Here is a 461,373-nt window from a genome sequence, read left to right on the forward strand (position 1 = left end):
GACCTCCGGGCTGTATGGCTTTAATCTGGATGGGAACTCCCCCAATAAGCACGGGCTGGAAGGCTCGCTACAGTCGCTAGGGCCGGTAACGAAGAAAGCCTGGCTGGTGGCGCGCTCTATTGATGAAGCGTATCGCCTGGAGCAGAGCGCGTCGTCCTATTCCAATAAATATCCCCGCTACTTTATCTCCGCCTTGGGCGATTACATCTATTTCCCCGGCCAGCAGAGCCTGGAAAAGTATCGTTTTCGCCAGGAGGTGGCGGAACGCTACGGCATGCTACACGCCGAACATTCCGGTGGTTTTCTGTTTCGCAAGTTACAAGACGCTTCACGGGCTATTACCGGCCATATCGATCGGGTGCATCAATATCTTAACGGCGAGCGCTCCATTATGAGCGTTCAACATGTGGTTTACGATCAATCTTCCCGGAAAACGGAAGACGATGTGATCGGCATTATGTGCTTTGACTACAGCCTGTCCGACGTCAGGGAGATGATTAACCGGGCGATGGGGGAGGGTCATGTAGAGCACTATCTGAATGTCAGTATTATCGACCACCATGGCGTCCTGATCCCGGTCAGCGGCGGCCTGGTACACGCGGATTACAGCGATGCCTCGATTAACGGCGAATACCGGGTGCGGGTTTCGGTTAATCATTGGCGCTACTTTTTTTCGCACGACGGCTCCGTAGATACCTCCATCGGGGTGATGCTGATCCTGGGCTTTATCGTGATGACGCTGCTGCATCACCGGCGGGTGAAGATAGAGGCTTCGGCCAGGTACAAAGATTCATTGACTGGCCTGTATAACCGGGCATACCTGAATGTGCAGAAACGGAAGCTAACGGGAAGTCATGTCCTGGTGGTGATGGACTGCAATGACTTTAAGCTGATTAACGATACCTGGGGACACCTGTGTGGCGACAGGGCGCTACAGCACGTAGGCCGCTGTATCAGTTGCAATATTCGCGCCCGGACCGACCATGCGGTACGGCTGGGAGGCGATGAGTTCGTGATTCTTTTTGCGACCGATAACCTTCACAGCGTTCGCGAGAAGATGGACAAAATCGCCCGGGATATCACGATGTTTGAACCCGACGTTGCGCTTTCCGCCAGTTATGGTCTGGCGGCGCTGCATTCGGAAACCACTTTCGAAGCGGCGCTGAATGAGGCCGATATGCAGATGTATTTATCCAAACGCCAGTTTCGGGGGAGTGAATGATGAGGCTTAAAGGCTATTCCGGCACTGTGCCGCGGCTACTGGCGTTGACGTTGATTAACATGCTGGCGATTTACCTTCTGCGCGCCATATCACCTACCGTCTCCGTGGACGGCTGGCAGATCTATATGCTGTATCTGCCTTACTCATGGGTGATTACTCAGATCATTCTGTTGGGGGAAACGGCGCTGTTGCCGCTGATGGTCGCTTACAGCGCCAGTAGCTGGATTCAGTATCAGGATGTGAAGCCCTTTGCCGCAATGCTGCTGTCGTTCTGTATTCTGCTGCCATCGGCAGTCGCCGTACTGCTACTGCACTGGCGGCTTGGCCGACGCTGGAATGCCGGTTTTCTACGCTTTAACACCATTAAGCGCGTGGTGCTGTTTTGTTTTATCTGCCCGCTACTGAGTCGGGGATTGATGTGTCTGAGCGGTATGATCTTCCCGATTCCGCCAGCGCTGGCGCCCTACTTCTACGTTAAGGGAGTCGCCTTTAACCTGGTTAGCTATCAGTATCTGGTGCTGGCCCTGGTGGTGATGAACCCCTTCTTCTATAACCTGCAGCGCTTTTTATTCAGCGACGGTCGTCGTTTCAGTGTGAAACGGTTATGGAATAGTGAAAATCACAATCAACGCGATATCCGTTGGGCCGCGCTCTGCCTGGCAAGCATCCTGCTGTTCTGGCAGGCGGAAGTGTCCGGGGCTTTTGTGGGCTATCTGATGCCCTTTGTGTTCCTGCTCTTTATTTATGGCGTTCTGCACCAGAATCCACGTCTGACCGAGATCCTATGGAGCATCGCGATTTATGTGATGATGGCGTCTAATCAGGTCTTCTTTTCGATGTATAGCGACGACAGCGTGCTGGCATGTCTGATGTCGATGATCATCGTGTTTGCTATCGCGCTTCACTATCTTGCCGTCAATCGCCGTAAGTATGAGCAGCAGATGAATCAAACACAGCTCTATTCCCGCATTGATCCCCTGACCCGGCTGCCGAATATGCGCGCTCTGGAAAACAGCGTGGCGGAAACCGGGGGCACCTGTATCTGCCGTATCGCCTTCTCCAATATTGCCGTCTTTGAGAAGTATTACGGTACTGCCGTAGTGACCTGGGTGAAGGGAATTCTATCGCAGAGCATTTATGAGGAGTTCGGCTGTGATATTCAGGTTTATGACATTACCGGCAACCAACTGATCTGCCTGGTGAACGGCGAGCATGAGCCGCGTATTCATGAGCTGTACAGTCTGCTCTCCAGTCTGAGCATTTTGTGGAAGGGCGATAAACTGGATATCGATTACCGGCTTTCCTGGGGGGATATTGACGGTCAGACGCCGCTGATTCCTTTTGTGGAGCGGCTTGCCTGGTTCTCTGAAGTGAACAAAGTGGTGAAGGCGCCCCACTGCATTAACAGCAGCATGCGCAATCTGGACGATGAAATGGCTCAGTCGATTCAGATGATTAAGAGCGTGAAGGCTGCCATTGAAAACCGGGATATTGAAATCTACGCTCAGCCGATTACCAGCCGGGAAAGAGTGGTGTATCACGAACTGCTATCGCGCCTGCGCATTGGCGGCCAGATTATCATGCCGGATGTGTTTTTGCCGGTGATTCGTGAATTCGACTACGCCTGCGAGTTTGACTCTGCGGTATTCGAAAAGAGCATGTCGATGCTGGACGACCACGTTGGCGATACGGTGTCGATTAATATCATGCCGGCCACGCTGTTCCATGAAGGTGTTGCCGGGCATTTTATCGATTTGATGGCGCGCTATGGTATTAGCGCCGAGCGGGTGATTCTGGAAATTACCGAAGAGCAGGGCATACTCTCTTCGGAAAACGCCATGAATAATATCAGCAGGCTGGTGGAGCACGGCGTGAAGATCGCCATTGATGATTTTGGCACCGGTCAGTCCAATTACGAACGAATGCGCAATATTACCGCTCAGATCCTCAAGATAGACGGCGTTTTCGTGAAGGATATCCTGATCAACAAGGTCGATCAGATGATTGTTGAATCTATCTGTAAAATCGCCCGGGCCAGGGAGATGACCGTGGTGGCGGAGTATGTGGAAAACGAAGAGCAGCAGCGGATGCTGTTCGAGATGGGAGTCGATCACTGCCAGGGGTTTTACATCGGCAAGCCCTATAACTACAGCAATTAAACCTTTCCCCTCACCCCAAAGGGGAGAGGGGGCTGAATGGCAGACCGGGATTATTCTCCCTCTCCCCTAGGGAGAGGGCCGGGGTGAGGGGGGAAGACAGCTCCGACGCGGCCAGATACCGGCCCCAGATATTCCTCTAACACAATAAATTCCTTGCCGTTTTTACGGTTATTTTCCCGGAGACTGGGTTTGCGGCGCTCTGGCAAAGTCGGTATATTTTTTTGCCATATGGCTGCGACCTGAGGGTGAGCGGCGTTGATCGAAGTGAAAGGAGAGAGTGTGTCATTACGCGTTATGCTGGCGTGGTGCTTACCCGCGATACTGCTACTGACAGCCGCAGCCGGGCAGGCAAAGCCGCAACTGAAGCCGCTGGGGCCCAATATTGCCGACACCGGCTCTGAGTGGTACCGCTTCCGTAGTGCTATCTTCGACTCCGTTGACGGTCAGCGCCATTACAAAGTGTGGGTGGGTATTCCCAAAGCGGCGGCGCCTGCTGGCGGTTATCCGGCGCTCTATATGCTTGACGGCAACGCCGCAATGGCGCGGCTTGATGATAAATTATTGCAGCGCATGAGTGCCGCGCATCCGCCGGTGCTGGTAGCAGTGGGATACCAGACGCCGCTGCCCTTTGACGTCTCCTCCAGAGCGTGGGATTACACGCCCGATCCCGGCAGCGAATCGGCGCCGCGTATACACGGTCATAAAGGCGGGCACAGCAAGGCGTTTCGTCAGTTGCTGATGTCGCAGATTATTCCCTGGGCGGAAAAGCAGGCCGCCGTTAGTCATCAACAGCGCAGTCTGTGGGGCCACTCCTTCGGCGGGTTGTTTGTGCTGGAAACGCTGTATCAGGCGCCGGAAAGCTTCCGCCATTACTATGCGGCCAGCCCGTCGCTGGGGTGGGGCGGCGACATGATGTTGCGTCAGGCGCAGCGACTTTCGGGAACAGCATTTGATGCCCGCACGCTAAAGCTGATGGAAGGAGATGGCAATAGCAATAGCGATCGCCCGGAGCTACGCGGTGAAGACGGGCAGGACAGAAATGCACGGCTGGCGCAGATTCTTTCCGGAAAAGGGGTAAAGGCAAGCTATAAATCGTATCCGGGGCTGACCCATGGCGCCATGTTTGGCACGTCGCTTATCGATACGCTGCTGAGCGTTTCCGGCGCGGAATAGAGGATAAGGCTGCCGCATGGCGCGGCAGCCTGAGTGTTACTGCGGCTGTGCGTCCTGCACTTTTTCTTCCGCTTTCCAGATGCGGAATTTCACCTGAGCGTCTTTCGGCGCGTAGATCACCAGCGGCAGCTTGCTGTTATAGCGCTGCAGGGCATTGTCGCCCAGATGTGCGGTGACAAAAGCCTGCTTTTTGGTGCCGTCCGGGCAGGCCATCATGGTGGAGACCGGGCCGGTCAGCTTGTCGATGACCAGATAGTTATAGCCCCAACCAGAGAGCGTTTTCGTCTCCAGCTTGCCGCCCAGACCCCGGGTGTTGCAGTCCACTTCCATGGTTTTACCAATCATCAGCTCGACTTTGTAGTCGTGCTCGTTTTCCTGCTTCGGCAGCCAAATCACTTGGCGGGTCATTCCTTTTTCCGCTTTCGGATACGGGGCCACTTTTTCCAGCGGTTGCTTGCTGGGGTCCTGCTGCTGCGCGTTATCCGCCGCCAGCGCGTTACCTGAAGCCAGCGCCATCAGGCCAGCGAGCAGTAAAGTCGCTTTTTTCATAATTCCCTCATTCAGTGTGGCAATAATTGCTAACAGACTATTTTATTATCCTGAATTTTTCCACAACAAAACATAAATGTTCTGTTGATTAAACTAATGTTGGAGCAATGTGTTAATGAAGCGAGTGTGGGGGAAGGGAATAACCGGCCACCGCAAGCGATGAAGGTGGCCGGTAAACATTCAAGGTCATCAATGAGAGTGGCTGATGCGCTCTTCAGTATCACGACCGGCAAGGAAGCCGTAAAAGATATAACCGATCATGGTGATGATGGTACCGCCGAATACTGCTTCGACGCCGCAGGCATAGACGCCATAGATACTGTAGACCACCGCCGCGGTGCCCATAGCGGAAGCGGCATAGTACTGCTTCTGGGTCACGTGGTTTTTACGCAGCATCACCTGCAGGCCGGTCATGGACAGGACATAAGGCACCATATTGATAAAGACCGCCAGGTTCAGCAGGATGTTGAACTGTTTAAGCAGGTTCGGGGAGATGGTCATGGTGGCCAGCAGTAGCTCCAGTACCAGCATAATCAGCATCCCGGCGACAGGCGCATCGTCTTTGCTGATTTTACTGAAGATAGCCGGGAACAGGTGGTCATCCGCCGCTGCTTTAGAAACCTGGGCATTGGTAAACTGCCAACCCAGCAGCGAACCGATACAGGCGGTAACAGCAAGAGCGGTGACAACCTGGCCCACAATCGGGTTAAACATCATGGAGAAGACCAGGCCGAAAGGTGCATCCGAAGTGGCCAGCACCTCGTTCGGGATAATACCCTGAATCACAGAGGTTGAGGCGATATAAACCACAGCGGCGAATCCGGTACCGAACAGGCAGGCCAGCGGTACATTTTTCTCCGGGTTTTCCACCGTGTCGGAGTTAGCACCGGCAGATTCCACACCCAGGAAGGCCCACAGGGTCAGAGAGATACCGGAAGAGATTGCGCTGCCGGTGGACATATGATGCGGGTTCCATGCGGCTTTAAAGATAGACGGATCGAACCAGAACCAGCCAAGTACCGACAGACCCGCTACCGGAATAATTATTCCCCAGACGGTGATCCCGGAAATGCGCCCGGTAATCTTCGGCCCTTTGAAGTTGGCTACCATGGTCACGACCAGAATCGCGACCACGGTGACAAAAGTGTGCATGGGCGAGGTTTTAATCCACGGGAAGAAGGGGGCCAGATAACCTGCCGCAGAAACGGCGATGGCCACGCAGCTAATCACCAGACAGACGTAGTAGGTATAAGAAGCGATAAAGAAAGATGATTTGCCGTGGGCTTCGGCGGCATAGGCCGACATACCGCCCGAACGCTTACAGTAGGCGCCGCACTTGGCGAAGGTGTAGGCGATACACATTGCTCCCAGCACGGTGATAACCCATGACAGTACGGAAATCGCGCCAGTTTCGGCCAGGCTGGCGGGCAACATAATTATTCCCGAACCCATCATATTGACGGCAACTAAAATGGTCAGGTCAACGACCCCCATTTTCTTCGAGTTTGTGGCCATATCTGTTCTCCTGCTTATTGTTTTCAGAAGGCGAGAGAAGTACCTCTGAATAAATTTAAATTCACTCGCGGGTAATAAATATTATTATCCGGGGTAAAGGGCTCCAGTTTGAAATACAGGTGGTCATTACTCATGGATTGAGTAATTATCTTTATTTCCTGGCTTAATATTCTGCGGCGCAAAACTTGTGTAGCTGCATAGTATTTAATTCGAGGGGAAAGTCAACTTTGATATTGTGTGGCGAGTGAGTTGATTGCCTGGCCGTAAACTCTTTTTAAAAACAAATGAATAGTACGTTTTCTTGATACCGATTGGGGAAGGTGTTGTGGAAATATATTCTTATAAATCAATATAATATGCTATTTGTGCTGTTTTTTTACCGTGATTTAAAGGCCGATTTTTTTTAGAATATTAATTTGCCTGTAGCCGTTTTATTACAGATAAAAATTCATGGTGCGATAATGGTTATCTTATCTGGTCATTTTCTGATTTTTTTGGTCTGGTAAACTCTTTTATTTTGCTTTATCTTCATTTTCCGAACAGAACGTTTTCTCATGATGGCTTGAATACAGCCTGGCGTTTATCCGACACAGGTCAGATAGATTGTATTAAGGCGTTCGCGCCAGGTGCCATAACAATGCGAAAAATAATAAACATAAGTTAGCCAAATATAGATATATAAAATCGTCACGAGGTCTTTATGTGTGATAAGAACTATTTAGTTGTTGCGGGGGGCGCCATTAGCCGCCATGCCAAACCGCTTACACCGCTCGAAGAAACCATCGATCAGATTGTTACGTCGCTGACCAATAAAGGCGAGCATGTAAAATTTACCCCAACCTATGAAGAAGCAGAGACCTATGTTACCTCTACCGCTTCTATCGACTGCATTATGGTGGAGTGGCTCCCTCAGCAGGAACAGAATGTCCTGTCTCTGCTGCGCCATCTGCGTATACGCCATGAAAAGGCACCGGTCTTTTTGCTGATCAACTCTCATCAGGATAACCGCTCCGTTACTGCGGAAGTGATGAGCGAAGTGACTGAAACCTTCCTGGTACTGGATGATACCACCGACTTTATTGTGGGTCGTTTGCAGGCAGCCGTCGCTCGCTATGAAAAAACTATTATGCCGCCGCTGATGGCCGCAATGATGGAGTATGCCAAAGAGAAAGAGTACTCCTGGTCAGCGCCGGGTCATCAGGGTGGTATCGGTTTCTGTAAAACGCCGGTAGGCCGTAAATTCTTCGACTTCTACGGAGAGAACATCTTCCGTACCGATATGGGCATTGAACGCGCCAGCCTGGGCTCAATGCTGGATCACACCGGCGCTTTCGGCGAAAGTGAAAAATATATCGCCCGGGTCTTCGGCGCCGATCGCTCCTATTCGCTGGTAGTCGGAACCTCCGGGGCCAACCGTACCATCATGCAGGCCTGCTGCTCCGATGAAGACATTGCGATCTGCGACCGTAACAGCCATAAGTCCATTGAACAGGGGCTGATGCTGACCGGGGTTCGTCCGGTATACATGACCCCGACCCGTAACGCCTACGGCATTATCGGGCCGATCCCGAAAAAACAGATGGCCCGCGAGGCTATCTCTCGCCAGATCGAAGAGAGCCGTTTCGCTCGCGAAGCGAAAAATCCGCGCCCGTCTTACAGCGTGGTGACCAACTGTACTTACGACGGTCTGATCTATAACGGTGATACCGTGCAGACGCTGCTGGGAGAGAGCTGCGACCGTATCCACTTCGATGAAGCCTGGTTCGGTTACTCACGCTTTAACCCAATCTATAAAGGGTTCCACGCCATGCGCGGCGATAAAGCCGAGCATACTGCAGATCAGCCTACGCTGTTTGCGACCCATTCGACCCATAAACTGCTGAATGCGCTGTCGCAGGCCTCTTATATCCATATCCGTGAAGGTCGCGGCAACATTAAACCGGCGCAGTTCAGCCAGGCATATATGATGCATGCCACCACCTCGCCGCTGTACTCCATTGCCGCTTCCAACGACGTGGCTGCCGCGATGATGGACGGTAGGCAGGGCGTTAACCTGACCACGGAAGTGATCGAAGAGGCCGTGGAGTTCCGTCAGGCGGTAGCGCGCGCTTATCACGAGGCAGAGAAGAATCATGACTGGTTCTTTAAACCCTGGAATGCGGAAGTGGTGACCGACCCCGCCACCGGCGAGCGCTATGACTTTGCCGATGCGCCGCTTTCCCTGCTGACTACTGAACAGGCCTGCTGGAAGCTGCGTCCGGAAGACCGCTGGCACGGCTTCAGCGATCTGGATGAAGACTGGGTGATGCTGGATCCGGTTAAGGTCAGCCTGCTGACCCCAGGCCTGAATGACGACGGTTCGCTCCAGGAGAATGGCGTGCCGGCTGCGCTGGTCACCGCGTATCTTTCAAGCCTGGGCATTGTGCCGACTCGTACCACTGACTTCCAGGTGATGTTCCTGTTCTCTATGGGGGTCACTAAAGGTAAGTGGGTCACGCTGATGAACAGCCTGATGGCCTTTAAACGTCATTATGATGCCGATGCGCTGCTGGAAGAGGTTCTGCCATCGCTGGTTGAGAGCGCGCCGGAGGTGTATCGCGGAATGACCATGCAGCAGCTGGGCGATCGCATGATGGACTTCCTGAAGCAGCACAACCCGAGTGAACAGCTGAATAAGGCCTACTCAATGCTGCCGCAGATCGATATGCTGCCGCGTGAAGCCTACACCCAATTGGTTAAGGATAACGTGGAGCTGGTATCCATCTTTGACCTGGCGGGTCGCACGGCAGCGAACTCCGTTATCCCTTATCCGCCGGGAATCCCGATGCTGATGTCCGGCGAGAACTTCGGTGACGAAGAGAGTCCACAGATCGCCTATCTGAAAGCGCTACAGGCGTGGGATGACACTTTTCCCGGCTTCGAGCATGAGACCGAAGGGGCGGAAAAAGAAGACGGCATCTACCACGTGATGTGCGTTAAATAACCCAAAATGGGGTTACGGCTACAGGCGGTAACCCCATTTTTTTGCTGTTGATACGGGTAACTATTGGGGAGTAATAGAGTAAAACCCCATAAGTATGACAAATGACAGCATATCTATTCGCTTGCATGGGGAAATTATTACCTTGTTATTGAAATATTTTTATTTCATACATAATTTTTTTTCATGAGTAAATAGCATCCAGAAACAAAATAACGGCCAGTTTCAGGGCTGTGAAGCGAATCGGATCAAGGATCTTCGCATTTCGTGCCGAAAAATGTATATGGGAGGTTAAATAAAATAGCGTTATTTGTTCCGTGATAAAAATTCGTCATTGGCAGTTTTAATTCCACGCTTGTCTGGTAATTATTACAGGGCATAATACCAGGATTAGTCTTAAACAACTTTCTAAGTATCTTAGCGAGGTTAGCGGAGTATGAGAGATAGAACAGATAAGCAGGAGCTGGAAAAAATATTTCGCCAGATGCTCAAGGAAGAAAGTTTTGGTTCTCAGTCCGAAATAGTTGAGTATCTTAAAAATAAAGGATTTATCCATATTAATCAGTCAAGGGTGTCACGCATGCTGGCGAATTTCGGCGCCGTGCGTACCCGCAATGCTAAAATGGAGATGGTGTATTGCCTGCCGGTGGAGCTGGGCGTGCCAACGACGGATGCCACCTTAAAGAGTTCTATTCTGGATATCGCCGCCAATGATACCGTGGTTGTCACTCATACCATGCCTGGCGCAGCACCACTTATTGCCCGGCTGCTGGACTCCTGCGGAAAGGCAAAGGGGATCCTGGGAACGGTAGCGGGCGACGATACTATCTTTATTGCACCCGTTGCCGGAACCACCCCCCAACAGCTTTATCATTCGGTTATCGATATCCTTAGCACTAAATGACATTGAGAGTATTTTTTTAAATACTGACGGTATTTAGAATCACTGGATTATATTTTCAGGGTCCTCTCACTCAACAAGAGGAATCGTATTCATGGATGTTAGGAATATCCTTAATAATAAGCTTGAGCAGGCATTTCAGGCATTGTTTTTGAATAGCTTTCAGAAAGTCTCTGTACGTCCTTCGGCTCGCCATAATTTTGGTGACTATCAGGTCAATAGTATTATGGGCGTGGCGAAGCAGAATGGTAAAACGCCTGTGGAAATGGCGGCTGAGCTGGCTAATTATATTGAAAGTCGGGCCAATGACGATGGCGTTATTGCGAAGCTGGAGGTTGTGGCCCCGGGGTTTATTAATATTTTTCTGAATCCCGACTGGCTGGCGAACCGCCTGAGTGCGGCACTGGCGGATCCGCGGCTGGGCGTGGAGCGCGTGGCGCCGCAGACCATTGTGGTGGACTACTCGTCGCCGAACGTGGCGAAAGAGATGCACGTCGGGCATTTGCGATCGACCATTATCGGCGACGCTTCGGTACGTACCCTGACCTTCCTGGGCCATAAGGTGATTCGCGCTAACCATCTCGGCGACTGGGGCACTCAGTTCGGGATGCTGATTGCCTTTCTGGAACAGGCTGAAAGCCGCGATGATATTTCGCTTTCCGACCTTGAAGGTTTCTACCGGGCGGCGAAAAAACGCTATGACGACGATGAAGCGTTCGCCCGCCGCGCTCGCCAGTATGTGGTTCGCCTGCAGCAGGGGGACGAATGGTGTCGCAAGATGTGGCGCAAGCTGGTCGAGATCTCGATGGCGCAGAACCAGCGCAACTACGATCGCCTGAATGTCACCCTGAAGCCGCAGCATATTATGGGGGAAAGCCTGTACAACGATATGCTGCCCGGAATTGTGGACGATCTGCTTAAGCGCGGTATCGCCAGCGAAAGCGACGGCGCCGTGGTGGTCTATCTGGACGACTTCCGTAATAAGGAAGGTGAACCTATGGGGGTGATCGTCCGTAAAAGCGATGGCGGCTACCTCTATACCACCACCGATATCGCCTGCGCGAAGTATCGTTACGAACATTTCCACGCCGATCGCATGATCTACTATATCGATGCCCGTCAGCACCAGCATCTGATGATGGCCTGGGAGATTGTCCGTAAGGCGGGCTATGTGCCGGAATCGGTCAGCCTGGAGCACCATATGTTCGGTATGATGCTGGATAAACAGGGCCGCCCGTTTAAGACCCGTGAAGGCGGTACCGTTAAGCTTTCCGAGCTGTTGGACGAGGCGGTGGTCCGTGCCCGCAAACTGGTGGCGGAAAAGTCGCCACAGTTGCCGGAAGCGGAGCTGGATTCGCTGGCAGAAATTATCGGCATTGGCGCCGTGAAGTATGCGGACCTTTCGAAGAATCGCACCACCGATTACATCTTCGACTGGGACAGCATGCTGTCGTTTGAGGGCAATACCGCGCCCTATATTCAGTACGCCTGCGCGCGCATCGCCTCTATCTTTAGGCGAGCGAATCTGACGGTGGAACAACTTGAAGGTGAGATTTCACTGAATACTGACAGAGAGAGGATGCTTGCGGTACGTCTGTTGCAGTTTGAAGAGACGCTACAGCTTGTGGCCCGGGAAGGGACGCCCCATGTGATGTGCGCGTACCTTTACGATCTGGCCGGGCTGTTTTCACGCTTCTATACCGACTGCCCGATACTGAACAGCGACTCGTCGGCGCTGCGCGTCAGCCGCCTGAAGCTGGTGGCGCTCACGGAGCGTACCCTTAAGCAGGGCCTGGAAACCCTGGGGATTCAGACCGTTGAACGGATGTAACTAAAATTCTCTGTGGCCAGAAGGCTCCCTGCTTGCGGTGGCGCCTTTTTAGTTATGGTCACCGGCCCCCAGACGTTGCAGGCAGGCGATAAGCTCCTGTTGACTGATATCGATATACTCCAGCACCCGTCCGTAGAGCATCGCGGTGGGCACCGAACGTCCACCCAGTTCGCGCTGGGTATTATGTAGCACCCACAGGATGGTGCGCTCGGTTTGCGTCAGGCCGTCGCGGACATCCGGGAGTGTGCGTGATGTTGTATTCATTACTCACAGCGTTGACGATCATGCCGGCAGCAAAGCACGCTGGTCATGGATTGAGAGTCCTGACGGACGGTAAATACAGGGGCCAGTCATACGAAATCGCCTCCGGTTTCATCTGAACCTGTACACCGGTTGATAATTCGAACTTGTTCCCTCAAGTCGGGGCGTCTGTTTTGGCAGACTCCCTGCTCTCGATTATGCAGAATAATTCCAGTCAATCAGATTGATGTCAATGCCCACACTCCCGGACGGTATATCTGTCGGTGTGTAATGACAACTCCTGCTCAAGCGTTTTACCCATGATACTCCCCCGCCCCAGCATGAACGGGAGAAGATGCAACAGTATCCCTGGTGTGGGATAAAAACGTTTTGAATTTTACGAACATGACTTCTCCTCATAAAAAACCAGTAAACGCCTGAATAAATCCTCAAAGAACGAATAACTCTTTTTGCGATTTTAAAAATAAAAACTGGACACAATAAAAAAGCCCCTTCATCTGAAGGGGCATGCTGCCAAATGATGATATAATGACGGCATGACTGGACCAGCCTCCCGGGTTATTCCCCGGCGCCAGCAGGGCCTGGCGCCGTTCGCTACACCACGGATTACCGATCATGACCTCCCCGGCCACGCCACATAATGGCAACTAACATGCAGTTGGCAAAACAATCAAAACTCGCATCTGACTTTATTAGGATCCTCGCCATAAGGAGGTGAGTAAATAACGAGTATTTTAACTGGTTCATCACTAATAGCGGTAAACACATGCATCACATCCGGTGGAAAATAACAACAGTCACCCGGTCCCAGTTCGGCCTCCTGCCCGTCAATCTCAGCCAGAGCTCTGCCCTCCAGGATATAACAGACCTGCTCCATACCTGGATGCGCATGAGGCTGCGCCCCTTTCCCTTTCTGAAGGGTTCCGTGGAGAACTTCCAGGTGCTGCGCACCAACCGTATCAGGGCCGATAAGACGGCGGTTAGTGGTGCCAGTATGGTTAACCGGATGATAACCAGGAACATCTTTAAGGCGGACAAAATAATTATGAGTGGCCATATTTCTTTCTCTTTTAAATGAAGTCCCCTTGTGTAACCCAATGAATTATCGGGTATATATTTTTCCAGATCCTTACTGAAGCAATTTTCGAGCAACTCACCTCCAGTGAAGGGTGGCAAATTATAGTGGAATATCCAAGAGACATAATCCAATATTAATAGCGTGGTTTTTAATATTAATAATGTCTCACTATGATTTCAGAACGTCAGTTATCTCAGTTCATTGCGGTCGCGGAAGAACTTCATTTTGGCCGTGCCGCACTCAGACTTAATATGGCCCAGCCTCCGCTCAGCCAGGCTATCAAACGGCTGGAGGCAGCCATTGGTGTGCCCCTGTTTATCAGGGATAAACACTCTGTAACCCTGACTCCTGCAGGTAAGGTCTTTCTTGATGAGGCCAGAGAATTACAATCCCGCAGCCGCATGGCTGTTGAGGCCGCCCGGCGTGCGGGTGACGGCTATACCGGGAAAATAGTCGTCGGATTCGTGGGATCAGTCAGTTATGAACTGGTACCCGGTATACTCAGCCGTTTCAGGAATAAATATCCTTCCATACATATTGATTTACGTGAACAGACCTCCGCAGAACAGCTTGAAAGTCTGCGTTCAGGATGTATTGACGTGGGCGTTCTGCGCTTACCATTGAGCAATACTTCTGATATCGATATCCAGACTGTTGCCACCGAAAAACTCATGATTGCCCTCCCTGAACATCATTCTCTTGCCGGTAAGCCCTCGGTGGCACTAAAAGATCTGTCCCAGGAAAAATTCATGAATTTTCCGGCGGATAAGGTACCCCACCTTCATTCAAAACTTATTATGGCCTGCGATGAGGCAGGTTTCAGTCCGAATGTAGTTACAGAGGCATGGCAGATTACCAGCATACTCAGTCTGGTCAGTTCGGGGATGGGTGTTGCATTATTGCCGGCCCAGGCGAGGAGTAGCCATTATCCGGGCGTAATCTTCCGTCAGATCGCGGTCCCGTCAATCCATCTTGAGCTAAAAATTGCCGTTGCCTGCCGCAAAGACGATGCTTCTGTCGGTGTGAGTGCTATGGTTTCCGTTATCAATGAGGCAGGTGAAGCTTTATCGCGTGCCACCTGAAGTATGAGCTCAACAGGAGTGCTCGTAATATTATATTAATATTACAGATCGTTTTTTTAATATTATATTTATTTCATAATAAAGATTAAATTTGAAGCTGTAATATTTAACCAGGTAAATTTTATGGCCACGAATAATCATTTAAAAAAACGAACCTTAGCCAGTGGAGAACTATTCCCTCTGAGCTGCTTGCTGGAAACACTTCACCTCGGATCTGATATCTGGGGTTCGGTCACTCTGGAAGGAGAAGATCCTGTTATTCAGTCTCCTCATTATCTGGGGGAGGCTTCTGCCAGTGCTCATCTTTCTATCGGTGTAGCAGGGGCAGCAATATGGAAGGAAAGAACAGGTAAAACCACGGACATTACAATAAATATTCTGGATGCACTAAATCATTTGCATCCCACCCACTTCGTTCAGCAGCAGGGAAAAATGATTAATGTCGGTGCTGAATTTGTACCCGTGAATGGTCTTTTCCGCTGCCGCGATGAAAGGCATATTATGCTGGAAGCCGGTCCTCCTTATACAAAGCTTCAAAAGGGCTATCAGAACTTCTTTGACTGTGGAGATAACAAAGTCTCTTATACGCGAGAAGTAGCACAGTGGGAGTCTTTTGCCCTGGAAGAAGCGCTGTCATGCGCCGGGCTACCCGCCTGTCGTACATTTACTCCCGAGGAATGGCGCAGTCATCCACAGGGAAAATTACTGGCAGAAACACCGGTTGTAGAAATAGTAAAAATTTCTGATGGTGATCCGGTACCTTTCATGCATACAGGCGAACTAACTGCGCCTCTGGCTGGAGTGAAAGTGTTGGATTTTACCCATGTACTGGCTGGACCGCGCAGCGCCAGAACGCTTGCGGAATATGGCGCAGATGTTCTGCACATTTCAACGCATCAACACCCGGATACATTTTCACAGCATCTGGGTGTGGATGTCGGCAAACGATGCGCTTACCTCGACATGAACTCTCCAGTCGACCGTGAAAAAATGGGCTGGCTCCTTGAGGATGCCGATGTTTTCACCACCACATATCGTACATCCGTTAATGATCGGTTTGGTCTTACACCAGAGCAGGCAGCCAATAAAAGCAGACGCGGCATAATTTATATGTCTGCCAATGCATATGGACACCGTGGCCCCTGGGCTTTCAGGCCGGGATTCGACCAGAACGCGCAGGTCGCCTCCGGATTTGCTTATACTGAGGGGGGTGGAAACAATCCATGTTTCTCACCGGTTTTTTATCTGGCCGATTTAATAACGGGCTATCTGGCGGCTGCCGGAATGATGGCAGCCCTACTCCGGCGCGCGCGTGAGGGCGGATCTTATCATGTCAGACTTTCCCTGGCCCGCAGCGTAATGTGGGTTCAGGAACTGGGATTACTTGATACCTGCATGCAAAGTCATCTACCGGCGAAAGATACATACCGGCCACGGCTTGTTAGTTATGACAGTGTGTATGGCACGATAACCAATCTGGCACCTCCGCTAACATTCAGCACCCTGAAACTACCACAGACAACCTGGATAGAGCCATACGGAGCCAGTGAAGCTTCCTGGTCCTCATTCCTGCGTTAAACTTATGCGGGCAGTTTATCCAGTACCCGAGCGGCAGTCGCCTGATAACGCCGGGGCCAGGTCGCGCTGTTTCAGGACCACATCGATCTTTCTGTATGCTTATGCTCTGGCGTAGGTGGAAGAAGAGCCTGATCAGGAGGCGTTGGCAGATATCACTGTTCGCATAGGTAGTTTACGTGACGTCTTTGTTCAATGTCGGATATTCTGGCCATGTTCGCAAGCGCTGGAAAGTCGCTAAAGCGATAGAAACTGTTCGGTGCCGGGAGCTGCTTCATGGATTTGCCGGGCCACAGGCGTAGCTCGCCGAGGTGCGCCAGTGATATGCCATCCAGCGCTTCGGGCAGAGTTAGTGGCTGTGGACGCGCACTTTCCCCCAGTGGTAGCGTCGGCCAGCGCAGATCCCCCGTGTTATAATCCCGTCTTAGTACCAGGAATTTTTGCGGCACCCGGCAGCGGCTGTTCCACCACAGGCCATCAATACGATCGAAACGCTCCCGCGTTTTTGTGGCTGGTTGCGCATCAAGCTGAAGGAGTGCATCCGTCAGCGCCGTATCCATCGCAACGTCATATTCCTCGACCGAAGCGGCATGGCCGGTCAGAATCAGGTTGGTCGCAATACGCGCGCCGAGCAGGTTAGAGTAGAGATCTTCTGGTGAAAAGGCGGAAACGGTTTCTGAAAAACCGCAAACTGATTCATAACCATACCACTGCGCCACTTCATGCCAGGCCGCAACCTGGTACGCCAGACGTGCGGCCAGCCAGGCGGCGATCGTGTAACGTCTGGAGGGCTGAGAGGGGGGGAGAAGGTGAAAAGTTGGATCTCGCGTCGGGCCAGCTCTTCACCCAATGTCAGTGTAACATTCTGCCCCAGTCGTGGCTGGATTTGGCTAAACAGCCAGATCGTCATATCCGCAGTGTCGCGAACGTGCGCGATATCGATAAAACCGCCGCGCCGGGTATAAAGGATGCCATTATTTTCGCTGCCCAGCCCCGACAGATTCAGCAGTGCGGCGAAGGCGCTGTCGTTATAGCGATGCCGACCGGTGTCATCGGCTTCGACCACATTGTTAATTTTATAGAATGGTACCGGAATGCCGAACGCGATGGCTTTCAGGTTGTATCCAAAGGCACAGCAGGGGCGTAGTCCGTCGGGTTGTGCAAGCGGCTCTGTAGTTGGCCATGCCCGGGTCGCCTGCTGATGTGGCGGATTACTGAAATCTGTTGGAATGGGAATGCTCGCGATGGCGGCTGTGCTGAACAGCGACGCGCACAGCGTAATAATTCGGACGATCAAAATGCTTCTCCCGCCTGGAAATAGAAGCCGCTACTGCCTTTACCTACCCCAAAGTCGAGCCTGACGTTCATACGTGGTTTGAACTCGAAGCGATAACCCACCCCGGCAGAGGGCAGCCAGCGCGATTTGCCTAACTGACTGAACCGGGGGGACATAGTGCCGCCGCCGATCCAGCCGACAATACCGTGACGCCAGCTGAGCTTATGACGTAGCTCTAGTTGGCTGCTGACGGCGTTGCGATCGCGATAACGACCTTCGTAATAGCCGCGCATGCGGTGGCTGCTGCCCAGTAGCGGCAGCATATTCCATGGAACGTCTCCCTGAGTGAAGTGTCCGTTCACCTCCCAGGCCAGGATGTCGCGCTGGTCCAGGGCGTGGTACAGACTGTAGCGACTCTCATATTCGTTAAAGCGGGTGTTGCTGCCCAGATCTGGCGCGTAGCGGGTATAACGCATAAACAGGGTTTGGCCTTTACGCGGATTAGGTACGAAGTCGCGAGAATCATAGTTCAGGCTGATGCTAAATCCGGAACTGGTGACCGAAGCACCATCTGGTTCTTTCAGCAGTGGCCCGGTGTGGGCATCGTCAATCTGTCCGGCATGAAGTGTGGAAAACGACCAACCAATCCCCATCCAGGTATTCGGTGCGATGCGCCGATAAAGGTCCGGGCGGATGCTGAATGCTTGTGCCGTGTATTTTTGTTTGTGGCTGTCGCGTGCCCCGGCGCGGAAACCACGACCCCAGTAATAGGTCGGAGTGTTGTCCAGCGCACCGTCAAGGAAGATCCGCCAGCGATCGTCAGCGAAAAAAGCGTAGTTCTTCATGCTCAGCCCCAATGCACCAGTAGAGCTAACATAGCCACTCAGCGAGAGCGTTGAATTTTGCGTGTCGGGACCGCTGGTGTCGGGTCGGTACATGCCGACCACCGCCGCACCAACACCCAACCCCAGCTCCGGAGTATAAAAAGGACCGGGCATCACGCCCCAGTCGATGCCTTTACTGGCATCGAATTTCCCGTCCGCCCCCAGCTTGTTAAGCCAGGTGTCTATGCGCTCCCGGGAAGGCAACAAGCTGTCGGCATGCGCGGTCTGATGGAAAGTCAGGCAGCAGAATACGACCGCCAGGTAACGCCAATACATCAGAAGCGAAACTCTCCGGACATAAAGAAGCTGTTACGTTCAGCGAAACCAACTTCGGTGGTGATATTAAAGTTACGGGTGAGTTCATAGCTGGCGCCGACCAGCACGTTCCAGGGCGATTCAAGATGCTGCTTAACGTCAAAGCGTCCGCTGCCTTTCTGGTTCGCCATCTGCATCAGAGATTGCAGGTTACCGGGCATATGGAGATCGCTCAGCTTGCCTTTAAACTCCTGCTGGACGTTCTGGTACATGCTGCCGACCCAGAGGTTAAGATGGCTTTCGCCCAGATGCAGAGTCTGAACCGGCGGCAACGTAAAGCGATAGCCGATGCGCGGCGAAAGGGTGAATGCGTCGATACTCCCGTCCAGAATATCAAAGCGGGTCTGGGTATAGTTCATATCCAGCAGGCCGAACCAGTTATCGTATCCACCGGCGAATACGGTTCCCACGCCGAAAGTATCACCTTTAAAATTCAGCTTAAAATCTAAATTTCGCAGGTCGCCTGATTTATTCATGCCGTGAATGACACCAGCGATCATCTTGTTAATTAGGCCGCTCTGGGAAGCTGAATCAGAATCAACGGATACTTTTGATAATGAACTGCCACGGGTTTTACCGATAATGCCATAAATATTCATAAATGGCAGTATCCAGGCATCCAGCTTAATAGTACGAGTAGTACTGCGCTGGCGCGTTTTCGCCACATTAATGTCGAATAAGTTGGATGGCAGGTTGATGTTGCCGATCCCCAGTCCGGAAAAGTGAATGCTGTCTACGTCGATATTTTGGCGAATATTCATGTAGTTAATGTTAATACCAAACGGCTCGGGTAGATCGTATCCCCGCGCCCGGGCTTCGTCCCCTAACAGAGGAAGAAAAGAGCCAGAAGAAACGGCAGCGCTATTCTGGTCGGTATGTACTGCGGTGGGGGCCGTTTCTGCGTGAGCCAAAGAACAAAATGCTGCAGTATAAAGCAGCGAAAGAAGCGTGCGCTTTTTCATTATTGTCGTGAATATTTATAGGGAGACAAGAGTTCTAGGATATATAAAAAATCAAAATATAGATATTATCTAAAGATGCGTTTTAGGACTTTTCTTGCTATATTTGACGGGGTAAGGGCAACGTGCCGTAGGGAAAATATAAAAGAAACGTTGAATTTTTATATTTGATCAAATAAATAATAATTTATTTATGTTAGACGCTGAGGCAGCGAAAAAATCTGAATTCGGAATGCAAAAACCCAGCCGTAAGGCTGGGTTCTGATAATTCGTGGTGCCCGGACCCGGAATCGAACCAGGGACACGCGGATTTTCAATCCGCTGCTCTACCGACTGAGCTATCCGGGCAACGGGGCGCATTAAACCTTAAAGGGTGACCATCGTCAACGGCTTTTCGGGAAAAAACGGCGTTAACAGTGTTGATTGCCTGCTTTTCAGGCAATCAACGGCAAATATCAGGTCAGGGCGCCCGCGGTGCGGCATTGGGCCAGACGCAGGATATCTTCCGCCAGTCGGCGGGCGGTATCCACGTCCTGCTGGCTGCGGTGAACCAGCAGTCGGCTGAGGCAGCCTTCCAGCACCAGCTCCATCTGTTTTGCCACCATATCCGGATCGTCCACTTCCAGCATCGTCAGTAACTCGTGGGTGTAATTCCACGCCGCCTGTTTCTGTTCGATGGCCAGTTGGTGGATGGGGTGGTTGGCGTCCGGAAACACGTTACAGGCGGCAATAAACAGACAGCCGGGATAGCGCTGGTTGCCAACGAATTCGGTGAGCGCATCGTAGCGGCCCAATAGCTTCTGCTGCGGACTTTGGGTTTCATCGTGAATTAACTGGCGGCGCCAGGCTTCAATCTGCTGACTGTGGTAGCGCAGGGCATCATAGAGCAGTGCCTCCCGATCGGGCCAGAAATGGCGGAGCTCGTCGGGTGAGTAGCTGACCTCTGCGGCCACCATTTCCAGTGTGGTGCTGGCAAGTCCCTCCCGCTCCAGCAGATGCAGGGCCTGCTCTAACACTTCTTCGCGTTGCACGGTTGTCTCCTCATTGTTCCCTTGTCAGGCTGTGCGCGAATAAATCGCAACGGGGCACAGCCTGAGTGTTGTTTACTTAAGGCTATTCTGCAAATGGTTGTGGAAGCGTTCGGCATCCATAAATCCGGTTACACGCGTCTGAGGTTGTTCCTCTCCTTCCTTATTAAAGAACAGGATCGTCGGTAACCCCAACACCTTAAGTCGTTTTAGCAGGGCCACATCACGCGGGCCGTTGGCGGTGACATCCGCCTGTAATAGCACGCTGTTCTCCAGCGCCTGCTGAACCTGAGGGTCGCTGAAGGTGTACTTTTCGAACTCTTTACAGGCCACGCACCAGTCGGCGTAGAGATCCAGCATCACCGGTTTTCCTCTGGCCTGGGCCAGCGCCTGGTCGAGATCCTCTACGCTTGAGATACGGGTAAAGTTCAGGTGCGACTGCTGCGTGCTTTGAACCGTGCCGAAGGCCCAGTCCTGGAGCGGTCGGGCGCCAATGAGCGCAGCCCCCAGTAGCAGAATTTGCAACAGCGGCAGCCAGCGCATTTTTGCCTTCAGGCTGGCAATAAAGGCCCAACCGAAGAAGGCGACGCCCAGGGCGCTCCACATCCGGATGCCCCAGGGCTCGCCCACAATTCGCTCCAGCAGAAAGACCGGCAGTGCCAGAATCACGAAGCCGAAGGCCACCTTAACATTTTCCATCCACGGGCCGCTTTTGGGCAGCAGACGGTTGCCGAACACCGCCACCAGAATCAGCGGCAGCCCCATCCCCAGGGCGTAGAGCCAGAGGGTGACGCCGCCCAGTAGCATATCGCCGCTTTGGGCGATATAGAGCAGAATGGCGCTCAGCGGCGCGGTGGTACAGGGGGAGCAGATAAGCCCGGCGATGGCGCCCATCACAAAGACTCCAGCCAGCGAGCCTCCCTGCTGACGATTGCTCATCAGCGTCAGTCGGGTCTGGAGCGATGAGGGCAGTTGCAGCGAAAATACCCCGAACATCGACAGCGCCAGCAGCCCGAAGATGGCGGAAAGGCCAATCAGCACGTAAGGATGCTGAAGCGCCGCCTGGAACTGCAGACCGGCGGCGGCCACCACCAGACCCAGTGCGGTATAGGTCAGCGCCATGCCCTGTACGTAAATAAAGGCCAACAGCAGCGCCCGGCCAGTGGAAAGGCGCTGACGCTCGCCCAGCACAATGCCTGAAATCAGCGGATACATCGGCAGTACGCAGGGGGTGAAGGCCACACCAATACCAATCAGCAGCGCCCAGAGCGTGGAGAAAGGCAGGGCGGGCGCGGGGGCTGGGTCGGCAGTCGGGGCTGTCTGAATCGCCTGTTTGCTCTCGCCTCCGCTTGATGCCGCAACGGCGCTTAACGGCACGGTTTTCGTTTCTGGCGGATAGCAGAAGCCCGCCTCGGCGCAGCCCTGGTAGGTTACGCGTAAACTGGCTCCAGGACCGGCCTGTTTTATCGACAGCGCCAGACTCAGATTATCCGGGAAGATTTGGCTCTTGCCGTAAAATTCATCCTCGTGCCATTTGCCCTGCGGCAGGGTAAAGGTTGCCAGTTCGGCGCCTTCCGGCACCAGTTTGATCTGCTGGCGATAGAGGTAATAACCCGGCTTCACCTGCCACTGCAGCGCCAGAGAGCGGCCGTTCTGCTGAAAATCGAAGGCGAACGCGCGATCCACCGGCACAAACTGGCTCTGTCCCTGGTGGTTAAATAACCCGGCAAAGGCTGAACTGGTGAAGAGTAAAACGATTAACGTAAAGAGGCGTAGAGCCATGACAGGTACTCACTATCTCCTTGTATGACGGGCAAAACCAGTAGTTCCGGCGTGTCATAGGGGTGGTTGCGTTTCAGACTGATAAGGAGTTCATCCACGTGGGCTTTGTCGCTTTTAATCAGCATTTGCACCTCGTATTCCTGCTCCAGCTTTCCCTGCCAGTGATATAGCGAGGTTGCGCCGGGCAGTAGCGTCACACAGGCGGCGAGCTTTTCTCCCAGTATGTAAGAGGCCAGCTCCTGCGCGGCGGATTCATCGGGGGCGGTGCAAAGGATAACAACGGCATCGGGCGTGGTCATGGCAAACCTCCGTATCAGCAAGTCGTCAGCAGACTATATCACGGCGGTTGGGTTACAAAGTGAGTAAATCGCCCCCTTAAACAGGAAGGGGGCGTGGAGCCTCAGAGGACCAGACCACCGACAAGGAAGCCCAGAATTACGCACAGCGCGATGGCGATAACTCCGGGGAGCAGGAAAGAGTGGTTAAAGACATATTTGCCGATGCGGGTAGAACCGGTATCGTCCATTTCTACCGCCGCCAGCAGAGTGGGGTAGGTAGGCAGAACAAACAGTGCGGAAACGGCGGCAAAAGAGGCGATAGCCGTCAGCGGGGTGACGCCCAGCATCAGCGCGGCAGGCATCAGTGCCTTGGTGGTGGCGGCCTGGGAGTAGAGCAGGGTCGCAGCGAAGAACAGGACCACCGCCAGCAGCCACGGGTAGTTATGCAACAGTTCGCCGGCAACTTCCTGAATATCGCCGATATGGTGCTTTACAAAGGTGTCGCCCAGCCAGGCCACGCCCAGCACGCAGACGCAAGCGCTCATCCCGGATTTAAAGGTCGCGGCATTGAGGATTTCGCCGGTATCTACTTTACAAGTGATGCAGATCAGGGTGGCGATGGTCAGCATAAAGACCACGATGGCCTCGTTACGCGGCAGAACCGGGTTGCTGATAAGCCCCACCGTGTCGCTGATGGCGGTGGCGTAGAACATCACCGCGACAATGCCTACCAGGAACAGTAGCACCGAACGGCGGGCGTGGGGCTTCAGTTCAAACACCTTGCTGCCGCGCAGGGTGACTTCGCCTTTGGCCAGTCGTTCCTGATAGACCGGATCGTCTTTCAGCTCGCAGCCCAGGAAGTTACAGACCACGGCAGTCAGCATCACGGCCACCAGGGTGACCGGAATGCAGATACCGAGCAGGGTCAGGTAGCTGACGCCCAGCGGCTCCAGGATTCCGGCAAAGAACACCACGGCGGCGGAGATTGGCGATGCGGTAATCGCAATCTGTGAGGCGACCACGGCGATGGAAAGCGGGCGAGAGGGGCGGATGCCCTGCTCCTTCGCCACTTCGGTAATTACCGGCATGGTGGAAAACGCGGTATGGCCGGTGCCGGCCAGGATGGTCATAAACCAGGTCACCAGCGGGGCGATAAAGGTAATGTACTTCGGATGACGGCGTAGCAGACGTTCGGCAAGGCTCACCAGATAGTCCATACCGCCGGCCACCTGCATGGCGGCGATAGCGGCGATGACCGCCATAATAATCTCAATAACGTCAAAGGGAATGGCTCCCGGGTCGACCTGAAAGAGTAACGTTAACACCAGCACTCCCAGACCACCGGCAAAGCCGATCCCGATACCGCCGAGTCTGGCTCCCAGATAGATAGCCAGCAAAACGATGACAAGTTCAGCACCAAACATGATGGTTTCCTTACAAGATTGCTAAGTTGAAAATAAATTGTTGTGTATTCGTAGAAGCATAAAAGAAAAAAGGCACGTCGCGATGGACGTGCCTTTAGTTGCTAACCCGGTTTAGTTTTATTGCTCGCTTTCATCGGTATAGCGTTTAGCTTTATAAGCGGGGTGCATCAGGTTATGCACCGAGAAGATATCGTCCAGCTCCGCCTCGCTCAGCAGACCGCGCTCCAGTACCACTTCACGCACGCTCTTACCGGTTTCAGCACAGATTTTCCCGACAATATCGCCATTGTGATGGCCAATATACGGATTCAGATAGGTGACGATGCCGATAGAGTTATAGACATAGCTCTCGCACACCTCTTTATTCGCCGTAATGCCATTCACGGTTTTTTCCAGCAGATTGTAGCAGGCATTAGTCAGAATATGGATGGATTCGAACAGCGCCTGACCAATCACCGGTTCCATGACGTTCAGCTGCAGTTGACCGGCTTCCGACGCCATAGTGACAGTGGTGTCGTTGCCGATGACCTTAAAGCAGACCTGGTTGACCACTTCCGGCACCACCGGGTTGACCTTGGCCGGCATAATGGAGGAGCCCGCCTGCAGTTCCGGTAGATTGATTTCGTTCAGGCCCGCACGCGGTCCGGAAGAGAGCAGGCGCAGGTCGTTACAGATCTTGGAAAGCTTCACCGCCAGACGCTTCAGGGAGCTGTGCACCATAACGTAGGCGCCGCAGTCGGAGGTGGCCTCGATCAGGTCTTCGGCCGGTACCACCGGCAGATTGCTGACTTCGGCCAGCCTTTGCACCGCCAGTTGCTGATAGCCGTCCGGGGTGTTGAGGCGGGTACCGATAGCGGTAGCGCCCAGGTTTACCTCGAGCAGTAGCTCTGCGGTACGCAGCAGGTTTTTGGTCTCTTCATTCAGCAGAACCCGGAAGGCGTGGAACTCCTGCCCCAGGGTCATGGGAACAGCGTCCTGCAACTGGGTGCGGCCCATTTTCAGCACGCCTTCGAATTCAACGCCTTTACGCTGGAAGCCTTCGCCCAGTTGGTTGATGGCATCGACCAGTTTCACGATGGAGGTATAGACTGCGATACGGAAGCCGGTGGGATAGGCGTCGTTGGTAGACTGGCATTTGTTCACATGGTCGTTGGGGTTGAGGTACTGATACTCCCCCTTCTGATGTCCCATCAGCTCCAGGCCGATGTTGGCTAACACTTCATTGGTGTTCATGTTTACGGAAGTACCGGCGCCGCCCTGATAGACATCCACCGGGAACTGATCCATGCACTTACCGTTGTTCAGCACTTCATCGCAGGCGGCAATAATGCTATCGGCGACGCTGCGCGGAATGGTCTGCAACTCTTTGTTCGCCAGCGCGGCGGCCTTTTTGACCATGACCATACCGCGCACAAACTCAGGGATATCACTGATTTTGTTGTTACTGATATAGAAGTTTTCAATCGCTCTCAGAGTATGGATACCGTAGTAGGCCTCTGCCGGAACTTCCCTGGTACCCAACAAATCTTCTTCGATACGAATGTTGTTTAACATGTGAACCTTCTTATGCAAGCTGCAGGATGAATTGTTAAGAACTCATACAGGATCTGTGGTTATAGAGCTATTTGGCCGATGATTATTTCCATATATGACCAGGTTGCCATGATCATATGCTGCTTCGGCCAAAAAGCCGTAAGCTGGATCACTTATTATGGGTGCCGCTTCATCAGATTTCCTGATATGTGAGTCATATCACTGCCTGAAAATTTAGCGTAAAAATCGACGGACGGAGGATTGATTTTTGACTAAGGCGTCGCCATCTCTTGCTAGTGCCCTCAGGGCCCATTTTTTCTGCGGTCGCGCTATTGCGGCCGCCGCCACTTACAGGAGCTGCGGGTGCGCTGGATACCTTTAATCGCCATCTTCCTCTACGTCTACATAGAGATGTCCATCTTTATTCAGGTCGCCCATGTGATAGGGGTGCTGTTAACCCTGGTGCTGGTGATCTTCACATCGGTGATCGGCATGTCGCTGGTGCGTAATCAGGGATTTAAAAACTTTATTCTGATGCAGCAGAAAATGTCGGAAGGAGAGAATCCGGCAGCAGAAATGATTAAGAGCGTATCGCTGATTATCGCCGGTATCTTGCTGCTGCTGCCTGGCTTCTTTACCGATTTTCTGGGATTACTGTTGCTGCTGCCGCCAGTGCAGAAACTGTTGACGGTGCGGCTGCTTCCCCATCTGCGTTTTACCCGTATGCCTGGCGGCGGTTTCGGTCAGGGACCAGGGGCTGGCGGGGGCCAGACCTTCGACGGGGAGTTCCAGCGCAAAGATGAATCGCCGAAGTCGCTGGAAGAGCGCGATCGCGACGAGCGATAAAAAAACAAAAAAATTTTCATTTTCCCCCTTGAAGGGGAATTGGGAGATCCCCATCTCTCTCGTCACAAGCCAGGGACGATAACGGCTCTGGCGTAACCCTAAACTGATACGGACTTTCTCATAGGAGAGCTATCAATGAAAATTCGTCCATTGCATGATCGTGTGATCGTCAAGCGTAAAGAAGTCGAATCCAAATCTGCTGGCGGCATCGTTCTTACCGGTTCTGCGGCGGGTAAATCCACCCGCGGCGAAGTGCTGGCTGTAGGCAATGGCCGCATCCTTGAAAATGGCGAAGTGAAGCCGCTGGACGTGAAAGTCGGCGACATCGTGATTTTCAACGATGGCTACGGTGTTAAAGCTGAAAAGATCGACAACGAAGAAGTTCTGATCATGTCCGAAAGCGACATTCTGGCGATTGTTGAAGCTTAATCTCACACGTGAAGTAACTAAGAACGTACGAATTTAAGGGAAAGAACATATGGCAGCTAAAGACGTAAAATTCGGTAATGACGCCCGCACCAAAATGCTGCGCGGCGTTAACGTACTGGCAGACGCAGTAAAAGTCACTCTGGGCCCGAAAGGCCGTAACGTCGTGCTGGACAAGTCCTTCGGTGCGCCGACCATCACCAAAGATGGCGTTTCTGTTGCGCGTGAGATCGAACTGGAAGACAAGTTCGAAAACATGGGCGCGCAGATGGTGAAAGAAGTGGCCTCTAAAGCGAACGACGCTGCAGGTGACGGCACCACCACCGCGACCGTACTGGCGCAGTCTATCGTTAGCGAAGGCCTGAAAGCCGTTGCTGCGGGCATGAACCCGATGGATCTGAAGCGCGGTATCGATAAAGCCGTTATCGCCGCGGTTGAAGAGCTGAAAGCGCTGTCCGTACCTTGCTCTGACTCCAAAGCCATTGCCCAGGTAGGCACCATCTCCGCTAACTCCGACGAGACTGTCGGCAAGCTGATTGCCGAAGCGATGGAAAAAGTGGGCAAAGAAGGTGTTATCACCGTTGAAGAAGGCACCGGTCTGCAGGACGAACTGGACGTGGTTGAAGGTATGCAGTTCGACCGTGGCTACCTGTCTCCGTACTTCATCAACAAGCCGGAAACCGGTACCGTTGAACTGGAAAACCCGTTCATCCTGCTGGCTGACAAGAAAATCTCCAACATTCGCGAACTGCTGCCGCTGCTGGAAGCCGTTGCTAAAGCTGGCAAGCCGCTGCTGATCGTTGCTGAAGATGTTGAAGGCGAAGCGCTGGCGACCCTGGTGGTTAACACCATGCGCGGCATTGTGAAAGTGGCTGCCGTTAAGGCGCCGGGCTTCGGCGATCGCCGTAAAGCCATGCTGCAGGATATCGCTGTTCTGACCGGCGGTACCGTAATCTCTGAAGAGATCGGTATGGAGCTGGAAAAAGCGACCCTGGAAGATCTGGGTCAGGCAAAACGCGTTGCTATCAACAAAGACACCACCACCATCATCGACGGTACTGGTGAAGAAGCGGCGATTCAGGGTCGTGTTACCCAGATTCGTCAGCAGATCGAAGAAGCCACCTCTGACTACGATCGTGAAAAACTGCAGGAGCGGGTGGCTAAACTGGCTGGCGGTGTAGCCGTTATCAAAGTTGGCGCAGCGACTGAAGTTGAAATGAAAGAGAAGAAAGCCCGCGTTGAAGATGCCCTGCACGCAACCCGCGCAGCGGTAGAAGAAGGCGTGGTTGCTGGCGGCGGCGTGGCGCTGGTGCGCGTAGCTGCGAAGCTTGCTGGCCTGACGGGTCAGAACGAAGAGCAGAACGTGGGTATCAAAGTCGCTCTGCGCGCAATGGAAGCTCCGCTGCGTCAGATCGTTTCCAACGCTGGCGAAGAGCCGTCTGTGGTTGCTAACAACGTGAAAGCGGGCGACGGTAACTACGGTTACAACGCGGCGACCGAAGAGTACGGCAACATGATCGACTTCGGTATCCTGGATCCGACTAAAGTGACCCGTTCTGCGCTGCAGTACGCTTCCTCTGTTGCTGGTCTGATGATCACCACCGAGTGCATGGTGACCGACCTGCCGAAAGAAGACAAAGCTGACTTAGGCGCAGCTGGCGGCATGGGTGGCATGGGCGGTATGGGCGGCATGATGTAAGCCGCGCTTATTGCGCAAAATCCGTGTGTGATAAAAACCCCTGGCCCTGGCCGGGGGTTTTTTTATGGGCGCCGTCACTGTAACCACCACCGCCCGGGGCGCTGTGTATAATTTTGTAACAGAGCGTGGTATAAGGACATACCGACAGCCAGTGTCTGATTATTGAATAATGAGGAAAAACATGCGCGTAAAACTTTCAGCAGGAATGGTTGTGGCGGCACTGCTGCTGGCAGGCTGTAGCAGCAGCAAGTCGCTGTCCACGGCTGGTGAGAGCGTCCGCTTTGTTCAGGAGCAGCCGGGCAGCGAGTGTCAGCTGCTGGGTACCGCAACGGGTGAGCAGAGCAACTGGCTATCCGGCCCCGGAGGCGGCGAGGGCGGCTCTATGCGCAGCGCGGCTAACGACCTGCGCAATCAGGCCGCGGTTATGGGGGGGAACGTACTCTATGGCGTCAGCAGCCCGGATCAAAACCTGCTTTCCAGCTTTGTGCCCACCGCCAGCACGATGGCCGGCCAGGTCTATAAGTGCCCGAACTGATTTTTGGATGATGCTGACCAACAAAGAGGCCATGCAATGCATGGCCTTAGATTTTTTTGGCGTCACTCCAGAGATCAGCAGTCGTCAATAATCAGATAAGCCGCGTTAACCGGGCCGTGAACGCCCACCACCTTAATCAGCTCAATATCCGCCGTAGAGCTGGGGCCGCTAATCAGATTGATGCAGGAGGGCATCCGCTCGCCCTGTATCGCCCGCTGATGCAGCGTTTCCGCCAACTGCGCCACCCTTGGCAGAATGGTGCTCTTGCGCAGAATAAAGACAGAGGATTCCGGCAGCAGGCTGATGGAGCGCCCACGTTCCGGCGCGGAAAACAGTACCACGCCGCCGGATTCGGTGAGTCCGTATTCGGCATAGACCACGCCGACCTTCGCCTGCTCCGCCCGCTGGATATTCTGTTCGCCTACGGCGGGATCCCAGATATCGGCATGCAGCGCGTCAGTCAAACGTTGTGTGACACCCAGCGTTTTCAGGCGCTCATCCCCGCTGACCACCACCGGCGCGCCGCCGTACTCTTCGCACAGGCGCAGTGCCGCATCGGCCACTTCGTTTTCACTGGTCATTTCACAGCTGACCAGCATGGCCCCGGAGGCGAAGGCAATAAACGCATCGCAGCGTTGCCGGGCATCCAGCTCCGTCAGACGCGTGGTGGCATAGTCATTGACCGGTTCAGGGGGCGCTTCCGGCGTGGTGCGAACTTCGCGCCCGAGCTGGCGGGCGATATTCGCCAGAAAAGCATCGCGATTTTCCATTATTTATTCCCCTGTTTTTTGTGTTTCTTAAACCAACTGCGGAAGCTTTCGCCGTCTGCTTCCGGAAGGTCCCTCGCCTCGGTCCAGTCGCCGATAACGCCGGAATTAATCGGCGCTTTGCCGCCCTTAATAAACCAGCTCGCCGCTTTGGCGCCGGCCACCATCCCTACTTTCCACAGGCCGGGGTGGCTGTTGGCCATGGTGAACATCCGGGTGGCGCGCTGTTCGGCTTTTGGCGTCATACCGCCTTCTGCCATCACGCGGCGGTGGCGCAGGATCAGCTTAGAGAGCGGGATTTTCACCGGGCAGACGCTGTCGCAGGCGGTACACAGCGAGCAGGCGTAGGGGAGATCCTTAAAGTCCTCGTAGCCGCCCAGCAGCGGTGAAATAACCGCACCGACCGGGCCGGGATAGATGGAACCGTAGCCGTGGCCGCCAATATGGCGATAGGCAGGGCAGGTATTCATACAGGCGCCGCAGCGAATGCAGCGCAGAATGTCCTGGAACTGGGTACCCAACGCCTTAGAACGACCATTATCGACGATCACCAGGTGGAAGTTTTCCGGGCCGTCGACGTGGCCTGCTTCCCGGGGGCCGGTCAGCCAGGTGTTGTAGCCCGTCAGACGGGCGCCGACCGCGCTGCGCGCCAGCATGGCGATCAGCACATCCACCTCTTTGAAGGTGGGGGCGATACGCTCCATCCCCATCACCGCGATATGGGTCTTCGGCAGGGTGGTGGACATGCGCGCGTTGCCTTCATTGGTGACCAGGCAGATCGAGCCGGTTTCGGCCACGGCAAAGTTACAGCCGGTGATGCCGATATCGGCGCTCAGAAAATCTTCGCGGATCTTGTGGCGGATAAACAGCGTCATCGCTTCCGGCGTGTCCGGGCCGTCATAGCCCAGCTTTTCATGCAGTACGCGGCGGATCTGCTGGCGATCTTTATGAATGGCGGGCACCACGATGTGCGATGGCGCATCCTTGTCCAGTTGCAGGATATATTCCGCCAGATCGGTTTCCAGTACGTCGACGCCCGCCTCGTTCAGCGCATGGTTCATGCCGATCTCTTCGGTGACCATCGATTTCGCCTTCACCACCTTGCGCGCGTTCTGCGCCCGGGCGACCTTAACGATATAGTCGGTCGCTTCTTCTTTGGTGCTGGCGAAAAACACCTGGCCGCCGTTGGCGGTGACTTTTTCGGAAAGCTGATACAGGTAAGCGTCCAGGTTTTCCAGCACGTGATTGCGAATCTGCTCTGCCCGTTCGCGCCATTCCTCCCAATGCCCGAGTTCGTCCACCATCTTCTGGCGATTGGCGCCGATGGTCTCCTGAGCCCTGGCCACTGCGTGACGCATGATGGGATCGTTAATCTCTTCGCGGATGCGATCTTTAAAGTTGAGATCGCTGGTTTTCAGGTACATAGCGTCTCCTTAACGGCTCATCAGAACTTCAGCAATGTGCATCACTTTAACCGGCTGGCCTTCACGCTGCATACGACCGCCGATGTTGATCAGACAGCTGACGTCAGCGCCGATCAGGTAATCGGGTTGTACTTCCATCATGTGGGAGACCTTCTCTTTAACCATTTCGCCGGAGATCGCCGCCATCTTGACTGAGAAGGTACCGCCAAAGCCGCAGCAGGTTTCCTGGGCGTCAAACGGCAGCAGTTCCAGTCCCTCAACGTGATTCAGCAGGGTCAGGGGCTCATCTTTCACGCCCATTTTACGAAACAGGCTGCAGGAGGGGTGATAGACCGCTTTACCGGGCAGTCGGGCGCCCACACTGGTGACGCCCAGCTCCTTGACGATAAAGGTGGTCAGATCGAACATACGATCGGCGACGCGCTGCGCGCGCTTGGCCCACTCCGGCTCGCCAGCCAGCCATTCGGCGTAGCTTTTAATGGCATAGGTACAGGAGCCGGCGGGGGAGATAATGGGATCGTCGTTCTCTTCCAGTGCGGCAATCAGCGTTTTCATGCCTGGGATGGCATCTTCAATGTAACCGCCGTTGATGGCTGGCTGCCCGCAGCAGCCCTGCTTTTCCGGGAAGTTGACGTTGCAGCCCAACTGCTCCAGCAGCAGGACCGAGTCGCGCGCCATGCGCGACTTCAGGGCGTCACCGATACAGGTGACAAAAAAGTTAACATTCACGACATTTCTCCCATTGCTAACGCAATTTTCTCTTATTTTTTAGTAGATTCAGGCCATAACCAGATACCAGCCCAGACCTACTATAAGGCCCAGACCGACGATATAGGCACAGCAGTACTTAAGGGTGCCGGACATAATCTTGTCGCCCTGACCCTCCATACGGGTGGCGGAGACGGCAATAGCGATGCTCTGTGGGGAAATCATCTTTCCGCCCGTGGCGCCCGCGGTATTGGCCGCCGCCAGCCAGTTGGGATCGACATGCAGTTTGTCGGCGGCCATAACCTGAAGCTTGCCGAACAGCACGTTGGCATTGGTGTCGCTGCCGGTCACAAAGGTACCGACTGCCCCGATCACGGGGGCGATAAACAGGTAAGCGCCGCCGGTAACATCCACCATAGTATGCGCCATCGAAGCGATAAGGCCGCTGATGTCCATCACAGTTGCCATCGCCACGATGGCAGTAATGGCGATAATGGAGTTTTTAAGCTGCTTCACGGTACTGAAGAAGACGCTAAACAGGGTTGGCACAGAGGCACCCTGAATAATGCCGCCCAGCAGCGAGGCGATAATAATCAGCACGCCTGGCGTGGCAATCCATTCGATTTTCAGCGGTAGAGAACTGCCATGCGCCAGCGGGAAGTGGAAGGTGCTGGCCAGTTGCGACACGCTGGCTTTAAGCCCCGGGAACAGCGGCGAGCACAGCATAATAAAGACAAAGATCAGGATGTAGATGGTACAGGCCCGCAAAATCTGGGGGCCGGAGTAGTGCAGCCCCTGAGACTCGCCAGCAGTTTCAATACGCCAGGCGGGTTCGGTGGGGGCTTTACGGCTCTTCGCCATAATGACTACCACGATCAGGCTTACCAGGCTACCGGCGAAAGCGGGCAGTTCGGCACCCAGGTTGATCGCCACAATATACTGAGGAATCAGGGTGGTGATGCCGCATAACAGGGTAATCAGAAACACGCCGCGAATGGCCTTAATGCCGCCGCCGATAATGGCGACAATCACAAAGGGCAGCAGAATATTGAACAGCGCCAGCTGGACGATCACCACGCCGCTCAGGGTAGTGACCGGCAGATTGGCCTGTTCCGCCAGAATCGACACCGGAATGCCCACAGCGCCAAACGCGGTGGGCACGGTGTTGGCGACCAGTGAAGCGACAGCCGCTTTCAGCGGATTAAAACCGAGGGCGATCAGAATACCGATGGGGATTGCCACCGCGGTGCCGTAACCGGCGGCCGCTTCCAGGAATCCGCCAAAACACCAGGAAATCAGCAACACCTGAATGCGTTTGTCGTCGCTGATACTGGCGAGGACGTCTTTCAGAACCGCCATGCCGCCGGTTTTTATCATCAGGTTATAGCTGTAAATCGCGCCCAAAATCACGATGACAATCGGCCACAGCCCTTTACCGATACCATAGCCTACAGCGGAGCCCAGAGTTTGGAGCGGGGTATCCCAGAACAGCCAGGCAAAGGCCAGAGTGATGGCCAGGGTGATTAGCACAGCGTAGTGGATGGGGGTTTTTACTTTCAGAATCAGGACGATCATCACCAGCAACGGGAAGACGCCCAGCAGGAACAGCAGGTAGTCGTTCATTGTTATTCTTCCTTTGGGTACAGAAGTTTTCCTTAACCACGGACGGTTATATGCTCTATTTGTATAACTTTTTGTTAATGCATTTTTACAGATGCAGATCAAATTAGCGACAATTGTCTAAAATATCGCATCAAAAGTTAAAATTTTGTTGGTATCAAATTGGAGGGGGAAATATCCCGGCCGCTGGCCGGGAAAGGTGTCAGGGAAGGTGCAGATCGAGCGGGGTTTTACTGGGTTCTCCGCCGATCTCCCGGGTGAGTCGGGGAACCAGATAACCGGAAACCAGGGTCAGGAGTTCACGTACAATGCGTCGTGCAGTTTCGTCATCCACCATAAAGTGGGCTGCGCCCTGAACCCTGTCGAGTACATGAAGGTAGTAAGGCATCACACCGGCGTCGAACAGCGCATTGCTCAGCTCTGCCAGGGCTGGCGCGCTGTCGTTGACGCCGCGTAGCAGAACGCTCTGGTTCAGTAGCGTGACGCCGACTCGCTTCAGGCGTGCCATCGCGACGCGAAAATCGTCATCGATCTCTCTGGCGTGATTGATATGGTTGACCAGCAGGACCTGCAGGCGAGTGCCGCCCAGCAGTTCAGTCAGCATGTCGGTAATGCGCGCCGGAATTACAATCGGCAGGCGGCTGTGGATACGCAGTCGCTTAAGATGCGGGATCGCCGCCAGCCGTTCGATAAGCCAGGCCAGCTCCGCGTCGCGCGCCATCAGCGGATCGCCGCCGGAAAAGATAATCTCATCCAGTTCCGGGCGTTGGGCGATATAATCGACAGCCGCCTGCCAACTGCGTTTATTCCCCGGATTTTCAGCATAGGGAAAATGACGGCGGAAGCAGTAGCGGCAGTTGACGGCGCAGCCCCCCTTCACCATCAGCAGGGCGCGATTGCGATATTTATGCAGTAGCCCCGGTACCACGCTGTGCTGCTCTTCCAGCGGATCGGTGCTAAAGCCCGGGGCTTCGATAAACTCTTCGCGGGCGGTCAGGACCTGGCGCAGCAGCGGATCGTGCGGATTGCCTTTCTCCATGCGGGCGGCAAACGCGCGCGGAACGCGCAGGGCGAACAGACGCCGGGCGTCATATCCTGCCCGCAGGACCTCATCCGGGTCTACATTTAAAAGATGCAGAAGTTCCTCCGGATCGGTGATTACATCGGCAAGTTGTAATAACCAATCTTCTCGGGAGGGGGTGTTTGGGGTTACAATGTGTGCCATTTTTTTGGCTAGCTACCAGTTAACATATTTCAGAGGGCCTTTATGGCAACGTACTATAGCAACGATTTTCGCGGCGGTCTTAAAATCATGTTGGACGGAGAGCCGTACGCGGTTGAGTCCAGTGAGTTCGTTAAACCGGGTAAGGGCCAGGCCTTTGCTCGCGTGAAGCTGCGCCGCCTGCTGACCGGCACCCGCGTTGAGAAAACCTTTAAATCCACTGACTCCGCAGAAGGTGCAGATGTCATGGATATGACCCTGACTTACCTCTACAACGACGGTGAGTTCTGGCACTTCATGAACAATGACACCTTCGAGCAGCTGGCTGCCGATGCCAAAGCCGTGGGCGATAACGCGAAATGGCTGCTGGACCAGGCTGAATGTATTGTGACGCTGTGGAACGGTCAGCCGATCTCCGTCACCCCGCCGAACTTCGTTGAGCTGGAAATCGTGGATACCGATCCCGGCCTGAAGGGCGACACCGCAGGTACCGGCGGTAAACCGGCTACCCTTAGCACCGGCGCTGTGGTAAAAGTACCGCTGTTCGTACAGATTGGCGAAGTGGTCAAAGTTGACACCCGCACCGGTGAGTACGTTTCTCGCGTGAAGTAATTATTACGCAGATTCGTTGCGGCGTGGTGTGCACATCACGCCGCCGCTTGCAAAAGGCATGGATGATGAACCGTCTGACTCGATTTCTGCTCCCTCTTCTTGTCGCCAGCGCCCTGCTGAGCGGCTGCAATACGTTCCGCGGCTTTGGCGAGGACGTCCAGCATCTGGGTGGCGCCATTCAACGCGCAACAAACTGATTTTCCCCACACTTTTTTATACCGCTCCAGCAGCGGATTTTTGGCTATTCTGTTAGTAGCGGTACACCCACGATACTGGCAATAGAAGGAACCTTATTATGGTCAAAAAAGTTGTTGCGGCACTCTTTTCTCTGGTGGTGCTCTCTTCGCTGCTGGCCGGTTGTAATACTACCCGGGGCATTGGCGAGGATGTGCAGCGAGGGGGTTCTGCTATCAGTAATGCGGCAGATCGGGCGCAGAACTGATCGGCGGCGGATAAGCGTGCGATACGGTTATGCTGCCGTATCGCATCCTGTGCAATAAACGAGCTTGAAAACCTCCCCCGGTGTGACACTATAGGTTCGACTCTATCCAATAGCCCTGTGGGACGATCCGCAGGCGCGTCTGAATTGAAAGGGGACGGCCCCGGATCCTGATGGGAGTCCGTTATGTCCTGGATTATTCTTTTTATTGCCGGTTTACTCGAAATTATCCGGGCTGTTGGTCTGAAGTTGAGTTCGTGATTGCGAAAACCGGGTGAACGATAGCGTAATATGAAGATGGGCCAGCAGAGCTGCTGGCCCTTAATATTTTAGATCGAGATAACGCCAATCAGCGTCACAATGGTGAGAATTGTTGCCAGACCGTAGAATACCCACTTACCGGAAGGCACGTGAATTTTCAGATCGTGCATGCCGTGGTGAATACGGTGCAGGCCGCACCACAGCGGCAGTACAATCATCAGGAAGATAAAAATACGGCCGATCCAACTCTGGGAAAAGGCCAGAACCCGCTCAAAGCCCAGCGCATCGCCGGGGAACAGCCCCAGCGGCAGCAGAATGCCCACCAGCAGAATGATGACCGGCGCCACAATGGCGCTCCACATGCCGCCAGCGCCAAACAGGCCCCAGAAGACCGGCTCGTCGGAACGTTTAGGATTAGGATTGATCACGGTTTTCTCCTTACCAGAATAGAGCGACCAGCAGAATCACCACGCTGACGACGGCGGTTACCACCCAGAGTCCCTTAATTACCGGCTCTGGCCCCATTTTTTCATCCTTCACAATGATATTGGCAGCTTTAGGCGCCAGCCCGAACCAGGTTTTGGTATGCAAAGCCGCGGCGGCCAGAGCGATCAGGTTCAGGATCACAACGACCGGATTACGCAGAAAGCCAACAAAGCTTTCCCAGGATTCCGGACCGCCTTTTAGCGAAAACAGACCAATCAGTAGTACAATACTGAACCAGACGGCGGGTACCGAGGTGCCCTCACGCAGCATATAGAAGCGGTAAAAGCCCAGCTTTTTCCACCAGTTGGACGGCATGGGCCGTACATAAGGTTTACGTTTCGTGGTCATGCTGCACTCCTTAGCGTGGTTTCAGGGTAGCGATAAGGAAGTCTTTCGAACTTTCCACCTTGCCCTGCTGAATGGCCGCAGCCGGGTCGACGTGTTTGGGGCAGACTTCGGAGCAAAAGCCCACAAAGGTGCAGCTCCAGACGCCGTTCTGGCCGTTGAGCTGGGGCATACGCTCCTTCCGCCCGTTATCTCGGCTGTCCAGGTTATAGCGGTGGGCGAGGGTAATCGCCGCCGGGCCGATAAACTCAGGGTTCAGACCAAACTGCGGGCAGGCGGCATAGCACAGGCCGCAGTTAATACAGCCGGAAAACTGGTGATACTTCGCCATTTGCGCCGGAGTCTGGCGATTGGGGCCCTGATCCGGCGTGCGCGCGTTGCCGATAATGTAAGGCTTAATCGCCTCCAGGCTTTCGATAAAGTGAGTCATATCCACCACCAGATCGCGCTCGATGGGGAAGTTCGCCAGCGCTTCTACCTTCATGCCGCCGGTATATTCACGCATGAAGGTCTTACAGGCGAGTTTTGGCACGCCGTTGACCATCATGCCGCAGGAGCCGCAGATAGCCATACGGCAGGACCAGCGGTAGCTCAGGTCCGGCGCAAGGTTGTCTTTGATATAGCCCAGAGCGTCCAGCAGGGAGGTTTGCTCATCCCAGGGAATTTCATACCAGGCGCTGTGCGGTGTGTCATCCGTTTCCGGGTTATAGCGCACCACCTCGATTTTCATCTGCTTCATCTCAGCCATTGGTCGTCTCCTTCTTCTCGGCGGCTTCCGCTTCGGCACCGTAGACGCGCTTCGCGGGCGGGAGCGTGGTGATTTTCACATCGCTGTACGCCAGACGGGTGGTGCCATCCGCCTCGCGGAAGGCGAGGGTGTGCTTCAGGAAGTTGACGTCGTCGCGCTCGGTACAGCCTTCATCCAGGCGCTGGTGGGCGCCGCGTGACTCTTTACGTGCCATGGCGGAATGCGCCATACATTCGGCGACGTTTAGCCCGTGTCCCAGTTCGATGGTGTAGAGCAGGTCGGTATTAAAGACGCTGGAATTATCGGTAATGGTGACGCGCTTAAAACGCTCCTGCAGTTCAGCCAGCTTGTCGATGGTTTTCTGCATCAGCTCCGGGGTGCGATAGATGCCGCAGCCTTCTTCCATGCTCAGCCCCATTTCGTCACGGATCTTCGACCAGTTTTCTCCACCCTGCTGGTTCACCAGATCCTTCAGCCGACGTTCGACATCGGCGACCTGAGCCTCCAGCGCGGCGTCGTTGGCGGGCGTGGCCTGACGAGCGCGCTCAATGGCCTGTTCACCCGCCATACGGCCAAACACCACCAGTTCAGCCAGCGAGTTGGAGCCGAGACGGTTAGCGCCGTGCAGACCAACGGAGGAACATTCGCCCACGGCAAACAGCCCCTGGATTTGGGTTTCGCAGTGGCTGTTGGTTTCGATACCGCCCATGGTGTAGTGCGCGGTGGGGCGAACCGGAATCGGCTCTTTGACCGGATCCACACCGACGTAGGCTTTGGCCAGCTCGCAGATAAACGGCAGGCGTTCCAGCAGTTTCTTTTCGCCCAGGTGACGTAGATCCAGCCAGACCACATCGCCGCGCGGCGTAGCGATGGTGTTGCCTTTGCGCCACTCGTGCCAGAAGGCCTGGGAGACTTTGTCGCGCGGGCCCAGCTCCATATATTTGTTCTTTGGCTCGCCCAGCGGCGTTTCCGGGCCCATACCGTAGTCCTGGAGGTAGCGATAGCCATCCTTGTTGACCAGGATGCCCCCTTCGCCGCGACAGCCTTCGGTCATCAGGATGCCGGAGCCGGGCAGACCGGTGGGGTGATACTGCACGAACTCCATATCGCGCAGCGCCACGCCGTGGCTCAACGCCATGCCCATCCCGTCGCCGGTGACGATACCGCCGTTGGTGTTGTATCGATAGACGCGCCCGGCGCCGCCGGTCGCCATTACCACCGCGTTGGCGCGGATCTGCACCAGGCTACCTTCCATCATATTCATGGCCACCAGACCGCGTGCGTGGCCGTCATCCACCAGGATGTCGAGAACGAAATGTTCGTCAAAGCGCTGAATCTGGGGGAACTGAAGTGAGGTCTGGAACAGGGTGTGCAGCATATGGAAGCCGGTTTTATCGGCGGCAAACCAGGTGCGCTCAATCTTCATGCCGCCAAAGCGGCGGACGTTGACGGAACCATCCGGGCGACGGCTCCAGGGGCATCCCCACTGTTCGAGCTGGGTCATCTCGGTGGGGCAGTGATGAACGAAGTAATCGACAACATCCTGTTCGCACAGCCAGTCACCACCGGCGACGGTATCGTGAAAGTGATATTCAAAACTGTCGTGATCCTGAGCCACCGCGGCGGAACCGCCTTCGGCTGCCACGGTGTGGCTACGCATGGGATAGACTTTAGATATCAGCGCAATTTTGGCGTCGGGGTTCGCTTGAGCTGCCGCAATGGCAGTTCGCAATCCCGCTCCGCCAGCGCCAATAATGGCGATATCGGCTTGAAAAGTTTGCACGACATTCCTCCGTAATTTTTATCGTTCGTAAGGCTATTGCTGACCAAAGGTATAGACCACACTGTGGCGGGGAGCCATGAGTCGCAGCATATTCACCTGCCCCTTTGTGGGTAGCGTAGTATAACCGGGGTGTTAATAAGGAAATTTGATGTGTTCGATTTTTTTGCGGTTATCGCGGGTGATTTATCACTGGATTTGATGATGCAGATCCCAAAAACCCCCCCGGGGTAAAAAGCGCGAAAACAGCTGGCCAAAGTTTGTTTCGCCCATGAGATGCGAGTAGACTTCCGGGCTGGTTTATTTTTGGAGACGTTCCCATGAGCGAGACGGCCACCTGGCAGCCTGGCGCCCCGATTCCTAATCTGTTGAAACGCGCGAAACTGGTGTCAGACATCCGACGCTTTTTTACCGATCGCGGCGTTGTGGAGGTGGAGACGCCCTGCATGAGTCAGGCCACGGTGACAGATGTCCATCTGTTCCCGTTTGAAACCCGTCTTATTGGCCCCGGCCATTCTGCGGGGACGCCCCTCTGGCTGATGACCAGCCCGGAATACCATATGAAGCGCCTGCTGGCGGCAGGCTGTGGGCCGGTTTATCAGATCTGCCGTAGCTTCCGTAATGAAGAGATGGGTCGCTATCACAACCCGGAATTCACCATGCTGGAGTGGTACCGCCCCTGTTATGACATGTACCGGTTGATGAACGAAGTCGACGACCTGCTGCAACAGATTCTGGAATGCGAAGCCGCCGAAACGATCTCCTACCAGCAGGCGTTTCAGCGCTATCTGGAAGTGGATCCGCTGTCGGCGGATAAGACACAACTGCGTGAAGTGGCGGCGCGGCTCGATGTGAGCAATGTGGCCGATACAGAAGAGGATCGCGATACCCTGCTGCAGCTACTGTTTGTCACCGGGGTGGAACCGAATATCGGCAAAGAGCGACCGACCTTTATTTACCATTTCCCCGCCAGCCAGGCGGCGCTGGCCCAGATCAGCTCTGAAGATCACCGGGTGGCGGAGCGCTTTGAGGTTTATTTTAAAGGCGTGGAGCTGGCGAATGGCTTCCACGAGTTGACCGATGCGAAGGAGCAGCATCAGCGCTTTCTGCAGGATAATCGCAAGCGCGCCGCAATGGGTCTACCGCAGCAGCCGATAGATAACAACCTGCTGGCGGCCCTGGAGGCGGGGATGCCCGACTGTTCCGGCGTAGCGCTGGGGGTCGATCGTCTGATTATGCTGGCGCTGGGGGCAGAAAGTCTGAGCGAGGTGATTGCCTTTACGGTCGATCGCGCCTGATTCGCGATACTATTATTACCATTATTAATGGCGCCATGGTTTAATATATGAAACTGCGGCGCTATTTTATTTCCGGAACTAAATGCATTATTTTATATGAAAATGCGTTATACATTTTTGTCGCTAGCTTATACGTTATTCTTCGATTATCCCTGTTAAAAATAGTCCTTTGCTGACATAGGGTTATATTTTAATGGCTATTTTTAGCCTAATGAACGTTGTGCAGGTCACAATTATTGAATCATATTCTGTATCGGCTTTATTTGTTTTAGGGTTCACGGTACTTTCTTTTCTTAGTATTTTCTGAGAACCATATTTTATTCCTTTGCTGGTTAACGGAGAACTGACGCTTTTGCGCCGGATAATCTGTGGTGCCGCCATAAATAAAAGGGACGCTCGCTATGAATATTTCGACCCTGCGTCAGCACCAGATTCCTGTTCGGACGGTGCCGCGCGCCGCCGTTCCTTTTCATCTGCTGATTAAGCCCGTTGGTCCCTCCTGTAATCTGGCCTGTCGCTATTGCTACTATCCGCAGCGCGATACGCCGCCGGGAAAAATAGATGATGAGGTGCTGGAAACCTTTATTCGTCAATATATTGCGGCTCAGCCTCCGGGCGTAAAGGAGATTAACTTCGTCTGGCAGGGGGGAGAGCCGTTGATGGCCGGAATTGGTTTTTACAAGCGGGCGCTGGCGTTACAGCAGCGGCATACCCCGCCGGGCGTTACGGTCAGCAACAGCCTGCAAACCAACGCTACCCTGGTGACGGAAGCCTGGTGCCAGCTGTTTCGCCAGTATGGCTTCATTATTGGCGTCAGTCTGGATGGCGACGCAACGTTACAGAATAGCCATCGCCCCGATAAGCGTGGCAACGGCAGCTATCAGGATGCGCTGCGCGGTGTGCGCCTGCTGCAACAGCATGGTGTGGAGTTCAATGTGCTGGTGGTGGTGCATAACGGCGTGGTGGAGCGGGCAAGAGAGATCTACGACCACCTGGTGGGACTGGGCGCGCGTTTGCTTCAGTTTCAGCCGCTGATGGCGGAAGGCGATGCCGTAGACCAGGGTTACCAGCTAAGTGCCGAGGGGTGGGGACGCTTTATGGTGACCATTCTGCGGCGCTGGAAGAAGCGGCGTGATATCGGCCGGGTTTTCGTGATGAATATCGAACACGCCCTGGCGCAGTATTTCACCGGCGTCAGTCCGGTATGCGTCCATTCGGCGCGCTGCGGCACCAACCTGGTACTGGAACAGGATGGGCAGATCTACGCCTGCGACCACCTGATTGATGATAAGCACCGCCTGGGGAGCCTGAACGGCGATACCCCCCTGGCCGACATGGTGGAGGCCTCCACCCGGCTGCCTTTCGGGCGTCGTAAGAGCTCGCGGCCGGAGTGTCAGCGATGCAGCGTGCGTATCCTGTGCCAGGGAGGATGTCCCGCTCATCTTGACGCTCGCGGTCAGAACGCGCTCTGTGCCGGGTATTTCCGTTTCTTCAACGAGTTAGTCACTCCGCTGCGGCGCTGGCCGCGTGATATGGCGGGGTTCAATGCCTGGCGGGCCACGCTGTAAGCGCCGGTCAGTTCCATCCTGACAGTGACATGGGAGAAATCAGTGAGAAAGACAGCAGTCGCACTGGCGCTTGGCGGCCTGATGGTTGGCAGCGCCCAGGGAGCCGCTCCGGCACGCCCTAACGTGTTGTTGATTGTCGCCGATGATATGGGGTATTCCGATATCAGCCCCTTCGGCGGAGAGATCCCTACCCCTAATCTGCAGCACCTGGCCGAACAGGGGCTGCGGATGAGTCAGTACTACACCTCGCCGATGTCGGCCCCGGCCCGCTCGATGCTGATGACCGGAAACACCAATCAGCAGGCGGGTATGGGGGGAATGTGGTGGTACCAAAATACCATGGGGAAAGATGGCTATGAGCTACACCTGACCCCACGGGTGACCACTATGGCGGAACGTTTTCAGGATGCCGGTTACGCCACGTTGATGACGGGTAAGTGGCATCTTGGACACCTGCCGGGCACTATGCCGACCGATCGCGGCTTCGACCACGCTTTTGCACTAATGGGCGGTGGCGCCAGCCACTATAGCGACGCTATGCCGCTAGGCACTGGTGAAGAGTTCCATACCTGGTATACCCTGGATGGCAAGCGTATCGCGCTGGCGTCGGACTTCTATTCGAGTGAATCCTATGCGCGGCAGATGAGCCGCTGGATTAAAGAGACGCCGCGCGACCAGCCTTTCTTCGGTTATCTGGCCTTTACTGCGCCCCACGACCCCCTACAGGCGCCGGATGAGTGGATCGCGAAGTTTAAGGGCCAGTATGAAGAGGGCTATGCGCCGGTATACCGTCAGCGTCTCGCCCGCCTGAAACAGCTTGGCATAATTAACGACCAGACGCCGCTACCGGATCTTGAGCTCGACAAAGAATGGGACAGCCTGACCAAAGAACAGCAGCGCTATACCGCGAAGGTGATGCAGGTTTATGCGGCGATGATCGCCAATATGGATGCCCAGATTGGTAAGGTGATGGAGACGTTAAAGCAAACCGGGCGCGACAAAAACACCATTGTGGTGTTCCTGACCGATAACGGCGCTAATGCGGCGCCCGGCTTCCACTACGGCTCTAAACCGGAATACTGGAAGCAGTTCGACAACAGCTATGACAATATCGGGCGCAGAGGCTCTTTTGTCTCTTATGGCCCACACTGGGCGAACGTCAGTAATGCGCCTTATGCCCGCTTCCATAAGACCAGCAGCGGTCAGGGCGGTATCAATACCGATTTTATTATCGCCGCACCGCAGATCGCCAGGCAGGGGAGCGTCAGCCATACCCCGATGGCGGTTTATGATGTTGCGCCCACGCTTTATGACCTGACGGGTATCGATCCCCGGCGTCAGATTAAGGATAAGGCTACGCTGCCGATGGTCGGCGTCAGTTTTAAATCTTATCTGACAGGGAAAGCGGAGCAGGGGCCACGCAGGCAGATTGGCGTGGAGCTCCATAATCAGGTGGCCTGGATAGACGGCGACTGGAAGCTAAGGCGCCTGGTGAAGCGCGGACCGGAGGCTGGGGATGCCCCATGGGGGCTGTTCAACCTGCGCCAGGATCCGCTGGAAACCCATGATGTTGCCGCCAGCCATCCTGATGAAGTCCGCAAGCTGAGCGAAGCCTGGCGTAAGTTTGCTGATGACACCATGGTGATCAAAGCCCGTGGAGAAGCGATCGAGTATGCCGGCGTGGATCGGAAAACCGGCCACTGGATAACGCTCGATCCCAAAACCATGGATCCGGTGGTGAGCGATATTCCGGCGAAGTAGGGTAAATCAGGGAGCCTTACAGGCTCCCTGCGCTGCGTCGTCCGGCTGAGGAGATGGTTCGCTGACCGCCGCCCAGGGTTTCCAGACGCGTCTGGAACGGCGGGAAAGGAAGATCGATACCGTGTTCGCGGAAGCCCTGAAGGATCAACTGATGAATTTCGTGGCGCAGCGGCATACGGTGGCCCATTTCGGCGGCATAGATACGCAGTTCGAAAATCTGTAAACCCTGCTGCAAATCGACCAGATAAACCTCCGGCGGCGGGTTCTCCAGCACCAGCGAACAGCGGTTTGCGGCGGTGGTCAGCAGTTCGGTGACCTCTTCGCTATTGGCCTCCGTGGGGGCCGGGATCGTCAGCACCACACGGGTGATGGCGTCAGAGAGCGACCAGTTAACGAACTGTTCGGTAATAAACGCCTGGTTAGGGACGATGATCTCTTTGCGATCCCAGTCGCTGATGGTGGTGGCGCGGATATTGATCCTGGTGATGCTGCCGGTCAGCTCGCGGATCGTTACGGTATCGCCAATGCGGATCGGCTTCTCAAACAGGATGATCAGACCTGAGACCAGGTTGGCGAAGATCTGCTGCAAACCGAAGCCAAGACCGACACCGAGCGCGGCCACCAGCCACTGGAGCTTCGACCACTCAATGCCGATCATCGAGAAGCCCACCAGGCCGCCGATCAACACCAGAAGATATTTGGTGATCGTGGTGATGGCGTAGCCTGTGCCCGGCGTCAGGCTCAGATGCTGCAACAGTGCCAGCTCCAGCAGTGCCGGAAGATTACGCACCAGCTGGGCGGTGATAATCAGAATCAGAATGGCGATCAGCACCGCGCCAAGGGTGATGGGCTCGACGCTCTCGACCCCCTGTATCGTGGTGGTTACGTCCCATAGCGAGATATTCTCCAGGAAACCGAAGGCGGAGTGGATCTCGGACCACAGCAGGATCACCGACACCAGCGCAATCAGCATCAGCACGGAGCGTACCAGCCGCAGCGACTGGGCGCTGATGGTATCCAGATCCACCACCGGCTCTTCAATCTCCTGGTTGCCTTCGGTGCTGTGCGGGTGAGTGGCTTCCTCCTCGCCCCGGGCGCGCTGGGCCAGCATCTCGGCGCGGCGCTGTTTGGCGCGGTCAAAGGCCAGACGCCGACGCTGAATCAGCATCCAGCGCCGGATAATGTGGTAGATCACCAGCAGGAAGAACCAGATAGCCACCGAGGTTTCCAGGCGCGCCAGCAGCGCCTTAGCCGTGGCCAGATAACCGATGCTGGCCGCCATCATCGCCAGCAGCGGGGCGCAGATGAGCATGCCCCACAGCACGCGGTTGACCAGATTGTTGCCGCTGCCTTCTTTATCCAGATAGAGCGGCAGACCGGCATGTTTCAGGCTCAGGGTGACAATCGCCAGCGCGCCGCAGATCAGCAGGAAGCACAGACGCCCCAGAGAGGCGGAAAATTCGCGGTCGTTGAGCTTATCGAACATGATCAGCGCCATAATCAGCGGCACGATAAAGCCGACGCTCATCAGGTAGTAACGCATGGCGCGCCCTACCTGGAGCCGCGGCCAGCCGAAATGCACCACGAACAGCCCGTTGGGACGTGCGAAGGTGGCGCAGATCATCACCACCCAGAGCAGGGGAACGGTGGCGGTCACCCCTTCACCGATGGCGACCGCCAGCGGATAAGGCCAGGCTTCGCGCAGTCCATAGCCGAGCGTGGCCCACAGTACCGGTAGCGGCGAGGCGACCAGAATCGACCAGAACACCGTGCGCATGGTCAGCCAGAAGTGATCCTGGGTGACTTTGCCTACCCGGGCGCTGGATCGTTCCAGAAACGCGGTAAAGTGGCGGCGGGAGCCGATGCTGAAGGCGACCAGTACCAGCGCGAAGAACAACGGCGGCAGGGTAGCGCGGCTGGTTAGCATCATGGCGCTGGCTTTGCCCAGTTGACTCAGGGTATCCAGAGAGATCAGGCGCCGCAGATCCTGCACCACGCTGATAGGCCAGGAGAGCCCCATCGGGCTGACATCGGCGGTCCAGAACAGATAGCGATGGGTGGCTTCGTTCATCTCCTTCAGCGCTTCTTCCAGCTGGCTATTGGCGACCTTGAGCCTGGTGAGATCCAGAATCAGGCTGTCGCTGCCCTGGAGCAGAGAGCTCAGCAGTTCGCGCTGGGTTTTTAACTGGGCATTCAGAATACGTTGCTGTTCGGCGGTGAGCGGCTTGCCATCCGCCTGTTGAATCTGACGCAGTTGGCCCTGTTTATTGAGCCTGTCTTCGTAGCGCAACCGCTGTACCCGCTGCTGCGCCATTTCGGTATCCATCTGCTGGGGTTTGGGCATCTCCGGCAGCCGCGCCACCTGGGCGCGCAGCGCTTCACCTAGCACGTTAGAGGCGCCGAGCCACTGGGACTGCTCGCGCAGCGTATCCAGCGCCTGACGCACCTGTAGAGTCTGGTGCGCTGCCTGGCGCTGCTGGGAGGCGACCAGATCCATACGCTGTGCCTGCTGATTCAGGGCCTGGGAGAGTTCGCGGTTAATGCGGAACTGCGCCACGATATCCGGCGGCAGGTTATCGCTGTTTTCCGCCAGCAGTTCGGTGCTTTCCAGCGCTTTTTCCGCTTCGCGCTGGCGCTGGGCATTCAGGTGATTACGCAGCGCCTGGAGTCGGGAATCCAGCTGGCCCGCCTGTTTCTGAGCCAGTTCGGCGCGCAGCCGTGCCAGCTCCTGGCGATTACTGGCGGAAAGCTGGGCCAACTCCAGTTCATCCACCCGGGCTTTAAGGCGTGCGGCATCTGCCTGACTGGCCAGCTGTTGCGCCTGGCCCAGCGCCGTGGTGGCCGTGGTTTGATTATTCAGCCGTCGCTCCAGTTCACTGAGTTGACGGCGGGTCTCGGTCTGCTGGTGAGGGAGCTGACCCAGAGAATCGGCGATTTCGCGATTGCGCTCCTGTTCGAGCCTGGCCTGGCGGCTCTTTTCCAGCAACTGGCTGCTGACCTGGAGAATCTCCTGATTCAGCGCATCGGTGGAGATGTTCTCGCTGATAACGGGCGTTTCATCGGTCAGGTTGGTGAGTTGCTGGCGCAGGGTTCGGGTCAGCGTGGGGAGGTTGTCGATAACCTGCTGATACTGGCGGGTGCGCTCAAGGGACTCTTTACGCTCCTCCAGCGAATTTAACGCCGACTGGAGCGCATCGACGGTTTCCGTCTGCCCTGGCTGGTTTTTGGCCGCTTTGGCCTGCTCCAACTCCTGGGCAACCTGCTTTTCGTCAGGAACAGCGGTGGCGGCGTGCGCCCCCATGCTCAGGCCAAAGGCCAGCAGAAAGATCATCGACAGGCGCACGTCGCTTTACCTTTATCCCTGATGAACCTTAACGTTCGGTTTTATCGCTGGCGGAGGCGTTCGGCTGCTCATCTTGAGCGCTGGCCGGTGCCTGTGCCGGTGCCGAAGAGCGGCCCGCGGTGGGGTTGTTCTCTTCGGTGGCCTTTGCCTCAGCGGCAGCTTTGGCTTCTTCAGCGGCCTTAGCGTCGGCAGCGGCTTTAGCCTCTTCGGCGGCCTTAGCGTCGGCAGCGGCTTTGGCCTCTTCGGCAGCCTTAGCGTCGGCAGCGGCTTTGGCCTCTTCGGCAGCCTTAGCGTCGGCAGCGGCTTTGGCCTCTTCGGCAGCCTTAGCGTCAGCAGCGGCTTTGGCCTCTTCGGCGGCCTTCGCGTCGGCAGCGGCTTTAGCCGCTTCAGCCGACAGCGCCAGAGGCTGGCCGATACGCGTGGCGGACAGGCTGCGCAACGAGCCCAGTAGTTCGACCTTGCCCGGGGCAAACAGGTTAATGACCGTTGAGCCCAGCTTAAAGCGGCCCATTTCCTGACCCTTCAGCAACGCCACGCTGCCTTCGCTTTCGCCTTCCGGCCAGCTCCAGCGCTTAATAATCCCCTCGCGCGGCGGCGTGATGGTGCCAGCCCAGACGGTTTCAATACTGCCGACGATGGTTGCACCCACCAGAATCTGAGCCATCGGACCGAATTCGGTATCGAACAGGCAGATTACGCGTTCGTTACGGGCGAACAGATTAGGGACGTTTTGCGCGGTCAGATGGTTTACCGAGAACAGATCGCCCGGTACGTAGATCATCTCCCGCAGAATGCCGTTACAGGGCATATGCACGCGATGGTAGTCACGCGGTGACAGGTAGGTTGTTACAAAGCTGCCGTCGCGGAACAGGTCCGCCATCTGGGTGTTACCTGCCAGCAGGGCATCCAGCGTGTAGTGGTGGCCTTTAGCCTGTAGCAGCTTGTTCTGTTCAATGGCGCCCAACTGGCTGATAGCGCCATCGGCGGGCATCACCAGCACGCCCGGGTCGGTATCGAGCGGACGTACCTCTTCCCGAAGCGGGCGGACGAAGAAGTCATTAAAGGTGCGGTAGCTGGCGGTATCCGGCTTCAGCGCCTCTTTCATATCCACTTTGTAATATTTAACGAACAGATCGATGACCAGTTTGGTTAGCCAGCCAGCGCGTTTACTTGCGCCCCAGCCAGCCAGACGCGTAAGCCACTGTTTGGGCAGAATATATTGAAGCGAAAGCTTGATGTCGTTCAGCAAAGTAGCCTCCAGGCCTCTGATTTGTCAGTCCTTCCCCGCCCTCCTGGACGAAGGACGGGCAGTGCAGAAAAGGGGGCGAATTGTAGCGGCGCCCGGTTTAAAAGTCAGTCACCGGTTGAGGAAAAGCTTTTGCGGGTTTTGACTTGCGCCATGCTTTCCAGGATTCGGTGGTAATTCTCGAAGCGGGTTTCCGCAATCTCTCCCCGCTCCACGGCGGCACGAATCGCACAGCCAGGGTCGGTATCGTGTTTACAGTCGCGATATTTGCAACTGCCTAAATATGCATGAAATTCGACAAAACCGTGGGTAATTTGTTCCGACTCCAGATGCCAGAGGCCAAATTCACGTACCCCCGGGGAGTCGATCACATCGCCGCCATGGGGGAAATGATACAACCGGGCGGCGGTCGTCGTATGCTGTCCTAGCCCTGATACGTCGGAAACGTCATTGGTCAGGATCTGCTCTTTCAGGCCCAACAGTGCATTAAGCAGGCTGGATTTCCCCACGCCGGACTGCCCGGCGAAAATGCTGACGCGCCCGGTCAGCGCGGCTTCCAGTTCTTGCAGACCCTCTTCACGCAGGCCGGAGACCATCAGCACCTGATAGCCAATATCACGGTAAATCGTCATCTGCTCTTCAACGAAGGCCATTCCTTCATCGTCCAGCAGGTCGGTTTTGTTGAGCACGATCAGCGGTTCAACGTTCAGCGTTTCGCAGGCCACCAGATAGCGGTCGATAATATTCAGCGACAGCTCAGGAAGAATAGCCGAGACGATGACAATCTGATCGATATTCGCTGCAATGGGCTTTACGCCGTCGTAAAAATCCGGGCGGGTCAGCACTGAAGTGCGATCGTGTACGGCCTCGACAATACCATTAACGCTGGTGCCGAGCCCTTCTTCTTTGCCGGGACGCCAGACTACGCGATCTCCGGTAACCAGCGAGCGGATCGTTCGACGTATATTACAGCGGTGTACCGTACCGTCACTGGCTTCTACGTCGGCGTGCATACCAAAACGGCTAATGACCCGGCCTTCGCCCGATTCGCCAAACAGGCTGTCGTCATAATCGACGCTTTCCGTTTTTTTAAGGCGGCGCTGATGGTTTGCTTTTACGCGGCGCTGCTGGCCTTTGGAGAGCTTGTTTTTACTCAATCGTCGGGCTCCTGGTCGCTCCAGATGAACAAAACCTCTATGATACACGCTATTTTATACGAAATAACCCATCCCATGGGGTGGGGCTATCGTGAAACAGGTGGAAAAGAGCATGAGTGGAAATGAAAACAATCTGATCTGGATTGACCTGGAGATGACGGGGCTTGATCCGGAGCAGGATCGCATCATTGAGATTGCCACGCTGGTGACCGATGCTAATTTGAATATTCTTGCCGAAGGGCCGGTGATTGCGGTCCATCAGTCCGATGCGCAGCTGGCGCTGATGGACGAGTGGAACGTGCGTACCCATACCGGCAGTGGACTGGTGGAGCGGGTTAAGGCGAGCCGCTATGACGATCGTGCCGCCGAACAGGCCACTATTGAATTCCTGAAAGAGTGGGTGCCCCAGGGCACATCGCCGATTTGTGGCAATAGCGTGGGCCAGGACCGTCGCTTTCTGTTTAAGTACATGCCGGAACTGGAAGCGTACTTCCACTACCGCTATCTGGATGTCAGCACCCTGAAAGAGCTGGCGCGGCGCTGGAAGCCTGAGATTCTGGCAGGCTTTAAAAAGCAGAATACCCATCAGGCGCTGGATGATATCCGTGAATCCGTGGCTGAGCTGGCGTACTATCGTGAGCACTTTATTCAGCTATAAATCGCCAGAATCCTGGAAATGTGCCGCGAAAATCGCCAAATCGTCGAAGAAAGCGGCACTCAAACAAAAAACGAGAAATTTTTTGTTCCAGGGCTTGCGACGTTGCGGATTTCTCGTATAATGCGCCTCCCGTAACGACGCAGAAATGCGTAGCTACGCAGAGCGGGAATAGCTCAGTTGGTAGAGCACAACCTTGCCAAGGTTGGGGTCGCGAGTTCGAGTCTCGTTTCCCGCTCCAAATTTTAGCCCTTTGGGCAGCACATCTCTAAATGCGGGAATAGCTCAGTTGGTAGAGCACAACCTTGCCAAGGTTGGGGTCGCGAGTTCGAGTCTCGTTTCCCGCTCCAGATTTTCTTATCGTCCCTCGTTCTTCCAAACTCATCTCGTACCAGACTATGCTGTTCCAGCATCCCGTTTTTTTATCATCATGATTACCCCTGACAGGATCTGCAGACAGTCTGTCACCGCCATTTATTCTGTATGCGGTATCCGGCGGTGACTCTGTGCAAGAGGATTAGCGACCGGTTATTAAGGTCTGTATCCGCGCATAAGCCTGCATCATCGTTTTGCCATGGCTATTCAGATCCTGCAGATGTTCGTTTAGCTCTGCCTGTACTTTCGGATCCTGAACTCTCGCCATTGAGCCGCTGATTTCGATTTGGGCTTTGTGGGCGCTGATGTAATCAGCGACTTTCAGGCTGCTGTTCAGCGCGTTGGTGATTTGCGGCAGTATCTCAATCAGGGTGTTGGCGGGAATGCTGACGGTCCTGTCATAGGCTTTGTCGTAGACCGCTTTTAAATCTTCCGGTTGTTTGAGCTGTTGATGGGCGCTATCGGCTTTAGCCTGTATTTGTTTAACCTGTTCGCTCATTTCACTGATGTTTTGTTGTGCAGCCTGGATGTCGTCGCGGCGTGATATCAGATCGTTCAGTGAGCGTATCGCTCCCTTCTGAAGCAGTGTATCAATAGATTTCATGCTGGAATCTAACGCGCTGTTGAAGTCAGTGATGACCGCGTAATGGTCTGCATATTCACCAAATGATTTCGACTCTTCCGGGGTTAATTTGGGGATGTGGAGACCTGGTTTGTCAATGATACGGGTTTGCAGGAACTGGGTGAACGCGGCGCGTTGTTCAGGTTCATCATTACCGCAGGCGATGAGAAGGAATGACAGCACGCACAGGAGCAGCCAGTGTGGGCGAAACGAAAATTTCATATTTTGTCGGTCTCCAGAAATAGACGAGTAAGTCCGTAGCAAACTTAGCGTTTACGGTAGAACAAACCTCTTTTTTGTTACATGTTAACAGCTTGATATTAAATTATAATTAACAGTGTAGTGGCGTTATCCCGTTTCATTCAGAAATTTGTATAAGGAAAGGGAAAACGGTCCGTATCAGTTGGCAATATGAACGTTTTACTTGTATGCATCCTGATAACTTCGTTTTAAATTCTGCCTGCTTACTTTTCCTTCACCGGACTTGTGTCATATTAAGGCGTTTTTTAAGGTGAGCTCTATGGCTTTGGACTGTTAGTGGTCGTTATCCACTTACGGGTAGTGCTCGTCACGGGGGATATAACCTGTATGCTATCTTTCTGAATGCGTTTTCGGTTTTCATCATTCTTTTTATTCAGCAATTTTCAGATTTTCGTCTACGCTTTTTTCTGCGCGACTGGCGGGTTCTGTTTCTGCGTTTTGTGGGCGCGGGCCAGCGTGACTATCAGGCTGCGGACCCCGTCATTCGGGGAGAATCGCGCTTTCAGGCCTTATCGGAAAGCGGTGATGATTTTTTTAAACACAAGGCTTGACTCTGAACCCAAACGGCGCCAAAATTGCGTCCACGCCTTGAGGGTAAGGCCAGGAAAGATGTTAATAATCAGTAAGTTAGATTTTTAGAATCTTCCGCCATCGCAAATCGCAGTCATGAGACTGCAGCCAGTTCAGATTCAATGTGTTTTGAGTTGTACTCAAAAGCATATGCGGGAATAGCTCAGTTGGTAGAGCACAACCTTGCCAAGGTTGGGGTCGCGAGTTCGAGTCTCGTTTCCCGCTCCAGACTTTACAGCACTTTTGTTTGTTCAGGCGCTCCTGAAAAGAGCTCCTGTTTTCCGTGTTTCACACTTTTGTGAACAGAGTTATCCACAACCCCTCTTATCCGGCTTGTTTTCAGCGCTGGAGAATTTCTTTTACATAATTTCTGTAATCACTTCTTTTTTAACGCATTTTTTTCATTTCGAACTGTTAACCAGATCACTTGACCATTTTTTCTTCATTGAATGGCAACGGGTTTTATTTTTTATGCACAGTTCAGGGAAGGGGATCAGGCGTCGCGCGGCAGCCCTTTTTCAATGGCTCTGACCAGGCGCTGCTGCTGTTTGGCGGACCGTACTTCTACCGCATCGGCGCTGCGTTTCTCAAGCTGGCGGGCAATGGCCCAGTCGATATGCTCATCCAGTAGCGGATGTTCCCCCTGGCGTTGCTGCAACGCCGCCAGACAGTCCGGATCCCAGGGCGCATTTCCTAACGCCACGGCGATATTGCGCAGCCAGCGCAGATGACCAATGCGTCGAATAGCGGAACCTTCGGTTACCTTCAGGAACTTCTCTTCGCTCCAGGCGAAGAGTTCAACGAGCTGTGGGGCGTGCAGCGCCTGGCGGGGGCTAAAGTCCGCTTCGTCAGTCAGGTGCGAAAAACGGTTCCAGGGGCAGATTAACTGGCAGTCATCGCAGCCATAAATGCGGTTGCCCATGAGCGGACGAAACTCTTCAGGGATAGCGCCTTCCAGTTCGATGGTCAGGTAAGAGATACAGCGACGGGCATCCACCACGTATGGCTCCACGATGGCGCCGGTGGGGCAGGTAGTGATACAGGCCACGCAGCGCCCGCACTCTTCCTTTACCGGCCGATCGATGGGCAAGGGAAGATCGATCAGTAGTTCACCCAGAAAGAAGAAGGAGCCGGCATCGCGGCTGAGGATAAGTGAGTGCTTACCTGTCCAGCCAAGCCCGGCTTTTTCGGCCAGCGGTCGCTCCAGCAGCGGCGCTGAGTCAACAAAGGGTCTAAAATTCAGGGAGGTGCAGTGGCCGCGAATTGTCTCGCCCAGCTTTTTAAGTCGGTTGCGCAATAATTTATGATAATCGCGTCCCAGCGCGTAACGGCTGACGTAGCCCAGGCTGGGATTCTTCAGCGTGCTGGCGAAACCTGCTTTGGCAGGCAGATAGTTCATACGGACGCTGATAACCCGCAGGGTGCCGGGCAGCAGTTCGTGGGGGCGTGCGCGCATCATGCCATGGCGGGCCATCCATTCCATCTCGCCGTGGTACTGCTTATCCAGCCACGCCTGGAGCGCCGGTTCACTGGCGGAAAGATCGGTGTCGGTAATACCGACATGCTGGAAGCCGAGCGCTTTGCCCCACTGTTTGATATCTTGCGCTAACTGATTGAGATCGAGGGGCTGTGACATGATGGACCATAACCTGAAGAACAACGACGTCAGTATCATACCACATGAGGTCTGGCCTGCAGACTGGCTGCGCGGAGCGGAAAAAGAGGCGGCAGATGCGCTGGGGCTGACGCTGTACGAATTAATGCAGCGCGCCGGCGAGGCCGCATTTCGTATTGCGAGTACTCACTATTCTGACAGCAGCCACTGGCTGGTGCTTTGCGGTCATGGCAATAATGGCGGCGATGGCTATGTGGTGGCGCGTCTGGCTCAGGGCGCGGGTATTAGCGTAACGTTGCTGGCCCTGGAGAGCGACAAGCCGCTGCCGGAAGAGGCAGAGAGTGCCCGGGCCGCCTGGCTCGATGCCGGTGGAACCATTCATAGCGCCGGAGCGCCCTGGCCGCAGGGCGTCGATCTGATTATTGATGGTCTGCTGGGAACCGGGCTGAATGCCGCGCCCCGGGCACCGGTGGCCCGGCTGATTGACCATATCAACCAGCATCCGGCACCGGTGGTGGCGCTGGATGTGCCTTCGGGCCTGAGTGCGCAAACCGGCGCGGCCCCAGGGGCTGTCGTTTCTGCCGACCATACCGTCACCTTTATTGCCCTGAAGCCCGGCCTGCTTACCGGTCGCGGCCGCGATTTCACCGGCCAGATTCACCACCATGCGCTGGGACTGGAACCCTGGCTTAACGCCCGGCGCGCGCCCATCATGCGCTACGATGCCTCCCAACTGGCCCAGTGGCTGAAGCCGCGCCGCGCAACCGCCCATAAGGGGGATAACGGGCGCCTGGTGGTGATTGGCGGCGATCGGGGGACTGCCGGTGCCATTCGTATGACCGGCGAGGCCGCGCTGCGGGCTGGCGCGGGCCTTGTGCGAGTGCTTACTCACAAAGAGAATATCGCGCCGCTGCTTAGCGCCCGTCCGGAGCTCATGGTGCATGAACTGACACAGGAAAGCCTGAGTCAGAGCCTGGAGTGGGCCGATGTGGTGGCGATAGGCCCGGGGCTGGGGCAGGGTAACTGGGGGAAACAGGCGCTGCAAAAGGTGGAAAACTTCCGGGGACCGATGGTCTGGGACGCGGATGCGCTTAACCTGCTGGCAATCAATCCCGATAAACGTCAGAATCGCATTATAACACCGCACCCCGGCGAAGCCGCGCGCCTGCTCAACAGTAGCGTGACACAAGTTGAAAGCGATCGCTTACTTGCCGCGCAAGCTCTGGTAAAAAGGTATGGCGGCGGCGTAGTGCTGAAGGGGGCCGGTAGTGTGGTGGCGGATGAACAGGGGCTGGCTGGCATTATCGATGCCGGGAATCCCGGCATGGCAAGCGGCGGTATGGGAGATGTCCTGACCGGCATTATCGCCGCCCTGCTGGCTCAAAAGCTCCCGTTCTGGCAGGCGCTGTGTGCCGGTTGCGTCGCGCACGGTGCGGCGGCCGATGAACTGGCCCTCCGCTATGGCCAGCGCGGTATGCTGGCCAGCGATCTGTTTACTGTGCTTTATCGTTTTGTTAACCCGGATGTGAAGTAACTGAATCATGACGAACCTTGTAACGCCTTTACCCGACGAACCCGCCACGCTGGCGCTGGGGCAACGTATTGCCCTGGCCACTCAGGGAATGACCACCCTCTGGCTGTATGGCGATTTGGGCGCCGGGAAAACGACTTTCAGCCGTGGTTTCCTTCAGGGGCTGGGCCATCAGGGCAACGTGAAAAGCCCGACCTATACCCTGGTTGAACCTTATGAGCTGGGGGATAAGCGAATTTATCACTTTGATTTGTATCGTCTTGCGGATCCTGAAGAGCTGGAGTTCATGGGGATTCGCGACTATTTCACCCGGGACGCTATCTGCCTGGTGGAGTGGCCGCAGCAGGGAGCAGGCGTGCTGCCTGAACCGGATTTAGAAATTTATCTGAGCTACCAGGCGCAGGGGCGGGAAGCGGAAATCCGTGCCGTATCACCCGCGGGAGAGGCGCTGTTGGCTCGTCTGGCTTAACAGGGATTAACTATGTGGCGCGTTAAAGGTTGGCTGTTAGCTGCACTGGTGGTGCTGTGCGCACCGCTTCAGGCGGCGAGTCTGTCTGATATTCAGGTCTCCAACAAGGATGACCAGGCTCGTATTACCTTTAGCTTCATGGGGGACCCCGAGTATACCTGGTCCCGCCAGGGGAGCCGCACGCTGGTGCTGGATATCCGCCAGACCGGCATTATTCAGGGGTTACCGCTCAATTTTAGCGGGCAGAACCTGGTGCAGCGTATTCGATCCGGTACACCGGAAAACAGCCAGATGCTGCGTCTGCTGGTGGATCTCACCCGCGATGGCAAGCCGCGGGTTGAAAAGCATAACAGCGGTGCCAGCTATACCCTGGTCTTTACCATTGACGCGGATAAGCCGAAGCCTGCTCCGGCCCCGGTTGTGGCCCAGCGCCAGCCTGCCCCGGCACCAGCGCCCACGCCGGTAGCGCCGCAGGCACCTACTCAGCCTGCGAAAAATCCCTTCCGGGCAGATAGCAACAGCGCTACGGCCGTCGTGAGTGATAACCGACCGCTCCGCCCGGCGAAGGCGCGCAACACCGGTGCGACCAGCGGGCCGATTATTATCGCCATCGATGCCGGTCACGGCGGTCAGGATCCGGGAGCCATCGGTCAGAGCGGCACCCGGGAGAAAAACGTCACTATTGCTATCGCCCGTAAGCTGAAAAGCCTGCTGAACAGCGATCCGCAGTTTAAAGGGGTTCTGACCCGCGACGGTGACTACTTTATTTCGGTGATGGGGCGTTCCGATGTGGCGCGTCGCCATAACGCTAATCTGCTGGTTTCCATTCACGCCGATGCCGCGCCAAATCGCCAGGCCAGGGGCGCTTCGATATGGGTGCTCTCTAACCGCCGCGCTAACAGCGAAATGGCTAGCTGGCTGGAGCAGCACGAGAAACAGTCCGAGCTGCTGGGCGGTGCGGGCGATGTACTGGCAAACAGCCAGGCGGATCCTTATCTCAGCCAGGCGGTGCTCGACTTGCAGTTCGGCCATTCGCAGCGCGTTGGCTATGATGTGGCGCGCAGCGTTCTGTCACGACTGGATGGCGTGGGGCAGATCCATAAGCTTCGCCCCCAGCATGCCAGTCTGGGCGTGCTAAGGGCGCCGGATATCCCTTCGTTGCTGGTTGAAACCGGTTTTATCAGCAACAGCAGCGAAGAGCGTTTGTTAGGAAGCCACAGCTACCAGCAGCAGATCGCTAACGCCATCTATCAGGGGCTGCGCGATTACTTCCAGGCGCATCCGTTGCAAAACGCACCGGACCCGGCCCAGCCGCAGCTGGCCAATGCGGAAGGGGCGGGAGAACGTACCACCGCGACTAACTAAGGAGAGAGTATGCCGATTCAGATCTTACCCCCGCAGCTGGCGAACCAGATCGCCGCAGGGGAGGTAGTGGAACGGCCGGCGTCGGTGGTTAAGGAGCTGGTGGAAAATAGCCTCGATGCCGGCGCGACCCGTATCGATATCGATATCGAGCGCGGCGGCGCCAAACTTATTCGCATCCGCGATAACGGCTGCGGCATCAATAAAGAAGAGTTGTCGCTGGCTCTGGCGCGTCATGCCACCAGTAAGATTGCCACGCTCGACGACCTGGAGGCGATCATCAGCCTTGGCTTTCGCGGCGAGGCGCTGGCCAGTATCAGTTCGGTCTCCCGGCTGACGCTCACCTCCCGCACCGAAGCCCAGCAGGAAGCGTGGCAGGCCTATGCCGAAGGGCGCGAGATGGCGGTGACGGTAAAACCGGCGGCCCACCCCACGGGAACCACGCTGGAAGTGCTGGATCTGTTCTACAACACTCCGGCGCGCCGCAAATTTCTGCGTACCGAAAAGACCGAATTCGGTCATATCGACGAAGTGGTGCGGCGCATTGCGCTGGCACGCTTCGATGTCGCCATCAACCTGACCCATAACGGCAAGCTGGTGCGCCAGTATCGTGCGGTGCCGGAAGGCGGCCAGCGCGAGCGGCGGCTGGGGGCGATTTGCGGCACTGCCTTTATGGAACACGCGCTGGCTATTGAGTGGCAGCATGGTGATTTGGCGCTGCGCGGTTGGGTGGCGGAACCCCGCGGCTCTGACGCTTCTTTCGCTGAAATTCAGTACTGCTATGTTAACGGGCGCATGATGCGCGATCGCCTGATTAACCATGCCATTCGCCAGGCCTGTGAAGAGGGGCGCGGTGACGCCGGGCAGCCCGCTTACGTGCTCTATCTGGAGGTGGATCCCCACCAGGTGGACGTTAACGTCCATCCCGCCAAGCATGAGGTGCGGTTCCATCAGTCGCGACTGGTGCACGATTTTATCTACCAGGGCGTGCTGAGCGTCCTGCATCAGCAAACGGAAAGCGCGCTGCCGCTGGAAGAGAACGGCGAGGCGACATCGCCGCGCTGGCAGCCGGAAAACCGGGCTGCTGCCGGTGAAAACCATTTTTCACGTCCGGCCCGGGAGCCGGAGCCGCGCTATAGCGCATCGACCACTTCTTCGATATCTGAAACGCGGCGCGGCGGCGGTGCTGGCGGTGGTTCGGCGGGTGGGCGCGGCCAGGGCGCGGGCGACTGGCCCCATGCCGCGCCGGGCTATCAGAAACGGCAGGGGGCGCTGTATCGCCAACTACTGGATACGCCTCAGGAAGAAGAGGCGGCGTCCGCGCCTGCTCCGGCATCGGGTGAGGCTGCGTTATCGGCCCACAGCCAGAGTTTTGGCCGGGTGCTGGCCGTGATGCAGAACGAGCTGGCGCTACTGGAGCGCGACGGGGCGCTGACATTACTGGCGTTGCCGGTAGCGGAACGCTGGCTGCGTCAGGCACAGCTGTCACCTGGCAGCGAAAGACTACGCCCGCAGCCGCTGCTGATTCCGGTACGCCTGCAGCTTCAGGCCCCAGAGCGTGATACTCTGAGCCGGTACCAGGCGCTGCTGGCGGAAACAGGCGTAGAATTCGCCATCGATGCGCGGCATGTGACGCTCCGCGCGGTGCCTTTACCCTTACGACAACAAAATTTACAAATCTTGATTCCTGAACTGATAGGCTACCTGGCGCAGCAGACAGAGTGCGAGGCTTCCCATATAGCCCACTGGCTGGCCCGCCATTTAGCGAGCGAGCAAGTCGAGTGGAGCCAGGCGCAGGCGATAACGCTGCTGGCCTCTCTGGAACGCCTCTGTCCGCAACTGGTGAAATCACCGCCTGGTGGCCTGTTGCAACCCGTAGATCTACATCCGGCGATGAATGCCCTGAAGCATGAGTAACGAAAGTAAGGCTGGCCTGCCGAAGGCGATTTTTTTGATGGGACCCACCGCCTCTGGCAAGACGGCGCTGGCGATTAAGCTGCGCACTCTGCTACCGGTAGAGTTGATTAGCGTGGATTCCGCTCTGATTTACCGGGGTATGGATGTGGGGACTGCGAAGCCGGGGGCCGACGAACTGGCCCAGGCGCCGCACCGCCTGCTGGATATTCTGGATCCTGCCGAAAGCTGGTCGGCGGCGGATTTTCGCCGAAGCGCGCTGGAACAGATGGCAGAAATTACGGCATCTGGCCGTATTCCGCTACTGGTTGGCGGTACCATGCTCTATTTCAAGGCATTACTCGAAGGACTTTCGCCACTGCCTTCCGCGGATCCCGTGGTGCGTGCGCGAATCGAACAACAGGCGGCAGAGCAGGGATGGGGCGCACTACACCGGGAGCTTGAAGCTATTGATCCGGTGGCGGCGCAGCGAATCCATCCGAATGATCCGCAAAGACTTTCCCGGGCACTGGAAGTTTTTTTCATTTCGGGTAAAACTTTAACGGAGTTGACGCAAACTTCCGGAGACGCTCTACCGTATCAGGTGCATCAGTTCGCTATCGCCCCGGCGAGCCGTGAACTGCTCCATCAGCGAATCGAGCAGCGTTTTCATCAGATGTTGGCTTCAGGTTTTGAAGCAGAAGTTCGGGCACTTTTTGCCCGCGGAGACTTGCATACGGATATGCCTTCCGTTCGTTGTGTGGGATACCGCCAGATGTGGTCATATTTGACCGGCGAGATCGCTTACGATGAGATGGTTTATCGCGGTGTTTGCGCCACGAGGCAGCTGGCTAAACGTCAGATGACCTGGCTGAGGGGTTGGGAAGGGGTGGAATGGCTGGATAGCGACCATCCCCGGCAATCTCTGCAGCGAGTGTTGCAGGTAGTTGGTGCGTGAGCGTATTGAACGTGTACAATTATGGCGACTCGTGTGTGTGCAAATTTTTTAGACAGTTTTTTCAGAGCCCAAGGGTTCATGAGTACAAACAACAAGCTATAAGGAAAAGATAGAATGGCTAAGGGGCAATCTTTGCAAGACCCGTTTCTGAACGCGCTGCGTCGGGAACGTGTTCCGGTTTCTATTTATTTGGTGAATGGTATTAAGCTGCAAGGTCAGATTGAGTCTTTTGATCAGTTTGTGATCCTGTTGAAAAACACGGTCAGCCAGATGGTCTATAAGCACGCGATTTCTACTGTTGTTCCGTCACGTCCGGTATCTCATCACAGCAACAATGCCGGCGGCGGTTCCAGCAACTATCACCATGGCAACAGCAATAACGCGCAGGCGGGTTCCGCCGGGCAGCAGGACAGCGACGCAACTGAATAAGGTGGCGGGCTGTAATCCCATGCCGGGGAACCAGGTTATCTGCGTTCCCCGCTGGTCTTTTTGAGAGGTTATACGCTTGTTTGACCGTTATGATGCCGGTGAGCAGGCGGTACTGGTACACATCTATTTTTCGCAAGACAAAGACATGGAGGATCTCCAGGAGTTTGAAGCCCTGGTTTCTTCCGCCGGTGTCGAGGCTTTGCAGGTGGTGACCGGTACCCGAAAGGCGCCGCACCCGAAGTATTTTGTTGGTGAGGGCAAGGCAACTGAAATTGCCGACGCAGTTAAAGCCACTGGGGCATCAGTCGTGCTCTTTGACCATGCGTTAACCCCCGCTCAGGAACGTAATCTTGAGCGCCTGTGCGAATGTCGGGTTATTGACCGCACCGGACTGATTCTGGATATTTTTGCCCAGCGTGCCCGTACACATGAGGGTAAGCTGCAGGTTGAACTGGCGCAGCTGCGCCACCTGGCGACGCGACTGGTTCGGGGTTGGACCCACCTTGAGCGCCAGAAAGGGGGGATTGGTCTGCGTGGACCGGGGGAGACCCAGCTTGAGACGGACCGCCGTCTGCTGCGCAACCGCATTAGCCAGATCCTCTCGCGGCTGGAAAAAGTTGAGAAGCAGCGTGAGCAGGGCCGACGCGCCCGTACCCGTGCCGATGTGCCTACCGTTTCTTTGGTCGGCTATACCAACGCAGGTAAATCCACGCTGTTTAACCGGGTCACCGAGTCCGGCGTCTATGCAGCAGATCAGCTGTTTGCCACGCTGGACCCCACGTTGCGTCGTATCGACGTGGCGGACGTAGGTGAAACGGTGCTGGCGGACACCGTAGGTTTTATCCGCCACCTGCCCCACGACCTGGTCGCCGCGTTTAAGGCGACGCTGCAGGAGACCCGTCAGGCAACGCTGCTGCTGCACGTTATTGACGCTGCGGATCACCGGGTGCAGGAGAACATTGAAGCCGTAGAGTCGGTTCTTGAGGAAATTGATGCCAGGGAACTGCCGACGCTACTGGTGATGAACAAGATCGATATGCTGGATGGTTTTGAGCCGCGTATCGATCGCGATGAAGAGAATGTACCGGTACGGGTCTGGCTTTCAGCGCAGACTGGTGACGGTTTACCACTGCTTTTCCAGGCTCTGACGGAGCGGCTTTCCGGGGAGATCGCGCAGCATACCCTGCGGCTTCCTCCGCGCGAGGGGCGTCTGCGAAGCCGGTTTTATCAGCTTCAGGCGATAGAAAAAGAGTGGATGGAGGAGGACGGCAGCGTCGGGCTGGAGATTCGTTTGCCCGTGGTGGAATGGCGTCGCCTCTGTAAGCAGGAACCGGCACTGGTGGATTATCTGGTTTAATCGTCGAGCTGGCCTGAAGACTTTCCCCTGAGGGGGAATACCCGGAATGTTGAATGAAGGGTATATCACCGCACAACAAATATGGAGCACATACATGGCGTGGAATCAGCCCGGTAATAACGGACAGGACCGCGACCCGTGGGGAAGCAGCAAACCTGGCGGCGACTCTGGGGGAAATTCTGGGGGAAATAAAGGGGGCCGCGATCAGGGGCCTCCCGATCTGGATGATATCTTCCGCAAGCTGAGCAAAAAGCTTGGCGGCTTTGGCGGCGGCAACAAAGGCGGCGGTACCGGACAAGGTCCGCGCGGTCATATGGGCGGTAAGGTAGTCGGCATTGTCGCGGTAGCGGCGGTGATTATCTGGGCGGCCAGCGGTTTCTATACCATCAAAGAAGCGGAGCGCGGCGTCGTGACGCGTTTCGGCAAGTTCAGTCATTTGGTTGAGCCGGGTCTGAACTGGAAACCTACCTTTATTGATAACGTCAGAGCGGTAAACGTGGAATCGGTGCGGGAACTGGCCGCGTCCGGCGTGATGCTGACCTCTGATGAAAACGTGGTGCGCGTGGAAATGAACGTGCAGTACCGCGTGACCGATCCCGAACAATATCTGTACGCTGTGACCAGCGCCGACGACAGTCTGCGCCAGGCAACCGATAGCGCGCTGCGCGGCGTCATCGGTAAGTACACCATGGATCGCATCCTCACCGAAGGGCGTACCGTTATCCGTAGCGATACCCAGCGCGAGCTGGAAGAGACTATTAAGCCCTACAATATGGGGATTACGCTGCTGGACGTGAACTTCCAGGCCGCACGTCCGCCGGAAGAGGTGAAGTCCGCGTTTGACGACGCCATTGCCGCCCGTGAAAACGAGCAGCAGTACATCCGTGAAGCAGAAGCTTACGCTAACGAAGTTCAGCCCCGTGCTAACGGTCGCGCTCAGCGTATTCTGGAAGAGGCCCGGGCCTATAAGACCCAGACCGTTCTGGAAGCCCAGGGTGAGGTCTCTCGCTTTGCTAAAATTCTGCCGGAATACAAAGCCGCGCCGGAAATCACACGTGAGCGTCTCTACATTGAAACCATGGAGAAAGTGCTCAGCCATACCCGGAAAGTGCTGGTCAACGATAAGGGAGGCAACCTGATGGTGCTGCCGCTCGACCAGATGCTGAAGGGCGGCGCTAAAGCACCGGCCAAAAATTCGGATAGCAGCGATCTGCTGCGTCTGCCGCCTGCGCCGGAGTCCAGCAGTAGCGCCAGCCAGTCATCGTCATCCAGCAGTGGCGACATCATGGACCAGCGCCGTGCTAACGCGCAGCGCAACGATACTCAGCGCCGGGGGGGGGAATAACGATGCGGAAGTCATTAATTGCAATCATCGTGATTGTACTGGTCGTGCTCTACGCCTCCATCTTTGTGGTAAAAGAGGGCGAGCGCGGTATTACGCTGCGCTTTGGTAAAGTGGTGCGCGACGACGAGAATAAGCCGCTGGTTTATGCGCCGGGTCTGCACTTTAAGGTGCCGTTTATCGAGTCTGTAAAGACCCTGGACGCCCGTATCCAGACCATGGATAACCAGGCGGATCGCTTCGTGACCAAAGAGAAGAAAGATCTGATCGTCGACTCTTACATCAAGTGGCGTATCAGCGACTTCAGCCGTTACTACCTGGCGACGGGCGGCGGCGATATCTCTCAGGCCGAAGTGCTGCTGAAGCGTAAATTCAGTGACCGTCTGCGTTCTGAAATTGGTCGTCTGGATGTGAAGGATATCGTTACCGATTCCCGAGGCCGTCTGACCATTGAAGTGCGTGAAGCCCTGAACTCTGGCTCTGCCGGTACTGAAGATGAAGTTGAAACGCCAGCCGCTGACGACGCTATTGCCAAAGCGGCGGAGCGCGTAGCGAAAGAGACCGACGGTAAGGTGCCGGTTATTAACCCGAACAGTATGGCGGCGCTGGGTATCGAAGTGGTGGATGTGCGTATCAAGCAGATCAACCTGCCGACTGAAGTGTCCGAGGCGATTTACAACCGTATGCGCGCCGAGCGTGCCGCCGTTGCCCGTCGTCACCGCTCCCAGGGTCAGGAAGAGGCCGAGAAGCTGCGCGCTGCCGCGGACTACCAGGTCACCCGCACGCTGGCGGAAGCGGAGCGTCAGGCGCGTATGACGCGCGGTGAAGGCGACGCCGAAGCGGCGAAGCTGTTTGCCGACGCCTTTAGTCAGGATCCGGATTTCTATGCCTTTATCCGTAGCCTGCGCGCTTACGAGTCCAGCTTTAACTCTAACCAGGATGTGATGGTGCTGAGCCCGGAAAACGACTTCTTCCGCTATATGAAGACGCCGACCCATAGCTCACGTTAATCCAGCATCTCGCTGAGTGTGATATAAAGAGCCGGAATTTCTCCGGCTCTTTTTTTATGTGATGGAAAGCGAATGAACGCAACAATTCTGACCGCACTGGCGCTGGTACTGGTGCTGGAAGGCCTTGGCCCGATGCTGTTTCCCGGTCTGTGGCGTCGAATGATCGGCAGCATAACCCAGTTGCCAGATGGAATATTAAGACGTTATGGCGGCGCTCTTGTGGTTGCCGGCATCGTCATCTACTACATGTTGAGGAAAACGATTGTCTGATGAAAAAACTGGCATAACATGCGCGTTTTTATAGCCAAAAGGAGCTGAACATCTGCAAAACCGATGGTAGAATCCATTTTTAAGCAAACGGTGATATTGAAAAATGGGTAACAACGTCGTCGTACTGGGCACCCAATGGGGTGACGAAGGTAAAGGCAAAATTGTTGATCTTCTGACTGAACGGGCCAAATATGTTGTGCGCTATCAGGGCGGTCACAACGCAGGTCATACGCTGGTCATTAACGGTGAAAAAACCGTCCTCCATCTTATTCCATCAGGTATTCTTCGTGAGAACGTCATCAGCATCATCGGTAACGGTGTGGTGCTTTCTCCTGAAGCATTGCTGAAAGAGATGAAAGAGCTGGAAGATCGCGGTGTTCCGGTTCGCGAACGTCTGCTGTTATCCGAAGCTTGCCCGTTGATCCTGGACTACCACATTGCGCTGGACGTGGCTCGTGAAAAAGCGCGCGGCGCCAAAGCTATTGGCACCACCGGTCGTGGTATCGGTCCGGCCTATGAAGATAAAGTGGCCCGTCGCGGTCTGCGCGTTGGCGATCTGTTCGATAAAGAGACCTTCGCCAGCAAGCTGAAAGAGGTGATGGAATATCACAACTTCCAACTGGAGCACTTCTACAAAGCCTCTCCGGTGGACTACCAGAAAGTGCTGGACGATGCGATGGCGGTGGCCGATCTGCTGACCAGCATGGTGGTGGACGTTTCCGACCTGCTGGATCAGGCGCGTCTGCGTGGCGACTTCATTATGTTTGAAGGCGCGCAGGGCACGCTGCTGGATATCGACCACGGTACCTATCCCTACGTGACCTCTTCCAACACCACCGCTGGCGGCGTTTCCACCGGCTCTGGTCTGGGGCCGCGTTACGTTGACTACGTGCTGGGTATCCTGAAGGCATACTCCACCCGCGTGGGCGCCGGTCCGTTCCCGACCGAGCTGTTTGACGATGTGGGTGAGTACCTGTGTAAGCAGGGTAACGAATTTGGCGCCACCACTGGTCGTCGCCGCCGTACTGGCTGGCTGGATGCCGTGGCGGTAAAACGTGCCGTACAGATCAACTCGCTGTCCGGTTTCTGCCTGACCAAGCTGGACGTTCTGGACGGTCTGGAAGAGGTGAAGATTTGCGTGGCTTACCGTATGCCGGACGGCCGTGAAGTCTCCACCACGCCGATGGCGGCTGAAAACTGGGATGGTATTGAGCCGATCTACGAAAGCATGCCGGGCTGGTCCGAGAGCACCTTCGGTGTGAAGGATCGTAACCAGCTGCCTCAGGCTGCGCTGAACTACATTGAGCGCATCGAAGCGCTGACCGGGGTTCCTGTGGATATTATCTCTACCGGCCCGGACCGTAGCGAGACCATGATTCTGCGCGACCCGTACGACGCATAATCAAAGATCGGGCGCGGTCACGCGCCCGACATGGTCTGCCCATTCCTCATATTCCCGTCCACCATATAACCCACTTTCAGCCAGGTACGCCCAAATTAATTAGCGGCCAGGCCGTCGGCTGGTTTATCATCATTGTAAATAAAGAGCGTTTTCCCTCCCTTTACCCGAGGTTTATGTGCAGTTAACGAGTTTTACGGATTACGGCCTGCGAGCTTTAATTTATATGGCGGCTTTGCCGGAGGGGCGTATGACCAGCATTTCAGAAGTGACTGAGGTGTATGGTGTCTCCCGTAATCATATGGTGAAGATCATCAATCAGCTTAGCCGCGCCGGCTATGTTACCGCCGTGCGCGGTAAGAACGGCGGTATCCGGTTAGGCAAAGCGGCGCATGAGATCCGCGTGGGCGATGTCGTTCGCGATCTCGAGCCGTTGACTCTGGTTAACTGCAGTAGCGAGTTTTGTCATATCACACCGGCCTGTCGTCTGAAACAGGCGCTCTCACGGGCGGTGCAAAGCTTCCTTCAGGAACTGGATAACTACACGCTGGCCGATTTAGTGGAAGAAAACCAGCCGTTATACAAATTATTGCTGGTGGAATGACGAAAATTCCGCCAGCGGATGACAACGGAGGAACCGCAATGTCACAAGATCCATTTCAGGAACGAGAAGCCGAGAAATACACCAACCCAATTCCCAGCCGTGAATTCATTCTCGATCTCCTGTCTAAACGCGAAAAACCGGCCAGCCGCGATGAGCTGGCCCGTGAAATGAATATTGAAGGCGAAGAGCAGGAAGAGGCGCTGCGTCGCCGTCTGCGCGCTATGGAGCGCGACGGACAACTGGTCTTTACCCGTCGTCAGTGCTATGCGCTACCGGAGCGCCTTGACCTGGTGAAGGGCAGGGTTATCGGCCATCGTGACGGCTATGGCTTCCTGAGAGCCGAAGGAAGCAAAGACGACTTCTATCTTTCATCCGAAGAGATGAAGCGCTGTATTCACGGCGATGAAGTGCTGGCCCAGCCACTGGGCGCAGATCGTAAAGGGCGCCGCGAAGCGCGTATCGTGCGAGTGCTGGAGCCGCGTACCGGCCAGATCGTCGGACGTTACTTTACCGAAGCCGGGGTCGGCTTTGTGGTACCGGACGACAGCCGCCTGAGCTTTGACATCCTGATTCCACCTGAAGAGATTCAGGGCGCGCGCATGGGCTTTGTGGTAGTGGTCGAACTGACCCAGCGCCCGACGCGGCGTACCAAGGCCGTGGGTAAGATAGTCGAAGTCCTGGGCGACAATATGGGGACCGGCATGGCGGTGGATATCGCCCTGCGCAACCATGATATTCCTTACGTATGGCCTAAAGAGGTAGAAGCGCAGGTCGCGGGCCTGAGCGAGCAGGTACCGGAATCGGCCAAGCAGGGTCGAGTGGATCTGCGCGATCTGCCGTTGGTCACCATCGACGGTGAAGACGCCCGCGATTTTGACGACGCCGTTTACTGTGAGAAAAAACGCGGCGGCGGTTGGCGCCTGTGGGTCGCCATCGCCGATGTAAGCTACTACGTGCGTCCGCGCACGGCGCTGGATAAAGAGGCGCGTAGCCGCGGTACGTCGGTTTACTTCCCCTCTCAGGTGGTGCCGATGCTGCCGGAGGTGCTCTCTAACGGTCTCTGCTCGCTGAACCCGCAGGTGGACCGCCTGTGTATGGTATGCGAGATGACCATCTCCGCGCGCGGCAATCTCTCGTCGTATAAATTCTATGAAGCGGTGATGAGCTCCCACGCCCGTCTGACCTATACCAAGGTGTGGCACATCCTGCAGGGCGATGGCGAACTGCGTGAACAGTATCAGCCGCTGGTGAAGCCTATTGAAGAGCTGCATCACCTGTACAAGACGCTGGAACAGGCTCGCGGCGAGCGCGGCGGCATTTCGTTCGAGAGCGAAGAGGCGAAGTTTATCTTTAACGCCGAGCGTCGCATCGAGCGTATTGAGCAAACCCAGCGCAACGACGCCCATAAGCTGATCGAAGAGTGCATGATCCTCGCTAACGTTTCGGCGGCGCGTTTTGTGGAAAAACATAAAGAGCCCGCGCTGTTCAGGGTGCACGATCGTCCGACGACTGAAGCGATTACGGCGTTCCGTTCGGTACTGTCGGAACTGGGTCTGGAGCTTCCGGGTGGCAATAAGCCGCAGCCGGGCGACTATGCGGCGCTGCTGGACTCCATTGCCGATCGACCCGATCACGAAATGCTGCAGATTATGCTGCTGCGTTCTATGAAACAGGCGATCTACGATCCGGAAAACCGTGGTCACTTTGGGCTGGCGCTCTCTTCTTACGGTCACTTTACCTCGCCGATTCGCCGCTATCCCGACCTGCTGCTGCATCGCACCATTAAGTACCTGCTGGAAAAGCAGCGTAATGAACAGACCCATGCGGGGCAGACCGGTAGCTGGCACTACAGCATGGAAGAGATGCTGCAACTGGGCGATCACTGCTCGCTGACCGAGCGTCGGGCTGACGAAGCCACCCGCGAAGTGGCGGACTGGCTGAAGTGTGACTTTATGCTGGACCAGGTGGGCAATGTCTTTAACGGCGTGATCTCCAGCGTGACCGGCTTCGGTTTCTTCGTACGGCTGGATGAGCTGTTTATCGACGGTCTGGTACATGTCTCCTCGCTTGATAATGACTACTACCGCTTTGACCAGGTGGGTCAGCGTCTGATCGGTGAATCCGGCGGTCAGACCTACCGGCTGGGCGATCGGGTGGAAGTGAAGGTTGAAGCGGTCAATATGGACGAACGTAAGATCGACTTCTCGCTGATCTCCAGCCAGCGCGTCGTGCGCGGCGCGGGCAAGACCGCGCGCGATAAGGCGAAGAAGAATACCGGCAAAGGGAGAAGCGGCGGACGTCGTGATGCCAGTCGTCGGGTGAACTTCGAGCCGGACAGTGCTTTCCGTGACGGGAAAAAGGCGGAAAGCCAGCCCGGGAAGAAGTCGGATAAAGGGAAGAAAGGCAAAAAGCCGTCCGCGAAAACCCGTAAGATAGCCGCCGCCGCGAAAGAGAAACGTGCGAAGAAGAAGGCGGACTGAGCCCCCCACTGAGGCATCGTCCTCTGAGCCCCTCTCCCCTGTGGGGAGAGGGGTAGTTCATTAAACAGAATGTAAACGAGTAGTCTTCATGAGTGAAACCATCTATGGCATCCACGCCGTTCAGGCCCTGCTGGAACGCGCGCCGGAACGCTTGCTGCAGGTCTTTGTCCTGAAAGGGCGCGACGACAAGCGTCTGCACCCGCTGATCCAGGCGCTCGAAGCGCAGGGAGTGGTGATTCAGATGGCCAACCGTCAGTGGCTGGACGAGAAGTCCGATGGCGCGGTGCATCAGGGGATCATTGCGCTGGTTCGCCCCGGGCGCCAGTATCAGGAAAACGATCTGCCGGATCTGATCGCCGCCGTACCACAGCCTTTTCTGCTGATCCTGGACGGCGTTACCGATCCGCACAACCTGGGCGCCTGTCTGCGCAGCGCCGATGCGGCTGGTGTGCATGCGGTTATCGTTCCCAAAGATCGTTCCGCCCAGTTGAATGCTACGGCGAAAAAGGTCGCCTGTGGCGCGGCAGAAACTGTTCCGCTGATCCGCGTGACCAATCTGGCCCGCACCATGCGTATGCTCCAGCAGGAGAATATCTGGATTGTGGGAGCCGCAGGTGAAGCCTCCCATACGCTCTACCAGAGTAAGCTGGCGGGGCCGCTGGCGCTGGTCATGGGCGCGGAAGGCGAAGGCATGCGCCGCCTGACCCGTGAACACTGCGATGAGCTGATCAGCATCCCTATGGCGGGCAGCGTCTCGTCGCTTAACGTATCGGTCGCGACCGGTGTCTGTCTGTTCGAAGCCGTCAGACAGCGCGGCTGATAGCGACTGGCACCCTCACGACTTAAGGTGAGGGTGCTTTTCTCCCCCCTCCCTGACCTGCTGTATCGCCCGGGTCAGTTGCCCGACGTTCCGCAATTTTCCTGACTCCGCTCGCGCGAAGCCCGCTGTACCGTCCATACTTAAGCCATAGCCACATTTATGGAGGGATTCCTGTGATGCAATGGCACACTCACACCGTGTTTAATCAACCCACTCCGTTACACAACAGCAACCTCTTTCTGTCTGACTGCCCGTTGCTCGATGCGGTTAATCGTGAGGGGGGCGGTTGGGATGTCGACGTGCTCGCCAGTATCGGCCAGCAGTTGGGCACTGCTGAATCGCTGGAGCTTGGCAGGCTGGCGAATGCTAATCCCCCCGAGTTGCTGCGCTACGATCCCAGTGGGCAGCGTCTGGATGACGTGCGCTTTCATCCGGCCTGGCATCTGCTGATGCAGGGGCTGTGCGCTAACCGGGTGCACAACCTGCCGTGGCAGGAAGATGTCCGTAAAGGCGCCTTCGTGGCCCGGGCGGCACGCTTTATGCTGCATGCCCAGGTGGAGGCGGGAACGCTCTGCCCTGTGACCATGACCATGGCCGCCACACCGTTACTGATGCGCCACCTGCCAGCGGTCTTTGCCGACTGGCGCAAACCGTTAATGAGCGATCGCTACGATGCTCATCTGCTGCCCGGTGGCCAGAAACGCGGATTACTGATTGGGATGGGAATGACCGAAAAACAGGGTGGCTCTGATGTGTTGAGCAACACCACCCAGGCCACCCCTTTTGAACAGCGCGGCCCTGGAGAGGCCTACCGGTTGGTGGGCCATAAATGGTTCTTTTCAGTGCCGCAGAGCGATGCCCATCTGGTCCTGGCCCGGACAGAAGGGGGCATTTCCTGCTTCTTCGTGCCGCGCTTCCTGCCGGACGGTCAACGTAACGCCATTCGTATGGAACGACTGAAAGACAAGCTGGGTAACCGTTCTAATGCCAGCGCTGAAGTCGAATTTCAGGATGCCGCAGGCTGGCTTATCGGTGAAGAGGGGGAAGGGGTTCGACGGATTCTGGAGATGGGCGGCATGACGCGTTTCGACTGCGCGTTGGGCAGCCATGGCCTGATGCGCCGGGCGTTCTCCATTGCGCTGTATCATACCCATCAGCGTCAGGCCTTCGGAAAGAACCTGATTGACCAGCCGTTGATGCGCCAGACGCTGGGGCGCATGGCGCTGATTCTGGAAGGGCAAACCGCCTTCCTGTTCCGGCTGGCCCGGGCGTGGGAAGGGGGAAATGACGAGCGGGAGCGTGCCTGGCGGCGGCTGTTTACCCCGGCGGCCAAGTTTACCCTCTGTAAAGATGGCATCCCCTTCGTGGCCGAGGCGATGGAAGCGCTGGGGGGCATCGGCTACTGTGAAGAGAGCGAACTGCCGCGTCTCTACCGTGAAATGCCGGTCAACAGTATCTGGGAAGGCTCTGGAAATATCATGTGCCTTGACGTGCTGCGGGCGCTCGCCACCCAGAGCGGTATGATAGAGATGTTAAAAGTGGAGTTTGATGAGGTCAAAGGGCAGAGTCGCCATTTCGATCGCGCCTGGCGTCAGCTCCAGCGGCGTCTCACCAATCCGCGCGAAGAGTATGGCCGGACGATAACCCGACAGCTGGCGCTACTGGCAAGCGGTGCCCAGTTGCTGCGCCACCTTTCGCCGCCGCTGGCCGAAGCCTGGTGCAGAATACGGCTCGATCCGCGTGGCGATACGCTGCTGCCAGAGCGCCAGCTTGGCAATTTACTGCTGCGGGCATCGGGAGGTGTGTGCTAACAGAGGGGAACGAACGGCCCGGTCAGATGAGTGAACGGGGCCGTTGTCAGGGAGTCGACGGTTCAGGCATAGAGTATCGCCTGCACGCGCCAGTTGTCCGGGATCTGATTTTCCTGCACCCGAACAATACGATAGTAAGAGGCGCCCCGTTCATCCGCCTTCTGCGCCACAATATGTTCCATATCCTGCATATCTTCACTGAGTGCGTTCACCCAGATGGTGCCTATCTCATTCAGGCCGGTCACCCGGTCGGCGCGCGCTTCTTCAGCGGAGCGCGCAAAGGGGGTGATCAGCCCGACAGACGACAGTACGGCGGGTAGTGCCAGCGTTCGTGTCATAAGCAGCTCCTTTTCATATACCCCGGTCTTAGGATCTTCCTTGATTCACTTCGTCCTTTGTTGCCGCAGGTCTGGCTTCCATTGTGCACACGAAACGGATAAGTGCGTGCAAAGACGTGTAAGACTAAGCAAAGGGCACGTGTCCTGGATCACGGTACAGAGTCGCCTGTACGTGCCACTGTCCTGGCACCACCGTTTCATCATTCATGACGATAACGTAGAAATCGGCGCCAGCGGCCACGGCCTTGTTATAGATGGCAGCTTCGCCGTCCGAGGGGGCTCCCCGAACGATAACGCTCGCCGAACCGATTCTTTGCAACCCCTGAGTCTGATAGCGCTGAATTTGTTGGGGGTGATCGCTTACCGGCGGCGGTGGCTGCGGCGTTCCCTGAAGCACGGAACAGGCTGTCAGAGAGAGTGCCAGTAGCACGGATGCAGACCATCGTATAAACATCGTTCATTTCCTTTTAGGAATTATTGTAGCCAGTAGATGCGGTATCACCAGGGACAGGATCGCAATTCTGTTAACCTGAGCGGCTTCGGATTACTATTTGGCAACAATTGATCACCCACTACGTAACACATCTTGCCAGTCGTTGGGCATTGCGCGAAAGTCAGTGTCAGAGCGCTGAGACAACGGGATGCCAAAATGATTGAGATTGAAACCGACCGCCTGGCGGACATAAGCGTGCTGCGCGCGGCACCTGCCGGGCAAGCAAACCGGCCGCTGCCCACCCTGATTTTTTATCATGGGTTTACCTCATCGAAACTGGTTTATAGCTATTTCGCCGTAGCGCTGGCTCAGGCGGGATTTCGGGTCGTCATGCCCGACGCTTTCGATCACGGTGAACGGTTTTCCGGGGATGCGGAAGGGCGGCTGGGTCGTTTCTGGCAGATATTGTTGCGTAACTTTGAGGAGTTTCCGGCGCTGGCCGCCGAGCTGGAAGACCGGGGGCTGGTGGCTGAAGGGCGTCTGGGCGTTGGCGGTGCCTCTATGGGAGGCATGACCGCGTTGGGCCTGCTGGCCCGTCATCCACAACTGCGCTGCGGCGCCAGCCTGATGGGTTCGGGTTACTATATGACGCTGGCGCATACGCTGTTTCCGCCCGTCGGCAACGTTGAGCGCGCCATCGCCGCGCTGGCGGCCTATGACGTGGGGCATCAACTGGCGAGCCTGGCAACGCGCCCGTTACTGCTCTGGCATGGAGAAGAGGATGACGTGGTGCCCGCCGTAGAGACGCTAAGGCTCCAGCAGGCGCTGATACAGCAAGGGCTGGACGGTAACTTGCGCTGCGAATGGCAGCAGGGCGTGCGACACCGCATCACGCCAGAAGCGCTGGCGTGCACGGTGGATTTTTTCGGGCAGCATCTGTAGGGGCTCACAGCATTTCAGCGGGTGAGACGACTTCAGGCGGTTCCTGTTCTTCGGGCGCTTCACTGGCGCTATGACGATTAATGTAGATCACCCCAAGGCTCTGGACGTCATCCATATCGCGTGCCAGCGCCTGAGGCGACTGGGCGCTGATGGCGCCGGTAACGGGCGCGGACACAATAAGCATCAGCGTGACGATAATAAAAAATAATGTTTTCATGATGATGCGCTCCACTACTGCGTGAGCAGGCTCCTTTTCCACGGCGCCTTGCTCGCTGTGAACCGACGATCGTTTTGTCCCTGGTTACCCGATAACGCAACGGTATAATCACTATTGTTATTAATTGTAGATTTCTCCAGGAGCGGCAGTGTGGCGATGCGTGCCTTTATTTCACCTTTTTATTGCTGCGCGGCGTTGAGTTTGTAGCCGGTTACCAGTAGAATGGCGCGTCAATTTTTCAGCCGATCTAAACACGTTCCTTGCCTCCCCGGGCCCCGGCTGACCCAGACAGGAGGCTGAATAATCCGTAAGGAGCAAAATCGATGCGTCATTACGAAATCGTTTTTATGGTCCATCCTGACCAGAGCGAACAGGTTCCGGGCATGATCGAGCGTTACACCGGTGTTATCACTGGTGCTGAAGGCCAGATCCATCGTCTGGAAGACTGGGGCCGTCGTCAGCTGGCTTATCCGATCAACAAACTGCACAAAGCACACTACGTTCTGCTGAACGTGGAAGCTCCGCAGGAAGCGATCGATGAGCTGGAAACCAGCTTCCGCTTCAACGATGCCGTTATCCGCAGCATGGTCATGCGTACCAAGCAGGCTGTGACTGAAGCTTCCCCGATGGTTAAAGCGAAAGATGAGCGTCGCGAACAGCGTCGTGAAGAGAGCGCTTCTACCAGCGACAACGCTGAAGCCTCTAATGCTGGGGATTCTGAAGAGTAATTACTGATGGCCAACCGTCTGGCGCTATCCGGTACCGTGTGTCGGGAGCCCCTTCGAAAGGTCAGTCCGTCAGGAATTCCTCACTGCCAGTTCGTGCTTGAGCATCGTTCCGTGCAGGAGGAAGCCGGTTTTCACCGGCAGGCGTGGTGCAGAATGCCGGTTATTGTTAGCGGGCAGGACAACCAGGCCATTACTCACAGTATAACGGTCGGCACGCATATTATTGTTCATGGCTTTCTCAGCTGCCATCAGGCGCGAAATGGCCTCAATAAACTGGTACTGCATGCCGAGCAGATTGAATTGATAGATTCTGGAGACTAGCCAAATGGCACGTTATTTCCGTCGTCGCAAGTTCTGCCGTTTCACCGCGGAAGGCGTTCAAGAGATCGACTATAAAGATATCGCAACGCTGAAAAACTACATCACCGAAAGCGGTAAGATTGTCCCGAGCCGTATCACCGGTACCCGTGCAAAATACCAGCGTCAGCTGGCTCGTGCTATCAAGCGCGCGCGCTACCTGTCTCTGCTGCCGTACACTGATCGTCATCAGTAATCGGCCACGGTCCATTAATACGACTTTGAGAGGATAAGGTAATGCAAGTTATTCTGCTTGATAAAGTAGCAAACCTGGGTAGCCTGGGCGATCAGGTAAATGTTAAAGCGGGTTACGCACGTAACTTCCTGGTTCCTCAGGGCAAAGCTGTCCTGGCAACCAAAAAGAACATCGAGTTCTTTGAAGCGCGTCGCGCTGAACTGGAAGCCAAACTGGCTGACGTTCTGGCGGCCGCTGAAGCTCGCGCAGAGAAAATCAATGCGCTGGGCTCTGTGACCATCGCGTCCAAAGCGGGCGACGAAGGCAAACTGTTCGGTTCTATCGGTACTCGCGACATCGCTGATGCTGTTACCGCAGCTGGCGTTGAAGTGGCCAAGAGCGAAGTTCGTCTGCCGGAAGGCGTTCTGCGCGTTACCGGTGAGCACGAAGTTAGCTTCCAGGTACACAGCGAAGTATTCGCTAAGCTGAACGTGAACGTGGTTGCTGAATAAGCGACGCGTTTCGTTTAAGTAAAAAAGCCGACCTCAGGGTCGGCTTTTTCATTTCAGATTCGAGGTTAGCGTACCCGCAGGAAGCTGCCATCCGGCTGGCGGGTAAACAGCACCTGCTGTTCGCTGCCCTCGACCGTCAGACCGGTCACCACGCCACCTGCATTCTGGCGAATCTTCACCACCTGGCCCTGTTGCAGGCTGCTTAGCGGTTTGCCTTGCCCTTCAACCTTCGCCATAGCGTAAACGTCGGCTGGCGGCAGTCCGTGGTCACGGAAAACCTGGGCCAGAGTTTTGCCTGACTCCACGCGATAGCTGCGCCACTGCTGCTCGATATCGTTATTCTGATAAGGAATGGGGGCCTGGCTTTCATCCTGCTCCTGAACCCGGGCGGACTCCGTCGGCAGCGTAGCGGGCTGGCTGGGCTGTGCGGATCCGCTGCCGCGGTTATTTACCACGGAAGGCATGGGGGCAGGGGCATCATTATTCATATGCAACTGCGCTTCGCGGGAGTCGCGATCGGCTTCAGGGGCCGGTTTGGAACCCGGCAGCAGAATGCCAATAACGATCAGTAGCGCGCCAATAATAATACCGCGGCGATGCATGGGCGGTAGGGGATCCATCAGGCGTACCTGGTCCGGGGCGTGCCAAATCCGCGCCAGAATGGGGTTGTTTACGACTCGCTTTGGCATGCGACCTCCTGCTCCGTGAAAAATGTCTGCACCATGCCGTTTCCCGATGTCTGCGTGGCATAGCCTGATGGCGCCACGTCTGTCCTTTAGTATAGCCTGCTAACTGCTTGATGCAGGTAGCAATGTAAGGTTCCGTGACCGTATTCCCGCTATTGTTTCTCTTTCGCGCTGATTTGTCATCACCGATGAGCATTTTACCCGACGCGGCCTGGCTGATATGCTGCCCGCTAATTTTCATAAACCGCAATAAAAAAGGAAAAGCCATGACGACCCCTTCTTTTGAAAGCGTAGAGGCGCAAGCAAGTTACGGTATTGGTTTACAGGTGGGCCAGCAGCTGCGCGAGTCCGGTTTGCAGGGTCTGCTGCCGGAAGCTCTGCTGGCTGGCCTGCGCGATGCGCTGGAAGGGAACGCACCGGCAGTACCGGTAGACGTGGTTCATCGCGCCCTGCGCGAAGTTCACGAGCGTGCGGACGGCGTACGTCGCGAGCGCCAGCAGGCCATGGCGGAGGAAGGCCAGAAATTCCTGGAAGAGAACCAGAAGAAAGAAGGCGTCAGCACCACCGAGTCTGGCCTTCAGTTCCGGGTTATCACTCAGGGCGAAGGATCTATCCCTTCCCGTCAGGATCACGTGCGCGTTCACTACACCGGTAAGCTGATTGACGGTACCGTGTTCGACAGCTCCGTCGCCCGTGGCGAACCGGCTGAATTCCCGGTAAGCGGCGTGATCGCAGGTTGGATTGAAGCGCTGACCCTGATGCCGGTCGGCTCCAAATGGGAACTGGCGATTCCTTACGAACTGGCCTACGGCGAGCGTGGCGCGGGCGCGGCTATCCCGCCGTTCAGCACCCTGGTGTTTGAAGTCGAGCTGCTGGATATCCTGTAACAGTACAGCGCGATACAAAAGAGGCGGGCCACTGGTCCGCCTCTTTTTGTTTGTGACCGCCACCCCGATCTTTATTTTCCGTGATTGCATTAATCGCTATATATATTGATATATATCGACTCTATCTCTTCCGGAGGTCAGGATGACCCATTTCTTTTTACGCTTTCTGTTACTGGCTTTGCTGGTCTCGCCGCTTTATGGCGCCGAACTCCATCTTTATGCGGGAGCCGGATTACGAAAACCGGTGGAGGCGGTGGTAAGCCGTTTTGAACAGGAAACCGGGAACCGGGTGCTTGTCGAATATGGCGGATCTGGCCAGATCCTGGCCCGGTATCGACTCACGGGGAAGGGCGATCTTTTCCTGGCTGGCTCGGCGGCTTATATCAATGAGCTGCGTGGCAATGCGATCGCCTCTTTCCCCGTTGCGCGCCATATCCCGGTGGTGGCGGTACGTAAAGACAGAGCTGAGGGAATTCATTCGCTTCAGGATCTGGCTGCCAGCTCATTGACTCTGGGAATGGGCGACGCCAGTGCGATTGCCCTGGGGAAGAGCGGCGAACAGTTGCTTGACGCCTCCGGCACAGGAGACGCGCTGCGTAGCCGGGTGGTGGTGCGCACGGCCACCATTAAACAACTGGTGATCTACCTGCTGAACGGTGATGTGGACGCGGCCATTCTGGGGCGCTCCGATGCACTAAAACATCGTGACCGTCTGGTGATTCTGCCTTCTCCATCCGGTGGGCCGGAAGAGGTAGCTACGCTGACTCTGCTCTCTTCCAGCGCCGATCCCCGACTGGCCCGCCAGCTCGCCGAACGCTTTGTGTCGCCCCAGGGACGTCAGGCGTTTCTTGATGCGGGTTTTCTGGCGCCAGCGCAGTAAGGGGGTCTTCTGGCAAAGCTGGCGCTGTTTCCTTTAGGAGTGATGCTGCTGCTGGTGGCAGGGTCGCTCTGTTCACTGATTTTCCAACTGGAGCCGGGCATACTCCGGAGTATGTCCGGCGATCCCGAACTGCGCTTTGCGCTGCTGCTTTCACTGGCAACGTCCAGCTGCTCACTGCTGCTGGCGCTGATTATCGCCGTTCCGGCGGCCTGGGCGCTGACGCGGCTCGACTTCCCAGGTCGCGGCCTCGTTAATGTGCTGCTTGACCTGCCGCTGGTTACGCCACCGCTGGTCGTCGGGTTGGGGCTACTGTTATTGTTGGGGCAGCAGGGGCCGTTCTCTCCCGTACTGTCTGGTCTGCTCTTTTCGCCAGCAGGCGTCATCATCGCCCAGACCTACGTAGCCAGCGCGATCCTTCTGCGTGCGGCCAGCGGCGCTTTCAGCGCGATTGAGAGCGGCTATCTGCTGACGGCGCAGAACCTGGGGCTGACGCCGCTGAAGACACTGATACTGGTAGAAATTCCCCTGTGCTGGCCGTCGCTGCTTAGCGGCTGCGTACTGGCGTTTTCCCGGGCCTGCGGCGAGTTTGGCGCCACGCTGATGCTGGCTGGCGCCGTCAGACTGAAAACCGAAACGCTGCCGGTCGCGGTTTATCTGAATATCGCGACCGGGGACTTCTCGCGGGCCATTGGCTGCGCGCTGGCGCTGATACTGCTGGCGGGTGTGCTACTGCTGGTGTTGCGCGGCCTGCAATATCTGGGGGAAAGCCGCAGTGCTGCGCGTGGATAATCTGTCCGCAGGTGTGCTGAAGCCGATCAGTTTGCGGGTGCCCGCAGGTTCGGTTGCGGCGATTTGTGGTCCTTCGGGAAGCGGCAAGACGACGTTGCTGAAGGCGATTGCCGGTATGATCTCCAGCCGTGGAGCGGTGGAGATTGATGGCCGTAGCGTAGCGCGGCTACCGCCCTGGCGCCGCCCCTGTCGCTATCTGGATCAACAGCTCTGGCTCTTCCCCTGGCTGACGCTGGACGGTCATCTCAGACTGGCGCAGTATGCCGCGGGCCAGCCTTTATGTCCCCTGGCCAGGCGGCAGGTGCTGGTGCAGATGGAGATTGAGCATCTGAGAGATCGCTACCCCGGACAGATCTCCGGCGGCGAGCGGCAGCGGGCAGCGCTGGCCCGGGCGCTGATCTCCCGCCCGCCGCTACTACTGCTGGATGAACCTTTTGCCAGCCTCGACTGGGCGACCCGGACCCGGCTCTGGCGCGTGATTCGCGAACTGCGTGGCGGCGCCACCGCTTTGGTGCTGGTCACCCATGAACCCCGTGATGCCTGGGCACTGGCGGAACAGTGCTGGCATTTGCATCAGGGGCGACTGCTGCCGGACTGCCGCCAGACGCGTCATTATTGATTGCCCCGTCTTACGGCGCGCTGTCCATGGCGCGCCGGACAATATCCCTGCCAAATCCGAAGTTTCGTTTCAATTTTTCTGCGAAAAGATAATTTTATTTTGCAAATGCCCCCGTCAGGGGTATTTTTGTGAGTCATTTCGCGAAATGAGAATAACTTGATACTGAATATCAACAAAATATTAACATCTTGTTGAAGATGGAGTAAGAAAGGCTTTACGACTTGCGCACCCGGGGAGCGACCCGGTGTCAGATCTCAGGACAGATAAGGGCCATCAGAGCCTGGCAAAACACAACACAAGTACAGGAAAATAACATGGTAGATGAGGTAAAGAACGTGGATGGACAGGTGTCTGACGATCCCGCCGAACGTTCGCTACGGCGTAATCTAAGCAACCGCCATATTCAGCTGATTGCGATCGGTGGCGCCATTGGCACCGGTCTGTTTATGGGATCGGGAAAAACTATCAGTCTTGCCGGGCCGTCGATCATTTTTGTCTACATGATTATCGGCTTTATGCTGTTCTTCGTGATGCGGGCCATGGGGGAGCTGCTGCTCTCTAATCTGCAATACAAATCCTTTAGCGACTTCGCTGCCGATCTGCTCGGCCCCTGGGCTGGCTACTTCACTGGCTGGACCTACTGGTTCTGTTGGGTGGTGACAGGAATGGCCGATGTAGTGGCGATTACCTCCTATGCCCAGTTCTGGTTCCCCGGGCTGTCGGACTGGGTCTCTTCGCTGGCCGTGGTGCTGGTGCTGTTGGGGCTGAACCTGGCGACCGTAAAGATGTTTGGTGAAATGGAGTTCTGGTTCGCCATGATCAAAATTGTCGCTATCGTGGCGCTGATTGTGGTGGGGCTGGTGATGGTGCTGATGCACTTCCAGGCGCCTTCTGGCGTTCAGGCGTCGTTCTCCCATCTGTGGAATGACGGCGGCTGGTTCCCGAAAGGCATCAGCGGCTTCTTTGCCGGATTCCAGATAGCGGTATTCGCCTTTGTGGGGATCGAACTGGTGGGGACCACCGCCGCAGAAACCAAAGATCCGGAGAAGACGCTGCCGCGGGCGATCAACTCCATTCCGCTGCGTATCATCATGTTCTACGTCTGCTCACTGATCATTATTATGTCGGTCACCCCCTGGGGCTCAGTGGTGCCGAACAAGAGCCCGTTTGTGGAGCTGTTTGTACTGGTGGGACTTCCGGCCGCAGCCAGTATCATTAACTTCGTGGTACTGACCTCTGCCGCCTCTTCGGCCAACAGCGGGGTCTTTTCCACCAGCCGTATGCTCTACGGTCTGGCCCAGGATGGCGTGGCGCCTCAGCGTTTTGCCCGTCTGTCGCGTCGTGCGGTACCGGCATCCGGCCTGACCTTCTCCTGCGTCTGTCTGCTGGGCGGTGTGGTGTTGATCTACCTGATTCCGGATGTGATGAAGGTCTTCACTATGGTCACCACCGTTTCCGCTATCCTGTTTATGTTTGTCTGGACCATTATTCTCTGCTCTTACCTGGTCTACCGTAAGCGCAGTCCGGAGCTGCACCAGAAGTCGGTGTATAAGATGCCGATGGGGAAACTGATGTGCTGGGTCTGCATGGCGTTCTTCGCCTGCGTGATCGTACTGCTCACGCTGGAACAGGATACCCGCCAGGCGCTGATGGTTACGCCACTCTGGTTCGTGGTGCTGGGTCTGGGCTGGCTGATGCTGCGCCGTAAGGCCGCACGCGCTAACGGATAAAAAATGGCCCCGTAATGGGGCCGAATGGGAGACAACGCAGGCGCCTTAAGGGCGCCTTTTTGTTATTTATCTCCTGCGAGGGCGCGCGGAAAAAGAACGTTGTTTTCCAGACTGATGTGGTTCATCAGATCGTCAATGGTTTCATTAATACCGTTATACAGGGCGCGCCAGGTGGTGCAGGCTTCCGGCGGCGGCGTGACGTTATTCGTGGTGTGCTTAATCACCTCCAGCAGTTCACCCGCTTCATCGTGCTCGCTCTCCATCACATTGATGGGGCCAGCGCACTGGGTGCCCATACCCTGTTTGATCATTGGGAACAGAATCTGCTCCTCTTTCATCATGTGGCTGCTCAGCTCTTCATGCAGCATGGTCAGGTATTTTGCCAGGCCGCGCGGCACACCCGGTTTATCGGCATGAACGCGCTCGACTTTAGTCGCCTGCATAATAAGCTCAGGAAGCTGCTCGCGGTGCCGGTCATGGTAACGGACAAGGATATGGTCGATGATTTCGCTTAGTGGTGCGCTGCGCCACTCTTTTTCGGGTTGTTCGGTGGCAAGCTGAGCCAGTTCGGCTTCAATGGCCTCCAGGTTCAGCTCGCGGCGGGCTGCGGCGCGCGCCAGAGTTTGCTTACCGCCGCAGCAGAAGTCGAGATCGTATTTACGGAACAGCGCTGACGCACGCGGAATCGTTAACGCCAGTTCCCCTAAAGCCTGGTCACGGAAAGCCATAGCCAAAATCCTCATCAGTAAATTATAAATTGCATTTTAAATGCATCTTTAAGGGAAAGCTATCACTCTTTTACATTGGCGCTGACAACGGTCGGTGCCGGTCTGGCGCGTACCGCCATTACAACACCAACAATCAGGGCTGCAATGCCGAACAGCGTCGCCAGTGGCGGCCAGCTATGACGCAGCACAAACGCGTAGAGCAGCCCTGCCAGATTTTCGAAGACGATGAGCGGGCCGAGGATCACGGTGGGAAGTCGCTGACTGGCTTCATTCCAGCACAGGGCGCCAATCCAGGAGCAGAGAATGGCAATAACGAACATCAGGGCGATAAACTGACCCGGCTGCGGACCAAAGGGCAGCGGGAAGTCGGGCTCCTGCCAGGCGAGCCAGAGACAACCCCCCAGATAACCGATAAGCGACAGCGGCAGAATCGCCAGCCCCTGTGCCGTGGCCCACATCATCGGACTTTTATCGGGGTTTTCTCGCAGCCAGCGGGCATTTTGCAGGGCATAGACGGCCCAGCAGATCATCGCCAGTAGCGCCATGCCCAGACCCGCGCCGTAGCGCAGCGGGCTGAAATTGGGCAGTCCGTGGCGGAGTTCGGCGATATTCACCAGCACCAGCCCTACGGCGACGATCGTCAGCGACAGCAGCAGTCGGCGCCAGGGCAAATGGCCGTCGCGCTGGCTGTAGAGCAGATTGGCGCAGATGGGCAGCACCACCGGCAGGGCGCCGACGATCATGGTGGATACCGGCGAACCTGTCCGTTGAATGGCGGCGGCAAGGAACAGGTAATAGACCAGATTACCGATGGTGGAGATGCGCAGTGCGGTCAGCCAGTCCCGGCGGTTGAGCTGGCGCAGGCGTCGACGTCCGAGCCAGGCCAGTGGCAGCGCAATCACCCCCAGCGCCAGATAGCGCCCCGTAGACAGCAGCACCGCCGGATAGTCTGGCGCCAGCATCGGCCCCACAAAGATCAAACCCCACATCAGCCCCGCCATCAGGGCCCAGATAATACCGCTCAGCATCTTTTCATCCTTCTTAACTGTCTGGCGGCGAGTGTAGGGAGATGGGAGGTGGAAATATTGTCGCAGCTTGCGGTATTAGCCGCGTACCTGCTTCTGATAGCGTGCAGGAGTAATGCCATAGCGCCACGAGAAGGCGCGGGTCAGATGGGCCTGATCGCTCAGGCCAGTTGCGGCGGCAACGGCGGCGGGGGCCATGCCGTTGGTCAGCAACTGTTTAGCGCGCCACAGGCGAATCGCCATCAGCATCTGGTGCGGCGTGACGTGGAAGTGGGCTTTGAACTGGCGCTGGAAGTGCCAGGGGCTCAGGGCGGCGATGGCGGCCAGCTCATCCAGAGTCACAGGGCGCATGTAGTTATCATGCAGATATTCCCGCACCCGCGAGAAGCGCCGGGTAGCCTCACGCGGCGCGGGGGGCGCTGAGGCAATCGGGCGTAACAGTTCCACCAGCTGCAACAGAATTCCCTGACGGGCCAGCGGATCGTCGTGCTGCCAGATAGCCTGAATCAGCGCCAGCGTCGCACTGGCACGGGCGGGATCCTGGCGGACCGCATCGTGAAACCACCATACCGGCTCGCCGCTGATCTCACTCAGGGTGTGAGGATCCAGATAGATCATCTGGTAGCGCCAGCCGTCCTGACTTTCAGCCTGGCCGGTATGCAGCTCGTCGGGATTCATGGTGACCAGCGAACCGGCTCCGGCGACATGCCAGGCGCCGCGGTAACGAAAGCGCTCGGCCCCTTGCTCGATGGCGCCAATGCCGAACCCCTCGTGGGTATGGGGTTCAAAGGCGTAGCGTGCGATATGGGCGCGATAAAGCTCCACGCCAGGCAGACCCGGCAGGTGCCGGAAGCTGGCGCGGTCGCGAATATCGTTGAACTCGTCAGGAACGCCCTGCATACCGCTCTCCCGTTAGCATCCCCCCATTATAGGGGGATGGCGGGATTATGACAGCGCTGCGCTCAGGCTCTGGGGTAGCGGGATAGTGGGGCGCCCCAGCAACTGGCTGAGTTGATGGCTGTCGTCATAGAGCCCTCCCTGGGCGGCGGCGCTGTCGGAATTCGCCAGCATGGCGGCCAGTCCTTCCGGCAGCCCGGCTCCGAGCAGCGCTGCCTGATAGTCAGCCTCGCTCAGATTGCGGTAGACCAGCGGCTTTCCGCTGATACGCGCAGCTTCCTCTGCCAGCTGGCTCAGCGTCCAGCCTTCGTCCGCGGCCAGTTCCCAGACGTTACCGGCCGGGTTGTCCTGAGTCATGACGCTGGCGGCCGCAGCGGCATAGTCGGCACGCGGCGCGGCGGCGATTTTGCCGTTACCTGCACAGCCAATAAAGACGCCATGTTCAAGGGCTGGACCCAGGCTTGCCAGATAGTTTTCTACGTACCAGCCGTTGCGCAGCAGTGCATAAGGAATGCCGCTTTCGGCCAGCATGGCTTCCGTTTCCACGTGTTCCGCCGCCAGCCCCAGTGGTGAACGATCGGCGTGCAGCAGGCTGGTATAGGCGATAAATTTTACGCCTGCGCTAAGTGCTGCGTTGATTACATGGCGATGCTGAGCGCTACGCTGGCCCACCTCGCTGGACGAGATAAACAGGAGTCGTTCTGCGCCATTGAGTGCATTGCTGAGCGCGGTTTCATCGCTATAGTCAGCCTGTCTGACGCTGATGCCCGCTTCCGCAAGGCAGCTGACCTTCGCCGGATTGCGCACGATGGCGATAAGCTGGCTGGCGGGAATGCTTTTTAACAGCTCGCGAATGGCAAGACGGCCCAGTTGGCCGGATGCACCAGTGACAGCAATCATTTTTCTGCTCCTTATGGTGGGTTTGCTGTGGCACAATATCACCCTAACTAACTTTTAGTAAGTACGTACCAGAAGGTAACTATGAAACAGAACGAGTCGGCCAATTCCCTGAGTGAAAAACTGCGGACCGGGAATCTGTTTGCCGAAAAATGTCCGTCACGCGAAGTCCTGAAGCACCTTACCAGTCGCTGGGGCGTACTGATTATGGTGGCGCTGCGCGATGGCACTCATCGCTTCAGCGAGTTGCGCCGTAAGATGGGGGGGGTAAGTGAGAAGATGCTGGCCCAAAGCCTGCAATGGCTGGAAGCCGATGGTTTTGTACTCAGACGCGCCCGCCCGGTGGTGCCGCCTCATGTGGAGTATAGCCTGACACCGCTGGGCTGGGAGGTGAGCGAGAAGGTTGCCGCGCTGGCCGACTGGATAGAGGACAATCTGCCACGGGTGCAGGAAGTCAGCCGGGCCGAAGAGCGCGGCACCGGCGAGGCGAAACAGCCCGTTACGGCTGTTGCAGATTCAACTGCCAGATAGCGAAACCGATATCATCGCTGCCTACCCGGGTCATTGGATACCGGGCGTTGGCTCGAATGAAGGCGCTGGCTTTTTCTGTCGGCGAGGTTTCGAAGCGAATATCCAGCGGCGTTTTGCTGTTGATGGGGGCCAGCCGCCAGTTGTTGTCCGCCGCCGGGCGGATTTCGCCGTCGCTGCGCGTGCGTCCGGCAATCCAGGTGGCCAGCACCGCGCGGTTCTCATCCGGCGAAGCAAAGGCGATGTGCTCCTCGCCGGTACCTGCGAATTTACCGCCCCAGGCGCGATAGTTATTGGTCGCCACCAGGAAAGTGGCCGTAGGATCGACAGGCTTACCGTTAAAGGTCAGCGCTTTAATACGATGGGCCTGCGGATTAATCAACTGGCATTCACCGTCGTAGCGTGCGGGCTGGGTAACATCGATTTGATAATTTACCCCATCGATAATATCGAAGTTATAGGTGCGGAAGCCTTCCCAGTTCAAAAGCCGCTGAGGTTTACTGCTGTTAATGTCTATCTGGTTAAACTGGGCGGCGGAACACTCCAGCCACTCCCGAACCTCGAGGCCGCTGGCTTTCACCACCACCAGGGTATTGGGGTAGAGATAGAGATCGGCGGCATTGCGGAAGGTGAGTGCGCCTTTTTCCACCTCCACGAAGCTGGCCGGATCGTTTTTACGTCCGCCGACCTTAAACGGAGCGGCGGCGGAAAGCACCGGCAGGTTTTCCAGATTGGGATCGCCCTGAATATAGCGTTTGACGTAGTCGCGTTGGGCGTTGTTCACCACCTGCACCGTGGGATCGTCCTGCACCAGCGCCAGATAACTGTACATATTGTCCGCCGAGCGGCCAATGGGCTGGCTGACAAAGTCTCGGGTGGCGTTATGGGCGTCGTTCAGAATGTTTTGTAGCTTTTTATCTACCGGGGCCAGCGATTTTTTGGCGACGTTATCGTAAATGGGGCGTGCTTCAGCACGGCCCTGCACCACCTTCCAGCTGCCGTCGTCGTTACTGAGCGCCAGATCTACAATACCGAGGTGATCGCCCCACATCCCTGGCATCACGGCGGGAATGCCGTTAAGGGTGCCTTTTTCGATATCGGCGCCGGGAATGCTGGCGAAATCCTTACCCGGGAAAACGGCGTGAGCATGGCCGAAGAGAATGGCATCAATACCCGGCACCTGGCTCAGGTAGCCCGCTGAGTTTTCGGCCATGGCCTGCCAGGGATCGCTGGAAAGACCGGAGTGGGCCACCGCTACCACAATATCCGCGCCCTCTTTACGCATCTGCGGCACGTAGCGGCGGGCGGTTTCAGTGATGTCATCCACGGTCACCCGGCCTTTCAGATTCGCCCGATCCCAGACCATAATCTGCGGCGGCACAAAGCCGATGTAGCCGATGTTCAGCGTATGGGACTGCCCGTCGCGATCTTTTACCCGGGTTTTCTTTATCAGGTATGGGGTAAACAGCGGCTCGCCAGTTTTTACACTGCGGATATTCGCGTTAACGTAGGGAAAGCGAGCCCCCGCCAGCGCCTGGTGCAGATAGTCCAGCCCGTAATTAAATTCGTGATTTCCCAGGTTGCCGACGGCGTAATCCAGGGTATTCATCGCCTTATAGACCGGGTGCACTTCACCTTTACTCAGTCCCTTATGCGCCATGTAGTCGCCGAGCGGACTGCCCTGAATCAGATCGCCATTATCCACCAGTACGCTGTTGGTTGCCTCTGCCCGGGCGATTCCGATCAGGCTGGCGGTACGTACCAGGCCAAATTTGTCACTCGGCGTATCCTTGTAGTAATCGAAGGCCAGCATATTGCTGTGCAGATCCGTGGTTTCCATAATCCGCAGATCGAGCGTCACAGCGTGAGCGCCGACCGCGACCAGCATGGCAATAAGCGTTGCGCTAAACTTAATCATCATTAACGTCCTTTTTTCCGAACTGTTTCGCAAAACGTCGCGCAGGAAAGAGTAAATTGCGGTTAAAAGCGTGAATCCTGCCAGAAAACGAAGCGGGGAAACCGGAATTCCTTCACAGATAGCGCAGTCTGGCATAATGAGATATAAAAACTCATATGTTAAAACAACAGGTTAATCGCCAGAAGGTGGTTAACAGGCAACACAACACGAGGTGAACGATGTTAGAGAATATTTGCCAGCTCGCGCGGGAGGCCGGCGATGCCATTATGCGGGTCTACAACGGGGAGCAGCCGCTGGAAGCCAGCAGTAAATCAGACGATTCACCGGTGACGGCGGCGGATATCGCCGCGCACGAAATCATTATGGCAGGGCTGCAAAAGCTGACGCCGGAGATCCCGGTGCTGTCAGAAGAGGCGCCCCAGAGCTGGGACGAACGTCAGAGCTGGCAGCGCTACTGGCTGGTGGATCCGCTGGATGGCACCAAAGAGTTTTTGAAGCGCAACGGCGAGTTTACCGTGAATATTGCCCTTATCGAGAACGGCAAAGCGGTAATGGGGGTGGTCTATGCTCCGGTGCTGAAAGAGATGTACAGCGCGGCGGAAGGGAAGGCCTGGAAGGAAGAGGGCGGGGTGAATAACCCCATCCATATTCGCGACGGCAAGCCGCCGCTGGTGGTGATTAGCCGCTCCCATGGCAACGATCCTGAACTGAATGAGTACCTCCAGCAACTGGGCGAACATCAGACCACTTCGATTGGCTCGTCGCTGAAGTTTTGCCTGGTGGCGGAAGGTAAGGCGCAACTCTACCCGCGCTTCGGGCCGACCAATATCTGGGATACCGCTGCGGGCCATGCGGTGGCGGTGGCCGCCGGAGCACATGTTAACGACTGGCAGGGGCGGCCCCTGGACTACACACCGCGTGAATCCTTCCTGAATCCGGGTTTCCGGGTCTCTATTTTTTAACCAGCTGATGCAGCAGGGCGACCACCTGCTGCACTTCCTGAGCGCTCAGGGCGCCATCTTTGACATAGCGCACCCGCCCGTCGCTATCCAGCACCACAATAGCTGAACCGCCGGACTCCAGTTTCCAGGTCTGCTGTACCCGTCCCTGGTCATCTACCACGAACTGCGACCAGGGGTACTGCTTTTTATTACCCTCAATGCTGCTGCGCACAAACATACCGGTGCCGGGAATGGCGTCGTCGGTGTTGACGATGGTGGTGGTCTGGTAGCGCTCCTTCGGCAGTCTGGCCTGTTTGATGGCTTCAATCAGTGAGGCATTCATCTCTTTTGCCGAAGCGCGTCCGGCAATATGTTGCACCACTCGCACTTTTCCAATTAGCTGGCTACTGTTCCAGTTTTTGTAGCTAAACTTATCCTGGTTGAGCACCAGTTCCCCACGGTCCGTTATACCCACCGGAGCCACACGTTGGCCGTTTTCCAGATTATGGGCGCCAGCGATAACCGGCAGCAGCAGACAGAACAGGGGTAGAACGGTACGTAGCGACATAGCGGTTCCTCTTTTTTCAGCGCGTCACTAAAGCATATGCCCGCTTTCAACCCCTTTCACGCAAGGTTAATGCCAGTTTGGGGGGCGGCGCACACATTCTGAAATATTTGGATCGTTATTCTGAGTTCTGTGGGGAACTGAAAAGAAAGCTCTGAAAAAGTGTAATAAAACGGTAAATAACATCAGGCAGACTGGGTGCCCTGTGATTTATGGTCTATAGTCTTCGGGCACTAAAATTTACGTCTCACTATGTCGGTTAGCCAGGTCTGGCACCGCGAGGCGTAGACCCAAAAGCAGGAGAGAATTGAGAATGAAAATTTTCCAACGTTACAACCCGCTTCAGGTGGCGAAGTACGTGAAGATCCTGTTCCGTGGACGGTTGTATATCAAGGATGTTGGCGCTTTCGAGTTTGATAAAGGTAAGATCCTGATCCCGAAAGTGAAAGATAAGCTTCACTTATCTGTCATGTCCGAAGTCAACCGTCAGGTTATGCGTCTACAGACAGAGATGGCATAACCGTTCGGAGCATGAATGGAGTGAAGTAAAACGGCCCCGCTGGGGCCGTTGATGTTTCTGGCGTCAGGAGACACTCTGTTCGTCAGGCAGTCTGGGCAGTAGCGGCGTGGCTCGCTTGTCCAGGCGCGTCACCAGCAACTGGTCGATGCGGAAGTTGTCGATATCCACCACCTCGAACTTGTAACCGGCATACTTCACCGAATCGGTACGCTTGGGGATCTTACGCAGCGTATACATCATAAAGCCGCCGATGGTTTCGTAGTTGTCAGAGTGTGGAAACTCATCGATATCCAGCGCGCGCATCACGTCGTCGATGGGCGTTCCGCCTTCCACCAGCCAGGAGTTTTCGTCGCGGGCCACAATCTGCTCTTCCAGGCCCTGACCTACCAGATCTCCCATCAGGGTCGTCATTACGTCATTCAGGGTAATGATCCCCATCACCAGCGCATACTCGTTCATGATGATGGCGAAGTCCTCACCGGCACTTTTGAAACTTTCCAGCGCTTCGGAAAGCGTCAGGGTATCCGGCACGATCAGCGTATTACGAATCTGTACGCCGCTGGTCAGCGCCAGGCTCTGGTTGCCCAGCACGCGGTTCAGCAGATCTTTCGAATCGACATAGCCGATGATGTGGTCGATATCCTCGTTACACACCAGGAATTTGGAGTGCGGATGTTCGGCGATTTTGGTCTTCAGGCTCTGTTCGTCTTCGTGCAGATCGAACCAGATGATGTTCTCGCGGGAAGTCATGGACGAAGGCACGGTGCGTGATTCCAGCTCGAAGACGTTTTCGATCAGCTCATGTTCTGATTTTCGCAGCACACCGGCCAGCGCCCCGGCTTCCACCACGGCGTAAATGTCATCCGGCGTGATGTCGTCTTTGCGCGCCATAGGCAGCTTAAACAGGCGAAAGATGGAGTTAGCCAGGCCGTTGAAGAACCACACCAGCGGGCTAAAGACCACCAGGCAGAAGCGCATCGGGTTGATGATCCGTAACGCGATAGTTTCCGGCGCGATCATACCGATGCGTTTCGGGGTCAGGTCGGCGAACAGAATAAACATGCCGGTGACCAGCGAGAACGAGAGGATAAAGCTGATTTGCTCAGAGAGTTCAGGGGAGACGAAGTTGTCGAGCACCTCGCGAAAGACCGGGGAGAACGCGGCATCGCCGATGATACCGCCCAGAATGGCGACGGCGTTCAGGCCAATTTGCACCACGGTAAAGAAGGTGCCGGGGTTCTCCTGCATCGCCAGCACTTTCTGGGCGTTAACATTGCCTTCGTCTGCCAGCAGTTTCAGCTTAATCTTACGGGAAGCGGCCAGCGAGATCTCGGACATCGAGAAGAACGCACTGACAGCGATCAGGAAAAGTATCAGTAAAATACTGTTTAACATATCTTATCCGGCCGTCTGGCCAGATCCTCGGAAGGGAAGTTGATAATCCGTGTGAGTTTTACCCTAAATCATTCAGGTTGCAGGAAGGCGGCAAGCTTGTGAATCCCCGGGAGCATAGCCGTACTATGTGACTGGGGTGAGCAAGCGCAGCCAACGCATCGGCAGCCTGAAGTATGACGGGTAAACACGTAAAAACCGGCCGAAGGAGACTATAGCCGGTTAATGCTCCCCCGCGATGTCACATCAACAAAGCCATCGATATCGCGGGGTAACGCCCTGCATTATAGCAGGGGCTCCCCTCTGGCCGCCAGTGGCTCAACTGGCAGGAGGCAGACAGACGCCGATACCGCCAATGCCACAGTATCCATATGGATTTTTGTGCAGGTACTGCTGATGCTCCTCTTCGGCATAGTAGAATGGCGTGGCGTGGGCGATTTCGGTGGTGACGGTACGCTGGTCGCCGGATTGAATCATCGCCTGCTGGTAGCGTTCCAGGCTGGCCTGGGCCGCGCTTTCCTGCTCCGGCGTTAAAGGGTAGATCGCGGAACGATACTGGGTTCCGTTATCGTTGCCCTGACGCATGCCCTGAGCCGGATCGTGATTTTCCCAGAAAATTTGCAGCAGTTGGTCATAGCTGATGATTTTGGGATCGTAAACCACCCGCACCGCTTCGGCATGGCCGGTCTGGCCGCTGCACACTTCGCGGTAGGTGGGGTTAGGCGTATAGCCGCCGGTGTAGCCCGCCGCCGTGCTGTAAACGCCTTCCTGTTGCCAGAACAGGCGCTCCACGCCCCAGAAGCAGCCCATCGCGAACAGCGCGACCTCCATGCCTTCCGGTACGTTAGTCATCGAGTGGCCGGTGACGGTATTCAGCGTTGGAACCGGCATAGGTGTACTACGGCCTGGTAGCGCTTCCGACGGTGCCACAAGGTGGGTTTTATCAAAGAGAGTCACGGTGTTGCCCCCGAAGAGAGTAAGAAAATGAACAGACTGGCGTTGTAAGGTTGTAACCCGGCGCCCATTTGCGGACAATAAACGCTTCAATCGGGTTATCCTTAAACTATAAGAATTATTTGGGGCATCGATAATTTTTCAACCCCCTGGCTTTGGGGTTTTGCGACGCCGTGGAGTGGCGAGACGCTTTTTCATGGAGTGGAGACAAGGGATATCAGGAGAATACGTGCCACGAATTCGAATTATTTGTCTGGCCAGCCTGTGGCTGATCAGCGGCCTGGCGAACGCCGCCAGCGTGAGGCTAAAGGTTGAGGGACTTAGCGGAGAGCTGGAAAAAAACGTCCGGGCGCAGCTATCTACCATCCAGAGCGATGAGGTCACGCCTGACAGACGTTTCCAGGCGCGCGTGGATGACGCCATCCGTGAGGGGCTGAAGGCGCTGGGCTACTATGAGCCGACAATCGATTTCAATCTGCAGCCACCCCCTGCGAATGGGGGCCGTCAGGTGCTGCAGGTTCATGTCAACGCCGGTGAGCCGATTCGCATTGGTGGGACCAATGTGATTCTGCGCGGCGGCGCCCGCACGGATGAAGCCTACCTGGCTCATCTGAAAAAGCGCCCGAAAGAGGGCACGGTGCTGAATCACGGCGACTACGACAGTTTTAAAAAAGGTTTTACCAGCATTGCGTTGCGCCGTGGCTACTTCGACAGCGAATTTAAAAAGAGCCAGTTGGGGGTTTCTCTCGACCGGCATCAGGCTTTCTGGGATTTCGACTACGACAGTGGTCAACGTTATCGCTTTGGCAAAGTCAATTTCCAGGGCTCACAGATTCGTACCGAATATCTCGATAAGCTGGTGCCCTTCAAAGAAGGGGACTACTACAGCTCCAGCGATTTGGCGGAACTGAACCGGCGACTGGCCGCCACCGGCTGGTTTAACTCGGTGGTGGTGGCGCCGGATTTCGAAAAATCGCGTAAAACCAAAATCCTGCCCCTGAATGGCGTGATGACGCCGCGCAGCAGCAACACCATCGAAACCGGGATCGGCTACTCCACGGACGTGGGGCCGCGGGTGAAAGCCACCTGGAAAAAACCGTGGGTCAACTCCAGAGGCCACAGCTTTACCACCAGCGCCAGCGTCTCCTCGCCGGAGCAGATCCTCGATTTTAGCTATAAGATCCCGCTGCTGAAAAGCCCGCTGGAGCAGTACTACACGGTGCAGGGCGGCTTTAAGCGTACCGATCTGAACGATACCGAAGCGGACTCCACCACGCTTGCGGTGTCGCGCAACTGGGATAACGAGAGCGGCTGGAACAAGGCGCTGAACCTGCGCTGGAGTCTCGACCACTTTACCCAGGGGCAAATCACCAACACCACCATGCTGCTTTACCCTGGCGCCAGCATCAGCCGTACCCGTTCGCGCGGTGGTCTGATGCCCACCTGGGGCGATTCCCAGCGCTATTCCGTTGACTACTCCAACACCATGTGGGGCTCTGACGTCGACTTTATCGTGATGCAGGCCCAGAACGTCTGGATCCGCACGCTGTACGATCGTCACCGCTTTGTCTTCCGCGGCAACCTGGGATGGATCGAAACCAATGACTTCAATATGGTGCCGCCGGACCTGCGTTTCTTTGCCGGGGGCGATCGCAGTATTCGCGGCTATGACTACAAATCGATCTCGCCTAAAGACAGCGAAGGCAAGCTGACCGGTGCTTCCAAACTGGCCACCGGCTCGGTGGAATACCAGTACAACGTGACCGGCAAATGGTGGGGCGCCGTCTTCGTCGATGGCGGCGAGGCGGTGAATGATATCAAACGTAGTAACTTCAAGACCGGCGCCGGTGTCGGGGTGCGCTGGCAGTCGCCGGTTGGCCCCATCAAGCTGGACTTCGCGGTGCCGGTTGGGGATGACGAGGAGCATGGTTTGCAGTTCTACATCGGTCTGGGGCCTGAATTATGAGTCGATGGAAGAAGATAAGCCTCGCGGTGCTGGTGGTTCTGCTGGTGATTTTCGGCAGCGTGGCCTTTCTGGTCGGGACCACTACGGGTCTGCATCTGATCTTTAAGGCTGCCAATCGCTGGGTGCCGGGGCTGGAGATAGCTCAGGTCACCGGCGGCTGGCGCGATCTGTCAGTAAAGGGGCTGAGCTATCAACAGCCTGGCGTGGCGGTACGCGCCGGTGAGTTTCATTTTGCGCTGAAGCCCGCCTGCCTGTGGAACTCCAGCCTGTGCGTTAACGATATCTCCCTGCGCGATGTCAATGTGGTGGTGGATACCAAAAAGATGCCGCCTTCTGCCTCGCCGCCGGAGCCGGAAGAGAGCGGGCCGCTCAATCTCAGCACCCCTTACCCCATAACCCTCAGCCGCCTGGCGTTGAATAACGTCAATATTAAAATTGACGACACCACAGTATCGGTGATGGATTTCTCGTCGGGCATGGCGTGGGAGCAGCGTAACCTGACGCTGACCCCTACCTCGCTGAAAGGGCTGCTGATAGCACTCCCGAAAGCCGCCGATGTGGCGCAGGAACAGGTGGTGGAACCGGTAGAAAAACCGGATCCCAATGCGCCGCCGTTGGGCGAGACGCTACGCCAGATGTTCGCCAAACCGCTGCTGCCGGAAATGACCGATGTGCATCTGCCGGTCAACCTGAATATCCAGTCGTTCAAGGGCGAACAACTGCGCATGACTGGCGATACCGATCTGATGGTGCATAACCTGCTGCTGAAGGTAAGCAGCAGTGACGGGCATATGAAGATCGACACTCTGGATATCGATTCCGATCAGGGCAAGGTGACCGCCAGCGGCGGCGCCGAGCTGCGCGGCAACTGGCCGGTGGATATCACCCTGGATAGTGCGCTGAACGTGGAGCCGCTTAAGGGTGAGAAGATCAAGCTGAAAGTGGGCGGCGCGCTACGCGACACCCTGAATTTGGGGCTTAATTTGAGCGGGCCGGTGGCGGTCGCGCTGAAGGCCGATGCCAGGCTGGCGGAGGCGGGGCTGCCGCTCAACGTCGAAATTAACAGTCCGCAGCTCTACTGGCCTCTGAGCGGGGCGAAGCAGTACCAGGCGGACGACCTCCATCTGAAGCTTAGCGGCAAGGCGACCGACTATCTGCTGTCGTTCCGTACCGCAGTGAAGGGCGATCAGGTGCCGCCCGCCACCATCACCCTGAATGCGAAAGGCAACGAGCGCCAGATCAATCTGGATAAGCTGCGAGTGGCGGCGCTACAGGGCAATATCGATCTTAAAGCGGTGCTGGACTGGGAGCAGGCCATCAGCTGGCGCAGCGAGCTGAATCTGGACGGCATCAACACGGCGAAGCAGTATCCGGACTGGCCGGCCAGGCTGAATGGCCTGGTGAAAACCCGCGGCAGTCTGTACGGCGGAACCTGGCAGATGGAAGTGCCGACGCTGAAGCTGAGCGGCAACGTGAAGCAGAACCCGGTTAACGTTGAAGGTCAGCTCAAAGGCAACAGCTATATGCAGTGGGATATTCCGGGCCTGCATGTGGCGCTGGGCCATAACCGCGCCGACGTGAAGGGGCAGGTGAGCGATAAAGCCATGGCGCTGGACGCCAGCATCGATGCTCCTAATCTGGATAACGCGCTGCCCGGCCTGGGCGGTACGGCCAAAGGGATGATTCAGCTACGCGGTAATCTGCAGGCGCCGAAGGTGCTGGCGGATCTCACCGCTAACGGCCTGCGCTGGCAGGAGCTTTCCATCAATCGCGTACGGCTGTTGGGGGATGTCACCTCCAGCGACCAGATTGCCGGGAACCTCTCGCTTCAGGTAGATAGCGTGAAACAGCCGGGCCTGGATATCAGCCAGGTAACCATGGATGCAAAGGGGAATGAGAAACAGCACCAGCTACAGCTCAGAATCCAGGGAGAACCGGTCTCCGGCCAGCTGCGCCTGAGCGGTAGCTTTGACCGTAAAGCCGAACGCTGGCAGGGGCAACTTAGCGATACACGCTTTGATACGCCGGTCGGCCCCTGGTCGCTGTCGCGCGCTATTGCGCTCGATTACCGCAACCAGCAGCAGAAGGTCAGCGTCGGGCCTCACTGCTGGAATAACCCGAATGCTGAGCTTTGCGTACCTCAGACTATTGAGGCCGGAGCCAGCGGCCACGCGGTGGTGAATCTTAACCGCTTTGACCTGGCGATGCTCAAGCCATTTATGCCGGAGACCACCCAGGCCAGCGGGGTATTCAGCGGTAACGCTGACGTGACCTGGAATAGCGAAGGCGGTCTGCCTCAGGGCAAAGTGACCTTACAGGGGCGTGGCGTCAAGGTCGTGCAGGAGGTGAATAACAACCCGCTGCCGGTGGCGTTCGATACCCTGAATCTGGATGCCGAGCTGCGCAATAATCGCGCCCAGATGGGCTGGACTCTCCGCATCGCCAACAATGGCCTGTTCGACGGTCAGGTGCAGGTCAGCGACCCCATGGGTCAGCGAAACCTGGCCGGTAACATTAATATTCGCGACTTTTCGCTGGCAATGGCGAATGCTATTTTCTCGCGCGGCGAAAAAGCGGCAGGCAATCTGAACGCTAATCTGCGGCTGGGGGGCAATGCCCAGAGTCCGCAAATGTTTGGCGATCTGCGCTTGCGTAATCTGGATATCGACGGCAACTTTATGCCTTTCGATATGGAGCCCAGCGAGCTGTCACTGGCCTTTAACGGCATGAGTTCCACCCTGCAGGGCGTGGTGCGTACCGGTCGTGGCCAGATCAATCTGAGCGGCGACGCCGACTGGAGCCAGCTTGATAACTGGCGTGCCAGGGTGGCGGCGAAGGGCAACCGGGTGCGGGTCACCGTGCCGCCGATGGTGCGGCTGGACGTGTCGCCGGATGTGGTGTTTGAAGCCAACCCCAGCCTGTTCACGCTAAATGGTAACGTGGATGTGCCCTGGGCGCGGATCACGGTACAGGAGCTGCCGGAAAGCGCGGTAGGGGTCTCCAGCGACGAAGTGATGCTGGATAAAGATCTCAAACCCAAAGAGGCGGTCAGCGCCGGGATCCCGATCAACAGCAACCTGAATATCCACGTAGGTGATAACGTGCGGCTGGATGCTTTCGGGCTGAAAGCGAAACTTAACGGCGATCTGAAAGTGGCTCAGGATAAACAGGGGTTGGGTCTGAATGGCCAGATCAATATTCCGGAAGGCCGTTTCCACGCCTATGGCCAGGATCTGCTGGTGCGTAAAGGGGAGCTGCTGTTCTCCGGACCGCCGGATCAGCCGCTGCTGAATATCGAGGCAATCCGAAATCCGGATGCCACCGAAGACGATGTGACCGCCGGGGTGCGGGTTACCGGCTCTGCGGATGAACCCAAGGTGGAGGTCTTCTCCGACCCGGTTCTCTCCCAGCAGGAGGCGCTCTCTTACCTGCTGCGTGGCCAGGGTCTGGATTCTTCCGGTACCGACAGTCAGGCCATGACTTCAATGCTAATTGGCCTGGGGGTTGCACAGAGTGGTCAGGTTGTGGGTAAAATCGGCGAAACCTTTGGCGTGAGTAATCTGGCGCTGGATACCGAAGGGGTGGGTGACTCGTCCCAGGTGGTGGTCAGTGGCTATGTGTTACCGGGCCTGCAGGTGAAATATGGTATGGGCATTTTTGATTCGCTGGCGACGCTGACGCTACGTTACCGTCTGATGCCTAAACTGTATCTGGAAGCGGTGTCTGGACTGGATCAGGCACTGGATCTGCTCTATCAGTTTGAGTTTTAGCAATGCGAATATTTGTCTACGGCAGTTTACGGCACAAACAGGGCAACAGCCACTGGATGACCAACGCACAGCTACTGGGCAGCTTTAGTCTTGAGGGTTACCAACTGTACAGCCTGGGGCACTATCCTGGGGCGGTACCGGGTGATGGTTCAGTCTATGGCGAAGTCTACCGGGTGGATGCCTCTACGCTGGCCGAGCTTGACGATTTACGTACCCAGGGGGGCGAATATCAGCGAAAGCTGATTCAGACGCCTTACGGTAGCGCGTGGATGTATGTCTACCAGCGCCCGGTAGGGGGTCTGACGCTCATTGAAAGTGGAGACTGGATCGATCGCGATAAGTATAAATGAGCAGTCAGTCTCTGCGGATAATCCAGAGCGACCGTGCTTAGGCACGGTCGCTTTTTTCTTGTCTGCGCCGCGGCTCGTCAGGCGTTCAATGATATACTGCACCTCCTTTGGTGCCCGGTAACTCTCTGGTTATGAAAGCGTCTGATAATAAATCTCCGACCATTACAGATATCGCCCGCCTTGCAGGCGTGAGCAGCATTACCGTTTCGCGCACCTTTACCGCCCCGGAAAAGGTGAAGCCGCAGACTCGCGAGCGGATTTTGCAGATAGCGGGTCAGATGAACTACGTGCCCAACGTGTTCGCCCAAAACATCAAGAACGCCCAGAGTCCGGTTATTGGCATCGTCACCGATGACACCTTTAACCAAAGCTATAGCTGGGTGATTCAGGAGCTGTGCCGCCACGCCGAAGAGCGCGACTATTCGGTAATGATTTTTACCACGCGCGGCAGCCGGGAATCCGAAGCCAGGGCCGTGAATACTCTGGTCAGCTACAAGGCGGCCGGGGTGGTGCTTTCCGCCATCAGCGATGCGCCGGATTACGACAGTAGCCACCTGGATATTCTGAAAAACTCCGCGACCCAGCTTATTCAGTTGGATCGCCAGTTTGATACCTCGCTACCGGCGGTGTGTGTGAACGACCAGCGTGCGGGCGAGCTGATAGCTTCGGTTATTCGTGAAAAGGGTTATCGCAATATCCTGATTGTTGGCGGCGGCGAACAGTCGCGCATTACCCGGGAACGAGTAACCAGCATTTGCGATAATATCCCGGGCGACATTCGCGTAACCCGACTCTACGCCGACTATCGTTACGATGCGGCGAAGGAGATCATCGCCAACCACTTCTCTTGCGGGTCTATCGACTACGACGCTATCGTCGGCATTAACGGCGCTATTTCGCTGGCGGCCAGCAACGTGGCCGTGCGCTGGTCTCTGTCTCCAAAGGTTGATTTCCTGTCGATTGATGAAATCCCCAATGCCGAAGACTTCGGACTGTTTTATACCTGCGTGGTGCACGACTACGAGCAGTGGGCCACCGTGGTTGCTGAAAACCTGATCTCGGCAATTGAAGGGCGGCCCTGGCAGCGGCGCACGGTGATTAACGGCTTTCTTAAAAATCACCGCTGAGTGACTCTCCTGATCTGCGCGACTCGCTCAAGTTGACGGCCAATAAACAGCGTTAGCACGGCGCCGCCCAGGTAGAGCGCGCTGTAGATATAGACCACTCCCTGAACGCCCAGCCCCGGCAGTGCCAGAGTGGCAATGGCTGGCCCCACAAAGTTGCTCAGTCCGGCGGCCAGATTATAGACCGAAATTGCCGCCCCTTTGTGATGCGGCTCCAGCGCGGGGAATAGCGCGGTCATGGGGACAAAAGCCGACATAAAAAAGCCCAACGCCAGCGCGCAACCCACAGCAGCCAGCATATTCGGCCCCATGGCCAGTGGAACGTGGTAGAACGCCAGGCAGGCTACGGCGCAACCCACACAGCCGAACCAGCGGATAATACGCAACAACCCCAGCCGTTCCGCCAGCACGCCCCAGAAGATGTTGAAGACGATAGTGCTGGCAAAGAAAACGGCCCAGGTCTGCAACCACTGCGACAGCGTAAAACCCACCCGTACAAACTGGAACGGCATCACCACCGAAAACCCGAACACCGCCAGTTGATTAATGATGCGTACCACAAATGACAGGGCGATATTCCGGTTACGGCTCAGCAGGGTCAGCGCCATAGGCAACTCCCTTAACCGTTCTTTATGACTGCGCCCGGCAAGAGATTCAGGGGTGGTGACGTTGCGCAACGTCACCAGCGCCACGCCGCCTCCCAGAGCCACGAACAGCAGCGATACCCACAGCATCTTAAATTCGCCAATCCACGGAATCATCAGCCCCGGCAGTGCGCTGCCAATCACGCCAATGCCCAGCGAATAGGCGGCCCAGAACCAGCCGCTGGCCGCTGCGACCTGCTCCTTTTTCACCTGATGGATAATCATCATCAGAAAGCCGTAGCAGAACAGCGGATAGGCGATGCCGCGTATGGCGTAACAGAAGATCATCAGCGGATAGTTGGCCTGGTGTAGCCCGAGCCAGAGGAACAGCACGTGAAAGATAAGCCACAGCCCAAGGCCTATCTTCATGGTTTTCTGCGGGGTAAGGATTTCGGCCACCACGCCGGTTCCCCAGGCGGCCAGTGCCGCCACCAGGCCGTAAACGGCGATAACCAGAGAGGCACTGGCGGGTGAAAAGCCAAGAGAAACAATATACTTAGAAAGGAACGCCAGCTCAAAACCGTCCCCGGCCATAAACAAAAACAGTGCGATATAGCCGCCTGTCAGGCGCAGGGGCATGCCCAGCCATTGTGCATCGTTGCCTGTCGGTAATCTGCTCATAAATCACCCGGTTGTTATTGGTATGTGAATAAACAGTCCGGGGATTACTCTAGTGTACAAAATGTTTACGTAAACATTTTTGACTGTTTTTTATGATGTCGATCCAGGATTTTGTGATGTTTTTTTGAACTGGCTGGTGGCTTCTTGTGTTTATTTTATTGATATAAAAAGTATTTATTTTGATTTGTTATTTCGATCACATAAGGGTGAGTAATGCATGGAAATGTTTACGAAAACATTTTAGCGTAGATGACATGATAACCTCACTGTGTGGAGCAGCATTTATGACGACTTTACCCACAACCATTAAGCGGCTGGTGAATCATGGCCCTGAAGACTATCGACTGGAAACGGCTGCTCTCCCGCAGCCGGGTGAGCGCGAGCTGCTGGTGAAGATTGGCGCCTGCGGCATCTGCGCATCGGACTTCCACTGCTATCACGGCGCGCCGATGTTTTGGGGTAACGAGACCTTTCCCCGCTATGTGAAAACGCCGGTGGTGGCGGGCCATGAGTTTTACGGGGAAGTGGTGGCGGCGGGACCGGGCGCTGAAGAGCATTTTGGTGTCGCGCCAGGAGACAGGGCCATTGCTGAACAGATTGTTCCCTGCGACAAGTGTCGCTTCTGCCGCTCCGGGCAGTACTGGATGTGCGAAAAGCACGATATCTATGGCTTTCAGGCTCAGGATGCCGATGGCGGCATGGCGGATTACATGCTGTTTAAGCCCACCAGTCGGGTTCATAAGATTCCCCAAAGCCTGAGTCTGGAAGAGTGCGCGCTGATCGAGCCCTTTGCCTGTTCGGTGCATGCCGTTAACCGCGCCAGCATTGAATTTAATGATGTAGTGGTGCTGGCGGGGGCGGGAACCCTGGGGCTGGGAATGGTGCAGGCCATTCGGCTGAAAACCCCGAAAAAGCTGATCGTCATTGATACCATGCCCCATCGCCTGGCGCTGGCAAAACAGTTGGGTGCCGACGAAGTGCTCAACGCGCTGGATGAAGATGTGGTCGCCCGGGTGAAGGCGATGACCGAAGGTTACGGCTGCGATGTCTATATTGAGGCGACCGGTAATCCTGCCGCCGTGAACCAGGGGCTACAGATGGTTCGTAAGCTGGGGCGCTTTGTGGAGTTCAGCGTATTCAGCCGGGAAACGTCGGTAGACTGGTCCATCATTGGCGATCGCAAGGAGCTGGATATTCGCGGCGCCCACCTTGGCCCGGGCTGCTACGAGACGGTTATCGATCTGTTTCACCGCGGGTTGATGACCGCCGAAGGGATTGTCACCCATAAATTCAGTCTGGATAACTGGCAGGAAGCGTTTAAGACCTTTGGGACACCGGAGGCGGTGAAGGTGCTGCTGGTGCCGGAGGCGGAGTAGTGGGGTAGAACAAAGCCCCACCAGACGGTGGGGCCAGAGAGTCAGGCGCGTGTAACCGCTACTGCGCCTTTTTATCGCCCTGATCGACAAAGTATTTCATCTCGTTCATGGCTTCGTAGACGTAGCTGTAATCCGGCTGGCCGCTCACCTGGCGGTTATGGCTGTCCAGATAGTGGCTCATCCCCACGCCGTTGACGGTATAGATATTTTCCGGCGTGCGTATGGCATAAGCGCTGTAGCTGGACATCAGCAGCCACTTACGATCCGGCATCTGGCTGAACAGATCGTAGCCGGTGGCATAGTCGCGGGTATCGTTGTCGACATGCAGATAGTGCTTCATCAGCGACGGCACCACATCTTCGTGGCTGGTGAGCTTACCGGCGTTTTCCCGCAGCCAGCGGTCATTTTTCGCGCCGACGATAATAAAGGGCACTTTGGTCTGGGCATCGGTAAAGTTGCCGTTATGACCCCAGAACCCCATTTTATTGTCGTTCATCTCCTGGGCGTGATCGCCGGTCAGGATAATCAGCGTATCGTCCAGATCGCCAGAGGCGGCAAGCTGGTCGTAGACTTGTTGTAATAGCCTGTCGATGTAATACACGCTCTGCTTGTAGCGGTTGAACAGCGGCGTTGGGTCGGTATCGTTCTTCAGCGTCATATAGTTCAGGTCGCTAACCGGGCCGAACTTCAGCGGCTCATCCTTCGGGAAATCATAGGCGTGCGCCGAATCATAAAACAGGAATGAAAAGGTCGGACGGCTGGCGTCGCGTTTCTGGTACCATTCGCGCCAGTCTTCGGTCAGGCGGGCGTCGCGCTCTGGCGTGCTCTTGCCTTCGCTATTGATTCGCAGGTTTTTAATAGTGGCGAAAGCCGTGCGGTCGAATTCCGGGAAGGTCACTTTGGCGGAGGTGAATATCCCGATGTTGTAATCCTCTTTCTGCATGGTCGTGACAAATAGCGACGGAATGCTGTTATTCAGAAAGGGTTGCCACCAGGTGCCGGGGATGCCGTAAAACAGACCAAAGATACCGGTTCGGGTGGCGTTACCGGTGGAGTAATGATTATTAAAAGCGACGCCGTTATGCTGCTTAACAAAGTTCCAGGTATTCGGAGAGACTGCTTCATTAAAGGTATCGAAACGCCAGGAGTCGACCACAATAAACATAATGTTAGCCGGTTTTTTATTTTGCGGGTTAATCACCAGCTCCCGTAAAGGATAACGAATATGCTGCCGATCGTTATGATTAGCCAGCAGATTGCGGCGCTGCCCGTTTTTATCAAAGAAACCCATGATTTTCTTTGACGTCAAAGGGTAATAAAGCGGCAGATACTCTTTCACTACCATCACGGGGGACCAGGCGTAGTAGAATGCGATCATATAGCCGATATTACTGACCAGCAGTGCGCCCACCAGGAATAGCGATGTGGTTAACAGCGTGCGGGATTTTGCGGCACCCTGCCGTATCCGTTGCGTCGGTTTGCGGTCAATTTTCCACGCAGCCAGGTATTCGGCCGCGAATACCCCGATAATAATCGCGCCCATTAGCAGGTATGTGGCAAACGAGAAATCCACCACCTGGCCAAACAGCACCATCATCAGCACCGATTCATTGATATGGAAACGGTACTGTTCGAAGACGATGGTATCGACATAAAGCGCGATTTGCGCAAAGCCGAACAGGATGGCCAGCAACGAGTATCTGACATATTTATTCACCCACAGTAGCGGTGTACAGATTAAAAACAGAATCAGATACAGCGAGAAGAAGTGGGCCGGTACAGCCAAAAAGGAGAAGGCGCTGCCGTAAAGGGTAACAGACGCGCCAGGTACCATAAAATATCTGACGGCAATAAGGGCTGAAAGCAAAACATTAAGTAATGTAAAAAGAAAAAGCTTTCTCATGAAGATACCTGGTTTTTATAGATGTATTAGCCGGTGGTTACATTTCCTTTACTGCATGAATAACATGCACGACGGGAAGAACGGCAGATCATTATAATGAGCGCATCTGACTGAAACCAGAGTTATTATTTATACGAATGCATCGAAGAATGGCCTGGTACTCAGTTTTATTCGGGTAGTAAAGTTATTTTTAAATCCCGTTTACGATTTGTTTATTATTTATAAAGGGAAATGCGATCCGGATAAAAAAACGCCGCCCGGATGGGCGGCGTTTCTCATAACGAATATCATCGCACGCGAATTATTTCTTCGCGGCGCGCTCGAAAGAAGAGACGATCTCGGCTTTCGCGGCTTCGACGTTGTCCCAACCGTCTACTTTCACCCACTTGCCTTTTTCCAGATCTTTGTAGTGCTCGAAGAAGTGGGTGATCTGCGCTTTCAGCAGTTCCGGAAGGTCGTTCACATCTTTGATGTGATCGTACTCTTTGCTCAGTTTGGTGTGCGGTACGGCAACCAGTTTGGCATCTTCACCGGATTCGTCGGTCATTTTCAGAACGCCAACCGGACGGCAGCGGATCACGGAGCCCGGCTGCAGCGGATACGGCGTCGGGACCAGCACGTCTACCGGGTCGCCATCCAGAGAAAGCGTGTGGTTGATGTAGCCGTAGTTGCACGGATAGAACATTGCGGTGGACATGAAACGGTCCACAAACAGGGCGCCGCTCTCTTTATCCACTTCGTATTTAATGGGGTCGGCGTTGGCCGGAATTTCGATGATGACGTAGATGTCTTCCGGCAGATCTTTGCCCGCGGGAACGTTGTTTAAGCTCATGTCTGTTTCCTTTGAAATGTGTAGCAAACACGTGGCGGGTATTATAGCTAACTGGTGCTGAAAGTCTTTGCCTGTTTTGGTTTCCGGCCTCCTGATGACCCGTTTTCAGACCGTTTCCATAACCCAAAAGTCCATAAACTCAGTCAGTTTTTTTCCTGACAAAGTGAAAGCGCTTACAGATTTTTATTTAACTATTTATTCACATTGCTGAAATGTGAAGTGGCGCAATAAGCCACTTCCCCTATTGGCTATAGTTTGTCCGCACGGAATTTTAACTAATAATTAACAACTGACGGGGGTGCTCATATGTGGAAGCGTTTACTTCTTGTGACGGCCGTTTCAGCAGCCATGTCGTCTATGGCGTTAGCCTCTTCTTTAACCGTAGGATTCTCGCAGGTCGGGTCGGAATCCGGCTGGCGAGCGGCAGAAACCAACGTGGCGAAAACTGAAGCGCAGAAGCGCGGTATTACCCTGAAAATCGCCGATGGTCAGCAAAAGCAGGAAAACCAGATCAAGGCCGTACGTTCGTTCATTGCGCAGGGGGTGGATGCTATCTTTATCGCGCCTGTCGTCGCAACTGGCTGGGAACCGGTATTAAAAGAGGCGAAAGACGCGGAAATACCGGTCATTCTGCTCGACCGTTCCATCGATGTGAAAGACCCCTCGCTCTATATGACCACGGTGACGGCGGACAACGTTCTGGAAGGCCGAATGATTGGCGACTGGCTGGTAAAACAGGTCAACGGCAAGCCGTGTAACGTTGTTGAATTACAGGGCACCGTCGGGGCCAGCGTAGCTATCGACCGTAAGAAGGGCTTCGCAGAGGCTATCGGCCAGGCTCCCGGTATCAAAATCGTTCGCTCCCAGTCCGGCGACTTTACCCGCACCAAAGGTAAAGAGGTGATGGAAAGCTTTATCAAAGCGGAAAACAACGGCAAAGACATCTGCATGGTATATGCCCATAACGATGATATGGCGATCGGCGCCATCCAGGCCATCAAAGAGGCGGGTCTGAAGCCGGGCAAAGATATTCTGATTGGCTCGGTCGACGGCGTACCGGATATCTATAAAGCGATGATCGACGGCGAAGCAAACGCCAGCGTGGAGTTGACGCCAGACATGGCAGGCCCGGCGTTCGATGCGCTGGAGAAGTTCAAAAAAGATGGCACCCTGCCAGAAAAGATGACCATGACAAAGTCTACCCTCTACCTGCCGGATACCGCGAAAGAGGAGTTAGAGAAGAAGAAAAATATGGGTTACTAAAGCCTTTCCCCTCTCCCCGTCGGGGAGAGGGCCAGGGTGAGGGGAAAATATGACTCAACCACACCAGGCACTCCTTCGTACCGAAGGCCTTAGCAAATCCTTTCCCGGCGTAAAGGCACTGGATAACGTCGATTTTTCCCTGAATCGCGGCGAGATTATGGCGCTGCTGGGAGAAAACGGCGCCGGGAAGTCGACGCTAATCAAAGCGCTAACCGGCGTGTATCAACCCGATCGCGGTACCATCTGGCTGGATGATGTCGCGATTTCACCGAAAAACACCGCCCACGCGCAGAAATTAGGGATCGGCACGGTGTATCAGGAAGTGAATCTGCTACCGAATATGTCGGTGGCGGATAATCTGTTTATTGGCCGCGAGCCCCGCCGCTTTGGTCTGCTCAGGCGCAAAGAAATGGAGACGCGCGCCACCGAGCTTATGGCCTCTTATGGCTTTTCACTCGATGTCCGCGAGCCGCTGCACCGGTTTTCTGTCGCGATGCAGCAGATAGTCGCCATTTGTCGTGCGGTCTCCCTTTCCGCCAGCGTGCTGATCCTGGATGAACCTACGGCGAGTCTGGATGCGCAAGAAGTGGAACGGCTGTTTACGCTGATGCGCCAGCTGCGCGATCGCGGCATTAGCCTGATCTTCGTGACGCACTTCCTGGACCAGGTTTACGCAGTCAGCGATCGCATTACCGTGTTGCGCAACGGTGGCTTTGTGGGCTGTCGCGAAACCCGCTCTCTCCCGAAAATCGAGCTGGTAAAAATGATGCTGGGGCGCGATCTGATGGACAACGCCTTACGGCGTGCGGGCCGCACCCAACTGAGCGATAAACCCGTTGCGGTGTTTAAAAATTATGGCCGGAAAGGGACGGTCGCTCCCTTCGATCTGGCGGTTCGTCCCGGTGAGATTGTCGGCCTGGCGGGACTTTTGGGCTCCGGGCGAACCGAAACGGCAGAAGTGATCTTCGGCATTAAGCCTGCGGACAGCGGCAGCGTGCAGATCAAAGGCAAGCCGCAGGTACTGCGGTCGCCCTGGCAGGCCTCCTGCCAGGGGATCGGCTTTTGCCCGGAAGACAGAAAAACCGACGGCATTATCGCCGCTGCGTCGGTGCGCGAGAATATTATGCTGGCGCTCCAGGCCCAGCGTGGCTGGCTGAGGCCTATCTCCCGCAAAGAACAGAATGCGATTGCGCAGCGTTTTATACGCCAGCTTGGCATTCGCACGCCAAACGCCGAACAGCCGGTGGAGTTTCTGTCGGGGGGCAATCAGCAGAAGGTGTTGCTGTCGCGCTGGCTGCTGACCAAACCTCGCTTCCTGATACTCGACGAGCCAACCCGCGGCATTGATGTTGGCGCTCATGCGGAAATTATCCGGCTGGTGGAGTCGCTCTGTGCCGACGGCCTGGCGCTGCTGGTGATCTCTTCCGAGCTGGAAGAGCTGGTCGGTTATGCCGATCGCGTCATCATTATGCGTGACAGGCAACAGGTGGCAGAAATTCCGCTGCATGAGCTGTCGGTTCCCGCCATCATGACGGCCATTGCGGCATAAGGAGTAACGCGTGATGGGTTCGACGATACCTCAAACCGGGCAGCGGAAGCGGCGCTTCAACTGGCCCACAGGCACGCCGCAAATTCTGGCGCTATTGCTGATTCTGGCGGTGGATAGCCTTGTGGCGCCGCACTTTTTCCAGATTGTCTTACAGGATGGCCGCCTGTTTGGCAGCCCGATAGATATCCTTAACCGTGCGGCGCCGGTGGCGCTGCTGGCTATTGGAATGACGCTGGTGATCGCCACGGGCGGTATCGATCTTTCCGTTGGCGCGGTGATGGCCATTGCTGGCGCCACGGCGGCCTCAATGACGGTGGCCGGATATCCCCTTTCCGTGGTGTTACTGGCGGCGCTGGGCTCTGGCGTACTGGCGGGCTTGTGGAACGGCATTCTGGTGGCGGTCCTTAAAATCCAACCGTTCGTTGCGACGCTTATCTTAATGGTCGCCGGGCGCGGGGTGGCGCAGTTGATCACCTCCGGCCAGATCGTCACCTTCAACGATCCCAGCCTGGCGTGGCTGGGTAGCGGCTCGCTGCTGCTATTCCCTGTGCCGGTCATTATCACGCTGGTCACGCTACTGCTGTTCTGGCTGCTTACGCGTAAAACGGCGCTGGGGATGTTTATTGAAGCGGTGGGGATTAATATCCGGGCGGCCAAAAATGCCGGGGTGAAAACCCGAACTATGGTGATTCTGGCCTATGTTCTGAGCGGTCTCTGTGCGGCGATCGCGGGTGTTATCGTAGCGGCGGATATTCGCGGCGCGGATGCCAATAATGCCGGATTATGGCTGGAAATGGACGCGATTCTGGCGGTGGTTATCGGCGGTGGTTCGCTGATGGGCGGGCGCTTTAATATGGCGCTATCGGTGGTTGGGGCGCTGATTATTCAGAGTATGAATACCGGTATCCTGCTGTCCGGTTTTCCACCGGAACTTAACCTGGTCGTGAAAGCCGTGGTAGTACTTTGCGTGCTGATTGTTCAGTCGCCGCGCTTTATCAATCTGATTAAGAAGGGGCGCGCTAATGATAAAACGTAATTTGCCGTTAACGATAACCCTGGGCGTGTTTGTTCTGGGCTATCTCTACTGCCTGACGCAATTTCCAGGCTTTGCCACGACGCGGGTTATCTGCAATATACTGACGGATAACGCTTTTCTTGGAATTATCGCTGTCGGAATGACCTTTGTGATTCTGTCCGGCGGTATCGATCTCTCTGTGGGATCGGTGATCGCTTTTACCGGCGTCTTTCTGGCTAAGGTGATTGGTACCTGGGGGTTATCGCCATGGTTGGCTTTTTCACTGGTGCTGATCATGGGCTGCGCCTTCGGGGCCTTTATGGGGCTGTTGATCGATGCGCTGAAGATCCCGGCATTTATCATCACCCTGGCCGGCATGTTCTTCCTGCGCGGCGTCAGCTATCTGGTTTCTGAAGCCTCGACCCCCATTAATCATCCCGTCTACGATATGCTCTCCAGTCTGGCATGGAAGATTCCCGGCGGCGGGAGACTCAGCGCCATGGGGCTGCTGATGCTGGCCGTGGTGGTTATCGGTATTTTTCTTGCCCACCGTACCCGCTTTGGTAACCAGGTCTACGCGATCGGCGGAAATGCAACCTCGGCAAATCTGATGGGGATCTCAACGCGTGCCACCACCATCCGCATCTATATGCTTTCTACCGGACTGGCGACGCTGGCGGGGATTGTCTTTTCCATTTATACCCAGGCCGGTTATGCGCTGGCGGGCGTCGGGGTAGAGCTGGATGCCATCGCGTCGGTGGTGATTGGCGGTACGCTACTGAGCGGTGGGGTTGGCACCGTGCTGGGCACGTTATTCGGGGTGGCGATTCTGGGGCTGATTCAAACCTATATTAACTTCGACGGCACGCTCAGCTCCTGGTGGACGAAAATCGCCATCGGCATTCTACTGTTTGTGTTTATCGCTCTTCAGCGCGGGTTGACCGTACTGTGGGAAAACCGTCAGAGTTCGCCGGTGACGCGAACCACGGCGGAGTGATTTGAAGATAGCCCCTCTCACGAGAGAGGGGCTTTACACCCGGGAAAATTAATCGTCGGGGAATTCGCGAATAAAACGCTCGACGTCATCCACCATATGGGTGTTGCCGACAAAGAACGGGCGACGCTGATGCAGGCTATCCGGAATAATATCCAGGATGCGCTCTTTGCCATCGCTGGCCTTACCGCCCGCCTGCTCGGCCAGGAAGGCCATTGGGTTGCACTCATACAGCAGGCGCAGCTTGCCCTGAGGGTGGCTGGCGGTGCTGGGGTAGAGATAAATACCGCCTTTCAGCAGGTTACGGTGGAAGTCGGCTACCAGCGAACCGATATAGCGCGAGGTGTAAGGGCGCTGGGTCGCTTTATCTTCTTCCTGGCAGAACTTGATGTACTTCTTCACCCCCATCGGGAATTTAATGTAGTTCCCTTCGTTGATGGAGTATGTGTTGCCTTTTTCCGGGAAGCGCATGCGCTCCTGGCTGACGCAGAAGACGCCAAGGGAGGGATCGTAGGTGAAGGCGTGGACGCCGCAGCCGGTGGTATAGACCAGCATGGTGGATGAGCCGTAAACCACATAGCCCGCTGCGACCTGGCGGCTGCCCGGCTGCAGGAAGTCCTCTTCGGTAACCGGCGTGCCGACCGGCGTTACGCGGCTGTAGATAGAGAAGATGGTGCCGACGGAGACGTTAACATCGATATTGGAAGAGCCGTCCAGCGGATCCATCAATACCACGTATTTCGCGTGCTCGCAACCTTCGAACACCACGATTTCGTCCTCTTCTTCAGAGGCGATACCCGCCACGATGTCGCGGGCCTTCAGCGCGGCCTTCAGTTTTTCATTGGCGAACAGGTCGAGCTTCTGCTGCACTTCGCCCTGAACGTTTTCGGCGCCGCTGGCTCCCAGAATATCAACCAGTCCGGCTTTGTTGATATCGCGATGGATAATTTTAGCGCCGAGTTTTATCGCTGAGATCAGCGCGGTCAGCTCACCGGTTGCATGAGGAAACTCATGCTGCTTCTCAACAATAAATTCACCTAACGTCTTCATAACACGATCCCTGCATCAGTCGGTTAAAAAAAAGTGGAGGTTAGCTTAACAAACATTGAACACTCTGCGCTCAGGTGAATCGCATCAGCAGACACCAGAAAAACCTGAAATCAGGTGCCACTGCGCAGACATATGGGTAGAATGTGCGCCGAACCAAACAAAGGTAGTGATTATGCGCATTCATATTCTGGGGATTTGCGGCACCTTCATGGGCGGGCTGGCGATGCTGGCACGCTCGCTGGGCCATGAGGTCACCGGCTCGGACGACAATGTCTATCCGCCGATGAGCACACTGCTGGAACAGCAGGGAATTGAGTTAACCGAGGGCTATGACCCCGCGCAGCTGGAGCCGCGCCCGGACATGGTGATTATCGGTAACGCGATGACACGCGGTAACCCCTGCGTGGAAGCGGTACTGGAACAGGGCATTCCCTATATGTCCGGCCCCCAGTGGCTGCACGACTTCGTGCTGCGCGACCGCTGGGTTGTGGCAGTGGCCGGTACTCACGGCAAGACCACCACGGCGGGCATGGTCACCTGGATTCTGGAATCCTGCGGCTATCAGCCAGGCTTTGTCATCGGCGGCGTTCCCGGCAACTTCGATGTGTCGGCGCGGCTGGGCGGCAGCCCGTTCTTTGTGATTGAAGCGGATGAATATGACTGCGCATTCTTCGACAAGCGTTCCAAGTTTGTCCACTACTGTCCGCGCACGCTGATTCTTAATAACCTTGAGTTCGATCACGCCGATATCTTCGACGATCTGCGGGCCATCCAGAAGCAGTTCCATCATCTGGTGCGTATTGTACCGGGACAGGGGCGGATTATCTGGCCGGAAAGCGACGCCAACCTGAAACAGGTACTGGGTATGGGCTGCTGGAGCGAACAGGAGCAGGTGGGTGAACAGGGCCACTGGCAGGCGAAGAAGGTGAGCCAGGATGCTTCCCACTGGGAAGTGTGGCTGGACGGCGAGCGCGTCGGCGAAGTGAACTGGCAGCTGGTGGGCGAGCATAATATGCATAACGGCCTGATGGCGATTGCCGCGGCGCGTCACGTGGGCGTCGCGCCGGATGAAGCCGGCCGCGCCCTGGGCAGCTTTATTAACGCCCGTCGTCGCCTGGAAGTACGCGGTGAAGCGAATGGCGTCACGGTTTATGACGACTTCGCCCATCATCCGACGGCCATTCTGGCTACTCTGGCGGCGCTGCGTGGCAAGGTGGGCGGTACCGCACGCATCCTGGCGGTGCTGGAGCCGCGATCCAATACCATGAAGATGGGCGTGAGCAAGGACGATCTGGCCCCTTCACTGGGCCGTGCCGACGAAGTCTTTCTGTATCAGCCGCACCACATCCCGTGGCAGGTTTCCGAAGTGGCGGATGCCTGCATCCAGCCTGCGCACTGGAGCGCTGACGTTGATGCGTTGGTGGAGATGGTGGTGAAAAGCGCCCAGCCGGGCGATTACATTCTGGTGATGAGCAACGGCGGTTTTGGCGGCATCCATCAGAAGCTGCTGGATGCCCTGGACGCCAAAGCGCAGCAGGCGTAATTCTGCATTGATCCCCTCTCCCTTTGGGAGAGGGCCGGGGTGAGGGGAGCAGGCAATGACTATTCCTCTGCCAGTTCCCGCAGATACTGGAAAATCTGGCGAGACGCCTTCGGCGGCTTGTTGGCCGCTTTCTCTTTCTTCGCGTTGCGGATAAGCGTACGCAACTGTTGACGGTCCGCATGGGGCCACAGATTCAGCACCTCGGTCATGGCCTCGTCGCCTTCATCCACCAGCCTGTCGCGCAACGCTTCCAGCTTGTGGAACAGCGCCACCTGCTGGTTATGGCGGTTTTTCAGTTTATCCAGCGCCTGACGGATGGGGTCCACATCGCGGCTGCGCAGCATCTTACCTATCAGCTGTAGCTGGCGGCGGCGGCCCTCTTTCTTAATCCGCTGGGCCAGTTCAATGGCGTCGCGCAACTCATCGTCCAGTGGGATCTTATCCAGGGCGTTTTTCCCCAGGTCGACCATCTCGGCGCCCAGACGTTTCAGCTCTTCGGCGTCGCGCTTAATTTCGCTTTTGCTGACCCAGATTATCTCGTCGTCATCGTCATTCTCGTCGCCGGGCACATCGTCGAGCCACTCTTCTTCATGCTGTTTCGTCATCTCAGGCTCCTCAAAAAAAGAGGCTAATACTAGCAAAGAGTTCTCTGTTAGACTCAAAAAAGACGTCTTTAATTTTCCTGTGGTTAGGCACGCCGTCGGCGTGACTCTGACCCACACCTTACATTATGGCATTGGCGATGAAAGTAATCACTCAGGTAGCGCAACAACGTAAAGCACTGGAACAGGCCGTGACGCAGGCGCTGGAGCTGGCGGCACAGCGTACGGACGGCGCGGAAGTGGCAGTGACCAAAACCACTGGTATTAGCGTCAGCACCCGCTACGGTGAGGTGGAGAACGTTGAGTTCAACAGCGATGGCGCGCTGGGCATTACCGTCTATCACCAGAACCGTAAAGGCAGCGCTTCGTCCACGGATCTGAGCCCGGAGGCTATCGACAGGACCGTGCAGGCGGCTATCGATATCGCCCGCTATACCTCGCCGGACCCCTGTGCGGGCGTGGCGGAAAAGGATCTGCTGGCCTTTGAAGCGCCGGATCTTGACCTGTTCCACCCGGCAGAGATCGACCCCGAGCAGGCTATCGAGCTGGCGGCGCGCGCCGAGAATTCGGCCCTGAAAGTGGATAAACGTATTACCAATACTGAAGGCGGCAGCTTTAACAGCCACTACGGCATTAAGGTGTTCGGCAACAGCCACGGCATGTTGCAGAGCTACTGCTCGTCGCGCCATTCGCTGTCCAGTTGCGTGATTGGCGAAGAGAATGGCAGCATGGAACGCGATTACGCGTATTCCATCTCCCGCGAGCTGGATGCCCTGAAGAGCCCGGAGTGGGTGGGTGAAGAGTGCGCACGTCGTACCCTGGCGCGCCTGGCGCCGCGTAAACTCTCTACTATGAAAGCGCCGGTGATCTTTGCGCCGGAAGTGGCGACGGGTCTGTTCGGTCACCTGGTCGGGGCCATTAGCGGCGGCGCGGTTTACCGTAAATCAACCTTCCTGCTGGATGTGCTGGGCCAGCAAATTCTGCCGGACTGGCTCACCATTGAAGAGCATCCCCATCTGCTTAAGGGGCTGGCTTCCACACCTTTCGATAGCGAAGGAGTGGCGACCAGACAGCGCGATATCGTGAAAGACGGCGTGTTGCAGCAGTGGCTGCTGACCAGTTACTCCGCCCGTAAGCTGGGGCTGCACAGCACCGGCCACGCCGGGGGGATCCATAACTGGCACATTGCGGGCCACGGCCTGGATTTTGACGGTATGCTCAAAGAGATGGGCACCGGGCTGGTGGTGACCGAACTGATGGGCCAGGGCGTGAGCGCCATTACCGGCGACTATTCCCGCGGCGCCGCCGGTTTCTGGGTGGAAAACGGTGAAATTCAGTATCCGGTGAGTGAAATCACCATTGCCGGTAACCTGAAGGATATGTGGCGCAATATCGTCACCACCGGCGACGATATCGAAACCCGTAGCAATATTCAGTGTGGTTCGGTGCTGCTGCCGGAGATGAAAATCGCCGGGCAGTAAGCTCCCACTCCCTAAAGGCCGCCTGTGCGGCCTTTTTTATAAATAAAAAAACCGAAGAGGAAGCAAGCAATGCGAAAACCTGTCATCGCTCTGTTGACCGCCAGCGTACTGCTGGCCACCAGCGCCAGCGTACTGGCGCGGGATCTGGAAGAGGATATGGATATCCTGAACGACAGCTATAAAGCGGTGCTGAAAACCGACTCCCTTAGCGAGATGAAAACCGAGCTGACCACCATGCGTGCAGCGGCGATGGATGCCATGAAAGCCACGCCGCCGAAGCTGGAAGGCAAAGCGCCGGATAGCCCGGAAATCCAGGAATATCATAAGGGACTGACGCTGCTGGTCGGCCAGATAGACGGCGCCCTGAAGTTGGCGGACGCAGGCAAACTGCCGGAAGCTCGGGCGGCGGCTGAAGAGTTTAAGCAGACCCGTAATACTTATCACAAGAAGTTTCGCTGATCTGCCAGACTCGAATAATCCAGGAGGAGAATGTGGGTAATTTCAGGGGATTGACTCAGGGTGGTCTGAACTTTCTGCAACAGCTCAGCCACAACAATAATAAGGAATGGTTTAGCGAAAACCGTGAGGTCTATGACCGGCAGATTATTGCTCCGCTGCGCGATCTGGTGGACGACCTGGCCGCCGATATGCTGGCTATTGACGATCAATTCGAAGTGCGCCCTTCGGTGACCAAAACCATTTCGCGCATCCATCGCGATACCCGCTTCTCGCTGGATAAATCCCCTTATCGCAGCAACGTCTGGATTGTCTTCAAACGCCCGCGCAAGGTGTGGACCGATTCGCCGGTTTTCTTTTTCGAATTCGCCAGCGACAACTGGCGTTTCGGCATGGGCTATTACAGCGCCTCGCGCGAAACCATGAATCGCCTGCGCGAGCATATCGCCGACAACCCGCGCAGTTTCCTGCAAATGGCCGGCAAGATCCGCAAACATTTCGATTTGGAAGGGGAATCCTACAAGCGGCCGCTGGTAAAAAATCAGGCTCCGGAGCTGGCGGAATGGGCCAACCGTAAAACCTTTGCGCTAATAGACCAGCGTTACGATATGGCGCCGCTGTTTTCCGACCGGTTGCCAGGACTGCTTCGCGATGGCTTCCGGCGCCTGGAGCCGCTGTATCAGCTGTTGGTGCAACTGGAGTCGCGCTAACCCTACAACCCCAACTCGCTCAGCCCCGGATGATCGTCCGGCCGACGCCCCAGAGGCCAGCGGAACAGCCGTTCGGCCTCGTTAATCGCCAGATCGTTGATGCTGGCATGGCGCTGGCGCATCAGGCCGTTTTCATCGAACGCCCAGTTCTCATTGCCGTAGGAACGAAACCAGTTGCCGTGCTCGTCATGCCATTCATAGGCAAAGCGAACCGCGATACGCTCTTCCCCAAAGGCCCATAGTTCTTTAATCAGACGGTATTCCCGCTCTTTCTGCCACTTACGGGTCAGAAAATCTATCACCTGCTGGCGACCATCGATAAATTCATTACGGTTGCGCCAGACGGTATCTGTCGTATAGGCCAGCGCGACCCGGCCAGGATCCCGGGTATTCCAGGCATCTTCGGCCAGTCGAACTTTAGTGATGGCGGTTTCAGAGGTAAAAGGGGGCAGGGGAGGTCGCTGTGGATCGGTCATATTGTGGCTACCTTTGGTTGGGGGTTTTGCTATCAAAGGTAGCCGGAATGGCGCGTAAGAGAAAGCGCGGAGGGTCAGAACAAATAGCGCGCGCCCAGCACCACTTCGCTGGAAACCAGCCGCGCCTTCATCTGTTCGTCCTTCAGGCCGCGGGCGTTGGTGAATCGGTTATAGCCGCTTTCCACCTTACCCATATCGATATAGCGGTAGCCCAGATCCAGGGTCAGACGCTCAATGGGGCTGTAGCTGACGCCTGCGCCCAGCGACCAGGCGAAATTATCCTGGGTCGAATCCGCGTAGTCGCGCGAAGGGTTACCCTGCCAGCCGTCGACCTTTACCCGGGCGATCCCGATACCCGCGGTGCCGTACAGCGCAAAACCGTAACCGAGCTGATAGTCGCGATATACGTTCAGCATCAGGCGGCTGACGTCGGTCTTCATGTGGTTAAAGCTGTCCGGAAAGGCGGTGGAGCCGCTGGTGTACTCTGACTCCTTACGCAGTACATATTCCCCTTCGGTACGCCATCCGTTGCCGAACTGATACCCTACGGCGAAGGCGCCATTGTAGAACCGTTCTCTCTCATGGCCGCTGACGAACTGGCCAACGCCGGGGCGGCTGCTGGAATCCATCTCGCGGGCCGATTGATCGGCATGAAACAGCCGGGCCGCGCCGTAATAGCCTTCGCTGGCAAAAACGCTAAGCGGCAGGGCTGTCAGCAACAGAACAGAAGCAAACGCATTGATTTTCATCAGAGTTCCCTGTTCCGTGGGGATTAACCCGCATTAATCTGCTTCTGAACCGCGTCCAGCGCCTGCTGGGCGCACTGCTCGTCCAGATGACCGCCGGGTGCGCCAGCCACGCCGATGGCGCCAATCGTCTGCTGGCCCACTTTCACCGGCAGGCCGCCGCCCAGCAGCAGGAAGCCGGGAATATCTTTCAGATTGGCGGCGCCCGCGTTTTGCTGGGCGTTTTTCATTACCGCGCTGGTGGCATTACGGGTGGTCAGGGCGGTAAAGGCCTTCATCCTGCTGCCGTCGATGGTGTGGGGCCCGGCATTATCCATCCGTTTAACGGTTCTGATAACGCCCGCGTTATCCACTACGGTGACCGCCACGTTATAGTTCTGCGCGCTGCAGGACTGAATGGCCGCAGCGGCCAGTTGGTCGGCCAGTTCAAGGGAGAGATTCTTTTCGCTCAGCACGTTAGCGGCAAAAGCGGGGGCAGCGGCAAGGCTTGCGACCAGCGCGCCGGTGAACACCAGAGATTTCATCACGATCCTGACTCCTTGTTGATCTGTTGTCGTCAGGAACAGCCTAAACGGGGGCGCGAGTCAGCACTATTCGGTTGAATACCAGGGAGACTGGGTAATTTTACCTGGTGCCGCCCTCTTCGGGCGGGGTCAGCCCGCCATACAGGCGAATCAGCTTCGCCAGCGAATTGACCCCCAGCCGGGCAAAGGCGTTGGCCCGGTGGGCCTCCACGGTGCGGGGAGAAAGTTCCAGCTCCCGGGCGATCTCCTTATTCGCTTTGCCTTCCACAATCAGGGCGATGACCTCCTGTTCCCGGGCCGATAGCGTGGCGAGCCGGGTTTGCAGTTCGGCGGTTTTTTGCTGCTGTTGCAGGCTCTGGCGGCGCTGCTCCATGGCCGCCCCTACGGTGTCGAACAGCGTGTCGGCATCGATAGGCTTGGTCAGAAATTCAAAGGCGCCGTTCTTAAAGGCCCGGCGGCACAGGTCGATATTGCCGTGGCCGGTCATGATGATCACCGGAATGGTCAGCCCCTGGCCACGCCACTCCTCAAGCAGCGTCATACCGGTTTTGCCCGGCATGCGGATATCCAGCAGCAGACAGCCGGAAAGCGCGGGCAGATCCGTGACTGCGGCCTGAAACTGCTGCACGCTGGCGAAGGTTTCGGTCTGCCAGCCCACCGTTGCCAGCAGTGCGCTCAGGGAGCAGCGAATCGCCTCATCATCATCAATCAGATATATACGCTGTTGCATCAGGCCTCCGTGGTTTTAAGGGGCAGCCATACCGTAAAGCAGGCGCCCTGGCCGGTGATATTGCGCACGCTAATAGTGCCGTTCAACCGCTGTACCAGGGTTTCGGTTAACGCCATACCCAGACCGAGCCCCTGCTCGCGGGTGGTGAAAAAGGGCATAAACACCTGCTCCAGCGCCTGTTCCGACAGCCCCGGCCCGCCATCGCTCACCTCAATGGCGACGCCATCGCGTTCCTGCCGGGCGGCAATGGCTACCCAGGCCTCGCCCGTGGTCATTCCCTGCTGGGCCTGAATGGCGTTACTGAGCAGATTATGCAGGATCTGCTCGATATACAGCGGAACGGCGACGACAGCCGGCAAATCATCTGGGATCCGGGCGATCGGTTTAACCCTGCCTTGACGCAGTTCGGTTTCCAGTAGCTGAGCGGTATGGCGCCAGATGCGGGCCAGATTTACCGGCTGCGGCGGTACCTGCTCGCTGCCCAGGCGCTGGCGGAAAACCTGGATCAGTTCGGCTACCCGTTTAATTTGTACCACGGCGGCGTCCAGGAGCGGGGCGGCGTTTTGCGGCTGCTGCTGGTTAATCAGGCGCAGTGCCGCCTGGTTATAGCTCAGAGTCGCAGTCAGCGGTTGGTTCAGCTCGTGGGCCAGTCCGGCGGCGATCTCGCCCAGCGCGTTCAGGCGCGTCAGCTCCGAAAAACGGGCGCGCAGATCTGCCAGCTCGCGCTGGCGCTTCTGGCGCCGGTACTGACTGCTAAAGTAAATCGCCGCCGCCCAGAACAGCAGAGTCGCCAGCATCACCAGCCACGGCATACTGCGCCAGTCGGGATCGTTACCAGCGGACAGTACAAAAGGCTGTGAAGGGCTGGCCAGTTTTTTATCCCAGCGCCAGTGGAACTGCGCCCCGGCATCGCCACGGGTAATCAGCGCCTGCTGCTGCCAGTTGATGCTGAAGGCCTGAAAGCGGTGGCGATGAAGTAGGGTATCCAGTAGCGGGTTCAGGTCGATAAGCAGGGAGTAGTGCTGGCCGCTGAGCCAGTACTGGCCATTGCCCGCGCTTACCAGCGAACCGGCGGGGCGAACCGTCGGGCGGGGTTCCCAGCGTATGACCTGAGGGAAACGCTGCTGAACCAGCTCAAAGGCGCCATGGGCCGAAAGCAGCGACAGGATCACGTCATTCTGGGCCAGCTTAACCGACACATCGCGATACAAAATACGGAACTGCTCGCTCTGCTTTTCATACTGCTGCTGTAGCGCGTAGTTAACCAGCCCGCCGCAGGAGATCAGCGACAATAGCAGCCAGATTATCGCCCTGACCATCGTCTTCCCTTTAAACATGGCCCGCCTCCGTGGTGAAAAAAGAGGCTTATTAAAGCGGCTATTGACTACAGTGTCTATTCACACTTATCGCACCGTTCACCCAGGCTGAACGATCTCTTCCTGCGATCGGGATCGCAAAAATCAATCGCCATTATTACTATCAGGCTAATGGTTAGCCGCCATGGTTAATTGATGGATCGGGTCGCACGGCGCACACTTTAACCAACGTTAAGCAAATCATAAAGATTCGCTGAATCAGGAGGTTAACAATGTTGTCAGGGCAAACCCCAGCGCGGGTCTGGAACACGCGCCGCACAGAGAAACAGCGGCGTATGGCGTCCGTCCCGGTGCAGGGCAAGGTGCTCCCCACCGAACACCTCGCCGATATTCTGGAAAAACTGATTGCGCCCGGTGACCGGGTGGTACTGGAAGGTAACAACCAGAAGCAGGCCGATTTCCTCTCCCGCACGCTTGCACAAGTCAATCCGCAGAAAGTGCACGATCTGCATATGATCATGCCGAGCGTCGGCCGCAGCGAGCATCTGGACCTGTTTGAGAAAGGCATTGCCCGCAAGCTCGACTTCGCGTTTTCCGGCACTCAGAGCCTGCGTATTTCCCAGTTGCTGGAAGATGGCGCGATGGAAATCGGCGCCATCCACACCTATATCGAACTCTATTCCCGTCTTTATGTAGACCTGGCGCCGAATATCGCGCTGGTGGCCGGTTATAAGGCCGACCGCAAAGGTAATCTCTACACCGGGCCGAGCACCGAAGATACTCCGGCGCTGATTGAAGCCGCCTCGTTCCATGACGGCATCGTTATCGCCCAGGTTAACGAGCTGGTGGATGATGAGACCGACCTGCCGCGCGTGGATATTCCGGGCTCCTGGATTGACTACGTGGTGGTGGCGGATAAGCCGTTCTTTATTGAACCGCTGTTCACCCGCGACCCGCGCCTGATTAAGCAGGAACATATCCTGATGGCGATGATGGCCATCAAAGGGATCTACGCTGAACACCAGGTGCAGTCCCTGAACCACGGCATCGGCTTTAACACCGCTGCCATCGAACTGCTGCTGCCGACTTACGGCGAACAGTTAGGCCTGAAAGGCAAAATCTGTAAGCACTGGACCCTGAACCCGCATCCAACGCTGATCCCCGCCATTGAAAGCGGTTGGGTGGAAAGCGTGCACTGCTTCGGCGGCGAACTGGGGATGGAAGAGTATATCCGGGCGCGCCCCGATGTCTTCTTCACCGGCGCCGACGGATCTATGCGCTCTAACCGCGCCTTCTGCCAGATGGCCGGTCAGTACGCGGTAGATATGTTCATTGGCTCCACTCTGCAGGTGGATGGTCTGGCGAACTCCTCAACCGTGACCCGCGGTCGTCTTTCCGGCTTCGGCGGCGCGCCGAACATGGGCCATGACCCTCACGGTCGCCGTCACGCCACCCCGGCATGGCTCAACATGATTACCGAGCCGGACCCAATGCAGCGCGGGCGCAAGCTGGTGGTGCAGATGGTGGAAACCTTCCAGGCTGGCGTGAAACCCACCTTCGTGGAAAAACTCGATGCCGTCGATGTGGCGAAAGCCTCCGGTATGCCGCTGGCGCCGGTCATGATTTATGGCGATGACGTCACTCACGTGCTGACCGAAGAGGGTATCGCCTACCTCTACCGGGCGGAAAGTCTGGAAGAGCGCCGCGCCATGGTGGCGGCGGTGGCGGGTATCACCGATATCGGCCTTGGCGCAGACGCCAAACGCGTGGCCGAACTGCGCCGCAGCGGCAAAGTGGTCTACCCGGAAGATATGGGGATTCGTCGCACCGATGCCAGCCGCTCACTGCTGGCCGCAGGCAGCGTCGCTGACCTGGTGGAATGGTCCGACGGCCTCTATAACCCACCGGCGAAATTCCGGAGCTGGTAATGAAACTCTACCCACAGACAGGCAGTGAGGAGCGCGCCCGCCAGCTGGCCTGGTTTGCCACGCAAAGTCTTATCGACGAAGCGCGCCTGAGCCCGAAGCCCGGTCTGGTGGATAGCCGGGGCAACGGGGCCCATCACGACCTGACGCTCGCTTTGATGGAGCGTTCGGCTCACAGCCTGACACCGACCTTCCAGGCGCTGGCGCTCCAGTGCTGGCAGCGGCCTGCGGATATCGCGCTACGCCAGACCGTCGGGCGGCTGGGGCGTGAAGGCGAAAGCCAGATGATGGCGGCAACCGATGGGGTGAATACCCACCGCGGCGCCATCTGGGCGCTGGGCCTGATAGTGAGCGCCGCTGCGATGCTGGGCGGCAGTGGCTCGCCCCGGGACATTACCGAAACGGCGGCGGCCATCGCCAGGTTACCGGACCATGCCGCGCCGAAAGTGTTTAGTAAAGGGCTGCGCGCCACCCGCCGCTACCGGGTTCCCGGAGCGCGGGAAGAGGCGCAGCAGGGTTTCCCCCACGTCATGAAACTGGCTCTGCCGCAGCTTCTGCGCAGCCGCCGTCAGGGCGCATCGCAAAGCGAAGCGCAGCTTGACGCGCTGATGGCCATTATGACCTCACTCAGCGACACCTGCGTACTTTCCCGCGCCGGACTACCGGGGCTGGAAGCGATGCAGAACGGCGCCAGAGCGGTGCTACTGGCGGGGGGATGCGGGGGCGAACAGGGCAGGGCGGCCCTTGCCAGGCTGGATAGCCAGATGCTGGCGCTTAACGCCTCGCCGGGCGGTGCCGCCGACCTGCTGGCCGCCACGTTACTACTTGATCGAATTGCGCAGCCAGATTAACTCCCCAAGGGGAATACCGAATTAAGAGGGTGTTATGGAACAGATTACATTGTCATTTCCGGCAACCCGCACCGCCAGCGGCAAAGCGCTGGCTGGCGTGGTGGGCTCCGGCGATATGGAAGTGCTGTATACCGCAGGCGCGGGCAATCAGCTTCAGGTTGATATCACCACCTCCGTCGATAACAGCCAGGCGCGCTGGCAGGCGCTGTTTGACCGCCTGGCGCAGGTCAGCAGCCTGCCTGCGGGCCAGATGGTGATTCACGATTTCGGCGCGACGCCGGGCGTGGCGCGTATCCGTATCGAACAGGTTTTTGAGGGGGTGAGCCATGCGTAATGACCGCAGCTTTATCGAACTGAGAGCGCGCGAACGCGCCCGCAATCTGCTGGATGACGGCAGCTATCGCGAACTCCTCGATCCCTTCGACGGCATTATTTCGCCGTGGCTGGGGCCCCAGGGCATCGTTCCCCAGGCCGATGACGGCATGGTGGTGGCCAAAGGCACCATTAATGGCAAACCCAGCGTAGTGGTGGCGATTGAAGGGGCTTTCCAGGGCGGCAGTATGGGGGAAGTGTCCGGCGCCAAAATGGCGGCGGCGCTGGAACTGGCCGCTGAGGATAACCGTAACGGCATCCCGACTCAGGCGGTACTGAGCCTGGAAACCGGCGGCGTGCGCCTGCAGGAGGCGAACCTGGGCCTGGCGGCTATCGCTGATATCCACGCGGCCATTGTTGACCTGCGTCGCTACGTGCCGGTGATCGGTATCGTGACCGGCACCGTGGGCTGCTTCGGCGGGATGTCCATTGCCGCGGCCCTGTGCAGCCACCTGATTGTGACCCGCGAAGCGCGTCTGGGGCTGAACGGCCCTCAGGTGATTGAACAGGAAGCGGGCATTGAAGAGTACGACTCCCGGGATCGCCCCTTTATCTGGAGCATGACCGGCGGTGAAGTGCGTTACCACAGCGGGCTGGTGGATGCGCTGGTGCCGGACGGTATTAACGCCGTGAAGCAGGCGGTGCAGGCAGCCATCGATAAAGGCGTGCCGGAAAAAGTACGCACCGACAACTATCAGTGGTATCTCGACCGTCTGACCGCCTTTGATACGCGTCAGCAGGCCGACAGCGACCAAATTAAACAGCTTTTTGGGGAGGTGAAATCATGAGCCAGACACAGAGCCGCGGCGCCCTATGGCTGAATAAACTGGCGCCGGATGCAACAGCGGTCGCCGGTCTGTGCCCGTCGGTACAGGCGGTGGATGGCACCCTGGCAGGCGAAGCCGCACGGTTTATCGCCGTGGTGCCGGATGCCGGTAACCATTTTCCGCGCGCCGCACGCGGCGAGGTGGGCCTGCTGGAAGGCTGGACCCTGGCGAAAGTGATTAGCGAAACCATTGCGCAAGATGCCAGCAAAGCCATCAAACGTCCCATCATTGCGGTTATCGATGTGCCCAGCCAGGCCTATGGTCGTCGCGAAGAGGCTTTCGGTATTCACCAGGCGCTGGCCGGTGCCGCAGCGGCGTACGCCAATGCGCGACTGGCGGGGCATCCGGTGATTGGGCTTATCGTCGGTAAAGCGATGTCCGGCGCCTTCCTGGCGCACGGCTACCAGGCTAACCGTCTGATAGCTTTTAACGATGCCGGGGTGATGATTCACGCCATGGGGAAAGAGTCTGCGGCACGTATCACGCTGCGTAGCGTGGCCGACCTGGAAAAACTGGCCTCGACCATTCCGCCGATGGCCTACGACATCGAAAACTACAAAACCCTGGGCCTGCTTTCCTCCCTGTTGGATATCAGCAACCCGGACGCGCCGCAGGCCGACGATCTGACCCTGGTCAATCGCGCGCTGGAAAAGGCCGTTGAAGAGGCTCGTCAGGATCCCACCCTGAAAAGCCGCCTGGGCGCGGAGAACCGTCGTAGCTCAGCGCTGGTTCGCGAACGGATGCGCGCAAACTGGTAAGCCGACAATAAAACCTGCCGGTCAGGGTCAGTGAGGGCGATTCCGCCCACTGGCCCTGTGCTTGAAAAAATAATAACCATCGCGCTGGTGCTGCTCCGATTTTCTCTTTTTTAAGGTGACTACTATGACATACGTGATTGTCCACGCGCTCGCGCCCATCTTTGTGATCATGCTGCTCGGCTTCTGGGCCGGTAAGGCAAAGATGGTCGATAACCAGAACGTTTCCCTGCTCAATATTTTCGTCATGGATTTTGCCCTGCCCGCCGCGCTGTTTAGCGCGACGGTGCAGACCCCCTGGTCCGGTATCGTTCAGCAGTCACCACTGGTGGTGGTACTGACGCTGGCAATGTGGATAACCTGGGCGGTGATCTACTTCCTGGCGGTGAAAGTCTTCAAAAAATCGCCCCAGGATGCGGCGGTACTGACCCTGACCGTGGCGCTGCCTAACTATGCGGCTCTTGGCCTGCCGATTCTTGGCAGCGTACTGGGGGAAGGCCCGTCCACTTCGCTGTCCGTCGCGGTCTCTATTGCCTGCGGTTCGGTACTGATGACGCCGTTCTGCCTGCTGGTGCTGGAGCGTGAAAAAGCCCGCGCGGCTGGCGGTAACAGCGGCTCTACCCTGACTATGCTGCCGGTGCTGATGTGGCGCTCTATCAAAAAACCGATCGTCATGGGCCCGCTGCTGGGGGTGATTCTTTCCGCTATCGGTATCAAAATGCCGGATCTTCTGCTGGCGGCGATTAAACCGTTGGGACTTGCGGCCACCGCTGCCGCGCTGTTCCTGACCGGGGTGATTCTGTCGGCCCGCCGTCTGAAAATTAATGCTTCCGTTATCATTGGCAGCGTAATGACCATGCTGATTCAGCCGATGATCGCCTGGGGCGTGGTGCTGGTACTGGGGCTGCATGGCCAGGTCGCCATTACCGCTGTCCTGATGGTGGCGCTTTCCGCGGGCTTCTTCGGCGTGGTGTTCGGTAACCGCTTTGGCGTACAGTCGCCGGATGCGGAAGCGGTGCTGCTGATTAGCTCGGTACTCTGTATCCTGACGCTACCGCTGTTTATCTCACTGACTTCAGGAATGTAACTCATGATGCACCCCCGTCCCCATGACCTGCTCTGGCTTGATGATGTCGATGCGCTACAGGGTGTTGATGCCCCCTGGGCTACCCGCCAGTGGCGCCCGGCGCTGCCGGTGGTGGTGCGCCGCGACAGTCACCCACAGGGGCTGATTCCGGTAGGGGTTCGGGGGTTACGGCGCGAACAGCGCGCCGCCGGATGGGTGGCGCTGCCGCGCGTTGTCCGCACTCTGTCACCCGAGGATCTGGTGGATATTCATGCGCTGTTGTACTCGCCTTTTGTTTCCCAGCCGCCGGTTCAGGCGGCTGTTGCTGTGGCACAGCAGGCGTGGCCGTGGGTCTGGGGGATTGGCGGCAGCGTTGGCTATGCCCTGGCGACCGGGATCCCGACCCTGCATGCCGACAGCGATCTCGATCTGCTGATTCGCGCGCCCGATCCCCTCGATCGTCAGGCGCTAAATACCTGGCAGGATCGGGTTTCCCGCCTGCCGTGCCGGGCGGATACCCAGGTGGAGACCCCGTTTGGGGGCTTTGCGCTGGCGGAGTGGCTGCGCGATGGACGCGCGCTACTGAAGACTGAAACCGGGCCGCGGATAGTCAGCGACCCGTGGCAACAGGAGCGGTGATGAAAATACTCTTTACCTTTCCCGGCCAGGGAACCCAGCATCCCGGTATGCTGCATGAACTCCCGGCCGGAGATACCACGCTGGAGCAAGCCCGTGCGGTGCTCGGCGATGAGGTCGACACCCTGGACAGCCCCCAGGCGCTGCGCCATACCCGGGCGGTTCAGCTCTGTTTGTTGATTGCAGGCACGGCCTGGGCCCGGGAGCTGATACGGCGCGACGTGACGCCGGACATGGTCAGCGGCCTGTCCATTGGCGCCTTTCCGGCGGCGGTGATGGCCGGAGTTTTGCCGTTCGCCGACGCGCTCCGACTGGTGGCGCTGCGTGGAGATCTGATGGAACAGGCGTATCCGCAGGGCTATGGGCTGACCGCGATTATGGGGCTGACTCTGCCACAGGTCGAGGCGCTGGTGGCCGACAGCGACGTCTATATCGCTAACCTGAACGCCGAAACCCAGATTGTGATTGCCGGGCGCGACGACAGCATGGCGCAGGTGGCTCAACGGGCGCTGAAAAAAGGCGCCAGCCGCGCTAAACGGCTGGCGGTCAGTGTACCTTCCCACTGTGCACTGCTGGATGAACCGGCCCGCCAGCTCCAGGCGGCCTTTGCCGGTGTCACTCTGACGCGGCCGCGCTGCGCCTACTTAAGCGGCAGCACCGCCCGGGTGCTGTGGCAGCCGGAGCGAATCGCGGAGGATCTGGCCCTGAATATGGCGCGCACCGTGCGCTGGCAGGAGGCGATGATCGCGGCAGAAGAACGGGAGGTTGGCCTGGCGATCGAAATGCCCCCCGGCGGCATTCTGACCTGCCTGACCCGCCAGGCGGTGACCCGGGAAGAGGCTATCTCGCTGGAACGCAGCGGCTGCGAGGTCGCAGCCCATATGACGAAGCTGGCCAGGGCCAGAGAGTATTAACCGACAGGCTATACTGAGGGCGAGTTATTCTGCCGGAGGAAAGCGTGTCAGAACTCCACGTTACAGCCAGCGCCAGCGCTGAGGCGATTCTGGCGCTGTTGATTCAACAGCGCCAGATATCAGGTCAGGTCGCAACGCCGGATGATGATCTCAGTATTGGTCCACTGGACGACTTGCCCGGGCGGGCGCCATTCTGGGCGGGTTATTACGATCGGGCGGGGGAGCCCTGGTCGGTATCGGCGGCGCACGCCTGTTGGCAACGATTTCTGCAATCGCTCCACGCTCATCATTCGTCGCGCCTGCTGGTTTGGGGGGCCGATAATACGTGCGATGCCGTTTTTTTACGCCTGGTGTGCCATCAGCTTAGCCGTGCAGGGCATGATATACCGCTGTTTGCTATTGATGTTCCCGGCCATCGCGCTGTAGCGAGCTGTCCGCCGCCGCAGCTGGCGGCTTATATTGACGAGGCGCGTACGATCTCCACGGAAATGCGCGATAGCCTGGCGGATGAGTTTGACAGACTTGCCGCACATCGCGCGTTGTTAAGGCGATATCGCCCGCGCTGCCAGCCGGCGTTTGAGTTTCCCGGGCCCGATATCTTCGATGCTCTTTTGCTTAAGCGAAGCGCGCCGGAGTGGCGTCCCGCCCTGCGTATCATTGGCGATGTGCAGGGCGCATGGCCTGAACCAGTGAATAGCGAATTTCTCTATTCGCGGCTGCGCTGGCTGGTGGCTCAGGGGCAGCTACAGGGGCGGGGGATAGATAATGCCATGCGGGCCTGTTATATCGCCCTGCCCGCAGCTTCAGGATAACACCACGCGCTCGTCGGCGGCGGGCGGGTGCCCCAGCGCGTACATGCGCCCTTCGGCGGCCAGCGCCAGCAGGTTGGGGTCATGTTCGCGGTTGCGGGCAAAGACCAGCGCAATCAACTGGCGCATCTGGTAAGGCTCCGCCAGTTTTAGCAACTGCACGTCCTGTTCATACACCTTCTTCATTCTGCCCGGCATCAGGGTAAATCCCACCCCGGCCTGCACCAGGCTTAGCATCGAAAAGATATCGTTCACCCGCATGACGATCTCCGGCTCGAAACCGGCCACGTGGAAGGCCTCCTGAAAACCAGCATAGGTGGCGAACCCTTCCGCCAGCGAGACGAACTTCTCTTCCCGGTAGTCACGCAGATCCGCCGGACCTTCCTGGCTGAGTTCGGCGCTGGCCGGGGCGGCCAGGCAGATATCGTCCTCAAACAGCGGCAGCACCTCCAGCCGGGTACGGTCGATCTCGCTTTCGGAAATCGAGATCAGGATGGCGTCCAGCGAGCCGTCGTTCAGCATGCCGAGCAGGGTGGCATTCGATCCCATGGTGAGATCCAGCTCCAACTGGGGGCGGCGCAGCTTCATGCCCATAATCAGTCGCGGCACGGTTTCCAGAGTCAGCGAATAGAGAGTGCCGATACGCAGTCGCCCCTGGCCTATCCCCGCCGCTCGCCGGGCCTCTTCCAGACCGCGATCCACCGCCGTGACCGCCTGCTGACAGTACTGCTGCAGCACCAGGGCCGCGGGCTGGGGCACCAGATTACGCCCCTGATGGGCGAACAGCGGGCAGCGTACCTCCTCTTCCAGCGAATGCAGCGCCCGGTGCACGCTGACGCTGCTTAACCCCAGGGCCTCTGCGGTGCGAGCGATATTGCCTTTCTCCATAAAGGTCAGAAAGACCAGCAGCTTGCGGAAGGTGATTTCGTTATCAATTTGCATCGCGATAAGTTTTTTAAATATCAGAAGGAAATAGTGCGCCACATCTCAAAACAGATCATCAGGTTTGCGTGCCGCTTTTACCGAAACAGGGTTGTTAAGTGTGATGTCTGTCACACAAAAAGTCGGATTAGTCCTGATGTCGTGGAAATATGTGGAACCGATCACTCATGGCTGTGCCATTTCCACTTTGAAGTGGAAAACAACTCGCTACAAACCCTGCGCCCCTGCCTATAGGTTAAAGCCATCCCAATTAATAAGGTATCTAGCGTGGAAAACGGAGCGGTAATGGTTAATGAAACCAGCAGCCAGAATGAGCAGGTCGCCCGCCTTGGGGAAGAGATGCTGGCCTGGATTAAGGCGCTGCTGAAGACGCAGGAGATAGTCCCGAACGCCGTGCAGGAGCAGATGCTCGACTCGCACGTCAGGGCAATGGCATTCCGGTCCGTGACCGGTGAGCCGCTGCCGGAAGTGGATGCCAGCCTGTTTGAAGAGATTTCACAGGACTCTATGCGGCTTGCGGAACAAGCGGTTGCGAAGTTCGGCAATCTGCCGGTCGAAGAGGCCTGGCTGCTGTCGGTGCATTTCGAAGTAGCAAAAGATAACGATTAACGGATCAGGAGTAACAACATGGCACAGATTACGGTAGTGATTGGCGATCGTCTGGGTAAAGGTCAGAAAGTGGCTGAAGGCGTAGAAAAAGCCGGTGGTCGCGCGGTAGTGGTTCCGGGCGTGGCGGCGGATATGAAGCTGGGCGACGTGATGAAAGCGGAAGAGGCCACCTTTGGTATCTCTTTCTGCGGCAGCGGCGGCGCGGGCGCGATTACCGCTCAGAACAAGTACGGCTATAAAGCGAAATATGGCATGCGTTCTATCGACGAAGGCGTGACGGCCATTAACGAAGGCTGCAACGTGCTGGGCTTCGGCTTTATGGATAAAGAAGAGCTGGGCGAACGCCTGGTGCAGGCCTGGCAGAAGAAATACGGCGCCTGATTATGAAAGAGCACTTCACCACCACGGTGAGAGTCACCGGCAAAGGCGACGCGAAAGCGAAGGCCTTTGCCGACGCCCTGAGCAAGGTTCAGGGCGCAGTGATGAAATCGACTCCCCAGGTTTTACTGCGTATTGAACCCCAGGATATTGAGGTGATTCAGGCGCAGGTCGCGGTACGCAAAGAGGCGTTTTTATTTATCTTTCTGCGCCGGGAGAGACGGACTTTCAGCGTTGAACTGGATGTCACTGTGACGGTGACGGCAATCAATCTCGACAAAGTGGATTTTGTCGCGAACACCTAAGTAATCACAAGAAAAGGGCAGAGTGATGTTCTTAATTATATTAATAAAATCGCTCATCATCGGCGCGCTGGTCGGCGTGGGTGTGGGCGCCGGAGCGGCACGAATGTTTCATGCGCCCACCACCCAGGGGATGGGGGCGTTTCGTACGTTGGGGGAGCTTAACTCCTGTGAGGGAGACCCGGCTTCTCACTTCTCATTTGGCCTGGGCTTCTTCTTTAACGCCTGGGCATCGTCAGTGGCTGCGGGCGCCTTCACCCAGGACGTTGACCACCGCATTATCCCTAACTGGGCGGCGGCGGTGCTGATGATCAAAAACCGCAACGTCGCGGAAACACTGCACGATCCGAAGAAGATGGCCATTGCTGGCGGCATCATCGGCATGGTGGTTGTGACCTTCCTGAACCTGACGGCATCGTCGGTACCGGAAGCGCTTCAGGTCACGGCTGTGAAGGTGTTGGTACCGGCGGCTAACCTGCTGGTTAACATCGTGATGCCGGTGATCTTCTGGCTGGCGGCCATCGATGCCGGTAAGCGCTCGGGGTTCTGGGCCACCATTTTTGGCGGTCTGGCGCAGTTGATTATGGGTAACGCCGTACCGGGTCTGGTGCTGGGTATTCTGATCGGTAAAGGCGTGGAAGAGAGCGGCTGGAACCGCGTTACCAAAGTGATGATGAGCGCCATTATCGTGCTGTTCGTGATGAGTGCCTTCTTCCGCGGCTTCGATATGAAACTGCTGGAATCCTTCCACCTGGGCGTGCCGAACTGGCTCGAACTGATCCATAACTCGATGAGCGGCAAATAAGGAGCGCGCAAATGGAACAGAATAAAGGTTTCTGGTATGCCGACTGGTCGTTCCCGATCTTCGTTGGCCTGCTGTCCTCCGGCGTCTTCGCCGGGACCCATATGTACTACCTGCACGGCATTGGCGCCTTTAACGAAGTGGCCTTCGTGGCCATGCTGAAGGCAGGTATGGATACCGGCGTCTACGGCGCGGTAGCGGCCTTTGGCGCCAGCTTCCTGTTCGCCCGTATTATCGAAGGCTCTCTGGTTGGGATTCTGGATATCGGCGGAGCGATTCAGACCGGCATTGGGCTGGGCGTTCCGGCACTGCTGCTGGGTTCAGGTTTCATCTTTCCGGTAGCGAACTTCGCCGCCTCGCTGGCGACTGGCCTGGTGCTTGGTCTGGCGGTGGGTTATGTGATTATCCTGGCGCGTAAGTTTACCGTGAATCAGGGCAACACCACCTACGGTGCCGACGTTATGATGGGCGCGGGTAACGCCTCCGGCCGCTTCCTGGGACCCCTGATTATCCTGAGCGCAATGGGCGCTTCCATTCCGATTGGCGTGGGTTCGCTGCTCGGCGCGCTGGGATTCTATATCTGGCAGAAGCCGATCACCGGCGGTGCCATCCTGGGCGCCATGCTGTTCGGCTACTTCTTCCCGGTCGCCATCTAACGTTTTACGGGCGCTTAAGCGCCCGGTTTTATTGAGGAGAGACCCATGTTTGATTTGATCCTGCGTCAGGCTCGTCTGGCGGATGAGCGTATCGTCGATATCGCCATCCAGGACGGGAAGATCGCCGCTCTGGGGGACGTATCCGGCCCGGCGCGTGAAGAGTTCAACCTGGACGGCAAGGGCTACGTCAGCGCGGGCTGGATTGACTCCCACGTTCACTGCTACCCCAAATCCCCGATTTATCACGACGAGCCGGACAGCGTCGGGATCGCCACCGGTGTCACCACGGTGGTGGATGCCGGTAGCACCGGGGCCGACGACGTGGATGATTTCTACCAACTCACCCGGGCGGCTACCACGGAAGTGTATGCGCTGCTGAATATCTCCCGGGTTGGGCTTATCGCTCAGAACGAACTGGCGCGCATGGAGAACATCGACGCCGATGTGGCAGGTGCAGCGATTCGCCGCCACCCCGACTTTATTGTCGGCATTAAAGCGCGCATGAGCAGCAGCGTCGTGGGCGAAAACGGCATTAAGCCGCTGGTGCGCGCTAAAGAGATTCAGAAGGCCAACGGCGGTCTGCCGCTGATGGTCCACGTCGGCAACAATCCGCCGGACCTGGATGAAATTGCCGAACTGCTGGGCAGCGGCGATATCATCACCCACTGCTATAACGGCAAACCGAACCGCATCCTGACGCCGGAAGGCGAGTTACGCGCCGCCGTGAGCCGCGCCATTGATCGCGGCGTGCGGATGGATGTGGGCCACGGTACCGCAAGCTTCAGCTTCGCGGTGGCCCAGCAGGCGATCTCGCTGGGGATCCTGCCGCACACTATCAGTTCCGATATCTACTGTAAAAACCGCATCAGCGGCCCGGTACACAGCCTGGCGTCGGTGATGTCGAAATTCCTCGCCATTGGCATGACGCTTCCCGAAGTGATCGACTGCGTCACCGTGAAGGCCGCCGAAGGGCTGCGCCTGAGCCGGAAAGGGCGACTGACGCCGGGTGCCGACGCTGACCTGACCCTCTTCGCGCTGCGCCGTCAGTCGACGCTGTTTGTCGATGCCGAAAACGACAGCCTGCAGGCGGAACAGCAGATTGTCCCGCTGGCCGCCCTGCGCGCCGGTCAGTGGTTCACCACCGAACAAGGAAAAGCAGAACATGTCTTCGATTTATGAGAAGTACCACCTGAAGCAGGTGATTAACGCCTCCGGGCGGATGACCATCCTTGGCGTTTCCACGCCGCGTCCGGAAGTGGTCGAGGCGGTGAATACCGGCATGAACCACTACTTCGAAATGAAGGATCTGGTGAATAAAACCGGCGAGTACATCGCCCGGCTGCTGGATGTGGAAGCGGCGACCGTGGTCTCCTGCGCTTCGGCGGGGATCGCCCAGTCGGTGGCGGCGGTGCTGGTGAAAGACAGCGACTGGCTGCTGGAAAATCTGCACGTCACGCCGGTGGAAAATAACGAAATCGTTCTACCGAAAGGCCACAACGTAAACTTCGGCGCGCCGGTAGGCACCATGGTGGCGCTGGGCGGCGGCAGGATGGTGGAAGCAGGCTACGCCAACGAATGCTCCGCGGCGCAACTGGCGGCGGCGATCACGCCGCGTACCGCCGCGATCCTCTACATTAAGTCTCACCACTGCGTACAGAAGAGTATGCTGAACGTGGCTCAGGCCGCGGAAGTCGCGCGCGCGCATAACCTGCCGCTGATTGTCGATGCCGCAGCGGAAGAGGATCTGCAGCGTTACTATCAGGCTGGGGCCGATCTGGTGATCTACAGCGGCGCCAAAGCTATCGAAGGGCCGACCAGCGGGCTGGTTATTGGTCGTCACAAGTACGTGGAGTGGGTGAAGCGCCAGGCGGGCGGTATTGGTCGCGCCATGAAGGTAGGCAAAGAGGGGATCCTCGGCCTGACCTGCGCCATTGAACACTACCTGACAGCCGCCAAAGAGAGCGGGGCCGAAATGGTCGCGAAGATGACTCCCTTTATCGATGCCCTGAACACCCTGAATGGCGTGAGCGCAAGGGTGGTCTGGGATGCTGCGGGGCGCGATATCGCCCGTGCCGAAATTAAGTTTGATGAAGCGACCACCGGTATCGCCACCGGCGACCTGGTGCAGGCGCTGAAGCAGGGCGAATACGCCATTTATTTCCGCGGCTACAAGGCCAATGAAGGCATTATCGAAGCCGACGTGCGCAGCGTGACCGCACAGCAACTGGATATTATTTATCGCCGCATCAGCGAGCTACTGAAGGAGAAACAGGCATGAAACTGACCCCCAACTTTTACCGCGACCGCGTCTGTCTGAACGTTCTGGCGGGATCCAAAGCCAATGCTCAGGCGATCTACGAAGCGGCGGAAGGCCATGTGCTGGTGGGCGTGCTGTCCAAAAACTATCCGGACGTGGCGAGCGCGGTGGCGGATATGCGTGAGTATGCGAAACTGATTGATAATGCGCTGTCCGTCGGTCTGGGTGCGGGCGATCCGAATCAGTCGGCGATGGTGAGCGCTATCTCGCGTGAAGTGCAGCCGCAGCACGTGAACCAGGTCTTTACCGGCGTGGGTCCGAGTCGGGCGCTGCTGGGGCAGAACGACACTGTGGTCAACGGCCTGGTGTCGCCCACCGGAACTGTGGGCATGGTGAAGATCTCCACCGGGCCGCTGAGCGCCGGGGCGCCGGACGGCATTGTGCCGGTCGAAACGGCGATTGCGCTGCTTAAGGATATGGGCGGCAGCTCCATTAAGTACTTCCCGATGGGCGGGCTGAAGTGCCGCGATGAGTTCACGGCGGTGGCCAAAGCCTGCGCGCAGCACGACTTCTGGCTGGAGCCGACCGGCGGTATCGATCTGGAAAACTTTGAAGAGATCCTGCAGATCGCGCTGGATGCCGGGGTGAGTAAGATTATCCCCCACGTTTACAGCTCGATTATCGATAAGGCGAGCGGCGACACCCGTCCGGAAGACGTGCGTCAACTGCTGGCGATGACGAAAAAACTGGTTGGTTAAGTTGTCCCTGCCCTCTTCGCAAGGAGAGGGCAATTAGATATCGCTTAATTTAAGGAGAAACCAGGGCCTTCCGGTACCCAATAAGGTGGTAAACCGGTAACCTTCCCGGCCATAGAGAGCGCGTTATACCCCGGCAACTGGCCGGTAAGCAGTAACCCGGGCCAGGGCGCCTGGACAACGAGTGAGGAAACTGAAGTGCGATTCCCGAATCCCCGTCTGGCTCAACTTTTTGAAATGTTGCAAAACGAAACCCTGCCACAGGATGAGCTGGCGCGGCGCCTTTCGGTTTCCACCCGTACCGTTCGCGCCGATATCACGGCGCTGAATGCGCTGTTGCAGAGTCACGGCGCGCAATTTGTTCTGAACCGCGGCGCCGGTTATCAACTGAAAGTGGACGATCCCCAGCGCTATGCCCGGCTGTGCGAGGCCCCCGCGCGCCAGTTACGCATTCCCCGTAGCGGTCAGGAGCGGGTTCACTATCTGCTGGTTCGCTTTCTGAATTCGGCCTTCTCGCTAAAGCTTGAAGATCTGGCGGAAGAGTGGTTCGTTAGTCGCGCCACCCTGCAAAGCGACATGGCTGAAGTGCGGGAGTGGTTTAGCCGCTACAACCTGACGATAGAGACCCGGCCGCGCCACGGTATGAAGCTGTTCGGCAACGAGATGGCGATGCGCGCCTGTCTGACCGATCTGCTATGGAAAATCTGGCAGGAAGATAACGACAACCCGCTGCTGACCGAAGAGTCCCTGACCGCTGGCGCGCTGGCGCAGATGGCGCCTCTGGTGCAGGAAAGCTTCAGTCAGTGTGGGATACGGATGACCGACGAAGGCCAGCAGTTTATCTGCCTTTACTGCGCGGTAGCGATGCGCCGTATCGGCGAAGGCTATCCGCTTTCCGGATTTACGGCAGAGGATGTGGACGACAACGTTTGTCAGGCCGCACACCATATCGCCATGGCGTTACAGAAGCTCACCGACAAGCCCCTCTCTTCCTCGGAAGAGGCCTGGCTGCGGGTGCATATCGCCGCGCGACAGGTCCAGGATGTGGCGCCCAGCGCCATCAGCGCCGACGATGCCGAAACCCTGGTCAGCTACATCCTGCGCTATATCAACAGCCACTTTAACTACAACCTGCTGACCGACGAGCAGCTGCGCGCCGACCTGCTGACCCATATCAAAACCATGATCACTCGGGTGCGCTACCAGATTAACCTGCCCAACCCGCTGCTTAACAATATTAAGCAGCACTATCCGCTGGCCTGGGATATGACCCTGGCGGCGGTCTCCAGTTGGGGCAAGCATACGCCTTACACCATCAGCGAAAACGAGGTGGGATTTCTGGTACTGCATATCGGGGTAGGGCTGGAGCGTCACTACAATATCGGCTATCAGCGTCAGCCCCGGGTGCTGCTGGTGTGTGATACCGGCAACTCTACGGTGCGGATGATTCAGGCGATGCTGCTGCGCAAATATCCGCAGATGGAGGTCGCTCGCATTATTTCGCTGCGGGAATACGAGCAGCAGGCCAGCATTGGCGAGGATTTTGTAATCTCCACGGCGCGGATTAGCGAAAAGGATAAGCCGGTAGTGGTGATGTCGCCGTTCCCTACCGACTATCAACTGGATCAGATCGGCAAACTGGTGCTGGTGGACAGGACCCGCCCCTGGCTGCTGGAGAAATATTTTGACCCTCAGCACTTCCGGATTATCGACCAGCCGATGAGCCAGCAGGCGTTGTTCGACGAGCTGTGCGCCCAACTGGAACAGGAGGGCTATGTGGAGCACGACTTCCTGCCGTCGGTGGTGGAGCGGGAAGCCATCGTCAGCACTATGTTGGGAGAGGGCATTGCGCTTCCTCACTCGCTGGGACTACTGGCGAAGCGCACGGTGGTTTATACCGTGCTGGCGCCTCAGGGGATTCAGTGGGGCGATGAAGTGGCCAGCGTCATCTTCCTGCTGGCCATCAGTAAAAGCGAATATGAAGAGGCGATGGCTATTTACGATCTGTTCGTCACCTTTCTGCGCGAGCGCGCCACGCCCCGGCTCTGTGAAAGCCGGGACTTCGCCGAATTTAAGGCGCTGGCTATGGACTCGCTGAGTCGCTTTTAACGCCCCATCAGTTCGTTATAAGCCTGCATAGCCAGAGAGTAGGAGTGCAGGCGCGCCTGGTTGTCGAAGATCTGGCCGTTAACCATGATCTCGTCCGCCTGGGTTTCCCGCAGTACCGTTTCCAGCCCGTGGCGCACCTTCGCTTTATCCCCCACCAGCGACACGCTTAGCGCCTGTTCCACGCCGTACTGCTCCGCCGGGCTCCAGAAGCTGTCCATATTGTCGATAGGCGGCGGCAGCTGGCCGGGATTACCGCGGCGCAGTGTCACGAACGACTGCTGCATGGAGGTAAACAGATATTCGGCGTCGCGGTTGCTATCGGCGGCGATGATATTGATACAGACCATCGCATAGGGTTTTTCCAGCCGCGCCGAGGGGCGGAACTGCTCGCGGTACAGCTGCAGCGCCTGGGGCATCATCGCTGGCGCGAAGTGCGAGGCAAACGCAAAGGGCAGGCCCATCTGCGCCGCCAGCTGGGCGCTGTACAGGCTGGAGCCCAGCAGCCACACCGGAATACCCGCGCCGTAGCCGGGAACCGGGCGTACCGGCGGTTCGGGCGCGCTTTCGTCGGCATCGAACCAGGCGACCAGCTCCGCCACATCGCGCGGGAAGTTATCCACGTCCTGATGGCTCATATGACGGCGCAGGGCCATCATGGTGCGCTGATCGCTGCCCGGCGCGCGCCCCAGCCCCAGATCGATACGACCGGGGAACAGCGCCTCCAGAGTGCCGAACTGCTCGGCAATCACCAGCGGTGCGTGGTTCGGCAGCATCACGCCGCCGGATCCCAGGTGCAGCGTTTGGGTATTCGCCGCCAGCCAGCCAATCAGCACTGACGTCGCGGCGCTGGCGATACCGCTCATATTGTGGTGCTCCGCCAGCCAGTAGCGGTGATAGCCCTGCTTTTCAGTCAGCTGAGCCAGCTCCAGCGAGCGCTGGAATGCCTCGCGAGCGTTGGCATCCTGGGGAATGGGGGCGAGATCGAGTACTGACAGGGGGACGTATTTTAATTTAGACATAGTGGCTCACATCAGATTGAAGGTCCGGAGTCTCATTTTATTCTGGCTGATTTACCAGAATCTGACCCGTGATGGTGCCATGAAAATGTTTGTCATTGGATTGGCAATGCGAGCGGTTGAAGATGCCGGTTTGCGTTTTTGCTCGCAATGCTCTGGTTGATTTTTGTTCTTTTTGGCGCATAATTCTGCGCATACCTATGCACAGAGGAGGGCGGTTATGAGTTCGATTATTCCACTTCGTCGTAGCCATAAGCGGAGCACCAACGTTTATCTGACGGCATCACTTGTCGAGAAGGCTCGCAGTCTGGATATCAATTTGTCTGCCACCCTTGACCAGTTGCTGGCTCAGGCGATAGAAGAGAAACAGCGGCAGATGGGCAAAGAGAAGCAGGATATCCAGGCGATGAATGCCTTTATGGCAAAAGCGGGAACGCCTGGCGACGACGACTTTTTTGGCGGTATTTAATGGCGTAAAGGAGCGACACCATGGCCAGACAGTTTGATGTTTATCGTAATCCGTCAATGCGATCCAACGAATTCTGGCCTTATTATCTGATCCTGCAAAATGACTATTTCGATACCCTGGCGACCCGGGTTATTGTCCCGCTGGTGGCGGCAGATGCGCTGACCCTGACACAGCGGCGGGTCACGCCTGGGGTCATGGTGAACGGCACTGAGCATTACGTTTTTATGCCCGCCATGACCTTTCTGGAGGCCAGAAAGATCGAGCAACGCGATTTTGTGGTTAATCTGGCTGATTCCAGAAGCGAAATTCTGGCAGCGATTGACGCTATTGTGACCAATGCATAATAAAGCGGTCATAGAGACCGCCTGAGATTGAGGCTGTAAACCAGTGACGTTCAGCCAGGGTGAGGAGCTTAATCCAGCACCAGCTCCAGCCCGGATACCCGGCGCCAGTAGCCGTTGCAGTCGCCGTTGGGCGCCAGCCTGAGCGGCGCTTTCCCCGCTTCGTTATCCCGGAAGCGGTTTAGCATCTCCAGCGTGGACTCGTCTTCCGGCGACAGGCGAACGATATCCACCATCCCCTTCATCGACGCCAGCTCGTTACCAAGGTTATAGACATAGCCGCTCATGGTCTGAATACCGTTCAGGGTAAAGACCTTCTGCTGCTCCTGAGACAGCATATCGCGACCGTTCGGGTAGTTAATACAGCAGGTCTCGCATTCGTCTTTGGGCCGGTCTTCCGAACGGGCGGTAAAGCAGCGGGCGGAATAAGCCAGCGGCAGATGGCCGTAGCTCAGTACTTCAACTTCAAAGCGGTTGCGGATCCCAAGGTCTTCACACTGGTTCAGCAGGTTTTCCAGCCAGTCCCGGGAAAGCTCGACCGGCATGCACCAGCGCACCATGCCCTGCATCTGTAGCAGGCGCAGGGTCACGGCGTTGTAGCAGTTCAGGGCGTGACCGGCTACGAAAGGCAGGCGGCGCTCGGCGGCCATGTTCACGGCGGCCAGATCGCTGGCTTCGATCATAAAGTCGCCGTTTTCCACATAGCGCTTCAGTTCGTTGAGCTCGGAAGGCGCCTGCACCAGCGCCATGGTGGAGAGCACCACCTGTTTACCCGCGGCGGCCAGGCTTTTCGCCATCGCCAGCCATTCACCGGCTTTGGTGGCGCGTCGTTTGCTGCAAACGCTTTCACCCAGGTAAACAATGTCGGCACTGCTGTTCGCGGCAGAGGTATAAAAGCTTTCCAGCCGCGCAGTTGGCCAGTACCAGAGTACCGGTCCAAGGGAGTATTTCATCTCATCTCCTGTCGCCACTTGCGGTGGCGTATCGAATCTTGTCTTACTGCCACTTGCGGTGGTAAGCCCCAAGGGTGGTCTGGGTGCCTTCGGCCATGGCGCCCAGCGCCTCCATCCATTCCGGCTGAGCCGTGAAGCCTTCGGGGTTCGCCATGCAGCGATCGATAGCCTGGCGCCATACTTTCGCCACCTGACTGACGTAGGCCGGGCTACGCTGGCGCCCCTCGATTTTCACCGAGGCGATACCGGCTGCAAGCAGCGTCGGCAGCAGTTCCAGCGTATTGAGGCTGGTGGGCTCTTCCAGCGCGTGGTAGCGCTGACCGTCCACCAGGTAGCGACCCTTACACAGCGTGGGATACCCGGCATTCTCGCCATCCTGGTAGCGGTCGATCAGCACCTCGTTCAGGCGCGATTCCAGACCCTGGCTGGTCTGCTGCCAGCGCACGAAACGGGCGGGAGAGCAGGCGCCAACGGTATTGGGCGATTCGCCGGTCAGGTAAGAAGAGAGATAGCAGCGTCCTTCGGCCATAATGCACAGGCTACCGAAGGCGAAGACCTCCAGCGGCACCGGCGTTACGCGCGCCAGCTGCTTCACCTGGTGGATGGAGAGCACCCGCGGTAGTACCACGCGGGAGACATCGAAATGGTTTTTATAGAAGCGGATCGCCTCTTCATTGGTGGCGGATGCCTGCACCGAGACGTGGCGTTCCACGTTGGGATAGTGCTTTGCGGCATATTCCAGCATGGCAAGATCCGCCAGAATCAGGGCATCGGCCCCCAGCTGCGCCGCCATATCCACGGCGCGCTCCCAGCGGGAAAAACCATCCGGATGGGCGAAGGTATTAATGGCGATATGCAGCTTACGCCCTTTTTGATGGACGAAATTGGCCGCTTCCTGCAACCGTTTTTCGGTAAAGTTGAGGCCGGCAAAGTGGCGGGCATTGGTGTCGTCTTTCAGGCCGATGTAAACCGCATCGGCGCCGTTTTCGATAGCCGCCTTCAGCGCCGGAAGGTTCCCGGCCGGGCAAAGCAATTCCATAGCGTATCCTGAATAGTGGGTAGGTAGCTCACGCCGTGGCCTGACGGGCGTGGTTAACGAACAGCGATTTTAGTTAACCTGTCTGTATCACTTTTTGATTTGAGGCAGCTAATCGCGTAATGATGGGGTAGCGCGCTGTGCCGTCAGCCGTAGAATTGTTGATTTGGGCCGCTATCCGCGTGCGCCAGTGTGGCACAATAGCGGCTCACTATTTCGCAAGGAGTAAAGCCCGTGTTGGAGAAACTGCGTTCCCGTCTGGTACAGCTTGGCCCGTCTCTGGTCAGGACCCCGATTGTGCTGACCCCCTTTGCGCTCAAGCGCCAGCTGCTGGAACAGCTGCTGGGCTGGCAGTTCCGTCAGGCGCTGGAAGAGGGCGAACTTGATTTCCTCGAGGAGCGCTGGTTGAGTATCAACGTACGCGATATCGGCCTGCGCTGGCTCACTTCGGTTCAGGACGGTAAGCTGGTGGTGCGCGAGCAGGGGCAGGCGGACGTCAGCTTTAGCGCCGACGCTAACGATCTTCTGCTGATCGCCGCCCGTAAGCAGGATCCGGATACGCTCTTTTTCCAGCGTCGCCTGGTGATCGAAGGGGACACGGAGCTGGGGCTGTATGTTAAAAACCTGATGGATGCCATCGAGCTGGACGCCATGCCGAAAACGCTGCGCGTTCTGTTGACACAGCTGGCTGACTTTGTAGAGGCGGGGCTGAAAACGGCGCCGCCTGCGAAAGAAACTTCGGTAGGTGAAGCATGCTGATTCGAGTCGAGATCCCTATTGATGCGCCGGGTATTGATGCCCTGCTGCGCCGTAACTTTGACGGCGGCGGCGAGGCGAGTCTGGTGCACGCGCTGCGCGAGGACGGGCAACTGACCCTGGGCCTGGTGGCAACGGATGACGATGGACAAGTGATGGGCTATGTGGCCTTCAGCCCGGTGAGCGTCGAGGGCGAAGAGCTACAGTGGGTCGGTCTGGCGCCGCTGGCGGTAGATGAAGCCTGGCGCGGCCAGGGGATCGCCCGCCAGCTGATCTTTGAGGGGCTGGATTCACTCAATGAGTTTGGTTATGCCGCCGTAGTGGCGCTTGGCGAACCGGCATTCTACGGGCATCTGGGCTTTGAAACCGCCGCGAATTATGGTCTGCGCTGCCGCTGGCCGGACACCGAAAAGGCGTTCCAGGTGCATCGCCTGGCGGATGATGCGCTGGAAGGCGTTGGTGGTCAGGTGGAGTATTCCGACCACTTCAATCGCTTTTAAGCGCGGCCAGCAGCGACTCGAAATCGCTGCTGTTGCCGATAAGCTTCTCTTTTTGCGCCCGGGAAAGTTGCTTGATGCGGTATTCCATACGCAGCGCCAGCGAACGATCTCCCAACTGACGGCTGAAAACCAGCCGCAGCTCCCCTTTGCCGCGTAGCGCCTTTGCCCCCTTCCCGGTCTGATGCTGGTGCAGGCGGCGCGTCACATCGGTAGTAATACCGGTATAGAGGTGATTATGGGCGGTTCGGATGATATAGAGTGACCAGTCAGACATCATTTTTACGTATTTCGGGCGGTTAACGCACCTTAGCACGTCTGTGTACTGGCGACACGGCGCGGTTATCAGCTACCCTCAAAAAAAGATTTGGAGTTTGCCATGGATGCCCTGACAACCATCAGCCGCTGGCTGAAAAAACAGCATGTCGTGACGTATTGCCTCACCCGGGAAGAAGATATCTGGTGCGCTAATGCTTTTTATGTGTTCGATGCCGGGCGCGTCGCCTTCTATCTGCTGAGCGATACTGATACCCGACATGGGCAGATGGCCAACGGGCTGGCCAGGGTGGCGGGAACGGTTAACGGCCAGCCGAAGACCGTGGCGCTGATTCGCGGCGTGCAGTATCGCGGCGAGCTACGTTTACTGGAAGGCGATGAGGCGGAAGAAAGGCGCGCACTCTACTGCCGCCGCTTTCCGGTGGCGCGGGCGATGTCGGCGCCGGTCTGGGAGATCCGTCTGGATGAACTAAAGTTTACCGACAATACGCTCGGCTTCGGTAAAAAGCTGAGCTGGCTGCGTCATCCCGACTGATCCGTCAGGCGGGGATCGGGTTAAGGAGGCAACAGATGAGCCGGGTTATGATCGTCGGAGCCACCGGGCTGGTGGGCCGGGAACTGCTGCAATTACTGATTGAGGATGAGCGGGTGGAACATATCGCGGCGCCGACCCGCCGTCCGCTGCCCGAATCGCCGAAGGTGTTTAACCCCTGTGATCCTCAGCTTAGTGATGCTATGGCTGCATTGAGCGATCCCGTGGACACTGTTTTCTGCTGCCTGGGAACCACCCGTAGCGAAGCTGGCAGTAAAAACGCCTTTGTGCTGGCGGATTACACCCTGGTGGTGGACAGCGCGCTGGTGGGGCGCAGGCTGGGAGCGACTCAGATGCTGGTGGTGAGCAGTATGGGCGCCAGCGCGCACTCGCTTTTCTTCTATAACCGGGTGAAAGGGGAGATGGAGCAGGCATTGATTGCCCAGGACTGGCCGCGGTTGACCATCGCTCGTCCTTCTATGCTGCTGGGTCATCGGGAAAAACGGCGCCTGAATGAGTCGCTGTTCGCGCCGCTTTTTCGCCTGCTGCCTGGCCGCTGGCATGCTATTAAGGCGCGTGATGTGGCAACGGCGCTGCGCGACACCGCCTTTAGCTCTTATCAGGGCGTCCAGGTTCTGCATTCCGGGAAGCTGCGGGCCATTTCTCGCACGCACGAATCGGAATAATCTTTAGTTTCTTAACCGCAGTTCAATATCCTGCCTGAATGTGTTGAGGTGCCCGGCACAACCTTTATAATCGGCGGGCGCTTTCGGTATATCCTGAGGCAAAGGGTTTACGTCAGGATGTCATTTTATGGACGAAGATGTTCTGAACTCAGATTGATAACGGGATGTTAATGTCTGCCGGGAGTTAATAATTAATTAAGGATATCGTGGTCTCACCTTTTTTAAGTAGTGGTTATTATGAAAGCAATTAAAATTGCGGCGCTGTCTGCCCTGTTAGTTTCCGGCTCTACCTTCGCAATGGGCGTAAGCTTTGAAGGCGGTAAAAACTGGACCAACCTGGAAGCCGAAATGGGCAAAAGTTCCAGCGGCCTCTACCTGCAGGGTAACTGGCTGAAAAACGTTGACGACGGCACCCAGGTCGGCGGCGCGGGCATTGGCTATAACCTGGGCCTGGGTCCGGTCATGGCGAACGTGGGGGCGAAAGCGCTCTACATCGGGCCGAAGAAAGGCGACAACGGCGTGGCCTTCCCGATCGGCGGCGGCCTTAGCGTAAACCTGACCGACAGCATCGCGCTGTTCGGCGAAGGCTACGTGGCGCCGGAAGGGCTGAATAACAGCGTGAAAAACTACACCGAAGCTAATGCAGGCGTAAGCTGGAGTCCCATCTCTCTGGTGACTCTGAAGGCCGGTTACCGCTACGCGGGCGTCGACGGCAAGCATGGCCGCCCGAGCCACACCCTGTATGACGGTCTGTACGCTTCTGCTGGCGTGACCTTCTAATATGATTACCCCGCCGCCTGGCGGGGTAATATCTTTTTTGTTACATCATCCGCATCCGAAAATAATGATTTACCGTTTGTCGCGGTTTTTAAAGGCTGTCCGGAAAAACAAATAAGTTTACGATGGCAGGCAGGAAATAGCGTCTTTATCCTGGTTATTTGATTGGCGGTGAAAAAAATAATGGCGGCCAGCCAGTGCTGTCCGCCATTATTTTAGCGCTATGTTCCGGCGCTATTTAATGTAGTTAAAAGCGGTAGTGACGTGCTTCACGCCGCTGACCCGGCTGGCGATATCTGCCGCGGCCTTACCTTCAGCTTCGGTGACGACGCCCAGCAGGAAGACTTCGCCGTTTTCGGTGGTGACCTTAACGTTAGAAGACTTCACCTGGTCGCTGGTCAGCAACTGGGAACGGACTTTGGTGGTGATCCAGGTATCCGAAGAGGCGGTACCCATGGTAACCGGCTGGCCCTGACGGATTTCGTTGTACACTTCGCTGGCGCCATCAACGCCCAGCGCAATCTGCTTAGCCTGTGCGGCCAGTTCGGTGCTGGGGGCCTGGCCGGTCAGCAGCACGCGGCTCTGATAAGCGGTGACGCTGATGCGCGCCTCTTTCTTCAACTGCTCATCTTTCGAGAGCGCATTATTCACGCGCAGCTCCAGGGTGCTGTCATCCACCTGGGTACCCATAGTACGTGGGTCGGTGGCGGTCTTGGTGGCAACGGCGGCGCTACCGGCCACAACGGCGCCGACACAGCCTTGCAATAACAGGGCAGCCATCAAAACTGCCAGGGGCGTTAATACCTTCATGAGTGCTCCTTTCATCATCCCGGTAAGGGAAATAAGGTGTTATCTATCAGATCGCACAGGCAGTTAACCGTCAGCATATGCATCTCCTGAATGCGTGCGCTGCGCTGGGAGGGAATGCGGATTTCCACATCCTGAGGCCCCAGCAGACCGGCCAGTTCACCGCCATCGTATCCGGTGAGTGCGACAATGGTCATATCCCTCGTCACTGCCGCCTCGACGGCTTTAACAATATCCCGGCTGTTGCCGCGCGTCGAGATCGCCAGCAGTACGTCTCCCGCCTGACCCAGCGCCCGAACCTGCTTGGCGTAAATCTCTTCCTGCAGGCGATCGTTGCTGATGGCCGTTAGCACCACGTTGTCGGCATTGAGCGCAATGGCGGGCAGGCTGGGGCGTTCGGTTTCGAAACGGTTGATCATACTGGCGGCGAAGTGCTGGGCGTTGGCGGCGGAGGCGCCGTTACCACAGCACAGGATCTTATTGCCGTTAAGCAGAGACTGAACCAGCGTCATCGCCGCACGAGAAATGGCATCCGGAAGCGCTTCTGCCGCAGCTATCTGGGTTTGAATGCTTTCCGTAAAGCAGACTTTGATTCTTTCTAGCACGATAATCCTTTGAAATAAAATACAAATTATCTGTTAAGGGTAAAAGCGTCGACGATCCACTCAGCCTCATCGCCGGTGAAGGCTAACACATCGAAACGGCAATCCACAGTGTCAAAACTCCCATTGTGGCGGGCAAGCCACGAACGGGCGGCACGCAGCAGTTTTTGCTGCTTGGCGTGCGTAACGCTGGCGACTGCGCCGCCGTAAAGAGAATTGCGCCGGTAGCGAACTTCCACAAAGACGATGGTGTGGCCCTGAGTCATGATCAGATCGATTTCACCGCCGGGGAGATGCGCGTTAGCGGCAAGGAAGCGCAGTCCCTTGCGCTCCAGCCAGCGGCGGGCGCGGGCCTCATAGCTCGCGCCCAACCGCTGGCGGTTTAGTAGCCCGCCGGAACGATGCGGCCTTGCTGGTACCTGAGCCATACCATTTTCCGGCCAATCACGCAGTCCGGCGTGGCCGACAGGGTACCGGTATTCCCGTTGACCTGGTAGCCGGGCTGCTGGCGCATCTGCGAGAAGTTATTGGCGATGGTCCAGGCGTCCACGCCCATAGCGTACAGGCGCGCCAGCGAGTAGTCGCCGTTGGAAGCGCTTAACGCCTGCTGCATCAGGCCGGGGTTATCGCCAGCCAGCATGGAGATTTCGCTGAACTGCAGTCCTTCCATTTCCAGACGGAAGTCGGCCCCGGAACCGGCCTGGGCGCTACGCGAGCTGGCATAGAGCTGGACGCCGCTGTGGCTGCCGGTACGCATTGCGATAAGCGGCTTAATCAGTGAAATCTCGTTACGGCTGGCCATAATCCAGGCGGAATCCACGCCGCCGCTGTTCTGACCGGCTGCGCTATCCGTTACCGGCGACGGCGTGCTGGTGACGCTGTCTGCCGGTTGGCTACCGTTTACCGGAGTACCGGTCAGCGCAATGCCGGAGCCGCCGTTGATTTTCTGGCGCAGCTCACCGACCGAGCCGAATTTCTGCTGCAGGACGGTACCGCCGCCCAGGCTCTGCCACTGATCGACGAAGGCTTTAGAGACCCGATCGCCCAGGGCGCTGTAGGGCACCAGCAGCAGCGGAGCGCGCTTGCCCTGCTGCCAGATGTGATTGGCGGCATCGCGCGCTTCATCTTCTGGCGACAGCGCAAAGTAGCAGATGTTCGCTGTGGGGGTGACGTTTTCCGGCTGGTTCAGCGCCAGAATATTGAGCGGACTGTTGCTGGACGCCAGTTTATTGACGTTGTTTTTCAGCAGCGGTCCCACCACCAGCGAGGCGCCATCGCGCTGGGCCTGGGCCAGGATCTGCTCAATAGGCTGGCTGGAGGTGTCGTACACCTGAATATTGGCCTGCGGGCGCGCCGGGGCGGTGGTTGCCTGCGGCGGCGTAGCTGCGGCCGCGTCGGTCTGCTGTTGCGGCGCCTGCGGGGCCTGTTCCTCCGTCTGCTGCGCGGAATCCAGCTGCGGCTGCGGGGTTTGCGAGCGTTCGCCGGTCAGATCGTCCACCGGGGCCGAGGAGGGGCTGGCAACGTCGTTGTTACTGGCTGCTTCCTGCTGGCTGTCGGCATCCGAAGCCTGCGCTGGCTGGTCCGCATTGGGGGCGGCGTCAGGAGCGTCCTGAGGCGCTGGCTGGGACTGGGGCGGCAGCGCCGGGCTGACGCCCGCGTTTTTCGCCGCCTCAAAGCCCTGCTGAATCGCGCGGCCAAAGACCGCCGCCTGGCCGTTTAACGGCAGCAGTAGCGCAATCTTATCGGTGGAAGCCGGTTTGTAGTTCTGGGCGTTGCTCAGCGCCGTCGGCAACTGGGTTGCAGCCGGGTTCTGCGGGTAACGGGTCTGCCAGTCTTTGATAGCCGACTGCATCATCTTCGGATCGCGGCGATTGGTGAACCAGACTTGCTGCAGATCCAGCCAGCCCTGTAAGGTGTTCTCATCGGCGTTGATCACCAGCGCTCTGGCCTGCTCCTGGGTCATGGCGGAAAGGGCCTGCCAGGTGGCGTCGATGTTCTTCTGCTTTGCGTCGCCCTTCAGCAGGGGCTCCTGGGCTACCAGTGCGCGCAGCAGATCGAGGGACGGCCGCCCCTGGCTTGCGTCGATACGGGCCTGCCAGTACCGCGCCTGCTGGGAAGCGGGAAGCTGCTCAACATCGAGCTGGTCCAGCGCGGAGGTCGCACCCTTGTAGTCCTTAGCGGCAATCTTCACCTGAGCGCTCAGCAACGTATATTCCTGACGCTGTGCGTCGGTCAGCTCAGTGGGTACCTGCTTCCATAGCTCGGTGGCCTGGCTGGTTTTCCCTTCTTGCAGCAGTGCACGAACGGCGAGTAATTGCCATGTCGTCTTGTTATTATCTGCATTCTGCTGCATTTGTTGCAGGTAGAACGCAGAGTTGGCCTTAGCGTCGCCCTGAAGCAGGGCGGTGTTTTTTTCCGGTGCCTGGGTGCCGCAGCCGGCAAAAAACAGGGCTGCCAGCACGACCGGCAGACAGCGCCCGGCCTTCGAACGAACTAATTTAGACGGTACCATACTGTATCCAGTGCTTTTCTACTCAGTGCACAAATATTAATTCGGCAATAGAGATGAAACAATGAAACAACACGATTCAACGGCGATTTCTGGCGGTACGCTTTATATTGTGCCTACGCCCATCGGCAATCTGGGCGACATCACGCAGCGTGCGCTGGAGGTGTTGCAGGCCGTTGATCTCATTGCCGCGGAGGATACCCGCCATACCGGGCTGTTGCTACAGCATTTTGCGATTAATGCGCGTCTGTTCGCGCTACATGACCACAATGAGCAGCAAAAAGCGGAAATTTTGCGTAGCAGATTGCAGGAAGGGCAAAGCATTGCCCTGGTTTCCGATGCCGGCACGCCGCTGATTAACGATCCTGGCTATCATCTGGTGCGTGCCTGTCGGGAAGCGGGGATTAAAGTGGTGCCGCTGCCGGGCCCCTGCGCGGCCATTACCGCCCTGAGCGCCGCCGGTCTGCCTTCCGATCGCTTCTGTTACGAGGGATTTCTGCCTGCGAAATCGAAAGGGCGCCGCGATGCGCTTCAGGCGCTGGAAAACGAGCCGCGCACTCTGATCTTCTACGAATCCACCCATCGACTGCTGGAAAGCCTGGAAGATATCCGCAGCGTATTGGGCGATACGCGCTATGTGGTGCTGGCGCGCGAACTGACCAAAACCTGGGAGACCATTCACGGCGCGCCGGCGGCAGAGCTGCTGGCGTGGGTGAAAGAGGATGAAAATCGCCGCAAGGGCGAGATGGTGCTGATCGTCGAGGGCCATAAGGCGCAGGAAGAGGCGCTGCCCGCCGATGCCCTGCGCACCCTGGCGCTGTTGCAGGCCGAACTGCCGCTGAAAAAGGCGGCCCAGCTAACGGCCGAAATCCACGGCGTGAAGAAAAACGCGCTGTATAAATACGCGCTGGAGCAGCAGGGAGAATAACCATTGAGCCGCTATCAGCCGCCTTTAACCATTACGCCATCAGTCCTCAATCTGGTTGTTGAGATAGGTGAACTGCTAGGTTTTTGGGCGGCTCAGGCGGGAAGAGCGTCGCCGTTACTGCGTAAAGAGAACCGAATCCGTACTATTCAGGCATCGCTGGCCATTGAGCATAACTCGTTAACCACCGGGCAGGTGACTGCGATTATGGACGGGAAGCGTGTGCTGGCGCCTGAAAAAGAGATTCAGGAGGTACGGAATGCCATTCTGGCTTATGACAAAATGCCCGCCTGGAAGGCCTGGCGCCTTCAGGATCTTCTTAGCGCACATCGCCTGCTGATGACCGGCCTGGTGGATTCCCCCGGGCAAGTCAGGCAGGGCGATGTAGGTATATATCGTGGCAGCCAACTGGTACATATGGCTCCTCCTGCATCTCAGCTTTCGCGTCTGCTGGACGATCTTCTTTCCTGGCTTCGGAGTACGGAGCTGCACCCGCTGATTGCCAGTTCTGTATTTCATTATGAATTTGAATTTATTCACCCTTTCCTGGATGGTAACGGGCGCATGGGGCGGCTGTGGCAAACGCTGATCCTGAGCCAATGGCGTATTGAACTATCCTGGTTGCCAGTGGAAACCCTGATCCATCATCAACAGCAGCGCTATTACCAGATACTGAGAGAATGTGATAAAGCCAGTGACTGCTCTGCATTTGTTGAGTTTATGCTGATGAATATCCGCTCGGCACTGCAGGAAGGGATAGCGCAAAAGGCGAATGTGTCGGAACAAATGTCGGAACAAATGTCGGAACAAAAAACGTATTTTCCGACGTCGATGGAAGTCCGCATTCTCCAGCAGTTGAAACAGGAACCGCGCTTAACGGCTGCTAATCTGGCGGCAGTGCTAGGGGTCAGTGCCAGAACAGTGGAGCGTCATTTGCAAAAACTGCAGCACGAAGGGAAGTTACAGCGCGCAGGTGCGAGAAAAGGCGGATTTTGGCGCATTCTGTAAGCCACGGCAGCCCGCAGAAACGGGCTGCCGCCGTCGATATCAGGTCACCGGCGCCGGGTTGAACACCGCCAGCTGGTTGTGCAGCCCCCACTGGTCGGAAAAGGTCTTTTTACGGCCGCTCGCCACGTCAAGAATCAGGTGAAACAGGCGCCAGCCTACCTCTTCGATGCTCTCCTCGCCGGTGGCGATGGTACCGGCATTGATATCCATTAAGTCATACCAGCGTCTGGCCAGCTCGCTGCGGGTCGCCATCTTGATGACCGGTACTGCCACCAGACCGTAGGGAGTGCCGCGTCCGGTGGTGAAGACCTGTAAGGTAATGCCGGATGCCACCTGCTGGGTGCCGCAGACGAAGTCGCTGGCCGGGGTGGCGGCGTAGATCAGGCCACGGCGGGTAGGGCGCTGGCCGGGTGACAGCACTTCGGCGATGGCGCTCTGGCCCGATTTAGCGATGGAGCCCAGCGCCTTTTCCACCACGTTCGCCAGCCCCCCTTTCTTGTTGCCCGGTGACGGGTTGGCGCTGCGGTCGGTGCGTCCGGCATTCAGGTAGTCGTCGTACCAGGCCATCTCTTCCAGCAGCCTTTTCCCTACCTCCACATCGGCGGCGCGCGGGGTGAGCAGATGGATGGCGTCGCGTACCTCGGTGACTTCGGAAAACATCACCGTAGCGCCGCAGCGCACCAGCAGGTCCGAGGCAAAACCCACTGCCGGGTTCGCGGTGACGCCAGAAAACGCATCGCTGCCGCCGCACTGCATTCCCACCACCAGTTCAGATGCCGGGCAAGTTTCGCGGGTCCGCTGATTCAGTTTTTCCAGATGGCGGCGGGCTACCGCCAGGATATCGTCCACCATCGAGCGGAAACCCTGGTGATGTTCATCCTGCAGCCGCACCACGCTTGCGGCGTCTACGGCAATGGGCGTGACATCTTCGGTTCCCTGCAGCAGCCGTTCCGGCTGGAGCTTTTCGCAACCCAGCCCCACCACCATCACTTCGCCGCCGAAGTTCGGGTTCAGGGCCAGATTATGGATGGTACGGATGGGGATGACGGCAGCCGGCGCGTTAATCGCCACGCCGCAGCCGTAGAGGTGATTAAGCCCCACCACGCCATCGACGTTGGGATATTCAGGCAGCAGATCGCGCTCGATAATCTTCACCACATAGTCCACCACGCCGGAAACGCACTGGACGCTGGTGGTAATGCCCAGCAGATTTTTGGTGCCTACGCTGCCGTCGGCATTGCGGTAGCCTTCGAAAGTGTAGCCATCCAGGGGCGGCAGCGGTTCCGGTACCCGGTTTGCCAGGGGCAGGCTTTCCAGCGGCGGCGCTTCGGGCAGGGCGACCAGCGATTCGTCGATCCAGCTTCCCTGGGGAATGGCGCGCAGCGCATAGCCGATGATCTCGCCATAGCGCACGATGGCGCCGCCGTCGGCGATATCCGTCAGGGCGACCTTATGACCCTGAGGAATGTGTTCGGTTAGCGTCAGACCGTCCGGAAAATGGGTTCCGGCCTTCAGGCCGCCGTCGTTGACGATGATGGCGACGTTATCCTGGGGGTTAACCCGGATGTAAAACGGCAGCGATACGGGTTGTGCGATTTCCGGATTGCTCATTGTTCACCTGTCTCCAGCGCTCTGTTTACGCGTGTTATTCGTTATTTCACAGATATCAGGCAGCCCAATTTCACAGCGCTGCCCCGGGGATGTGGTTAAAAAGGATGCGGTAATGCCAGACGGGAAAATGTGATTTAACTCACTCTGAGCGGCAAAGCCCCGGGGGACAGGGGCTGCAAAATCTAAATCTGTGGGTAATCCCCCACAGAGTCAGTCAGATGACCATAAAAAAACGTAACGCCAAATCATCTCCTGGGCATACGCCCAATGTCGCCCGGAGGAGAGCGGCTTATACTGGATGACAGTTCAGTCTCCGTAAATGGGCCGCCCGGCGCGCCAGAACTCACCTCTCAGACAAGGGTTAACCCAATGAATAAAAATATCTTTCCTAACCCCTTTAAGGCTGCCCTGGCAGCACAGCAGATTCAGATTGGCTGCTGGAGCGCGCTGGCGAACCCCATCAGCACCGAGGTGCTGGGCCTGGCGGGTTTCGACTGGATCGTGCTGGACGGCGAACATGCTCCAAACGATATCACCACCTTTATTCCCCAACTGATGGCCTTGCAGGGTAGCGGTAGCGCGCCGGTTGTACGGGCGCCGACCAACGATCCGGTGGTTATCAAGCGGCTGTTGGACATCGGTTTTTATAACTTCCTGATCCCTTTTGTCGAAACCGCGGAAGAGGCGCGACAGGCGGTGGCGTCCACCCGCTATCCGCCTCAGGGGATTCGCGGCGTGTCGGTTTCGCATCGTAGTAACTGCTACGGCACGGCGCCGGACTACTTCCGCCAGATCAACGACAACATCAGCGTGCTGGTGCAGATAGAAAGCCAGTTGGGGGTCGATAACCTGGATGCCATTGCTGACACCGACGGCGTGGACGGTATTTTCGTGGGGCCCGGCGATCTTTCGGCCGCGCTGGGGTATTTGGGCGAGCCGGGGCATCCGGAGGTTCAGCGGGTCATTACCCATATCTTTGAGCGCGCCAGGGCGCACGGCAAGCCTTCCGGCATTCTGGCGCCGGTAGAGGCGGACGCCCGACGCTACCTGGAGTGGGGCGCCACCTTTGTGGCGGTGGGCAGCGATCTTGGGGTCTTCCGCGCCGCCACCCAGAATCTGGCGGACCGCTTTAAAAAGTAATCACATAACGAATTATCAGGAGAACAACGTCATGACAGTAAAAGTGGGTTTCATTGGCCTGGGGATCATGGGCAAACCGATGAGCAAAAACCTGATCAAAGCGGGTTATTCGCTGGTGGTGCTGGATCATAACCGGGAGGCTACGGCGGAACTGGTTGAAATCGGTGCAGGTAGCGCGGCGACCCCTAAAGAGGTGGCGGCTCAGTGTGACGTGGTGATTACCATGCTGCCGAACTCGCCTCAGGTCACCGAGGTGGCATTAGGAGAAAACGGTCTGATCGAAGGGGCGCATCCGGGGCTGACTCTTATTGATATGAGCTCCATTGCGCCGCTGGCGAGCCGCGATATCAGCGCTGCGCTGCAGGCCAAAGGCGTTAGCATGCTGGATGCGCCGGTAAGCGGCGGCGAGCCGAAAGCGATTGATGGCACCCTCTCAGTGATGGTGGGCGGCGATAAAGCGGTATTCGATCAATATTACGATCTGATGAAAGCGATGGCCGGTTCGGTGGTGCATACCGGGGAGATTGGCGCCGGTAACGTGACCAAACTGGCTAATCAGGTGATTGTGGCGCTGAATATCGCCGCCATGTCCGAAGCGCTGGTATTGGCTACCAAGGCCGGGGTCAATCCCGAACTGGTCTATCAGGCGATTCGCGGCGGGCTGGCGGGCAGTACGGTACTGGATGCTAAAGCGCCGATGGTGCTGGAGCGTAACTTCAAGCCGGGTTTCCGTATCGATCTGCATATCAAAGATCTGGCGAACGCACTGGATACTTCCCACGGCGTGGGGGCTCAGTTGCCGCTGACCGCGGCGGTAATGGAAATGATGCAGGCGCTGCGTGCCGATGGTCATGGTACCTCCGACCACAGCGCGCTGGCTCGCTACTATGAGAACCTGGCAAAGGTTGAAGTCAGTAAGTAATGGCTGAATGAGAAGGGCGCGCCCGGCGCCCTGCTTTTCTCGCCCGCGTGGCGCTGTCATGGACTGTTTATGAAAATCGTAATCGCACCCGACTCGTATAAAGAGAGCCTTCCCGCAGCCCAGGTGGCGCAGGCCATTGAAAAGGGATTTCGGGAGATCTTTCCCGAGGCGGAGTATGTCTGCGTGCCGGTCGCCGACGGCGGCGAGGGAACGGTGGAGGCCATGATTGCCGCGACGCAAGGGCGCTGGATGCAGGAACGGGTGACCGGACCGCTGAGCGAGCCGGTCACCGCTAGCTGGGGACTTTCCGGTGACGGCCATACCGCCTTTATTGAGATGGCGGAGGCCAGCGGTCTGGCGCTGGTGCCGCAGGCGGCGCGCGATCCGCGGCTGACGACTTCACGCGGTACCGGCGAGCTGATTCTGGCGGCGCTGGAAAGCGGCGCCCGGCGGATTATTATCGGCATCGGCGGCAGCGCCACTAACGACGGCGGGGCCGGTATGGTTCAGGCGCTGGGAGCCCGGCTGCTGGATGGCAACGGCCGCGAGATTGGTCCGGGCGGCGGCGCGCTGGCGTCGTTGAATCGCATCGATCTAACTCGCCTGGACTCGCGGCTGAAGCGCTGCGAGATCCTGGTGGCCTGCGACGTTACCAATCCGCTGACCGGCGAGAATGGCGCATCCTGTATCTTTGGGCCCCAGAAGGGCGCCGATGCGCAGATGATTCTCCTGCTCGACGAAAACCTGGCGCACTACGCGATGGTGATTGAGCAGACCCTGAATATTGATGTGACCCGGGCGCCAGGCGCGGGCGCCGCTGGCGGTATGGGCGCGGCGCTGCTGGCGTTCCTGGGTGCGGAGCTGAAAAGCGGGGTGGAGATTGTCACCGGCGCGCTGAATCTTGAAGAGCACATCCATAACTGCACCCTGGTGGTGACCGGCGAAGGGCGCATGGACAGCCAGAGCGTGCAGGGCAAGGTGCCGGTCGGTGTGGCCAATGTGGCCGCGAAATACCATAAGCCGGTAATCGGCATTGCCGGTAGCCTGGCGTCGGATGTTGCGGTAGTGCATCGGCACGGTATCGATGCGGTCTTTAGCGTACTGAATGGCATTGTGACGCTGGAAGAGGCGCTGGATAACGCCTTCGACAATATTTACCGTACCGCGCGTAACGTGGCGGCTACGGTTCGGGCCGGAATGTCCGGCGCGGCGTGACAGCGCCCGGGAAAACCTCTATACTTTAGCCCGAAGCTAACCAGACAATCGCCGCTTCGTCGTCGTCCTTTCGGGGAGACGGGCGGAGGGGAGGAAAGTCCGGGCTCCATAGGGCAGGGTGCCAGGTAACGCCTGGGGGGCGCAAGCCTACGACCAGTGCAACAGAGAGCAAACCGCCGATGGCCCGCGCAAGCGGGATCAGGTAAGGGTGAAAGGGTGCGGTAAGAGCGCACCGCGCGGCTGGCAACAGTTCGTGGCACGGTAAACTCCACCCGGAGCAAGGCCAAATAGGGGTTCACATGGTACGGCCCGTACTGAACCCGGGTAGGCTGCTTGAGCCAGTGAGCGATTGCTGGCCTAGAGGAATGATTGTCCACGACAGAACCCGGCTTATCGGTTAGCTTCACTCATTATTAAACCCCGCTGCCTGCAGCGGGGTTTTTGCTTTGCGCCGCATGTATCCCTTCCCCTGTCTTTCAGAAGTTACTTTATTCTGCATCTCCCTGAAATCGACTAACATGAAGCAGTACGGGGCCGGACTGGCCGCGACTCCGCTAACACATTGAGGATCGTTGAATGAAATGGAATGTTTTTCTGAAGGGGGCGCTCGTGGCTTCACTGGTTATCGCCGCTGCGGGTTGCGATAACGCCAGCAAACAGAGCAAAGGCGCGGCCTGGGTCGATGTCTCTCAGGCGATTAGCGACTCGCCGCTGGCGGAGCAGGAGAAAACGCGCCTTGAGACCGTGAAAAATCTGCTGCTGAAGGCGGAGCAGGAGGCGAATAAAAGCTACGAAGGGATGGATAAAGCCAAAGCCGATCAGGCCAGAAGCTCGGATGCCGTCACCATTAACCGGCAGTGGAACCTGGAGCAGCGAGCGGCGCGCGTGGCGCTGCTGAAGGAGGTACGTACGGCGGTTGAAGAGGTGCGCAAAAAGAACAACTACACCGTGATCGTTGACGGTGGCGCGGTACTGGCGGCCGACCCTGCCAGCGATGTCACCAAACAGGTAGTTGAGTCGTTGAAATCGGCAAAGGTCGACTTTGGCGAGCTGCCGGCCGTGACCATCAAGAACGAGCCGGACAGCAAGTAATTTCCTTCCGGCCTACACTGGCAGGTCAATCAACAGACCGCGCAGCCGGGTATCGGCGACCAGAGTAAGCTGAGATTCATCGCGAATAAAGGCGCCATCGCCGCAGGTGAGCGCCTTTTTTTCTTCCTGGGGCGTGACGGCATGCAGCGTGCCGTGAATCGATTGCAGATAAGCTCGCGGACCGTGTAGCTGAAAGGCCTGGCTTTCGCCCTGCTCCAGTTCCACATGGTGCAACCACACCTGCTGGCGCAGCATCAGGCTACCGTTCTGGCCGTCTGGCGATGCCAGCAGCTGGCTGCGCTGACCGTTGAGCGACACCTTCTGCCACAGGGGATTTTCCCGCTCGGGGCAGGCGTCCAGCCATAGCTGCATGCGCGTCAGGGAGTGGCTTTTGCTCAGGTTGTGTTCGCTGTAGCTGATACCCTGCTGGGTAGAGATAAGCAGGGCTTCGCCCGCGCTCACCTGAACGTGATTGCCCTCGCTGTCGCGATACTCCGCCTCGCCGTCGAGCACCAGATTCAGGATATCCACCCTGGGATAGGTACGCGGCTGAAAAGCGGCATCGGGGGCAAGCACTTCCTGGTTTAGCACCCGCAGTGATGCATAGCCCAGCAGCTCGGGATCGAAATAGTGACCGAACGAAAATGTGTAGCGGGCCTGTAACCATCCATAGTCAGCTTTACCGCACTGTCCGGCTGTTCTTGGGGTAATCATAGACTTCTTGACCTCTTTTTACACTAAACCCATGGTAAGGATCTGGACGCTTCATTGTTAGCCAGTTAATCTGCTCGGTATGTTCAAATTTCCTGAATGAGACCGGAAATGGCCAAAGATAGGGCGCTTACGCTGGAAGCGTTGCGGGTAATGGACGCGATCGACAGACGCGGCAGCTTTGCCGCGGCGGCGGATGAACTGGGGCGGGTTCCTTCAGCCCTGAGTTACACCATGCAGAAGCTGGAAGAAGAGCTGGATGTGGTGCTGTTCGATCGTTCCGGCCACCGGACTAAATTCACCAATGTGGGACGCATGCTGCTGGAGCGCGGGCGCATGTTGCTGGAAGCGGCGGACAAGCTCACCACCGATGCCGAAGCGCTGGCCCGGGGCTGGGAAACTCACCTGACCATTGTGACCGAGGCCCTGGTGCCCACCGCCACCTTTTTCCCGCTGGTGGAGCGGCTGGCGGCAAAGGCCGATACCCAACTGTCGATCCTGACCGAAGTCCTGGCTGGCGCCTGGGAGCGGCTGGAGCAGGGGCGCGCCGATATTGTGGTTGCGCCGGATATGCACTTCCGTTCGTCGTCCGAGATCAATTCGCGCAAGCTCTATTCCCTGAAAAGCGTCTATGTGGCGGCGCCGGATCATCCCATCCATCAGGAGCCGGAGCCGCTCTCTGAAGTGACCCGGGTGAAATATCGCGGCGTGGCGGTGGCGGATACCGCCCGTGAACGTCCGGTATTAACCGTACAGCTATTGGATAAACAGCCGCGTCTGACCATCAGCTCTATGGAAAATAAACGCCAGGCGCTGCTGGCCGGGTTAGGGGTGGCGACCATGCCCTGGCCGCTGGTGGCGCAGGACATTGCCGAAGGGCGACTGCGGGTGGTTAGCCCGGAATCCACCGCTGAGGTCGATATTATTATGGCCTGGCGGCGCGACAGCATGGGGGAAGCCAAGTCCTGGTGTCTGCGGGAAATTCCCAAGCTGTTCAGCGCGAAATAACAACGGCGGCACTGTGCCGCCGTTTTTGATGCAAGACTAGCGTGAAACGATGGAAGAGGGCGGTTCCGACCCTTCGCCTTCCAGCGGATCGGGACCGAAGCGATTAGCGCCCGGCATACCGCGCAGGCAGCAGAAGACCAGCAGCACCAGCGTGCCGATAATCGGAATCAGGCCCAGAAGAATCCACCAGCCGGAGCGGTCGGTATCGTGCAGGCGGCGGCACAGTACCGCCAGGCTCGGTAACAGAACGAACAGCGAGTAGAGGGAAGCCAGTACCCCGCTCTCTTTATTTTCACCAAACTCCCATCCCAGCATTCTGTCCAGAATACTGAGTGCGATGGCAATAACGATATTAATCAGCACGAACATCCAGTATTCCTTGCGCCGCGCCCTGCCTTTAAATCCGACGTAATTCCTTAATACTTTCAGATACCATTCCATGTTTTTATTCCTTATCAGGGAAAAATAGAGAAATGATTATAGCAACGGAACGGGTGCTGATAATAATACGGCGGCACAGTGCCGCCGGGGGAAGTATCAACGAAAGCGCTGGTCGCGCCCGTGAGGTTCATTCAGATCCTGCTGTGGCCCGATGGAAATAATACCGGTGGGGTTAATGGTTTTATGGCTGCAGAAGTAGTGGTGGCGGATATGGTCCAGATTGACCGTTTCTGCGACGCCGGGCAACTGATAGATATCGCGCAGGAAGCCGTACAGATTCAGGTAGTCGCTAATCCGCTGGCGATCGCACTTAAAGTGGGTGACATACACTGGATCAAATCGCACCAGGGTAGTCCACAGGCGGATATCGGCTTCGGTAAGCTGATTGCCGGTCAGATAGCGGTGCTGGCCAAGAATCTGCTCCAGCCGCGCCAGTGAGGTAAACAGCTGGCCGACCGCTTCGTCATAAGCCTGTTGAGAAGTGGCGAAGCCCGCTTTATACACGCCGTTGTTCACGCTGTTATAGATCCAGTCGTTCAGTTCATCGATCTGGCCGTGTAGCGCTTTGGGGTAATAGTCACCGGCCCGGGCGCCCAGGGCGTCGAAGGCGCTATTGAACATGCGGATAATTTCCGATGACTCATTGCTGACGATAGTCTGCTGCTTTTTATCCCACAGCACCGGTACCGTGACTCGTCCGCTGTAATGAGGGTCGGCCTGCAGATAGAGCTGATACAGGAAATCGTGGCCGTTAAGCGTATCGCCGGTAGCGTCGGGGAAGTCATTCCCGAAGGTCCAGCCGTTTTCCAGCATCAGCGGATGCACCACCGACACCTTGATAAACGGCTCCAGCCCTTTCAATTTACGCATAACCAGAGCGCGGTGCGCCCAGGGGCAGGCCAGCGAAACATAGAGATGGTAGCGCTCTTTTTCGGCTGCGAAACCGCCCCTGCCGGAAGGGCCGGGCGCGCCGTCTGGCGTGACCCAGTTGCGAAATGCGGCGGCGGAGCGCTGAAAGCGTCCACCGGTGGATTTGGTGTCATACCATGCGTCCTGCCAGACGCCGTCAACGAGCAGTCCCATTATTCCTCCTAAAGCGCGAAACGTCCGGCGCAATAAACTGTCGCCGGACGTCATTCAGTATAGAAAACTTACCAGTTTTTATTCAGTGCCCGGTCCAGGCTGATTGCGCCAGGGCCGAAGGTCGCCAGCAACAGATAGCCGCCCGCGATAGTAAAGTTCTTCATAAACATGAGCGAGTTAACGCCATCGGCAAAGTTGCTGTGAAACAGGAAAGCGGTCATCAGCGTAAACAGAGCGGTAATCAACGCCGTGGTGCGAGTCAGGAAGCCGAACAGAATCGCCAGGCCGCCGCCAAATTCAAGCAGGATGGTGAGCGGCAGCAGGAATCCGGGAACGCCCATCGCCTCCATATACTGCTGAGTGCCGGAATAAGCAGTGATTTTGCCCCAACCGGCCACGATAAACAGAATCGGCATCAGAATACGTGCGATCAGAACGGCAACATCTTCGAATTTTTTCATTTTGTTCACCTGAGAAATACAAAAAAATGATTTTGCTAATTTGTTGATTATTTAAGGTTAATTACGATTGTTATCGGTAACCTCCCTCGATGAACAGGATAATACGCCGGGCTATTCCCGATTGTTAGCAAGGAAAACTGTCAAAAAAATTCAAATTTTCTGAACGTGTATCGAATGAGGCTGGGATAACCGCCGGTGGATAAGAAAATATTGATTAACATGCTGATAAATAAAATAAAAAATATTGTTGCGCTGAAGGTTATCGCAATCCCTTAAATGAACATTTAAAATTAATATGAACTTATGCTCATGTCACATTTCGCGATGAAATAAAAATACCTGCCTTTTTATGTGAGTTTAATCACTAATTATCGAATATGAATCCATTATTTTTTCGCTCATATGATTTGATTGTGTTCATCTGATCATTTTGATCTATGAGCGGGTCTGAGATTAACCATTAAGAGGTCCAGGATGACTATAGAGAAAAAGCCTGTCGTCGCCGTCACCGCTGGCGATCCTGCCGGCGTTGGCCCGGAGATTACCGTTGCCACCCTGATGGACAAAGACGTCTACGCAGAATGTCGTCCGTTTCTGATTGGCTCGCTGCCGATTATTCAGCGGGCCATGAATATTCAGGGCTGCGATTTTCCCATTAATAAAATTACCCACCCGCAGCAGGCGGCATTTCGCTGGGGAACCCTGGACGTACTGGAAACCGGGGATTACGACTGCGACAGCATCGAATGGGGAAGGGTGCAGAAGCTGGCCGGACAGATGTCGCTGGACTACGTCATGAAGTCTATTGAACTGGGAATGGCCGGGCTTATCGACGTGGCCTCTACCGCCCCGATCCATAAAGAGGCCATCAAACTGGCGGGCTGTAAGCTACCGGGGCATACCGAAATCTATCAGGCCGAAACAGATTCCGATTACGGCCTGACCATGTTCCACGTCCACAATTTGCGAGTGTTCTTCGTCAGCCGCCATATGGCGCTGAAAGCGGCCTGCGACTATGCCACCAAAGAGCGGGTGCTGGCCTGCGTACAGCAAATTCATCATGAATTCGGCGCCCTGAACATTCCGAACCCGCGTATCGCCGTCGCGGCGCTGAATCCCCACGGCTCTGATAACGGCCTGTTCGGGCACGAGGAGGCCGATAACCTGATTCCGGCGGTCATGGCCGCCCGGGATCTTGGCATCAACGCCATCGGGCCGGTTCCGGCAGATTCGGTGTTCCACCTGGGCAAGCTGGGGCATTACGACGCAATTTTGTCGCTCTACCACGACCAGGGCCATATCGCCTGTAAGACCCTCGATTTTGAACGCTCAATCACCATCACCTTTGGCCTGCCGTTTATACGCAGCTCGGTCGACCACGGAACAGCGTTTGATATTGCCGGAACCGGTAAGGCGGGCACCGTCAGCATGCGCGAGTCCACCGTGGTCGCCGCACGCTACTGGAAGATGAAACATCAATAAGCCCGTTGGCAGGCTAAGGGAATTCGCAATGGAAAAGCATTCGTTAATGGGTAAAGGTAGCAAGGAAGAGAGTGATATTTTCGCCATTCATACCGCGTCCCCTTTCGGCAGGGGAGAAAAATTGGGGATCGTGGCCGACGATCTGACCGGGGCGACCACTGTGGGTGTCCTGCTGGCGCACAGCGGGATGAAAACCGCCGCCTTTTTTGACACAGACTGCTTTGCCCGCAATACCGTCGATTATCCGGCGATGGTGGTCAGTAGCGAAAGCCGGGCGTTACCAAAAGCGCAGGCGCAGCAGCGCGTTGCTACCGCGGTCCGACAGCTCCAGCAGCGGGGCGCCCGCTACTTCACCAAGCGCATCGATACCACGCTGCGCGGCGGCATTGGCTATGAAATCGATGCGATGCTGGAATTGTTAGCGCACGACGCGGTGGCGGTGGTGGTACCGGCGATGCCGCAGTCGCGGCGCATCGTGGTGGGGGGGTATTCGATAATCGACTCGGTGGCGCTTTCCTGTACCGATGTTGCCCGCGATGTGCGTACGCCGGTGACCGAATCCTGGGTTCCGGGCCTGCTGGCAGAGCAGACCCGGCATCAGGTCGGCCACGTCGCGCTGACCCAGGTGATGAAGCGCGGCGCATGGCTCCGGCAGGCGCTGCTGGACTGTTATCAGGCCGGTTTGCGGGTGATTGTGGTCGATGCCATCACCCTGGATGACGTGGATGCCATCGCCCACGCCGTGGTGGCGCTGAACTGGAATGTGCTGGCGGTCGATCCCGGGCCGTTTACCGAACGTCTGGCGGCCTGTCGGCATCTGATGGATGAAACCCCATATCATCAGCCCCAGCCGCTGCCCCGCGATACTCAGCGCGGATCGGTAATGGTGGTGGCCGGAAGCGCCACGCCAGTGACTCAAAAACAGCTCCAGCATTTGATCGCGCACGACAGCCGGGTTTGCCATATTCCGGTGGATGCCGGGCTGCTGGTCGAAGGTCAGGATGCGGCGCAAAGTGAAATCGACCGGGTGGTTGAACAGGCCCGGCACTGTGTGGCCCAACGCCAGGATGCGCTGTTGGTTTTTGAGTCGGCGCTGACAGGCAGGCTGCTGGACCTGTGTGAGCAGGAGCAGCGTTTGCACCTGGCGCCGGGTCAGGCAGCCGGAAATATCAATCAGGGGATGGGGCGCATCGTCAAACAGATGCTGGACTGCGCGGGCAGCGGGATACAAGGCCTGTATATGACCGGCGGCGATACCATGGTCAGCATCTTAAAAGCGCTGGGCGCCAGCGGTATTGAAATGATCGACTACGTGATCCCCCAGACCGATATGGTGCGTATCGTCGGCGGCGAATATGCCGGGCTAATCTGCGTTGGCAAAGGAGGGCTGACCGGGCCGGAAGAGATTATCAGCACCATTATCGGGCGCATTTCCCAGCAGGTTAATCATCACTAAATACAGGCGACGAGAAACAGGTTTCGCGCGGTACGTCGTGAATCATTCATATTATTTGATATGTGAGTTGCCCTATGAATATAAAAATCTTCGATAAGATGAATAAGGTGCCCGGCGGGCTGATTATTATTCCGCTGCTTGCTGCTATTCTGATTAATACTTTTGCTCCCCAGATTTTAACTATTGGCGGCCCGACTACCGCATTATTTAAAGTGGGGTCCAGCGCTATGATGGGGATATTTCTGCTGGTTTGCGGTACCTCAATTAATATTCGCCAGGCCGGGTTGCCCTTATATAAAGGAGCGGTGCTGTTGCTGTTGAAGTGCATTGCCGGGGCGCTGGCGGTATGGGTGGCTGGTTCACTGTTTGGCCCGCCGGGGTTCCTGGGCATTTCGATGCTGGCTCTGGTCGCCTGCCTGACCAGCTCCAACAGCTCGCTGTATATCGCCTTGTGTAGCACCTATGGCGATGCCAGCGACGCCGGGGCCATCTCGGTGTTCTGTATCAAAGACGGCCCCTTCGTCACCATGGTGGTGCTGGGGGTGAGCGGCCTGGCGAATATTCCTTTTGCCGCTCTGCTGTCGATGCTGATCCCGCTACTGATCGGCATGCTGTGGGGCAACTGCGACGAACGCTTCAAACAGTTGTGCACGTCGGCGCAGCCGCTGATTATTATCATCATGTCATTTGCTATCGGCGCGAACTCCAGTATCGGCACCGTATTCAGCGCCGGTCTGTCGGGCATCCTGCTGGGGGTTATCTCTGCCGTCACCGGCATCATTTTTTACTTTCTTTATAACCTGTTCTTAAGAAACAAAACCGCCCTCGGCGCTGCGTTGGGCACCACCGCGGCCAGCTCTGCGCTGACACCGGCGATGGTCGCCCAGGCGGATCCTTCGCTGGCCATATACGTGGATGCCGCCACGGCCCAGTTGGCCACCGCCAGTATTATCACGATGCTGACGGCGCCGGTGCTGATCGCCTGGTTCGATAAGCGGCTCAGGGCCAGAGCGCCGGTTACGCAAATGGCGCCGTCGGCTGACGTTAAGAAATGATCCGGCGTCAGGGGATTGATATTTATTCCCGCTAATTTGAGAGAGGCGACAGGGCAGGCATTGCGCTAAACGTGAAACCTGTTAGATGACGGTAAGAGTGGAGCTTAAGGAGAGAATGATGAACCAGCTGGAAGCATTAAAAACGATGACGGTAGTGGTGGCGGATACTGGTGATATCGAGTCGATAAAAAAATTCGCCCCTCAGGATGCCACCACTAATCCGTCGCTGATATTGAAGGCGGCGCAGCACCCGCAATACCAGGCCCTGATTGCCGGTGCATTGGACAAAGCGCGACGCCAGGGCGGCAATGAAGAAACCCGGTTGATCAACGCCTGTGATCAGGTGGCGGTGGATATCGGCACCGAGGTGTTGCGCTACGTTCCCGGGCGTATCTCGACCGAAGTGGACGCCCGCTTTGCGTGGGATCGCGGGATGTGCGTTTCCCGGGCTCGCAAGCTGATTCGCCTGTATGAGCAAAACGGTATCGACGCCTCGCGTATCCTGATTAAGCTGGCGGCGACATGGGAAGGAATACGGGCCGCCGAAGAGCTGGAGCGCAGCGGAATCCACTGTAATCTGACGCTGATTTTCTCCTTCGCGCAGGCGCGGGCCTGTGCCGAGGCGGGGGTATTTCTGATTTCGCCCTTTGTCGGGCGCATCTTCGACTGGTATCAGAGCCATCACCCTGATGTCCCCTACGATGCGGAAAACGATCCCGGCGTGCAGTCGGTGCGCGAGATTTACCGCTATTACAAAGCGCACGGTTACCCCACAGTGGTAATGGGGGCGAGCTTCCGCCGCATTGAACAGATTCAGGCGCTGGCGGGTTGCGATCGCCTGACCATTGCCCCGCCTCTGCTGGCGGCGCTGGCAGAGTGCGATGCGCCGCTGGCGCAGCGGCTGACGGTGGGGGGCACCAGCGAACTACGCCCTTCGCCCATGACCCAGGCCGGATTCCTGTGGCAGCATCATCAGGACCCGATGGCGGTGGAAAAGCTGGCGGAAGGCATCCGGCTGTTTGCGCTCGACCAGTGCAAGCTGGAGGAGAGGATCGGTCAGATGCTCTGACAGGCGGGGCGATTAGCCCCCCTGCCGGAGGGCCGTGGATGGCGGTTAGCGCTTACGACCGCCGAGCAGGCTGCCCAGTACGCCGCGCACTATCTGGCGGGTAATCTGGCGCGCCGCGCTTTTCGCCGCGGTCTGCACCATGCCATCTTTCTTGCCGCCGCGCGGGCCGGTGCTGCCAAACAGAATTTCCTTTAGTCCGCCCAGAATGCCTTCATCCACATCGGCCTGTTTGCCTTTGGCGGGCGGCGCCTGCTCTTTATCGGTGGCGGCCTGCACGCCTTTTTGCAGCATCTCGTACGCCGATTCGCGATCCTGGGCTTCGTCGTACTTGCCGTACAGCGGGGAGTTGTTAATCAGAGCGTTACGCTCGCCTGCGTTGACCGGCCCCATTCGTGAAGCAGGGGCGATGACCATGGCGCGCTCCACCATCGTCGGGCTGCCTTTCTCATCCAGGAATGAGATCAGCGCTTCGCCGGTGCCCAGCGCCTGGATCGCCTCTTCGGTATTAAAGTCCGGGTTGGCGCGCATGGTCTGGGCCGCGGTTTTCACCGCCTTCTGATCTTTCGGGGTAAAGGCGCGCAGCGCGTGCTGAATGCGGTTGCCGAGCTGGCCCAGTACGCTGTCCGGAATATCGGAAGGATTCTGGGACACGAAGAAGATCCCCACGCCCTTGGAGCGGATCAGGCGTACCACCTGCTCGATCTTATCCAGCAGCACCTGGGGGGCGTCGTCGAACAGCAGATGCGCTTCATCGAAGAAGAACACCAGTTTGGGTTTTTCCAGATCGCCCGCTTCCGGCAGACGCTCATAAAGTTCAGAGAGCATCCACAGCAGGCTGGCGGCATAGAGCTTCGGCATCTGGTACAGCTTATCCGCCGCCAGAATATTGATGATCCCTTTGCCGTTTTCATCGGTACGCATCCAGTCCTGGATATCGAGCATGGGTTCGCCGAAGAAGAAAGGGGCGCCTTCCTGCTCCAGCGCCAGCAGTCCGCGCTGAATCGCCCCGACCGAGGCGCTGCTAATATTGCCGTACTGGTTCTGGAATGATTTGGCGTTATCGCCGATGTACTGGGTAATGGCGCGCAGGTCTTTAAAGTCGAGCAGCAGCAGCCCCTGGTCGTCCGCCACCCGGAAGATAATCTGCAGTACCCCGCTCTGCACCTCGTTCAGGTTGAGCAGGCGGGCCAGCAGCAGCGGCCCCAGATCGGAGACGGTGGCCCGCACCGGGTGTCCCTTCTCGCCAAAGATATCCCACAGCACCGTGGGGTTTCCGTGAGGCTGCCAGTCGGTCACGCCAATGCTGTTCAGGCGCGTCTGCAATTTTTCCGACGCTTCGCCCGGCATGGCGATACCGGTCAGATCGCCCTTCACATCGGCCATAAAGACCGGTACGCCGATTTCCGAAAAGGATTCGGCCAGTTTTTGCAGGGTAACGGTCTTACCGGTACCGGTCGCGCCGGTAATCAGCCCATGGCGGTTAGCCATGCCGGGCAGCAGGCACAGGGTTTTCTCGGTGGTTCTGGCTATAGTCAGTGGCGCGCTCATTTATCACATCCCTCAATGAATATTTTCTTAAATCATAGTAATTATCAGAGACTCAGTATATTCCTGAGGGTATCCAATACAACGTATCAGCAGCTATGCTTGTGCTATGGCTAGCCGATTGATGGAACATCATGTCCGGATTTTTCTTTGATCAACGTGAACAACTGGTGGATGACGCCATTGAGGGCGTCATCCTCTCTTCTCCCCACCGTAATCTGACGCGCCTGGATATTGAGCCGGGCATACGGGTGGTGATGCGCAACGACTGGAACAAAAGCCGGGTAGCGGTGATCTCCGGTGGCGGCGCCGGTCATGAACCGGCAGACGTGGGTTTTGTGGGGCGCGGTATGCTTACCGCGGCGGTCTGCGGCGACCTGTTCGCCTCGCCGGGGGTGGATGCGATACTGAACGCCATTGTGGCGGTGACCGGCGATCGCGGCTGCCTGCTGATTGTTAAAAATTACACCGGGGACCGTCTGAACTTCGGGCTGGCGGCGGAAAAAGCCAAGCGCTATGGCCTGAAGGTAGAGATGGTGGTGGTGGGCGACGATATCGCCCTGCCGGGCAACCAGCCGCGCGGTATCGCCGGAACCTCGCTGGTGCACAAGATTGCCGGTTATGCCGCCGAGCAGGGACGTTCGCTGGGGGAGGTGAAGGAGGCTGCCCGGCAGGCCAGCGAAAACGTATTTAGTCTGGGGGTGGCGTTGCGCAGCTGTAGCCTGCCGGATGGCGTGGAGGATGAATGGCGCATCCTGCCGGGGCAGGTCGAAATCGGGCTTGGCCTGCACGGCGAGCCGGGGGCCCGGACCCTGAACACCCGCAACAGCCGCGCGCTGGTGGATCTGATGGTGGAGCAGCTCTGGCAGCACGCCGGGGGCGACGTGCGTCTGGCGCTGCTGGTCAACAACCTAGGGGGCACGTCGGAGATGGAAATGGCGCTGATTGTTAAGGCGCTGGCCCACTCCCGTCTGCGTGACCAGGTGGAGTTTATGATTGGCCCGGCGCCGCTGATGAGCGCGCTGGATATGAAGGGGTTTTCGCTGTCGGTGTTGCGCCTGAGCGATGCCTTTATCGATGCGCTCCAGGGACCCTGTGAAACCCTGGGCTGGCGCCCGCTGGTGCCTTTTACGCCGGTGAAAATGCAGCCCCAGCGCCCCACCCATGACCGGGTGGATGCGCTGCCTTCCCATAATGAAGCGGTAGCGATGCGGGTGGCGGCGCTGACGCTCTCCCTAATTGAGATAGAAGCGGATCTGAACGCGCTGGACGCCAGAGTGGGCGACGGCAATACCGGCACCGCCTTTGCGCAGGGAGCCCGGGATATCGCCCGCTTGCTGGGGCTGGGGGCGCTGCCGCTTAACGATCAGGCGGCGCTGCTGGCCTTTATTGGCGAACGTCTGGCGACGGTAATGGGCGGCACCAGCGGCGGCCTGATGTCGATCTTCTTTACCGCAGCGGGCCGGGCCCGGTTGCAGGGGCAACCCCTGGCGCAGGCGCTGATGGTGGGACTACAGCAGATCAAACTCTACGGCGGCGCAGAGCCGGGCGATCGCACCCTGATCGATGCGCTCCAGCCAGCGCTGGAAGCCCTGACGGAAGAGGGCGTGATCGCGGCAGCGGCCGCAGCCTGTCAGGGCGCCGAGGACACCGCCGCAATGAGCAAGGCTAACGCCGGGCGTTCTGCCTATATCGCCAGCGAGCGCCTGCTGGGCGTGAAAGATCCGGGCGCTGCCGCGGTCGCCACGGCATTCAGCGCGCTGGCGGAAGTGGAACAGAAAATCGCCCGCTAATGCAAAAGATGAGAGAGGCAGACGCCGACAAAGGGTGTTGCTGTGTACACGGTGGCAAGGCGCTGAGCGAAAAGTCATCCCGGCCCTGAGACAGCCGACCTTTTCAGGTCGGCTGTTGCGTAGTTAAACAACGGAAATCAGAAATCCGCCTTCAGCACCACGCGGTAGCGGGCCTTGCCGTCGCGCACGTGTTGCAGCGCTTCGTTCACCTTCGACATCGGGAACTCTTCGGTCTGCGGCGCCACCCGGGCGCGGGTGGCCAGCTTCATCAGGGTGCGCAGCTCGGCCGGGTTACCGGTGGCGGAACCGCTGATGCCGTGGTCGCCGCTAATCAGCGAGAACGCGGGAACTTCGAACGGCTTCATCACGGCGCCCACGGTGTGGAAGTTGCCGCCGGGGGCCAGCGCGGTGAAATAGGGCATCCAGTCCAGGCTGACGTTAACGGTATTGATAATCAGATCGAACTGCCCGGCCAGCGCGCTCAGCTCCTGCGGATCGCGGCTGTTAACTACCCGATCGGCGCCCATATCCAGAATCTCCTGGGTCTTGGACGGATTAGAGCTAAAAGCGGTGACCTCGGCGCCCATGGCGCGCAGCAGTTTGATAGCGATATGGCCCAGACCACCGATACCGATGACCCCCACCCGGCTCATGGCGGTGATATGGTGGGTCAGCAGCGGTTTAAAGACGGTGATGCCGCCGCACAGCAGCGGACCGGCGGTGGCGAAATCCATCTCTTCCGGCAGCGGAATGGCCCACTGCCAGTCGGCGCGGATCTTATCCGCAAAGCCGCCGCGGTTCATAATGGTCGGTACGCTGCCTTCCCGGCAGTTGATCTGGTTGCCGCTAATGCAGGCGTCGCAGTGCTGACAGCTGCGGGCGGTCCAGCCAATGCCCACGCGCTGGCCAATTTTAAGCCCCTTATCCTGGGCGGCGCTGCCCAGCGCGCTGACCCGACCGATGACTTCATGACCCGGCACCAGTGGATACTGCGAAAAGCCCCACTCGTTGTCGATCATCGACAAATCGGAGTGGCAGACGCCGCAGTATTCGACGGTCACCTCAACATCCTCCGGCGCCAGCTGACCGGCGTCGTACTCATACAGCTCCAGTTCAGCCCCGGCCTGTTGCGCCGCATAGCTCTTTATCATGGTCATGATGAATACCTTATTGGTTGTGACTTCTGAAATCACAGTGTACTTCAAATACCTGACGGGCGGGTTTGCCGGATGTTTCATTATTTATGTGATTTTTATCACGTATTAATGCGCGGCCAGGGCGGCTTCCATGGCGCGTAGTGAGGCGGTCAGAGTATCCAGATGGCGGTATTCAGCTTTCCCGCCGCAGCAATGCATTCAACCAGCGTTCGCTGCGTTCCGGGCGCAGATCCCGGGTTTGCCAGCATTCCAGCAGGGTGAGCTGGGGCAGGGGGGCGAGCAGGGCGTTCAGGCCAGACTCGTCGAGATCGGTAAAGCATCGCCCGGCCTGGCGGCGTTCTTCGTTGCCGTACTTAAAGGAGAGATACCACACCCCGCCGGGCTTTAGCGCCCTGGCCAGCCGCGCCATGACTGACGGCAGCTCTGCCCGGGCCACGTGCAGCAGCGAAGCACAACACCAGATACCTTCATAGCATGCTTGCGCCTCCAGATCCTGGAAGCGCATCTCGCGCACTGGCAGGCCGCTATGGGCGCGGGCCAGTGCGGCCAGATTCGGGGAGGCGTCGAAGGCATCGACCCGATAACCCATCCCCCGGAAGGCCAGAGCATCGCGCCCGGAACCGCATCCGGCGTCCAGCACCCGGGCGCCGGGTGGAAGCCGGGTGGTAAAAGGGCGGTATAGCGATTCCATATCTACCGCGACGGTATCGTTGAAAAAGCGCTGAGCGTTGTGCTGGTAGTACTCCTGAGTCATTACAGCGTTTCCTCTCCCCGGGGCGCTGGCCGCTGCCAGATATGGATCAGCGTTTCGATGGCGGTATTCCACGCCCGCTGCAGAAAATGCAGCCGGGCGCTGGCCGTGGCGCCGGTTTGCCTGGACAGGGTTTCGTGCAGCGGCAAATGGCTGTCGATAATATAGTCGTTGCGCTGGCGTAGCCTTTCCATCGCCCACTTCGGCGGCGCCAGCGCGAGCTTACCAGCGCTGCCGCGATTGCAGTTGCGACAGGCCAGCACCAGATTCCAGACCCCGTCGATATTGGGCACCTTATCGCGTATGGCCCAGGGGATAACGTGATCGACATCGGCAAGATTCTGGTCGCCGCTGCGCAGGGAAACAGGCGTGTCGCAGTAGAAGCAGCGCCCCTTCTGATAGCCGTTCAGGGCATCGCGACAGCTGGTGATATTCACCCGCCGGGCGTTAAGCTGACTGAACAGCATACGGGTCTGTTCATCGTATTCCACGCCGATAAGCTGCCGTGAAATGCCCTGGGCCCAGGCCTGCTCCACCAGTCGCCAGCGCGCCTCGGTTTCCAGGGCCAGACTGTGGTACTGGGGCCGCTCCCCCAACTGATAAAAGTTTTCCGTAAGCCGGATAGAGCCATGGCTTTTGCGCTCGTCCACAAAAAAGCGGGTAGCGATCTCCGCACGGTTGACGATATGAAAGGCGTCGAGCACATTGGCGAACCCCAGCCGCACGGTCAGTTCGGTGAGCCGATCCTGCCCGATCTCCCCCCGATTAAACTGCTGGCAGGCATCCAGAAAGCGGCTGCGACCGGCGGTGCCCTGCTTTGGCGCCTGCTGCAGATGGCGACAGAGATGCTGACTAAAGGGCTGCGCCAGATCCGCCAGCAGAATTAGATCGCTGCCCGGTTTCTGTTGCTGGATATCGTACAGCGCCTGAGCCAGCGCAAACTTATAGGTGGCCGCGTTGCGCCCGAACAGAATCACCCCGCGCCAGTAGTTTTCCAGCGTTGGTTCAACCTGATAAAAGCGCATAGCGTGATCCTGTTCCGGGAGAGAGAAGCGGTTCAGATTAGTAAAACCGCTAACAGGATCAGATAACAAAGCGGGGCAAATGTAAACCGTTGCAGCGTGCCGGAATCGGGATCGGATTCTGAAAAGAGGGGGCAACCGACAGGCTACAGAAGGGAAATAGCGTATAAGCCGCTGTTTTTTTCGGCAATCGACGACGCCAGGCGATCACCTCGCTTGCATGGCGATCCCCGGCGGGTATAATGGCAGACGCTTACCGCAACCCTTCTACAGTGCCGAAGTGGCGAAATCGGTAGACGCAGTTGATTCAAAATCAACCGTAGAAATACGTGCCGGTTCGAGTCCGGCCTTCGGCACCATCGGAACATCAATAGACGTCAACGGACGTCTTTTTTTGTGCCTGAAATCCAGTATCCGCAAGGCTTTCCTCGCTTTTTCACTCAACCTAAGTCAACCTGATTCAATCTACATCAACTTACTGATGCGGGTACAACTGCGGGTATATCCCGGTTCGATAATGTTTGTACCCACACAGAACCCTTGAAAGGATACTCATCATGGCTCTGAGTGATGTGAAGGTTCGTTCGGCTAAGCCGGAAGCAAAAGCCTATAAACTTACTGACGGTGAAGGCATGGTTTTGTTGGTTCACCCTAATGGCTCCAAATACTGGCGGCTTCGTTATCGCTTCGGCGGCAAAGAGAAAATGCTGGCATTGGGAAAATATCCTGAAGTTTCGCTGGCGGATGCCAGGGCACGCCGGGATGAAGCCCGTAAGCTGTTAGCAAACAGCATCGATCCCAGTGAGAACAAGAAAGCCGTTAAGGTAGAGCTGGAGCAAGAGGCGATAACGTTTGAAGTGGTAGCCAGAGACTGGCATGCCAGTAATCAGAAGTGGTCGGCATCGCATAGTGCTCGTGTATTGAAAAGCCTGGAAGATAATCTCTTTGCTGCTATTGGTAAGCGGAACATTGCTGAATTGAAGACGCGAGATCTGCTCGTACCTATCAAAGCAGTTGAGTCATCCGGGCGGCTTGAAGTCGCAGCCCGTTTACAACAGCGAACGACCGCGATTATGCGGTTTGCCGTTCAGAGCGGCTTAATCGATTACAACCCAGCACAAGAGATTGCCGGTGCAGTTGCTACGGCGAAAAGACAGCACCGTGCTGCTCTGGAGCTTAACCGTATACCTGAATTACTTCATCGCATTGACCATTACTCCGGCAGGCCTTTAACTCGATTAGCTGTCGAGCTCACTTTGTTAGTGTTTATCCGCTCAAGTGAACTACGTTTTGCACGCTGGTCTGAAGTAGATTTTGATACGGCTATGTGGACGATTCCGGGTGAGCGTGAACCTTTAGAAGGTGTTAAGCATTCTCAGCGTGGTTCGAAAATGCGCACGCCTCATCTTGTTCCCTTGTCGCGGCAAGCTCTCGCTATTTTGGAAAAGATCAAAAGCATGAATGGAAATCGAGAACTGATTTTCGTTGGGGATCACGATCCTCGTAAACCCATGAGTGAAAATACGGTGAACAAGGCTTTGCGAGTGATGGGCTATGACACGAAAACGGAAGTCTGTGGGCATGGTTTCAGGACAATGGCCTGTAGCTCATTGATTGAATCGGGTCTATGGTCGAGGGATGCCGTAGAGCGGCAGATGAGCCATCAGGAGCGTAGCTCTGTTAGGGCTGCCTACATCCATAAAGCGGAACATCTGGGGGAGCGCAGATTGATGCTGCAGTGGTGGGCGGATTATCTGGATGCGAACCGGGAGATAGGGGTAAGTCCGTTTGATTTTGGAAAGTAACACCAAAATATTTTTCTATCATGAATTCGCAAGATAAATAAGAATAATCATGAGGTTAGTGAGCCCATGATGCATAGCGACAATGACATCGTGAAAAAGTAGTACGACGCTACTGTTGCATAAATTCTCTGTAACCTGTTATAGTCTTCTCACTGACCTAGTACGACGCTACTACCTAGGGAAGGGAGGGAGTAAATAGCAGCGGCAACTGCTATTTACCCGAAACATTCTGGCCAAAACCGCTATGAGAGGCTTTAACAAAATGAACGAAAAAAAATATCAATCCCTGCGTAAAAAGTCAATAAGTAAGGGGGGGAATATGGCTTGTATTGTTATGCTGGTACACGCGCTCTCCTTTTCCTCATTGCAGATGGATTTAGATGTACGTGTGGGGGATGTGAATTGGAAACACTCGATTGTGCTTAAAACTACTGGAGGAAAGGGAGAGTAATCTCCCTAACTTACTTATGCATAAAATTGTTACATTAGAGAGTGTTGCTGAGATCCGTTTAGGGATGCCCTTTAAATCGGCAATACAAGATGCTGGTGAGCAAGGCTCCTGTTATCTCATCCAGACGAAAGATATTGGGCTGGACGGCAGTTTAGATCTAGATGCTTTAACTTCTGTTATCCCAGAAGGTAATCCTGAGAAGCATTATCTTTTCCCTAATGATATTTTATTACGTCTGCGGGGACCTGTGTTTTCAGCTGGGATTATCGAAGGGAATCTAGGCAAACCAATCATTACGTCCAATCAGTTAGCAGTAATTAGATGTAATGAAAATTTAATACTACCACATTATTTACATTGGTATATTAACTCTACTTCTGGAAGTAAATATTTTCGCAGTTTGAGTGAAGGTACTAGTATTAGTAAAGTTAATTCAAAAACGGTTTCTAAAATGACTGTTAAACTCCCAAATTTGGGGGTTCAAGAAAAGATTGGTTCTATTAATAGAAACTGGAATAAACAAAAAATAGTCTATAATTCACTAATACAAAATGGCGATGTGCTCTTTGATGGTATATGTGAAAGTATCATTAATAGCGAGGGGTTAGAAAATGAGTGAAATGAAGATGCTTCATAAATCACTTTTACTTGCTTGTGATTTGTTTAGAGGGAAAGTTGACTCATCTTCTTATAAAGATTATATATTTTCAATTTTATTGCTGAAATATATTTCTGATGTTAAGTCTGATTATGAGTGCGATTTAATCAATGGAGAATATTCTGAGTTGTTAGAAATTGTTTCTCGAGTACCAGAGGATGCTAGTTTTTATAAAATATATCATGATGCTAAGAATCATGGTGATTATATCGGAGAGAGGATTGATGATTCGCTGAGATTAATTGATCAGGCTATTGATTCTGTCTGCCAAAGTAGAGGTGGTTATTTATTCGAGTCAATAAAATTTGCGACGGTTAATTTTGGTGCAAAATCAGAAAGGGACCGGATGCTTAATGAATTACTCGATATTTTTGCAAGTCCTGAAATGAAATTTGATTATACCCAGGATGGTAATAAAAAGATAAAAGTAGCATGTAGATATCTTTTTGAAAAAATTGCATCTGACTCGGCTATGAGGGGGGCAGAATTTTATACTCCAGACGGTGTTTCACTACTATTTGCAGAGTTATTGCAGCCTAGGGATGGAGATAGTATTTGTGATCCTACTTGTGGGTCTGGTTCTCTTTTAATTACCCTAGGGGAAAAAATAAAAAAATCCTTTAGAAGCGATAATTATACTTTGTTTGGTCAAGAAGTTAATAGATCCATTTGGGCCTTGGCTAAAATGAATATGATTATGCATAACGAAATTAATAGTCGGATAGAATGGGGGGATGTAATATCTAACCCTCAGCTTCTGGATACAGATAATAGATTGATGCAGTTTGATGTAGTTGCTTCTAACCCTCCGTTAAATATTATCGGTTGGAATCATGATGATTTAGTACGTAATGATTATGGTCGCTTTAATTTAGGTTTCCCACCTCAGTCTAAGGGTGATTATGCCTTTATTTTGCACATGGTTTCAACACTTAAAAGTGCAACTGGTAGAATGGCCATACTGGTATCTCACGGCGTATTGTTCCGTGGAGGTCAAGAGGAGAGTATAAGGAAAAATTTAATCAGTGAAGGGTTGTTAGATGCGGTAATAGGTCTACCAGATAGATTGCTTCCTGGGACAGCGATACCAACTGCCATTTTGATATTCAGGAGAGATAGAAACAATTCTAATGTCGTGTTTATTGACGCATCTGATTTGGCTAAACCCGTAAAAGGGCGCAATTTGATAACAAATGAAATCATTGAAAAAATATCAAAATGCTACTTTGAAAGGAGTAGTGTCGATGATTTTTCACATGTGGCTTCTTATGATGAAATACAATTAAATGATTTTAATTTAAATATATCTCGGTATGTTAAGAAGCATGAGGAGCAGGTTTTTGTTGATCTTGAGAGATTACGTCAACAGCGTGAAGAACTACTATCAACATTGCACGGATTAGAAAGAGAAATGAAAAAATATATTGATAATTGATGGAGATGGTTGATGCAATAGTATCAACCATTTTCTGATTAAATTTCAATATCCCCAGTGATTATAAGCCAAGGGCATTTTATTCAACTTAGCTCTGTGTTCACGCCAGTTTGGCAAGTGAATACTCATCAGACCGATAAAACGCTCATTGTGCTTGCGTTCGTGTAGATGAACTAGCTCGTGAACCACAATGAATTCAAGGCATTCAGGTGGTTTTTTTACCAGTTCGAGATTGATCCAGATACGTGCGGTCTGTGGGTTACAGCTTCCCCATTTGGTCTTCATTCGCTTGATACCAACAAAACTGGCTTCAGCTTTTATCTCTTGCTGCCATTTTGCCATTAACTTAGGCAGTCTTTGTTTTAAAATACCTCGATACCACTGGTTGAGAACTGCTTCCCGCTGAGCCGTATCATAATGTGGAGGTACTTTCATTCGTATCCAGCCACCCTGAAGTTTCACTTCAGCGGGCTTATCTACTAAAACTACATCCAGCCGATATCCCCTTCCCCAAAGGTAGTGTGTTTCGCCGCTACACATTTCTCGTTCACTCTGGCGCGGCTGAGACTGAAATTGTGCTTGCTGCTGTCGAATCCATACCAGCCTTCTGACAACAGCCATCCTGATAGCTGTGTCTGACAGTGAGACGGGAGCCGATACTCTTACTCGGCCATCCGGAGGAAGTACGCTGATATGCAAGTTTTTGATTGGCTTACGCTGCAGATCGAGAGTGAGTTCACCAAATGTAACCAACGGCATCAGCGGTACTCCTTCTGTGCCTTCACCAGAGCCATAACATCCGCGACCGTCACTGAATAACCTTTAATTTCTTCCGCGATAGCAAAGCTGATCTCGCGCTCTTTAAAACGATCCCCATACCAGTCGGCCTTTTTAGTGTGACGTACTGCAGTATCTATCTTTATAACTAACACTTCATCCTGCCCGAGGTTGTCATACAACGCTTTCTTGGCAAGGGTATCAATGCTTGCTGGATAAGTACTTTTACTTCCGGATTGCGGATGTTTAACCTGCTTCGCTAGTTCACGTACGCGCTCCAGATAATCTTGATAGGAGATAGCCTGTTGACGACGAAGTGCGATCAGTTCATCAAGCAACACCGACATTTTTTCGTAGTATTTCGGGTTGACTGGGTTTTCATCAACAATGGTTCTGCGAACGTTATTTTCAATCGCTTCAGCCATCGCCTCTTGGTTGCCACGCATGTCGGCTGGAAGTCCATCCAGTGCTTCTTCTCCGCGTTCAATAATCAACTCAAGCAGCCCTAGTTCCTCAAAATCCATAAGAGTTTCACTAGGATCGGCATCCACCCAAAGATCCAGCATCTGCCGCATACCTGGCTCGAACTGCTTCATGTCCACGAAATCTCCACTGGATATTTTTATTTCGTCGCGGACTTTTGTATAAAACTCAACATCAATGCGGATTTGATTTGCCTGCGGCTCGCTATAACCAGCATCTGTTAGCTCACCTGCCAGATTGGTAAAAGCACGGATAAGCTTTGCCACGGATTGATACAATGTCAGACGTAAAGCTTCTTTCTCAGATAACTGCTCTATCGACGCCCCTGATTCTCCACAAAAATAATGCTGATAATCAAGTTGATTGCGTGGCATTTTTACTGGTTCGCAGAGGGTGCGAACGGCATCCAGAGCACCATCAAGATCGATTTTCGCCTGTTGCAATCGATCCTTCAATAAACCGGCTACATCTTCTTTGTCGTAGCCATCAAAGGCTTCTGCGGTGTAGTCCTGAACTGTTTTTTCCAATGAGCGGAAAAGGTCTTTATAGTCGACAATATAGCCGTATTCTTTATCTTCACCATCCAACCGGTTAACGCGACATATCGCCTGGAAAAGGTTGTGATCAGCCATTTTCTTGTCGATATAGAGGTAAGTTGCTGAAGGAGCATCAAAGCCAGTTAATAACTTATCAACGACTATCAGAAGGCGCATCTGGCCCGGTTCTTTAATGAAGCGTTGTTTGACCTCTTTTTCAAAATCACTTACACGTTTGGCTGCTTCAGCCTCAGGCTGTTCAAAATACTCCGCAAGCATTTTGCGATAGATGTTGTACTTGGCCAGTTTCTCAGTCAGTCCTTCACCGCTCTCCTCGCCTTTAATCTCACTGGCATTTGGCTGGTAGCTCGTCACAATCGCACATTTACCGGCAAAACCAGCTTCACTAAACATCTCATAGCATTTGCAGGCCTGATAGACGCTGGAACAAACCAGCATAGCGTTACCGCGGCCGTCGGCGAGTCGTGGCTTTTGTTCAAAATCGAGAAGGATGTCAGCCACAATCTGTTCCAGCCGCGAGCGGCTCGACAACAGCTTCTGCATCGAAGCCCATTTCTGCTTGAGTTGCTGTTGGCCAAGGCGAGAAAGTTTAGATGTCTTAGCATCAAACCACTGGTCGACTTTTTTCTGAGATTTGACCCGCTGATCGATGTCACGAGCTTCGTAGCGCAGGTCCAGTACAACCCCATCATTGACTGCTTCATCAAATTTATAAGTGTGGATATAAGGCCCGAAGACCTCCACTGACTTCTTCTTATCTTTCTTCATCAGCGGGGTACCGGTGAAACCGATAAATTGTGCATCTGGCAAAATGCTTGTCATTGCCGAATGCAATTTGCCGGATTGGGTTCGGTGGCACTCATCCACAAACACGAATAATTTTCCCTTCGGGCTAAAATCGGCAGGGATATTTCGTTTCATTTGATCGATAAAATCGTCCGTGTCAGCGTCTTTGTCATCCTTTTCCTGACGACCAAATTTATGCACGAGTGAGCATATAAGCCAGGGTTTGGTTTGATTCAGGCGAGTCACCAGATCCGCACCGCTCCGAGTGCGAAGGATCTCTTCTTCCACACCGTTAAACACTTTCTCGATCTGTTCATCAAGTTCTGTACGGTCGGTAATGATTAAAACTCGGCTATCGGTAATATTTTCTCTGATCCACTTTGCCAGCCAAACCATTGTCAGACTTTTACCACTGCCCTGGGTATGCCATATAATCCCGCCTTCATTGCGTTGAATAAACGGTTTTGTTGCAGTGACGCCAAAATATTGGTTATGACGGCAGGTTTTTTTCACTCCAGCATCGAAAACGATAAAGTCGTGGATCAATTCCAGCAGGCGCTGTTTATTGCATATCTGAGCCAGGTGACGATCAAGCATGTAGGCGTGAGGTGATTCCGCGGCTTCTTTCCATTGAAGGTAATATTTCTCCGGCGTTTCGATTACACCATAGCGAAGCCCTTCTAAATCATTACCGGCCATCACCAATTGGATGGTAGTGAAGAAGTTGCGGATGAAGGCTTTTTGCTGATTATCGAGGTTTTGGCGGATGCCCTCTGAAACTGAAACTGTAGAACGTTTTAGCTCAATGACACCAAGCGCAATACCGTTAACATACAGCACCAAATCCGGGCGCTTTTTATTTTCACCGTTGTAGGTCACTTCTTCAGCTATAGCAAAATCATTGGCTTCTGGATTTTTCCAGTCCACCAACCACACGGTTTGATTCTGCTCACCAGCACCTTCTTTATCCTTCACGCCGTAGCGTAGCAGGCGATAGACCTCTTTGTTTGCATCATAGAGGATACGGCCTTCACCGAGGCTTGCGGCTCGATCTAGTTGACGTAATGCTCTGGCGATTAGGACTTCTGAAACGCCGCATTTCGTTAACCAGGCAGAAACTAAGCCTGGTTCGATGTTCCGGTTGTCTTCTCTTTTGTGCCAGTTACCAAGATAGTGATAACCGAGATGATCGGTGAATAACTGGATAACACGTTTTTGTGTCATGCGTTCACGTTGACCAACACTGTTCATAACACCTCCCTAAATACGCTATCACTACCACTGGTTAACACTGCCAGCATTTCCGCTTCGTGAGTGGCGATTTCTTCTTCCCCCCACTGATTGTTCTTCTTCATCAGCTCCATCATGGCGAGCAGTTTCAGACTATCAATTTCATTACGCTCAAGGCTCGCTTCGAAGTACTCTTGCTTTTGTTTTGGCTGGAAATTACTAAGTCGCGAATTCTTGCTGTGGCTAATCAGACTGAGGTTGCCGAAGGTATGCAACGATGTATCTGCTAATGTCCTATAGCCATCCATGGGGTGCTGGGGATAGAAATGCTCTACTGAGCTTCGGAAGGTAAATTCGAAACGTTTGACTACTTCAGCTTTATGTCTGTCACGGCACCAGAGTAAGTAGTCCAGGTAATTGAATACCAGGTTGTTTGCTATCATCCCAAAGCGCATCTTCTTCTTAATCTTGTCCGACAGTACCACAGGTTGGAGATGTAGCTCTTTACCGTAGATAATCTCAAAATATGATTTTGGTTCTTGTTCTGCCAGGAAGTTTTGAAAGACAAACGAGGAGGCGAGATGCTCCAGATACCCGAGGTACTTCCTTGCATCTATCTGGTTTTCAGTGGAATGGGCATTAAACAGATAGTACAAAGCTCCATTCAACCAGTGTTTATAAACCAGAGTAGGGGTTGAAACATGGAATGCGGAAAGTAGCATCAGAATCTGTCGGTTGATGTCTACATAGCTACCATCATCTTCATTAAACGTATTGGTATAACTGGTGCTCTTTTCCGAATACCAACGCAGGCGTTTCAAACTCCAGCTATCGCTACCTTTCGCGAACTCTCGTTTTATCACGAACTGATCAAAAAGGTATTTGCATTTGAGAAGTGCAAAGACGAAATCCTGTACCGCTTTAACCGGGTTATTCTGCTTTAACAGTCGAAGTTCGAACTGTTCGATTAATTGTTTGTCGTCAAGCGGAACATCTACTCTGTTCTTACCTGTGTTGCTGCAGACACGCAACACATGGAGTAGGAAGTTGGAGAAGTTGATAACACTATTAAAACGCTCTGAGCTACCTTCATCTTCTTCACTTCTATCACCACTTACGATTGAAGATGACTTGATAATGTCAGCCAGTGTGCGGTTTGTTTGGTTCTCTGTTGTGCCAAGCTCCGAAGTCGACGGGATAAGCATGTCAGCTAGAGAATTAAAATCAGCAGGCACGAATTGCCCCCAATTTTCCTGCCCAAATAATTGATGACGTTCGGCTGGTATAAAACCGTACTGGACATAACGTTCCATGTTGGAGCAAGCATCCCAAACTCGTGAGAGGGTGTTCAGGTTGCTCTGTCGATCTTGCAGGTCCGTTATCTCGTTGAGTACCCCCATTAGTCGTGCTTTCACCACCTCATGCTTTTCGAGTTGCTCACCTCGATTGTTCATCACCTCAAAAAAATGATTGAGGTCGGTATCGGCAGGCACTTCTATTCGGGCTATTTGTACATGGTCGAACATATAGGTACAAAAATGGTTTAATGACTCACCAACTAATTTCAAGTCGCGTAGTACCATGCCAATAAGTTCATAGCCATTGATCAGCCCTTCATTAAATTCCTTGCTCCGCAGTTTATGCGGTTCCACACCTTGCCAGAGCCGAGCAAAGGTTTCGCCAGACTTGGGTCTGCTCTCAAACCCTAAGTTAATCCCTTGGTACCAGCTCATATCCAGCGTGGATCCCGCTTGTTTTTTTAACCAGGTAGCAAGAAGGGATAGGGTAGTGAAACGCTGCTGTCCGTCGATTATCTCTGACTGCCCATCAGGGCGAGTGAACACGACCAACGTACCGATGTCGTAAGTTTGAGGGAGTGGGCTATGAAGGCTTTTTCGCTGGTAGTCGAGTATGTCCTGCACAAGTTGAACGATCTCACCTTCTCCCCAGGCATAGTTACGCTGGTACATGGGGATAAGATAATGAGATGCATCACCCAGTAATGATCTGACAGTAAAGGATGTTACCTTTGCATCACTCATAGTAGTTCATCTCCTTGAACAGCCTCACCAGTTCATCTTGTTCATAGTTACCTTTTAGGCGGTTATTGTGATTTTCTGATGCCCTAACTGTGAGTAATGGCATAGATAGCACATCACCAGGTACTCTGGCTTCTTTGATTACCCGGAACAGATTATTTTCCAGCACATACTTATCCATAGTAGCTAGCTGTACCACCTGCTGTCGGATTCGGCATCTATAGGCCCAGATAAAGCTTTTTTCAATCGCTGCAGATAAGGACTGCCCACCAAATTTATCGATATAAAAGATCAGAGCACAATCAAACATAGTGCGTATATATTGATCTCCTGTCCGATAGCGATTGTGATAGCTATTTAACGTTCTTAGTATCTGAGTCGCCATTTCACCAAGGGCTGCGCCTTGAATCATTAACGGTTTTTGAGTATGAGTGCTGGCATGCTCACTGGAGATAATTGCCGATACCTGTTGCTGGTAGTGTTCCGCCATCTCGAAAAAGCGTCTTCCATTGATAATCATCTGATCGAGATGGAAAGGGAAACGCATTTTCTGGCCATCAATCTTGCGCTGGTACTGATTGTTATAGTCATCTACAAAATGGTGCGCTATGCGCAAAGATTCCACATAAGGGAACTGACCAATCTGATCAAGGTTGATCCCTTTGAATAGGCCGACTTCATCCTTACCAAAGAAACGAGCTGAATTCCCCTGTGACCACTGACGTACCCTGTAGAGATAGGATGCGAAAAGATTAGCCAGGTCATCGCTGGGTAATCCTTCCCAATGGGCAACGGAAGCAGCTTTTAGTTCTACCTCATGGCTGGCGAATTCACGTAGATGGAAGGCTTTAAGCAGGTCGTGTGGATCCAGATCTCGCCCACGGGCATTTTGTGAGTCGAAGAACTGAAAGGCTTCAGAAAGGTCAGTCAGCACAAAAACCACCACTTGGCAGTGGTTGAGAAGAAAATCAATATGTTGCTCACTGAATTCTCGGTGGCTAACCCTACGTTTTAGCTCCTGATAATTCTGGTACAGATTGTATTCCGATATCTGACTGGCAAAGCGTTGCCGTCCCATAAAACCTTCAACGGAGGGCTTTAGCTGGGTTAGCGCTTCCTGCAAATCCTGACGTTCCAATTCAGCAAGTCGGGTTTCGATAATGGCCCATACTGCCAGCATTAATGTTAAAGTTCGTTGCTGACCATCGACGATATCCAGTCTATGTTCTTCATTGCTCTCAGGCTGATGAAACACTACTGAGCCCAAGCGGTAGGCCGATTTATCGAGATGACTGTTTATGTCCGCAAACAGATCGCTGATATTTTTTACCGTCCATTTATAAGGACGCTGATAGGCCGGAATGGTTACGTCAGTCAGGCTCAGTAGACCCTTGACCGACAGAATTGTCTTATCAAGGGCATGTTTCATGGCTGGTTATCCAGTGGTAAACGGATACGCCCGGTCAGCAGTTGTTGCATCATCCCTTGTTTTATATTCCGGATCTTGGAGAGTTTTTTCTCTAGCACCGTGAGTTCAGCATCCATATCTGAAAGGATGGTGGCGATGGCAGTTTGCTCTTTTAATGACGAAGGAATAGCCACTTTAAAACTATGGGCATCGTTTCTATTTAAGGTTGGTACCCCTGAACCACTTGCGAAGCGTTCAAAACCGATATATTTAAAAATATAGTAGACAAACTTTGAATCTGAGTTAATGAATTTTGTAACCCAAAGCGATGTATTATGAGGCCAAAAATCACACGCAATGTGGTGAACTTTTCCCAATGTCCCAGATCTACCTGTAACCACACCTGGACCTTTAACTTGGAAATGATTATGAGTGTTAACTATGCCGTTTGAATATACTACTGGATATAATCCTTCACTTCTTTTACTGGCAGGTAAATCAAAACCTCTTTGCAATGGGGCGAACTTGCCTATTTCGCGCTCTTCCCAATCCTCTGGAATATGCCCTAGCTCGCCGGATTTATATCCTTTGATAGTCCCATCGGGATGTTTAGCAAATTGAGGTAGGCGAGTACGACCAGTTAGCAGTTGCTGCATGGTGGCAGTTTTGATGGATTGTTTTTTGGCGATCAAATGCTCTAGGATTGCAATCAACTCATCGGTGTCAGAAAGTGCATTGGCAATAGCGATTTGTTCATTTTTATTTTCTGGAAGTACGATCTGTAGCTCTCTCAAGGTACCTTGATTGAGGTTTATCATCGTAGTTCCCACAGAGGTATTTTCAATTGCAGAAATAACTGAAGCGCTTGATAGAATTCTTTGAAGGAATGCTGCATCACATGACGGCTTAACGCGAATAATCATTGAGCCAGTACCACAAAGCCATCCATTTTCTTTTTCAGTAATCACAGCGCATCTGCCCATATCGCCTCTACGCCCAATAACAACGTCACCAACCGAAAGTCGAAACTCTACTAATTTTTTGGCTGCATCACCAGAAATCGCCATTGAAAAAGTTGGTACCACTTTTCCATCAACAATTTGCATTGGGTTGACGACTGGAATACCACCATCGACGTAGTCTGATTTATGCAACGCACTTCCAAATGGTCCCGTTCGAAATGATGCATGTAAGCCTAGTTTTTGTAATAACCAATCTTCTGGAATCACTCCCACTTCCGTCAGCTTGTAACCCGGTGGAATAACTTTCCTAGACATTACTTTGTTTTGATTCTCCATCATACCGACTCCAGCCCCATCATCTTAAGATGACTCAGAACCTTGCCTTCCAGTTCAGCCAAGTTTTGAATAATATCTGACAGAGTAGCGTTATAACGTTCTTCCAGTTCTTTTATACGATTTGTCAACCGCTGCGTAACATGTTCAATCTCTGCTTCCAGGGTACCAACTAGGCTAGCTTTCCATTTATCCTGTACTAACAGAATTCTAATGTCGCTGTCAGTGAGCTTTGGGTAATGAACAAATACAGCAAAGTCCAGTTTATCCTGGGCTTCTTTATGCGTTTTTTTGGCTTTGGTTTCAGAATCAAACAACGCCTGGGCAGTTTTCAGTGCTGCCTTTTCTTCTTTATCAGTGGCAACTTTAAGACGAGCCTTCACGCTGGCAGCGGTCACTTTTTCTTTGTCATTCATCGCATCGGCAAGTAGTCCATCTTCACCGCTGTTTTCTTCAAGGAAGCTTTCCAGCGCTTGAACTGCTTCATCATAAGCGATTTGTAGTTGATCGAGCTCCTGCTGCTCGGGAGTGAAATAGCGAGCCACTATAAGGGCTGGCGGTAATAGTTCAGCCTTATACTTCTTCTTACCAATTACCAGATCGGGCGTTTCTTTGAGTTTTTCGCCTTTTTCCACAACCAGCTCACGTAGCACTTTACCTGCTTGCCAACCATCCTGGCTCAGGACATAAACGTCGTCCTGCATCACTTCCATCCAGTAATCCATTAGCAACTGATAGATAGCGTAGTTCTCTAGCAGCGGTACATCAGCGGTGGTTTCAGAAGCATAGGCAGCGAGGAGACGCTCACCAATTTCTTCAATCAGTTGTTTCGGTGAGTCGCCGCGAGCAATTTCTTCAAGCTGACAACTTGTAAACCATTCTTCAAATGGTATCAGTGCTCCTGCTTTGAAAGCGGCAAATTCCGGGTGTGCCAGAATTGTACTCTTCACTTTATCTGCTTCAACTCGAGCATTGCTGTAGCCTGGGCGGGCAGGTTCGAATAGATCCTGACGTAAAGTAGGGAAAACCTGCCAGTAAGCGCTAAGGGCATCGATATCGCGATCGGGAATGCCACCAGCCAAATGACCAGAAAGGTCGTGCAGATCCTCCGGATCGCTGCTGTCTATATAGCGAGGGATATTGAGGTTGTAGTCGTTGGCAGCAATTTCAGACAGCGGCACCAGGCGGCTGAAGCGGGGAATTTCCTGCTCCCGATTAAATGCATCGACAATTTTATGGATATCTTGGGCACGTAGGCGGTTTTTATTGCCGTCTTTAATAAAGCCCTTACTAGCATCGATCATAAAGATGCCTTGTTGACTATCGCCATTAGCGTTGAACGCTCTGGCTTGCGCGCCTTCTTTATCGATGACAATGATGCATGCAGGAATGCCCGTGCCGTAGAACAAGTTAGCAGGCAGGCCAATAATGCCTTTTATGTAGCCCTGTTTGAGCAGATTCTCACGAATACGTGCTTCCGCATTGCCACGGAACAGAACGCCGTGAGGTAAGATCACAGCACCTTTGCCGGTACTTTTCAGGCTTTTGATGATGTGCAACAGGAAAGCATAGTCACCGTTCTTTTCAGGCGGAGTCCCCCAGATAAAACGGTCATAAGTATCGTTTGCAGCATCCAGCCCACTGGTCCAGTTTTTGTTGGAGAAAGGGGGGTTGGCTACAGCAAAGTCGAAGGTTTTCAGATTATCGTTGCCATCTTTCCAGTGTGGATCGGCCAGGGTGTTACCTTTCCAGATTTTAGCAGTTGTGTTGTCATGCAGGATCATGTTCATACGCGCCAGTGCGCTGGTCGCATAATCCATCTCTTGGCCATAAATGGTCAGTCCTTTCGGACCGGCTTCGTCACTGGCTTTCAACAGCAGTGAGCCTGAACCACAGGTAGGGTCATAAACGGTAGCATCTTGTGGTGTCTGTTTACTGATGCCAATCACTTTCGCCAAAATGCGTGACACCTCTGCCGGGGTGTAAAACTGCCCCTTGGATTTACCTGATTCTGTAGCAAAGTGACGCATTAAATATTCGTAGGCATCACCCAGCAGATCGTCTCCATCAACGCGGTTGGCTGAGAGATCCAACCCTTCGAAGATTGCCACCAGCTTGGAAAGGCGGTCGATCATTTCCTTGCCTTTACCAAGCTTATCTTCATCATTGAAGTCAGCAATGTCGATAACACCTTTCAGGTCATTAGCTTCAGCCAGTAATCTGATGGTTTTGTTAATTTTTTCGCCAATTTCTTTGTTGCCCTTGAGAGCAACCATATCGTCGAAACTTGCACCTTCCGGCACTTCAATCATCGCGTAAGGGTTGCCCTTAGCTTTGTCAGAGACGTACTTCATAAACAGTAGGGTCAACACATAGTCTTTGTACTGTGAAGCATCCATTCCGCCACGCAACTCATCGCAGCTCGCCCAAAGGGAGGAGTAAAGTTCGTTCTTCTTGATAGCCATATGGTGTCCGGTGAAAACAATACTGAGAACGCGACAGGGTGAGTAACAAGCACCAGTGCTGAAATGCTGCCTGTCGCGTGAGAAATTGGGTAAGAGTTTACCAAGTTGGAAGCGTTGAGACCATGCCGGTGGTTTGATAGGTAAAGTAACAACCCTGAAGCAGGGAATTACGAGTGGAAGCTTATGCTTGATAGTAATTTTAGAACAGCTTGCTTACCAATTTGATAAAGAAAAAAACATCGCTAAAACTGTTGAGGCCTCGGAATAAACTGCCGAGTGTGATGTTTGCCTCAAAGCTATACTTCACACTCGATTTATCCCGGACGCGATTGCGATACAACCCCAAAAAATGACGTGCCTCTACCAGCGCATGCAGGTACAAAAATACCTTTATTTTTTTGTTTTGTACTTCTTCCGCTACCTGGATGATTTCCGCGATCACTTCAACATAGCTTATAGCACGAACATCGTAGTAATCCGGCCGATGCGTGATAGAGGCCTTATTGTTGATATAGATATAGCCCTTAATATCCAATGTGCAGAATCGACCATTGCTCGCCGCAAGATGAACCGTCCAGAGAATGTCTTTATGGCTTCTGCCGGGCTGGAAGTGTAGTGAATGCTGTTTGATATAGGATGATCTGACCGTTTGCAGCCACAGGTAATGCGGCCATTCGCGGTGTGTAACACAGTGTCTGATCCACTCATGACCTGACAGAGTCACCCCATAGGGTTGCTTTCTGTGAACCGCTCTTCGATGTTGGTCAGCACCGGAATGCCAGCCATTAAAGATCACGACGTCGGCTTGCGACTCAATAGCTGCTTGCCATCGTTTTTCAATAAACCCGTCGGTAATATCATCGTCAGCATCGAGGAAAACAATCCACTCCCCGTGATGCAAGGCTAGCGCAGCATTACGGGCGGCGTAGACCCCCTGATTGGCCTGCTCAATAAGAGCGAGCCGCTCATCTTTGATTTGGTGTATAACGTTCGCGGTACCATCGGTAGAACCGTCATCCACAACGATAAGCTCAATAGCCACGCGGGTTTCACTGAGGATTTTATTGATCAGACAACCAATAGTCGTTGCGGCGTTGTAAGCAGGGATGATGACGCTGACATCGATTTTATTCTTCATATCGAGTTACGACTTCTCTTCGTTGCTATCTTTGAGGTGTCTGATTGGGATAATCCGCCTTTCCCTGATTTCTTGGGCGATATCAAATAAGCACTCGTCGCAGAATTCTTTATCGAGTGAGAGCCATCGCTCAAGGACACTTCTTTTTTTGTTGCAACGTGCGCATCTCTTCATCGTTCCGCGTCTTTGCGACCTCGTATTTTGGGGTACATGGAAAATGGGCGTAACAAGCCTTGGCTAGATAACTAACCGTAATCAAAGACTTTTCTGCGAGTAAGTTAAGACAAGGATAACCAGGCAGGGCGCATGAAAGATAATCGTTTTGATAGATCAGTTTTTCGATATTGATCGTTGGTGCCGATCGATAAAAGGTGTAGTTATGCGACACTGTGCGATTACAGTACTGTAAAGCTGAGTTCTGCCAGTCGTGGATAATGCGCCATCGCCTGTTGTAGAAATGCCCGTATGTCAGGCTTTCTCTCTGCATAACCTACGGCGAGAACACCCCCCTTATTTCGCAAATTTAACTGGTATCGTCAGGGTATCCAGGTCTTTCATTTCCGTGCTGTAGATATGCTGCCCGCACGCCGGGCAGCAGCGGATACCATAATATTCACGCTGGCAGAGTATGCAGAAGTAATCTCTGTCTGAAGGTGCTGTTATTGACACATCATCACGTTCCATCAGTGCATTCACGGCCTGGTCAAAAGCGGATACCGGTTTATCCCGGGCAATGATCCGGTACGCACAATGCCTTAACCAGCGTTCGTCAGCGTCTTCCAGGTCATGTTCGAAATAACCGCCGCTGTCATGCGTCCAGTGCAGACGCAGGGGATTGTTGCAGGAACGGCAGAACCAGAGCCCCCTTGAACGCGGAGTCAGGTCCCGGATGTAAGTCACTTCGCCCTCGTGGTCAAGGGCGGTACGAATGGTTCGAAATTGCATGGTGTAAATCCTGTCATGGGATCCTGATAGCAAGTGGTAGATAACGCAGGCTCATTCTGCGCAACGTTCGGTACTGTGGTCACCGGTACGGCAGGTCAGACAATAGCGCTCGCCGTGATAATCGCTGTCACACTCCGAACAGTGCCAGTCGGCCTTGCGCACCAGCGGTAAGACATCCGGCACATAGCGACGCAGCATGCGCCCCCGCCAGGCTTCCTTAGGCTCAGGGCGTACATACGGACAATGGTGGCGTCCGTTCTCGGTCAGGTTTTCCCGGATATGCTCGAACCACGGGCGGTTAGTACCCCATTCAGGGGGGAATACCAGAGCGCTGCCGCAGAGGTGGCAGGTGTAGCGGTCGTAAGTGCTAAGCTGTGCAGTGACCGCGTCCGTGAGGCGCTGATTACCGTCAAGCGCGATAAATGATTTGGCATAAATCGTCATAGTATTGGTCCTTTGCCATACGACGCGCAGGGCTAAGCCGTCCCGGGGAGGGCAGCAGCGGAGGTCATATGACAGGTGGCGTTAAATCAGATGGAGAATTTGGTTGCGTTCGATAGATTACGGACGAGATTGTGCTATGCGTTGCTGTAGCCAGGCTTCCACTTCGCTTTCAAGCCAGCGGGAGTTTCTGCCCAGCTTAATTGGCTTTGGGAATTCACCGTCTTTAATGAGCTTGTAGAACCATTTGTCCGTTAAACCGGTGAGCTGGGTGATAAACGCCATCGTTACCAGTTGGTCTTTAAGAACGCTGTAATCTGTGGTCATCGTTTTTCTCCGTTGGTGGTAAGGGAGAAGAAGTCAGGCATGTGAATGGTGCAGACTTCTTCAAACGATGAGGGAATGGAGTAATTTTTTATTCGCTGATGACACACCTGCGACGTCTGCCACCTACCGCAGGAGCGGGAATGTCACTCAGCTGGCAAACCACTTTCTCGCCCTTCTGGTCCTGCTTGCTCAGGTAGCTCAGAATGTACAGCATGCCCTTACGGCCTTTCATATCACTATGTGACGTCACCCGCTCGCCCTGCACTTTGTAATACTTCTGAGGCGTACAGCGGTAAGCACAGCCTTCCTCTCTTGTTATCTCACTCCAGAGGGTTTGCAGGGTTTTAAAGGTCGGCCATATCTTCCGATGCTTCTGACCGTTGAGATAAAACGCAGCATGGATGTGATAGCCATGCTGTTCGGTATATTCAAGTACCCAGGTAAACCCGACAATCCCTGTCATCGTGTTACACCGCTGTAGTAACAGAATCATATCCGCCGTCGTGGAATATTTATCAGCGTGGCACCAGGCATTGCTGTCTACCCGGTAGTAGAAATCAACCCGTAACATGAGCAATTTGGAATAGCGTGCAAATAATTCGGAGAGATGATGACGCTGGTAACGTTGTAGCGTGCGGTGCTGGACGTAGTTAAGATTGGTATCGGTAATGTTGTGGTAAGCCATATGTCGTTTCCCTGAGAATATTTGTCATGGGAATGGACGCAGACTTCAGATTTGACAGATGTATATATCACGAGGTTCAGTAGCGATATCGGTGTCGATCTGATGGAAGGCCATTGCTTGATAGCATCAGTTATCAGCATTGGGGTAATGTGATGAGAGAGTGTGGGAAGGAAGATTAATTGAAAATATCTCTTCTTTAGAAACAGTATTATTTACCTTAATTACAGCGTATGCCTGACCAACAACACGGCACCAAAGTCTCTGATTTATCGTAAGGAAACACCGTTTATGCGCCATTTTTTCACAACATACCGGGACTCGATCCTCGCATCTGCGGGCATCATCATTGCCATTATCTCGCTTGCATTCGCTATCTGGCAGGGCAGAGAAGAAATCAGGCACAACCATATTTCTGTAGAGCCAAGGATAAATGCCTATTTCTCTAACGATGGTCGCAAAAATCAGTGGGGAATTTACATCATCAATAACGGTATGGGAACGGCCTTTGTTAACGGGCTAACCGTTACGGTCAATGGCAAACCCGTGGATGCCATTGATAACAATATCTTCGTGGGGGCCATTCAGGCACTGGGCCTTCACGCTGAATGTTTTGTGATTGGTGGCCCGCGTCCGAATGATTCCTTCAAGGTTGGAGAAGAAATATTTCTGGTTGAGGCAAGAGGGTTAGATAAAAACTGTGCTGAAGACCGACTACGACTGAAGTGGGCTTCACAAGATCCACACCAGCTGGACTTTGTGCTGGATACGGAATCCATCTACGGTGATAAATTTCGTTATACCTATTCTCAGAACCGTCAGGTAAAACTGGATTAACGGCTGGGAAAACATGAGTGCGGTCTGCCACTCACCGCCGGTGCCGGAACTGAGCTGACGCTGTAAATCCGGCGTTCTGTCCGCTGCGATGGCTTATCCACAAAGCTCAGAATTCATTGCATGCCCTCCCGCCCTCTGTTGTCGGAAAAGTTCACTAGTTGTTCGCTTCTTACACGGTCGTGTCCTTTAGGCTCTCATACTCTTCTCCGTCCGCGATGCCATTCCACAGGGGCTGTATGGACTCTCAGAAGCATCAGACCTTCCTGTATGACCATTGAGATAAAACACTGCATGGATGTGGTAACGATGATCTTCCCCGCATTCCAGCTCCCAGACGTAACCCACCAGCCCCGATACTGTCGTACATCGTTCCGTCAGTCAGGTCATATCGGCAACCTGTTGATTCAGGTCACCTGATTAACATTACCGCGCATTCCCCAAAGCTGCCGTACAGGTGTTATGTGACGCAGAACTTACCATTACATACAATAAATTCATGATTAATGCATATGGAAATAACAAGTGTAAATGTATAATTCATTGTTTTATAAATAATATTTCTAACTATAGATTGCGTGATATCCGCATTGAATCACTCAAAAAGAATTATGAAAGACATATGTAAGCAAGCACAAAATTTCTTTAAAAACATGCTAAATCGGCAATGTATTAGTAAATTAAAAACATTAAAAATTGCGTATTAAATCGCTTTTTTCATAGTAAATTCCTTGTATGCTTGCTGTTGTAAATCATACATTTGTTATCTGAGGAAGCAGGATGAACAGGCATGTTGAAGTAAGGTCTATCAGAGAGGGCGTCTATATTTTGTGGTATCTCGGCTATACTGATTTAGCCAGCTTGTATGCATCAGGGAGTGAGAGAGAACTTCTCCGTTTCAATGGAGCCATTAACAGACTTATTGAGCAAATATTAACAGAAAATGATAAATCAGAGATCATTCGGAATTTTCTAGAAAACCAGGGGATGTATAGAAAGTACTGTGTAGATGAAACAATTGCATCCTGGTTCTCTCATGATGAAAAATCCAGTGTCTTTTTCTGGCTTTATCTTTTAAAAAAATTCAGAGATCAACAGCTTGGTGATGAGATCTTATCTCTTGCTGGCAACAGTTATCATGACAAAAAAATAGTATGTGATAAAAATAACTCAAAAATTACCGTTAATGAACTTCCAATCCGAACGCCAGATAATCCAAAGAAGTGTTTTATGGCTGGATTATATATTCTTGACCTGCTCAGCTTTTCACCTGACAAGTTGCAACGTACACTCGACGAAATAAAAATCGATTACTCGCATATAAGAGACCTCCGCCGAAAAGATTTCGCCTGGTTTACAGATGCTGGGCCGGAAGATGTCAAATGGGTCTGGAAACAGTTTAATGGTCACCCGAACTTATTAAATAACATAAACAAGTGGGATCTTAGTGAGTCTCTTCTGTCTCAGACTATACCATTACTTTACTACTTATGGGATGGGCGAGAAGACACAAAAGCTCTATACCTTAATACATTGCGTAAGCGTTACGCAAATATGAAACATCGTAAGAAAGTTGCCGATAAGGCACCGGTTAATATTCGTATTTCTCCAGGTGCTAAAAATACGCTGGTCAAACTGGAGAAGCGTTTTAACCGTAACAGGGCTGATGTCATTGAATATTTGATAGAAAAAACCTGGGCTGAGCTGAATCAGAAAAACTAAAAAAAATCTCAGTTATATATCACCTTACTGAATTCCCTCCCGTTTATATCTAACAGGCCATCCCCTCCGGATGGCCTTTTTTCATTCAGAGGCCGATATGAAACATCCCTCAGGCTATGCCCTTATCCGCCGCCATCTGCGGCGTTATCCGCACGCGCTGCGCCAGCATCTAATCCAGGAACTAGCACTCATTCCCGCCAGTGGGGAGAATGGATGCGTCATCGTAATTTCTCAACATATGTTGGTGATGTACCTGGTATAATTCCTGAAGAACTGCACTATCCGCAATATCTCCGCGTATGGTATGCCGTGACACAACTAAATTCTGCTTCTGCGACAAATATTGTTAAGTGGATCCGTAACAGCAACGCCCCCCTGAAAGAGACCGAGATTCGTATTCAACTGGATGCATTAACCGTCAATAGTAACTCCCGGTATCGATATCTTGGTAGTCGAAAAAGCGCCCAGACTGACCTGGGTAGCCCATACGACTTGTTGTTTCGTAGCGGAAACCTACGAAGTACACGGTATGAACAGTATGTGCAGGAGCTGCACGGCATATGGGACATTGGAGATGATGGTAGGACGCCAATTCAGATTGCCGCCCCAAGGCCATGCGATCGGATGGTAGTTGAAGCGAGAGATGAATTATTCAATGAATTGCCTGAAAATGAAGGTGACTTTCGCCTCAAAGCACTACGTGAGGTCATTATACGAGAAGGGCAACCAGTATTTAGACGAAAGCTCATTGAAGCTTATGAGGGTAAATGCGCAGTAACGGGCTGTTCAATCCAGGTGTTGCTTGAAGCTGCACATATCACCCCCTACGCAGGAGCTTGGCATACCCGTGCTCAGCATGGGCTGTTACTGAAAACAGATATCCATACTCTATTTGACCGTGGTTTGCTCTGGATTGATACCGAGTTGAAAATAAGGATATCAGAACAGTTGGCCGGGACAGAATATGCAGAGTTAGATGGCCGATATCTCAGATTACCTAAAGATAAGCAAAACTGGCCGTTAATAACTCATCTGATAAATCATCGGCAATATTGGATTGAAAATCGTAATGACGTTGAAAGTGCTTAACGCTACTACTGTCTGCATCTCGCTCATAGCTGACAACAAGCGCTTAGGTTCTGCCCACCTTGTACCAGAAGCTGTGAATGCTAGAATTGCGATGTATCGATCAACGAGTGAAGATCAGGATATATGATGGTAACTAGGGAAAGCATGAAAAAATGGATCATCGAGTGTCTTCAGGAACGGGGTGGTAGTGCCTGGCCACGTGAAGTCTCAAAGTATGTATGGGACAGCTACGAGGCTGAGCTTAGAGATTCGGGCGATATGTTGTATACGTGGCAATATGACATTCGTTGGGCCGCTCAACAGTTGAGAAACGAGGGTACTCTGAAACCAGTAAATAGACGCAGAGATTTGCCATGGGAACTGGCATAGCAAAGTAAGGTTAATGTTAACGTTCTTATCTCGGCTACATCTGACTTTGTTCTGAGTGGATAGGAATTGATACCTCTGAAGAAAACTTTCCTACCTGCCTGAATCTTGCTTTGACTGCCATATCGGTGTTCTACTGATATGGCTTTATACCCACTCGCGATGTCTATTTTTTATACGGATCTTAACTTGTGGGTACAAGTGCGGGTATAACTATTTATTCCTATTTACAAAAAACATTGATATCAGTCTATTAGGTGTAAAATTCGAGACCAGCCTTCAAATGAAGGCAGTCTATTTTGCCTGTAAGAAATGCTCTGTTATGTCCTTTGAAAAAGTTGCTGCGGTTGATAGTAGTATTGGGTGTCAGCTCATAGCGGTGTGTAGTGCCAGGTGTCAAACACGTACTGACTCAACTCGAAAGCTATGATGTAGCCACTGTCTCTCAGCAATTTTTCAAAATATGAATAGCCATTTATTTCTGGCTGGATACAGACCATGTTGGTAAAGTTAACCTTAATTACACCAGTAGGCGAGGGGGTTACGGATGGACACCACAGAAGAGCTTAATGGAACATATTTTTATCACGGCCATACTAACGTAACGAAGCAAGAGTTATTCTGGCTCATCTTTTTAGAAGGCTTCGCGAATCACATCGGTTGGGAAATAGAAACAGCAGCAATGATTTTAGCGGGGCAGCCCATCTTACCTAAACGAGTGGTCCTGGGGTCAAAGGTAAAGCGTACAAGCATAGCCTCAAAGTTAGCTCGTAGAATCCTTAAGGATACTCGCCTTCCGGGAGGAATGAAGATGGAGACCAGCGTATTAGGCCAGACACGAGCCACAAATAAGTTGGGGGCGATAGTCGGCAGGGCTGTTCCTTATATTGGGTATGCTCAGGCAGTCATTATATTTTCTCAGGTCGCCAGAGAGACAAGGAATAAATACAACCTGATAGCCCGACCTAAAGATCGGATTGAGTGGGCATATTTCTGATGCTGCTACCTGATGAACAAGAGTTTTTAGATTATGTCACCGATAAGTATGGTGATCGAAATAACCCAGCGCAAAAGGAATGGACGTTTGCAAAGCATTTCAACTTTATCCAAGAAGATCTGGAAGAAATGTTATTCGACCTGTTTACACGATACGGCATCGAGCATAGCAACTTTAATTTAGATAATTACTTTATGCCAGAGTTCTATTGGTGGCAGTTCAGATTAAAAAGAGAGTGGCGTGATCGTAAGTTTAAAACGCTAACGCTGGAAATGATAATCGAATCCGCTAAAGCTGGCCGATGGTTATATGATTAAGGGGCTTTTTCCCCTTATCTTTATGCTGTTGTTCTGTCATTCCATGAGTCAGAGTAAATTATATTTCCGTCGCAGTGCTTCCACGTTATTTTTTCATAACGCATTTCAACTGTCTCCATATGGTTTTCATTCGGGTTATCGGGTGAAGCCATCGCTGGAGAAATAGAGACGATACGAACGCCTTCGAGCAGCATATTAAAATATTCTTCTTCCTGACCCGCGTGGTTGATTTTGTACCATTTTATTTCGGCTGATTGCAGGTTTTGCCCGGTGGCTACCGCCTTATACAGATACGGGCTGGAGTAATCGAACTCTTTGACTACCAACATAGGGGAGTGCATACGGGTTCCTGTAACCTTTCCGGTAGCGTTATCAGTGGGGATCATCAGATTATGATGAAAGCCCCGAATCTCTATACTGAATTCTCTATCCTGTACATCCACGCCGCCTTTAATCAAAGCCCCGCCGTCATCCTTGAGCCACATATACGCAGGAATAGCCATTTTCAATCCTCATGTTGTTATTATTTCCAATGGTGATTGTATGGCTATTTTGCTGGTTGGTAAATATACAGAAATCTGATTGTTGCTCATTTCTGGGGAGCAGCAGCTGTAAGCATCCCTGCAAAATGAACCATTCACTTTTAGAGATCTTCCGGTATCTCTATTACATTCTTACTGCATTCCCAACCCCATAGGAGTCTTATGCAACGCTTTTATCATCTTGAACAGCTCATCCAAGGTTACTTTAACCAAGATTACGACATAATCAATGATGGCGAAGATACCATCGAGGGTGTTATTGCGCTGTTTTTGAAATCGGCGCCTGACTGGATGCGCAAGGAACTGGCCGAAGAGGTAGATAATTTTATCAGCACCTACGGTGATAGACTGGAACAGGAATTCAGGCAGCGCTATGGTTTTGATTTTGCGCCTGAACTGTGGGAAACCACCGCCTGTGATTTTCTGATGACGGTACGCAGAATGGCAACAGGTCAGTCTTAAGTAAGCTGTTATTAGTAAAACTATGAACGACAGTGAAAGGGACCTTTTAACTGACCTGGCGGGCGGCGTGATACGCCAGGTGGGATTAGCCTTCCATATCACGTTTGCGACATGCCCTCACCAGCGCTTGATGCAGCTGCCCCACGGTCAGGTCGGTGATAACCGGCCGGGGAATGCCGCGTAGCCAGTCGATAAACCGGCAGATGCTAATCCTTCAGCGGTAAACAGATACTCGTTCTCTTTTAGCCCGAACGCGTTTCCCTCTTCATCAAAGAGCGACACTCCGAACCGGAGCTCTGCTTCTTCGATCGGCTCTGAACCATCGTCACCCGTAATTCCCAGATCCTTTTCCAGCCTGGTGTGTTCATCAATAGCCGTTTTACGGTCCCCTGAACTATCACGTACACATTGAATAACCTCTTCCAGAGATGGCTCAGGCCGTAAGTCATGGCGGTCGTTCATTGGCGCTTTCTCTTTATGTCGCGGTCTGTATGATGTTGATATTCTCCGCCGATGTCATGGAAGACAAGAAAAAGCGTGAGGGAAATCGTGGGTTTTATTTTTTGGCTGTCTGCCCTGAGTGGAACAATGGTCAGTAGCTCGGGTTTGCCATTGATAAAAAAAACCGGTTAAAAAAACGTCAATAAGGATTCTACATGCATTCCCCTGTCCGAAAACCCCTGATTAGTGCTCTGGCGGTGCTGATTATCGCTATGTTGGCGATAGCCATCCCGGGTCCTGCTACGGGCTACTGGGGCTGGTGCGGGCTGCTGCTTCAGGAGGGGCTGCTTATGGTGATGGGGATCGCCGCGCTCTGGGGAGGGTATCGTGTGCCAGGGATGGGGCGCTGGCGTAAAGCGGGTATGCTGCTGGCGGCCGTCGGTCTTTTGTTTGCCGGTTTGCTGCTGTCGATCGACACCCTGCGCGATATCCCTCATCTTCGCCATCCGGAATCCATTTTGCTGCGGGTGGAGCAGCTCAATACCGAACATCATCGCCGTGGGCCGGATGAGCGGGTGCTATTGGCAACCGGCATCGCGAACGATCGGCCGTATCAGTTTACGGTGGGGCGCTTTATCTTTATTGATGATGAACTGGCTCAACTACAGCCGGGTCAGGCTATCCGTATTCACTATTTGCCTTATTCCCGGGTCGTGATGAGCTACCAGATTCCGGATTACTCGGTAAGTGATTTATCTCAGTGAAATATCTTTTTTATAGCTGTTTGCACTCTCTGTTTTATAGCGTGACATTCGCATGGCCAGCTGAAAGATAATCTGAAAATAGAAAGATTTGGAAATATTGACTTAATGCCAGTGAAATATTGTGGAATTAATAGTCCTCGCAAATGATTTTCCTCAGTTTATTTCTCAGGTAAGGCTAATGAAAATATCTCTTCTTTTATGTTTCCTGCTGGTGTTTTCCGCAAACGCTGCGACCAAAACGGATGCAAAAACGCTGTTGATTGAGATTGAGTGGATGGGTGTCCAGTCAGTAATTGCCCGTCTGAATGAAAATCAGGGCAGTGAATGGCAATACGTGATGGAACAGGTAGGCAACGGTGATAGTCGCTGGCTTGACGTGGCCTCACGGCTGGCTCCCGGTACTAGTGGTAAGTTATCGGCGTCGCTCAGTTCTGCGGTGGCACTGGCTATTCCTCGTAATGCCATGGTCGTTCTGGAGATTATGACCAGCAAGTATGCGGCACTTAGCGAAGAGCAAATTTGTTCACTACCGTTTAATACCATGACGGAGCCGCAACTTAATCAGTATGTGGTTGACGCCATTCGTGCACTCTATAAAGCGCCATCGGGAAAGGCCTGTCTGGATACCATCGTCAATACTGTCGGCCAGTCAAACAGTTTTCACAAAAGTCATTAAGCCATTAGCCCATGTATATTTAATGCATGTCAGTCCCGGACATTTCTTTTTCTGAGCGATGGGGCTGGCATGTAATGAACATTTGAACTCCTGCCAAAACTTCGCCATTCATACATTTGCACAAAAACCGATTCCGCAACTTTTTTCACCGCGGGTTTGCCGGTTAATTGTGACCCATCTCTCTTTTAAACATGGTGAAATTTGATTTTGTGATAGCTCAGATGAACATTTAATAAACATTTGATCGTTGGTTCACGCGTTTCCGCCGGAAGTGTGCAGGCGACGGATTCTCGCTCAATACAAGGTGGGGTTGCGTTTCATGAATCGGATTAATAATCAGGGCACTAAGGTACTGGCGCTGTTCTGCGCGCTTTCGTTTCTGATGTATGTGGATCGGGTGAATCTTTCGGCGTCGGCGGCGCTAATCAAGCAGGAGATCGGGCTGGATAATACCGAACTGGGGATTATCTTCTCGGCATTTGCCTATACCTATCTGGTGTTTCAAATTATCGGCGGCTGGTTTTGCGATCGCTTCGGCGCTAAACGCACCATTATTATCTGCGGCAGTATCTGGGTGGTGGCCACCATCTGTACCGGGCTGGTCGGTGGGTTTATGTCGCTGTTTCTCAGCCGCCTGCTGCTGGGCATTGGCGAAGGGGCGGCGCTGCCTTCCCAGGCCCGGGCGATTACCTTCTGGTTTAAGCGCGAAAAGCGCGGCTTTGTGCAGGGGCTGACCCATTCGTTTTCGCGGTTCGGTAACGCCGTTACGCCGTCGCTGGTGGCGCTGCTGGTGCTGGCTCATTCGTGGCGCTTCTCGTTTATCGCGCTCGGGGTGCTGACCGCCGTCTGGCTGCTGATGTGGGTGACCATCTTCCGCGACTCTCCCCACCAGTTCCCTGATATGAGTAAAGAGGAGCTGGCGCGCTATCCGCAGCCGGACCCGCAGGTGGAAGAGAAAGTGAAGGCGCCCACTCCCTGGAAGGCGCTGCTTAAGCGCATGGGGCCGACCATGGGGGTTTACTTCTGCTACGGCTGGACCGGCTGGCTGTTCTTCACCTGGCTACCGACCTTCTTTATGAACGGCCGCGGTATGGATATTAAGGCGTCGGCGCTGTTTACCTCCGGCGTCTTCCTGTCCGGCGTGGTGGGCAACACCGTGGGCGGTATGCTGAGCGATGCTATCTACCGGCGCACCGGCAATGTGGTGGCCGCCCGGCGCAATGTGATCATTTTCAGCTTCTTTAGCGCGCTGCTGCTGCTGATACCGGTGATCTTTGCATCATCGGCCACCGTCATTACCGCCTGCCTGGCCGTGGCCTTCTTCTGCCTGGAACTGACCATTGGCCCCATCTGGGCCGTTCCCATGGATATCACCCCCAAACACGTGGGGATCGCCAGCGGCCTGATGAATGCCGGATCTGCGGTCGCGGGAATCATCTCGCCGATCCTGTTTGGCGTGATTATCGATCAAACCGGCAACTGGAGTCTGCCGTTCTACGGTTCGGTGGCGCTGCTGATGCTGGGCATTGCGCTCACCTTCTTTATGCGGCCGGATATCCCTCTGCAGGAGGTGCCAGCCCGCCATACCGCGCCGGAAAGCGATAAGCCTTCCGTCACCTCTTCACTACCCTAAGGAGTGATTATGTCGTTACCCGTTATTGCCATGGTGCTGGGCGACCCGGCAGGCGTAGGGCCGGAGCTGGTCGCTAAGGTGCTGGCCCGCGACGAACTGCGCCGTCAGGCTCATTTTATCTTAATTGCCGATCGCGACGAGCTGGAAAAGGGGATGACCATTGCCGGTCAGCGTTTCCCGTACCGCGAAACTCAGGCGCCGGAAAGCGAAACGATGCAGCCAGGGGAAGCGCTGCTGGTGCATCATCGCGGTAGCCATCCGGCGCCGTTCGAGTATGGCGTCGCCACCGAACAGAGCGGCGTCTATATTCTGGAAACCCTGCAACAGGCGCTGGCGCTGACCCAGGCGGGCATCGCTCAGGCTATCTGCTTTGCGCCGCTGAATAAGCAGGCGATGCATCTGGGGGGGCTACCGTTTAACGATGAGCTGCACTGGTTCGCGCATCAGCTTAACTGGCCGCATTTTTGCTGCGAGGTGAACGTGGTCGACGATGTCTGGGCCGGGCGGGCGACTTCCCATATTCCGTTCCGGGATATCGTCAGCAATCTGTCGGTCCAGGGGGTGCTGGATACCATTGCGCTGATGCACAACACCCTGCGTCAGGCGGGCTTTGCAGAGCCGCGTATTGCGGTACAGGCCCTGAATCCCCACGGCGGCGAAAACGGTCTGTTTGGCGATGAGGAGCAGACCATTATCCGCCCTGCCATGGCGCAGGCGCGTGAAAAGGGGATTGCGGTATTCGGGCCCTATCCCGGCGATACCACCTGGAAAGCCATGGAGGCGCAGAAGTTAAATGCGGTGGTGTCGATGTATCACGACCAGTTCGCCACTGCGTTGAAAATGCTGGGTTTTGAGCGCGGCGTCACGGTTCAGGGCGGTTTGCCTGTGCCAATTACCACCGCCAACCACGGTACCGCCTACAATATTTACGGTCAGAATCTGGCGACGCCATCGGCCTTTGAACAGGCCGTGCTGCTGGCGATTCGTATGGCGCAGGGAAGCGGCTCACAACCGCAGGGGGCATCGGCCGCTATTGCGGAACAACAATAATCACTATGTTTGAGGGACAGATGAAAACAGGAACAAGGTCGCTGTTATTTTCCGCCGTTATCGCCGCCTGTGCATTTCAGGCATCGGCCCAGGTCGGGTCGGAAGACTGGGTCGCGGCGGCGGCAGAAGGCGTCGCGCCACAGGTGATCGACTGGCGTCACCATATCCATCAGCATCCGGAGCTGGGCAATCAGGAGGTGGAAACCGCGAAGCTGGTGGCCGGGCAGTTGCGCGCTTTCGGTATCGATGTGCGTACTGGGGTGGCGAAAACCGGCGTGGTGGGGGTGCTGAAGGGCGGTAAGCCCGGTCCGGTAATGGCGCTGCGCGCCGATATGGACGCGCTGCCGGTGAAGGAGCAGACCGGCCTGCCGTTCGCAAGTCACGCCACCGCCACCTGGCAGGGGAAAAAGGTGGATGTCATGCACGCCTGCGGTCACGATGCCCATACCGCCATGCTGCTTGGTGCGGCTAAGGTGCTGGCCGAAAGCCGCGATAAGATCGCCGGTACCGTGGTGTTCCTGTTCCAGCCTGCCGAAGAGGGCCAGAGCGATGTCGATCCTTACACCAGCGATAAGCCGCTCTCCTACGGCGCGAAGGGGATGATCGAAGAAGGAGCGCTGGATAATCCCAAAGTGGACGTGGTGTTCGGGCTGCATGTGATGTCCGGCTCGCCCACCGGCCAGCTTTCCTGGAAATCCGACGCCATCCTGAATAGCGCCGACAGCTACCGCATTACCGTAACCGGCAGACAGAGCCATGGCTCCATGCCCTGGGCCGGGGTGGACCCCATTACCACCGCCGCGCAGATAATCAACGGCATGCAGACTCTGGTCAGCCGCCGGGCGGATCTCACTCAGGGCATTGGCGTGGTCAGCGTCGGCAATATTCACGGCGGTACCGCGGGCAATATCATCCCCAATGAGGTGACGATGGAAGGCACCATCCGCTCCAACGCGCCGGGCATTCGCGATACCCTGTTACAGTCGCTGCCGCCCCTGGCGGAAAATATCGCCAAAGCCAATCAGGCGCAGGCGAAGGTGACCATTGCCGACGGCGTACCGGTCACCATGAATGACGATGCGCTGACCCGGGCCATGGAGCCCAGCCTGAAAAAGGCCGCCAATAATAAGGTGGTGGTACTGAAGAGCAACGCCTCCCCCAGTGAGGATTTCTCGTACTACGCCGAAAAGGTGCCGGGGCTGTTCGTCTTCCTGGGGGCCACGCCGCCGGATCAGGATATGAGCAAGGCGGCCAGTAACCACAGTCCGCAGTTTATCGTGGACGATAACACCCTGGTGACCGGCGTGCGCACTCATCTGCGTTTCGTCATGGACTACCCGCAAACCCGTAGCAGCGCCGCGCCGGGCGCGTAAACGTTAAGCGGCCGGGTAGGGCCGGCCGCCGCTCTTCCCTTTTGCTACCGTCCCGCCGTCAGAGTGCTATGATATCCCTCTCTTCTTTATGGTTTGCCTGAGCGGTAAACAAAGGACCTTCCAGCGGCCCGCCCAGGTTCATGTTTTTAAGGTCACTCAGATGAGCACAGGAACAAAAGAAAGCGATGCCCCCTTTGGCACGCTGCTGGGCTATGCCCCTGGCGGCGTGGCGATTTACTCTTCTAATTACAGCAACCTGACGCCGGAGCAGCGCCGCGATAAGACGGCGTTTCACAGCTATATCGGCAACGAATATATGGGCCACAAGTGGCAGTGCGTGGAGTTCGCGCGTCGCTTCCTGTTTCTGACCTGGGGCGCGGTGTTTACCGATGTCGGCATGGCCTGGGAGATCTTCTCGCTGCGCTTTTTGCGCGAGGTGGTTAACGACAATATTCTGCCGCTTCAGGCATTCGCCAACGGCGCCCGCCGTCCGCCAGAGGCCGGTTCGCTGCTGATCTGGGCGCCGGGTGGCGAGTTCGATGAGACTGGCCATGTAGCGGTGATCACCCAACTGGTGGGCAATAAGGTGCGCATTGCCGAGCAGAATGTGATTCATCACCCGCTGCCCCCCGGCCAGCAGTGGACCCGCGAGCTCACGCTGGAGGTGGAAGAGGGCCATTACCGCATCCGCGATACCTTCGACGACACCACCATTCTTGGCTGGATGATTCAGACCGACGATACCCGCTACAGCCTGCCTCAGCCGACGCTGGCGGCGCCGGAAATGGCGATTCACGGCGCGCGCCTGGAAAATCGCGGCCAGTTCGACGGCCCCTGGCTCAACCAGCAGGATCCGCTGCAGCGCGCTTACGTTTACGCCAACGGCCAGACCATCAATCAGGATCCGTACCACTACTACCAGATTTCCGAAAGCGCGGAGCAGGAGCTGATTAAGGCCACCAACGAAACGCACCTGATGTACCTGCACGCCACCGATAAGGTGCTGAAGGACGACAACCTGCTGGCGCTGTTCGATATTCCCAAAATCCTCTGGCCGCGTCTGCGGCTGTCGTGGCAGCGGCGGCGCCACCATATGATTACCGGTCGTCTGGATTTCTGTATGGACGAGCGCGGTCTGAAGGTTTACGAATACAACGCCGATTCCGCCTCCTGCCATACCGAAGCCGGGCTGATTCTGGAGCAGTGGGCCAAAGCGGGCGGCTGCGCCACGGGCTTTAACCCGGCTCAGGGGCTGCTGGGCCAACTGGCGGACGCCTGGCAGCACAGCCGGGCGCGCCCCTTTGTCCACATCATGCAGGACAAAGATCCGGAAGAGGATTATCACGCCCAGTTTATGCAGCGGGCGCTGGCGCAGGCCGGGTTCGAAAGCAAGATTCTGTATGGTCTGGACGAACTGGGTTGGGACGCCACCGGCCAGCTTATCGACGGCGACGGGCGGCTGGTGAACTGCGTCTGGAAGACCTGGGCCTGGGAAACGGCGCTGGAGCAGGTGCGTGAAGTCAGCGAACAGGAGTATGCCGCGGTGCCGATTCGCACCGGCCATCCGCGCAACGAGGTACGGCTGATCGACGTCCTGCTGCGCCCGGAGGTGCTGGTGTTCGAACCGCTGTGGACGGTGATTCCGGGCAACAAGGCGATTCTGCCGGTGCTCTGGTCGCTGTTCCCCCATCACCGCTACCTGCTGGATACCGACTTCGAAGTGAACAGCGAGCTGGCGAAGACCGGTTATGCGGTGAAGCCCATCTCCGGGCGCTGCGGCAGCAATATCGACCTGGTCAGCCGCCACGAGGAGCTACTGGATAAAACCAGCGGTAAGTTTAGCGACCGCAAAAATATCTATCAGCAGCTCTGGTGCCTGCCGAAGGTGGACGGCAAATATATTCAGGTCTGTACCTTCACCGTGGGCGGCAGCTATGGCGGCGCCTGCCTGCGCGGCGATACCTCGATGGTTATCAAGAAAGAGAGCGATATCGAGCCGCTGGTGGTGGTGAAGGATAGGGCGTTTCTTAGGGATTAACCGTATTATTTTCTGATGGATTATCAGCCGTTACCTGTTTGGGGTAGCGGCTTTTTTATGGTTTATCGGGGGTTAGCGTGAAGATGAAGTTAACGGTGGTTAACCAATCTGCAGCGCAGGAGAAGGTTCCGTTCACCGGCTGTGAATCAGCAGAGAAGCAGTGACTCAAAGTGAACGGAACAGCCCACCGCCTCATTATATTCTGCCGGTTTTTAGCTTCCGTTTTCGAACACTCCACGCTAATCCGCGATGAACCTTTTTTATGTGCTGACTTCTGCTGATTCAGTTGCCCGGCATCATGAGGTTTTATCCGCTACAGCCTCCATTCGCGCCGCCCGGCAGTACAGGCTGAATAACAACCCATCCATAAAACGCCGGGAGCGCATAATAACAAAGCAGCCGCCGACTAATGCACAGGCGAGCAGTGCAGTGATTATCCCGGAAGCTGAGTGGGGAAGGCCGAACCACTGTCCTGAAAGGGATTTGACCAATGAAAGTACGCTGACCAGCAGAGATAGCGTCATCAGCTTACGTACTATGTTAACGGCGCTGATAAAGCCTTTACTGATGAACCAGGTGGTTAGAACATTAGTGCCGGCAAATAGCATAGTGGCAGCTACCGCCATCACTAACGTGATGTGGGAAGGGAGTATCAACCACTGCGCGATGGTCTCGACGACGGGCAATAGTGCCAGAGAGAAGCTCACAATAAGCATCAGCATGCAGATAATCATGGGCAGGGCGAAGCTGAACAGGCCAACATTTAGCTGAATCTCCGCATTAATTTTCTCACTCACGGCCTGGCGTTGTTTGGCGCAAGCGTGTTTGATCTGGTGCTCCAGCTCCCGGCAGTGACGTAGCCGCGCTTTTAGTGACGAGTCGGGCATGATGTTTTTGAGGATGATGGGAAAGGCTTAAGTGTACCAACAAAAAAGCCAGGCTTTCGCCTGGCAAAACTTAGCAATGGTGCAAATCAAACTGCCAGTGCAAGGGTGAGTCTGAATAGCCGCCGTGGTTAGCGCTGCGCGCAGCCTGCGCACTGGCCGTTACGGATCTGCTGGAAGAAATCATTCCCTTTGTCATCCACCAGAATAAAGGCCGGAAAATCCTCCACTTCAATCTTCCAGATGGCCTCCATCCCCAGTTCCGGATACGCCACGCACTCCAGACTGCGGATGCTCTGCTGCGCCAGCACCGCCGCCGGACCGCCGATGCTGCCCAGGTAGAAGCCGCCGTGCTGGTGGCAGGCGTCGGTCACCTGCTGGCTGCGGTTGCCTTTGGCCAGCATCACCAGGCTGGCGCCGTGGGATTGCAGCAGGTCGACGTAGGCATCCATCCTGCCAGCGGTGGTGGGCCCCAGCGAGCCAGAAGCGTAGCCTTCCGGCGTTTTGGCGGGACCGGCGTAATAGATGGGGTGATCCTTCACGTACTGCGGCAGCGGTTCGCCGTTATCCAGCAGCGCTTTCAGCTTCGCATGGGCGATATCGCGAGCCACGATAATGGTGCCGTTCAGCGACAGACGGGTGGAAACCGGATACTGGCTTAGCTGGCGGCGGATGTCGTCCATCGGCTGGTTCAGGTCGATGCGCACCGCTTCTCCTTCGCCCTGCTGACGCAGGTGTGCCGGGATATACTGCCCCGGGTGTTGCTCCAGTTTTTCGATCCAGATTCCGTCGCGATTAATTTTGGCCTTAATATTACGGTCCGCCGAGCAGGAGACTCCCATACCGATGGGGCAGGAGGCGCCGTGACGCGGCAGGCGAATCACCCGGATATCGTGGGCGAAGTATTTACCGCCGAACTGGGCGCCGAGCCCCAGCTTTTGGGCTTCGAGCAGCAGTGCCTGCTCCAGCGCCCGATCGCGGAAGGCCTGGCCGTGTTCGTTACCCTCGTCAGGCAGCGCATCGTAGTATTTGGCCGAGGCCAGCTTCACGGTCTTGAGGGTGGATTCGGCCGAGGTGCCGCCAATCACAAAGGCGATGTGATAGGGCGGGCAGGCGGCAGTGCCCAGGGTTTTCATCTTCCCGACCAGGAAAGCCTTGAGTTTTTCCGGCGTCAGCAGCGCTTTGGTCTCCTGGTACAGGTACGTTTTGTTGGCCGAGCCGCCGCCCTTGGCGATGCACAGGAACTTGTACTCGTCGCCGTCCACGCTGTAGAGATCGATCTGCGCGGGAAGGTTGGTGCCGGTATTCACCTCGTTATACATATCCAGCGCCGCATTCTGGGAATAGCGCAGGTTATCTTCGGTATAGGTGTCGTACACCCCGCGGGTCAGCGCCTGCTCATCGCCGCCGCCGGTCCAGACCTGCTGGCCTTTCTTACCGACGATAATGGCGGTGCCGGTATCCTGGCAGGTGGGCAGTACCCCTTTGGCGGCGATCTCCGAATTACGCAGAAACTGCAGCGCCACGTATTTATCGTTTTCGCTGGCTTCGGGATCGTTCAGGATGGCGGCCACCTGCTGTTGATGGGCCGGACGCAGCATAAAGGCGGCGTCGTGGAAGGCCTGGCGGGCCAGCAGGGTCAGCGCCTGGGGGGCCACTTTCAGCACCGGCTTACCGTCAAATTCCGCCACGCTCACGTGGTCGCGGGTCAGCAGATAGTATTCGGTATCGTCCTTGCCTGGCGGGAAGGGGGGCTGATAGAAAAACGGTTTATTCGACATAGCTCTCTCACTGATATGGGCCGCCGTAAACGGGCGGCCTTAAAAGTACAAATCAGAACATCATGGACATCCACGGATAGCCGATGAACAGCAGTGCCGCCAGGAAGATGGCGCCGAAAATGGTGCCCATCCGCCAGTAATCTTTGGCGGGCAGATAGCCGCTGCCGTAGTAGATAGGGCTGGGGCCGGTGCCGTAAGGGGTGATAATCCCCATTACCCCCAGCGAGGTGACCATCAGCAGGCAGAACACCTGCATATTGATGCCGGGAATGGTGGCGGCGATGGTCAGCATGGCTGGCAGTAGCGCCGTGGTGTGCGCCGTGGTGCTGGCGAACAGATAGTGCAGCAGATAGAAAGCCAGCAGCAGCACTATGGTGGCGGTGCCGGGCGAGATACCGCCCATCAGGGCACCGCCCTCTTTGCCCAGCCAGCCGATAAAGCCGGTGCTGGAAAGGCCATCGGCCAGCGCCACCAGGGTGGCGAACCAGACGAAAGTATTCCAGGCCGCCTTATTGCCAGTGATATCACCCCACTGCAGGACCCCGGTCCACAGCATCAGACCGATGATCAGCAGGGCCGCCATGGCCGGTTCAATCCAACTGGTGGCGAAGATCCACATCGCCAGCGCGCAGCAGACAAACGCCAGCAGCAGGATCTCATTGCGCGACAGTTTGCCCAGCTTTTCCAGCTCGCGGGCGGCCCACAGCGGCACTTCGTTATTGACCTTAACTTCCGGCGGGTAGAACCAGTAAGCCAGCAGCGGCATGGTCAGTATCAGCAGTACCCCCAGCGGCAGAAAGGCCAGGAACCAGGTGCCCCAGGCGATATCGATACCGACAATGCTTTTCACCAGCGCCAGCGCCAGCAGGTTAGGGGCCAGCGCGGAAAGGAACATCGAGCTGGTGATACAGGCGGCGGTAATCGCCACCCACATCAGATAAGAGCCGATACGGCGGGCGCTGGGGTCGTTGGGTTTAGAGCCGTACAGCGGCGGCAGGTTGGCGATAATCGGGTAGATGGTTCCGCCGCTGCGTGCCGTGTTGGAAGGGGTAAACGGCGCCAGCAGCAGGTCGGCCAGGGTAATGGCGTAACCCAGAGTCAGGCTGCGGCGCCCCAGATATTTCACCAGGATTAACGCCAGGCGGCGGCCGAAGTTGGTTTTGTCGTAGCCCGCGGCAAACATAAAGGCGCCGAAGATCAGCCAGACGGTGGAGTTGCCGAAGCCGCTGACCGCCCACTTAAAGGAGCTGGCGGCCATTTTAAAGCCCGGCGCCGCCACCTGTTCGGGGCTGAACAGCAGCCACTGGCTGCCAAGGGCGATGATCACCACGCCGGTCAGGCCGATAACGGCCCCGGGCAGCGGTTCGAAAATAAGACCGACAATCACGCCGACGAAGATGGCGAAGTAGTGCCAGGCATGGGGAGGAAGCCCTTCCGGCACCGGGATGAAGAACAGCAGTAGCCCGACGATAAAGGGCAGTGCCATCATCACCAGGCGTTTGCCGTTGCCGCTGGTGATATTTCCCGCAGCGGCAGGCGGTATCGATGTTTTTGCGTTCATATGAAAGGTCTGTAAGTGGTTAAAAATTCGGTTATGCGACCAGATGCTATTGGGTTTTTTTAGTTATTTAACTTTCTTTAGTTTCTAAATGACAATAAATAAGAATCTGGCCCACGCTAATTCAGCGCCAAAAGCGCAGCGTTGAATTTAAATATTTGATATCTCCATCATGCATTTTTCAATGCGCGGTCTGTTGATCGCCATCAATAAAATACAACCAATAGCGCGCAAGGTAAAATAAAAATAACCCTATAGGATTATGGTTTTTTCTGGTGTATCTATCAGAATAAGCGGCTGCTAATTAGCGGCGTATGAGGGCTTGTGGTTTTATCTTATTGTTTTTATTGTGATTGTTGTTTTTGGTGATAAAGCGACCAGGTAATTAAAAAGTTTACATATTTAATAGATTGTAAACACTTTATATTAAAAATATAATGCTTTTGAGGTAGTTGTGTTATTGCCATTATTCAATAGTTTTTTAACTAATGTAATTGCTTTAGTAACTAAAAATACAATTATATTAATGGCGTTAAATGCGGCAAAAAAACATAACCAGAATAGCGTCGCTCATGAATTATCAGGTTTAAATTTTAAAAGTTTGGAGTTTTCTTTATGAACAGTCATCGGGAGATATTCAGCCCTTTTACGTTACCTAACGGAACTGAGCTGAAAAACCGCCTGGTCATGGCCCCTATGACCACCTGTACCGGTTATTACGACGGCACGGTGACCAGCGAACTGGTGGAATATTACCGGGCGCGGGCTGGCACCCTCGGAACCCTTATTGTGGAGTGCTGTTTCGTCGACTCTCTGGGGCCGGCCTTCCCGGGCGCACTGGGGATCGACAGCGACGATAAGATCCCGGGTCTGGCGCGGATCGTCGATGCCATTCACGGCCGCGGCTCCCGGGCGATTTTGCAGATCTACCACGGCGGTCGCATGGTGGATCCGATGCTGATTGGTGGCCGTACGCCGGTAGCGCCGAGCGCCCTGGCCGCACCGCGCGACGGCGCCGTGATCCCGGCCGCCCTGACCGGCGATGACGTCGTCGCGATGGTCGGTAAATTTGGCGATGGGGTACGGCGTGCCATTCAGGCGGGCTTTGACGGTGTTGAGCTGCACGGCGCCAATACCTATCTGATTCAGCAATTTTACTCCCCGAACTCTAACCAGCGCGATGATGAATGGGGCGGTAGCCGCGATAACCGCGCCCGCTTCCCGCTGGCGGTGCTGGATATCACCCATAAGATGGTGAACCAGTACGCCGACGACGCTTTTATCATCGGTTATCGCTTCTCGCCGGAAGAGCTGGAAGTCCCCGGCATTCGCTTCGACGATACGCTGTATCTGATGGAAAAGCTGGCCGAACGCGGGCTGGACTATCTGCACTTCTCCATGGGCTACACCCTGCGTGGATCTATCGTCGATACCGCAGATCCCACGCCGCTTATTGAGAAATTCGTGGCGCAGCGTTCCGCCAGCCTGGCGCAACTGCCGGTGATTGGGGTGGGGAATGTGGTCACTGAATCCGACGCTCAGATGGCGCTGGATCGCGGCTACGATATGGTGGCGGTGGGGCGTGCCTGCATCGCTTATCCAGACTGGGCCGATCGCATTGCCCGCGGCGAGGCGCCGGAACTGTTTATCGACAGCACCCAGCGGGCGGCGCTCAATATCCCTGAGCCGCTGTGGCGCTTCTCGCTGGTCGAGGCCATGATTCGCGACATGAGCATGGGCGAATCGAAGTTTAAGCCCGGCCTGTACAGCGAAACGGTTCAGGATGAGGCTAAATCGCTGGTGATCGACGTGACTCTGGAAACCGATCGCATCGCCGATATCGCTCTGGCCTCCGGTCCGGATCGGGATGTGGCCTTTACCTCCAGCTTTGAAGAGATCCGCGAACGGATTCTGGATGCCAACACTCCGCACGTCGATGCTATTTCCGGCGCCACCAGCCAGAGCGAAGCGGTGAAAAAGGCGGTATCGAAAGCGATGATTCAGTCCGGTAAGGCGCTGGCGGCAGAGCAGGGCGGCGATCCGCAGCCCCAGAGCTACGATGTGGTGGTCGTGGGCAGCGGCGGCGCGGGGCTGGCGGCGGCCATTCAGGCTCACGACGAGGGGAGTCGCGTACTTATCGTCGAAAAAATGCCGACGATTGGCGGTAACACCATTAAGGCGTCGGTGGGGATGAACGCCGCCGAGACCCGCTTCCAGCGGGTGAAAGGGATTCACGACAGCAAAGCGCTGTTCTATCAGGAGACCCTGAAAGGCGGCCAGAACAAGAACAACCCCGAACTGCTGCGCCGTTTTGTGGAAAACGCTCCCCAGGCCATTGAGTGGCTGGCGCAACGCGGCATTATGTTGAATGACATCACCATTACTGGTGGAATGAGCATTGACCGCACCCACCGTCCGCGCGACCGTTCCGCGGTAGGCGGCTACCTGATTAGCGGCCTGGTACGCAATATCAATAAACGCGGTATCGCGGTGATGCTGGATACCTCGGTGACTGAAATCCTGATGGATAACGGTCGGGTCAGCGGTCTGGCCCTGAAGAATGAGGAGGGTGAGACGCTCACCGTTGAAGCCCGCAGCGTGATTGTCGCCACCGGCGGCTTTAGCGCCAACAGCCAGATGGTGGTGAAATACCGCCCGGATCTGGCAGGCTTTGTCACCACCAACCACAAAGGGGCCACCGGTAGCGGTATTGCGCTGCTGGAACAGATTGGCGCCGGTACCGTGGATATGGGCGAGATTCAGATCCACCCCACCGTTGAGCAGTCCACCTCTTATCTGATTTCCGAAGCGATTCGCGGTGGCGGCGCCATCCTGGTCAATCAGCAGGGCAGTCGTTTCTATAATGAAATGGAGACCCGCGATAAGGTCTCGGCGCAGATTATCGCGCTGCCGGAAAAATATGCTTATGTGGTGTTCGACGAACACGTGCGCGCCAGTAACAAAGCCGCCGATGAATATATCGCCCGGGGGCTTGTGACCAGCGCCAGTACGGCCGTGGAACTGGCGGAAAAAACCGGGATGGATCCGCAGCGCCTGGTGGCGACCCTGGAACGCTACAACGGCTTTGTCGAGCGCCAGGAGGACGAGGAGTTCGGGCGTAAGACCGCGCTGCGTAGTCCCCTGAACGCCGGGCCGTTCCATGCCATTCGTATTGCGCCTGGGGTGCACCACACCATGGGCGGCGTGACTATCGATACCGATACCGCGGTGCTGGATACATCCCGGCGGGCTATTCCAGGCGCTTTTGCCGCAGGGGAAGTGGTAGGGGGCATTCACGGCGGCAACCGCATTGGCGGTAACGCGGTAGCGGATATTATTATCTTCGGTACGCTGGCCGGGCATCAGGCCGCTGCGCATGCGAAGGCCGGGGACTGATCCCTCACCCCGGCCCTCTCCCAAAGGGAGAGGGGGAAAACCGCACGCCTGGCTCCCTCCTTCAAAGGGAGAGGGGAAAACCGCACGCCTGACTCTCTCCTTCAAAGGGAGAGGGGGAAAACCGCACGCCTGACTCTCTCCTTCAAAGGGGGAGGGGGAAAACCGCACGCCTGACTCTCTCCTTCAAAGGGGGAGGGGGAAAACCGCACCATCTAACTCCCTCTCCCCTGGGGGGAGAGGGTTGGGGTGAGGGGCAAATACGGGGAGAGGCTTGGGTGAGGGGCAAAGGCAAACAACAGGGAGCTCGCTATGCCACACAACGACGGTCACTGGCACTACGCGGCGGTACTGATGGGCTCGCCGGTCCGCCTCACCCTGGCGAAACCCCGGGAAGCGCTGGCGGCCAGCGTTTTCCGGCTGATTAAACAGTACGAAGATCTGCTGACCGTGAATCGCGCCGACTCCCAGGTGATGGCGATAAACCACGCAGCCGGACATCATCCGGTGGCGGTCAGCCGCCCGGTGTTTGAGCTAATTCGCCGTGCCCGGGCCGCCAGTCTGCTGCCGGACAGCGCCTTTAATCTCGCCATTGGCCCGTTGGTAAAACGCTGGCGTATCGGCTTTCGGGGCGATAGCGTGCCCCCCGCTCACGAACTGAGCGCACTGCTGCCGCTGACCCGGCCCGACGCCGTGCTTCTTGATGAGGCCGCGGGTAGCGTGATGCTGGCCCGGCCCGGTATGGAGATCGACCTTGGGGCTATCGCCAAAGGCTATATCGCCGATCGGGTTCGCGATTTTCTGCGTCGGGAAGGGGTGGTTCGGGGGGTGATTAATCTGGGCGGCAATGTTCAGACCCTGGGGAGCGGTTGGTCCATCGGGCTGAAACGGCCGTTTGCCGGGGGCGATGCGCTGGTGGGCGCGCTGGAGGTCGGGGATCGTTCGGTGGTGACTTCCGGCACCTATGAGCGCTACTTTGAGCAGGACGGTCAGCGCTACCACCATATCCTTGACCCGCGTACCGGCTATCCCCTTGATAACGAGCTGGATAGCGTCACCATTATTTCCGCCGACTCTATCGATGGCGATATCTGGACCACCCTGATCTACGGTATGGGGGTGAGCCAGGGCTGTGCCGCCCTGCGGGAGCGACCGGATATCGAAGCTATTTTCGTCACCCGGGATCGCCGGGTGATTCTCTCCTCTTCCCGCCAGTTCCGTTTTCGGCTACTTGACGACGACTACCGCCTTACTGACAGTACTGCTTAAGCAGCCCGATATGCTGGGGCTGGACCTGGTAGCGGTAGAGCGGTCGGCCGGTGGCGCCGTAGTGGATGCTGGTATCCAGAATATTAATCTGCGCCAGCCAGATCAGATATTTACGACAGGAAACCCGGGAAATGCCCACCGCGTTAGCCAGTTCGTCGGTGGAAAATTCGCTCTGGGGGTGGGCATCAATCCACTGACACAGAGTGCGTAGGGTCTGAGCCGTCAGCCCTTTTGGCAGCCGTCGGCTGTCTGCGACCTCTGGCGCGCCGCCGTGCAGCAGGCGATCGACATCCGCCTGCTCGTAGTAGTCGTGGCTGTCCATCTGGTTTTTGCGATCCCGCCAGGCGGTGAGCGCCTCTTCAAAGCGCGGAAACTGGAAGGGTTTGATCAGGTAGTCCACCACGCCGTAGTGCAGCGAAGTCTGAACGGTGGCGCTGTCGGAAGCCGATGAAATCATGATCACATCGACAGGGCGGCCGGTGGCGCGAATATCCGGCAGCAGGTCCAGCCCGCTGTCCTGCTGCATATAAACGTCCAGCAGCACCAGATCGACCGCCAGGGCGGGATCGTTCAGCATCTCCCGCGCCTGATCGAGGTTGGAGGCGACCCCGCAGCAGTGAAATCCCTGGACTCTGGCGACATAGCAGCGGTTCAGTTCCGCCACCATGGCGTCATCATCAACGATTAAAACATTTATCACGTACTGCTCCTCTCACTGTTCCAGGGAATTTGGGCAAAAAATTGGGTAAAGACGCCGGGTTCGGATTCCACGCTCAGGGTTCCGCCCAGATTTTCTAACTGCTGGCGGGCCAGAAACAGCCCCACGCCGCGATTATGGCCTTTGGTCGAGTAGCCTTTATTGAAAATGGAATCAATGTGCCCGGACCCGATACCGGGACCGTCATCGCTGACTTCGCAGTTCAGCCAGCCGTTCTGATAATGCAGCAGCAGACCGATTTCGCCTTCCGTCTGGTCAGCCATGGCATCCAGCGCATTTTCGATCAAATTACCGAGCACGGTAACCAGCGTGGCCACCTGCTGTTCGTTGGGGTTATCCGGCACCCGGCTCTCTTCCGCCAGCGTCAGGCTGTGCCCGGCGTCGCGGGCGCGGCCAATCTTACCCAGCAGAAAACCGGCCACCACCGGCGAGCGGATCTGACGCTGAATGGCGCCGATATCGGTCTGGTAGTGGCTGGCGGTCTGAATAACGTACTGCTCCAGCTTGTCGTAGCGCTTCATATGCAGCAGACCCAGAATGACATGCAGCTTATTCATAAACTCGTGGGAGTGGGCGTGCAGCGCGTCGACGTAGTTGACCATGCCGTCCAGCCGCTGGGTCAGCCGGTCGATTTCGGTTTTATCGCGGAAGGTACAGATGGCGCCGATAATCCGGTTATTGCTGCGCACGGGCACGGTATTGCTAAGCAGCAGGCGGCCATAATCGTTGACCTCGCGATCCTGCTGGGCCTGACCACTTTTCAGCACCTCGTTCAGGCCATCCAGTAACGGGGCATGGGCGTCATTGGCGCTGGTAGACAGCAGCATCTGACGAGCGGCATGGTTGATGAGCGAGACACGACCCCGGGCATCCACGGCGATAACCCCCTCTTTCAGGGAGTGCAGCATCGCCTGGCGCTGCTCAAACAGGCGGGAGATCTCGTAAGGCTCCAGGCCGAACAGAATGCGTTTCAGCACCCGCACCAGCGCCCAGATGCCCAGCGCCCCTACCAGAATACTGAACAGCAGCGCCCACAGGATATTCCAGCGGCTGTGGTTGATCTGTTCGGCTACGCCGCTCAGGGAAAGGCCGACAATCACCACGCCGACCTGACGATGCTGTTCATCATAGACCGGGGTAAAAGCGCGTAGCGCCTGGGCCAGCACGCCGCTATTTACGGCGATATTCTCTTTACCCTGCAGCGCTGGCGTCAGATCGTCGCCGATAAAGCGTTTGCCGATAAGCTCAGGATTAGGATGGGTGTAACGAATGCCGCGCATATCGGTGACCACCGCATAGAGCAGGCCATTGCGTTGCTCCACCCGGTGCGCCAGGGGCGGGATAATGTTGCTCTGCGGGGAGTGGCTCAGACCGCGTCTGACCTCTGGCGCGTTGGCCAGAGTACGGGCGACGGCAAGGGCGGTCTCCTTCACGCCATCGTGGGTGGCGCGGCCAATCTGAATAAAGTAGAGGGTGAACACCACCAGCAGAACCGAGATCACCACGCTACAGACCATCAGCGTAACTGCCGTGCTTAGCTTCATTGGGCGCTGTTCCTGGAGTTGCTGCAAATCGCTCATCGACGCCCCGGTGGACAGTATAAAAAGCTAATTATACCGGCAGTGGGGCGTTCTGAAAGTCGAACCGGAAATGGCTGATTGCGATTCAGCCTGTGCGTCAGCCCGCAAATAGCGCAGAAAGGGCTGAGTATTCGTGACCGCATTCGCATGTCGGTATAAGGAAATTCTTTATAGTGAGGGGCAGTCACGACAAAGGAGGTGGTTATGAGCAACAGGCTGAACGATAAGATTACGGAAAGACGCAATGCCAGGACGGCGGAGATCGACAGGCTGTCCACCGGGGATATGTTAGCGGTTATCCATCAGGAAGATATGCAGATCGCCAGCGCTATCGCTCCCTGCCTCCCTGATATTGCGCGGTTAGTGGATAGCGCCGCCGCGGCCGTGAGTCGGGGCGGGCGTCTGGTACTGGTGGGGGCCGGAGCTTCAGGCCGCCAGGGCATGCTGGCGGCAGCCGAGTATGCTCCCGGGGCCGGTGGTCCGGTGGTGGCGCTGCTGGCTGGCGGGCCAGAAGCCATGCTGAATACTTCGATGGAAGCGGCCATGGATTATGAGCGCGGCGCGCGGGATCTGGAAGCTATCGGTTTTAACCCGCACGATATGCTGGTGGGGCTGACCGTGAGCGGCAGAACTCCCTGGGTCTGGGGCGCACTGCGTCACGCCTGGGCCATGAGCGCGCCGGCGGCGGTCATTAGCGCAACGCACCAGAGCGAAGCCGCCCAACTGGCGGATATCGTGGTGGTGCCCGAAGCCGGGCCGGAAGTGGTGGCGGGCTTTGGCAATCCGAAAGCGCTCATTGCCCAGAAGCTGGTGCTGAATATGGTGACCACCGGGCTGGCGGTGCGCAGCGGTCGGGTATACGGCAACCTGCGGGTGGATCTGGAGCCCGCTGGCGATCGCTGTAGCGAGCGTCAGATTGCGATAGTGATGGAAGCCGCGGACTGTTCGCGTGCGGCGGCCAAAACGGCGCTGGCCGCCTGTAACAACCACTGCAAGACGGCCATTCTGATGGTGCTGACCGGACTGGATGCCTGGCGGGCGCACGATCTGCTGAATCGCAATCACGGTTATCTGCGCCTGGCGGCGGGAGATGTACCGCTGGCGGGGTAAGCTGCTCACGAGGAAAGGGCGAGGAGAAGCGACTTGTTTACAAATTTCGCCTTGCCCGCGCTTATGGCTTATTCCTATGCTTAGCGCCATGACGACCCTCAATCCTTCATCTTTTCAGCAACGACGCCAGCTTAAAGCGCTGGCGTTTCTGGTACTGACCGGCATTGCGATGATGATTTGCCTGACCCAGCGCGCTGGCGTGCTGCGCGATCTGCAAATCACTGCGGCGGGGGTTATCCATGCCGCCCAAATTCCTGAGGATAAACAGCCGCTGCCTGCGGCGCTCTCGCCCTGCCAGCTTAGCGCTCACTCGTTGTTTTCGGCATTGCCCCTGCTCTTTGACGCCATTGTGCTGCTGCCCGGCCTGCTGGCACTGCTGCTTCCTGTATTGATGGCGCGCCGGGCGCCGTTTCCCCACGGCCACGAACCCCCCTGGCCGCGACGGCGAATACATCTGACAAACTGCGTGTTCAGGGAATAGCTGACGCTGAAGTCACACGATCAACGATTTCCCTATCTGCGTGAGTTCCGTTAAGGAGTAGCAATGAACAAATTTTTCGTCGCGGTGGGCGCGATGCTGATGGGCGTGAATGCCCTGGCCGCCACCCAGCCGCTGCCCGAACCGGTGCAGCAGTTTGAAAAGCAGGGTATCCAGATTATTAAGCCCTTTACCGCCCCCGGCGGCGTGCAAGGCTGGCTGGGAAAATACCAGGATACCGGCGTGACCATTTTTCTGACCCCGGATAATAAGCATGCCATTTCCGGCTACATCTATGATGCTAAGGGCAACAACCTGAGTGAAAAGATCATTAATGATGAGATATACATTCCGGCAGGACGCGAGATGTGGAAGAGGCTCCAGGCCGCCCCTGGTCTGGAGGAGGGCAGTCAATCTGCGGCCTGTCAGGTGGTGGTGTTCGCCGATCCTTTCTGCCCGTACTGCAACCAGTTCTGGCATCAGGCTCAGCCCTGGGTTAAGCAGCAGAAAATCAGTATTAAGACCCAACTGGTGGGGGTGATCCGTCAGGACAGCGCCCTGCATGCGGCAGCGATTCTGGGAGCGAAGGACCCGAACAAGGCCTGGCGCGATTTCGAAAATTCGAACGGTAAGGTGAAGCCACCCAGGCTGGAACAGACGCCGCGCCCCATCTTTAACCAGATCCAGAATAACCAGCGATTGATGGAGGAGTTAGGTGCCAATGGGACACCGGCCATCTACTATCTGAATAAGGATCGCGTGTTGCAACAGATTGTGGGTATGCCGGATGAACAGCAGATGAAAAATCTGGTGGCCTGCCAGTAGCCTGAGTTGGCCGCGCCTGCGGGGCGGCCAAAAAAAGCCAGGCATAGGCCTGGCAAAGGTAGCAACAAGCAACACAGTAAAATATCGGGTCACTCTATAAAGCGTTTGCGCACTCGCTCCAGTGGTGCAATCAACATATTGATCAGCGGTTTACGGTCTATCACGATATCCGCGTTAATGGTCATGCCGCCGCGTAGCATGCGCTTATGATGTTCCGGGTCAGTAAACCAGGAGGGCATCTGTACTTTGGCCAGATAGTAGTTTTGCCCCTCCTGAAGCGGAATCAGCGCCGATTTCGGGTCGATATTCACCTCATAGAAGTCCGACAGCGTTGATTCCACCGAACCATACTTATCCACTGGCCAGGAGTCGAAGCGCACTTTCACTCTATCCCCTTTGTTAACGCGCCCCACGCCCAGGGCGGGAATATAGAGGTAGCCTTCCATAGTGGCTGCTTCATTTTTGCGGATCACCACCACCACTTCGTTATTCTGTGTGATTGCCCGACCTGGAGGGAAGTTAATTGCCACCACATAGCCGCTGGCTGGGGCCAGCATAGAGATGGTTGAACTACCGCGGCTCGACAGGTTACGGGCGATTTCGCTGATACGGTTTTTAACGTACAGCTGCTCTTCGCTCAACGAGTCTATCTGCGCCTGGGTGCTGTCGGTCAGGCTGTTTTTGCGCGCCTCCAGCTCCAGGATAGTGCTCTCTTCCTGAGTCAGGTTAACCTGAGCGTTCAGCATCTCATTATGGCTCTGGTCGAGATCTGCTTTCGAGACATAACCCTTCTGCGCCATCTTTTTCCAGGCGACATAGGTTTCCTGATTATTTTTCAACAGAGCGCGCAGCTTTTCTACCTTTTGACGCGAAACCGCGATCTGTTGGTTGGTAATTTTCAGCTGCCGCACCAGGTTATCACTATAGGCCTTGATGGAGGTCTCGATAGCCTTAACCCGCATTTCACTGCGTGCTTTCTCTTCCTCCATTTGCTGGCGATCGAAGGTAACCACCGATCCCTGCTTGCCGCCGTAGTCCTGAGAGACGGTAAACAGTTTGTCGTTCTCTTTGACGTAGTCACCGGGGCGCACCATAAAGTCGACGATGGTGCCCGATTCTCTGGCACGGACCTCCACGTCTCCCTGACCGGGGATAAGCACTCCGCGCGCCAGGGTGGTTTCTGAAAAATCGAACATCACAGCGAACAGTAGCAGGCACAGAAAAAAAGAGGAAAAGAGTGCCAGCACCGTTTTCAGACGCGGCGCATTAATCTTATAGCTCTGGGAGAAGTGCCGGGGAATCAGCGGTCGATTCCGTCGACTGCGTTGTTTTAGCTGCACGTCATATCATCCATGGTAAAGAACAGAAAGGGAGTCCCAGGCGCTCCACAGCGCGGGCGTGTTACGCACGGCCCCCAGGGTTTCCGTTGCCGCCAGGCGGTAGTCGGAGGCCGGATAGCGGTGGCTGTGCAGGCCAAAGTCCGGATCGTGCAGGGAGCGTTCCGGCACCAGGGTGCGTATATCATAGCCGTGGCGAGCCAGCGCCGCGGTGGGAACATCGGTCAGCCACAGGCGATGTTTATCTACCTGGGCAGGAAACAGCGGAGCTTCAGGCAGGCGTTCATCCACCAGTAGCACGGTAATCTGGCTGGCGTCGGCAGCGAACGGACTGGCGGCGCGACGATCGGGGAAAGCGTCCCGCAGTTTGAGCAACACCGGATGGCGGGTGATAAAACGGAAGCGAATTCCGGGAGGTGCCACGGCCATCAGGGCTTCCAACATCACCCCCAGCCCCGACCACTGCAGAGTCAGTAGTAGGGTGCGGCGCTGGCTGAATAACGCGCTCTGTTCGCAGAAGGCGGCCACCCTTTGACGCAAATCGCCGCGCAGAGTTTTGGGCCAGGCGGTCGGTGGCATAATCTGCTCGATAAAGCCGAAGCCGCTCTGCTCATAAATCGTCTGACGCAGAAAGTCCTGCGGCATCCGATCGGGCGTGCAGTCCATAAAGTGGCAGTAGTTCTGTCCGATCCGTTCGCCGGTCAGGGTGCGTTCGGCCCGCCGGGCGCAGAGCCGGGCGTAGAAGCGGGGCAGCAGCATCACGATGGTGTTCCCTCCATGTCGCGCAGGCGGCCGCGCTCCATTACATAGCAGCGTCCGCGACTGTCGATCACTTCCGGAGAGTGGGTGACGAAGACCAGACCGATCCCCAGCGAGCGCAGGTTAGCCAGTACCCGCTGTGCGGTGGTTTTATCCAGGTTGGCAGTAACCTCGTCGCACAGCAGTAGCTTAGGCTGGCCATACAGGGCGCGGGCCAGTACCAGACGCTGGGTTTCTCCGGCAGAAAAGAAGGAGTTACCAGGCACCAGCGCGGTGTCATAGCCATGCTGAAGCCGCTCGATCACGTGGTGAACTTCCGCCATCCGACAGGCTTCGATCACCCGTTCCCGATCGGGATTACTGTCGAAGCAGGCGATGTTTTCCAGAATGGAGCCGGTAAACAGAATGTCGTCGGCGTGGACGATGCGCACATGCTGGCGCAGCGAGCTGAGATCGCATTCGTTGATCGGCGTCTTATTAATGTTCAGCTCCCCGTCAGTGGGTTGCAGCATGCCAGAGATCAGGCGCAGCAGGGTGGTTTTACCGGAGCCGCTCTGGCCGATAATAGTCAGCTCCTCGCCGGCGTTAATAGTCATCGTGATGTTATGCAGCAGATTGTCGTGGCCTGGCCAGGCGAACGAGACGTTGTCGAAATGGATACTGACCGGCGAAGTGACCAGCGTTTTGCCGAATTGACTGGCTTCGGTGGGGGAAAAGAGCAGATCGCCCACGCGATCCAGCGGCCCTTTCAGAGCATTTTTATCCAGCAGTTTTTGAGCGACCTGCACCATGGCATCGGAAAAGTAGCGCTTGTAGCTGATATAGGCATAGAGCATACCGATGCTCATCTGGCCTTCAAGAATCAGCCAGGCGCCCAGGCAGACCACCAGCAACTGCTCGGCGTTAATCACCAGCAGTGAGGCGACATCGAAGCGGGCCAGCAGACGCTCTTTGCGCATCAGGGCCGCGATATGCTCGCGCATCGACTTATCCATCACGGCGTCGCGGGCGCGTTCCATATTATTGGCTTTAAGGGTGATGATCCCTTTTTGGGTTTCTACCAGCAGGGATTCATATTGGGCTGTACGCTCGATGGAGTCGTCCACCGCCCGCTGGTAAGGACCGATAAGCGAGAAGCGGATGATAAAGAACACACCCATCATCAGCAGCGTCAGCAGGGCGATCTCTACGTTGTAGAACAGCATAAAGATCAGACTGGTCAGGGCGATCAGCCCGGAGTAGATCAGCTGAACATAGCCGTTGCTGATAAAGTCGGCGCAGGCGTGCAGCGATTTTTCTATCGCCAGCACAATGCCCGGCGGGCGGGACTGAAACCAGTGGGCCTGGGTGCGTAGCATATAGCCGCGAATTGACTGGCTGAGATCGTCATAGGCGATGTTACGCATAAAGATCTCCAGCAGTTGCTTCAGGAACCGGCCGATGACCTCAAAGATAAAGACGATGGCGAAGATCGCTGTCAGCAGAATCACCAGATCGCTGTCGCTGCGTGAGATGGCCTCGTCCATAATAAGCTGAACGTAAGAGGGACTCGCCAGCATGGTAATCAGGGTAAAGATCGACAGTGCGAACAGCAGCGCCTGGCGCTGGAACAGCCCCGCGGTTTTGTGCGCAAGATGGCCCAGGGTTAGCCGATCGTCAGGATTTTTCTTTTTAAATTCGGGCCTGGGTTTTAGTTCCAGCACAAAGCCGGAAAACAGCTTCGCCGCTTCGCGGTAGCTGTAGCGTCGCACGCCGCAGGCAGGATCGTGTACGGTAATCGCGCGACTGTCGGCTTTGACAATCACCACAAAATGGTTGCCGCGCCAGAAGGCGATCAGGGGCAGTTGCACGTTTTGCAGCTCTTTGACATCGCCCTGCAACACTCGTCCGTCCATGCCTTTGCCTTCGGCTAATTGCAGCAGCTCGGCCATGGAGGTACCTGCCTCGGCGGAGACGCTGAGTTCCCGGCGTAGCTGACTGATGGAGACGTGGTGTTCATAGTGGCCCATGACCATGGCGACGCAGGCCAGGCCGCATTCGGTAAATTCGTGTTGGCGAATCAGGGGCGTTTTACCCGGTTTCCTGTGCTGAAAAAGCGAAAACATACTGCTCCGTGACATTGAAAATAAAATGTGGCCCTAAGGCGGGCCACATTGTTATCAGGTAAACCTCATTAAGCGCTCAGGAAGCCGCCGATGAAGCCGCCGACCAGGCCGAATACGCCGCCGATGGTGCCACCCAGCGGCCCCAGCAGCTGGCTGCCAGCGGCATAACCGGCGCTGGCGCCCTGCATAGCAGCGGCAAACGGATCCCAACCACCGATAATTTCTTTCGCTTTTTTAATACTAATAACGTTCATTGTTTATTATTCCTTATTGTCCAGAGAGTGAATTAAGCCGGATCGTAACTGCCGACCAGGCCGCCGAGGAAACCCATCGCGCCGCCCAGGATACCGCCGACAACGCCGCCGACCATGCCCATAATGCCGGCACCAGTTTCATAGCCCAGCTGGGCGCCTTTCACCAGAGCGTAGAACGGGTTAGCCGCGCCGCCGATGATTTCCTTAGCTTCAACGAATGAAATAGCTTTCATTTTTATTTCTCCTGATTGAGTGAATTCTTTAGAAATGCTAATGCATACTAAAGATTAATTTCCTTATATAAAGGAAAGCGGTATTACGGACAGGTCGTTAGCGATATGATCTTCTTACCATATACGATCATTCTTCTGGCGACCTGATCCTTATTATCTATACTTAAGCTTTCTCCCGGAGGGATGTATTTTGAATCATTATATTTATTACTACATCCCCGAGAGGAAACATATTTAAAATAGGTGTTTCCAGTATTGCTTATCACGCCGTTGGTAAATTTATATCGAAAGTATCGCTTCCAGGGGCGGACGATTAATATCGCTTCCAGCGACACGGTAATGTCGGTCTGGATGCGCCTCCCCTTCGAGATCACCGGGTGGGCCTGGAGCGGTGTCTCAATAAATTTAACCCGGTAGTAACGCTCTTTGTCATCCTGTGGGCCGGTGTAGTAGAACTTAAAGCCTGCGCTTTCTCCCGGCCCCAGGGTTAACTGTTTCGGGGAGTAGAGCAGCTCCCCTGATTCGATTTCGGTTTCATGACCCTTTTCTCTTGGGACATCGACCTGCACCATCGATAGCGTATAATTCTTACGTTGTTCGCTATTGTTTTTTATTAACTGAAAATGAACTTTTCTTTCTGCCGAAAAATCGATGTTCAGCGAGTCAATAATTAAAGCATTTGCGGCAGAAGAAATGAAGAAATTTATTGCGATAAATGCCAGGATTTTTTTCATCTTCATGAATTATTCCCAGGATGCGCTTACGTCAATTCTTCCCTGAGCAGTGACTTCACCAAACCAGCTATTTCCTTCATAGGTTAATTGGGAAACCGGATTATCCATAACGAACTGTAAAACCAGCGGTGTTTTCCATAGCCAGATATCGGTTACCCCGGAGTTAACCTTATCCCACTCTTCGCCGTGGGTGGCTGGAGCCGGAATGGCGATCTCTTCCCCTTTACAGTTATGGGCCATCAGCGTCCGGCTCTTGCCGACCAGCATGTTGCCGGGAATCGGCACGGTAAAGCCATTTCCGCTAAAGGCGCAGTAGTCGGTGCCGTCCAGACTGCGGGTGGGGCCGGTGACTTTGACGTTTACCGCCACCGCGACATCGCTCTGGGCGCCGCTATAGGTAATAGTGTAAGGGATCTCAATCGGACCTTCGCCGATAACGCCGCTGCCTGAACCGCCGAAACCATTGGGATCCAGCGCGTAGTCCGGGTTATCAGGGCGGATCTCAAGCCCTGGCTCGATAGGCTGGATGCTCATCTTGCCCCCAGGCTGGAAACAGAAGTCGGCGGCGACGGTACTCTGGGCCGGGTTAAGGCACAGGCTAACGATATTACCAATATTTTCGCCGTCCCCCTTCTGGGCGATGCTCAGGATCAGATCCCGCGGTAGAAAGATCTTCAGATAAGCCTTGCCGCCGCTGGATAGCGGCGCAGTTAAGAAACTCTTCGCAAAATCATTGGCGCCGTTCAGGCTTCCCCCGGAAAGACCGAACCAGAGTTTCTCATCAAAGGTCATCTCGGCTGCCAGCCCGGTATTACCGGCCATATGCGATTCCAGTATCGGGTTGATATTGGCGTTGACCAGCGACAGGCCGGGGGTATAACCGCTGATATCTTCGCCGTCCCAGGTGTACTCCATCAGTTTGCACAGCACCCCGGAAACCGTATTACGGGTATATTTGGTACAGGATTCGCCTGTGGCGCTATCCACAATGGTGATTTCGCCGCTGATGGGGTCGATGCCCAAATTCAGCTCGCGGTTGTTGGTCAGGGAAATATTCCCCAGTTTGTGCAACGTGTTGGTGGTGGTTTTGTTACCGGTGACGCTATTGGCCTGTGGGGTGGAGGAGATAATCACCTCGTTGCCCGGTGCGGCGTCCTGCAGATAGTTAAAGAAGCCGTCGCCCAGCACCCAGCGTCCGTATGCAGCAGCAGGTTCCAGGATCGGTGGCTGCACCACCATGGAGGTGTCAGAATATTTGTTCAGTGCCGTGACGCCGGAACCTTTACAGGTGGTGCAGGCCGTTCCTTTAAAGAACGGGCTGGCGCTGGAGCCGCTGACTGAGAAATTAATGGTTAGCGGGCTGCCCGCCGGGCCAGAAAACAGGTTATCCGGAATATAGGTGATAATGCCGTTATTAACCTTGTTACTGAGCGTCGGCCATTCAAAGGAGCCATGCAAAAAGGCCGCCGAGGTGCTGTCCAGGTTAAACAGCGCCGCAGTGTTACTACTGCCGGTATGGTCCGGGTTTTTTATGGCGATATAGTTGAGCTGTATGTCCGCCTGAGCAGTGGCGGCCAGCAGCAGCAAATTAAGAGCGAATAGCTTTTTCATTGTCGCGTTCCATCATCCCGTTAGTTTCCTGCCATACGTAGTTGCCTTTGTCGCAGGTAATATCCCCAAGCCACAGCGCACCGCGGTTGGACTCAATATCAAGCCGGAGTTCGCACAGGCTGTCGTCCGGCGTGGCGATGCTCAGAATCGGGTTGTTCTTGTCGACGTCGATCACGAAGCGCCCATCCTGTTCGGTGCGGGTAATACCGACGTGGTTTTTGATCTGAGTGGCACCGATCGGCTGGCCATGTTCGTCCACCAGGCGGCCGAACAGTGTGACGATCTTTTTCACGCTCGGCTTCATCACCACGGTGTTGCCTGGATAAACCGTAATATGGCGCCGGGCGTTGCTGCCGATATCGTAGCTTTCGGTACCGGTTTCGCTGTTCATGACTTCCAGGTCGTAGTTCTGATAGGCCGGCAGTGATACCCAGGTTTTACCGCCTTTCAGTTTTTCTTTGCGCCCGTTAAGTTTTAGCGTCAGTGCGTCGTCGCCCTGCAGGCCAGTGTCGACGATCACGCCAGCGCTTTCAGTGCCGCGGCCAGCGGCGAAGGCCTCTTTCGACCAGCCGAGGCTGCCACTGCTGGTCAGGGTGGCGTTCCAGCCTTTACTGGTGCCGCTCTGTACGCTGAGAATGTTGCTGTTCCATGGGGTGTCGAAGTTGACGCTGCCGCCACCGCTGATATCACGCTGTCCTTCATTACTGCTGAACGCTTTGGCGATGTTGGCAGAGGCCGACTTCAGGTAGTCACCATCGAACTGACGGCTGGCGTTAACGTTCAGGGCGGTGCCGCTGTCGCGGTTATGGGTCACGCCCACCGAGACGGTATTGCCGATAGGGATTGAGAAATCCAGCATCACATAGCGATCTTTCTCTTCGTCGTTCAGATACTCATAGCGGGAAAGGCCGAGCCGTAGACGTGCCGAGCCGTAGCGTCCGGCATAGATCCCCTGCGAGAAGTCCACCTGGTAGCGTTTGTAGTGGTAGGCCTTATCTTCCTGGCGCGTCAGGCTCAGGTTGCCCGCTGACGGCAGACCGAAAGAGGGTAGGTTAAAGGTAGCGCCCCAGGTATTGCCGTTGTTTTCATAGAGATCCAGGAAGCGGCCGCTGGAGAGCTTTTCGTGGGTGTACCAGACCGAACCGATATTCCACGGCAGGCGCATGTTAGCGCCGTAGTTGGCGCGCCAGGTGCCGTCCGATGCCGCCATGCTTTGAGAGTTCAGCGACATATAGCTGCTGAGGTTTAGCGATCCCCAGAATTCGCCGACCATCTGCTCGCGCATCATGTAGGTCGATGCGCTCCAGTCCAGCATGCCGCTGCGTTTACCGAACGAGGCGCCCACCAGCGACATGGTGTCCTTGTGGTGGGTGTCATAATCATAGTAGTAGGTGTTATCGTCGCTTTTTTTGTGCTTACGGTATTTTTCTACGTTGATGATCGCTTTATCGCGGTTATAGACCCCGCCCCATAGCTGCCAGCGCAGGCTCTGGGAAATATTGTTAGAAAAGGGCTTATTGACCGTATAAATATTGCGGGACACGGTTCGGCCGCCGTTGACCACCTCGATCTCAACGGTGTAGATTCCGTAGGGAAGCTGGCTGGTGTCGAGTTCGTGGTTACCTACATCGAAGCGCTGAATGCCAATGAGCTGCCCGTCGCGGCGAATGCGCGCTTCGCCTGAACTTGGGAAGTAGAGCACGATGGGGGTCAGCGACAGAGTGTTATCGCGCTTGCGCGAGTTGGCCTGGTTGCCGACGGAAACGCCGTAAACTTCGCCACCAGAAATGCCGCTGACGCTGGCGACCGACTGCATCGCCCAGCCGCTGAGCAAACCGGCCGCGTAGCGCATGCCCTGGTAATCCCGCTCCAGCATGATGGCGTTCATTTGGGTCTCGTGGCTGTCTTTATTCACATAGCCGGAACCGTCGATCAACAGGTGGCTGGCGCCCATAGATGTCCAACTACGGGCATTAAGGTAGCCGGAAGTCCAGTTGCTGCCGTAGCCGCTGCGGGTGTGGTAGGCGCCAAGGTTGTAGGTAAAGGTGCCGCTCAGATCGTCGGATTCCGGTGCGTCGATATCCACTTCTCGCGGACGCAACTGAACCCCGTAGTCGTCCTGGGAGAGCGTCAGCAGCAGGCGCATCTTTTTCTGATCCAACTGAAATGCGGTACCTGGCTTCACCGGGATTTGCATCTGGTCGTTAAATTTCTTGTTATCAATGCCCTGGAGCAGGGTGCTCATTTCTTTAGAGAGCCGGATACCGTTGCCGGACTCCTGAACTTCCACTTCTCGCAGGCCGAGTTTGTTGCCATCGACAAAAAGTGTGACGGTGCCAATGCGCACATAGCGGTTGCCAGCAGCCTTCTCTTTTTCGCTTACCGTACCGTTATTAATCAGGTAAACGGGGATTTTGATCCCTTCTTCCATCAGGCTATAGAGCGTATCCGGAAAGCGATAATTGCCAATGACCTTTGAACCGTAAGAGGGCTGTGCCGATGCGGATAATGGCCCCAGCGAGCAGGCGATTATCACAGGCAACACGAATTTGTTATTCACCATGTATCCTTACTTATTCGCGATTGAAAGCGAAGCCCGTCCGGGCCCAGGTCCCTGCCCGCTGCCTGCGCGGGGCAGGTGGTGTTCTGAGGCTGGCGGTACCTACGATGGCCGGTGGTGGCGGTTATTCCTATTTCACCGGAATAAAATGTTTTAAATCCCAGAGGCCCAGGTGGAAATCTTTATCGTTTACGTCAATAAGTTTGATATCGCGGGACGTTTCCGGCATGACATAAAAGTTCTGCGCGCACTGGTTCTTTGGGTTTTCCGGGGTACGCTTCAGGCACTTTCCGGTGGCGTTAACGCGTAAGGCGGCGTTGCCTTTATTAAAAATTTTTCCGTCGCGATAATCGAAGTCGATATTCTTGTTGCGCGGCTGAGCGACCAGAATGGTGCTGACCACGGCGCGGGTCATGCCCTGTCCGCTTTTGTCGGCATCGGCATTTTGATCTTCGGTAATTCCTTCATCGACAAAAGTGACGCGGTAGTAGCGCTCCAGGCCATCTTTCTTTCCGTGATAATAAAACTTCACAATATTGCTGGCGTTGGCGGGCATGATCATTCTGGTTGGTGTTAACAGAATTTCGTCCGGCGATTCGGGTTGGATAACCACACCTTCGTCCATTGGGCTGCTGATGCGCTGCACGCTAATGGAGATAACTCGTGCGGCGTCGGACTCATTTTTAATCTCTTTACTAATGGATTCGGCATTATCGGGAATAATAGTGGTCACTGAACCCACGTTAACGGCCAGCGCGGAAGCAGTGACCAGGCATAATGAAGCGGCGATCGTTTTCAGGATAAACATGATATTTCCCTAAACAGGGGTTTGCACCCCTGTACATGTTTTAGGTCTTAGCTCCAGGTGGCGCGGAAGTCGACAGAGACTTTGCCTTCCCACAGGCTGTTGGTCAGGTCTTTGAAGTCCACTGCAGTGCCAGCGTTGTCTTCAGCAGAATCAACGAAGAAGTCAAAGCTGCTCTGAGCGGTAACTTCAGTACCCGCTGCTGCGCCTGCGCTGGAGGCCAGGGAAGCCAGAGGGCCGGAGAGTTTGGCGGAGTCAACCAGCGTGGTCCAGGCGGTTGAACCATTGCTGATAGAGCCGGTTTTGGAACCCAGATCGTTACCGCCCCAACGCGCGCCCACTTTCAGTTTGGTGGGAGTACCACCAACGCTGAACAGCGTGTTGTCAGTGTCGTCAACCATCGCTTCCAGCTTGAAGCTGGTGGCAGTGGAGTGATCGCCACGAATCACAACATCAAACAGGCCGGTGTCGGTGTTAAAAGACTGAGTGTTAGCGCTGTAGACGAACTTCAGGGCGCGAGTCGGGGTTACGACCAGCTCAGAATCACTATCTTTAGTTGCTGACGCCTGCCAGGTGGCGGTTGCAGTTGCTTCGGCAGCATTTGCAACGCTAATGGCGGAAACAGACAGCAGAGATCCCAGAACGATAGCGTTCAATTTTTTCATTTAATTAGTCCTTAAAAAATGAGTCCAGTTGTTGAGAAAAAGGCACTGCCCTTTTCCGGGCGGAGTATAGGCAGCCAGAAACAATCAAGGCAATGAGGAAAATTTCATCCCATTATTATTACGAAAGTAAAAATCTGAGTATATACTTGAGTTAGGTGAGTTTTGTTTTGATTTAATTAGAGGTTTTTATTTTGTTTATTAATTAGTGCGAAAAAGTTAGTCCCGGAATGCCAGAAAGATATTTCTGGGTTTTCCGGGGGGAAAGGATTACAGATGAGCTGATTACGTACCGGATGGTAAAGAATAAAAATCTTAATTGTGGAGTGAGGATTTTATAAGTGAATTGCTACGCTGTGATACCGCAAGAAAAGACCAGTTATTCGCTTTCGATGTCCACACACATCATTACTGGCAGTACAAAGCCCTGAATCAGTAACGAGTTCTTCTTTATCCGGGACATATAAAAGTAGTTTACGCTGTCAAGCATCATCTCGCTAACGATATTGGGCGGTGCGGTATCATCCATAGTCTTGGTCATCTTTTTATCGACAATATAGTAGATATTGCTGCCTTTTAGCTTATCAACCTTGACCTGGAGGTTTCGGTCGATGATCCAAACGCGATCGCCACTTTTAAGTATTCCCTTATGGATAACCGTAATCAGATGAGGGTTATTGAATAAAAAAAAGGTGGATACCTTGAGTTCATTGATATCGCCGCTCGAGTGGATTTTACGGATACTGACATCGGACTGACAGCGGAAATCCTGACGCTGTTCGCTACGCGTATAGAGCGTAATTATCCCGGCGATCAGAACGATAAATGTCATGATCATGCTGATAATAATGTATTTTTTTAACATAGCTTAACTCCCTGTTAGCGTCTTAAGGGAAAGACAGTTGCTGTATTGCTCCGTATCCTGCGGAGTGTAGCAGACGCCGATAAAATAATTCTGGTACTGCGATTTGTTAAATTGTGAAAAGTAGATATCTGCTGGCTGGCTGTCGCAGTCGACGCTCCAGTTATGCAGTTCCTGCTTGATCCGCTTCAGATAAAACGAGGCGGGTTCGTACATATTCTTATCAACCAGGTAGATTGTACACTGACGCTCTTTGCCCACCATGTGAATATCGGAGATATCTAGTCGATCAAATGCCTGAACTCTCTTATCGATTAACAGAAATGCACAAGCGGCGGCGATAAGAATTACCAGTAACATTACGGGTAACAAGACGATGCCTTTTTCTTGATTAGGATAAATCTTGTCGCCTGTTTCCGGAAGAAGCGGTTCTGGCGATTCTTCTGGTGGCTGGGAAACCGGGGGCCGGATAGTATGATGCTCAATATGCGCGGCAAGGATGAATCCCTTGCCGCGCACGGTCTTTATGAGACCGGGATCGCGGCCAAGATTACGGAATGCCTTACGAATTTCGCTTATTGCAACATTAAGACTCACAGAAGAGCCTGAGAAGCCATGATCCTCCCAAACTTTTTTGATTAAGTCGTCGCGTTCCAGGATACGGCCATTATTAATGATAAGTTCATACAGCAGGCGCGATGCCTGATTAGATAAACGTAATGAAGATTCCTCTTCACCATGGATCATGATAATACCGGTGTCAACTTCATAAAGCATTTTTAGATCAATGAGATACTTCATAGTTTCCATCTTAACTTTATAAGAATCCACATTAAGAGTGGGCAGTATCGATTCTATATAATCGCGGGTCAAGAGGAGTAAAGTTATTCAATTTGTTGCAATAGAAAATTCCATTGCAAATAATTTATTCAAACATTAAACATGCTGTATACAAAATCAACAGAAAGATTAAATTTCTTATAAGTGCATTAATTAAAGATTATAGTCTTTAAATTTAATTCAAAACAGAATAATGTTTTGTTTTGTGTTTTTTTACGGCATTATGGTGTCGTTGACTAGTGAATCTTCTGAGGGATTTGTCTGGGTTATTGGTTAAAGCTCTTCGTTAGAGCTGCATGCTGAATGTGAAGCATATGTAATTGGTTAGTTATTTCGACCTTTGAGTAATGCGCACTTCACACATTGTGGCACAAAAGGAGACACAATCGCGGTTAACAGAAAGCCATTAGTTAAACGTAGTAAAGCTATTAAGCCTTTTATTCTGTAGGTCTGAGGGAACAGCCGTAATGTTAATGGCATCCTTCAGGGAAAATATGTCATTTATTATATATAGTTAATGGAGTTTGTCATGGTGAAACAATTCGCCTCTCTTACTGTACTGGCCGCTGTACTGGTTTCAGGTAATGCGCTGGCCGCCGATAATGCTGCGGGTGGCGTTATTAATTTTAGCGGTGCGATTACCGATACGACCTGTACGATTAACGGTGGTAAAAGCGCAGACTTTACCGTTGCGCTGTCCCCGATTTCCGTGACGGATGCCGGAACGACAGTAGGCCCTATCACCAAAAATAAAAAATCCTTTTCGATGACGTTTTCTGGATGCTCTCCGGCAGCAGCAACGGAAGGCCAGAAACTGAAGATCTATTTCTCGTCTGCCAATAATATTTCCACCGACGGAAAATATCTGCTAAATAATTCCGTTAATGAAAGCGATACCAGCGTGGCGCGTAATGTCGGATTCTCGTTGGCGAAGCCGGGATCGTCCACGCCGATTCAGCTGGACCAGCCGTTTGTTACCGATATTTTGGGTAATAAAGCAGCACCAGATTCAGAAACCCTGATGCTGGATGTTTATTACTATAAAACCAACGCTGAAGCCGCCAAAGTGGGCGAATTAAGCTCTAACGTTACCTACACTATTTCCTATCTGTAATAGATAGCCGGGTCCGGCCACGGATCCGGCTACAGGATTGTGCCATGAAAAAAATCGTTTATCTGTTCGCATTATTACTGGCGACGGGATCGTCGTGGGCAAATATCGTGATTAACGGCACCCGGGTTATTTATCCGGAAAAAAGTAAGGAAGTGATCGTTCAACTTGTGAATAACGGTGACGATCCTTCTCTGGTTCAGTCATGGATCGACGACGGAGATATTAACTCTACACCGGAGACCGCGCGAGTGCCTTTTTTACTTTCACCGCCGGTGGTGAAAGTGTCCGGCCATAATGGCCAGCAGCTGCGTATTAAAAAGCTGCCAGCATTGCTACCAGGCGATCGCGAATCGGTTTTTTACCTGAATGTTCTGGATATTCCTCCGGTACCGGAAAACCTGAAAAATCAGAATACCGTACAGCTGGCGATTAAGTCGCGCATCAAGCTGTTTTACCGTCCATTGTCGCTAAGAGGTTCACTGGATGATGCGCTGACGAAAATGGAGATCCAGGCCGAAAGCCGGGAAATCCGGTTGGTGAATAACAGCCCGTTCCATATTACCGTCGCCAATATTGCTATTTCAGGGAAAGAGCTGCTCCTGAATGATGCCGTGATGGTTAATCCCTTCAGCCAGGCCAGCGCCAGCGCGAAGCGCCCGATCGCGAAAGGGCAGACCATACAGGTGAAGTACGTCGATGACTTAGGTGCATATAAATCCAAATCTTTTGTGGTCCGCTGACTGGAATAGCTCGTCATGGAATGGAAACACAACAGACTTTGCCTGCTGGCCGTTTGTTCGCTGCTGCTTTCGCAGAAATCTGGCGCGGTAACCTTCGATACCAGTCTGCTGGCGGGCATGTCGGGGGAATCCGATCTGTCGCGCTTTTATGAGAATAACGATATGCCCGCCGGTACCCAGGAGATGGATATCTACGTCAACAGCAACTGGAAGGGGCGTTATGCCGTGATTTTCGGTGAAAAGCGCGATGATATCCGGCTGGCCTGGAAAGATGCTTCGCTGTTGGGGATTGATACCGCAAAGCTTGCCGATGCCAAAAATCCGCAACGGCAGATTACGCTGCACGATCTGGTACAGGGCGGCAAAGTGGATGTAGAAGCCAGTACCCTGAGTATTCGCCTGACCGTGCCCCAGGCGTACGTTTCGCACATGGAAGCGGGCTATGTGGCGCCACAGTTCTGGGATGAAGGGCTGCCAGCGCTCATGCTCTCTTATAACCTGACTTACTACAACACCCGGGCCAAAACCGGAAATAAAGAGAGCGATGATGACTTTTATGCGGGGCTGGAATCCGGCGCTAATCTGTTTGGCTGGCAGTTTCGCGACAGCAGTTCGTGGCGAAAAACCTCGGGGCAGGATGGTGAATGGCAGAATAACACCCGCTACCTGCGCCGCCCTGTCGCCGCGATTAAATCCAATCTGACCATTGGCGATTTCTATACCCCGGGGGATCTGTTCGACTCGCTGCGCATACGCGGCGTGGCGCTCTCTACCGAAATGAAGATGCGTCCTGACTCCCAGCAGGGCTTTTCGCCGATCGTACGCGGTGTTGCCCGTACTAACGCCCTGGTAAAGGTGATCCAGAACGGCAATACCATTTATCAGGAAAACGTGCCTCCCGGACAGTTCACGCTGGACAATATTCAGCCTACCGGATCGGCGGGGGACCTGCTGGTGGTGGTCCGTGAAGCAGATGGTTCCGAGCAGTCCTTTACCGTTCCATTCTCAGCGGTGCCCGGCATGCTGAAAGAGGGGGTGAGCGAATATAGCATAATGGCCGGTAAGGTACATCAAACCACCATCGGCGGCGATCCCGCCTTTGTTCAGGGTACTCTGCGCTATGGCTTTAATAACCAGGTGACCGGTTACGCGGGTACCATCGTTAGCGATAACTACCAGGCCGGGCTGCTGGGAGCGGGCTGGAACCTGCCCGTTGGTGCGATTTCTGTGGATGTGACTCACGCCCGCACTCAGCTTCAGGACCACAGTGACAGCGGTCAGAGTTTCCGCATTGCTTACAGTAAATTCGTGGATACCACGTCCACTAACTTTACGCTGGCGGCCTGGCGCTATTCCACTAAAGGCTACTATACCTTCAGCGATGCGCTCTACTCGCGGGAAGGCTACCAGCGTTTGCGTAAACAGTACGACGATTATCGCGATCGGTTTGGCGAAGCGCCTGCGTTGGATCTTAACGCCTGGGATGCGCTGCGCGCTGCGCGCCCGAAGAACACCTTTACGCTTAACCTGAACCAACGTCTGACCGACGGCTGGGGAACCGTCTTCTTTTCCGGTACCCAGCGTGATTACTGGACTTCCAGCCAGAGCAGCCGCGAATATCAACTGGGCTACTCCAACGGGCTGGGGCGCGCCAGCTATACCCTATCTGCAAGCCGCGTCAGAAACAGCGATCGCGACGAAGAGACGCGTTTTTATGTTTCGCTCAACCTGCCGTTTTCGATGTTCGACAACAACGCCTGGCTGACGACCAGCCTGACGGCCACCGATTCGCACTACGAACAGAGTAATATCACGCTGAGCGGTAACGCTTTGGCCTCTAACCGCCTGAGCTATTCGCTTTCCGGCAGTAATCAGCGCGGCGGCGGCAATATGGCGAGTGTCAATACCGCATACCGCGCCAGCTTCTCCACGCTGGGGGCCTCTTACAGCGAGTCTTCCGATTATCGCCAGAGCGGCCTGAGCAGCCGCGGCAGCCTGGTGGCAATTCCCTGGCATCTGCTGACGTCGAATGAAATCGGCAGCACCATGACGGTCGTCGAAGCGCCGAAGGCCCGCGGTCTGATGGTTAACGGTGATGAAAGCATCGTGACCAATAGCGACGGTCTGGCGCTGGTGCCTTACGCCACGCCATACCGTAAGAATTCGGTGACATTGACCAAAACCGATAACAGCAGCGGTGCGGAGATTCTGGGCAATATGGCCAACAGCGTGCCTTACGACGGCGCGGTGAACTATCTGCGCTTTGAGACGGATAGCCGCAGCGCCTGGGAATTGCGCGCCACCGCACCGGATGGCAAGCCTCTGCCGTTTGGCAGCGAGGTCTTTAACGAACGCGGCGATTCCGTGGGATTTGTGGGCCAGGCCAGCATGCTCTATATCCGGGCGAACGCACAACCGATCCGGCTTAAAATCCGGCTACGCAACGGCGGCTGCGTGATTAATCATCCGCAGTACGGGCTGAGCAACGCCGCTTCTTACTGCCAGTAAAAACGGGATAGCATCATGATAAGACTATTGATTTTAGTGGTGCTGGCGGGCTTTAGCGCATCCAGCTACGCCACCTGCGCCAGTGGGAGTATCCAGTACGCCGCGCCGATTAATGTCGATCTTTCCGATAAGTTGAGTCCGGCGACGCCGGAGTGGACGGGAACCTTCAGCACGCAATATTCCGGAAGCTTTAACTGTTCAACCGGCAACAGCGTATTCGCCTATACGCCGATTCTCTCGACGGACAGTAGCTACGCCACCGTGTTGGGATTCAGCAATAATAAATATAATGTTCGCGCCGAAATTACCGATGAACACCCCAATGCCACCCTATCTAAGGGGGGCAGCCATAGCGCTTCGGAACTGAACACCAGTTTTACCGTACGTTTCACTCTGGTGAGTAAGGCGGGGACGGCTCTGACCGGAGATACCGCAACCCTGAACGATGTTATGTTCGTCAGCGATATGAGCGGATTGTCACTCTGGGAAATCATCATGTGGCCGATTAACCAGATTGGTAAGATCCTCCAGTGGCTGTTTAACGGTTTTAACTGGCCCTATGACAACCGTGATATGTTCGGCCAGCCGATGATCGTGAAGTATGCGCCGAAGCTGACCACCTGCGCGTTCGATAACGCCGGGCTTACCGTGACGCTGCCGACCCTGGGCATCAGTCAGGTGACCGCTTCCAGTCAGCCGGGACTGACGCCTTTTACCCTGAATATGCGCTGTGAGTCGCTGGCGCAGAATAATACCTCTGACCGGGCTATCGAGATGTTTCTGTCGAGCAATAATCTGCTGTCCGGCGACAGTTCCGTGTTGGTGGATAACAGCAGCGATGCAGCCAAAGGCGTAGGGCTGCGGGTGGTGAAACGCGAAGCGGGGGAGATACCGGTGACTTTCTCGACCTCCACCACCAGCCGCGGTAGCGCTACGGCCATCTTTAGCGTCGCGGCGGGCGGTGCGTTGAGCGAAAACTTTACCATTCCTATGGCTGTCTACTACTATCCCTATGCGCCGCAAAGCGTGACTCAGGGGAAAATTAACACTTCCGCTACCCTCAATATTATCTATCCGTAATGGGGCCGGGCAGGGAGCCTGCCCCGTCTCTATTTGGCGTTTTCCATCAGCAACAGATATTTCATCAACTCGCTATTGCTGGTAACCCCCAATTTTTTCATCGCGTTATGTTTTTGCGTGGCGATTGTGCTGGTCGCCCGGTGTTTGATTTGGGCGATTTCATTCAGCGTATAGCCCTGGGCCATCATATGCAGAACTTCCCGTTCACCTGGCGAAAGCGGAAAGCGCTGCTTGCCGGCGCTGCGCATACGTGCCTTCAGATAAGCGGAAACAAAAGGCATGCTGGGGTCGGGTTGCTGAAGATACGCAATCGCTTTATACAGCTCGGCGCTGCTGTCATACAGGCTTAAGGTGACGCTAAACTGTATATCGATAATATATTGAATTAGCCATGGGTTGGCGTTGGGAACAATAATGACGCGCCGCACATTGCAGGCCTTGCAGCTGCGATCAATATCGCCGTTTATGAATCGGTTAAAGGACTTATGCCCAAACAGAAAACTAAACTCGCTAATAAGGATATCTGGCGGATTATTCGAAAGTGTTGCGAATAGTGCATCAACATTGTCACTAAAAAGAATAGACTCCTGGGGGTAATGGAAACCGTCTTCAAAGAACCGATAAATCATCTTCCTGAAAATATTATCCCGATAAAATACGGCTATCCTGGTATTGCCTGGGAATTTGTCCATTTTGTTTTATTACATCGTCATTGAATGGGTGAATGATATGAGAATTACTCTGGTACCTCAAGTTGTGACTCAGTCTTATTCCCCAGGATAAACGCGTTGCCGTAGTAAAAATCCTGGCTATTTTGGCAGGAGACACTTAGAAACATCGCAAATGCACATCTTTTATTGCGAATAAATAACGCTTTTTTTACATAAAATGTGATGATATTTATCATTTTGTGATATTAAAAACCTTACATTCATTATAAATCAGGATGAAATTCTGTTTTATGTGTTAATAATGGATTAGTTTTATTAATTAAAATATTAGCTCGATATTTTTATTTTATATTTGATGATTGTGGCGGTGTCTATTTACTTGCAAGTGCCAGGAGTCTATCTTTTGTTAGGAGTTTATCTCATTGGAAATTCCTAAATTTGGGAAAGCTAACTCCTTCGACAGGAGTGGTAGAGGTTACTATTTAGCGGCAAGGAAAACTGTCCATACTCGGGCAGCATATTACCCATCTCTATCTGCATGATGCAGGATGGTCGATATAAGGAGGTTTGTCATGGGAACCAAAAAGGAAATTAATATTGCCGTTGTCGATGCTTGTGAATTTACACTGATCGGCCTTGAGCAACTGGTCCGAAGAGATCCAGTGGAGTCTATGAATATTCGCTTCCACGGATTTATGGATATCGAGGACTTATGTTGCAGTGGCATTGATTACGATGCGGTTATTTATGATCCGCTTAACACCCGTAACTTTATGGTCAATGTGGAGCAGGATATTCAGGCGATTAAAAAACGCTACCATCGGGCTCGGGTTTATATTTATTCGTCCTCGGTTGGATTTCTGAAGGTGTCCAGCGTGGATGGGATGTTTAATAAGAGCATTTCTCTGGGAGATCTGGAAGTACTGTGGCGTATCATTACCAGCAGAATCTCCAGTGCGGGCACCAATTATCATCTGAATATCTCCGTTGATGCCGGGAAAAACGCCTGCCTGACCAGCGAAGAAGCCAGCGTGCTGCGGGGCTATGCCTGGAACCTGAAAACCAAACAGATCGCCCGACTATTGGGCTGTAATGTCAGACAGGTCTACTTCTATAAAAGCAATGCCATGAATAAGTTAAATGTGATGCGTGGCCCGGCTTTCCATCAGCAAATCCGCTGTATTCTTAACTGATTGAGCATGAGGGGCAGGGCTTAAAGCCCTGCCCTGCAGGTTATTGAATAGCGCTTGCCGGAATATCCGGGAAAGCCCGGGTGGTGATATTGGCGTAGCCGCCTGCACCACCTTCATAAAGCATCGTCAGCTTGCCTTTATCCTCCAGGCGCCCTTTGGCGATGAAACGCCGTGAGCTGCGCCCCTTCACCAGGCGCCCGCACAGGTAAACATATCCCTGGGAGTCGAACGTCATGCCGGTAAACTGCATTTCGTGGCCGCTGGCAATTTGTTCAAAACGGAACAGAAAGCGGGACTGCCAGCCAGCGGTGGAGGAGGTATCGTCAATCACCCACAAATTGCCCTGGAAACCAATCAGGTAAGCGCGGTTTTGGGCATCAAAGGCGATATCCGTCACCAGCTTATCGTTAGTTTTCCCAAACGGCACCACCGTTTCGCCCGGCGCCGGGCTGACTCGCAGGCTGTTGCTGTCGCTGCGTTTCATGGTGGCGGTGGAATTGGGATCGTGCTGGTAATAGAAAACCTTATTTTCTGAGTCTGTAAACATAAAGCCGGTGTTGTCTTTACGGAACGCCATACCGTCGATCTTTCTGCCGGAAAGCCCTTTAATCTGTTCGCGCTTGCCGTCCTTTTCCCGATACGCCTGACGCTGATTAGACCAGAAGTAGTAGGACCAGCCGTCGGTGGTCAGGGCGTTGCTCTGGCCCACGTTGCGGTTATTATCCACCACCTTTTTAATCACTTCGCCCGTCTGGGGATCGTGACTAAAGATATCCGCGCCGTCATTGGCGCCGCCATCAATGGCGATGGCGAACAGTTCGTCGGCCTCGGTATATTTGGGCGGTTTTGGCTCAGGCTTTGACTCAGGTTTTGGTTCAGGTTTTGACTCAGGCTTTGGTTCAGGCTTTGGCTCAGGTTTTGGTTCTGGGGGCGGAGCGGGCCGGGATTCCTGGCACTGACAGCCGGTATGGACGGGGCCACAGTTTTCCAGCAGCTTCTTTAAGGTGTTGGCCAGCATATTGACCGTGTTGATGATTTCCGGCGCCCGGGCACAGATGTCCTCCTCGCCATGAATCAGATCCCCGGCCAGCGGCGGCGGGTTCTGTTGTGAATTTTGCTCGTCGGCGGGCTGTTCGCTGCTTTCCTGGCAGCCCGGATAAACCTGGGCCTGAAAACTGCCGCTGTTATCACCATAAAATTTGGCGCCATCCTGAACAAAAAGGATCAGTTCGCCTTCAGCAGGGGCCGGAAAATTGACGATACCGTTACCCACATCGAAGATAACATCGCCAATCTTGCCTCTAAGCGCGACCTTATCGTCGTTTTTCCCCGCCACACCTTGCGGGCCTGCCAGCGTGTGAGCTTCTTTGCCGCGCTTAATCCAGCCGCTGGCGGTGATGGTGACGGGTTCTCCCTTCTTCAGGATAATGCCCGTGCTGCTGCCTGCGGGATTTTTGGCTGCGATATCGCCGGACCAGACGGGGGATGCTGTCATTTATGCCTCCTTAATATCACCATTGGCGGTTGTGAAAAAGAGTGAGAACCGCCGGGGACGTTGAGTATTTTAATGTTCATGAACGTTTATCTTTTGGTGCTTTTGTTGAGTCCTTTAAAATTATCACCCATAATTACAAAGGTTAATGTTAATACCATTTTTATAAGAAAAAAAAGTGATAGCGGCGTGTAAGTAATAATGATGCAGGACTGCAAGAAGCATAGATTATCTCCGGGTGTTCGGTGTTTTATTGTCATTATGAATATTGTATTTATTTTGTATCTTATTGTTATTGGATGGTTTTTGTGATTTTGATTAGGAATTTCTTTATGTTGGTTTATGATTTATTAAATTAAATAACATTAATGAAGTGGTTATTTTCCCAGAACGATGTTTACTCCTTTTTGTGACGACTGTGGCGATTTTTTTCTTGCCTGCCATCGTGCGTTCTGTCTATGTTTTTTATTAATAATATTTATATTTTTTTGAGCGTCCTGTTCTGATATTCCTGCATGGAGAAACCACAACGATGAGCACATCCAGTACCGCGACCCAGCCCGTTGATTTAGTGATAGTGATCGATACCAGCCTGTCGATGTCGGATGAAGCCGAAGCATTAAGCCAGGCGCTGAATGCTGCCGTGGAAGAGGCTAAAAGCGCGTGCCCTTCCGACCTGCGAGTGAAATTCCTCGGTATTGAGGGCACCTTTGACAATAGCGATTTTAATGAGACGGTGCGCCAGTATCTGACCGGTATCGGCGTGGATGGCGGCGCTCTGAAGGGGAGAGTCCGGGATACGGTCGATCGTGCCGGCGCCCAGGAAGACGTGGCTCGTGCGGTAGAGGACGTCAGTCGCTACTACGACTGGCGCCCGGGAGCCGAACGTAACCTGTTTGTGCTGGGCGACGAGAGTATGGAAGGGGGCGACATGGTGCTGAATCCTGAGCGCATCCAGGCCTGTACCAGCGCTATTGCCACCGCAGTGCAGAACAAAGTGAAGGTACATACCTATCTGGGAACGCCCTATGCCAGCGATCCCTATCCCACTCCGGCTGATGAAGAAGCGATGATTAAGGAGTACCGGCGCCTGGCGCTGCGTACCGGTGGAGAAGACTATATCTACACCCGCGGCGTGGCGGACTTTACCCAGGTGCTGAAGCAGACCATCTGTGCCAGCCGGGTGCCGCAGGAGCAGAGCATCGCCGATAAGCAGAAAGAAGCGGATAAGCTGGAAGGGATAGATTCCGGCAGCGATATCTGCGATCACGCCGGAGAAATTATCAAGGCAGTGAATACCCTGGCAGGCGTGCTGGATAAGCTGGTGGATATCTGCGGACCGGGTGGCGGTAAGGGCGGTTGTCGCTGCCATGAGCATGAAAAAGAGGAAACCGAAAAAGGAGAGTGTTGATTACCGCAGTTACGGCGGCCACAGTGGTCGTCGTTTCCTTTCCAACAATTCTTTACAGCACAACCATTGCGAAATAGCCCCGTCTGGCTAAGATAAGCCTCATTAATAACTGGGGGTGTCATGGTCAAACGGCAGCGAATGGCTGGCTGGTTTCTGGGTCTGGCATGCGTCGTGATGCTGGTATGCATCGCGCAGCGCGTGGCGGGCCTGCATGCGCTGGCGCTGATCGCACAGCCTGCGGCCGTCACCTATGCCGGTGACGCTAACCCGTCCGATGAAGCGCCGGTCTCCCCCTGCGAACTTAGCGCGAAATCCCTGCTGGCGGCGCCGCCGGTACTGTTTGACGGCGTGGTACTGGCGCTGGCTTTGCTACTGGTTCTGCTGGCGCCGCGCCCGTTACGGCGTTTACGCCTTGCACCGCCGCCTGCGGCTTCCCCTCCTTCCCTCAGGGTCCATCTGCGATTATGCGTATTCCGTGAATGAGTCAGCGCCTGTCCTTTTTTTCAGGTTAATGACTTAGTTACGGAGAAAATCTATGTCTGTTTTATTCAGGCGAGCGCTGCTCTGCCTGTTATGGCTGTGGCTGCCTGCAAGCTGGGCGGCGGACAGCGGTTGGCTGCGCGCGCCGGACAACCAACATGCCAGCGTACGACTACGCACCGGGGCCCCGCAGGGGGAAAATCGTGTCAATCTGCTGCTTGATATCAAGCTGGAGAAGGGCTGGAAAACCTACTGGCGATCGCCAGGGGAAGGGGGGGTAGCGCCCTCGATCCGCTGGAACAGCGACGGTATTAACGCGCGCTGGCAGTGGCCGACGCCGCATCGTTTTGATGTGGCCGGTATTACCACCCAGGGGTATAAAGGCGACGTCACGCTTCCCATCGAACTACAGGGCCGCCTGCCGGGCAGGCTTTCCGGCGTACTGACGCTCTCTACCTGTAGCAATGTCTGCATTCTTACCGACTACCCGTTCCAGTTGGATCTCGCCAGCCCGACCGGGCCGCAGTTTGCCCATGACTATGCCCGGGCGCTGGGGCAGGTTCCGCCGGATCAGGGACTGACCCGGACCCTGAGCGCCGGATATCGTTCGGGAGAACTGGTGGTAACGGCAACCCGCGACGGCGGCTGGCATCAGCCCGAACTGTTTCTTGATAACCCGGACGATGCCTCATTTGGCGAGCCGGATTATCGGGTCGAGGGCTCACGGTTAACGGCGACGGTGCCGGTCAGCGATAGCTGGGGTGATGAGGCGCCGGATCTGCGGGGTCAGCATCTTTCGCTGGTGCTGGCCGATGGTGATATGGCTCAGCAGAGCCAGTTAACGGTGGGCGAAGCAGGTCAGACGGCGTCTGGTTCGGGCGTTGGACTATGGCAGGGGATTCTGGCGGCGCTGGTGGGGGGCTTTATTCTCAATCTGATGCCCTGCGTGCTACCGGTGCTGGGGATGAAGCTTGGTAGCGTACTGCAGGTCCAGGGTCAGAGCCAACGCCAGGTGCGGTGTCAGTTTATCGCTTCTGCCGCCGGGATCGTGGTCTCTTTCTTGGCGCTGGCCCTGATGATGACGCTGCTGCGGCTGGGCAATCAGGCGCTGGGCTGGGGCGTCCAGTTCCAGAACCCGTGGTTTATTGGCGGCATGGCGCTGGTGATGGCGCTGTTCAGCGCCAGTCTGTTTGGGTTGTTTGAGCTACGTCTCTCTTCGGGAGCCACCACCCGGCTTGCCACCTGGGGCGGAAACGGCACGGCGGGTCACTTCTGGCAGGGGGTCTTCGCCACGCTGTTGGCCACCCCCTGTACCGCGCCGTTTCTGGGAACTGCGCTGGCCCTGGCGCTGGCGGCGCCGCTGCCGGTGCTGTGGGGCATCTTCCTGGCGCTGGGCATAGGTATGAGCCTGCCGTGGCTGTTGATTGCCGTCTGGCCAACGCTGGCGCTGCGGCTGCCGCGTCCCGGACGCTGGATGAACGTGCTGCGTACCGTGCTGGGGCTGATGATGCTGGGCTCGGCCCTGTGGTTGCTGAGCTTGCTGGCTCTGCACATTGGGCGAGGTGCCGCGTTTGGCCTGGGTATTACCCTGTTGGTGCTTCTGCTGGCGGCGATAGCCCGGCGTTACGGCTGGCGTACTGCCGGTATCAGCGCCAGCATAGCGGTACTTCTGGTGGGGGGCGTGCTGTTCGGTGCTTCCCTGACCAGCGAAAAGCGTCCGCTGCGCGATGAAGTGAACTGGCAGCCGCTTAGCGAACAGGCCATCCGTCAGGCGCTGGCCGACAATAAGCGGGTGTTTGTGGATGTCACCGCCGACTGGTGCGTGACCTGTAAAGCCAATAAATACAATGTGCTGCTGCGCGACGAGACCCAGAAAGCTCTGAAGGCGCCGGATGTCGTGGCTCTGCGCGGCGACTGGAGTCGTCCGTCCGCCGAGATTACCGCCTTCCTTAACCGCCGCGGCAGCGTTGCGGTTCCCTTTAACCAGGTTTACGGCCCGGGCCTGCCGCAGGGAAAAATCCTGCCTGCATTGCTGAGCCGTGAAGATGTTCTCAATGCCCTGTCTGAATCCAAAGGAAAACAACCATGAGAGTGCTTAGCTTTATTCTGCTTTTTTGTCTGGCGCCGCTGAGTGTGGCCGCCCCGTTTACGCCCGAGCAGGAAGCGCGCATTAAAGCGCTGGTGCGTGAAACCATGGTGTCCGAGCCGGATATTCTGGGCCAGTCGCTGGATGCCTGGCAGCAGAAAGGCAGCCAGGATCGCATTCAGTCAGTGCTCTCATCCCAAAAGGAGGCGCTCTACCACGATGACGCCAGCCCATCGATGGGAGCAGAAAAGCCGCTGCTGACCCTGGTAACCTTTACCGACTATAACTGCCCGTATTGCAAACGCTTCGATCCGGAACTGGATCGCATTGTGAAAAATAATCCGCAAGTCCGGCTGATTATTAAGCTGATTCCGTTCCGGGGGGAAAGCTCAATCACCTCGGCCCGGGAAGCGCTGACGGTATGGCGTAAGGATCCTCAGCACTTCTGGGCGCTGCATCAGAAGCTGATGGCGAAAAAGGGCTACCATGATGATGCCAGTATTCGTACCGCTTTCCAGAAGTCCGGCGCCATGGCGGTTGAACCGGATAAGCAGAGTGAAGATACGCTGCGCACTAACCTGAAACTGGCCGAAGCGCTGGGGGTACAGGGTACGCCGGCAACCCTGGTCGGGGATACCATGCTTTCCGGGGCCGTTCCCCGGGAAGATCTGGAGGCGCTGGTGAAGGAGCAACTGGCGAAAGCTCGTGGCGGCTAAATGGCGCCGCCGCCTGCGGGAACTGCTGGTGATGCTGGCGTTAACGGTTGCGGTAGTGCTGGTAGTGGATACCCTGCGTTCACCGACGGTTTCCGGCCAGCAGTTGAGCCAGCCGTTGCATACCCTGGATGGAAAGGGGGTGGATCTGGCGGCGCTTAGTCAGGACAAACCGCTGCTGGTCTATATCTGGGCCACCTGGTGCAGTATCTGTCGTCATACTACGCCGGGCATCGAACAGCGGGTTAAGGACGGGGATAACGTGCTCACCATCGCACTGCGCTCCGGCGATGATGCCAGCCTGGAACGTTGGCTGGCGCGCCGCCGTCTGTCCATGCCGGTGGTTAACGACAGCGCCGGACGGCTGGCCGCCGCCTGGCAGGTGGGGGTGACGCCCACTCTGCTGGTTGTCTCCAAAGGGAAGGTGGTATCCAGCACCACCGGCTGGACCAGCGGCCCGGGCATTCAACTGCGGCTATGGTGGGCCCGGTTGATGCAGTAATGAAAAGGCCGGAGCATCTGCTCCGGCCTTTTTGCGTAACGTTATTGCAAATTTACGATCTGGGTACCTTGCAGCTGACGTCGGGATCCTTTATCGAAGAGGGCCAGGAACTGGCGCATCGGTTACCACAATACAAGGAGGAATTTATGACAATTGCACAGAAGTTGGAGCAAATAGGGCGGTAAACAGGGCCGTCTGTCGGGAGGAACAGGAAGCGACAGGGAAATCGCTCACACCATGCTACAGAATAATATGGATGACGTGACCGTCATGAAAATTACCGGTATCTCAGAAGATGAGCTAAACCAGAATCGCCGCTTTGCACCTTAATGGTGCAAAAAAAGATTTGCGCGCACCATTCTGGTGCTTATTGCTTTGTTTACAGGCTATAAATGTGCAATCTGCACACTTATAGCTATCCTCTGCGCCCTGTTTTCACTGGCACATTTCTTGCTAATAACAGTCCGTTTATTATGGGTTAATTGCAGAGGAATCGCCTTATGTCAGCCAGTAACGAATTTCCCCTGAGCGAGGCGCCGGACAGTGGGCGTCGAGGGCTGTTTTCCATCTCAATGGTGCTGTTCAGCTTTACCTTTTTCACCGGCACGATGTTTGCTGGCGGCAAGTTGGGAGTGGCATTCCCCATCGTCGAGATGCTGTGGATTGCGACGATCGGCAATTCGCTGCTGGCGATCTATGCGGCGGCGCTGGGCTGGATTGCCGCACGCAGCGGCCTGAATACGGTGCTGATGGGGCGTTTTTGCTTTGGCGAGGCAGGCAGTCGACTTTCTGATTTTCTGCTCGGGTTTGCAGAGCTGGGCTGGTATGCGTGGGGTACCGCCACGGTAGCGATTTCGCTGGTTCGCCTGCTGGCGCTGCCGGAATGGTTGACGATTCCGTTGATGGTGCTGTTTGGTCTGGGCTTCTGCATCACGGCACTGGTGGGCTTTAAAGGCCTGGATATGCTGTCCCGGGTGTCGGTTCCCCTGATGTTTGTGCTGCTGGTGGTGTCGATGTGGATCGCCACCCGTCACGCCGGCGGCTGGCAGGGGATGACCACCATTGCACCGAGCCAGAGCATGGGCTGGTCTGCGGCCATCACCATGGTGTTTGGCACTTTTGCCAGCGGAGCCACCCAGGCTACCAACTGGACCCGCATGGCGCGCGGCAGCGGCCCGGCCATTGGCGCCAGTCTGATCAGTTTCTTGATCGGCAATGGTCTGATGGTGGTGGCGGGCGCCTGGTGCGCCGTGGTGTATCAGCAGTCGGATATCGTTGCCGTGATGATGCTACAGGGGCTCTCCGTTGCCGCCGTGATTATGCTGTGCCTGAACCTGTGGACCATCCAGGGGCCGACGATTTATAACGTCTCTGCCGCCGCCTGCCATCTGTTGCGCAGCGAGCGTCGTCGTACCCTGACGCTGCTCAGTGCCGGTATCGGTATTATTCTGGCCATCGGCGGCATGTATGAGATGCTGATTCCTTTCCTGGTACTACTCGGCAGTATTATTCCTCCGGTGGGCGGCGTGATTATCGCTGACTACTGGTTCCATCGTCGTGGTCGTTATCCATCTGTGCAGAGTGCACAGCTGCCGCGTTACAACTGGGCCGGGCTGACCGCCTACGGTCTGGGGGCGCTGTGCGCCTGCTTTTCGCCCTGGGTTGCTCCACTGGTGGGCATTGGCGTGGCGGCGCTGAGCTATATCCTGTTGACCGGGCTGGCGCGCCGTTCGGTTGCCGCGACCCAGAGGCAGTAAGATGAGCATGACGATTGGCGATATCCTGGCGCTGGAAGGGCTGGGGGCGATGCGTCCCAGGGCAGGGGAGCACTCGCTGCATGCGCCGGTACGCTGGTACTACGTGGCGGAAAACGAAGGCATTGCCGATTGGGTGATGGGGGGCGAACTGGTCTTTGTCACCGGCATTAACCATCCGCGGGATGAGACCAATCTGCTGCAGCTGCTACGCGAAGGGCGAGAGCGTGGCATTGCCGGTATGGTGGTGCTGACCGGGCCGGATTTTATTCGTGCGATTCCTCCGGCGGCCATTGCGCTGGCGAATACCCTGAATATTGCGCTGATCGAGCAGCCCTATCAGCTAAAAATGGTGATTGTCACTGAGCTTATCGCCACCGCCCTGGTACGGCGCGATCAGCTGGAACGTTCGCGCCGCGATATGCTGTTGCAGCTGCTGACCGGGGACTATCCGGACGTGGAGATTATTCGCCAGCGCGCTCGCAGCCAGAATCTTGACCTGTCGCTGCCGTTGCGGGTGGTGGCTTTCCGGCTGACCGGCGCCGTCGCGCTGTTTCGCGATCTGCCCGGCGAAGCGGCAGAGGCGCATCTGCAACAGGCGCGTCAGCTCGCCAGCCAGCGGTTACAGGTGCTGTTGGGCCAACTGGACAACCCTTTTCCGCTGCTGGTTACCGGACAGATGTTTATTATGCTGCTCCCGGAGCCGGGGCTGTCGCGCCATAAGCAGCGGCTACAGCAATGGTTGCAGGAAGGCGCGGAAGACTCGCGCGAGCCGCTGGCGCTGTTGTGCGGCGCGTCGTCTGCAGTCTCTGACCTGAGCCACTGGTCGAATGCGCTGGCGGAAGCCCGAAGGGCGCTGGATGTGGCGGCCGGTCTGGCACCGCGTCAGCGCCTGTGCGATTACGATCAGTTGGGGGTGATCAAACTGCTCAGCGCCGTGGGCGATCGCGCTTTGCTGGCTGATTTTGCCCGCGATACACTGGGGCGGCTCATCGAACCCGCACGCCGTTCCCCTTACCTTCTGGTGGAAACTCTGGAGGCGCTGATTCAGGAAAACGGCAACGCGCTGCGCGCCGCTGAACGACTTTCCATCCACCGCAACACGCTGCACCAGCGCTTGCAGCGTATTGAACAACAATCCGGCCATACGCTGGACGATCCGCAGTTTCGGCTGGATGCCGCCGTGGCGCTGCTGATCTGGCGTATGTCCCAGACCAATCTACAGGAGTCCTGATGAAGATTATCAACGCCCGCTTACGCCGTCGTGAAGGCTGGTACAGCATCGTTCTGGATGGCGATCTCATCGCCAGCGTTACCCCACAGTCTGAACCGTGCGCACCGCAGAATGGGGAACTGGATGCCGAAGGCGGGCTGGTGATCCCGCCGCTGGTGGAGCCCCATATCCATCTGGACGCCACCCTGACCGCCGGGGAGCCGGAATGGAATATGAGCGGCACCCTGTTTGAAGGCATCGAGCGCTGGGGCCAGCGCAAGGCGACCATTACCCATGACGACACCAAAAGCCGGGCCCATTCCACTATCGGCTGGCTGCGCGATCACGGCATTCAGCACGTGCGCACCCATGTGGATGTCACCGACCCGAGCCTTGCCGCGTTGAAAGCGATGCTGGAAGTCAAAGAAGAGGCGCGGGATCTTATCGATCTGCAGATCGTCGCTTTTCCTCAGGAAGGGATCGAATCCTTCCCCAATGGCCGGGCGCTGATGGAGCAGGCGGTAGAGATGGGGGCCGACGTAGTTGGCGGGATCCCGCATTTTGAGAATACCCGCGATCAGGGCGTCAGCTCCGTGAAGTTCCTGATGGATCTGGCCGAACGGACCGGCTGCCTGGTGGATGTACACTGCGACGAAACTGACGATCCGCAGTCGCGTTTTCTGGAAGTGCTGGCCGAAGAGGCGCGGGTACGCGATATGGGGGCGCGAGTGACCGCCAGCCATACCGTCGCGATGGGGTCTTATGATAACGCCTACTGCTCCAAACTGTTCCGCCTGCTGAAACGCTCCGGGATTAGCTTTGTCTCCTGTCCGACCGAAAGCATCCATTTACAGGGTCGTTTCGATACCTGGCCGAAACGCCGCGGCGTTACCCGGGTGGCGGAGCTGGACAGAGCCGGAATGAACGTCTGCTTTGGTCAGGATTCCATTAAGGATCCCTGGTATCCGCTGGGCAATGGCAACATCCTGCGGGTGCTGGACGCGGGTATGCACATCTGTCAGATGATGGGCTATGAGGATCTTCAGCGCAGCCTGGACTTCGTGACCGACAACAGCGCCAGGGCGATGAACCTGGGGGAGCGCTACGGCATTGAACCCGGCCGCCCGGCTAATCTGGTGATTCTGGATGCGGAAAACGATTATGAAGTGCTGCGCCGTCAGGCGAAAGCCAGAATCTCCGTACGCAATGGTAAGGTTATTCTGCGCCGTCACCCGGAACGCCTGGAGTATCCGCACTAATTCCCTGCCGCCGGTACCCCTGGGTACCGGCATTTAATTCAAATCCAGCCCTTCGGGGCTGGCGCAGTAAAATCAGTCGCGGGTCTGTACCCAGAAGGCGTGAATCAGGCCCGGAATATAGCCCAGCAGGGTGAGGACGATATTAAGCAGAAAAGCCCAGCCGAGACCTTTGCCCAGCAGTACGCCCAGCGGCGGAAGGATGATGGTAAAAACAATTCTCCAGAAACCCATAGTACCTCCTGTATAGATACAACTCTCTGTTTTAAACCATGATTTCTTATTTTAGCCTGGTAGTGACAGAGTGCCAGCGCTGCGTTAGTCATTTTGACCAGGCCGAGTCTGAATTATGCCGGAATCGCCGTTTCCTGCAGGAAGCGCCAGTACGGCTGTTGGTCAATCACTTCAATCATCGCCACCGACCAGCGCGCCTGAACGCTATCGCCATCATGGTGGGTTTCCCGGTAGCGGCAGACGACCTGACTCTTTTCCTGCGCCAGAGTTTCGCAGGCGTCAATTTCAATGTTTAGCGCCGGGCGCGCTCCGGCCAGGCGCTGAAACAGCGCTTCTACCTCAGGTAACCCTACGGTCTGGCCACCGGTGGTGACCATAATGAAATCACGGTGAAAACTGCCCATCAGCCGCTCCCGCACGGCGACGCTATCGGGGGCTCCGCGAAATACCGCTTCGATCCACTGATGTAATTCCACCACGCTACGGTGGGCGATCAGCGCGTTTTCTGTTGGCATAAGGACTCCTGTGTTTGGCCAGAGCAGGAATTATCCGTAGTCGCGGCATCATCGGCAAGGGCCGGGAATGCCCGGTGATAGCTGCGGGGGTGAAAGCGCAGGTTAAGCAGCATCAGCCCGCAGATAATCGCCAGGTGTAGCGCCCACGCGCTATGCAGGGATCCGGTCAGGGCACGCAACTGACCGGCAATAAACGGCATAATACCCGCGATAATGAAGCCTACGCCCTGGACGAAAGCTACCAGACGTGCTGCGTGAACCGGACGCGCCAGATGGTCCAGCGCCAGTACCAGCGCCAGCGGAAAGGCGCCCCCCAGCCCTACACCGGCGGCGATCGCCCACAGCCAGGGGGCGGTCAGCGGCAGGAACAGGAAACCGCTCAGCCCCACGCCCTGAAGCACCAGGCACATCAGAATCAGCCCGCGTCTGTCCTGACCGCGGCCCAGTAGCGGCAGAATAAGGGCGCCGCAGACCTGAGCGCCAATCATCAGCGCCAGTAGCGCGCCGCTGGCCTGGGCAGGCCAGCCATAACGCATAAAGCTGTCCGGTAGCCAGGCAATCAGAGAAGCGTAGGTACCATTAACCAGCCCAAAACTGAGCGCCAGCGACCAGGCGCGAGGAAAACGGTGTAGCGCGGTACGCATTCGGGGCTGCTGTGATTCTGTACGAGCGGGCTCCATCAGCCGTACCGCCAGCCACAGCAACAGCGCCAGTAGCACCAGCGCGCTCCAGCCGGAAAGGGCGAGGGAGGTATTTAACCGTTCCGCTAACCAGGGGGTTAGCGCCGCCCCCAGACCGCCGCCGCCCATCAGCGCGCCAGACCACAGGCCGGTCACCGCGGCGCTGCGGGAAGGAAAGCGCTGGCGGATAGCGCCAGGCATCGCCATCTGGACCAGCCCAATCCCAAGACCACCCAGCGCGGCGGTGAGCAGCAGCGTGGTTCCGGAGCCCACCCATTGACGCAGCGCGGTGCCTGTCAGCAGCAGGGCCAGGCCGGCGATCAGTATCCTGCGGGTGGAGTGGCGTTGCAGCAGGCCTCCGGCAAGGCAGGCGATGGCGCCCATCATCACCATTGGCGCCGCCGCCAGCAGCGACGCCGTGGCGTTACCAACGCCCATAGAACTCTGCAGACGCGGTAGCAGGGTGCTGACGGAGGTAAGCAGCGGACGCATGGTCAGGCCCGCTGTTACCAGCGCCAGCAGCGTTAACAGCGTGGATTCTCTCTTCACTAAAACTCCGCAAAACTCAGGTATTCCGACAGGCGTGCCACTATGCGCCTGGCGTTGGCTATCTGGAAATTAAATCTCAGCATGGTGAGTAGTGGGAAAATGGATAGTGACCGGTACTGAGTGTGCTGGGAGACAGACAGGTTTTTTGGGAAGGAAAGCATCCATGCTTGTCAGTCGGCTGAATAAATATGTATTAAAATTTATTTTTGGGCATCGCAAATAAATAAAGCAGTGAGAAACATAATGACCCCCAGTAGACTGAATCATATCGATATGGATCAAAGTCTATATGTAAAAAACCTTTTACAAAATCGTATCCATTGGCAAAAATATTGATTTGAATTGCTGCTATGGCAATAACGAAAAGAGTGTAAAAAATAAATAATGGATATTTGTGGGCTTTGTTTACTCTGGCCTTTCCAAAGCATAGCAATATGAAAATCACGATAGATATAGCGAAGTAAAGCACTGCGGGCCAGAGAGGAGGACACTGAAAAACATCAAAGCCTTGTTTCATAATTGGTTCTCTTTAGACAGTTTATTCTTTTTTGCTAATTGGTACATTTGCCATCCGGTCATACTACTACTGGTGAAATATAATGCCAGAGATGTTTTAGATGCCTCCTGCCAACCACGGATGTAGTCGGTTCTGATATTTTGAAACAGACTCCATGATTTTTCTCTTGGTGTGAGTATTTTTCTCGTCGCTCCATATCCAGACAGCAAAATATCAACACCTCATATACAAAGTCTGCTGAATTATTATTATATCCCAGTTTTTTTGCTGCATAGTGGTAAGCTTCTCTGACTGTTCCTGTCTTCTCTTCGCGGTAAAGCAGATAGTAACCATTTTCATACAGGCTGTTGGTTCCGTGCAAAATCATCGGAGCCCCATAGGCTGCACATGCAAGGCCCAAAGAGCCAACACACAGTCTGGCTCCGGCAAAAGATTGGGCTCCGCCTGCAACAAATCCAATTTGTTTTAAGGCAATAGTGGTTGTTGATGTTCTGTCAGCGGCTGATTGCCTTTTTTTTCAACAACGATGTAAATTTTTGCTTTTTCGAAGGTAAGTAGTACATCTTGTTCATGAAGATGGTCTATCTGCTCGATGATGAGCTCAATCCCTCCATGGTAAGTCAGACAGTTCGATTCGATATCGCGTTTTATTCGTGCGATAAATCACTGGGCTTCAAAATAGAGATCAGATGCGCCGTACAGGATATGTTTTGCTGAAAGTACCTGTGATAGCTTATCCAGTTCTCTGGCCTTATCTTCGAATTGGTCTTTATCCCTGTTATGAGAATACATCTGACAGCCCTTACTTCCTTAGATTAGACCGCTTATGTTACTTAATTTATCCTGTATGTTGCAAAATCGTGTTCTGATGGTTTGTAAATATGCTGCAATGGAGACAGGTAGCGAGTGAACGACATGTAATAACCTAAGCCAGGTTTAGTTGTTTGCGCAGCAGGCAGTTGCCGTGCGAACAGTAAGATAAGCCTTTCAGGACAAAACCCGAAAAGATTGCCCCTTTCCCCCATCGGTTACTATCATAAAACCCAATTTCAACATCCCCGGTAGTGGAAAAATGAATCGTTACCCGATGTTTAACGCACAACAACTGGTGAGCTTTGTGGCGGTGTGCGAAACCGCCAGCTTTACCCGCGCCGCCGAGCGGGTCTGTCTGTCGCAGTCAACGGTCAGCCAGCAGGTGCGGCGGCTTGAAGCCTCTCTGGGTAAGGCGTTGCTGTTGCGATCCTCCCATGAAGTGCGGCTGACGGAAGAAGGGGAAAAGCTGCTGGGTTACGCGCGGCGGATTATCGCTCTGAATGGCGAAGCCCATGACATTCTGAGCGAACAGTGGCGCGATGGCGTGGTGCGCCTGGGCGTGCCGGAGGATTATGCGGCGCCCACTACGCCGCTGCTGGCGGAGTTCAGCCGTCAGCATCCTCATTTGCGGCTCGATATTATCAGTGGGATGAATGTGGAACTGCGCCGTGCCTGGCAGCGCGAAGAGCTGGATATCATGTTGATCAAGCAGCCCAGGGGGGAAAAGCCGCTGGCGGCGCGTCCGGAACCGCTGCTGTGGCTCGACAGTCTGCAACGTCCGGCATTTGAGCTTACGCCGGTGCCGCTGGTGGTTTTTCCGCAGGAAGGGCTGTATCGCGAAGAGCTCTGCCAGGCCCTGGATGAACTGGGGCTGAGCTGGCGCATCAGTTACTGCAGCGCCAGCCTGCAGGCGCTGATTGCCGCCAGTGCCGCGGGTTTAGGCGTCACTTTGCTGCCCGCCACTTGTCGTCAGGCACAGCACCGGATGCTGGGAGCCACTGAAGGGTTGCCGACCATCGATAATTTTGAACTGGCCCTGTTCTGCCGGGAAGGGGCATCGCCGCTACAGCAGGCGCTGGCCAGGGCGTTAATCACGTTTTGTGGCCTGAGCTAAACCACTATTCGGTTTGCCACTGGCCAGCAGTGGTAAATATCGCTGCGCGGCCAGTTCTTGTCGGCCAGGATAGGGAAAATCACCGACAGGAGACCTCTGATGACCTCTTCCATTTGCGGCAGTCGCCGCGACTTTCTTTGTACCGGGGCAAAGCTTACGGCCGCGGGAACGCTACTGGCAGCAGGAATGAGCGGTGCGGCCTCTGGTGCCCAGCCGCAGCAAGGCGAAGCGGCGAAGTCGCCATTACCTGCCCGTTACCGCCTGCATAATGTGCGGCTGGAAGAGGGGTTTGATAAAGAGGGAGAGGTTGTCGTGGCCACCCAAACCGGGTTGTACGACATTGATATCGACGGCGGTAAAATTGTCGCGCTACATCCCGCAGGCGCCAGCCCGGGAGCGACAGGGCCGGATGCCCGCGGTGCGCTGATGTTGCCCGCCACCCGGGATATGCATATTCATCTGGATAAAACCTTTTATGGCGATCCCTGGCAGGCGCCGCGCCCGCGTAAAAGCGTGCTGGAGATGATCGAGCGCGAGCAGCGTTTGATCCCGCAGTTGTTACCGCGATCCGTCGAGCGGGCGGAAAAGCTGATTGCGCTGTTGCAGTCGAAGGGCAGCACTTTTGCCCGTAGCCACTGTAATATCGATCCGGTCAGTGGCCTGAAGAGTCTGGAGCATTTGCAGACCGCGCTACGGAAACATCAGGCGGATTTTGAGTGCGAGATTGTGGCCTTTCCACAGCACGGTCTGTTGCATTCGCATTCTGAAAAACTGATGCGTGAAGCGATGCAGATGGGGGCACATTATGTGGGCGGACTGGATCCGACCGTGGTCGACGGCGCCATGGAAAAGTCGCTGGATACCATGTTTGCCATCGCTCTGGACTATCAGGCCGGGGTCGATATCCATTTGCATGAAACAGCCCCCTCCGGCGTGGCGGCTATTCGCTATATGTTGCGCACCGTGCGTGAGAATCCGGCTCTGAAGGGGAAGGTGACTCTGAGTCATGCTTTTGCGCTGGGCACACTACAGGGCGAAGAACTTCATGAAATGGCGGCGGAGCTTGCGACGCAGGGGTTTAGCGTCGCCAGTACCGTGCCCATTGGCCGTCTGATTATGCCGCTGCCGGAGCTTAAAGCGGCGGGGGTGAGGGTGATGAGCGGTACCGACAGCGTGACCGATCACTGGCAGCCTTACGGCACCGGCAGCATGCTGGAGAAGGCTAACCTTTATGCCCAGATTTATGGCGGACCGGATGAGTTTTCCCTGAGCCGGGCGCTGGCGCTGGGGACTGGCGATACGCTGCCGCTCAGTGACGGCGGTAAGCGTCAGTGGCCTGTGCTTCAGCAGAATGCGGATTTTATGCTGGTGGATGCCAGTTGCTCCGCCGAAGCGGTGGCGCGTATCTCGCCGGTCACCGCCACTTTCCATCGAGGTCGTCAGGTTTACGGCAGGCTATAGACGGCAAAAACCGGCACAAAAAAACCGCCAGTTAAAGGCGGTTTTTTTGTGCCGGTCAGGTAAGCGGCCTTTCCAGCAGGGCGTTGATAACCAACGTAATGCAGGCACAACCCAGTGCGCATATTTTGTACAAATAGATGGAATGAGTCAAGAGGCTGTATAAAAATGTCGGCGGGCCTTTTCGCCGCCCTAAGCAAGCGGGCACCGGATTTCAGAAAAGGATGTCCAATGGCCGTCAATGCAGGCACAACCCAGTGCTTGTATTCACGGTAATATCTCCGGTGGTCGTGCCGTGAAGCGGTTTTGTGCAAGGACCGCACAATGAAACGGTACTTCTGTATTGTTCTCGTTGTATCTGGAGCGCTGCTGTCATCCGGAAATGGGGGTTGGAATATTTCTAACAACTCACTTTCGGTGATTATCAACACTTCAGGCAAGTAAGCCCGGTAGCCGCTCCCAGTGGGGCGGCTTCCTTACTTTTTGGTCATAGCCTTTTCTTATCTGAACCTGATAGCAGCAGCCCGACGACCGGTTTTTCTTTATGCTGGAAGCCGGTGGCAAAATCTCCATTTCGCGATCCCGAACGCTTTGTTCGGGCGCGGCCGCTGATTACACTATCTTAAAACACGCCTGAGGGACCGGGTGACACATAACACCTGCATTAAGGAGCCCCAATGGCGAACTATACCCTGCGCCAGTTGAAATATTTTGTCGCCACCGTGGAAAGCGGCAGCGTGGCAGAAGCATCGCGAAAACTCTATATCGCTCAGCCTTCGATCTCGACGGCGATTAAAAACCTGGAAGATAGCTTCGGCGTGCAGCTGTTCATTCGCCATCACGCCCAGGGCGTTTCCCTGACGCCTTCCGGAGCGCGCTTCCACCATAAGGCCCAGCGGCTACTCAGAATGGCGCATGAATTCGAACAGGATGCGCTGGCGGATAACGATATGATCTCCGGCAAGATCGATATCGGCTGCTTTGAAACCGTTGCACCGCTGATTCTGCCGAAGCTGCTGCGCGGCTTTAAGGCGCGTTATCCGGGAGTGGAGATCGTGATCCGCGACGGCGAGCAGCACGAACTGGTGCAGGGGCTGACCGCCGGCAGTTTCGATCTGGCGCTGCTGTTTAATCACGATCTGGATGACAGCATCAGCGTTGATCCGCTGGTGGCGCCGAGCCGCCCTTACATCCTGCTGCCCGCCAGTCATCGTTTCGCCAGTCAACCCTGTATCTCGCTGGCGGATCTGGCGGATGAGCCGATGATCCTGTTGGACGTGCAGCCCAGCCGTAACTACTTCGTTAACCTGTTTACCCGGGCCGGGATCGCTCCCAACATTGTTTTTAGCTCACCTTCTATTGAGATGGTGCGCGGCATGGTAGGGCAGGGATTCGGGTTTGCCGTACTGGTGACTCGCCCGCACGGCGAACGCAGCTACGACGGTCAGGCGCTGGCGGCGGTGGAGCTGGCGGATGAGGTGGAAGGGTCCGGCCTGGCGGCGGCCTGGCTGCGCCGCAGCCGGTTAACCCGACCGGCGCAGCTGTTCGTGGAGTTCTGCAAAGCGGAGCTGGCAGAGGCGGTTTAAGCCGCCATCCAGCCTTTCAGGCTTGCCAGCATCGCCATACAGCGATCGAGTTGTTCAATCTCGACAAACTCATCGGCTTTGTGGCCCTGGTCCATGCTGCCTGGCCCGCAGACCAGGGTGGCGACGCCCGCTTCATCAAACAACCCGCCTTCGGTCCCGAAAGCGACTGTGTCAAAGCTGTCGCTGCCGCACCAGCCAGCCAGCAGTCGGGCGAATTCCGATTGTGGATCGGTCAGCAGCCCCGGATAGCGACTCAGCGGCTGAAAGCGAATATCGCAGGCGCTGTCGATACGGCGCATGGCAGGCAGCAGTTCACTTTCTGCATAGCGGCGTAGCGCGTCGATGGTCGTTTCCGGCGCGTGATCCGGCAGATGGCGAATCTCGAGGTCGAAGCTACAGTGCTCCGGCACGATATTCAGGGCGCTGCCGCCGCTGATGGTACCCACCTGCAGGGTGCTGTACGGGGGATCGAAGCGCGAGTCCCGATGCTGGCTGAGACAGTCGCCGAGATCCTGGAGTTTACCGATAAGCTTCGAGGCGTAAGCGATAGCGTTGACTCCCTGGGGCGTATAGGCCGAATGGCAGGGGTGCCCCTGTACCTGGCAGCGCATCGCCAGTTTGCCCTTATGGCCGAATACTGGCTGCATTCGGGTGGGTTCGCCGATGATGCACAGCGCGGGTTTGTTGCTGCTTGCCTGAATATGGGCCACCAGGCTGCGTACCCCCAGGCAGCCCACCTCTTCGTCGTAGGAAAAGGCCAGGTGCAGCGGCAGGCGCAGCGGTTGAGCGACAAAATCCGGAACTGCTGCCAGCACGCAGGCAAGAAAACCCTTCATATCGGCGCTGCCCCGGCCGTAGTAGCGACCATCCCGCTGGGTCAGGGCGAAGGGGGGAAGGCTCCACTGCTGGCCATCCACCGGTACCACATCGGTATGGCCGGAGAGGATCACCCCACCGCCGCCCGGCGGACCCAGGGTGGCGTACAGGTTAGCCTTGCTGCCGTCGTCGTTGTGGAACAGTTCGCTGTCCACGCCGTGCTCCGCCAGATAGTCGCGGATAGCGTGGATCAGCGCCAGGTTCGATTCGCGGCTGGTGGTGTCGAAACTCAGCAGGCGCGCCAGTATCTCCCGCACCCTGTCATTCATCGCCCGGCACTCCGTAGCCTGGGGCCTGTCGGGGATCGATGGCGCGGGTAATATAGTCCTGCATCTGGGGGGCGTACGCGTCCCATAGCCCGGCCAGTTGTCCGATAGGATCGCTGTCGGCCCAGTCTACCCGCAGATCGACGATGGGCCAGCCGTAGCCGCCGCCCACCACCTTCAGGGCTGCAGAGTGTACCGGGCCAGCCTCGCCGCCTTTGTCCAGTGCGGCCTGGAGCGCTGCCACCAGTCGGCCAGCAAGCGGGCCGCGACTCTGCCCGAAGGCGCTTACCAGGGTATCGATCACCGCCGTATCGGCCAGCATATTCCCTGCCGCCACGCAGCCGCGCCCCTGGGCTTCATGCCAGGTGCCGAGCGAGCGGGCGCCGCTAAAGACTGCCGTTTCGCCGCGGCTGTCGATAACCGTAATTTGCCGGTATTCGCTGAAGTCCCGCCCCGCCAGCGCCTGCTTCAGGGCCTGCTGGGGCGTTGCTCCCTGAGCCAGAGCATCAAGAATGTCCGGGCCGAGTTGGGGCAGGGTGATGTTCTGGCTCGAAACGGCTCCTACGCCGGACCGCGCCCAGGGGCAACGTGCGCCAACGGCGATGCTGGATGAGCTGACGGCGATGCCCAGTTGCCCGGTTTCCGGGCAGCGTGCCGCAATCGAAAATGTCATAGAGCCTCCTGTTACTGGTTATCCGGGATCACGGCGATAACGTCTATCTCCATCAGCCATTCGGGCTGAGCGAGACCGGCGACCACCAGACCTGTGGAGATGGGGAACACCCCTTTCAGCCATTTGCCCACTTCGCGGTAGACCGGCTCGCGAAAGCGCGGATCGGTAATATAGGTGGTGGTCTTCACAATGTGTGAAAGCTCGCTGCCCGCCTCTTCCAGCAGTTGTTTCACGTTTTTCATCGCCTGCTCCGCCTGGGCCTGAGGGTCGCCCAGCCCCACCAGATTGCCTTCGAAATCGGTGCCGACCTGGCCGCGCACGTAGACGGTATTACCGGCACGTACCGCCTGACACAGATCGTTGTCCAGGGTCTGGTTGGGGTAGGTGCTTTTGGTATTAAACATGCGGATACGGGTATGGGTAGGTGAGCTCATGTTTGACTCCTCTGTGCTTGTTTCCTGTGCGGCGCCCGTTCAGGCGCCGGGGTTTGTTCAGCTTATGGGATGTTGCAGGCCGCTCTGACGGCGGCGATACGCAGTGTCACGGGTGGCCAGCCAGTAATAGAGCGGCGAGGTCACCAGCAGACCAATCAGCCATGAAAGATCGGCGCCGTTGATGTAACGCGAGATGGGGCCGACGTAGAGCGGCGTATTCATAAAGGGGATCTGCACCAGAATCCCAATGGCGTAGGCCAGCAGCGCCTGAGGGTTATAGCGACCGTAGATGCCGCCATCGACCCGGAAGATCGACTGAATATCGTAGTTGCCCTTGTGGATAGCATAGAAGTCGATCAGGTTAATGGCGGTCCAGGGAACCAGTACTACCAGCAGCGCCAGCACCAGATCGACAAAGTGGCTGATAAAGTCGGCGGAGGCGCCGATCGCGGCAATACAGCAGCCGAGCAACACGATGATGGAGATCCAGGTACGACTGCGGTGTCCGGGGATCCAGCGCCAGACGAAGGTCTGCACCAGGGTGATGATAGAGAGCACCGCGCCATACAGGTTAAGGGCGTTATGGCTGATAACGCTCAGCAGGAACAGGATCAGCATCAGCGGGCCAATCGCGCCGGTGGCAAGTTTCACCGCTTCCATGGTTTCCAGCCCCGGCGGCGTCGCCAGTACCGCCATGGCGCCGAAAATAAACGCCAGGCTGGAGCCCAGGGTCGATCCCAGCCAGGTAGCCCAAAAAGTAGAGGAAACCGAGACCTTTTCCGGCAGATAGCGGGAGTAGTCGGAAACATAAGGGGCGAAGGCAATTTGCCACAGTGCCGCCAGTGAAACCGTCGCCAGCCAGCCGGAGAGGTTAAAACTGCCGCGGGTCAGGAAGTCCCCGGTGTGGATATGGGTGAGGATATAGCCGAAGCCGACAAGGATCCCAATCCCCAACACCCAGGTGCCGATACGGTTGAGAACGTGGATAAAACGGTAACCGATAATGCCGATCGCGCCAGAGCCTACGGCGCCGAGTACAATGCCGACCGGAAGGGGGACGCTGTCGGCGATCCCGTGCAGCGACTGGCCCGCCAGCACGATGTTGGAGGCGAAGAAGCCGATGTACATGATCCCGGCGATAACCACGACCAGTAGCGATCCCAGCGATCCGAACTGGGCGCGGCTCTGAATCATCTGCGGGATCCCCATCTGGGGCCCCTGTGCGGAATGGAGCGCCATCAGTACGCCGCCGATCAACTGGCCGACCAGGATAGCAACGATGCCCCATAGCAGATTCAGATGAAATAGCTGGATACCGAGGGCGCCGGTCACGATAGGCAGCGGCGCGATATTGCCGCCGAACCAGAGCGTAAACAGATCCCTGACTTTTCCGTGGCGATCTTCCGGTGGAATATAGCCGATAGTGTGTTTTTCAACGAGCGGTGGCGATGTTTGTGTGTCGGACATAGCAAACTCCAAAGCGACAAAGAAACAGGTGAAGTCGTGCTGGTGCCGCATCATGATGGCGGCTTTTTGTTATCGAATTGATAATGCGCACTGTTGTGGCGGTGGGTAAATTAGTAAGTTTGTTCTCAGGGGTTAGAAAAAAACTATATCTGCTTATTCCTCTGAGAACACAGGTTAAGTTGCTGTCAGCAATATAAATTTGTGATGGAAAAGCCGGGAGTCAGCGCGTTGGGTTATTGCTGTTCGCTGATGGGAGAATGCCCACTCAAAGGGTGTTGGTAACGTGAGTGTGTCTGAATTGTTAATTTATGGTCAGTGACCAGCTTAATACTATTTTACCGTCCCACGGCGGCTCCATAGTCTTGGATCATTCCCCATGACTCAGGACACAGAGATGACGCCAGAAACAATCAAAATCGACACATTAGTGGTGGGCGCGGGGCAGGCCGGTGTGGCGATGAGCGAGCACCTGACCCGCCTGGACATACCGCACCTGGTGCTGGAAAAAAACCGTATTGCCGAAGCGTGGCGCAGCGCGCGCTGGGACTCGATGGTGGCGAACGGGCCCGCCTGGCACGATCGCTTTCCCGGTATGGAATTTGCCGGCGATCCCGATGGTTTTGTGGCCAAAGAGCAGGTAGCTGATTATTTCGTTGCTTATGCGCAGCAGTTTAATGCGCCGATCCGCACTGGTGTGGAGGTAAAACGGCTACGCCGCAACCAGGGGCGCCCGGGTTTTACCGTTGAAACTACGCAAGGGACGATAGAAGCACTGCACGTGGTGGCCGCTACTGGTCCGTTCCAGCGCCCGGTGATTCCGGCGATTGCTCCCCGTGAGCCGGAACTGCATCAGATCCATTCGGCGCACTATCGTAACCCGCAGCAGCTTCCGGAAGGGGCGGTACTGGTGGTGGGAGCTGGTTCTTCCGGCGTCCAGATCGCCGACGAACTGCGGCGCGCCGGGCGTGAGGTGTATCTGTCGGTCGGCCCTCACGATCGGCCGCCGCGCTCTTACCGTAATCGTGATTTCTGCTGGTGGCTGGGGGTTCTGGGGCTTTGGGATCTCTCTTCCAGCGAACCGGGCAAAGAGCACGTGACCATAGCCGTGAGCGGCGCCAGAGGTGGTCGCACCGTCGATTTCCGGCGGCTGGCGAATGAAGGGATTACGCTTGTGGGCAGAACCCAGAGCTTTGAGCAGGGCGTTGCGACATTCAGCGCCGATCTGGCGGAAAATATCGCCCGCGGCGATGAAAACTATCTGGGGCTGCTGGATGTCGCGGATGCCTGGGTGGAACGTAACGGCGCCTCCCTGCCGGAAGAGCCCGAAGCGCGGGAAATGTTGCCGGATCCCGAATGCGTTACGGATCCGATTCTGAGCCTGGACCTGGCCCGCTCAGGCGTGACTTCGATTATCTGGGCCACCGGTTACGCTACCGATCACAACTGGATGGAAGTTGATGCCTTTGATGAACAGGGCAAACCGCGCCATCAGCGCGGCGTTTCCAGCGAGTCAGGCATTTATTTCCTTGGACTCCCCTGGCTGTCGCGCCGCGGCTCCACCTTTATCTGGGGCGTCTGGCACGATGCGAAGCATATCGCTGACCATATCGCCACCCGACGTAATTACGAGCATTACCTGCCGTCGGGAGAGTGAGAGCCTTTCGGATAAAGTATAAAAAACCCGGCGCATGGTGGCGCCGGGTTTTTTTAATCCCCAAACCCTCATTTATTGCTAAGCCGAACCTTAGTCCCCTGATGATATAGTGAGCGCTGAATTTCAGGAGGGACAGACGTGGAAAGAGTGCGGGCGGCTATCGAACGACAGGTACTGGGACTCACTGGCATTGCCCTGAAGGAGATCGACTATGAACACCCGGCCGGAGAGCCCGGGCTGTTCGGGCCGCGTTCGGTCATCTGGCAGGTGCACGGTGATTTTACCTCGATGATGTGCGGCGGTATTAGCGCACTGCTGCTGCAAATGCTGCATCCTCTGGCGCTGGCCGGAGTGTGGGATCATTCCAACTTTCGCGAAGATATGCTTGGCCGCCTGCGCCGTACCAGCCAGTTTATTTCCGCCACCACTTTTGGCACCACCCGGGACGCCGAGCGGCTGATCGAGCGGGTGAAGCATATTCATTTACAGGTATCGGGGCGGGCCTGCGATGGCACGCCCTATGAGGCCAGCGATCCTCAACTGCTGACCTGGGTTCACGTGGCGGAGTGCAGCAGCTTCATGGCGGCGCATCTGCGTTACCGGCGCCCCGGACTGGCAGTCAGCGAACAGGATCGCTACTACCGGGAGGCGGCGCGCATCGCCGAAGCGCTGGGTGCCAGGGATGTTCCTACCTCGAGTGCGGCGATCGCCGATTATTTGCAGGCCCAGCGCCCGCAATTGTGTAGCGACGGGCGTACTCGCGAGGTGGCGAATCTGCTGCTGAACGCACCGGCTCCCAGCCGTCTGGCTCGTCTGCCAGGGGCGTTGATGATGCGGGCGGGTATTGATCTGCTGCCCGACTGGGCGGCGCAGATGCTGGGGTTGCATCTGTCCACATTACAGCGGCACATTGTGCGCCCTGGCGTTCATGGCATCGCCAGGGTGCTGCGAGCTTCGGTGCGTAACGCGGCGTATCACTGCGCCATGCGGCGCATGGGGGAAAACCCGGTACTCTAGCCCCGTTTTTATTAGGTTCATCGCGAATTGGCGTGGAGTGTTCGAAAACGGAAGCTAAAAACCGGCAGAATATAATGAGGCGGTGGGCTGTTCCGTTCACTTTGAGTCACTGCTTCTCTGCTGATTCACAGCCGGTGAACGGAACCTTCTCCTGCGCTGCATATTCATCAAGACAAATGGGTTAACCACGATTAACTTCAGTTTCACGCTAACCTGCGATGAACCTTTATATTATGCCGGCTGCCGCCGCGCTTCTGCCCGGAGCCGCACCTTCTCACGGGTGAGAGGAATAAGCGCCTGGCCGTAATCGCGGGCGTCATTAACGGGGTCGAAGCCGCGAATCAGGAAGTTACTGACGCCAAGACTGTAATAGTCGAGCAGGGCATCGGACACCTGTTCGGGCGTGCCAACCAGCGCCGTGGAGTTATGGCCACCGCCGACCAGCCTGGCGATACCGGTCCACAGTCGCTTATCCACGACATCCCCTTTGGCCGCCGTTTCGCGCAGCCGCTGAGCCCCCACGCTTTCTGGCTTGGGGGAAAATGTATAGCCAGAGGCCAGCTCCCTGGCCTGTTCCAGAATCTCATTCGCTTTAGCCCAGGCCGCCTCTTCGGTGTCGGCGATAATGGGGCGGAACGAGACGCTGAAACGCGGCTGGCGTCCCTGTTTTGCCGCTTCCTCCCGAACCCGCTGGATGGTGTCCCGGGTCTGATCCAGAGATTCCCCCCACAGCGCGAAGACGTCGGCGTGACGGCCCGCTACCCGTAACGCAGCGTCGGAAGCGCCGCCGAACCAGATGGGAATATGGGGCTGCTGTTGCGGATGTATGGCAGACCTGGCCTGCTCAGCGCGATAGAAATCGTTAGCGATATCGAAGGGCTCCTCGCTGGTCCAGGTACGGCGCACCACCTCCAGAAAAGCGTCGCTGCGGGCGTAGCGTTCGTCGTGATCCAGCCAGTCGCCGTCCCGGCGCTGCTCGCTGTTACTGCCGCCGCTGATAATATGCACCGCCAGTCGGCCTTCCAGCAGATGCTCCAGCGTTGCGAATTTGCGCGCCGCCAGGGTAGGGGAGACAAAGCCGGGGCGATGGGCCAGCAGAAAGCGGATGCGCTTTGTGGAAAGCCCCGCCAGCGCCGTCACCAGAAAGCCGTCCGGTCTGTCGGACCAGTGGCCCACCAGAATGCGATCGAACCCTGCCGCTTCGTGGGTTTGGGCAAAGCGGACAATATGGTCGCGATCGAAAATCGGGCCGGTCGGGGGCAGGATTTCGGACGATAGCTGGTGGCCGATCATGCCGGTAAATTCAATGCTCATCATAACCTCCGAAGGGTGTGGGCGTCAGTCGCCTCAACAGGGGGAATTAAACCGTTCCCGGGAATGGAAAGTGGCGCGATCGTCCGGAACCCGTGGGTGCCATCGCGTGCCAGTTGCGCCACCAGTCCGTACTCCCATTCCAGATAGCCGTTCATCGCCTCAGAGGGGTTATCGGTGCCCTCATAGGGGCGCTGGTAGCGATCGTTACGGGGCGACAGCAGCCGGGTCTCTCCCTGTTCCAGCGGTAATCCAGCCTCTATCCAGGCAGCGGTGCCACCGCGCAGTACCGCCACCGGGCGACCGGTTAGCGCCGCCACTTCCGGTGCGGCAAAGCGGGCCAGCAGGCTGGTGCCACAGGTCACGACGATGCTTTGTGCCTCAGGCAGTTGTGTCAGCACCTGTGCCAGTTGTTCCCGCTGGAGCCAGAAGGCACCGGGAATATGGCGCGCTACGTAGCTAGCGCTGGCGGAGAAGTCCAGCACGATGGCCTGGCGGCGGATCAGGCGCGCTTGCAGAGCGTTCGCGTCAATTTCCTCGACCTGCGGCAAAGGGGGATGTTCGGGAGGCGTCGGTCCGGACTGACTGAAGGCCCGGCTGTCCGCCAGCGGCAGCAGCGCGACTTCCCAGCCCATCTGGGCCAGCCAGCTGGCGGTCATTGGCGCCCGGATGCCGTCGTCATCGGTTAGCACAATACGGGCGCCGCGCACGCTGGCGTGGTGGTCGGTCTCCTGAACCAGTTGTCCGCCTGGTACGTGCAGGCTGCCGGGAAAGTGCCCGGCCAGATATTCGCTTTCGCTGCGTACATCGAACAGATAAGTGGTACGGGTGGTATCGCCCTGCCAGCGCGCCAGGGTGGCACTGTTAATGGCCTGCACGCCTGCTCTTAGCGCCTGTTCCCAGGCGCGGGCTTTCAGGTGCGGCGCCGGGGGCACCTGCGGATAACTGCGGCTCTGTCCATGTTCCAGCTCGTAACCCGCCAGGGTCCAGCCGATAGTGCCGTTGCGCAGCGCCGTTACCGGATTAGGCAGCCCGATATTGATCAGAGACTGGGTGCCGATAATGCTGCGGGTGCGGCCAGCGCAGTTGACGACGATACGGGTACGGGGATCCGGTGCCAGCGCCGCGATGCGTCGGACCAGTTCGGCACCGGGCACGCTGGTGGCGCCCGGTATGCTCATGGTGTGGTATTCGTCCGGCCGCCGGGCATCGACAATGACCAGCGGCTCTCCGGATGTCTGTAGCGCTCTGACCTGCTGTGGCGTCAGGGAAGGCGTATCCAGTTGCTGCTCCACCAGTTCGCCAAAGGCTTTTGAGGGAACGTTAACGTCGCGAAACAGTTCGCCGCCGGATGCGTGCCAGCCTGCCAGCCCATCGCGGAGCAGGGCGACATTCCGGTATCCCAGGGAGATGAGCCGCTGTCGGGCACGCTCCGCCAGCCCTTCACCGTCGTCATACAGGGTGATTGCCGTATCGTGGCGCGGGATACGTCGCCAGGCATCCAGCTCCAGGCGGCCGAGGGGAATATTGACGGCAAACAGCGGATGCTGCCGGGCGTATTCCGCTTCCGGCCGGACATCGACCAGCGCCAGTTCGCTGCCTGTTAACAGCGCCTGACGAATCGCAAACGCATCGCGGTATTCCGGGGGGGTCATCAGTGAATCTCCTGTTGGGCGGAGTAGCCGGAAACAAAGGGCTGGCGGGTACCATCTTCCAGCCAGAGATGGCGTTCTGTGGCACCGATATCGCCGCCATAAACGTGAATGCTGACAGAGGTTGCGTTATCCAGCGCATTACTGACCTGATGGATATCGCCCTGCTCGGGGAGAAAACTCACCACATCGCCGCGGTTCAGTCGCTGCGGTGCGCCATGGGGCCGGGGCGTGCCGTTATTATCAAGCCGGTAAGGCTGGTTGAGTTCTGCGCCGCGCAGCATACCGATCACCCCCCAGACCTGGTGGTCATGTACCGGCGTACGCTGCCCGGGTCCCCAGACAAAGCTGACGAGGCTGAAACTGCCCATCGGATCGGCATACAGCAGATACTGCTGATAGCGTTGGGGATCCGGTCGGGCGAGCGTCGGCGATAGCCAGTCATCATGGGCGAGCAGCGCCTGTAGCCGCGGTTTAATTTGATGGATCAGCCGTTGACCGCGGGTTTCCTGATGACAGATCCCGGTCAGTTCGCAAACAAACTGGTGCAGGCGGTTGAGGTTAGGTGGTGTCTCCATCGTCGACTCCCGTTGGACAGTGGTTGCGGAAGTGACAGTAGCAAAGGCGTTTTTATTCCCGAAATGCAATATATCGCTAAGCTAATATGCAATCTGGTTATTGGTTGCGGGGAGCCGAATCGCACAGGAATAGATGCCAGTATGGGAAAGGATATGCGAAATCGGCATTTAGCCCGTCGCAGCGACTGCATTAGCGTTTCGGTCTGACACTGAATACCACCAGGAGGATTACTATGATGCGACGCCGGGTTCCGGGCTCTTTGATTATTGGACTGACTCTGGTCGCAACCTCATCTTCGCTATGGGCGGCGGCTGATGTCACGCTGCGGATTGCCGATCAGAAAGGGGGGATGCGGGCCGTGCTGGAGGCGGCGAATCAGCTACAGGGGCTGGACTATCAGATCAAATGGCATGAGTTTCCGGCGGCGGCACCGCTGGCCGAAGCGCTCAATGCTGGTGCCGTGGATGCCGGTATTATCGGCGATGCGCCGCTGCTGTTTGTGCTGGCCCAGGGGGCGCCGGTAAAAGCTATCGCCGTCGATAAGTACGATCCCTACGGTACGGCGCTGCTGGTCAGGCCCGATTCGCCGCTGACCGGGGCTGCGAGTCTGAAAGGCAAAACCATCGCTACCGGCAGGGGATCTATCGGCCATTTCATTGCGTTGCGCGCCCTGGAGCAGGCTGGCGTTGCCCCCACTGAGGTTAAGTGGCGCTTTCTGGCGCCGGCGGATGCGCGTATTGCGCTACTGAATAAGGATGTTGATGTCTGGGCCACCTGGGAGCCCTATACCACCGGGCTTACTGGCACCGGGCAGGGAAAGGTGCTGGTCAATGGCCGGGGGCATATCCAGGGCAACACCTTCCTGGCGGCAACGGAGGATGTGCTGGCCGACCCGCGCCGTCGTGCGGCGCTTCAGGACTACCTGGCGCGTCTGGCCAAAGCCGAAAACTGGGCGCGGGACCATACCCGGGCTTATGGCGTCACCCTCAGTAGACTAATCGGCCTGCCGCCAGCAATTGCCACTGCGCAGTATGAGAGCCGTAATGCCCGCTGGCAGCGGATAGATGCGGCGACGATAACCCAGCAGCAGCAGACGGCTGACTACTGGCTGAAACAGGGAATGATCCTGAAACCGCTGGATGTAAAACCCACCTTTGACGCCCGATTTACGCTGTCTGCTCCCTGACTCAGGCGATTACCGGCGAGGTGCCGGGACAAGGCTTCCCGCCGGTAGTCGAGCTTCAGAGTATTCTCATTCATATTCTTATTTATAGATATTGTCAATGTCGGGTCCGTAGACTGTAATGTTTTTAATTTGCTGATAAATATATAAAAATAGATTTCTATTTTTGTTTGAGACAAATCGTATCAGTAATTGTTGTCCATCAGGAATATTTCATGGAAAAATCCTGGTGTGAAAAGCCGTTAACAAGGAGGTGACAGAATTATTGTGAATCTATTATGTAGTTTTTATCTCTATGTGGGAGCTTGCTGCGAGCACATGGCGAGATATTAATCTCGTTTGAAATGAATTGGTGGTTTTATCGTCTAATTTGGCCGTCAGGATCTGGATTGTTTTGAATATATCGCAAGCACAGATAAATTAACTCGACTAAAACAAGAGGAGAAAATTCTTGGTCCAAACGCAGGGAGAGGCTACCGATCCCCGAGTTGCGATTATTGGGGAAGACAGCTATGCCAGGGCGGGAATTGTCACACTAATTCGAGAAATAAATCCCAGAGTCGCCGTTAAGGCATCATTAAATAATTATCGGGCGCTGGAAATTCTTCTTGGGCAATATCCCGTGGATATCATTATTCTGGTGTCCGGTTATGAGTGTGATATTGGCTTAAGCTGCCTGAGAGTTATGCATCAGATAGCATATGACTACCCGTCGATACAGCTTTTAGTGTACTCCAGGCGGGCAACAAGTTTTCTGCTACGTGCCCAAAGTACAGGATGGTTACAGTGTATTGGTGAGCCCTTTCCCGCCTGGCGGAAGCATTTCAAGGTATTCTTAATGCCAGATGGCTCTACGAAAAAGGAGGTAGTTAGCGCAAGAAAAGGTAATTTTATTTTAAATCGTGATGAGTGGCTGGTGATTAATGATCTTTTCGCCGGGGAGTCACTGAATTCAATTTCCCGTCGTCGGGAAATTAATTACAGAAGAGTTAGCGCGCTGAAAATGTCTGCGGTGCGTAAACTGGGTCTGCGGACGAAAAATGATTTATTGGTTTTTCTGGCCAATTAAATATGGAAAGTCAGCGGATGAAATCATCATAAAAGGAAAGGAATAGCATGAAAAAGCAATATAACAAATCAAAACATTACCGTGCTGCATTACCATTGGTTGCATTATTTATGCTGCCAGGTGCTTCTTATGCAGAGGATCCCGCTCCGGTAACCGTAGATGGTGGCACGATTAACTTTGAAGGAAGCGTGGTTACAGCTGCCTGTGCGCTCTCTTCCAACAGTGCCAATATGACAGTAGATATGGGGCAGGTTCGTACCACGGTATTATCTGCTGTGGGTAGCGTCGCATCAACCGGAAAGGATTTCAGCATTCTGCTGGATGACTGCGATGTCACGACTTATACCGGTGTTTCCATTACGTTTAACGGTAGCGGTGATAGTACTGACCCGACTGCTCTGGCAACTGGCGTTAACGGCAGTTCGTCTTCAGCACAGAATGTGGCTATCCGGTTTTACGATGAGGCGGGTACTGCCGTCAAACTGAATGAGGCTTCTTCAGTCACTTCCCTGCGTGCTGGCAGTAACCAGATTAATTTTAGCGCGAAGTATGCCTCGCCGCATGGCGGTGCCACTGCGGGTGATGCCAGCGCTGTGGCAACCTATACCCTGACTTATTCGTAATGCCACCCGGCGCCCGTAGGGATAAAGCGGGCGCCATTTCCCCCGGAGGGAAACGCTATGCGTAAATGGTTTTGCCTGTTACTGGGCTCTGTTGTACTGATGTCTGAGGCCCTGGCTGGTGGTGTGGGCCTGGGGGCAACCCGGCTTATTTATCCGGACGACGCGCGCCAGGTGACGCTGAATATTCGTAATACTGACGGCCAGGCGCCGTTTCTGATTCAGTCATGGATTGACGATGCCCGGGGCAATAAAAGTTCAGATTTTGTGATTACGCCGCCACTGTTTGTCCTGAAGCCGGAAAGTGAAAATACCTTGCGGGTGATGTTCACTGCCAGCGGGCTGCCGCAGGATCGGGAAACGCTTTACTGGCTGACGGCAAAGGCGATTCCGCATACGCCAGTCCACAGTAAAAATACATTACAGCTTGCCTCCGCGAATCGCATCAAACTCTTCTATCGCCCTTCGGACTTACCTATTTCATCGGATCAGGCCTGGGAGCGGCTATCGGGCCGTATCCATGGCGATCGCATCACGCTTAATAACCCCACGCCTTATCACATTTCGCTGATCTCACTGCAGGTGCAGGGCAAGGAAATTCGGGGAGTGATGGTGCCGCCGAAGCAGACCCTGACGCTGCCAGGACATTATCCTGGGGCTCGTAGCTTTAGCTATCGAGTGATTAATGACTTTGGTGGATGGAGCAAAGTGTATACCGCGACGTTGCAGTGAGCGCTGATTTTGGGCGCATACAGGGATGAGCTTTGACATATGAAGATCGTAAAACGGCTTTTCGTGATCCCGATGCTGTTATTAAGCGGTATGGCCTGGGCCGAAGCTGATTACCAGTTTAACCCTCAGTTTCTGGGAGGAGGGCAAGCCATGTCTGCTGACTTATCCTGGGTAAATGACGGTGGAGAGCTGCCTCCGGGGCAATATGATGTCAATATTTATGTGAATACGGTTTACGTAACCAGCCATTCTGTATCGTTCCAGATGGTAGAGCGTGGCCTGAGTCCCTGTCTGACGCCGGATGTGTTGGAGAAGTTGGGGATTGATCTTCATCGCCTGGTCAGTCAGGCAACGGCGACGCAGAGGTGCTATTCGCCCGATATGGATGCCAGCGATATCCGGGTTTCCCTGGATGTCGCGACCATGAACCTGCAATTCACCGTGCCGCAGGGCATGATGATCAATCGTCCCCGGGGGTATATCAGCCCCAGTAGTTGGGAATACGGCATTCATGCTGGATTCCTGAGTTACATGATTAATGGTTCCTATAGAGAACAGATAAACGGTGAACGCGTCCGCAGTCGTCCGCTGTTTGCGGGCCTGAATAGCGGATTGAATTTAGGCGCGTGGCGGCTGCGTGACTACTCGACCTGGAACCGCAGCGAGGGGGGCGCCAAATTTAACCGGGTACGCACCTGGTTACAGCGCGACCTGGCGGCCTTACGCGGCCAGCTTTATTTGGGGGAAAGCTATACCTCCGCATCGCTGTTTGATGCCGTAGGGGTACGCGGCGTGCAGCTCAACAGCGACGACAATATGTTGCCAGCCAGCCAGCGTGGCTATGCGCCAGTCATTCGCGGCATTGCCCGTAGTCAGGCGACGGTCACGCTAAGTCAGAGTGGCAACGTTATCTATCAGACGACGGTGCCGCCCGGCGAGTTTACGATAGGCGATCTCTACCCCACCGCTTCCGGCGGTGATATTGAAGTGACTCAGGAAGAAGAGGGTGGCAGCGTGCGACGCTGGGTGGTGCCGTTTGCCAGCGTGCCGAATCTGGTGCGTGAAGGGCAGGCGAAGTACGCCGTGAGTCTGGGGCGCTATCGTCCTCAGTACCAGCAAACTGACCCGCTGTTTGTTCAGGGGGAGCTATTTTACGGTATGAGTCACGGCCTGACGTTGTATAGCGGAACCCAGCTGGCGGATAACTATCAGGCGCTGGCATTCGGTGTTGGCCAGAATATGGGGCGTTTTGGCGCGCTTTCTCTTGATCTGACTCACGCGCATAGCCGCCTGGCCGATCGCCAGCGCTACGATGGAGACTCCATTCGCCTGCGTTACAGCAAGGTACTGAGCAGTACAGGCACCCGGCTGAATTTTTACTCCTGGCGCTTTTCCACTCAGGGATTCTACAACCTGAGTGATACCACCAGGAAGCGGATGAACGGTGGCAGCCAGGTGGAGAGCGTGGATGAAAATGGCACAACGGTGACCGAATACCATGATTTCTACAACCTGCGTTATGCCCGTAAGGATCGGCATCAGGTGTTACTGGCCCAGACGCTGTCTGACTGGGGGTCGGTGTCTCTTTCATGGGAGCGCCAGGGCTACTGGAACAGCGATCGCGCGTCTGAAAGTCTACAACTTTCCTGGAGTAGCAGTATTGGCAAGGTTTCCTGGGGGGCGGCTTGGCAGCAGACCCGCACCCTATGGTCGAACCAAAAAGACAATATCTTTTCGCTGAATGCATCCATTCCGTTGGGTGAGGTACGCAACGCGACCCGGGTGAGTTATGGCGTCACCAGTAGCGAGACGCGGGACACTTCCCATCGGGTTGGCGTGAGTGGTTATCTGCCGGGCATGGATAATCTGAATTATAGCTTCAGCCAGCGCTATGCCCGGGACAATGGTTATGGTGCGGATCTGTCTATGCAGTATCTGGGCAGTAAAGGCAACGTCAGCCTGGGATACAGCTACACCGATAACAGCCGGACATTAAGTTATGGTCTGAGTGGTGGCGCGGTGCTGCATGAGGATGGTGTCACCTTAGGGCAAGCGCTGGGTAATACCAATATTCTGGTGAAGGCTCCTGGTGCGTATGGTGTCGCGGTGGAAGGGCGTAGGGGGGTAAGGACCGACAGTCGTGGTTACGCGGTGGTTCCCTGGGCCACGCCTTACCGTCTTAATCGCGTGGCGCTGGATATTCGCGATATGCCGGATACCGCCGAACTGGATAGTTCGGTGGTCAGTCGAATTCCTGTGGATGGCGCTATGTCCCGCGCCGATTTTGCCATCCGTAGTGGCTTTAAAGCGATGTTTTCGCTGAGTTATCGCGATAATGTGCTGCCGTTTGGCACGCTCATCACTCAGGAGGGAAGCGAAAGCGGCTCGGGTATTGTTGGCGATAACGGGGCGGTCTATCTTTCAGGCCTGGCGCCGACGGGGACACTGATTGCCCGTTGGGACAAGGGAGAGAGTCACCAGTGTCGTATTGACTATCACCTGGATGATACACGGTTGAACGCCCGTACCGGGCTGTATATTCAGGAGGGAGTATGCCGGTAGCTGCATGGATGCGCAGCAGCGTAGCGACATTGCTGTTTTTTTCGGGGTATGTATCGGCCTATGACGTGCTGGTTTCAGTAACGGGGGCGATTATTGGCAATACCTGTACCGTCGCCGGGAACTCAGAAAATATTTCAGTAGATCTGGGGGTGGTGGCCACGAATCAGTTCCGGGGAATAGGGGATGTGGGAAATCACCTTAGCCCTTTCACCATATATCTGGAGGACTGCGGCCCGACCTTTAACGGCGTACGGGTCTCTTTTAGTGCCCCTCCGGATGATAACAATAGCGATGTGGTGAAGAGCAGCGCCGGTGACGCCAGCGGTGTCGGGATTCAGTTGCTGGATCACCAGAAAAATCCACTGGCGCTTAATGCGTTCAGCCCGATTTATGGCGCGGGTCAGGATAGTCGCGTGGAGATGCATTTTTATGCCCGCCTCATCGCGACTCAACAGAGCGTGACGGTGGGAACCCTCTCTGCGACAGCAACCTATACCCTGGAGTATCAATAATGAACAGGTTTATACGGAAGTGGCTGTTGGCGTTATGGATGGCACTCCTGAGTGTCGGCGTCAGCGCCGTAGAAAAAAAGAGCGATGTGGAGTTGATGCCAAACTCAATTTCCTACTTTGGTCCGTCATCGTCGGTGGGGAGCCTGATTGGCGGAGCGTGGTCAACATCCGTGACGGTGGACCCCGTTTTTAACTGCGGGATCCTTCCTTCTTATGATTGTTACCAGGCGACGATTGTCCCCGATCCGTCGTTGATTTCGGCGGGAATATCAGTGGAAATCGACGGTGTTAGCTACACGGTATATGAAACGGGAACGCCGGGGCTTGGTTTTGTCATGAGTATGAAGGATGCGAAAGCCAGCAACTGGATCCCGTTGTCGGCCGATACCGTGAATACCTATCCCGCGGCTGGTACCAACAGTCCGGCGACAAGTGTAGGCCTGATGGTACGAATCAGCTATGTCACGACCGGAAAAAATTTGCAGGTAGGCAGCTTTGATGTACCGGCTATCCGGGCCGCCGTTTTCAATGCCTATGCTTATTCGGGGGGAGTGGCCGAGAGCGCCGACATCACGATTGCTGCTACAAGTTTCTCGGCAATGGCCTACGGATGCGCGGTGGATACGAAGGACGTATCGGTCGAGCTGGGGAGTGTGGATGTCAGAACGCTGGATGCCGTTGGGGCAATGTCGGAGCGGAAGTCATTTTCAGTGACGCTATCCTGTGCGATGAATATCGCGCTGTATGCCTCCATCAGCGATATGTCACACCCGGGTAATTTCTCTGATGCGGTGTCGCTGACCCCGGACTCTTCAGCACAGGGGGTCGGCGTGGCTTTTTTCTATAATGGGCAGGGACCTCTGTGGTTAGGACAGGACAGTGCGGATGCGGGAATAATGAACCAGTTTTTTATTCAGGATAGTGGTCTCAGTGAGACGCTCACTTTGCCATTTCAGGTCAGTTATTATCGCAAGGGCGATATTGTACCTGGTAGCGCGAATGCACTGGCGGGGATCACCTTTTCGTATCAGTAGCGGCATAACGTTCAGAAAAAAGGCCCCGATGAGCGGGGCCTGATGGGGAGCATTGTGGCGTTTAACCCTCGTCTTTCACTACTTTGATATCGACCATCCCGATACCCAGTTTACGCGGCGCGTGGCCGAGGATATTCCCTTCGTTGGAGTCCTGTGGCTCCGGCGGCGTAATGGTCAGCACCTTGCTGTGACCCGGGTTGGTGAAGTGCAGCGTGGTCGTGCTGACTTCTTTATTCAGGGTCAACGTCTGTTCGCTGTCGCCCACCCTTATCGGAATCGGCTTATTGGCGTTAGGGCCAAAGGCCTTAGCGGTAATGACCAGCGAGAATTTCTCTGGCAGCGGCTGGTGGTATTCGATTTTCACTTCCGGTGCCAGATTGGCGTTGGACCAACGGCCCCAGGATTCGGGGCGAGAAATACCGCTGAACTGTTTTACCGCTTCCGGCGCGCCGGGCACGTTAAAGACAAAGCTGTCAGACTGATAGCGGATGTCGTTATCATTGGCCTTCAGCAGATCGACGGTGTGCTGGTAGCGATCGCTATCAATCACGCTCTGCTTAATGGCCACCTTACCCTGCCATTTGTCCTGCTCTACTCGGGTAATCTGCGGCTCACCGCCCAACTGGCCCTGAGCCATACACAGATCGGTGGAGAGGCTGAGTTGCGGATCCCACAGACGGCCCATCTTGTAGCAGGTATCGAACCAGACGAAGTCATCGTTCGGTGCGAAATTTGCCAGCTGAATGCGCAGAGGATCGGAAAATTCGTTTTCGAGCTTCGGCTCAACGCGCTTGTCACCCACTTTCAGCAGCAGCGGCAGCCGGAAGGTGGAACCTGAGAAGCTAACGTTATTCTGAGTACGATCGAGGGTAAAGCGGTCGATCTTACGCGGGAAGTTCCACAGGTGTACCACGGAGGGTTTCCAGGCCAGGATCTTCTCTTTGGTGTTCAGGAACACCTGCGACATCGACTGCCCGGAAAGGCTACTACGCCCCAGCCCCAGGTAGTTGCCACCGCCCAGCATATCCAGCACCGTGGCGCCGTTATCCATGGAGTTGCGTTTGGTCGCAATCTGCCTCTGCTCCGGCTGGTCACCGCGAATCACAAAGAACAGGTTATTGCGTTGCTGTTCGTTCAGGTATTTCCAGGCGCCATTGTTCATGGCCAGATGGTCGGAAGAGACCACGATCACCGTATTTTTAAACCACGGTGAAGCTTTGATCTTCTCGATCAACTGCGCCACATGTTCCTGACTACAGGCGACCGCGCTCAGGGTCTTATTGGGCTTGCCGTCGTGATCGTAGTTTTTGCGCTTACAGGATCGGGAAACAAAGCCGTCCGGATGGTGGGTATCCACCGTCAGGGTAAACAGTGAGAAGCGTTTGCCCTGCTTCGACAGCTCTTCATATTTCTGCCACACCTCATCCAGCACGGTGTCGTCGTAGAATCCCCAGTCGTTGCGGTATTCGGGGTCATCCACCATGGTTTTCAGCTCTTCGGAGCCGTAAAGGTGATCGAAACCGTGGGATTTCAGGAACACATCTTTACCGGCAAAGCGCAGGTTGGCGCCCTGAATAAAGTAGTTCTGGTAGCCGGAGTTCTTCAGGATATCGCCCAGGCAGGTATTCTGCGGGAAGAAGGTCGACATGGAAGAGGCCGAGTTGCCATCGAACGGAGCAAACAGTGGAATACCGCACTGAGAAGCGACCATACCGGCGATGGTGTAGTCGGTGCCGGGAAGCTGTTCGGTATGGCTAAAGTCCAGCCCCTGTTTCTTCAGGGCGCTCAGCTCTGGCGCCAGATTCGGGAACGCCTGTTCATTAAAGTAGGTGCGTTCCAGGCTTTCACCATAGATATAGACCAGGTTGAGCTTCGGATTGGCTATCTCTTTCGGCGGCTCTTTATAGTAGATCTTAAAGTCGGGATCGCCTTCGCTGGTCTGGGATTTCACCAGGGCGGCAATCTGGTGGAATGCCGGGCTGGCATCTACGGAGCCCAGCGCCAGCACCATGGCCAGCAGGCTGTAGCCAAAGTGGTGGGGGCGGTGCCAGCGGCGGCGCAGCAGCCAGGCCAGCAGACCAAACATCCCCACCAGGGTCGCAATAATACCGATGCCGGGCAGAATATATTTACTGACGCCTGCGCCGGTCAGGCTGTTGGTCAGGGTATAGAGCACGGCATCGTTGATCCCGTCGCCGGTGAAGTAGTTACTGGCGTAAAGGGTCAAATTCAGAATGACGAACACGCCCAGCACCACCAGAATGGCGGCGAACCACAGGGTATTGCGCCCCGCTTTAAGCGTATAGATAGCAATGGACGCAACAAAGAGTCCTAATGAAAGCACTTCTGGCAAAGGAACATCCTCTTAAGATAACCAGGATTGAGTTGGACAAGTTCAGACGCGCAACAATGTACCGTCGTTGTCACATAGCTGCAATTCTACTGTCAAAATAGTGTGTAGGTCTTCAGAATTGGTTGATTCATCGCCAGCCTCGATCGGGATCACATCCGATGCCCGGAGCAGGAAAACAGGGATAAACCCTGAGTTGAGAACAAACAGCGATGTTTTGTGCCATTTCCGAAAGTTTTATCTCTGTCATCAGGTTATCTAAGGTATTTTTAAGACAATGCCGATGTGAGCAAGGTCATATTTAAGGAAAATCTCACGATAAAGAGTGTGTGAATCATGACAGCTCTGGTTTTACCCTGACTTGCCCCATTTTAGGTGGATATAACAGTATGATGCTTTCAATCGTCAGTCTTATTGCGCTACTGGCGTTTGCGCTTTTTTGTTTCGTGAAGCATTTTCGGGAAGTGAATAAGCGCAGGCTCTCAGGCCCAAAGGGCCGTAACCGGTTCCGTAAAAAATAACGCCGGGCGTAGAAAATAATTAAGTTTTGTTTAAGTTTGGTTTAACTAAAAGCGGCGGCCCGGGTGGCCGCCGCTTTTGCTGGCTAAAAAATCAGGAAAGGAACTGCTTACCCTGCTTCAGCACCAGATCGCAGGCTTTGGTTTTTACTTTTTCCGCCAGTTGGGAATTCCCCAGGCTTTCCAGATTGAGCTGCTGGCCGTTACCGGTATTCAACAGACCCTGCAGGCCCTGCTGATAGTCCTGCTGCTGATTCTGTTTCTGGGTATCCTCAAGGCCCAGTTTATTCATCAACTGGCTCTTAATGTTGTCCGTACTGGTTACGGAAGCCAGCTTCTGCTTCGCGCAGTACTGCATGACGCCCGCGGCGTTGGTCATGCTGTTGGAGCTCAGCGCCTGGTTGCCGCCGTTAAGCAGACCGGTGAGTTGGGAGAGGGAAGCACCGCCCTGGGAGCCGCTCTGGCTGGAGAGTTCGTTTGCCGCGCTGGACAGTTGATCCTGCCAGTTGGCGGCGCTGGCGCTGCCTGCAACCAGCATCGTGGCCATCGCTGCGCCATAGACCGCCTGTTTTGCCATAAACTTCATTTCGTTCTCCTTATTATTCCTCGTTGCCGGGCACAGTATAGCGTCTGTGCCTTATGGCGAAATCCGATTCTGAATCTTCCGGAAAAGGTCAGTACTCTTTACCGGTGACCCGGCTACGGTAGCTATCCCAGTTAAAGATCACCCACAGGCTGTTACCGAGACGCATCCTGTCCATCACCCGCTCGCCGAGCAGCGTGTTCATTTCATTAATATTCAGGTTAGTTAGCATGCCGGTAGGGCGGCGGGAAGAGGAGCGGCGATCGACGATCTGGTTAATGATCACCTTCTCATAGCGTGATTCGGTCTGCATACCGATCTCGTCGATCACCAGCAGATCGACGTTGCTCAGATCGTTGATCAGACGCTCTTCGGTGGTATCGCCGCCGCCGAAAGTGCCCTTGATGGCCGACATAATATCGGCCACGGTGATAATCAGCACTGTCTTGCCGTGCAGCAGTAGATCGTTGCAGATGGCGGCCGCCAGGTGATTTTTGCCGGTGCCGGGGCGTCCGGAAAAGACGAAGCTGGCGATATTGCCGTCGAATTCGGCGGCGTATTTACGCGCCCGCTCCAGCGCTTTCATCTGTCCTTCACATTCGACCCGGTAGTTGTCGAACGAGCAATTCATATGCAGTTCGCGAATGCCGGAGCGGTTAAAGGTGCGCTGCATTTTCATCGCCTGGTTTTCCCGGGCGATGGCGGCAGAGCGGATGCGACCCTGCTCCTGTTGCCAGGCGAGTAGCTCTTCGCCGCTGGTGAAGGCGGGTTTTACGTTGGCCGGCATCATCTTTTTCAGCCGGGCCATCAGTGCGGCGGTATTTTTCATAGTCAGCCCCGGAATCCGTCAGGAATATTGTCGTCAGGCTGCGATACGGCATTCACATCGCGCCTGGGCGATCCGCCGTTTGCGGCCCGGGAGATCTGAACGCTGCGCGCCAGTTTCTGCTGCCACTGCACGTGGTGAAAGACTTTGCCTTCCGCCTGCCAGTATGCCACGAAGGAGGCCAGCTCCTGGGGGGTCACCGGCTCCCGTAGCATAATGCCCCACAGCGCCGCCAGGCGCTGGAATTCGGGATCCGGCTGCCAGTCCGGATAGATGGCGAATTTGCCCATGGGCGGCGCAATAGGGGCCGCTACGGGCGTTTCCTCGAACAGCGTCTCTTCCAGCGCCACATCGGACACCGGGCGCTTCAGTCGCGCCTCCAGCGCCAGCAGCTCCGCCAGCCGTCCGGCAGTCAGAGCATAAAAGGCAGGCGCGTTATTGTTGAAGACCGCAACGGCACCCTGTCCGGATGTGGCCAGCGCCGCTTCAGGATCCTGGCGGAACGCGTCAATACCGATGACATCGGAAGTCAGGATTTTGGCAGACATAACACCATCTCAGAAAGCATGAAGGACTGCCCAACGGGGCAGAGGAACGGTGGCGTATCATAACATAAATCCATTGCGACAAGGCTCGCAAAAGCGCCGTCCGTTACGGACAGATATAGCGCAGAACCACCCGCACCGCCATCGCACGGTAGTGGGCGCGCATTGCGGCGGCGTCGCTGCCTTCCTCAAACAGCAGTGCAAAGGTGTAGCTGTTAGCTGCGTAGTGGAAGCTAAAGCTGCTGACCAGGCGGTGAACGTCCCGGGCGGTGACGGCGGTGCTGAACAGCTGTTTCGCCTGGCCGCGCTGCAGAATATCGTCCAGTAGCGTCAGGGCGCTGCGATTCACCTCTTTCAGCCGGGCAGAGTCCCGGGCATATCGGCCGCGCTGCATATTCTCCATGCTGATAATCCGTATGAAATCGGGATTATCGGCATGGTAATCGAAGGTGGTTTCCACCAGCAGCACCATCGCTTCGACCGGCGGCAGCTGCGCCAGATTAAGCTGGTGCTCGGCGCCGCGAATCCGGGTATAGACATACTCCAGCACCTGCATATAGAGATGCTCTTTATTTTGAAAATGGTAAACCACCATTCGCTTGGTGGTACCGGCTTTTTCCGCAATTTGCTCCATACGCGCGCCGTTAAGGCCATATTCGGCGAACAGGGCGATGGCGCTGAAAAAAATCTTCTCTTTTAGCGTAGCGGTGGCCTCATCAAAGGGCCCGGGCAGATAGATATCCCGATGTTCCACGGTGTCTCCTTGTACTTTCGGTCATGCCCTGAGCATGGCCTGGGCTTCATAGAGCAGATCGAAGCGATCGCGACACATCGCCTCGACGGTGGGGTGGTGCGCGACTGGCGGCAGGTCAGGCTCAGGGTGCTCCAGAACCTGCCCTGGCGGTCGAGCAGTGGGACCGCCGCCACCCCAGCATACCCGGTTCAAACGCTTTACTGTTAGTGGCATAGCCCTGCTCGCGGATGGCGGCGGTGACCGACATCAACCGGGAATATCGGTCAGCGTATAGGGCGTGATGGGCTGAGGCCGCACCCGGCGCAAAAAGGTCTCTCATTCGTCCGGGCCCAGCGAAATCAGCCACAGTCGACCGCCTGCGGGACAGTGAGTCCGGGCGTCTCTTTGGAAAATAGATGAATCAGCGCCAGCCCTTTCTGTTGGTCAACTATCAGGTCGCGCTGATGCGCCGGGATTTGCTTCATTCGTCACATTTCTGCCATTCATGCCGTCAGATAGCGCGATTATCGCAGCGTCGATGCGATAAACAAGTGAAAGCGGCAAATTCGACGTTGTCGCCTATTACAACCGTTGAAATACCTTTACATATCATTTTATTAACAATGAGGCGGGCAGTGGTCACCGGTTTCCCGGGGGGGTTGGAAAGCGGCGTCTGTCTGATTGGCGATAGTCGCTTACGGTATGGGGTATGCAAAGCCGTTTCCTTTTCCGGTTGTAAACAGCAGACGCGAAGGCTATTTGCTGCGTGGAGAGATGCTGGAGACGCTGGTGCAGCAGTGCGGTATTGATCCGCTGGGGCTGCGGGAAACCGTCAACGCGTTTAATCATCGTGTCAGCAGTGGAAACGACCCGTTCTTTGGGGTCGTTCACCGCTCTGGAGACCGATGACGGGGCGCGGGTACTCGATGGGCAGCAGCGCTCTATCGTGGATCTGTTTGCGGCCGGAAATGATATGTCCAACGTGATGCAGGCCCACTACCCGAGCGGCGGTATTACATTGGGATCCGCCATGACCTTTGGCTGGCTGGCAGACGCCTGGGGGAGGCGCTGTCAGAGCCGAAAAACAATAAAAATAAGAACATTAGTTCTTTAAAAACAGATTATTAACGTTTTTTATTATCCTTAGTTTAAGGTGTTTAGATTGTTACTGATAAAAATAAGTTGAATGTATAAGCCCATTATCCTGCCAGAGAAAGAGAGCTCAAAGACGATAAATCATCTGTAAAACAGGAGGTATCCATGGATTCCCGAGCGCTCCCTCTTGCCGCGCCGTCACTGCTGGATGTGGCGCCACCCCATCCGGTCAGGGCTGCGGCCCAGGCGGGATTTAGCCACGTGAGGCTTCGGCTGTTTCCGGCGACTGACAGTGGACCTCACTATCGATACCCCGCTGGCTCGAGAAACACAGGCGGCACTGACGGATAGCGGGCTGGAGGTATAGGATATTGAGATTCTGCGGCTGACGCTGGCGGCGCCGGGCAATATTCCGGCTTCAGGGCTGAATTATTGTCAGAGCTGTGATGCGTCGGCCCGGAAGCCCAGGGATAAAGCTGAATTAGCCCACCTGGCGCGGGCGACCAGCGCCTGCTGGATGCACGGTGTTGGCCGAACTGGCTCGATCGTCAGCGCTTTTGCTGGCGCATGGATGATTTCCCAGGATTGGTCATTCCGTACGATGTTTCTGGTGTTATTTATTCCGGTGGTGCTGGTGTCTGCGGGAATTTTGGGGATTCGGCATGGGCGCCGTTGTCTGACCACAGACAGACCGGAAACCGTGAAGATATCGTTAGGCCGTCAGGGATAACGCCTTTTTCTGTAGCCAGTAAGGTATTTCCAGGTAATCAGGAGAATCTGGTTCCGGCTACTGGCTACAGCTTTTCGATATGAGACGTAGAAATTTCATGGACATCTCCGAATGCAGGGGCATCAATCGCGTCTGGCTTATGTTTAGTGCTGGTTGTCTCACAGGTAACTGCGTTTTGACAGAGCTTTTGGCCAAATTATCATTCTTTCTCGGTAAGTTATGGTACCTGATTCTTATAGTCTCAAAATGCTTATCAGAATGAGGTCAACAAAGAGAGAATATTCCAGGAGTTTATCTCAGAAAAGGTCTGTGATGGGTATATTATCGATATGAAACATATGGTTTTTTGATGTTTTCTTGCCTGGGTTTGGTTACTTTTATGTTAAATCTCATTTTCTTATATTATTAATCAATTTGATGTTTTATAAAAATAATGATTTCTACGTTTCTTTATTTTTTTTAAGAAACAAAATAAACCTTTTTAAGATTCCGGTGGGATTGACAGATAAACCGTAACAGTATTATTTTATCAGTAATCGGTATTCCTTTGCTGTCGTTTGGAATATTGAGAATTTTCTACTCATTAAGATAAATGCGGTCTGGGTACTAAGAATTTTCTTCGTGTTGTGTAGGACCGAACGTTACCTTTTTACTGTTGAAAATAAAACGCTTTTGTTACTCACTGCAGAAAAACAAAAGGAGCAGTTATTAGTAGTTTCAGCAAAATAAATTACGGGAGGAGTTAACGATGTCACAGGGACGTCATCAGAATGCGATTATTTTTAGCCGCTACCCCGCGATGGCGGCGGGTCTGGAACAGGGGCTCCAGGGGCTCGATCCGCAGACGGCTATACATACCGTTGAAAGCCACGAAGCCGTGACGCCTCAGTTATTGAGGAAGGCGACGTTGGCGGTCATTGACCTGACCGGCGATGCCGTTGAAGTTGAACAGGATTTTCAGCAACTGAGAACTTTGTATCAGATGGGTCATCATATCTCCTGGGTCTTTTTGATACCTCATTTCGCCCGCTTTACCGCGATGCAACAGCTGCTGTGGCCGGGTAGCCTGCTGCTGCCAAATACCTTTACTTTGGCAGAGATTCAGAATTTTATTCGCAATGGTGAAGGTGGGAACTACCTGGGTGAAATTGATGGCGCTGCTCAGGAGGGGCGACAGCCGTTAACGCTTTCGGAGCGCCAGGTTTTACGACTGATGGCAAAAGGATGGAGTATCAATCAGATTTCCGGTCTGCTTAAAAAGAGTAATAAGACCGTTAGCGCTCAGAAAAATAGCGCTATGCGTCGTCTGGCTTTGCGCAGTAACGCCGAGATGTATGCCTGGATCAACAGCCCCCGCGGTATGCGTGAGCTGAACGTTCAGCCGCTGGAATCCCTGGGAAAGTAGACCATTGCCGACCGTACCGGCAGGCGCCGGTTGTGGTTGCAGAGCAATGGCTGTTGTAAGCCCCTTGCCCCGTTTACCTGTTAAATGGGGCTTTTTTATGGTTCATCGCGGATTAGCGTGAAACTGGAGTTATGGTGGTTAGCCCATTTGTCTTGATGAATATGCAATGGTGGAGAAGGTTCCGTTCACCTTAAGGTGATTTTGCCTATGCCAGTTCCGGAACCGGTGAATCAACAGAGCAGCAGTCACGAAAAGTGAACGGAACAGCCACCGCATCATCATATTCTGCCGGTTTTTAGCTTCCGCTTTCGAATACTCCACGCTAATCCGCGATGAACCTTTTTTATGGGCGGGGAATAATAAATTGTAAATGAAATATTTAGCTTGCTATTATTACAAGTGGAAACCATTTTGCGGGTTATTTCAGCATGCGGCTCTGATATAAACAAATAATTAACATATGGAAAACATGTGTTAACTGGGCTGGCGTTGCCTCCGCGACAGGGACTGCCCCGATCTCTCCTTGCCTGACTCAAACGCGAGCCATTCTTTTACCGCAATGTCGGTGTTTGCAAGACAGGACATACCCTATGTTTACTCCCCTTACCTGGACGTCAACGCAACGTCATGTCGCGATGGCCAGCTTTTCCGCGTGGATGCTGGATGCCTTCGATTTCTTCATACTGGTTTTTGTGCTGAGTGATTTAGCCAGCTATTTCCACTCTTCGGTGGCGGATGTTTCGCTGGCGATTATGCTGACCCTTGCGGTGCGACCTATCGGCGCGCTGATCTTTGGTCGGCTGGCCGAAAAGTTCGGGCGGCGGCCGGTTATGATGTTTAACGTTGCCTGCTTTTCGGTATTCGAGCTGCTCTCGGCCTGGTCGCCCACCTTTTCCGCTTTTCTGCTGTTCCGGGTGATCTACGGCGTTGCCATGGGCGGTATTTGGGGCGTTGCCTCCTCGCTGGCGATGGAAACCATTCCCGACCGCTCGCGCGGCTTGATGTCAGGCCTGTTTCAGGCCGGGTATCCCTGCGGCTATCTGCTGGCTTCGGTGATTTTTGGGCTGTTCTATTCACTGGTGGGCTGGCGCGGGATGTTCCTGATTGGCGCATTGCCCATTGTCCTGCTGCCCTATATCTGGTTTAAGGTACCGGAATCGCCGGTCTGGCTGGCGGCGCGCGAGCGTAAAGAGAGCGCGGCGCTGCTGCCAACGCTACGCAGTCACTGGAAGCTCTGCCTGTATCTGGTGCTGGTCATGGCCTGCTTCAACTTCTTCAGTCACGGTACTCAGGATCTCTATCCCACCTTCCTGAAAGTGCAGCACGGTTTCGATCCCCATACCGTCAGTACCATTGCCATTTTCTACAATATCGCCGCCATGCTGGGCGGTATTCTGTTTGGCTCGGTGTCTGAGCGCATGGGCCGCAAGAAGGCTATGATGGTGGCCGCATTCCTGGCGCTGCCGGTACTGCCGCTCTGGGCCTTTTCCAGCGGCTCTTTTACCATCGGGCTGGGGGCTTTTCTGATGCAGTTTATGGTCCAGGGCGCCTGGGGCGTGGTACCGACCTGGCTGAATGAGCTGGTACCAGCTAATGCTCGTGCCGTACTGCCTGGCTTCGTTTACCAGTTGGGTAACCTGATTGCTTCGGTGAATGCGACGCTACAGGCGACCATCGCCGAACGCCACGGTGGCGATTATGGTCTGGCGATGGCCATTGTGGCCGGGACGGTGGCGATTCTTATCTGCCTGCTGGTGGCCTTTGGCCGGGAAACCCGGGGGATGGTGATTTCTGGCCAGCAGGGCGTAACCCCGGCGTCACGGCAACACAGTCATTGACAGAGATCGGCCCATGTGGCTTCTGTGAGCTCCGCAAGCCGGGAAGGCGATATACGTACGGCGCTATGGATGGCGCCCGCGGCGGGGAGAACTTCAGCAAATTGTTGCAGGGAAACATCGCAGTAAATCGGTAGCGGATTCTCCAGCCCAAACGGGCAGACGCCCCCCACCGGATGGCCGGTCCAGGTCACCACTTCATCGCTGCTCAGCATCCGGGCCCTGGCGCCAAAAAAGGACTTTAGCTTCTTATTGTCGAGGCGAGCGTCTCCTTTCGCGACGACCAGTACCACATTGTCTTTTACTTTGAGTGAGAGTGTTTTGGCGATCTGCCCGGGCGTTACACCATGAGCGACGGCGGCCAGTGCGACAGTAGCGGTACTCTGATTCAGTTCAATGATTTCAATATCGGGGGCATTGTCGGCAAAAAACTGCCTAACGGATTGCAGGCTCATTAATCTTCTCCTGATAAATGCGCCTGATAATCTGTCACAGGGAGAGCGGGCTGTAAACCGCCAGGACCGCTATAGCGACCGGGAATTCAGAGCTTTCTGTATGTAGGGGATTATTTCAGGGTGCAGTCGCCGCACTGCTGGACACCGGGCAGTCGGTTGCGCTGGCAGCAGGTGCGGCGTACCAGCAGGCCGTCGCGCGGAACGACGGTGCGAAACAGCGGGTTATCGCGACCGCAGCTTAACTGTTTGCTGAAGAAGCAGCGCTGGCGCAGGGCATGATACTGTTCATCGCCCAGCAGGGAACGGATTTCGCCCAGGAACCAGTTCACCAGATAGCCGGTGTTGCTCCAGATTAGCTTGCCGCTAACGCCGCCGCTGTTTTCCAGGGCGCTGACGACCGGCAGAATGCCATCCATCCACAGTGATTCCAGGCGCTGCTCAAACGAGAGTGTCGTGAGCTGGCGATTTTCGCGAACGTGCAGATGGAAGTGGGCGACGCGGCCGGTTTCATGGAAGACGGCGTGTACGGCGTCAGGGGCGACTGACAGCGCTTTACCAGAATGGAACAGCGCCAGCATTAGTGGGGGCACCAGCAGACCGATGTACCACTGCGCCCAGAGAGAGGCCAGTGGCTTATTCTGGCGCTGCGCATCCGGGTCGTTACGATAGATATGTTGCGCGTAGCTTGCCATCAGGGCTTCGAGGGTGGCGGGGCGGGACCATTCGCTCAGCGTCATTCCCTCTGCCGGAAGCTGGTCCGACAGAGTTATGGTCTCATTAAACCACGGGCGCTGTTCACTAAAGGCGGCACGAAGCGTTTCGGCCAGCGGCTGCATCCTGCCTGTCTGTTCCGGCAGCCAGATCCCCGGCTGCGCAATGTGCGTGCTCTGTAGTGACATGGGCGAATTGCCAATCTAAATGATAATGATTGCCAATCTTAATCATCGCTATAACCGATGGCAAGGGATTTCCTGGAAGGCATGCGTAGCATCAAAAAATGGTGATAGCAGAAGAAAAAAGTGGGCTGACAAATGAGAAGTACTACCATATGATACTGGTTATCATTATCAATTGTTGGAATGGTCGATATGTTGCAACGGGGTCTGGAAAGCGGTTGGGCTGGCCTGTTTTCTGGCGTTCTGGTGGCGTCGGGGCTGATATTGGGCGATCTCTCGTTTGGCACCTGGCGGTTACTGATGGCGCTGGCGATGGTGGCGACCGTCGCGATGCTGTTCCACCGGCGGCTGCGCCACTATCTGCTGTTGCCATCCTGCATTGTCGTCGCGATGGGAATGGTGCCTGTGCTGATGCATAGCGCAGCGTTTTCCGGCCATTAGCGGGAAGGGCATGAAAAAGCGTTTGGATTTTGGGGAAATAAGAGAAAAATCAGGAAGAGACTGGTGCGAGGGGAGGGACTTGAACCCTCACGTCCGAAAGGACACTAACACCTGAAGCTAGCGCGTCTACCAATTCCGCCACCTTCGCACAGTTTGTCTGATGTGATATCGCCCGCGCAGTGGTGCGAGGGGAGGGACTTGAACCCTCACGTCCGTAAGGACACTAACACCTGAAGCTAGCGCGTCTACCAATTCCGCCACCTTCGCAGGTACTGCTAACGATATCTTGTGGTTGTTGGTGCGAGGGGAGGGACTTGAACCCTCACGTCCGTAAGGACACTAACACCTGAAGCTAGCGCGTCTACCAATTCCGCCACCTTCGCATCACAGCGCGAGAAATCTCGCAACCACGGAGGCGCATTCTAGATGTTTTATCGCCGTCGTCAACAGTTAATTATGTGCCGTCATGCTGAATGGTGCAAAAAGCGGCACATTGGGCAAAAAACGTTAACGGCGGGCGCCGCGGCCATATATGGCGCGATATACCTTAAAGCGTCCGTTCTGGGCCAGCACCTCGTGACTGCCGAAAACTTCGTCCAGCACATTCGGATATGGCAGGAAGGCGTTGGCGACAATTCTGAGCTCGCCGCCGCTGTTCAGGTGGCGTACGGAGTGACGGATGAGCTGACGAGCTGCTTCCAGGCTGGTTTCGCGCCCTTCGTGGAACGGCGGGTTGGAGAGGATGATATCGAAACGCCCCTGTACGTCGGACAACACATTACTGGCCAGTACGTTGCCTTCCAGACCGTTTGCAGCAAGCGTCGCGCGGCTGGCGGCCAGAGCCGGGGCCGAAACGTCACACAGGGTCAGACGCACCTTGGGGGAATGACGCGCCAGCGCAACGGCGAGTACCCCGGCGCCGCAGCCTACATCCAGCACTTTACCTTTGGTATGGGGCATAAAGGTGGAGAGCAGCAGTTGGCTGCCGCTGTCGAGCCCGTCGCGGCTGAAGACTCCGGGCAGGGTTTTGATGGTCATGCCGTCGTGGTGATACTCGCCCCACCAGGCTTCAGGGTCGAAAGCCGGGCGCGTTTCGAGCTGGCCATAGTAGAAGCCGCAGCGTCGGGCGCTGTCCACTTTATTCAAAGTCGCATAGTCCGCCAGCATCTGTTCGGCGCTGCGCACGCCGCTGCGGTTTTCCCCGACGATGAAAATATCGCATCCTTCCGGCAGCAGCGACAGCAGGTTCATTAGCTGATACTGGGCTTCGGGCTTGTTTTTGGGCCAGTAGTAGACCAGCGTATCGCTGTCGCCGATGGCATCGGCATCGGCCTGCAGGCCAAAACGGGCGCGATCATCCATCTGCGCGCTCAGTAGCTGCCAGTGGTGGTACTGCCAGGTGTACACCCGGCTCCGGGCCGTTTCGAGCTGTGCTGGCAGGGTATCCTGGAGATCGCCTGCGAACAGCACGCGGCGGTGGGTAAAATCATCACTGTGGCGCAGCACGACTTCGCTTGCGGGGCACCAGGCGGACATAAAACGACTCCTTCTCATAGTTGGCCGGGGATTATAACCCCAACGCGCTGGAAGCGGCATCTGTTGGCGGGGATTCGATGAATTTGCTATATTTGCGGCCTTCTGGTGACTGGAGCAGATTTCGTGATGACATCCCGACGTGACAGGCAGCTCACGCAACTGGGGATCACCCAGTGGCGGCTTCGACGCCCCGCGGTGTTGCAGGGCGAAATCGCGCTCAGAATCCCCGAACATATCCGCCTGGTGATGGTGGCTGATAAGCCGCCCGCATTAACCGATCCCCTGATTCAGGACGTGCTGCGCGCGCTGATGCTAACGGAGGCCAGTGTGCTGCCGCTTACGCCAGAGCGTGCGGCGTTGCTGCCTGAGGGGAGCCGCTGCAATAGCTGGCGGTTGGGCGTGGAAGCGCCGCTGACGCTGCCTGGCGTCCAGCTCTCTTCACCGGGTTTCGACGAGCTTCTTCATAACGCTGCGGCGCGTATCGCGCTCTGGCGTCAGATTTGTGAACATGAACAGGATCTCTTCCCTTAATCCGGAGGATTTGGCGCAGGCCTGGGCCATTGAACAGCGCAGCCACGCCTTCCCATGGAGCGAAAAAACTTTCGCAAGCAATCAGGGTGAACGTTATCTCAACGTCCGGCTCGATGTGGATGACGAGATGGCGGCTTTCGCCATTACCCAGGTGGTACTGGACGAAGCCACGCTGTTTAATATCGCGGTCGATCCCGCCTGGCAGCGGCGCGGGCTTGGCCGTCAGTTACTGACGCATTTGATCGGTGAACTGGAACAACGCGATGTCCTTACGCTGTGGCTGGAGGTGCGCGCGTCTAACGTCGCCGCCATCGCACTCTATGAAAGCCTCGGCTTTAATGAGGTGACGGTACGCCGCAACTACTATCCCACCACAGACGGACGTGAGGACGCCATTATTATGGCCCTGCCGCTGGGCTAAATAACAACAAAGGTGATGTAAATGAAGTGGGACTGGATACTCTTTGACGCTGATGAAACGCTGTTCAGCTTCGACTCCTTTGGCGGGCTGCAGCGCATGTTTCTTGACTACAGCGTGACCTTTACCCCAGAGGACTACCAGGATTACCAGGCCGTTAATAAACCGCTTTGGGTTGATTACCAGAACGGTAACATCACCGCTTTACAGTTGCAGCATCAGCGCTTCCAGGGGTGGGCCGATCGCCTGAGGGTACCGGCCAGTGATTTGAATGACGCCTTTCTGAACGCGATGGCCGAGATTTGTACGCCGCTACCTGGGGCTGTCTCACTGCTTAACGCCCTGAAAGGTCAGTCGAAGATGGGCATTATCACCAACGGGTTTAGCGCGCTGCAAAATCGTCGTCTGTCCCGAACTGGCCTGAAGGACTATTTCGATCTGCTGGTGATTTCCGAAGAGGTGGGCGTTGCCAAACCGGATCGCAAAATTTTTGACCATGCGCTGGCGCGTATGGGCGAACCTTCCCGGGAGCGGGTGCTGATGGTCGGCGATACCGCCGAATCAGACATTCTGGGCGGTATGAATGCCGGGCTTTCCACCGTTTGGCTGAATGCCCACCGCCGCCCCTTGCCGGAAGGCATTCGTCCCGACTGGCAGGTTGCTTCGCTGCCGGAGCTGGAAGCGCTGCTGTGCCATGAAGAATAGTGTAATGAATAATTGTCTAACCCGCGGTGATGAGTAAAATTGCCCCACTTTCTTGAATACCCTGCGCGCGAACAGAAACCGCGCGCCGCAACCTGAAGACTGAACTATGACCTTGTCTCCTTATTTGCAAGAGGTGGCGAAGCGCCGCACTTTTGCCATCATCTCTCACCCGGACGCCGGTAAAACCACCATTACGGAAAAGGTACTGCTGTTCGGACAGGCGATTCAGACCGCGGGTACGGTTAAAGGTCGCGGCGCCAGTCAGCACGCTAAATCGGACTGGATGGAGATGGAAAAGCAGCGTGGTATCTCTATCACCACGTCGGTAATGCAGTTTCCCTATCATGACTCGCTGGTCAACCTGCTTGATACCCCCGGGCACGAAGACTTCTCGGAAGATACCTACCGTACCCTGACGGCGGTGGACTGCTGTCTGATGGTGATTGATGCCGCGAAAGGGGTTGAGGATCGTACCCGTAAGCTGATGGAAGTTACCCGTCTGCGCGATACGCCGATCATCACCTTTATGAACAAACTGGACCGTGATATCCGCGATCCGATGGAACTGCTGGATGAAGTGGAAAGCGAGCTGAAAATTGCCTGCGCCCCCATTACCTGGCCAATCGGCTGCGGCAAGCTGTTTAAAGGGGTTTATCACCTGTATAAGGATGAGACTTATCTCTACCAGAGCGGCCAGGGGCACACCATCCAGGAAGTGCGTATCGTTAAGGGGCTGAATAATCCCGAGCTGGACGCCGCCGTGGGCGAAGATCTGGCGCAGCAGCTGCGCGATGAGCTGGAACTGGTGCAGGGAGCTTCCAACGAATTCGATAAAGAGTTGTTCCTGAGCGGCGACATTACGCCGGTATTCTTCGGTACCGCGCTGGGTAACTTCGGCGTTGATCATATGCTCGATGGTCTGGTGGAGTGGGCGCCAGCGCCGATGCCGCGTGTGACCGATACCCGTACGGTCGAGGCCAGTGAAGAGAAGTTCTCCGGCTTTGTCTTTAAAATTCAGGCCAATATGGACCCCAAACACCGCGATCGCGTGGCTTTTATGCGCGTGGTTTCCGGCCGCTATGAGAAGGGCATGAAGCTGCGCCAGGTGCGTACCGGTAAGGATGTGGTGATTTCCGATGCCCTGACCTTTATGGCGGGAGATCGCGCCCACGTGGAAGAGGCGTATCCCGGCGATATTATCGGCCTGCATAACCATGGCACTATCCAGATTGGCGACACCTTTACTCAGGGTGAGGCGATGAAGTTCACCGGCATTCCTAACTTTGCGCCTGAACTGTTCCGCCGTATTCGCCTGCGCGATCCGCTGAAGCAGAAGCAGTTACTCAAAGGGCTGGTGCAGCTTTCGGAAGAAGGCGCGGTGCAGGTGTTCCGTCCCGTTGCCAATAACGATCTGATCGTGGGCGCCGTAGGGGTGCTGCAGTTTGATGTGGTGGTGGCGCGTCTTAAGAGCGAGTACAACGTTGAGGCACTCTATGAGTCGATAAACGTCGCCACCGCCCGCTGGGTCGAGTGTGATAATGCGAAGAAATTCGACGAGTTCCAGCGCAAGAACGAGCAGCAGCTGGCACTGGACGGCGGCGATAACCTGACCTATATCGCCCCGACCATGGTTAACCTGAATCTGACCCAGGAACGCTATCCTGACGTCACTTTCCGCAAGACCCGCGAACACTAAGCCCGCCTGACTGGAGCGCGGCATTTTGGCTGCGCTCCATAATTCTTCTGAAATATTAATTGGTTAAAGAATACTCCTAATTCCCTGGTGATACTGCCGTTTTCAGGTTTATCTCCATGCGCTTTTATTCTGCTCGTCTATATTTAATAAAGTTAGATTCTGATGGATAAGCAAAAACAGGAGTGAACCGATGAATAATCCGATGATTTCTAAAACGCTACTGGCCGTGGTACTGGGTACCGTTCTGGCGAGCGGCTCTGCCATGGCGCAGAGCGATGCGGCGAACAAGGTCCAGTCTGGCACCGAGAGTGCAGGGCAGAAAATCGATAGTTCGATGAAAAAAGTCGGTAACTTCATGGATGACAGCGCTATCACCGCAAAGGTGAAGGCGGCGCTGGTAGACGATGAAGCGATCAAAAGCAGCGATATTTCGGTGAAAACCGACGATAAAGTGGTGACGCTAAGCGGTTTTGTGACCAGCCAGGCGGAAGCTGAAAAAGCGGTGCAACTGGCGAAAGGGATTGAGGGCGTGACCTCGGTGAGCGATAAGCTGCATGTGAAAGACAGCAAGGCCCAGAGCCTGAAAGGCTATGCGGGCGATACCGCCACCACCAGCGAAATTAAAGCCAAAATGCTGGCGGATGATGGGTTGCCTTCACGCAATGTGAAAGTCAAAACCACCGACGGTGTAGTGCAACTGACCGGTAACGTAGAAACCCAGGCTCAGGCCGATAGGGCCGAGAGTATTGCAAAGGCCGTTGAAGGCGTGAAAAGCGTGAAAAACGACCTGAAAGTTCAGCCGTAATACCCTGATTCAGGGCGGCATGAAAAGCGTCAGTAACGGGAGTCTTCCCACTCGAGAGCGATTTGTCACCACTTAGATATCCAACTAAAAGGAGCTGTGTATGTTTCGATGGGGCATTATTTTTCTGATTATTGCACTGATTGCGGCAGCTCTGGGCTTTGGTGGCCTGGCGGGTGCGGCGGCAAGCGCCGCAAAAATTGTTTTCGTGGTCGGTGTTATCCTGTTCCTGGTTAGCCTTTTTATGGGGCGCAGGCGCCCTTAGCCCGGGCCAGGTATTTGTAACAAAATAGCCAGCCTTCGGGCTGGCTATTTTGTTCTGAATGCAGAATGATCGTCCATAACGATAATATCTTCAGGAAAGCAGCGGTGGGGCAGAGAATACCTGTAACGCTCGGCAATATTGCGCCGCTGGCGTTAAAACCCTTTCATCCCGGTAAACTGGCGCTGGTCTGTGAAGGCGGCGGTCAGCGCGGTATCTTTACCGCAGGCGTGCTGGACGAATTCCAGGACGCTAATTTCGACCCGTTCGATCTTTATTTCGGGACATCGGCCGGTGCTCAGAATTTGTCGGCCTTTGTCTGCCGCCAGCCCGGCTATGCCCGGCGAGTCATTACCCGCTACACGACGCGCAGCGAATTCTTTAATCCGCTGCGTTTTGTGCGCGGTGGTAATCTGATCGATCTCGACTGGCTGGTGGATGCCACCTCCCGGAAGATGCCGCTGGCTATGGATAATGCCGCACGGCTGTTCGACGCCGGTCGTGAGTTCTATATGTGCGCCTGCCGCAGTGATAACGACTACACGCCGGATTACTTCGCGCCTGACAGCGGTAACTGGCTCGATGTGATTCGCGCTTCCAGCGCGATTCCCGGCTTCTACCGCACCGGCGTCCAGCTCGGTGACTTCAGCTATCAGGATGGCGGAATCAGCGATGCGATTCCGGTTCGCCAGGCGGCGCAGCGCGGCGCACAAACGCTGGTAGTGATCCGCACCGTCCCTTCCCAGATGTACTATACGCCCCAGTGGTTTCGGCGCATGGAGCGCTGGTTGGGAGAGGGAAGCCTGAAGCCGTTGATCAACCTGGTGCAGCATCATGAAACCAGCTATGCGGCCATCCAGAAGTTCATCGATAAACCGCCTGGTGACCTGCGCATTTTCGAAATTTACCCGCCCGGGCCATTGAAGAGCATTGCCTTAGGCAGCCGCCAGGCAGCGTTACGCAGCGACTATAAGCTGGGCCGCCAGTGCGGGCGCTACTTCCTGGCGACAGTCGGGCGCATGCTGGCCCGTAAACCGCCGCTGCGTCGCTTTAGCGCGCCGGTGGTGTCTGCGCCAGCGGCGCTGCCGGAAGCGGTATCCCTGATGACGCCCGCAGCCAATGATATCGCGGTGCCGCAGGCCAATGATGCCGCGTTTAACAACGAGGATCTGGCGTGAGCTGGCGCTTTATCGACACTCACTGCCATTTCGATTTTCCCCCTTTCGAGGGGGATGAAACGGAAAGCCTGGCCCGGGCCGCCAGGGCTGGCGTTGAGCGCGTCATTGTTCCGGCGGTGTGCGCTTCGCGCTTCGATGATGTGCTTTCGCTTGCCTGTCAGCATCCGGCGATTTATGCCGCGCTGGGGCTGCATCCGGTGTGGGTAGCGCAACACGATGATGCGGCACTGGCATCGCTGGAGCAGCATCTGAGCCAGCGCCCTTCCGGGCTGGTGGCGATTGGCGAAATTGGTCTCGATCGCTATATTCCCGAGCCGCAGTTTGACAGGCAGATGGCGCTGCTGGAAGCCCAGCTTCGGCTGGCAAAACATTATGATCTACCGGTGATTTTGCATTCGCGCCGAACCCACGACCCGCTGGCGGCCCTGCTGCGTCGCATGGCGCTACCGCGGGCGGGCGTTGTACACGGTTTTTCCGGCAGTCTGCAACAGGCGCAGCATTTTGTATCGCTGGGCTACCGCATCGGCGTAGGGGGCACCATTACTTATCCCCGGGCCAGTAAGACCCGCGCGGTGATGGCGAAGCTGTCGCTCGATGCGCTGCTGCTGGAGACTGATGCACCCGATATGCCGCTCAACGGCTGGCAGGGGCAGCCCAACCGACCGGAACGGGTCACGGAGGTCTTTCGGGCGCTCTGTGAGCTGCGCAGCGAATCTCCCCGACAAATTGCCGATGCGTTATTCGAAAACGCCAGTCGGTTGTTTGCGCTATCCTGACGATAAAGTGTGATATTCGTCACTTTATAAAATCTTGCTATGTAAATTGCTGCACTATTCCGTGATGTGTGTAGATCTTTAATTATTCCCCACCGTTATAATTCGCCCCGTCTGTCATGGCTTCTCTTTTTTAATTTTTTGGGCAGGGAATCTGTATGCAAATCCTTATGGGAATAATCGGCATGGTGGCGCTGCTGCTGATCGCCGTTCTGTTGTCCAGCAATCGCCGGGCGATCAATCTGCGCACTGTCCTGGGGGCCTGGCTTATTCAGGTGGGGATTGGGGCGCTGATTCTTTATGTCCCTGCCGGGCGCCGGGTGCTGCTGGCGATGTCGGAAGGGGTTTCTAAAGTTATCTCCTACGGTAACGACGGCATCAGTTTTGTGTTTGGCGGGCTGGTGTCCGACAAAATGTTTGAACTGTTCGGCGGCGGCGGTTTTGTGTTTGCGCTGCGCGTTCTGCCGATCATCGTCTTTTTCTCGTCGCTGATTGCCGTGCTTTATTACCTGGGCATTATGCAACTGGTGATTCGGATCCTCGGTGGCGGTCTGCGTATGGTGCTTAAGACGTCGCGTACCGAGTCGCTTTCTGCCACGGCTAATATCTTTGTGGGGCAGACCGAAGCGCCGCTGGTGGTGCGCCCCTACATCGCCACCATGACGCGCTCTGAGCTGTTCGCCGTGATGTGTGGCGGTCTGGCTTCCGTGGCCGGGTCGGTACTGGCGGGTTATGCCCAGATGGGGGTACCGCTGGAATATCTGATCGCCGCCTCTTTTATGGCGGCGCCGGGTGGGCTGCTGTTTGCCAAGCTGATGATCCCGGAAACCGAAAAGCCGCATGATGCGCCGGATCCTGAGACGCTGAAAAACGATCCCGATCGTCCGACCAATGTGCTGGATGCGGCGGCGGCCGGGGCGGCATCGGGTATGCAGCTGGCGCTGAACGTCGGCGCTATGCTGCTGGCTTTCGTTGCCCTGATTGCGCTGCTTAACGGTATGCTGTCAGGGATTGGAGGCTGGTTTAACCATCCGGAGCTGTCGCTACAGCTGATTCTGGGCTGGGTATTCGCGCCGCTGGCCTGGCTTATCGGCGTGCCCTGGAGCGAAGCCACCGTGGCGGGCTCCTTTATCGGACAGAAGCTGATTATCAACGAATTCGTGGCCTATCTGAATTTTGGTGAATATCTGAAGGATGACGCCACGGTAGCGGCGGCAGGGCTACAGGTACTTTCCGATCACACCAAGGCGATTATCTCTTTCGCGCTCTGTGGTTTTGCTAATCTTTCTTCTATCGCTATTTTGATCGGCGGTCTGGGCAGCATGGCTCCGACCCGGCGTCATGAAGTGGCTCAACTGGGGCTTAAAGCGGTGGCGGCGGGAACGCTGTCGAACCTGATGAGCGCCACCATTGCCGGGATCTTCCTGGCGCTGTAATCCACTCAGAATGTTATAATTATAACATTCTTACCGCAGGCGGCCGGGCGATAAACCCGGCCGCCTGTGCGTTTTCCGGCGCGTGATGGGGATTGTTTTGTAGAGTTAATCACATATACTTCCCAATATGCTGCAATATCATCTTTGGCTTTTGTGAAATAAAACACAAAACAGCAGGTAGCGGAATGTTAGCATTTTAACATTGCCGGCGGTGAGCTCACTTCAGAACCCGACCGCGCCTGTGGTGTTGCGTTTCCGGCCCGGGATGCCGTCAATTTTTACTGGAGAAAACCATGACCGATTTAACCGCCAGCAGCCTGCGCGCGCTGAAGCTGATGGATCTGACTACCCTTAACGACGATGACACCGATGAAAAGGTCATCGCCCTGTGCCGCCAGGCGAAAACGCCGGTGGGCAACACTGCGGCTATCTGCATTTATCCGCGTTTTATCCCCATTGCCCGGAAAACCCTGAAGGCTCAGGGAACGCCGGATGTTCGCATCGCGACTGTGACCAACTTCCCCCACGGCAATGATGACGTTGAGATTGCGCTGGCAGAGACTTGCGCCGCAATCGCCTATGGCGCCGATGAGGTGGACGTCGTTTTCCCGTATCGTGCCCTGATGGCCGGCGATGAGCAGACCGGATTCGATATGGTGAAACGCTGTAAAGCAGCCTGTGCTGAGGCTGGAGTGCTGCTGAAAGTGATTATTGAAACCGGTGAGCTGAAAGAAGAGAGCCTGATTCGCAAGGCCTCTGAAATTGCGATTCGCGCCGGTGCCGACTTTATTAAGACCTCTACCGGTAAAGTGCCGGTCAATGCCACGCCGGAAAGCGCGCGCATTATGATGGAGGTGATTCGCGATATGGGGGTGGCGAAGAGCGTGGGCTTTAAGCCGGCCGGCGGCGTACGTAGCGCTGAAGATGCCGCTTTCTATCTGGGCATTGCTGATGAACTGTTTGGTGCCGACTGGGCCGATAGCCGCCACTTCCGCTTCGGCGCCTCCAGCCTGCTCGCCAGCCTGCTTAACGCGCTGGGCCATGGCGACGGTAAGAGTGTGAGCGGCTACTAATCCGCAAATCAGGCGGTTTCCCGACCGCCGATCATTGTCTTAACGCTGCAAGGAGTGACCGTGTTCCTCGCTCAAGAAATTATTCGTAAGAAACGTGACGGCCAGCCGCTTAGCGACGAAGAGATCCGCTTCTTCGTTAATGGTATCCGTGACAACACCATTACCGAAGGGCAGATTGCAGCTCTGGCGATGACTGTCTTCTTCCAGGATATGGAGATGACCGAACGGGTCTCTCTGACGCTGGCGATGCGCGATTCCGGCGCGGTGCTTGACTGGCAGGGGCTAAACGGCCCGGTGGTGGATAAACACTCCACCGGCGGCGTGGGGGATGTGACCTCGCTGATGCTGGGGCCGATGGTGGCCGCCTGTGGCGGCTACGTTCCGATGATCTCCGGGCGGGGCCTGGGGCATACCGGCGGTACTCTGGATAAGCTGGAGGCGATTCCGGGTTTTGATATCTTCCCTGATGACGAGCGATTCCGGGAGATTATTCATTCAGTGGGAGTGGCGATTATCGGCCAGACCCGCTCGCTGGCCCCGGCGGACAAGCGTTTTTACGCCACCCGGGATATTACCGCCACCGTGGATTCCATTCCGCTGATTACCGCCTCGATTCTGGCTAAAAAGCTGGCGGAAGGGCTGGATGCGTTGGTGATGGATGTGAAGGTGGGCAGCGGCGCTTTTATGGAGACGTTTGAGCGTTCGCAACTGCTGGCTGAAGCTATTGTCGGCGTCGCCAACGGCGCAGGCGTGCGGACCACCGCTTTGCTGACCGATATGAACCAGGTGCTGGCCTCCAGCGCCGGTAATGCCCTGGAAGTGCGGGAAGCGGTACGCTTCCTGACCGGCGAGTATCGCAACCCGCGCCTGCTGGAGGTGACGATGGCGCTGTGCGCCGAGATGCTAATCTCCGGCCAGCTGGCGCAGGATGAGCAGGAGGCCCGCTCGAAGCTGCAGGCTGTGCTGGATAATGGCCAGGCGGCGGAGCGCTTCGCACAGATGGTGGCGGCGCAAAAGGGCCCCACTGACTTTATTACCCACTACGACCGCTACCTGCCGTCGGCCACTCTCAGCAAGGCGGTTTACGCCGAACGTGAAGGCGTGGTTAGCGCCATGGATACCCGGGCGCTGGGGATGGTGGTGGTCGGTATGGGCGGCGGACGGCGTCGGGCTCAGGATCCCATCGATTACAGCGTGGGGCTGGACCAGATGGTTACCCTGGGCGAGCGGGTGGACAACCAGCGCCCGCTGGCCGTGATACATGCCGCCAGCGAGGACGACTGGCAGGCGGCCGCCGACAGCGTGAAAGCCGCTATTAGCATCACGGAACAGGCATATCAGCCGACGCCGGTGATTTATCGCAGGATTGGTCGCTAAGGTGGGGTATACTGATCCGATCGCTTTTTTGTCGTAAGCCAGTACCCGTCATACTTCAGGCTACAGATGCGTTGGCTGCGTTCTCTCGCCCCGGTCACATAGTCTTCTATGCTCCCGGGAGCTCGTTCACTTGCCGCCTTCCTGTAGCTGGAATTATTTAGGGTAATGCGCGCGTTAACGCAGGAGATAACTATGAAACGTGCATTTATTATGGTGCTGGATTCATTTGGCATTGGCGCCACTGAGGATGCCGACAGCTTTGGTGACGCAGGTTCGGATACGCTGGGCCACATCGCGCAGGCCTGCGCTGAAGGTAAGGCCGACAACGGCCGTCAGGGGCCGCTGCATCTCCCGAATCTGACCCGTCTGGGGCTGGCGAAGGCCGGCGAAGGCGTTACCGGGAAAATCCCGGCCGGTATGGATGGCGATGCCGAGATTATCGGCGGTTACGCCTGGGCTCATGAGCTCTCTTCCGGTAAAGATACGCCGTCCGGTCACTGGGAGATCGCCGGTGTGCCGGTGCTCTTCGACTGGGGCTACTTTAAAGACGAAGAGAACAGCTTCCCCCAGGCACTGCTGGACAGGCTGGTCGAACGCGCGAATCTGCCGGGTTACCTTGGTAACTGCCACTCCTCCGGCACCGTGATTCTGGATAAACTGGGCGAAGAGCACATGAAGACCGGCAAGCCTATCTTCTACACCTCTGCCGATTCGGTCTTCCAGATTGCCTGCCATGAAGAGACCTTTGGTCTCGACAGACTCTATGAACTGTGCGAAATCGCCCGCGAAGAGTTGACTGAAGGGGGCTATAACATTGGCCGCGTCATTGCGCGCCCCTTCACTGGCGATAAGGTCGGTCACTTCGAGCGTACCGGTAATCGCCACGACCTGGCGGTAGAGCCGCCGTCGCCCACGGTGCTGAAAAAGCTGGTGGATGAAAAGCAGGGCCAGGTAGTGTCTGTCGGGAAAATCGCCGATATCTATGCCAACGTGGGGATCACTAAAAAGGTGAAGGCTACCGGTCTGGATGCGCTGTTCGACGCTACGCTGACAGAGATGAAACAGGCCGGGGACAACACCATTGTCTTTACCAACTTCGTTGATTTCGACTCTTCCTGGGGCCACCGCCGCGATGTGGCAGGCTATGCCGCAGGTCTTGAACTGTTCGACCGCCGCCTGCCGGAGCTGATGGCGCTGGTGGAAGAGGGCGATATCCTGATTCTGACTGCCGACCACGGCTGCGATCCCACCTGGAAGGGCACCGACCATACCCGCGAACATATTCCGGTACTGGTCTACGGCCCCCAGGTTAAACCCGGCTCTTATGGCCATCGCGACACCTTTGCTGACATCGGGCAAACCCTTGCCGGGTACTTTGGCGTGTCGAAGATGGAATACGGTAAGGCTCTGTTTTAATTCATTTTGAATCGTTGATAAGGATAATTTTCTATGGCCACGCCACACATTAATGCGGAAATGGGCGACTTCGCTGACGTTGTTTTAATGCCAGGCGATCCGCTGCGTGCGAAGCATATTGCCGAAACCTTTCTGGACGATATCCGTGAAGTGAATAACGTTCGCGGGATGCTGGGTTACACCGGTACTTATAAAGGCCGTCCGATTTCGGTGATGGGGCACGGAATGGGCATTCCTTCCTGCTCTATCTACACCAAAGAGCTTATCACCGACTTCGGGGTGAAGAAGATCATCCGCGTCGGCTCCTGCGGCGCGGTACGCCCGGATGTGAAGCTGCGCGATGTGGTGATTGGCATGGGCGCCTGTACCGACTCTAAGGTGAACCGCCTGCGCTTTAAGGATCACGACTTCGCCGCCATCGCCGATTTCGACATGGTGCGTGACGCCGTTGATGCTGCAAAAGCGCTGGGCATCGATACCCGGGTTGGCAACATCTTCTCTGCCGATCTGTTCTATACCCCGGATCCGCAAATGTTCGACGTGATGGAAAAATACGGCATCCTGGGCATTGAGATGGAAGCCGCCGGGATCTACGGGGTGGCCGCGGAATTTGGCGCGAAAGCGCTGACTATTTGCACCGTCTCCGACCATCTTCGTACTCACGAGCAGGTTTCTTCCGCCGATCGTCAGACGACCTTTAACGATATGATTAAGATAGCGCTGGAATCGGTACTGCTGGGCGATAAAGACGCCTGATCCCTGCGCTTTACCTGATATACGCAGCGCCCTGAGCGGTTCAGGGCGCTGTTTGCGATTTTGAAGACCTCTCGCAGCTTTCATTTCTCTCGCTGTGCCTCCACGCTCCCCGTAGCCTGTTGCAAATTCTTTGACAACAGACGGGCGTCGGCGTCTTTCAGCTTACCGCCTGGGCTATCCACGCACCCAGTTCGCGTAGCTGGGAGGCCTGGTCCGGAAACTCTTCTACCAGCGCGTCGCACTGGACTTTCAGCACTTCACTGCGGTAGGCACTGCCTTCCAGCCGTTTCGCAAGCCACTCCAGCGGCGTGGGCTCCAGGCTATCGGTAAACATCTGGCAGCGGGTGATGTGCCCCTTTTCGACATCGAAGTGCAGCTCCACGCCGCCCCAGACAAAGCGTTCGTCCAGCAGATGGCTGAAGGCCGGGGCCTGGCCGAAGTTCCACTCCCAACTGCTCTGGCGGGCAAAGGTTTCTGCGAATCCCGGCAGATCGGGGGCGGCATCCGGGGAAATATACTCCGGCGCGACGCGCTCGCCATAGTGGTCGAAAAAGGCTGCTTCGACGGCGTCGCACACTTGCTGATGACTAATCTGCTCCACGAAATCGCTCAGGTTGGCGACCCGCCCGCGCACCGAGGTAATCCCTTTAGCCTGAAGCTTTTTCCGATCCGGATTCAGGTAGTTCGCCAGCCGGCTGAGATCGGCATTCAACAGTAGCGTGCCATGGTGGAAACCGCGATCCCGGGTTTCACGGTAGGCGGAGCCAGAGATTTTGCGTGGCCCCTCAGCGGTTTCCATCACCAGATCATTACGTCCGGATGCACTGGCGCTAACGCCCAGGCGGCGTAAGGCGTCGATAACAATGGCCGTAGAGACGCTTTTATCATATTCCGGTTTGGCAGCCATAAAGGTAAAACAGGTATTGCCCAGATCGTGAAATACCGCGCCGCCGCCGCTGCTGCGTCGGGCCAGCTTCACGTTGTCCTGTTCCATTCGCCGGGTGTTGCACTCTTTCCAGGGGTTCTGGGCACGGCCAATAACCACGGTATCGGCGTTGCGCCACAGGAACAGCACGCGCTGGGTGGCGGGCATCTGGCGGAAGATGCACTCTTCCACTGCCAGGTTAAACCAGGGATCGTGAGAGTGGGAAATCAGTAATCGCAGAGCAGACATAGCGGGATCCTTTCCTGAAGCAGAGCCTGATTTTATCATGATGCGCCAGGCGGGGCGTGGCGCTCAGAGCGCTTCAGGGCTTTTTCTGGTCCTGAGGCGTTTCGTTATCGTCATCGGGCAGATCCTGACTGGCGGTCAACAGAAAAGGGGACTGCTGCCAGCGCGTACGCTTACCTTCCAGCAGCGTACGGGTTAACACGATGCCGATAGCCAGCGCCAGCAGCAACATCAGGCGCAGGATATTGGAGGTGTTATCTACCTGCTGCGACTCGGTCGCCAGGGTGTGGGTATCCAGCGTCAGCCGCAGATTACCTAATAGGTTCCCTTTCTTCTCAATGGGTTGTACGATTTGACGATTGAAATAGCTGCCCGCTTTTTTACCATCGATGGCCAGCCTGTCGCGTAGCGCCACGCTTTCGCCAGCCCGCGCCACCCGGGCGCCGCTTTCATCGTAGACAGCGGCGTCGAGTATTCGGCTATCGTGGGTTAGCTGATTCAGAATTTGCAGGATGCCTTTTTCGTCCGGCGATTCGCCCCCCATCAGGGGGACCAGGCTGTAACTGACCTGGCGCGCCAGGGTACGGGCCATCTCTTCCATTTGCAGATTACGCGCGTGCTGATGGCTTTGGCTGAACCATGAGGCTCCCTGCATCAGCGCCACCAGAAGCGCCAGACAGATCAGTACAATAACCGCACGATGCAGGCGGAATTTAAGTTTTGCGCTGGTCATATCTCTCCCGTTGAAAATTTGCTGGCAGCATGTTGCCAGAAGCGCCCGCTACAGGGTAGCCTCATGCGTTGTTTTGTTCCGGCCATTAACTGAATACAGGAGCTGTACGCTAATGCCAAATAGTCTGACCTGGTGTGATTTGCCAAATGATGTCTCTCTTTGGCCCGGGTTGCCCCTCTCCCTGAGCGGTGACGAGGTTATGCCGCTCGACTATCGTGCGGGGCGTAGCGGCTGGCTTCTGTATGGTCGGAATCTGGATAAAGAGCGGCTGACTCAATACCAGCGTAAGCTGGGGGCGGCCATGGTTATCGTCAGCGCCTGGTGTGTAGAAGAGTATCAGGTTATCCGGCTGGCGGGATCGTTGACGACTCGCGCCACCCGCCTGGCGCACGATGCGGGGCTGGATGTGGCGCCGCTGGGCAAGATCCCTCATCTGCGTACGCCGGGGCTTCTGGTCATGGATATGGATTCGACGGCGATTCAGATCGAGTGCATTGACGAGATCGCGAAGCTGGCCGGAACCGGTGATGAAGTGGCCGAGGTCACTGAACGGGCGATGCGCGGCGAGCTGGATTTTACCGCCAGCCTGCGCCAGCGGGTGGCGACCCTGAAGGGGGCCGATGTTCGTATCCTCGGCCAGGTGCTGGAGCAGCTGCCGCTGATGCCGGGACTGGTGTCTCTGGTGTTGAAACTGGAGGCGCTGGGCTGGAAGGTGGCAATCGCCTCCGGCGGTTTTACCTTCTTTGCCGATCACCTGCGCGAACGCCTGCATCTGTGCGAAGCGGTGGCTAATCAACTGGAGATCGTCGACGGCAAACTGACCGGTGAGGTGATCGGTACGGTGGTGGATGCGAAGTTTAAAGCCAGTACCCTGACTCGCCTTGCGAAGCAGTACAATATCGCCCCGGAGCAGACGGTGGCGATTGGCGATGGTGCCAACGATCTGCCCATGCTGAAGCGGGCGGCGCTCGGAGTGGCTTATCATGCCAAACCCAAAGTGAATGAGAAGGCGGGGGTGACCATTCGTCACGCCAGCCTGATGGGCGTCTTTTGCATCCTGTCAGGCAGCCTGAAGCAGGAAGAGTAAGCATTTCTCCTCGCCGCAGAGCGGGGTTAAAACGGTAACAGAGCGAGGTAACAGCGGTGGCGAAAGCGGCAAAACGCGCGTTTGTCTGTAATGAGTGTGGTGCGGACTTTCCGCGCTGGCAGGGGCAGTGCAGCGCCTGCCATGCCTGGAATACCATTACCGAGGTGCGCATCGCCGCCTCGCCCCAGGCGGCGCGTAACGAGCGACTGAGCGGCTATGCGGGCAGTGCGGGCGTTAGCAAGGTGCAGAAACTTTCGGAGATTAGCCTGGAGTCGTTGCCGCGTTTTTCCACCGGCTTTAAAGAGTTTGATCGGGTGCTGGGCGGCGGCGTGGTGCCGGGCAGTGCGATTCTGATCGGCGGAAGTCCTGGGGCCGGTAAGTCGACGCTGTTGTTGCAGACCATGTGCCAGCTTGCCGATCAGATGAAGACCCTGTATGTCACCGGCGAGGAGTCGCTACAGCAGGTGGCGATGCGCGCCCACCGTCTGGGGTTGCCGACCGATAACCTGAATATGCTGTCGGAAACCAGCATCGAGCAGATCTGCGAAATTGCCTCGCAGGAGGAGCCGAAGCTGATGGTGATCGACTCCATTCAGGTGATGCATATGGCGGATATTCAGTCTTCTCCCGGCAGCGTGGCTCAGGTGCGGGAAACTGCGGCTTATCTGACGCGCTTCGCCAAGACCCGCGGCGTTGCCATTATTATGGTCGGCCACGTGACTAAAGACGGCTCACTGGCCGGGCCGAAGGTTCTGGAGCACTGTATCGACTGCTCGGTGTTACTGGATGGTGACGCCGATTCCCGCTTCCGTACCCTGCGCAGTCACAAGAACCGCTTTGGCGCGGTGAACGAGCTGGGCGTCTTTGCGATGACTGAACAGGGGATGCGGGAAGTGAGCAACCCCTCTGCTATCTTCCTGAGCCGCGGCGACGAGGTCACGTCGGGCAGTTCGGTGATGGTGGTCTGGGAAGGAACCCGGCCGCTGCTGGTGGAGATCCAGGCGCTGGTGGATCAGTCGATGATGTCGAATCCCCGGCGTGTGGCGGTGGGGCTGGAGCAGAACCGCCTGGCGATTCTGCTGGCGGTGCTGCATCGTCACGGCGGCCTGCAGATGGCGGATCAGGACGTGTTCGTCAACGTGGTGGGCGGGGTCAAAGTGATGGAAACCAGCGCCGACCTGGCGCTGCTGTTGTCCATGGTTTCCAGCCTGCGGGATCGCCCATTACCGAAAGATCTGGTGGTATTCGGCGAGGTGGGACTGGCCGGTGAGATTCGCCCGGTGCCGAGCGGCCAGGAGCGTATCTTCGAAGCGGCCCGCCACGGTTTTCGCCGCGCCATTGTGCCTCAGGCCAACGTGCCGAAGAAGCCGCCGGAAGGGATGCAGGTGTTCGGCGTGAAGAAGCTGTCGGACGCGCTGACCGTCTTTGACGACCTGTAATTCTGGAGCCCATATTATGTCGTCATTCGACTACCTGAAGACCGCGATCCGCCAGAAGGGCTGCACCCTGCAGCAGGTGGCGGAAGCCAGCGGCATGACCAAGGGCTACCTCAGCCAGTTGCTGAATGCCAAAATCAAGAGCCCCAGCGCCCGTAAGCTGGAGGCGCTGCATCGCTTTCTGGGGCTGGAATATCCCCTTAAGCCTAAGCGTGTAGGGGTGGTGTTCGGTAAGTTTTACCCGTTGCACACCGGCCATATTTATCTGATTCAGCGGGCCTGTAGCCAGGTGGATGAGCTGCATATCATTATGGGCTATGACGAACCCCGCGACTGGGCGCTGTTCGAAGCCAGCGCCATGTCTCAGCAGCCTACCATCAGCGACCGGCTGCGCTGGTTGCTCCAGACCTTTAAATATCAAAAGAACATCCACATTCATCCTTTTAATGAAGAGGGGATGGAGCCCTATCCCCACGGCTGGGATGTCTGGAGCCACGGCATTAAACAGTTTATGGCCGAAAAAGGGATTCAGCCGGACCGGATCTATACCTCGGAAGAGACTGACGCGCCGCAGTATCTGGAGCATCTGGGAATTGAGACCGTGCTGGTGGACCCTGAACGTACCTTTATGAATATCAGCGGCGCCCGGATCCGTGAAAATCCGTTCCGCTACTGGGAGTATATCCCTACTGAGGTGAAGCCCTTCTTTGTGCGCACCGTGGCGATACTGGGCGGAGAGTCGAGCGGTAAGTCGACGCTGGTGAATAAGCTTTCCAATATTTTCAATACCACCAGCGCCTGGGAGTACGGGCGGGAGTATGTGTTCTCTCATCTGGGGGGCGATGAGATGGCGCTACAGTATTCCGACTACGATAAGATCGCCCTTGGCCACGCCCAGTACATCGACTTTGCGGTGAAGTACGCCAATAAGGTGGCCTTTATCGATACCGATTTTGTCTCAACCCAGGCCTTCTGCGTGCGCTATGAAGGGCGTAAACATCCTTTCGTGCAGGCGCTGATTGATGAATATCGCTTCGATCTGGTGATTCTGCTGGAAAATAACACCCCCTGGGTCGCCGATGGCTTACGCAGTCTGGGCAGTCCGGCAGATCGGGCGGCGTTTCAGGCGCTGCTGGTGTCGATGCTGAAAGAGAACGATATTGAGTATGTGCTGGTGGCGGAGTCGGACTACGACGCGCGCTTCCTGCGCTGCGTGGAGCTGGTGAAGCAGCTGATGGGGGAAGCGGTAGAATAAATATCCTCCGGCATAGCCGGAGGATATTTATTTATTAGCGGGCGGTGATCCGCTTGTACTTGATGCGCTTCGGCTCCAGCGCTTCGGCGCCAAGGGTACGCTTCTTGTACTCTTCGTATTCGGTGAAGTTACCTTCGAAGAACTCCACTTTCCCTTCGTCCTGATAGTCCAGAATGTGGGTGGCGATACGGTCAAGGAACCAGCGGTCATGCGAGATGACCATGGCGCAGCCGGGGAATTCCAGCAGGGCGTTTTCCAGGGCGCGCAGGGTTTCTACATCCAGATCGTTGGTTGGTTCGTCGAGCAGCAGCATGTTGCCGCCAACCTGCAGCAGCTTGGCCAGATGCAGACGTCCGCGCTCACCGCCGGAAAGTTCGCCGACACGCTTGCCCTGATCGGTCCCTTTAAAGTTAAAGCGGCCGACATAGGCGCGGCTCGGCAGCTCGAAGTTGCCGATCTTCATGATGTCCAGACCGCCAGAGACCTCTTCCCAGACCGTTTTCTTGTCATCCATCGCGTCGCGGAACTGCTCTACGGCTGCGATCTTCACGGTATCGCCCAGGACGATATCGCCGGAATCAGGCTGTTCGGCTCCGGTGATCATCCGGAACAGGGTGGACTTACCGGCGCCGTTCGGGCCGATGATCCCCACGATCGCGCCTTTGGGGATCGAGAACGACAGGTCGTCGATCAGAACGCGATCGCCGTAGGACTTGGTGAGATTGGCCACTTCCAGCACTTTGTCGCCCAGACGCGCTCCGGGTGGAATAAAGAGTTCGCTGGTTTCGTTACGCTTCTGGTATTCGGCGCTGTTAAGCTCCTCGAAGCGTGCCAGACGGGCCTTGCCTTTGGACTGGCGGCCTTTGGTGCCCTGACGTACCCACTCCAGCTCTTTCTCAATGGATTTGCGACGGGCGGCTTCCTGAGAGGCTTCCTGAGCCAGACGCTGATCTTTCTGCTCCAGCCAGGAGGAGTAGTTGCCTTCCCACGGAATCCCTTCGCCACGGTCCAGCTCCAGGATCCAGCCAGCGACGTTGTCGAGGAAGTAACGGTCGTGGGTAATCGCGACCACGGTGCCTTCGAAGTCGTGCAGGAAGCGTTCCAGCCAGGCGACGGATTCGGCATCCAGGTGGTTGGTCGGTTCATCCAGCAGCAGCATGTCCGGTTTTTCAAGCAGCAGGCGGCACAGCGCCACGCGGCGGCGTTCACCACCGGAAAGGTTAGCGATTTTGGCATCCCATTCCGGCAAGCGCAGCGCATCGGCGGCGCGTTCCAGTTGGATATTCAGGTTATGACCGTCGTGGGCCTGGATAATCGCTTCCAGCTCGCCCTGTTCCTTCGCCAGCTTGTCGAAGTCGGCGTCCGGATCGGCATAGGCGGCGTAAACCTCATCCAGGCGGGTCAGGGCGTTTTTCACGTCGGCGACCGCTTCTTCAACGGCCTCGCGCACCGTCTGCTCTGGATTAAGCTGCGGCTCCTGAGGCAGGTAGCCAATCTTAAGACCGGGCTGCGGGCGGGCTTCGCCTTCAATATCGGTATCGATACCCGCCATAATGCGCAGCAGGGTGGATTTACCGGCGCCGTTCAGGCCCAGCACGCCGATCTTGGCCCCAGGGAAAAAGCTCAGGGAGATGTTCTTCAGAATATGGCGTTTCGGCGGCACCACTTTGCCGACACGATGCATGGTATAAACGAATTGAGCCACGTTGCGACTTCGCCTCTTTTATCGTAGTAAATGGTTAGTCTTAGTGGCGAAGTGTAGCCTTTTTCACGCCTTAATCCCAGATGTGGGGTGAATGGGGAAGGCATTCTGAATGCGTTTATCATGCGATGGGAAATTAAGATGAATAGTGCAGGGATGGAGCGTCAGTTAAACCGCGGTGGATTCACCGTGAAGGAGATTAGGGCGTTACGCCAGTATCTGGGCGAAAGTGGCGTAACCTACCCGGTGCTTCTGGGGCAGCTTCGCGTACGTTTCATTGTGTCAGTGGGTATGTTGGCGCTGGTGGCTGTCGGTTTCGTCTGGACGTTGATGTATGAAGATTTTAAGGCTGCCATCGCTGCAACGATCTCTCTGGCCATTATATTTCCTGTTTTTTATGCCTTTACACCGTTAAAACTCGGTTTTAAAGCCCGGCGTTTTATGCGTTGCTGGTAAGGCGGCGGAAGCATATTGTGGTTATAAATTTGTTATAAATGAGTTATTATGCGATAAAGGCCAGATAAAATGTTGGGGACAAAATGAATAGCGCTGAAATGGAGAAAGTTCTTTATAATCATGGATTTTCACCTAAAGATATCGCTGCGCTACGTCAACATGTCAACAAAAGGCACATATCCTATCTGGTTTTATTGGAAGAGCTACAAAAACGTTTTATAGGCTGCTGTGTTCTTATCCTCATCCTGGTTGGATTCTGGATTAAGGTATGGATTACTGGCAGCCAGGAAGATATTGAGGCTTACTCTTTTGCGGCTTTTTTAGGGATTGTTATTCTCTATTTCCTGGCACCAATGAAGCTTGCTGTTAAGGCGTTTTTATTCCTGAAGAGAAACCGTCATTTATTGTAGCTGTCGTATATTGATTTGATTGCCATACCATCACTGTAGACTTCAAAAGCAAGTTCCGTTTTGCTCATCAGAGTGATTCCCCGAACATAATCTGCGTTCATGTGGTGGAATAGACGCCAGGATTCAGGCTTCAGTATGAATCGTGTCATGCCGTAGGCGGATAGAACAAGATCGATGGAACTATAGGCTAACTCTCCTGTCTTTCGCTCAAACCCAAGAAGTTCTGCTGTGGAAATGTAGGTACCTTTAAGAAAACCTGTTGAGTCATTTCTCCCAAATCTGAGGTTTTTATAGCTTTCTTCTATTCCATTTATCCCGTGCAGGAACAACATAGCACCAAATCCAGCGCCAACTATATTACCTGTCGCGATGGAGCCAAACATCACCCCAACGCCTGCAATAGTTTGTAATGAACTTAGAACTATACCGACGCCGTTGATGATATATCCCCAGTTTTCATCTTTCCTGACAAACTGAACTGCCGCCTGAAGTTTGGCTTCACCTGTACGTAGAAGCCGATCCTGAAAGGAAAGGTGCTCTCTTTCTTGTTTTAGGTTCTGTATACATGTCTGGCATTCAGTGTCTGTGGTGGCCGCGCGGATCGTGCTGAGTTGAGCATCAATAAAAGAGCGAATCTCTTTTTGAAACTGGATTCTGACCAGGCTGTCTTTCAGGTGAAAGACAGAAACTGACTGGGCAAGATTGTGTAACTGCCGGGCCTCGAGGTTTGCGCCATGGTGAAGAAGTAATCAGAAAAACGGTTCTTATTCAGCCAGATATCCATGTAAGCCTTTTTTAAAACAAGTTGATAACGTATTATAAACAAAAACTGGTTAATCAGACCAGAAGCTAAGCCTGCGGGTAAGTTAATACCCGCAGGCAAACTATCAACCCTTCTGAGTCAGCCGGTCATAGCTGGTCATCAGGTTGCGGTAGTCGGGAATATGGTTAGAGAACAGGGCGGCCAGACCTTCGATATCGTTGCGCCAGTCGCGGTGCAGTTCGCAGGCCACGCCGAACCAGGTCATCAGCTGTACGCCTGCCTGCTCCATGCGCCGCCAGGCGGCGTCACGGGTGATGGGATCAAAGGTACCGGAAGCATCGGCCACCACAAAGACCTCGAATCCTTCTTCAATGGCTGAAAGGGCAGGGAAGGCGACGCAAACCTCGGTCACGACGCCCGCGATAATCAGCTGTTTCTTGCCGGTGGCTTTTACCGCATTAACAAAGTCTTCATTATCCCAGGCGTTAATATTCCCCGGGCGGGCAATATAGGGGGCATCAGGAAACTGCTCCTTGAGTTCAGGTATCAGCGGACCATTTGGACCGGTTTCGAAGCTGGTGGTCAGAATGGTGGGCAGATGGAAGTATTTGGCCAGGTCGCTAAGCGCCAGCACGTTATTCTTGAATTTATCCGGTTCAATATCACGAACCAGAGAGAGCAACCCGGTCTGATGATCGACCAGTAGCACGGCTGCGTCTTGTTTATCCAGGCGAACATAAGGCTTACTCATTGTTTTCTCCTGCAATCCTTATCATTAAGGGGTGCCGTTAAACGGCACGGTTGTACTCTATAAATTGAAGCAGAAGCGGCTAAAAATGCCGCTTTTTCATTAGGGGAATTATGCTGAATCTAAGTAAAAAAACGTCCGTAACGTGGCGCAACCTTGTTCGCCTGGTTAGCATGAACACAGGTGAAAAATTTTAAGGCGGCATGAAGCTGCGGTTAATAACGTTGATTACGTGAGGAATTCTTGTGGGAAAAGCTAAACAGGCAGTCTGGTCACTGCTGGCTGCGGGGATGTGTCTGGTGACCCTGAGCCAGGCGGCGCGGGCGGGTTCGTTGGATGAGCAGCGCAGTCGTTATTCGCAGATTAAGCAGGCGTGGGACAACCGGCAGATGGATGTGGTCGCGCAACTGATGCCCGGCCTGCGCGATTACCCGCTCTACCCCTACCTGGAATACCGCCAGATTACCGACTCCCTGAAAACCGAACCGGCGGTCACCGTTAAGCAGTTTGTTCAGAAATATCCAACGCTGCCAGTGGCGAGGAGCCTGACATCGCGCTACGTCAATGAACTGGCGCGTCGCGAAGACTGGCGCGGCCTGCTGGCGTTCAGCCCTGAGGAGCCGCGCGGTATTGAAGCCCGGTGCAATTACTACTACGCGAAGTGGAATACCGGACAGGCTCAGCAGGCCTGGCAGGGGGCGAAAACGCTGTGGCTGACCGGAAAGAGTCGACCCAATGCCTGCGACAAACTGTTTTCCGCATGGCGTTCATCAGGTCAGCAGAGCCCGGAAGCTTACCTGGAGCGGATTCGCCTGGCGATGAAGGCAGGGGATACCGGATTGGTGACTTATCTTGCTCGCGAGATGCCCTCCGACTATCAAACTATCTCCAGCGCGATTATCGACCTGGCGAATAACCCGAATAATGTACTGACCTTTGCCCGTAGTGTTTCGCCAACCAACTTTACCCGTCAGATGGCGGCGGCGGCTTTTGATCGCGTGGCGCGTCAGGATGCGGAAAATGCCCGTTTAATGATTCCTTCGCTGGCGCAGGCCCAGAAGCTGGATGCTGCTCAGCAGCAGGAGCTGAAAGAGAGTGTAGCCTGGCGCATGATGGGCAATGACGTGACCGACGAGCAGAGCCGCTGGCGCGATAGCGTGATCATGAGTTCCGATTCCACCTCATTGCTGGAGCGCCGGGTGCGTATGGCGTTAGGCACCGGCGATCGCCGCGGTCTGAATACCTGGCTGGCGCGCCTGCCTATGGATGCCAAAGCGAAAGATGAATGGCGCTACTGGCAGGCCGATCTGCTGCTGGATCGCGGGCGTGATGAGGAAGCCAAAGAGATTCTGCATTCTCTGATGAAAGAACGCGGATTCTATCCGATGGTGGCGGCTCAGCGTCTGGGCGAAGACTACAAGCTGCGTATCGATAAAGCACCGTCAGTGAACAGCGCCCTGGTTCAGGGGGCCGAGATGGCCCGGGTTCGCGAACTGATGTACTGGGGGCTGGATAACACCGCACGCGGCGAGTGGGCCAATCTGGTGAGCAGTCGTACGGCATCGGAGCAGGCGGGTCTTGCGCACTATGCGCTGGAGCGCGGCTGGTGGGATCTGAGCGTGCAGGCCACCATTGCCGGTAAGCTGTGGAACCATCTGGAAGAACGCTTCCCATTGGCCTGGCAGTCTACTTTTGAGCGCTATACCCGCGGTAAAGGTATCACTAATAGTTATGCGATGGCGATTGCCCGCCAGGAGAGCGCCTGGAATCCGAAGGTGCGTTCGCCGGTGGGGGCCACGGGTCTGATGCAGCTGATGCCAGCCACTGCCAGCCATACGGTGAAGATGAACGGGATACCTGGCTATAGCGGCAGTAACCAACTGCTCGATCCAGAAACCAATATCCAGATTGGGACCAGCTATCTCGAATACGTCTATCAGCAGTTCGGCAATAACCGCATCTTCTCTTCGGCGGCCTATAACGCCGGTCCGGGGCGGGTGAAAACCTGGCGCGGCAACAGCGGCGGCCGCATTAATGCAGTGGCCTTCGTTGAGAGTATTCCGTTCTCGGAAACCCGCGGCTATGTGAAGAACGTGCTGGCCTACGACGCTTATTATCGTCACTTTATGGGGGATAGCGCAGCGCAGTTGATGACCGATGCCGAGTGGCAGGGCCGTTACTGATTTGCGATATTATGTGGTATGCTGCTGTACTAGTGAATGAGTATGGCGGCATATCATGACCCAGCAATCTCCCTTTTCCCCGGATCCGAACCTTCAGCGTGACCAGGAGTGGCTACGCTTTGTCGAACTGCTGAAGCACTCCTTTGATGACGGCCTGCATCTGCCGTTACTGACGTTGCTGCTGACCCCGGATGAGCGCGATGCGTTGGGTACCCGGGTGCGGATTATCGAAGAGCTGCTGCGTGGTGAAATGAGCCAGCGCGAGCTGAAAAATGAGCTCGGCGCCGGCATTGCCACTATTACCCGCGGCTCGAACAGTCTGAAGTCCGCCCCACCTGACCTGCTCGCCTGGCTGGAGCGGGCACTTCCCGAGACCTTGCCTCAGCGGTAGATCGCGTTATGAAAGGGGCTCAGAGCCAGCACCACGGCCTGGTGGTAAACGCTGGCGCGCGTTAGCTGGCCGGCGGTAAAGATGCCGATGGCCCCCTCTTTGCGTCCCACCTCGCTAATTCCGCTCCAGTCTGACATGACTGGCCCCAGCGCCTCCCCGGCGCGTATCCGTGTCATGATGGCTTCGGGCAACGGTAGCGTTGCTGAACGCGCTTCGCCACGCCGATCCGGACTTTCGATCACCACCCAGCTAAAGGTGCTGTCGTCGTCAATTCCTGCCTCAATGGCGACCCAGTAGTCTGCTTTGGGTTGAAGACGACGGGCGTTATCCACCCGCTGACGTGCGCCACGTCTTGTTTCCTCACTTCCGAGGGGCTGTTCTGGTACGCCGCTCTCGACGTCAACGGCGTCGATGTGGCAGGATCCGTTACCGAAAATCTGTTCAAAAGCGCCCAGAATCGCCTGAATTTTGGCGGGGTTCCGGGTCGCGCAGATGACATGAAACATATTCTGTGGAACCCTGTTTAAAAATTGTGAAAGCAGTATAACGGATCATAAGCATGTTACAGGTATACCTTGTTCGCCATGGCGAAACGCAGTGGAATGCCGAGCGCCGCATTCAGGGGCAGTCGGACAGCCCGCTTACCGAAAAAGGTGAGCAGCAGGCGCATCAGGTCGCGCAACGGGTGAGAAATATGGGAATCACGCATGTGATTGCCAGCGATTTGGGGCGCACAAAGCGCACGGCAGAGATCATTGCCGACGCCTGTGGCTGCGAGGTGACGCTGGATCCGCGACTGCGTGAGTTACATATGGGGGTGCTGGAGCGCCGTCAGCTTGATTCTCTGACCGAGGAAGAAGAAGGCTGGCGTCAGCGCCTGGTGAATGGCACCCCGGACGGACGTATTCCGGAAGGGGAGTCGATGACTGACGTCAGCGAGCGTATGCACGCGGCGTTGAACGCCTGCCTTGACCTGCCGGAAGGGAGTCGCCCGCTGCTGGTTAGCCATGGTATGGCGCTGGGCAGTCTGGTCAGCACCATTCTGGGACTGCCGTCCTGGGCCGAGCGTCGTCTGCGTCTGCGAAACTGTTCGATTTCCCGGGTGGATCATCAGCACAGCCCGTGGCTGGCGTCCGGCTGGGTGGTGGAAACGGCGGGAGACGTCTCGCATCTGGACGCCCCCGCGTTGGATGAACTGCAGCGTTAACTAACGGCGTACCGGAATCAGATATTCGCAGCGTAGCTTCTGCGGGTTCGCTTCTACTTTATCCTTATGGGATGGGTAGAAGCGTTCGATATCCTGCCCATGCCGCCGGGTCAGGTTCAGCGTGGGCATGCAGGTGCCGTAAATCATCAGAATAAAGCCCTGAATGCCGCTGGTCGGCCCTTCGTAATTAAACTGAACGTACTCGCCTCCCTCCAGCGTGACCGGATGCGCCTCATGTGGGCAACCACTGGCCTGCTCTGGCAGAACCGCCGTTGTATAGAAGACCTCCTGCTCGTCATCTTTTTCCTGATTGGGGCGCGGTTCATGCAGCCCGTAGAGCACCGGTGGAATGCTCGGCGCATTGCTCAGGAACTGACGCCAGAACTGCATCCGCATCTCGTTCCGATACTCGCTCACCTGCTCCAGCGTGCAGCTGTAGCTTTGGGTTATGCCCATCAGATGAGTTTCCGGCAGCGTCACAAAATGGGGCTGAGGTAGCGTAAACTCACCAAGCCGGATTGGCGGACGCATCCCAAAGGCGCTCCATTCGGGGGAGCGGCGATAGAGGGCTGGCGTTTGCGCAAACTGCTTTTTAAAGGCGCGGGTGAAGGTCTGCTGTGAATCGAAGCGGTACTGCAGGGCGATATCCAGAATCGGACGTGCGGTCAGGCGTAGCGCGACGGCGGCCTTGGACAGACGGCGAGCCCGGATATAGGCACCGATAGCGTGCCCGGTCACATCCTTGAACATTCGTTGCAGGTGCCACTTGGAGTAGCCAGCCCTGGCGGCGACGTGATCCAGAGACAGGGGTTGATCGAGATGGCTTTCCAGCCAGGTTAGTAGATCGCGAATGATCCCAGCCTGATCCATATAATATCCTCAATCCTGACGAGCGAGTGCCTGATTTCTGCCGCGAATGATATCATTTTTCAATGATGACGCATTCAGTGTTTTTTTTAGCAACACGTGCTTAAAAAACACGCACATCTCTCTGGAAATTTTAATAACGTGATATTAAACGTTTTTTTTATCAGATGTCTAATAGTCACTGAACGTAATGTTAAAAATTGGTAACAATATGAAATATAAGGTGTTGGCAGCTGCGCTGCTGTTAGCGTTTACGGCCCGCGGCGTACAGGCGGAGCAGGTAGGCTCGGTAGATACGGTATTTAAAATCTTTGGCCCGGATCACAAAATCGTCGTAGAAGCTTTTGACGATCCCGATGTGAAGAACGTGACCTGCTACCTGAGCCGGGCGAAAACCGGTGGCATCAAGGGCGGACTGGGGCTGGCGGAGGATACCGCAGACGCGGCTATTTCCTGTCAGCAGGTTGGGCCGATTACGTTGAGCGACAAGATCAAGGCGGGGAAAGCGGAAGGAGAGGTGGTGTTTCGCAAACGGACATCGCTGGTGTTTAAGAAGCTTCAGGTGGTTCGCTTCTATGATAAACGTCGCAATGCACTGATTTACCTTAGCTATTCCGACAAAGTCGTGGAAGGTTCGCCGAAGAATGCGTTGAGTGCGGTGCCCATTATGCCGTGGAAATAACGGCTCAACACAAAAAGGCCGCATAAGCGGCCTTTTTGTGGCTCCGGGAGTGGCTTACTCCTGGAGATCGCCGCAGAAGCGGTAACCTTCACCGTGAATCGTGGCGATGATCTCCGGCGTATCCGGTACCGATTCAAAGTGTTTGCGGATGCGGCGGATAGTGACATCCACAGTACGGTCGTGCGGCTTCAGCTCGCGGCCCGTCATTTTCTTCAGCAGTTCGGCACGGGACTGGATTTTTCCCGGGTTTTCGCAGAAGTGCAGCATGGCGCGGAATTCGCTACGCGGCAGTTTATACTGCTCGCCGGTAGGGCTGACCAGCGAACGGCTGTTGATGTCCAGCTCCCAGCCGTTGAATTTGTAGCTTTCAACGGAGCGGCGCTCTTCGCTAACGGCGCCCAGATTCATGGTACGCTGCAGCAGATTACGGGCTCGGATGGTCAGTTCTCGTGGGTTGAACGGTTTGGTGATGTAATCATCCGCACCGATTTCAAGACCCAGGATCTTGTCCACTTCGTTGTCCCTGCCAGTCAGGAACATCAGTGCCACATTTGCCTGTTCGCGTAGCTCACGGGCCAGCAGCAGGCCATTTTTACCCGGCAGGTTGATATCCATGATCACGAGGTTAACGTCATTATCAGAAAGGATCTGATGCATTTCGGCGCCATCGGTCGCTTCAAAGACATCGTAACCTTCTGCCTCGAAAATGCTTTTCAACGTGTTGCGTGTTACCAACTCGTCTTCAACGATAAGAATGTGAGGGGTCTGCATGTTTGCTACCTAAAATTGCCAACTAAAATCGAAACAGGAGTACAGAAGTCCCTGACCTGCCTGGTACATGTCGCAAATTAACATGACCGGCCATACATGACTAAAGTACGTAATTGCGTTCTTGATGCTCAATCCATCAACGTCAACAACATCATTAGCTTGGTCGTGGGCTCTATATCCCTCAAGACCCGACGGTGTTAAAAACGGCTGTAATCCTAACCATTTTAACAGCAACATAACAGGGCATGAGGTTTCCGACACCCAATAAAACTACGCTTCGTTGACATATATCAATTTCAATTGTAGCACGTTAACAGAGTGATGAAATCTTCGTAGCGTACTGGTTCTGTTCGTCACATTTTTTTAATAATCACACCGGCTTCCCTGATGAATCGATAAATGGAATCAATGGAAAAAGCCCGGGACAGCACCAGGATATTTCTGACTGACGAACAACAAGATAACGGATGTGGTATCGCAAGTTCCGTTTGTCTGTCAGTACGCAAATTTATAAGTTTTTATTATAAATTACCCTACGCAAAAAGGGGAGAAAATTGTTGCAATAAAGTAAATTGTTGGCGCGAATTTTTCCTGATTGCGCGCTGTTTTGTTTCCTGATGGTGTTTACTGGTTTTTGTATAAAGAGGGATTATGCGTTTAGTTATGATTCTGGTCGGGCCGGCCAGAGCTGAAAATATTGGTGCTGCCGCGCGGGCCATGAAGACCATGGGCTTTAGCGAAATGCGGATCGTGGATAGCGAAGCTCATCGTCAACCTGCCGCCCGCTATGTGGCCCATGGTTCGACTGATGTCATTGATAATATTGAAGAATATCCCACCCTTGAATCCGCGTTGCACGATGTCGATTTCACTGTCGCCACCACCGCGCGTACCCGGGCTCAGTATCATTACTACGCTACGCCTCAACAGCTACTGCCGCTGCTGGAGGAAAAAGGGCGCTGGCTGCCCACGCTGGCGCTGGTGTTTGGCCGGGAAGATTCAGGGCTGACCAATGAAGAGCTGGCGCTGGCTGATATTCTGACCGGTGTGCCCATGGCTGCAGATTACCCGTCGCTTAATCTTGGGCAGGCGGTGATGGTTTACTGCTATCAGCTTTCCGGGTTGCTGCAGATTGGACCGCGCCCGGAAGCCGTTGCCGACGCTGGGCAACTGCGTGCGCTGCGCCAGAGAATCGCCAGACTACTGACCCGGCTGGTGGTGGCAGACGATCTCAAATTGTCTGCCTGGCTGGAACAGCGAATCGGTCTGTTAGCCCAAAGAGACACCGCAATGTTGCACCAACTGCTGCATGATATCGAAAAAAGGCTGCCGGATGATAATGCCGTAAATGTATAGTTTATCGATATAAAAAACCAGTTTTGTGCGTTATGGCTGGCGGATATGAGAAGTCTGTTGGCTGTCCGCAGGCAGGGCGTGAAAAGCTAATTACCGTGAGCAACTTAAAAATTCATTGACTTAGCCCGGCAGATACTTTAACCAATATATAACGCAAGACGGACAGAATAATTTAGAGCACACAAACATCATGATTCGCATCGGCCTGACCACCATGACCATTACCACCACCATTACCACAGGTAACGGGGCGGGCTGACGCGTACAGGAAAAAATGAAAAAAGCCCGCACCCTGAAGGATGCGGGCTTTTTTTTGAGCTTAAAAAACCAGGGGGTATCTGGAAATGCGAGTGTTGAAATTCGGCGGTACATCAGTGGCGAATGCCCAGCGATTTTTACGGGTCGCCGACATTCTGGAAAGTAATGCCGGACAGGGGCAGGTGGCGACCGTGCTTTCTGCCCCGGCCAAAATCACCAATCACCTGGTGGCAATGATTGAGAAAACCATCGCAGGCCAGGATCCTCTGCCGAATATCAGCGATGCCGAACAGATCTTCGATGCCCTGCTTCAGGGGCTGGCGGAGGCGCAACCCGGTTTTCCCCTGGAGCGTATGAAGGAGCGGGTGGGTCAGGAGTTCGCGCGAATCAAGCATGTTCTGCACGGCATCAGCCTGCTGGGGCAGTGTCCGGACGCCATCAATGCATCGCTGATTTGCCGTGGCGAGAAGCTCTCCATCGCCATTATGGAGGCGCTGCTCCAGGCGCGGGGTCATCAGGTCACTGTGCTGGACCCGGTTGAGAAGCTGCTGGCGGTGGGGCATTACCTTGAATCGACGGTGGACATTGCCGAATCTACCCGCCGTATCGCCGCCAGCCGCATCCCTACCGACCATATGATCCTGATGGCCGGTTTCACCGCCGGTAACGATAAGGGAGAGCTGGTGGTGCTGGGGCGTAATGGCTCTGACTATTCCGCTGCGGTACTGGCGGCCTGCCTGCGTGCCGACTGCTGTGAGATCTGGACCGATGTCGATGGGGTTTATACTTGCGATCCGCGCCAGGTGCCGGACGCCAGACTACTGAAGTCGATGTCCTACCAGGAAGCTATGGAGCTTTCCTACTTCGGCGCCAAAGTCCTTCACCCCCGTACGCTTTCCCCCATCGCCCAGTTCCAGATCCCCTGTCTGATTAAAAATACCGGCAATCCTCAGGCGCCGGGTACGCTGATTGGTCTGGATAGCGATGCAGCCGAAAACCTGCCGGTTAAAGGCATCTCTAACCTGAATAATATGGCGATGTTCAGCGTTTCCGGGCCGGGAATGAAAGGCATGGTTGGCATGGCGGCCCGGGTGTTCGCCACTATGTCGCGTAGCGGCATCTCGGTGGTGCTTATCACTCAGTCCTCGTCAGAGTACAGCATCAGCTTCTGCGTGCCCCAGAGCGATGCACTACGCGCCAGACGCGCCCTGGAAGAGGAATTCCATCTGGAGCTGAAAGAGGGGCTGCTGGAGCCGCTTTCCATCACCGAACGTCTGGCGATTATCTCGGTAGTGGGCGACGGTATGCGTACCCTACGCGGCATCTCGGCCAGGTTCTTCGCGGCGCTGGCCCGGGCCAACATCAATATCATAGCTATCGCTCAGGGCTCTTCCGAGCGGTCCATCTCGGTGGTAGTGAACAACGATGACGTCACCACAGGCGTGCGTGTGGTGCATCAGATGCTGTTCAACACCGAGCAGGTGCTGGAAGTATTCCTGATCGGCGTTGGCGGCGTTGGCGGCGCGCTGCTTGAGCAGATCAAGCGCCAGCAGACCTGGCTTAAGAAAAAGAATATCGATCTGCGGGTGTGCGGCGTAGCCAACTCAAGGGCCATGATCACCAATGTTCACGGTCTGGATCTCGAGGCCTGGCGCCCGGCGCTGGAAGAGGCCTCGGAGCCTTTCAACCTCGGGCGTTTGATTCGCCTGGTGAAGGATTATCACCTGTTGAACCCGGTGATCGTCGACTGCACCTCCAGCCAGGCGGTAGGCGACCAGTATGCCGACTTCCTGAGCGAAGGCTTCCACGTCGTCACGCCGAACAAGAAAGCCAATACCTCATCTATGGCTTACTACCACCAGTTGCGGACCGCAGCGGGCCGCTCGCGCCGTAAGTTCCTGTATGACACCAACGTTGGGGCGGGCCTGCCGGTTATTGAAAACCTTCAGAACCTGTTGAATGCCGGCGATGAGCTACAGCGTTTCACCGGGATTCTTTCCGGTTCGCTTTCCTTTATTTTTGGTAAGCTGGATGAGGGCATGAGCCTGTCGGAGGCGACCGGTACGGCGCGTGAGATGGGCTATACCGAGCCGGACCCGCGTGATGACCTTTCCGGTATGGACGTGGCCCGTAAGCTGCTAATCCTCGCTCGTGAAAGCGGCTACAGCCTTGAGCTGGAGGATATCGTTATCGAACCGGTACTGCCGGAAAGCTTCGATGCCAGCGGCCCGGTAGAGGAATTTATGGCGCGCCTGCCGCAGCTTGACGATCTTTTCTCTTCACGGGTGGCGCAGGCTCGGGATGAAGGTAAGGTGCTGCGCTACGTCGGGATGATTGACGAGCAGGGCGGCTGCCGGGTGCAGATCGCGGCAGTGGACGGTAACGATCCGCTTTATAAGGTGAAAAACGGCGAGAACGCACTGGCGTTCTACAGCCACTATTATCAGCCTCTGCCGTTGGTCCTGCGCGGCTACGGCGCCGGCAATGACGTGACGGCGGCCGGTGTCTTCGCCGATCTGCTGCGCACCCTGTCCTGGAATTCGGGAGTTTAATAATGGTCAAAGTTTATGCCCCTGCCTCAATTGGCAACGTCAGCGTCGGCTTCGACGTGCTGGGGGCGGCGGTATCGCCGGCCGACGGTTCACTGCTTGGCGACTGCGTTAGCGTGGAACGGGCCAGCCAGTTCAGCCTGGATAATGCCGGAAGTTTCGTTAGCAAGCTCCCTGCCAGGGCGCAGGACAACATTGTGTACCAGTGCTGGGAGCGTTTCTGCGAGGAGCTAGGCGAGCAGATTCCGGTGGCGATGACCCTGGAAAAGAATATGCCGATTGGATCCGGATTGGGATCCAGCGCCTGTTCAGTCGTTGCGGCGCTGGTCGCGCTCAATGAATTTTGCGATCGGCCTCTGGATCAAACCCGTCTGCTGGCGCTGATGGGGGAGCTGGAAGGGCGGATCTCCGGTAGCGTCCACTACGATAACGTGGCGCCCTGCTATCTGGGCGGTATGCAACTGATGATAGAAGAGCAGGGGATTATCAGCCAGTCGGTGCCTTGCTTTGAAGAGTGGTTCTGGGTGATGGCTTACCCGGGAATTAAAGTTTCCACCGCTGAAGCCCGGGCGATTCTGCCAGCGCAGTATCGTCGTCAGGACTGTATCAGCCACGGGCGCGGTCTGGCAGGCTTTATTCACGCCTGCCACAGTGGCCAGCCGACGCTTGCGGCAGCGCTGATGCGTGATGTCATCGCCGAGCCCTACCGGGCGAAGCTGCTGCCGGGCTTTGCCGAAGCCCGACGCGCCGTTGGTGAGATCGGCGCGCTGGCCTGTGGTATTTCCGGCTCTGGCCCGACCCTGTTTGCGGTATGCGATAAGCAGGAAACGGCGCAGCGCGCGGCGGACTGGCTCAGCCAGCACTATTTACAGAATGATGAAGGCTTCGTTCATATTTGCCGTCTGGATACGGCGGGCGCACGAGTACTGGGATAACGCATGAAACTCTATAATCTGAAAGATCATAACGAGCAGGTCAGCTTTGCGCAGGCCGTGACACAGGGACTGGGGAAAAATCAGGGGCTGTTTTTTCCGCACGGGCTGCCGGAATTTAGCCTGACGGAGATCGACGAACTGCTGGAGATGGACTTTGTTCCGCGCAGTAGTCGCATTCTCTCGGCCTTTATCGGCGACGAAATTACGCCGGAAATTCTGGAGGAGCGGGTACGCGCCGCCTTCACCTTCCCGGCGCCGGTGGTGAAAGTCAGTGACGATGTGGCCTGTCTGGAGCTGTTCCACGGCCCGACTCTGGCGTTCAAGGATTTTGGCGGTCGCTTTATGGCCCAGATGCTGACGCATATCAGCGGCGATAAGCCGGTGACCATCCTGACCGCCACCTCTGGCGATACCGGCGCCGCGGTCGCCCACGCCTTCTACGGCCTGAAAAATGTGCGGGTGGTAATTCTCTATCCGCGCGGCAAGATAAGCCCGCTGCAGGAGAAGCTGTTCTGTACGCTTGGTGGCAATATTGAAACTGTCGCGGTGGAAGGCGATTTCGATGACTGCCAGGCGCTGGTGAAACAGGCCTTCGACGATGAGCCTCTGAAGCAGCAACTGGGGCTGAATTCCGCGAACTCCATCAACATCAGCCGCCTGCTGGCGCAGATTTGCTACTACTTTGAAGCCGTGGCGCAGCTGCCTCAGGAAGCGCGTAATCAGTTAGTGGTTTCGGTGCCGAGCGGTAACTTCGGCGATCTGACCGCCGGGCTGCTGGCGAAAGCGCTGGGGCTGCCAGTGAAGCGTTTTATCGCTGCGACTAACGTTAACGACACCGTTCCGCGCTATCTGGAAAGCGGCGAGTGGTCGCCCCATTCGACCCGCGCGACGCTTTCCAATGCGATGGATGTCAGCCAGCCTAACAACTGGCCGCGGGTTGAAGAGCTGTTCCGCCGTAAGACCTGGCGCCTGAGCGATCTTGGCTACGCCGCCGTGGATGATGAAACCACCAAAGAGACCGTGCGCGAACTGAAAGGGCTGGGGTATCTTTCCGAGCCCCATGCCGCAGTGGCCTGGCGTGCGTTGCGCGATAATCTACAGCCTGGTGAGTTTGGTCTGTTTTTGGGTACGGCGCATCCGGCGAAGTTTAAGGAGAGCGTCGAGGAGATCCTTGGCGAATCGCTGGAACTGCCCGAAGCGCTGGCTGAACGAGCCGATCTTCCTCTGCTATCTAGCATAATACCGGCAGATTTCACTGTTTTGAATCAGCTTCTTCTGAAGAGTAAATAAGAGATTTCTTCTGTAAAAAACCGCCTTGATTGGCGGTTTTTTATTTATATCCGTAATTGTGGAGAGAATGTGCAGAAAAATGGCAGTAAATAAGCATAAATTATCTATGCGTGCTGCCAGGAGAGAATTAGGACTTCACAGGATAAAAAACTAATTCGGGCTCTTATAGGATGAATGCGTAGTCCCAAAGGGGCGAGAATAAGGAGAAGACGATGTTAAGAGCCTTCACACTGGCACTCATAATGATGATAGCGGCGCCCTTTGCGGCACAGGCCCACGATCACCGGCCGCCGCCGCCGCGCCACCACCATTTCGACCACGAACGTCATCACTGGCATCGTCCGCCGCCGCCACCGCCGCGTTACCACCATCACGGGCATCGGCCGCCGCCGCCGCACTATCATCACCATCACCACCGCTATTAATCAAAACGCCAGCCTTCGGGCTGGCGTTTTGACGTTAACGTTCGTGGCGTTTAAAGACCAGTTCACCGGAGTCTGAGGCGCTGGCATCAAAGAAGTAGCCGTCGCTATCAAACGCCGTGAGCTGTTCTGGTCGGGTCAGTCGATTTTCGATGATATAGCGACTCATCAGGCCGCGCGCTTTCTTGGCGTAGAAGCTAATCACCTTGAACTTGCCATTTTTCTCATCCAGAAAGACCGGCTTAATCAGCGTCGCTTTCAATTTTTGCGGCCGTACCGATTTAAAGTATTCATCCGAAGCCAGGTTGATCACCACGTCGTCATTCTGCTCTGCCAGGGTGGCATTCAGGGTATCGGTAATGATGTCGCCCCAGAAGCTATAGAGATCCTTACCTTGTGGGTTCGCCAGTTTGATGCCCATCTCCAGACGATAGGGCTGCATCAGATCCAGGGGGCGCAACACGCCGTACAGGCCGGAGAGCATGCGCAAATGGCGCTGAGCGAAGTCGAAATCCTCTTCGCTTAAGGTTTCTGCCTGCAGACCGGTGTAGACATCGCCTTTAAAGGCAAGGATAGCCTGACGGGCGTTTTGCGGCGTGAAGTCCGGGTGCCAGTCATGGAAGCGCGTTGCATTGAGCGATGCCAGCCTATCGCTAATGCCCATTAGCGAAGCAATTTGTGGTTCGGAAAGCTTACGGGCCTCACGGATCAACTGCTGCGAATACTCCAGCAGCGCAGGCTGGGTATAGCGCTGTGTGGCAAGGGGGCTCTGGTAATCCAGAGTTTTGGCAGGTGAAATCAGAATAAGCATCTCTTTTCCTTGCGAGGTTGATTCAGGTTCTGGCGGACCATACGGAATTCAGCCCAGACTACTGTAGCAAATCTGGCGGATGTTATGGCCGATGGTTGTAATTGGAAGCCGATGGCGTACTGCGCTTCGCATTATCCCAGACGCCGGGCTCCAGCTGGCTATGAATTTCCGGAAAGCGTTCAGGATTAAAGACCGGCATCTTACCCAGCGCTCGCTGGCGTCGCCAGTCCCCGATCAACTCCCGGACCACCGGCGACAATAGCAGAATGGCAATCAGGTTAACGATCGCCATCAGAGCCGTCATTATCGTTGCCAGTTGCCAGACCCCCGGCATATAAAACAGGCAGCCGGCAATAACGGTGAGCAGTATGCTCAGCCGAAAGAGCAGGCGCCGGCTGGCCGTTGGGCGCAGCATAAAGTTCAGGTTATTCTCGGCATAAACGACGTTGGCGATAATTGTGGTGAAGGCAAACAGCACAACAATCAGAGTGACCAGCGTGCTACCCCACTGTCCCACCAATGAGGCCATCGCCAGGCGTAGAATCGAGAGGCCGTTGCTTTGTAGCTCGGGGATGTCGAGCACGCCGGAAAGCAGGATGACCATGGCTGTGATACTGCACAACACCAGCGTATCGAAGGCCACGCCAACCATCTGTACCAGCCCCTGGGCCGCCGGATGAGGAGGCCAGGAAACCGCCGCCGCCGCGACATTGGGCGTTGAACCCACCCCCGCTTCGTTAGAGAACATCCCGTGCTGGAATCCCTGGCTTAATGCCTGGCTCAGGGTATAGCCGAGTGTACCGGCGGCAACTTCGTGCCAGCCGAAGGCGCCGCGCAGCACCAGTCCAAGGACCGAAGGTATCTGGTCGATATGCCATAGCATTAGCCCCAGGCCCGGCAGTAGCCAGCACAGGCTCATTATCGGCACCAGCCAGAGCGCAATGGTGGCGACGCCCTGAATGCCGCGGCGAATGGCCAGCGCGCACAGGACGAATAGCGTGATGCTAATCGCCAGCGGGGAAATATTAAAGGTTTGATGCAGCGCCCGGGAAATGGCGGAAGCCTGAAGATAGTTAGCGATAAAGCCAAAGGCGACAATCAGCATGACGGCGAACAGGCTGCCCATCCAGCGCATACCCAGGCCCCGGGTCATGTACCAGGCGGGGCCGCCCTGAAACTGTCCGCGGTCGTTACGGGTTTTATAAAGCTGCGCCAGAGTACATTCGGCAAAGGAGATCCCCATACCGATAATGCCGGTGACCCACATCCAGAAGATGGCGCCGGGCCCGCCAGCGGCCAGCGCTATTGCTACGCCGGACAGACTGCCGACGCCGACCCGCGCCGCAAGGCTGATAAGCAGCGCCTGAAGTGCGCTAAGACCGTCTCGCGGCGGCGTGATACTTCGTCTGAGCAGGGGGCAAAACATGCGCAAATGACGAAACTGGATATAACCGGTGTGCCAGGTAAACCAGATGCCCGCGCCAGCCAGCAGATAGATAAGAATTGAGCCCCATATCAGGTCGCTCATGAATAACAGAAAATCGTGCATTGATATCCTTTAATGCCGCGCCCTGGCCGTTCCGTGCCGCGCGCTGATTCGGCCGTCCGTCATGTCGTGGTGATAAGTCTTAGAGTTTATCACATAGGGTAACTCCTGGGTGACTCAGGTTGCACCGAAAGAGGGGCGTGATATTATCGAGTGAGACCGGTTACATCTCACTAACAAGTAGTTTTAACGAGAAATCTATCATGACGGATAAATTGACCTCCCTGCGTCAGTACACCACAGTCGTGGCTGACACCGGAGACATCGCGGCGATGAAGCTGTATCAGCCGCAGGATGCCACAACCAACCCTTCACTGATTCTCAATGCCGCTCAGATTCCTGAATACCGTAAGCTTATCGACGATGCCGTTGAATGGGCGCGCGGCCAGAGCAGCGATCGTGCGCAGCAGGTGGTGGATGCTACCGACAAGCTGGCGGTAAACATCGGCCTTGAGATCCTGAAACTGATCCCCGGTCGTATTTCTACCGAGGTTGATGCGCGTCTCTCTTACGATACCGAAGCGAGCATCGCCAAGGCGAAGCGCCTGATCAAGATGTACAATGATGCCGGTATCGGCAACGACCGCATCCTTATCAAACTGGCCTCTACCTGGCAGGGGATTCGCGCAGCTGAACAGCTGGAAAAAGAGGGCATCAACTGTAACCTGACCCTGCTGTTCTCCTTCGCTCAGGCGCGTGCCTGCGCCGAAGCGGGCGTTTACCTGATCTCGCCGTTCGTTGGCCGTATTCTCGACTGGTACAAAGCTAATACCGACAAGAAAGAGTATGCGCCTGCGGAAGATCCAGGCGTGGTATCGGTGAGTGAAATCTACCAGTATTACAAAGAGCACGGTTATGAAACCGTGGTGATGGGCGCCAGCTTCCGTAACGTTGGCGAGATCCTGGAACTGGCGGGCTGCGACCGTCTGACCATTGCACCGGCTCTGCTCAAAGAACTGGCCGATAGCGAAGGCGCCATCGAACGCAAACTGGCCTGGGCGGGCGACGTGAAGGCGCGTCCGGAGCGCATGACCGAGTCTGCATTCCTGTGGAGCCATAACCAGGATCCGATGGCGGTCGACAAACTGGCGGAAGGTATCCGCAAGTTCGCCATTGACCAGGAAAAACTGGAAAAAATGGTCAGCGACCTGCTGTAATTCCCCCGTGGCCGGGTAACCGGCCACGTTCTCACTTCCCCCGAGCTTTCACCTCCTTCTGTCTGCAATTCCCTTCACAGTGTATGATTCGGGTATGAACCACTGATTTACGGACTTGCTATGAACACCTTACGTATTGGCTTAGTTTCTATTTCCGATCGGGCCTCCAGCGGCGTCTACCAGGATAAGGGCATTCCGGCTCTGGAAAGCTGGCTGGAGCAGGCGCTTGCCACCCCGTACCAGCTGGAACGACGCCTGATCCCTGATGAACGTCAGCTTATTGAACAAACCCTGTGTGAACTGGTCGACGAGATGGGCTGCCATCTGGTATTGACCACTGGCGGTACCGGACCTGCCCGACGAGACGTCACGCCGGATGCAACCCTGGCGGTGGCCGACCGGGAAATGCCGGGGTTCGGTGAGCAGATGCGTCAGGTGAGTCTGCGTTTTGTCCCTACGGCCATTCTGTCGCGCCAGGTGGGTGTGATTCGTAAACAGGCGCTGATCCTCAACCTGCCCGGTCAGCCGAAAGCGATTCAGGAAACCCTGGAAGGGGTGAGGGACGATGCGGGTAACGTGCTGGTACAGGGTATCTTCGCCAGCGTGCCGTACTGCATCCAGTTGCTGGAAGGCCCTTATGTTGAAACTCACGCCCAGGTGGTTGCCGCCTTTCGTCCGAAAAGCGCCAGGCGTGAAAATGTCGGCTGAGTTCGCTTTTTTACATCATCGATAGTCGTATATCTCTGGCACAGCGCGATTTTATCGTTATAGTAACTACATGTTTACAATGAAATGGAAACTATTCGATACACTCAAGAGGTGACGGTTTATCTATGGCTCAGGACACGCGACCACTCAACCGCCAGGACTATAAAACGCTGGCGCTGGCTGCCCTTGGCGGGGCGCTGGAGTTCTACGATTTCATCATATTCGTTTTTTTCGCAGCGGTGGTGGGGGCGCTGTTCTTCCCGCCGGACGTTCCCGAATGGCTGCGCCAGGTTCAGACCTTCGGCATTTTTGCCGCCGGTTATCTGATTCGCCCACTCGGCGGTATTGTGATGGCGCACTTTGGCGATCGTAGCGGCCGTAAACGCATGTTTACCCTGAGTATCCTGATGATGGCGTTGCCGACCCTGGCGATTGGCCTGCTGCCGACCTGGGATACGCTCGGCGTCGCAGCGCCGCTGCTGTTGCTGGTCATGCGGTTACTACAGGGGGCGGCTATCGGCGGCGAAGTGCCGGGCGCCTGGGTTTTTGTGGCTGAGCATGTGCCGGAGCGGCGTACCGGGCTGGCCTGTGGCATTCTGACCGCAGGGCTGACGCTGGGGATTTTGCTGGGCTCACTGGTGGCGACCCTGGTGAATTCGCTGTTAACGCCCGATGCGGTACAAGGCTGGGGCTGGCGAATTCCGTTTTTGCTCGGTGGCATCTTCGGGCTAATGGCGATGTATCTGCGGCGCTGGTTACAGGAGACGCCGGTCTTTGTGGAGCTGCAACAGCGTAAAATGCTGGCGCGCGAACTGCCGGTGAGAGCGGTCGTCACCCGTCATCGTAAAGCCGTGATGGTCTCTATGCTGCTTACCTGGCTGCTGTCGGCCGGTATTGTGGTGGTGATCCTGATGGCGCCGACCTGGCTTCAGCAGCAGGCCGCTATCGCACCAGCCCGGGCGCTGCAGGCTAACAGCGTGGCGACCATTATGCTGTGTTGCGGCTGTCTGCTGGCGGGGCTGGCTGCCGATCGCTTCGGCGCCGGTAAGACCTTCATGGTGGGAAGCCTGGTGCTGGCGCTGTGCAGCGCGCTGTTTTATCACCTGATGCTGAGTCATCCTGAGTCGCTGTTTCTGCTCTATGGACTGGTGGGCCTCAGCGTCGGTGTAGTGGGCGCCGTACCTTTTGTCATGGTGCGGGCCTTTCCGCCGGAGGTGCGCTTTTCCGGGCTCTCTTTTTCTTACAACATGTCCTACGCCGTATTTGGCGGGCTGTCGCCGATTGCGGTAACGCTAATGATGGGGATCTCCCCGCTGGCGCCGGCCTGGTATGTACTGGCTCTGGCATTGATGGGGCTGGTTATCGGTTTCTGGCTCTGGCGTTCGCCGCAGGTGACCGGTGACTTGCAGACCCAGCGGGTGATGTGAGGGTAGGGCCCTCGCCGTCAGGCGAGGGCCAGGAACGTTAGTGACGTTCGCCAATCGGCAGCAGGGTACGGCCTGCTTTTTCATTAAGCACTTCCGCCATCGCCGTCCAGAAGGCGCTGGCGCCGCAGGTAATGCCGACCCAACCGGCGATGCGTACCGTCTGCGCGCTGTCGGCCAGATGGCCGATGGCGAGCAGGGCGAAGAGCACGGTCAGGCTCAGGAAGACGAACTGCAGGGCGCGGTTGCCTCCCAGGGTGCCGAAGAACATAAACAGCGTGAAAATACCCCACAGGCCGAGCCAGGCCCCCATAAACTGGCTATTTGCCGCTTCAGCCAGCCCCATTTTCGGCATCAGCAGAATAGCGACCAGCGTCATCCAGAAGCAGCCGTAAGAGGTGAACGCCGTCAGACCGAAGGTATTTCCTTTTTTATATTCCAGCACTCCGGCAATAATTTGCGCGAGACCGCCATAAAAGAGCCCCATCGCCAGAATAATGCCGTCGAGAGGGAACAGATTAATATTATGCAGATTGAGCAGGATGGTGGTCATGCCAAAGCCCATCAGGCCCAGCGGAGCCGGGTTAGCCAGTTTTACAGTTTCCATAAAGCCTCAGTATCATCATTAACAAAACAGCCACTCTCCGGCGGCTGGCGGCGCATCATATAGGGGCTCTGTTTGCTGCGTCTTTGATCGAAAGGGGTAAGAATGAAATTTTTTTTGTCTTCCCCCTTGATGGCGAGCGGGACGACCCCATCTTGTAGACAACCAACGAAGAGTGAATCTGAAAAAAAAGCGAATCCGGGCGGTTGAAAGAGACAATTTTGCCCTTATTACAGGTTCACGATCATCAAAGATGACGAATTTTTAGTGGAGACGTTTAGATGGGTAAAATTATTGGTATCGACCTGGGTACTACCAACTCTTGTGTAGCTATTATGGATGGCACTCAGGCACGTGTGCTCGAGAACGCAGAAGGTGAACGCACCACGCCTTCTATCATTGCATATACTCAGGATGGTGAAACTCTGGTGGGTCAGCCGGCTAAACGTCAGGCGGTGACGAACCCGCAGAACACCCTGTTTGCAATCAAGCGTCTGATCGGCCGTCGCTTCCAGGACGAAGAAGTCCAGCGTGATGTGTCCATCATGCCGTACAAAATTGTGGGCGCTGATAACGGCGACGCATGGATTGAAGTTAAAGATCAGAAAATGGCACCGCCGCAGATTTCTGCTGAAGTGCTGAAGAAAATGAAAAAGACCGCCGAGGACTACCTGGGCGAGCCGGTGACCGAAGCTGTTATCACCGTACCGGCCTACTTTAACGATGCGCAGCGTCAGGCAACCAAAGACGCCGGTCGTATCGCGGGCCTGGAAGTGAAACGTATCATCAACGAACCGACCGCTGCTGCGCTGGCTTACGGTCTGGACAAGCAGACCGGTAACCGCACTATCGCGGTATACGACCTGGGTGGTGGTACCTTCGATATCTCCATCATCGAAATCGATGACGTTGACGGCGAAAAAACCTTTGAAGTTCTGGCAACCAACGGTGATACCCACCTGGGTGGTGAAGACTTCGATACCCGTCTGATCAACTACCTGGTTGACGAGTTTAAGAAAGATCAGGGCATTGACCTGCGTAATGACCCGCTGGCGATGCAGCGCCTGAAAGAAGCGGCAGAAAAAGCGAAAATCGAACTTTCTTCCGCCCAGCAGACCGACGTGAACCTGCCGTACATCACCGCAGACGCCACCGGTCCGAAACACATGAACATCAAGGTGACCCGTGCCAAACTGGAATCCCTGGTGGAAGATCTGGTTAACCGCTCTATCGAGCCGCTGAAAGTCGCGCTGCAGGACGCTGGGCTGTCGGTTTCCGATATCCATGACGTTATCCTGGTTGGCGGTCAGACCCGCATGCCGATGGTGCAGAAGAAAGTTGCCGAATTCTTCGGTAAAGATCCGCGTAAAGACGTAAACCCGGACGAAGCTGTGGCTATTGGCGCTGCGGTACAGGGCGGCGTACTGACCGGTGAAGTGAAAGATGTTCTGCTGCTGGACGTCACTCCGCTCTCCCTTGGGATTGAAACCATGGGCGGCGTGATGACTGCGCTTATCAACAAGAACACCACTATCCCGACCAAGCACAGCCAGGTCTTCTCTACCGCAGAGGACAACCAGGCCGCCGTGACCATTCACGTGCTGCAGGGTGAGCGTAAGCGTGCGGGCGATAACAAGTCTCTGGGTCAGTTCAACCTGGATGGCATTAACCCGGCACCGCGCGGTATGCCGCAGATCGAAGTCACCTTCGACATCGACGCCGACGGTATTCTGCACGTTTCCGCGAAAGATAAAAACAGCGGCAAAGAGCAGAAGATTACCATTAAGGCCTCTTCCGGTCTGAACGAGGAAGAGATCAACAAGATGGTGCAGGAAGCTGAAGCTAACGCTGAATCTGACCGTAAGTTTGAGGAACTGGTACAGACCCGCAATCAGGCGGATCACCTGGTACACAGCACCCGCAAACAGGTTGAAGAAGCGGGCGACAAGCTGCCGGCGGAAGACAAAACCGCTATCGAATCTGCGCTGAGCGCGCTGGAAACTTCCCTGAAAGGTGAAGATAAAGCCGATATCGAAGCGAAGATGCAGGAGCTGGCGCAGGCTTCAGCCAAACTGGTTGAAATCGCTCAGCAGAATGCACAGCAGCAGGCACAGCCTGGTGCAGAAGCCGGTGCTGACAAGAACGACGACGTGGTAGACGCGGAGTTCGAAGAAGTTAAAGAAAACAAAAAATAATCGCCCTTTGAGTGGGTTAAGATTGTTCGCACGGGCGTAGAGGTTTTTCCTCCACGCCCGTTTATTCATCTATTCCCGGGAGGTTTTCTGAATCTATTCGGGGATAAGGGCAGATAAAAAGATGGCGAAGAAAGACTACTACGAGATTTTAGGCGTCGCGAAAGATGCGGAAGAGCGCGACATCAAAAAAGCCTATAAACGCCTGGCCATGAAGTTCCACCCGGACCGCAATCCCGGGAATAAAGAGGCCGAAGATAAGTTTAAAGAGATCAAAGAAGCCTACGAAATTCTGACCGATGCCCAGAAGCGTGCGGCCTACGATCAGTATGGTCATGCCGCCTTTGAGCAGGGGGGAATGGGCGGTGGCGGTTTCGGTGGCGGCTTTGGCGGCGGTGGAGCCGACTTCAGCGATATCTTTGGCGACGTATTTGGCGATATCTTTGGCGGCGGTCGCAGAACCCGTGCCGCTCGCGGCGCCGATTTACGCTACAACATGGAGCTGTCGCTGGAAGAAGCGGTACGCGGCGTGACCAAAGAGATCCGTATCCCGACTCTGGAAGAGTGCGACCTGTGCCACGGCAGCGGCGCGAAGGCGGGATCCAAGCCGCAGACCTGTCCCACCTGTCACGGTGCCGGCCAGGTGCAGATGCGTCAGGGCTTCTTTACCGTACAGCAGACCTGTCCACACTGTCAGGGCCGCGGTACGCTGATTACCGACCCTTGCACCAAATGTCACGGCCATGGCCGCGTTGAAAAGAGCAAAACCCTGTCGGTGAAAATTCCGTCCGGGGTGGACACTGGCGATCGCATCCGCCTGGCGGGCGAGGGTGAAGCGGGTGAGCATGGCGCACCGGCAGGAGATCTCTACGTTCAGGTGCAGGTTAAACCGCATCCGATCTTTGAACGTGAAGGGAATAACCTGTACTGCGAAGTGCCGATCAACTTTACGATGGCGGCGCTGGGCGGCGAGATTGAAGTTCCGACCCTGGATGGCCGTGTGAATCTGAAGGTGCCGGGTGAAACTCAGACCGGTAAGCTGTTCCGCATGCGCGGTAAAGGCGTGAAATCGGTACGCGGCGGCGCGCAGGGCGACTTGCTGTGCCGGGTAGTGGTTGAAACCCCGGTCAACCTGAACGAGAGGCAGAAGCAGTTGCTTAATGAGCTGCAGGAAAGCTTTGGCGGTCCGACCGGCGAGAAAAACAGCCCGCGCTCCAAAAGTTTCTTCGACGGCGTGAAAAAGTTCTTTGACGATCTGACCCGCTAACGTCGGGGCATTCGCCAGACAGAACCTTAAGGGACTGCCGGTCCCTTAAGGTTTTTTTACACCTGCCTTGCGTTACAGCTCTGAATAACAGGTTTTTCCGTGTGGTTATTATTTTGCGGATTTCTCACCGGTATCGCATCATGACCCCAGTAAAAAGGCCATTGTCCGTTCTTCTTGCATTATACTTATCGTTAAAACCGAGTTTTACGGCAGTAATAACCTGCTTTTAGCGAATATTTATTCTGTCCTATGATAGTTGTCACTTCGGTTTTACTTGATGAGACAGCGAATAATGAAACAATTACAACGCTTCTTCAGCAACGACGCTTCAGGTGGCGTGTTGCTGATTATCACCGCTGCGCTGGCAATGCTTCTGGCCAATATGTCCACCACTCAGGCGGAGTATTTCTCCTTCCTGAATATGCCGGTTGAGCTAAAGGTGGGCAGCCTGGAGATCCACAAAAACATGCTGCTGTGGATCAACGACGCCCTGATGGCCTGCTTCTTCCTGATGATTGGCCTGGAAGTTAAACGCGAACTGGTGTCCGGCTCGCTGGCCAGCCGCCGTCAGGCTGTTTTCCCCATCATTGCGGCGGCTGGCGGTATGGTAGTGCCGGCCGTAATCTATCTGTTGTTCAATATGCAGGATCCCGTTACCCGCCAGGGTTGGGCAATTCCGGCTGCGACCGATATCGCTTTTGCGTTGGGGATTCTGGCGCTGTTGGGCAACCGGGTTCCGGCATCGCTGAAGATCTTCCTGATGGCGCTGGCGATTATCGACGACCTGGGCGCGATAGTGATCATCGCGCTGTTCTATACCAGTGACCTGTCGGTACTGTCGCTGGGCGTGGCTGCCGCCGCCATTGTGGCGTTGGTGATGCTGAATCTGTTTAACGTGAGACGGATTGGAATCTACCTGCTGGTGGGGGTGGTGCTGTGGACCGCGGTGCTAAAATCGGGCGTTCACGCAACGCTTGCCGGGGTGATTATCGGCTTCCTGATCCCGCTTAAGCCGGAGAAAGGGCATTCACCGGCCCGGGAACTGGAGCATATTCTACACCCCTGGGTTTCGTTCCTGATTCTGCCGCTGTTCGCCTTCGCGAATGCCGGGGTTCCGCTGCAGGGCGTTACCCTGGGCGGGCTGACTTCTCTGCTACCGCTGGGCATTATCGCTGGTCTGCTGGTAGGCAAGCCGCTTGGTATCAGCCTCTTCTGCTGGGTGGCCCTGAAGCTGAAGCTGGCTTCATTGCCGGAAGGGACAACCTGTCGGGATATCGTTGCGGTGGGTGTGCTGTGCGGTATTGGCTTCACCATGTCGATCTTTATCGCGACCCTGGCGTTCGGCGATATCGATCCTGAGCTTATCACCTGGGCGAAGCTGGGGATTCTGGTGGGGTCGATGCTCTCCGCAGTACTGGGATATATCATGTTGAGAATGCGGCTCTCAGGGCGTGAGGCACAGCATACGCACTAACATAAGGCGGCCCCGTAACGGGGCCGCAGGGATTTCCATCACGGAGTGACGCTTATGCCCCATATAAACTACAACCATCTGTACTATTTCTGGCACGTCTGCAAAGAGGGATCGGTTGTGGGGGCCGCCGAGGTGCTCTATCTGACGCCTCAAACCATTACCGGGCAGATTAAACTGCTGGAAGAGCGTCTGCAGGGCAAGCTGTTCAAGCGCAAGGGGCGAGGTCTGGAGCCTTCTGAACTGGGTCAGCTGGTGTTCCGCTATGCGGACCGGATGTTCACCCTGAGCCAGGAGATGCTGGATATCGTCAACTACCGCAAAGAGTCTCATTTGCTGTTTGACGTTGGGGTCGCGGATGCGCTTTCCAAACGGCTGGTCAGCGGCGTACTGGATGCGGCGGTGGAAGAGGACAGCCAGATTCGGTTGCGCTGTTTCGAGTCTACCCACGAATTGCTGCTGGAGCAGCTCAGCCAGCATAAGCTGGACATGATCCTTTCTGACTGTCCTGTCGATTCATCCCAGCAGGAGGGGCTGTTTTCGGTGAAGATTGGTGAATGTGGCGTGAGCTTCTGGAGCCAGGCGCCGCTGCCGGGGAAACCGTTTCCCGCCTGTCTGGAGGAACGCAGTTTGTTGATTCCCGGGCGCCGTTCCATGCTGGGGCGTAAGCTACTGAACTGGATCAACGCGCAGGATTTAAAGGTACAGATCCTTGGTGAGTTTGACGATGCGGCGCTGATGAAAGCCTTTGGCGCTGCGCATAATGCGATCTTTGTGGCGCCGACCCTTTACGCTTACGACTTCTACCGCGATGAAGAGATTGTGGAGATAGGGCGGATGGATAACGTGATGGAGGAGTACCACGTGATTTTCGCCGAGCGTATGATTCAACATCCGGCGGTACAGCGTATCTGCAACCGGGATTATTCGGCGCTGTTCGCCAACCCTATACGCTGATTCAGGACATAAAAAAACCCGCATCGGCGGGTTTTTTTATCAAGCAACAGCGAAGAAGGCGATTAGGCCATCTTGCTGATCTGCGCGACCAGGTTAGACTTATGACGCGCTGCTTTGTTTTTGTGGATCAGACCCTTACCGGCCTGACGATCCACGATCGGTTGCATTTCGTTAAATGCTTTCTGAGCAGCTTCTTTGTCGCCTGCTGCAATCGCCGCGTATACCTTCTTGATGTAGGTACGCATCATGGAGCGACGGCTAGCGTTGTGCTTGCGGCGCTTCTCAGACTGTACGGCGCGTTTCTTAGCTGATTTGATATTAGCCAAGGTCCAACTCCCAAATAATCATATGTGGACAATTCAAAGGCCGAGGAATATGCCCGTTTAGCCTTCTTTTGTCAATGGATTTGTGCAAATAAGCGCCGTTAAAGCAAGCGGCACCGGTTACGTAATGATGGCGCAAGATTCTACCAGCTTGCCGCGCGTGAATACAGTCTTTCAGCGACAAAATTGACGCGTCTCGCGGCAAGCTGGTGCGGGGGGCCGTCAACAGAGGAAAAATCATTGCCGCTTTATGCTATAACGAACCATTCGCCGGTTAATTTTAACGGCTGTACAAGGTATAATCCGCCGATTTCCACTGTTTTGAGCCTGTCATGAAGCTGATACGCGGCATACATAATATCAACGCCAGCCATCACGGTTGCGTGTTGACCATTGGTAATTTTGACGGCGTGCATCGTGGTCATCAGTCCCTGCTACAGGGGCTGGTCGAAGAGGGGCGTCGTCGCCAGTTGCCGGTGATTGTGATGATCTTTGAGCCCCAGCCCCTTGAGCTGTTTGCAGGCAATGAAGCTCCTGCGCGCCTGACGCGTCTGCGGGAAAAAGTGCGTTACCTTGCTGAATGCGGCGTGGACTACGTTCTCTGCGTGCGTTTCGATCGTCGATTCGCGGCGCTGACTGCCGAAAGCTTCGTGAAAGAGCTGTTGGTCGGTAGTCTGGGGGTTCGCTACCTGGCAGTGGGGGATGATTTCCGCTTTGGCGCTGGTCGCAAGGGCGATTTCTTATTATTACAGAAAGCCGGACAAGAGTACGGTTTTAACGTCGTCAGCACCCATACCTTCTGCGAAGGCGGCGTGCGTATCAGCAGTACCGCGGTGCGTCAGGCGCTGGCGAATGATGATTTAACGCTGGTGGAAAGCCTGTTGGGACGCCCATTTTCTATTTCCGGGCGCGTGGTGCACGGCGATGAGCTGGGGCGCACTATCGGTTTTCCTACGGCGAACCTGCCGCTGCGTCGCCAGGTGTCGCCGGTCAAAGGCGTTTATGCCGTCGAGGTACTGGGCGCCGCAGAAACGCCGCTATTCGGCGTTGCCAATATCGGCACCCGCCCTACGGTAGAAGGGACACGCCAGCAGCTGGAGGTCCATCTGCTGGACGTTACACTGGATCTGTACGGGCGACATATTGAAGTGATTATGCGTAGCAAAATCCGCAACGAGCAGCGTTTTGCTTCGCTGGATGCGTTGAAAGCGCAGATCGCCAGAGACGAGATGACGGCCCGGGAATTCTTCGGGCTGGCGCTGCCGCAATAGTTGCCGCGCCTGGCGTCTGATAAAGCATTAACCAAACCGAAATACGGAACCGAGAATCTGATGAGTGACTTTAAATCCACCCTGAATTTGCCGGAAACAGGGTTCCCGATGCGCGGCGATCTCGCTAAGCGTGAACCGGGCATGCTGGCGCGTTGGACCGATGACGATCTGTACGGCATCATCCGCAAAGCGAAAAAAGGCAAAAAAACTTTCATTCTTCATGATGGCCCTCCCTACGCGAACGGCAACATTCATATTGGTCACTCGGTTAATAAGATTCTGAAAGACATTATCGTGAAGTCCAAAGGGCTTTCCGGTTACGACTCCCCGTATGTTCCGGGTTGGGACTGCCACGGCTTGCCTATCGAACTGAAGGTTGAACAGCTGATCGGCAAACCAGGTGAGAAAGTGTCTGCCGCTGAGTTCCGTGCCGCCTGCCGCAAGTATGCCGCCGAACAGGTGGAAGGCCAGCGTAAGGACTTTATCCGCCTGGGGGTTCTGGGCGACTGGAGTCACCCCTATCTGACCATGGACTTCAAAACCGAAGCCAACATCATTCGCGCGCTGGGTAAGATCATCGGTAACGGCCATCTGCACAAAGGGGCCAAGCCGGTACACTGGTGTGTGGACTGCCGTTCGGCGCTGGCCGAAGCCGAGGTGGAGTACTACGACAAAACCTCGCCGTCTATCTACGTGGCCTTCCAGGCGACCGATGCCGCTGCGGTTACCGCGAAATTTGGCGTGAGCGAGGTAAAGGGGCCGGTTTCTCTGGTGATCTGGACCACCACGCCCTGGACGCTGCCCGCCGACCGCGCAATCTCCCTGCACCCGGAGTTTGAATATGCGCTGGTCCAGGCGGAAGGTCAGGCGATGATTCTGGCGAAAGATCTGGTAGAAAGCGTGATGCAGAGCGCTGGCATTGAAGGCTGGCAGATCCTGGGCACTGCAAAAGGTGCCGATCTGGAACTGATGCGCTTTAAGCACCCGTTCCTGGACTTCGACGTTCCGGCCATTATGGGCGACCACGTGACGCTGGATGCCGGTACTGGTGCGGTGCACACCGCAGGCGGCCACGGCCCGGACGACTACACCATCAGTCAGAAATACGGTCTGGAAATCGCCAATCCGGTTGGTCCGGACGGCTGCTTCCTGCCGGGTACTTACCCGACGCTGGATGGGCTGCAGGTCTTTAAAGCCAACGACACCATCGTTGAGCTGCTGCGCGAAAAGGGCGCGCTGCTGCACGTGGAAAAACTGCTGCACAGCTATCCGCACTGCTGGCGTCATAAAACGCCGATCATCTTCCGCGCCACGCCGCAGTGGTTTGTCAGCATGGATCAGAACGGGCTGCGCAAAAAATCCCTGGAAGAGATCAAGGGCGTTCAGTGGATCCCGGACTGGGGTCAGGCACGTATCGAATCTATGGTCGCTAACCGCCCGGACTGGTGTATCTCCCGCCAGCGTACCTGGGGCGTACCGATGTCGCTGTTCGTGCATAAAGAGACCGAAGAGCTACATCCGCGCACTCAGGAGCTGATGGAAGAGGTGGCGAAGCGCGTAGAAGTGGACGGCATTCAGGCCTGGTGGGATCTCGATCCCCGCGACATCATGGGCGATGACGCTGATAACTACGTGAAAGTGCCGGATACCCTGGACGTCTGGTTTGACTCCGGATCCACCCACGCTTCCGTGGTGGATGTGCGTCCGGAATTCGCCGGTCACGCTGCCGATATGTATCTGGAAGGCTCCGACCAGCACCGCGGTTGGTTCATGTCTTCGCTGATGATCTCGACCGCGATGAAGGGCAAAGCGCCTTATCGTCAGGTACTGACGCACGGCTTCACCGTAGATGGGCAGGGGCGCAAGATGTCCAAGTCTATCGGCAACACTGTCAGCCCGCAGGATGTGATGAACAAACTGGGCGCCGATATTCTGCGCCTGTGGGTGGCTTCCACCGATTACACCGGCGAAATGGCGGTTTCCGACGAAATTCTGAAGCGCGCAGCCGACAGCTATCGTCGTATCCGTAACACCGCTCGCTTCCTGCTGGCCAACCTGAACGGTTTCGATCCCGCGAAGGATATGGTGAAACCGGAAGAGATGGTGGTGCTGGATCGCTGGGCGGTGGGTTGTGCCCGCGCGGCTCAGGCCGATATCCTCAAAGCTTATGAAGCGTACGACTTCCATGAAGTGGTACAGCGCCTGATGCGTTTCTGTTCTATCGAGATGGGCTCTTTCTATCTGGATATCATTAAGGATCGCCAGTACACCGCGAAGGCGGACAGTGTCGCGCGTCGCAGCTGCCAGACGGCGCTTTATCATATCGTTGAAGCGCTGGTGCGCTGGATGGCGCCGATCCTTTCCTTCACGGCTGATGAGCTGTGGGGCCATCTGCCGGGAGCCCGCGATAAGTACGTGTTCACCGGTGAATGGTACGAAGGGCTGTTTACGCTTTCGGAAAACGAGCCGATGAACGACGCCTTCTGGGCCGACCTGCTGCAGGTGCGCGGCGAGGTGAACAAGGTCATTGAGCAGGCCCGTGCCGACAAGCGCGTGGGCGGTTCGCTGGAAGCGGCGGTCACGCTGTATGCTGAACCGGAACTGGCGACGAAGCTGCGTTCCCTTGGCGAAGAACTGCGATTTGTCCTGTTGACCTCCGGCGCTGAAGTCGCGGATTATGCCGCAGCGGGCGAAGAAGCCACGCAGAGCGAACTAATTAAGGGCCTGAAAGTGGGTCTGAGTAAAGCCATCGGCGAGAAGTGCCCGCGTTGCTGGCACTACACGACCGATATTGGCAAGGTGGCGGACCACGCAGAGATCTGCGGACGCTGTGTCAGCAACGTCGCCGGCGACGGTGAACAACGTAAGTTTGCCTGATGAGTAAACCATTACTTTCAACGGGACTGCGCTGGCTGTGGCTGGCGCTCCTGGTTCTGGTCGTGGATCTGGGCGTCAAACAGTGGGTAATGGATAATTTCCAGCTGTTTGAAACCCGGCCGCTGATTCCGTTTCTGAACCTGCACTACGCCCACAACCCGGGCGCGGCATTCAGCTTCCTGGCGGATAAAGGGGGCTGGCAGCGCTGGTTCTTTGCCGGCATTGCTATTGGTATTGCCGTGGTGCTGCTGGCGCTGATGTACCGCTCTGCAGCCAGCCAGAAGCTCAACAATATCGCCTATGCTTTAATTATTGGCGGGGCGTTGGGCAACCTGTTTGACCGCATGGTGCATGGCTTTGTGGTCGATATGATCGACTTCTATGTCGGCGACTGGCATTTTGCCACCTTTAATATTGCCGATATGGCGATCTGCATCGGCGCCGCACTCATCGTGCTGGAAAGTTTTATTGCTCCTTCCGATAAGAAGAAGGCGGCCAACAACAAGGGGAGCTAATGGCGGACTCTGTACAAAGCGACAGCGCAGTGCTGGTGCACTTTACGCTGAAGCTGGATGATGGCTCTACGGCGGAGTCGACCCAGGCGAACGGTAAACCGGCGCTGTTTCAGATGGGCGATGGTTCCCTTTCCGAAGGGCTGGAGCGTCATCTTCTGGGCCTGAAACCAGGGGCTAGACATGCGTTTTCGCTGCAACCGGAAGAGGCGTTTGGCGTCCCCAGTCCGGATCTGATTCAGTACTTTTCCCGGCGCGAGTTTATCGATGCCGGGGAGCCGGAAACCGGCACCATTATGCTCTTTACCGCAATGGACGGCAGCGAGATGCCTGGCGTGATTCAGGAGGTGAGCGGAGACTCCATTACCGTGGACTTCAACCACCCTCTTGCCGGGCGCACCATCCATTTTGATATCGAGGTGCTGGAAATCGATCCGGCGCTGGAGGGGCAACATGCGGATTCTGCTGGCTAATCCCCGGGGCTTCTGTGCCGGAGTCGACAGGGCTATCAGCATCGTAGAGAACGCGCTGGCGATTTACGGCGCGCCGGTGTACGTGCGTCACGAAGTGGTGCATAACCGCTACGTGGTGGATGACCTGCGCGAGCGCGGCGCTATCTTTATTGAAGAGATTAGCGAAGTGCCGGACGGCGCTATCCTTATCTTTTCGGCCCATGGCGTTTCCCAGGCGGTACGCAACGAAGCGAAGAGCCGCGATCTGACCATCTTTGATGCCACCTGCCCGCTGGTGACCAAGGTCCATATGGAAGTGGCGCGCGCCAGCCGTCGCGGTGAAGAGTCGATTTTGATCGGCCACGCCGGTCATCCGGAAGTGGAAGGCACCATGGGGCAGTACAGTAACCCGAAAGGGGGTATGTACCTGGTGGAATCACCGGATGATGTCTGGACGCTTGAGATCAAAGACGAAGGCAAGCTGTCGTTTATGACCCAGACCACGCTGTCGGTGGATGACACTTCCGAAGTGATCGATGCGCTGCGTGAGCGATTCCCGAAGATCGTCGGACCGCGTAAGGACGATATCTGCTACGCCACCACCAACCGTCAGCAGGCGGTGCGCGAACTGGCGAGTCAGGCCGATGCCGTGTTAGTGGTGGGATCGAAGAACTCCTCTAACTCTAATCGCCTGGCGGAACTGGCCAGACGCATGGGGAAACCGGCGTGGCTGATCGACGATGCCGACGACATTCAGGACGCCTGGCTGGCCGGTATTGAGTGCGTGGGCGTTACCGCTGGCGCTTCAGCGCCGGATGTGCTGGTACAGAATGTGCTGGCGCGCCTGAAAGCGCTGGGCGGCGGCGATGTGCTTGAGCTGACCGGCCGGGAAGAGAACATCTTCTTCGAAGTGCCGCGCGAGCTGCGGCTGGATGTGCACGAAGCATAATTCAGTGCTGTGATCGGGGCCGCAATCCCGGTTCATGCGCTTCATCCTCAGTATGCGAGAATGCCAGATGGATAAACCGTCTGGCATTTTTTTATGGAGAAGCCGATGAAACGCATCCCGATAATTCTCGATACCGATCCCGGCATCGATGACGCTGTCGCGCTTGCCGCCGCGCTCTTTGAGCCTCAACTGGATCTGCAACTGATCACCACCGTGTCAGGTAATGTCGGGGTGGATAAAACCACCCGTAATGCGCTGCAGTTGACCCATTTCTGGCAGGCGGATGTACCGGTGGCTCGCGGAGCGGCAACGCCGCTGGCGCGCCCGGCGCGTGATGCCGCCGGGGTACATGGCGTATCGGGTATGGAGGGCTACGACTTTGTGGCGCACGATCGCACGCCGCTGGCTGTACCGGCCTTTCAGGCCATCCATGACTGCCTGATGGCAAGCCCGCAGCCGATGACGCTGGTGGCCATCGGGCCGCTGACCAATATCGCGCTGCTGCTGACCCAGTATCCGGACATCCTGACCAAAATTCACCGTCTGGTCATCATGGGCGGTTCTGCGGGTCGCGGTAACTTTACGCCCAACGCTGAATTTAACATTGCCGTCGATCCCGAAGCGGCCGCCAGGGTCTTTGCCAGCGGTCTGGATATTGTGATGTGCGGACTGGATGTCACCAACCAGGCGATACTGGCGCCGGATTTTCTGGCTCAGCTACCGACAATGAATCGTACCGGCGCCATGCTGCATGCCATCTTTAGCCACTACCGTAGCGGCAGTATGTCCACCGGATTACGCATGCACGATCTGTGTGCCATCGCCGCGCTGGTACAACCGCAGTTGTTTGACCTGCGTGATTGCTTTGTGGCGGTGGAGACTCGTGGCGAATGGACTGCGGGTACCACGGTAGTGGATATTGAAGGGCGACTGGGACAATCCGCTAATGCCCGGGTGGTGCTGGGGCTGGATGTAGACGGTTTTCGGAAGTGGGTGGCGGAGCTACTGGCGCGGGCGCCATGACTCGAGGAGGAAGCTATGACAGAATTTAACGGTAAAATTGCGGTAGTCACCGGCGGCGCAGCCGGTATCGGTAAAACCCTGGTGCAGGCCTTTGAACAGGCGGGCGCCACGGTATGCAGTATCGACAGGCAGCCGGGATGCACCTTTACCGGCGATCTGGCCAGTGAGTCCGATCTGAACCACTTCGCCGATGAGGTGATCGCCCGTCATGGCGCGGTGGATTTCCTGATTAATAACGCCATGTTTATGAATGGCGGTATCGAAAACCTGAGCTGGCAGCAGTTTAACGAGGCGTTGAAGGTGGGAGTCAGCTCCCCTTTCTGGCTTAGCAAACGCTTTGCGCCCTGTTTTCGGCCGGGTGCTGCCATTATCAATATCTCCTCGTCCCGCGACAGAATGAGCCAGGCCAACACGGAAAGCTATACCGCTGCTAAAGGGGGGATATCGGCGCTGACTCACGCGCTGGCGGTAAGTCTGGCGGGTAAGGTACGGGTGAATGCCATTTCGCCGGGCTGGATCGATACCGATTTTACCGACTATCAGGGGCCGGATGCCGCTCAGCATCCGGCAGGCCGGGTCGGTAACCCGCTGGATATCGCCCATATGGTTCTGTTTCTGTGTAGCGATAAGGCCGGATTTATCACCGGCGAAAATATCTGTATCGATGGCGGTATGACGCGCCAGATGATCTACCACGGTGAGGGCGGCTGGCAGTTTATGCCTCAGCCGTAATCAGGGATCTTCGCGTTAAGGGGTACCCACGTTAACCATCCTGGAGAGGTTGGATGTGTGCGAATGACAGGCGTTAAACTAAAGAAAGGACAACTGGTTGTTAGCTATGAACTCTCATTGTAGCGGTAATGCCTTTTACTGATACTGACACCGTTTTGTCATAAATTTCTAATTATCGAGGTTTTCGGCTGGCGGCCCGGGCGTGGGCTGGCTAATCTGAGAGCGTTTTATTCGACAGTCCATTATTAAGAGTACAAGACAGATATGCATGATGCACAGGTTCGCGTCGCAATAGCCGGCGCCGGGGGACGAATGGGCCGCCAGTTGATTCAGGCGGCGATGCAGGCAGAAGGGGTTACGCTTGGGGCGGCGCTGGAGCGTTCTGGCTCAACGCTTGCAGGAAGCGATGCCGGTGAGCTGGCGGGAGTAGGGCGCTGTGGAGTGACCGTTGCCACCGCTCTGGATGATGTGGTCAATGACTTCGATGTGCTGATCGATTTTACCCGCCCGGAAGGAACGCTGAACCATCTGGCCTTTTGCCGCCAGCACGCTAAAGGCATCGTGATTGGCACGACCGGCTTTGATGATGCCGGAAAGCAGGCCATCCAGGAAGCGGCCAGCACGATACCGGTGGTTTTCGCCGCTAACTTTAGCGTGGGGGTGAATGTGTTGCTGAAGCTGCTGGAAAAAGCCGCAAAGGTGATGGGGAATCACACCGACATTGAAATTATCGAAGCCCACCACCGCCATAAAGTGGATGCTCCGTCTGGTACCGCGCTGGCGATGGGGGAAACTATTGCCGAAGCGCTGGGTAAGGATCTGAAGCAGTGCGCGGTCTGGTCTCGCGAAGGCCATACCGGCGAGCGGGAACCTGGCACTATCGGTTTCGCCACGGTTCGCGCAGGCGATATTGTTGGTGAGCATACGGCGATGTTTGCGGATATTGGTGAGCGTATTGAGATAACTCACAAGGCTTCCAGCCGTATGACATTCGCAAATGGCGCTGTTCGTTCTGCTTTATGGTTAATGACGAAAAAAACTGGCCTTTACGATATGCGTGATGTGCTGGATCTCAATGAGTTGTAATCCGTGTGATGTGGTAATTGCAATCATAACGTGTTGATTGTCAGGGTGATATATTGTCACCCTTTTTATTTATTGAGTTTGGTGTGTTTTTTATCTTAGATGATTAAAAATAATGTCTTTATGCGCTAGTATCTCCTCTGTAAGTAAATTTTGACCATTTGGTCCACTTCGTTTAGCTGTGATAGAATGCTTCTTTACTTTTCTTCGCCTTAAAGGCCCGTTTTTGGCCTGGTTTTTTGCTTTTTTTGGTTGTTACTCTCCAATTTTCTCATCAGTGACTCAAAATAATAATAAAAGATGGCCTTAAGGCTGGACTTTCCCCCTGCCTCTCTCTAGAATGCCGCCGTTTGTCAAAAATTCGCCGTGTCGTGCGGTAATTGCATTGATTCTCCCCCTGGGGATGAATTACTATGCAATAAAAGTGACTGTTTATTCCCTGGAGGACGTTTTGATTAAGTCAGCGCTGTTGGTTCTGGAAGACGGAACCCAATTCCACGGTCGGGCCATTGGGGCATTGGGATCGGCCGTGGGAGAGGTCGTTTTCAATACTTCAATGACCGGTTATCAAGAAATCCTCACCGATCCTTCCTATTCTCGCCAGATTGTCACTCTTACTTATCCCCATATCGGTAATGTCGGTACCAACCTGGCCGATGAAGAGTCTTCCCGGGTGCATGCTCAGGGGCTGGTTATTCGCGATCTGCCGATTATCGCCAGCAACTTCCGCAGCCAGGAAGATCTCTCCAGCTATCTGAAGCGCCACAACATTGTGGCCATTGCCGATATCGATACCCGTAAGCTGACGCGGCTGCTAAGCGAGAAGGGCGCCCAGAACGGTTGTATTATTGCCGGTGATAATCCCGATGCCGCCAGCGCGCTGGCGCAGGCACGGGCTTTCCCGGGTCTTAAGGGAATGGACCTGGCGAAAGAAGTCACCTGCGATGCCATCAGCCACTGGCGCCAGGGTAGCTGGACGCTACAGGGCGACCTGCCTGAAGAGCAAAATGAAGAGGCGCTGCCTTACCACGTGGTGGCCTATGACTACGGCGCCAAGCGCAACATCTTGCGCATGCTGGTGGACCGCGGTTGCCGACTGACAGTCGTGCCTGCTCAGACGTCGGCGGAAGAGGTGCTGAAGATGAACCCGGACGGCATCTTCCTTTCCAACGGCCCTGGCGATCCGGAGCCCTGCGACTACGCTATCGACGCCATTACCCGTTTCCTGGAAACCGATATTCCGGTGTTCGGCATCTGTCTGGGTCACCAGTTGCTGGCCCTGGCCAGCGGCGCCCGCACCCTGAAGATGAAATTTGGTCACCACGGTGGTAACCACCCGGTGAAGGACCTGGACAGGGATTGCGTCATGATCACCGCACAGAACCACGGTTTCGCGGTTGATGAAAGCACCCTGCCTGCTCATCTTCGCGCGACTCACCGTTCGCTGTTTGACGGCACCCTGCAGGGCATTCACCGCACCGACAAGCCCGCGTTCAGCTTCCAGGGACACCCTGAAGCGAGCCCCGGCCCGCACGATGCCGCCCCGCTGTTCGACCACTTTATTGAGCTTATTGAGCAACATCGCCACAGCGCGAAATAATCAGGAGCAAGAAAAGCCATGCCAAAACGTACCGATATTAAAAGCATCCTGATTCTTGGCGCCGGCCCGATTGTTATCGGCCAGGCGTGTGAATTCGACTACTCCGGCGCTCAGGCCTGTAAGGCGCTGCGTGAAGAGGGCTACCGGGTCATTCTGGTGAACTCCAACCCGGCCACCATCATGACCGACCCGGATATGGCGGATGCCACCTACATCGAGCCGATCCATTGGGAAGTGGTGCGCAAAATCATCGAAAAAGAGCGTCCGGATGCGGTTCTGCCCACTATGGGCGGTCAGACCGCCCTTAACTGCGCGCTGGAACTGGAGCGCCAGGGGGTGCTGGAAGAGTTCGGTGTCGCGATGATCGGCGCCACTGCGGATGCCATCGATAAGGCGGAAGATCGTCGCCGCTTTGATGTCGCGATGAAGAAAATCGGCCTTGAAACTGCCCGCTCCGGCATTGCGCATACCATGGAAGAAGCGCTGACCGTCGCTGACGATGTCGGATTCCCCTGTATTATCCGCCCCTCCTTTACCATGGGCGGTACCGGTGGCGGTATCGCATATAACCGCGAAGAGTTTGAAGAGATTTGCGAGCGCGGTCTGGATCTCTCCCCGACCAATGAGCTGCTGATTGACGAGTCGCTGATTGGCTGGAAAGAGTATGAGATGGAGGTGGTGCGAGACCGCAACGACAACTGCATCATCGTCTGCTCAATTGAAAACTTCGATGCGATGGGGATTCACACCGGTGACTCCATCACCGTGGCTCCGGCTCAGACGCTGACCGACAAAGAGTACCAGATCATGCGTAACGCCTCGATGGCGGTACTGCGTGAGATCGGCGTGGAAACCGGCGGCTCCAACGTTCAGTTTGCGGTGAACCCGAAAACGGGTCGCCTGATCGTGATTGAAATGAACCCGCGCGTATCGCGCTCGTCGGCGCTGGCTTCGAAAGCTACCGGCTTCCCGATTGCTAAAGTGGCGGCCAAGCTGGCGGTGGGTTACACCCTGGATGAACTGATGAACGACATTACCGGCGGTCGTACCCCGGCGTCGTTCGAGCCTTCCATCGACTATGTCGTCACCAAGATCCCGCGCTTCAACTTCGAGAAATTTGCGGGTTCCAACGACCGCCTGACCACTCAGATGAAGTCAGTGGGTGAAGTGATGGCGATTGGTCGCACTCAGCAGGAGTCGCTGCAGAAAGCGCTGCGCGGTCTGGAAGTGGGCGCCACCGGCTTTGACCCGAAAGTCAGCCTGGACGACCCGGAAGCGCTGACCAAAATCCGCCGCGAACTGAAGGATGCCGGTGCCGAGCGTATCTGGTACATCGCCGATGCTTTCCGCGCCGGACTCTCTGTGGATGGCGTCTTCAACCTGACCAACATCGACCGCTGGTTCCTGGTGCAGATTGAAGAGCTGGTGCGCCTGGAAGAGCAGGTGGCGGAAGTCGGCATTACCGGTCTGAACCCCACCTTCCTGCGCCAGTTGAAGCGCAAGGGCTTCTCCGATGCGCGACTGGCTGCGCTTTCTGGCGTGCGTGAGGGAGAAATCCGTAAACTGCGCGAGAAGTCGGGCCTGCATCCTGTCTATAAGCGCGTGGATACCTGCGCCGCCGAGTTCGCGACCGATACTGCCTACATGTACTCCACCTGGGAAGAGGAGTGTGAATCGCGCCCCAACCCGCAGCGTGACAAGATTATGGTGCTGGGCGGTGGTCCGAACCGCATCGGTCAGGGTATCGAATTTGACTACTGCTGCGTGCACGCCGCGCTGGCGCTGCGCGAAGATGGTTATGAAACCATTATGGTGAACTGTAACCCGGAGACGGTTTCCACCGACTATGACACTTCTGACCGCCTCTACTTCGAGCCGGTAACGCTGGAAGACGTACTGGAAATCGTCCGCATCGAGCAGCCGAAAGGGGTTATCGTGCAGTATGGCGGCCAGACGCCGCTGAAACTGGCCCGCGATCTGGAAGCCGCCGGCGTTCCGATTATCGGCACCAGCCCGGACGCCATCGACCGTGCGGAAGACCGTGAGCGCTTCCAGCAGGCGGTGGAGAGGCTGAAGCTGAAGCAGCCGGCTAACGCTACCGTAACCACCATCGAACAGGCGGTCGAGAAGGCGAAAGAGATTGGCTACCCGCTGGTGGTCCGCCCCTCTTACGTGCTGGGCGGCCGTGCCATGGAAATCGTCTACGACGAAACCGACCTCAAGCGCTACTTTAAAACGGCGGTCAGCGTTTCCAACGATGCGCCGGTCTTGCTGGACCGCTTCCTGGACGACGCGGTTGAAGTAGACGTCGATGCCATCTGCGACGGCGACACGGTGCTGATTGGCGGCATTATGGAGCATATCGAACAGGCTGGCGTGCATTCCGGCGACTCCGCCTGCTCGCTTCCGGCCTACACCCTGAGTCAGGAGATTCAGGATGTGATGCGCGACCAGGTGCGTAAACTGGCCTTCGAACTGCAGGTGCGCGGTCTGATGAACGTCCAGTTTGCAGTGAAGGACAACGAAGTTTATCTGATTGAGGTGAACCCGCGTGCGGCGCGTACCGTGCCTTTCGTCTCCAAGGCAACCGGTGTTCAGTTGGCCAAGGTGGCAGCGCGCGTCATGGCTGGCCAGAGTCTGGTAAGCCAGGGCCACACCGAAGAGGTGATCCCGCCGTACTACTCGGTGAAAGAGGTGGTGCTGCCGTTCAACAAATTCCCGGGCGTCGACCCGCTGCTGGGGCCGGAAATGCGCTCTACCGGTGAGGTCATGGGGGTTGGCCGCTCTTTTGCCGAAGCGTTCGCTAAAGCGATGCTGGGCAGCCAGAGCAAGATGCAGAAAGGGGGCCGCGCCCTGCTTTCGGTACGCGAAGGCGATAAAGAGCGGGTGGTGGATCTGGCGGCCAGACTGATTAAGCACGGCTTTGAGCTGGATGCCACTCACGGCACCGCCATTGTGCTGGGCGAAGCGGGTATCAACCCGCGCCTGGTTAACAAGGTGCACGAAGGTCGCCCGCATATCCAGGACCGCATCAAGAACGGCGAGTACAGCTACATCATCAACACCACGGCGGGACGCCAGGCGATTGAAGATTCCCGGGTCATTCGCCGCAGCGCATTGCAGTACAAGGTGCATTACGACACCACCCTGAACGGCGGTTTCGCTACCTCGATGTCGCTGAATGCTGATGCCACCGAGCAGGTTATTTCGGTGCAGGAGATGCACGCGCAGATCGCGAAATAATCGCGCCGCAACAGGTTATCATCCTGACGGCCTCCGCCCTGGCGGGGGCCGTTTTTTATTGATTTACCGGGGAAACTTTTCTTAAGAGTCCTCTGCTTTTCGCGCCCGGCCCCTGTCGGAAGATGATGATTTGGCTATAGTGTAAGGACGGAAGAGAAAAACGATCACATTGTCAGGAGAAAACTATGCGTACCAAACTCCTTGTTACCTCTACGCTTGCTGCAGTGGCCCTGCTCTTTGTAAGCGGATGCTCGTCGAATCAGTCCATCAAGACGACCGACGGTAAAACCATCGTCACCGACGGCAAGCCGCAGGTGGATGATGATACCGGTCTGGTTTCTTACAAAAATGCCGAAAGCGGCAGAACCGAACAGATTAATCGCGACCAGGTTCAGTCTATGAACGAACTGGACAACTAAGACCTTCACGGTCCGGGGTGGCGGCTCTGAACGCGCTTCAGAGTTACGGGTACAGCGAGCGCGGGGCTCCTGTACCCGATCTTCTTCTTTCTCTGGTTTCCTTCTTTCCCCATACCGACTCCGATTTTTCAGGATTTTCTCGCTTCCCTCTGTCAGGCTAAGAATTAACTGACTACACTCACTGTGGATGTTTCCCGCCAGGGATCCTCTGGCTGCAAACGGACGGCGACACGCTTCCTCATTCCATTCTTACGCAGCCTCCCTGTGCGCTAAACGAATAAGACAATAACAAGGCAGTGGATGTTTATGATTCTGATTATTTATGCACATCCTTATCCTGAGCACTCCCATGCTAATCGCAGCATGCTGGAGCAGGTACGGGATTTAGCAGGGGTGGAAATTCGCACGCTTTATCATCTATACCCCGACTTTAATATCGATATCGGGGCCGAGCAGGCGGCGCTGGCGAAGGCTGATTTAATTATCTGGCAGCACCCCATGCAGTGGTACAGCATCCCGCCATTGATGAAGCTGTGGATCGACAAAGTGCTGTCTCACGGCTGGGCCTATGGGGAAGGGGGTAAGGCGCTCCATGGCAAGAGCCTGATGTGGGCAGTGACCACCGGGGGGAGCGAGCACCACTTTGGCCTGGGCGACCATCCCGGTTTTGACGTTCTGGCGCAGCCGCTACAGGCGACCGCGCTCTATTGTGGCCTGAACTGGTTACGACCGTTTTCACTGCACGACGCCTTTATTTGTGAAGACGAGATCATGAAGATGCACGCTTCGCGCTATCGACAGCGCCTTCTGGACTGGCAGGAGGTGGATAATGGATAGCCATAGCATGATACAGGCGCTGATCTATCTTGGCTCCGCCGCACTGATTGTGCCCGTTGCGGTGCGTCTGGGATTAGGCTCCGTGCTCGGCTACCTGATTGCCGGTTGTATTATCGGGCCCTGGGGGCTACGGCTGGTGACCGATGCCGAAACCATCCTGCACTTTGCCGAGATTGGCGTGGTGTTGATGCTGTTCGTCATCGGTCTGGAGCTGGATCCGCAGCGTCTGTGGCGACTACGCGCCTCGGTGTTTGGCGGCGGATTCCTGCAAATGGCGGCCTGCGGCCTGGCGTTAGGCGGATTCTGCGTGGCGCTGGGGCTGCGCTGGCAGGTGGCGGCACTGGTTGGCCTGACCCTGGCGCTCTCTTCCACCGCTATTGCTATGCAGGCGATGAATGAACGTAACCTGACGGTGAGTCCGATGGGGCGTAGCGCCTTCGCGCTGCTGCTGTTCCAGGATATTGCAGCGATTCCGCTGGTGGCGATGATTCCGCTGCTGGCCAGCAGCGGCGCTGCCACTACGCTTGGGGCTTTTACCCTGTCGGCGCTGAAGGTGGTGGGGGCGCTGGCGCTGGTGATACTGCTGGGCCGCTACGTCACCCGCCCGCTGCTGCGCTTTGTGGCGCGATCCGGTCTGCGCGAAGTGTTCAGCGCCGTGGCGCTGTTTCTGGTTTTCGGCTTCGGCCTGCTACTGGAAGAGGCGGGGCTGTCAATGGCGATGGGGGCTTTCCTGGCCGGGGTACTGCTGGCCAGCTCTGAATACCGCCATGCGCTGGAAAGCGATATTGAACCCTTTAAGGGACTACTACTGGGGCTGTTTTTTATCGGCGTCGGCATGTCCATCGACTTTGGTACCTTGATCGATAACCCCCTGCGGGTGGTAGTGCTGCTGGTGGGCTTTCAGGTGATTAAGGGGTTGGTGCTCTGGGTTATCGGTTGGCCGCTGAAGGTGCCGCGTCGTCAGTGGCGCACCTTTGCGGCGCTGTTGGGGCAGGGGAGTGAGTTCGCCTTCGTGGTCTTTGGCGCGGCGCATATGGCGCAGGTGCTGGACGACGGCTGGGCGAAATCCCTGACCCTGGCGGTAGCGCTGTCGATGGCGATTACGCCACTGCTGCTGGTGCTACTGGCGAAGCTGGAGAAGAGCGGCGCTCAACAGCAGGGGGAAGCCGATGATATCGACGAAGAGCAGCCCCGGGTGATCATCGCCGGATTTGGCCGTTTTGGTCAGATAGCCGGGCGTTTGCTGTTTACCAGCGGCGTGAAGATGGTGGTGCTGGATCACGATCCGGATCATATCGAAACCCTGCGTAAGTTTGGGATGAAGGTCTTTTACGGCGATGCCACGCGTCTTGATTTGCTGGAGTCTGCCGGTGCCGAAAAAGCCGAGGTGTTGATTAACGCCATTGACGATCCTCAGGTCAATATGCAGCTGACGGAGCTTGCCAGGGAGCACTTTCCTCAGCTGAAAATTGTCGCCAGGGCGCGCGATGTGGACCACTACATTCGTCTGCGTCAGGTCGGTATTGACCAGCCGGAACGTGAAACCTTTGAAGGGGCGCTGCGGGCTGGCCGTATGGCGCTGGAGCAACTGGGCCTTGGCGGCTATGAGGCCAGGGAGAGGGCGGACCACTTTCGGCGCTTTAATCTGCGGATGGTGGAAGAACTGGTCAACGGTGAGAGCGATACCGCTAGCCGTGCCGCGGTTTACAAGCGTTCAAGTGCGATGCTGACCGACATCATCAATCAGGATCGCAGCCATCTTAATACCGGGCAGCGCCTGGGCTGGCAGGGAACGGAAGAGGGCGTCCACAGCGGCTCGCTGGCGGATGAACCCGCAGTGAAGCCCGAAGCATAGCGCGTGTCCCTCTTCTTCAAAGGAGAGGGACATTAACTTAAGGCGACTTTAATGCCCAGAGCCAGCAGTACGCCACCCAGCAGTCGGTCGACAATCTTTTGCGCCCTGGCCAGCCCCTTACGCACGGGTTCGCTCTGAATCAGCAATACCAGCAGCGGCCACCAGATAACCGATAGCCCGACGATGACCCCGGCATACCACAGCTTCTCCCCGAGACCGGAATTCACGCTCAACACCTGGGTGAACATCGCAAGGAAAAAGAGCGTGGCCTTAGGGTTAAGCAGATTGCATAAATAGCCCTGGAGAAACGCCTTTTTCAGCGTGGTCTGCCGGGCGCCATACTGGCTGACGTCCATCTTACTGCCGCCCCGGGAGAAGAGGGCATGCAGACCCACCCAGACCAGATAAGCCGCTCCGGCGTATTTCAGCAGGCCGAACAGCCAGGGCGTAGTGGTTATTACCACTGCCAGCCCGGCGACACAGTAGCTCATATGGGTTGCCACGCCGCAGATCACACCGGCGCAGGTCATCAGCGCTGCCGGGCGCGTATAGCGGGCCGCGTTTTTAATCACCAGGAAGAAGTCCGGCCCGGGAGAGAGCATTCCCAGGGTAGCGATGGTGGCAATAAGCAGGGTAGTTTCCAGCATGTTCTGACTCTTTCAGGGACCCAAATCCTGCACTATACCCTGCCCTTTACGCATGTGCAGGCAGATTTACACCGATGACGACGGGTTTTATCAACGGTGTGCAGCGACAGCCAGCGCGGGTTTGCCAGAATGCATGGCTGGCCGGGTGTGATGCAACAGAGATTTTCTACAGCAGCGGGTGCTGCATCCGTCGACGAAACCCGCCGCTTTCCGTATAGTGGCGACAATTTTTTGACCCGGGGATTTTAACAATGATCAGTCTGATTGCCGCTCTGGCGGCCGACCGCGTAATTGGTATGGAAAACGCCATGCCGTGGAGTTTGCCGGCCGACCTGGCCTGGTTTAAGCGTAATACGCTGGATAAGCCCGTGGTAATGGGGCGCAGGACGTGGGAATCTATTGGTCGCCCGCTGCCAGGACGCCTGAATATTGTGATTAGCCGTAACCCCGGAGATGACGCTCGCGTCACCTGGGTGAGCACGCCGGAAGAGGCGATTGCCGCCTGCGGTGAGGCGCCGGAAATCATGGTGATCGGCGGCGGTAAGATCTACCAGCACTTTCTGCCTCAGGCTCAGCGCCTCTACCTGACCCATATCGATGCCGAAGTGGAAGGGGATACCCATTTTCCGGAATACGAGCCGGACGAGTGGCAGTCGGTATTCAGTGAGTTTCACGATGCTGATGAGAGCAATTCTCACAGCTACTGCTTTGAGGTGCTGGAACGCCGTTAAGGCGTTCCATTCAGGAAGCGGCGGCGGCCTCGCCGCTGTCGTTATCGCTCTGGCGGTGAGAAGGCTGGATAAACCAGGTCTTATCTTCCCAGCGCAGACAGGTCATAACGCCGCCCCAGCAGCAGCCGGTATCCAGCGCGTAAACGCCTTCCGGCGTGCCTTTGCCTTCCAGCGATGCCCAGTGGCCGAAAGCGATACTGTACGACTGTGCCACGGGGCCGGGGATCGCAAACCAGGGTTTCAGCGGCGCCGGGGCGTTGTCCGGCGTATCTTTGCAGTACATCTCCAACTGGCCGTTAGGGAAGCAGTAGCGCATGCGGGTCAAGGCGTTAGTGATAAAACGCAGCCGCGCCAGCCCTTTCAGGTCAGTGCTCCAGTTATTGGGCATATCGCCGTACATGGCATCGAGGAACAGCGGATAGCTATCGCTGGACAGCACCGCTTCCACATCCCGGGCGCAGGCCATGGCGGTTGGCAGATCCCACTGTGGCGTAATGCCGGCGTGGGCCATCACCAGTTTTTTCTCTTCATCCACCTGCAACAGAGGCTGACGGCGCAACCAGTTGATGAGTTCGTCGGCGTCCGGTGCTTCCAGCAGTTGGGTCACGCGATCTTTGGGCTTGTTGCGGCTGATCCCGGCGAAAACCGCCAGCAGATGCAGATCGTGGTTACCCAGCACGATGCGGGCGGCATCACCCAACGAACGCACATAGCGTAGCACTTCCAGTGAACCGGGGCCGCGGGCTACCAGGTCACCGGTCAGCCACAGCGTATCCTGAGCGGGATTGAATGAAACCTGTCTGAGCAGGGCAATCAGCTCATCATAGCAGCCGTGAACATCGCCAATCAGATATGTCGACATGGTGTTTTCAGTGTATGAAGGATGGAATTGCCAGCCGGAAAACCGGGATGGCGAGGCGGAAGGTGGTGCCTGCGGCGTCGATCATTTCATAATGTCCCTGCATGGTGCCAAAGGGCGTTTCAATGACGGCGCCGCTGGTGTACTGGTATTCACCCCCCGGTGCGATATGCGGTTGCTGACCGACTACGCCTTCACCCTGGACTTCGGTCTCGCGACCATTACCGTTAGTGATTAGCCAGTAGCGGCTCAGCAGTTGCACGGGCACGCGCCCCAGGTTGCGGATAGTGACGGTATAGGCGAAGACAAAGCGCTCTTCCTCGGGCGTGGACTGGGACTCAATGTAAACGCTCTGTACCTGGACGCAAACGCGGGGTGAATCAGACATGGGTCAGCTCTCCTTCGACGGCGAATTCTCTGCTAAGTAGTTAGCCATCTGGCAGTAAGCGGCAACGGAAATATTCTCCGCGCGCATCGCCGGATCGATACCTAACTCGGTCAGCGCCTCTACGGTGAACAGATTGCCGAGGCTGTTGCGAATCGTTTTGCGGCGCTGATTAAAGGCTGCGCTGGTGATACGCTCCAGCAGCCGTAAATCTTTTACGGGATGCGGCAATGTGGCGTGCGGCACCAGGCGTACCACGGCGGAATCGACTTTTGGCGGCGGCGTGAAGGCCGTGGGCGGCACTTCCAGCACCGGGATCACCTGACAGTAATATTGCGCCATGACGCTTAAACGACCATACGCTTTCGTATCCGGGCCTGCAACCAGACGCTTAACCACCTCCTTCTGCAGCATAAAGTGCATATCCTTTATGGCGTCAGTATAGCTAAAGAGGTGGAACATCAGCGGCGTGGAGATGTTGTACGGCAGGTTGCCGAAAACGCGCAGCGACTGGCCCTGTTCTTTGGCCAGAGCTGCAAAATCCATGGTCATGGCGTCCTGCTGGTAGATGGTCAGCTTAGGGCCAAGGAACGGATGGGTCTTCAAACGCGCAGCCAGATCGCGGTCCAGTTCGATGACCGTCAGCTTGTCGAGCCTGTCGCCAACGGGTTCGGTTAGCGCGCCGAGGCCGGGACCGATCTCGACCAGCGCTTCATCCTTCTGGGGATGAATGGCGCTGACGATGCTGTCGATAATGAACGGGTCATTTAAAAAGTTTTGCCCGAAGCGTTTACGGGCGAAATGGCCCTGATGGACTCGATTATTCATTGACTATTAACAATCATTTTAATGGCGAGATTAAGCGCCGTGGTAAAACTACCGACATCGGCCTTCCCCATACCCGCCAGCTCAAGGGCGGTACCGTGGTCGACCGAAGTACGAATGAAGGGCAGACCCAGCGTGATATTCACTGCTCGCCCGAATCCCTGATATTTTAACACGGGCAGCCCCTGATCGTGGTACATCGCAAGGACAGCATCGGCGTGGTCCAGATATTTGGGCTGAAACAGGGTATCGGCGGGAAGAGGGCCGGTCAGCCGCATGCCGCTGGCGCGCATTTCTTCCAGGACCGGAATCAGGGTGTCAATCTCTTCTGTACCCATATGGCCCCCTTCACCGGCGTGCGGATTCAGGCCGCAGACCAGAATATGGGGCTGGCCGATGCCGAACTTGCGCCGCAGATCCTGATGCAGAATGGTCAGCACCTGGCGCAGCAGTGGGGCGGTAATGGCGTCTGCCACTGCCCGCAGCGGCAGATGCGTGGTGGCCAGCGCGACCCGTAACTCTTCGGTCGCCAGCATCATCACGACTTTTTCGCTACCGGCGCGCTGTTCCAGAAATTCGGTATGTCCGGTAAAGGGAATACCGGCATCGTTAATGATCCCCTTATGCACCGGCCCCGTCACCACTGCGGCAAATTCACCGCTCAGGCAGCCGTCACAGGCGCGGGCCAGGGTGTCGGTCACGTACTGGCCGTTGGCGACGTCAAGCTGGCCTGGCGTCACCGGCGCATGCAGCGGAATCTCACAGACCGTGAGCGTACCCGCTTTCTGAGGGCGCGGTGCAGAATCAGGCTGGTAAGGAAGAAGCTGAAGAGGGTGGTTGAGTAAAGCCGCGCGTTCGCGCAGTAGATCCGGCGAAGCGCAGACAACCAGCTCCACCGGCCAGTCGCGCTGCGAGAGCGCGACGACCAGGTCGGGACCAATCCCGGCGGGTTCGCCGGGAGTGATCGCCACACGATCGGTGTTTATCATTTATTGAATCTTCACGTAGGCGCTGGCGCGCTGCTCCTGCATCCAGGTCTGCGCCTCTTCAGCGAACTTACGGTTAAACAGCATGCGATAAGCGCGATCCTTCTGGGCTGCGTCGGTTTTATCGACCTTGCGGCTGTCCAGCAGTTCGATCAGGTGCCAGCCGAAGGAGGAGTGTACCGGGGCACTGAGCTGACCGCGCTGCAGGCGCATAAGTGCGTCGCGGAAGGCCGGATCGTAGATATCCGGCGTGGCCCAGCCAAGATCGCCGCCCTGGTTGGCAGAACCGGGATCTTCAGAGAACTCCTTCGCCGCCTGGGAGAAGGTGGTTTTGCCACTGCGGATGTCAGCGGCTACCTGCTCCAGCTTCTGGCGCGCCTGCTGATCGTTCATGATCGGCGACGGCTTCAGCAGAATGTGACGTGCGTGAACCTCTGTGACAGAGATATTCTGGGTCTGGCCGCGCAGATCGTTCACTTTCAGGATGTGGAAGCCCACGCCGGAACGGATTGGCCCGATAATATCGCCCTTCTTTGCCGTGGTCAGCGCCTGGGCGAAGATGGAAGGCAGCTCCTGAATACGTCCCCAACCCATCTGGCCGCCCTTCAGGGCAGAAGCATCGGCGGAGTAAGTGATAGCCAGCTTGCCGAAATCGGCGCCATTACGCGCTTGTTCAGCAATAGAAGTGGCCTGCTGTCCGGCTTCGTTAACCTGGGCGGAGCTGGGGTTTTCCGGCAGCGGCAGCAGGATGTGGCTCAGATTCAGCTCGGTGCTGGCATCGTTCTGATCCGCCACCTGTTTGGACAGCTGTTCCACTTCCTGGGGCAGAATGGTGATACGGCGGCGGACTTCGTTGTTGCGCACTTCGGCGATGAGCATCTCCTTACGGATCTGACTGCGATAAGTGGCGTAGTTCAGACCATCATAGGCCAGACGGCTACGCAGCTGATCCACGGACATCTGGTTCTGAGCCGCGATATTGGCGATAGCCTGATCGAGCTGCTGGTCGCTAATTTGAACTCCCGCTTTCTGGCCCATCTGCAGGATGATCTGATCCATGATCAGACGCTCCATAATCTGATGGCGCAGCGTGTTGTCGTCCGGGAGCTGCTGGCCTGCCTGTCGTGCATTAAGCTTGACCGACTGCATCAGGCCATTGACGTCGCTTTCCAGCACCACCCCGTTATTAACAACGGCGGCGACTTTGTCGACGACCTGCGGGGCGGCGAAGGCGGTATTCGCCGCCAGGGCGATACCAATAAGCAGCGTTCTCCAGTTCTTCATACTTTTTCCATTTCCGAATTTACCGCGGAGCGGATTTGTTTTAAACATCAGTTACAGCGAACTCTGATACGGCAGAATGTTCGAGCGCAGCATCTGCTGGGTGCCAAGGCCGTAGTTGGAGCTCAGGCCACGCAGCTCGATATTGAAGCCGATCTTCTCGTCGTACGCGCTCTTGTTATGTTCCCAACCGTTGAGCTTACGTTCGTAACCGACACGGATCGCGTAGCAGCAGGAGTTATACTGCACGCCCAGCATCTGATCGGCGGGCTGGTGGGTGTTGGTGTCGTAATAGTAAGCACCCACCACAGACCAGCGATCTACGATCGGCCAACTGGCGGTCACGCCGACCTGGTTGATACCGTCTTTATAGCGATCTGAGCTGGCGAAGTTCGGCAGCGAGGCGCGAATATATTCCGGGCTGGCATAGCGGTAGTTCAACTGAACCAGGCGATCGGCATCTTTGCGGTACTCCAGAGCGCCGCTGCCGGTGGAAATATTGTTCAGGCGCGCATCGTACTGCAGCCCGCCGCGCAGGCCCCAACGGTCGCTAATGCGCCAGTAGGTGTCGCCGGCCCACACCATCGAACCGGTCTTCTTGTCTTTTTCCCAGTTAATATCGTCACTACCGGTACGAGATTCGGTGAAGTAGTAGATTTGACCCAGCGAAACGTTAAAACGTTCCACGGCGCTGTCATCATAAATACGCGAGGTCAGACCGGTGGTCACCTGGTTGGCGGAGTCGATACGATCGAGGCCGCCGTAAGTCCGGTCGCGGAACAGACCGCTGTAGTCAGACTGCAGGAAGGTGGAGTCGTAGCTATAGATATTGCTCTGGTCGCGATAGGGGCGATACAGGTACTGGGCGCGCGGCTCCAGGGTCTGGGTGTAGCCCTCGGCCCAGTTCATATCGCGCTCGAATACCAGTTTGCCGTCCACTTTAAACTGCGGCATTACGCGGTTAACGGAATCATCCAGATAACTGTAACGATCAATATTATCCTGCTGGTAGTGGGTCGCCAGCATCTTCACTTCGGTATTCAGACTGCCCCAGCCGTTAGAGAGCGGCAGGTTAAGCGAGGGTTCGACGTGCAGACGGGTTGCTTCCGGCAGATTGTCGTTAACGTTGGTGAATTTTACGGCCTGGGCGTAGATGTGGGCATCGAACGGGCCCAGGTCATTCATATAGTAGTTAACGTCGAGCTGCGGTTCGGCACGATAGGAATTTCGGGAAGCCTGATCGGCGAACACCTGGAACTGCTTGCTCGACAGCGTCGCGTCAAAGTTTTCGTTGGCGTAACCGACGCTAAATTTCTGGGTGGCATAACCGTCGGTGCTGTCGCCGTATTCGGAATCGAAGTCGTTAAAATAGTACTGGTCGCTAACTTTGGTGTAGTTAACGTTAAAGCGCCAGACCTTATCCACGACTCCGCTATGCTGCCAGTAGAACAGCCAGCGACGGTTGCGGTCTTCGCTCGGGTGATCTTCGCGGTACTGGCTGTCAGAGGGCAGGTAGTCGAATTCAACAATACCGGAGCCGAAATGAGTCAGGTAGCGGAATTCATTCTGCCACTGGACGTTGCCGCGATCCTGATAGTAGTGCGGCGTAATAGTGGCGTCGAAGTTCGGCGCAATGTTCCAGTAGTACGGGAGCGTGAACTCAATACCGCTGTTAGAGCTGTATTTAGCATTGGGGATCAGGAAGCCTGAACGACGCTTGTCACCCACCGGCAGTTGCAGGTAAGGGCTGTAGAATACCGGCACCGGGCCGATTTTAAAGCGGGCGTTCCAAATTTCTGCGACCTGCTCTTCGCGGTCGTGGATCACTTCGCTACCTACTACGCTCCAGGTGTTGGAGCCGGGCAGACAGGAGGTAAAGGTCCCGTTTTCCAGGATGGTGTAGCGGTTTTCGCCGCGCTGTTTCATCAGATCGGCAGTACCACGCCCCTGACGGCCCACCATCTGGTAGTCACCTTCCCAGACGTTGGTGTCTTTGGAGTTCAGGTTTGACCAGGCTTTCGGACCTTTCAGGATGACCTGGTTATCGTCGTAGTGCACATTGCCCAGGGCATCAACGGTACGCACCGGATCCGGCTGGCCATCGACCTGTTTTTGATGAAGCTGAACTTCATCGCTTTGCAGACGACTGTTACCCTGCTGGATATCCACATTACCGGTAAATACCGCATTATCGGGATAATTCCCTTTTGCGCGATCGGCGTTAATGGTGACCGGCAACTTGTTGGTGTCACCTTTCACCAGAGGGCGATTATAGCCAGGCACGCCGAGCATACACTGCGAGGCGAGATCCGCAGCCATCCCTGACTGGCTATAGAGCGCTGAACCAATCAGGGTGGCCAGCAAAGTGGGAATACGTTTTTTCATACGTTTTTTTCGTTGTTCCGTCATCAGTGGCTTCGCGTCGGCAAACGCTCAGAGACTAACTTACCAGGCGGCAACGCGCCAGTCTTATCCTGTCCGTTTTTGAGCTCGCCCGTTAGGCAGCGCTCCGAATGACAGGTATGATAATGCAATTTCCGTCGCACGGCATGACGATTTGGGGAGTATATGCAGTATTTGGGTAAAGTGGTGGGCGCCGCCATGGGATTGTTGATGGGCGGCGGCTTCTGGGGCGTGGTGGCAGGGCTGCTGATTGGACATCTGTTTGACCGGGTACGCAGCCGCCGCAGCGTGCTGTTTGCCAGCCAGCAGCAGCGTCAGGCGCTGTTTTTTGCCACGACCTTTGAAGTGATGGGGCATCTGACCAAATCTAAAGGGCGTGTGACTCAGGCCGATATTGACGTCGCCTCACAGCTGATGGACCAGATGCAGCTGCACGGTGAGTCGCGAACCGCCGCCCAGCATGCCTTTCGGGTCGGGAAGCAGGGCGCTTATCCGTTACGCGAGAAGCTGCGTCAACTGCGCAGCGCCTGCTTTGGACGTTTTGATTTAATTCGGATGTTTCTCGAAATTCAGACCCGTGCGGCGCTGGCCGACGGCTCTCTGCATCCCAACGAGCGGGACGTACTGTACGTGATCGGTGAAGAGCTGGGGATCTCCCGTGTCCAGTTCGACCAGTTTCTGCGCATGATGCAGGGCGGAGCCAGCTTTGGCGGCGGTGGTTTTCACTATCAGCAGCAGACTGGTGGCACTGGCCCTCGTCAGGCCCAAAGGGGGCCAACCCTCGAAGATGCCTGTAGCGTGCTGGGCGTCAGCCCTAATGACGATCCTGCGACCATCAAGCGGGCATATCGCAAGCTGATGAGCGAACATCATCCGGACAAGCTGGTGGCGAAAGGGCTGCCGTCGGAGATGATGGAGATGGCCCGGCAGAAAGCCCAGGAGATTCAGAAGGCCTGGGAGCTGGTGAAGACGGCGAAAAATATTAAGTAACCGACAAACAACGGGATCCCACCTGACAGGCGCGATCCCGTTTGCTTTTATTTCTGCTTCAGCTGTGCGAACTCCGCTTTCGCTTTCTGCAACTGCTGCTGGAACGCCGGGTTGGTATGCAGCGTTGCCACCACTGCGGCTGCCACAACGCGGGCGGCGTCAATGTCGCTCTGCCAGTGATAGCCGCAGATCACCCGGCTCTGGCCCAGTTCATAGCCGCGCTTAAGGATGCTGTCCTGCGCTTCGGGGTTAATTTCCGCCAGTATCAGCGCTGAGGCCCAGCCGATAGAGGTGTGTCCTGAAGGGTAGGAGCCGTTGGTGGACAGCTTATCCTGCTCTTTCGTGTTACAGGTTGGCACGCCGTAGAAGGCGAAGGGCCGGATGCGCATATATTTCTCTTTTGCCCCCCGGGTCGCCAGATCGCCGGCGTCCTCAATCATATTGGTGAGCAGCTTATAGATTTCAGGCGCCTCTTTGGCGGTAATCGGATGTCCAAAGGCGTCGGAAAAGGCCGTAGCGATTCCGCCCGCCGCCAGGTTGGCGTCTTCAACCGCCTGTTTTCCTCGTGGGGTATTACGCAGCAAACGCCCCTTTTCATACATCGCCTGATCGTTAGCAAACAGAATACTACCGGGCTCAGGCGGAGGCGGCAGCAGCGCAAGGCTATCGGGAGCCTGGCTATTTTTCAGGTAATAAAGATCGGGTTTAGTCGTGACATCGTTACCTGGTGGGGTTGCCGCGAACAGGTTGAATGACAATAAAGAAAGACACAAAGGGAGTACCACTTTTTTCATCTTCTCATCCTTTATTTTAATGGTGCGGACTCAGAAACAGGGAGAGTCCTGTTTTTATTATGTAGGGGATGCCGGTCGGGTTTCTGTGCGTAGTACATCATTATCAGAGAGATAAAAAATGGGCGCGATATTATCGCGCCCATTTAGCGGTCAGAAATCCGGTGGAGCCCGGAAGGTCATGCTGTTACCGAATGCGGGATGCGTAATGGTCAGCGTCCAGGCATGCAGTAACAGACGATCTGCCTGCGCCAGCGCTTCTGGCGTGGCATAGAACTTATCGCCGAGGATCGGGTGCCCCAGCGCCTGCATATGAACGCGAAGCTGGTGCGAACGCCCGGTAATCGGCTTTAGCAGCAGCCGTGCCGTATTGTCTGCACCGTACTCCAGCACTTCATACAGGGTCTGGGCCGGTTTACCCGTCTCGTAGCACACCTTCTGCTTAGGTCGGTTCGGCCAGTCGCAGATGAGCGGCAGATCCACCATCCCTTCTTCCTGCGCCGGATGGCCCCACACCCGCGCCAGATACTGCTTTTGCGGCTCCCGCTCGCGGAACTGGCGTTTAAGCTCGCGCTCGGCGGCCTTGGTTAGCGCCACCGCAATAACGCCGCTGGTGGCCATATCCAGGCGATGCACCGACTCGGCCTGCGGAAAGTCGCGCTGAATACGCGTCATCACGCTGTCTTTGTGCTCTTCGAGCCGTCCAGGCACCGAGAGCAGACCGCTCGGCTTATTGACCACCATGATGTGTTCATCCTGGTAGAGGATGACCAGCCAGGGATCCGTCGATGGGTTGTAGGGTTCCAGCATTTTTGGCTCCGGTTACTGGTGCGTGACCACGATAGGACGCAGCGCATCCAGACGCCAGCTGGCCTGATCCAGCGCCTCCAGCACCTGCTGACGGTTGTACTCAATGGCTTCCAGCTCGTCATCGCGGATGTTGGGGTTTACCGCCTTCAGCGCTTCCAGGCGCGCATATTCGGCGCTGAGCTTTTCGTCGGCTTCGGCGCGCGCGGCGTCGATAAGCTGGCGGGCGGCTTCGTTCATCTGCGGCTCAGCCAGCTGCAGGATAGCGTGAGCGTCCTGCTGCATGGCGTTGACCAGTTTGCTACCGGTATGACGATTCACGGCGCTCAGCTGGCGGTTAAAGCTTTCGAACTCCACCTGGCCGGCAAGGTTGGCACCGTTTTTATCCAGCAGCATACGTACCGGCGTCGCTGGCAGGAAGCGATGCAGCTGCAGCTGTTTCGGGGCCTGAGCCTCGACCACGTAGACCAGTTCCAGCAGCAGTGTACCGACCGGCAGCGCTTTGTTTTTCAGCAGTGAAATGGCGTTGCTGCCGGTGTCGCCGGAAAGAATCAGATCCAGGCCGTTGCGGATAATCGGATGCTCCCAGGTAACGAACTGAGCATCTTCGCGGGACAGCGCCACATCGCGATCGAAGGTGATCGTGCAGCCATCCTCCGGCAGACCCGGGAAGTCTGGCACCAGCATGTGATCGGAAGGGGTCAGCACGATCATATTGTCGCCGCGATCGTCCTGGTTGATGCCGATGATATCGAACAGGTTCATGGCGAAGTTGACCAACTGGATATCGTTATCCTGGGCGGCGATCTCTTCCGCCAGTTGCTGGGCCTGCTCGCCACCGTTGGAGTGCAGCTCCAGCAGGCGGTCGCGTCCCTGTTCCAGTTGAGTCTTGAGCGCTTCATGTTGCTCGCGACACTGGGCGATAAGCGGGTCGAAGCCGTCCATATTGTCCGGATTCGCCAGGTAGCCGATAAGCTGCGGATAGACGCTATCGTAGATAGCGCGACCGGTGGGGCAGGTGTGCTCGAAGGCGTCCAGCCCTTCGTGATACCAGCGAACCAGCACCGACTGGGCGGTTTTTTCCAGATACGGAATATGGATCTGAATATCGTGGGCCTGACCGATGCGGTCCAGGCGGCCGATGCGCTGCTCCAGCAGATCCGGGTTAAAGGGGAGATCGAACATCACCAGGTGGCTGGCGAACTGGAAGTTGCGGCCTTCGGAACCTATCTCAGAGCACAGCAGCACCTGAGCGCCGGTATCTTCTTCAGCGAACCAGGCGGCGGCACGGTCACGCTCGATAATCGACATCCCTTCATGGAATACCGCAGCGCGGATGCCTTCGCGTTCACGCAGTACTTGCTCAAGCTGAAGCGCGGTGTCGGCGCGGGAGCAGATCACCAACACCTTCTGTGAGCGGTGACTGGTCAGCCAGCCCATCAGCCATTCCACCCGCGGGTCGAAATTCCACCAGGTACCGCTGTCGCCTTCGAAGGTCTGGTAGATTTGTTCGGGATAGAGCATATCCCGTGCCCGCTCTTCCTGCGACTGGCGCGAACTCATAATGCCGGAGACTTTAATGGCGGTCTGGTATTGCGTTGGCAGCGGCAGGCGTATGGTGTGCAGCTCTCGCTGGGGAAAGCCTTTCACGCCGCCGCGGGTGTTACGGAACAGCACCCGGCTGGTGCCGTGCCTGTCCATCAGCATGTTAATCAGTTCGCGGCGTGCTGCGTCACTGCCATCATGCTCGCTGTTGGCAGTCTGCAGCAGAGGTTCGACATCCTGCTCGCCCAACAGGTCGCTGATGGCGTTCAGCGATTCGTCGCTCAGCCGTTCGCCTTTTAGCAACAGGGCTACAGCGTCCGCCACCGGGCGGAAGTGCTGCTGCTCTTCCACAAAGAGGTCGAAATCGTGGAAGCGATCGGGATCCAGCAGGCGCAAGCGGGCAAAGTGGCTCTCCATCCCCAACTGTTCTGGGGTGGCGGTCAGTAGCAGTACGCCGGGGGTCTGGCTGGCGATTTGCTCAATGGCCTGGTATTCACGGCTGGGTGCATCGGTGCTCCAGACCAGGTGATGAGCCTCATCGACTACCAGCAGATCCCACATAGCTTCGCTCAACTGCTCCAGACGCTGCTTATTGCGGCGCACGAAGTCGAGGGAGCAAATCACCAGTTGCTCGGTTTCGAAGGGGTTGTCGGATTCGTGCTGGGCTTCGGTGTAGCGATCGTCATCGAACAGGGCGAAACGCAGGTTAAAGCGGCGCAGCATCTCTACCAGCCACTGGTGCTGGAGTGTTTCCGGCACCACAATCAGCACCCGGCTGGCGGCGCCGGATAGTAACTGCTGGTGAATGATCATCCCGGCTTCGATGGTTTTACCCAGGCCAACTTCATCCGCCAGCAGTACGCGCGGGGCGTGACGGGTACCCACATCGCGGGCGATGTGTAACTGATGGGGAATCAGGTTAGTGCGCATACCGCGCAGGCCGCTCCAGGACTGGCGATACTGTTGACTCTGATACTGACGGGCACGATAGCGCAGCGCAAACCGATCCATGCGGTCGAGCTGACCGGCGAACAGCCGATCCTGTGGTTTGCTGAACACCAGTTTGCTGTCGAGCATCACTTCGCGCAGCGTAACGTCGGTTTCGCCGGTGTCGAGCCGGGTTCCCGTATAGCTTAGCAGTCCCTTTTCTTCGCTGACGCTATCTACCTTTAACTGCCAGCCCTCATGGCTGGTGATGGTATCGCCCGGGTTAAACATGACGCGGGTGACGGGGGAGTCGTTTCTGGCATAGAGGCGGTTTTCGCCGGTGGCGGGAAAGAGCAGGGTCACCGTACGCGCATCAAGCGCAACCACGGTACCCAGTCCCAGTTCACTTTCCGTATCGCTAATCCAGCGTTGACCAGGGGTAAAAGGCATATTTGTTTAACTCTGTTTCTCTGTATTTTCAGGCAAAATGCCCCCGGGAATTCGGGCAACAGATGTCGGGACCAGTGCGTTGCACCCTTTGGCTCTGCTGCGCGAATTCTATAGGGGAATATGACCTCCCGCGCATCGTCGCCGGAGGCCGGAATCAGATTCAGTCAAAATGGAAGGGCGCTATGGTACTGGATGGCAGGCCGTTCGTCACCTGTCAAAAAAGCCCCAGTTGCCCTGTAGCCAGTGTAGCAAAATCTTCGCCAATGAAGGGCAGTATCCCTTCGGCCACGGGCTGAAGCTGGCGCTCCAGGTAGTGCTGGTAATCTGGCGGCGAACGCAGATACTCCAGCGGTTCGGGCCCCTGAGTGGTCCAGACATACTTGATGGCGCCGCGATTCTGATAGCGGGCGGGGCGCTCCAGCCGGGCGTTCTCTTCGTCCGCCAGTCGGGCGGCGCGTACGTGGGGCGGGATGTTGCGCTGATATTCACCCAGCGGGCGCCGTAACTGTTTACGATAGACCAACTGATCGTCCAGTTCACCAGCCATCAGGCTGGCGATAGTGGCGCGGACGTATTCCTGCCAGGGCTGGTTATGGAAGATGCGCGAATAGAGTTCGCGCTGGAAAGTTTGAGCCAGCGGCGTCCAGTCGGTGCGTATGGCCTCCAGTCCTTTAAAGACCAGATGTTGATCTTCCCCGCTGCCGGTCAGCCCGGCATAGCGTTTCTTGCTGCCTGCATCAGTGCCGCGAATGGTGGGCATCAGAAAGCGGGTGAAGTGGGTTTCAAACTCCAGCTCCAGCGCGCTCTCAAGCCGCTGGTTTTCCCCCAGTTGCTGGCGCCACCACTGGTTAACACCATCGGCCAGGCGCTGCCCGATGGCCCGGGCTTCGTCATCGCTGTACGCCCGCTTTAGCCAGACAAAGGTGGAGTCGGTATCGCCGTAGATCACATCAAAGCCCTGTGCTTCGATCCACTCCCGGGTCAGGCGCATGATCTCATGGCCGCGCATGGTGATCGAAGAGGCAAGACGGGGATCAAAGAAGCGGCAGGCGCTGGTGCCCAGCACGCCGTAGAAGGCATTCATAATGATCTTCAGCGCCTGAGAGAGCGGGCGGTTGCCCTGGCGTTTGGCCGCTTCGCGTCCTTGCCAGATTTGAGTCACGATCGCGGGCAGGCAGTGCTGGCTGCGGGAAAACCAGGCCCCCAGGAAACCTTCCACGCTGTGTTCGGGTTCCGGATGCGCCATCCCTTCCACCAGTCCCACCGGATCGATCAGAAAGGTGTGGATGATCGAGGGGTAGAGGCTTTTGTAATCCAGTACCAGTACCGAATCATAGAGCCCCGGGCGCGAGTCCATCACATAGCCGCCGGGACTGGCCTGGGGCGGTACCTCGCCGAGATTAGGGGCCACATAACCGATGCGGTGCATACGGGGGAAATAGAGATGGCAGAAGGCGGCCACCGATCCGCCGTGGCGATCGGCCGGCAGGCCGTTTACGGTGGCGCGCTCCAGCAGAAACGGCATCAGTTCCGTTTTATGGAAGATGCGGGTCACCAGCTCGCAATCTTTCAGGTTGTAGGTGGCGAGGGCCGGTTTGTCCTCATTGAAGCGGCGTTCTATTTCGCCCATTCGATGCCAGGGATCGTCAATGGCTTTGCCTTCCCCCAGCAGCTCACGGGCAACGGTCTCCAGCGAGAACGAGCTGAAGTTCCAGAAGGCGGATTTCAGCGCTTCGATACCGTCTATAATCAGCCGTCCTTCGGCCTGAGCGAACCAGACGCCGGGTTTAAAGCCGTGCTCGCGCCATTCCAGTGCCGTGCCCGCTCTCCCCAGTCTCAGGGGAATGCCGTAGCGCTCCGCATGCTTCTGAAGCACTCGCAAATCAAACTGTACCAGGTTCCAGCCGATCAGTACGTCGGGATCCTGGCGTTCGAACCAGTCGTTAAGCTTTTCCAGCAGACGCGGGCGGCTGGAGACGTATTCCAGTTCGAAATCTACGGCTTGCGGGTCGCCGTTTTCCGGCCCCAGCATATAGACGGTTCGCTGGCCGCACCCCTCCAGGCCGATGCAGTACAGTTCGCCATGGCGGCTGGTTTCGATATCCAGGGAGACCCATTTAAGCGGCGGGCGGTAGTCAGGCTCCGGGGCCATACGGGCATTGACCAGCGCGTTGCCCTGCCATTCGCCGCTGACCCGGACCGGGGCGTTGATAAAGCGTTCCATCAGATAGCGCTCGGGTGGGCGAATATCGGCTTCGCAGAGGTGTACGCCGCCTTCGCGCAGCCGTTTTTCCAGGCGCATCATCTGGCGATGCTGACGGGTGTATAGCCCACAGACCGGGCGGCGCTGGAAGTCGCGCAAGGTAAGATCCGCCAGTCGCCAGTGGTTTTCACCGGCCAGCAGGCGGCTGGCCAGTTCGCGTTGAGCGTCGGGGATAAAGCAGACCGACTCCTGGGGAGGGAGCACTACGCGCAGTGGGCCCTTGTCCGTCGCCAACCAGAAGCTGACTTCGGTGCCCCGGGGAGTATCCCGCCAGTGGCGGGTGAGCAAAAAGCCCTGTCGCGTCTCGGCCACGCTTTGTTCCTTCATCAAAGTTCAGGCGTTATTATAGCCTGAATAGCGTGGTTGGGTCTGTGAATTTATACAGTAATTTTTTTGATGCTATGGCGCGTTTTCCGCCAGGTAAGGGATGACAAATGCCACATAAGGAAGAGGGATGATGCGTTATCTGATCATGGCCTGCGGCGGCGTTGGCGGTCTGGCGTTTATTTTGCTGTGGGGGCTCACTTTTTTGCGCCCGGATTTTGTGGTGGAAACGTCGCGCTATGTGATTAGCACGGCACTGTATGATGAGATCGACAGGCGGGTGGATACACTGCCAGCCTTTCTCGCCAAACGCATTGCCAGTACGGAAGAGCAGCGTGAGCGTTTAAAGGCGCATTTGCAGGGGGCCGTGGCGGAAAGGCTGGATAATGTGGTGGCGCATCGGAGCGTGCCGGAACCTACAGGTCTGATGGGGGCTGTTCATCGAAAGATCGCTCATGCGCTACGGCAGAAGTATCGTGAAGTGGTGGGGCAGCTTACCCACGACTTTCGTCTGTTTACCGGGCTAAGCGGCGGGCTATTTCTGGCTGTCACGCTGACAGCATTCTTGTGCCGGGATCGTATTCGACCGTTGTTGGTGCCGACGGGGCTATTGTTGCTGGCGACGGGGTTCATGTCTTACAGCTATATTTTTATGCAGGACTGGCTATATACCATTATTTTTAATGACTATATGGGATGGTATTACCTGGTCTACGTCGGACTGGTTTTCGCTTTGCTGTGTGATATTACCCTGAACCGGGCCTGTGTATTACGCGCATTGATAGACGGCATCACGAGCCTGGGAAATTGAAGCGTTCATCGCTAATGAGTGTGGTTTGTGTCCCGGCTTAAAAAACGCCGGAGCGTTCACGCAGGGCCGGAGGAGCGACAGGGATGTCGCGACAGGGCGAGGCCGCCAGGGATGGCGGCTCTCGCCCGGTCCGAAAAGCCCGGAGTGATAAGCGAAGGGGCCCCGAAGGGCGTTTTTTACTGCCGGAAAGCCCGGGTTGCCAGGGGGGTGGCGACTGAGCCACCCTGGCCCGTTCACCGGCTGTAAATCAACAGATAAGCAGTGACTCAAAGTGAACGGAACAGCCCACCGCATCATTATGTTCTGCCGGTTTTTAGCTTCCGCTTTCGAACAAACCACCGTTTAAGGGGGAGTCATACCCCCCTGCTATTACTGGCCGTAGTAAGCGTTAGCGCCGTGTTTACGTAGATAGTGCTTATCCAGCAGCGTCTGCTGCATGGGCGGCAGCTCCGGCGCCAGTTGGCGGCAGAAGATGCCCATATAGGCGACTTCTTCCAGCACTATGGCGTTATGTACCGCATCCTGTGCGTCTTTCCCCCATGCGAAGGGGCCGTGGGAGTGCACCAGCACACCGGGCATCTGAGCTGCTGAAATGCCCCGCTCGCGGAAGGTTTCCACAATCACCGAACCGGTATCCCACTCGTACTCGCCGTTAATTTCGGCGTCGGTCATTTTGCGGGTGCAGGGAATGTCGCCGTAAAAGTAGTCGGCGTGGGTGGTGCCGGTGGCAGGGATCGCCTGACCCGCCTGAGCCCAGATGGTGGCGTGGCGAGAGTGGGTGTGTACGATACCGCCGATCTCCGGGAAGCTCTGGTAGAGCAGGCGGTGGGTGGGGGTATCGGACGAAGGTTTTTTGTCACCTTCGACCACTTCGCCGCTTTCCAGCGAAACCACCACCATATCCTGGGCGCGCATAGCGTCATATTCCACCCCGGAAGGCTTAATCACCAGTACGCCGCGTTCGCGATCGACGGCGCTGACGTTGCCCCAGGTCAGGGTCACCAGATTGTGGCGTGGTAGTGCAAGGTTCGCTTCCAGGACCTGACGTTTTAACTCTTCCAGCATCGGTCGTTTCCTCCGAAAAAGGGCGGGCCAGCGCACCGGCCCGCATCAGGTCTTAGCGCTTAAAGTGGTAGTAAACTTCGTTCCAACGCAGCGCGTCTTTAAAGGCGGGCAGGCGGGTGTCGTTATCAATCGTGGTCAGTTCGATGTCGTGCATCTCGGTGAACAGGCGCATATCGTCCAGAGTCAGGGACTGGCTGAATACGGTGTGGTGCGCGCCGCCGCCCAGTACCCAGGCCTCGACGGCGGTGGGCAGATCCGGCTGTGCTTTCCACAGGGCGTTAGCGACCGGCAGTTTCGGCAGCGCGTGGGGCGCTTCAACCGCATCGACGCAGTTCACCAGCAGTCGGAAACGATCGCCCAGATCGATCAGGCTGGCGTTGATGGCAGGGCCGGTGGTGGTAGAGAAGATCAGACGCGCCGGATCGTCCTTGCCGCCAATACCTAACGGCTGAACGTCGAGAATCGGTTTGGTCGGTGTGGCGATAGAGGGGCAAACCTCCAGCATATGGGAGCCGAGCACCATGTCGTTGCCGGACTCGAAGTTATAGGTGTAGTCCTCCATAAAGGAGGTGCCGCCTGAAAGCCCCGTAGACATCACTTTCATAATGCGAAGCAGGGCGGCAGTTTTCCAGTCGCCTTCACCGGCGAAGCCGTAACCCTGCTGCATCAGGCGCTGTACCGCCAGACCCGGTAGCTGCTTCAGGCCGTGAAGATCTTCAAAGGTGGTGGTAAAGGCGTGGAAACCGCCCTCTTCCAGGAAGCGTTTCATCCCCAGTTCAATACGCGCAGCATCGATCACATTCTGGCGTTTAGCACCGTTAACCTGAGCGGCGGGCGTCAGGGTGTAGCTGCTTTCGTATTCGTCGATCAGGGCGTTGATATCGCCGGTGCTGATGTCGTTGACCACGGCCACCAGATCGCCCACCGCCCAGGTATTAACCGAAAAGCCGAACTTAATCTGCGCAGCGACTTTGTCGCCATCGGTCACCGCCACTTCGCGCATGTTGTCGCCGAAGCGCGCGACTTTAAGGTGACGGGTATCCTGTTTTGATACCGCCTGACGCATCCAGCCGCCGATACGCTCCTGAGCGCGTTTATCCTGCCAGTGACCGCTGACCACGCTGTGTTGCTGGCGCATACGGGCACCGATAAAACCGAACTCGCGGCCGCCGTGGGCGGTCTGGTTCAGGTTCATAAAGTCCATATCGATGCTGTCCCAGGGGATCTGCGCATTGAACTGGGTGTGGAACTGCAGCAGCGGTTTGTTCAGGATGCTCAGGCCGTTAATCCACATTTTGGACGGCGAGAAGGTGTGCAGCCATACCACCAGACCGGCGCAGCGGTCCTGATAGTTGGCGTCGCGGCAGATGTCGGTAATTTCATCCGGACGGGTGCCCAGCGGCTTAAGTACCAGTTTGCACGGCAGTTTGGCATCGTGGTTCAGGGCGTTGACTACCTGTTCCGCCTGGTTGTTGACCTGACGCAGCGTCTCCTCGCCATACAGGTGCTGGCTGCCAATGACGAACCAAATTTCATACTGATCGAAAATAGTCATGCTCGTGTCCTTTAGTGTGTCAGTGCCGCCTGGCTCGTAGAAGCGCAGGCCTGAGGGGCACCCGAAGGGAGGTAATGTTGTTCAGCACTCTGGCACCACTGCTGATAGCGCTGATAGAGCTGTTCAAAGCGTGCGGCGCGTTCCGGTATCGGCTGGAGCGTGCGTTCAATCCGGCTGGCCATAATTTTCTGGGCGGCGGGGATATCGTCGTAAACCCCGGAGGCCACCGCGGCGAATATAGCGGCGCCGAGGGCGCAGCACTGATCGGAGGCCACCACTTGCAGCGGGCGGTTCAGCACGTCGCTGCATGCCTGCATGATGGTTGGGTTCTTACGGGCGATACCGCCCAGCGCCATCACGTGGTTCACCGCAATGCCCTGATCGGTAAAGCACTCCATAATGGCGCGGGCGCCGAAGGCGGTGGCGGCAATCAGCCCGCCGAACAGCAGTGGGGCGTCGGTCGCCAGATTGAGATCGGTAATCACCCCTTTCAGACGCTGATTGGCGAAGGGGGTGCGGCGGCCGTTAAACCAGTCGAGCACCACCGGCAGATGTTCCAGCGACGGGGATTCGGCCCAGGCTTCGCTCAGCGCCGGAATGAGTTTTTTCCGGCTCTCTGTTATCTGTTCACCCAGCTCCGGATGCTGCTGCGCCAGTTGCTCCAGCGGCCAGCTCAGGATGCGTTCAAACCAGGCGTAGATATCGCCGAAGGCGGATTGCCCGGCTTCCATCCCAATGACGCCCGGGGTAACGCTACCGTCCACCTGACCGCAGATCCCTTTCACGGTGCGATCGCCCACGGCGGTTTTCCCGGCGGTAAGGATGTCGCAGGTCGAAGTGCCAATGACCTTCACCAGGGTGTGCGTACCGGCACCGGCGCCCACCGCGCCCATATGGCAGTCGAAGGCGCCGCCGGAAATGACCACCTGTTCAGACAGTCCCAGACGCCCGGCCCACTCGGCGGTCAGATGACCCACAGGTAGATCGGCGGTCCAGGTGTCGCGGAACATGGGATAGTCCAGGTTCTGATTGATAATCGGGTCCAGTTCGTCGAAGAAGCTGGCCGGGGGCAGACCGTCCCAGCTTTCGTGCCACAGCGATTTATGGCCGGCGGCGCAGCGACCGCGGCGAATATTTTCCGGGCGGGTGGTACCGGAAAGCAGCGCCGGCACCCAGTCGCACAGTTCAATCCAGGAGGCGGCGGCGTTGGCGACGGCGCTATCCTGGCGGGTCACATGCAGGATCTTGGCCCAGAACCACTCGCTGGAGTAGATACCGCCGATGTAGCGCGAGTAGTCCTCTTTACCCGGCTGATGACACAAGCGGGTGATCTCTTCAGCCTCTTCCACGGAGGTATGATCTTTCCACAGCACGAACATGGCGTTCGGGTTATCGGCAAATTCAGGATTCAGCGCCAGCACGTTACCGCTGGCGTCAATGGGGGCCGGGGTGGAGCCGGTACTGTCCACGCCGATACCAATGACCCGGGCGCGCTGATCGTCATTCAGCGCCGCCAGCGTACTTTTAATGGCACGCTCCATGGATTCAATGTAATCCCGCGGATGGTGGCGGAACTGGTTGTGGGCGGCATCGCAGTAACGCCCTTCTTTCCAGCGCGGATACCACTCCACGCCGCTTGCCAGCTCGGCGCCGGTGTCGCAATCCACCGCCAGCGCCCGAACGGAATCACTGCCAAAATCGAGGCCCAGTGCAATAGCCATCTCGTTACTCCATGGGTCAAACAGAACATGGATGAACCATAGAGGGCAGAGGCGATAAGGGGTCAGGCCAATCTGGCTTATCTTATGGATAAAATTGCTGTCAGAGAGAAATATGTGACGCCACGCAAATATTCGATGTGGACATTTCTGCCACTCTTATAGACACTCTTGTTGTCCCTTTTGAAAGCGAAGTACCCCGATGTTTGTCACATTTTTCCGTCGTGGCGCGGTTTCGCAGTCATTGGTATCCTCAGGATAAGCAACCCGGAACAGGGCCGGATGTGGCGGTGACAGGATATGGACAAATGGTTTCTTTTATGACCCCGTGGAGGGATGAGCCTGATGACAGAGACGCAAAATGATCCCCTGCTGCCCGGTTATTCGTTTAACGCCCATCTGGTGGCGGGATTAACGCCCATCGAGGCCAGCGGTCCGCTGGATTTCTTTATCGATCGTCCGCTGGGCATGAAGGGGTTTATCCTCAACCGTACCGTGCGCGGGGAGGGCATTATTAATAACCAGGGCCAGCAATTTATCTGCCGCACCGGCGATATGCTGTTGTTCCCGCCGGGGGAGGTTCACCACTACGGTCGCCATCCCGACAGCCCGGAATGGTATCACCAGTGGGTCTATTTCCGGCCTCGCGCCTACTGGCACGAGTGGCTGAACTGGCCCGCTATCTTCGCGAAAACCGGCTTTTTTCGTCCGGCCGAAGAGCACCAGCGCCACTTTTCACGACTGTTTCAACTGATTATCGATGCCGGTCATGGGGAGGGGCGCTACGCAGAGCTGCTGGCGATCAATCTGCTGGAGCAGCTGTTGCTGCGTCGTATGGATGCCCTGAGCGAATCCCAGAAGGCGCCGCTGGATAACCGGGTGCGCGATGCCTGTCAGTACATCACCGACCATCTGGCGGACAGCCGCTTTGATATCGCAAGCGTCGCGCAGCACGTCTGCCTGTCGCCGTCGCGCCTTTCTCATCTGTTTCGCCAGCAACTGGGGGTCAGCGTGCTGGGCTGGCGCGAGGATCAGCGCATCAGCCAGGCCAGGCTGTTGCTAAGCACCACGCGACTGCCGATTGCCAGCGTGGGTCGAAACGTCGGCTTTGAGGATCAGCTCTATTTTTCCCGGGTCTTTAAGAAGTGCACCGGGGCCAGTCCCAGCGAGTTTCGGGCCGGTTGCGAGCAGCTTAATCGCGATGAGTCGTTAAACCATGTTTGAACCGGTTACGTCGGGCAGCTTGACGCCCGACGGCCTCATCAGGAGAATCGAGCGACTGCGCCTTCAACCGGACACGCTATGGAAGATTTTCTGCAACACTTCGTTACCCACTACTCCCTGATCGCCGTCTGGTTGGTCGCTTTTCTTGAATCACTGGCGCTGGTGGGGCTGATTATGCCCGGCACTGTGGTAATGGCCGCGCTGGGGGCGCTGATCGGTAGTGGGCAGGTGAATTTCTACTCCGCATGGCTGGTGGGAACCGTTGGCTGCCTGCTGGCGGACTGGATCTCGTACTGGCTGGGCTGGCGCTTCCGGGGGCCGTTGCACCGCTGGTCATTTCTGAAAAAGCAGAAGTCATGGCTGGATAAAACTGAGCACGCCCTGCACCAGCACAGCATGTTCACCATTCTGCTGGGGCGTTTTATTGGGCCGACGCGGCCGCTGGTGCCAATGGTGGCCGGTATGCTGGAGCTGCCGGTACGCAAGTTTATCAGCCCCAATATCATTGGCTGCGTGCTCTGGCCGCCATTCTACTTCCTGCCCGGCATTCTGGCCGGCGCGGCCATTGATATCCCCGCCGGAATGGAAAGCGGCGCCTTTAAATGGTGGCTGCTGGCGGCGGCGCTGCTGCTGTGGCTGGCGGGGTGGCTGTGCTGGCGCTTGTGGCGTAGCGGTAAGGCGGCGAAGGATAAGCTAACGGCGTATCTGCCGCGTGGCCGACTGTTGTGGCTGGCGCCGCTTTGCGCGGCAGCGGCGATCGCCGTGACGTTGCGGGTGGCGCTCCACCCGCTGATGCCGGTTTATCTCAGGATCCTGGGTAAGGTGTTGGGGCTCTGATGCCAAGCGTGCGCGAGGCGCTGGCCTCGCCGCTTAATAACTGCGCCGTATCGCCGTCCCAGTAGATGCGGCCATCCACCACCACCAGGCTGCGAGGCGCTATCTGCGCGGCATCTTCCAGACTGTGCGATACCATCAGCAGGGTGAGCTGTCGGCTGCGGCAGATTTCATCCAGCAGGGCGAGCATCTCCTGGCGCAGAGCCGGATCGAGGGCGGAAAACGGCTCATCCAGCAGCAACAGAGGCTGCTGTCGGATAAGACAGCGCGCCAGGGCCGCCCGCTGGCGCTGGCCGCCGGAAAGCTCGCCAGGGCGCCTTTCCAGTAGCTCACCTATCGCCATCTGAGCGGCGATGCTCTCCACCTCTTTGCGCTGCTGCGCATTCAGCCGCAGGCCGGGATTCAGTCCCAGGCCGATGTTCTGGCGTACGCTGAGGTGCGGGAACAGATTGTGCTCCTGAAACAGCATCGAGACTGGTCGCTGGTCGGGCGCCGTATGGGTATGATCGGCGCCGTCAAGAACAATGCGGCCGCTGCCCGGCGTCAGAAAACCGGCAATCAGATTCAGAAGCGTGCTTTTTCCTGCGCCGCTGGGGCCGAGTATCGCCAGGCGCTCGCCGCGGGCGACCTGCAGGCTAAAGCGCATGGGCAGGTGATGATACAGCCAGGTTACATCAGTCAGTGTCAGCATGGCGCCCCGGTAATTTTTCCATCAGAGTGAACAGCGTCAGACAGAGCAGCAGGAGCAGTAGCGCGGTGACTGCGCCATCATCGCTACGGTAAGCGCCGATCTGCTGGTAGAGATAAAAAGGCAGTGTGCGGAAATCCTCATTGCCGAACAGCGCCACTACGCCAAAATCGCCAATCGACAGAACGCAGGCGAAGGCCAGCGCCTGGCCAAGAGGGCGCTTCAGGGCCCGTAGCTCGATAATCCTCAGACGGTGAATACCGCGGATGCCCAGCCCCTGACACAGCGGACCGTAGCGCTCAGCCAGATCGCGCATGGGATTTTCCAGCACTTTGAGGGCGTAAGGAATGGCCATCAGCGCATTGGTGAAGATAACGATAGCATCCGCTGATTCCGGCAGACCAACGGTGGCGTTAAGCAGCAGGAAGAAGCCGGTTGCCAGCACGATGCCTGGTATAGCGAGGATCAGCATGCCGCTCAGCTCCAGCGCCTGGCCCGCCAGCGGCTGCTTACGTAGCCTTAGCTCGCGGGAGCTCCAGAGCAGCATCAGGGTCAGTACGACACAAAGAAGACCAGCGGCGATGGCTATTCGCAGTGAAGTCCAGACTGCCTGCCATAGCGCGCTCTGCTGGAGCAGACGCGGCAGGTCGCCGCGCAGGCCATCCACCACAATCGCCAGCAGAGGCGGCAGCATCAACAGCAGGAGGAGTACGATCAGCAGCGAATCCAGCCCGCGAGAGAGCAGGGTGCTGTCGGGGGGGCGCCAGCCCGTCGCCATGGTGGCTCCACTGGGAATCGCTTTGCTAAAACGCTGGGCCAGCAGCATGAGCGCCAGGCAGCAGAATAGCTGAATAAGCGCCAGTAATGCCGCCCGGGCGGGATCGTAGTCATAGCTAAGGGCCTGGTAGATGGCCAGTTCGATGGTAGTGGCTTTTGGGCCGCCGCCCAGCGCCAGCACGGTGGCGAAGCTTGCGAAGCACAGCATAAAAATCAGGGCGGCGGTGGGGAAAATTTGACGTCGCAGCCAGGGCCATTCCACCAGACGGAACAGCGACCAGCCGCGTATCCCTAACTGAGCGGCAAGCCTGCGCTGTTCGCCGGGAATACTCTCCAGCGACTGGAGCAGCAGGCGGGTAGCCATCGGCAAATTAAAAAAGAGGTGCGCCAGCAGGATCCCCTGCAGGCCATAGGGCGAAAACGTCCAGTCGATGCCCAGCCACTGGCAGAGTTCGGCCAGCCAGCCCTGGCGGCCATAAACGGAAAGCAGGCCGAAAACCGCGACCAGCACCGGCAGCACCAGGGTCATGGCACAAAGCCGCAGCAGGAGCTGGCGCCCGGGAAAGCGGCGGCGCCACAGCGCCCGGGCCAGGGGAATGGCCGGGAGCACCGAGAACAATGCGGAAAGGAACGCCTGCCAGAAGGAAAAGCGCACCACGTGCCACAGATAGCTGTCCTGGAGCAGGGTACGGGGCGCGATGCCCGGTGCGCTGAACCACAGGGCGCCAAAGGCGGCCAGCGCCACGCCGAGCATCAATCCAGCGGCGAGCAGGCCAGGCCACAGCCAGCCGGGAATTAGCGGCTGAGGGCGCGCTGCCATTCACCGATCCAGGCGGCGCGCTGCTGGGCGACCTGTTGGGGGGTAAACTGTAACGTCTTTTGAGGTCGGGTCAGGCTGTTAAAGCCTTCAGGCAGAGCGACCTGGCTTACCGGATACATCCAGTTGCCGGTGGGAATGGTCTGCTGGAATTCCTTTGATACTACAAACTGCATAAACTTTTGGGCCAGCTCCGGCTGTTTGCTGCTTTTCAAACGGGCTGCGACCTCTACCTGCATATAGTGGCCTTCGCTAAAGTCGGCGGCGGCGTAGTTATCTTTGTGCTCTTCAATAAGTGAATAGGCCGGAGAGGTGGTGTAGCTGAGTACCAGATCCCCTTCACCTTTCAGAAACAGCCCCCAGGATTCGCTCCATCCCCGGGTCACGGTCACTGTCTTACTGGCCAGCTTCTGCCAGGCTTCGGGGGCCTGGTCGCCATAGACCTGCTTCATCCACAGCAGCATGCCCAGTCCGGGGGTACTGGTTCGGGGATCCTGATAGATAACGCGCCATTTCCTGTCGTTTTCCACCAGTTCTTTCAGGCTCTTAGGGGGATTCTTCAGGCGGTTTTTATCGTATACGAAAGCGAACCAGCCGTAGTCATAAGGGACGAAGGTCTCGTTTTGCCAGCCGCCCGGCAGAGTCAGGTGACGGGTATCCACGTCGCTTTTGGCGAACAGGCCACTTTGGGTTGCCGCCTCCAGCAGGTTGTTATCCAGCCCCAGCACCACATCCGCTTTGCTGTTTTTCCCTTCCATTCGCAGGCGGTTTAGCAGGGCGACGCCGTCTTCCAGCGCGACAAATTTAAGCTGGCAGTCGCAGTCGGCCTCGAAGGCCTTTTTAATGGCAGGGCCCGGGCCCCAGTCGGCGGCGAAAGAGTCATAGGTATAGACGGTGAGCTGCGGACCCGCGAAGGCGGGCAGGGCGACCAGCGTCAGCAGCACAGGCAGTTTGTTCAGCACTTTGCACTCCAGTATTGGGTGGCAAAGGATTTTGGGCGTGGCCTCAAATCCCTCCGCCGGTGTTATCCGGATCAGGTTCGACGGGTATCTCTCAGCTCGTGGCACCCCGTTGAGAATGGCCCACATTGTAATGAGTTAACGGGAGTAGCGAAAGGCGCGTGGGGGATTAAGGAAACCGCCCCTTACGGGGCGGCTACCGGGCTTACCTGCCTGGTACGACAATCGTCACTGAAAATGCGTTATGGGAGATATTCCATCCCCCATTTCCGGATGACAGCAGTGCACCAGAAACAACGATGACAATACAAAAGTACCGTTTCATTGTGCGGTCCTGACTATAGACCGCTTCACGACGTCACCGCCGGAAATATCGCCGTGAGTGCAAGCACCTTGGGTGTGCTTGCGTATACGGCCATTGGACATCCTTTTCCAGGTCCGGCGCCCGCTTGCTTAAGACGGTGAAAAGGCCCGACTGAATGGTACATCTCAAAGCCTCGAACAGATACTTGACTTTAGCGAAAAAGCGGCACAGTATGCAAAAACTTGGGTGTGCTTGCGTAACACTGGACACACAACCCTGTTGGAAGGGCCGCTTACCTGACCAGCACAAAAAAACCGCCGCCATGGCGGTTTTTTTGTGCCCGAAAACTTAAGCATCCGGCGGCGCGAACCAGGCGGATTTAAAGTCGAACCAGCCCAGGGTGTTCATCCGCAGACCACGCATACTGCGCTGGCCCTGGAGCATCAGCCAGTGGTGAATAAGCGGCTGGATCTCAAGGCTGGCAAGGCGCTGGCGGCACCATTCGGCCAGATCCAGTTCGCCAGCCCGCCAGCGGCGCGCATCTTCATGCCAGTCGCCGGGAATGCAGCGCTGGAGCAGCGGTACTTCGTACAGATGGGCAAACAGTGAAAACTCCAGCGGCAGGGTAAAATTGGCGCTGTTCAGCCAGATATCGCTGATATCGTCTCCTTTATGCCACTGGTCGTAGTCCACCTCTTTAACGATCAAACTCACTCCGCATTCGGCCAGCAACTGGTGAATAATACCGCCCAGAATCTGATGTTCGGCATGGTCGCGGTAGAAGGTCAGGGTGAGAGTATCAAGGTCAGCCGGTTTCTCGACGACCTCTGGCGGTTGGGCGTGGTGCCAGCGTGGTAGCAGCCCCCAGGCCGGGAACCAGTAACGCTGATATTGTTCACCGGCCCGGTAAATGAGACTGACAGGCGAGAGAATATGGTTCAGCCAGAGTTTAATGTCATCGCGACAACCGAGTGCCGAGCGGGCGTCGAACAAAATATAGTAGCACCCCTCTTCCAGTCGGCTCTCCACTGCTTTTTCGCTGTCGCCGCTGCCTTCCAGCTGTACTCCGCAGCTGAGATCCTCGCTAATTTCCGGCAATACCCAGAAATTCACTTCGTCGATGAGCGCCCGGTAACCGAAATAGTCATCGAAGGCATGGATTTTCAGCTGGTTATTGGTATTGCGCTCTACCGCATAGGGGCCGCTTCCCACCGGCTGGCGGGCGAAGTCTGGCATCTTGCGCCATTCCCTGGGCAGTACCATGGCGGCGGAATTGCCCATCAGCCAGGGGAGCCAGCGATCGGGCTGGTTAAGGTGGATATCGAGCGTCCAGGCGGTAGGGGAGTCGATACCCACAATATGAGCGTAAAGCGGTGTGGGATTGATGCGTTGCAGCGTGTCGATAACGTCCTGCATATCCAGTTCGCGGCCGTGATGAAAATGAATGCCGGGACGCAGGTAGAAACGCCAGTGCAGCGGCGAAAGTTGTTGCCAGTGGTGGGCGATATCCGCTTCGGCTTCCCCGTTTTCCTCATTTATGCGCGTCAGGCCGCTAAAAATTTGCCGCACCACGTGGCTTTCTGAACGGCGCAGTGCGGTTCCGGGCAGAAGATTTAACAGCGGGCGATAGTAGAGCACCCGTAAAATATGGCGCCCCTGGCGGAAACTGCGGCCCAGATGGGAGACGATCATCTGGCGTACCGTCTGACGATCGCCCACCAGTTGAAGCAGTTGTTCGATGCGATCCTGTTCCAGTAGATCTTCGGCCCGCTGCTGCTGGAGCGTCAGCCCGGTGTAGATAAAGGTGAGTCGGGAGCGCCTTCCCCGGCCGGCTTCCGCCTGCCAGGTGAGCCACCCTTTCTCTTGCATGGCGTTAAGCAGGGTGCGCATATGGCGGCGTGAACAGCTCAGCATCCGGGCAAGATCGTTGAGCGTGGTCTCCTGGGATTTGCCGTCGCAGCACTGCCACAGGCGGATAAACTGTTGTTGCAGGCGAGAGGAAGGCATAAAAGGGGAACTCCATGACAGAAAGTCATCAATTTTAGTTTCCCTATATTAGGCGAATAATGGTGTCAGATGAAAGCGAGGCGCGTTGACGAATTTGCAGACGATGCGGCGTAGCAGACATCATGTGTGACTGAGTATTGGTGCGAATATCACCGGCCGACGGTTTGTTACCGTCGGCTTTTTTATGGGCGGAATTCGCAAATAAAAACCCCTCCGGGCGGAGGGGCTGTCGATTAACGGGCGAAGGCGGGCTGCCTCTGTTCCCAGGTCGAGATAGCCTCTTCGTGCTGCAGCGTCAGGCCAATGCTGTCCAGGCCATTCATCATGCAGTGGCGGCGGAAGGTGTCGATAGTGAAGGGATACTCTTTATCACCGGCGATAACCTTTTCACCTTCCAGATCTACCGTGAACTTAATGCCCGGCTGGCTTTGAACCAGTTGGAACAGTTCATCTACCTGCTGTTCATTCAGGGTGACCGGCAGCAGTTGGTTATTAAAGCTGTTGCCGTAAAAAATGTCGGCGAAGCTCGGTGCAATTACCACCTTAAAGCCGTAGTCGGTCAGGGCCCAGGGAGCATGTTCACGGGATGATCCGCAGCCAAAGTTTTCACGTGCCAGCAGGATTGAAGCCCCCTGATACTGCGGATAGTTCAGCACAAATTCCGGATTGGGCTGCTCGCCTTTATCGTCCAGAAAACGCCAGTCGTTAAACAGATGGGCGCCAAAGCCGGTACGGGTCACCTTCTGCAGAAACTGCTTCGGGATGATCGCATCGGTATCGACGTTTGCGGCGTCCAGTGGGGCGACCAGGCCGGTATGTTGGATAAATTTCTCTGCCATGGTGTGCCTCCTTTATTTAATGTCGCGAATATCGGCGAAACGGCCGGTGATAGCGGCAGCGGCAGCCATCGCCGGGCTCACCAGATGGGTGCGTCCGCCGCGTCCCTGACGCCCTTCGAAGTTACGGTTGCTGGTGGATGCGCAACGTTCACCAGGATTCAGACGATCGTTGTTCATTGCAAGGCACATGGAACAGCCTGGCAGGCGCCATTCAAAACCGGCCTCGAGGAAGATCTTATCCAGTCCTTCTTCTTCGGCCTGAGCCTTAACCGGGCCGGAGCCAGGAACCACCATCGCCAGCACGCCTGGTGCGACCTTGCGCCCTTTAGCGATGGCGGCGGCGGCACGCAGATCCTCGATACGTGAGTTGGTGCAGGAGCCGATAAAGACCTTGTCGATAGCGACATCGGTCAGCGGAACACCCGGCTGCAGCCCCATATAGGCCAGCGCTTTCTCGGCGGAGGCGCGCTCTACCGGATCGGCGAACGAGGCCGGATTCGGCACCGCATCGGTGACGGAAATCACCTGACCCGGGTTAGTTCCCCAGGTGACCTGCGGGGCAATCTCTTCGGCGTTCAGTGTGACGACGGTATCGAAGACCGCGCCTTCATCGCTCTTCAGGGTCTTCCAGTATGCGACGGCTTCGTCCCATTCTGAGTCTTTCGGCGCGTGGCGGCGGCCTTTCACATAGTTAAAGGTCGTTTCATCCGGCGCGACCAGACCTGCTTTGGCGCCCATTTCGATCGCCATGTTGCACAGGGTCATTCGCCCTTCCATGCTCAGTGCTTCAATGGCTGGACCGCAGAATTCAACCACGTGGCCGGTGCCGCCCGCACTACCGGTCTTGCCGATAATGGCCAGTACAATATCTTTCGCGGTGATACCAGGCGCGGCCTTGCCGGTGACTTCGATCTTCATGGTTTTGGCCCGACCCTGCTTCAGGGTTTGGGTCGCCAGCACGTGCTCGACTTCCGAGGTACCGATACCGAAAGCCAGGGCGCCGAAAGCGCCATGGGTGGCGGTGTGGGAGTCGCCGCAGACAATGGTCATGCCGGGCAGGGTGATGCCCTGCTCGGGCCCCATAACGTGAACGATCCCCTGCCAGGGATGGTTCAGATCGTACAGCTCTACGCTGAATTCATCGCAGTTCTTAATCAGCGCCTGCATCTGAATACGCGCCATCTCGCCCGAAGCGTTGATGTCTTTAGTCTCGGTAGAGACGTTGTGATCCATAGTGGCGAAGGTTTTTTCAGGCCTACGCACTTTGCGGTTGTGGGCCCGCAGGCCGTCGAAGGCCTGGGGAGAGGTAACCTCATGCACCAGATGACGATCGATATAGATCAGCGGCGTTTCGTTCGGCGCTTCGCGCACGACGTGGGCGTCAAACAGCTTCTGATATAAGGTTTTGGCCATGATTTATACCCCTTCTGCCACATAGCGGGCGATGATATCGCCCATCTCATCGGTACTGACTGCCTGACCGCCCTGGGCCAGATCGCTGGTGCGGATACCTTCTTCCAGTGCGCGATTGGCGGCGCGTTCGATAGCCTCAGCGGCTTCACCGGCATCCAGGCTGTAGCGCAGCAGTAGCGCCAGCGACAGGATCTGGGCGATGGGATTGGCGATATTTTTGCCTGCGATGTCCGGCGCAGAGCCGCCCGCGGGCTCATAAAGACCAAAGCCCTGCTCGTTCAGGCTGGCGGAGGGCAGCATGCCCATCGAGCCGGTGATCATGGCGCATTCGTCGGAAAGAATGTCGCCAAACAGGTTTGAGCACAGCACCACGTCGAACTGAGACGGATCCTTAATCATCTGCATGGTGGCGTTGTCGATGTACATATGGCTCAGCTCGACATCGGGATACTGTTTGCCGATTTCGCTAACGATTTCACGCCACATCACCGAGCTTTGCAGCACATTGGCTTTATCAATGGAGGTCACCTTGTGGCGACGCTTGCGTGCCGATTCAAAGGCGATGCGGGCGATGCGTTCGATCTCGAAGCGGTGATACACCTCGGTGTCGAACGCTTTTTCATACATGCCGCTGCCTTCACGCCCTTTCGGCTGACCAAAGTAGATACCGCCGGTCAGTTCACGGACGCACAGAATGTCAAAGCCGCGTTCTGCAATGTCGGCCCGCAGCGGACAGAAACTTTCCAACCCCTGCCACAGGCGGGCCGGGCGCAGGTTGCTGAACAGCTTAAAGTGTTTACGCAGCGGCAGCAGCGCGCCGCGCTCAGGCTGTTCGTTCGGGGGCAGGTGTTCCCATTTAGGGCCGCCGACCGACCCGAACAGTACGGCATCCGCCTGTTCACAGCCTTCCACGGTAGCGGTCGGCAGCGGGGTTCCGTGACGATCGATGGCGATACCACCCACGTCGTATTCACTGGTGGTAATACGCATATCGAAGCGCTTGCGTACCGCATCCAGTACTTTCAGCGCCTGGGCCATCACTTCCGGGCCGATCCCATCGCCCGGTAATACTGCAATATGGGTGTTTCTGGACATGTTCACACGGTTTCCTGATTCTGTTTTTTAGTCTGAGCTTTGCGTTGTAATTCTTTTTCCACTTCGGCAGCGCGCCAGATATTGTTCAGCACGTTAACCATGGCCTGAGCGGAAGATTCTACGATGTCGGTTGCCAGCCCTACGCCGTGGAAGCGACGGCCGTTATAACGGGCGACCACATTAACCTGGCCCAGCGCGTTTTCGCCGTGGCCTTTGGCGCTGAGCTGATAATTCACCAGCTCAATGGCGTAACCGGTAATGCGGTTAATGGCCTGGTAGACGGCATCGACCGGACCATTCCCGGTGGCGGCTTCCGATTTAATGTCGTCGCCGCAGGCTAATTTCACTGAAGCGGTTGGCATGGTGTTAGAGCCGGACTGAACGGTGAAGTAGTCCAGACGATAATGCTCCGGCTCTTCCTGCTGTTTATTAATAAAAGCGAGGGCTTCCAGGTCGTAGTCGAACACCTGGCCCTTTTTATCGGCCAGCTTCAGGAAGGCGTCGTACAGCTCGTCCATGTTGTAATCGCTTTCCTGGTAGCCCATTTCGTCCATACGATGCTTCACTGCGGCGCGGCCGGAGCGTGAGGTCAGGTTCAGCTGCACCTGGTTCAGACCGATGGATTCCGGGGTCATGATTTCGTAGTTTTCGCGATTCTTCAGTACGCCATCCTGGTGGATGCCGGAAGAGTGGGCAAAGGCGTTGGTTCCCACTACCGCTTTGTTGGCCGGAATCGGCATATTGCAGATCTGACTGACGGTCTGGCTGGTACGCCAGATTTCATGGTGGTTGATATTGGTGCGCAGGTTCATCATTTTGCTGCGCACCTTGATGGCCATGATCACCTCTTCCAGCGCGCAGTTTCCGGCTCGCTCGCCCAGACCGTTCATAGCGCCTTCGACCTGACGGGCGCCGGCTTCAACGGCGGCGATGGCGTTACCGACCGCCATGCCCAGGTCGTCATGGGTATGGACTGAGATAATCGCTTTATCGATGTTTGGCACGCTGTTACGCACTGATGCGATGATGTTGCTGTATTCGGCTGGCGTGGTGTAACCCACGGTATCCGGCAGGTTGACGGTGGTGGCGCCGGCATTGATAACGGCTTCCAGCACCCGGGCCAGATCCGCCACCGGCGTACGACCGGCATCTTCGCAGGAGAATTCGACATCGTCGGTATAGTTACGGGCGCGCTTCACCATATACACGGCGCGTTCAATGACTTCATCCAGCGTACTACGCAGTTTGGTGGCGATATGCATGGGTGAAGTGGCGATAAAGGTGTGAATCCGGAAGGCTTCGGCAACGCGCAGCGACTCGGCGGCGACGTCGATGTCTTTTTCCACGCAGCGGGCCAGGGCGCAGACGCGGCTGTTTTTGACCTGACGGGCAATGGTCTGTACCGACTCGAAGTCGCCAGGGGAAGAGACCGGGAACCCCACTTCCATCACGTCGATACCCATACGCTCCAGCGCCAGGGCGATTTGCAGCTTCTCTTTCACACTCAGGCTTGCCTGCAACGCCTGTTCACCATCGCGTAAAGTAGTATCAAAAATAATGACTTGTTGGCTCATGGGTTCGGTCCTTTGTTTTATCAGGCGCCCTGCTTCGAGCATAAAAAAACCCGCGCAGTGGCGCGGGTTTTTGTTTGTCTGGTGAGTCGGATTAATGTTTACCGCTACCCGCCAGCCTACCGCGCACAGTGAAGGCGTTTAGTAGTAGAGCCAGAGAGTGGTGAGCGATAAAAATCATTAAGTCCGCCTCATCAAAATTAAGTATGTATTAGTGGTACGTTATCTGGCTTGCGGAGTCAACCCCTCGAAATGATTCATATTGCAGGACCAGCCAATGACTGTATTGGTAAAACCAGGTGGATAAACTGCTTATCCAATAAGAGATGGAATGAATGACTGCTTAATAGCGATATTTCTGCTGGTTTTTTTGGTAAATGAGGCCACTGAAAGTTTGCATTAATTTCACGAACAGGCGAAATTTTTTCGGGGCGCGGCGGTGCGAAGCTGTGTTCATCTGACTGAATGCCCCATTGAAAGGGGCCTGCCTGAGGGGCGTGTCAGTGAGCCGGTAGCCACTCGTCCGTAGTGCTTTGAATTAGATTTTATTCTGATAAATTCCTCTTTATATGGTTTTTTATTTGTATGTATCACGTTGAAGTGGTTATTTTGGCTGTATGTTGCAGTTGATTTAGTGAATGGCAAAAAAAAGGCGGCGGGAGATGAGCCGTTAACGCATTGCCTGCCCGATTTTCAGAGGTTATGTTAGAAAAATGCTTTCCTTAATATCCTAAAAACGGGCGAGGGTACTCACCCGCGCCGTGACTGTATGGAAATGAGTTCCGTAGTCAGTCGCTAAACAAAAAAGCCTGGAGGCAAACCATGGAGATGTTGTCAGGAGCCGAGATGGTTGTCCGATCGTTGATCGATCAGGGCGTTAAACAGGTATTCGGCTATCCCGGAGGCGCGGTGCTCGATATCTACGATGCGCTGCACACCGTTGGGGGAATCGATCACGTGCTGGTTCGTCACGAGCAGGCGGCTGTCCATATGGCAGACGGTCTGGCTCGTGCTACCGGCGAAGTGGGTGTGGTGCTGGTCACGTCCGGTCCCGGTGCGACCAATGCCATCACCGGCATTGCGACCGCCTATATGGATTCCATTCCCATGGTAGTGCTTTCCGGGCAGGTGGCAACGTCGCTCATCGGCTACGATGCATTCCAGGAGTGCGATATGGTGGGTATCTCCCGCCCGGTGGTGAAGCATAGTTTTCTGGTGAAACAGACCGAAGATATTCCCGGCGTGCTGAAGAAGGCGTTCTGGCTGGCGGCCAGCGGCCGTCCCGGACCTGTTGTGGTCGACCTGCCGAAAGATATCCTGAATCCCGCCAATAAGCTGCCCTATGTCTGGCCGGAGACGGTCAGCATGCGTTCCTATAACCCGACGACTCAGGGACATCGGGGGCAAATTAAGCGGGCCCTGAATACCCTGACGGCGGCAAAACGCCCGGTGTTTTACGTGGGTGGCGGCGCGATTAATTCCGGCTGTGATAAAGAGTTATTGCAGCTGGCGGAAGCGCTGAATGCACCGGTCGTCTCTTCGCTGATGGGGCTGGGAGCTTTCCCGGGTACCCATCCTCAGGCGTTGGGCATGCTGGGTATGCATGGCACCTATGAAGCCAATATGGCGATGCATAATGCTTCGCTGATCTTCGCGGTTGGCGTGCGTTTCGACGATCGTACCACCAATAATCTGGCCAAATATTGCCCGAATGCCGCGGTGCTGCACATTGACGTTGATCCCACGTCGATCTCCAAAACGGTGGAGGCAGATGTGCCGATCGTCGGCGATGCCCGCCAGGTCCTCCGACAGATGCTGGAACTGCTGGATCAGGAAGCGCCGGCGGAACGACCGCTGGATGAGATCCGTGACTGGTGGCAGCAGATCGAGCAGTGGCGTGCCCGTAAGTGCCTTAGCTATCAGCAGGATAGTGAAACGATCAAACCGCAGGCAGCCATCGAGACAATCTATCGCCTGACGGAAGGAAATGCCATCGTGACCTCGGACGTCGGTCAGCACCAGATGTTCGCCGCGCTTTATTACACCTTTGATAAGCCGCGTCGTTGGATTAATTCCGGCGGTCTGGGCACCATGGGCTTCGGCCTGCCAGCAGCGCTGGGCGTTAAACTGGCGCTTCCGGAAGAGACGGTGGTCTGCGTTACCGGCGACGGCAGCATTCAGATGAACATTCAGGAGCTCTCGACGGCATTACAGTACAATCTGCCGGTGCTGGTGCTGAATCTGAATAACCGCTTCCTCGGCATGGTGAAGCAGTGGCAGGATATGATCTATTCAGGTCGTCATTCCCAGTCCTATATGGAATCGTTGCCGGATTTCGCTCGTCTGGCAGAGGCATATGGCCATGTGGGGATACGTATCACCCAGCCTCAGGAGCTGGAAAGTAAGCTGAGCGAGGCGCTGGCACAAGTGAAAAGCGGTCGTCTGGTGTTCGTGGATGTCACCGTGGACGGTAGTGAACACGTCTACCCGATGCAGATCCGCGGTGGGGGAATGGATGAAATGTGGCTGAGCAAAACGGAGAGAACCTGATTATGCGCCGGATATTATCTGTATTACTGGAAAACGAATCGGGTGCGTTGTCGCGCGTTGTTGGGCTGTTTTCTCAGCGAGGCTACAACATTGAAAGCCTGACGGTGGCACCCACCGACGATCCCACCCTGTCGCGCATGACGATCCAGACCGTGGGCGACGAGAAGATTATCGAGCAGATCGAAAAGCAACTGCACAAGCTGGTAGATGTTCTCCGGGTCAGTGAACTGGGACAGGGTTCCCACGTTGAGCGCGAGATGATGCTGGTGAAGGTGCAGGCCAGCGGATACGGCCGTGAAGAGGTCAAACGCAGCGCGGAGATCTTCCGTGGTCAGATTATCGATGTCACGCCGTCGCTCTATACTGTGCAACTGGCGGGAACCAGCGATAAGCTGGATGCCTTCCTGGCCGCCATTCGCGATGTCGCTAACATTGTGGAAATTGCCCGCTCCGGCGTGGTGGGGCTGTCACGCGGCGACAAGATTATGCGCCAGTGAGGAGACGCGGCTCACAAGCCCGGCATTCATGCCGGGTTTTTTTTGGCAAAATCGGAGTCGGGCTGATTTAAAAGCGGTTGCTCCGGTTATTATTCTGCGCTTAGATGTTAAAAGATGTAACCTCGGGGTCTTCGCGCCAGTGGTGCGAAAGTGGGCTGCAGGGCTGAGGCTACGGCTTAACGATTATAAGGGGCAATAGTGAAACTGGATGAAATTGCGCGTCTGGCGGGGGTTTCCCGCACCACGGCGAGCTACGTCATTAATGGCAAGGCAAAGCAGTATCGTGTCAGCGATAAGACCGTAGAAAAAGTGATGGCGGTGGTGCGCGAACATAACTATCATCCCAACGCCGTTGCCGCAGGGCTGCGGGCTGGCAGAACGCGCTCCATTGGTCTGGTGATTCCCGATCTGGAAAACACCAGCTATACCCGCATCGCCAACTATCTGGAGCGCCAGGCGCGCCAGCGCGGTTATCAGCTGCTTATCGCCTGTTCCGAGGATCAGCCGGATAATGAAATGCGCTGCGTGGAGCATCTGCTACAGCGTCAGGTCGATGCCATTATCGTTTCCACCTCTCTACCGCCGGAGCATCCTTTCTACCAACGCTGGGCCAGCGGTAAGTTTCCCATCATTGCCCTGGACCGTGCGCTGGATCCCGAACACTTCACCAGCGTCGTGGGGGCGGATGAAGAAGATGCCGGCATGCTGGCGGCGGAGCTGCGCCAGTTTTCGGCCGAAAACGTGCTTTATCTGGGGGCATTGCCTGAACTGTCGGTCAGCTTCCTGCGTGAAAAAGGCTTTCGCGATGCCTGGCGGGACGATCCACGTGAAGTGCAGTTTCTGTACGCCGACAGCTATGAACGCGAGGCGGCAGCGCGCAGCTTTGGCCTGTGGCTGGATAACAATCCCATGCCTCAGGCGCTGTTCACCACCTCGTTTGCCCTGTTGCAGGGGGTAATGGACGTCACGCTGCGTCGTGAAGGGCGGCTGCCGTCTGAACTGGCTATCGCGACTTTTGGCGACAATGAGCTGCTGGACTTCCTGCAGTGTCCGGTACTTGCTGTGGCCCAGCGCCACCGTGAAGTGGCCGAGCAGGTACTGGAACTGGTGCTGGCAAGTCTTGATGAACCGCGTAAGCCACAGGCCGGTTTAACCCGAATACGTCGAAATCTTTGGCGCCGGGGTAACTTGAGTCGCGCTTAATTGAAACGGCAGCTTCGGCTGCCTGATAATTGAGACTATTCTCGTCATATGGTGTTAAAAATCGACAGAGTTTTCTTACTGAGTTTTTTAGTTAAGACTTTTTTCCTTCCCCCCGGTGTCAATTTTTTAATAGGCCGGAATGATTTTGTTACATTCACCTTCCGGAACGGAGCGAAAAAACAGCAAATATTCTGATTGTTTTTCTTCCTCTTGCCTGCCGCCAGCGTACAGACGCCATCTGGCGCTGTTCTTGCCAGGTGAATTGCCTTAAAATGCCGCCCGCGTCGCAAACTTAGCACGTAATATTTTTTTCAGGATGTCTTCAGCCGTTTTTACGATTTGCATGTCTGTTAGTCATTTTTCTACAAATATTCAGCGCGTTAATTTTGTCTCGCCCGAATCGCGGTTTTCTCTCAGGCTGTTAATCCCCTGTCAGTGACCTTTTTTTACTTTCTTATTATATGGGTGTTGGCTTGACAAGCTTTTCCTCCGCTCCGTAAACTTCTTCATGTGGGAATTTGTGGGATAAAGTGGTGAAAAGGGTGAGGAGAGGGTGAGACTGGCATGTTCCGTGGGGCAACGTTAGTCAATCTCGACAGCAAGGGGCGGCTTTCCGTTCCTACCCGTTACCGGGAAAAGCTGATCGAAACCGCGATGGGTCAAATGGTTTGCACCATTGATATCCATCACCCCTGCCTGCTGCTTTATCCACTTCCCGAGTGGGAGATTATTGAACAAAAGTTGTCGCGTTTATCGAGCATGAACCCCGCGGAACGCCGCGTACAGCGACTGCTGTTGGGGCATGCCAGCGAGTGTCAGATGGACAGTGCGGGGCGCCTGTTGATCGCGCCAGTGCTCAGACAGCACGCCGGACTTTCCAAAGAAGTGATGCTGGTCGGACAGTTTAATAAGTTTGAGCTGTGGGACGAGGCGACCTGGCATCAACAGGTCACGGAAGATATTGACGCTGAGCAATCCTCCGTGAGCGATTTGTCGGAGCGGCTGCAGGACTTGTCATTATAAAAAATGATGGAAAATTATAAACATACCACGGTACTGCTCGACGAAGCCGTAGAGGGTCTTAACCCGCGTCGTGACGGTATCTACATTGATGGCACTTTTGGTCGCGGTGGTCATTCCCGTCTTATCCTGTCCCGTCTGGGGCCGGAAGGACGTCTGTTGGCTATCGATCGCGATCCTCAGGCAATTGCCGCCGCGCAGGCCATCGACGATCCGCGTTTTTCCATCATTCATGGGCCTTTTTCTGCGCTTGGCGATTATATGCGCGAGCGCTCGCTAGCCGGTCGTATCGACGGCATTCTGCTTGACCTTGGGGTCTCTTCCCCCCAGCTCGACGATCCTGAACGTGGATTCTCGTTCATGCGCGATGGCCCGCTGGATATGCGAATGGATCCCAGCCGTGGCCGTTCGGCCGCCGAATGGCTGATGGATGCCGAAGAGGATGAAATCGCCCGGGTATTGAAAACCTGGGGCGAGGAGCGTTTCGCAAAACGCATCGCCCGCGCCATCGTGGAGCGTAACCGGGAGCAGCCGATGACCCGGACCCGCGAGCTGGCGGAAGTGGTGGCGGCAGCTACCCCGGTCAAAGACAAGCATAAACACCCCGCGACCCGTACCTTCCAGGCGGTGCGCATCTGGGTAAACAGTGAACTGGAGGAGGTAGAGCTGGCGCTAAAAGGCTCGCTGGACGTACTTGCCCCGGGAGGGCGGCTTTCCATTATCAGTTTCCACTCGCTGGAAGATCGGCTGGTGAAGCGCTTTATGCGTGAATACAGTCGTGGGCCTCAGGTGCCGGCGGGGATCCCGATGACGGAAGCGCAGCTTAACCAATTGGGCGGTCGCCAGCTGAAAATAATAGGAAAAATGATGCCGGGTGCAGAAGAAGTGGCGGACAACCCTCGAGCCCGGAGTTCAGTTCTGCGTATTGCAGAGAGGACGAACGCATGATTAGCAGAGTGACAGAGGCCCTGAGCAAAGTAACCGGGTCGATCGGAAGCAACGAGCGTCATGCTTTGCCTGGCGTAATCGGAAGCGACCTGTTGCGATACGGGAAGCTGCCACTCTGTCTTTTCATTGCCATTATCGTCACTGCCATTTTTGTGGTCACCACCGCGCACCATACCCGCCTGCTTACCGCCCAGCGCGAGCAACTGGTACTGGAGCGCGACGCGCTGGATATCGAATGGCGCAACCTGATTCTGGAAGAGAATGCCCTTGGCGATCACAGCCGGGTGGAGCGTACGGCCACGGAGAAACTGCATATGCAGCATGTGGATCCGGCGCAGGAAAATATCGTGGTGCAGAAGTAGATGTTTTTGATGAAGTCTAAGGAACCTGGTAACCAATGAGAGCCGCGACGAGATCGCAAAAACCGAAGCGTCAGGACGATCAGGCCAACTTTATCAGTTGGCGTTTTGCGTTGCTGTGCGGCTGCATTCTGTTAGCACTGGCGTTTCTGTTGGGACGCGTGGCCTGGTTACAGATAATTAATCCCGACATGCTGGTTCGTCAGGGGGATATGCGTTCACTGCGCGTTCAGGAGGTTTCCACCTCACGCGGCATGATTACCGACCGTGGCGGACGTCCGTTGGCGGTCTCGGTACCGGTGAGCGCCGTCTGGGCTGACCCGAAAGAGCTGCATGCCGCTGGGGGGATTACCCTGGACAACCGCTGGCAGGCGCTGGCGGATGCGCTGAAGATGCCGCTGGATCAGGTAGCGAAGCGAGTAAACGCTAACCCTAAGGGGCGCTTTATCTATCTGGCGCGTCAGGTGAATCCGGATATCAGCGATTACATCAAAAAACTCAAGCTGCCGGGCATTCATCTGCGTAAAGAATCCCGTCGCTACTATCCCGCCGGGGCGGTAACGGCCCAGATAATCGGTTTTACCAACGTCGACAGTGAAGGGATCGAAGGCGTTGAGAAGAGTTTTGATAAGTGGCTGACGGGGCAACCCGGTGAGCGCATCGTGCGTAAGGATCGCTATGGACGGGTGATCGAGGATATCTCCTCTACCGACAGTCAGGCGGCCCATAACCTGGCGCTGAGTATCGATGAACGCCTGCAGGCTCTGGTGTATCGCGAACTGAACAACGCCGTAGCGTTCAACAAAGCGGAATCGGGCAGTGCGGTGTTAGTGGATGTTCACACCGGTGAGATTCTGGCGATGGCGAACAGTCCGTCGTACAACCCGAATAATCTGGCGGGAACACCGAAGGATGTGATGCGTAACCGCACCATCACAGACGTGTTTGAACCGGGCTCCACGGTGAAGCCCATGGTGGTAATGACTGCGCTACAGCGCGGTGTGGTACGGGAAAACAGCGTGTTAAACACCGTTCCCTACCGGATTAGCGGACATGAAATTCGGGACGTGGCGCGCTACAGCGAGCTGACCGTCACCGGAATTCTGCAGAAGTCGAGTAACGTCGGCGTTTCCAAGCTGGCGTTAGCGATGCCGTCCTCGGCGTTAGTAGATACTTACTCACGCTTCGGACTGGGAAAGGCGACCAATTTGGGGTTGGTCGGAGAACGCAGTGGCTTATATCCAAAAAAACAACGGTGGTCTGACTTAGAGAGGGCCACCTTCTCTTTCGGCTACGGGCTGATGGTAACGCCGTTACAGTTAGCGCGAGTCTACGCAACAATCGGTAGCTACGGGGTGTATCGTCCCCTGTCTATCACTAAGGTCGATCCGCCGGTTCCCGGCGAGCGCGTTTTTCCGGAATCCATCGTACGTACGGTGGTTCATATGATGGAGAGCGTGGCGCTGCCTGGCGGCGGCGGGGTGAAGGCGGCAATTAAGGGGTACCGAATCGCCATCAAGACCGGTACCGCCAAGAAGGTGGGTCCTGATGGACGCTATATCAACAAATATATTGCTTACACCGCGGGCGTAGCCCCTGCCAGCAACCCACGTTTTGCGCTGGTGGTGGTCATTAACGATCCGCAGGCGGGTAAATATTACGGTGGCGCCGTTTCGGCTCCGGTATTTGGCGCCATCATGGGCGGTGTATTGCGTACCATGAACGTCGAGCCGGATGCGCTGCCGACGGGCGATAAAAACGAATTTGTGATTAATGAAGGTGGGAAAACGGGTGGCAGATCGTAATTTGCATGACCTGGTGGCTCCCTGGGCGCCGCAGGCGCCGGAGCGAACGCTTCGGGAGATGACGCTCGATAGCCGCGTGGCGGCGTCGGGGGATCTCTTTGTCGCGGTAAAAGGTCATCAGGCTGACGGACGTCGTTTCATTCCGCAGGCGATAGCGCAGGGCGTTGCCGCTGTCGTGGCGGAAGCGGAAGGCGAAGCCGCCGACGGTGAGGTGCGAGAAGTTCACGGCGTACCCGTTATCTGGCTGAGCCAGCTTAATCAGCGCCTGTCCGCGCTGGCGGATCGCTTTTATGGCTCCCCGTCGCACCATTTACGTCTGGTCGGAGTCACCGGAACCAACGGTAAAACCACCACCACGCAGCTGTTGGCTCAGTGGGCGCAGTTGATGGGGGAAACCAGCGCGGTAATGGGGACGGTAGGTAACGGGCTGCTCGGCCACGTGGCGCCGACCGAAAATACCACCGGTTCAGCGGTAGATGTGCAGCAGGTACTGGCTGGTCTGAAAAGTCAGGGCGCGACCCTGGCTGCGATGGAAGTGTCTTCTCACGGCCTGGTACAGCATCGCGTTGCCGCGTTGCATTTTGCGGCCGCTGTCTTCACCAACCTGAGCCGCGATCACCTCGACTATCACGGTGATATGGCGCATTACGAAGAGGCCAAATGGCAGCTCTTCTCCAACCATCACTACGGTCAGGCGATTATCAACGCCGATGATGAAACCGGTCAGCGCTGGCTGGAACAACTGCCGGACGCGGTAGCGGTTTCGATGGAAGACCGGGTTAACCCGAACGGTCATGGCCGCTGGTTGAAAGCAACCGGCGTCGATTACCACGATAGCGGCGCCACCATCCGCTTCAGTTCGAGCTGGGGCGAGGGCGAAATCGAAAGTCGTCTGATGGGGGCTTTTAACGTCAGCAACCTGTTGCTGGCACTGGCGACGCTACTGGCGCTGGGCTATCCGCTGGAGAAACTGACGGAGAGCTCCGCACGACTGCAACCGGTGTGTGGTCGCATGGAAGTTTTCGCGGCGCCCGGTAAACCGACCGTGGTGGTGGACTATGCGCACACGCCGGATGCGCTGGAAAAAGCGCTGGAAGCGGCGCGTCTGCACTGTAAAGGCCAGCTATGGTGCGTCTTTGGCTGCGGTGGCGATCGCGACAAAGGTAAACGTCCTTTGATGGGCGCCGTGGCTGAAGAGTTCGCAGACCGGGTGGTGGTAACAGATGATAACCCGCGTACCGAAGAGCCGCGGGCCATCGTAGAGGATATCCTGGCCGGTATGACCGATGCCGGGCTTGCCCGAGTGGTGGCGGGGCGTGCCGAAGCGGTGACTAACGCCATTATGCAGGCAGGAGCCGACGATGTGGTGTTGGTGGCCGGGAAAGGACACGAAGACTATCAGGTAGTTGGCAATCGCCGTCTGGACTATTCGGATCGCGTCACCGTCGCGCGACTGCTGGGGGGGGGGGCATGATTAGCCTGTCACTGAGCCAGCTGGCGCAGGCGGTTAATGGTCGTCTGGTCGGCGCCGATGGTGTCATCGAGGCGGTGACTACCGACACGCGTAAAGTCACGCCGGGCTGTCTGTTTGTCGCGCTGAAGGGCGAGCGTTTCGACGCCCACGATTTTGTCGACCGGGCGCTGGAAAGCGGCGCGGGTGCGCTACTGGTGAGCCGCGAGCTTGCCGTTAAGGCGCCGCAGGTGGTGGTTGAAGATAGCCGCCACGCCTTCGGGCTGCTGGCCGCCTGGGTGCGCCAGCAGGTACCGACCCGGATTGTGGCCCTGACCGGCTCTTCCGGTAAAACCTCGGTAAAAGAGATGACCGCGGCGATTCTGCGCCAGTGTGGCAACACTCTCTATACCGAGGGCAATCTGAACAATGATATCGGCGTGCCGATGACGCTGCTGCGTCTGGCGCCGGAACATCAATACGCGGTGATTGAGCTGGGGGCGAACCATCAGGGTGAAATCGCCTGGACCACCAGCCTGACGCGGCCGGAAGCGGCGCTGGTCAATAACCTGGCGGCGGCGCATCTGGAGGGTTTCGGCTCGCTGGCTGGTGTCGCGAAGGCGAAGGGGGAGATCTTTGAAGGTCTGTCTTCCGAAGGGACGGCGATTATCAACGCTGACAGCAACGATCTGGAAAACTGGCGCGGGATCATCGGCAATCGCCGCACCTGGCGCTTTTCTCCCGACGCGGCGGGCTGTGATTTTAGCGCCAGCGACGTGCGGATTCGCGCTGATGGCACTCACTTTATGCTGAATACCCCCGATGGAACCTTTGAGGTGACGCTGCCGCTGCCGGGTCGCCATAACATTGCTAACGCGCTGGCAGCGACGGCGCTGGCGATGGCGGTTGGCGCCGCACCCCAGGCCGTGCAGCAGGGGCTGGCGCAGTTGAAAGCGGTTCCCGGGCGCCTGTTCCCGATTGTTCTTTCAGAAAATCAACTGCTGCTGGACGATAGCTATAACGCCAATGTGGGCTCAATGACTGCTGCGGTGCAGGTTCTGGCGGAAATGCCGGGCCAGCGCGTACTGGTGGTGGGCGATATGGGCGAGTTAGGAAGCGAAGCACAGGCGTGCCACCGTCAGGTGGGCGATGCGGCTCGTGCTGCGGGAATCGATAAGGTGTTGAGCGTAGGCGTTCTGAGTCAGGCGCTGAGCCATGCGAGCGGCGTGGGCGAACATTTTAATGATAAACAGGCTCTGGTAGCGCGTCTGAAAACGCTGCTGGCCGGAAATGCCGCGGTAACAATTTTAGTGAAAGGTTCACGTAGCGCTGCCATGGAACAGGTGGTGCAAGCAATACAGGAGAAGGGGACATGTTAGTCTGGCTGGCCGAACATCTGGTCCAATTTTATTCTGGCTTCAACGTCTTTTCATACCTGACGTTCAGGGCCATCCTCAGCCTGCTGACAGCGCTGTTTATCTCTCTGTGGATGGGGCCGCGACTGATCGCCCGCCTGCAGGAGCTCTCTTTCGGTCAGGTGGTCCGTAACGACGGTCCGGAGTCCCACTTCAGCAAACGCGGGACCCCGACCATGGGCGGGCTTATGATCCTGACGTCGATTGTGATCTCCGTACTGATGTGGGCCTATCCTTCCAACCCCTACGTCTGGTGCGTGCTGTTCGTGCTGGTGGGGTATGGCATTGTGGGCTTCGTGGATGATTACCGCAAAGTCGTGCGTAAAGACACCAAAGGGCTGGTGGCCCGCTGGAAATATTTCTGGATGTCCGCCATTGCGCTGGTGGTGGCTTTCGTTCTCTATATTACCGGCAAAGGAACCCCTGCCACCGAACTGGTGGTGCCGTTCTTTAAAGATGTGATGCCCCAGTTGGGGATTTTCTACATTCTGCTGGCCTACTTTGTGATTGTCGGTACCGGGAATGCGGTAAACCTGACGGACGGTCTGGATGGTTTGGCGATAATGCCGACGGTACTGGTTGCCGCAGGCTTTGCGCTGGTGGCCTGGGCCACCGGGAACATGAACTTCGCCGGTTATCTGCACATTCCCTATCTGCGTCACGCGGGGGAACTGGTGATTGTCTGTACGGCCATTGTTGGCGCGGGGCTGGGTTTCTTGTGGTTTAACACCTATCCGGCGCAGGTCTTTATGGGCGATGTGGGCTCGCTGGCACTGGGCGGTGCGCTGGGCGTGATTGCGGTGCTGCTGCGTCAGGAATTTCTGCTGGTCATTATGGGTGGAGTCTTCGTGGTGGAGACGCTGTCGGTCATTCTGCAGGTAGGCTCCTTTAAGCTACGCGGTCAGCGCATTTTCCGGATGGCGCCTATCCATCACCACTATGAGCTGAAAGGCTGGCCGGAGCCGCGAGTTATCGTGCGGTTCTGGATTATTTCACTGATGCTGGTCCTGATTGGGCTGGCGACGCTGAAGGTACGTTAACGATGGCGGATTACCAGGGGAAAAAGGTAGTCATTATCGGCCTGGGCCTGACCGGGCTCTCCTGCGTGGACTTTTTCCGGGCGCGCGGCGTTACGCCGCGCGTTATGGATACCCGTACTTCGCCCGGCGGACTGGACAAGCTGGCGCCGGAAATCGAACGTCACCTGGGTGGTCTGAATGAAGTCTGGTTACTGGAAGCGGATCTGATTGTTGCCAGCCCGGGTATTGCGTTGGCAACGCCAGCACTGGTTGCCGCTGCCGATGCCGGTGTCGAGATCGTCGGCGATATCGAACTGTTCTGCCGTGAGGCGCAGGCCCCTATTGTCGCTATCACCGGCTCTAACGGTAAAAGTACCGTCACCCGCATGGTGGGTGAAATGGCGGAAGCCGCCGGCGTTAACGTCGGCGTGGGCGGCAATATCGGTTTACCGGCGCTGATGCTGCTGGATGCCGAGCGCGAGCTCTACGTGCTGGAGCTATCCAGCTTCCAGCTGGAGACCACATCCAGCCTGAAAGCGGCGGCGGCCACGGTACTGAATGTGACCGAAGATCATATGGACAGATATCCGCTTGGTTTGCAGCAGTATCGTGGCGCCAAGCTGCGTATCTATGAAAACGCGGACGTCTGCGTCGTTAACGCTGACGATGCCCTGACCATGCCGGTGCGCGGCGCCGATGAGCGCTGCATCAGCTTTGGGGTGGACGTGGGGGATTATCACCTTAATCACCAGCAGGGCGACACCTGGCTGCGGGCGCGTGGCGAAAAAGTGTTGAACGTCAATGAGATGCAGCTTGTCGGGCAGCATAACTATACCAACGCGCTGGCGGCGCTGGCGCTGGCGGATGCGGTAGCGTTGCCCCGGTCCAGCAGCTTGCTGGCGCTGACGACCTTCGGGGGGCTGCCGCACCGCTTCCAACTGGTGCTCAATCATAACGATGTGTGCTGGATTAATGATTCGAAGGCGACCAATGTGGGCAGTACTGAGGCGGCCCTGAGCGGCCTGCGGGTAACCGGCACCTTGCATCTACTGGTGGGCGGAGACGGAAAATCGGCGGATTTCGCGCCGCTGAACCGTTTTCTGCAGGGCGACCGTATCCGTCTCTACTGCTTTGGCCGCGATGGCGGCGAGCTGGCGGCGCTGCGCCCGGAGATTGCGGAGCAGACCGAAACCATGGAGCAGGCAATGCGCCTGATCGCTCCAAGGGTTCGCCCCGGCGATACAGTGCTGCTGTCACCAGCCTGCGCCAGTCTCGATCAGTTTAAAAATTTTGAACAGCGTGGAGACTGCTTCACGCAACTGGCGAAGGAGTTAGGCTGATGCGACTCTCTCTCCCGCGCCTGAGAATGCCGCGTATGCCACATATACCGGGCGGCGGCGCTATTGGCGCGTTGCTGGCATGGCTCTTTACCGCGCTCAGGGGCTGGGTGATGGGCTCCCGCGAAGCGGACGACAACAGCATGGTGCTCTACGATCGCGTGCTGCTGTGGTTGACCTTCGGTCTGGCGGCTATCGGCTTCATTATGGTGACTTCGGCCTCAATGCCCGTGGGACAGCGTCTGGCGGACGATCCTTTCCTGTTCGCCAAGCGTGATGCTATCTACCTGCTGCTGGCTTTTCTGCTGGCGATGGTGACGCTGCGTCTGCCAATGGCGTTCTGGCAGCGCTACAGCGCCGTGATGCTTCTGGCCTCGATCGCGATGTTGTTGATCGTGCTGGTGGTGGGGAGCTCGGTTAACGGGGCCTCGCGCTGGATCTCGCTGGGGCCGCTGCGTATTCAGCCCGCGGAGTTTACCAAGCTGTCTCTGTTCTGTTACCTGGCGAACTACCTGGTGCGTAAGGTTGACGAGGTGCGTAACAACCTGCGCGGCTTCCTGAAGCCGATGGGCGTGATTCTGGTGATGGCGGTGCTGCTGCTGGCACAGCCGGACCTCGGTACCGTGGTGGTGCTGTTTGTGACCACGCTGGCCATGCTGTTTCTGGCAGGCGCCAAGCTGTGGCAGTTCCTGGCCATTATCGGTATGGGGATTGCGGCGGTGGTCCTGCTGATCCTGGCGGAACCCTACCGTATGCGGCGTGTGACCTCCTTCTGGAACCCCTGGGAAGATCCCTTCGGCAGCGGTTACCAGCTGACCCAGTCGCTGATGGCTTTCGGGCGCGGCGAATTCTGGGGACAGGGGCTGGGGAACTCGGTTCAGAAACTGGAGTATCTGCCCGAAGCGCACACCGACTTTATCTTCTCCATCATCGGTGAGGAGCTGGGATATATCGGTGTGGTGCTGGCGCTTTTGATGGTATTCTTCGTGGCCTTTCGCGCTATGTCGATAGGGCGCAAAGCGCTGGATATGAACCAGCGTTTCGCTGGCTTCCTGGCCTGCTCTATCGGCATCTGGTTTAGCTTCCAGGCGCTGGTCAACGTGGGTGCCGCGGCCGGTATGCTACCGACCAAAGGGTTGACCCTGCCGCTGATCAGTTACGGTGGTTCGAGTCTGCTGATCATGTCGACGGCCATTATGATGCTGCTGCGAATTGATTATGAAACCCGGCTGGCCAAAGGCCAGGCGGTGACAAGAGGTGCTACGCGATGACGAAGCGGTTAATGGTGATGGCGGGTGGTACTGGCGGGCACGTATTTCCGGGCCTGGCAGTCGCGCACCATTTACATTCCCAGGGCTGGGAGATTCGCTGGCTGGGCACCGCGGACCGAATGGAGGCGGACCTGGTACCGAAACACGGTATTGAGATCGATTTTATCCGTATTTCCGGGCTGCGCGGCAAAGGGCTGAAGGCTCAACTGCTGGCGCCGCTGCGTATTTTTAACGCCTGGCGTCAGGCGCGGGCCATTATGAAGCACTTTAAGCCGGATGTGGTGCTGGGTATGGGCGGTTATGTTTCTGGCCCTGGCGGTCTGGCTGCCTGGTCGCTGGGCATTCCGGTGGTGCTGCATGAACAGAACGGCATTGCCGGCCTTACCAACAAGTGGTTGGCGAAGATTGCCCGTACGGTGATGCAGGCATTTCCGGGCGCTTTTCCCAATGCGGAAGTGGTTGGTAACCCGGTACGCAGCGATGTATTAGCGCTGCCTGCCCCCGAAGTACGCTTCGCGGATCGCGAAGGTCCGGTACGGATTCTGGTGATTGGCGGCTCTCAGGGGGCGCGCATTCTGAACCAGACAATGCCGCAGGTGGCGGCACGGCTGGGCGAGAGCGTGACTATCTGGCATCAGACCGGTAAGGGCGCGCAGCAGGAAGTGGAGCGGGCCTATGCTGAGGCGGGTCAGCCCCAACACCGGATTGCGGAGTTTATTGACGATATGGCTCAGGCCTGGGGATGGGCCGATGTGGTGGTCTGCCGCTCTGGCGCCTTGACGGTCAGTGAGATCGCGGCCGCTGGCGTACCGGCGCTGTTTGTCCCCTTCCAGCACAAAGATCGCCAGCAGTACTGGAATGCGCTGCCGCTTGAAAAAGCGGGAGCGGCGAAGATCCTGGAACAGCCGCAGTTCACGGTAGATGCGGTAGCGGAAACCCTGGCAGGTTGGGACCGCGCAACCTTATTGACTATGGCCGGACGTGCGCGTGCGGCCGCGATTCCGGATGCTACGGAGCGCGTGGCGAAGGAGGTTAGCGCTGCGGCGCTGGCCTGATGATTCGGGCGCGATTTTGTGCCCCGGAGTGATATTTAAGAGGTAAGGCGCTGATTGCGCCGTGGGTATTAAAGAATGAATACACAACAACTGGCGAAACTGCGTTCAATCGTGCCCGAGATGCGTCGCGTCCGGCACATACACTTCGTTGGCATCGGCGGGGCCGGCATGGGCGGCATCGCGGAAGTGCTGGCGAATGAAGGCTACCAGATCAGCGGTTCCGATCTGGCGCCGAACCCGGTTACCCGGCAGTTGTCTGAGCTCGGCGCAACGATCTATTTCCATCACCGCCCGGAAAACGTGCGGGATGCGAGCGTGGTAGTGGTGTCATCTGCCATCACTCAGGATAACCCTGAGATCGTTGCGGCCCATGAGCTGCGCATCCCGGTGATTCGCCGGGCCGAGATGCTGGCGGAACTGATGCGTTTTCGCCACGGTATCGCGATTGCCGGTACCCATGGAAAAACCACCACCACGGCTATGGTGGCAAGTATTTATGCGGAGGCGGGACTGGACCCCACCTTTGTTAATGGTGGTCTGGTGAAGTCGGCCGGTACCCATGCGCGACTGGGTTGCAGCCGTTACCTGATTGCGGAAGCGGATGAGAGCGATGCCTCCTTCCTGCATCTGCAGCCGATGGTGGCGGTGGTCACCAATATCGAAGCCGACCATATGGATACCTATCAGGGCGACTTCGAGAATCTGAAGCAGACGTTTATTAACTTTCTGCATAACCTGCCGTTTTACGGTCGTGCGGTGATGTGTGTTGACGATGCGGTCATTCGCGAGTTGCTGCCGCGAGTAGGGCGTCATGTGACCACCTACGGCTTTAGCGATGATGCGGACGTGCGGATTGAAGATTACCGGCAGAACGGCGCCTGTGGTCTGTTTACCCTGGTGCGCCAGGATAAACCCGCCATTGCAGTACAGCTTAACGCACCCGGGCGCCATAACGCGCTGAACGCGGCGGCGGCGGTGGCGGTGGCGACCGAGGAAGGCATCGACGATGAGGCCATTCTGCGGGCTCTGGAGAGCTTCCAGGGCACCGGGCGGCGTTTCGACTTCCTGGGCGAGTATCCGCTGGCGCCGGTGAACGGCAAAACGGGCAGCGCCATGCTGGTGGATGACTATGGCCACCATCCGACGGAGGTGGATGCCACCATTAAGGCCGCGCGCGCTGGCTGGCCGGATAAAAATCTGGTGATGGTCTTCCAGCCGCACCGTTATACCCGTACCCGGGATCTCTATGATGACTTCGCCGGGGTGCTGTCGCAGGTGGACGCATTACTGATGCTGGAGGTGTATTCGGCCGGTGAAGCGCCGATTCCGGGCGCCGATAGCCGCTCGCTATGTCGCACCATTCGCGGTCGCGGCATGGTGGATCCGATCCTGGTGCCGGACGCAGAACAGGTAGCCTCGATCCTGGCGCCAGTTCTGACGGGAAATGACTTGATCCTGGTGCAAGGTGCCGGGAACGTCGGGAAAATTGCGAAAAAACTGGCTGAAATCAAATTGCAACCCCAAACTCAGGAGGAGGATCAACATGGTTGAAAAAGTTGCCGTCCTGCTGGGGGGAAGTTCGGCAGAGCGTGAAGTTTCACTGCAGTCCGGAAGCGCGGTACTGGCTGGCCTGCGCGAGGCGGGTATCGACGCCTATGCCGTGGATCCGCGGGATATCCCCGTTACCTCGCTGAAAGAAGAGGGTTACGACAGGGTCTTTATCGCGCTACACGGGCGCGGTGGTGAAGATGGCACGCTGCAGGGCATGCTGGATTTGATGGGGATGCCCTATACCGGTAGCGGTGTGATGGCCTCTGCCATCACTATGGATAAACAGCGCACCAAGCTGTTATGGCAGGGTGCCGGATTGCCGGTAGCGCCTTCGGTGACGCTGAACGCGCATGACGGTTTTACGGCGAGCCTGGCAATCCAGGTCGCCGCGTTGGGAATGCCGGTGATTATTAAGCCCAGCCGCGAAGGATCGAGCGTTGGTATGTCGAAAGTGACTACCGCCGATGAACTGGCGGATGCGCTGGAGTTGGCGTTTAAATACGACGACGAAGTGCTGGTCGAAAAATGGCTGAGTGGCCCGGAGTATACCGTGGCGGTGCTGGGGGAAGAGACGCTGCCTTCTATCCGTATTCAGCCGGCAGGCATCTTTTATGATTATGAAGCCAAATATCTGTCGGACGATACCCGGTACTTTTGCCCGGCGGGACTGAGCGATGAGCGTGAGGCGGAACTGCAGGATCTGGCTATCCGAGCCTGGCAGGTTCTGGGTTGCAGCGGCTGGGGGCGCGTGGACGTGATGGAAGACAGCGACGGCAGTTTCCGTTTGCTGGAAGTCAACACCGCGCCCGGTATGACCAGCCACAGCCTGGTGCCGATGGCGGCGCGCCAGGCGGGGATGAGCTTCCCGCAGCTGGTGGCGCGTATTCTGGAACTGGCGGACTGATATGTCTCAGGCTGCTCTGAATACTCGCCCCCGGGAGGAAGAAGAAAAATCCTCCGGCCGCAACAACGGTACGCACCTGGCGGGCATTATTTTTTTGCTGGCGGTGGTGATGTCGGTCGTGATTGGCGGCTGGATGGTCATCGGATGGATGGAAGACGCTCAGCGTTTGCCGCTGTCGAAGCTGGTGGTCACCGGGGAGCGCCACTACACGCGCAACGATGATATTCGCCAGTCGATAATGTCGCTGGGGGCGCCTGGTACCTTTATGACGCAGGATGTGAACATCATCCAGCAACAGATTGAGCGCCTGCCGTGGATTAAGCAGGCGAGCGTCAGAAAGCAATGGCCGGACGAATTGAAGATTCATCTGGTTGAATATGTGCCCATGGCGCGGTGGAATGACCAGCATATGGTTGACGCTGCGGGAAACTCCTTCAGCGTGCCCGCGTCCCGCACCCGTAACCAGACGTTGCCGAAGCTTTTCGGCCCGGAAGGTAGCGAAAAAGAGGTGCTTACGGGCTACCGCGATATGAGTGAAGTGCTGGCGAAAGCCAGATTTACGTTGAAAGAGGCGGCAATGACCGCCCGTCGTTCCTGGGTCTTAACGCTTAATAACGATATTAAGCTCAATCTGGGTCGGGGCGATACGATGAAACGTCTGAATCGCTTTGTGGAACTCTACCCGGTTCTGCAACAGCAGGCACAGACCGACGGCAAGATTATCAGCACCGTCGATCTGCGCTATGACTCAGGCGCAGCGGTCGGTTGGGCGCCGGCCCCTGTCGAGGAACTTAATCAACAACAGAATCAGGCACAGGCAGAGCAACGATGATTAAATCGACGGACAGAAAACTGGTAGTAGGACTGGAGATTGGCACTGCGAAGGTGGCCGCTTTAGTAGGGGAAGTTCTGCCCGACGGTATTGTGAATATCATTGGCGTGGGCAGTTGCCCGTCGCGGGGTATGGATAAAGGCGGTGTTAACGATCTGGAATCGGTGGTGAAGTGCGTACAGCGCGCCATCGATCAGGCCGAACTGATGGCTGATTGCCAGATCTCCTCGGTCTATCTGGCGCTTTCGGGTAAGCATATCAGCTGCCAGAACGAGATTGGTATGGTGCCGATCTCTGAAGAAGAGGTGACTCAGGAGGACGTGGAAAACGTCGTCCACACCGCAAAATCGGTACGCGTACGCGATGAACACCGGGTTCTTCACGTTATTCCTCAGGAATATGCTATCGATTACCAGGAAGGAATTAAGAATCCGGTAGGACTTTCCGGGGTCAGGATGCAGGCAAAGGTGCACCTGATTACCTGCCATAACGATATGGCGAAAAACATTGTTAAAGCCGTGGAACGTTGCGGCCTGAAAGTTGACCAACTTATTTTCGCGGGTCTGGCGGCGAGTTATTCGGTCCTGACCGAGGATGAACGTGAGCTGGGTGTCTGCGTCGTTGATATCGGCGGTGGTACAATGGATATGGCCGTCTATACTGGCGGCGCGCTGCGTCACACTAAGGTTATTCCCTACGCCGGGAATGTGGTGACCAGCGATATCGCATATGCCTTCGGCACGCCGCCGAGCGACGCGGAGGCGATTAAAGTGCGCCATGGCTGTGCGCTGGGTTCGCTGGTTGGCAAAGACGAGAGCGTGGAGGTCCCAAGCGTTGGGGGCCGACCGCCGCGTAGCTTGCAGCGGCAGACGCTGGCTGAAGTGATTGAGCCGCGTTATACCGAGCTGCTTAATTTAGTGAATGAAGAGATTCTGCAACTGCAGGAGCAACTGCGCCAGCAGGGTGTGAAACATCATCTGGCGGCGGGTATCGTTCTGACCGGCGGTGCTGCACAAATTGAAGGACTGGCCGCCTGCGCGCAGCGTGTCTTCCATACGCAGGTGCGTATCGGGCAGCCGCTCAATATTACCGGGCTGACGGATTATGCCCAGGAGCCTTACTATTCAACGGCTGTCGGACTGCTGCATTACGGGAAAGAGTCCCATCTGAGCGGTGAGGCGGAAGTAGAGAAACGAGCATCAGTCGGTTCATGGATTAAGCGAATCAACACCTGGCTGAGAAAAGAGTTTTAATTTTTTTAAGAGACCGTAGAAAATTAGCGGTCTCAGGCGACAGGCACAAAACGGAGAGAAACTATGTTTGAACCTATGGAACTAACCAACGACGCGGTGATTAAAGTCATCGGCGTCGGTGGCGGCGGCGGCAACGCCGTAGAGCACATGGTGCGCGAGCGCATCGAAGGCGTAGAGTTCTTCGCAGTCAATACCGATGCTCAGGCATTGCGTAAGACGGCGGTAGGGCAGACCATCCAGATTGGTAACGGCATTACCAAAGGTCTGGGCGCAGGGGCGAACCCGGAAGTGGGACGCAACGCGGCCGATGAAGACCGCGAGGCGCTGCGCGCCGCGCTGGAAGGTGCGGACATGGTGTTTATCGCAGCGGGCATGGGTGGCGGTACCGGTACGGGTGCAGCACCGGTCGTGGCTGAAGTAGCCAAAGACCTGGGGATCCTGACCGTGGCCGTTGTGACCAAGCCGTTCAATTTTGAAGGCAAGAAGCGTATGGCTTTCGCGGAGCAGGGGATTACCGAACTGTCCAAGCACGTGGACTCGTTGATCACTATTCCGAACGATAAGCTGCTCAAAGTACTGGGCCGCGGCATCTCTCTGCTGGACGCCTTCGGCGCCGCTAACGACGTGCTGAAAGGCGCAGTGCAGGGTATTGCCGAACTGATTACCCGTCCGGGTCTGATGAACGTCGACTTTGCGGACGTTCGTACCGTGATGTCCGAAATGGGCTATGCGATGATGGGCTCCGGCGTTGCCAATGGCGAAGACCGTGCCGAAGAAGCGGCCGAAATGGCGATCTCCAGCCCGCTGCTGGAAGATATCGACCTGTCCGGCGCGCGTGGCGTTCTGGTCAACATCACCGCTGGCTTCGACCTGCGTCTGGATGAGTTTGAAACCGTGGGTAACACCATCCGCGCGTTTGCCTCCGACAACGCCACCGTGGTTATTGGTACCTCACTGGATCCGGATATGAATGACGAACTGCGTGTTACCGTCGTCGCGACCGGTATCGGTATGGACAAGCGTCCGGAAATTACCCTGGTGACCAAACAGCAGCAGCAGGTACAGCAGCCGGTGATGGATCGTTACCAGCAGCACGGTATGTCTCCGCTGACTCAGGAGCAGAAAACCGTCGCTAAAGTGGTCAACGACAACAGCGGTCAGGCGGCAAAAGAACCGGATTATCTTGATATCCCGGCGTTTCTGCGTAAGCAGGCGGATTAAGAATTAACCGGAAGTTTGGGTTTTATAGCCCGATGTGCTACAATGCCCCACCGATTGTGATGTACACTTTCGGTTGGATGAGTAATTTGGCGAGATAAAACGATGATCAAACAACGGACATTAAAACGTATCGTTCAGGCGACAGGTGTCGGTTTACATACCGGCAAGAAAGTCACGCTGACGTTGCGCCCTGCGCCGGCCAATACCGGGGTCATCTATCGTCGCACAGACTTGAATCCACCGGTTGATTTTCCGGCAGATGCCAAATCCGTGCGGGATACCATGCTCTGCACTTGCCTGGTGAACGAGCATGACGTGCGGATTTCCACCGTCGAGCACCTGAATGCCGCTCTGGCCGGTCTGGGCATTGACAACATTATTGTTGAAGTCAATGCGCCGGAAATTCCGATTATGGATGGCAGCGCCGCGCCCTTTGTTTATCTGCTGCTGGATGCTGGCATTGATGAACTGAATGTGGCTAAGAAATTCGTCCGCATTAAAGAGACCGTCCGGGTTGAGGATGGTGACAAATGGGCTGAATTCAAACCGTACAATGGTTTTTCGCTGGACTTTACCATCGACTTTAACCATCCGGCGATTGATTCCAGCAACCAGCGTTACCGCATGGATTTCTCGGCCGACGCCTTTACGCGGCAGATCAGCCGCGCGCGTACCTTCGGCTTTATGCGCGATATCGAATATCTGCAGTCCCGCGGCCTGTGCCTGGGCGGCAGCTTTGATTGCGCTATCGTCGTCGACGATTACCGCGTGCTGAATGAAGATGGCCTGCGTTTTGAAGACGAATTCGTGCGTCATAAAATGCTGGATGCCATTGGCGATCTGTTCATGTGCGGTCACAACATTATTGGTGCGTTCACTGCGTATAAGTCTGGGCATGCACTGAATAACAAACTTCTGCAGGCCGTTCTGGCAAAACAGGAAGCCTGGGAGTATGTGACCTTCGAGGACGAAGCCGAACTTCCGGTAGCATTCAAAGCACCGTCGCTGGTCCTGGCGTAACACAACGCGCCTGACTTAAAAAGACGGCTGGTTTACCTGGCACTCTCTCCGGCCAGGGGAACCAGTCGTTTTTGTCTTGCCTGTCTCCCCATTTCCTCTCAACGCTATTTTCTTTGGCTGACGACGCAACTGCTTTTTTATTACGCGATCCGCGTCGGGCACCCGATGATTACAGATGCCGCCAGGCGGGATTGATGGTACTATCTGGCACAAATTTTCACGTTCTGAAATGCGGGCTGCGCCCATCTGTCTATTAAACTTCTGGTGACTTGAGTGATTGGCATCCTTGTTCGATGGCGACAATTCGGCAGGCGATATTTCTGGCCGCATCTCCTTTTGGGGATGGTCGCGGCCAGTCTTGGCCTGCCCGCGCCGAACAATGACGCAGGTACAGGACCTCAGGCAGAAGCCGCAGCCAGTAATCCGGAACGTCGTCCGACGCTGGATTTTTCCAGTCTGGTTTTGCTACAGGATGCTAATCGCCGCACCTCTTTCAGCGTCGACTACTGGCATCAGCACGCCCTTCGTACGGTTATTCGCCATCTCTCTTTCGCGATGGCGCCTCAGGCGCTGCCGACGACAGAGGCACCGCTTCCCCTGAAGGCACAGCAATTCGCGCTACTGGATACGTTAAGCGCGTTGCTTACCCTACAGGGCAAACCTCCGGCTGTCCGCAGCACGCGACTGTCCGCCTTTCCTCCCGCGCATCGCTTTAGCGTGAAAAACTGGCTGAGCCAGGTTCGCGGTATTCGCGCCGGACCTCAGCGCCTCGTTTAATCGGGTTATCTGTTTTTTTTCATTCTATTACCCCGCCGTAATGAGGCGTCTGAGATTTTATTATCATGCTAATTAAGTTATTAACGAAAGTATTTGGTAGTCGCAACGATCGTACCCTGCGCCGCATGCGCAAGCAGGTGGCGAAGATTAACAGCCTTGAGCCGGAGCTGGAAAAACTCTCCGACGAAGAGCTGAAAGGCAAGACGGCGGAATTCCGCGCGCGCCTGGAAAAGGATGAGTCCCTGGAATCTCTGCTACCGGAAGCCTTTGCGGTGGTCCGCGAAGCCAGTAAGCGGGTATTCGGCATGCGTCACTTTGATGTCCAGATGCTGGGCGGTATGGTGCTGAACGAACGCTGCATCGCGGAGATGCGTACCGGTGAAGGTAAAACTCTGACCGCGACGCTGCCCGCCTACCTGAATGCCCTGACCGGCAAAGGCGTGCACGTGGTGACCGTCAACGACTATCTGGCCCAGCGTGACGCCGAAAACAACCGCCCGCTGTTCGAATTCCTGGGGCTTTCCGTCGGCATCAACCTGCCGGGAATGCCGGCGCCGGCCAAGCGTGAGGCCTATGCTGCCGATATCACCTACGGCACCAACAACGAATACGGTTTTGACTACCTGCGTGACAACATGGCGTTCAGCCCGGAAGAGCGCGTTCAGCGCAAGCTTCACTACGCGCTGGTGGACGAAGTTGACTCCATTCTGATCGACGAAGCCCGTACTCCGCTTATTATTTCCGGCCCGGCGGAAGATAGCTCCGACCTCTATCGCCGTGTGGATAAAATCATCCCGAACCTGATTCGTCAGGAAAAAGAGGACTCCGACACTTTCCAGGGTGAAGGCCACTTCTCCGTTGATGAAAAATCTCGTCAGGTGAACCTGACTGAGCGCGGTCTGGTGCTGGTAGAAGAGCTGCTGGTGAACGAGGGCATTATGGAAGAGGGCGAGTCACTTTACTCGCCGACTAACATTATGCTGATGCACCACGTGACGGCAGCGCTGCGCGCCCATGCGCTGTTCACTCGCGATGTGGACTACATCGTGAAGGATGGCGAAGTTATTATCGTCGACGAACACACCGGTCGTACCATGCAGGGTCGTCGCTGGTCAGACGGTCTGCACCAGGCGGTGGAAGCGAAAGAAGGGGTGGATATTCAGAACGAGAACCAGACCCTGGCGTCGATCACCTTCCAGAACTATTTCCGTTTGTACCAGAAACTGGCGGGGATGACCGGTACTGCAGACACTGAAGCGTTTGAATTCAGCTCTATCTACAAGCTGGACACTATCGTGGTGCCGACCAACCGCCCGATGATTCGTAAGGATCTGCCGGATCTGGTCTACATGAGTGAAGCTGACAAGATCGTCGCGATTACCGAAGATATTAAAGAGCGTACCGCCAATGGCCAGCCGGTGCTGGTGGGGACTATCTCTATCGAAAAATCGGAAGTGGTTTCCCGAGAGCTGACCAAAGCGGGTATCAAGCACAACGTGCTGAATGCGAAATTCCACGCCCACGAAGCGGAAATCGTCGCTCAGGCCGGCTATCCTGGTACCGTCACCATTGCCACCAACATGGCGGGCCGTGGTACCGATATCGTGCTGGGTGGTAGCTGGCAGAGCGAAGTGGCGCAGCTGGAAAACCCGGATGAAGCCCAGATTGAAGCTATTAAGGCCGAGTGGCAGAAGCGCCACGAAGCGGTGCTGGCATCAGGTGGTCTGCATATTATTGGTACCGAGCGCCACGAATCGCGCCGTATCGATAACCAGCTGCGCGGGCGTTCCGGTCGTCAGGGGGATGCGGGTTCTTCCCGTTTCTACCTGTCCATGGAAGATGCCCTGATGCGTATTTTTGCGTCCGATCGCGTCTCTGGCATGATGCGAAAACTGGGCATGAAGCCGGGCGAGGCCATCGAGCACCCGTGGGTCACCAAGGCTATTGCTAACGCCCAGCGTAAGGTGGAAAGCCGCAACTTCGATATCCGTAAGCAACTGCTGGAATATGACGATGTGGCTAACGATCAGCGTCGCGCGATTTACACCCAGCGTAACGAACTGCTGGACGTGGCCGATATCAGCGAAACCATCGGCAGCATTCGCGAAGACGTCTTTAAAGCGACCATTGACGCGCATATTCCGCCTCAGTCGCTGGAAGAGATGTGGGACGTGACCGGTCTGCAGGAACGTCTGAAAAACGACTTCGATCTGGATATGCCGATCGCCGAGTGGCTGGATAAAGAGCCGGAGCTGCACGAAGAGACCCTGCGCGAGCGCATTCTGCAGAACGCCATCGATAGCTATAAGGCGAAAGAAGAGGTGGTAGGCGAAGAGATGATGCGCCACTTCGAGAAAGGCGTGATGCTGCAAACGCTCGATTCCCTGTGGAAAGAGCACCTTGCCGCCATGGACTATCTGCGCCAGGGCATCCATCTGCGTGGTTACGCGCAGAAAGATCCCAAGCAGGAGTACAAGCGTGAATCCTTCTCCATGTTCGCAGCAATGCTGGAATCTCTGAAGTATGAAGTTATCAGCACCCTGAGCAAGGTTCAGGTACGGATGCCGGAAGAGGTGGAAGAGATGGAGCAGCAGCGTCGCGAAGAGGCCGAGCGCCTGGCGCAGATGCAGCAGCTTAGCCATCAGGACGACCAGCAGGCCGCTGCCGAGGCTATCGCATCCCAGACCGGGGAGCGTAAAGTCGGGCGTAACGATCCCTGCCCGTGCGGTTCCGGAAAGAAATATAAGCAGTGCCATGGCCGCTTAAGCTAATTCTCCCTTAGCCGAAGGGAAAGGATACGATGGGCGCAGCTTGCTGCGTCCTCAGGTTGATGACAAAGAGGGAAAAAACGTGGTTTTTCCCTCTTTGTGGTTATCAGCCGAAAATCAATGAATTGATTTTCCGTGTTTATTTTTCTGGTGATTCTGGCCGAACCTGTTCGGCCCAGGTTTGCCATCAGTTTCAGGGCGCAGCTTGCTGCGCCCTTTTTTACAGGAAAAATTGATGAAACAGCTGAATATCGCCGTCGGCATCATCCGCAATACCGAGCGGCAGATTTTTATTACCCGTCGGGCCTCCGATGCCCATATGGGTGATAAGTGGGAGTTTCCTGGCGGTAAGATTGAACAGGGAGAGAGCCCGGAACAGGCGCTGGTCCGTGAACTGAGTGAAGAGGTGGGCATTGAGGCCAGCCGCTACGCGCTCTACCGCAAACTGGAGCACAGCTTTCCCGATCGCCATGTGACGCTGTGGTTCTATCTGGTGGATGCGTGGCAGGGAGAACCCTGGGGAAAGGAGGGGCAGCCTGGAGAATGGATCCCGCAGCATGCCCTGAAAATTGACGCCTTTCCGCCAGCCAATGTCCAGGTTATTGAACAGCTACTGGCGGAGTAAAGCGGGCTTCAGGCGCTATTCGAAGCGTTCGTTTTCGCTCCAGTCATCGCTGTCGGTGAGATCGCCCTGGCTGGGAATTCGCTTTTCTTCCGCAGCCCACTCGCCCAGGTCGATCAGCTGACAGCGCTTGCTGCAAAAGGGGCGAAACGGACTCTGTTCGCCCCAGATAACCGATTTGCCGCAGGTGGGGCAGTTTACGGTGGTATCAGACATCGTTATATCTCCTTCTTAACAGCAGGCCAACTCGAAGTCGAGACGGTCTGGTACTGTTCCGCGCTCGCTGTCCAGCGGCACAAAGCGAATGGCGAAGCGGCTCTTGTGACCGGAAATCTGCGGATACAGACCGCTGTCGGCAGCAAGCTGCAGCCGTAGCAGATTCGCATCTTCGCCGTTATCCTGATAAAAGCCGTTCAGGCTGGTCTGCTTGCGCAGCGGTGTGCCGTTGCGGGTGAGCTCCAGCGCCATATCCAGCGGCTGACGCAGCGGCGTCAGTGAGGCAAGCCAGCCATTTACCAACGTATCACGCATCTCCTGAGGCTGAGCCAGCCAGACATGCAGCGTCGGCAGGTCGAAGCTACAGCAGCCACCGGGGATACTCAGGCGCTGGCGTACCAGCGCTATCAGGCGATCTTCCCGCAGCGCCTGACCGGGGCGAGGGGCGGACATCAGCGTGCTGCCCAGGGTCTGTAATTGCGCACGCAGCTCGTTAATGCGTTGGGGATCGACGCCGGGAACCGCTGCCCACTCCTGCAATTTACGCTGCTGGCGTTCCAGCTCCTTAAGAATATCCGTGCGCACTTCACCACGCTCCAGAACGTCCAGTAGATCGCCAAGGTTACGGAACAGATGGAGCGCACTGGCGTGATCCTGAACCGGCAGCAGGGCATCCATCTGCTTGAGCAGAAACTCCATACGCAGCCAGGTACGCATTTTTTCATTCAGTGGGTGTTCAAAAAGGAGTTGAGAGAGCATCAATCATTTTCCTGTGCTGCTGCCTGCCTGGCCAGAGCCAGATAGTGTTGATGCAGGCGGGTGACTTCCGCAACCGCGTTCTGCGGGTCGCCGTCATTATTTATTACGTCATCCGCCACAGAGAGCCGGGTTTCCCGGGATGCCTGGGCGGCAAGAATCTGTTGCGCGTGATGGCGGGTAACGCCGTCACGCTTCATGGTTCGGGCTATTTGTGTTTCTGGCGCAACATCGACGACCAGAACCCGATCGGCCCGGCTCTGAAGCTGATTTTCCACCAGCAGCGGCACCACCCAGAGTACATAGGGGGAGCCAGCCCTGGCAATGGCTTCGCGGGTACGGTTTTGTATCAGCGGATGTAACAGTGCATTCAGCCAGGCTTTTTCCTGCGGCTCGGCAAAGACGATTTCACGCAGTTTTCGGCGATTGAGCGCGCCATCCGCAGTTATAACATCGGGGCCAAAATGTGCCTGGATGTCTCTCAGAGCCGGTTCGCCGGGTTCCACAACCTCGCGAGCGATCATGTCGGCATCGACAATGACAATTCCCAGTGCGGCAAAGGCATCGGCGACGGTACTTTTTCCGCTGCCGATTCCCCCCGTTAAGGCGACGATATAGCTCATAAAGGTGATACCTGGAAGTTACGCATTATCAAAAGGATAGATGAAATTTTTCCTGCCGATGATGACAGGAGGGTACAGGAATACGTGCACCTGACCGTTTTTAAGGTAAATTTCCGGGATTGTAGCGTAAAAAAGGAGAATTTCGCAGTCTTGCGGCGTCATTATTAGTGCGTATGATAGCGTCACTGGACCAGGTCGTTGTACCGCCGAAGTCATCACAGCGAACATCACCATTAACCCAGGAAAATCCGCTCATGCGTATTGAAGAAGATCTGAAATTAGGTTTTAAAGACGTTCTTATCCGCCCTAAACGTTCTACCCTGAAAAGCCGCTCCGAAGTCGAGCTGGAGCGCGAGTTCACCTTTAAGCATGCGGGTATTAAGTGGTCTGGCGTACCCATTATTGCCGCCAACATGGATACCGTCGGCACCTTCGAAATGGCACGTCAGCTTGCCAAATTTGATATTCTGACCGCAGTGCACAAGCACTATGATGTTGCGGCATGGAGCCAGTTTGTCGATTCGGCCTCCGCCGATGTGCTGAAGCACGTGATGGTCTCTACCGGAACTTCAGATACCGATTTCCAGAAAACCAAAGATATTCTGGCGCTTTCCCCGGCACTGAATTTCATCTGTATCGATGTGGCTAACGGATACTCTGAGCATTTCGTTCATTTCGTCAGCAAAGCGCGTGCAGCCTGGCCGGATAAAGTGATCTGTGCCGGTAACGTGGTCACCGGTGAAATGTGTGAGGAGCTGATTCTCTCCGGCGCCGACATTGTGAAGGTCGGCATCGGTCCTGGTTCGGTGTGTACCACCCGGGTTAAAACGGGGGTGGGCTATCCGCAGCTTTCCGCCGTGATTGAATGTGCGGATGCCGCGCATGGCCTGGGTGGCCAGATCGTCAGTGATGGCGGTTGCACCATGCCGGGCGATGTGGCCAAAGCCTTTGGCGGCGGCGCTGACTTTGTGATGCTGGGCGGCATGCTGGCCGGTCACGAAGAGAGCGGCGGCAGTATTGTTGAAGAGAACGGCGAGAAATTTATGCTGTTCTACGGCATGAGCTCCGCCTCGGCCATGAACCGCCACGTCGGCGGCGTGGCGCAATACCGCGCGGCGGAAGGGAAAACCGTGAAGCTGCCGCTACGTGGCCCGGTGGAAAATACGGCCCGCGATATTCTTGGCGGTCTGCGTTCTGCCTGCACCTATGTAGGGGCTGAACGTCTGAAAGAGCTGACCAAGCGCACGACTTTTATCCGGGTTCAGGAACAGGAAAACCGGATCTTTAACAGTCTGTAATCTGTGTAAAGGGTGCCTTCAGGCGCCCTTTCAGGTCGATGACAAAGAGGAAAAAAACGTGGTTTTTCCCTCTTCGTGGTTATCAGCCGAAAATCAATGAATTGATTTTCCTTATTTATTTTTCTGACGATTACCCCATTCCAAATGCCTCCCCCAGCCGAAAGACCGGCAGGTACATGGCGATCACCAGAGTACCGATCAGTACCCCCATAATAACCATCACAATGGGCTCCAGGGCACTGCTCAACCCTTCGGCCAGTTCGCGCGTTTTTTCGGTATGCCACTGCGCCAGCTTTTCCAGCATCAGGTCCAGGGTTCCGCTCTCCTCGCCGGTGCGGACAAGCTGCACGCATAGCGGCGTGAAAATTGGTTCCTGCGCCAGCGCCTGAGAAAAGGGAGAACCGTCGGTCACACGCTGGCGAACACGCTGTAGCTGCGACTGCCACCAGTGCGAGGTGAGCGCTAACCCGGCGGCCTCCAGCCCCTGCATCAGAGGGAGACCAGAACGTTGGGTTAATGCCAGCGTGGTATGGATCTGGCTCAGGCGCTGCCCACGAAGCAGTGGCGCAATCAGCGGCAGGCGCATCAGCATACGCTGCTCTTTGTCCTGCCAGCGTTCATAGCGGCGTAGCCATCGCCAGCACAGTAAAAGGGCGGCGATGGCGACGACCAGTATCGGACCATACCGGACCAGCCATGCCGAGAGGTTAATGACTCCCTGCGTCAGAGCCGGAAGCGGGGCAGAGAAGCTCTGGTAGATGGCGGCAAATTCCGGCAGTACGAATCCCACCAGGCCTGCGCATACCAGCAATGCGACCGCCAGTGTAAATAGCGGATAACGCAGCGCCCTGAGCGTTTTTTGGCGTAATTGATAGAGTTGTGCCTGTTGATCGGCCAGGCGTTCGCAGCATTCCGCCAGTTGTCCCGTCTGTTCACCGGTGCGTAATAGCGCGATGAACAGGGGTGGGAAAAGTCCGGACCAGTGGGCCAGGATATCGCTGAGTGTTTTGCCTGCGGCTAATTGTTCTGCAATCTGCGTCAATAGAGCCCGCCAGCCGTCCAGTTCATGAAGTTGCGCTATCAGCCGACATCCCTGCTCCAGTGCTATCCCTGCCTGTAATAGCGCCGCGAGCTGGCGTAGAAAGTGAATTTTCTGCTGCGGATGCCAGCAGCGTCGCCCCGGAGAAGCAACGCTGCGCAACTGTATGGGGCAGAGCAATCGTTCATTCAGATGCGCCAGCGCTTCGCGGCGATGGCGGGCGATCATCACGCCATAATATAGCTGGCCGTCGTCATCCAGCGCTTGCCAGCGCCACAGACGCATAGCGTTCACGGGGCCACTCCTAACACCCGCCACAGTTCCTGAACCGTGGTTAACCCCTGCTCAACGGCATGAAAACCACACTCATGGAGGCCCGGCAGCCCCAGGCCGTTCGCCATTTGGGTAAGCTCTGCCTGCGAGACGCCATTGGCAATCGCCTGGCGAAGGGTTTCGTCTACTGGCAGTAGTTCAAACAATGCGTGGCGTTCATAGAATCCACCATAACACTGCTCACAACCCTGTGGCTGCCAGTCCGGTAACGGTCGCGGCCAGAGATGTGACGGCAGCACGATGTCGGTGTCGCCCCGGATGCGGCAGTGGGAACAGAGGCGGCGCACCAGGCGCTGGGCGATAATTAGCCGCAGGGCAGAGGCAATCTGCCAGCGGGCCACGCCCATTTGTTCCATGCGAGTCAGTGTTTGAACCGCCGAGTGAGTATGCAGCGTGGAGAGTACCAGATGACCGGTCTGGGCCGCTTTAATGGCTATCTCTGCGGTTTCGCCATCGCGGATTTCCCCGACCATGATGACATCCGGATCCTGACGAAGCAGGGATCTGAGTACTGCCTGAAAGGTGAGTCCTGCTCGGGGATGAATCTGCGTTTGGGTTATGCCTTCCAGCGGAATTTCCACGGGGTCCTCTACGCTTGAGATATTCACGCCCGGTTGATTCAGCTCGTTCAGGCCGCTGTAGAGCGTTAGCGTTTTGCCGCTGCCGGTAGGGCCGGTGACCAGCAACAGCCCCTGAGGGCTGTGCAACGCCTGGCGAAAGCAGTTCAGGGCGTCTGGCGTCATACCCAGCGCATCCGGCGTTAGCGGATGGCTGTTGTTGCGCATCAGTCTTAGTACCACCTTTTCACCGTGCTGGCAGGGCAGGGTGGAGATTCTTAATGACAGCGCTTCGCTTTCTACCGTCAGCGTGAACTGGCCATCCTGGGGCAGGCGCCGTTCGGCGACGTCCAGATTGCTGAGTACCTTCAGACGGGTCACCAACGCCCCAGCCATCTCTATCGGGAAAGTGGTTAGCGAATGGAGTACGCCGTCGATGCGCAGGCGGATGCGGCCCTGGGTTGCGCCCGGTTCGATATGAATATCCGAGGCCCGGCGGGTTACCGCTTTGGCCAGCATGTGGCTGACCAGCTCCACGGCACTGTTTGGTACGGTGCTGAACGGCGTGCTGCTCTCCCGGGCGTGCTGATATGTTTCCAGTCGCTCCCGGCTCCAGTACTCCAGTTCCACGCTGCGATTATCTGCGAAGTTGAGGGTTTCCAGCAGTCCGGAAGGGACCTGGTCAGGTACTGCGACCCGAATTCGGCTTTCGTTCATTTCCAGCAGTACGGTCTGATGCTGGCGGCACAGTTGGGCGAGCTCGTCAGGGGACATGATGATTACTCCGTCGCAAAGCGGAAAATTTCTTCGCAGGCGCCCTGCAGGGCATTGGCCTGCGCCACCTTACAGCCGCGCTTCCATCCCGTTATGCCTTCAGCGTTATTCCAGAGTGGCGTGAGGGTAACGGTCAGGCCGGTCAGGCTCTCTTTACCGGTCAGTGTGATAACGCCCTGAGCCACGCTCATTTTCTCTACATAACGGCTGGTAGCTGGTGCAGGGATCCCATTGGTGCCGGCGCTGCAGGGGGATAGTCCACCGCGCTCAAGGGCACAGATTTCAACTGCGGTACGAAAGGGAAGGAAGGTTTGCAACATGTCGGTCAGTGCAGCCTTGCGCAGGTAGTTCTGATAAGCCGGAATGCCGACTGCGCTAAGAATGGCGACGATCCCGATAACGACCATCAGTTCAATCAGGGTAAAGCCTTTCTGGTTGTGCATATGAAGCTCCGTGGTGAGTCGGGTAATGGGCTCACTGTGCAGGAGTCATGGCGGGGTTAGCGAATGGCAAAAACGGGAACGGGAAGCGTGCTTCAGCACAACTTAGCGGCGTTACACGGGTTACATAGGGGGAAGGAATCGCGCCCGCATAACCGGGCGCGTTTGCTATCAGGGAGTGATAAAGCGCATGGAGAGATCGAGCGCACGAATGTGTTTGGTCAGGGCACCGACGGAGATGTAATCAACGCCGGTCAGGGCATATTCCCGCAGGGTCTCTTTGGTGACGTTACCGGACACTTCCAGTTGGGCCTTATTATGGGCGCGGCTCACGGCTTCGCGCATATCTTCTACCGAGAAGTTATCCAGCATAATGATATCGGCACCGGCTTTTAGCGCCTGATCCAGCTCGTCCAGCGATTCCACTTCCACCTCTACGGGTACATCGGGGTGCAGCCAGAACGCTTTTTCAACCGCCTGGCGAATGGAGCCAGAAGCGATGATGTGATTTTCTTTAATCAGAAACGCGTCGGACAGGCCCAGACGGTGGTTGGCGCCGCCGCCGCACTGTACGGCGTATTTCAGGGCGGAACGCAGGCCAGGAACGGTTTTACGGGTATCAAGCAGCTGGGTATGAGTGCCGTTAAGCAGATCCACATAGGATCGTACTTCGCTGGCGACGCCAGAAAGGGTCTGCACAAAGTTGAGCGCGCTGCGTTCACCCGTCAGCAGAACCCGGGAAGGCCCTTTCAGTTCGAACAGTGGCTGATTTTCCTGAACGGTATCGCCATCCTCGACTTTCCAGGTGACTTCCACATCGCCACCCAACTGAATAAACACCTCTTCCACCCAGCGGCGTCCGCAGAATACGCCATTTTCCCGGGTAATCACTACCGCGTGCGAGCGGCTGTCGGCGGGCAAGAGTTGAGCCGTAATATCCTGGTCAGGGTCGACTTCGCCGCCCAGATCCTCACGCAGGGCCTGGGAGACAAGTAAAGGAATATCCAGACTGATACGTTCCAGTAGTGCTTCACGTCGACGGTCGGGGTTATAACGACGGGTCGGCATAGTAAACTCCGAAATGGCTGATTAGCATGACAGAGAAACATGCTACTCTGAACCTCAGCCTGGTTCCACAGAAAGGAGAAGGACGGATGCAGCTGAAAGAGGGCTGGCTGGTCGATGCGCGCAGGGCGCATTCCCCTCATTTTGATGAAAGGCCGGAGGGAGAAATTCCCTCGCTGTTGGTGGTGCACAATATCAGTCTGCCGCCCGGAGAGTTTGGCGGTCCATGGATCGATGCGCTGTTTGCCGGTACCCTGGATCCCGCTGCTAACCCTTATTTTGCCGATATTGCCGGGCTGCGGGTCTCGGCGCACTGTTTGATCCGCCGTGATGGCGAAATCGTACAGTATGTGCCTTTCGATAAGCGGGCCTGGCATGCCGGTGTTTCCTGCTATCAGGGGCGTGAACGCTGCAATGACTTTTCCATCGGTATCGAGCTGGAAGGCACGGATACTGAGCCCTATACCGACGCTCAGTACCGTCAACTGGTGGCGCTGGCTTGCACGCTGATTCAGCGCTATCCGGAGATAGCTGAACATTTGACGGGCCATTGCGATATTGCACCGGAACGTAAAACCGATCCCGGTCCGGCATTCGACTGGCAGCGCTTTCGCAGCGCGCTCACGGCATCTTTGGCGCAGGAGGTTCCATGACGCTGTTTACCCTGTTACTGGTTTTCATTTGTGAGCGTCTGTTTAAGCTCGGTCAGCACTGGCAACTGGATCATCGGCTGGAGGCGCTGTTCCGTCGGGTGAAGCACTTTTCGCTGTGGCATACGCTGCTGATGACGGTGGTGGCGATGCTGGTGGTGGGGCTCTGCCTGCGCGGCTTGTACGGTCTGTTCTTCAACGTGCCGCTACTGGTTTTCTGGATCCTGCTGGGCGTGCTCTGTATCGGCGCAGGGCAGGTACGTTTGCACTATCACGCTTATTTGCAGGCCGCCAGCCGCGACGACAGCAGCGCCCGGGAAGCGATGGCCAGCGAGCTAACGCTGATCCACGGCGTTCCACACGACTGTAACGAAACCGAATTCCTGCGCGAGCTGCAAAATGCGCTGCTGTGGATTAATTTTCGCTTCTATCTGGCGCCGCTGTTCTGGTTTGTGGTCGGCGGCAGCTGGGGGCCGGTAACGCTGGTGGGCTACGCCTTCCTGCGTGCCTGGCAGAGCTGGCTGGCCCGCCATCATACGCCGCATCAGCGTCAGCTATCGGGGATTGATGCGGTGCTGCACGTGCTGGACTGGGTGCCGGTCAGGCTGGCGGGAGTGGCCTATGCGCTGCTGGGGCACGGTGAGAAAGCGTTGCCGGCGTGGTTCTCTTCGCTGACTGATGGCCACACCTCGCAGTATCAGGTATTGACGAATCTGGCGCAGTTCTCGCTGGCGCGGGATCCGCATACCGATAAGATTCAGACACCGAAAGCCGCGGTATCTATGGCGAAGAAGTGCAGCTTCGCCATTGTGGTTGTGGTGGCGCTGCTGACCATATATGGGACGCTGGTGTAGTTAGAATCACCGCCCCATAAGGGGCGGTGACGAGCTTACTTGCTTGCTACGTTGATTACCACTGAGAGCGAGTTGTTGGTGATATTCCATCCCCCATTCCCGGGTGATAACAACGCACCAGAGACAACGAGCACAATACAAAAGTATCGTTCCATTGCGCGGTCCCTGCACAGACCGCTTCGCTTTGACATCACCGGTGATCTCGCAACGAATGCAAGCACGGGGTCGTGCCTGTTTTTACGGTCGTTGGATAGGCTTTCCTTAAACCGGTGCCCGCTTGCTTAAGGCGGCGGAAAGAACCGTTGGGGTTGTATGATATTTGATCACTTGACAGTAAGTTATTTGCAGATAAGAATAACCGTTACGGGGTCGTGCCTGCATTTTGTTGGTAACGAAACTCTGCCGGAAGGGCCGCTTACCCGACCAGCACAAAAAAACCGCCTTAACGGCGGTTTTTTTGTGTCTCTGCACAGCGTCAGTCATGCTCTGGCTGCGGCGTACCAAACTGCGGCATGCCTTGTTTATCCCATTCAAACAGCTGTACCCGGGTATGGCGATTCGGATCGTAGAGCGGATCGCCTTCAATTTCGGTGTAATTGCGGGCGTGAAAGACCAGGACATCTCGTCCGTCCCGTGTGGTGGTAAAGCTGTTGTGGCCGGGCCCGAACTGGCGGTTTTCCCAATTGGTGGTAAAGACTGGCTGCGGTGACTTATGCCAGTTGGCCGGATTCAGCGGACAGGCTTCCATATCTATCCACAGTAGCCCCATACAGTAGTTTTCGTCGGTAGCACTGGCGGAATAGCTGATGAACAATCGGTTACCGTGGGTGACCACTGCCGGTCCCTCGTTAACCAGAAAACCGCGGCACTCCCATTCGAATTCCGGCCTGCTGAGCATGACGGGGTCGCCTTTAAGGGTCCATGGATTTTCCAGCTCCGCCAGGTAGATATTGGAGTTACCCGGAATATCCGGCGCCTTTTGCGCCCACAGATACCACTGCCTGCCCTGATGATGGAATGTGGTGGCGTCCAGAGCGAAAGTATCCCAGGGGGTGACCACCTGACCCTTTTCGATCCAGTGGCCGGTCAGGGGATCGGCATCGGCGCACTCCAGCGCAAACATCCGGTGCTGGAACATATTTAAGGCATCCAGCGTCTTAGTGGCGGCGGCGGCAAAATAGATATACCAGCGGCCGTCAATATGGTGCAGTTCCGGTGCCCAGATAAGCTGGCTCATCGGCCCGCTTTGCGGCTTACGCCATACCACTACCGGCTGCGCTGCCGGTAGTTTTTCAATGTCGGTAGCGTAGCGGATCTCCAGCCGGTCATACTCCGGCACCGAGGCGATAAAATAGTAGCCGTCGCCGTGGCGCAGAATAAAGGGGTCGGCGCGCTGTTCAATCAGCGGATTGGGCCAGGGAGAAGGAGTCATAGCGCTTTCCTTACGATATCAGTTGCGGGTTTCTGTTCTTGCCAGTCGCTCAGTTCCTGATAGCTGGCGCGGCGCTTTTCGAGATCGGCCTGGATGCGCTGCATCAGCGTGCGATCCACCTTCAGCATGCGTACCACGATGGCGGTAATAAAGTAGCCAATGCCGGGAATTACGGTGAATAGCAGCACGATGCCGTTCAGGGCAGGTGCGCTCTGCTGTTTCAAAGAGGCGTCGTAACCAAACCAGGAGAGCAGGAAGCCGACCATGGCACCCGCGACGGCCAGCCCTACCTTAAGGAAGAACAGGTTGCCGGAAAAGCTGATGCCGGTAATACGTTTGCCGGTCTTCCACTCGCCGTAGTCGTCCACGTCGGCCATCAGTGACCAGTGCAGCGGCGAAGGAATCTGATGCAGGATGTTAAGCAGGAAATACATCACCATGATAAGCGTGACGGCGTGAGGATTCAGGAAATAAAAACCACAGGAGAAGAGGGCCAGCGCGATATTGGTCCAGAAGAACACTTTGAGTTTGCACCAGCGGTCGGTCAGCGGTTTTGCCAGGGCGCTGCCGATCATCATACCGACCACCCCCAGGCTGATAAACAGGGTGGCGAAGCTGGTGCTCTGTTGCATAACCCAGGTGACGTAGTACATGGTGGCCGCCATACGGATAAACCCCGGGCAGACGTTGCACAGCGTCAGTAGCAGGATGCGTACCCACTGATCGTTTTTCCAGACGTCTTTCAGGTCCGCTTTCATGGCGTCACGGGCCGGCACTGCCGGGCGAATTCGTTCGCGTACCGTGGTAAAGCAGAACAGGAACATGCACATACCCAACAGCGCCAGCACCGTCATCGCCAGCTGGTAGCCTTTGGCTTTATCGCCGCCGCCGAACCACTCCACCAGCGGCAGCAATGACAGAGAAAGAATCAGCGTGGCGATGCCCACCAGAATAAAACGGTAGGACTGGCAGGCGACTCGCTCGCCGGGATCGCTGGTGATGACACTGCCCAGCGAGCAGTAGGGGATGTTGATGGCGGTATAGGTGATCGACAGCAGGAAATAGGTGACAAAGGCATAGATAACCTTGCTGTTATAGCCCCAGTCCGGTGTGGTGAACATCAGGATACTGAATAGGGCAAACGGCAAAGACATCCACAGCAACCATGGACGAAAACGCCCCCAGCGACTGTGGGTTCGATCGGCAATTGCGCCCATAATGGGGTCGGTGATGGCATCGATAATACGGGTTGAGAGCAGTAGTACCCCCACCAGCGCCGGAGCCAGGCCAAAGACGTCAGTATAAAAATAGTTAACAAACAGCATGATGGCGCCGAAAATAATGTTGCATCCGGCGTCACCCATTCCATAGCCAATCTTTTCTTTTACGGATAATTTGCCGCTTTCCATCTTACGCATCTCCGATACAGGGTATGGACAGGATTATTGGCTGTTACGGTGCCTGGTGCGCAGAAGGATAGCGTCACAGAGATGGACGATCGTGTTGTGAATAACAAAGTGTGAAGAAGATAACAGAGCGCCCGGTCCATTTCTGGCGCCGGGCGTGGAAAAAGAGGGTTACTGTGTCTTCAGCGCTTTCTGGCCACGCTGCTTCAGAAAGTAGCCGATAGCGAGGAATACCAGCCAGAAGGGGATCATGATGACCGACTCGCGCATACCGGCGTGGATACTCATAATCACCAGGATTCCTGCCAGGAAGACCAGGCACAGCCAGTTGCCGAAGGGGTACCACATGGCCTTAAAGCGGGTCTCAACGCCCTGTTGCGCCTTGCTGCAGCGGAACTTAAGGTGCGAGATACTGATCATTGCCCAGTTGATGACCAGCGCGGCCACCACCAGGGTCATCAGGAAGCCGAAGGCTTTGCCTGGCATCAGATAGTTGATCAGCACGCAGAGCGCGGTGGCCGCTGCGGAAACGCCCAGAGCGATATAGGGCACGCCGCGGCGATCCACTTTCAGCAGCGATTTGGGGCCGTTCCCCTGTTTTGCCAGACCGAATAGCATACGGCTGTTGCAGTAAACGCAACTGTTGTACACCGACAGGGCCGCCGTCAGTACCACCACGTTCAGGACGTTGGCGATCAGGTTGCTGTTCAGGTCATGGAAGATCATCACGAACGGGCTGCTACCTTCCACCACTTTGCCCCAGGGATACAGGGAGAGCAGAACGGTCAGGGAGCCAATATAGAAAATCAGTACGCGCCAGATAACCTGGTTGGTCGCCTGGGGAATGGTTTTCTCCGGGTTATCCGCTTCGGCGGCGGTGATCCCTACCAGCTCAAGTCCGCCGAATGAGAACATAATCACCGCCATCGCCATCACCAGTCCGGTAATGCCATAGGGGAAGAAGCCGCCTTCGTTCCAGAGATTGGTTACGCTGGCCTGGGGGCCGCCGTTACCGCTCAACAGCAGGTATGCGCCGAAGGCGATCATGCCGATAATCGCCACCACTTTGATAATGGCGAACCAGAATTCCATCTCGCCGTAGATTTTGACGTTAGACAGGTTGATGAGGTTAATCACCACAAAGAAGCCCAGCGCCGATATCCAGGTGGGGATCTCTGGCCACCAGTACTGGATGTATTTGCCCACGGCGGTGAGCTCCGCCATCGCGACCAGCACGTAGAGCACCCAGTAGTTCCAGCCAGAGGCGAAACCGGCGAAATCGCCCCAGTATTTATAGGCGAAGTGGCTGAATGAACCAGCGACCGGCTCTTCCACCACCATTTCCCCTAACTGACGCATAATCAGGAAAGCGATGAAGCCGCCGATCGCATAGCCCAGGATAACCGACGGGCCGGCCATTTTGATGGTGTCAGCTATCCCCAGGAACAGACCGGTACCGATGGCACCGCCCAGCGCGATAAGCTGAATATGGCGATTTTTCAGGCCGCGCTTAAGCGAGTCGCCGTGCTGTTGACCTTCCATTATGAAACCTCGTATGTGGTAAAACGCCGATTTTCAGCGTTAATGTAACCCTGCTTTTTGTAGGCTGTATTCATTTGTTTACGGATCCGGTTTCGTTATTTATCGGCTTCCGGTTCCGTTCGGCAAAGAATAGTGATAAGCGGCGCCAAATGCACCTGGTTTCTGAGTGGGGAGCGGCGGTGTGTCTAAAAAGAGAGCGTTTGACGCTATCAGGTGAGCTATGTTCCAGAATGCTCGCCAGGTGTTAAAGCGTTTTTAATGAATAATTATTCGTATTTTTCTTTGTTGAATCGGTTCAGATTGCCCTGGTTTTGCGTCTTTATTGTTAAGATTTGTCAGGTTATTCGTAATGCCGTTATTTTTATGTGGTTATGGGGGTGAAATGCATAATCTGTAATCTTGTTAAAAAGTGTCGGCTTTCCTGATTTCAATCAAACCAGGATAGACAGAAGGTGAATACTTTGTTACTTTAGCGTCACGAACATGAAATTGGTATGACCAATTGACTCCGCGGTTATGGCAAAGAATAGGGAACTATGGCCTACAGCAAAATCCGCCAACCAAAATTATCAGATGTGATTGAGCAGCAGCTGGAGTTTCTGATTCTTGAGGGGACGTTGCGCCCCGGTGAAAAACTTCCTCCTGAGCGTGAGCTGGCTCGCCAGTTTGACGTTTCCCGCCCTTCACTGCGCGAGGCTATTCAGCGCCTTGAGGCAAAAGGGCTGCTGCTGCGCCGCCAGGGCGGCGGTACCTTTGTACAAAGTAGTCTGTGGCAGAGCTTCAGCGATCCGCTGGTGGAGTTGCTGACCGACCATCCCGAATCTCAGTTTGATCTCCTGGAGACCCGTCACGCGCTGGAAGGCATTGCGGCTTACTACGCGGCACTGCGCGCCAACGAAGAGGATCGGGCACGCATTCGCGTCTGCCACGAAGAGATCGAACGAGCCCAGAAGGCCGGGGATCTGGATGTTGAATCCAGCGCCGTCGTTAAATATCAAATCGCCGTGACGGAAGCGGCACACAACGTAGTACTGCTTCATTTGCTACGCTGCATGGAGCCGATGCTGGCGCAGAATGTTCGACAGAATTTTGAATTGCTCTATGCGAGGCGCGAGATGCTGCCTCTCGTGAGCAGCCATCGCGCCCGAATTTTCGAGGCGATTATGGCGGGGGAGCCGGAGCAGGCGCGTGAAGCCTCGCACCGCCACCTCTCCTTTATTGAGGAAATCTTGCTGGATCGCAGCCGTGAGCAAAGCCGACGCGAACGCTCAATGCGCCGCCTGCAGCAACGTAAGGATTAGAGTTTGTGCGAGGGCCGTGGCCCGTGCTTCGGCGGTCGTCGGGCGCAGGAACAGGGGGCTCGCTGTAAGCTCAAAAAAGCGCCCATTTTTAGAGCGCGGCAACTAAACGCAGAACCTGTCTTATTGTGCTTTGGTAAGTCAGAGTGCAATGGGACAGGTTCCAGCATAATCAACGTATTAGATAGATAAGGAATACCCCATGTCAGAACGTTTACAGAATGACGTGGATCCGATCGAAACTCGCGACTGGCTACAGGCGATCGAATCGGTCATCCGTGAAGAAGGCGTTGAGCGCGCCCAGTTCCTGATTGACAACCTGCTGAACGAAGCCCGTAAAGGCGGCGTTAGCGTTGCCGCAGGCGCTGGGTCTACAGGTTATATCAACAGCATTAATGTTGATGATGAACCGGAATATCCGGGTAACCTGGACCTGGAACGTCGCATCCGTTCTGCGATTCGCTGGAACGCTATCATGACCGTGCTGCGTGCCTCCAAGAAAGATCTGGAGCTGGGTGGCCACATGGCATCCTATCAGTCCTCTGCCACCGTTTATGAAGTGTGCTTTAACCACTTCTTCCGCGCTCGCAATGAAAAAGACGGCGGCGACCTGGTTTACTTCCAGGGCCATATCTCCCCGGGCGTTTACGCGCGTGCTTTCCTGGAAGGTCGCCTGACCGAAGAACAGATGAACAACTTCCGTCAGGAAGTTCACGGTAACGGCCTGTCTTCCTACCCGCACCCGAAACTGATGCCGGAATTCTGGCAGTTCCCGACCGTCTCTATGGGTCTGGGTCCGATCGGCGCCATCTATCAGGCGAAATTCCTGAAGTACCTTGAGCACCGCGGCCTGAAAGACACCTCCGCTCAGACCGTTTACGCCTTCCTGGGCGACGGCGAGATGGACGAGCCGGAATCTAAGGGCGCAATCACCATCGCAACCCGTGAAAAGCTGGACAACCTGGTCTTCATCATCAACTGTAACCTGCAGCGTCTGGATGGACCGGTCACCGGTAACGGCAAGATCATCAACGAACTGGAAGGCATCTTCGGCGGCGCCGGTTGGGAAGTGATCAAGGTTATCTGGGGCGGACGCTGGGACGAGCTGCTGCGTAAAGATACCAGCGGTAAGTTGATGCAGCTGATGGGCGAAACCGTCGACGGTGACTATCAGACCTTTAAATCGAAAGATGGCGCTTACGTGCGTGAGCACTTCTTTAACAAGTATCCGGAAACCGCCGCACTGGTGAAAGACTGGTCCGACGATGAAATCTGGGCGCTGAACCGCGGCGGTCACGATCCGAAGAAAATCTATGCGGCACTGAAGAAAGCGCAGGACACCAAAGGCAAACCGATCGTCATCCTGGCCCACACCATCAAGGGCTACGGCATGGGCGACACCGCCGAAGGCAAGAACATCGCTCACCAGGTGAAGAAAATGAACATGGACGGCGTTCGCTATGTGCGCGACCGTTTCAATGTGCCGGTGGCCGATGCCGATATCGAAAAACTGCCGTACGTCACCTTCCCGGAAGAGTCCGAGGAGATGAAGTACCTGCGCGCCCAGCGTGAGAAGCTGAATGGCTACCTGCCGACCCGCAGCACCCACTTCAGCGAAAAACTGGATCTGCCGACTCTGGAAGATTTCACTGCGCTGCTGGAAGAGCAGAACAAAGAGATCTCCACCACTATCGCCTTTGTGCGTGCCCTGAACGTGATGCTGAAGAACAAGTCGATCAAAGACAGGCTGGTGCCGATCATCGCCGATGAAGCGCGTACTTTCGGTATGGAAGGTCTGTTCCGTCAGATTGGTATCTACAGCCCGAACGGCCAGCAGTACACTCCGCAGGACCGTGAGCAGGTGGCTTACTACAAAGAAGACGAGAAAGGTCAGATTCTGCAGGAAGGCATTAACGAGCTGGGTGCTGGCGCATCCTGGCTGGCGGCTGCCACCTCATACAGCACCAACGACCTGCCGATGATCCCGTTCTACATCTACTACTCGATGTTCGGGTTCCAGCGTATCGGCGATCTGTGCTGGGCAGCAGGCGATCAGCAGGCTCGCGGCTTCCTGATTGGCGGTACTTCCGGTCGTACTACGCTTAACGGCGAAGGTCTGCAGCACGAAGATGGCCACAGCCACATTCAGTCGCTGACCATCCCGAACTGTATCTCTTACGATCCGGCTTACGCCTACGAAGTGGCGATCATCATGCATGATGGTCTGCACCGCATGTATGGCGAACAGCAGGAGAACGTTTACTACTACATCACTACGCTGAACGAAAACTACCACATGCCGGCGATGCCGGAGGGTGCCGAAGAGGGTATCCGTAAGGGTATCTACAAGCTGGAAACCCTGGAAGGTAGCAAAGGTAAGGTTCAGCTGATGGGCTCTGGCTCCATCCTGCGTCACGTGCGTGAAGCCGCGCAGATTCTGGCCAAAGACTACGGCGTGGGTTCTGACGTGTATAGCGTCACCTCCTTCACTGAGCTTGCCCGCGACGGTCAGGACTGTGAGCGCTGGAACATGCTGCACCCGCTGGAAACCCCGCGCGTGCCGTATATCGCTCAGGTGATGAACGATGCTCCGGCAGTCGCTTCTACTGACTATATGAAACTGTTCGCCGAGCAGGTTCGTACCTACGTACCGGCCGATGACTATCGCGTGCTGGGTACCGACGGGTTCGGCCGCTCCGACAGCCGTGAGAACCTGCGTCACCACTTCGAGGTTGATGCCTCCTACGTGGTGGTAGCGGCTCTGGGCGAACTGGCTAAACGTGGTGAGATCGATGCGAAAGTGGTGGCTGAAGCCATCAAGAAATTCGACATCGATGCAGATAAAGTCAACCCGCGTCTGGCATAAGAGGTAAACAGATAATGGCAATCGAAATCAACGTACCGGATATTGGCGCCGACGAGGTCGAGGTCACGGAGATCCTGGTGAAAGTGGGTGACAAAGTTGAAGTTGAACAGTCACTCATCACCGTAGAGGGCGACAAAGCCTCTATGGAAGTCCCCTCGCCGCAGGCGGGGGTGATCAAGGAGATCAAAGTGGCCGTGGGTGACAAAGTCGCCACTGGATCCCTGATTATGGTTTTCGATTCCGCCGATGGCGCAGCTGCTGCTGCGCCCGCGCAGGAAGAGAAGAAAGAAGCCGCAGCACCGGCCGCCGCCAGTGCTGCTAAAGAAGTCATGGTACCGGATATCGGCGACGACGAAGTCGAAGTCACCGAAGTCATGGTCAAGCCTGGCGATAAAGTTGAAGCAGAGCAGTCGCTGATCGTCGTAGAAGGCGATAAAGCCTCTATGGAAGTGCCGGCACCGTTCGCGGGCGTGGTGAAAGAGCTGAAGATAGCCGTGGGCGACAAGGTGAAAACCGGTTCGCTTATCATGGTCTTCGAAGTGGCGGGCGAGGGCGCTGCTGCGCCAGCACCGGCTGCTGAAGCCGCTCCGGCGGCCGCACCTGCCGCTTCTGCTGCCAAAGAGGTTAACGTACCGGATATCGGCGGTGATGAAGTCGAAGTGACCGAAGTGATGGTCAAGCCTGGCGATAAAGTTGAAGCCGAGCAGTCGCTGATTGTCGTAGAAGGCGATAAAGCCTCTATGGAAGTACCGGCACCGTTCGCGGGCGTGGTGAAAGAGCTGAAGATAGCCGTGGGCGACAAGGTGAAAACCGGTTCGCTTATCATGGTCTTCGAAGTCGCAGGCGCCGCACCGGCACCGGCACCGGCTGCAGCCCCTGCGAAGCAGGAAGCCGCGCCAGCCGCTGCTCCGGCATCTAAGCCTGCCGCAGCCCCTGCCGCTGCCGGTAAGTCCGAGTTCGCCGAGAACGACGCCTACGTACACGCCACTCCGCTGATCCGCCGCCTGGCGCGCGAATTCGGCGTGAACCTGGCGAAAGTGAAAGGCACTGGCCGTAAAGGACGTATCCTGCGTGAAGACGTTCAGGCTTACGTGAAAGACGCTATCAAGCGCGCTGAGTCTGCACCGGCAGCCAGCGGCGGCGGCCTGCCGGGCATGCTGCCGTGGCCGAAAGTGGACTTCAGCAAGTTTGGTGAAATCGAAGAAGTGGAGCTGGGCCGTATCCAGAAGATCTCTGGTGCTAACCTGAGCCGTAACTGGGTGATGATCCCGCACGTAACCCACTTCGACAAAACCGATATCACCGATCTGGAAGCTTTCCGTAAGCAGCAGAACGCCGAAGCTCAGAAGAAGAAACTGGACGTGAAGATCACGCCGGTCGTCTTCATCATGAAGGCCGTAGCTGCCGCGCTGGAGCAGATGCCGCGCTTTAACAGTTCGTTGTCTGAAGACGGTCAGAAGCTGACGCTGAAGAAATACATCAACATCGGCGTAGCGGTGGATACCCCGAATGGCCTGGTGGTTCCGGTATTCAAGGATGTTAACAAGAAAGGCATCATTGAACTGTCCCACGAACTGATGGCGACCTCTAAGAAGGCACGCGACGGCAAGCTGACGGCCGGCGATATGCAGGGCGGCTGCTTCACCATCTCGAGCCTTGGCGGTCTGGGGACCACCCACTTCGCGCCTATTGTTAATGCGCCGGAAGTGGCCATCCTTGGCGTTTCCCGCTCCTCTATGGAGCCGGTATGGAACGGTCAGGAGTTCAAACCGCGTCTGATGATGCCTATCTCGCTCTCTTTCGATCACCGGGTGATTGATGGCGCAGACGGGGCGCGTTTCATCACTATCATCAATAACCTGCTGTCTGACATTCGCCGTCTGGTGATGTAACAGCGAGCTAAAAAGCCGGCCCTTACTGGCCGGCTTTTTTCTGGTAATCTCAGACTGTCATCGGAGGTTGCCAGAGCCGAAAGCACAATTCGTTTGCCGCTTGTTGTTTCAAAAATGTTAACAATTTTGTAAACTATTGCGGCAAGATACGTCCCGGTGGAAGAGGGCGTTGATAAAAAATGTACCCCCAGGGGGTACGACAGACGTCAGACCCGCCGGATATAAATTTAAGAGGTCATGATGAGTACTGAAATCAAAACTCAGGTCGTGGTACTTGGGGCAGGCCCGGCAGGTTATTCCGCCGCCTTTCGTTGCGCTGACTTAGGGCTGGAAACTGTACTGGTAGAACGCTACAACACCCTGGGCGGGGTGTGTCTGAACGTTGGCTGTATCCCTTCTAAAGCGCTGCTGCATGTAGCGAAAGTGATCGAAGAAGCGAAAGCGCTGGCCGACCACGGCATCGTTTTCGGCGAACCGAAGACCGACATCAACAAAATCCGTACCTGGAAAGAGAAGGTCATCACCCAGCTGACCGGCGGCCTGGCAGGCATGGCTAAAGGTCGTAAAGTGAAGGTGGTTAACGGCCTGGGCCAGTTCACCGGCGCCAACACCCTGGAAGTCGATGGCGAAGGCGGCAAGACCGTGATTAACTTCGACAACGCCATTATCGCCGCGGGCTCCCGCCCGATCGAACTGCCGTTTATCCCGCATGATGACCCGCGCGTATGGGACTCCACCGATGCGCTGGAGCTGAAAGAAGTGCCTGAGCGCCTGCTGATCATGGGCGGCGGTATCATCGGCCTGGAAATGGGCACCGTCTACCACGCGCTGGGCTCTCAGATTGACGTGGTTGAGATGTTCGACCAGGTGATTCCGGCTGCCGATAAAGACGTGGTGAAAGTGTTCACCAAGCGTATCAGCAAGCAGTTCAACCTGATGCTGGAAACCAAAGTGACCGCCGTTGAAGCGAAGAAAGACGGTATCTACGTCACGATGGAAGGTAAAAAAGCACCTGCTGAGCCGCAGCGTTACGACGCCGTACTGGTCGCTATCGGCCGTACCCCGAACGGTAAGCTGATTGATGCCGGTAAAGCAGGCGTGGAAGTGGACGATCGCGGCTTTATCCGCGTCGACAAGCAGATGCGTACCAATGTGCCGCACATCTACGCTATCGGCGATATCGTCGGTCAGCCGATGCTGGCGCACAAAGGGGTGCATGAAGGCCACGTGGCTGCGGAAGTTATCTCCGGCAAGAAACACTACTTCGACCCGAAAGTGATTCCGTCCATCGCTTACACCGAGCCGGAAGTGGCATGGGTGGGTCTGACCGAGAAAGAAGCCAAAGAGAAAGGCATCAGCTATGAGACCGCCACCTTCCCGTGGGCGGCATCTGGCCGTGCTATCGCTTCTGACTGTGCAGACGGTATGACCAAGCTTATCTTCGATAAAGAGAGCCATCGCGTGATCGGCGGCGCCATTGTGGGCACCAACGGCGGCGAACTGCTGGGCGAAATCGGCCTGGCTATCGAGATGGGCTGCGATGCGGAAGATATCGCGCTGACCATCCACGCGCACCCGACGCTGCATGAATCCGTGGGTCTGGCCTCCGAAATCTTCGAAGGCAGCATCACCGACCTGCCGAACCCGAAAGCGAAGAAGAAGTAGTTCTCCTTCAATATCAGGTTCTGAAACCGGGCGCCGCAAGGCCCCGGTTTTTTCTTCCTTTACCATAATCTCCCGCGTACCTCCCTGCTTTGAAAAGCTTTTTTATCGTCTGACGCCATATTTTTACTCATTTTCCCTGTCGGATCGGCGTAGTAGCATGCATCGAATTCCTTACATTATCTAAACAAAAATTTTACAAGCTTGTTGGTTAATAGAGGGGTATGGCATGTGGACGTTGAGTGAGTGGAAGAAACGCGCAGCACAGCAGCGTTTCATCTGTCAGGCACAGATAGAGGGTAAAGCCTGCGACGCGAAGTCGGGACAGACTTTCGCGGTGATCAACCCGGCCACGGATCAGATTCTGGCGCAGGTCGCCGAGTGCGGTGACGATGAAGTGGAACGGGCGGTGCGTGCGGCTCGCCGCGCATATCAGCGCGGCATCTGGGCCAGGCAGTCGCCGACGGCGCGTAAAGCGGTGCTGTTGCGCCTTAGCGAGCTGATTATGCAGCATCGTGATGAACTGGCGCTGCTGGATTCGCTCAGCATGGGCAAACCGGTGGTGGAAGCCTGGCAGCTCGATATTCCCGGCACCGCCCACTTCTTTAGCTGGTATGCCGAAAGTCTGGATAAAATCTACGGTCAGGTAGCGCCCACCGCGGCGGATGCCGTCGCCACGGTCACCCGCAGTCCGCTTGGCGTGGTGGCGGCCATTGTGCCCTGGAACTTCCCGCTGGAGATGGCCGCGTGGAAGGTGGCGCCTGCGCTGGCGGCAGGGAACAGCGTGTTGCTTAAGCCTGCGGAGCAGTCGCCGTTTTCGGCCCTGCGTCTGGCGGAACTGGCGCTGGAGGCTGGAATACCTGAAGGGGTCTTTAACGTGCTGCCTGGTACCGGCGCGGTCACCGGTCAGGCGCTGGGGCGGCATCCGGATATCGACTGTCTGGTATTTACCGGCTCGACCCGGACCGGTAAACGGCTGATGGAATATGCCGGGCAGTCCAACCTTAAGCAGGTATGGCTGGAGTGCGGCGGTAAGAGCCCCAATCTTATTTTCGCCGACTGCCACGACCTGGGTCTGGCGGCGGAAAATGCCGCCCGCGCCATCTTCTATAACCAGGGGGAAGTCTGTTCGGCCAACTCGCGGCTGCTGGTTGAGCGCCCGGTTTACGAGGCCGTTGTCGAACGTCTGATCGCTCTGGCCGCCGAATGGACGCCCGGCGATCCGCTGGACCCGAACAGCCGCGCCGGTGCCATGGTGGATGCCCGCCAGACGGCGAAAGTGATGGATTCTATCGCAGAGGCCCGGCGTCAGGGGGCACGCCTGGTCTGCGGTGGCGAGCGTCTTACCATTAACGGCGTGACGAATTATATCCAGCCGACGATTTTTACCGATGTCGCGCCAGATTCATTACTGGCCCGCGAAGAGATCTTCGGCCCGGTGCTGGCCGTACAGCCCTTCGATAGCGAACAGCAGGCGATTGCCATGGCCAATGACTCCCACTACGGCCTGGCGGCGTCGGTGTGGAGCGGCTCTTTGAACCGCGCCCATCGGGTGGCTCAGGCGCTGGAGGTTGGTACGGTGTCGGTCAACACCGTCGATGCGCTTGATATCTGCGTACCCTTTGGCGGCGGTAAACAGTCGGGCTTCGGGCGCGATCTGTCGCTGCACTCTTTCGATAAATACACTCAGCTAAAAACCACCTGGATTCAGTTGCACCAGTCTGCTGCGCCGGGAGGTGATTATGAAGCGGGATAACGCCAGTAAGCTGGGTTTTTTCTCTCTGTTGTCGGTGTCCGTAGGGCTGGTGGTTTCCCAGGGCGTGATGGTGATGATGCTGCACGGCGTGGGCATGGCGGGCCTCAGCTTTGTGCTGCCGCTGGCACTCGCCTGGCTACTGGCGCTGACCTACGCCTGTTCGTTTTCGGAACTGGCGCTGATGATCCCCCGGGCCGGTAGTCTGTGCAGTTATACCGAGGTGGCGCTGGGCCACTTCCCGGCGATTGTCGCCACTTTCTCCGGCTATATCGTGGTGGCGATGTTCGCGCTTTCCGCCGAGCTGCTGCTGCTCAATCTGGTGATTAGCAGTCTGTTCCCGGCGCTGGTGTTGCCGCCGATGGCGCTGGCCATGGGAATTCTGGTGCTGTTTACCCTGTTGAATCTGCTTAATATCGATATCTTCGCCCGTCTGCAGTCGGCGCTGGCGGTAGTGATGATTGTCACCCTGGTGCTGCTTGGGGTGTGCGCGATTGGCAGCGATCAGGCCACGCCCGTTAGCGCGCTGATGACGCAGCAGAGCGCCGCGCCTATGGGATGGGGCGTCATTGTGCTGGTGGCCGCGGCTATTTGGGGTTTTGTCGGCGCCGAATTTGTCTGCCCGCTGGTAGAGCAGACCCGGCAACCGCAGCGCAATATTCCCCGCTCGATGATGGTTGGTCTGACAGTGATCTTCCTGACTGTGCTGCTGTACGGTCTGGGTGCCCTGATGGTGCTGCCGCGGGAACAACTGGTGAATAACAACCTGCCTCACTATCTGTTCGCTATCCACGTATTCGGCCATACCGGCAAGGTGCTGCTGCTGGCGGCAGCGGTGACGGCCACCTGTAGCACCCTCAACTCTTCGCTGGCGACCATCTCGCGCATGCTGAGCGGTATGGCGGAAAACGGCCAGGCCTTTACCTGCTTTAAAGCGCACAGCGCTCGCACCGGCGCCCCCTGGGTCGCGGTGCTGTTTGTGGCGCTGATTACCGGCCTGCCGATGCTGCTGATGAACGGCGATGCGGTGGAGATTCTGCTGCTGGCCGCCGCGCTGTGCTGGCTGCTGGCCTATATCGTCGCCCACGTGAATGTCATGGTGCTGCGCCGCCGCTATCCCGACCTGAAGCGTCCGTTTCGCACGCCGCTCTATCCGCTGCCGCAACTGCTTGGCATCGCCGGCATGCTGTACGCCATGTGGAATGCATCGCCTTCACCGGAGATGACCGCTGAAATCTTCGGCTATGCCGGTGGCGTACTGGCGCTGGTGGCCGTTATCGCCGCGCTGTGGATTGTGTTTGTAATGCGTAAACCGCTGTTCACGCCCGAGCCGCTGGAGCAGGCACTGCATCCGTCCCGTACGGAAGTCGCCAACGCCGCCAGGCCGGTACTGAACCGGGCGGAAACCGAGAACAATGCCTGATAACCAATGGAGAATCAGATGAAAATGCAGAGTAACGACAGCTACAGCACCGAAGTCTGGCAGACCATGGATGCCGCACACCATATCCACGCCTTTGTCGACCAGAAGAAGCTCAACGCCGAAGGGCCGCGGGTGATCGTCAAAGGCGAGGGGATGTATCTGTGGGACAGCGAAGGTAAGCGCTATCTCGATGGCATGTCCGGGCTGTGGTGCACTCAACTGGGCTACGGGCGTCGGGATCTTATTGAGGCGGCCAGCCGCCAGATGGAGCAGCTCTCCTACTACAACATGTTCTTCCACACCACGCACCCGGCGGTGGTAGAGCTTTCCGAACTGCTGTTCAGCCTGCTGCCCGGGCGTTACAGCCACGTGGTTTATACCAATTCCGGCTCTGAATCCAACGAAGTGCTGATCCGCACCGTGCGTCGTTTCTGGCAGGTGGTTGGTAAACCCAGCAAACGCATTATGATTGGCCGCTGGAACGGCTATCACGGCTCTACGCTGGCCGCTACCGCCATGGGCGGCATGAAGTTTATGCATGAGATGGGCGGTATGCTGCCCGATATCGCCCATATCGATGAACCGTACTGGTACGCTCACGGTGGCGATATGACACCCGAAGAGTTTGGCCTGCGCTGTGCCCGCCAGTTGGAAGAGAAAATTCTGGAGCTGGGCAGCGACAACGTGGCAGGTTTTGTCGCCGAACCCTTCCAGGGGGCGGGGGGGATGATCTTCCCGCCGGAAAGCTACTGGCCGGAGATCCAGCGCATCTGCCGTAAGTATGATGTGCTGCTGTGCGCCGATGAAGTTATCGGCGGCTTTGGGCGCTGCGGCGAGTGGTTCGCCCATCAGCACTTCGGCTTCGAGCCGGATACCGTCTCCATCGCCAAGGGGCTGACCTCTGGCTATGTGCCGATGGGCGGGCTGGTGCTCTCCCGGCGGATGGCAGAAGCGCTGGTGGAGCAGGGCGGCGTGTTCGCGCACGGCCTGACCTATTCCGGTCACCCGGTAGCGGCCGCAGTGGCTATCGCTAACCTGAAAGCGCTGCGCGACGAGCAGATCGTCGAGCGGGTTAAGACGGATACCGGCCCTTATCTGCAGCGCTGCCTGCGGGAACTGTTTAGCGATCACCCGCTGGTGGGCGAGATTCAGGGGACGGGTATGGTGGCCGCGCTGCAACTGGCGGACGATAAAGCCACCCGCAAGCGGTTTGAAAAAGAGGATGAGATTAGCTGGCGTTGCCGGACCCTGGGATTCGAGGAAGGTGTGATCATCCGCTCTACCCTGGGGCGCATGATTATGGCGCCGGCGCTGGTAGCAAGCCATGCCGAAATCGACGAGCTGCTGGATAAGACCCGGCGGGCTATGGATCGCACTGCGCAATCCTTAGGTCGGGGATAATCTTCGGGCGCCGGATCCCGGATTCGGCGCCTTCCGTGAATTAAATTCCGGTTATGCTTTATTAAAGAATGATAACCTGCGCTCAGGGATAGCAGTGCCCCTGCAAAGGCCAAAAGCGGCGCGAAGGCCGGAGCTACGGGGATAACAGGCCGTGACGGTAGTGGAAAATCTTTGTTGCTTTTTTGTAAACAGATTAACATGCTGGTCAAATCCTGATATGCTGCCCGATGCGGTACCGGGCCTTTTACCCTACGAAACTTCTGCACCACAGGAGAGTGAAGAGAATTGCCTGGCACCGTTCTGACAATGAGAGCGAGGAGAACCGTCGTGCTAGAAGAATACCGTAAGCACGTTGCAGAGCGTGCCGCTGAGGGGATTGTTCCAAAACCCCTCGATGCAACCCAAATGGCCGCGCTTGTCGAGCTGCTGAAAAATCCGCCAGCTGGCGAAGAGGCTTTTTTGCTGGACCTGCTGACCAACCGTGTACCGCCGGGCGTTGATGAAGCCGCCTATGTAAAAGCAGGATTCCTGGCCGCTGTGGCCAAAGGTGAAGCGACCTCCCCGCTGGTTACCCCTGAAAAAGCCGTTGAGCTGCTGGGCACCATGCAGGGCGGTTACAATATCCATCCCCTGGTTGAAGCGCTGGACAACGACAAGCTGGCGCCCATCGCCGCGAAAGCGCTGTCCCATACTCTGCTGATGTTTGATGGCTTCTACGATGTAGAAGAGAAAGCTAAAGCGGGTAACGCTTACGCGCAACAGATTATGAAATCCTGGGCTGATGCCGAGTGGTTCCTTGCCCGCCCTGAGCTTGCGGAAAAGATCACCGTGACCGTTTTCAAGGTGACCGGCGAAACCAATACTGACGATCTCTCTCCGGCACCGGATGCCTGGTCGCGTCCGGATATTCCGCTGCACGCACTGGCGATGCTGAAGAACGAGCGTGAAGGCATTGAGCCGGATCAGCCGGGTGCCGTTGGCCCCATCAAGCAGATCGAGCAGCTTTCGAAGAAAGGTTTCCCGCTGGCCTATGTAGGCGACGTGGTGGGGACCGGCTCTTCCCGTAAATCGGCCACCAACTCGGTGCTGTGGTTTATGGGCGACGACATCCCGAACGTGCCGAACAAGCGCGGCGGCGGTGTGGTACTGGGCGGCAAGATTGCGCCGATCTTCTTCAACACCATGGAAGATGCCGGTGCGTTGCCGATCGAAGTCGACGTCAGCTCTCTGAATATGGGCGATGTGATCGACATTTTCCCGTACAGAGGTGAAGTGCGTAATCACGAAACCGGCGAAGTGCTGGCGACCTTTGAACTGAAGACCGAAGTGCTGCTGGACGAAGTTCGCGCTGGCGGCCGTATTCCGCTGATCGTAGGTCGTGGCCTGACCACTAAAGCGCGTGAATCTCTGGGTCTGCCGCAGAGCGATGTCTTCCGTCGCGCTAAAGACGTGGCCGAAAGCACCCGTGGTTTCTCGCTGGCTCAGAAGATGGTGGGTCGTGCCTGCGGCGTGGACGGTATCCGTCCGGGTCAGTACTGCGAGCCGAAGATGACCTCTGTGGGTTCCCAGGATACCACCGGGCCGATGACCCGCGACGAGCTGAAAGATCTGGCCTGTCTGGGCTTCTCCGCCGACCTGGTAATGCAGTCCTTCTGCCACACTGCGGCTTATCCGAAGCCGGTGGATGTACAGACTCACCACACCCTGCCGGACTTTATTATGAACCGCGGCGGCGTATCGCTGCGCCCGGGCGACGGTATCATCCACTCCTGGCTGAACCGTATGCTGCTGCCGGATACCGTAGGTACTGGCGGTGACTCCCATACCCGTTTCCCGATCGGTATCTCTTTCCCGGCGGGCTCCGGCCTGGTCGCGTTCGCTGCCGCGACCGGCGTGATGCCGCTGGATATGCCGGAATCGGTTCTGGTGCGCTTTAAGGGGAAACGCCAGCCGGGTATCACCCTGCGTGACCTGGTGCATGCCATCCCTTACTATGCGATTCAGCAGGGTCTGCTGACCGTCGAGAAGAAGGGCAAGAAGAACATCTTCTCTGGCCGTATTCTGGAGATCGAAGGGCTGCCGGACCTGAAGGTTGAGCAGGCGTTCGAGCTGTCTGATGCTTCCGCCGAGCGCTCTGCTGCCGGTTGTACCATCAAGCTGGATCAAGAGCCGATCATTGAGTACCTGAATTCCAACATCGTGCTGCTGAAGTGGATGATTGCCGAAGGCTACGGCGATCGCCGTACTCTGGAGCGTCGTATCCAGAGTATGGAGAAGTGGCTGGCGGCGCCTGAGCTGATGGAAGCCGATGCCGACGCGGAATACGCTGCGGTGATCGAGATCGATCTGGAGCAGATCAAAGAGCCGATTCTGTGCGCGCCGAACGATCCGGACGATGCCCGTCTGCTGTCTGAGGTTCAGGGTAGCACCATCGACGAGGTGTTCATTGGTTCCTGCATGACCAATATCGGTCACTTCCGCGCTGCCGGTAAACTGCTGGACAGCCATAAAGGCCAGTTGCCGACCCGCCTGTGGGTAGCGCCGCCGACCCGTATGGACGCCACCCAGTTGACTGAAGAGGGCTACTACAGCGTCTTTGGTAAGAGCGGTGCCCGTATCGAGATCCCGGGCTGCTCCCTGTGTATGGGTAACCAGGCGCGGGTGAACGACGGAGCGACCGTGGTTTCCACCTCGACCCGTAACTTCCCGAACCGTCTGGGTAACGGCGCCAACGTTTACCTGGCGTCTGCCGAGCTTGCCGCAGTGGCATCGCTGCTGGGCAAGCTGCCGACGCCGGAAGAGTATCAGACCTTTATGGATCAGGTTGATAAGACGGCGGATGACACCTACCGCTATCTGAACTTCGACCGCCTGGAGGACTATACCGAAAAGGCTGACGGTGTGATCTTCCAGACCGCAGTCTGATTTTCACTCTGTCTGCTGAAAAAGGCCGCTGATGCGGCCTTTTTTATTGCTCCAGAGCCAGCCACAGCGCTGATTTTCTCTCTGACGACTGCGATAATAAGGATAAAGACGCAACCCGGCAGCGGCCAGGACGCAATGAGAGGATACGGGTATGGATTACGAATTTCTGCGTGATATCACCGGCACGGTAAAAGTGCGGATGTCGATGGGCCATGAGGCGGTCGGCCACTGGTTCAATGAAGAGGTGAAAGAGGATTTGGCGCTGCTGGACGAGGTGGAGCAGGCTCTGCTTGCGGTCAAAGGCAGCGAACGTCAATGGCAGCGCAACGGCCACGAGTACACCCTGTGGCTGGACGGTGAAGAGGTAATGGTGCGGGCCAATCAGCTCGACTTTTCTGGCGACGAGATCGAAGAAGGAATGAGCTACTACGATGAAGAGAGTCTGACCCTGTGCGGGGTCGAGGATTTTCTTCAGGTGTTGCGCGCTTACCGACAGTTTGTGATGGGGCGTTAGTCCCGTATCTGCCGTTGGGCGCTGCGCATTTGTGCGATAAAGGCGTTAACCAGGTCAGGCATCTCCGCCTGACTGACGATGCCCCCGGCGTAGGATGCCGGCAGATTTTCCATAATCTGGCAGAGCCTCCAGCTTTGCTGCATGCGTAACAGGTTCCAGCTATTTTTCAGGCGGTGCGCTGTTTGGGAGAGGAGCTGTAGGTCGGTGTACTGTTCCTGAAGACGCCGCAGATCCTCATCGATAGCCTGGTCTATTTGTGACAGCATCAGTGTCACCAGTGATGAATCTTCCCCTGCCAGCGCGCGTAGCTCCTCAAGATTCGGGCTGTTTCCTTCTGTCTCTGGCAGCGTATCCAGTGCCTGACGCAGTCCGGCTTCACTGAGTGGCTTGCGCAGCAACCGATCCATACCGGCATGCCTTGCCTCCTCCTCTTCACGAGGCAGCGCGCTGGCGGTACATCCCAGTATCATCGCGGGCAACGTAACGCGTCCCAGCAGGTTGTGTAGCACCACGGAGGCGCACAACTGGTAGCCGCTCATTCCCGGCATCTGGCAGTCGGTGATCAAAACATCGAAACTTTCGTGCTCCAACCGGGCCAGCGCCTCCTGTCCGCTCAGACAACTCTCGACCTGGTGACCGGCGCGTTCCAGTTGTCGCGTCATCACCGTCAGGTTAGCCGGAAAATCATCCGCCAGAAGAATGCGCCGCGGCGCCAGTATGGCGTCAGACGCCAGGGATAGGGGCTCTTTCTCTGGTATCTGGCAGGGGACGACGGGTAGTGTAACGCTGACCGTTGTCCCCTTACCTTCGGTGCTCTCTATCGTGATTTCCCCGTTCATCAGGGCAATGATTTGATGGCAGATAGCCAGACCCAGACCGCTGCTTTGGGGAACGGAGCTATCCAGTTGGAACCAGGGCTGGAACAGTATCGGCAGCTGTGCTTCAGGGATGCCGATACCGGTGTCGGTAACCTCTATTTTAAGGATGGATTCCTGGTAACGACAGATCAGGGAGACTTCACCCTCATGGGTATATTTGATCGCGTTGCCTGCCAGATTGACAATAATCTGGTTGAGTCGGGAACGGTCGCACAGACACCAGAGTTCGTCGGGAATGGCATTATCGTGGTGCCAGGTCAGTCCCTTTTCCTGGGCGCTACGGGCAAAGATAGCTGCGGTTGTCTCCATGATTTCGTGCAGATTATGCGGGGCAGGGGCGAGGTGTAGCTCGCCAGCTTCGATACGCGATAAATCCAGAATATCCCCGACCAGATCGCGTAGCGTTAGCGCTGCCTGCCAGGCGACCTCCAGAGAAGGATGGGGCTTACGCTCTATCTCCAGCATGCCCAGTATCGCGTTAAGCGGGGTACGGATATCGTGACTCATACGAGCAAGGAAAGCCGACTTCTCTTCGCTGGCTTTTTCCGCCTGGCGTAGTGACTGGCTTAGCGCCTCTTCGAGCGCCGCTTTTTCACTGATATCGAGCCAGCCTCCGACCATCCCCTGGGCGATCCCCTGGGAATTGCTATAGCCTGCAATCCAGCACAGGAGCGTGTTTTGGCCCAGGGTGACCTCCCGTAATATTGGCCGGGTGTCGTAGAGCAATGTCTGGCGCGTGGACGGATCCAGCCAGTGAAAGGGTCCCTGTTCAATCTCTCCGAGCAACTCCCCGGATTCAAATCCGTCAGGGATAAATGGCGAATCATGGAAGGCCTGGTTCATGCTGCGTATCCGACCAATGGGATCGCAGAAAAACAGGGGGATAGGCGCGCTGTTGAGCAGCGTTTGCCAGAGGTTAAGCGTATCACTGAGCTGATTATACTGTTGGATTCGGATTTTATTTTTACTTCTTTCGCGTGCGATAAACAGCACAGATCCTGACGCTGCCAGCAGCGCTAACATAGCTAACAGGCTGGTCCACAGGTGGTGCTGGTCAGCAGTGATGGGGGGGACTTCGATCGTCCATCGGGTTTTACTGACCTGGATATCGGTATCGGTCATGGCGCTAAGCCGGTTACGTACCTGCTGTATCTTCGGGCTGTCGTCCGCAGTGGTAACAAACCAGAGTGGTACCTGAGGTAAGTCGATAGCGCTCAGGCTCAGGTGCCGGTTATTGGCGCGGCGTAGCAGGTAGTCCAGGCTCCATGCGTCGCCGATCAGCCCATCTGCACCGCCAGCTTCAACCAGGCTGATCCCCTGTCGGAGAGTATTGACCTTCACAATATCCGGATGCTGAGCAACGATCGCGGGGAGGGTGGCCAGCGGTGAACCTCTGATGATGGCCAGTCTTTTGCCCTGCAATGATGTCAGTGAGCCATTCAGCGGATGGCGTGCGTGACTGACAATCCCCCAGGAGAGAGTATCAAAGCGCACTGCCTGATCCGTGGGAAGCGGCGTCGTTTCGCCCATTAGCAGGTCCACTTTCCCCAGGTTCAGCAGTTGTCTGGCCTGCTTTTTGTCACTGACTGGCGTGACGGTCAGCCGGTAAAAAGGAGGGGGAAACTGCGAGTTGAGCAGATCCCGCCACATGCCGCGGATAGCGTTGCCGTGGATAATCCGCGGTTCAGGCGCGTAAAGTAGCGCAACTCTTAACGATACGGGCTCCTTTCCGGGGGGAGGATTACGCTGACTAATCACGCTGTTGGCCGGAAGCTGCCATTTATGTTCCAGCCAGCGTGCGTCCTGTTGGCGCAGGTTATCGATACGCTGGTTTAATGCCGCCAGCCGATCCGCATGGTTCGCCGCCACCCAGAGAGAGTAGCGAAGGGGGGGATGGGCGCTTAACTCCCGCCAGGGAAGGGTTGATTGCGGCACCTGCTGGCGGAATTGCGCAATGGCGAATTCGGGGGCGATCAGGCCGCTGGCCTCTCCACGAATGATGCGCCGCACGCTATCGTAGATCGTCGTCCCGGCCGGTATCACGTTGAGTGGTTTGCCCTGCGATGACGTTTGTCGTTGCGTCAATATCTCTGGAGATGCCAGTAGGGTGCTCCCGGGGCGATAATTTCCCAGTACTGCAAGGGGAAATACCAGTATCGGCTGGCTGGAAAGTAGCCCCTGACGGCTGAAGTCCTGCGCGGATATCACCAGATCGAGTTTGCCAGCATTCAGCGCCGCCAGCGCCTCTTCACTGTGGGTATAGTTTGTTATCTGAGGAGGATTCTTCTCCTGTTGCCACAGTAGTGTGATTTCATCCCTGAGTACGCTTTGTTGTTGCTCATTATCGCTAAATGGTGGGGAGTAGCTCAGAATGCCCACGCGCTCTACGGCATCGGCGAACGCGGAAAACAAAAAACAGAACAGCAGTGCCCGCACCACCGTGCCTGTGCGCATCGTCAACTATCCAACCCGATTTTTTGCGCGTACTGATACAGCTCGAATTCTGATGTGGCGCCAAGCTTACGCATAGCACTGTTTTTTTGTGTGCTGATAGTCTGTTTGGAACGATTTACCAGACTACTGATTTCATTGACCGTCATTCCACGCAGGAGCAGGCGTACAACCTCGCTCTCTTTGGGCGAGAGGGCCTCTTTAACCGAAGGCGCCGTTTTCCCCGCTCTGGTGCGTGTTGGCATTTCACTGGTTTTCAGCGCAGCGATCAGTTCCGTCGACAGGCTGTTTTTGCTCAGTACCGCGTGGACGCCCAGGCGTGCCAGAGAGGCCAGCAGTGCCGGATTGGTTATCATGGTAACCACTATCACCGTACTGTCTGGCCACTGGCGTCGCAGATGTTGAATAAGCGCCCTGCCGTCAGGGTAGCGCTCTCCGGGCATACTGAAATCGGTAATAATAATATCCGCCGGTTGCTGTTGCAGTTTGTCGATCAACTGGTCAGTGGTGCTGGCTTCGTGCAGTACCTCATAACGCTCAGAGTGGGCCTGCAATAGCGTGCGTAACCCCAATAAATAGACGGGATGATCGTCGGCGATCAATACCGTTTTACGCATGTTGGCCTGTCTCCTGACGTCTGTATTCGATTGAACACAAAGTATAGCCAGGGAGCTCAGTCGGAGCGGGTCGGGCGGCTGTTATTGCTGAAAAATTAGCGCATTTTGTTCAGAATCTCTTTTTTACCCTGTCGTAAGTAGTTGGCGACAGCGGCAATGTGAATAACCAGGAGTACGCCCAGCGCCATACAGCTGATACGGTGTACCTTAAAAAAGAACTGATTAACTTCCGGTGATGAGAGAGGCTGTGGTACAGGGATAAGCCAAAACAGATGATAGCCTTTCTCCAGCATCAGAAAACCGCTGATTAAGACAATAAATATCGTCAGATAAAAGATCTCATGAATAAATGTCACCAGCTGTTTTTTGCGCGTCGAGATATACGATGGCCAGCCGACGGCGGGTCTGAAGAAACGCCATACGAAGCGGATAACCATAACGGGAGTGGCTATAGTGGCAAGTGACATATTTAGTTCAGAGAAAAAATCAAACCAGCGGCTTCCATCTAAACTATGAAGAATATATCCCATGATGGTTACGTAAATAATAATAGCAGCAACGCCCCAATGCAATAAGCGTGATAAAAAATCATAACGACAGGAAACGGCAGAAGTCATTTTTATTTAAAAGCCTCGAAGGATGACGGTAATCATATTTATTGCAGGTGACTCTCTGGCACCTGCGTAATATCAAATAGCAATATCAAACATTTGAGTTTGAGACAGCAGAAAAAAGAGATGACAGTCTGATGCTACTCCCAGCTTTTCCATAGCGCGTAGTTTATGGGCGCTGACGGTTTTGTTGCTCAGGTTGAGCTTTCCGGAGATCGCCGCAGGTGATAAGCCTTTACACAGCAGACGCAAGACGTCGATCTCTCGCGAGCTGAGCTCCCGTTCGCCCCGGGTAGCAGGCTGAAGCAGAGAGTTCAGTAAACTTTTTTCGATATAGGTCTCGTTATTCATCATGGCGGTGATAGTTCGCTCCAGCACCTTTTCACAGGTGTTATGGTTAATATAGCCAGAAGCGCCAGAATCCAGCGCGCTTCGGATGATGTTGGCGTTGTTATAAGGTGACAGCACCACTATTTTTAGCTGTGGGTATTGATTTCTGAGCCATTTTATTAGCGTAATACCATCTAGTTCGCTTAACGGCGTCTGGCTTTTATAAGTATTAAGGCTAAAACCCAATAGCAGGATATCTACGGGGTTATTGGCCAGCAGGTTTAACAATTCGGGGGGAGAGGCGGCATCACCCACAATATTAATGGTATGATGGTTGAAGTTCGGATTGATTTCCGGAAGGTTTTTCACCATCAATACTACACCGCGACGAATAATAGTATGCTCATCAGCAACGACGATATGGGTTGTCATGTACTTTCCTCAGATCGGGCCAGTAAAAATTACGATTGCTTCTGTGATGGGGGAGAAGATACCTGTGCTGATAAGACCTTTCTATCGTACCAGTAAGAAAAATCGCGAGGTGGTAGGTTGGTATACTGGTTTGAAGAAATGTCGGCCCGCATGTGACCGACATTGTAGGCGTTAAAACATTACGTTAGGCCAGTGAGGACCATAGAATATCTTTGATCTCAGGAACATCAGGAGCCCAGGTTTCGGTATAGGAGGGATGATCCTGAACGCATTTCCAGAGTTTACCTTTGTAGGTGACGATGTCCCCCTTCTTATAGGCCTCGTTGAGTTTCCAGGTCGGATAGTTGCCGCCGCTATCCTGACTCTTTGTTTGTATCGTTAGCACATTGCTGGGCACTGAGAGGCGGTTATGGCTATCCAGTGCGGCAACAAAATAGCGATACCGGGTATCGGGCGTCAGCCCTGTATCATTCCAGGTCTGGCTACTACCGGAAACCCGCTGTACCTCTTTACCTTCTCTGTAGATGATGTAACTGGCGATCGCCGCTTCCGGTAGCGAGGCGCCCCACATAAGACTGACGCTGGTGGCGGTTTCCCCCATACTGTGCAGATTACCCGGTGCCGTTGGCGGCGTATCCTCGCCCCCTAGGGTGGTCACCATAATGGTATTACCCGGTGCGGATTCGGCGCCATTTTCATCAATGGCGCTGACAAAATAGGTATAGCGGGTGTTTGGCTCCACGCTCTCATCCGTCCAGGTCAGCAGTGATGCTGCAACGTCGATGGTGGTAATACCGTTACGTGTAATGCGATAGGTGGTAATGGGGGAAGCGCCCGATGAGGCATTCCAGGCAAGCTTCACGCTCTTACCGGTTACCGTTTCTGTCCGTAGATTACCGGGAGGGGTGGGCAAATGATCCGGAATGTCTGATTTGACGAAATCGAGATCGATAACCTGATAAAAAGCATTACCGGTATCGGCAACTTCCCAGACGCCAAGCAGTACATGATATCCGCTGCGTTCCGGTAGCCTGATACTGTGTTTCGTTGGGTTAGCGGGTTTCAGGGCCGCGTTATGCTGCCAGAAGGGATCCAGCGTTGACTCCACCTGGGTAAAGGGCTTCGCTTCAAACTGATCGCGGGACAGAGGACGCGTCGAATCCCAGCCGGGTTTGGTAATAAAGTAGTTCCAGCGCCGGGTAAGGTGCGCAGCCGTAAAAAACCAGGAGATATCGATAGCATCGCCGCTGGCGACCTGTTTGCGCGGCCAGTTTTTCGTCGGGTCATCCAGAACCCGTCCGGCTTCCTGCCCGGCACTGGCGATTTTTCCGTCAGCCGGTGGAACGGCATTGGGAACATCATTAGGGGCGACTTTATCCGACAGACCGCCCTGGGTCTCCGGGAAGAATTTCCCCCCTTCACACTGATTGAGCGCACCTTCATCAATAAGGCCCATCTGGCGGGCGTTCCAGGCGCGTGAACCCGGATCGTAAACGTGTCCATGGTAGGGCGTTGGGCTTAATTGATCGTCAAAGTCTGATTGATACTGTGCCATATGTCTCTCCAGAAACGGTTTATGATGGGTTGTTCTCGTTATTACTGACGCTTCCACAGTGAGGTCGCTTTATCCGGACTCCAGAAGGCATTAGAGGTGTGCTGCATCACGCACAGCCAGGTGACGCCCTGCCAGCTTACTTTGCTGTTATCCGGGTACCATATATTGCCGTCCTGCCATGGGCTGTCTGGCTCGGTCGAGCCGCTGGTGCGAGCGGTCACCGCCGCGCTCAGCCCGGAGCTGACGCCCTGCATATTGGTGGCTTTTATCTGGTAGTTATAGGTCTGGTTCGGACTCAGTCCGGTATCGGTAAAGGGGGGCGCGGTTACGCTCTTAATGGCGGAGCCATCCCGGTATAGCGTGTAGTCGCGAACCTGGGTACGGGAAGGGGTCCAGTCCAGGGTGACGGAGTGGCTGGTAAAGCTGGTGACCCTGAGTCCGGTGGGAATAGCGGGCGGGGTTGGCTCTGGATCTGGCCCGGGTCCTGGAATCTCTCCTTCAGAGATCCAGCCATAACGCTTAATAAACTCCCAGTTATAGGGTTCACGATTGATATCGCTACCGGTATCCCAGTTGATGGACCAGGTCATCACGCCTTTAATGCCCAGACCCTGGCTATCGAGCCGCTGTAGCGCATTTTTCACGTGATCCGGATTAATGACATAACCGGTGCGTGCGGCATCATTGTTGGCGGGCAGGCCGATAGCGAATTTTTGGTGGGGAATCTTAATAAAGCCGCGGGTGCCGGTCACGATGCTCTCAGTCAGGTAGTAGAGAAACTCTTCCTTCAGTTCATCATCATCCTGTTTCAGATACCCGACACCATCGATCCAGAGCCCATCTCCTCCCTGATTGTAATACTGCGGGGCAATAAAGTTGTAGTCACCCTCGAGTCTCTGGATATAGGGTTCATAGTTTTGCCCGGTACGCAGATAGGGAAACTCTGGTGCCATACTGATAATGAAGTTTTTCCCTTTCTGGCGGTAAAAGTCCTTCACCTCTTTTAATGCCTGGGGAATCACTGTGGCATTATCTTTAGCGCTGATAGCATTTTGTTCCAGATCGATATCCAGCCCATCGAAGCCATAGGTTTCCGTAAGCTGGATAATGCGATCTTTTAACGCCGCTTTATCGCTATTTTGTAGCTCAATATGCGCATCGGCACCGCCCAGTGAGATCAGCACGGCGCGTCCCTGGGTGTGAAGCGTCTCTATCTGGCGGCGGAATTCCTCTGCTGTTCCCTTATAAGGTGCAAAATCAGGGATATGATCGCTCTGAGAGGCTTTCATAAAGGCGATGGCAATAACATTGTAAGCCGTCGGGATCTCGGTGAGTTCCAGATTTTTAAAGTACCCACCCCGGTAACCGCTGCCACCGTGAGTTTCCTGCGGCCAGTTATGCCAGAAGCCCATCACAATTTTCTTCTGGCTGATATCCGGGAACTGGCCGTTGTTATCAGACTGATCGGCACTGATTCTGACGGTAACCCGGTTACTGGCGGGTGACTGGTTACCTTTATTATCAGACGCAATCACCGTGTACTGATATTCCGTTCCGGTAGAGACGGCGCTATCGATATAGCTGTTATTCACCGTATTGGTAAGAATTGCCTGTTGGTTGCGATACAGGGTAAAAGTAAGACCCGAGCTGCGGCTGTTAACGGACCAGGTTAATTCTACCCGATGGGCTGGGGCCCCTGTCTGGGTAGCTGAGAGGTGTGGGGCGGGCAGCTCAACCGGTGGCTGTGATTGCTCCATCACTGAAAAGGCCACCAGAGGGGAGGTATGCGTTTTGCCCTGACGGTCAGTGGCGATAGCGGCAAGTGTATGCTGGCCGGTATTAAGTTGTGATATTTCTCCGTCATAATAGACTTCATCCTGAGTATTGCGTTTGGTTTTTGAGGCCGTTGCCGGATACTGTTGATTACCAACTTTGAAATAAACTGACGTAGGTGATTCCTGGGCTCGAACCGCTGCCCGAACCTTGATCGGAATTGAGGGGGGGAAGGCTTCGCCATCGCCCGGGGCAATGATGTTCAGACTGATGGGCTTGTCGATAATATCAGGAGAATCGTAAGAGAAAACCTGATCGATTTTATCCGCCAGTATTGAGGTGGCATCGTGGCACTCGACCAGCTTGCCGCCATGTACGGTGGTATTGGTGGTCAGGTTTTGCAGATCGCCGTAGGCAGTCCAGATAATCACGCCCGCCAGATTATTATCGACGACATATTTCGCTTTTTCGCCGACTGACCTTTCATTATCATAGCTCAGGAAATATTTCCCTTTGGTCAGATACGGGACTTTGGCGTTTTCATCCCAGTGATATTGCCAGCCGTCATACTCCCCCTCGCGGGTTTTTTGAACAATCATGGCGTAATTAGGGGTGCCATCCCATACGTTTAATGGCCAGTTGTCAAAGTCACCACAGGTGGAAATAGAACCATCGGGAGGAACGTTCTGTACCGACTTCACCGTTTTTTGATTTAATGCCGCGGTGCCGTCGGTAATAACCCCACGGCCATAAAAAGCGACGCCGGCATTAATTTTGCTTTCTTTTACCCCCCACTTTTTTAGCGCTCGAATCGTTTTGTCTAATGACGAGGCTTCATCGCCACCTTCCTGACCAGGATAGTTATATAATGGAGAGTTATGTCCGGCAATATTTGACCATCCACCATTAATATCATAAGTCATGATATTAAAGTAATCCATCGATTCATTGAGACGATGCCATTCAAATCCTTCGAGTAGTTTAATGGCGGTTGAGGTGGCAGCCGTAATGAGATGATCATTGCCAATTTCTTTTCGGATATCATCGACCAGAGTTGTGAAGTATTTAAAATCATCCGGGCTATGCTCGATAATATTCATGCCCAGACCATTTGGAAACTCCCAGTCCAGGTCGATCCCGTCAAAACCCATATTGATAAGTCTGCGACACTCAGCGACAAGTTTTTTTCGTTTTACAGGGTCTTTAGCCACGGACGGGAAGTGTTTGGACATACTCCAACCGCCCAGGGAGGCCATGACCTTAACGCCATACTGTTTTGCTTTTCTGAGCAGGCCTGGCGGGCCGTCAGGGTCTTCTATGGCCAGCGGAAAGTCGCCCGATTCGCCGGTGTTAGTATTTATCCAACCGCCAGAGTCGGCTGCACGATAACCCTGGTTCCAGGCATGGCTGCCTTCCGAGATATACCACAGAATTTGTTGGGCCCCAAATAAGATATAGCGGTCCCAGCTGCTATAAATATCGTCATGAATCAGGGGCGCTGGTTCCTGAATCTGATCGGGCAGGTGTATTTGCTTGTTGCGGTAATCAGCGCTGTGTAATGAACCGTCATGTGCTAACCCAAAAAATGAAAAATTCAGGATAGTGTATTTGGAGAAATCAATATTAAGTTGGTTATATCCCCCCTTAGGAACCAGGTTGGGTATTTCCTTCCATGCATCGTATTGTGTGACGTATCCGATTACTTGCTTCTGATGTTTCCGAAGAGAGCCTGTTGCTTTATTCATACATAGGACTCCTAGTTTTTATATGGATATTAGTTGCTGGTTTATTGTTACTGCTCCTGTGGTTTTAGCGATGGTGATGAATCCCTGCCTGTTAAGTAATAGATTAAAAATATTATTTTGCAATGCGGTTTTAATATGTCGTTGGTATGTAACGAGTAATAGATGTAATCAGTGAAGAGATGTTGTTTATTGTCTGGTGTGTTACGGATAATCTGAGTTTTTATATTTTACTGGAGGTGTTGTTGTTGTTTGATGTATAGTGTAGAGCTATGGGGGCTTTATGCTGGTATTTATATTTAATGTTCCGGTTAGTATAGGGGTATTGAAATATTTATGAGTGTCGGATCATGATATCACTTTCAGCTGATGATTTATTTAGATATTCATCAGATTTTCTATATGGCTGGGGACGAGTTGCCAGGCCAGGATAGATGCATCCGGTTAACCTGGATAATAAGTATCGACAGTTATTGCAGCAAAATCATATCTATGCTGTTTTAGTGGGCGCTTAGCCCACTTTTTTTATATGGAATATCCCTGTCGTCGTGAGCTATGGGCTCTTAGCTGGGGACGAAGCGCATTCGTGTCTATAGTTTGGGTTATGTGCCTTAAAGAGTCGGTTACCGGGAATGTATTTTACCTTACGCTGGATGCTGTTTTGCCTGCTATGGGGCGGGATGGCATTGCTGAGCCTGTCGAACCGTGACCCATGGAGTTTTTCTACGACGACGTGGCTTCCCGGCGGATTGCTGCTGGCAGTTCTGATGATGAGTCGCCTGAGCCTGTGGCCTGTCTGGCTCGTGACAACGTTGCTGTTACACACATTATGCGGTCTGTATTCTGGACGTCCCCTGATACTGGCTGCTCTGTTTGCTCTTTTTGATGCCTTCACGCTTCCTCTGTGCGCGCTGGCACTGCGCTATATTACCCGATGTGAGCGTTCAGGGGGGGTGAGGGAACCCCTGCTGGCATTAACGTCGCTCATCGCGATTGTTTTTGGCTCCGGTTTGTTATTGATGCTGTGCCTGAAGGTGCTGGGCGATGATATCTCACTTTTCCATTTAGTCTCCTGGTCGCTGGCGCTGCTGACGAGTATCCTGGCCTTCTGGCCACTTACTGACGCGTTGAATAGAGAGGGGAAGGCGTTGGTGGCTGGGGGAAGACGAAATATCCTGGCGACTGTGGGGATGCTGATGTTGTTGTTGATGCTGTTTTTACCTTCCTGGCGTCACCTGTCACCGATGCTTTATGGATTTAATCCGATTTGGTTAATATTCACAGGGGTATTGCTGCTGGCACTGGTTCTGGAGCCCCGGGTTTTGGGGGCGGTACTGCTGTTACAGTATCTGCTCGTGATCGGTACGACCTTGTATGAACGGGGTCTCTTCGTGGGCGGTGATGAACGCCCGCTGTCGGCCATCTGGAACGCGCAGTGGTATCTTCTGTTTTGCTCGTGGCTTGGTTTTACTACCAACCGCTTTGCCCGACATACGCGAAGGCTGAAGAATCAACTACAGCAGCGGGCTCGTATAGATAACGCCCTTGCGCCAGCGGCGGCGACAGCGCTATTTCGTCTTTACCTGACGGACCGACGATTAATCTGGCAGACGCCGCCGGATGCTTTCTTCGGTGATGAATATTCGGTGACGACGCTTTCGTTACTGGAGGCGCGCAGTGTCTCTCCCTTTGATGCAGACCTTGAGCTGTGGATTGCCGGAGGAAGAGAAGAGCCTTTCAGAACCAGGATCGCATTATTATTAGATGGCGCTATCGTACGCTGTCGAATGGTGCTGCTGGGGGGGGATAGTCGGGATGAGATACTGGGGGGGCTGGCCGTAGAGGTGGCGCATCCCCGGGGTGGTGAATAAGAAATTTCTTGTTGGGAGAGAGAATACTTCCCTTCCTGCCTGGAAAGACAGCCCGGATCGTCGAGGCCTCTTTTTATTTAGAATAAAATACGTATCCTTCCGTTTACTTCTTGACCACATCTAAGAAACCAAATAGATCCCACTTCATGGAGTTTATTTCCTGAACTCATGAATGTTGCATTTTTTCTGGAGGTGGCGAAGTGAGGCAGCATTTTCAATCATCGAACTTTTATTTCTGATGCGATACCTGATGATCTGATGCTTTTTTTCCTGATGGCATTATGATTTTACTCTGAAATGACTGTGGTGATAAGAAATGCATAATGAAAAGTGGCAGTATCATCATGAAATCATCAGGCATTGGTCCTGCGGTTATTGTTTCTAACATACTGCACTTTAGTTAATATCAATATTTAGATGTCCTTGTGCGTCATATATTGATTGTTATGAGTTAGGGTTTTTTATGACAACCAAAATCATTCCCTTGTCATCTCGGGTAACATTTCATTCAGAATGTTCCTGCCTGAAAGTTGAAAATGCACAGGATGTTTATTTGACGCCAGGTGAACGTAAGCTGTTGGAGCTGGTTCTCGAAGGAAAAGGAAGTAAAGAAAATGTTTTTGAGCAAATCTGGCTCAGTCGGGGAATCATTGTTGGCGAGTCGAGTTATCATCAGCTGATTAAGACTCTGCGCCGTAAGTTGCAAAGTGCGGGGTTACCCGCCACGGTAATTAAAACGCTACCGCGCTTTGGTCTCATCTATGTCCGACCTGATGATGGTGCGCCATATGTGGAAGCAGATGTGGAGAAAATAGATGAGGAAAGTATGCCGTCCGGTATTGCGCAATCATCAATGGAGGCATCAGTGGATATGGATGACCGCAGCCAGGTAGCATTTCCGTCTGAAGTTTCTGTTACCCCGATAACGGATAAGCACGAAGGAATGGGACGTCATGTGTGTCTTCCCAGATGGCTGATCGTCGCCTCCTGTACGCTGGCAGTTCTGTTACCGTTGTTGGTGCAGTATCTCTGGATATCCGGAGAAAGCAATTTCGCAGATACGTTGCAGGCCAGGGGAATCACTTATCATGCGACCAGTGAGCAATTACTTATTCCCAAAACGCTGGAAGATATCGTTGGAAAACCAGTAAGCGGAGTGCGGCATATTTACCTTGCAGCTAATGGGCCAAAGGTCTGGATTGCTCAGTGTCATAAAGAGATAAATCAGGAAAAAAACCAATGTCATTACAAAAACATATCTATTTATTGATTCTGAGCTTACTTTTAGGTGCGCTGTTGGCCGTTATTGTTTATTTTTGCAGGTTCAATCCGGAGGTGCCGCAGACACCTTGTAGTAGCACGATGAATAATGGTTTGTTTATGGATGATGATAATCGGCGTTATTCATTTAGCGGTGGTGTGACCTGGTGGCCGAAAGAGAAAAAAATAAGTTTTTTTGGAGTGAAAAAAGTAAATGAAAACCTGATAACCGTGAAGCGAGTCCTGTCACTGGATCAGGTTCAGCAATCCCACAATGTTATTAGCGCACGAGTAGCGCAAGTGAGTATTGCTCCAGGGGATTCTCTGGGGAAAAATGCAGTGATGTTTAGCGGTAAAGGCGATTCCATCATGATGATGTTTAAACGTTTAAATCATAATTCATGGTTGTTGATGTTAAATGACAACTGGATTTTGATGTGTGCAAATAAATAAATGTCCCTGACAGGGAGAGGTGTCTATTTATAACCACTCCTGTCCCTTTCCTGACAGGAAGGCGCCTCTTTACGTTTTGATTTTATTGTTTTCATTTATTTTTTATTAGGTTATTCGGAATAATCAAATGACTCATGATGCCCTGGTGATACGTCAGCGTATATTCGGCTGGATAACGCTGTTGCACTATCTCTTCTCTCTGATTTTGTTCTCTATACCCGTTACCAGTCGCGCTAATACCCCTCAGCATAAGCTGATGGGCGATAATGCCCATCGGTACGTGCTTTATCATAAGGCAAACGACAAAAGCTGGCAGGCGGTACAGCGTGAGCTGGCACCCCAGATTACCGATTTGTCCGGCTGGCAGAAAAATCTGGCGCAGACCTACGGCCTGGTGCTGGGTGAGTGGCTGTTGTTACCCGATGAAAATGCCGCGACCCGCCGTTATCCGGCGGTGACGCTGCAATTTATCGGTGAGAACGAAGATCCGGGCGATATCGCCTTTAAACATCGTCTTTCTGTTGAACAGTTGCGTAACCTGAATCGTGATGTGAAGGCGCCTGCCAGGCTGGCGGAGCTTCGCGGTCAGTGGGTGATTGTGCCCGCTGATCGCCAGATTGCCGGCACGACATCACCGCTAGCTGCCGACGATAATGCGCTGCGTGACAAAATGGCGGCATTATGGGGTAGCGCCCAGCATAGCGGTGCCGGAAACGCATTGCGTGATGCGGCAAGCAGCAGCGTGGATGCCGCGCTAACCCAGGAAGTGGAAGACTGGCTTAACCGTACCGGTGGTAAAGCGCGGGTGACGGCCAGTGCAGGTCTGGGAAAAAATGCCTCGCGTGACTTTGGCATGGATTACCTCTGGCCTATCGCCGTATGGCAGGACGATATCCTGTTTACCCAGATGAGCGCCCACCGCTGGAATGAGCGCAATATCCTGAATGCCGGGATTGGCTGGCGCCACACTTTTAATTCCCATTTGATAGTGGGGAGTAACCTGTTTTTTGACCAGGATATTACCCGCCATCATAGCCGGATGGGCCTTGGCGGAGAGGTCTGGAGCGATCGCATTCGTGGCTCAGTCAACTACTATCTGCCGGTTAGTGACTGGCGCCATTCGAAGGACAGTACCTTTAATGACTCCCCGGTTCGTTATGAACTCTATGAGCGCGCCGCCCGCGGCTGGGATATGAACGTCGAGATGGCGGTATCGCAGCATCTTTCTGCGAAGGCCGGATGGTTTCAGTGGTATGGCGATAAGGTGGATGTCACGGGCAGCCGCAGCGAAGCGAGTCGCAACCCTTATGGCATGACGCTGGGCATGAACTGGCAGCCGGTTCCTCTGGTGGGTATTAATGCGGAGCATCGCATGATTAGCGGCCAGCGCGATGATTCCAGGGTGGGACTGAATTTTAAATGGGAATTCGGCCGTACCCTTTCCCAGATGCTCGATGCCTCCAGCGCCTCGGCGATGCCGTCGCTGATGCAGTCGCGTACCGAATTTGTCATACGTAACAACAATATTGTGCTGGCCTATAAGCAGAAAGAGAAAGATCTGCGCCTTTATTTTGATCCGACGGAAAAAAGTGCGAAGGCTGGCGTGCCTTTTAGCCATCAGGTAAAAGGGGGCCGGGGTGGTCATGTGGTCTATAGCAGCTCCGACGTCGCTTATGCCAGTGTGGACGCCAGCGGCCAGGTGACGCCGCTGCGCCGTGGCGAAGTGACCATTACTGCCACGGAATATGCCGGTATTCAATCCGGTACGGTACAGGGTAGTGCCCGCTATCGTCTGACGATCCAGCCTGGCGATTTCGCGCCTTCGGTCAGCGATGTGGTGATTAACGGCAGCGCGCAACTCAATAGTGAGCTGACCGGCAGCTATACCTATATCAATAACGAAGGTGAAGACGAGGAAAAGGCAAAGACGCAACTGCGCTGGTACCACAAAGAGAGCGGTGAGGTCGTACAGGAAGGCTCAATGACCTATCGGGTTCGCCCGACCGATATGAACAAGACGCTGGTATTTAAGGTTACCCCGGTGAATAAGCACGGCGTTGCCGGTAAACCGGGAATGGGGGAGATAGCCGGGCCTCAGGCGATACTCTCTGATATCTATATTGATCACCTACTGGCCCAGGGGGAAATTCGCCCTGATGGCAGTATTAAGTTCCACAATGGCGTTAAGGGGGGCATGTTGCTGGCCGCCAGAGTGGTAGACGAAGAGGGTAAGCCACTGGCGGACCAGCAGGTTTACTGGCAAAGCCGTAACACGCTGGGTGCGCTGGAAAACAATAGCGTGCGTAGCGACGCCAACGGCGTAGCGCTGGTAAAAATCTCCGGGATTGTGGCAGATGGTCAGGATGAAGCTATCGCCTCCCTGGCGCCGATGGCGAGCACCGGAAGTACGATGCAGGCGAATGTGGCATCGCAGAAACTCGATCTGCGGGTACTGTTTGCTCACCCGGAAAAGCTGACGGTTACGGCCCAGCCTGTGGGTGATGTGGTGGTGGCCAGCCGCAACAAATTTACCGTACGGGCCAGCGATCAGGACGGGGCGCCGCTTACCGGTAGTCCGCTGGTGTGGAAGAGCAACGGCGTGGTGGTTGAAAACGCCACTACGGATGAGAAAGGGGAATCGACGGCTGAGTTGGAGGCGCCAACAAGCACTGCAACGGAGTGGAAAGTCTCGGCTGAATTACAGGGAAGCCGTGTAGATGCTCAACCGCTGCGTCTGATGGCCGGTGAAGTGAGCGGAGTGCAACTTGAGGTGCCGCAAAGTGCGGTTGCAGGTAGCGGTAGCGCGGAGGTCAGCGCTGTTCTGAAAGATCAATACGACAATCCGGTTGCCAGCCGTAATAAGGCGATCGTCTGGAAAATTAGCAACGGACACTTTGTTGAGGGCAGTGACAGCGGTAACAGCGATGCGCAAGGGCGGGTTAGCGCTCAGGTCGCGATTCCTGACAGTGCGCCACAGACCATTACGGTGGGAGTAGGGGAGCAGTCGAAGCCGTTGCAGATTGTTGTGGGTGACGTGCATAGCGTGACGCTGGAAACCGACAGTAAGAACGTTGATGCCGACGGTGAAACGCCGGTAACACTCACGGCCATTGCCCTGGATAAGAGCGGTAACCCCGTTGCGAATCAGGCCATTGAATGGGACGTTAGCGATTCGGCACTGGTGACGGAGCAGCATGATGCAACCACCAATGCCAGTGGTAAGGCGCAACTGACGCTGAAAGCGAAGACCGGGCTGGTCACCGCGAAGACGTTGAAGGTGACGGCAACGGTAAATGGTCATGGCGACGAGCAGAGCATCAACCTGGTGCCGCTGCCGGTTAGCCTGGTGGTACTGAAAGCGGATAAAGAGAGCGTGGCGGCGGATGCCAGCGAAGCAGTGACCTTTACCGTTACGGCGCAGGATAAAAACGGACTGGCGACGCCGGGCCAGACGGTGGGCTGGACGGTCAGTGAGCCGGGGCTGGTCACTGAAACGGCACGGATTGAGACGACCGGCGCAGACGGTAAGGCACAGCTGACGCTGAAAGCGAAGACCGGGCTGGTCACCGCGAAGACGTTGAAGGTGACGGCAACGGTAAATGGTCATGGCGATGAGCGGAGCATCAACCTGGCGCCGCTGCCGACAAGCCAGGTGGCACTGAAAGCGAATAAAGAGAGCGTGGCGGCGGATGCCAGTGAAGCGGTGACCTTTACCGTCACGGCGCAGGATAAAAACGGACTGGCGACGCCGGGCCAGACGGTAAGCTGGACGGTCAGCGAGCCGGAGCTGGTCACTGAAACGGCGCGGGTTGAGACGACCGGCGCAGACGGTAAGGCGCAACTGACGCTGAAAGCGAAGACCGGGCTGGTCACCGCGAAAACGTTGAAGGTAACAGCCACGGTAAATGGTCATGGCGATGAGCAGAGCATCAACCTGGCGCCGCTGCCGGTTAGCCTGGTGGCACTGAAAGCGGATAAAGAGAGCGTTGCGGCGGATGCCAGCGAAGCAGTGACCTTTACCGTTACGGCGCAGGATAAAAACGGACTGGCGACGCCGGGCCAGACGGTGGGCTGGACGGTCAGCGAGCCGGGGCTGGTCACTGAAATGGCGCGGGTTGAGACGACCGGCGCAGAGGGTAAGGCGCAACTGACGCTGAAAGCGAAGACCGGGCTGGTCACCGCGAAGACGTTGAAGGTGACGGCCACGGTAAATGGTCATGGCGACGAGCAGAGCATCAACCTGGCGCCGCTGCCGGTCAGCCAGCTGAATCTGGAAGCGGATAAGCATAACGTGGTGGCAGATGCCAGCGAAGTGGTCACTTTTACCGCGACGGCACAGGATACGAACGGGCTGGCTGTACCGGGCCTGGCCGTAAACTGGGTTATCGAAGAACCCGATCGGGTGACCGAAGTGGCGCGGATTGAGACCACGGATAACAGCGGTAAGGCACAACTTAAACTGAAGGCCAAAACCGGACTGGTTTCCGTGCATGAGCTGAAAGTCTCGGTGTCTGCTGGGGAATTCCATCAGGAAGAAACCATTATCGAACAGCCACTGCCAGTGGATTCGGTACAGGTTACGACGGAAAGCGGAACCACCATCGCCGATGGCGAAAAGCAGGTTGTCTTTACCATGACGGCTAAGGACAAAAACGGGCTCGGGCTGTCTGGTGTGAATATTGGCTGGACGGTTGAGACTCCTGAACTGGCCAGCGAAGTGACGAAGGATTCTCATACCGATGGAGAGGGCACCGGTCAGCTAACGCTACAGGTGAAGCAAATCGGCGGTACGCTGAAAGTGAAGGCCACGGCGAACAATAAATCGGGAAGCGGTCAGTTACTGCTTAGTGGGATTCCGGTTATCGGGTCGGTGACCATTCCAGAAAGAAACAGCGTTGGCAGCCAGTTGAAGCCGGAAATTAAGGCTCAGGATAACGGCAGTGGCCCGCTGACCTACACCTATCAGTGGATGCACAAGGATGAGTGGATCACGGGGGCAAACGGGGAGACCTATACCCTGCAGTCCAGTGATATCGGCAAGCAGGTGTTCGTTCAGGTTGGTGTTAAAAATATCAATGAAACCTGGGGGCAGTACGTATCCAGTAATAAAACGGCTCCGGTTACCGGAGATATAAATAGCGCGCGTCTGGAGCCTATCACCGTGGATAAAGCCAACCCGAACATCGGTGAGAGCGTGGCGTTAACCACGAAGGTGAAAGATAGCTACGGGAATGTGCTGTCAGGTGTGGTGGTGAGCTTCTCAAGTAACTATCCGGCCTGGATGACAATCACCCCCGAAAATGGCGGAAAGACGGATGCTCAGGGTATCGCGAAAGCCAGCGCAAAGATTACCGCAGGTAAGGAATATAACGCGATGGGCAACTATACCCTGACGGCGACACTGGCGAATGGTCAGCACGCTGAAATGGGGGTGATCTATAAGGCTGATACAGCCAGTGCGCGTCTGGATCCCATTACCGTGGATAAAACCAATCCACACATTGGTGAAAGCGTGACGTTAACCACGAAGGTAAAAGATAGCTACGGGAATCCGCTGTCAGGCGTGGCGGTGAGCTTCTCAAGTGACTATCCGGCCTGGATGACAATCACCCCCGAAAATGACGGAAAGACGGATACTCAGGGAATTGCTAAAGCCAGCGCAAAGATTACCGCAGGTAAGGAATATAACGCGATGGGTAACTATACCCTGACGGCGACACTGGCGAATGGTCAGCACGCTGAAATGGGGGTGATCTATAAGGCTGATACAGCCAGTGCGCGTCTGGGGCCCATTACGCCGAATAAGGATAATCTTTATATCGGCGAAGTTGTAACGTTCACGACGACGGTAACGGATGCTTATAAGAATCCGTTGTCGGGAGTGACGGTGGATTTTTCCAGTGGCTCTCCGGTATTGATGGTTGTAACGTCCGATAATAGTGGTAAGACGGATACCCAGGGTATCGCCAAAGCCAGCGCACGGATTATCAGGGGAAAAGAAAAAGGAGCGATGGGTAACTATACCCTGATAGCGCAGCTGGAGAATGATCAGCGTATCGAAAAAGAGGTGATTTATAAGGTTGACGCCAGCTCGGCGACCATACAGTCGCTAACGCCAGATAAGCCTAAACCCCAGGTAGGGGAGACAGTATCTCTGGAGGCGTTGGTGACAGATAAGTACGGGAATCCTCTGTCAGGAATACCGGTAACCTTCAGCAGTAATTATCTGACCTGGCTGAACATGTCGCTGTCCGGGACAACAAATGAAAAGGGTATTGCGTCATCAACGGCGAAAATTAAACCGGGCCTGGAGGCAGGTGGTCAAGGGAGTTACCGTTTTACGGCACAGCTGAACAATAGTGATGCAGGCAAAAATACCACCGTGGACTATGAAAAGTGGGTGCATATTGCACAATATAAGGTGTACAACACCAGCTTTTTTATGACTGCTGAGTTTCAGGCTTATGTGGTGGATGGTCTGGGGAAAGCGGTTCCTGGTATTGAAGTGTGTTTTAAAAGTAAAAAACTGGGAGGCGGGCAGAACTCGGATGTTAATACATTGGTGTTCAAGAGAACAACTGATTCGGAGGGAGTGACCCCAATGGTTAAAGAATCATTATCTTCTGTAACTATGTATATCTGCGGTAATCCATATAGTGAGTCGTCTGTAACGGTAGGTGATGACAATACTGATTGGAGAGCCGCTCCCTCTGACTGGCTGAGTCGGTGGACAAAATTATAAAGCCGTAAGAAACACGTGGAATATGTGTGTCATTAAGCCAGAGGCCAACGCCTCTGGCTTTTTTGTATATAGAAACCCCCCAGCCAGGCTGGGGGTTCCGTGAAGCTTTCAGTT

General features: G+C 55.9%; 401 protein-coding genes, 8 tRNA genes, 1 other RNA gene, 8 pseudogenes, 1 riboswitch and 1 other annotated feature (1 of these 420 cut by a window edge). Of the genes and pseudogenes, 243 read left to right on the plus strand and 175 right to left on the minus strand.

Features of this window, described 5'->3' with window-relative positions; genetic code table 11:
- The 3 genes from FEM41_RS07605 to FEM41_RS07615 form a co-directional block, all read left to right on the plus strand.
- A protein-coding gene (locus tag FEM41_RS07605) for a GGDEF domain-containing protein (RefSeq protein WP_168198772.1) crosses the window boundary here: on the plus strand, nucleotides 1–1,222 show its 3' portion. 254 nt of this gene lie to the left of the window's left edge; 1,222 of the gene's 1,476 nt are visible here — the last part of the coding sequence; the start codon falls outside the window, past its left edge; it ends in the stop codon at nucleotides 1,220–1,222.
- Nucleotides 1,219–3,381, plus strand: coding sequence for a bifunctional diguanylate cyclase/phosphodiesterase (locus FEM41_RS07610; protein ID WP_138095410.1), 2,163 nt, complete (start codon nucleotides 1,219–1,221; stop codon nucleotides 3,379–3,381). Before FEM41_RS07605 ends, FEM41_RS07610 begins: the two co-directional genes overlap by 4 nt.
- A 279-nt stretch (nucleotides 3,382–3,660) precedes the next feature.
- Entirely contained in the window at nucleotides 3,661–4,554 is an 894-nt protein-coding gene (locus FEM41_RS07615) for an alpha/beta hydrolase (protein ID WP_138095411.1), read from the plus strand.
- Nucleotides 4,555–4,590: 36 nt separating this feature from the next.
- Here the strand turns inward: FEM41_RS07615 and eco are convergent, their stop codons facing one another.
- Together eco and potE are read right to left on the minus strand one after the other, a co-directional pair.
- A complete protein-coding gene (gene eco, locus FEM41_RS07620) occupies nucleotides 4,591–5,103 on the minus strand; it encodes a serine protease inhibitor ecotin (protein WP_138095412.1) in 513 nt (170 codons plus the stop codon).
- Nucleotides 5,104–5,292: 189 nt separating this feature from the next.
- Nucleotides 5,293–6,618, minus strand: coding sequence for a putrescine-ornithine antiporter (gene potE, locus FEM41_RS07625; RefSeq protein WP_138095413.1), 1,326 nt, complete (start codon nucleotides 6,616–6,618; stop codon nucleotides 5,293–5,295).
- Between the two features lie 700 nt (nucleotides 6,619–7,318).
- On the opposite strand from potE, the gene adiA reads away from it, so the two are divergent.
- The 3 genes from adiA (at nucleotide 7,319) to argS (ending at nucleotide 12,330) form a co-directional block, all read left to right on the plus strand.
- Nucleotides 7,319–9,601, plus strand: coding sequence for an arginine decarboxylase (adiA, locus tag FEM41_RS07630; protein WP_138095414.1), 2,283 nt, complete (start codon nucleotides 7,319–7,321; stop codon nucleotides 9,599–9,601).
- A 433-nt stretch (nucleotides 9,602–10,034) separates the two neighbouring features.
- Nucleotides 10,035–10,502: a transcriptional regulator ArgR gene (gene argR, locus FEM41_RS07635; protein WP_138095415.1), complete on the plus strand. Its 468-nt coding sequence runs from the start codon at nucleotides 10,035–10,037 to the stop codon at nucleotides 10,500–10,502.
- A 91-nt stretch (nucleotides 10,503–10,593) separates the two neighbouring features.
- Nucleotides 10,594–12,330, plus strand: coding sequence for an arginine--tRNA ligase (gene argS / locus FEM41_RS07640; protein WP_138095416.1), 1,737 nt, complete (start codon nucleotides 10,594–10,596; stop codon nucleotides 12,328–12,330).
- Between the two features lie 48 nt (nucleotides 12,331–12,378).
- On the opposite strand, the gene FEM41_RS07645 is transcribed toward argS, so the two are convergent.
- Both FEM41_RS07645 and FEM41_RS07650 read right to left on the minus strand, forming a co-directional pair.
- Nucleotides 12,379–12,594, minus strand: coding sequence for a hypothetical protein (locus FEM41_RS07645; RefSeq protein ID WP_138095417.1), 216 nt, complete (start codon nucleotides 12,592–12,594; stop codon nucleotides 12,379–12,381).
- A gap of 667 nt (nucleotides 12,595–13,261) precedes the next feature.
- Nucleotides 13,262–13,648, minus strand: coding sequence for a cupin domain-containing protein (locus FEM41_RS07650; protein ID WP_138095418.1), 387 nt, complete (start codon nucleotides 13,646–13,648; stop codon nucleotides 13,262–13,264).
- Nucleotides 13,649–13,839: 191 nt separating this feature from the next.
- On the opposite strand from FEM41_RS07650, the gene FEM41_RS07655 reads away from it, so the two are divergent.
- Together FEM41_RS07655 and FEM41_RS07660 are read left to right on the plus strand one after the other, a co-directional pair.
- Nucleotides 13,840–14,751, plus strand: coding sequence for a LysR substrate-binding domain-containing protein (locus FEM41_RS07655; RefSeq protein ID WP_138095419.1), 912 nt, complete (start codon nucleotides 13,840–13,842; stop codon nucleotides 14,749–14,751).
- A 123-nt stretch (nucleotides 14,752–14,874) separates the two neighbouring features.
- The gene (locus FEM41_RS07660; RefSeq protein ID WP_138095420.1) at nucleotides 14,875–16,329 is read left to right on the plus strand and encodes a CoA transferase; all 1,455 of its coding nucleotides are present in this window, start codon (nucleotides 14,875–14,877) and stop codon (nucleotides 16,327–16,329) included.
- A 152-nt stretch (nucleotides 16,330–16,481) separates the two neighbouring features.
- On the opposite strand, the pseudogene FEM41_RS07665 reads toward FEM41_RS07660, so the two are convergent.
- The 9 genes and pseudogenes from FEM41_RS07665 to aspA form a co-directional block, all read right to left on the minus strand.
- Nucleotides 16,482–17,626 (minus strand): annotated as a pseudogene (locus FEM41_RS07665) (DUF4056 domain-containing protein).
- A complete protein-coding gene (locus tag FEM41_RS07670) occupies nucleotides 17,620–18,762 on the minus strand; it encodes a BamA/TamA family outer membrane protein (RefSeq protein WP_138095421.1) in 1,143 nt (380 codons plus the stop codon). The pseudogene FEM41_RS07665 and the gene FEM41_RS07670 overlap by 7 nt, the downstream one beginning before the upstream one ends.
- Entirely contained in the window at nucleotides 18,762–19,763 is a 1,002-nt protein-coding gene (locus FEM41_RS07675) for a hypothetical protein (RefSeq protein ID WP_138095422.1), read from the minus strand. Before FEM41_RS07675 ends, FEM41_RS07670 begins: the two co-directional genes overlap by 1 nt.
- 269 nt (nucleotides 19,764–20,032) lie before the next feature.
- Nucleotides 20,033–20,108: transfer RNA gene (locus FEM41_RS07680), tRNA-Phe, on the minus strand.
- Between the two features lie 107 nt (nucleotides 20,109–20,215).
- On the minus strand, nucleotides 20,216–20,791 hold the full coding sequence (locus FEM41_RS07685; RefSeq protein ID WP_138095423.1) for a transcriptional regulator: 576 nt from the start codon (nucleotides 20,789–20,791) through the stop codon (nucleotides 20,216–20,218).
- Between the two features lie 72 nt (nucleotides 20,792–20,863).
- Nucleotides 20,864–22,570, minus strand: a complete 1,707-nt coding sequence (locus FEM41_RS07690; RefSeq protein WP_138095424.1) for a protein-disulfide reductase DsbD — start codon at nucleotides 22,568–22,570, stop codon at nucleotides 20,864–20,866.
- Complete coding sequence (gene cutA / locus FEM41_RS07695; protein WP_138095425.1) at nucleotides 22,546–22,869, minus strand: divalent cation tolerance protein CutA; 324 nt, start codon at nucleotides 22,867–22,869, stop codon at nucleotides 22,546–22,548. Before cutA ends, FEM41_RS07690 begins: the two co-directional genes overlap by 25 nt.
- 101 nt (nucleotides 22,870–22,970) lie before the next feature.
- Nucleotides 22,971–24,272 carry an anaerobic C4-dicarboxylate transporter gene (locus FEM41_RS07700; RefSeq protein WP_138095426.1) on the minus strand — a complete coding sequence of 434 codons (1,302 nt, stop codon included), beginning with the start codon at nucleotides 24,270–24,272 and terminating at the stop codon, nucleotides 22,971–22,973.
- Between the two features lie 117 nt (nucleotides 24,273–24,389).
- The gene (gene aspA, locus FEM41_RS07705) at nucleotides 24,390–25,826 is read right to left on the minus strand and encodes an aspartate ammonia-lyase (protein ID WP_138095427.1); all 1,437 of its coding nucleotides are present in this window, start codon (nucleotides 25,824–25,826) and stop codon (nucleotides 24,390–24,392) included.
- A 342-nt stretch (nucleotides 25,827–26,168) separates the two neighbouring features.
- Between aspA and FEM41_RS07710 the strand changes: the two genes are divergently transcribed.
- The 4 genes from FEM41_RS07710 (at nucleotide 26,169) to FEM41_RS07725 (ending at nucleotide 29,311) form a co-directional block, all read left to right on the plus strand.
- A complete protein-coding gene (locus FEM41_RS07710) occupies nucleotides 26,169–26,651 on the plus strand; it encodes an FxsA family protein (protein ID WP_138095428.1) in 483 nt (160 codons plus the stop codon).
- Nucleotides 26,652–26,786: 135 nt separating this feature from the next.
- Nucleotides 26,787–27,080, plus strand: coding sequence for a co-chaperone GroES (locus FEM41_RS07715; protein ID WP_138095429.1), 294 nt, complete (start codon nucleotides 26,787–26,789; stop codon nucleotides 27,078–27,080).
- 49 nt (nucleotides 27,081–27,129) lie between these two features.
- Nucleotides 27,130–28,776 carry a chaperonin GroEL gene (gene groL / locus FEM41_RS07720; RefSeq protein ID WP_138095430.1) on the plus strand — a complete coding sequence of 549 codons (1,647 nt, stop codon included), beginning with the start codon at nucleotides 27,130–27,132 and terminating at the stop codon, nucleotides 28,774–28,776.
- Nucleotides 28,777–28,957: 181 nt separating this feature from the next.
- Nucleotides 28,958–29,311 (plus strand): DUF4156 domain-containing protein, encoded by a 354-nt coding sequence (locus FEM41_RS07725; protein ID WP_138095431.1) that lies wholly within the window; start codon nucleotides 28,958–28,960, stop codon nucleotides 29,309–29,311.
- 74 nt (nucleotides 29,312–29,385) lie between these two features.
- Here the strand turns inward: FEM41_RS07725 and FEM41_RS07730 are convergent, their stop codons facing one another.
- From FEM41_RS07730 to epmB, 5 genes are all read right to left on the minus strand, one after another.
- Nucleotides 29,386–30,081 carry a LutC/YkgG family protein gene (locus FEM41_RS07730; RefSeq protein WP_138095432.1) on the minus strand — a complete coding sequence of 232 codons (696 nt, stop codon included), beginning with the start codon at nucleotides 30,079–30,081 and terminating at the stop codon, nucleotides 29,386–29,388.
- The gene (locus tag FEM41_RS07735) at nucleotides 30,081–31,502 is read right to left on the minus strand and encodes a LutB/LldF family L-lactate oxidation iron-sulfur protein (protein WP_138095433.1); all 1,422 of its coding nucleotides are present in this window, start codon (nucleotides 31,500–31,502) and stop codon (nucleotides 30,081–30,083) included. The genes FEM41_RS07730 and FEM41_RS07735 overlap by 1 nt, the downstream gene beginning before the upstream one ends.
- A gap of 9 nt (nucleotides 31,503–31,511) precedes the next feature.
- Complete coding sequence (locus tag FEM41_RS07740; RefSeq protein WP_138095434.1) at nucleotides 31,512–32,231, minus strand: (Fe-S)-binding protein; 720 nt, start codon at nucleotides 32,229–32,231, stop codon at nucleotides 31,512–31,514.
- Nucleotides 32,232–32,279: 48 nt separating this feature from the next.
- Entirely contained in the window at nucleotides 32,280–33,833 is a 1,554-nt protein-coding gene (locus tag FEM41_RS07745) for an L-lactate permease (protein WP_138095435.1), read from the minus strand.
- Between the two features lie 199 nt (nucleotides 33,834–34,032).
- Entirely contained in the window at nucleotides 34,033–35,055 is a 1,023-nt protein-coding gene (gene epmB, locus FEM41_RS07750) for an EF-P beta-lysylation protein EpmB (protein WP_138095436.1), read from the minus strand.
- Nucleotides 35,056–35,097: 42 nt separating this feature from the next.
- Between epmB and efp the strand changes: the two genes are divergently transcribed.
- The 3 genes from efp to FEM41_RS07765 all read left to right on the plus strand — a co-directional run bounded on the left by efp (nucleotide 35,098) and on the right by FEM41_RS07765 (nucleotide 36,106).
- Nucleotides 35,098–35,664, plus strand: coding sequence for an elongation factor P (efp, locus tag FEM41_RS07755; RefSeq protein ID WP_138095437.1), 567 nt, complete (start codon nucleotides 35,098–35,100; stop codon nucleotides 35,662–35,664).
- Between the two features lie 65 nt (nucleotides 35,665–35,729).
- On the plus strand, nucleotides 35,730–35,861 hold the full coding sequence (locus tag FEM41_RS07760; RefSeq protein WP_421805418.1) for an entericidin A/B family lipoprotein: 132 nt from the start codon (nucleotides 35,730–35,732) through the stop codon (nucleotides 35,859–35,861).
- A gap of 98 nt (nucleotides 35,862–35,959) precedes the next feature.
- Nucleotides 35,960–36,106, plus strand: coding sequence for an entericidin A/B family lipoprotein (locus tag FEM41_RS07765; RefSeq protein WP_138095439.1), 147 nt, complete (start codon nucleotides 35,960–35,962; stop codon nucleotides 36,104–36,106).
- Nucleotides 36,107–36,432: 326 nt separating this feature from the next.
- On the opposite strand, the gene frdD is transcribed toward FEM41_RS07765, so the two are convergent.
- From frdD to frdA, 4 genes are read right to left on the minus strand one after another with little or no spacing between them, the layout of a single operon-like run.
- Nucleotides 36,433–36,792 (minus strand): fumarate reductase subunit FrdD, encoded by a 360-nt coding sequence (gene frdD / locus FEM41_RS07770; protein WP_138095440.1) that lies wholly within the window; start codon nucleotides 36,790–36,792, stop codon nucleotides 36,433–36,435.
- Between the two features lie 10 nt (nucleotides 36,793–36,802).
- The gene (frdC, locus tag FEM41_RS07775) at nucleotides 36,803–37,198 is read right to left on the minus strand and encodes a fumarate reductase subunit FrdC (RefSeq protein WP_138095441.1); all 396 of its coding nucleotides are present in this window, start codon (nucleotides 37,196–37,198) and stop codon (nucleotides 36,803–36,805) included.
- A 10-nt stretch (nucleotides 37,199–37,208) separates the two neighbouring features.
- Nucleotides 37,209–37,943: a succinate dehydrogenase/fumarate reductase iron-sulfur subunit gene (locus FEM41_RS07780; RefSeq protein ID WP_138095442.1), complete on the minus strand. Its 735-nt coding sequence runs from the start codon at nucleotides 37,941–37,943 to the stop codon at nucleotides 37,209–37,211.
- Complete coding sequence (frdA, locus tag FEM41_RS07785) at nucleotides 37,936–39,726, minus strand: fumarate reductase (quinol) flavoprotein subunit (protein WP_138095443.1); 1,791 nt, start codon at nucleotides 39,724–39,726, stop codon at nucleotides 37,936–37,938. Before frdA ends, FEM41_RS07780 begins: the two co-directional genes overlap by 8 nt.
- A 317-nt stretch (nucleotides 39,727–40,043) precedes the next feature.
- Here frdA and epmA point away from each other — a divergent pair, with 317 nt between their 5' ends.
- From epmA to FEM41_RS07800, 3 genes are all read left to right on the plus strand, one after another.
- Nucleotides 40,044–41,021 carry an elongation factor P--(R)-beta-lysine ligase gene (gene epmA, locus FEM41_RS07790; RefSeq protein WP_138095444.1) on the plus strand — a complete coding sequence of 326 codons (978 nt, stop codon included), beginning with the start codon at nucleotides 40,044–40,046 and terminating at the stop codon, nucleotides 41,019–41,021.
- Between the two features lie 401 nt (nucleotides 41,022–41,422).
- A complete protein-coding gene (locus tag FEM41_RS07795; RefSeq protein WP_138095445.1) occupies nucleotides 41,423–42,589 on the plus strand; it encodes an anaerobic sulfatase maturase in 1,167 nt (388 codons plus the stop codon).
- Nucleotides 42,590–42,631: 42 nt separating this feature from the next.
- The gene (locus FEM41_RS07800; RefSeq protein WP_138095446.1) at nucleotides 42,632–44,350 is read left to right on the plus strand and encodes an arylsulfatase; all 1,719 of its coding nucleotides are present in this window, start codon (nucleotides 42,632–42,634) and stop codon (nucleotides 44,348–44,350) included.
- A gap of 16 nt (nucleotides 44,351–44,366) precedes the next feature.
- On the opposite strand, the gene mscM is transcribed toward FEM41_RS07800, so the two are convergent.
- From mscM to rsgA, 3 genes and pseudogenes are all read right to left on the minus strand, one after another.
- Nucleotides 44,367–47,693, minus strand: coding sequence for a miniconductance mechanosensitive channel MscM (gene mscM, locus FEM41_RS07805; RefSeq protein ID WP_138095447.1), 3,327 nt, complete (start codon nucleotides 47,691–47,693; stop codon nucleotides 44,367–44,369).
- A 346-nt stretch (nucleotides 47,694–48,039) separates the two neighbouring features.
- Nucleotides 48,040–48,942, minus strand: a pseudogene (asd, locus tag FEM41_RS07810) (archaetidylserine decarboxylase); the annotation flags it as partial.
- 104 nt (nucleotides 48,943–49,046) lie between these two features.
- A complete protein-coding gene (gene rsgA, locus FEM41_RS07815) occupies nucleotides 49,047–50,096 on the minus strand; it encodes a small ribosomal subunit biogenesis GTPase RsgA (RefSeq protein WP_138095449.1) in 1,050 nt (349 codons plus the stop codon).
- 112 nt (nucleotides 50,097–50,208) lie between these two features.
- Between rsgA and orn the strand changes: the two genes are divergently transcribed.
- From orn to FEM41_RS07830, 3 genes are all read left to right on the plus strand, one after another.
- Entirely contained in the window at nucleotides 50,209–50,754 is a 546-nt protein-coding gene (orn, locus tag FEM41_RS07820) for an oligoribonuclease (protein ID WP_138095450.1), read from the plus strand.
- Nucleotides 50,755–50,916: 162 nt separating this feature from the next.
- Nucleotides 50,917–50,992: transfer RNA gene (locus FEM41_RS07825), tRNA-Gly, on the plus strand.
- Between the two features lie 33 nt (nucleotides 50,993–51,025).
- Nucleotides 51,026–51,101: transfer RNA gene (locus FEM41_RS07830), tRNA-Gly, on the plus strand.
- A 167-nt stretch (nucleotides 51,102–51,268) separates the two neighbouring features.
- Here FEM41_RS07830 and FEM41_RS07835 read toward each other — a convergent pair.
- Nucleotides 51,269–51,970: a DUF3053 domain-containing protein gene (locus FEM41_RS07835; protein ID WP_138095451.1), complete on the minus strand. Its 702-nt coding sequence runs from the start codon at nucleotides 51,968–51,970 to the stop codon at nucleotides 51,269–51,271.
- A 761-nt stretch (nucleotides 51,971–52,731) separates the two neighbouring features.
- Between FEM41_RS07835 and FEM41_RS07840 the strand changes: the two genes are divergently transcribed.
- Nucleotides 52,732–52,807: transfer RNA gene (locus FEM41_RS07840), tRNA-Gly, on the plus strand.
- A gap of 265 nt (nucleotides 52,808–53,072) precedes the next feature.
- On the opposite strand, the gene queG is transcribed toward FEM41_RS07840, so the two are convergent.
- On the minus strand, nucleotides 53,073–54,215 hold the full coding sequence (queG, locus tag FEM41_RS07845; protein WP_138095452.1) for a tRNA epoxyqueuosine(34) reductase QueG: 1,143 nt from the start codon (nucleotides 54,213–54,215) through the stop codon (nucleotides 53,073–53,075).
- Here queG and nnr point away from each other — a divergent pair.
- The 15 genes from nnr to FEM41_RS07920 all read left to right on the plus strand — a co-directional run bounded on the left by nnr (nucleotide 54,214) and on the right by FEM41_RS07920 (nucleotide 71,929).
- Nucleotides 54,214–55,728, plus strand: a complete 1,515-nt coding sequence (gene nnr, locus FEM41_RS07850) for a bifunctional ADP-dependent NAD(P)H-hydrate dehydratase/NAD(P)H-hydrate epimerase (RefSeq protein WP_138095453.1) — start codon at nucleotides 54,214–54,216, stop codon at nucleotides 55,726–55,728. The two genes, queG and nnr, sit on opposite strands and share 2 nt — an antisense overlap.
- Before the next feature lie 7 nt (nucleotides 55,729–55,735).
- Nucleotides 55,736–56,194 carry a tRNA (adenosine(37)-N6)-threonylcarbamoyltransferase complex ATPase subunit type 1 TsaE gene (tsaE, locus tag FEM41_RS07855; protein WP_138095454.1) on the plus strand — a complete coding sequence of 153 codons (459 nt, stop codon included), beginning with the start codon at nucleotides 55,736–55,738 and terminating at the stop codon, nucleotides 56,192–56,194.
- A 12-nt stretch (nucleotides 56,195–56,206) separates the two neighbouring features.
- Nucleotides 56,207–57,559: an N-acetylmuramoyl-L-alanine amidase AmiB gene (amiB, locus tag FEM41_RS07860; RefSeq protein WP_138095455.1), complete on the plus strand. Its 1,353-nt coding sequence runs from the start codon at nucleotides 56,207–56,209 to the stop codon at nucleotides 57,557–57,559.
- A gap of 9 nt (nucleotides 57,560–57,568) precedes the next feature.
- On the plus strand, nucleotides 57,569–59,473 hold the full coding sequence (gene mutL, locus FEM41_RS07865; protein WP_138095456.1) for a DNA mismatch repair endonuclease MutL: 1,905 nt from the start codon (nucleotides 57,569–57,571) through the stop codon (nucleotides 59,471–59,473).
- The gene (miaA, locus tag FEM41_RS07870) at nucleotides 59,466–60,407 is read left to right on the plus strand and encodes a tRNA (adenosine(37)-N6)-dimethylallyltransferase MiaA (protein WP_138095457.1); all 942 of its coding nucleotides are present in this window, start codon (nucleotides 59,466–59,468) and stop codon (nucleotides 60,405–60,407) included. The genes mutL and miaA overlap by 8 nt, the downstream gene beginning before the upstream one ends.
- Before the next feature lie 114 nt (nucleotides 60,408–60,521).
- Nucleotides 60,522–60,836 (plus strand): RNA chaperone Hfq, encoded by a 315-nt coding sequence (gene hfq / locus FEM41_RS07875; protein WP_138095458.1) that lies wholly within the window; start codon nucleotides 60,522–60,524, stop codon nucleotides 60,834–60,836.
- 76 nt (nucleotides 60,837–60,912) lie between these two features.
- A complete protein-coding gene (gene hflX, locus FEM41_RS07880; RefSeq protein WP_138095459.1) occupies nucleotides 60,913–62,193 on the plus strand; it encodes a ribosome rescue GTPase HflX in 1,281 nt (426 codons plus the stop codon).
- 94 nt (nucleotides 62,194–62,287) lie between these two features.
- Nucleotides 62,288–63,538 (plus strand): FtsH protease activity modulator HflK, encoded by a 1,251-nt coding sequence (gene hflK / locus FEM41_RS07885; protein WP_138095460.1) that lies wholly within the window; start codon nucleotides 62,288–62,290, stop codon nucleotides 63,536–63,538.
- Between the two features lie 2 nt (nucleotides 63,539–63,540).
- Nucleotides 63,541–64,545, plus strand: a complete 1,005-nt coding sequence (gene hflC, locus FEM41_RS07890; protein ID WP_138095461.1) for a protease modulator HflC — start codon at nucleotides 63,541–63,543, stop codon at nucleotides 64,543–64,545.
- 72 nt (nucleotides 64,546–64,617) lie between these two features.
- Nucleotides 64,618–64,815, plus strand: coding sequence for a DUF2065 domain-containing protein (locus FEM41_RS07895; protein ID WP_138095462.1), 198 nt, complete (start codon nucleotides 64,618–64,620; stop codon nucleotides 64,813–64,815).
- 103 nt (nucleotides 64,816–64,918) lie between these two features.
- Nucleotides 64,919–66,217 (plus strand): adenylosuccinate synthase, encoded by a 1,299-nt coding sequence (locus FEM41_RS07900; protein WP_138095463.1) that lies wholly within the window; start codon nucleotides 64,919–64,921, stop codon nucleotides 66,215–66,217.
- Between the two features lie 175 nt (nucleotides 66,218–66,392).
- Complete coding sequence (nsrR, locus tag FEM41_RS07905) at nucleotides 66,393–66,818, plus strand: nitric oxide-sensing transcriptional repressor NsrR (RefSeq protein WP_138095464.1); 426 nt, start codon at nucleotides 66,393–66,395, stop codon at nucleotides 66,816–66,818.
- Between the two features lie 38 nt (nucleotides 66,819–66,856).
- Entirely contained in the window at nucleotides 66,857–69,298 is a 2,442-nt protein-coding gene (gene rnr, locus FEM41_RS07910) for a ribonuclease R (RefSeq protein WP_138095465.1), read from the plus strand.
- A gap of 88 nt (nucleotides 69,299–69,386) precedes the next feature.
- Complete coding sequence (gene rlmB, locus FEM41_RS07915) at nucleotides 69,387–70,118, plus strand: 23S rRNA (guanosine(2251)-2'-O)-methyltransferase RlmB (RefSeq protein ID WP_138095466.1); 732 nt, start codon at nucleotides 69,387–69,389, stop codon at nucleotides 70,116–70,118.
- Between the two features lie 176 nt (nucleotides 70,119–70,294).
- Nucleotides 70,295–71,929, plus strand: a complete 1,635-nt coding sequence (locus FEM41_RS07920) for an isovaleryl-CoA dehydrogenase (protein WP_138095467.1) — start codon at nucleotides 70,295–70,297, stop codon at nucleotides 71,927–71,929.
- Nucleotides 71,930–71,991: 62 nt separating this feature from the next.
- On the opposite strand, the gene FEM41_RS07925 is transcribed toward FEM41_RS07920, so the two are convergent.
- Both FEM41_RS07925 and bsmA read right to left on the minus strand, forming a co-directional pair.
- A complete protein-coding gene (locus tag FEM41_RS07925) occupies nucleotides 71,992–72,267 on the minus strand; it encodes a YdgH/BhsA/McbA family protein (RefSeq protein ID WP_138095468.1) in 276 nt (91 codons plus the stop codon).
- Nucleotides 72,268–72,391: 124 nt separating this feature from the next.
- Nucleotides 72,392–72,721 carry a biofilm peroxide resistance protein BsmA gene (gene bsmA / locus FEM41_RS07930; protein ID WP_138095469.1) on the minus strand — a complete coding sequence of 110 codons (330 nt, stop codon included), beginning with the start codon at nucleotides 72,719–72,721 and terminating at the stop codon, nucleotides 72,392–72,394.
- 195 nt (nucleotides 72,722–72,916) lie between these two features.
- Between bsmA and yjfP the strand changes: the two genes are divergently transcribed.
- On the plus strand, nucleotides 72,917–73,642 hold the full coding sequence (yjfP, locus tag FEM41_RS07935) for an esterase (RefSeq protein ID WP_138095470.1): 726 nt from the start codon (nucleotides 72,917–72,919) through the stop codon (nucleotides 73,640–73,642).
- A 4-nt stretch (nucleotides 73,643–73,646) separates the two neighbouring features.
- On the opposite strand, the gene FEM41_RS07940 is transcribed toward yjfP, so the two are convergent.
- The gene (locus FEM41_RS07940; RefSeq protein WP_138095471.1) at nucleotides 73,647–73,859 is read right to left on the minus strand and encodes a hypothetical protein; all 213 of its coding nucleotides are present in this window, start codon (nucleotides 73,857–73,859) and stop codon (nucleotides 73,647–73,649) included.
- 323 nt (nucleotides 73,860–74,182) lie between these two features.
- Between FEM41_RS07940 and rpsF the strand changes: the two genes are divergently transcribed.
- From rpsF to rplI, 4 genes are read left to right on the plus strand one after another with little or no spacing between them, the layout of a single operon-like run.
- The gene (gene rpsF / locus FEM41_RS07945) at nucleotides 74,183–74,587 is read left to right on the plus strand and encodes a 30S ribosomal protein S6 (RefSeq protein ID WP_138095472.1); all 405 of its coding nucleotides are present in this window, start codon (nucleotides 74,183–74,185) and stop codon (nucleotides 74,585–74,587) included.
- A 6-nt stretch (nucleotides 74,588–74,593) separates the two neighbouring features.
- Nucleotides 74,594–74,908, plus strand: a complete 315-nt coding sequence (priB, locus tag FEM41_RS07950) for a primosomal replication protein N (protein ID WP_138095473.1) — start codon at nucleotides 74,594–74,596, stop codon at nucleotides 74,906–74,908.
- 4 nt (nucleotides 74,909–74,912) lie between these two features.
- On the plus strand, nucleotides 74,913–75,140 hold the full coding sequence (gene rpsR / locus FEM41_RS07955) for a 30S ribosomal protein S18 (protein WP_000135199.1): 228 nt from the start codon (nucleotides 74,913–74,915) through the stop codon (nucleotides 75,138–75,140).
- A 41-nt stretch (nucleotides 75,141–75,181) separates the two neighbouring features.
- Nucleotides 75,182–75,631 (plus strand): 50S ribosomal protein L9, encoded by a 450-nt coding sequence (gene rplI, locus FEM41_RS07960; RefSeq protein WP_138095474.1) that lies wholly within the window; start codon nucleotides 75,182–75,184, stop codon nucleotides 75,629–75,631.
- Nucleotides 75,632–75,696: 65 nt separating this feature from the next.
- Here the strand turns inward: rplI and FEM41_RS07965 are convergent, their stop codons facing one another.
- Nucleotides 75,697–76,320: a LysM-like peptidoglycan-binding domain-containing protein gene (locus tag FEM41_RS07965; RefSeq protein WP_138095475.1), complete on the minus strand. Its 624-nt coding sequence runs from the start codon at nucleotides 76,318–76,320 to the stop codon at nucleotides 75,697–75,699.
- Between the two features lie 263 nt (nucleotides 76,321–76,583).
- Here FEM41_RS07965 and fklB point away from each other — a divergent pair, with 263 nt between their 5' ends.
- From fklB to cycA, 5 genes are all read left to right on the plus strand, one after another.
- Nucleotides 76,584–77,204 carry a BamJ family beta-barrel-assembly machinery protein gene (gene fklB / locus FEM41_RS07970; protein ID WP_138095476.1) on the plus strand — a complete coding sequence of 207 codons (621 nt, stop codon included), beginning with the start codon at nucleotides 76,584–76,586 and terminating at the stop codon, nucleotides 77,202–77,204.
- A 142-nt stretch (nucleotides 77,205–77,346) separates the two neighbouring features.
- Nucleotides 77,347–78,084 (plus strand): substrate-binding domain-containing protein, encoded by a 738-nt coding sequence (locus tag FEM41_RS07975; RefSeq protein WP_138095477.1) that lies wholly within the window; start codon nucleotides 77,347–77,349, stop codon nucleotides 78,082–78,084.
- A gap of 9 nt (nucleotides 78,085–78,093) precedes the next feature.
- Nucleotides 78,094–78,873 (plus strand): ABC transporter permease, encoded by a 780-nt coding sequence (locus tag FEM41_RS07980; RefSeq protein WP_138095478.1) that lies wholly within the window; start codon nucleotides 78,094–78,096, stop codon nucleotides 78,871–78,873.
- Nucleotides 78,857–79,492, plus strand: a complete 636-nt coding sequence (locus tag FEM41_RS07985; RefSeq protein WP_138095479.1) for an ATP-binding cassette domain-containing protein — start codon at nucleotides 78,857–78,859, stop codon at nucleotides 79,490–79,492. Before FEM41_RS07980 ends, FEM41_RS07985 begins: the two co-directional genes overlap by 17 nt.
- Nucleotides 79,493–79,806: 314 nt before the next feature.
- Nucleotides 79,807–81,222: a D-serine/D-alanine/glycine transporter gene (gene cycA, locus FEM41_RS07990; protein ID WP_138095480.1), complete on the plus strand. Its 1,416-nt coding sequence runs from the start codon at nucleotides 79,807–79,809 to the stop codon at nucleotides 81,220–81,222.
- Nucleotides 81,223–81,284: 62 nt separating this feature from the next.
- Here cycA and ytfE read toward each other — a convergent pair whose 3' ends face one another.
- The 4 genes from ytfE to FEM41_RS08010 form a co-directional block, all read right to left on the minus strand.
- The gene (ytfE, locus tag FEM41_RS07995; RefSeq protein WP_138095481.1) at nucleotides 81,285–81,950 is read right to left on the minus strand and encodes an iron-sulfur cluster repair protein YtfE; all 666 of its coding nucleotides are present in this window, start codon (nucleotides 81,948–81,950) and stop codon (nucleotides 81,285–81,287) included.
- Nucleotides 81,951–82,012: 62 nt separating this feature from the next.
- Nucleotides 82,013–82,978: a DMT family transporter gene (locus FEM41_RS08000; protein ID WP_138095482.1), complete on the minus strand. Its 966-nt coding sequence runs from the start codon at nucleotides 82,976–82,978 to the stop codon at nucleotides 82,013–82,015.
- Nucleotides 82,979–83,053: 75 nt separating this feature from the next.
- Nucleotides 83,054–83,875, minus strand: a complete 822-nt coding sequence (locus FEM41_RS08005) for an AraC family transcriptional regulator (protein ID WP_138095483.1) — start codon at nucleotides 83,873–83,875, stop codon at nucleotides 83,054–83,056.
- Between the two features lie 45 nt (nucleotides 83,876–83,920).
- The gene (locus FEM41_RS08010) at nucleotides 83,921–84,772 is read right to left on the minus strand and encodes an SDR family oxidoreductase (protein ID WP_138095484.1); all 852 of its coding nucleotides are present in this window, start codon (nucleotides 84,770–84,772) and stop codon (nucleotides 83,921–83,923) included.
- An 81-nt stretch (nucleotides 84,773–84,853) separates the two neighbouring features.
- On the opposite strand from FEM41_RS08010, the gene FEM41_RS08015 reads away from it, so the two are divergent.
- Nucleotides 84,854–85,300, plus strand: coding sequence for a winged helix-turn-helix transcriptional regulator (locus tag FEM41_RS08015; protein WP_138095485.1), 447 nt, complete (start codon nucleotides 84,854–84,856; stop codon nucleotides 85,298–85,300).
- Here FEM41_RS08015 and FEM41_RS08020 read toward each other — a convergent pair.
- Nucleotides 85,269–87,215, minus strand: a complete 1,947-nt coding sequence (locus tag FEM41_RS08020; RefSeq protein ID WP_138099133.1) for a bifunctional 2',3'-cyclic-nucleotide 2'-phosphodiesterase/3'-nucleotidase — start codon at nucleotides 87,213–87,215, stop codon at nucleotides 85,269–85,271. The two genes, FEM41_RS08015 and FEM41_RS08020, sit on opposite strands and share 32 nt — an antisense overlap.
- Before the next feature lie 218 nt (nucleotides 87,216–87,433).
- Here FEM41_RS08020 and cysQ point away from each other — a divergent pair, with 218 nt between their 5' ends.
- A complete protein-coding gene (gene cysQ / locus FEM41_RS08025) occupies nucleotides 87,434–88,177 on the plus strand; it encodes a 3'(2'),5'-bisphosphate nucleotidase CysQ (protein ID WP_138095486.1) in 744 nt (247 codons plus the stop codon).
- Here the strand turns inward: cysQ and FEM41_RS08030 are convergent.
- On the minus strand, nucleotides 88,167–88,724 hold the full coding sequence (locus FEM41_RS08030) for a YtfJ family protein (protein WP_138095487.1): 558 nt from the start codon (nucleotides 88,722–88,724) through the stop codon (nucleotides 88,167–88,169). The two genes, cysQ and FEM41_RS08030, sit on opposite strands and share 11 nt — an antisense overlap.
- Nucleotides 88,725–89,034: 310 nt before the next feature.
- Here FEM41_RS08030 and FEM41_RS08035 point away from each other — a divergent pair, with 310 nt between their 5' ends.
- Nucleotides 89,035–89,241: a DUF1107 domain-containing protein gene (locus tag FEM41_RS08035; RefSeq protein ID WP_000689228.1), complete on the plus strand. Its 207-nt coding sequence runs from the start codon at nucleotides 89,035–89,037 to the stop codon at nucleotides 89,239–89,241.
- 63 nt (nucleotides 89,242–89,304) lie between these two features.
- Here the strand turns inward: FEM41_RS08035 and paeA are convergent, their stop codons facing one another.
- The gene (gene paeA, locus FEM41_RS08040; protein ID WP_138095488.1) at nucleotides 89,305–90,636 is read right to left on the minus strand and encodes a polyamine export protein PaeA; all 1,332 of its coding nucleotides are present in this window, start codon (nucleotides 90,634–90,636) and stop codon (nucleotides 89,305–89,307) included.
- Nucleotides 90,637–90,951: 315 nt separating this feature from the next.
- On the minus strand, nucleotides 90,952–91,590 hold the full coding sequence (msrA, locus tag FEM41_RS08045; protein ID WP_138095489.1) for a peptide-methionine (S)-S-oxide reductase MsrA: 639 nt from the start codon (nucleotides 91,588–91,590) through the stop codon (nucleotides 90,952–90,954).
- 193 nt (nucleotides 91,591–91,783) lie between these two features.
- Between msrA and tamA the strand changes: the two genes are divergently transcribed.
- The 4 genes from tamA to FEM41_RS08065 all read left to right on the plus strand — a co-directional run bounded on the left by tamA (nucleotide 91,784) and on the right by FEM41_RS08065 (nucleotide 98,800).
- A complete protein-coding gene (gene tamA / locus FEM41_RS08050) occupies nucleotides 91,784–93,553 on the plus strand; it encodes an autotransporter assembly complex protein TamA (protein ID WP_421805172.1) in 1,770 nt (589 codons plus the stop codon).
- Nucleotides 93,550–97,323, plus strand: coding sequence for an autotransporter assembly complex protein TamB (gene tamB / locus FEM41_RS08055; protein ID WP_138095491.1), 3,774 nt, complete (start codon nucleotides 93,550–93,552; stop codon nucleotides 97,321–97,323). Before tamA ends, tamB begins: the two co-directional genes overlap by 4 nt.
- Nucleotides 97,324–97,325: 2 nt before the next feature.
- Nucleotides 97,326–97,673, plus strand: a complete 348-nt coding sequence (locus tag FEM41_RS08060) for a gamma-glutamylcyclotransferase family protein (RefSeq protein ID WP_138095492.1) — start codon at nucleotides 97,326–97,328, stop codon at nucleotides 97,671–97,673.
- A 131-nt stretch (nucleotides 97,674–97,804) separates the two neighbouring features.
- Entirely contained in the window at nucleotides 97,805–98,800 is a 996-nt protein-coding gene (locus FEM41_RS08065) for a LacI family DNA-binding transcriptional regulator (protein ID WP_138095493.1), read from the plus strand.
- Here FEM41_RS08065 and FEM41_RS08070 read toward each other — a convergent pair.
- Nucleotides 98,791–100,062, minus strand: coding sequence for an MFS transporter (locus tag FEM41_RS08070; RefSeq protein WP_138095494.1), 1,272 nt, complete (start codon nucleotides 100,060–100,062; stop codon nucleotides 98,791–98,793). The genes FEM41_RS08065 and FEM41_RS08070 overlap by 10 nt on opposite strands.
- A gap of 284 nt (nucleotides 100,063–100,346) precedes the next feature.
- On the opposite strand from FEM41_RS08070, the gene FEM41_RS08075 reads away from it, so the two are divergent.
- Nucleotides 100,347–101,438: a zinc-binding dehydrogenase gene (locus FEM41_RS08075; RefSeq protein ID WP_138095495.1), complete on the plus strand. Its 1,092-nt coding sequence runs from the start codon at nucleotides 100,347–100,349 to the stop codon at nucleotides 101,436–101,438.
- 58 nt (nucleotides 101,439–101,496) lie between these two features.
- Here FEM41_RS08075 and FEM41_RS08080 read toward each other — a convergent pair whose 3' ends face one another.
- Both FEM41_RS08080 and ppa read right to left on the minus strand, forming a co-directional pair.
- On the minus strand, nucleotides 101,497–103,272 hold the full coding sequence (locus FEM41_RS08080) for a sulfatase-like hydrolase/transferase (RefSeq protein WP_241666579.1): 1,776 nt from the start codon (nucleotides 103,270–103,272) through the stop codon (nucleotides 101,497–101,499).
- Nucleotides 103,273–103,642: 370 nt separating this feature from the next.
- On the minus strand, nucleotides 103,643–104,173 hold the full coding sequence (ppa, locus tag FEM41_RS08085) for an inorganic diphosphatase (protein WP_138095497.1): 531 nt from the start codon (nucleotides 104,171–104,173) through the stop codon (nucleotides 103,643–103,645).
- Between the two features lie 306 nt (nucleotides 104,174–104,479).
- Between ppa and ytfQ the strand changes: the two genes are divergently transcribed.
- Genes ytfQ through yjfF form a run of 4 tightly spaced genes read left to right on the plus strand, consistent with a single transcriptional unit; the run spans nucleotide 104,480 to nucleotide 108,997 of the window.
- Complete coding sequence (ytfQ, locus tag FEM41_RS08090) at nucleotides 104,480–105,436, plus strand: galactofuranose ABC transporter, galactofuranose-binding protein YtfQ (protein WP_138095498.1); 957 nt, start codon at nucleotides 104,480–104,482, stop codon at nucleotides 105,434–105,436.
- A gap of 49 nt (nucleotides 105,437–105,485) precedes the next feature.
- The gene (locus FEM41_RS08095) at nucleotides 105,486–106,985 is read left to right on the plus strand and encodes a sugar ABC transporter ATP-binding protein (protein ID WP_138095499.1); all 1,500 of its coding nucleotides are present in this window, start codon (nucleotides 105,486–105,488) and stop codon (nucleotides 106,983–106,985) included.
- A gap of 10 nt (nucleotides 106,986–106,995) precedes the next feature.
- Nucleotides 106,996–108,021, plus strand: coding sequence for a galactofuranose ABC transporter, ATP-binding protein YtfT (ytfT, locus tag FEM41_RS08100; RefSeq protein WP_138095500.1), 1,026 nt, complete (start codon nucleotides 106,996–106,998; stop codon nucleotides 108,019–108,021).
- Complete coding sequence (yjfF, locus tag FEM41_RS08105; protein ID WP_138095501.1) at nucleotides 108,008–108,997, plus strand: galactofuranose ABC transporter, permease protein YjfF; 990 nt, start codon at nucleotides 108,008–108,010, stop codon at nucleotides 108,995–108,997. Before ytfT ends, yjfF begins: the two co-directional genes overlap by 14 nt.
- A gap of 48 nt (nucleotides 108,998–109,045) precedes the next feature.
- Here yjfF and fbp read toward each other — a convergent pair whose 3' ends face one another.
- Nucleotides 109,046–110,044, minus strand: a complete 999-nt coding sequence (gene fbp / locus FEM41_RS08110) for a class 1 fructose-bisphosphatase (RefSeq protein WP_138095502.1) — start codon at nucleotides 110,042–110,044, stop codon at nucleotides 109,046–109,048.
- Nucleotides 110,045–110,216: 172 nt separating this feature from the next.
- Between fbp and mpl the strand changes: the two genes are divergently transcribed.
- Nucleotides 110,217–111,587: a UDP-N-acetylmuramate:L-alanyl-gamma-D-glutamyl-meso-diaminopimelate ligase gene (gene mpl / locus FEM41_RS08115; protein WP_138095503.1), complete on the plus strand. Its 1,371-nt coding sequence runs from the start codon at nucleotides 110,217–110,219 to the stop codon at nucleotides 111,585–111,587.
- A gap of 59 nt (nucleotides 111,588–111,646) precedes the next feature.
- Here the strand turns inward: mpl and yjgA are convergent, their stop codons facing one another.
- Nucleotides 111,647–112,192 (minus strand): ribosome biogenesis factor YjgA, encoded by a 546-nt coding sequence (yjgA, locus tag FEM41_RS08120; protein ID WP_138095504.1) that lies wholly within the window; start codon nucleotides 112,190–112,192, stop codon nucleotides 111,647–111,649.
- Between the two features lie 125 nt (nucleotides 112,193–112,317).
- On the opposite strand from yjgA, the gene pmbA reads away from it, so the two are divergent.
- From pmbA to FEM41_RS08135, 3 genes are all read left to right on the plus strand, one after another.
- Nucleotides 112,318–113,670, plus strand: coding sequence for a metalloprotease PmbA (gene pmbA / locus FEM41_RS08125; RefSeq protein ID WP_138095505.1), 1,353 nt, complete (start codon nucleotides 112,318–112,320; stop codon nucleotides 113,668–113,670).
- A 69-nt stretch (nucleotides 113,671–113,739) separates the two neighbouring features.
- Nucleotides 113,740–114,129 (plus strand): cytochrome b562, encoded by a 390-nt coding sequence (gene cybC, locus FEM41_RS08130; RefSeq protein WP_138095506.1) that lies wholly within the window; start codon nucleotides 113,740–113,742, stop codon nucleotides 114,127–114,129.
- A 32-nt stretch (nucleotides 114,130–114,161) separates the two neighbouring features.
- Nucleotides 114,162–114,836, plus strand: coding sequence for a DUF2461 domain-containing protein (locus FEM41_RS08135; RefSeq protein WP_138095507.1), 675 nt, complete (start codon nucleotides 114,162–114,164; stop codon nucleotides 114,834–114,836).
- Nucleotides 114,837–114,838: 2 nt separating this feature from the next.
- On the opposite strand, the gene FEM41_RS08140 is transcribed toward FEM41_RS08135, so the two are convergent.
- From FEM41_RS08140 to FEM41_RS08160, 5 genes are all read right to left on the minus strand, one after another.
- Nucleotides 114,839–115,312 (minus strand): nuclear transport factor 2 family protein, encoded by a 474-nt coding sequence (locus FEM41_RS08140; protein ID WP_138095508.1) that lies wholly within the window; start codon nucleotides 115,310–115,312, stop codon nucleotides 114,839–114,841.
- Between the two features lie 74 nt (nucleotides 115,313–115,386).
- A complete protein-coding gene (locus FEM41_RS08145) occupies nucleotides 115,387–116,061 on the minus strand; it encodes an outer membrane protein (RefSeq protein WP_138095509.1) in 675 nt (224 codons plus the stop codon).
- 23 nt (nucleotides 116,062–116,084) lie between these two features.
- Entirely contained in the window at nucleotides 116,085–116,582 is a 498-nt protein-coding gene (locus FEM41_RS08150) for a GlcG/HbpS family heme-binding protein (RefSeq protein WP_138099134.1), read from the minus strand.
- A gap of 100 nt (nucleotides 116,583–116,682) precedes the next feature.
- Nucleotides 116,683–117,312: a response regulator transcription factor gene (locus FEM41_RS08155; RefSeq protein WP_138095510.1), complete on the minus strand. Its 630-nt coding sequence runs from the start codon at nucleotides 117,310–117,312 to the stop codon at nucleotides 116,683–116,685.
- Nucleotides 117,312–118,649, minus strand: a complete 1,338-nt coding sequence (locus FEM41_RS08160; protein WP_241666580.1) for a sensor histidine kinase — start codon at nucleotides 118,647–118,649, stop codon at nucleotides 117,312–117,314. The genes FEM41_RS08155 and FEM41_RS08160 overlap by 1 nt, the downstream gene beginning before the upstream one ends.
- A 251-nt stretch (nucleotides 118,650–118,900) precedes the next feature.
- On the opposite strand from FEM41_RS08160, the gene mdcA reads away from it, so the two are divergent.
- The 9 genes from mdcA to FEM41_RS08205 all read left to right on the plus strand — a co-directional run bounded on the left by mdcA (nucleotide 118,901) and on the right by FEM41_RS08205 (nucleotide 126,786).
- Nucleotides 118,901–120,556 (plus strand): malonate decarboxylase subunit alpha, encoded by a 1,656-nt coding sequence (mdcA, locus tag FEM41_RS08165; RefSeq protein WP_138095511.1) that lies wholly within the window; start codon nucleotides 118,901–118,903, stop codon nucleotides 120,554–120,556.
- The gene (locus FEM41_RS08170; RefSeq protein ID WP_138095512.1) at nucleotides 120,556–121,404 is read left to right on the plus strand and encodes a triphosphoribosyl-dephospho-CoA synthase; all 849 of its coding nucleotides are present in this window, start codon (nucleotides 120,556–120,558) and stop codon (nucleotides 121,402–121,404) included. The genes mdcA and FEM41_RS08170 overlap by 1 nt, the downstream gene beginning before the upstream one ends.
- Before the next feature lie 34 nt (nucleotides 121,405–121,438).
- On the plus strand, nucleotides 121,439–121,738 hold the full coding sequence (mdcC, locus tag FEM41_RS08175; protein WP_138095513.1) for a malonate decarboxylase acyl carrier protein: 300 nt from the start codon (nucleotides 121,439–121,441) through the stop codon (nucleotides 121,736–121,738).
- A complete protein-coding gene (locus tag FEM41_RS08180; RefSeq protein ID WP_138095514.1) occupies nucleotides 121,731–122,564 on the plus strand; it encodes a biotin-independent malonate decarboxylase subunit beta in 834 nt (277 codons plus the stop codon). Before mdcC ends, FEM41_RS08180 begins: the two co-directional genes overlap by 8 nt.
- A complete protein-coding gene (gene mdcE, locus FEM41_RS08185; protein WP_138095515.1) occupies nucleotides 122,561–123,361 on the plus strand; it encodes a biotin-independent malonate decarboxylase subunit gamma in 801 nt (266 codons plus the stop codon). The genes FEM41_RS08180 and mdcE overlap by 4 nt, the downstream gene beginning before the upstream one ends.
- 124 nt (nucleotides 123,362–123,485) lie before the next feature.
- On the plus strand, nucleotides 123,486–124,445 hold the full coding sequence (locus FEM41_RS08190; protein ID WP_138095516.1) for an AEC family transporter: 960 nt from the start codon (nucleotides 123,486–123,488) through the stop codon (nucleotides 124,443–124,445).
- A gap of 3 nt (nucleotides 124,446–124,448) precedes the next feature.
- Complete coding sequence (locus tag FEM41_RS08195) at nucleotides 124,449–125,063, plus strand: malonate decarboxylase holo-ACP synthase (protein WP_138095517.1); 615 nt, start codon at nucleotides 124,449–124,451, stop codon at nucleotides 125,061–125,063.
- A complete protein-coding gene (gene mdcH, locus FEM41_RS08200; RefSeq protein WP_138095518.1) occupies nucleotides 125,063–125,974 on the plus strand; it encodes a malonate decarboxylase subunit epsilon in 912 nt (303 codons plus the stop codon). Before FEM41_RS08195 ends, mdcH begins: the two co-directional genes overlap by 1 nt.
- 44 nt (nucleotides 125,975–126,018) lie before the next feature.
- Entirely contained in the window at nucleotides 126,019–126,786 is a 768-nt protein-coding gene (locus FEM41_RS08205) for a DUF3658 domain-containing protein (RefSeq protein ID WP_138095519.1), read from the plus strand.
- Here FEM41_RS08205 and FEM41_RS08210 read toward each other — a convergent pair.
- On the minus strand, nucleotides 126,778–127,725 hold the full coding sequence (locus FEM41_RS08210) for a LysR family transcriptional regulator (protein ID WP_138095520.1): 948 nt from the start codon (nucleotides 127,723–127,725) through the stop codon (nucleotides 126,778–126,780). The two genes, FEM41_RS08205 and FEM41_RS08210, sit on opposite strands and share 9 nt — an antisense overlap.
- Before the next feature lie 267 nt (nucleotides 127,726–127,992).
- Here FEM41_RS08210 and FEM41_RS08215 point away from each other — a divergent pair, with 267 nt between their 5' ends.
- From FEM41_RS08215 to FEM41_RS08255, 9 genes are all read left to right on the plus strand, one after another.
- Nucleotides 127,993–128,334 (plus strand): glycine dehydrogenase, encoded by a 342-nt coding sequence (locus tag FEM41_RS08215; protein WP_138095521.1) that lies wholly within the window; start codon nucleotides 127,993–127,995, stop codon nucleotides 128,332–128,334.
- Nucleotides 128,335–128,352: 18 nt separating this feature from the next.
- Entirely contained in the window at nucleotides 128,353–128,715 is a 363-nt protein-coding gene (locus tag FEM41_RS08220; protein WP_138095522.1) for an SFCGS family glycine-rich protein, read from the plus strand.
- A gap of 2 nt (nucleotides 128,716–128,717) precedes the next feature.
- The gene (locus tag FEM41_RS08225) at nucleotides 128,718–129,017 is read left to right on the plus strand and encodes a DUF4312 family protein (RefSeq protein WP_138095523.1); all 300 of its coding nucleotides are present in this window, start codon (nucleotides 128,718–128,720) and stop codon (nucleotides 129,015–129,017) included.
- Between the two features lie 25 nt (nucleotides 129,018–129,042).
- Nucleotides 129,043–129,819, plus strand: a complete 777-nt coding sequence (locus tag FEM41_RS08230) for a DUF4311 domain-containing protein (protein ID WP_138095524.1) — start codon at nucleotides 129,043–129,045, stop codon at nucleotides 129,817–129,819.
- Nucleotides 129,820–129,830: 11 nt separating this feature from the next.
- Entirely contained in the window at nucleotides 129,831–130,472 is a 642-nt protein-coding gene (locus FEM41_RS08235) for a DUF4310 family protein (protein ID WP_138095525.1), read from the plus strand.
- A gap of 45 nt (nucleotides 130,473–130,517) precedes the next feature.
- Nucleotides 130,518–131,651 carry an amidohydrolase/deacetylase family metallohydrolase gene (locus FEM41_RS08240; protein ID WP_138095526.1) on the plus strand — a complete coding sequence of 378 codons (1,134 nt, stop codon included), beginning with the start codon at nucleotides 130,518–130,520 and terminating at the stop codon, nucleotides 131,649–131,651.
- Complete coding sequence (locus FEM41_RS08245; RefSeq protein ID WP_138095527.1) at nucleotides 131,635–132,750, plus strand: DgaE family pyridoxal phosphate-dependent ammonia lyase; 1,116 nt, start codon at nucleotides 131,635–131,637, stop codon at nucleotides 132,748–132,750. Before FEM41_RS08240 ends, FEM41_RS08245 begins: the two co-directional genes overlap by 17 nt.
- Nucleotides 132,747–133,487 carry a 2-dehydro-3-deoxy-phosphogluconate aldolase gene (dagF, locus tag FEM41_RS08250; protein ID WP_138095528.1) on the plus strand — a complete coding sequence of 247 codons (741 nt, stop codon included), beginning with the start codon at nucleotides 132,747–132,749 and terminating at the stop codon, nucleotides 133,485–133,487. Before FEM41_RS08245 ends, dagF begins: the two co-directional genes overlap by 4 nt.
- A gap of 195 nt (nucleotides 133,488–133,682) precedes the next feature.
- A complete protein-coding gene (locus tag FEM41_RS08255) occupies nucleotides 133,683–135,593 on the plus strand; it encodes a BglG family transcription antiterminator (RefSeq protein WP_138095529.1) in 1,911 nt (636 codons plus the stop codon).
- Here FEM41_RS08255 and FEM41_RS08260 read toward each other — a convergent pair.
- Nucleotides 135,590–136,612, minus strand: a complete 1,023-nt coding sequence (locus FEM41_RS08260) for a luciferase-like monooxygenase (protein WP_138095530.1) — start codon at nucleotides 136,610–136,612, stop codon at nucleotides 135,590–135,592. The two genes, FEM41_RS08255 and FEM41_RS08260, sit on opposite strands and share 4 nt — an antisense overlap.
- Before the next feature lie 217 nt (nucleotides 136,613–136,829).
- Between FEM41_RS08260 and FEM41_RS08265 the strand changes: the two genes are divergently transcribed.
- Both FEM41_RS08265 and FEM41_RS08270 read left to right on the plus strand, forming a co-directional pair.
- A complete protein-coding gene (locus FEM41_RS08265; RefSeq protein ID WP_138095531.1) occupies nucleotides 136,830–137,078 on the plus strand; it encodes a type II toxin-antitoxin system CcdA family antitoxin in 249 nt (82 codons plus the stop codon).
- Between the two features lie 20 nt (nucleotides 137,079–137,098).
- Nucleotides 137,099–137,422: a CcdB family protein gene (locus FEM41_RS08270; RefSeq protein ID WP_138095532.1), complete on the plus strand. Its 324-nt coding sequence runs from the start codon at nucleotides 137,099–137,101 to the stop codon at nucleotides 137,420–137,422.
- A gap of 68 nt (nucleotides 137,423–137,490) precedes the next feature.
- On the opposite strand, the gene FEM41_RS08275 is transcribed toward FEM41_RS08270, so the two are convergent.
- Nucleotides 137,491–138,372 (minus strand): U32 family peptidase, encoded by an 882-nt coding sequence (locus FEM41_RS08275; RefSeq protein ID WP_138095533.1) that lies wholly within the window; start codon nucleotides 138,370–138,372, stop codon nucleotides 137,491–137,493.
- Between the two features lie 43 nt (nucleotides 138,373–138,415).
- On the minus strand, nucleotides 138,416–139,411 hold the full coding sequence (ubiU, locus tag FEM41_RS08280) for a ubiquinone anaerobic biosynthesis protein UbiU (RefSeq protein ID WP_138095534.1): 996 nt from the start codon (nucleotides 139,409–139,411) through the stop codon (nucleotides 138,416–138,418).
- 231 nt (nucleotides 139,412–139,642) lie between these two features.
- Between ubiU and ubiT the strand changes: the two genes are divergently transcribed.
- Together ubiT and FEM41_RS08290 are read left to right on the plus strand one after the other, a co-directional pair.
- Complete coding sequence (gene ubiT, locus FEM41_RS08285; protein WP_138095535.1) at nucleotides 139,643–140,167, plus strand: ubiquinone anaerobic biosynthesis accessory factor UbiT; 525 nt, start codon at nucleotides 139,643–139,645, stop codon at nucleotides 140,165–140,167.
- A complete protein-coding gene (locus FEM41_RS08290) occupies nucleotides 140,161–140,664 on the plus strand; it encodes a GNAT family N-acetyltransferase (protein ID WP_138095536.1) in 504 nt (167 codons plus the stop codon). The genes ubiT and FEM41_RS08290 overlap by 7 nt, the downstream gene beginning before the upstream one ends.
- On the opposite strand, the gene FEM41_RS08295 is transcribed toward FEM41_RS08290, so the two are convergent.
- Complete coding sequence (locus tag FEM41_RS08295) at nucleotides 140,651–140,938, minus strand: GIY-YIG nuclease family protein (protein WP_138099136.1); 288 nt, start codon at nucleotides 140,936–140,938, stop codon at nucleotides 140,651–140,653. The two genes, FEM41_RS08290 and FEM41_RS08295, sit on opposite strands and share 14 nt — an antisense overlap.
- A gap of 102 nt (nucleotides 140,939–141,040) precedes the next feature.
- Here FEM41_RS08295 and FEM41_RS08300 point away from each other — a divergent pair, with 102 nt between their 5' ends.
- The 3 genes from FEM41_RS08300 to FEM41_RS08310 all read left to right on the plus strand — a co-directional run bounded on the left by FEM41_RS08300 (nucleotide 141,041) and on the right by FEM41_RS08310 (nucleotide 142,935).
- Nucleotides 141,041–141,472, plus strand: a complete 432-nt coding sequence (locus FEM41_RS08300) for a YhbP family protein (RefSeq protein ID WP_138095537.1) — start codon at nucleotides 141,041–141,043, stop codon at nucleotides 141,470–141,472.
- A 35-nt stretch (nucleotides 141,473–141,507) separates the two neighbouring features.
- Entirely contained in the window at nucleotides 141,508–142,155 is a 648-nt protein-coding gene (locus FEM41_RS08305; protein ID WP_138095538.1) for an NAD-dependent epimerase/dehydratase family protein, read from the plus strand.
- 237 nt (nucleotides 142,156–142,392) lie between these two features.
- Nucleotides 142,393–142,935: a YfaZ family outer membrane protein gene (locus tag FEM41_RS08310; RefSeq protein ID WP_138095539.1), complete on the plus strand. Its 543-nt coding sequence runs from the start codon at nucleotides 142,393–142,395 to the stop codon at nucleotides 142,933–142,935.
- A gap of 231 nt (nucleotides 142,936–143,166) precedes the next feature.
- Here FEM41_RS08310 and dolP read toward each other — a convergent pair whose 3' ends face one another.
- From dolP to FEM41_RS08330, 4 genes are read right to left on the minus strand one after another with little or no spacing between them, the layout of a single operon-like run.
- Complete coding sequence (dolP, locus tag FEM41_RS08315; RefSeq protein WP_138095540.1) at nucleotides 143,167–143,742, minus strand: division/outer membrane stress-associated lipid-binding lipoprotein; 576 nt, start codon at nucleotides 143,740–143,742, stop codon at nucleotides 143,167–143,169.
- A 14-nt stretch (nucleotides 143,743–143,756) separates the two neighbouring features.
- Complete coding sequence (gene diaA, locus FEM41_RS08320) at nucleotides 143,757–144,344, minus strand: DnaA initiator-associating protein DiaA (RefSeq protein ID WP_138095541.1); 588 nt, start codon at nucleotides 144,342–144,344, stop codon at nucleotides 143,757–143,759.
- Between the two features lie 26 nt (nucleotides 144,345–144,370).
- On the minus strand, nucleotides 144,371–144,769 hold the full coding sequence (locus FEM41_RS08325) for a YraN family protein (RefSeq protein WP_138095542.1): 399 nt from the start codon (nucleotides 144,767–144,769) through the stop codon (nucleotides 144,371–144,373).
- Nucleotides 144,724–146,853 carry a penicillin-binding protein activator gene (locus tag FEM41_RS08330; RefSeq protein ID WP_138095543.1) on the minus strand — a complete coding sequence of 710 codons (2,130 nt, stop codon included), beginning with the start codon at nucleotides 146,851–146,853 and terminating at the stop codon, nucleotides 144,724–144,726. Before FEM41_RS08330 ends, FEM41_RS08325 begins: the two co-directional genes overlap by 46 nt.
- A gap of 61 nt (nucleotides 146,854–146,914) precedes the next feature.
- Here FEM41_RS08330 and rsmI point away from each other — a divergent pair, with 61 nt between their 5' ends.
- Entirely contained in the window at nucleotides 146,915–147,778 is an 864-nt protein-coding gene (gene rsmI, locus FEM41_RS08335) for a 16S rRNA (cytidine(1402)-2'-O)-methyltransferase (protein ID WP_138095544.1), read from the plus strand.
- A gap of 3 nt (nucleotides 147,779–147,781) precedes the next feature.
- Complete coding sequence (locus FEM41_RS08340) at nucleotides 147,782–148,783, plus strand: Fic family protein (protein ID WP_138095545.1); 1,002 nt, start codon at nucleotides 147,782–147,784, stop codon at nucleotides 148,781–148,783.
- 39 nt (nucleotides 148,784–148,822) lie between these two features.
- On the opposite strand, the gene garD is transcribed toward FEM41_RS08340, so the two are convergent.
- Complete coding sequence (gene garD / locus FEM41_RS08345; RefSeq protein ID WP_138095546.1) at nucleotides 148,823–150,394, minus strand: galactarate dehydratase; 1,572 nt, start codon at nucleotides 150,392–150,394, stop codon at nucleotides 148,823–148,825.
- A gap of 369 nt (nucleotides 150,395–150,763) precedes the next feature.
- On the opposite strand from garD, the gene garL reads away from it, so the two are divergent.
- From garL to FEM41_RS08370, 5 genes are all read left to right on the plus strand, one after another.
- Nucleotides 150,764–151,534: a 2-dehydro-3-deoxyglucarate aldolase gene (gene garL, locus FEM41_RS08350; protein ID WP_138095547.1), complete on the plus strand. Its 771-nt coding sequence runs from the start codon at nucleotides 150,764–150,766 to the stop codon at nucleotides 151,532–151,534.
- Between the two features lie 31 nt (nucleotides 151,535–151,565).
- Nucleotides 151,566–152,456, plus strand: coding sequence for a 2-hydroxy-3-oxopropionate reductase (garR, locus tag FEM41_RS08355; protein ID WP_138095548.1), 891 nt, complete (start codon nucleotides 151,566–151,568; stop codon nucleotides 152,454–152,456).
- A 69-nt stretch (nucleotides 152,457–152,525) separates the two neighbouring features.
- The gene (locus tag FEM41_RS08360) at nucleotides 152,526–153,671 is read left to right on the plus strand and encodes a glycerate kinase (protein WP_138095549.1); all 1,146 of its coding nucleotides are present in this window, start codon (nucleotides 152,526–152,528) and stop codon (nucleotides 153,669–153,671) included.
- Between the two features lie 32 nt (nucleotides 153,672–153,703).
- An RNA gene (rnpB, locus tag FEM41_RS08365) (RNase P RNA component class A) lies at nucleotides 153,704–154,080 on the plus strand.
- 167 nt (nucleotides 154,081–154,247) lie between these two features.
- Nucleotides 154,248–154,763: an OmpH family outer membrane protein gene (locus FEM41_RS08370; protein WP_138095550.1), complete on the plus strand. Its 516-nt coding sequence runs from the start codon at nucleotides 154,248–154,250 to the stop codon at nucleotides 154,761–154,763.
- A gap of 12 nt (nucleotides 154,764–154,775) precedes the next feature.
- On the opposite strand, the gene FEM41_RS08375 is transcribed toward FEM41_RS08370, so the two are convergent.
- Complete coding sequence (locus tag FEM41_RS08375; protein WP_138095551.1) at nucleotides 154,776–155,477, minus strand: pirin family protein; 702 nt, start codon at nucleotides 155,475–155,477, stop codon at nucleotides 154,776–154,778.
- Nucleotides 155,478–155,585: 108 nt separating this feature from the next.
- Between FEM41_RS08375 and FEM41_RS08380 the strand changes: the two genes are divergently transcribed.
- The gene (locus tag FEM41_RS08380; RefSeq protein WP_138095552.1) at nucleotides 155,586–156,482 is read left to right on the plus strand and encodes a LysR family transcriptional regulator; all 897 of its coding nucleotides are present in this window, start codon (nucleotides 155,586–155,588) and stop codon (nucleotides 156,480–156,482) included.
- A gap of 36 nt (nucleotides 156,483–156,518) precedes the next feature.
- On the opposite strand, the gene FEM41_RS08385 is transcribed toward FEM41_RS08380, so the two are convergent.
- The 3 genes from FEM41_RS08385 to FEM41_RS08395 form a co-directional block, all read right to left on the minus strand.
- Nucleotides 156,519–156,923 (minus strand): DUF805 domain-containing protein, encoded by a 405-nt coding sequence (locus tag FEM41_RS08385; protein ID WP_138095553.1) that lies wholly within the window; start codon nucleotides 156,921–156,923, stop codon nucleotides 156,519–156,521.
- A 96-nt stretch (nucleotides 156,924–157,019) separates the two neighbouring features.
- Nucleotides 157,020–158,006 carry a glutathione S-transferase family protein gene (locus FEM41_RS08390; RefSeq protein ID WP_138095554.1) on the minus strand — a complete coding sequence of 329 codons (987 nt, stop codon included), beginning with the start codon at nucleotides 158,004–158,006 and terminating at the stop codon, nucleotides 157,020–157,022.
- A 68-nt stretch (nucleotides 158,007–158,074) separates the two neighbouring features.
- Complete coding sequence (locus FEM41_RS08395) at nucleotides 158,075–158,467, minus strand: DoxX family protein (RefSeq protein ID WP_138095555.1); 393 nt, start codon at nucleotides 158,465–158,467, stop codon at nucleotides 158,075–158,077.
- Nucleotides 158,468–158,941: 474 nt separating this feature from the next.
- Here FEM41_RS08395 and pdxA (FEM41_RS08400) point away from each other — a divergent pair, with 474 nt between their 5' ends.
- From pdxA (FEM41_RS08400) to tal (FEM41_RS08415), 4 genes and pseudogenes are all read left to right on the plus strand, one after another.
- Nucleotides 158,942–159,949 carry a 4-hydroxythreonine-4-phosphate dehydrogenase PdxA gene (gene pdxA, locus FEM41_RS08400; protein WP_138095556.1) on the plus strand — a complete coding sequence of 336 codons (1,008 nt, stop codon included), beginning with the start codon at nucleotides 158,942–158,944 and terminating at the stop codon, nucleotides 159,947–159,949.
- A gap of 100 nt (nucleotides 159,950–160,049) precedes the next feature.
- A pseudogene (locus tag FEM41_RS08405) lies at nucleotides 160,050–161,405 on the plus strand (four-carbon acid sugar kinase family protein); the annotation flags it as partial.
- Nucleotides 161,406–161,479: 74 nt separating this feature from the next.
- Nucleotides 161,480–162,460 carry a 2-keto-3-deoxygluconate permease gene (locus FEM41_RS08410; RefSeq protein WP_138095558.1) on the plus strand — a complete coding sequence of 327 codons (981 nt, stop codon included), beginning with the start codon at nucleotides 161,480–161,482 and terminating at the stop codon, nucleotides 162,458–162,460.
- A gap of 118 nt (nucleotides 162,461–162,578) precedes the next feature.
- A complete protein-coding gene (gene tal, locus FEM41_RS08415) occupies nucleotides 162,579–163,529 on the plus strand; it encodes a transaldolase (protein ID WP_138099137.1) in 951 nt (316 codons plus the stop codon).
- A gap of 45 nt (nucleotides 163,530–163,574) precedes the next feature.
- On the opposite strand, the gene FEM41_RS08420 is transcribed toward tal (FEM41_RS08415), so the two are convergent.
- Complete coding sequence (locus tag FEM41_RS08420; RefSeq protein WP_138095559.1) at nucleotides 163,575–165,077, minus strand: helicase HerA-like C-terminal domain-containing protein; 1,503 nt, start codon at nucleotides 165,075–165,077, stop codon at nucleotides 163,575–163,577.
- 131 nt (nucleotides 165,078–165,208) lie between these two features.
- Here FEM41_RS08420 and FEM41_RS08425 point away from each other — a divergent pair, with 131 nt between their 5' ends.
- Entirely contained in the window at nucleotides 165,209–166,867 is a 1,659-nt protein-coding gene (locus FEM41_RS08425; protein WP_138095560.1) for a dihydroxyacetone kinase subunit DhaK, read from the plus strand.
- Between the two features lie 137 nt (nucleotides 166,868–167,004).
- Here FEM41_RS08425 and ahr read toward each other — a convergent pair whose 3' ends face one another.
- The 3 genes from ahr to FEM41_RS08440 all read right to left on the minus strand — a co-directional run bounded on the left by ahr (nucleotide 167,005) and on the right by FEM41_RS08440 (nucleotide 169,800).
- The gene (gene ahr, locus FEM41_RS08430; protein ID WP_138095561.1) at nucleotides 167,005–168,024 is read right to left on the minus strand and encodes an NADPH-dependent aldehyde reductase Ahr; all 1,020 of its coding nucleotides are present in this window, start codon (nucleotides 168,022–168,024) and stop codon (nucleotides 167,005–167,007) included.
- Nucleotides 168,025–168,196: 172 nt separating this feature from the next.
- Nucleotides 168,197–168,778, minus strand: coding sequence for a class I SAM-dependent methyltransferase (locus tag FEM41_RS08435; RefSeq protein ID WP_138095562.1), 582 nt, complete (start codon nucleotides 168,776–168,778; stop codon nucleotides 168,197–168,199).
- Nucleotides 168,778–169,800 carry an HNH endonuclease gene (locus FEM41_RS08440; RefSeq protein WP_138095563.1) on the minus strand — a complete coding sequence of 341 codons (1,023 nt, stop codon included), beginning with the start codon at nucleotides 169,798–169,800 and terminating at the stop codon, nucleotides 168,778–168,780. Before FEM41_RS08440 ends, FEM41_RS08435 begins: the two co-directional genes overlap by 1 nt.
- Nucleotides 169,801–170,071: 271 nt before the next feature.
- On the opposite strand from FEM41_RS08440, the gene FEM41_RS08445 reads away from it, so the two are divergent.
- The 5 genes from FEM41_RS08445 (at nucleotide 170,072) to FEM41_RS08470 (ending at nucleotide 174,146) form a co-directional block, all read left to right on the plus strand.
- Nucleotides 170,072–170,156 (plus strand) — tRNA-Leu (locus tag FEM41_RS08445).
- Nucleotides 170,157–170,354: 198 nt separating this feature from the next.
- On the plus strand, nucleotides 170,355–171,602 hold the full coding sequence (locus tag FEM41_RS08455) for a tyrosine-type recombinase/integrase (protein ID WP_138095564.1): 1,248 nt from the start codon (nucleotides 170,355–170,357) through the stop codon (nucleotides 171,600–171,602).
- 262 nt (nucleotides 171,603–171,864) lie between these two features.
- A complete protein-coding gene (locus FEM41_RS08460; RefSeq protein ID WP_001003202.1) occupies nucleotides 171,865–172,053 on the plus strand; it encodes a hypothetical protein in 189 nt (62 codons plus the stop codon).
- Nucleotides 172,054–172,069: 16 nt separating this feature from the next.
- A complete protein-coding gene (locus FEM41_RS08465; RefSeq protein WP_087835535.1) occupies nucleotides 172,070–172,672 on the plus strand; it encodes a restriction endonuclease subunit S in 603 nt (200 codons plus the stop codon).
- Complete coding sequence (locus FEM41_RS08470; RefSeq protein ID WP_138095565.1) at nucleotides 172,665–174,146, plus strand: N-6 DNA methylase; 1,482 nt, start codon at nucleotides 172,665–172,667, stop codon at nucleotides 174,144–174,146. Before FEM41_RS08465 ends, FEM41_RS08470 begins: the two co-directional genes overlap by 8 nt.
- A gap of 45 nt (nucleotides 174,147–174,191) precedes the next feature.
- Here the strand turns inward: FEM41_RS08470 and FEM41_RS08475 are convergent, their stop codons facing one another.
- The 11 genes from FEM41_RS08475 to FEM41_RS08525 form a co-directional block, all read right to left on the minus strand.
- Complete coding sequence (locus tag FEM41_RS08475; RefSeq protein ID WP_087835533.1) at nucleotides 174,192–174,905, minus strand: M48 family metallopeptidase; 714 nt, start codon at nucleotides 174,903–174,905, stop codon at nucleotides 174,192–174,194.
- On the minus strand, nucleotides 174,905–178,000 hold the full coding sequence (locus FEM41_RS08480; protein ID WP_138095566.1) for a type I restriction endonuclease subunit R: 3,096 nt from the start codon (nucleotides 177,998–178,000) through the stop codon (nucleotides 174,905–174,907). Before FEM41_RS08480 ends, FEM41_RS08475 begins: the two co-directional genes overlap by 1 nt.
- Complete coding sequence (locus FEM41_RS08485) at nucleotides 177,997–180,021, minus strand: DUF262 domain-containing protein (RefSeq protein WP_138095567.1); 2,025 nt, start codon at nucleotides 180,019–180,021, stop codon at nucleotides 177,997–177,999. Before FEM41_RS08485 ends, FEM41_RS08480 begins: the two co-directional genes overlap by 4 nt.
- On the minus strand, nucleotides 180,014–181,447 hold the full coding sequence (locus FEM41_RS08490) for a DUF262 domain-containing protein (RefSeq protein ID WP_138095568.1): 1,434 nt from the start codon (nucleotides 181,445–181,447) through the stop codon (nucleotides 180,014–180,016). The genes FEM41_RS08485 and FEM41_RS08490 overlap by 8 nt, the downstream gene beginning before the upstream one ends.
- Nucleotides 181,444–182,727: a restriction endonuclease subunit S gene (locus tag FEM41_RS08495; RefSeq protein ID WP_206665549.1), complete on the minus strand. Its 1,284-nt coding sequence runs from the start codon at nucleotides 182,725–182,727 to the stop codon at nucleotides 181,444–181,446. The genes FEM41_RS08490 and FEM41_RS08495 overlap by 4 nt, the downstream gene beginning before the upstream one ends.
- Nucleotides 182,724–185,186: a type I restriction-modification system subunit M gene (locus FEM41_RS08500; protein WP_138095569.1), complete on the minus strand. Its 2,463-nt coding sequence runs from the start codon at nucleotides 185,184–185,186 to the stop codon at nucleotides 182,724–182,726. The genes FEM41_RS08495 and FEM41_RS08500 overlap by 4 nt, the downstream gene beginning before the upstream one ends.
- A gap of 199 nt (nucleotides 185,187–185,385) precedes the next feature.
- On the minus strand, nucleotides 185,386–186,324 hold the full coding sequence (locus tag FEM41_RS08505; RefSeq protein ID WP_138095570.1) for a glycosyltransferase: 939 nt from the start codon (nucleotides 186,322–186,324) through the stop codon (nucleotides 185,386–185,388).
- A 510-nt stretch (nucleotides 186,325–186,834) separates the two neighbouring features.
- Nucleotides 186,835–187,269, minus strand: coding sequence for a putative zinc ribbon protein (locus FEM41_RS08510; RefSeq protein WP_138095571.1), 435 nt, complete (start codon nucleotides 187,267–187,269; stop codon nucleotides 186,835–186,837).
- A gap of 51 nt (nucleotides 187,270–187,320) precedes the next feature.
- Nucleotides 187,321–187,713: a putative zinc ribbon protein gene (locus FEM41_RS08515; RefSeq protein ID WP_138095572.1), complete on the minus strand. Its 393-nt coding sequence runs from the start codon at nucleotides 187,711–187,713 to the stop codon at nucleotides 187,321–187,323.
- A gap of 117 nt (nucleotides 187,714–187,830) precedes the next feature.
- Nucleotides 187,831–188,037 carry a helix-turn-helix transcriptional regulator gene (locus FEM41_RS08520; protein ID WP_138095573.1) on the minus strand — a complete coding sequence of 69 codons (207 nt, stop codon included), beginning with the start codon at nucleotides 188,035–188,037 and terminating at the stop codon, nucleotides 187,831–187,833.
- A gap of 88 nt (nucleotides 188,038–188,125) precedes the next feature.
- The gene (locus FEM41_RS08525; protein WP_138095574.1) at nucleotides 188,126–188,722 is read right to left on the minus strand and encodes an inovirus-type Gp2 protein; all 597 of its coding nucleotides are present in this window, start codon (nucleotides 188,720–188,722) and stop codon (nucleotides 188,126–188,128) included.
- Between the two features lie 288 nt (nucleotides 188,723–189,010).
- Between FEM41_RS08525 and FEM41_RS08530 the strand changes: the two genes are divergently transcribed.
- The 5 genes from FEM41_RS08530 (at nucleotide 189,011) to FEM41_RS08560 (ending at nucleotide 194,044) form a co-directional block, all read left to right on the plus strand.
- Nucleotides 189,011–189,556, plus strand: coding sequence for a hypothetical protein (locus FEM41_RS08530; protein WP_138095575.1), 546 nt, complete (start codon nucleotides 189,011–189,013; stop codon nucleotides 189,554–189,556).
- Between the two features lie 777 nt (nucleotides 189,557–190,333).
- Nucleotides 190,334–191,275 carry a hypothetical protein gene (locus FEM41_RS08535; protein ID WP_138095576.1) on the plus strand — a complete coding sequence of 314 codons (942 nt, stop codon included), beginning with the start codon at nucleotides 190,334–190,336 and terminating at the stop codon, nucleotides 191,273–191,275.
- A gap of 213 nt (nucleotides 191,276–191,488) precedes the next feature.
- Nucleotides 191,489–192,364 carry an HNH endonuclease gene (locus FEM41_RS08545; protein WP_138099139.1) on the plus strand — a complete coding sequence of 292 codons (876 nt, stop codon included), beginning with the start codon at nucleotides 191,489–191,491 and terminating at the stop codon, nucleotides 192,362–192,364.
- A gap of 913 nt (nucleotides 192,365–193,277) precedes the next feature.
- Complete coding sequence (locus FEM41_RS08555) at nucleotides 193,278–193,727, plus strand: STM2901 family protein (RefSeq protein ID WP_138095577.1); 450 nt, start codon at nucleotides 193,278–193,280, stop codon at nucleotides 193,725–193,727.
- A complete protein-coding gene (locus FEM41_RS08560; RefSeq protein ID WP_196240479.1) occupies nucleotides 193,727–194,044 on the plus strand; it encodes a DUF1493 family protein in 318 nt (105 codons plus the stop codon). Before FEM41_RS08555 ends, FEM41_RS08560 begins: the two co-directional genes overlap by 1 nt.
- Nucleotides 194,045–194,064: 20 nt before the next feature.
- Here the strand turns inward: FEM41_RS08560 and FEM41_RS08565 are convergent, their stop codons facing one another.
- Nucleotides 194,065–194,547: an Hcp family type VI secretion system effector gene (locus FEM41_RS08565; protein ID WP_138095578.1), complete on the minus strand. Its 483-nt coding sequence runs from the start codon at nucleotides 194,545–194,547 to the stop codon at nucleotides 194,065–194,067.
- Nucleotides 194,548–194,748: 201 nt separating this feature from the next.
- On the opposite strand from FEM41_RS08565, the gene FEM41_RS08570 reads away from it, so the two are divergent.
- The gene (locus FEM41_RS08570; protein ID WP_138095579.1) at nucleotides 194,749–195,048 is read left to right on the plus strand and encodes a contact-dependent growth inhibition system immunity protein; all 300 of its coding nucleotides are present in this window, start codon (nucleotides 194,749–194,751) and stop codon (nucleotides 195,046–195,048) included.
- A 147-nt stretch (nucleotides 195,049–195,195) separates the two neighbouring features.
- Here FEM41_RS08570 and FEM41_RS08575 read toward each other — a convergent pair whose 3' ends face one another.
- Nucleotides 195,196–195,510, minus strand: coding sequence for a hypothetical protein (locus tag FEM41_RS08575; protein ID WP_241666581.1), 315 nt, complete (start codon nucleotides 195,508–195,510; stop codon nucleotides 195,196–195,198).
- 194 nt (nucleotides 195,511–195,704) lie between these two features.
- On the opposite strand from FEM41_RS08575, the gene FEM41_RS08580 reads away from it, so the two are divergent.
- The 6 genes from FEM41_RS08580 to gss all read left to right on the plus strand — a co-directional run bounded on the left by FEM41_RS08580 (nucleotide 195,705) and on the right by gss (nucleotide 203,023).
- Complete coding sequence (locus FEM41_RS08580) at nucleotides 195,705–196,253, plus strand: hypothetical protein (RefSeq protein ID WP_138095580.1); 549 nt, start codon at nucleotides 195,705–195,707, stop codon at nucleotides 196,251–196,253.
- A gap of 178 nt (nucleotides 196,254–196,431) precedes the next feature.
- Nucleotides 196,432–196,929 carry a hypothetical protein gene (locus tag FEM41_RS08585; RefSeq protein WP_138095581.1) on the plus strand — a complete coding sequence of 166 codons (498 nt, stop codon included), beginning with the start codon at nucleotides 196,432–196,434 and terminating at the stop codon, nucleotides 196,927–196,929.
- 319 nt (nucleotides 196,930–197,248) lie between these two features.
- Complete coding sequence (locus FEM41_RS08590; RefSeq protein ID WP_138095582.1) at nucleotides 197,249–198,562, plus strand: MFS transporter; 1,314 nt, start codon at nucleotides 197,249–197,251, stop codon at nucleotides 198,560–198,562.
- Nucleotides 198,563–198,571: 9 nt separating this feature from the next.
- Nucleotides 198,572–199,612, plus strand: coding sequence for a 4-hydroxythreonine-4-phosphate dehydrogenase PdxA (locus FEM41_RS08595; protein ID WP_138095583.1), 1,041 nt, complete (start codon nucleotides 198,572–198,574; stop codon nucleotides 199,610–199,612).
- A 20-nt stretch (nucleotides 199,613–199,632) separates the two neighbouring features.
- Nucleotides 199,633–200,985, plus strand: coding sequence for an amidohydrolase (locus FEM41_RS08600; protein WP_138095584.1), 1,353 nt, complete (start codon nucleotides 199,633–199,635; stop codon nucleotides 200,983–200,985).
- A 160-nt stretch (nucleotides 200,986–201,145) separates the two neighbouring features.
- Nucleotides 201,146–203,023 carry a bifunctional glutathionylspermidine amidase/synthase gene (gss, locus tag FEM41_RS08605; protein ID WP_138095585.1) on the plus strand — a complete coding sequence of 626 codons (1,878 nt, stop codon included), beginning with the start codon at nucleotides 201,146–201,148 and terminating at the stop codon, nucleotides 203,021–203,023.
- Nucleotides 203,024–203,319: 296 nt separating this feature from the next.
- Here gss and FEM41_RS08610 read toward each other — a convergent pair whose 3' ends face one another.
- From FEM41_RS08610 to FEM41_RS08620, 3 genes are all read right to left on the minus strand, one after another.
- Entirely contained in the window at nucleotides 203,320–203,910 is a 591-nt protein-coding gene (locus FEM41_RS08610) for a hypothetical protein (RefSeq protein WP_138095586.1), read from the minus strand.
- Between the two features lie 128 nt (nucleotides 203,911–204,038).
- Nucleotides 204,039–205,688: a class I fumarate hydratase FumA gene (gene fumA / locus FEM41_RS08615; protein ID WP_138095587.1), complete on the minus strand. Its 1,650-nt coding sequence runs from the start codon at nucleotides 205,686–205,688 to the stop codon at nucleotides 204,039–204,041.
- Nucleotides 205,689–205,740: 52 nt separating this feature from the next.
- Complete coding sequence (locus tag FEM41_RS08620) at nucleotides 205,741–207,249, minus strand: anion permease (RefSeq protein WP_138095588.1); 1,509 nt, start codon at nucleotides 207,247–207,249, stop codon at nucleotides 205,741–205,743.
- Nucleotides 207,250–207,861: 612 nt separating this feature from the next.
- On the opposite strand from FEM41_RS08620, the gene FEM41_RS08625 reads away from it, so the two are divergent.
- Nucleotides 207,862–210,642, plus strand: a complete 2,781-nt coding sequence (locus tag FEM41_RS08625) for a flavocytochrome c (protein ID WP_138095589.1) — start codon at nucleotides 207,862–207,864, stop codon at nucleotides 210,640–210,642.
- Nucleotides 210,643–210,951: 309 nt separating this feature from the next.
- Nucleotides 210,952–211,908 (plus strand): FAD:protein FMN transferase, encoded by a 957-nt coding sequence (locus tag FEM41_RS08630; protein ID WP_138095590.1) that lies wholly within the window; start codon nucleotides 210,952–210,954, stop codon nucleotides 211,906–211,908.
- Here FEM41_RS08630 and dcuR read toward each other — a convergent pair.
- Both dcuR and FEM41_RS08640 read right to left on the minus strand, forming a co-directional pair.
- Nucleotides 211,889–212,608: a two-component system response regulator DcuR gene (dcuR, locus tag FEM41_RS08635; RefSeq protein WP_138095591.1), complete on the minus strand. Its 720-nt coding sequence runs from the start codon at nucleotides 212,606–212,608 to the stop codon at nucleotides 211,889–211,891. The genes FEM41_RS08630 and dcuR overlap by 20 nt on opposite strands.
- Nucleotides 212,605–214,206, minus strand: coding sequence for a sensor histidine kinase (locus tag FEM41_RS08640; protein ID WP_138095592.1), 1,602 nt, complete (start codon nucleotides 214,204–214,206; stop codon nucleotides 212,605–212,607). The genes dcuR and FEM41_RS08640 overlap by 4 nt, the downstream gene beginning before the upstream one ends.
- Nucleotides 214,207–214,410: 204 nt before the next feature.
- Between FEM41_RS08640 and FEM41_RS08645 the strand changes: the two genes are divergently transcribed.
- The 3 genes from FEM41_RS08645 to dsbG all read left to right on the plus strand — a co-directional run bounded on the left by FEM41_RS08645 (nucleotide 214,411) and on the right by dsbG (nucleotide 216,619).
- The gene (locus FEM41_RS08645; protein ID WP_138095593.1) at nucleotides 214,411–215,316 is read left to right on the plus strand and encodes an N-acetylmuramic acid 6-phosphate etherase; all 906 of its coding nucleotides are present in this window, start codon (nucleotides 214,411–214,413) and stop codon (nucleotides 215,314–215,316) included.
- A 76-nt stretch (nucleotides 215,317–215,392) separates the two neighbouring features.
- Entirely contained in the window at nucleotides 215,393–215,797 is a 405-nt protein-coding gene (locus FEM41_RS08650; protein WP_138095594.1) for a copper-binding protein, read from the plus strand.
- 63 nt (nucleotides 215,798–215,860) lie between these two features.
- Nucleotides 215,861–216,619 carry a thiol:disulfide interchange protein DsbG gene (gene dsbG / locus FEM41_RS08655; protein WP_138095595.1) on the plus strand — a complete coding sequence of 253 codons (759 nt, stop codon included), beginning with the start codon at nucleotides 215,861–215,863 and terminating at the stop codon, nucleotides 216,617–216,619.
- 89 nt (nucleotides 216,620–216,708) lie between these two features.
- Here the strand turns inward: dsbG and FEM41_RS08660 are convergent, their stop codons facing one another.
- The 12 genes from FEM41_RS08660 to FEM41_RS08715 all read right to left on the minus strand — a co-directional run bounded on the left by FEM41_RS08660 (nucleotide 216,709) and on the right by FEM41_RS08715 (nucleotide 229,342).
- On the minus strand, nucleotides 216,709–217,959 hold the full coding sequence (locus tag FEM41_RS08660; protein ID WP_138095596.1) for an HlyD family secretion protein: 1,251 nt from the start codon (nucleotides 217,957–217,959) through the stop codon (nucleotides 216,709–216,711).
- Between the two features lie 6 nt (nucleotides 217,960–217,965).
- Nucleotides 217,966–218,715: a hypothetical protein gene (locus tag FEM41_RS08665; RefSeq protein ID WP_241666625.1), complete on the minus strand. Its 750-nt coding sequence runs from the start codon at nucleotides 218,713–218,715 to the stop codon at nucleotides 217,966–217,968.
- The gene (locus FEM41_RS08670) at nucleotides 218,715–220,820 is read right to left on the minus strand and encodes a peptidase domain-containing ABC transporter (RefSeq protein WP_138095598.1); all 2,106 of its coding nucleotides are present in this window, start codon (nucleotides 220,818–220,820) and stop codon (nucleotides 218,715–218,717) included. Before FEM41_RS08670 ends, FEM41_RS08665 begins: the two co-directional genes overlap by 1 nt.
- Nucleotides 220,821–220,888: 68 nt before the next feature.
- On the minus strand, nucleotides 220,889–221,074 hold the full coding sequence (locus FEM41_RS08675; RefSeq protein WP_138095599.1) for a hypothetical protein: 186 nt from the start codon (nucleotides 221,072–221,074) through the stop codon (nucleotides 220,889–220,891).
- A 32-nt stretch (nucleotides 221,075–221,106) separates the two neighbouring features.
- Entirely contained in the window at nucleotides 221,107–221,307 is a 201-nt protein-coding gene (locus tag FEM41_RS08680; RefSeq protein WP_138095600.1) for a hypothetical protein, read from the minus strand.
- A gap of 83 nt (nucleotides 221,308–221,390) precedes the next feature.
- Nucleotides 221,391–222,047 carry a hypothetical protein gene (locus FEM41_RS08685; protein ID WP_241666582.1) on the minus strand — a complete coding sequence of 219 codons (657 nt, stop codon included), beginning with the start codon at nucleotides 222,045–222,047 and terminating at the stop codon, nucleotides 221,391–221,393.
- Between the two features lie 3 nt (nucleotides 222,048–222,050).
- The gene (locus FEM41_RS08690; RefSeq protein WP_138095601.1) at nucleotides 222,051–223,652 is read right to left on the minus strand and encodes a receptor; all 1,602 of its coding nucleotides are present in this window, start codon (nucleotides 223,650–223,652) and stop codon (nucleotides 222,051–222,053) included.
- Nucleotides 223,630–226,215, minus strand: a complete 2,586-nt coding sequence (locus tag FEM41_RS08695; protein ID WP_138095602.1) for a CS1-pili formation C-terminal domain-containing protein — start codon at nucleotides 226,213–226,215, stop codon at nucleotides 223,630–223,632. Before FEM41_RS08695 ends, FEM41_RS08690 begins: the two co-directional genes overlap by 23 nt.
- Nucleotides 226,216–226,342: 127 nt before the next feature.
- The gene (locus tag FEM41_RS08700) at nucleotides 226,343–227,020 is read right to left on the minus strand and encodes an EcpB family pilus assembly chaperone (RefSeq protein WP_138095603.1); all 678 of its coding nucleotides are present in this window, start codon (nucleotides 227,018–227,020) and stop codon (nucleotides 226,343–226,345) included.
- A 47-nt stretch (nucleotides 227,021–227,067) separates the two neighbouring features.
- Nucleotides 227,068–227,682 carry a common pilus major fimbrillin subunit EcpA gene (locus FEM41_RS08705; protein ID WP_138095604.1) on the minus strand — a complete coding sequence of 205 codons (615 nt, stop codon included), beginning with the start codon at nucleotides 227,680–227,682 and terminating at the stop codon, nucleotides 227,068–227,070.
- A 376-nt stretch (nucleotides 227,683–228,058) separates the two neighbouring features.
- Nucleotides 228,059–228,544, minus strand: a complete 486-nt coding sequence (locus tag FEM41_RS08710) for a hypothetical protein (RefSeq protein ID WP_138095605.1) — start codon at nucleotides 228,542–228,544, stop codon at nucleotides 228,059–228,061.
- A 3-nt stretch (nucleotides 228,545–228,547) separates the two neighbouring features.
- The gene (locus FEM41_RS08715; RefSeq protein WP_138095606.1) at nucleotides 228,548–229,342 is read right to left on the minus strand and encodes a winged helix-turn-helix domain-containing protein; all 795 of its coding nucleotides are present in this window, start codon (nucleotides 229,340–229,342) and stop codon (nucleotides 228,548–228,550) included.
- Nucleotides 229,343–229,910: 568 nt separating this feature from the next.
- Between FEM41_RS08715 and FEM41_RS08720 the strand changes: the two genes are divergently transcribed.
- The 4 genes from FEM41_RS08720 to FEM41_RS08735 are packed head-to-tail and all read left to right on the plus strand — an operon-like array spanning nucleotide 229,911 to nucleotide 234,823.
- The gene (locus FEM41_RS08720; RefSeq protein ID WP_138099142.1) at nucleotides 229,911–230,495 is read left to right on the plus strand and encodes a fimbrial protein; all 585 of its coding nucleotides are present in this window, start codon (nucleotides 229,911–229,913) and stop codon (nucleotides 230,493–230,495) included.
- 44 nt (nucleotides 230,496–230,539) lie between these two features.
- Nucleotides 230,540–231,235, plus strand: a complete 696-nt coding sequence (locus FEM41_RS08725; RefSeq protein WP_138095607.1) for a fimbrial biogenesis chaperone — start codon at nucleotides 230,540–230,542, stop codon at nucleotides 231,233–231,235.
- Nucleotides 231,236–231,250: 15 nt separating this feature from the next.
- Nucleotides 231,251–233,743 (plus strand): fimbria/pilus outer membrane usher protein, encoded by a 2,493-nt coding sequence (locus tag FEM41_RS08730; RefSeq protein ID WP_138095608.1) that lies wholly within the window; start codon nucleotides 231,251–231,253, stop codon nucleotides 233,741–233,743.
- Between the two features lie 15 nt (nucleotides 233,744–233,758).
- Nucleotides 233,759–234,823, plus strand: a complete 1,065-nt coding sequence (locus FEM41_RS08735; protein WP_138095609.1) for a fimbrial protein — start codon at nucleotides 233,759–233,761, stop codon at nucleotides 234,821–234,823.
- Between the two features lie 29 nt (nucleotides 234,824–234,852).
- Here FEM41_RS08735 and FEM41_RS08740 read toward each other — a convergent pair whose 3' ends face one another.
- Nucleotides 234,853–235,452: a LuxR C-terminal-related transcriptional regulator gene (locus FEM41_RS08740; RefSeq protein WP_168198774.1), complete on the minus strand. Its 600-nt coding sequence runs from the start codon at nucleotides 235,450–235,452 to the stop codon at nucleotides 234,853–234,855.
- A gap of 614 nt (nucleotides 235,453–236,066) precedes the next feature.
- On the opposite strand from FEM41_RS08740, the gene FEM41_RS08745 reads away from it, so the two are divergent.
- Nucleotides 236,067–236,687 (plus strand): LuxR C-terminal-related transcriptional regulator, encoded by a 621-nt coding sequence (locus FEM41_RS08745; RefSeq protein ID WP_138095611.1) that lies wholly within the window; start codon nucleotides 236,067–236,069, stop codon nucleotides 236,685–236,687.
- 40 nt (nucleotides 236,688–236,727) lie between these two features.
- Here FEM41_RS08745 and FEM41_RS08750 read toward each other — a convergent pair whose 3' ends face one another.
- A complete protein-coding gene (locus FEM41_RS08750) occupies nucleotides 236,728–238,182 on the minus strand; it encodes a LecA/PA-IL family lectin (RefSeq protein WP_138095612.1) in 1,455 nt (484 codons plus the stop codon).
- A gap of 529 nt (nucleotides 238,183–238,711) precedes the next feature.
- Between FEM41_RS08750 and FEM41_RS08755 the strand changes: the two genes are divergently transcribed.
- The 8 genes from FEM41_RS08755 (at nucleotide 238,712) to codA (ending at nucleotide 247,597) form a co-directional block, all read left to right on the plus strand.
- A complete protein-coding gene (locus FEM41_RS08755) occupies nucleotides 238,712–239,590 on the plus strand; it encodes a vWA domain-containing protein (RefSeq protein WP_138095613.1) in 879 nt (292 codons plus the stop codon).
- Between the two features lie 120 nt (nucleotides 239,591–239,710).
- The gene (locus FEM41_RS08760) at nucleotides 239,711–240,073 is read left to right on the plus strand and encodes a copper resistance protein (protein WP_138095614.1); all 363 of its coding nucleotides are present in this window, start codon (nucleotides 239,711–239,713) and stop codon (nucleotides 240,071–240,073) included.
- A gap of 52 nt (nucleotides 240,074–240,125) precedes the next feature.
- Entirely contained in the window at nucleotides 240,126–242,159 is a 2,034-nt protein-coding gene (locus FEM41_RS08765; RefSeq protein ID WP_138095615.1) for a protein-disulfide reductase DsbD family protein, read from the plus strand.
- The gene (locus FEM41_RS08770; protein WP_138095616.1) at nucleotides 242,156–242,872 is read left to right on the plus strand and encodes a DsbA family protein; all 717 of its coding nucleotides are present in this window, start codon (nucleotides 242,156–242,158) and stop codon (nucleotides 242,870–242,872) included. Before FEM41_RS08765 ends, FEM41_RS08770 begins: the two co-directional genes overlap by 4 nt.
- Nucleotides 242,862–243,371 carry a redoxin domain-containing protein gene (locus FEM41_RS08775; protein ID WP_241666584.1) on the plus strand — a complete coding sequence of 170 codons (510 nt, stop codon included), beginning with the start codon at nucleotides 242,862–242,864 and terminating at the stop codon, nucleotides 243,369–243,371. Before FEM41_RS08770 ends, FEM41_RS08775 begins: the two co-directional genes overlap by 11 nt.
- Before the next feature lie 500 nt (nucleotides 243,372–243,871).
- Nucleotides 243,872–245,128, plus strand: coding sequence for a cytosine permease (gene codB / locus FEM41_RS08780; protein ID WP_138095617.1), 1,257 nt, complete (start codon nucleotides 243,872–243,874; stop codon nucleotides 245,126–245,128).
- 1 nt (nucleotide 245,129) lies between these two features.
- Nucleotides 245,130–246,359, plus strand: coding sequence for a PucR family transcriptional regulator (locus tag FEM41_RS08785; RefSeq protein ID WP_138095618.1), 1,230 nt, complete (start codon nucleotides 245,130–245,132; stop codon nucleotides 246,357–246,359).
- Nucleotides 246,359–247,597, plus strand: a complete 1,239-nt coding sequence (gene codA, locus FEM41_RS08790; protein WP_138095619.1) for a cytosine deaminase — start codon at nucleotides 246,359–246,361, stop codon at nucleotides 247,595–247,597. The genes FEM41_RS08785 and codA overlap by 1 nt, the downstream gene beginning before the upstream one ends.
- 72 nt (nucleotides 247,598–247,669) lie before the next feature.
- On the opposite strand, the gene FEM41_RS08795 is transcribed toward codA, so the two are convergent.
- From FEM41_RS08795 to FEM41_RS24840, 5 genes and pseudogenes are all read right to left on the minus strand, one after another.
- Complete coding sequence (locus tag FEM41_RS08795) at nucleotides 247,670–247,828, minus strand: YqaE/Pmp3 family membrane protein (RefSeq protein WP_138095620.1); 159 nt, start codon at nucleotides 247,826–247,828, stop codon at nucleotides 247,670–247,672.
- Nucleotides 247,829–247,941: 113 nt separating this feature from the next.
- Nucleotides 247,942–248,343 (minus strand): hypothetical protein, encoded by a 402-nt coding sequence (locus FEM41_RS08800; RefSeq protein ID WP_138095621.1) that lies wholly within the window; start codon nucleotides 248,341–248,343, stop codon nucleotides 247,942–247,944.
- Entirely contained in the window at nucleotides 248,322–249,572 is a 1,251-nt protein-coding gene (locus FEM41_RS08805; protein ID WP_138095622.1) for a cyanate transporter, read from the minus strand. Before FEM41_RS08805 ends, FEM41_RS08800 begins: the two co-directional genes overlap by 22 nt.
- A gap of 193 nt (nucleotides 249,573–249,765) precedes the next feature.
- Nucleotides 249,766–250,089 (minus strand): hypothetical protein, encoded by a 324-nt coding sequence (locus FEM41_RS08810; protein ID WP_138095623.1) that lies wholly within the window; start codon nucleotides 250,087–250,089, stop codon nucleotides 249,766–249,768.
- Nucleotides 250,086–250,564: pseudogene (locus FEM41_RS24840) on the minus strand (DUF4225 domain-containing protein). Before FEM41_RS24840 ends, FEM41_RS08810 begins: the two are co-directional and overlap by 4 nt.
- Before the next feature lie 597 nt (nucleotides 250,565–251,161).
- Between FEM41_RS24840 and FEM41_RS08820 the strand changes: the two are divergent.
- From FEM41_RS08820 to FEM41_RS08830, 3 genes are all read left to right on the plus strand, one after another.
- The gene (locus FEM41_RS08820; protein WP_138095624.1) at nucleotides 251,162–252,016 is read left to right on the plus strand and encodes a LysR substrate-binding domain-containing protein; all 855 of its coding nucleotides are present in this window, start codon (nucleotides 251,162–251,164) and stop codon (nucleotides 252,014–252,016) included.
- A gap of 99 nt (nucleotides 252,017–252,115) precedes the next feature.
- The gene (locus tag FEM41_RS08825; RefSeq protein ID WP_138095625.1) at nucleotides 252,116–253,477 is read left to right on the plus strand and encodes an amidohydrolase family protein; all 1,362 of its coding nucleotides are present in this window, start codon (nucleotides 252,116–252,118) and stop codon (nucleotides 253,475–253,477) included.
- A gap of 674 nt (nucleotides 253,478–254,151) precedes the next feature.
- A complete protein-coding gene (locus tag FEM41_RS08830) occupies nucleotides 254,152–255,060 on the plus strand; it encodes a LysR substrate-binding domain-containing protein (RefSeq protein ID WP_138095626.1) in 909 nt (302 codons plus the stop codon).
- Here FEM41_RS08830 and argE read toward each other — a convergent pair.
- The 4 genes from argE to FEM41_RS08850 are packed head-to-tail and all read right to left on the minus strand — an operon-like array spanning nucleotide 255,057 to nucleotide 258,776.
- Nucleotides 255,057–256,205 carry an acetylornithine deacetylase gene (gene argE / locus FEM41_RS08835; protein WP_138095627.1) on the minus strand — a complete coding sequence of 383 codons (1,149 nt, stop codon included), beginning with the start codon at nucleotides 256,203–256,205 and terminating at the stop codon, nucleotides 255,057–255,059. The two genes, FEM41_RS08830 and argE, sit on opposite strands and share 4 nt — an antisense overlap.
- Nucleotides 256,198–256,875: a DUF1028 domain-containing protein gene (locus tag FEM41_RS08840; RefSeq protein ID WP_138095628.1), complete on the minus strand. Its 678-nt coding sequence runs from the start codon at nucleotides 256,873–256,875 to the stop codon at nucleotides 256,198–256,200. The genes argE and FEM41_RS08840 overlap by 8 nt, the downstream gene beginning before the upstream one ends.
- Nucleotides 256,876–256,886: 11 nt before the next feature.
- The gene (locus FEM41_RS08845; RefSeq protein ID WP_138095629.1) at nucleotides 256,887–257,309 is read right to left on the minus strand and encodes a RidA family protein; all 423 of its coding nucleotides are present in this window, start codon (nucleotides 257,307–257,309) and stop codon (nucleotides 256,887–256,889) included.
- Between the two features lie 57 nt (nucleotides 257,310–257,366).
- Complete coding sequence (locus tag FEM41_RS08850; RefSeq protein WP_138095630.1) at nucleotides 257,367–258,776, minus strand: purine-cytosine permease family protein; 1,410 nt, start codon at nucleotides 258,774–258,776, stop codon at nucleotides 257,367–257,369.
- A gap of 394 nt (nucleotides 258,777–259,170) precedes the next feature.
- Here FEM41_RS08850 and FEM41_RS08855 point away from each other — a divergent pair, with 394 nt between their 5' ends.
- Both FEM41_RS08855 and FEM41_RS08860 read left to right on the plus strand, forming a co-directional pair.
- The gene (locus FEM41_RS08855; RefSeq protein ID WP_138095631.1) at nucleotides 259,171–260,430 is read left to right on the plus strand and encodes a flavin-containing monooxygenase; all 1,260 of its coding nucleotides are present in this window, start codon (nucleotides 259,171–259,173) and stop codon (nucleotides 260,428–260,430) included.
- Nucleotides 260,431–260,568: 138 nt separating this feature from the next.
- Complete coding sequence (locus FEM41_RS08860; RefSeq protein ID WP_138095632.1) at nucleotides 260,569–261,447, plus strand: oxygenase MpaB family protein; 879 nt, start codon at nucleotides 260,569–260,571, stop codon at nucleotides 261,445–261,447.
- Between the two features lie 231 nt (nucleotides 261,448–261,678).
- Here the strand turns inward: FEM41_RS08860 and FEM41_RS08865 are convergent, their stop codons facing one another.
- From FEM41_RS08865 to FEM41_RS08875, 3 genes and pseudogenes are all read right to left on the minus strand, one after another.
- On the minus strand, nucleotides 261,679–262,761 hold the full coding sequence (locus tag FEM41_RS08865; RefSeq protein ID WP_138099144.1) for an LLM class flavin-dependent oxidoreductase: 1,083 nt from the start codon (nucleotides 262,759–262,761) through the stop codon (nucleotides 261,679–261,681).
- A 77-nt stretch (nucleotides 262,762–262,838) separates the two neighbouring features.
- A pseudogene (locus FEM41_RS08870) lies at nucleotides 262,839–264,413 on the minus strand (rhodanese homology domain-containing protein); the annotation flags it as partial.
- Nucleotides 264,413–264,988 (minus strand): cysteine dioxygenase family protein, encoded by a 576-nt coding sequence (locus tag FEM41_RS08875; protein WP_138095634.1) that lies wholly within the window; start codon nucleotides 264,986–264,988, stop codon nucleotides 264,413–264,415. The pseudogene FEM41_RS08870 and the gene FEM41_RS08875, both read right to left, overlap by 1 nt.
- A gap of 236 nt (nucleotides 264,989–265,224) precedes the next feature.
- Here FEM41_RS08875 and FEM41_RS08880 point away from each other — a divergent pair, with 236 nt between their 5' ends.
- From FEM41_RS08880 to FEM41_RS08910, 7 genes are all read left to right on the plus strand, one after another.
- Complete coding sequence (locus tag FEM41_RS08880) at nucleotides 265,225–266,175, plus strand: ABC transporter substrate-binding protein (protein ID WP_138099145.1); 951 nt, start codon at nucleotides 265,225–265,227, stop codon at nucleotides 266,173–266,175.
- A gap of 448 nt (nucleotides 266,176–266,623) precedes the next feature.
- Nucleotides 266,624–267,241, plus strand: coding sequence for a hypothetical protein (locus FEM41_RS08885; protein WP_138095635.1), 618 nt, complete (start codon nucleotides 266,624–266,626; stop codon nucleotides 267,239–267,241).
- Between the two features lie 110 nt (nucleotides 267,242–267,351).
- Complete coding sequence (locus FEM41_RS08890) at nucleotides 267,352–267,864, plus strand: fimbrial protein (protein ID WP_138099146.1); 513 nt, start codon at nucleotides 267,352–267,354, stop codon at nucleotides 267,862–267,864.
- Between the two features lie 57 nt (nucleotides 267,865–267,921).
- A complete protein-coding gene (locus FEM41_RS08895) occupies nucleotides 267,922–268,593 on the plus strand; it encodes a fimbrial biogenesis chaperone (RefSeq protein WP_138095636.1) in 672 nt (223 codons plus the stop codon).
- A gap of 150 nt (nucleotides 268,594–268,743) precedes the next feature.
- Nucleotides 268,744–271,155: a fimbria/pilus outer membrane usher protein gene (locus FEM41_RS08900; protein ID WP_338324506.1), complete on the plus strand. Its 2,412-nt coding sequence runs from the start codon at nucleotides 268,744–268,746 to the stop codon at nucleotides 271,153–271,155.
- Nucleotides 271,146–271,667, plus strand: a complete 522-nt coding sequence (locus tag FEM41_RS08905) for a fimbrial protein (protein WP_138095638.1) — start codon at nucleotides 271,146–271,148, stop codon at nucleotides 271,665–271,667. The genes FEM41_RS08900 and FEM41_RS08905 overlap by 10 nt, the downstream gene beginning before the upstream one ends.
- Nucleotides 271,667–272,701, plus strand: a complete 1,035-nt coding sequence (locus FEM41_RS08910) for a fimbrial protein (RefSeq protein ID WP_138095639.1) — start codon at nucleotides 271,667–271,669, stop codon at nucleotides 272,699–272,701. The genes FEM41_RS08905 and FEM41_RS08910 overlap by 1 nt, the downstream gene beginning before the upstream one ends.
- 61 nt (nucleotides 272,702–272,762) lie before the next feature.
- Here FEM41_RS08910 and opgB read toward each other — a convergent pair whose 3' ends face one another.
- The 7 genes from opgB to FEM41_RS25045 form a co-directional block, all read right to left on the minus strand.
- Nucleotides 272,763–275,054 (minus strand): phosphatidylglycerol--membrane-oligosaccharide glycerophosphotransferase, encoded by a 2,292-nt coding sequence (gene opgB, locus FEM41_RS08915; protein WP_138095640.1) that lies wholly within the window; start codon nucleotides 275,052–275,054, stop codon nucleotides 272,763–272,765.
- A gap of 609 nt (nucleotides 275,055–275,663) precedes the next feature.
- Complete coding sequence (locus FEM41_RS08920; protein ID WP_138095641.1) at nucleotides 275,664–276,155, minus strand: YjjA family protein; 492 nt, start codon at nucleotides 276,153–276,155, stop codon at nucleotides 275,664–275,666.
- Between the two features lie 88 nt (nucleotides 276,156–276,243).
- A complete protein-coding gene (gene dnaC / locus FEM41_RS08925) occupies nucleotides 276,244–276,981 on the minus strand; it encodes a replicative helicase loader DnaC (protein WP_138095642.1) in 738 nt (245 codons plus the stop codon).
- A 2-nt stretch (nucleotides 276,982–276,983) separates the two neighbouring features.
- On the minus strand, nucleotides 276,984–277,526 hold the full coding sequence (gene dnaT / locus FEM41_RS08930) for a primosomal protein DnaT (RefSeq protein ID WP_138095643.1): 543 nt from the start codon (nucleotides 277,524–277,526) through the stop codon (nucleotides 276,984–276,986).
- Nucleotides 277,527–277,629: 103 nt separating this feature from the next.
- Nucleotides 277,630–278,277, minus strand: coding sequence for a TetR/AcrR family transcriptional regulator (locus FEM41_RS08935; protein ID WP_138095644.1), 648 nt, complete (start codon nucleotides 278,275–278,277; stop codon nucleotides 277,630–277,632).
- Between the two features lie 21 nt (nucleotides 278,278–278,298).
- Nucleotides 278,299–278,490 carry a hypothetical protein gene (locus FEM41_RS08940; protein ID WP_138095645.1) on the minus strand — a complete coding sequence of 64 codons (192 nt, stop codon included), beginning with the start codon at nucleotides 278,488–278,490 and terminating at the stop codon, nucleotides 278,299–278,301.
- 125 nt (nucleotides 278,491–278,615) lie between these two features.
- A complete protein-coding gene (locus FEM41_RS25045) occupies nucleotides 278,616–278,741 on the minus strand; it encodes a hypothetical protein (protein WP_277752997.1) in 126 nt (41 codons plus the stop codon).
- A gap of 374 nt (nucleotides 278,742–279,115) precedes the next feature.
- Here FEM41_RS25045 and FEM41_RS24845 point away from each other — a divergent pair, with 374 nt between their 5' ends.
- The 3 genes and pseudogenes from FEM41_RS24845 to FEM41_RS08955 all read left to right on the plus strand — a co-directional run bounded on the left by FEM41_RS24845 (nucleotide 279,116) and on the right by FEM41_RS08955 (nucleotide 283,324).
- Complete coding sequence (locus FEM41_RS24845; protein ID WP_241666585.1) at nucleotides 279,116–279,370, plus strand: FAD-binding protein; 255 nt, start codon at nucleotides 279,116–279,118, stop codon at nucleotides 279,368–279,370.
- Between the two features lie 1,891 nt (nucleotides 279,371–281,261).
- Nucleotides 281,262–281,459: pseudogene (locus FEM41_RS25150) on the plus strand (helix-turn-helix domain-containing protein); the annotation flags it as partial.
- 617 nt (nucleotides 281,460–282,076) lie between these two features.
- A complete protein-coding gene (locus tag FEM41_RS08955) occupies nucleotides 282,077–283,324 on the plus strand; it encodes an MFS transporter (RefSeq protein WP_138095647.1) in 1,248 nt (415 codons plus the stop codon).
- Here FEM41_RS08955 and FEM41_RS08960 read toward each other — a convergent pair.
- Together FEM41_RS08960 and fhuF are read right to left on the minus strand one after the other, a co-directional pair.
- Nucleotides 283,318–283,776 (minus strand): YbaK/EbsC family protein, encoded by a 459-nt coding sequence (locus FEM41_RS08960; protein ID WP_138095648.1) that lies wholly within the window; start codon nucleotides 283,774–283,776, stop codon nucleotides 283,318–283,320. The two genes, FEM41_RS08955 and FEM41_RS08960, sit on opposite strands and share 7 nt — an antisense overlap.
- A gap of 110 nt (nucleotides 283,777–283,886) precedes the next feature.
- Nucleotides 283,887–284,675 (minus strand): siderophore-iron reductase FhuF, encoded by a 789-nt coding sequence (gene fhuF, locus FEM41_RS08965; protein WP_138095649.1) that lies wholly within the window; start codon nucleotides 284,673–284,675, stop codon nucleotides 283,887–283,889.
- 189 nt (nucleotides 284,676–284,864) lie between these two features.
- On the opposite strand from fhuF, the gene FEM41_RS08970 reads away from it, so the two are divergent.
- Nucleotides 284,865–285,113, plus strand: a complete 249-nt coding sequence (locus tag FEM41_RS08970; protein WP_138095650.1) for a DUF1435 family protein — start codon at nucleotides 284,865–284,867, stop codon at nucleotides 285,111–285,113.
- Between the two features lie 61 nt (nucleotides 285,114–285,174).
- Here FEM41_RS08970 and FEM41_RS08975 read toward each other — a convergent pair.
- The 4 genes from FEM41_RS08975 to rsmC all read right to left on the minus strand — a co-directional run bounded on the left by FEM41_RS08975 (nucleotide 285,175) and on the right by rsmC (nucleotide 286,649).
- Nucleotides 285,175–285,261: transfer RNA gene (locus FEM41_RS08975), tRNA-Leu, on the minus strand.
- 32 nt (nucleotides 285,262–285,293) lie between these two features.
- Nucleotides 285,294–285,380, minus strand: a tRNA-Leu gene (locus FEM41_RS08980).
- 29 nt (nucleotides 285,381–285,409) lie between these two features.
- Nucleotides 285,410–285,496 (minus strand) — tRNA-Leu (locus tag FEM41_RS08985).
- A 124-nt stretch (nucleotides 285,497–285,620) separates the two neighbouring features.
- Nucleotides 285,621–286,649: a 16S rRNA (guanine(1207)-N(2))-methyltransferase RsmC gene (gene rsmC / locus FEM41_RS08990; RefSeq protein ID WP_138095651.1), complete on the minus strand. Its 1,029-nt coding sequence runs from the start codon at nucleotides 286,647–286,649 to the stop codon at nucleotides 285,621–285,623.
- A 126-nt stretch (nucleotides 286,650–286,775) separates the two neighbouring features.
- Here rsmC and FEM41_RS08995 point away from each other — a divergent pair, with 126 nt between their 5' ends.
- The 13 genes from FEM41_RS08995 to deoD all read left to right on the plus strand — a co-directional run bounded on the left by FEM41_RS08995 (nucleotide 286,776) and on the right by deoD (nucleotide 299,072).
- Entirely contained in the window at nucleotides 286,776–287,180 is a 405-nt protein-coding gene (locus FEM41_RS08995; RefSeq protein WP_138099147.1) for a DNA polymerase III subunit psi, read from the plus strand.
- Nucleotides 287,158–287,601, plus strand: coding sequence for a ribosomal protein S18-alanine N-acetyltransferase (gene rimI, locus FEM41_RS09000; RefSeq protein WP_138095652.1), 444 nt, complete (start codon nucleotides 287,158–287,160; stop codon nucleotides 287,599–287,601). The genes FEM41_RS08995 and rimI overlap by 23 nt, the downstream gene beginning before the upstream one ends.
- A 21-nt stretch (nucleotides 287,602–287,622) precedes the next feature.
- Entirely contained in the window at nucleotides 287,623–288,303 is a 681-nt protein-coding gene (yjjG, locus tag FEM41_RS09005) for a pyrimidine 5'-nucleotidase (RefSeq protein ID WP_138095653.1), read from the plus strand.
- A 106-nt stretch (nucleotides 288,304–288,409) separates the two neighbouring features.
- Nucleotides 288,410–289,999: a peptide chain release factor 3 gene (gene prfC / locus FEM41_RS09010; RefSeq protein ID WP_138095654.1), complete on the plus strand. Its 1,590-nt coding sequence runs from the start codon at nucleotides 288,410–288,412 to the stop codon at nucleotides 289,997–289,999.
- Nucleotides 290,000–290,189: 190 nt separating this feature from the next.
- Entirely contained in the window at nucleotides 290,190–290,804 is a 615-nt protein-coding gene (gene osmY / locus FEM41_RS09015) for a molecular chaperone OsmY (protein ID WP_138095655.1), read from the plus strand.
- Nucleotides 290,805–290,904: 100 nt separating this feature from the next.
- Nucleotides 290,905–291,066, plus strand: coding sequence for a DUF1328 family protein (locus FEM41_RS09020; RefSeq protein ID WP_138095656.1), 162 nt, complete (start codon nucleotides 290,905–290,907; stop codon nucleotides 291,064–291,066).
- 104 nt (nucleotides 291,067–291,170) lie between these two features.
- Nucleotides 291,171–292,241: a patatin-like phospholipase family protein gene (locus FEM41_RS09025; protein WP_138095657.1), complete on the plus strand. Its 1,071-nt coding sequence runs from the start codon at nucleotides 291,171–291,173 to the stop codon at nucleotides 292,239–292,241.
- Nucleotides 292,238–293,017: a TatD family hydrolase gene (locus tag FEM41_RS09030; protein WP_138095658.1), complete on the plus strand. Its 780-nt coding sequence runs from the start codon at nucleotides 292,238–292,240 to the stop codon at nucleotides 293,015–293,017. Before FEM41_RS09025 ends, FEM41_RS09030 begins: the two co-directional genes overlap by 4 nt.
- Nucleotides 293,018–293,172: 155 nt before the next feature.
- Nucleotides 293,173–294,450 (plus strand): NupC/NupG family nucleoside CNT transporter, encoded by a 1,278-nt coding sequence (locus FEM41_RS09035; RefSeq protein WP_138095659.1) that lies wholly within the window; start codon nucleotides 293,173–293,175, stop codon nucleotides 294,448–294,450.
- Between the two features lie 293 nt (nucleotides 294,451–294,743).
- Complete coding sequence (gene deoC, locus FEM41_RS09040; RefSeq protein ID WP_138095660.1) at nucleotides 294,744–295,523, plus strand: deoxyribose-phosphate aldolase; 780 nt, start codon at nucleotides 294,744–294,746, stop codon at nucleotides 295,521–295,523.
- A gap of 60 nt (nucleotides 295,524–295,583) precedes the next feature.
- Complete coding sequence (gene deoA, locus FEM41_RS09045; protein ID WP_138095661.1) at nucleotides 295,584–296,900, plus strand: thymidine phosphorylase; 1,317 nt, start codon at nucleotides 295,584–295,586, stop codon at nucleotides 296,898–296,900.
- Between the two features lie 192 nt (nucleotides 296,901–297,092).
- A complete protein-coding gene (deoB, locus tag FEM41_RS09050; protein ID WP_138095662.1) occupies nucleotides 297,093–298,316 on the plus strand; it encodes a phosphopentomutase in 1,224 nt (407 codons plus the stop codon).
- Nucleotides 298,317–298,349: 33 nt separating this feature from the next.
- Nucleotides 298,350–299,072, plus strand: a complete 723-nt coding sequence (gene deoD / locus FEM41_RS09055) for a purine-nucleoside phosphorylase (protein WP_138095663.1) — start codon at nucleotides 298,350–298,352, stop codon at nucleotides 299,070–299,072.
- 157 nt (nucleotides 299,073–299,229) lie between these two features.
- Here the strand turns inward: deoD and FEM41_RS09060 are convergent, their stop codons facing one another.
- Together FEM41_RS09060 and FEM41_RS09065 are read right to left on the minus strand one after the other, a co-directional pair.
- On the minus strand, nucleotides 299,230–300,246 hold the full coding sequence (locus FEM41_RS09060; protein WP_138095664.1) for a lipoate--protein ligase: 1,017 nt from the start codon (nucleotides 300,244–300,246) through the stop codon (nucleotides 299,230–299,232).
- 73 nt (nucleotides 300,247–300,319) lie between these two features.
- Nucleotides 300,320–300,976 carry a YtjB family periplasmic protein gene (locus FEM41_RS09065; protein WP_138095665.1) on the minus strand — a complete coding sequence of 219 codons (657 nt, stop codon included), beginning with the start codon at nucleotides 300,974–300,976 and terminating at the stop codon, nucleotides 300,320–300,322.
- A 112-nt stretch (nucleotides 300,977–301,088) separates the two neighbouring features.
- Here FEM41_RS09065 and serB point away from each other — a divergent pair, with 112 nt between their 5' ends.
- The 3 genes from serB to nadR are packed head-to-tail and all read left to right on the plus strand — an operon-like array spanning nucleotide 301,089 to nucleotide 304,754.
- A complete protein-coding gene (gene serB / locus FEM41_RS09070) occupies nucleotides 301,089–302,063 on the plus strand; it encodes a phosphoserine phosphatase (protein WP_138095666.1) in 975 nt (324 codons plus the stop codon).
- 56 nt (nucleotides 302,064–302,119) lie between these two features.
- Nucleotides 302,120–303,502, plus strand: a complete 1,383-nt coding sequence (gene radA / locus FEM41_RS09075; RefSeq protein ID WP_138095667.1) for a DNA repair protein RadA — start codon at nucleotides 302,120–302,122, stop codon at nucleotides 303,500–303,502.
- Nucleotides 303,503–303,518: 16 nt separating this feature from the next.
- Nucleotides 303,519–304,754 (plus strand): multifunctional transcriptional regulator/nicotinamide-nucleotide adenylyltransferase/ribosylnicotinamide kinase NadR, encoded by a 1,236-nt coding sequence (gene nadR, locus FEM41_RS09080; RefSeq protein WP_138095668.1) that lies wholly within the window; start codon nucleotides 303,519–303,521, stop codon nucleotides 304,752–304,754.
- A gap of 34 nt (nucleotides 304,755–304,788) precedes the next feature.
- Here the strand turns inward: nadR and ettA are convergent, their stop codons facing one another.
- Nucleotides 304,789–306,459 carry an energy-dependent translational throttle protein EttA gene (gene ettA / locus FEM41_RS09085; RefSeq protein WP_138095669.1) on the minus strand — a complete coding sequence of 557 codons (1,671 nt, stop codon included), beginning with the start codon at nucleotides 306,457–306,459 and terminating at the stop codon, nucleotides 304,789–304,791.
- Nucleotides 306,460–306,579: 120 nt separating this feature from the next.
- On the opposite strand from ettA, the gene FEM41_RS09090 reads away from it, so the two are divergent.
- Together FEM41_RS09090 and FEM41_RS09095 are read left to right on the plus strand one after the other, a co-directional pair.
- Nucleotides 306,580–306,912: a hypothetical protein gene (locus FEM41_RS09090; protein WP_138095670.1), complete on the plus strand. Its 333-nt coding sequence runs from the start codon at nucleotides 306,580–306,582 to the stop codon at nucleotides 306,910–306,912.
- Nucleotides 306,913–306,995: 83 nt separating this feature from the next.
- A complete protein-coding gene (locus FEM41_RS09095; protein WP_138095671.1) occupies nucleotides 306,996–307,322 on the plus strand; it encodes a hypothetical protein in 327 nt (108 codons plus the stop codon).
- Here FEM41_RS09095 and FEM41_RS09100 read toward each other — a convergent pair.
- Together FEM41_RS09100 and ycaC are read right to left on the minus strand one after the other, a co-directional pair.
- A complete protein-coding gene (locus FEM41_RS09100) occupies nucleotides 307,310–307,996 on the minus strand; it encodes a DUF4225 domain-containing protein (RefSeq protein WP_338324516.1) in 687 nt (228 codons plus the stop codon). The genes FEM41_RS09095 and FEM41_RS09100 overlap by 13 nt on opposite strands.
- Nucleotides 307,997–308,209: 213 nt before the next feature.
- Nucleotides 308,210–308,836 (minus strand): isochorismate family cysteine hydrolase YcaC, encoded by a 627-nt coding sequence (ycaC, locus tag FEM41_RS09105; RefSeq protein WP_138095672.1) that lies wholly within the window; start codon nucleotides 308,834–308,836, stop codon nucleotides 308,210–308,212.
- Nucleotides 308,837–309,078: 242 nt separating this feature from the next.
- On the opposite strand from ycaC, the gene sltY reads away from it, so the two are divergent.
- Nucleotides 309,079–311,016, plus strand: a complete 1,938-nt coding sequence (gene sltY / locus FEM41_RS09110; protein WP_138095673.1) for a murein transglycosylase — start codon at nucleotides 309,079–309,081, stop codon at nucleotides 311,014–311,016.
- Between the two features lie 55 nt (nucleotides 311,017–311,071).
- Nucleotides 311,072–311,407, plus strand: coding sequence for a trp operon repressor (trpR, locus tag FEM41_RS09115; protein WP_138095674.1), 336 nt, complete (start codon nucleotides 311,072–311,074; stop codon nucleotides 311,405–311,407).
- Here trpR and yjjX read toward each other — a convergent pair.
- Nucleotides 311,398–311,913, minus strand: a complete 516-nt coding sequence (gene yjjX / locus FEM41_RS09120) for an inosine/xanthosine triphosphatase (protein WP_138095675.1) — start codon at nucleotides 311,911–311,913, stop codon at nucleotides 311,398–311,400. The genes trpR and yjjX overlap by 10 nt on opposite strands.
- A gap of 53 nt (nucleotides 311,914–311,966) precedes the next feature.
- Here yjjX and gpmB point away from each other — a divergent pair, with 53 nt between their 5' ends.
- Entirely contained in the window at nucleotides 311,967–312,614 is a 648-nt protein-coding gene (gene gpmB / locus FEM41_RS09125; protein ID WP_138095676.1) for a 2,3-diphosphoglycerate-dependent phosphoglycerate mutase GpmB, read from the plus strand.
- Here gpmB and robA read toward each other — a convergent pair whose 3' ends face one another.
- On the minus strand, nucleotides 312,615–313,484 hold the full coding sequence (robA, locus tag FEM41_RS09130; protein WP_138095677.1) for an MDR efflux pump AcrAB transcriptional activator RobA: 870 nt from the start codon (nucleotides 313,482–313,484) through the stop codon (nucleotides 312,615–312,617). It lies immediately after the preceding gene.
- 208 nt (nucleotides 313,485–313,692) lie between these two features.
- Here robA and creA point away from each other — a divergent pair, with 208 nt between their 5' ends.
- Nucleotides 313,693–314,163, plus strand: coding sequence for a protein CreA (creA, locus tag FEM41_RS09135; RefSeq protein ID WP_138099148.1), 471 nt, complete (start codon nucleotides 313,693–313,695; stop codon nucleotides 314,161–314,163).
- A 54-nt stretch (nucleotides 314,164–314,217) separates the two neighbouring features.
- On the opposite strand, the gene arcA is transcribed toward creA, so the two are convergent.
- Nucleotides 314,218–314,934 (minus strand): two-component system response regulator ArcA, encoded by a 717-nt coding sequence (arcA, locus tag FEM41_RS09140; RefSeq protein WP_138095678.1) that lies wholly within the window; start codon nucleotides 314,932–314,934, stop codon nucleotides 314,218–314,220.
- 96 nt (nucleotides 314,935–315,030) lie between these two features.
- On the opposite strand from arcA, the pseudogene yjjY reads away from it, so the two are divergent.
- From yjjY to FEM41_RS09175, 6 genes and pseudogenes are all read left to right on the plus strand, one after another.
- Nucleotides 315,031–315,173, plus strand: a pseudogene (gene yjjY, locus FEM41_RS09145) (YjjY family protein).
- Nucleotides 315,174–315,585: 412 nt separating this feature from the next.
- The gene (locus tag FEM41_RS09150) at nucleotides 315,586–316,290 is read left to right on the plus strand and encodes a tRNA/rRNA methyltransferase (RefSeq protein ID WP_138095679.1); all 705 of its coding nucleotides are present in this window, start codon (nucleotides 315,586–315,588) and stop codon (nucleotides 316,288–316,290) included.
- Between the two features lie 197 nt (nucleotides 316,291–316,487).
- Nucleotides 316,488–316,606, plus strand: a sequence feature (Thr leader region).
- 28 nt (nucleotides 316,607–316,634) lie between these two features.
- Entirely contained in the window at nucleotides 316,635–319,100 is a 2,466-nt protein-coding gene (thrA, locus tag FEM41_RS09160; RefSeq protein ID WP_138095680.1) for a bifunctional aspartate kinase/homoserine dehydrogenase I, read from the plus strand.
- 2 nt (nucleotides 319,101–319,102) lie between these two features.
- Nucleotides 319,103–320,032, plus strand: a complete 930-nt coding sequence (gene thrB, locus FEM41_RS09165; protein ID WP_138095681.1) for a homoserine kinase — start codon at nucleotides 319,103–319,105, stop codon at nucleotides 320,030–320,032.
- 3 nt (nucleotides 320,033–320,035) lie between these two features.
- A complete protein-coding gene (thrC, locus tag FEM41_RS09170) occupies nucleotides 320,036–321,322 on the plus strand; it encodes a threonine synthase (RefSeq protein ID WP_138095682.1) in 1,287 nt (428 codons plus the stop codon).
- Nucleotides 321,323–321,534: 212 nt separating this feature from the next.
- Nucleotides 321,535–321,747, plus strand: coding sequence for a hypothetical protein (locus FEM41_RS09175; protein WP_138095683.1), 213 nt, complete (start codon nucleotides 321,535–321,537; stop codon nucleotides 321,745–321,747).
- A gap of 34 nt (nucleotides 321,748–321,781) precedes the next feature.
- Here FEM41_RS09175 and yaaA read toward each other — a convergent pair whose 3' ends face one another.
- Together yaaA and FEM41_RS09185 are read right to left on the minus strand one after the other, a co-directional pair.
- A complete protein-coding gene (gene yaaA, locus FEM41_RS09180; RefSeq protein ID WP_138095684.1) occupies nucleotides 321,782–322,555 on the minus strand; it encodes a peroxide stress protein YaaA in 774 nt (257 codons plus the stop codon).
- An 82-nt stretch (nucleotides 322,556–322,637) separates the two neighbouring features.
- Nucleotides 322,638–324,104, minus strand: coding sequence for an alanine/glycine:cation symporter family protein (locus FEM41_RS09185; protein ID WP_138095685.1), 1,467 nt, complete (start codon nucleotides 324,102–324,104; stop codon nucleotides 322,638–322,640).
- Between the two features lie 200 nt (nucleotides 324,105–324,304).
- Between FEM41_RS09185 and tal (FEM41_RS09190) the strand changes: the two genes are divergently transcribed.
- The 3 genes from tal (FEM41_RS09190) to FEM41_RS09200 all read left to right on the plus strand — a co-directional run bounded on the left by tal (FEM41_RS09190) (nucleotide 324,305) and on the right by FEM41_RS09200 (nucleotide 327,393).
- A complete protein-coding gene (tal, locus tag FEM41_RS09190) occupies nucleotides 324,305–325,258 on the plus strand; it encodes a transaldolase (protein ID WP_138095686.1) in 954 nt (317 codons plus the stop codon).
- Nucleotides 325,259–325,378: 120 nt separating this feature from the next.
- The gene (mog, locus tag FEM41_RS09195) at nucleotides 325,379–325,966 is read left to right on the plus strand and encodes a molybdopterin adenylyltransferase (protein WP_138095687.1); all 588 of its coding nucleotides are present in this window, start codon (nucleotides 325,379–325,381) and stop codon (nucleotides 325,964–325,966) included.
- 125 nt (nucleotides 325,967–326,091) lie between these two features.
- Nucleotides 326,092–327,393, plus strand: a complete 1,302-nt coding sequence (locus FEM41_RS09200; protein ID WP_138095688.1) for an MFS transporter — start codon at nucleotides 326,092–326,094, stop codon at nucleotides 327,391–327,393.
- Nucleotides 327,394–327,430: 37 nt separating this feature from the next.
- Here FEM41_RS09200 and satP read toward each other — a convergent pair whose 3' ends face one another.
- Nucleotides 327,431–327,997, minus strand: coding sequence for an acetate uptake transporter (gene satP, locus FEM41_RS09205; RefSeq protein ID WP_138095689.1), 567 nt, complete (start codon nucleotides 327,995–327,997; stop codon nucleotides 327,431–327,433).
- Between the two features lie 278 nt (nucleotides 327,998–328,275).
- Between satP and dnaK the strand changes: the two genes are divergently transcribed.
- The 4 genes from dnaK (at nucleotide 328,276) to nhaR (ending at nucleotide 333,881) form a co-directional block, all read left to right on the plus strand.
- Nucleotides 328,276–330,189: a molecular chaperone DnaK gene (dnaK, locus tag FEM41_RS09210; protein WP_138095690.1), complete on the plus strand. Its 1,914-nt coding sequence runs from the start codon at nucleotides 328,276–328,278 to the stop codon at nucleotides 330,187–330,189.
- 121 nt (nucleotides 330,190–330,310) lie between these two features.
- The gene (gene dnaJ / locus FEM41_RS09215; RefSeq protein ID WP_138095691.1) at nucleotides 330,311–331,453 is read left to right on the plus strand and encodes a molecular chaperone DnaJ; all 1,143 of its coding nucleotides are present in this window, start codon (nucleotides 330,311–330,313) and stop codon (nucleotides 331,451–331,453) included.
- A 292-nt stretch (nucleotides 331,454–331,745) separates the two neighbouring features.
- Entirely contained in the window at nucleotides 331,746–332,927 is a 1,182-nt protein-coding gene (nhaA, locus tag FEM41_RS09220) for a Na+/H+ antiporter NhaA (RefSeq protein WP_138095692.1), read from the plus strand.
- Between the two features lie 54 nt (nucleotides 332,928–332,981).
- On the plus strand, nucleotides 332,982–333,881 hold the full coding sequence (gene nhaR, locus FEM41_RS09225; protein ID WP_138095693.1) for a transcriptional activator NhaR: 900 nt from the start codon (nucleotides 332,982–332,984) through the stop codon (nucleotides 333,879–333,881).
- A gap of 62 nt (nucleotides 333,882–333,943) precedes the next feature.
- On the opposite strand, the gene rpsT is transcribed toward nhaR, so the two are convergent.
- Nucleotides 333,944–334,207 carry a 30S ribosomal protein S20 gene (gene rpsT, locus FEM41_RS09230; RefSeq protein ID WP_138095694.1) on the minus strand — a complete coding sequence of 88 codons (264 nt, stop codon included), beginning with the start codon at nucleotides 334,205–334,207 and terminating at the stop codon, nucleotides 333,944–333,946.
- Between the two features lie 329 nt (nucleotides 334,208–334,536).
- Here rpsT and ribF point away from each other — a divergent pair, with 329 nt between their 5' ends.
- The 13 genes from ribF (at nucleotide 334,537) to kefC (ending at nucleotide 351,057) form a co-directional block, all read left to right on the plus strand.
- On the plus strand, nucleotides 334,537–335,475 hold the full coding sequence (gene ribF, locus FEM41_RS09240; RefSeq protein WP_138095695.1) for a bifunctional riboflavin kinase/FAD synthetase: 939 nt from the start codon (nucleotides 334,537–334,539) through the stop codon (nucleotides 335,473–335,475).
- A 60-nt stretch (nucleotides 335,476–335,535) separates the two neighbouring features.
- Nucleotides 335,536–338,352 carry an isoleucine--tRNA ligase gene (ileS, locus tag FEM41_RS09245; protein WP_138095696.1) on the plus strand — a complete coding sequence of 939 codons (2,817 nt, stop codon included), beginning with the start codon at nucleotides 335,536–335,538 and terminating at the stop codon, nucleotides 338,350–338,352.
- Entirely contained in the window at nucleotides 338,352–338,867 is a 516-nt protein-coding gene (gene lspA, locus FEM41_RS09250; RefSeq protein WP_138095697.1) for a signal peptidase II, read from the plus strand. The genes ileS and lspA overlap by 1 nt, the downstream gene beginning before the upstream one ends.
- Nucleotides 338,867–339,337, plus strand: coding sequence for an FKBP-type peptidyl-prolyl cis-trans isomerase (fkpB, locus tag FEM41_RS09255; RefSeq protein WP_138095698.1), 471 nt, complete (start codon nucleotides 338,867–338,869; stop codon nucleotides 339,335–339,337). The genes lspA and fkpB overlap by 1 nt, the downstream gene beginning before the upstream one ends.
- Nucleotides 339,318–340,265 (plus strand): 4-hydroxy-3-methylbut-2-enyl diphosphate reductase, encoded by a 948-nt coding sequence (gene ispH / locus FEM41_RS09260; protein WP_138095699.1) that lies wholly within the window; start codon nucleotides 339,318–339,320, stop codon nucleotides 340,263–340,265. Before fkpB ends, ispH begins: the two co-directional genes overlap by 20 nt.
- Nucleotides 340,266–340,370: 105 nt before the next feature.
- Entirely contained in the window at nucleotides 340,371–341,288 is a 918-nt protein-coding gene (gene rihC / locus FEM41_RS09265) for a ribonucleoside hydrolase RihC (protein WP_138095700.1), read from the plus strand.
- A gap of 15 nt (nucleotides 341,289–341,303) precedes the next feature.
- A complete protein-coding gene (locus FEM41_RS09270; RefSeq protein ID WP_138095701.1) occupies nucleotides 341,304–342,020 on the plus strand; it encodes an SDR family NAD(P)-dependent oxidoreductase in 717 nt (238 codons plus the stop codon).
- A gap of 264 nt (nucleotides 342,021–342,284) precedes the next feature.
- Nucleotides 342,285–343,106, plus strand: a complete 822-nt coding sequence (gene dapB / locus FEM41_RS09275) for a 4-hydroxy-tetrahydrodipicolinate reductase (RefSeq protein WP_138095702.1) — start codon at nucleotides 342,285–342,287, stop codon at nucleotides 343,104–343,106.
- A gap of 448 nt (nucleotides 343,107–343,554) precedes the next feature.
- A complete protein-coding gene (carA, locus tag FEM41_RS09280) occupies nucleotides 343,555–344,703 on the plus strand; it encodes a glutamine-hydrolyzing carbamoyl-phosphate synthase small subunit (protein WP_138095703.1) in 1,149 nt (382 codons plus the stop codon).
- An 18-nt stretch (nucleotides 344,704–344,721) separates the two neighbouring features.
- Nucleotides 344,722–347,946 carry a carbamoyl-phosphate synthase large subunit gene (carB, locus tag FEM41_RS09285; RefSeq protein ID WP_138095704.1) on the plus strand — a complete coding sequence of 1,075 codons (3,225 nt, stop codon included), beginning with the start codon at nucleotides 344,722–344,724 and terminating at the stop codon, nucleotides 347,944–347,946.
- 185 nt (nucleotides 347,947–348,131) lie between these two features.
- Nucleotides 348,132–348,365, plus strand: coding sequence for a YgdI/YgdR family lipoprotein (locus FEM41_RS09290; protein ID WP_138095705.1), 234 nt, complete (start codon nucleotides 348,132–348,134; stop codon nucleotides 348,363–348,365).
- A gap of 306 nt (nucleotides 348,366–348,671) precedes the next feature.
- Nucleotides 348,672–349,202: a glutathione-regulated potassium-efflux system oxidoreductase KefF gene (gene kefF, locus FEM41_RS09295; RefSeq protein WP_138095706.1), complete on the plus strand. Its 531-nt coding sequence runs from the start codon at nucleotides 348,672–348,674 to the stop codon at nucleotides 349,200–349,202.
- Entirely contained in the window at nucleotides 349,195–351,057 is a 1,863-nt protein-coding gene (kefC, locus tag FEM41_RS09300; protein ID WP_138095707.1) for a glutathione-regulated potassium-efflux system protein KefC, read from the plus strand. Before kefF ends, kefC begins: the two co-directional genes overlap by 8 nt.
- A gap of 32 nt (nucleotides 351,058–351,089) precedes the next feature.
- Here kefC and FEM41_RS09305 read toward each other — a convergent pair whose 3' ends face one another.
- Nucleotides 351,090–351,704, minus strand: coding sequence for a LysE family transporter (locus tag FEM41_RS09305; RefSeq protein WP_138095708.1), 615 nt, complete (start codon nucleotides 351,702–351,704; stop codon nucleotides 351,090–351,092).
- A 251-nt stretch (nucleotides 351,705–351,955) separates the two neighbouring features.
- Between FEM41_RS09305 and folA the strand changes: the two genes are divergently transcribed.
- Nucleotides 351,956–352,435: a type 3 dihydrofolate reductase gene (folA, locus tag FEM41_RS09310; protein WP_138095709.1), complete on the plus strand. Its 480-nt coding sequence runs from the start codon at nucleotides 351,956–351,958 to the stop codon at nucleotides 352,433–352,435.
- Nucleotides 352,436–352,445: 10 nt separating this feature from the next.
- Here the strand turns inward: folA and apaH are convergent, their stop codons facing one another.
- The 6 genes from apaH to lptD are packed head-to-tail and all read right to left on the minus strand — an operon-like array spanning nucleotide 352,446 to nucleotide 359,156.
- Nucleotides 352,446–353,297, minus strand: coding sequence for a bis(5'-nucleosyl)-tetraphosphatase (symmetrical) ApaH (apaH, locus tag FEM41_RS09315; protein ID WP_138095710.1), 852 nt, complete (start codon nucleotides 353,295–353,297; stop codon nucleotides 352,446–352,448).
- A 7-nt stretch (nucleotides 353,298–353,304) separates the two neighbouring features.
- Nucleotides 353,305–353,682 carry a Co2+/Mg2+ efflux protein ApaG gene (gene apaG, locus FEM41_RS09320; protein ID WP_138095711.1) on the minus strand — a complete coding sequence of 126 codons (378 nt, stop codon included), beginning with the start codon at nucleotides 353,680–353,682 and terminating at the stop codon, nucleotides 353,305–353,307.
- Nucleotides 353,683–353,685: 3 nt separating this feature from the next.
- Complete coding sequence (gene rsmA, locus FEM41_RS09325) at nucleotides 353,686–354,507, minus strand: 16S rRNA (adenine(1518)-N(6)/adenine(1519)-N(6))-dimethyltransferase RsmA (protein ID WP_138095712.1); 822 nt, start codon at nucleotides 354,505–354,507, stop codon at nucleotides 353,686–353,688.
- The gene (gene pdxA / locus FEM41_RS09330; RefSeq protein WP_138095713.1) at nucleotides 354,504–355,493 is read right to left on the minus strand and encodes a 4-hydroxythreonine-4-phosphate dehydrogenase PdxA; all 990 of its coding nucleotides are present in this window, start codon (nucleotides 355,491–355,493) and stop codon (nucleotides 354,504–354,506) included. Before pdxA (FEM41_RS09330) ends, rsmA begins: the two co-directional genes overlap by 4 nt.
- A complete protein-coding gene (gene surA / locus FEM41_RS09335) occupies nucleotides 355,494–356,774 on the minus strand; it encodes a peptidylprolyl isomerase SurA (RefSeq protein ID WP_138095714.1) in 1,281 nt (426 codons plus the stop codon). It lies immediately after the preceding gene.
- Between the two features lie 51 nt (nucleotides 356,775–356,825).
- Nucleotides 356,826–359,156, minus strand: a complete 2,331-nt coding sequence (gene lptD, locus FEM41_RS09340) for an LPS assembly protein LptD (RefSeq protein WP_138095715.1) — start codon at nucleotides 359,154–359,156, stop codon at nucleotides 356,826–356,828.
- Nucleotides 359,157–359,339: 183 nt separating this feature from the next.
- Between lptD and djlA the strand changes: the two genes are divergently transcribed.
- The gene (gene djlA, locus FEM41_RS09350; RefSeq protein WP_138095717.1) at nucleotides 359,340–360,164 is read left to right on the plus strand and encodes a co-chaperone DjlA; all 825 of its coding nucleotides are present in this window, start codon (nucleotides 359,340–359,342) and stop codon (nucleotides 360,162–360,164) included.
- 47 nt (nucleotides 360,165–360,211) lie between these two features.
- Here djlA and phoC read toward each other — a convergent pair whose 3' ends face one another.
- The 4 genes from phoC to polB form a co-directional block, all read right to left on the minus strand.
- A complete protein-coding gene (phoC, locus tag FEM41_RS09355; RefSeq protein WP_138095718.1) occupies nucleotides 360,212–360,958 on the minus strand; it encodes an acid phosphatase PhoC in 747 nt (248 codons plus the stop codon).
- Nucleotides 360,959–361,108: 150 nt separating this feature from the next.
- Entirely contained in the window at nucleotides 361,109–361,765 is a 657-nt protein-coding gene (rluA, locus tag FEM41_RS09360; RefSeq protein ID WP_138095719.1) for a bifunctional tRNA pseudouridine(32) synthase/23S rRNA pseudouridine(746) synthase RluA, read from the minus strand.
- A gap of 12 nt (nucleotides 361,766–361,777) precedes the next feature.
- Nucleotides 361,778–364,684, minus strand: a complete 2,907-nt coding sequence (gene rapA, locus FEM41_RS09365) for an RNA polymerase-associated protein RapA (RefSeq protein WP_138095720.1) — start codon at nucleotides 364,682–364,684, stop codon at nucleotides 361,778–361,780.
- Nucleotides 364,685–364,898: 214 nt separating this feature from the next.
- Entirely contained in the window at nucleotides 364,899–367,259 is a 2,361-nt protein-coding gene (gene polB / locus FEM41_RS09370) for a DNA polymerase II (protein ID WP_241666586.1), read from the minus strand.
- Between the two features lie 142 nt (nucleotides 367,260–367,401).
- Between polB and FEM41_RS09375 the strand changes: the two genes are divergently transcribed.
- Nucleotides 367,402–368,082 (plus strand): hypothetical protein, encoded by a 681-nt coding sequence (locus FEM41_RS09375; protein WP_138095722.1) that lies wholly within the window; start codon nucleotides 367,402–367,404, stop codon nucleotides 368,080–368,082.
- A 369-nt stretch (nucleotides 368,083–368,451) separates the two neighbouring features.
- Here the strand turns inward: FEM41_RS09375 and araD are convergent, their stop codons facing one another.
- From araD to araB, 3 genes are read right to left on the minus strand one after another with little or no spacing between them, the layout of a single operon-like run.
- Nucleotides 368,452–369,147, minus strand: coding sequence for an L-ribulose-5-phosphate 4-epimerase (gene araD, locus FEM41_RS09380; protein WP_138095723.1), 696 nt, complete (start codon nucleotides 369,145–369,147; stop codon nucleotides 368,452–368,454).
- Between the two features lie 52 nt (nucleotides 369,148–369,199).
- Nucleotides 369,200–370,702, minus strand: a complete 1,503-nt coding sequence (araA, locus tag FEM41_RS09385) for an L-arabinose isomerase (RefSeq protein ID WP_138095724.1) — start codon at nucleotides 370,700–370,702, stop codon at nucleotides 369,200–369,202.
- A gap of 11 nt (nucleotides 370,703–370,713) precedes the next feature.
- Entirely contained in the window at nucleotides 370,714–372,423 is a 1,710-nt protein-coding gene (araB, locus tag FEM41_RS09390; RefSeq protein ID WP_138095725.1) for a ribulokinase, read from the minus strand.
- A 342-nt stretch (nucleotides 372,424–372,765) separates the two neighbouring features.
- Between araB and araC the strand changes: the two genes are divergently transcribed.
- Both araC and FEM41_RS09400 read left to right on the plus strand, forming a co-directional pair.
- Nucleotides 372,766–373,644, plus strand: a complete 879-nt coding sequence (araC, locus tag FEM41_RS09395; protein WP_138095726.1) for an arabinose operon transcriptional regulator AraC — start codon at nucleotides 372,766–372,768, stop codon at nucleotides 373,642–373,644.
- A gap of 78 nt (nucleotides 373,645–373,722) precedes the next feature.
- Nucleotides 373,723–374,481 (plus strand): DedA family protein, encoded by a 759-nt coding sequence (locus tag FEM41_RS09400; RefSeq protein WP_138095727.1) that lies wholly within the window; start codon nucleotides 373,723–373,725, stop codon nucleotides 374,479–374,481.
- Here the strand turns inward: FEM41_RS09400 and thiQ are convergent.
- The 8 genes from thiQ to leuA all read right to left on the minus strand — a co-directional run bounded on the left by thiQ (nucleotide 374,450) and on the right by leuA (nucleotide 384,951).
- Entirely contained in the window at nucleotides 374,450–375,169 is a 720-nt protein-coding gene (gene thiQ / locus FEM41_RS09405) for a thiamine ABC transporter ATP-binding protein ThiQ (protein ID WP_138095728.1), read from the minus strand. The genes FEM41_RS09400 and thiQ overlap by 32 nt on opposite strands.
- A complete protein-coding gene (gene thiP / locus FEM41_RS09410; protein ID WP_138095729.1) occupies nucleotides 375,153–376,763 on the minus strand; it encodes a thiamine/thiamine pyrophosphate ABC transporter permease ThiP in 1,611 nt (536 codons plus the stop codon). Before thiP ends, thiQ begins: the two co-directional genes overlap by 17 nt.
- Nucleotides 376,739–377,722, minus strand: a complete 984-nt coding sequence (gene thiB, locus FEM41_RS09415) for a thiamine ABC transporter substrate binding subunit (protein WP_168198775.1) — start codon at nucleotides 377,720–377,722, stop codon at nucleotides 376,739–376,741. Before thiB ends, thiP begins: the two co-directional genes overlap by 25 nt.
- Nucleotides 377,723–377,752: 30 nt before the next feature.
- A riboswitch (TPP riboswitch) is annotated at nucleotides 377,753–377,841 on the minus strand.
- A gap of 530 nt (nucleotides 377,842–378,371) precedes the next feature.
- Complete coding sequence (gene sgrR, locus FEM41_RS09420; protein WP_138095730.1) at nucleotides 378,372–380,030, minus strand: HTH-type transcriptional regulator SgrR; 1,659 nt, start codon at nucleotides 380,028–380,030, stop codon at nucleotides 378,372–378,374.
- A 233-nt stretch (nucleotides 380,031–380,263) separates the two neighbouring features.
- Nucleotides 380,264–380,869, minus strand: a complete 606-nt coding sequence (leuD, locus tag FEM41_RS09425) for a 3-isopropylmalate dehydratase small subunit (RefSeq protein ID WP_138095731.1) — start codon at nucleotides 380,867–380,869, stop codon at nucleotides 380,264–380,266.
- Between the two features lie 12 nt (nucleotides 380,870–380,881).
- Nucleotides 380,882–382,282 (minus strand): 3-isopropylmalate dehydratase large subunit, encoded by a 1,401-nt coding sequence (gene leuC, locus FEM41_RS09430; protein ID WP_138095732.1) that lies wholly within the window; start codon nucleotides 382,280–382,282, stop codon nucleotides 380,882–380,884.
- A gap of 3 nt (nucleotides 382,283–382,285) precedes the next feature.
- Complete coding sequence (gene leuB, locus FEM41_RS09435; protein WP_138095733.1) at nucleotides 382,286–383,377, minus strand: 3-isopropylmalate dehydrogenase; 1,092 nt, start codon at nucleotides 383,375–383,377, stop codon at nucleotides 382,286–382,288.
- A 2-nt stretch (nucleotides 383,378–383,379) separates the two neighbouring features.
- A complete protein-coding gene (leuA, locus tag FEM41_RS09440; protein ID WP_138095734.1) occupies nucleotides 383,380–384,951 on the minus strand; it encodes a 2-isopropylmalate synthase in 1,572 nt (523 codons plus the stop codon).
- A gap of 819 nt (nucleotides 384,952–385,770) precedes the next feature.
- On the opposite strand from leuA, the gene ilvI reads away from it, so the two are divergent.
- From ilvI to mutT, 22 genes are all read left to right on the plus strand, one after another.
- Nucleotides 385,771–387,498: an acetolactate synthase 3 large subunit gene (ilvI, locus tag FEM41_RS09445; RefSeq protein ID WP_138095735.1), complete on the plus strand. Its 1,728-nt coding sequence runs from the start codon at nucleotides 385,771–385,773 to the stop codon at nucleotides 387,496–387,498.
- Between the two features lie 2 nt (nucleotides 387,499–387,500).
- Nucleotides 387,501–387,995, plus strand: coding sequence for an acetolactate synthase small subunit (ilvN, locus tag FEM41_RS09450; RefSeq protein ID WP_138099151.1), 495 nt, complete (start codon nucleotides 387,501–387,503; stop codon nucleotides 387,993–387,995).
- 198 nt (nucleotides 387,996–388,193) lie between these two features.
- Nucleotides 388,194–389,198 carry a catabolite repressor/activator gene (cra, locus tag FEM41_RS09455; RefSeq protein WP_138095736.1) on the plus strand — a complete coding sequence of 335 codons (1,005 nt, stop codon included), beginning with the start codon at nucleotides 388,194–388,196 and terminating at the stop codon, nucleotides 389,196–389,198.
- Nucleotides 389,199–389,762: 564 nt separating this feature from the next.
- Nucleotides 389,763–390,221: a division/cell wall cluster transcriptional repressor MraZ gene (gene mraZ / locus FEM41_RS09460; RefSeq protein ID WP_138095737.1), complete on the plus strand. Its 459-nt coding sequence runs from the start codon at nucleotides 389,763–389,765 to the stop codon at nucleotides 390,219–390,221.
- Nucleotides 390,222–390,224: 3 nt separating this feature from the next.
- On the plus strand, nucleotides 390,225–391,166 hold the full coding sequence (rsmH, locus tag FEM41_RS09465) for a 16S rRNA (cytosine(1402)-N(4))-methyltransferase RsmH (protein WP_138095738.1): 942 nt from the start codon (nucleotides 390,225–390,227) through the stop codon (nucleotides 391,164–391,166).
- Nucleotides 391,163–391,528, plus strand: a complete 366-nt coding sequence (ftsL, locus tag FEM41_RS09470; RefSeq protein ID WP_138095739.1) for a cell division protein FtsL — start codon at nucleotides 391,163–391,165, stop codon at nucleotides 391,526–391,528. The genes rsmH and ftsL overlap by 4 nt, the downstream gene beginning before the upstream one ends.
- Nucleotides 391,529–391,563: 35 nt before the next feature.
- Nucleotides 391,564–393,330 (plus strand): peptidoglycan glycosyltransferase FtsI, encoded by a 1,767-nt coding sequence (locus tag FEM41_RS09475; protein WP_138095740.1) that lies wholly within the window; start codon nucleotides 391,564–391,566, stop codon nucleotides 393,328–393,330.
- Entirely contained in the window at nucleotides 393,317–394,804 is a 1,488-nt protein-coding gene (murE, locus tag FEM41_RS09480; protein ID WP_138095741.1) for a UDP-N-acetylmuramoyl-L-alanyl-D-glutamate--2,6-diaminopimelate ligase, read from the plus strand. Before FEM41_RS09475 ends, murE begins: the two co-directional genes overlap by 14 nt.
- On the plus strand, nucleotides 394,801–396,159 hold the full coding sequence (gene murF, locus FEM41_RS09485; RefSeq protein ID WP_138095742.1) for a UDP-N-acetylmuramoyl-tripeptide--D-alanyl-D-alanine ligase: 1,359 nt from the start codon (nucleotides 394,801–394,803) through the stop codon (nucleotides 396,157–396,159). The genes murE and murF overlap by 4 nt, the downstream gene beginning before the upstream one ends.
- The gene (mraY, locus tag FEM41_RS09490) at nucleotides 396,153–397,235 is read left to right on the plus strand and encodes a phospho-N-acetylmuramoyl-pentapeptide-transferase (RefSeq protein ID WP_138095743.1); all 1,083 of its coding nucleotides are present in this window, start codon (nucleotides 396,153–396,155) and stop codon (nucleotides 397,233–397,235) included. The genes murF and mraY overlap by 7 nt, the downstream gene beginning before the upstream one ends.
- Before the next feature lie 2 nt (nucleotides 397,236–397,237).
- On the plus strand, nucleotides 397,238–398,554 hold the full coding sequence (gene murD, locus FEM41_RS09495) for a UDP-N-acetylmuramoyl-L-alanine--D-glutamate ligase (RefSeq protein WP_138095744.1): 1,317 nt from the start codon (nucleotides 397,238–397,240) through the stop codon (nucleotides 398,552–398,554).
- A complete protein-coding gene (gene ftsW / locus FEM41_RS09500) occupies nucleotides 398,554–399,822 on the plus strand; it encodes a cell division protein FtsW (RefSeq protein WP_138095745.1) in 1,269 nt (422 codons plus the stop codon). Before murD ends, ftsW begins: the two co-directional genes overlap by 1 nt.
- Nucleotides 399,819–400,877 (plus strand): undecaprenyldiphospho-muramoylpentapeptide beta-N-acetylglucosaminyltransferase, encoded by a 1,059-nt coding sequence (gene murG, locus FEM41_RS09505; RefSeq protein ID WP_138095746.1) that lies wholly within the window; start codon nucleotides 399,819–399,821, stop codon nucleotides 400,875–400,877. The genes ftsW and murG overlap by 4 nt, the downstream gene beginning before the upstream one ends.
- A gap of 75 nt (nucleotides 400,878–400,952) precedes the next feature.
- Nucleotides 400,953–402,428, plus strand: coding sequence for a UDP-N-acetylmuramate--L-alanine ligase (gene murC / locus FEM41_RS09510; protein ID WP_138095747.1), 1,476 nt, complete (start codon nucleotides 400,953–400,955; stop codon nucleotides 402,426–402,428).
- Complete coding sequence (locus FEM41_RS09515; RefSeq protein WP_138095748.1) at nucleotides 402,421–403,332, plus strand: D-alanine--D-alanine ligase; 912 nt, start codon at nucleotides 402,421–402,423, stop codon at nucleotides 403,330–403,332. The genes murC and FEM41_RS09515 overlap by 8 nt, the downstream gene beginning before the upstream one ends.
- 1 nt (nucleotide 403,333) lies before the next feature.
- Nucleotides 403,334–404,164: a cell division protein FtsQ gene (ftsQ, locus tag FEM41_RS09520; RefSeq protein WP_138095749.1), complete on the plus strand. Its 831-nt coding sequence runs from the start codon at nucleotides 403,334–403,336 to the stop codon at nucleotides 404,162–404,164.
- On the plus strand, nucleotides 404,161–405,417 hold the full coding sequence (ftsA, locus tag FEM41_RS09525) for a cell division protein FtsA (RefSeq protein ID WP_138095750.1): 1,257 nt from the start codon (nucleotides 404,161–404,163) through the stop codon (nucleotides 405,415–405,417). Before ftsQ ends, ftsA begins: the two co-directional genes overlap by 4 nt.
- Nucleotides 405,418–405,480: 63 nt before the next feature.
- Complete coding sequence (gene ftsZ, locus FEM41_RS09530; RefSeq protein ID WP_138095751.1) at nucleotides 405,481–406,638, plus strand: cell division protein FtsZ; 1,158 nt, start codon at nucleotides 405,481–405,483, stop codon at nucleotides 406,636–406,638.
- 102 nt (nucleotides 406,639–406,740) lie between these two features.
- Nucleotides 406,741–407,658, plus strand: a complete 918-nt coding sequence (gene lpxC, locus FEM41_RS09535; RefSeq protein ID WP_138095752.1) for a UDP-3-O-acyl-N-acetylglucosamine deacetylase — start codon at nucleotides 406,741–406,743, stop codon at nucleotides 407,656–407,658.
- Between the two features lie 273 nt (nucleotides 407,659–407,931).
- Nucleotides 407,932–408,435, plus strand: coding sequence for a secA translation cis-regulator SecM (secM, locus tag FEM41_RS09540; protein WP_138095753.1), 504 nt, complete (start codon nucleotides 407,932–407,934; stop codon nucleotides 408,433–408,435).
- A 65-nt stretch (nucleotides 408,436–408,500) separates the two neighbouring features.
- Nucleotides 408,501–411,206, plus strand: coding sequence for a preprotein translocase subunit SecA (gene secA, locus FEM41_RS09545; protein ID WP_138095754.1), 2,706 nt, complete (start codon nucleotides 408,501–408,503; stop codon nucleotides 411,204–411,206).
- Between the two features lie 232 nt (nucleotides 411,207–411,438).
- Nucleotides 411,439–411,828, plus strand: coding sequence for an 8-oxo-dGTP diphosphatase MutT (mutT, locus tag FEM41_RS09555; RefSeq protein ID WP_138095756.1), 390 nt, complete (start codon nucleotides 411,439–411,441; stop codon nucleotides 411,826–411,828).
- Nucleotides 411,829–411,843: 15 nt separating this feature from the next.
- On the opposite strand, the gene yacG is transcribed toward mutT, so the two are convergent.
- Genes yacG through coaE form a run of 3 tightly spaced genes read right to left on the minus strand, consistent with a single transcriptional unit; the run spans nucleotide 411,844 to nucleotide 413,420 of the window.
- Entirely contained in the window at nucleotides 411,844–412,041 is a 198-nt protein-coding gene (yacG, locus tag FEM41_RS09560) for a DNA gyrase inhibitor YacG (protein WP_138095757.1), read from the minus strand.
- A 15-nt stretch (nucleotides 412,042–412,056) separates the two neighbouring features.
- Nucleotides 412,057–412,800 (minus strand): cell division protein ZapD, encoded by a 744-nt coding sequence (gene zapD, locus FEM41_RS09565; RefSeq protein ID WP_138095758.1) that lies wholly within the window; start codon nucleotides 412,798–412,800, stop codon nucleotides 412,057–412,059.
- On the minus strand, nucleotides 412,800–413,420 hold the full coding sequence (gene coaE / locus FEM41_RS09570) for a dephospho-CoA kinase (protein WP_138095759.1): 621 nt from the start codon (nucleotides 413,418–413,420) through the stop codon (nucleotides 412,800–412,802). Before coaE ends, zapD begins: the two co-directional genes overlap by 1 nt.
- Before the next feature lie 254 nt (nucleotides 413,421–413,674).
- Between coaE and FEM41_RS09575 the strand changes: the two genes are divergently transcribed.
- Entirely contained in the window at nucleotides 413,675–414,718 is a 1,044-nt protein-coding gene (locus tag FEM41_RS09575) for a GMP reductase (protein WP_138095760.1), read from the plus strand.
- Between the two features lie 130 nt (nucleotides 414,719–414,848).
- On the opposite strand, the gene hofC is transcribed toward FEM41_RS09575, so the two are convergent.
- From hofC to nadC, 4 genes are all read right to left on the minus strand, one after another.
- Complete coding sequence (gene hofC, locus FEM41_RS09580) at nucleotides 414,849–416,042, minus strand: protein transport protein HofC (RefSeq protein WP_138099152.1); 1,194 nt, start codon at nucleotides 416,040–416,042, stop codon at nucleotides 414,849–414,851.
- A gap of 5 nt (nucleotides 416,043–416,047) precedes the next feature.
- Nucleotides 416,048–417,421: a type II secretion system protein GspE gene (gene gspE, locus FEM41_RS09585; RefSeq protein ID WP_138095761.1), complete on the minus strand. Its 1,374-nt coding sequence runs from the start codon at nucleotides 417,419–417,421 to the stop codon at nucleotides 416,048–416,050.
- A 5-nt stretch (nucleotides 417,422–417,426) separates the two neighbouring features.
- Nucleotides 417,427–417,864 carry a prepilin peptidase-dependent pilin gene (gene ppdD / locus FEM41_RS09590; RefSeq protein ID WP_138095762.1) on the minus strand — a complete coding sequence of 146 codons (438 nt, stop codon included), beginning with the start codon at nucleotides 417,862–417,864 and terminating at the stop codon, nucleotides 417,427–417,429.
- A gap of 168 nt (nucleotides 417,865–418,032) precedes the next feature.
- Nucleotides 418,033–418,929, minus strand: coding sequence for a carboxylating nicotinate-nucleotide diphosphorylase (gene nadC, locus FEM41_RS09595; RefSeq protein WP_138095763.1), 897 nt, complete (start codon nucleotides 418,927–418,929; stop codon nucleotides 418,033–418,035).
- Between the two features lie 86 nt (nucleotides 418,930–419,015).
- Here nadC and ampD point away from each other — a divergent pair, with 86 nt between their 5' ends.
- Complete coding sequence (gene ampD / locus FEM41_RS09600) at nucleotides 419,016–419,579, plus strand: 1,6-anhydro-N-acetylmuramyl-L-alanine amidase AmpD (RefSeq protein WP_138095764.1); 564 nt, start codon at nucleotides 419,016–419,018, stop codon at nucleotides 419,577–419,579.
- Nucleotides 419,576–420,430 (plus strand): beta-lactamase regulator AmpE, encoded by an 855-nt coding sequence (gene ampE, locus FEM41_RS09605; RefSeq protein WP_138095765.1) that lies wholly within the window; start codon nucleotides 419,576–419,578, stop codon nucleotides 420,428–420,430. The genes ampD and ampE overlap by 4 nt, the downstream gene beginning before the upstream one ends.
- Before the next feature lie 475 nt (nucleotides 420,431–420,905).
- On the opposite strand, the gene FEM41_RS09610 is transcribed toward ampE, so the two are convergent.
- The 3 genes from FEM41_RS09610 to FEM41_RS09620 all read right to left on the minus strand — a co-directional run bounded on the left by FEM41_RS09610 (nucleotide 420,906) and on the right by FEM41_RS09620 (nucleotide 424,810).
- The gene (locus tag FEM41_RS09610) at nucleotides 420,906–421,862 is read right to left on the minus strand and encodes a glycoside hydrolase family 43 protein (RefSeq protein WP_138095766.1); all 957 of its coding nucleotides are present in this window, start codon (nucleotides 421,860–421,862) and stop codon (nucleotides 420,906–420,908) included.
- Entirely contained in the window at nucleotides 421,859–423,271 is a 1,413-nt protein-coding gene (locus tag FEM41_RS09615; protein ID WP_138099153.1) for a glycoside-pentoside-hexuronide (GPH):cation symporter, read from the minus strand. The genes FEM41_RS09610 and FEM41_RS09615 overlap by 4 nt, the downstream gene beginning before the upstream one ends.
- Nucleotides 423,272–423,439: 168 nt before the next feature.
- Nucleotides 423,440–424,810 carry an amino acid permease gene (locus FEM41_RS09620; RefSeq protein WP_138095767.1) on the minus strand — a complete coding sequence of 457 codons (1,371 nt, stop codon included), beginning with the start codon at nucleotides 424,808–424,810 and terminating at the stop codon, nucleotides 423,440–423,442.
- 536 nt (nucleotides 424,811–425,346) lie between these two features.
- Between FEM41_RS09620 and pdhR the strand changes: the two genes are divergently transcribed.
- The 9 genes from pdhR (at nucleotide 425,347) to yacL (ending at nucleotide 440,544) form a co-directional block, all read left to right on the plus strand.
- Nucleotides 425,347–426,111, plus strand: coding sequence for a pyruvate dehydrogenase complex transcriptional repressor PdhR (gene pdhR / locus FEM41_RS09625; protein ID WP_138095768.1), 765 nt, complete (start codon nucleotides 425,347–425,349; stop codon nucleotides 426,109–426,111).
- A gap of 199 nt (nucleotides 426,112–426,310) precedes the next feature.
- The gene (aceE, locus tag FEM41_RS09630) at nucleotides 426,311–428,974 is read left to right on the plus strand and encodes a pyruvate dehydrogenase (acetyl-transferring), homodimeric type (protein WP_138095769.1); all 2,664 of its coding nucleotides are present in this window, start codon (nucleotides 426,311–426,313) and stop codon (nucleotides 428,972–428,974) included.
- 14 nt (nucleotides 428,975–428,988) lie between these two features.
- Nucleotides 428,989–430,866 (plus strand): pyruvate dehydrogenase complex dihydrolipoyllysine-residue acetyltransferase, encoded by a 1,878-nt coding sequence (gene aceF, locus FEM41_RS09635; protein WP_138095770.1) that lies wholly within the window; start codon nucleotides 428,989–428,991, stop codon nucleotides 430,864–430,866.
- Nucleotides 430,867–431,106: 240 nt separating this feature from the next.
- On the plus strand, nucleotides 431,107–432,531 hold the full coding sequence (gene lpdA, locus FEM41_RS09640; RefSeq protein ID WP_138099154.1) for a dihydrolipoyl dehydrogenase: 1,425 nt from the start codon (nucleotides 431,107–431,109) through the stop codon (nucleotides 432,529–432,531).
- Nucleotides 432,532–432,757: 226 nt separating this feature from the next.
- Nucleotides 432,758–434,284, plus strand: coding sequence for an aldehyde dehydrogenase (locus tag FEM41_RS09645; protein WP_138095771.1), 1,527 nt, complete (start codon nucleotides 432,758–432,760; stop codon nucleotides 434,282–434,284).
- Nucleotides 434,271–435,704, plus strand: coding sequence for an APC family permease (locus FEM41_RS09650; protein ID WP_138095772.1), 1,434 nt, complete (start codon nucleotides 434,271–434,273; stop codon nucleotides 435,702–435,704). The genes FEM41_RS09645 and FEM41_RS09650 overlap by 14 nt, the downstream gene beginning before the upstream one ends.
- An 18-nt stretch (nucleotides 435,705–435,722) precedes the next feature.
- Entirely contained in the window at nucleotides 435,723–437,105 is a 1,383-nt protein-coding gene (locus FEM41_RS09655; protein WP_138095773.1) for an aspartate aminotransferase family protein, read from the plus strand.
- 327 nt (nucleotides 437,106–437,432) lie between these two features.
- The gene (gene acnB / locus FEM41_RS09660; RefSeq protein ID WP_138095774.1) at nucleotides 437,433–440,030 is read left to right on the plus strand and encodes a bifunctional aconitate hydratase 2/2-methylisocitrate dehydratase; all 2,598 of its coding nucleotides are present in this window, start codon (nucleotides 437,433–437,435) and stop codon (nucleotides 440,028–440,030) included.
- A gap of 151 nt (nucleotides 440,031–440,181) precedes the next feature.
- Nucleotides 440,182–440,544 carry a protein YacL gene (gene yacL, locus FEM41_RS09665; RefSeq protein ID WP_138095775.1) on the plus strand — a complete coding sequence of 121 codons (363 nt, stop codon included), beginning with the start codon at nucleotides 440,182–440,184 and terminating at the stop codon, nucleotides 440,542–440,544.
- Here the strand turns inward: yacL and FEM41_RS09670 are convergent.
- The 7 genes and pseudogenes from FEM41_RS09670 to FEM41_RS24855 all read right to left on the minus strand — a co-directional run.
- Nucleotides 440,541–443,876 (minus strand): ATP-binding protein, encoded by a 3,336-nt coding sequence (locus tag FEM41_RS09670; protein WP_138095776.1) that lies wholly within the window; start codon nucleotides 443,874–443,876, stop codon nucleotides 440,541–440,543. The two genes, yacL and FEM41_RS09670, sit on opposite strands and share 4 nt — an antisense overlap.
- A gap of 2 nt (nucleotides 443,877–443,878) precedes the next feature.
- The gene (locus tag FEM41_RS09675) at nucleotides 443,879–444,490 is read right to left on the minus strand and encodes a response regulator (RefSeq protein WP_138095777.1); all 612 of its coding nucleotides are present in this window, start codon (nucleotides 444,488–444,490) and stop codon (nucleotides 443,879–443,881) included.
- Between the two features lie 95 nt (nucleotides 444,491–444,585).
- Entirely contained in the window at nucleotides 444,586–445,107 is a 522-nt protein-coding gene (locus tag FEM41_RS09680; RefSeq protein WP_138095778.1) for a cytochrome b, read from the minus strand.
- A gap of 72 nt (nucleotides 445,108–445,179) precedes the next feature.
- Nucleotides 445,180–445,863 carry a response regulator transcription factor gene (locus FEM41_RS09685; RefSeq protein WP_138095779.1) on the minus strand — a complete coding sequence of 228 codons (684 nt, stop codon included), beginning with the start codon at nucleotides 445,861–445,863 and terminating at the stop codon, nucleotides 445,180–445,182.
- Nucleotides 445,864–446,047: 184 nt separating this feature from the next.
- On the minus strand, nucleotides 446,048–447,418 hold the full coding sequence (locus tag FEM41_RS09690) for a lytic polysaccharide monooxygenase (protein WP_138095780.1): 1,371 nt from the start codon (nucleotides 447,416–447,418) through the stop codon (nucleotides 446,048–446,050).
- Nucleotides 447,419–447,459: 41 nt separating this feature from the next.
- Complete coding sequence (locus tag FEM41_RS24850) at nucleotides 447,460–448,830, minus strand: glycosyl hydrolase family 18 protein (RefSeq protein WP_138099155.1); 1,371 nt, start codon at nucleotides 448,828–448,830, stop codon at nucleotides 447,460–447,462.
- An 825-nt stretch (nucleotides 448,831–449,655) separates the two neighbouring features.
- Nucleotides 449,656–450,936 (minus strand): annotated as a pseudogene (locus FEM41_RS24855) (glycoside hydrolase family 18 protein); the annotation flags it as partial.
- A 629-nt stretch (nucleotides 450,937–451,565) separates the two neighbouring features.
- Here FEM41_RS24855 and FEM41_RS09705 point away from each other — a divergent pair.
- From FEM41_RS09705 to FEM41_RS09720, 4 genes are all read left to right on the plus strand, one after another.
- Nucleotides 451,566–452,804, plus strand: coding sequence for a hypothetical protein (locus tag FEM41_RS09705; RefSeq protein WP_138095781.1), 1,239 nt, complete (start codon nucleotides 451,566–451,568; stop codon nucleotides 452,802–452,804).
- Nucleotides 452,805–453,267: 463 nt separating this feature from the next.
- The gene (locus FEM41_RS09710; RefSeq protein WP_138095782.1) at nucleotides 453,268–454,074 is read left to right on the plus strand and encodes a winged helix-turn-helix domain-containing protein; all 807 of its coding nucleotides are present in this window, start codon (nucleotides 453,268–453,270) and stop codon (nucleotides 454,072–454,074) included.
- Nucleotides 454,044–454,517, plus strand: a complete 474-nt coding sequence (locus tag FEM41_RS09715) for a hypothetical protein (protein WP_138095783.1) — start codon at nucleotides 454,044–454,046, stop codon at nucleotides 454,515–454,517. The genes FEM41_RS09710 and FEM41_RS09715 overlap by 31 nt, the downstream gene beginning before the upstream one ends.
- Before the next feature lie 127 nt (nucleotides 454,518–454,644).
- Nucleotides 454,645–461,259 carry an Ig-like domain-containing protein gene (locus tag FEM41_RS09720; RefSeq protein ID WP_138095784.1) on the plus strand — a complete coding sequence of 2,205 codons (6,615 nt, stop codon included), beginning with the start codon at nucleotides 454,645–454,647 and terminating at the stop codon, nucleotides 461,257–461,259.
- Nucleotides 461,260–461,373 lie beyond the last annotated feature (114 nt).

It is taken from the genome of Jejubacter calystegiae (assembly GCF_005671395.1).
In the GTDB taxonomy this organism is placed as follows: Bacteria; Pseudomonadota; Gammaproteobacteria; order Enterobacterales; family Enterobacteriaceae; genus Jejubacter; species Jejubacter calystegiae.

Coding starts and splice junctions, on each gene's coding strand:
- FEM41_RS09035 (WP_138095659.1), top strand. CDS start 293,173: ATGCAAATCCTTATGGGAATAATCGGCATGGTGGCGCTGCTGCTGATC.
- leuD (WP_138095731.1), bottom strand. CDS start 380,869: ATGGCAGAGAAATTTATCCAACATACCGGCCTGGTCGCCCCACTGGAC.
- FEM41_RS09200 (WP_138095688.1), top strand. CDS start 326,092: ATGGCTCAGGACACGCGACCACTCAACCGCCAGGACTATAAAACGCTG.
- FEM41_RS09065 (WP_138095665.1), bottom strand. CDS start 300,976: ATGACCAGCGCAAAACTTAAATTCCGCCTGCATCGTGCGGTTATTGTA.
- kefF (WP_138095706.1), top strand. CDS start 348,672: ATGATTCTGATTATTTATGCACATCCTTATCCTGAGCACTCCCATGCT.
- yjgA (WP_138095504.1), bottom strand. CDS start 112,192: ATGACGAAACAGCATGAAGAAGAGTGGCTCGACGATGTGCCCGGCGAC.
- gspE (WP_138095761.1), bottom strand. CDS start 417,421: ATGTCCCCTGACGAGCTCGCCCAACTGTGCCGCCAGCATCAGACCGTA.
- aceF (WP_138095770.1), top strand. CDS start 428,989: ATGGCAATCGAAATCAACGTACCGGATATTGGCGCCGACGAGGTCGAG.
- hfq (WP_138095458.1), top strand. CDS start 60,522: ATGGCTAAGGGGCAATCTTTGCAAGACCCGTTTCTGAACGCGCTGCGT.
- FEM41_RS07900 (WP_138095463.1), top strand. CDS start 64,919: ATGGGTAACAACGTCGTCGTACTGGGCACCCAATGGGGTGACGAAGGT.
- murG (WP_138095746.1), top strand. CDS start 399,819: ATGACGAAGCGGTTAATGGTGATGGCGGGTGGTACTGGCGGGCACGTA.
- FEM41_RS09670 (WP_138095776.1), bottom strand. CDS start 443,876: ATGCGCACAGGCACGGTGGTGCGGGCACTGCTGTTCTGTTTTTTGTTT.
- FEM41_RS09150 (WP_138095679.1), top strand. CDS start 315,586: ATGCGTTTAGTTATGATTCTGGTCGGGCCGGCCAGAGCTGAAAATATT.
- ftsL (WP_138095739.1), top strand. CDS start 391,163: ATGATTAGCAGAGTGACAGAGGCCCTGAGCAAAGTAACCGGGTCGATC.
- potE (WP_138095413.1), bottom strand. CDS start 6,618: ATGGCCACAAACTCGAAGAAAATGGGGGTCGTTGACCTGACCATTTTA.
- groL (WP_138095430.1), top strand. CDS start 27,130: ATGGCAGCTAAAGACGTAAAATTCGGTAATGACGCCCGCACCAAAATG.
- FEM41_RS08715 (WP_138095606.1), bottom strand. CDS start 229,342: ATGAAGTATCTCATTGATCTAAAAATGCTTTATGAAGTTGACACCGGT.
- FEM41_RS07760 (WP_421805418.1), top strand. CDS start 35,730: ATGAACCGTCTGACTCGATTTCTGCTCCCTCTTCTTGTCGCCAGCGCC.
- FEM41_RS08695 (WP_138095602.1), bottom strand. CDS start 226,215: ATGGTGAATAACAAATTCGTGTTGCCTGTGATAATCGCCTGCTCGCTG.
- gpmB (WP_138095676.1), top strand. CDS start 311,967: ATGTTACAGGTATACCTTGTTCGCCATGGCGAAACGCAGTGGAATGCC.
- FEM41_RS08295 (WP_138099136.1), bottom strand. CDS start 140,938: ATGTCTGACTGGTCACTCTATATCATCCGAACCGCCCATAATCACCTC.
- FEM41_RS08465 (WP_087835535.1), top strand. CDS start 172,070: ATGCATAAAATTGTTACATTAGAGAGTGTTGCTGAGATCCGTTTAGGG.
- ilvI (WP_138095735.1), top strand. CDS start 385,771: ATGGAGATGTTGTCAGGAGCCGAGATGGTTGTCCGATCGTTGATCGAT.
- FEM41_RS08560 (WP_196240479.1), top strand. CDS start 193,727: ATGCTGCTACCTGATGAACAAGAGTTTTTAGATTATGTCACCGATAAG.
- queG (WP_138095452.1), bottom strand. CDS start 54,215: ATGTCACAGCCCCTCGATCTCAATCAGTTAGCGCAAGATATCAAACAG.
- FEM41_RS08855 (WP_138095631.1), top strand. CDS start 259,171: ATGACGCCAGAAACAATCAAAATCGACACATTAGTGGTGGGCGCGGGG.
- FEM41_RS08745 (WP_138095611.1), top strand. CDS start 236,067: ATGGGAACCAAAAAGGAAATTAATATTGCCGTTGTCGATGCTTGTGAA.
- epmA (WP_138095444.1), top strand. CDS start 40,044: ATGAGCGAGACGGCCACCTGGCAGCCTGGCGCCCCGATTCCTAATCTG.
- rluA (WP_138095719.1), bottom strand. CDS start 361,765: ATGCTGGAACCCTACAACCCATCGACGGATCCCTGGCTGGTCATCCTC.
- FEM41_RS08455 (WP_138095564.1), top strand. CDS start 170,355: ATGGCTCTGAGTGATGTGAAGGTTCGTTCGGCTAAGCCGGAAGCAAAA.
- FEM41_RS08555 (WP_138095577.1), top strand. CDS start 193,278: ATGGACACCACAGAAGAGCTTAATGGAACATATTTTTATCACGGCCAT.
- dolP (WP_138095540.1), bottom strand. CDS start 143,742: ATGAAGGTATTAACGCCCCTGGCAGTTTTGATGGCTGCCCTGTTATTG.
- FEM41_RS08850 (WP_138095630.1), bottom strand. CDS start 258,776: ATGTCCGACACACAAACATCGCCACCGCTCGTTGAAAAACACACTATC.
- FEM41_RS07920 (WP_138095467.1), top strand. CDS start 70,295: ATGCAATGGCACACTCACACCGTGTTTAATCAACCCACTCCGTTACAC.
- dnaC (WP_138095642.1), bottom strand. CDS start 276,981: ATGAAAAATACCGCCGCACTGATGGCCCGGCTGAAAAAGATGATGCCG.
- FEM41_RS08460 (WP_001003202.1), top strand. CDS start 171,865: ATGAACGAAAAAAAATATCAATCCCTGCGTAAAAAGTCAATAAGTAAG.
- yjjX (WP_138095675.1), bottom strand. CDS start 311,913: ATGTTTCATGTCATCTGCGCGACCCGGAACCCCGCCAAAATTCAGGCG.
- FEM41_RS08300 (WP_138095537.1), top strand. CDS start 141,041: ATGGATGCCCTGACAACCATCAGCCGCTGGCTGAAAAAACAGCATGTC.
- FEM41_RS07765 (WP_138095439.1), top strand. CDS start 35,960: ATGGTCAAAAAAGTTGTTGCGGCACTCTTTTCTCTGGTGGTGCTCTCT.
- secA (WP_138095754.1), top strand. CDS start 408,501: ATGCTAATTAAGTTATTAACGAAAGTATTTGGTAGTCGCAACGATCGT.
- nadR (WP_138095668.1), top strand. CDS start 303,519: ATGTCGTCATTCGACTACCTGAAGACCGCGATCCGCCAGAAGGGCTGC.
- FEM41_RS07835 (WP_138095451.1), bottom strand. CDS start 51,970: ATGAAATTTTCGTTTCGCCCACACTGGCTGCTCCTGTGCGTGCTGTCA.
- FEM41_RS08060 (WP_138095492.1), top strand. CDS start 97,326: ATGCGAATATTTGTCTACGGCAGTTTACGGCACAAACAGGGCAACAGC.
- FEM41_RS08535 (WP_138095576.1), top strand. CDS start 190,334: ATGAACAGGCATGTTGAAGTAAGGTCTATCAGAGAGGGCGTCTATATT.
- FEM41_RS09715 (WP_138095783.1), top strand. CDS start 454,044: ATGTCATTACAAAAACATATCTATTTATTGATTCTGAGCTTACTTTTA.
- FEM41_RS08545 (WP_138099139.1), top strand. CDS start 191,489: ATGCGTCATCGTAATTTCTCAACATATGTTGGTGATGTACCTGGTATA.
- FEM41_RS08890 (WP_138099146.1), top strand. CDS start 267,352: ATGCTGCCAGGTGCTTCTTATGCAGAGGATCCCGCTCCGGTAACCGTA.
- leuA (WP_138095734.1), bottom strand. CDS start 384,951: ATGAGCCAACAAGTCATTATTTTTGATACTACTTTACGCGATGGTGAA.
- yaaA (WP_138095684.1), bottom strand. CDS start 322,555: ATGCTTATTCTGATTTCACCTGCCAAAACTCTGGATTACCAGAGCCCC.
- osmY (WP_138095655.1), top strand. CDS start 290,190: ATGAATAATCCGATGATTTCTAAAACGCTACTGGCCGTGGTACTGGGT.
- murF (WP_138095742.1), top strand. CDS start 394,801: ATGATTAGCCTGTCACTGAGCCAGCTGGCGCAGGCGGTTAATGGTCGT.
- argE (WP_138095627.1), bottom strand. CDS start 256,205: ATGAATGACAGGGTGCGGGAGATACTGGCGCGCCTGCTGAGTTTCGAC.
- FEM41_RS24850 (WP_138099155.1), bottom strand. CDS start 448,830: ATGGGCTTCTGGCATAACTGGCCGCAGGAAACTCACGGTGGCAGCGGT.
- FEM41_RS08900 (WP_338324506.1), top strand. CDS start 268,744: ATGTCTGCTGACTTATCCTGGGTAAATGACGGTGGAGAGCTGCCTCCG.
- thrC (WP_138095682.1), top strand. CDS start 320,036: ATGAAACTCTATAATCTGAAAGATCATAACGAGCAGGTCAGCTTTGCG.
- FEM41_RS08260 (WP_138095530.1), bottom strand. CDS start 136,612: ATGTCTAAATTAAAATACGTCCCCCTGTCAGTACTCGATCTCGCCCCC.
- rihC (WP_138095700.1), top strand. CDS start 340,371: ATGAAACGCATCCCGATAATTCTCGATACCGATCCCGGCATCGATGAC.
- tal (WP_138095686.1), top strand. CDS start 324,305: ATGACGGATAAATTGACCTCCCTGCGTCAGTACACCACAGTCGTGGCT.
- ispH (WP_138095699.1), top strand. CDS start 339,318: ATGCGGATTCTGCTGGCTAATCCCCGGGGCTTCTGTGCCGGAGTCGAC.
- fhuF (WP_138095649.1), bottom strand. CDS start 284,675: ATGTCACTACAGAGCACGCACATTGCGCAGCCGGGGATCTGGCTGCCG.
- pdxA (WP_138095713.1), bottom strand. CDS start 355,493: ATGATAAACACCGATCGTGTGGCGATCACTCCCGGCGAACCCGCCGGG.
- phoC (WP_138095718.1), bottom strand. CDS start 360,958: ATGAAAAAAGTGGTACTCCCTTTGTGTCTTTCTTTATTGTCATTCAAC.
- FEM41_RS08360 (WP_138095549.1), top strand. CDS start 152,526: ATGAAAATCGTAATCGCACCCGACTCGTATAAAGAGAGCCTTCCCGCA.
- FEM41_RS09655 (WP_138095773.1), top strand. CDS start 435,723: ATGAAAATGCAGAGTAACGACAGCTACAGCACCGAAGTCTGGCAGACC.
- FEM41_RS08760 (WP_138095614.1), top strand. CDS start 239,711: ATGGTCAAACGGCAGCGAATGGCTGGCTGGTTTCTGGGTCTGGCATGC.
- epmB (WP_138095436.1), bottom strand. CDS start 35,055: ATGGCACACATTGTAACCCCAAACACCCCCTCCCGAGAAGATTGGTTA.
- mraZ (WP_138095737.1), top strand. CDS start 389,763: ATGTTCCGTGGGGCAACGTTAGTCAATCTCGACAGCAAGGGGCGGCTT.
- FEM41_RS08515 (WP_138095572.1), bottom strand. CDS start 187,713: ATGACGATTTATGCCAAATCATTTATCGCGCTTGACGGTAATCAGCGC.
- mdcC (WP_138095513.1), top strand. CDS start 121,439: ATGGAACAGATTACATTGTCATTTCCGGCAACCCGCACCGCCAGCGGC.
- FEM41_RS08245 (WP_138095527.1), top strand. CDS start 131,635: ATGTCTTCGATTTATGAGAAGTACCACCTGAAGCAGGTGATTAACGCC.
- FEM41_RS08485 (WP_138095567.1), bottom strand. CDS start 180,021: ATGAGTGATGCAAAGGTAACATCCTTTACTGTCAGATCATTACTGGGT.
- dnaT (WP_138095643.1), bottom strand. CDS start 277,526: ATGTCTGCCAAAATCCTGACTTCCGATGTCATCGGTATTGACGCGTTC.
- FEM41_RS08475 (WP_087835533.1), bottom strand. CDS start 174,905: ATGCCGTTGGTTACATTTGGTGAACTCACTCTCGATCTGCAGCGTAAG.
- FEM41_RS08375 (WP_138095551.1), bottom strand. CDS start 155,477: ATGATTACCCCAAGAACAGCCGGACAGTGCGGTAAAGCTGACTATGGA.
- FEM41_RS08520 (WP_138095573.1), bottom strand. CDS start 188,037: ATGACCACAGATTACAGCGTTCTTAAAGACCAACTGGTAACGATGGCG.
- yacG (WP_138095757.1), bottom strand. CDS start 412,041: ATGTCTGATACCACCGTAAACTGCCCCACCTGCGGCAAATCGGTTATC.
- fkpB (WP_138095698.1), top strand. CDS start 338,867: ATGGCGGACTCTGTACAAAGCGACAGCGCAGTGCTGGTGCACTTTACG.
- araB (WP_138095725.1), bottom strand. CDS start 372,423: ATGGCTATTGCACTGGGCCTCGATTTTGGCAGTGATTCCGTTCGGGCG.
- FEM41_RS09615 (WP_138099153.1), bottom strand. CDS start 423,271: ATGGAAAGCGGCAAATTATCCGTAAAAGAAAAGATTGGCTATGGAATG.
- FEM41_RS08395 (WP_138095555.1), bottom strand. CDS start 158,467: ATGAAAAAATTCGAAGATGTTGCCGTTCTGATCGCACGTATTCTGATG.
- creA (WP_138099148.1), top strand. CDS start 313,693: ATGAAATATAAGGTGTTGGCAGCTGCGCTGCTGTTAGCGTTTACGGCC.
- aspA (WP_138095427.1), bottom strand. CDS start 25,826: ATGTTAAACAACATTCGTATCGAAGAAGATTTGTTGGGTACCAGGGAA.
- arcA (WP_138095678.1), bottom strand. CDS start 314,934: ATGCAGACCCCTCACATTCTTATCGTTGAAGACGAGTTGGTAACACGC.
- FEM41_RS08380 (WP_138095552.1), top strand. CDS start 155,586: ATGGCCAAAGATAGGGCGCTTACGCTGGAAGCGTTGCGGGTAATGGAC.
- serB (WP_138095666.1), top strand. CDS start 301,089: ATGCCAAATAGTCTGACCTGGTGTGATTTGCCAAATGATGTCTCTCTT.
- murC (WP_138095747.1), top strand. CDS start 400,953: ATGAATACACAACAACTGGCGAAACTGCGTTCAATCGTGCCCGAGATG.
- FEM41_RS07700 (WP_138095426.1), bottom strand. CDS start 24,272: ATGTTTGGTGCTGAACTTGTCATCGTTTTGCTGGCTATCTATCTGGGA.
- leuB (WP_138095733.1), bottom strand. CDS start 383,377: ATGTCCAGAAACACCCATATTGCAGTATTACCGGGCGATGGGATCGGC.
- FEM41_RS09400 (WP_138095727.1), top strand. CDS start 373,723: ATGGAAGATTTTCTGCAACACTTCGTTACCCACTACTCCCTGATCGCC.
- ubiU (WP_138095534.1), bottom strand. CDS start 139,411: ATGGAATTGCTTTGCCCGGCCGGGAACCTTCCGGCGCTGAAGGCGGCT.
- FEM41_RS08970 (WP_138095650.1), top strand. CDS start 284,865: ATGTTGCAACGGGGTCTGGAAAGCGGTTGGGCTGGCCTGTTTTCTGGC.
- FEM41_RS08600 (WP_138095584.1), top strand. CDS start 199,633: ATGAAAACAGGAACAAGGTCGCTGTTATTTTCCGCCGTTATCGCCGCC.
- FEM41_RS07670 (WP_138095421.1), bottom strand. CDS start 18,762: ATGTATTGGCGTTACCTGGCGGTCGTATTCTGCTGCCTGACTTTCCAT.
- hflK (WP_138095460.1), top strand. CDS start 62,288: ATGGCGTGGAATCAGCCCGGTAATAACGGACAGGACCGCGACCCGTGG.
- nadC (WP_138095763.1), bottom strand. CDS start 418,929: ATGCCGACCCGTCGTTATAACCCCGACCGTCGACGTGAAGCACTACTG.
- FEM41_RS07735 (WP_138095433.1), bottom strand. CDS start 31,502: ATGTACCTGAAAACCAGCGATCTCAACTTTAAAGATCGCATCCGCGAA.
- FEM41_RS08070 (WP_138095494.1), bottom strand. CDS start 100,062: ATGAGCAGATTACCGACAGGCAACGATGCACAATGGCTGGGCATGCCC.
- araD (WP_138095723.1), bottom strand. CDS start 369,147: ATGCTGGAAGAGTTAAAACGTCAGGTCCTGGAAGCGAACCTTGCACTA.
- FEM41_RS08425 (WP_138095560.1), top strand. CDS start 165,209: ATGTCCGGATTTTTCTTTGATCAACGTGAACAACTGGTGGATGACGCC.
- FEM41_RS07660 (WP_138095420.1), top strand. CDS start 14,875: ATGGCCACGAATAATCATTTAAAAAAACGAACCTTAGCCAGTGGAGAA.
- FEM41_RS08650 (WP_138095594.1), top strand. CDS start 215,393: ATGCTTAGCGCCATGACGACCCTCAATCCTTCATCTTTTCAGCAACGA.
- FEM41_RS08895 (WP_138095636.1), top strand. CDS start 267,922: ATGCGTAAATGGTTTTGCCTGTTACTGGGCTCTGTTGTACTGATGTCT.
- tamA (WP_421805172.1), top strand. CDS start 91,784: ATGGAGTGGAGACAAGGGATATCAGGAGAATACGTGCCACGAATTCGA.
- ycaC (WP_138095672.1), bottom strand. CDS start 308,836: ATGAGTAAGCCTTATGTTCGCCTGGATAAACAAGACGCAGCCGTGCTA.
- ahr (WP_138095561.1), bottom strand. CDS start 168,024: ATGACCATGATAAAGAGCTATGCGGCGCAACAGGCCGGGGCTGAACTG.
- FEM41_RS08275 (WP_138095533.1), bottom strand. CDS start 138,372: ATGAAATACTCCCTTGGACCGGTACTCTGGTACTGGCCAACTGCGCGG.
- garR (WP_138095548.1), top strand. CDS start 151,566: ATGACAGTAAAAGTGGGTTTCATTGGCCTGGGGATCATGGGCAAACCG.
- FEM41_RS08575 (WP_241666581.1), bottom strand. CDS start 195,510: ATGAACGACCGCCATGACTTACGGCCTGAGCCATCTCTGGAAGAGGTT.
- FEM41_RS09020 (WP_138095656.1), top strand. CDS start 290,905: ATGTTTCGATGGGGCATTATTTTTCTGATTATTGCACTGATTGCGGCA.
- ftsW (WP_138095745.1), top strand. CDS start 398,554: ATGCGACTCTCTCTCCCGCGCCTGAGAATGCCGCGTATGCCACATATA.
- ileS (WP_138095696.1), top strand. CDS start 335,536: ATGAGTGACTTTAAATCCACCCTGAATTTGCCGGAAACAGGGTTCCCG.
- rpsF (WP_138095472.1), top strand. CDS start 74,183: ATGCGTCATTACGAAATCGTTTTTATGGTCCATCCTGACCAGAGCGAA.
- lpdA (WP_138099154.1), top strand. CDS start 431,107: ATGAGTACTGAAATCAAAACTCAGGTCGTGGTACTTGGGGCAGGCCCG.
- deoC (WP_138095660.1), top strand. CDS start 294,744: ATGACCGATTTAACCGCCAGCAGCCTGCGCGCGCTGAAGCTGATGGAT.
- FEM41_RS07975 (WP_138095477.1), top strand. CDS start 77,347: ATGACCCATTTCTTTTTACGCTTTCTGTTACTGGCTTTGCTGGTCTCG.
- FEM41_RS07730 (WP_138095432.1), bottom strand. CDS start 30,081: ATGGAAAATCGCGATGCTTTTCTGGCGAATATCGCCCGCCAGCTCGGG.
- codB (WP_138095617.1), top strand. CDS start 243,872: ATGTCAGCCAGTAACGAATTTCCCCTGAGCGAGGCGCCGGACAGTGGG.
- FEM41_RS07780 (WP_138095442.1), bottom strand. CDS start 37,943: ATGGCTGAGATGAAGCAGATGAAAATCGAGGTGGTGCGCTATAACCCG.
- thiQ (WP_138095728.1), bottom strand. CDS start 375,169: ATGCTGACACTGACTGATGTAACCTGGCTGTATCATCACCTGCCCATG.
- pdxA (WP_138095556.1), top strand. CDS start 158,942: ATGACTATAGAGAAAAAGCCTGTCGTCGCCGTCACCGCTGGCGATCCT.
- FEM41_RS08005 (WP_138095483.1), bottom strand. CDS start 83,875: ATGCAGGGCGTTCCTGACGAGTTCAACGATATTCGCGACCGCGCCAGC.
- FEM41_RS08725 (WP_138095607.1), top strand. CDS start 230,540: ATGAAAAAAATCGTTTATCTGTTCGCATTATTACTGGCGACGGGATCG.
- FEM41_RS09710 (WP_138095782.1), top strand. CDS start 453,268: ATGACAACCAAAATCATTCCCTTGTCATCTCGGGTAACATTTCATTCA.
- mpl (WP_138095503.1), top strand. CDS start 110,217: ATGCGCATTCATATTCTGGGGATTTGCGGCACCTTCATGGGCGGGCTG.
- fumA (WP_138095587.1), bottom strand. CDS start 205,688: ATGTCGAATAAACCGTTTTTCTATCAGCCCCCCTTCCCGCCAGGCAAG.
- FEM41_RS09060 (WP_138095664.1), bottom strand. CDS start 300,246: ATGTCTGCTCTGCGATTACTGATTTCCCACTCTCACGATCCCTGGTTT.
- thrA (WP_138095680.1), top strand. CDS start 316,635: ATGCGAGTGTTGAAATTCGGCGGTACATCAGTGGCGAATGCCCAGCGA.
- FEM41_RS08000 (WP_138095482.1), bottom strand. CDS start 82,978: ATGCTGAGCGGTATTATCTGGGCCCTGATGGCGGGGCTGATGTGGGGT.
- FEM41_RS08495 (WP_206665549.1), bottom strand. CDS start 182,727: ATGATGGAGAATCAAAACAAAGTAATGTCTAGGAAAGTTATTCCACCG.
- dnaK (WP_138095690.1), top strand. CDS start 328,276: ATGGGTAAAATTATTGGTATCGACCTGGGTACTACCAACTCTTGTGTA.
- FEM41_RS08675 (WP_138095599.1), bottom strand. CDS start 221,074: ATGAACGTTATTAGTATTAAAAAAGCGAAAGAAATTATCGGTGGTTGG.
- yacL (WP_138095775.1), top strand. CDS start 440,182: ATGGATTACGAATTTCTGCGTGATATCACCGGCACGGTAAAAGTGCGG.
- argR (WP_138095415.1), top strand. CDS start 10,035: ATGAGAGATAGAACAGATAAGCAGGAGCTGGAAAAAATATTTCGCCAG.
- FEM41_RS08640 (WP_138095592.1), bottom strand. CDS start 214,206: ATGAGCGATTTGCAGCAACTCCAGGAACAGCGCCCAATGAAGCTAAGC.
- FEM41_RS08880 (WP_138099145.1), top strand. CDS start 265,225: ATGCGACGCCGGGTTCCGGGCTCTTTGATTATTGGACTGACTCTGGTC.
- FEM41_RS07965 (WP_138095475.1), bottom strand. CDS start 76,320: ATGCCAAAGCGAGTCGTAAACAACCCCATTCTGGCGCGGATTTGGCAC.
- FEM41_RS07925 (WP_138095468.1), bottom strand. CDS start 72,267: ATGACACGAACGCTGGCACTACCCGCCGTACTGTCGTCTGTCGGGCTG.
- FEM41_RS08705 (WP_138095604.1), bottom strand. CDS start 227,682: ATGAAAAAATTGAACGCTATCGTTCTGGGATCTCTGCTGTCTGTTTCC.
- FEM41_RS08865 (WP_138099144.1), bottom strand. CDS start 262,761: ATGAGCATTGAATTTACCGGCATGATCGGCCACCAGCTATCGTCCGAA.
- ftsZ (WP_138095751.1), top strand. CDS start 405,481: ATGTTTGAACCTATGGAACTAACCAACGACGCGGTGATTAAAGTCATC.
- FEM41_RS08265 (WP_138095531.1), top strand. CDS start 136,830: ATGAGTTCGATTATTCCACTTCGTCGTAGCCATAAGCGGAGCACCAAC.
- FEM41_RS08625 (WP_138095589.1), top strand. CDS start 207,862: ATGAACAGTCATCGGGAGATATTCAGCCCTTTTACGTTACCTAACGGA.
- FEM41_RS08325 (WP_138095542.1), bottom strand. CDS start 144,769: ATGGCTCAGGTACCAGCAAGGCCGCATCGTTCCGGCGGGCTACTAAAC.
- mog (WP_138095687.1), top strand. CDS start 325,379: ATGAACACCTTACGTATTGGCTTAGTTTCTATTTCCGATCGGGCCTCC.
- FEM41_RS08750 (WP_138095612.1), bottom strand. CDS start 238,182: ATGACAGCATCCCCCGTCTGGTCCGGCGATATCGCAGCCAAAAATCCC.
- tal (WP_138099137.1), top strand. CDS start 162,579: ATGAACCAGCTGGAAGCATTAAAAACGATGACGGTAGTGGTGGCGGAT.
- FEM41_RS08155 (WP_138095510.1), bottom strand. CDS start 117,312: ATGCAACAGCGTATATATCTGATTGATGATGATGAGGCGATTCGCTGC.
- FEM41_RS08390 (WP_138095554.1), bottom strand. CDS start 158,006: ATGGGACTGCTCGTTGACGGCGTCTGGCAGGACGCATGGTATGACACC.
- FEM41_RS08220 (WP_138095522.1), top strand. CDS start 128,353: ATGGCACAGATTACGGTAGTGATTGGCGATCGTCTGGGTAAAGGTCAG.
- mdcE (WP_138095515.1), top strand. CDS start 122,561: ATGAGCCAGACACAGAGCCGCGGCGCCCTATGGCTGAATAAACTGGCG.
- ftsA (WP_138095750.1), top strand. CDS start 404,161: ATGATTAAATCGACGGACAGAAAACTGGTAGTAGGACTGGAGATTGGC.
- FEM41_RS08370 (WP_138095550.1), top strand. CDS start 154,248: ATGAAATGGAATGTTTTTCTGAAGGGGGCGCTCGTGGCTTCACTGGTT.
- FEM41_RS08570 (WP_138095579.1), top strand. CDS start 194,749: ATGCAACGCTTTTATCATCTTGAACAGCTCATCCAAGGTTACTTTAAC.
- FEM41_RS08765 (WP_138095615.1), top strand. CDS start 240,126: ATGTCTGTTTTATTCAGGCGAGCGCTGCTCTGCCTGTTATGGCTGTGG.
- FEM41_RS09685 (WP_138095779.1), bottom strand. CDS start 445,863: ATGACAACCCATATCGTCGTTGCTGATGAGCATACTATTATTCGTCGC.
- prfC (WP_138095654.1), top strand. CDS start 288,410: ATGACCTTGTCTCCTTATTTGCAAGAGGTGGCGAAGCGCCGCACTTTT.
- pdhR (WP_138095768.1), top strand. CDS start 425,347: ATGGCCTACAGCAAAATCCGCCAACCAAAATTATCAGATGTGATTGAG.
- FEM41_RS09610 (WP_138095766.1), bottom strand. CDS start 421,862: ATGACTCCTTCTCCCTGGCCCAATCCGCTGATTGAACAGCGCGCCGAC.
- FEM41_RS08920 (WP_138095641.1), bottom strand. CDS start 276,155: ATGAAGTTTATGGCAAAACAGGCGGTCTATGGCGCAGCGATGGCCACG.
- FEM41_RS08700 (WP_138095603.1), bottom strand. CDS start 227,020: ATGTTTATCCTGAAAACGATCGCCGCTTCATTATGCCTGGTCACTGCT.
- garD (WP_138095546.1), bottom strand. CDS start 150,394: ATGAGCAATCCGGAAATCGCACAACCCGTATCGCTGCCGTTTTACATC.
- FEM41_RS08505 (WP_138095570.1), bottom strand. CDS start 186,324: ATGAAGAATAAAATCGATGTCAGCGTCATCATCCCTGCTTACAACGCC.
- FEM41_RS08410 (WP_138095558.1), top strand. CDS start 161,480: ATGAATATAAAAATCTTCGATAAGATGAATAAGGTGCCCGGCGGGCTG.
- lspA (WP_138095697.1), top strand. CDS start 338,352: ATGAGTAAACCATTACTTTCAACGGGACTGCGCTGGCTGTGGCTGGCG.
- yjfF (WP_138095501.1), top strand. CDS start 108,008: ATGATAAAACGTAATTTGCCGTTAACGATAACCCTGGGCGTGTTTGTT.
- mdcA (WP_138095511.1), top strand. CDS start 118,901: ATGTTGTCAGGGCAAACCCCAGCGCGGGTCTGGAACACGCGCCGCACA.
- ampD (WP_138095764.1), top strand. CDS start 419,016: ATGCAGCTGAAAGAGGGCTGGCTGGTCGATGCGCGCAGGGCGCATTCC.
- cysQ (WP_138095486.1), top strand. CDS start 87,434: ATGTTAGAGAATATTTGCCAGCTCGCGCGGGAGGCCGGCGATGCCATT.
- FEM41_RS08960 (WP_138095648.1), bottom strand. CDS start 283,776: ATGAGCCTGCAATCCGTTAGGCAGTTTTTTGCCGACAATGCCCCCGAT.
- mdcH (WP_138095518.1), top strand. CDS start 125,063: ATGAAAATACTCTTTACCTTTCCCGGCCAGGGAACCCAGCATCCCGGT.
- ppa (WP_138095497.1), bottom strand. CDS start 104,173: ATGAGCTTAAACAACGTTCCCGCGGGCAAAGATCTGCCGGAAGACATC.
- apaG (WP_138095711.1), bottom strand. CDS start 353,682: ATGTCTGATTCACCCCGCGTTTGCGTCCAGGTACAGAGCGTTTACATT.
- FEM41_RS08840 (WP_138095628.1), bottom strand. CDS start 256,875: ATGACATTTTCGATTGCGGCACGCTGCCCGGAAACCGGGCAACTGGGC.
- FEM41_RS08190 (WP_138095516.1), top strand. CDS start 123,486: ATGACATACGTGATTGTCCACGCGCTCGCGCCCATCTTTGTGATCATG.
- FEM41_RS09680 (WP_138095778.1), bottom strand. CDS start 445,107: ATGACTTCTGCCGTTTCCTGTCGTTATGATTTTTTATCACGCTTATTG.
- FEM41_RS07645 (WP_138095417.1), bottom strand. CDS start 12,594: ATGAATACAACATCACGCACACTCCCGGATGTCCGCGACGGCCTGACG.
- FEM41_RS08955 (WP_138095647.1), top strand. CDS start 282,077: ATGTTTACTCCCCTTACCTGGACGTCAACGCAACGTCATGTCGCGATG.
- FEM41_RS08585 (WP_138095581.1), top strand. CDS start 196,432: ATGAAAATATCTCTTCTTTTATGTTTCCTGCTGGTGTTTTCCGCAAAC.
- FEM41_RS08225 (WP_138095523.1), top strand. CDS start 128,718: ATGAAAGAGCACTTCACCACCACGGTGAGAGTCACCGGCAAAGGCGAC.
- FEM41_RS09620 (WP_138095767.1), bottom strand. CDS start 424,810: ATGGAAGGTCAACAGCACGGCGACTCGCTTAAGCGCGGCCTGAAAAAT.
- lpxC (WP_138095752.1), top strand. CDS start 406,741: ATGATCAAACAACGGACATTAAAACGTATCGTTCAGGCGACAGGTGTC.
- FEM41_RS07610 (WP_138095410.1), top strand. CDS start 1,219: ATGATGAGGCTTAAAGGCTATTCCGGCACTGTGCCGCGGCTACTGGCG.
- FEM41_RS08710 (WP_138095605.1), bottom strand. CDS start 228,544: ATGTTAAAAAAATACATTATTATCAGCATGATCATGACATTTATCGTT.
- yjjG (WP_138095653.1), top strand. CDS start 287,623: ATGAAGTGGGACTGGATACTCTTTGACGCTGATGAAACGCTGTTCAGC.
- hflC (WP_138095461.1), top strand. CDS start 63,541: ATGCGGAAGTCATTAATTGCAATCATCGTGATTGTACTGGTCGTGCTC.
- FEM41_RS08330 (WP_138095543.1), bottom strand. CDS start 146,853: ATGGTACCGTCTAAATTAGTTCGTTCGAAGGCCGGGCGCTGTCTGCCG.
- FEM41_RS08195 (WP_138095517.1), top strand. CDS start 124,449: ATGATGCACCCCCGTCCCCATGACCTGCTCTGGCTTGATGATGTCGAT.
- FEM41_RS08590 (WP_138095582.1), top strand. CDS start 197,249: ATGAATCGGATTAATAATCAGGGCACTAAGGTACTGGCGCTGTTCTGC.
- FEM41_RS08035 (WP_000689228.1), top strand. CDS start 89,035: ATGAAAATTTTCCAACGTTACAACCCGCTTCAGGTGGCGAAGTACGTG.
- mutT (WP_138095756.1), top strand. CDS start 411,439: ATGAAACAGCTGAATATCGCCGTCGGCATCATCCGCAATACCGAGCGG.
- ribF (WP_138095695.1), top strand. CDS start 334,537: ATGAAGCTGATACGCGGCATACATAATATCAACGCCAGCCATCACGGT.
- FEM41_RS09290 (WP_138095705.1), top strand. CDS start 348,132: ATGCGTACCAAACTCCTTGTTACCTCTACGCTTGCTGCAGTGGCCCTG.
- FEM41_RS08845 (WP_138095629.1), bottom strand. CDS start 257,309: ATGAGCTCACCTACCCATACCCGTATCCGCATGTTTAATACCAAAAGC.
- sgrR (WP_138095730.1), bottom strand. CDS start 380,030: ATGCCTTCCTCTCGCCTGCAACAACAGTTTATCCGCCTGTGGCAGTGC.
- ytfE (WP_138095481.1), bottom strand. CDS start 81,950: ATGGCTTTCCGTGACCAGGCTTTAGGGGAACTGGCGTTAACGATTCCG.
- ppdD (WP_138095762.1), bottom strand. CDS start 417,864: ATGCACAACCAGAAAGGCTTTACCCTGATTGAACTGATGGTCGTTATC.
- rsmI (WP_138095544.1), top strand. CDS start 146,915: ATGAAACAACACGATTCAACGGCGATTTCTGGCGGTACGCTTTATATT.
- FEM41_RS07895 (WP_138095462.1), top strand. CDS start 64,618: ATGAACGCAACAATTCTGACCGCACTGGCGCTGGTACTGGTGCTGGAA.
- FEM41_RS09090 (WP_138095670.1), top strand. CDS start 306,580: ATGCGATGGGAAATTAAGATGAATAGTGCAGGGATGGAGCGTCAGTTA.
- kefC (WP_138095707.1), top strand. CDS start 349,195: ATGGATAGCCATAGCATGATACAGGCGCTGATCTATCTTGGCTCCGCC.
- FEM41_RS09270 (WP_138095701.1), top strand. CDS start 341,304: ATGACAGAATTTAACGGTAAAATTGCGGTAGTCACCGGCGGCGCAGCC.
- FEM41_RS07940 (WP_138095471.1), bottom strand. CDS start 73,859: ATGAAAACATTATTTTTTATTATCGTCACGCTGATGCTTATTGTGTCC.
- FEM41_RS08020 (WP_138099133.1), bottom strand. CDS start 87,215: ATGATTAAGTTTAGCGCAACGCTTATTGCCATGCTGGTCGCGGTCGGC.
- deoD (WP_138095663.1), top strand. CDS start 298,350: ATGGCCACGCCACACATTAATGCGGAAATGGGCGACTTCGCTGACGTT.
- FEM41_RS08645 (WP_138095593.1), top strand. CDS start 214,411: ATGAGCAACAGGCTGAACGATAAGATTACGGAAAGACGCAATGCCAGG.
- FEM41_RS08435 (WP_138095562.1), bottom strand. CDS start 168,778: ATGACTCAGGAGTACTACCAGCACAACGCTCAGCGCTTTTTCAACGAT.
- FEM41_RS08170 (WP_138095512.1), top strand. CDS start 120,556: ATGAAACTCTACCCACAGACAGGCAGTGAGGAGCGCGCCCGCCAGCTG.
- FEM41_RS09645 (WP_138095771.1), top strand. CDS start 432,758: ATGTGGACGTTGAGTGAGTGGAAGAAACGCGCAGCACAGCAGCGTTTC.
- hofC (WP_138099152.1), bottom strand. CDS start 416,042: ATGCGTCTGTGGCGCTGGCAAGCGCTGGATGACGACGGCCAGCTATAT.
- FEM41_RS09475 (WP_138095740.1), top strand. CDS start 391,564: ATGAGAGCCGCGACGAGATCGCAAAAACCGAAGCGTCAGGACGATCAG.
- garL (WP_138095547.1), top strand. CDS start 150,764: ATGAATAAAAATATCTTTCCTAACCCCTTTAAGGCTGCCCTGGCAGCA.
- FEM41_RS09705 (WP_138095781.1), top strand. CDS start 451,566: ATGTATTTTACCTTACGCTGGATGCTGTTTTGCCTGCTATGGGGCGGG.
- fbp (WP_138095502.1), bottom strand. CDS start 110,044: ATGAAGACGTTAGGTGAATTTATTGTTGAGAAGCAGCATGAGTTTCCT.
- FEM41_RS08800 (WP_138095621.1), bottom strand. CDS start 248,343: ATGCCAACAGAAAACGCGCTGATCGCCCACCGTAGCGTGGTGGAATTA.
- FEM41_RS09720 (WP_138095784.1), top strand. CDS start 454,645: ATGACTCATGATGCCCTGGTGATACGTCAGCGTATATTCGGCTGGATA.
- bsmA (WP_138095469.1), bottom strand. CDS start 72,721: ATGTTTATACGATGGTCTGCATCCGTGCTACTGGCACTCTCTCTGACA.
- apaH (WP_138095710.1), bottom strand. CDS start 353,297: ATGTCGACATATCTGATTGGCGATGTTCACGGCTGCTATGATGAGCTG.
- priB (WP_138095473.1), top strand. CDS start 74,594: ATGGCCAACCGTCTGGCGCTATCCGGTACCGTGTGTCGGGAGCCCCTT.
- FEM41_RS09375 (WP_138095722.1), top strand. CDS start 367,402: ATGATGCGTTATCTGATCATGGCCTGCGGCGGCGTTGGCGGTCTGGCG.
- FEM41_RS08670 (WP_138095598.1), bottom strand. CDS start 220,820: ATGTTTTCGCTTTTTCAGCACAGGAAACCGGGTAAAACGCCCCTGATT.
- paeA (WP_138095488.1), bottom strand. CDS start 90,636: ATGTTAAACAGTATTTTACTGATACTTTTCCTGATCGCTGTCAGTGCG.
- FEM41_RS08015 (WP_138095485.1), top strand. CDS start 84,854: ATGAAACAGAACGAGTCGGCCAATTCCCTGAGTGAAAAACTGCGGACC.
- FEM41_RS08240 (WP_138095526.1), top strand. CDS start 130,518: ATGTTTGATTTGATCCTGCGTCAGGCTCGTCTGGCGGATGAGCGTATC.
- FEM41_RS08595 (WP_138095583.1), top strand. CDS start 198,572: ATGTCGTTACCCGTTATTGCCATGGTGCTGGGCGACCCGGCAGGCGTA.
- FEM41_RS08620 (WP_138095588.1), bottom strand. CDS start 207,249: ATGAACGCAAAAACATCGATACCGCCTGCCGCTGCGGGAAATATCACC.
- FEM41_RS08735 (WP_138095609.1), top strand. CDS start 233,759: ATGATAAGACTATTGATTTTAGTGGTGCTGGCGGGCTTTAGCGCATCC.
- codA (WP_138095619.1), top strand. CDS start 246,359: ATGAAGATTATCAACGCCCGCTTACGCCGTCGTGAAGGCTGGTACAGC.
- FEM41_RS08785 (WP_138095618.1), top strand. CDS start 245,130: ATGAGCATGACGATTGGCGATATCCTGGCGCTGGAAGGGCTGGGGGCG.
- cybC (WP_138095506.1), top strand. CDS start 113,740: ATGCGAAAACCTGTCATCGCTCTGTTGACCGCCAGCGTACTGCTGGCC.
- FEM41_RS09575 (WP_138095760.1), top strand. CDS start 413,675: ATGCGTATTGAAGAAGATCTGAAATTAGGTTTTAAAGACGTTCTTATC.
- FEM41_RS08995 (WP_138099147.1), top strand. CDS start 286,776: ATGACATCCCGACGTGACAGGCAGCTCACGCAACTGGGGATCACCCAG.
- FEM41_RS08500 (WP_138095569.1), bottom strand. CDS start 185,186: ATGGCTATCAAGAAGAACGAACTTTACTCCTCCCTTTGGGCGAGCTGC.
- FEM41_RS08235 (WP_138095525.1), top strand. CDS start 129,831: ATGGAACAGAATAAAGGTTTCTGGTATGCCGACTGGTCGTTCCCGATC.
- FEM41_RS07655 (WP_138095419.1), top strand. CDS start 13,840: ATGATTTCAGAACGTCAGTTATCTCAGTTCATTGCGGTCGCGGAAGAA.
- FEM41_RS08830 (WP_138095626.1), top strand. CDS start 254,152: ATGGCGAACTATACCCTGCGCCAGTTGAAATATTTTGTCGCCACCGTG.
- FEM41_RS08530 (WP_138095575.1), top strand. CDS start 189,011: ATGCGCCATTTTTTCACAACATACCGGGACTCGATCCTCGCATCTGCG.
- rapA (WP_138095720.1), bottom strand. CDS start 364,684: ATGCCTTTTACCCCTGGTCAACGCTGGATTAGCGATACGGAAAGTGAA.
- mraY (WP_138095743.1), top strand. CDS start 396,153: ATGTTAGTCTGGCTGGCCGAACATCTGGTCCAATTTTATTCTGGCTTC.
- FEM41_RS08310 (WP_138095539.1), top strand. CDS start 142,393: ATGAAAGCAATTAAAATTGCGGCGCTGTCTGCCCTGTTAGTTTCCGGC.
- efp (WP_138095437.1), top strand. CDS start 35,098: ATGGCAACGTACTATAGCAACGATTTTCGCGGCGGTCTTAAAATCATG.
- thrB (WP_138095681.1), top strand. CDS start 319,103: ATGGTCAAAGTTTATGCCCCTGCCTCAATTGGCAACGTCAGCGTCGGC.
- rpsR (WP_000135199.1), top strand. CDS start 74,913: ATGGCACGTTATTTCCGTCGTCGCAAGTTCTGCCGTTTCACCGCGGAA.
- FEM41_RS09175 (WP_138095683.1), top strand. CDS start 321,535: ATGTTAAGAGCCTTCACACTGGCACTCATAATGATGATAGCGGCGCCC.
- deoB (WP_138095662.1), top strand. CDS start 297,093: ATGAAACGTGCATTTATTATGGTGCTGGATTCATTTGGCATTGGCGCC.
- FEM41_RS08730 (WP_138095608.1), top strand. CDS start 231,251: ATGGAATGGAAACACAACAGACTTTGCCTGCTGGCCGTTTGTTCGCTG.
- FEM41_RS08565 (WP_138095578.1), bottom strand. CDS start 194,547: ATGGCTATTCCTGCGTATATGTGGCTCAAGGATGACGGCGGGGCTTTG.
- surA (WP_138095714.1), bottom strand. CDS start 356,774: ATGAAGAACTGGAGAACGCTGCTTATTGGTATCGCCCTGGCGGCGAAT.
- FEM41_RS08470 (WP_138095565.1), top strand. CDS start 172,665: ATGAGTGAAATGAAGATGCTTCATAAATCACTTTTACTTGCTTGTGAT.
- nnr (WP_138095453.1), top strand. CDS start 54,214: ATGATGGACCATAACCTGAAGAACAACGACGTCAGTATCATACCACAT.
- ftsQ (WP_138095749.1), top strand. CDS start 403,334: ATGTCTCAGGCTGCTCTGAATACTCGCCCCCGGGAGGAAGAAGAAAAA.
- nhaA (WP_138095692.1), top strand. CDS start 331,746: ATGAAACAATTACAACGCTTCTTCAGCAACGACGCTTCAGGTGGCGTG.
- FEM41_RS08740 (WP_168198774.1), bottom strand. CDS start 235,452: ATGATTTATCGGTTCTTTGAAGACGGTTTCCATTACCCCCAGGAGTCT.
- miaA (WP_138095457.1), top strand. CDS start 59,466: ATGAGTAACGAAAGTAAGGCTGGCCTGCCGAAGGCGATTTTTTTGATG.
- FEM41_RS07725 (WP_138095431.1), top strand. CDS start 28,958: ATGCGCGTAAAACTTTCAGCAGGAATGGTTGTGGCGGCACTGCTGCTG.
- FEM41_RS09515 (WP_138095748.1), top strand. CDS start 402,421: ATGGTTGAAAAAGTTGCCGTCCTGCTGGGGGGAAGTTCGGCAGAGCGT.
- rlmB (WP_138095466.1), top strand. CDS start 69,387: ATGAGTGAAACCATCTATGGCATCCACGCCGTTCAGGCCCTGCTGGAA.
- FEM41_RS07690 (WP_138095424.1), bottom strand. CDS start 22,570: ATGGCTCTACGCCTCTTTACGTTAATCGTTTTACTCTTCACCAGTTCA.
- ytfQ (WP_138095498.1), top strand. CDS start 104,480: ATGTGGAAGCGTTTACTTCTTGTGACGGCCGTTTCAGCAGCCATGTCG.
- zapD (WP_138095758.1), bottom strand. CDS start 412,800: ATGCTCTCTCAACTCCTTTTTGAACACCCACTGAATGAAAAAATGCGT.
- FEM41_RS07675 (WP_138095422.1), bottom strand. CDS start 19,763: ATGAAAAAGCGCACGCTTCTTTCGCTGCTTTATACTGCAGCATTTTGT.
- FEM41_RS08030 (WP_138095487.1), bottom strand. CDS start 88,724: ATGTCGCTACGTACCGTTCTACCCCTGTTCTGTCTGCTGCTGCCGGTT.
- FEM41_RS08075 (WP_138095495.1), top strand. CDS start 100,347: ATGACGACTTTACCCACAACCATTAAGCGGCTGGTGAATCATGGCCCT.
- FEM41_RS08145 (WP_138095509.1), bottom strand. CDS start 116,061: ATGAAAATCAATGCGTTTGCTTCTGTTCTGTTGCTGACAGCCCTGCCG.
- satP (WP_138095689.1), bottom strand. CDS start 327,997: ATGGAAACTGTAAAACTGGCTAACCCGGCTCCGCTGGGCCTGATGGGC.
- trpR (WP_138095674.1), top strand. CDS start 311,072: ATGACCCAGCAATCTCCCTTTTCCCCGGATCCGAACCTTCAGCGTGAC.
- araC (WP_138095726.1), top strand. CDS start 372,766: ATGACAGAGACGCAAAATGATCCCCTGCTGCCCGGTTATTCGTTTAAC.
- gss (WP_138095585.1), top strand. CDS start 201,146: ATGAGCACAGGAACAAAAGAAAGCGATGCCCCCTTTGGCACGCTGCTG.
- fklB (WP_138095476.1), top strand. CDS start 76,584: ATGACGACCCCTTCTTTTGAAAGCGTAGAGGCGCAAGCAAGTTACGGT.
- coaE (WP_138095759.1), bottom strand. CDS start 413,420: ATGAGCTATATCGTCGCCTTAACGGGGGGAATCGGCAGCGGAAAAAGT.
- FEM41_RS08680 (WP_138095600.1), bottom strand. CDS start 221,307: ATGAAAGCTATTTCATTCGTTGAAGCTAAGGAAATCATCGGCGGCGCG.
- pmbA (WP_138095505.1), top strand. CDS start 112,318: ATGGCATTGGCGATGAAAGTAATCACTCAGGTAGCGCAACAACGTAAA.
- FEM41_RS08810 (WP_138095623.1), bottom strand. CDS start 250,089: ATGAAACAAGGCTTTGATGTTTTTCAGTGTCCTCCTCTCTGGCCCGCA.
- FEM41_RS09185 (WP_138095685.1), bottom strand. CDS start 324,104: ATGCACGATTTTCTGTTATTCATGAGCGACCTGATATGGGGCTCAATT.
- FEM41_RS08665 (WP_241666625.1), bottom strand. CDS start 218,715: ATGCTGCTGCCCCGCTTCTACGCCCGGCTCTGCGCCCGGCGGGCCGAA.
- rnr (WP_138095465.1), top strand. CDS start 66,857: ATGTCACAAGATCCATTTCAGGAACGAGAAGCCGAGAAATACACCAAC.
- orn (WP_138095450.1), top strand. CDS start 50,209: ATGAGTGGAAATGAAAACAATCTGATCTGGATTGACCTGGAGATGACG.
- FEM41_RS08150 (WP_138099134.1), bottom strand. CDS start 116,582: ATGAAATCTCTGGTGTTCACCGGCGCGCTGGTCGCAAGCCTTGCCGCT.
- FEM41_RS08160 (WP_241666580.1), bottom strand. CDS start 118,649: ATGTTTAAAGGGAAGACGATGGTCAGGGCGATAATCTGGCTGCTATTG.
- FEM41_RS08770 (WP_138095616.1), top strand. CDS start 242,156: ATGAGAGTGCTTAGCTTTATTCTGCTTTTTTGTCTGGCGCCGCTGAGT.
- FEM41_RS08065 (WP_138095493.1), top strand. CDS start 97,805: ATGAAAGCGTCTGATAATAAATCTCCGACCATTACAGATATCGCCCGC.
- FEM41_RS09305 (WP_138095708.1), bottom strand. CDS start 351,704: ATGCTGGAAACTACCCTGCTTATTGCCACCATCGCTACCCTGGGAATG.
- djlA (WP_138095717.1), top strand. CDS start 359,340: ATGCAGTATTTGGGTAAAGTGGTGGGCGCCGCCATGGGATTGTTGATG.
- dagF (WP_138095528.1), top strand. CDS start 132,747: ATGAAACTGACCCCCAACTTTTACCGCGACCGCGTCTGTCTGAACGTT.
- amiB (WP_138095455.1), top strand. CDS start 56,207: ATGTGGCGCGTTAAAGGTTGGCTGTTAGCTGCACTGGTGGTGCTGTGC.
- FEM41_RS08720 (WP_138099142.1), top strand. CDS start 229,911: ATGGTGAAACAATTCGCCTCTCTTACTGTACTGGCCGCTGTACTGGTT.
- FEM41_RS08210 (WP_138095520.1), bottom strand. CDS start 127,725: ATGCAAATTGATAACGAAATCACCTTCCGCAAGCTGCTGGTCTTTCTG.
- nhaR (WP_138095693.1), top strand. CDS start 332,982: ATGCCCCATATAAACTACAACCATCTGTACTATTTCTGGCACGTCTGC.
- FEM41_RS08685 (WP_241666582.1), bottom strand. CDS start 222,047: ATGAAGATGAAAAAAATCCTGGCATTTATCGCAATAAATTTCTTCATT.
- FEM41_RS09095 (WP_138095671.1), top strand. CDS start 306,996: ATGAATAGCGCTGAAATGGAGAAAGTTCTTTATAATCATGGATTTTCA.
- rsmC (WP_138095651.1), bottom strand. CDS start 286,649: ATGTCCGCCTGGTGCCCCGCAAGCGAAGTCGTGCTGCGCCACAGTGAT.
- FEM41_RS08905 (WP_138095638.1), top strand. CDS start 271,146: ATGCCGGTAGCTGCATGGATGCGCAGCAGCGTAGCGACATTGCTGTTT.
- mutL (WP_138095456.1), top strand. CDS start 57,569: ATGCCGATTCAGATCTTACCCCCGCAGCTGGCGAACCAGATCGCCGCA.
- FEM41_RS08140 (WP_138095508.1), bottom strand. CDS start 115,312: ATGACCGATCCACAGCGACCTCCCCTGCCCCCTTTTACCTCTGAAACC.
- FEM41_RS25045 (WP_277752997.1), bottom strand. CDS start 278,741: ATGAAGCAAATCCCGGCGCATCAGCGCGACCTGATAGTTGACCAACAG.
- carB (WP_138095704.1), top strand. CDS start 344,722: ATGCCAAAACGTACCGATATTAAAAGCATCCTGATTCTTGGCGCCGGC.
- FEM41_RS08610 (WP_138095586.1), bottom strand. CDS start 203,910: ATGCCCGACTCGTCACTAAAAGCGCGGCTACGTCACTGCCGGGAGCTG.
- adiA (WP_138095414.1), top strand. CDS start 7,319: ATGTGTGATAAGAACTATTTAGTTGTTGCGGGGGGCGCCATTAGCCGC.
- leuC (WP_138095732.1), bottom strand. CDS start 382,282: ATGGCCAAAACCTTATATCAGAAGCTGTTTGACGCCCACGTCGTGCGC.
- FEM41_RS08580 (WP_138095580.1), top strand. CDS start 195,705: ATGCATTCCCCTGTCCGAAAACCCCTGATTAGTGCTCTGGCGGTGCTG.
- lptD (WP_138095715.1), bottom strand. CDS start 359,156: ATGAAAAAACGTATTCCCACTTTGCTGGCCACCCTGATTGGTTCAGCG.
- FEM41_RS08230 (WP_138095524.1), top strand. CDS start 129,043: ATGTTCTTAATTATATTAATAAAATCGCTCATCATCGGCGCGCTGGTC.
- murD (WP_138095744.1), top strand. CDS start 397,238: ATGGCGGATTACCAGGGGAAAAAGGTAGTCATTATCGGCCTGGGCCTG.
- cutA (WP_138095425.1), bottom strand. CDS start 22,869: ATGACCACGCCCGATGCCGTTGTTATCCTTTGCACCGCCCCCGATGAA.
- argS (WP_138095416.1), top strand. CDS start 10,594: ATGGATGTTAGGAATATCCTTAATAATAAGCTTGAGCAGGCATTTCAG.
- dapB (WP_138095702.1), top strand. CDS start 342,285: ATGCATGATGCACAGGTTCGCGTCGCAATAGCCGGCGCCGGGGGACGA.
- rimI (WP_138095652.1), top strand. CDS start 287,158: ATGAACAGGATCTCTTCCCTTAATCCGGAGGATTTGGCGCAGGCCTGG.
- FEM41_RS08180 (WP_138095514.1), top strand. CDS start 121,731: ATGCGTAATGACCGCAGCTTTATCGAACTGAGAGCGCGCGAACGCGCC.
- FEM41_RS08385 (WP_138095553.1), bottom strand. CDS start 156,923: ATGGAATGGTATCTGAAAGTATTAAGGAATTACGTCGGATTTAAAGGC.
- FEM41_RS08940 (WP_138095645.1), bottom strand. CDS start 278,490: ATGCCACTAACAGTAAAGCGTTTGAACCGGGTATGCTGGGGTGGCGGC.
- rsmA (WP_138095712.1), bottom strand. CDS start 354,507: ATGAATAATCGAGTCCATCAGGGCCATTTCGCCCGTAAACGCTTCGGG.
- FEM41_RS08875 (WP_138095634.1), bottom strand. CDS start 264,988: ATGGAGACACCACCTAACCTCAACCGCCTGCACCAGTTTGTTTGCGAA.
- FEM41_RS08305 (WP_138095538.1), top strand. CDS start 141,508: ATGAGCCGGGTTATGATCGTCGGAGCCACCGGGCTGGTGGGCCGGGAA.
- FEM41_RS08490 (WP_138095568.1), bottom strand. CDS start 181,447: ATGAAACATGCCCTTGATAAGACAATTCTGTCGGTCAAGGGTCTACTG.
- FEM41_RS08825 (WP_138095625.1), top strand. CDS start 252,116: ATGACCTCTTCCATTTGCGGCAGTCGCCGCGACTTTCTTTGTACCGGG.
- tamB (WP_138095491.1), top strand. CDS start 93,550: ATGAGTCGATGGAAGAAGATAAGCCTCGCGGTGCTGGTGGTTCTGCTG.
- FEM41_RS09690 (WP_138095780.1), bottom strand. CDS start 447,418: ATGGCACAGTATCAATCAGACTTTGACGATCAATTAAGCCCAACGCCC.
- FEM41_RS08095 (WP_138095499.1), top strand. CDS start 105,486: ATGACTCAACCACACCAGGCACTCCTTCGTACCGAAGGCCTTAGCAAA.
- dnaJ (WP_138095691.1), top strand. CDS start 330,311: ATGGCGAAGAAAGACTACTACGAGATTTTAGGCGTCGCGAAAGATGCG.
- FEM41_RS08010 (WP_138095484.1), bottom strand. CDS start 84,772: ATGATTGCTGTCACTGGTGCATCCGGCCAACTGGGCCGTCTTGCCATT.
- FEM41_RS08795 (WP_138095620.1), bottom strand. CDS start 247,828: ATGGGTTTCTGGAGAATTGTTTTTACCATCATCCTTCCGCCGCTGGGC.
- FEM41_RS08440 (WP_138095563.1), bottom strand. CDS start 169,800: ATGCGCTTTTATCAGGTTGAACCAACGCTGGAAAACTACTGGCGCGGG.
- FEM41_RS09675 (WP_138095777.1), bottom strand. CDS start 444,490: ATGCGTAAAACGGTATTGATCGCCGACGATCATCCCGTCTATTTATTG.
- FEM41_RS08480 (WP_138095566.1), bottom strand. CDS start 178,000: ATGAACAGTGTTGGTCAACGTGAACGCATGACACAAAAACGTGTTATC.
- eco (WP_138095412.1), bottom strand. CDS start 5,103: ATGAAAAAAGCGACTTTACTGCTCGCTGGCCTGATGGCGCTGGCTTCA.
- FEM41_RS08510 (WP_138095571.1), bottom strand. CDS start 187,269: ATGCAATTTCGAACCATTCGTACCGCCCTTGACCACGAGGGCGAAGTG.
- rplI (WP_138095474.1), top strand. CDS start 75,182: ATGCAAGTTATTCTGCTTGATAAAGTAGCAAACCTGGGTAGCCTGGGC.
- aceE (WP_138095769.1), top strand. CDS start 426,311: ATGTCAGAACGTTTACAGAATGACGTGGATCCGATCGAAACTCGCGAC.
- FEM41_RS08755 (WP_138095613.1), top strand. CDS start 238,712: ATGAGCACATCCAGTACCGCGACCCAGCCCGTTGATTTAGTGATAGTG.
- tsaE (WP_138095454.1), top strand. CDS start 55,736: ATGACGAACCTTGTAACGCCTTTACCCGACGAACCCGCCACGCTGGCG.
- FEM41_RS08630 (WP_138095590.1), top strand. CDS start 210,952: ATGCCACACAACGACGGTCACTGGCACTACGCGGCGGTACTGATGGGC.
- folA (WP_138095709.1), top strand. CDS start 351,956: ATGATCAGTCTGATTGCCGCTCTGGCGGCCGACCGCGTAATTGGTATG.
- ampE (WP_138095765.1), top strand. CDS start 419,576: ATGACGCTGTTTACCCTGTTACTGGTTTTCATTTGTGAGCGTCTGTTT.
- FEM41_RS07650 (WP_138095418.1), bottom strand. CDS start 13,648: ATGGCCACTCATAATTATTTTGTCCGCCTTAAAGATGTTCCTGGTTAT.
- thiP (WP_138095729.1), bottom strand. CDS start 376,763: ATGGCAGCGCGCCCTCAGCCGCTAATTCCCGGCTGGCTGTGGCCTGGC.
- FEM41_RS08270 (WP_138095532.1), top strand. CDS start 137,099: ATGGCCAGACAGTTTGATGTTTATCGTAATCCGTCAATGCGATCCAAC.
- robA (WP_138095677.1), bottom strand. CDS start 313,484: ATGGATCAGGCTGGGATCATTCGCGATCTACTAACCTGGCTGGAAAGC.
- FEM41_RS08820 (WP_138095624.1), top strand. CDS start 251,162: ATGAATCGTTACCCGATGTTTAACGCACAACAACTGGTGAGCTTTGTG.
- FEM41_RS08080 (WP_241666579.1), bottom strand. CDS start 103,272: ATGGTACCTGGCGCGTCTGTTACCCTTTACGGCAGCGCCTTCTCCTTT.
- yjfP (WP_138095470.1), top strand. CDS start 72,917: ATGATTGAGATTGAAACCGACCGCCTGGCGGACATAAGCGTGCTGCGC.
- araA (WP_138095724.1), bottom strand. CDS start 370,702: ATGACTATTTTCGATCAGTATGAAATTTGGTTCGTCATTGGCAGCCAG.
- FEM41_RS08290 (WP_138095536.1), top strand. CDS start 140,161: ATGCTGATTCGAGTCGAGATCCCTATTGATGCGCCGGGTATTGATGCC.
- FEM41_RS07745 (WP_138095435.1), bottom strand. CDS start 33,833: ATGAACGACTACCTGCTGTTCCTGCTGGGCGTCTTCCCGTTGCTGGTG.
- frdC (WP_138095441.1), bottom strand. CDS start 37,198: ATGACCACGAAACGTAAACCTTATGTACGGCCCATGCCGTCCAACTGG.
- FEM41_RS09650 (WP_138095772.1), top strand. CDS start 434,271: ATGAAGCGGGATAACGCCAGTAAGCTGGGTTTTTTCTCTCTGTTGTCG.
- FEM41_RS08910 (WP_138095639.1), top strand. CDS start 271,667: ATGAACAGGTTTATACGGAAGTGGCTGTTGGCGTTATGGATGGCACTC.
- FEM41_RS07715 (WP_138095429.1), top strand. CDS start 26,787: ATGAAAATTCGTCCATTGCATGATCGTGTGATCGTCAAGCGTAAAGAA.
- dsbG (WP_138095595.1), top strand. CDS start 215,861: ATGAACAAATTTTTCGTCGCGGTGGGCGCGATGCTGATGGGCGTGAAT.
- FEM41_RS08420 (WP_138095559.1), bottom strand. CDS start 165,077: ATGAGCGCGCCACTGACTATAGCCAGAACCACCGAGAAAACCCTGTGC.
- FEM41_RS08525 (WP_138095574.1), bottom strand. CDS start 188,722: ATGGCTTACCACAACATTACCGATACCAATCTTAACTACGTCCAGCAC.
- cycA (WP_138095480.1), top strand. CDS start 79,807: ATGGTAGATGAGGTAAAGAACGTGGATGGACAGGTGTCTGACGATCCC.
- rsmH (WP_138095738.1), top strand. CDS start 390,225: ATGATGGAAAATTATAAACATACCACGGTACTGCTCGACGAAGCCGTA.
- FEM41_RS07795 (WP_138095445.1), top strand. CDS start 41,423: ATGAATATTTCGACCCTGCGTCAGCACCAGATTCCTGTTCGGACGGTG.
- ilvN (WP_138099151.1), top strand. CDS start 387,501: ATGCGCCGGATATTATCTGTATTACTGGAAAACGAATCGGGTGCGTTG.
- FEM41_RS08690 (WP_138095601.1), bottom strand. CDS start 223,652: ATGAAAAAGCTATTCGCTCTTAATTTGCTGCTGCTGGCCGCCACTGCT.